421 protein-coding genes, 7 tRNA genes, 3 rRNA genes, 1 other RNA gene, 1 pseudogene and 2 riboswitches (2 of these 435 cut by a window edge) are annotated in these 461,373 nt (G+C 62.1%); of the genes and pseudogenes, 201 read left to right on the top strand and 232 right to left on the bottom strand.

The genetic code is table 11. The features are described from left to right. Positions 1-2,152 carry the 5' portion of a DNA translocase FtsK gene (locus HH213_RS21230; protein ID WP_110848533.1) on the bottom strand. It extends 260 nt beyond the left edge of the window, so the window shows 2,152 of its 2,412 coding nt (coding positions 1-2,152); it begins with the start codon at positions 2,150-2,152; the stop codon falls past the left edge of the window. Between the two features lie 214 nt (positions 2,153-2,366). Here HH213_RS21230 and trxB point away from each other — a divergent pair, with 214 nt between their 5' ends. Together trxB and HH213_RS21220 are read left to right on the top strand one after the other, a co-directional pair. Next, a complete protein-coding gene (gene trxB, locus HH213_RS21225) occupies positions 2,367-3,320 on the top strand; it encodes a thioredoxin-disulfide reductase (protein ID WP_110848534.1) in 954 nt (317 codons plus the stop codon). A gap of 3 nt (positions 3,321-3,323) precedes the next feature. Next, positions 3,324-3,998: a Smr/MutS family protein gene (locus HH213_RS21220; RefSeq protein ID WP_110848535.1), complete on the top strand. Its 675-nt coding sequence runs from the start codon at positions 3,324-3,326 to the stop codon at positions 3,996-3,998. Between the two features lie 67 nt (positions 3,999-4,065). Here HH213_RS21220 and HH213_RS21215 read toward each other — a convergent pair whose 3' ends face one another. Continuing rightward, positions 4,066-4,593, bottom strand: coding sequence for an SRPBCC family protein (locus HH213_RS21215; RefSeq protein WP_169113548.1), 528 nt, complete (start codon positions 4,591-4,593; stop codon positions 4,066-4,068). A gap of 75 nt (positions 4,594-4,668) precedes the next feature. Here HH213_RS21215 and HH213_RS21210 point away from each other — a divergent pair, with 75 nt between their 5' ends. Next, a complete protein-coding gene (locus HH213_RS21210; protein WP_169113547.1) occupies positions 4,669-5,571 on the top strand; it encodes a LysR family transcriptional regulator in 903 nt (300 codons plus the stop codon). 71 nt (positions 5,572-5,642) lie between these two features. Further along, complete coding sequence (locus HH213_RS21205) at positions 5,643-6,278, top strand: trimeric intracellular cation channel family protein (protein ID WP_110848538.1); 636 nt, start codon at positions 5,643-5,645, stop codon at positions 6,276-6,278. 6 nt (positions 6,279-6,284) lie between these two features. Here HH213_RS21205 and HH213_RS21200 read toward each other — a convergent pair whose 3' ends face one another. The 4 genes from HH213_RS21200 to HH213_RS21185 all read right to left on the bottom strand — a co-directional run bounded on the left by HH213_RS21200 (position 6,285) and on the right by HH213_RS21185 (position 13,853). Then, the gene (locus HH213_RS21200) at positions 6,285-9,323 is read right to left on the bottom strand and encodes a TonB-dependent receptor (protein ID WP_169113546.1); all 3,039 of its coding nucleotides are present in this window, start codon (positions 9,321-9,323) and stop codon (positions 6,285-6,287) included. Between the two features lie 63 nt (positions 9,324-9,386). After that, complete coding sequence (locus HH213_RS21195) at positions 9,387-10,946, bottom strand: tryptophan halogenase family protein (RefSeq protein WP_169113545.1); 1,560 nt, start codon at positions 10,944-10,946, stop codon at positions 9,387-9,389. Between the two features lie 410 nt (positions 10,947-11,356). Further along, on the bottom strand, positions 11,357-11,695 hold the full coding sequence (locus HH213_RS21190) for a P-II family nitrogen regulator (protein ID WP_019922031.1): 339 nt from the start codon (positions 11,693-11,695) through the stop codon (positions 11,357-11,359). Positions 11,696-11,798: 103 nt separating this feature from the next. Then, positions 11,799-13,853, bottom strand: coding sequence for an NAD(+) synthase (locus HH213_RS21185; RefSeq protein ID WP_169113544.1), 2,055 nt, complete (start codon positions 13,851-13,853; stop codon positions 11,799-11,801). Between the two features lie 93 nt (positions 13,854-13,946). Between HH213_RS21185 and HH213_RS21180 the strand changes: the two genes are divergently transcribed. The 6 genes from HH213_RS21180 to mqo all read left to right on the top strand — a co-directional run bounded on the left by HH213_RS21180 (position 13,947) and on the right by mqo (position 19,691). Then, positions 13,947-15,080, top strand: a complete 1,134-nt coding sequence (locus HH213_RS21180) for a GNAT family N-acetyltransferase (RefSeq protein WP_169113543.1) — start codon at positions 13,947-13,949, stop codon at positions 15,078-15,080. A gap of 148 nt (positions 15,081-15,228) precedes the next feature. After that, the gene (locus tag HH213_RS21175; RefSeq protein ID WP_110848543.1) at positions 15,229-15,972 is read left to right on the top strand and encodes an SDR family oxidoreductase; all 744 of its coding nucleotides are present in this window, start codon (positions 15,229-15,231) and stop codon (positions 15,970-15,972) included. Between the two features lie 16 nt (positions 15,973-15,988). Then, positions 15,989-16,405, top strand: coding sequence for a putative quinol monooxygenase (locus tag HH213_RS21170; RefSeq protein ID WP_169113542.1), 417 nt, complete (start codon positions 15,989-15,991; stop codon positions 16,403-16,405). After that, a complete protein-coding gene (locus tag HH213_RS21165; protein ID WP_169113541.1) occupies positions 16,402-16,989 on the top strand; it encodes a flavodoxin family protein in 588 nt (195 codons plus the stop codon). The genes HH213_RS21170 and HH213_RS21165 overlap by 4 nt, the downstream gene beginning before the upstream one ends. A 229-nt stretch (positions 16,990-17,218) precedes the next feature. After that, entirely contained in the window at positions 17,219-17,836 is a 618-nt protein-coding gene (locus tag HH213_RS21160) for a Crp/Fnr family transcriptional regulator (RefSeq protein WP_169113540.1), read from the top strand. Positions 17,837-17,990: 154 nt separating this feature from the next. Continuing rightward, complete coding sequence (mqo, locus tag HH213_RS21155; protein WP_169113539.1) at positions 17,991-19,691, top strand: malate dehydrogenase (quinone); 1,701 nt, start codon at positions 17,991-17,993, stop codon at positions 19,689-19,691. A 59-nt stretch (positions 19,692-19,750) separates the two neighbouring features. On the opposite strand, the gene ppa is transcribed toward mqo, so the two are convergent. Further along, complete coding sequence (gene ppa / locus HH213_RS21150) at positions 19,751-20,290, bottom strand: inorganic diphosphatase (protein WP_110848547.1); 540 nt, start codon at positions 20,288-20,290, stop codon at positions 19,751-19,753. A gap of 532 nt (positions 20,291-20,822) precedes the next feature. Here ppa and HH213_RS21145 point away from each other — a divergent pair. Continuing rightward, on the top strand, positions 20,823-21,035 hold the full coding sequence (locus HH213_RS21145; RefSeq protein WP_169113538.1) for a hypothetical protein: 213 nt from the start codon (positions 20,823-20,825) through the stop codon (positions 21,033-21,035). A gap of 457 nt (positions 21,036-21,492) precedes the next feature. On the opposite strand, the gene HH213_RS21140 is transcribed toward HH213_RS21145, so the two are convergent. Continuing rightward, on the bottom strand, positions 21,493-21,777 hold the full coding sequence (locus HH213_RS21140) for a hypothetical protein (protein WP_169113537.1): 285 nt from the start codon (positions 21,775-21,777) through the stop codon (positions 21,493-21,495). A 554-nt stretch (positions 21,778-22,331) separates the two neighbouring features. Between HH213_RS21140 and HH213_RS21135 the strand changes: the two genes are divergently transcribed. The 4 genes from HH213_RS21135 (at position 22,332) to HH213_RS21120 (ending at position 24,966) form a co-directional block, all read left to right on the top strand. Then, a complete protein-coding gene (locus tag HH213_RS21135) occupies positions 22,332-22,952 on the top strand; it encodes a site-specific integrase (RefSeq protein WP_169113536.1) in 621 nt (206 codons plus the stop codon). Between the two features lie 340 nt (positions 22,953-23,292). After that, positions 23,293-24,354, top strand: a complete 1,062-nt coding sequence (locus HH213_RS21130) for an MBL fold metallo-hydrolase (RefSeq protein WP_169115302.1) — start codon at positions 23,293-23,295, stop codon at positions 24,352-24,354. A 70-nt stretch (positions 24,355-24,424) separates the two neighbouring features. Next, complete coding sequence (locus HH213_RS21125; protein WP_110848548.1) at positions 24,425-24,826, top strand: hypothetical protein; 402 nt, start codon at positions 24,425-24,427, stop codon at positions 24,824-24,826. After that, on the top strand, positions 24,823-24,966 hold the full coding sequence (locus tag HH213_RS21120) for a hypothetical protein (protein ID WP_158288095.1): 144 nt from the start codon (positions 24,823-24,825) through the stop codon (positions 24,964-24,966). The genes HH213_RS21125 and HH213_RS21120 overlap by 4 nt, the downstream gene beginning before the upstream one ends. On the opposite strand, the gene HH213_RS21115 is transcribed toward HH213_RS21120, so the two are convergent. The 4 genes from HH213_RS21115 to hemC are packed head-to-tail and all read right to left on the bottom strand — an operon-like array spanning position 24,963 to position 29,068. Beyond that, entirely contained in the window at positions 24,963-26,129 is a 1,167-nt protein-coding gene (locus HH213_RS21115) for a heme biosynthesis protein HemY (RefSeq protein ID WP_229263481.1), read from the bottom strand. The two genes, HH213_RS21120 and HH213_RS21115, sit on opposite strands and share 4 nt — an antisense overlap. A 32-nt stretch (positions 26,130-26,161) precedes the next feature. Continuing rightward, positions 26,162-27,316, bottom strand: coding sequence for a uroporphyrinogen-III C-methyltransferase (locus HH213_RS21110; protein ID WP_169113534.1), 1,155 nt, complete (start codon positions 27,314-27,316; stop codon positions 26,162-26,164). Next, a complete protein-coding gene (locus tag HH213_RS21105) occupies positions 27,313-28,104 on the bottom strand; it encodes a uroporphyrinogen-III synthase (protein WP_110848551.1) in 792 nt (263 codons plus the stop codon). The genes HH213_RS21110 and HH213_RS21105 overlap by 4 nt, the downstream gene beginning before the upstream one ends. A 7-nt stretch (positions 28,105-28,111) precedes the next feature. Then, a complete protein-coding gene (gene hemC / locus HH213_RS21100) occupies positions 28,112-29,068 on the bottom strand; it encodes a hydroxymethylbilane synthase (RefSeq protein WP_371875679.1) in 957 nt (318 codons plus the stop codon). Positions 29,069-29,291: 223 nt separating this feature from the next. Between hemC and ppc the strand changes: the two genes are divergently transcribed. Together ppc and HH213_RS21090 are read left to right on the top strand one after the other, a co-directional pair. After that, positions 29,292-32,126, top strand: coding sequence for a phosphoenolpyruvate carboxylase (gene ppc, locus HH213_RS21095; protein WP_169113533.1), 2,835 nt, complete (start codon positions 29,292-29,294; stop codon positions 32,124-32,126). A 114-nt stretch (positions 32,127-32,240) separates the two neighbouring features. Then, on the top strand, positions 32,241-32,672 hold the full coding sequence (locus tag HH213_RS21090; protein ID WP_169113532.1) for a histidine kinase: 432 nt from the start codon (positions 32,241-32,243) through the stop codon (positions 32,670-32,672). Here the strand turns inward: HH213_RS21090 and HH213_RS21085 are convergent. The 4 genes from HH213_RS21085 to rpoD form a co-directional block, all read right to left on the bottom strand. Further along, positions 32,621-33,016, bottom strand: a complete 396-nt coding sequence (locus HH213_RS21085) for a GFA family protein (RefSeq protein ID WP_169113531.1) — start codon at positions 33,014-33,016, stop codon at positions 32,621-32,623. The genes HH213_RS21090 and HH213_RS21085 overlap by 52 nt on opposite strands. 7 nt (positions 33,017-33,023) lie before the next feature. Further along, positions 33,024-33,500, bottom strand: a complete 477-nt coding sequence (locus HH213_RS21080; RefSeq protein ID WP_169113530.1) for a hypothetical protein — start codon at positions 33,498-33,500, stop codon at positions 33,024-33,026. A gap of 25 nt (positions 33,501-33,525) precedes the next feature. Next, the gene (locus HH213_RS21075; RefSeq protein ID WP_169113529.1) at positions 33,526-34,602 is read right to left on the bottom strand and encodes a CPBP family intramembrane glutamic endopeptidase; all 1,077 of its coding nucleotides are present in this window, start codon (positions 34,600-34,602) and stop codon (positions 33,526-33,528) included. Between the two features lie 89 nt (positions 34,603-34,691). Next, entirely contained in the window at positions 34,692-37,163 is a 2,472-nt protein-coding gene (gene rpoD, locus HH213_RS21070; protein WP_169113528.1) for an RNA polymerase sigma factor RpoD, read from the bottom strand. A 407-nt stretch (positions 37,164-37,570) separates the two neighbouring features. Between rpoD and HH213_RS21065 the strand changes: the two genes are divergently transcribed. The 4 genes from HH213_RS21065 to HH213_RS21050 are packed head-to-tail and all read left to right on the top strand — an operon-like array spanning position 37,571 to position 40,821. Then, a complete protein-coding gene (locus HH213_RS21065) occupies positions 37,571-38,050 on the top strand; it encodes a ProQ/FINO family protein (RefSeq protein ID WP_110848559.1) in 480 nt (159 codons plus the stop codon). Positions 38,051-38,075: 25 nt separating this feature from the next. Further along, positions 38,076-38,723, top strand: a complete 648-nt coding sequence (locus tag HH213_RS21060) for a 3'-5' exonuclease (RefSeq protein ID WP_169113527.1) — start codon at positions 38,076-38,078, stop codon at positions 38,721-38,723. Positions 38,724-38,761: 38 nt separating this feature from the next. Continuing rightward, positions 38,762-39,550 carry a c-type cytochrome gene (locus tag HH213_RS21055; protein WP_169113526.1) on the top strand — a complete coding sequence of 263 codons (789 nt, stop codon included), beginning with the start codon at positions 38,762-38,764 and terminating at the stop codon, positions 39,548-39,550. Next, a complete protein-coding gene (locus HH213_RS21050) occupies positions 39,547-40,821 on the top strand; it encodes a cytochrome c (RefSeq protein WP_169113525.1) in 1,275 nt (424 codons plus the stop codon). The genes HH213_RS21055 and HH213_RS21050 overlap by 4 nt, the downstream gene beginning before the upstream one ends. Positions 40,822-40,824: 3 nt before the next feature. On the opposite strand, the gene HH213_RS21045 is transcribed toward HH213_RS21050, so the two are convergent. Next, entirely contained in the window at positions 40,825-41,943 is a 1,119-nt protein-coding gene (locus tag HH213_RS21045; protein ID WP_169113524.1) for a type IV pilus twitching motility protein PilT, read from the bottom strand. A gap of 64 nt (positions 41,944-42,007) precedes the next feature. After that, positions 42,008-42,652, bottom strand: a complete 645-nt coding sequence (locus HH213_RS21040) for a class I SAM-dependent rRNA methyltransferase (protein ID WP_161047312.1) — start codon at positions 42,650-42,652, stop codon at positions 42,008-42,010. A gap of 146 nt (positions 42,653-42,798) precedes the next feature. On the opposite strand from HH213_RS21040, the gene HH213_RS21035 reads away from it, so the two are divergent. Continuing rightward, complete coding sequence (locus HH213_RS21035; RefSeq protein WP_229263092.1) at positions 42,799-43,566, top strand: head GIN domain-containing protein; 768 nt, start codon at positions 42,799-42,801, stop codon at positions 43,564-43,566. On the opposite strand, the gene HH213_RS21030 is transcribed toward HH213_RS21035, so the two are convergent. Continuing rightward, the gene (locus HH213_RS21030; protein ID WP_169113522.1) at positions 43,563-44,372 is read right to left on the bottom strand and encodes an alpha/beta fold hydrolase; all 810 of its coding nucleotides are present in this window, start codon (positions 44,370-44,372) and stop codon (positions 43,563-43,565) included. The genes HH213_RS21035 and HH213_RS21030 overlap by 4 nt on opposite strands. A gap of 128 nt (positions 44,373-44,500) precedes the next feature. On the opposite strand from HH213_RS21030, the gene HH213_RS21025 reads away from it, so the two are divergent. After that, complete coding sequence (locus tag HH213_RS21025) at positions 44,501-45,946, top strand: NAD-dependent succinate-semialdehyde dehydrogenase (RefSeq protein ID WP_169113521.1); 1,446 nt, start codon at positions 44,501-44,503, stop codon at positions 45,944-45,946. Here the strand turns inward: HH213_RS21025 and HH213_RS21020 are convergent. Then, positions 45,858-46,934 carry an Rpn family recombination-promoting nuclease/putative transposase gene (locus HH213_RS21020; RefSeq protein ID WP_229263091.1) on the bottom strand — a complete coding sequence of 359 codons (1,077 nt, stop codon included), beginning with the start codon at positions 46,932-46,934 and terminating at the stop codon, positions 45,858-45,860. The two genes, HH213_RS21025 and HH213_RS21020, sit on opposite strands and share 89 nt — an antisense overlap. 98 nt (positions 46,935-47,032) lie before the next feature. On the opposite strand from HH213_RS21020, the gene HH213_RS21015 reads away from it, so the two are divergent. Next, positions 47,033-48,304 (top strand): Xaa-Pro dipeptidase, encoded by a 1,272-nt coding sequence (locus tag HH213_RS21015; RefSeq protein ID WP_229263090.1) that lies wholly within the window; start codon positions 47,033-47,035, stop codon positions 48,302-48,304. On the opposite strand, the gene HH213_RS21010 is transcribed toward HH213_RS21015, so the two are convergent. Then, positions 48,301-48,843, bottom strand: a complete 543-nt coding sequence (locus HH213_RS21010) for a YaeQ family protein (protein ID WP_110848569.1) — start codon at positions 48,841-48,843, stop codon at positions 48,301-48,303. The genes HH213_RS21015 and HH213_RS21010 overlap by 4 nt on opposite strands. Before the next feature lie 12 nt (positions 48,844-48,855). Next, positions 48,856-49,725, bottom strand: coding sequence for a formyltetrahydrofolate deformylase (purU, locus tag HH213_RS21005; RefSeq protein WP_169113520.1), 870 nt, complete (start codon positions 49,723-49,725; stop codon positions 48,856-48,858). Between the two features lie 123 nt (positions 49,726-49,848). On the opposite strand from purU, the gene HH213_RS21000 reads away from it, so the two are divergent. The 3 genes from HH213_RS21000 (at position 49,849) to HH213_RS20990 (ending at position 51,781) form a co-directional block, all read left to right on the top strand. After that, positions 49,849-50,868 (top strand): NADP-dependent oxidoreductase, encoded by a 1,020-nt coding sequence (locus HH213_RS21000; RefSeq protein ID WP_169113519.1) that lies wholly within the window; start codon positions 49,849-49,851, stop codon positions 50,866-50,868. 64 nt (positions 50,869-50,932) lie between these two features. Continuing rightward, a complete protein-coding gene (locus HH213_RS20995) occupies positions 50,933-51,376 on the top strand; it encodes a phasin family protein (RefSeq protein ID WP_169113518.1) in 444 nt (147 codons plus the stop codon). An 84-nt stretch (positions 51,377-51,460) separates the two neighbouring features. After that, positions 51,461-51,781: a KGG domain-containing protein gene (locus HH213_RS20990; RefSeq protein WP_110848573.1), complete on the top strand. Its 321-nt coding sequence runs from the start codon at positions 51,461-51,463 to the stop codon at positions 51,779-51,781. A 2-nt stretch (positions 51,782-51,783) separates the two neighbouring features. Here the strand turns inward: HH213_RS20990 and HH213_RS20985 are convergent, their stop codons facing one another. Next, the gene (locus tag HH213_RS20985) at positions 51,784-52,461 is read right to left on the bottom strand and encodes an inositol monophosphatase family protein (protein WP_169113517.1); all 678 of its coding nucleotides are present in this window, start codon (positions 52,459-52,461) and stop codon (positions 51,784-51,786) included. 97 nt (positions 52,462-52,558) lie between these two features. Here HH213_RS20985 and HH213_RS20980 point away from each other — a divergent pair, with 97 nt between their 5' ends. Then, positions 52,559-53,344, top strand: a complete 786-nt coding sequence (locus HH213_RS20980) for a helix-turn-helix domain-containing protein (protein WP_169113516.1) — start codon at positions 52,559-52,561, stop codon at positions 53,342-53,344. A 10-nt stretch (positions 53,345-53,354) separates the two neighbouring features. Here HH213_RS20980 and HH213_RS20975 read toward each other — a convergent pair whose 3' ends face one another. After that, a complete protein-coding gene (locus HH213_RS20975) occupies positions 53,355-54,275 on the bottom strand; it encodes an AraC family transcriptional regulator (protein WP_169113515.1) in 921 nt (306 codons plus the stop codon). 131 nt (positions 54,276-54,406) lie between these two features. Between HH213_RS20975 and HH213_RS20970 the strand changes: the two genes are divergently transcribed. After that, a complete protein-coding gene (locus HH213_RS20970; RefSeq protein WP_169113514.1) occupies positions 54,407-55,234 on the top strand; it encodes an oxidoreductase in 828 nt (275 codons plus the stop codon). Here HH213_RS20970 and HH213_RS20965 read toward each other — a convergent pair. Genes HH213_RS20965 through modA form a run of 4 tightly spaced genes read right to left on the bottom strand, consistent with a single transcriptional unit; the run spans position 55,231 to position 58,137 of the window. Continuing rightward, positions 55,231-56,022 carry a TOBE domain-containing protein gene (locus HH213_RS20965; RefSeq protein WP_174864464.1) on the bottom strand — a complete coding sequence of 264 codons (792 nt, stop codon included), beginning with the start codon at positions 56,020-56,022 and terminating at the stop codon, positions 55,231-55,233. The two genes, HH213_RS20970 and HH213_RS20965, sit on opposite strands and share 4 nt — an antisense overlap. A gap of 2 nt (positions 56,023-56,024) precedes the next feature. Further along, a complete protein-coding gene (locus tag HH213_RS20960) occupies positions 56,025-56,714 on the bottom strand; it encodes an ATP-binding cassette domain-containing protein (protein ID WP_110848578.1) in 690 nt (229 codons plus the stop codon). Beyond that, complete coding sequence (gene modB / locus HH213_RS20955) at positions 56,711-57,391, bottom strand: molybdate ABC transporter permease subunit (RefSeq protein ID WP_169113512.1); 681 nt, start codon at positions 57,389-57,391, stop codon at positions 56,711-56,713. Before modB ends, HH213_RS20960 begins: the two co-directional genes overlap by 4 nt. A 2-nt stretch (positions 57,392-57,393) precedes the next feature. Beyond that, complete coding sequence (gene modA / locus HH213_RS20950) at positions 57,394-58,137, bottom strand: molybdate ABC transporter substrate-binding protein (protein ID WP_161055340.1); 744 nt, start codon at positions 58,135-58,137, stop codon at positions 57,394-57,396. Between the two features lie 242 nt (positions 58,138-58,379). On the opposite strand from modA, the gene HH213_RS30705 reads away from it, so the two are divergent. After that, positions 58,380-59,570 carry a redoxin domain-containing protein gene (locus HH213_RS30705; protein ID WP_169113511.1) on the top strand — a complete coding sequence of 397 codons (1,191 nt, stop codon included), beginning with the start codon at positions 58,380-58,382 and terminating at the stop codon, positions 59,568-59,570. 4 nt (positions 59,571-59,574) lie between these two features. Here the strand turns inward: HH213_RS30705 and HH213_RS20940 are convergent, their stop codons facing one another. Continuing rightward, on the bottom strand, positions 59,575-60,465 hold the full coding sequence (locus HH213_RS20940) for a LysR family transcriptional regulator (RefSeq protein WP_169113510.1): 891 nt from the start codon (positions 60,463-60,465) through the stop codon (positions 59,575-59,577). A 149-nt stretch (positions 60,466-60,614) separates the two neighbouring features. On the opposite strand from HH213_RS20940, the gene HH213_RS20935 reads away from it, so the two are divergent. The 3 genes from HH213_RS20935 to HH213_RS20925 all read left to right on the top strand — a co-directional run bounded on the left by HH213_RS20935 (position 60,615) and on the right by HH213_RS20925 (position 62,448). Then, positions 60,615-61,250, top strand: a complete 636-nt coding sequence (locus tag HH213_RS20935; protein ID WP_169113509.1) for a glutathione S-transferase family protein — start codon at positions 60,615-60,617, stop codon at positions 61,248-61,250. A 52-nt stretch (positions 61,251-61,302) separates the two neighbouring features. Next, positions 61,303-61,812, top strand: a complete 510-nt coding sequence (locus HH213_RS20930) for a YgjP-like metallopeptidase domain-containing protein (RefSeq protein ID WP_110848584.1) — start codon at positions 61,303-61,305, stop codon at positions 61,810-61,812. A 123-nt stretch (positions 61,813-61,935) separates the two neighbouring features. Continuing rightward, the gene (locus HH213_RS20925; RefSeq protein ID WP_169113508.1) at positions 61,936-62,448 is read left to right on the top strand and encodes a DUF4142 domain-containing protein; all 513 of its coding nucleotides are present in this window, start codon (positions 61,936-61,938) and stop codon (positions 62,446-62,448) included. A gap of 7 nt (positions 62,449-62,455) precedes the next feature. Here HH213_RS20925 and HH213_RS20920 read toward each other — a convergent pair whose 3' ends face one another. From HH213_RS20920 to HH213_RS20860, 14 genes are all read right to left on the bottom strand, one after another. Beyond that, a complete protein-coding gene (locus HH213_RS20920; RefSeq protein ID WP_110848586.1) occupies positions 62,456-62,998 on the bottom strand; it encodes an LOG family protein in 543 nt (180 codons plus the stop codon). After that, positions 62,991-63,779 (bottom strand): tetratricopeptide repeat protein, encoded by a 789-nt coding sequence (locus HH213_RS20915; protein WP_110848587.1) that lies wholly within the window; start codon positions 63,777-63,779, stop codon positions 62,991-62,993. Before HH213_RS20915 ends, HH213_RS20920 begins: the two co-directional genes overlap by 8 nt. 16 nt (positions 63,780-63,795) lie before the next feature. Continuing rightward, complete coding sequence (locus HH213_RS20910) at positions 63,796-64,461, bottom strand: TetR/AcrR family transcriptional regulator (RefSeq protein ID WP_110848588.1); 666 nt, start codon at positions 64,459-64,461, stop codon at positions 63,796-63,798. Positions 64,462-64,570: 109 nt separating this feature from the next. After that, complete coding sequence (locus HH213_RS20905; protein WP_169113507.1) at positions 64,571-64,936, bottom strand: phasin family protein; 366 nt, start codon at positions 64,934-64,936, stop codon at positions 64,571-64,573. A gap of 64 nt (positions 64,937-65,000) precedes the next feature. Continuing rightward, entirely contained in the window at positions 65,001-65,774 is a 774-nt protein-coding gene (locus tag HH213_RS20900) for a substrate-binding periplasmic protein (RefSeq protein WP_229263089.1), read from the bottom strand. A 43-nt stretch (positions 65,775-65,817) separates the two neighbouring features. Further along, the gene (locus HH213_RS20895) at positions 65,818-66,810 is read right to left on the bottom strand and encodes a DUF1444 domain-containing protein (protein WP_229263088.1); all 993 of its coding nucleotides are present in this window, start codon (positions 66,808-66,810) and stop codon (positions 65,818-65,820) included. After that, a complete protein-coding gene (locus HH213_RS30225; protein WP_229263087.1) occupies positions 66,807-66,986 on the bottom strand; it encodes a hypothetical protein in 180 nt (59 codons plus the stop codon). Before HH213_RS30225 ends, HH213_RS20895 begins: the two co-directional genes overlap by 4 nt. 62 nt (positions 66,987-67,048) lie before the next feature. Then, positions 67,049-70,711 carry an EAL domain-containing protein gene (locus HH213_RS20890; protein WP_169113506.1) on the bottom strand — a complete coding sequence of 1,221 codons (3,663 nt, stop codon included), beginning with the start codon at positions 70,709-70,711 and terminating at the stop codon, positions 67,049-67,051. A 19-nt stretch (positions 70,712-70,730) separates the two neighbouring features. After that, positions 70,731-72,254, bottom strand: coding sequence for a PAS domain-containing sensor histidine kinase (locus HH213_RS20885; protein WP_308494503.1), 1,524 nt, complete (start codon positions 72,252-72,254; stop codon positions 70,731-70,733). A 33-nt stretch (positions 72,255-72,287) separates the two neighbouring features. After that, a complete protein-coding gene (locus tag HH213_RS20880; RefSeq protein ID WP_169113505.1) occupies positions 72,288-73,244 on the bottom strand; it encodes an esterase/lipase family protein in 957 nt (318 codons plus the stop codon). Between the two features lie 18 nt (positions 73,245-73,262). Then, positions 73,263-74,882: a GMC family oxidoreductase gene (locus HH213_RS20875; protein ID WP_169113504.1), complete on the bottom strand. Its 1,620-nt coding sequence runs from the start codon at positions 74,880-74,882 to the stop codon at positions 73,263-73,265. Continuing rightward, a complete protein-coding gene (locus HH213_RS20870; RefSeq protein WP_110848594.1) occupies positions 74,879-75,406 on the bottom strand; it encodes a hypothetical protein in 528 nt (175 codons plus the stop codon). The genes HH213_RS20875 and HH213_RS20870 overlap by 4 nt, the downstream gene beginning before the upstream one ends. Before the next feature lie 61 nt (positions 75,407-75,467). Continuing rightward, a complete protein-coding gene (locus HH213_RS20865; RefSeq protein ID WP_169113503.1) occupies positions 75,468-75,914 on the bottom strand; it encodes an acyl-CoA thioesterase in 447 nt (148 codons plus the stop codon). Then, entirely contained in the window at positions 75,914-76,708 is a 795-nt protein-coding gene (locus tag HH213_RS20860) for an RNA methyltransferase (RefSeq protein ID WP_169113502.1), read from the bottom strand. The genes HH213_RS20865 and HH213_RS20860 overlap by 1 nt, the downstream gene beginning before the upstream one ends. 144 nt (positions 76,709-76,852) lie before the next feature. Between HH213_RS20860 and HH213_RS20855 the strand changes: the two genes are divergently transcribed. The 7 genes from HH213_RS20855 to HH213_RS20825 all read left to right on the top strand — a co-directional run bounded on the left by HH213_RS20855 (position 76,853) and on the right by HH213_RS20825 (position 83,445). Beyond that, positions 76,853-78,193: an ATP-binding protein gene (locus HH213_RS20855; protein ID WP_169113501.1), complete on the top strand. Its 1,341-nt coding sequence runs from the start codon at positions 76,853-76,855 to the stop codon at positions 78,191-78,193. Positions 78,194-78,453: 260 nt separating this feature from the next. Then, positions 78,454-79,236 (top strand): inositol monophosphatase family protein, encoded by a 783-nt coding sequence (locus HH213_RS20850; RefSeq protein ID WP_110848597.1) that lies wholly within the window; start codon positions 78,454-78,456, stop codon positions 79,234-79,236. 202 nt (positions 79,237-79,438) lie between these two features. After that, positions 79,439-80,839, top strand: a complete 1,401-nt coding sequence (locus HH213_RS20845) for a DEAD/DEAH box helicase (protein ID WP_110848598.1) — start codon at positions 79,439-79,441, stop codon at positions 80,837-80,839. A 130-nt stretch (positions 80,840-80,969) separates the two neighbouring features. After that, entirely contained in the window at positions 80,970-81,749 is a 780-nt protein-coding gene (gene otnI, locus HH213_RS20840; protein ID WP_169113500.1) for a 2-oxo-tetronate isomerase, read from the top strand. 67 nt (positions 81,750-81,816) lie between these two features. Then, positions 81,817-82,587, top strand: coding sequence for a hypothetical protein (locus tag HH213_RS20835; protein ID WP_169113499.1), 771 nt, complete (start codon positions 81,817-81,819; stop codon positions 82,585-82,587). A 9-nt stretch (positions 82,588-82,596) separates the two neighbouring features. Then, positions 82,597-83,022: a hypothetical protein gene (locus HH213_RS20830; protein WP_169113498.1), complete on the top strand. Its 426-nt coding sequence runs from the start codon at positions 82,597-82,599 to the stop codon at positions 83,020-83,022. A gap of 45 nt (positions 83,023-83,067) precedes the next feature. Next, positions 83,068-83,445, top strand: a complete 378-nt coding sequence (locus HH213_RS20825) for a TraR/DksA family transcriptional regulator (RefSeq protein ID WP_110848602.1) — start codon at positions 83,068-83,070, stop codon at positions 83,443-83,445. 7 nt (positions 83,446-83,452) lie between these two features. On the opposite strand, the gene HH213_RS20820 is transcribed toward HH213_RS20825, so the two are convergent. Further along, entirely contained in the window at positions 83,453-83,815 is a 363-nt protein-coding gene (locus HH213_RS20820; protein ID WP_110848603.1) for a hypothetical protein, read from the bottom strand. A 139-nt stretch (positions 83,816-83,954) separates the two neighbouring features. Further along, the gene (locus HH213_RS20815) at positions 83,955-84,506 is read right to left on the bottom strand and encodes a glycine zipper domain-containing protein (RefSeq protein ID WP_110848604.1); all 552 of its coding nucleotides are present in this window, start codon (positions 84,504-84,506) and stop codon (positions 83,955-83,957) included. 160 nt (positions 84,507-84,666) lie between these two features. Between HH213_RS20815 and HH213_RS20810 the strand changes: the two genes are divergently transcribed. The 4 genes from HH213_RS20810 to HH213_RS20795 are packed head-to-tail and all read left to right on the top strand — an operon-like array spanning position 84,667 to position 88,867. After that, positions 84,667-86,172 (top strand): EAL domain-containing protein, encoded by a 1,506-nt coding sequence (locus tag HH213_RS20810; RefSeq protein WP_169113497.1) that lies wholly within the window; start codon positions 84,667-84,669, stop codon positions 86,170-86,172. Continuing rightward, entirely contained in the window at positions 86,169-86,984 is an 816-nt protein-coding gene (locus HH213_RS20805; protein ID WP_169113496.1) for an HDOD domain-containing protein, read from the top strand. The genes HH213_RS20810 and HH213_RS20805 overlap by 4 nt, the downstream gene beginning before the upstream one ends. 9 nt (positions 86,985-86,993) lie before the next feature. After that, the gene (locus tag HH213_RS20800) at positions 86,994-88,370 is read left to right on the top strand and encodes a PAS domain-containing sensor histidine kinase (RefSeq protein ID WP_169113495.1); all 1,377 of its coding nucleotides are present in this window, start codon (positions 86,994-86,996) and stop codon (positions 88,368-88,370) included. After that, entirely contained in the window at positions 88,367-88,867 is a 501-nt protein-coding gene (locus HH213_RS20795; RefSeq protein WP_169113494.1) for a response regulator, read from the top strand. Before HH213_RS20800 ends, HH213_RS20795 begins: the two co-directional genes overlap by 4 nt. On the opposite strand, the gene HH213_RS20790 is transcribed toward HH213_RS20795, so the two are convergent. Together HH213_RS20790 and HH213_RS20785 are read right to left on the bottom strand one after the other, a co-directional pair. Then, a complete protein-coding gene (locus tag HH213_RS20790; protein WP_169113493.1) occupies positions 88,868-89,740 on the bottom strand; it encodes a M90 family metallopeptidase in 873 nt (290 codons plus the stop codon). Between the two features lie 116 nt (positions 89,741-89,856). Next, positions 89,857-90,486: a winged helix-turn-helix domain-containing protein gene (locus tag HH213_RS20785; protein ID WP_229258092.1), complete on the bottom strand. Its 630-nt coding sequence runs from the start codon at positions 90,484-90,486 to the stop codon at positions 89,857-89,859. 281 nt (positions 90,487-90,767) lie between these two features. Between HH213_RS20785 and HH213_RS20780 the strand changes: the two genes are divergently transcribed. Then, positions 90,768-91,814 (top strand): OmpA family protein, encoded by a 1,047-nt coding sequence (locus HH213_RS20780; RefSeq protein ID WP_110848610.1) that lies wholly within the window; start codon positions 90,768-90,770, stop codon positions 91,812-91,814. Between the two features lie 48 nt (positions 91,815-91,862). Further along, positions 91,863-92,726: a YihY/virulence factor BrkB family protein gene (locus HH213_RS20775; RefSeq protein WP_110848611.1), complete on the top strand. Its 864-nt coding sequence runs from the start codon at positions 91,863-91,865 to the stop codon at positions 92,724-92,726. Here HH213_RS20775 and HH213_RS20770 read toward each other — a convergent pair. Further along, entirely contained in the window at positions 92,712-93,905 is a 1,194-nt protein-coding gene (locus HH213_RS20770; protein ID WP_169113492.1) for an AI-2E family transporter, read from the bottom strand. The two genes, HH213_RS20775 and HH213_RS20770, sit on opposite strands and share 15 nt — an antisense overlap. A gap of 52 nt (positions 93,906-93,957) precedes the next feature. Beyond that, complete coding sequence (locus tag HH213_RS20765) at positions 93,958-94,272, bottom strand: BON domain-containing protein (protein WP_110848613.1); 315 nt, start codon at positions 94,270-94,272, stop codon at positions 93,958-93,960. A 213-nt stretch (positions 94,273-94,485) separates the two neighbouring features. Between HH213_RS20765 and HH213_RS20760 the strand changes: the two genes are divergently transcribed. Genes HH213_RS20760 through HH213_RS20750 form a run of 3 tightly spaced genes read left to right on the top strand, consistent with a single transcriptional unit; the run spans position 94,486 to position 95,464 of the window. Then, a complete protein-coding gene (locus HH213_RS20760; protein ID WP_161046860.1) occupies positions 94,486-94,926 on the top strand; it encodes a glycine zipper 2TM domain-containing protein in 441 nt (146 codons plus the stop codon). A gap of 48 nt (positions 94,927-94,974) precedes the next feature. After that, complete coding sequence (locus tag HH213_RS20755) at positions 94,975-95,127, top strand: DUF3309 domain-containing protein (RefSeq protein WP_090192273.1); 153 nt, start codon at positions 94,975-94,977, stop codon at positions 95,125-95,127. A gap of 10 nt (positions 95,128-95,137) precedes the next feature. Continuing rightward, positions 95,138-95,464 carry a hypothetical protein gene (locus tag HH213_RS20750; RefSeq protein WP_161055305.1) on the top strand — a complete coding sequence of 109 codons (327 nt, stop codon included), beginning with the start codon at positions 95,138-95,140 and terminating at the stop codon, positions 95,462-95,464. Positions 95,465-95,479: 15 nt separating this feature from the next. On the opposite strand, the gene HH213_RS20745 is transcribed toward HH213_RS20750, so the two are convergent. The 7 genes from HH213_RS20745 to HH213_RS20715 form a co-directional block, all read right to left on the bottom strand. Beyond that, positions 95,480-96,604: a patatin-like phospholipase family protein gene (locus tag HH213_RS20745; protein ID WP_110848713.1), complete on the bottom strand. Its 1,125-nt coding sequence runs from the start codon at positions 96,602-96,604 to the stop codon at positions 95,480-95,482. 32 nt (positions 96,605-96,636) lie between these two features. Then, positions 96,637-97,044: a hypothetical protein gene (locus HH213_RS20740; protein ID WP_110848616.1), complete on the bottom strand. Its 408-nt coding sequence runs from the start codon at positions 97,042-97,044 to the stop codon at positions 96,637-96,639. 9 nt (positions 97,045-97,053) lie between these two features. Beyond that, entirely contained in the window at positions 97,054-97,437 is a 384-nt protein-coding gene (locus tag HH213_RS20735; RefSeq protein WP_229263086.1) for a phage holin family protein, read from the bottom strand. A gap of 6 nt (positions 97,438-97,443) precedes the next feature. Then, on the bottom strand, positions 97,444-97,746 hold the full coding sequence (locus HH213_RS20730) for an ElaB/YgaM/YqjD family protein (protein ID WP_110848617.1): 303 nt from the start codon (positions 97,744-97,746) through the stop codon (positions 97,444-97,446). A gap of 61 nt (positions 97,747-97,807) precedes the next feature. Continuing rightward, positions 97,808-98,353 carry a ferritin-like domain-containing protein gene (locus HH213_RS20725; RefSeq protein WP_110848618.1) on the bottom strand — a complete coding sequence of 182 codons (546 nt, stop codon included), beginning with the start codon at positions 98,351-98,353 and terminating at the stop codon, positions 97,808-97,810. A 57-nt stretch (positions 98,354-98,410) separates the two neighbouring features. Beyond that, positions 98,411-99,325: an OmpA family protein gene (locus HH213_RS20720; protein WP_110848619.1), complete on the bottom strand. Its 915-nt coding sequence runs from the start codon at positions 99,323-99,325 to the stop codon at positions 98,411-98,413. A gap of 26 nt (positions 99,326-99,351) precedes the next feature. Further along, positions 99,352-99,735: a DUF4398 domain-containing protein gene (locus HH213_RS20715; protein ID WP_371875678.1), complete on the bottom strand. Its 384-nt coding sequence runs from the start codon at positions 99,733-99,735 to the stop codon at positions 99,352-99,354. Positions 99,736-99,860: 125 nt separating this feature from the next. On the opposite strand from HH213_RS20715, the gene HH213_RS20710 reads away from it, so the two are divergent. Next, positions 99,861-101,807 carry an AsmA family protein gene (locus tag HH213_RS20710; protein WP_169113491.1) on the top strand — a complete coding sequence of 649 codons (1,947 nt, stop codon included), beginning with the start codon at positions 99,861-99,863 and terminating at the stop codon, positions 101,805-101,807. A gap of 95 nt (positions 101,808-101,902) precedes the next feature. Beyond that, positions 101,903-102,127 (top strand): YMGG-like glycine zipper-containing protein, encoded by a 225-nt coding sequence (locus tag HH213_RS20705; protein WP_110848621.1) that lies wholly within the window; start codon positions 101,903-101,905, stop codon positions 102,125-102,127. Positions 102,128-102,207: 80 nt separating this feature from the next. Here HH213_RS20705 and HH213_RS20700 read toward each other — a convergent pair whose 3' ends face one another. Next, on the bottom strand, positions 102,208-102,927 hold the full coding sequence (locus tag HH213_RS20700) for a Crp/Fnr family transcriptional regulator (RefSeq protein WP_110848622.1): 720 nt from the start codon (positions 102,925-102,927) through the stop codon (positions 102,208-102,210). Between the two features lie 122 nt (positions 102,928-103,049). On the opposite strand from HH213_RS20700, the gene HH213_RS20695 reads away from it, so the two are divergent. The 5 genes from HH213_RS20695 (at position 103,050) to HH213_RS20675 (ending at position 108,242) form a co-directional block, all read left to right on the top strand. Continuing rightward, complete coding sequence (locus HH213_RS20695) at positions 103,050-103,661, top strand: glycine zipper 2TM domain-containing protein (RefSeq protein ID WP_169113490.1); 612 nt, start codon at positions 103,050-103,052, stop codon at positions 103,659-103,661. Between the two features lie 79 nt (positions 103,662-103,740). Further along, a complete protein-coding gene (locus tag HH213_RS20690) occupies positions 103,741-103,887 on the top strand; it encodes a lmo0937 family membrane protein (protein WP_019921959.1) in 147 nt (48 codons plus the stop codon). Between the two features lie 64 nt (positions 103,888-103,951). Then, positions 103,952-104,479: a DUF3617 domain-containing protein gene (locus HH213_RS20685; protein ID WP_169113489.1), complete on the top strand. Its 528-nt coding sequence runs from the start codon at positions 103,952-103,954 to the stop codon at positions 104,477-104,479. Between the two features lie 82 nt (positions 104,480-104,561). Next, positions 104,562-107,840, top strand: a complete 3,279-nt coding sequence (locus HH213_RS20680; RefSeq protein WP_229263085.1) for an nSTAND1 domain-containing NTPase — start codon at positions 104,562-104,564, stop codon at positions 107,838-107,840. Positions 107,841-107,849: 9 nt separating this feature from the next. Then, complete coding sequence (locus HH213_RS20675; RefSeq protein ID WP_169113488.1) at positions 107,850-108,242, top strand: hypothetical protein; 393 nt, start codon at positions 107,850-107,852, stop codon at positions 108,240-108,242. Here HH213_RS20675 and HH213_RS20670 read toward each other — a convergent pair. Next, positions 108,232-108,957, bottom strand: coding sequence for a hypothetical protein (locus tag HH213_RS20670; RefSeq protein ID WP_229263084.1), 726 nt, complete (start codon positions 108,955-108,957; stop codon positions 108,232-108,234). The genes HH213_RS20675 and HH213_RS20670 overlap by 11 nt on opposite strands. 274 nt (positions 108,958-109,231) lie before the next feature. Between HH213_RS20670 and HH213_RS20665 the strand changes: the two genes are divergently transcribed. The 4 genes from HH213_RS20665 (at position 109,232) to HH213_RS20650 (ending at position 113,005) form a co-directional block, all read left to right on the top strand. After that, complete coding sequence (locus HH213_RS20665; protein ID WP_169113487.1) at positions 109,232-109,624, top strand: DUF1842 domain-containing protein; 393 nt, start codon at positions 109,232-109,234, stop codon at positions 109,622-109,624. 77 nt (positions 109,625-109,701) lie between these two features. Further along, positions 109,702-110,586, top strand: a complete 885-nt coding sequence (locus HH213_RS20660) for a hypothetical protein (protein ID WP_169113486.1) — start codon at positions 109,702-109,704, stop codon at positions 110,584-110,586. Between the two features lie 52 nt (positions 110,587-110,638). Beyond that, positions 110,639-111,814 carry a hypothetical protein gene (locus HH213_RS20655; RefSeq protein WP_169113485.1) on the top strand — a complete coding sequence of 392 codons (1,176 nt, stop codon included), beginning with the start codon at positions 110,639-110,641 and terminating at the stop codon, positions 111,812-111,814. 24 nt (positions 111,815-111,838) lie between these two features. Then, entirely contained in the window at positions 111,839-113,005 is a 1,167-nt protein-coding gene (locus HH213_RS20650) for an HBL/NHE enterotoxin family protein (RefSeq protein WP_169113484.1), read from the top strand. Here HH213_RS20650 and HH213_RS20645 read toward each other — a convergent pair. Beyond that, positions 113,002-114,069, bottom strand: coding sequence for a porin (locus tag HH213_RS20645; protein WP_169113483.1), 1,068 nt, complete (start codon positions 114,067-114,069; stop codon positions 113,002-113,004). The two genes, HH213_RS20650 and HH213_RS20645, sit on opposite strands and share 4 nt — an antisense overlap. Before the next feature lie 175 nt (positions 114,070-114,244). Between HH213_RS20645 and HH213_RS20640 the strand changes: the two genes are divergently transcribed. Continuing rightward, on the top strand, positions 114,245-116,284 hold the full coding sequence (locus HH213_RS20640; protein WP_110848626.1) for a site-specific recombinase: 2,040 nt from the start codon (positions 114,245-114,247) through the stop codon (positions 116,282-116,284). 11 nt (positions 116,285-116,295) lie between these two features. Next, positions 116,296-117,672, top strand: coding sequence for a cardiolipin synthase (gene cls / locus HH213_RS20635; RefSeq protein ID WP_229263083.1), 1,377 nt, complete (start codon positions 116,296-116,298; stop codon positions 117,670-117,672). A 7-nt stretch (positions 117,673-117,679) separates the two neighbouring features. On the opposite strand, the gene HH213_RS20630 is transcribed toward cls, so the two are convergent. Genes HH213_RS20630 through HH213_RS20620 form a run of 3 tightly spaced genes read right to left on the bottom strand, consistent with a single transcriptional unit; the run spans position 117,680 to position 120,090 of the window. Then, the gene (locus HH213_RS20630; protein WP_110848628.1) at positions 117,680-118,498 is read right to left on the bottom strand and encodes a metallophosphoesterase family protein; all 819 of its coding nucleotides are present in this window, start codon (positions 118,496-118,498) and stop codon (positions 117,680-117,682) included. A 9-nt stretch (positions 118,499-118,507) separates the two neighbouring features. Further along, entirely contained in the window at positions 118,508-119,398 is an 891-nt protein-coding gene (locus HH213_RS20625) for a diacylglycerol/lipid kinase family protein (RefSeq protein ID WP_169113481.1), read from the bottom strand. A 5-nt stretch (positions 119,399-119,403) separates the two neighbouring features. Continuing rightward, entirely contained in the window at positions 119,404-120,090 is a 687-nt protein-coding gene (locus HH213_RS20620) for a phosphatase PAP2 family protein (RefSeq protein WP_229263082.1), read from the bottom strand. Between the two features lie 168 nt (positions 120,091-120,258). Between HH213_RS20620 and HH213_RS20615 the strand changes: the two genes are divergently transcribed. Further along, positions 120,259-120,489 (top strand): hypothetical protein, encoded by a 231-nt coding sequence (locus HH213_RS20615; protein WP_110848631.1) that lies wholly within the window; start codon positions 120,259-120,261, stop codon positions 120,487-120,489. Between the two features lie 93 nt (positions 120,490-120,582). On the opposite strand, the gene HH213_RS20610 is transcribed toward HH213_RS20615, so the two are convergent. Both HH213_RS20610 and HH213_RS20605 read right to left on the bottom strand, forming a co-directional pair. Then, complete coding sequence (locus HH213_RS20610) at positions 120,583-121,638, bottom strand: AI-2E family transporter (protein WP_169113479.1); 1,056 nt, start codon at positions 121,636-121,638, stop codon at positions 120,583-120,585. 86 nt (positions 121,639-121,724) lie between these two features. Beyond that, positions 121,725-122,624 carry a LysR family transcriptional regulator gene (locus tag HH213_RS20605; protein WP_169113478.1) on the bottom strand — a complete coding sequence of 300 codons (900 nt, stop codon included), beginning with the start codon at positions 122,622-122,624 and terminating at the stop codon, positions 121,725-121,727. Positions 122,625-122,722: 98 nt separating this feature from the next. Between HH213_RS20605 and HH213_RS20600 the strand changes: the two genes are divergently transcribed. Then, complete coding sequence (locus HH213_RS20600) at positions 122,723-123,739, top strand: zinc-binding alcohol dehydrogenase family protein (RefSeq protein WP_169113477.1); 1,017 nt, start codon at positions 122,723-122,725, stop codon at positions 123,737-123,739. Here the strand turns inward: HH213_RS20600 and HH213_RS20595 are convergent. The 5 genes from HH213_RS20595 to HH213_RS20575 form a co-directional block, all read right to left on the bottom strand. After that, positions 123,736-124,263: a hypothetical protein gene (locus HH213_RS20595; RefSeq protein WP_169113476.1), complete on the bottom strand. Its 528-nt coding sequence runs from the start codon at positions 124,261-124,263 to the stop codon at positions 123,736-123,738. The two genes, HH213_RS20600 and HH213_RS20595, sit on opposite strands and share 4 nt — an antisense overlap. An 87-nt stretch (positions 124,264-124,350) precedes the next feature. Continuing rightward, positions 124,351-125,550, bottom strand: a complete 1,200-nt coding sequence (gene alaC / locus HH213_RS20590) for an alanine transaminase (protein ID WP_169113475.1) — start codon at positions 125,548-125,550, stop codon at positions 124,351-124,353. Positions 125,551-125,647: 97 nt separating this feature from the next. Continuing rightward, entirely contained in the window at positions 125,648-125,965 is a 318-nt protein-coding gene (locus tag HH213_RS20585; protein WP_169113474.1) for a hypothetical protein, read from the bottom strand. Positions 125,966-126,065: 100 nt separating this feature from the next. After that, positions 126,066-126,920 (bottom strand): EamA family transporter, encoded by an 855-nt coding sequence (locus tag HH213_RS20580; protein ID WP_169113473.1) that lies wholly within the window; start codon positions 126,918-126,920, stop codon positions 126,066-126,068. Between the two features lies 1 nt (position 126,921). Next, positions 126,922-130,368, bottom strand: coding sequence for a DUF748 domain-containing protein (locus HH213_RS20575; RefSeq protein ID WP_169113472.1), 3,447 nt, complete (start codon positions 130,366-130,368; stop codon positions 126,922-126,924). A 53-nt stretch (positions 130,369-130,421) separates the two neighbouring features. On the opposite strand from HH213_RS20575, the gene HH213_RS20570 reads away from it, so the two are divergent. Both HH213_RS20570 and HH213_RS20565 read left to right on the top strand, forming a co-directional pair. Then, positions 130,422-131,561 carry a pyridoxal phosphate-dependent aminotransferase gene (locus HH213_RS20570; RefSeq protein ID WP_169113471.1) on the top strand — a complete coding sequence of 380 codons (1,140 nt, stop codon included), beginning with the start codon at positions 130,422-130,424 and terminating at the stop codon, positions 131,559-131,561. Between the two features lie 2 nt (positions 131,562-131,563). Further along, positions 131,564-132,772, top strand: coding sequence for a serine hydrolase domain-containing protein (locus HH213_RS20565; protein ID WP_169113470.1), 1,209 nt, complete (start codon positions 131,564-131,566; stop codon positions 132,770-132,772). 3 nt (positions 132,773-132,775) lie between these two features. Here HH213_RS20565 and HH213_RS20560 read toward each other — a convergent pair whose 3' ends face one another. Genes HH213_RS20560 through paoA form a run of 4 tightly spaced genes read right to left on the bottom strand, consistent with a single transcriptional unit; the run spans position 132,776 to position 136,835 of the window. Next, on the bottom strand, positions 132,776-132,991 hold the full coding sequence (locus tag HH213_RS20560; protein WP_110848643.1) for a hypothetical protein: 216 nt from the start codon (positions 132,989-132,991) through the stop codon (positions 132,776-132,778). 42 nt (positions 132,992-133,033) lie between these two features. Next, entirely contained in the window at positions 133,034-135,226 is a 2,193-nt protein-coding gene (gene paoC / locus HH213_RS20555) for an aldehyde oxidoreductase molybdenum-binding subunit PaoC (RefSeq protein WP_169113469.1), read from the bottom strand. A gap of 5 nt (positions 135,227-135,231) precedes the next feature. Next, the gene (locus HH213_RS20550; RefSeq protein ID WP_169113468.1) at positions 135,232-136,185 is read right to left on the bottom strand and encodes an FAD binding domain-containing protein; all 954 of its coding nucleotides are present in this window, start codon (positions 136,183-136,185) and stop codon (positions 135,232-135,234) included. Continuing rightward, positions 136,182-136,835, bottom strand: coding sequence for an aldehyde dehydrogenase iron-sulfur subunit PaoA (gene paoA, locus HH213_RS20545; RefSeq protein ID WP_110848646.1), 654 nt, complete (start codon positions 136,833-136,835; stop codon positions 136,182-136,184). The genes HH213_RS20550 and paoA overlap by 4 nt, the downstream gene beginning before the upstream one ends. 164 nt (positions 136,836-136,999) lie before the next feature. Here paoA and HH213_RS20540 point away from each other — a divergent pair, with 164 nt between their 5' ends. Both HH213_RS20540 and HH213_RS20535 read left to right on the top strand, forming a co-directional pair. Further along, positions 137,000-137,428 (top strand): hypothetical protein, encoded by a 429-nt coding sequence (locus HH213_RS20540; protein ID WP_110848647.1) that lies wholly within the window; start codon positions 137,000-137,002, stop codon positions 137,426-137,428. Positions 137,429-137,435: 7 nt separating this feature from the next. Next, a complete protein-coding gene (locus HH213_RS20535) occupies positions 137,436-138,563 on the top strand; it encodes an SGNH/GDSL hydrolase family protein (RefSeq protein ID WP_169113467.1) in 1,128 nt (375 codons plus the stop codon). Positions 138,564-138,621: 58 nt separating this feature from the next. Here the strand turns inward: HH213_RS20535 and HH213_RS20530 are convergent, their stop codons facing one another. From HH213_RS20530 to HH213_RS20500, 7 genes are all read right to left on the bottom strand, one after another. Then, on the bottom strand, positions 138,622-140,970 hold the full coding sequence (locus HH213_RS20530) for a sensor histidine kinase (RefSeq protein WP_169113466.1): 2,349 nt from the start codon (positions 140,968-140,970) through the stop codon (positions 138,622-138,624). Then, on the bottom strand, positions 140,901-141,632 hold the full coding sequence (locus tag HH213_RS20525) for a hypothetical protein (protein WP_169113465.1): 732 nt from the start codon (positions 141,630-141,632) through the stop codon (positions 140,901-140,903). The genes HH213_RS20530 and HH213_RS20525 overlap by 70 nt, the downstream gene beginning before the upstream one ends. Before the next feature lie 359 nt (positions 141,633-141,991). After that, a tRNA-Ser gene (locus tag HH213_RS20520) sits at positions 141,992-142,081 on the bottom strand. A gap of 41 nt (positions 142,082-142,122) precedes the next feature. Further along, on the bottom strand, positions 142,123-144,207 hold the full coding sequence (locus HH213_RS20515; protein WP_169113464.1) for a putative bifunctional diguanylate cyclase/phosphodiesterase: 2,085 nt from the start codon (positions 144,205-144,207) through the stop codon (positions 142,123-142,125). A gap of 3 nt (positions 144,208-144,210) precedes the next feature. Then, positions 144,211-145,380, bottom strand: coding sequence for an EAL and HDOD domain-containing protein (locus tag HH213_RS20510; RefSeq protein WP_110849820.1), 1,170 nt, complete (start codon positions 145,378-145,380; stop codon positions 144,211-144,213). Positions 145,381-145,602: 222 nt separating this feature from the next. After that, positions 145,603-146,220, bottom strand: coding sequence for a response regulator (locus HH213_RS20505; RefSeq protein WP_110849821.1), 618 nt, complete (start codon positions 146,218-146,220; stop codon positions 145,603-145,605). Then, the gene (locus HH213_RS20500) at positions 146,217-147,578 is read right to left on the bottom strand and encodes a cache domain-containing protein (RefSeq protein ID WP_169113463.1); all 1,362 of its coding nucleotides are present in this window, start codon (positions 147,576-147,578) and stop codon (positions 146,217-146,219) included. The genes HH213_RS20505 and HH213_RS20500 overlap by 4 nt, the downstream gene beginning before the upstream one ends. A gap of 170 nt (positions 147,579-147,748) precedes the next feature. Here HH213_RS20500 and HH213_RS20495 point away from each other — a divergent pair, with 170 nt between their 5' ends. From HH213_RS20495 to HH213_RS20465, 7 genes are all read left to right on the top strand, one after another. Continuing rightward, positions 147,749-149,821, top strand: a complete 2,073-nt coding sequence (locus HH213_RS20495; protein WP_169113462.1) for a carbon starvation CstA family protein — start codon at positions 147,749-147,751, stop codon at positions 149,819-149,821. After that, complete coding sequence (locus HH213_RS20490) at positions 149,821-150,021, top strand: YbdD/YjiX family protein (protein WP_110849929.1); 201 nt, start codon at positions 149,821-149,823, stop codon at positions 150,019-150,021. The genes HH213_RS20495 and HH213_RS20490 overlap by 1 nt, the downstream gene beginning before the upstream one ends. 89 nt (positions 150,022-150,110) lie before the next feature. After that, a complete protein-coding gene (locus HH213_RS20485; RefSeq protein ID WP_169113461.1) occupies positions 150,111-150,980 on the top strand; it encodes a ThiF family adenylyltransferase in 870 nt (289 codons plus the stop codon). Next, complete coding sequence (locus HH213_RS20480) at positions 150,977-152,077, top strand: nitroreductase family protein (protein ID WP_169113460.1); 1,101 nt, start codon at positions 150,977-150,979, stop codon at positions 152,075-152,077. Before HH213_RS20485 ends, HH213_RS20480 begins: the two co-directional genes overlap by 4 nt. Beyond that, positions 152,077-152,751, top strand: coding sequence for a DapH/DapD/GlmU-related protein (locus HH213_RS20475; protein ID WP_169113459.1), 675 nt, complete (start codon positions 152,077-152,079; stop codon positions 152,749-152,751). Before HH213_RS20480 ends, HH213_RS20475 begins: the two co-directional genes overlap by 1 nt. Positions 152,752-152,893: 142 nt before the next feature. Next, positions 152,894-153,811: a PEP-CTERM sorting domain-containing protein gene (locus HH213_RS20470; RefSeq protein WP_110849827.1), complete on the top strand. Its 918-nt coding sequence runs from the start codon at positions 152,894-152,896 to the stop codon at positions 153,809-153,811. A gap of 130 nt (positions 153,812-153,941) precedes the next feature. Beyond that, on the top strand, positions 153,942-154,862 hold the full coding sequence (locus tag HH213_RS20465) for a PEP-CTERM sorting domain-containing protein (RefSeq protein ID WP_169113458.1): 921 nt from the start codon (positions 153,942-153,944) through the stop codon (positions 154,860-154,862). Positions 154,863-154,914: 52 nt separating this feature from the next. Here the strand turns inward: HH213_RS20465 and HH213_RS20460 are convergent, their stop codons facing one another. Beyond that, a complete protein-coding gene (locus HH213_RS20460; protein ID WP_169113457.1) occupies positions 154,915-156,120 on the bottom strand; it encodes a glycosyltransferase in 1,206 nt (401 codons plus the stop codon). Positions 156,121-156,249: 129 nt separating this feature from the next. Here HH213_RS20460 and HH213_RS20455 point away from each other — a divergent pair, with 129 nt between their 5' ends. Both HH213_RS20455 and HH213_RS20450 read left to right on the top strand, forming a co-directional pair. Continuing rightward, positions 156,250-159,120 carry a response regulator gene (locus HH213_RS20455; protein WP_169113456.1) on the top strand — a complete coding sequence of 957 codons (2,871 nt, stop codon included), beginning with the start codon at positions 156,250-156,252 and terminating at the stop codon, positions 159,118-159,120. Positions 159,121-159,122: 2 nt separating this feature from the next. After that, complete coding sequence (locus HH213_RS20450) at positions 159,123-161,261, top strand: putative bifunctional diguanylate cyclase/phosphodiesterase (RefSeq protein WP_169113455.1); 2,139 nt, start codon at positions 159,123-159,125, stop codon at positions 161,259-161,261. Position 161,262: 1 nt separating this feature from the next. Here the strand turns inward: HH213_RS20450 and HH213_RS20445 are convergent, their stop codons facing one another. From HH213_RS20445 to ubiD, 6 genes are all read right to left on the bottom strand, one after another. Next, positions 161,263-162,477 carry a CaiB/BaiF CoA transferase family protein gene (locus HH213_RS20445; RefSeq protein ID WP_169113454.1) on the bottom strand — a complete coding sequence of 405 codons (1,215 nt, stop codon included), beginning with the start codon at positions 162,475-162,477 and terminating at the stop codon, positions 161,263-161,265. After that, positions 162,474-163,064: a recombination mediator RecR gene (recR, locus tag HH213_RS20440; RefSeq protein ID WP_110849833.1), complete on the bottom strand. Its 591-nt coding sequence runs from the start codon at positions 163,062-163,064 to the stop codon at positions 162,474-162,476. Before recR ends, HH213_RS20445 begins: the two co-directional genes overlap by 4 nt. Before the next feature lie 6 nt (positions 163,065-163,070). Next, positions 163,071-163,397, bottom strand: coding sequence for a YbaB/EbfC family nucleoid-associated protein (locus HH213_RS20435; protein ID WP_110849834.1), 327 nt, complete (start codon positions 163,395-163,397; stop codon positions 163,071-163,073). Positions 163,398-163,432: 35 nt separating this feature from the next. After that, a complete protein-coding gene (gene dnaX / locus HH213_RS20430; protein ID WP_169113453.1) occupies positions 163,433-165,850 on the bottom strand; it encodes a DNA polymerase III subunit gamma/tau in 2,418 nt (805 codons plus the stop codon). A 140-nt stretch (positions 165,851-165,990) separates the two neighbouring features. Next, positions 165,991-166,089, bottom strand: an RNA gene (ffs, locus tag HH213_RS20425) — signal recognition particle sRNA small type. Between the two features lie 15 nt (positions 166,090-166,104). Beyond that, a complete protein-coding gene (gene ubiD / locus HH213_RS20420) occupies positions 166,105-167,589 on the bottom strand; it encodes a 4-hydroxy-3-polyprenylbenzoate decarboxylase (protein WP_169113452.1) in 1,485 nt (494 codons plus the stop codon). Between the two features lie 486 nt (positions 167,590-168,075). On the opposite strand from ubiD, the gene HH213_RS20415 reads away from it, so the two are divergent. Next, entirely contained in the window at positions 168,076-168,969 is an 894-nt protein-coding gene (locus tag HH213_RS20415; RefSeq protein WP_169113451.1) for a transglycosylase SLT domain-containing protein, read from the top strand. 53 nt (positions 168,970-169,022) lie between these two features. Here HH213_RS20415 and HH213_RS20410 read toward each other — a convergent pair whose 3' ends face one another. The 4 genes from HH213_RS20410 to ribBA form a co-directional block, all read right to left on the bottom strand. Next, positions 169,023-169,640 (bottom strand): superantigen-like protein SSL4, encoded by a 618-nt coding sequence (locus tag HH213_RS20410; protein ID WP_169113450.1) that lies wholly within the window; start codon positions 169,638-169,640, stop codon positions 169,023-169,025. Positions 169,641-169,822: 182 nt separating this feature from the next. Next, on the bottom strand, positions 169,823-170,293 hold the full coding sequence (gene nusB, locus HH213_RS20405; RefSeq protein ID WP_110849838.1) for a transcription antitermination factor NusB: 471 nt from the start codon (positions 170,291-170,293) through the stop codon (positions 169,823-169,825). Positions 170,294-170,320: 27 nt separating this feature from the next. Further along, positions 170,321-170,809 carry a 6,7-dimethyl-8-ribityllumazine synthase gene (gene ribH / locus HH213_RS20400; protein ID WP_110849839.1) on the bottom strand — a complete coding sequence of 163 codons (489 nt, stop codon included), beginning with the start codon at positions 170,807-170,809 and terminating at the stop codon, positions 170,321-170,323. Positions 170,810-170,833: 24 nt separating this feature from the next. Further along, positions 170,834-171,943 (bottom strand): bifunctional 3,4-dihydroxy-2-butanone-4-phosphate synthase/GTP cyclohydrolase II, encoded by a 1,110-nt coding sequence (gene ribBA / locus HH213_RS20395; protein WP_110849840.1) that lies wholly within the window; start codon positions 171,941-171,943, stop codon positions 170,834-170,836. A gap of 302 nt (positions 171,944-172,245) precedes the next feature. Here ribBA and HH213_RS20390 point away from each other — a divergent pair, with 302 nt between their 5' ends. Further along, the gene (locus tag HH213_RS20390) at positions 172,246-172,566 is read left to right on the top strand and encodes a c-type cytochrome (protein ID WP_110849931.1); all 321 of its coding nucleotides are present in this window, start codon (positions 172,246-172,248) and stop codon (positions 172,564-172,566) included. On the opposite strand, the gene HH213_RS20385 is transcribed toward HH213_RS20390, so the two are convergent. Continuing rightward, positions 172,541-173,692: an ROK family transcriptional regulator gene (locus HH213_RS20385; protein WP_169113448.1), complete on the bottom strand. Its 1,152-nt coding sequence runs from the start codon at positions 173,690-173,692 to the stop codon at positions 172,541-172,543. The two genes, HH213_RS20390 and HH213_RS20385, sit on opposite strands and share 26 nt — an antisense overlap. A 94-nt stretch (positions 173,693-173,786) precedes the next feature. Between HH213_RS20385 and HH213_RS20380 the strand changes: the two genes are divergently transcribed. Continuing rightward, positions 173,787-174,044, top strand: coding sequence for a SemiSWEET transporter (locus HH213_RS20380; RefSeq protein WP_169113447.1), 258 nt, complete (start codon positions 173,787-173,789; stop codon positions 174,042-174,044). Next, positions 174,041-175,534 (top strand): mannitol dehydrogenase family protein, encoded by a 1,494-nt coding sequence (locus tag HH213_RS20375; RefSeq protein ID WP_229263081.1) that lies wholly within the window; start codon positions 174,041-174,043, stop codon positions 175,532-175,534. The genes HH213_RS20380 and HH213_RS20375 overlap by 4 nt, the downstream gene beginning before the upstream one ends. On the opposite strand, the gene HH213_RS20370 is transcribed toward HH213_RS20375, so the two are convergent. The 10 genes from HH213_RS20370 to glyA all read right to left on the bottom strand — a co-directional run bounded on the left by HH213_RS20370 (position 175,535) and on the right by glyA (position 184,262). After that, positions 175,535-176,170 carry a riboflavin synthase gene (locus tag HH213_RS20370; protein WP_169113445.1) on the bottom strand — a complete coding sequence of 212 codons (636 nt, stop codon included), beginning with the start codon at positions 176,168-176,170 and terminating at the stop codon, positions 175,535-175,537. It abuts the gene before it with no gap. Positions 176,171-176,178: 8 nt separating this feature from the next. Continuing rightward, positions 176,179-177,246, bottom strand: coding sequence for a bifunctional diaminohydroxyphosphoribosylaminopyrimidine deaminase/5-amino-6-(5-phosphoribosylamino)uracil reductase RibD (ribD, locus tag HH213_RS20365; RefSeq protein WP_174864463.1), 1,068 nt, complete (start codon positions 177,244-177,246; stop codon positions 176,179-176,181). A gap of 71 nt (positions 177,247-177,317) precedes the next feature. Then, positions 177,318-177,854 carry a GspH/FimT family pseudopilin gene (locus HH213_RS20360; protein ID WP_229263080.1) on the bottom strand — a complete coding sequence of 179 codons (537 nt, stop codon included), beginning with the start codon at positions 177,852-177,854 and terminating at the stop codon, positions 177,318-177,320. Beyond that, positions 177,851-178,297 carry a type IV pilin protein gene (locus tag HH213_RS20355; RefSeq protein WP_169113442.1) on the bottom strand — a complete coding sequence of 149 codons (447 nt, stop codon included), beginning with the start codon at positions 178,295-178,297 and terminating at the stop codon, positions 177,851-177,853. The genes HH213_RS20360 and HH213_RS20355 overlap by 4 nt, the downstream gene beginning before the upstream one ends. Further along, positions 178,294-180,282, bottom strand: coding sequence for a pilus assembly protein (locus tag HH213_RS20350; RefSeq protein WP_169113441.1), 1,989 nt, complete (start codon positions 180,280-180,282; stop codon positions 178,294-178,296). Before HH213_RS20350 ends, HH213_RS20355 begins: the two co-directional genes overlap by 4 nt. 101 nt (positions 180,283-180,383) lie before the next feature. Continuing rightward, positions 180,384-180,968, bottom strand: coding sequence for a pilus assembly PilX family protein (locus tag HH213_RS20345; protein ID WP_169113440.1), 585 nt, complete (start codon positions 180,966-180,968; stop codon positions 180,384-180,386). A gap of 3 nt (positions 180,969-180,971) precedes the next feature. After that, complete coding sequence (locus tag HH213_RS20340) at positions 180,972-181,847, bottom strand: PilW family protein (protein ID WP_169113439.1); 876 nt, start codon at positions 181,845-181,847, stop codon at positions 180,972-180,974. Continuing rightward, positions 181,844-182,392: a type IV pilus modification protein PilV gene (gene pilV / locus HH213_RS20335; protein WP_229263079.1), complete on the bottom strand. Its 549-nt coding sequence runs from the start codon at positions 182,390-182,392 to the stop codon at positions 181,844-181,846. Before pilV ends, HH213_RS20340 begins: the two co-directional genes overlap by 4 nt. 107 nt (positions 182,393-182,499) lie before the next feature. Further along, a complete protein-coding gene (gene nrdR / locus HH213_RS20330) occupies positions 182,500-182,961 on the bottom strand; it encodes a transcriptional regulator NrdR (protein ID WP_110849851.1) in 462 nt (153 codons plus the stop codon). A 53-nt stretch (positions 182,962-183,014) separates the two neighbouring features. Next, on the bottom strand, positions 183,015-184,262 hold the full coding sequence (glyA, locus tag HH213_RS20325) for a serine hydroxymethyltransferase (RefSeq protein WP_110849852.1): 1,248 nt from the start codon (positions 184,260-184,262) through the stop codon (positions 183,015-183,017). 94 nt (positions 184,263-184,356) lie between these two features. Further along, positions 184,357-184,493, bottom strand: a riboswitch (ZMP/ZTP riboswitch). A 130-nt stretch (positions 184,494-184,623) separates the two neighbouring features. On the opposite strand from glyA, the gene HH213_RS20320 reads away from it, so the two are divergent. The 10 genes from HH213_RS20320 to HH213_RS20275 all read left to right on the top strand — a co-directional run bounded on the left by HH213_RS20320 (position 184,624) and on the right by HH213_RS20275 (position 191,093). Beyond that, on the top strand, positions 184,624-185,367 hold the full coding sequence (locus HH213_RS20320) for an SDR family NAD(P)-dependent oxidoreductase (RefSeq protein WP_169113438.1): 744 nt from the start codon (positions 184,624-184,626) through the stop codon (positions 185,365-185,367). A 275-nt stretch (positions 185,368-185,642) separates the two neighbouring features. Beyond that, positions 185,643-186,065, top strand: a complete 423-nt coding sequence (gene ybgC, locus HH213_RS20315; protein ID WP_110849854.1) for a tol-pal system-associated acyl-CoA thioesterase — start codon at positions 185,643-185,645, stop codon at positions 186,063-186,065. A 6-nt stretch (positions 186,066-186,071) separates the two neighbouring features. Then, positions 186,072-186,764 carry a protein TolQ gene (gene tolQ / locus HH213_RS20310; protein ID WP_110849855.1) on the top strand — a complete coding sequence of 231 codons (693 nt, stop codon included), beginning with the start codon at positions 186,072-186,074 and terminating at the stop codon, positions 186,762-186,764. 5 nt (positions 186,765-186,769) lie between these two features. Further along, on the top strand, positions 186,770-187,207 hold the full coding sequence (locus HH213_RS20305; RefSeq protein ID WP_169113437.1) for an ExbD/TolR family protein: 438 nt from the start codon (positions 186,770-186,772) through the stop codon (positions 187,205-187,207). 15 nt (positions 187,208-187,222) lie between these two features. Then, positions 187,223-188,164 carry a cell envelope integrity protein TolA gene (gene tolA / locus HH213_RS20300; protein ID WP_110849856.1) on the top strand — a complete coding sequence of 314 codons (942 nt, stop codon included), beginning with the start codon at positions 187,223-187,225 and terminating at the stop codon, positions 188,162-188,164. Between the two features lies 1 nt (position 188,165). Beyond that, on the top strand, positions 188,166-189,431 hold the full coding sequence (tolB, locus tag HH213_RS20295) for a Tol-Pal system beta propeller repeat protein TolB (protein WP_110849857.1): 1,266 nt from the start codon (positions 188,166-188,168) through the stop codon (positions 189,429-189,431). A gap of 27 nt (positions 189,432-189,458) precedes the next feature. Then, on the top strand, positions 189,459-189,992 hold the full coding sequence (pal, locus tag HH213_RS20290) for a peptidoglycan-associated lipoprotein Pal (protein WP_110849858.1): 534 nt from the start codon (positions 189,459-189,461) through the stop codon (positions 189,990-189,992). Positions 189,993-190,098: 106 nt separating this feature from the next. Then, positions 190,099-190,854, top strand: coding sequence for a tol-pal system protein YbgF (gene ybgF, locus HH213_RS20285; RefSeq protein ID WP_110849859.1), 756 nt, complete (start codon positions 190,099-190,101; stop codon positions 190,852-190,854). 58 nt (positions 190,855-190,912) lie between these two features. Beyond that, positions 190,913-190,988 (top strand) — tRNA-Lys (locus tag HH213_RS20280). Between the two features lie 29 nt (positions 190,989-191,017). Further along, a tRNA-Lys gene (locus tag HH213_RS20275) sits at positions 191,018-191,093 on the top strand. A gap of 174 nt (positions 191,094-191,267) precedes the next feature. Here the strand turns inward: HH213_RS20275 and HH213_RS20270 are convergent. The 3 genes from HH213_RS20270 to HH213_RS30700 all read right to left on the bottom strand — a co-directional run bounded on the left by HH213_RS20270 (position 191,268) and on the right by HH213_RS30700 (position 193,176). Continuing rightward, positions 191,268-192,116: a hypothetical protein gene (locus HH213_RS20270; RefSeq protein ID WP_169113436.1), complete on the bottom strand. Its 849-nt coding sequence runs from the start codon at positions 192,114-192,116 to the stop codon at positions 191,268-191,270. Positions 192,117-192,175: 59 nt separating this feature from the next. Then, positions 192,176-192,733 (bottom strand): toll/interleukin-1 receptor domain-containing protein, encoded by a 558-nt coding sequence (locus HH213_RS20265; protein ID WP_169113435.1) that lies wholly within the window; start codon positions 192,731-192,733, stop codon positions 192,176-192,178. Between the two features lie 107 nt (positions 192,734-192,840). Continuing rightward, positions 192,841-193,176 (bottom strand): helix-turn-helix domain-containing protein, encoded by a 336-nt coding sequence (locus HH213_RS30700; protein ID WP_169115284.1) that lies wholly within the window; start codon positions 193,174-193,176, stop codon positions 192,841-192,843. A gap of 445 nt (positions 193,177-193,621) precedes the next feature. Here HH213_RS30700 and HH213_RS20255 point away from each other — a divergent pair, with 445 nt between their 5' ends. Next, positions 193,622-193,918, top strand: a complete 297-nt coding sequence (locus HH213_RS20255; protein ID WP_169113434.1) for a hypothetical protein — start codon at positions 193,622-193,624, stop codon at positions 193,916-193,918. Positions 193,919-193,935: 17 nt separating this feature from the next. Here HH213_RS20255 and HH213_RS20250 read toward each other — a convergent pair whose 3' ends face one another. Then, complete coding sequence (locus tag HH213_RS20250) at positions 193,936-194,181, bottom strand: hypothetical protein (RefSeq protein ID WP_169113433.1); 246 nt, start codon at positions 194,179-194,181, stop codon at positions 193,936-193,938. A gap of 1,218 nt (positions 194,182-195,399) precedes the next feature. On the opposite strand from HH213_RS20250, the gene HH213_RS20245 reads away from it, so the two are divergent. The 5 genes from HH213_RS20245 (at position 195,400) to HH213_RS20225 (ending at position 201,413) form a co-directional block, all read left to right on the top strand. After that, complete coding sequence (locus tag HH213_RS20245) at positions 195,400-196,740, top strand: AAA family ATPase (RefSeq protein ID WP_169113432.1); 1,341 nt, start codon at positions 195,400-195,402, stop codon at positions 196,738-196,740. A gap of 1 nt (position 196,741) precedes the next feature. Beyond that, positions 196,742-197,695: a hypothetical protein gene (locus HH213_RS20240; protein WP_169113431.1), complete on the top strand. Its 954-nt coding sequence runs from the start codon at positions 196,742-196,744 to the stop codon at positions 197,693-197,695. Then, on the top strand, positions 197,692-199,284 hold the full coding sequence (locus tag HH213_RS20235; protein WP_169113430.1) for a DUF262 domain-containing protein: 1,593 nt from the start codon (positions 197,692-197,694) through the stop codon (positions 199,282-199,284). The genes HH213_RS20240 and HH213_RS20235 overlap by 4 nt, the downstream gene beginning before the upstream one ends. A 941-nt stretch (positions 199,285-200,225) precedes the next feature. After that, on the top strand, positions 200,226-200,921 hold the full coding sequence (locus HH213_RS20230) for a hypothetical protein (protein WP_169113429.1): 696 nt from the start codon (positions 200,226-200,228) through the stop codon (positions 200,919-200,921). Between the two features lie 9 nt (positions 200,922-200,930). Then, entirely contained in the window at positions 200,931-201,413 is a 483-nt protein-coding gene (locus HH213_RS20225) for a hypothetical protein (protein ID WP_169113428.1), read from the top strand. 32 nt (positions 201,414-201,445) lie between these two features. On the opposite strand, the gene chrA is transcribed toward HH213_RS20225, so the two are convergent. Continuing rightward, positions 201,446-202,678 (bottom strand): chromate efflux transporter, encoded by a 1,233-nt coding sequence (gene chrA / locus HH213_RS20220; protein WP_169113427.1) that lies wholly within the window; start codon positions 202,676-202,678, stop codon positions 201,446-201,448. Between the two features lie 192 nt (positions 202,679-202,870). On the opposite strand from chrA, the gene HH213_RS20215 reads away from it, so the two are divergent. The 3 genes from HH213_RS20215 to HH213_RS20205 are packed head-to-tail and all read left to right on the top strand — an operon-like array spanning position 202,871 to position 206,084. Further along, positions 202,871-203,599: a Crp/Fnr family transcriptional regulator gene (locus HH213_RS20215; protein ID WP_110849863.1), complete on the top strand. Its 729-nt coding sequence runs from the start codon at positions 202,871-202,873 to the stop codon at positions 203,597-203,599. Positions 203,600-203,607: 8 nt separating this feature from the next. After that, the gene (locus HH213_RS20210; RefSeq protein ID WP_229263078.1) at positions 203,608-205,293 is read left to right on the top strand and encodes a hybrid sensor histidine kinase/response regulator; all 1,686 of its coding nucleotides are present in this window, start codon (positions 203,608-203,610) and stop codon (positions 205,291-205,293) included. Continuing rightward, positions 205,290-206,084: a response regulator gene (locus HH213_RS20205; RefSeq protein WP_169113425.1), complete on the top strand. Its 795-nt coding sequence runs from the start codon at positions 205,290-205,292 to the stop codon at positions 206,082-206,084. Before HH213_RS20210 ends, HH213_RS20205 begins: the two co-directional genes overlap by 4 nt. 6 nt (positions 206,085-206,090) lie before the next feature. Here HH213_RS20205 and HH213_RS20200 read toward each other — a convergent pair whose 3' ends face one another. Beyond that, positions 206,091-206,645, bottom strand: a complete 555-nt coding sequence (locus HH213_RS20200) for a TetR/AcrR family transcriptional regulator (RefSeq protein ID WP_169113424.1) — start codon at positions 206,643-206,645, stop codon at positions 206,091-206,093. Positions 206,646-206,763: 118 nt separating this feature from the next. On the opposite strand from HH213_RS20200, the gene HH213_RS20195 reads away from it, so the two are divergent. The 3 genes from HH213_RS20195 (at position 206,764) to HH213_RS20185 (ending at position 209,080) form a co-directional block, all read left to right on the top strand. Continuing rightward, a complete protein-coding gene (locus tag HH213_RS20195; protein WP_169113423.1) occupies positions 206,764-207,783 on the top strand; it encodes an NADP-dependent oxidoreductase in 1,020 nt (339 codons plus the stop codon). Continuing rightward, positions 207,783-208,196 carry a hypothetical protein gene (locus HH213_RS20190; RefSeq protein ID WP_169113422.1) on the top strand — a complete coding sequence of 138 codons (414 nt, stop codon included), beginning with the start codon at positions 207,783-207,785 and terminating at the stop codon, positions 208,194-208,196. The genes HH213_RS20195 and HH213_RS20190 overlap by 1 nt, the downstream gene beginning before the upstream one ends. Positions 208,197-208,354: 158 nt before the next feature. Then, a complete protein-coding gene (locus HH213_RS20185; protein ID WP_169113421.1) occupies positions 208,355-209,080 on the top strand; it encodes an alpha/beta hydrolase in 726 nt (241 codons plus the stop codon). Between the two features lie 4 nt (positions 209,081-209,084). Here the strand turns inward: HH213_RS20185 and HH213_RS20180 are convergent, their stop codons facing one another. Then, on the bottom strand, positions 209,085-210,065 hold the full coding sequence (locus HH213_RS20180; RefSeq protein WP_169113420.1) for a quinone oxidoreductase family protein: 981 nt from the start codon (positions 210,063-210,065) through the stop codon (positions 209,085-209,087). 168 nt (positions 210,066-210,233) lie between these two features. Between HH213_RS20180 and HH213_RS20175 the strand changes: the two genes are divergently transcribed. Next, a complete protein-coding gene (locus HH213_RS20175; protein ID WP_110849871.1) occupies positions 210,234-210,491 on the top strand; it encodes a hypothetical protein in 258 nt (85 codons plus the stop codon). An 87-nt stretch (positions 210,492-210,578) separates the two neighbouring features. Here the strand turns inward: HH213_RS20175 and HH213_RS30220 are convergent, their stop codons facing one another. From HH213_RS30220 to HH213_RS20160, 3 genes are all read right to left on the bottom strand, one after another. Beyond that, a complete protein-coding gene (locus HH213_RS30220) occupies positions 210,579-211,211 on the bottom strand; it encodes a PEP-CTERM sorting domain-containing protein (RefSeq protein WP_169113419.1) in 633 nt (210 codons plus the stop codon). Between the two features lie 170 nt (positions 211,212-211,381). After that, a complete protein-coding gene (locus HH213_RS20165) occupies positions 211,382-214,150 on the bottom strand; it encodes a TonB-dependent receptor (RefSeq protein WP_169113418.1) in 2,769 nt (922 codons plus the stop codon). A gap of 136 nt (positions 214,151-214,286) precedes the next feature. Further along, the gene (locus HH213_RS20160) at positions 214,287-215,456 is read right to left on the bottom strand and encodes an acyltransferase family protein (protein WP_229263077.1); all 1,170 of its coding nucleotides are present in this window, start codon (positions 215,454-215,456) and stop codon (positions 214,287-214,289) included. A gap of 178 nt (positions 215,457-215,634) precedes the next feature. On the opposite strand from HH213_RS20160, the gene HH213_RS20155 reads away from it, so the two are divergent. Then, positions 215,635-215,710 (top strand) — tRNA-Lys (locus tag HH213_RS20155). A 103-nt stretch (positions 215,711-215,813) separates the two neighbouring features. Further along, on the top strand, positions 215,814-216,740 hold the full coding sequence (locus HH213_RS20150; RefSeq protein ID WP_169113417.1) for a CE1 family esterase: 927 nt from the start codon (positions 215,814-215,816) through the stop codon (positions 216,738-216,740). Positions 216,741-216,743: 3 nt separating this feature from the next. On the opposite strand, the gene HH213_RS20145 is transcribed toward HH213_RS20150, so the two are convergent. Both HH213_RS20145 and HH213_RS20140 read right to left on the bottom strand, forming a co-directional pair. Further along, the gene (locus HH213_RS20145) at positions 216,744-217,034 is read right to left on the bottom strand and encodes a hypothetical protein (RefSeq protein ID WP_110849876.1); all 291 of its coding nucleotides are present in this window, start codon (positions 217,032-217,034) and stop codon (positions 216,744-216,746) included. Between the two features lie 2 nt (positions 217,035-217,036). Beyond that, positions 217,037-219,016 (bottom strand): helicase-related protein, encoded by a 1,980-nt coding sequence (locus tag HH213_RS20140; protein WP_169113416.1) that lies wholly within the window; start codon positions 219,014-219,016, stop codon positions 217,037-217,039. Between the two features lie 122 nt (positions 219,017-219,138). On the opposite strand from HH213_RS20140, the gene HH213_RS20135 reads away from it, so the two are divergent. Then, positions 219,139-219,747, top strand: coding sequence for an IMPACT family protein (locus HH213_RS20135; protein ID WP_169113415.1), 609 nt, complete (start codon positions 219,139-219,141; stop codon positions 219,745-219,747). Between the two features lie 17 nt (positions 219,748-219,764). On the opposite strand, the gene HH213_RS20130 is transcribed toward HH213_RS20135, so the two are convergent. The 5 genes from HH213_RS20130 to HH213_RS20110 form a co-directional block, all read right to left on the bottom strand. Beyond that, positions 219,765-220,925, bottom strand: coding sequence for a DUF418 domain-containing protein (locus HH213_RS20130; protein WP_169113414.1), 1,161 nt, complete (start codon positions 220,923-220,925; stop codon positions 219,765-219,767). A 45-nt stretch (positions 220,926-220,970) separates the two neighbouring features. Then, positions 220,971-222,515, bottom strand: a complete 1,545-nt coding sequence (locus HH213_RS20125) for a methyl-accepting chemotaxis protein (protein ID WP_169113413.1) — start codon at positions 222,513-222,515, stop codon at positions 220,971-220,973. Between the two features lie 12 nt (positions 222,516-222,527). Continuing rightward, positions 222,528-223,316, bottom strand: coding sequence for a transporter (locus HH213_RS20120; protein ID WP_169113412.1), 789 nt, complete (start codon positions 223,314-223,316; stop codon positions 222,528-222,530). Positions 223,317-223,408: 92 nt separating this feature from the next. Further along, entirely contained in the window at positions 223,409-223,552 is a 144-nt protein-coding gene (locus tag HH213_RS20115; RefSeq protein WP_169113411.1) for a hypothetical protein, read from the bottom strand. Positions 223,553-223,563: 11 nt separating this feature from the next. Next, complete coding sequence (locus HH213_RS20110; RefSeq protein ID WP_110849882.1) at positions 223,564-223,755, bottom strand: hypothetical protein; 192 nt, start codon at positions 223,753-223,755, stop codon at positions 223,564-223,566. 160 nt (positions 223,756-223,915) lie between these two features. Between HH213_RS20110 and HH213_RS20105 the strand changes: the two genes are divergently transcribed. From HH213_RS20105 to HH213_RS20080, 6 genes are read left to right on the top strand one after another with little or no spacing between them, the layout of a single operon-like run. After that, complete coding sequence (locus HH213_RS20105) at positions 223,916-225,163, top strand: efflux RND transporter periplasmic adaptor subunit (protein ID WP_169113410.1); 1,248 nt, start codon at positions 223,916-223,918, stop codon at positions 225,161-225,163. A gap of 15 nt (positions 225,164-225,178) precedes the next feature. Further along, entirely contained in the window at positions 225,179-225,841 is a 663-nt protein-coding gene (locus HH213_RS20100; protein WP_110849884.1) for an ABC transporter ATP-binding protein, read from the top strand. A 9-nt stretch (positions 225,842-225,850) separates the two neighbouring features. After that, positions 225,851-227,092: an ABC transporter permease gene (locus tag HH213_RS20095; protein ID WP_169113409.1), complete on the top strand. Its 1,242-nt coding sequence runs from the start codon at positions 225,851-225,853 to the stop codon at positions 227,090-227,092. 47 nt (positions 227,093-227,139) lie between these two features. Next, on the top strand, positions 227,140-228,288 hold the full coding sequence (locus HH213_RS20090; protein WP_229263076.1) for an ABC transporter permease: 1,149 nt from the start codon (positions 227,140-227,142) through the stop codon (positions 228,286-228,288). 3 nt (positions 228,289-228,291) lie between these two features. Beyond that, positions 228,292-229,698, top strand: a complete 1,407-nt coding sequence (locus HH213_RS20085) for a sigma-54-dependent transcriptional regulator (protein ID WP_169113407.1) — start codon at positions 228,292-228,294, stop codon at positions 229,696-229,698. Next, complete coding sequence (locus HH213_RS20080) at positions 229,695-231,032, top strand: sensor histidine kinase (RefSeq protein WP_169113406.1); 1,338 nt, start codon at positions 229,695-229,697, stop codon at positions 231,030-231,032. The genes HH213_RS20085 and HH213_RS20080 overlap by 4 nt, the downstream gene beginning before the upstream one ends. 4 nt (positions 231,033-231,036) lie before the next feature. On the opposite strand, the gene HH213_RS20075 is transcribed toward HH213_RS20080, so the two are convergent. Then, positions 231,037-232,767 carry a methyl-accepting chemotaxis protein gene (locus HH213_RS20075; protein ID WP_229263075.1) on the bottom strand — a complete coding sequence of 577 codons (1,731 nt, stop codon included), beginning with the start codon at positions 232,765-232,767 and terminating at the stop codon, positions 231,037-231,039. Positions 232,768-232,967: 200 nt separating this feature from the next. Here HH213_RS20075 and HH213_RS20070 point away from each other — a divergent pair, with 200 nt between their 5' ends. Further along, positions 232,968-234,368, top strand: a complete 1,401-nt coding sequence (locus HH213_RS20070; protein ID WP_169113405.1) for an L-cystine transporter — start codon at positions 232,968-232,970, stop codon at positions 234,366-234,368. Between the two features lie 140 nt (positions 234,369-234,508). On the opposite strand, the gene HH213_RS20065 is transcribed toward HH213_RS20070, so the two are convergent. The 4 genes from HH213_RS20065 to HH213_RS20050 all read right to left on the bottom strand — a co-directional run bounded on the left by HH213_RS20065 (position 234,509) and on the right by HH213_RS20050 (position 241,189). Further along, on the bottom strand, positions 234,509-235,930 hold the full coding sequence (locus tag HH213_RS20065) for an OmpP1/FadL family transporter (RefSeq protein ID WP_169113404.1): 1,422 nt from the start codon (positions 235,928-235,930) through the stop codon (positions 234,509-234,511). A gap of 207 nt (positions 235,931-236,137) precedes the next feature. After that, positions 236,138-239,371, bottom strand: coding sequence for an efflux RND transporter permease subunit (locus tag HH213_RS20060; RefSeq protein ID WP_110849891.1), 3,234 nt, complete (start codon positions 239,369-239,371; stop codon positions 236,138-236,140). A 14-nt stretch (positions 239,372-239,385) separates the two neighbouring features. Further along, on the bottom strand, positions 239,386-240,552 hold the full coding sequence (locus tag HH213_RS20055) for an efflux RND transporter periplasmic adaptor subunit (RefSeq protein ID WP_110849892.1): 1,167 nt from the start codon (positions 240,550-240,552) through the stop codon (positions 239,386-239,388). Between the two features lie 214 nt (positions 240,553-240,766). Continuing rightward, on the bottom strand, positions 240,767-241,189 hold the full coding sequence (locus HH213_RS20050; protein ID WP_110849893.1) for a divergent PAP2 family protein: 423 nt from the start codon (positions 241,187-241,189) through the stop codon (positions 240,767-240,769). Between the two features lie 106 nt (positions 241,190-241,295). Here HH213_RS20050 and HH213_RS20045 point away from each other — a divergent pair, with 106 nt between their 5' ends. The 3 genes from HH213_RS20045 to HH213_RS20035 all read left to right on the top strand — a co-directional run bounded on the left by HH213_RS20045 (position 241,296) and on the right by HH213_RS20035 (position 243,810). Then, a complete protein-coding gene (locus HH213_RS20045) occupies positions 241,296-242,354 on the top strand; it encodes a DUF475 domain-containing protein (RefSeq protein ID WP_169113403.1) in 1,059 nt (352 codons plus the stop codon). Between the two features lie 34 nt (positions 242,355-242,388). Next, positions 242,389-242,760 (top strand): DUF8785 domain-containing protein, encoded by a 372-nt coding sequence (locus HH213_RS20040; RefSeq protein WP_110849895.1) that lies wholly within the window; start codon positions 242,389-242,391, stop codon positions 242,758-242,760. A 93-nt stretch (positions 242,761-242,853) separates the two neighbouring features. Continuing rightward, positions 242,854-243,810, top strand: a complete 957-nt coding sequence (locus tag HH213_RS20035; RefSeq protein WP_169113402.1) for a hypothetical protein — start codon at positions 242,854-242,856, stop codon at positions 243,808-243,810. 11 nt (positions 243,811-243,821) lie between these two features. On the opposite strand, the gene HH213_RS20030 is transcribed toward HH213_RS20035, so the two are convergent. Together HH213_RS20030 and HH213_RS20025 are read right to left on the bottom strand one after the other, a co-directional pair. Further along, the gene (locus HH213_RS20030; RefSeq protein ID WP_169113401.1) at positions 243,822-246,113 is read right to left on the bottom strand and encodes a coiled-coil domain-containing protein; all 2,292 of its coding nucleotides are present in this window, start codon (positions 246,111-246,113) and stop codon (positions 243,822-243,824) included. Between the two features lie 103 nt (positions 246,114-246,216). Continuing rightward, a complete protein-coding gene (locus HH213_RS20025) occupies positions 246,217-247,218 on the bottom strand; it encodes a serine/threonine protein kinase (RefSeq protein WP_169113400.1) in 1,002 nt (333 codons plus the stop codon). Positions 247,219-247,273: 55 nt separating this feature from the next. On the opposite strand from HH213_RS20025, the gene HH213_RS20020 reads away from it, so the two are divergent. The 4 genes from HH213_RS20020 (at position 247,274) to HH213_RS20005 (ending at position 250,788) form a co-directional block, all read left to right on the top strand. Then, positions 247,274-247,969, top strand: a complete 696-nt coding sequence (locus HH213_RS20020) for a UPF0149 family protein (protein ID WP_110849899.1) — start codon at positions 247,274-247,276, stop codon at positions 247,967-247,969. Positions 247,970-248,040: 71 nt separating this feature from the next. Continuing rightward, the gene (locus HH213_RS20015) at positions 248,041-249,369 is read left to right on the top strand and encodes an Nramp family divalent metal transporter (RefSeq protein WP_110849900.1); all 1,329 of its coding nucleotides are present in this window, start codon (positions 248,041-248,043) and stop codon (positions 249,367-249,369) included. A 68-nt stretch (positions 249,370-249,437) separates the two neighbouring features. Then, positions 249,438-249,863, top strand: a complete 426-nt coding sequence (locus HH213_RS20010; protein ID WP_169113399.1) for an STY0301 family protein — start codon at positions 249,438-249,440, stop codon at positions 249,861-249,863. 46 nt (positions 249,864-249,909) lie between these two features. Then, a complete protein-coding gene (locus HH213_RS20005; RefSeq protein WP_169113398.1) occupies positions 249,910-250,788 on the top strand; it encodes a cupin-like domain-containing protein in 879 nt (292 codons plus the stop codon). Positions 250,789-250,816: 28 nt separating this feature from the next. On the opposite strand, the gene HH213_RS20000 is transcribed toward HH213_RS20005, so the two are convergent. From HH213_RS20000 to orn, 4 genes are all read right to left on the bottom strand, one after another. Further along, entirely contained in the window at positions 250,817-251,818 is a 1,002-nt protein-coding gene (locus HH213_RS20000; RefSeq protein WP_169113397.1) for a hypothetical protein, read from the bottom strand. Between the two features lie 102 nt (positions 251,819-251,920). Next, on the bottom strand, positions 251,921-252,799 hold the full coding sequence (locus HH213_RS19995) for an alpha/beta hydrolase (RefSeq protein ID WP_169113396.1): 879 nt from the start codon (positions 252,797-252,799) through the stop codon (positions 251,921-251,923). Between the two features lie 134 nt (positions 252,800-252,933). Next, positions 252,934-253,929 (bottom strand): DUF1176 domain-containing protein, encoded by a 996-nt coding sequence (locus HH213_RS19990; RefSeq protein WP_229263074.1) that lies wholly within the window; start codon positions 253,927-253,929, stop codon positions 252,934-252,936. Beyond that, positions 253,929-254,525: an oligoribonuclease gene (gene orn / locus HH213_RS19985; RefSeq protein WP_110849905.1), complete on the bottom strand. Its 597-nt coding sequence runs from the start codon at positions 254,523-254,525 to the stop codon at positions 253,929-253,931. Before orn ends, HH213_RS19990 begins: the two co-directional genes overlap by 1 nt. 56 nt (positions 254,526-254,581) lie before the next feature. On the opposite strand from orn, the gene HH213_RS19980 reads away from it, so the two are divergent. The 4 genes from HH213_RS19980 to HH213_RS19965 are packed head-to-tail and all read left to right on the top strand — an operon-like array spanning position 254,582 to position 259,999. Beyond that, positions 254,582-255,850, top strand: coding sequence for a M48 family metallopeptidase (locus HH213_RS19980; protein ID WP_169113395.1), 1,269 nt, complete (start codon positions 254,582-254,584; stop codon positions 255,848-255,850). Further along, positions 255,847-256,194: a 4a-hydroxytetrahydrobiopterin dehydratase gene (locus HH213_RS19975; protein ID WP_169113394.1), complete on the top strand. Its 348-nt coding sequence runs from the start codon at positions 255,847-255,849 to the stop codon at positions 256,192-256,194. Before HH213_RS19980 ends, HH213_RS19975 begins: the two co-directional genes overlap by 4 nt. Then, a complete protein-coding gene (gene rsgA / locus HH213_RS19970; RefSeq protein WP_110849908.1) occupies positions 256,191-257,105 on the top strand; it encodes a ribosome small subunit-dependent GTPase A in 915 nt (304 codons plus the stop codon). Before HH213_RS19975 ends, rsgA begins: the two co-directional genes overlap by 4 nt. Before the next feature lie 50 nt (positions 257,106-257,155). Further along, entirely contained in the window at positions 257,156-259,999 is a 2,844-nt protein-coding gene (locus tag HH213_RS19965) for an ATP-binding protein (protein ID WP_169113393.1), read from the top strand. A 516-nt stretch (positions 260,000-260,515) separates the two neighbouring features. Here HH213_RS19965 and HH213_RS19960 read toward each other — a convergent pair. The 3 genes from HH213_RS19960 to HH213_RS19950 form a co-directional block, all read right to left on the bottom strand. Continuing rightward, entirely contained in the window at positions 260,516-260,743 is a 228-nt protein-coding gene (locus tag HH213_RS19960; RefSeq protein ID WP_169113392.1) for a hypothetical protein, read from the bottom strand. 64 nt (positions 260,744-260,807) lie between these two features. Next, positions 260,808-261,212 (bottom strand): hypothetical protein, encoded by a 405-nt coding sequence (locus HH213_RS19955; RefSeq protein ID WP_169113391.1) that lies wholly within the window; start codon positions 261,210-261,212, stop codon positions 260,808-260,810. Positions 261,213-261,302: 90 nt separating this feature from the next. After that, positions 261,303-261,803 carry a hypothetical protein gene (locus HH213_RS19950; RefSeq protein ID WP_169113390.1) on the bottom strand — a complete coding sequence of 167 codons (501 nt, stop codon included), beginning with the start codon at positions 261,801-261,803 and terminating at the stop codon, positions 261,303-261,305. A gap of 828 nt (positions 261,804-262,631) precedes the next feature. Here HH213_RS19950 and HH213_RS30215 point away from each other — a divergent pair. The 13 genes from HH213_RS30215 to HH213_RS19885 all read left to right on the top strand — a co-directional run bounded on the left by HH213_RS30215 (position 262,632) and on the right by HH213_RS19885 (position 277,600). Continuing rightward, positions 262,632-263,252 (top strand): PEP-CTERM sorting domain-containing protein, encoded by a 621-nt coding sequence (locus HH213_RS30215; protein WP_229263073.1) that lies wholly within the window; start codon positions 262,632-262,634, stop codon positions 263,250-263,252. Positions 263,253-263,398: 146 nt separating this feature from the next. After that, the gene (argF, locus tag HH213_RS19940; RefSeq protein WP_110849913.1) at positions 263,399-264,316 is read left to right on the top strand and encodes an ornithine carbamoyltransferase; all 918 of its coding nucleotides are present in this window, start codon (positions 263,399-263,401) and stop codon (positions 264,314-264,316) included. Positions 264,317-264,362: 46 nt separating this feature from the next. After that, entirely contained in the window at positions 264,363-265,595 is a 1,233-nt protein-coding gene (locus HH213_RS19935; RefSeq protein WP_169113389.1) for an argininosuccinate synthase, read from the top strand. A 93-nt stretch (positions 265,596-265,688) separates the two neighbouring features. Next, complete coding sequence (locus HH213_RS19930) at positions 265,689-267,503, top strand: methyl-accepting chemotaxis protein (protein WP_169113388.1); 1,815 nt, start codon at positions 265,689-265,691, stop codon at positions 267,501-267,503. Positions 267,504-267,574: 71 nt separating this feature from the next. Beyond that, on the top strand, positions 267,575-269,392 hold the full coding sequence (locus HH213_RS19925) for a HAMP domain-containing methyl-accepting chemotaxis protein (RefSeq protein ID WP_110849916.1): 1,818 nt from the start codon (positions 267,575-267,577) through the stop codon (positions 269,390-269,392). A gap of 22 nt (positions 269,393-269,414) precedes the next feature. Continuing rightward, positions 269,415-269,873, top strand: a complete 459-nt coding sequence (locus HH213_RS19920) for a chemotaxis protein CheW (RefSeq protein WP_169113387.1) — start codon at positions 269,415-269,417, stop codon at positions 269,871-269,873. Beyond that, complete coding sequence (locus tag HH213_RS19915; protein WP_169113386.1) at positions 269,870-271,162, top strand: CheR family methyltransferase; 1,293 nt, start codon at positions 269,870-269,872, stop codon at positions 271,160-271,162. Before HH213_RS19920 ends, HH213_RS19915 begins: the two co-directional genes overlap by 4 nt. Before the next feature lie 254 nt (positions 271,163-271,416). Next, positions 271,417-271,857, top strand: a complete 441-nt coding sequence (locus HH213_RS30210) for a chemotaxis protein CheW (RefSeq protein ID WP_229263072.1) — start codon at positions 271,417-271,419, stop codon at positions 271,855-271,857. Then, positions 271,854-274,193 (top strand): hybrid sensor histidine kinase/response regulator, encoded by a 2,340-nt coding sequence (locus HH213_RS19905; RefSeq protein WP_169113385.1) that lies wholly within the window; start codon positions 271,854-271,856, stop codon positions 274,191-274,193. The genes HH213_RS30210 and HH213_RS19905 overlap by 4 nt, the downstream gene beginning before the upstream one ends. Beyond that, positions 274,190-275,236 carry a chemotaxis-specific protein-glutamate methyltransferase CheB gene (gene cheB, locus HH213_RS19900; RefSeq protein WP_110849921.1) on the top strand — a complete coding sequence of 349 codons (1,047 nt, stop codon included), beginning with the start codon at positions 274,190-274,192 and terminating at the stop codon, positions 275,234-275,236. Before HH213_RS19905 ends, cheB begins: the two co-directional genes overlap by 4 nt. Before the next feature lie 18 nt (positions 275,237-275,254). Continuing rightward, positions 275,255-276,301 carry a diguanylate cyclase gene (locus HH213_RS19895; protein ID WP_169113384.1) on the top strand — a complete coding sequence of 349 codons (1,047 nt, stop codon included), beginning with the start codon at positions 275,255-275,257 and terminating at the stop codon, positions 276,299-276,301. A gap of 14 nt (positions 276,302-276,315) precedes the next feature. Beyond that, positions 276,316-276,630, top strand: a complete 315-nt coding sequence (gene ppnP / locus HH213_RS19890; RefSeq protein WP_110849923.1) for a pyrimidine/purine nucleoside phosphorylase — start codon at positions 276,316-276,318, stop codon at positions 276,628-276,630. 37 nt (positions 276,631-276,667) lie between these two features. Then, positions 276,668-277,600: a sensor domain-containing diguanylate cyclase gene (locus HH213_RS19885; protein WP_169113383.1), complete on the top strand. Its 933-nt coding sequence runs from the start codon at positions 276,668-276,670 to the stop codon at positions 277,598-277,600. On the opposite strand, the gene murB is transcribed toward HH213_RS19885, so the two are convergent. Next, on the bottom strand, positions 277,597-278,619 hold the full coding sequence (gene murB / locus HH213_RS19880; protein ID WP_169113382.1) for a UDP-N-acetylmuramate dehydrogenase: 1,023 nt from the start codon (positions 278,617-278,619) through the stop codon (positions 277,597-277,599). The two genes, HH213_RS19885 and murB, sit on opposite strands and share 4 nt — an antisense overlap. A gap of 154 nt (positions 278,620-278,773) precedes the next feature. Between murB and HH213_RS19875 the strand changes: the two genes are divergently transcribed. Together HH213_RS19875 and HH213_RS19870 are read left to right on the top strand one after the other, a co-directional pair. Continuing rightward, positions 278,774-279,259, top strand: a complete 486-nt coding sequence (locus HH213_RS19875; protein ID WP_110849926.1) for a YajQ family cyclic di-GMP-binding protein — start codon at positions 278,774-278,776, stop codon at positions 279,257-279,259. A 140-nt stretch (positions 279,260-279,399) separates the two neighbouring features. Next, the gene (locus tag HH213_RS19870; RefSeq protein ID WP_110849927.1) at positions 279,400-280,653 is read left to right on the top strand and encodes a nitronate monooxygenase; all 1,254 of its coding nucleotides are present in this window, start codon (positions 279,400-279,402) and stop codon (positions 280,651-280,653) included. Positions 280,654-280,685: 32 nt separating this feature from the next. Here HH213_RS19870 and HH213_RS19865 read toward each other — a convergent pair whose 3' ends face one another. Next, complete coding sequence (locus tag HH213_RS19865) at positions 280,686-281,621, bottom strand: exopolyphosphatase (RefSeq protein WP_169113381.1); 936 nt, start codon at positions 281,619-281,621, stop codon at positions 280,686-280,688. Between the two features lie 150 nt (positions 281,622-281,771). On the opposite strand from HH213_RS19865, the gene HH213_RS19860 reads away from it, so the two are divergent. Both HH213_RS19860 and HH213_RS19855 read left to right on the top strand, forming a co-directional pair. Beyond that, positions 281,772-282,716 (top strand): DUF2157 domain-containing protein, encoded by a 945-nt coding sequence (locus tag HH213_RS19860; RefSeq protein ID WP_169113380.1) that lies wholly within the window; start codon positions 281,772-281,774, stop codon positions 282,714-282,716. Next, positions 282,713-284,260, top strand: coding sequence for a GDYXXLXY domain-containing protein (locus tag HH213_RS19855; protein WP_169113379.1), 1,548 nt, complete (start codon positions 282,713-282,715; stop codon positions 284,258-284,260). Before HH213_RS19860 ends, HH213_RS19855 begins: the two co-directional genes overlap by 4 nt. Positions 284,261-284,335: 75 nt before the next feature. On the opposite strand, the gene rrf is transcribed toward HH213_RS19855, so the two are convergent. The 5 genes from rrf to HH213_RS19830 form a co-directional block, all read right to left on the bottom strand. Next, a 5S ribosomal RNA gene (gene rrf / locus HH213_RS19850) occupies positions 284,336-284,448 on the bottom strand. A gap of 118 nt (positions 284,449-284,566) precedes the next feature. Continuing rightward, positions 284,567-287,438 (bottom strand): 23S ribosomal RNA (locus tag HH213_RS19845). A gap of 168 nt (positions 287,439-287,606) precedes the next feature. Then, a tRNA-Ala gene (locus tag HH213_RS19840) sits at positions 287,607-287,682 on the bottom strand. A 25-nt stretch (positions 287,683-287,707) separates the two neighbouring features. Further along, a tRNA-Ile gene (locus HH213_RS19835) sits at positions 287,708-287,784 on the bottom strand. Positions 287,785-287,865: 81 nt separating this feature from the next. Beyond that, positions 287,866-289,396 (bottom strand): 16S ribosomal RNA (locus HH213_RS19830). The 16S, 23S and 5S rRNA genes sit together here with 2 tRNA genes alongside, the layout of an rRNA operon. Before the next feature lie 430 nt (positions 289,397-289,826). On the opposite strand from HH213_RS19830, the gene HH213_RS19825 reads away from it, so the two are divergent. From HH213_RS19825 to HH213_RS19815, 3 genes are all read left to right on the top strand, one after another. Beyond that, positions 289,827-291,170 (top strand): sensor histidine kinase, encoded by a 1,344-nt coding sequence (locus HH213_RS19825; protein ID WP_169113378.1) that lies wholly within the window; start codon positions 289,827-289,829, stop codon positions 291,168-291,170. A 57-nt stretch (positions 291,171-291,227) separates the two neighbouring features. Beyond that, positions 291,228-292,010 (top strand): LytR/AlgR family response regulator transcription factor, encoded by a 783-nt coding sequence (locus tag HH213_RS19820; RefSeq protein ID WP_110846712.1) that lies wholly within the window; start codon positions 291,228-291,230, stop codon positions 292,008-292,010. Between the two features lie 69 nt (positions 292,011-292,079). Beyond that, a complete protein-coding gene (locus HH213_RS19815; protein ID WP_308494502.1) occupies positions 292,080-292,880 on the top strand; it encodes a sensor histidine kinase in 801 nt (266 codons plus the stop codon). Here HH213_RS19815 and HH213_RS19810 read toward each other — a convergent pair. The 3 genes from HH213_RS19810 to HH213_RS19800 form a co-directional block, all read right to left on the bottom strand. Continuing rightward, positions 292,877-293,965, bottom strand: a complete 1,089-nt coding sequence (locus tag HH213_RS19810) for a porin (RefSeq protein ID WP_443093322.1) — start codon at positions 293,963-293,965, stop codon at positions 292,877-292,879. The two genes, HH213_RS19815 and HH213_RS19810, sit on opposite strands and share 4 nt — an antisense overlap. 153 nt (positions 293,966-294,118) lie before the next feature. Further along, positions 294,119-294,772, bottom strand: a complete 654-nt coding sequence (locus HH213_RS19805; RefSeq protein WP_110846714.1) for a class I SAM-dependent methyltransferase — start codon at positions 294,770-294,772, stop codon at positions 294,119-294,121. Between the two features lie 13 nt (positions 294,773-294,785). Further along, positions 294,786-295,727 (bottom strand): CysB family HTH-type transcriptional regulator, encoded by a 942-nt coding sequence (locus HH213_RS19800; protein WP_110846715.1) that lies wholly within the window; start codon positions 295,725-295,727, stop codon positions 294,786-294,788. A 153-nt stretch (positions 295,728-295,880) separates the two neighbouring features. Here HH213_RS19800 and HH213_RS19795 point away from each other — a divergent pair, with 153 nt between their 5' ends. The 8 genes from HH213_RS19795 to HH213_RS19760 are packed head-to-tail and all read left to right on the top strand — an operon-like array spanning position 295,881 to position 303,410. Beyond that, a complete protein-coding gene (locus tag HH213_RS19795; protein ID WP_169113377.1) occupies positions 295,881-297,575 on the top strand; it encodes a nitrite/sulfite reductase in 1,695 nt (564 codons plus the stop codon). After that, on the top strand, positions 297,562-298,146 hold the full coding sequence (locus HH213_RS19790) for a DUF934 domain-containing protein (protein ID WP_371875677.1): 585 nt from the start codon (positions 297,562-297,564) through the stop codon (positions 298,144-298,146). The genes HH213_RS19795 and HH213_RS19790 overlap by 14 nt, the downstream gene beginning before the upstream one ends. A gap of 12 nt (positions 298,147-298,158) precedes the next feature. Then, positions 298,159-298,875, top strand: a complete 717-nt coding sequence (locus HH213_RS19785) for a phosphoadenylyl-sulfate reductase (protein WP_169113376.1) — start codon at positions 298,159-298,161, stop codon at positions 298,873-298,875. A 10-nt stretch (positions 298,876-298,885) separates the two neighbouring features. Then, positions 298,886-299,815 (top strand): sulfate adenylyltransferase subunit CysD, encoded by a 930-nt coding sequence (cysD, locus tag HH213_RS19780; RefSeq protein WP_169113375.1) that lies wholly within the window; start codon positions 298,886-298,888, stop codon positions 299,813-299,815. Further along, on the top strand, positions 299,815-301,107 hold the full coding sequence (locus HH213_RS19775) for a sulfate adenylyltransferase subunit 1 (protein ID WP_169113374.1): 1,293 nt from the start codon (positions 299,815-299,817) through the stop codon (positions 301,105-301,107). The genes cysD and HH213_RS19775 overlap by 1 nt, the downstream gene beginning before the upstream one ends. A 5-nt stretch (positions 301,108-301,112) precedes the next feature. Beyond that, positions 301,113-301,868: a uroporphyrinogen-III C-methyltransferase gene (gene cobA / locus HH213_RS19770; RefSeq protein ID WP_169113373.1), complete on the top strand. Its 756-nt coding sequence runs from the start codon at positions 301,113-301,115 to the stop codon at positions 301,866-301,868. A 49-nt stretch (positions 301,869-301,917) separates the two neighbouring features. Next, on the top strand, positions 301,918-302,640 hold the full coding sequence (locus tag HH213_RS19765) for a hypothetical protein (RefSeq protein WP_169113372.1): 723 nt from the start codon (positions 301,918-301,920) through the stop codon (positions 302,638-302,640). Next, the gene (locus HH213_RS19760; RefSeq protein ID WP_169113371.1) at positions 302,640-303,410 is read left to right on the top strand and encodes a glutaminyl-peptide cyclotransferase; all 771 of its coding nucleotides are present in this window, start codon (positions 302,640-302,642) and stop codon (positions 303,408-303,410) included. Before HH213_RS19765 ends, HH213_RS19760 begins: the two co-directional genes overlap by 1 nt. A gap of 10 nt (positions 303,411-303,420) precedes the next feature. On the opposite strand, the gene HH213_RS19755 is transcribed toward HH213_RS19760, so the two are convergent. The 3 genes from HH213_RS19755 to HH213_RS19745 all read right to left on the bottom strand — a co-directional run bounded on the left by HH213_RS19755 (position 303,421) and on the right by HH213_RS19745 (position 305,598). Next, a complete protein-coding gene (locus tag HH213_RS19755) occupies positions 303,421-303,894 on the bottom strand; it encodes a hypothetical protein (RefSeq protein WP_110846724.1) in 474 nt (157 codons plus the stop codon). An 82-nt stretch (positions 303,895-303,976) separates the two neighbouring features. Beyond that, positions 303,977-304,837, bottom strand: coding sequence for a flagellar motor stator protein MotA (gene motA, locus HH213_RS19750; protein ID WP_110846725.1), 861 nt, complete (start codon positions 304,835-304,837; stop codon positions 303,977-303,979). An 89-nt stretch (positions 304,838-304,926) separates the two neighbouring features. Then, positions 304,927-305,598, bottom strand: a complete 672-nt coding sequence (locus HH213_RS19745; RefSeq protein WP_169113370.1) for a sigma-70 family RNA polymerase sigma factor — start codon at positions 305,596-305,598, stop codon at positions 304,927-304,929. A gap of 149 nt (positions 305,599-305,747) precedes the next feature. Between HH213_RS19745 and clpP the strand changes: the two genes are divergently transcribed. The 3 genes from clpP to HH213_RS19730 are packed head-to-tail and all read left to right on the top strand — an operon-like array spanning position 305,748 to position 307,170. Next, positions 305,748-306,347, top strand: coding sequence for an ATP-dependent Clp endopeptidase proteolytic subunit ClpP (gene clpP, locus HH213_RS19740; protein WP_169113369.1), 600 nt, complete (start codon positions 305,748-305,750; stop codon positions 306,345-306,347). Between the two features lie 45 nt (positions 306,348-306,392). Further along, positions 306,393-306,758 carry a DUF4844 domain-containing protein gene (locus HH213_RS19735; RefSeq protein WP_110846728.1) on the top strand — a complete coding sequence of 122 codons (366 nt, stop codon included), beginning with the start codon at positions 306,393-306,395 and terminating at the stop codon, positions 306,756-306,758. 10 nt (positions 306,759-306,768) lie between these two features. Then, positions 306,769-307,170 carry a VOC family protein gene (locus HH213_RS19730; protein WP_169113368.1) on the top strand — a complete coding sequence of 134 codons (402 nt, stop codon included), beginning with the start codon at positions 306,769-306,771 and terminating at the stop codon, positions 307,168-307,170. A 16-nt stretch (positions 307,171-307,186) separates the two neighbouring features. Here the strand turns inward: HH213_RS19730 and HH213_RS19725 are convergent, their stop codons facing one another. Then, positions 307,187-308,035: a LysR family transcriptional regulator gene (locus tag HH213_RS19725; protein ID WP_169113367.1), complete on the bottom strand. Its 849-nt coding sequence runs from the start codon at positions 308,033-308,035 to the stop codon at positions 307,187-307,189. 91 nt (positions 308,036-308,126) lie between these two features. On the opposite strand from HH213_RS19725, the gene HH213_RS19720 reads away from it, so the two are divergent. Continuing rightward, complete coding sequence (locus tag HH213_RS19720; protein ID WP_169113366.1) at positions 308,127-308,639, top strand: lipocalin-like domain-containing protein; 513 nt, start codon at positions 308,127-308,129, stop codon at positions 308,637-308,639. On the opposite strand, the gene HH213_RS19715 is transcribed toward HH213_RS19720, so the two are convergent. The 3 genes from HH213_RS19715 to lptF are packed head-to-tail and all read right to left on the bottom strand — an operon-like array spanning position 308,615 to position 311,251. After that, the gene (locus HH213_RS19715; RefSeq protein WP_110846732.1) at positions 308,615-308,986 is read right to left on the bottom strand and encodes a sirohydrochlorin chelatase; all 372 of its coding nucleotides are present in this window, start codon (positions 308,984-308,986) and stop codon (positions 308,615-308,617) included. The genes HH213_RS19720 and HH213_RS19715 overlap by 25 nt on opposite strands. Then, a complete protein-coding gene (gene lptG, locus HH213_RS19710) occupies positions 308,986-310,155 on the bottom strand; it encodes an LPS export ABC transporter permease LptG (RefSeq protein ID WP_110846733.1) in 1,170 nt (389 codons plus the stop codon). Before lptG ends, HH213_RS19715 begins: the two co-directional genes overlap by 1 nt. A gap of 4 nt (positions 310,156-310,159) precedes the next feature. Then, positions 310,160-311,251 (bottom strand): LPS export ABC transporter permease LptF, encoded by a 1,092-nt coding sequence (lptF, locus tag HH213_RS19705; protein ID WP_229263071.1) that lies wholly within the window; start codon positions 311,249-311,251, stop codon positions 310,160-310,162. Positions 311,252-311,366: 115 nt separating this feature from the next. Between lptF and HH213_RS19700 the strand changes: the two genes are divergently transcribed. Then, positions 311,367-312,860: a leucyl aminopeptidase gene (locus HH213_RS19700; RefSeq protein WP_169113365.1), complete on the top strand. Its 1,494-nt coding sequence runs from the start codon at positions 311,367-311,369 to the stop codon at positions 312,858-312,860. Between the two features lies 1 nt (position 312,861). Here the strand turns inward: HH213_RS19700 and HH213_RS19695 are convergent, their stop codons facing one another. Together HH213_RS19695 and HH213_RS19690 are read right to left on the bottom strand one after the other, a co-directional pair. Next, a complete protein-coding gene (locus HH213_RS19695; protein ID WP_169113364.1) occupies positions 312,862-313,302 on the bottom strand; it encodes a hypothetical protein in 441 nt (146 codons plus the stop codon). A gap of 116 nt (positions 313,303-313,418) precedes the next feature. After that, positions 313,419-313,829, bottom strand: a complete 411-nt coding sequence (locus tag HH213_RS19690) for a phiTE_015 family protein (protein WP_110846736.1) — start codon at positions 313,827-313,829, stop codon at positions 313,419-313,421. Positions 313,830-314,229: 400 nt separating this feature from the next. Between HH213_RS19690 and xth the strand changes: the two genes are divergently transcribed. Then, positions 314,230-314,994 (top strand): exodeoxyribonuclease III, encoded by a 765-nt coding sequence (xth, locus tag HH213_RS19685; RefSeq protein WP_169113363.1) that lies wholly within the window; start codon positions 314,230-314,232, stop codon positions 314,992-314,994. A 6-nt stretch (positions 314,995-315,000) separates the two neighbouring features. Here the strand turns inward: xth and HH213_RS19680 are convergent, their stop codons facing one another. From HH213_RS19680 to prpB, 8 genes are all read right to left on the bottom strand, one after another. Further along, complete coding sequence (locus HH213_RS19680) at positions 315,001-317,580, bottom strand: EAL domain-containing protein (RefSeq protein WP_169113362.1); 2,580 nt, start codon at positions 317,578-317,580, stop codon at positions 315,001-315,003. Positions 317,581-317,700: 120 nt separating this feature from the next. Continuing rightward, on the bottom strand, positions 317,701-319,362 hold the full coding sequence (locus HH213_RS19675; protein WP_169113361.1) for a cation acetate symporter: 1,662 nt from the start codon (positions 319,360-319,362) through the stop codon (positions 317,701-317,703). Beyond that, the gene (locus HH213_RS19670) at positions 319,359-319,667 is read right to left on the bottom strand and encodes a DUF485 domain-containing protein (protein ID WP_110846739.1); all 309 of its coding nucleotides are present in this window, start codon (positions 319,665-319,667) and stop codon (positions 319,359-319,361) included. The genes HH213_RS19675 and HH213_RS19670 overlap by 4 nt, the downstream gene beginning before the upstream one ends. Positions 319,668-319,739: 72 nt before the next feature. After that, positions 319,740-321,605: a propionate--CoA ligase gene (locus tag HH213_RS19665; RefSeq protein WP_169113360.1), complete on the bottom strand. Its 1,866-nt coding sequence runs from the start codon at positions 321,603-321,605 to the stop codon at positions 319,740-319,742. A gap of 22 nt (positions 321,606-321,627) precedes the next feature. Continuing rightward, positions 321,628-322,809 (bottom strand): 2-methylaconitate cis-trans isomerase PrpF, encoded by a 1,182-nt coding sequence (gene prpF / locus HH213_RS19660; protein WP_169115272.1) that lies wholly within the window; start codon positions 322,807-322,809, stop codon positions 321,628-321,630. Then, on the bottom strand, positions 322,809-325,406 hold the full coding sequence (gene acnD / locus HH213_RS19655; RefSeq protein ID WP_169113359.1) for a Fe/S-dependent 2-methylisocitrate dehydratase AcnD: 2,598 nt from the start codon (positions 325,404-325,406) through the stop codon (positions 322,809-322,811). Before acnD ends, prpF begins: the two co-directional genes overlap by 1 nt. A gap of 2 nt (positions 325,407-325,408) precedes the next feature. Next, positions 325,409-326,557, bottom strand: coding sequence for a bifunctional 2-methylcitrate synthase/citrate synthase (gene prpC / locus HH213_RS19650; protein WP_110846742.1), 1,149 nt, complete (start codon positions 326,555-326,557; stop codon positions 325,409-325,411). Between the two features lie 14 nt (positions 326,558-326,571). Next, entirely contained in the window at positions 326,572-327,459 is an 888-nt protein-coding gene (prpB, locus tag HH213_RS19645) for a methylisocitrate lyase (RefSeq protein WP_110846743.1), read from the bottom strand. A 145-nt stretch (positions 327,460-327,604) separates the two neighbouring features. On the opposite strand from prpB, the gene prpR reads away from it, so the two are divergent. From prpR to HH213_RS19625, 4 genes are all read left to right on the top strand, one after another. Then, positions 327,605-329,221 (top strand): propionate catabolism operon regulatory protein PrpR, encoded by a 1,617-nt coding sequence (gene prpR, locus HH213_RS19640; RefSeq protein WP_169113358.1) that lies wholly within the window; start codon positions 327,605-327,607, stop codon positions 329,219-329,221. A 98-nt stretch (positions 329,222-329,319) separates the two neighbouring features. Next, entirely contained in the window at positions 329,320-330,183 is an 864-nt protein-coding gene (locus HH213_RS19635) for an alpha/beta fold hydrolase (protein WP_169113357.1), read from the top strand. Positions 330,184-330,188: 5 nt separating this feature from the next. Further along, positions 330,189-331,223, top strand: coding sequence for a sensor histidine kinase (locus HH213_RS19630; RefSeq protein WP_110846746.1), 1,035 nt, complete (start codon positions 330,189-330,191; stop codon positions 331,221-331,223). Continuing rightward, positions 331,223-331,933 carry a LytR/AlgR family response regulator transcription factor gene (locus HH213_RS19625; protein WP_169113356.1) on the top strand — a complete coding sequence of 237 codons (711 nt, stop codon included), beginning with the start codon at positions 331,223-331,225 and terminating at the stop codon, positions 331,931-331,933. Before HH213_RS19630 ends, HH213_RS19625 begins: the two co-directional genes overlap by 1 nt. On the opposite strand, the gene HH213_RS19620 is transcribed toward HH213_RS19625, so the two are convergent. The 5 genes and pseudogenes from HH213_RS19620 to clpS all read right to left on the bottom strand — a co-directional run bounded on the left by HH213_RS19620 (position 331,928) and on the right by clpS (position 341,865). After that, on the bottom strand, positions 331,928-333,211 hold the full coding sequence (locus HH213_RS19620) for an MFS transporter (RefSeq protein WP_169113355.1): 1,284 nt from the start codon (positions 333,209-333,211) through the stop codon (positions 331,928-331,930). The genes HH213_RS19625 and HH213_RS19620 overlap by 6 nt on opposite strands. Positions 333,212-333,242: 31 nt before the next feature. Continuing rightward, positions 333,243-335,678: an FtsX-like permease family protein gene (locus tag HH213_RS19615; RefSeq protein WP_169113354.1), complete on the bottom strand. Its 2,436-nt coding sequence runs from the start codon at positions 335,676-335,678 to the stop codon at positions 333,243-333,245. 128 nt (positions 335,679-335,806) lie between these two features. Beyond that, a complete protein-coding gene (locus tag HH213_RS19610; RefSeq protein WP_229263070.1) occupies positions 335,807-339,160 on the bottom strand; it encodes a S41 family peptidase in 3,354 nt (1,117 codons plus the stop codon). A 100-nt stretch (positions 339,161-339,260) separates the two neighbouring features. After that, positions 339,261-341,567, bottom strand: a complete 2,307-nt coding sequence (gene clpA / locus HH213_RS19605) for an ATP-dependent Clp protease ATP-binding subunit ClpA (protein WP_110846751.1) — start codon at positions 341,565-341,567, stop codon at positions 339,261-339,263. Further along, a pseudogene (gene clpS / locus HH213_RS19600) lies at positions 341,564-341,865 on the bottom strand (ATP-dependent Clp protease adapter ClpS). Before clpS ends, clpA begins: the two are co-directional and overlap by 4 nt. 325 nt (positions 341,866-342,190) lie before the next feature. Between clpS and cspE the strand changes: the two are divergent. From cspE to rfbD, 5 genes are all read left to right on the top strand, one after another. Continuing rightward, on the top strand, positions 342,191-342,394 hold the full coding sequence (gene cspE, locus HH213_RS19595) for a transcription antiterminator/RNA stability regulator CspE (RefSeq protein ID WP_038495037.1): 204 nt from the start codon (positions 342,191-342,193) through the stop codon (positions 342,392-342,394). Between the two features lie 226 nt (positions 342,395-342,620). Next, positions 342,621-343,691: a dTDP-glucose 4,6-dehydratase gene (gene rfbB, locus HH213_RS19590; RefSeq protein ID WP_169113353.1), complete on the top strand. Its 1,071-nt coding sequence runs from the start codon at positions 342,621-342,623 to the stop codon at positions 343,689-343,691. Continuing rightward, on the top strand, positions 343,688-344,590 hold the full coding sequence (gene rfbA, locus HH213_RS19585; RefSeq protein WP_169113352.1) for a glucose-1-phosphate thymidylyltransferase RfbA: 903 nt from the start codon (positions 343,688-343,690) through the stop codon (positions 344,588-344,590). Before rfbB ends, rfbA begins: the two co-directional genes overlap by 4 nt. Next, positions 344,587-345,135 (top strand): dTDP-4-dehydrorhamnose 3,5-epimerase, encoded by a 549-nt coding sequence (rfbC, locus tag HH213_RS19580; RefSeq protein WP_110846754.1) that lies wholly within the window; start codon positions 344,587-344,589, stop codon positions 345,133-345,135. Before rfbA ends, rfbC begins: the two co-directional genes overlap by 4 nt. Next, the gene (rfbD, locus tag HH213_RS19575) at positions 345,132-345,989 is read left to right on the top strand and encodes a dTDP-4-dehydrorhamnose reductase (protein WP_169113351.1); all 858 of its coding nucleotides are present in this window, start codon (positions 345,132-345,134) and stop codon (positions 345,987-345,989) included. The genes rfbC and rfbD overlap by 4 nt, the downstream gene beginning before the upstream one ends. 36 nt (positions 345,990-346,025) lie before the next feature. Here rfbD and icd read toward each other — a convergent pair whose 3' ends face one another. After that, complete coding sequence (gene icd, locus HH213_RS19570; protein ID WP_169113350.1) at positions 346,026-347,282, bottom strand: NADP-dependent isocitrate dehydrogenase; 1,257 nt, start codon at positions 347,280-347,282, stop codon at positions 346,026-346,028. A 123-nt stretch (positions 347,283-347,405) separates the two neighbouring features. On the opposite strand from icd, the gene HH213_RS19565 reads away from it, so the two are divergent. Together HH213_RS19565 and HH213_RS19560 are read left to right on the top strand one after the other, a co-directional pair. Further along, entirely contained in the window at positions 347,406-347,966 is a 561-nt protein-coding gene (locus HH213_RS19565) for a pseudouridine synthase (protein ID WP_169113349.1), read from the top strand. A 102-nt stretch (positions 347,967-348,068) separates the two neighbouring features. Beyond that, positions 348,069-349,232, top strand: coding sequence for an acyltransferase family protein (locus tag HH213_RS19560; RefSeq protein WP_169113348.1), 1,164 nt, complete (start codon positions 348,069-348,071; stop codon positions 349,230-349,232). An 85-nt stretch (positions 349,233-349,317) separates the two neighbouring features. On the opposite strand, the gene rpsT is transcribed toward HH213_RS19560, so the two are convergent. Then, positions 349,318-349,584 carry a 30S ribosomal protein S20 gene (rpsT, locus tag HH213_RS19555; RefSeq protein WP_110846758.1) on the bottom strand — a complete coding sequence of 89 codons (267 nt, stop codon included), beginning with the start codon at positions 349,582-349,584 and terminating at the stop codon, positions 349,318-349,320. A 195-nt stretch (positions 349,585-349,779) separates the two neighbouring features. On the opposite strand from rpsT, the gene murJ reads away from it, so the two are divergent. Next, on the top strand, positions 349,780-351,318 hold the full coding sequence (gene murJ / locus HH213_RS19550; RefSeq protein ID WP_169113347.1) for a murein biosynthesis integral membrane protein MurJ: 1,539 nt from the start codon (positions 349,780-349,782) through the stop codon (positions 351,316-351,318). Between the two features lie 18 nt (positions 351,319-351,336). Here murJ and HH213_RS19545 read toward each other — a convergent pair whose 3' ends face one another. The 4 genes from HH213_RS19545 to HH213_RS19530 all read right to left on the bottom strand — a co-directional run bounded on the left by HH213_RS19545 (position 351,337) and on the right by HH213_RS19530 (position 355,839). After that, complete coding sequence (locus HH213_RS19545) at positions 351,337-352,344, bottom strand: TIGR03790 family protein (RefSeq protein WP_169113346.1); 1,008 nt, start codon at positions 352,342-352,344, stop codon at positions 351,337-351,339. A 148-nt stretch (positions 352,345-352,492) separates the two neighbouring features. Then, positions 352,493-353,119 carry an FxDxF family PEP-CTERM protein gene (locus tag HH213_RS19540; RefSeq protein ID WP_169113345.1) on the bottom strand — a complete coding sequence of 209 codons (627 nt, stop codon included), beginning with the start codon at positions 353,117-353,119 and terminating at the stop codon, positions 352,493-352,495. A gap of 153 nt (positions 353,120-353,272) precedes the next feature. Next, entirely contained in the window at positions 353,273-354,682 is a 1,410-nt protein-coding gene (locus tag HH213_RS19535) for a mannose-1-phosphate guanylyltransferase/mannose-6-phosphate isomerase (protein ID WP_169113344.1), read from the bottom strand. Then, on the bottom strand, positions 354,679-355,839 hold the full coding sequence (locus HH213_RS19530; protein WP_169113343.1) for a nucleotidyltransferase family protein: 1,161 nt from the start codon (positions 355,837-355,839) through the stop codon (positions 354,679-354,681). Before HH213_RS19530 ends, HH213_RS19535 begins: the two co-directional genes overlap by 4 nt. 414 nt (positions 355,840-356,253) lie before the next feature. On the opposite strand from HH213_RS19530, the gene HH213_RS19525 reads away from it, so the two are divergent. Beyond that, complete coding sequence (locus HH213_RS19525) at positions 356,254-357,894, top strand: GMC oxidoreductase (RefSeq protein WP_169113342.1); 1,641 nt, start codon at positions 356,254-356,256, stop codon at positions 357,892-357,894. A gap of 12 nt (positions 357,895-357,906) precedes the next feature. Here HH213_RS19525 and HH213_RS19520 read toward each other — a convergent pair whose 3' ends face one another. The 6 genes from HH213_RS19520 to HH213_RS19495 are packed head-to-tail and all read right to left on the bottom strand — an operon-like array spanning position 357,907 to position 363,974. Beyond that, positions 357,907-359,115 (bottom strand): glycosyltransferase family 4 protein, encoded by a 1,209-nt coding sequence (locus HH213_RS19520; RefSeq protein ID WP_169113341.1) that lies wholly within the window; start codon positions 359,113-359,115, stop codon positions 357,907-357,909. Positions 359,116-359,128: 13 nt separating this feature from the next. Beyond that, entirely contained in the window at positions 359,129-360,076 is a 948-nt protein-coding gene (locus HH213_RS19515) for an NAD-dependent epimerase/dehydratase family protein (protein ID WP_169113340.1), read from the bottom strand. A gap of 8 nt (positions 360,077-360,084) precedes the next feature. Continuing rightward, positions 360,085-361,086, bottom strand: a complete 1,002-nt coding sequence (galE, locus tag HH213_RS19510) for a UDP-glucose 4-epimerase GalE (RefSeq protein WP_169113339.1) — start codon at positions 361,084-361,086, stop codon at positions 360,085-360,087. An 8-nt stretch (positions 361,087-361,094) separates the two neighbouring features. Then, positions 361,095-362,261, bottom strand: a complete 1,167-nt coding sequence (locus HH213_RS19505; RefSeq protein ID WP_229263069.1) for a WecB/TagA/CpsF family glycosyltransferase — start codon at positions 362,259-362,261, stop codon at positions 361,095-361,097. Further along, on the bottom strand, positions 362,248-363,441 hold the full coding sequence (locus tag HH213_RS19500) for a glycosyltransferase family 2 protein (protein ID WP_169113338.1): 1,194 nt from the start codon (positions 363,439-363,441) through the stop codon (positions 362,248-362,250). Before HH213_RS19500 ends, HH213_RS19505 begins: the two co-directional genes overlap by 14 nt. Continuing rightward, on the bottom strand, positions 363,438-363,974 hold the full coding sequence (locus tag HH213_RS19495) for a serine acetyltransferase (protein WP_169113337.1): 537 nt from the start codon (positions 363,972-363,974) through the stop codon (positions 363,438-363,440). Before HH213_RS19495 ends, HH213_RS19500 begins: the two co-directional genes overlap by 4 nt. Before the next feature lie 233 nt (positions 363,975-364,207). On the opposite strand from HH213_RS19495, the gene HH213_RS19490 reads away from it, so the two are divergent. Then, positions 364,208-366,268, top strand: coding sequence for an acyltransferase family protein (locus HH213_RS19490; RefSeq protein WP_169113336.1), 2,061 nt, complete (start codon positions 364,208-364,210; stop codon positions 366,266-366,268). A 75-nt stretch (positions 366,269-366,343) separates the two neighbouring features. Here HH213_RS19490 and HH213_RS19485 read toward each other — a convergent pair whose 3' ends face one another. Next, complete coding sequence (locus tag HH213_RS19485; protein WP_169113335.1) at positions 366,344-367,390, bottom strand: acyltransferase family protein; 1,047 nt, start codon at positions 367,388-367,390, stop codon at positions 366,344-366,346. A 690-nt stretch (positions 367,391-368,080) separates the two neighbouring features. On the opposite strand from HH213_RS19485, the gene HH213_RS19480 reads away from it, so the two are divergent. Continuing rightward, positions 368,081-369,517 carry an Atrophin-1 multi-domain protein gene (locus HH213_RS19480; RefSeq protein ID WP_169113334.1) on the top strand — a complete coding sequence of 479 codons (1,437 nt, stop codon included), beginning with the start codon at positions 368,081-368,083 and terminating at the stop codon, positions 369,515-369,517. An 81-nt stretch (positions 369,518-369,598) separates the two neighbouring features. Here HH213_RS19480 and HH213_RS19475 read toward each other — a convergent pair whose 3' ends face one another. From HH213_RS19475 to HH213_RS19405, 15 genes are all read right to left on the bottom strand, one after another. Beyond that, a complete protein-coding gene (locus HH213_RS19475) occupies positions 369,599-370,633 on the bottom strand; it encodes a glycosyltransferase (RefSeq protein WP_169113333.1) in 1,035 nt (344 codons plus the stop codon). Positions 370,634-370,635: 2 nt separating this feature from the next. After that, positions 370,636-372,063, bottom strand: coding sequence for an O-antigen ligase family protein (locus HH213_RS19470; protein ID WP_169113332.1), 1,428 nt, complete (start codon positions 372,061-372,063; stop codon positions 370,636-370,638). 46 nt (positions 372,064-372,109) lie between these two features. Beyond that, entirely contained in the window at positions 372,110-373,183 is a 1,074-nt protein-coding gene (locus HH213_RS19465) for a glycosyltransferase family 2 protein (RefSeq protein ID WP_169113331.1), read from the bottom strand. A 4-nt stretch (positions 373,184-373,187) separates the two neighbouring features. After that, complete coding sequence (locus HH213_RS19460; RefSeq protein ID WP_169113330.1) at positions 373,188-374,198, bottom strand: beta-1,6-N-acetylglucosaminyltransferase; 1,011 nt, start codon at positions 374,196-374,198, stop codon at positions 373,188-373,190. Continuing rightward, entirely contained in the window at positions 374,117-375,097 is a 981-nt protein-coding gene (locus HH213_RS19455) for a polysaccharide pyruvyl transferase family protein (protein WP_169113329.1), read from the bottom strand. The genes HH213_RS19460 and HH213_RS19455 overlap by 82 nt, the downstream gene beginning before the upstream one ends. Positions 375,098-375,121: 24 nt before the next feature. Beyond that, positions 375,122-376,408 carry a lipopolysaccharide biosynthesis protein gene (locus tag HH213_RS19450; RefSeq protein ID WP_169113328.1) on the bottom strand — a complete coding sequence of 429 codons (1,287 nt, stop codon included), beginning with the start codon at positions 376,406-376,408 and terminating at the stop codon, positions 375,122-375,124. 17 nt (positions 376,409-376,425) lie between these two features. After that, positions 376,426-378,069 carry an exosortase B gene (gene xrtB, locus HH213_RS19445; RefSeq protein ID WP_174864421.1) on the bottom strand — a complete coding sequence of 548 codons (1,644 nt, stop codon included), beginning with the start codon at positions 378,067-378,069 and terminating at the stop codon, positions 376,426-376,428. Between the two features lie 12 nt (positions 378,070-378,081). After that, on the bottom strand, positions 378,082-378,984 hold the full coding sequence (gene epsG, locus HH213_RS19440; protein WP_169113326.1) for a chain length determinant protein tyrosine kinase EpsG: 903 nt from the start codon (positions 378,982-378,984) through the stop codon (positions 378,082-378,084). A gap of 46 nt (positions 378,985-379,030) precedes the next feature. Beyond that, positions 379,031-380,425, bottom strand: coding sequence for a chain length determinant protein EpsF (gene epsF, locus HH213_RS19435; RefSeq protein WP_169113325.1), 1,395 nt, complete (start codon positions 380,423-380,425; stop codon positions 379,031-379,033). 75 nt (positions 380,426-380,500) lie between these two features. After that, positions 380,501-381,289, bottom strand: a complete 789-nt coding sequence (gene epsE / locus HH213_RS19430) for a polysaccharide export protein EpsE (protein ID WP_169113324.1) — start codon at positions 381,287-381,289, stop codon at positions 380,501-380,503. 41 nt (positions 381,290-381,330) lie between these two features. Beyond that, positions 381,331-382,293: an EpsD family peptidyl-prolyl cis-trans isomerase gene (locus HH213_RS19425; RefSeq protein WP_229263068.1), complete on the bottom strand. Its 963-nt coding sequence runs from the start codon at positions 382,291-382,293 to the stop codon at positions 381,331-381,333. A gap of 78 nt (positions 382,294-382,371) precedes the next feature. Then, on the bottom strand, positions 382,372-383,751 hold the full coding sequence (locus tag HH213_RS19420) for an undecaprenyl-phosphate glucose phosphotransferase (RefSeq protein ID WP_169113323.1): 1,380 nt from the start codon (positions 383,749-383,751) through the stop codon (positions 382,372-382,374). Positions 383,752-383,758: 7 nt separating this feature from the next. Continuing rightward, positions 383,759-384,961, bottom strand: coding sequence for an XrtB/PEP-CTERM-associated polysaccharide biosynthesis outer membrane protein EpsL (gene epsL, locus HH213_RS19415; protein WP_169113322.1), 1,203 nt, complete (start codon positions 384,959-384,961; stop codon positions 383,759-383,761). 311 nt (positions 384,962-385,272) lie between these two features. Then, complete coding sequence (locus tag HH213_RS19410; RefSeq protein WP_169113321.1) at positions 385,273-387,183, bottom strand: ATP-binding cassette domain-containing protein; 1,911 nt, start codon at positions 387,181-387,183, stop codon at positions 385,273-385,275. A 143-nt stretch (positions 387,184-387,326) separates the two neighbouring features. Continuing rightward, positions 387,327-387,401 (bottom strand) — tRNA-Arg (locus tag HH213_RS19405). A gap of 167 nt (positions 387,402-387,568) precedes the next feature. Between HH213_RS19405 and HH213_RS19400 the strand changes: the two genes are divergently transcribed. After that, positions 387,569-389,581: an acyltransferase family protein gene (locus tag HH213_RS19400; RefSeq protein WP_169113320.1), complete on the top strand. Its 2,013-nt coding sequence runs from the start codon at positions 387,569-387,571 to the stop codon at positions 389,579-389,581. Between the two features lie 4 nt (positions 389,582-389,585). Further along, positions 389,586-390,296 carry a hypothetical protein gene (locus tag HH213_RS19395; protein ID WP_229263067.1) on the top strand — a complete coding sequence of 237 codons (711 nt, stop codon included), beginning with the start codon at positions 389,586-389,588 and terminating at the stop codon, positions 390,294-390,296. 4 nt (positions 390,297-390,300) lie between these two features. On the opposite strand, the gene HH213_RS19390 is transcribed toward HH213_RS19395, so the two are convergent. Next, the gene (locus tag HH213_RS19390) at positions 390,301-391,425 is read right to left on the bottom strand and encodes an acyltransferase family protein (protein ID WP_169113318.1); all 1,125 of its coding nucleotides are present in this window, start codon (positions 391,423-391,425) and stop codon (positions 390,301-390,303) included. 225 nt (positions 391,426-391,650) lie between these two features. Here HH213_RS19390 and HH213_RS19385 point away from each other — a divergent pair, with 225 nt between their 5' ends. Next, entirely contained in the window at positions 391,651-393,105 is a 1,455-nt protein-coding gene (locus HH213_RS19385; RefSeq protein ID WP_169113317.1) for an Atrophin-1 multi-domain protein, read from the top strand. Here HH213_RS19385 and HH213_RS19380 read toward each other — a convergent pair. From HH213_RS19380 to HH213_RS19265, 24 genes are all read right to left on the bottom strand, one after another. Continuing rightward, entirely contained in the window at positions 393,102-393,509 is a 408-nt protein-coding gene (locus HH213_RS19380; protein WP_169115264.1) for a RidA family protein, read from the bottom strand. The two genes, HH213_RS19385 and HH213_RS19380, sit on opposite strands and share 4 nt — an antisense overlap. Continuing rightward, positions 393,509-394,669, bottom strand: a complete 1,161-nt coding sequence (locus tag HH213_RS19375) for an acyl-CoA dehydrogenase family protein (RefSeq protein ID WP_169113316.1) — start codon at positions 394,667-394,669, stop codon at positions 393,509-393,511. Before HH213_RS19375 ends, HH213_RS19380 begins: the two co-directional genes overlap by 1 nt. After that, entirely contained in the window at positions 394,669-395,523 is an 855-nt protein-coding gene (locus HH213_RS19370; protein ID WP_169113315.1) for an enoyl-CoA hydratase family protein, read from the bottom strand. The genes HH213_RS19375 and HH213_RS19370 overlap by 1 nt, the downstream gene beginning before the upstream one ends. Continuing rightward, the gene (locus HH213_RS19365; protein ID WP_110846797.1) at positions 395,520-396,002 is read right to left on the bottom strand and encodes a MarR family winged helix-turn-helix transcriptional regulator; all 483 of its coding nucleotides are present in this window, start codon (positions 396,000-396,002) and stop codon (positions 395,520-395,522) included. The genes HH213_RS19370 and HH213_RS19365 overlap by 4 nt, the downstream gene beginning before the upstream one ends. Next, positions 395,992-398,334 carry a bifunctional salicylyl-CoA 5-hydroxylase/oxidoreductase gene (locus HH213_RS19360; RefSeq protein ID WP_169113314.1) on the bottom strand — a complete coding sequence of 781 codons (2,343 nt, stop codon included), beginning with the start codon at positions 398,332-398,334 and terminating at the stop codon, positions 395,992-395,994. The genes HH213_RS19365 and HH213_RS19360 overlap by 11 nt, the downstream gene beginning before the upstream one ends. Then, a complete protein-coding gene (locus tag HH213_RS19355) occupies positions 398,331-399,953 on the bottom strand; it encodes an AMP-binding protein (protein WP_169113313.1) in 1,623 nt (540 codons plus the stop codon). Before HH213_RS19355 ends, HH213_RS19360 begins: the two co-directional genes overlap by 4 nt. Positions 399,954-400,040: 87 nt before the next feature. After that, complete coding sequence (locus HH213_RS19350; protein WP_169113312.1) at positions 400,041-400,754, bottom strand: response regulator; 714 nt, start codon at positions 400,752-400,754, stop codon at positions 400,041-400,043. 65 nt (positions 400,755-400,819) lie between these two features. Beyond that, the gene (locus HH213_RS19345; protein ID WP_169113311.1) at positions 400,820-405,754 is read right to left on the bottom strand and encodes a two-component regulator propeller domain-containing protein; all 4,935 of its coding nucleotides are present in this window, start codon (positions 405,752-405,754) and stop codon (positions 400,820-400,822) included. Between the two features lie 4 nt (positions 405,755-405,758). Continuing rightward, entirely contained in the window at positions 405,759-406,934 is a 1,176-nt protein-coding gene (locus tag HH213_RS19340) for a patatin-like phospholipase family protein (RefSeq protein WP_169113310.1), read from the bottom strand. A 30-nt stretch (positions 406,935-406,964) separates the two neighbouring features. Beyond that, complete coding sequence (locus tag HH213_RS19335) at positions 406,965-407,630, bottom strand: HAD family hydrolase (RefSeq protein WP_169113309.1); 666 nt, start codon at positions 407,628-407,630, stop codon at positions 406,965-406,967. 1 nt (position 407,631) lies between these two features. Beyond that, entirely contained in the window at positions 407,632-408,615 is a 984-nt protein-coding gene (locus HH213_RS19330) for a UbiA family prenyltransferase (RefSeq protein WP_169113308.1), read from the bottom strand. Positions 408,616-408,628: 13 nt separating this feature from the next. Further along, positions 408,629-410,218, bottom strand: a complete 1,590-nt coding sequence (locus HH213_RS19325; protein ID WP_169113307.1) for an ArnT family glycosyltransferase — start codon at positions 410,216-410,218, stop codon at positions 408,629-408,631. A 92-nt stretch (positions 410,219-410,310) separates the two neighbouring features. After that, on the bottom strand, positions 410,311-412,101 hold the full coding sequence (gene ggt, locus HH213_RS19320; protein ID WP_169113306.1) for a gamma-glutamyltransferase: 1,791 nt from the start codon (positions 412,099-412,101) through the stop codon (positions 410,311-410,313). Between the two features lie 91 nt (positions 412,102-412,192). Continuing rightward, positions 412,193-412,951: a 3-hydroxyacyl-CoA dehydrogenase gene (locus tag HH213_RS19315; RefSeq protein WP_169113305.1), complete on the bottom strand. Its 759-nt coding sequence runs from the start codon at positions 412,949-412,951 to the stop codon at positions 412,193-412,195. 78 nt (positions 412,952-413,029) lie between these two features. After that, the gene (locus tag HH213_RS19310) at positions 413,030-413,836 is read right to left on the bottom strand and encodes a sterol desaturase family protein (protein ID WP_169113304.1); all 807 of its coding nucleotides are present in this window, start codon (positions 413,834-413,836) and stop codon (positions 413,030-413,032) included. Positions 413,837-413,881: 45 nt separating this feature from the next. Then, complete coding sequence (locus tag HH213_RS19305; protein ID WP_169113303.1) at positions 413,882-414,655, bottom strand: FxDxF family PEP-CTERM protein; 774 nt, start codon at positions 414,653-414,655, stop codon at positions 413,882-413,884. Positions 414,656-414,872: 217 nt separating this feature from the next. Beyond that, positions 414,873-415,313, bottom strand: a complete 441-nt coding sequence (locus HH213_RS19300; protein ID WP_169113302.1) for a hypothetical protein — start codon at positions 415,311-415,313, stop codon at positions 414,873-414,875. Between the two features lie 70 nt (positions 415,314-415,383). Further along, positions 415,384-417,510 carry a sodium-translocating pyrophosphatase gene (locus HH213_RS19295; RefSeq protein ID WP_169113301.1) on the bottom strand — a complete coding sequence of 709 codons (2,127 nt, stop codon included), beginning with the start codon at positions 417,508-417,510 and terminating at the stop codon, positions 415,384-415,386. Between the two features lie 128 nt (positions 417,511-417,638). Next, on the bottom strand, positions 417,639-418,295 hold the full coding sequence (adk, locus tag HH213_RS19290) for an adenylate kinase (RefSeq protein WP_110846812.1): 657 nt from the start codon (positions 418,293-418,295) through the stop codon (positions 417,639-417,641). A 176-nt stretch (positions 418,296-418,471) separates the two neighbouring features. Beyond that, positions 418,472-419,218 (bottom strand): 3-deoxy-manno-octulosonate cytidylyltransferase, encoded by a 747-nt coding sequence (kdsB, locus tag HH213_RS19285; RefSeq protein ID WP_169113300.1) that lies wholly within the window; start codon positions 419,216-419,218, stop codon positions 418,472-418,474. Position 419,219: 1 nt separating this feature from the next. After that, positions 419,220-419,396 carry a Trm112 family protein gene (locus HH213_RS19280; protein WP_008446346.1) on the bottom strand — a complete coding sequence of 59 codons (177 nt, stop codon included), beginning with the start codon at positions 419,394-419,396 and terminating at the stop codon, positions 419,220-419,222. Continuing rightward, positions 419,377-420,477, bottom strand: coding sequence for a tetraacyldisaccharide 4'-kinase (lpxK, locus tag HH213_RS19275; protein WP_169113299.1), 1,101 nt, complete (start codon positions 420,475-420,477; stop codon positions 419,377-419,379). Before lpxK ends, HH213_RS19280 begins: the two co-directional genes overlap by 20 nt. A gap of 97 nt (positions 420,478-420,574) precedes the next feature. Then, positions 420,575-421,009 (bottom strand): ExbD/TolR family protein, encoded by a 435-nt coding sequence (locus HH213_RS19270; protein WP_169113298.1) that lies wholly within the window; start codon positions 421,007-421,009, stop codon positions 420,575-420,577. Between the two features lie 9 nt (positions 421,010-421,018). Then, positions 421,019-421,624: a MotA/TolQ/ExbB proton channel family protein gene (locus HH213_RS19265; RefSeq protein WP_110846816.1), complete on the bottom strand. Its 606-nt coding sequence runs from the start codon at positions 421,622-421,624 to the stop codon at positions 421,019-421,021. A 1,092-nt stretch (positions 421,625-422,716) separates the two neighbouring features. Between HH213_RS19265 and xseA the strand changes: the two genes are divergently transcribed. Then, the gene (gene xseA / locus HH213_RS19260; RefSeq protein ID WP_169113297.1) at positions 422,717-424,075 is read left to right on the top strand and encodes an exodeoxyribonuclease VII large subunit; all 1,359 of its coding nucleotides are present in this window, start codon (positions 422,717-422,719) and stop codon (positions 424,073-424,075) included. Then, a complete protein-coding gene (locus HH213_RS19255) occupies positions 424,072-424,581 on the top strand; it encodes a hypothetical protein (protein ID WP_169113296.1) in 510 nt (169 codons plus the stop codon). The genes xseA and HH213_RS19255 overlap by 4 nt, the downstream gene beginning before the upstream one ends. On the opposite strand, the gene glk is transcribed toward HH213_RS19255, so the two are convergent. Both glk and HH213_RS19245 read right to left on the bottom strand, forming a co-directional pair. Beyond that, positions 424,578-425,570 carry a glucokinase gene (gene glk, locus HH213_RS19250; protein ID WP_169113295.1) on the bottom strand — a complete coding sequence of 331 codons (993 nt, stop codon included), beginning with the start codon at positions 425,568-425,570 and terminating at the stop codon, positions 424,578-424,580. The genes HH213_RS19255 and glk overlap by 4 nt on opposite strands. Positions 425,571-425,647: 77 nt before the next feature. Beyond that, complete coding sequence (locus HH213_RS19245; protein ID WP_158288062.1) at positions 425,648-425,794, bottom strand: hypothetical protein; 147 nt, start codon at positions 425,792-425,794, stop codon at positions 425,648-425,650. A 28-nt stretch (positions 425,795-425,822) separates the two neighbouring features. On the opposite strand from HH213_RS19245, the gene HH213_RS19240 reads away from it, so the two are divergent. From HH213_RS19240 to HH213_RS19220, 5 genes are all read left to right on the top strand, one after another. Next, positions 425,823-426,800, top strand: coding sequence for a LacI family DNA-binding transcriptional regulator (locus tag HH213_RS19240; RefSeq protein WP_110846820.1), 978 nt, complete (start codon positions 425,823-425,825; stop codon positions 426,798-426,800). Between the two features lie 121 nt (positions 426,801-426,921). Continuing rightward, positions 426,922-427,500: a superoxide dismutase [Fe] gene (sodB, locus tag HH213_RS19235; protein ID WP_169113294.1), complete on the top strand. Its 579-nt coding sequence runs from the start codon at positions 426,922-426,924 to the stop codon at positions 427,498-427,500. A 59-nt stretch (positions 427,501-427,559) separates the two neighbouring features. Beyond that, positions 427,560-428,102 carry an alpha/beta fold hydrolase gene (locus HH213_RS29910; RefSeq protein WP_217363454.1) on the top strand — a complete coding sequence of 181 codons (543 nt, stop codon included), beginning with the start codon at positions 427,560-427,562 and terminating at the stop codon, positions 428,100-428,102. Positions 428,103-428,153: 51 nt separating this feature from the next. Beyond that, on the top strand, positions 428,154-429,194 hold the full coding sequence (gene mgrA, locus HH213_RS19225; protein WP_110846823.1) for an L-glyceraldehyde 3-phosphate reductase: 1,041 nt from the start codon (positions 428,154-428,156) through the stop codon (positions 429,192-429,194). Continuing rightward, positions 429,195-430,097: a LysR family transcriptional regulator gene (locus HH213_RS19220; protein WP_169113293.1), complete on the top strand. Its 903-nt coding sequence runs from the start codon at positions 429,195-429,197 to the stop codon at positions 430,095-430,097. A 3-nt stretch (positions 430,098-430,100) separates the two neighbouring features. Here the strand turns inward: HH213_RS19220 and HH213_RS19215 are convergent, their stop codons facing one another. Continuing rightward, entirely contained in the window at positions 430,101-430,400 is a 300-nt protein-coding gene (locus tag HH213_RS19215) for a hypothetical protein (RefSeq protein ID WP_169109990.1), read from the bottom strand. Between the two features lie 222 nt (positions 430,401-430,622). Here HH213_RS19215 and HH213_RS19210 point away from each other — a divergent pair, with 222 nt between their 5' ends. From HH213_RS19210 to HH213_RS19180, 7 genes are read left to right on the top strand one after another with little or no spacing between them, the layout of a single operon-like run. Further along, complete coding sequence (locus HH213_RS19210) at positions 430,623-430,895, top strand: DUF4148 domain-containing protein (protein ID WP_110846826.1); 273 nt, start codon at positions 430,623-430,625, stop codon at positions 430,893-430,895. 10 nt (positions 430,896-430,905) lie between these two features. After that, positions 430,906-432,345 (top strand): efflux transporter outer membrane subunit, encoded by a 1,440-nt coding sequence (locus HH213_RS19205; RefSeq protein WP_229263066.1) that lies wholly within the window; start codon positions 430,906-430,908, stop codon positions 432,343-432,345. Between the two features lie 57 nt (positions 432,346-432,402). After that, positions 432,403-432,900: a MarR family winged helix-turn-helix transcriptional regulator gene (locus HH213_RS19200; RefSeq protein WP_110846828.1), complete on the top strand. Its 498-nt coding sequence runs from the start codon at positions 432,403-432,405 to the stop codon at positions 432,898-432,900. Between the two features lie 14 nt (positions 432,901-432,914). Beyond that, entirely contained in the window at positions 432,915-435,056 is a 2,142-nt protein-coding gene (locus tag HH213_RS19195; protein ID WP_169113292.1) for an FUSC family protein, read from the top strand. Next, complete coding sequence (locus HH213_RS19190) at positions 435,034-435,246, top strand: DUF1656 domain-containing protein (protein ID WP_229263065.1); 213 nt, start codon at positions 435,034-435,036, stop codon at positions 435,244-435,246. Before HH213_RS19195 ends, HH213_RS19190 begins: the two co-directional genes overlap by 23 nt. Positions 435,247-435,274: 28 nt before the next feature. After that, a complete protein-coding gene (locus HH213_RS19185) occupies positions 435,275-436,135 on the top strand; it encodes an efflux RND transporter periplasmic adaptor subunit (protein ID WP_110846830.1) in 861 nt (286 codons plus the stop codon). Continuing rightward, a complete protein-coding gene (locus HH213_RS19180) occupies positions 436,128-437,027 on the top strand; it encodes a LysR family transcriptional regulator (RefSeq protein ID WP_110846831.1) in 900 nt (299 codons plus the stop codon). Before HH213_RS19185 ends, HH213_RS19180 begins: the two co-directional genes overlap by 8 nt. Here the strand turns inward: HH213_RS19180 and HH213_RS19175 are convergent. The 5 genes from HH213_RS19175 to HH213_RS19155 all read right to left on the bottom strand — a co-directional run bounded on the left by HH213_RS19175 (position 436,987) and on the right by HH213_RS19155 (position 441,415). Further along, complete coding sequence (locus HH213_RS19175; RefSeq protein WP_169113291.1) at positions 436,987-437,469, bottom strand: ester cyclase; 483 nt, start codon at positions 437,467-437,469, stop codon at positions 436,987-436,989. The two genes, HH213_RS19180 and HH213_RS19175, sit on opposite strands and share 41 nt — an antisense overlap. Positions 437,470-437,571: 102 nt before the next feature. Next, positions 437,572-438,318: an SDR family oxidoreductase gene (locus HH213_RS19170; RefSeq protein ID WP_169113290.1), complete on the bottom strand. Its 747-nt coding sequence runs from the start codon at positions 438,316-438,318 to the stop codon at positions 437,572-437,574. Beyond that, positions 438,319-438,651, bottom strand: a complete 333-nt coding sequence (locus HH213_RS19165) for a hypothetical protein (RefSeq protein ID WP_110846834.1) — start codon at positions 438,649-438,651, stop codon at positions 438,319-438,321. It lies immediately after the preceding gene. Between the two features lie 22 nt (positions 438,652-438,673). Next, positions 438,674-439,336 carry a thiol:disulfide interchange protein DsbA/DsbL gene (locus HH213_RS19160; RefSeq protein ID WP_169113289.1) on the bottom strand — a complete coding sequence of 221 codons (663 nt, stop codon included), beginning with the start codon at positions 439,334-439,336 and terminating at the stop codon, positions 438,674-438,676. A 108-nt stretch (positions 439,337-439,444) separates the two neighbouring features. After that, on the bottom strand, positions 439,445-441,415 hold the full coding sequence (locus tag HH213_RS19155) for a TonB-dependent receptor (protein ID WP_169113288.1): 1,971 nt from the start codon (positions 441,413-441,415) through the stop codon (positions 439,445-439,447). 69 nt (positions 441,416-441,484) lie between these two features. After that, positions 441,485-441,655: riboswitch (cobalamin riboswitch) on the bottom strand. Between the two features lie 110 nt (positions 441,656-441,765). Between HH213_RS19155 and HH213_RS19150 the strand changes: the two genes are divergently transcribed. Next, the gene (locus HH213_RS19150; RefSeq protein WP_174864420.1) at positions 441,766-442,572 is read left to right on the top strand and encodes a DODA-type extradiol aromatic ring-opening family dioxygenase; all 807 of its coding nucleotides are present in this window, start codon (positions 441,766-441,768) and stop codon (positions 442,570-442,572) included. An 85-nt stretch (positions 442,573-442,657) separates the two neighbouring features. Here HH213_RS19150 and ylqF read toward each other — a convergent pair whose 3' ends face one another. Then, positions 442,658-443,581 (bottom strand): ribosome biogenesis GTPase YlqF, encoded by a 924-nt coding sequence (ylqF, locus tag HH213_RS19145; RefSeq protein WP_229263064.1) that lies wholly within the window; start codon positions 443,579-443,581, stop codon positions 442,658-442,660. Positions 443,582-443,730: 149 nt separating this feature from the next. Here ylqF and HH213_RS19140 point away from each other — a divergent pair, with 149 nt between their 5' ends. Together HH213_RS19140 and HH213_RS19135 are read left to right on the top strand one after the other, a co-directional pair. Further along, entirely contained in the window at positions 443,731-445,719 is a 1,989-nt protein-coding gene (locus tag HH213_RS19140) for an OPT family oligopeptide transporter (RefSeq protein WP_169113285.1), read from the top strand. 101 nt (positions 445,720-445,820) lie between these two features. Further along, complete coding sequence (locus HH213_RS19135) at positions 445,821-447,800, top strand: alpha/beta hydrolase family protein (protein WP_229263063.1); 1,980 nt, start codon at positions 445,821-445,823, stop codon at positions 447,798-447,800. A 16-nt stretch (positions 447,801-447,816) separates the two neighbouring features. Here HH213_RS19135 and HH213_RS19130 read toward each other — a convergent pair whose 3' ends face one another. Next, positions 447,817-448,743 (bottom strand): histone deacetylase family protein, encoded by a 927-nt coding sequence (locus tag HH213_RS19130; protein WP_169113283.1) that lies wholly within the window; start codon positions 448,741-448,743, stop codon positions 447,817-447,819. 83 nt (positions 448,744-448,826) lie between these two features. Between HH213_RS19130 and HH213_RS19125 the strand changes: the two genes are divergently transcribed. From HH213_RS19125 to HH213_RS19105, 5 genes are all read left to right on the top strand, one after another. Then, the gene (locus HH213_RS19125; RefSeq protein WP_110846842.1) at positions 448,827-449,747 is read left to right on the top strand and encodes an AAA family ATPase; all 921 of its coding nucleotides are present in this window, start codon (positions 448,827-448,829) and stop codon (positions 449,745-449,747) included. Further along, positions 449,748-450,743, top strand: coding sequence for a DUF58 domain-containing protein (locus HH213_RS19120; RefSeq protein ID WP_169113282.1), 996 nt, complete (start codon positions 449,748-449,750; stop codon positions 450,741-450,743). Further along, complete coding sequence (locus HH213_RS19115) at positions 450,740-452,749, top strand: transglutaminase TgpA family protein (protein WP_169113281.1); 2,010 nt, start codon at positions 450,740-450,742, stop codon at positions 452,747-452,749. The genes HH213_RS19120 and HH213_RS19115 overlap by 4 nt, the downstream gene beginning before the upstream one ends. After that, complete coding sequence (mltB, locus tag HH213_RS19110) at positions 452,740-453,912, top strand: lytic murein transglycosylase B (protein ID WP_169113280.1); 1,173 nt, start codon at positions 452,740-452,742, stop codon at positions 453,910-453,912. Before HH213_RS19115 ends, mltB begins: the two co-directional genes overlap by 10 nt. A 421-nt stretch (positions 453,913-454,333) precedes the next feature. After that, positions 454,334-454,678: a hypothetical protein gene (locus HH213_RS19105; RefSeq protein ID WP_110846846.1), complete on the top strand. Its 345-nt coding sequence runs from the start codon at positions 454,334-454,336 to the stop codon at positions 454,676-454,678. Between the two features lie 86 nt (positions 454,679-454,764). On the opposite strand, the gene cysM is transcribed toward HH213_RS19105, so the two are convergent. Continuing rightward, on the bottom strand, positions 454,765-455,667 hold the full coding sequence (gene cysM, locus HH213_RS19100; RefSeq protein ID WP_169113279.1) for a cysteine synthase CysM: 903 nt from the start codon (positions 455,665-455,667) through the stop codon (positions 454,765-454,767). Positions 455,668-455,816: 149 nt separating this feature from the next. On the opposite strand from cysM, the gene HH213_RS19095 reads away from it, so the two are divergent. Next, complete coding sequence (locus HH213_RS19095; RefSeq protein WP_169113278.1) at positions 455,817-457,586, top strand: FAD-dependent oxidoreductase; 1,770 nt, start codon at positions 455,817-455,819, stop codon at positions 457,584-457,586. 6 nt (positions 457,587-457,592) lie between these two features. Beyond that, complete coding sequence (locus HH213_RS19090; RefSeq protein WP_174864419.1) at positions 457,593-458,186, top strand: nucleotidyltransferase family protein; 594 nt, start codon at positions 457,593-457,595, stop codon at positions 458,184-458,186. On the opposite strand, the gene HH213_RS19085 is transcribed toward HH213_RS19090, so the two are convergent. The 3 genes in view from HH213_RS19085 to HH213_RS19075 are tightly spaced (at most 16 nt apart) and all read right to left on the bottom strand, a layout consistent with a single transcriptional unit that may run on beyond the window. Then, positions 458,187-459,539 (bottom strand): hypothetical protein, encoded by a 1,353-nt coding sequence (locus tag HH213_RS19085; protein ID WP_169113277.1) that lies wholly within the window; start codon positions 459,537-459,539, stop codon positions 458,187-458,189. A 16-nt stretch (positions 459,540-459,555) separates the two neighbouring features. Then, complete coding sequence (locus tag HH213_RS19080; RefSeq protein WP_169113276.1) at positions 459,556-460,479, bottom strand: polysaccharide deacetylase family protein; 924 nt, start codon at positions 460,477-460,479, stop codon at positions 459,556-459,558. Beyond that, positions 460,476-461,373, bottom strand: partial view of an MBL fold metallo-hydrolase gene (locus HH213_RS19075; protein WP_169113275.1) — the 3' portion only. It continues 413 nt past the right edge of the window; 898 of the gene's 1,311 nt are visible here — the last part of the coding sequence; its start codon lies beyond the right edge, outside the window; the stop codon is at positions 460,476-460,478. Before HH213_RS19075 ends, HH213_RS19080 begins: the two co-directional genes overlap by 4 nt.

The following is a 461,373-nucleotide window of genomic DNA, read 5'->3' as shown; positions in this document are numbered from 1 at the left end:
TGCCGCCTTCGAGGATGCCGTCCACGTAGTCCGGCTCGCCGGTAGTCTTCAGGTGCTTGACCACCCGGTGCACCTCGTCATCCGACACAAACGCGCCGTGCACCCGCACCGGCAAACCGGTGCCAGGCGGCATATACAGCATGTCGCCCATACCCAGCAGCGCTTCCGCGCCCATCTGGTCGAGAATTGTGCGCGAGTCGATCTTGGACGACACCTGGAACGCGATACGGGTCGGAATATTCGCCTTGATCAAACCGGTAATCACGTCTACAGATGGGCGCTGCGTCGCCAGAATCAAGTGCAGGCCGGCCGCACGCGCCTTTTGCGCGATACGCGCGATCAGCTCTTCCACCTTCTTGCCGACCACCATCATCAGGTCGGCCAGCTCGTCGATGATGATGACGATGGTCGGCAGTTTCTCCAGCGGCTCAGGCGAATCCGGCGTCAGGCTGAACGGATTCGGAATATGTTCTTCGCGCTTCTTGGCCTCGGCGATCTTGGCGTTGTAGCCGGCCAGGTTGCGCACGCCCAGCTTGGACATCAGCTTGTAGCGGCGCTCCATCTCGTTGACCGCCCAGTTCAGCGCGTGGCCGGCCTGGCGCATGTCGGTCACCACCGGCGCCAGCAGGTGCGGAATGCCTTCGTACACCGACATCTCCAGCATCTTCGGATCGATCAGGATCATGCGCACGTCGCGCGGGTCGGACTTGTACAGCAGCGACAGGATGGTGGCGTTGATCCCCACCGATTTACCCGAACCGGTGGTACCGGCGACCAGCAAGTGCGGCATCTTGGCCAGGTCGGCCACCACCGGCTTGCCGGCGATGTCCTTGCCCAGCGCCACGGTCAGCGGCGACGGATTGTCGTGGTAGACCTTGGAACCGACGATCTCGCTCAGACGCACGATCTGGCGTTTCGGATTCGGCAGCTCCAGCGCCATGTAATTCTTGCCCGGGATAGTCTCGACCACGCGGATCGAGGTCAGCGACAGCGAACGCGCCAGGTCGCGCGCCAGGTTGACGATCTGGCTGCCCTTGACGCCGGTGGCCGGCTCGATCTCGTAGCGCGTCACCACCGGCCCCGGGTAGGCCGCCACCACCTTGGCGTCCACGCCAAAGTCGGACAGCTTCTTCTCGATCAGGCGGCTGGTGAATTCCAGCGTCTCGATGGAAATGGTTTCCTGTGTCTCCGCCGCCTCATCCAGCAGGGACAAGGCCGGCAAGGCGCCATCGCCGGTCGCCTGCGGCAGATCCTTGAACAGGCTGGCCTGACGCTCCTTCTCGACCCGCTCGGACTTGACCACGGTGACCACCTGCGGCTCGACCTTGATCGACGGCTCGGCCACCGGATGTTTCTCGACGTGCTTGGCGCGCTCGTGCACCACCACCTCCTCGCGCTTGACGGCCGCCACTTCGCCCTGCCGGCGGTCTTCGCGGTACTGGTAGCGCTGGATGAACCAGTCAATGGCGTTCTCGACGGCGCCGCCGATACGCTCGGCCACCGCCAGCCACGACACATGGAAGAACAGGCTGAAGCCCAGGCCGAACAGCAGCAACAGCAGCAAGGTGGCGCCGGTGAAGCCGAACGCCACATGCGCCGAATGCCCGATCAGCTCGCCCAGCACACCGCCCGAGGTGCGCGGCAGCTGCGCATGGCTGGTCAGCGTGCGCAGGCGCAAAAACTCCAGCCCGACACTGCCGATGAACAGCAGCGCGAAGCCGATCCAGCGGATCAGGCCCTCCTGCGCGTGTTCCGGCTCCGGTTCGGTCGACAGCACATATTTATGGGTCAGCCGGCGATAGCCCTTCCACACAAGCCGCAACATGCAGAATGCCCACCACCAGGCGGAAATGCCGAAGATATAGAGCAGCAGGTCGGACAGCCAGGCGCCGGCACGGCCGCCCACATTGGCGACTTTCGGCACCAGCGTCTCATGCGACCAGCCGGGATCGGTCTTGTTGTAGGTGGCCAGGATCAGCACGAAATACAGGCCCAGCACGGCCAGCGCCAGCCAGCGCGCCTCCGACAGCAGCCGCACCAGCCGGTTCGGCAGGGGCTGGCGTTCGGTAGGCGTGCGGGTGTAGCCGGACGATGAGGAAGCGGCGGCTGCGGCGGTGCGCGGCGTGCGTTCCTGAACTTTTTTACTGCTCATAGGTATTAAGGTGTTGCAACGTTGGCGGTCAGGAAATATTCCTATAGCGGTATTCTAAGGCATAAGAGCAACAACCGCCCCCACGATTCATCCTGATTCCCTGCTTGCACTATAATCTTGTATTGCTTGCGCAATTGCAATAGCGGCATGCCCTTGCCGCCCTTGTTCGCGCCCCCACATTCGGATTAATCCAACATAATTTAAGAAGCCTGCCATGACCACTCCTAAACACGCGCGCGTATTGATCCTCGGCTCCGGCCCTGCCGGCTACAGCGCAGCCATTTACGCAGCCCGCGCCAACCTGAACCCGATGCTGGTGACCGGCGTTGAGCAAGGCGGCCAGCTGATGACCACCACCGACGTGGAAAACTGGCCAGCCGACCCGATGGGCGTGACCGGTCCGGACCTGATGCAGCGTTTCCTGCAGCACGCCGAGCGCTTCAACACGCAAATCGTGTTTGACCACATCCATACCGTGAAGTTGCAGGAAAAGCCGATTCGCCTGATCGGCGACAGCCATGAATACACCTGCGATTCGCTGATCATCGCCACCGGCGCCTCGGCCCAGTACCTCGGTCTGCCGTCGGAGCAGGAATTCATGGGCAAAGGCGTGTCGGCCTGCGCCACCTGCGACGGCTTCTTCTACCGCAACCAGGACGTGGCGGTGATCGGCGGCGGCAACACCGCGGTCGAGGAAGCGCTGTACCTGTCGAACATCGCCAAGAAAGTCACGCTGGTGCACCGCCGCGACAAGTTCCGTGCCGAAGCCATCCTGATCGACCGCCTGAACGCCAAGGTCGCCGAAGGCAAGGTCGAGATCAAGTACAACCACACGCTGCAGGAAGTGCTGGGCAATGAAGGCGGCGTCACCGGCGTCAAGCTGCAATCGACCGAGACCGGCGCCGTCACCGACGTCACCGTGCACGGCCTGTTCGTGGCGATCGGCCACAAGCCGAACACCGGCATCTTCGAAGGCCAGCTGGACATGCACAACGGCTACATCAAGACCAAAACCGGCAGCGAAGGCATGGCCACCGCCACCAGCGTACCGGGCGTGTTTGCCGCCGGCGACGTGCAGGACCACATCTACCGCCAGGCGATCACCAGCGCCGGCACCGGTTGCATGGCCGCACTGGATGCCCAGCGTTACCTGGAAGGCCAGGAGTAATCCGTGGGCCTGAAAGACTTCGCCGACCTCAAATCCTTGAGCAAACAGCTCAAGGAGCAGGCCGAAACGCGCGCCGTCAAGGAGGCGGAGCGCGTCCAGCAGCAGAAGAAACAAGTGGTGGAAGCCAACCTGTTCCAGACCGCGCTGGGCGGCGTCAAGCGCATGCCGGTGTCGGACCGCTATGTGCCGCCGTCGGTGCCCAAGGGTGTCGGCGCAGCGGCCACGACAGCCCCCGCCCGCAAGCTGACGCAGGCGGAAGACGACGCGGCGGTGTTGAAGGAATCGTTGTCGGACCTGTTTGAAGTCGACCATTATCTGGAAGACGATCCGGCGCTGAATTATTCGGCGCCGGGCGTGGGTCCGGATGTAATGAAGAAGCTGCGCAAGGGCCACTGGCCGGTGCAGGACGAGCTGGACCTGCACGGCATGAACCGCGACCAGGCGCGCGATGCGCTGGGCGCGTTCCTGAGCAAAGCCGGGCTACGCAACCAGCGCTGCGTGTGCGTCATCCACGGACGCGGCTTCGGCTCGCGCGGCCAGGAGCCGGTACTGAAATCGATGGTGCACAGCTGGCTGGTGCAAAAAGGCGTGGTGGCGTTCTGCCAGGCGCGCAATCACGAAGGTGGCGAAGGCGCGTTGATCGTGCTGCTGCGCGCCGCCCTGCAACCTCAGCGCTAAACCCGCACTGCGCTCCGCCGCGGGGTCTGACCCCGTACGGGTCAGACCCCTCTTCCCGGTGTGCGGGTTAGCTCTCTAGTCCGCCTGCCAGTGCGCGCCGTGCAGCGCCAGCCAGTCCAGTGATCCAATCCTGATGTGCATTCAGCATCGGATTCGGCGTGGTGACAGCCAGCTCGCGGGCTGGCTGGCCATTTTGCGTTTCCTGCGTCAGGATCCGCACGCGGCCGCCCGGCAAGTCTTCGAACAGCCAGGCGTGATGCACATCCAGCCGCCCAGCGGCGTCGCCCTCCACCCATCCATGCCACGCCACGCGTGCCGCCTGACCAGGCGCCGGCGGCACATACTCGACCACTTCCGCCTCGACCGCGAAGCCGAACGTGGTGAAGCGGAAGCGCGCGCCGGCGCTCAGCGTCGGGCCGCTGCCATCGTGGAAGCAGATCTCCGACGCGTTGCTGTAATAGCCAGGCCATGCGTCGGTGTTATCCAGTTGCGCCCAGACGTCGGCGGCGCTGAGGCCCGCCACGGTGATTTCATTCGATACGTAGTTGTCGGTGGTGCCGGGCAGATATGCCGCCGGCCAGATAATGTCGCTCATAAGGGCTCCCTGAAAAGCCCAATGATGCGACCTGGCGTAGAATAAATCCAATCGATCTTTTTTATTTTAAACATCATGCCAGCTGATATCAGGACCTTCGACTTCAACTTGCTCAAGGCGCTCGACGCCCTGCTCGACGAGCGCAGCGTGACCGGCGCCGCCGAGCGGCTGTCGCTGACTCAGCCGGCGGTCAGCGGCATCCTGACCCGCCTGCGCGACCACTTCGACGATCCGCTGTTCGTGCGCGCCCAGCGCGGCATGGTGCCCACCACCCGCGCGCTGGCCCTGGCCGGTCCGGTTAAACAGCTGCTGGCCGAGGTCGAAGGCATGTTGCGGCCGCAAGGCTTCAACCCCGCCACCGCCGAGCTGACGCTGACCATCGCCGCCACCGACTACGCGCTGCGCGCCGTGATGGTGCCCTTCCTGTCGGCGCTGCGCCGGCAGGCGCCCGGCATCCGCGTCGCGGTGCAGCCAGTGCACGACAGCCTGCTCACGCAGCTGGAGCGTGGCGACGTCGACCTGGCGCTGATCACACCGGAAACCGCCACGCCTGAGCTGCACACACGCTTCCTTTTCGACGAGCGCTACGTCTGCGTGCTGCGCGCCGACCACCCGGATGCGCAAGGCCCGCTGACGCTGGACCAGTTCTGCGCGCTGGACCACGCGCTGGTCTCGTACAGCGGCAACCCTTTCGCCGGCGCCACCGACACGGCATTGGCCGCCATGGGCCGCGCGCGCCGCGTCACCCTGTCGGTGACCAGCTTCCTGGTGCTGCAAGACTTCTTGCGCGTGAGCGACCTGATCGCCGTGGTGCCGCACAAGCTGGCGGTGCTGACCGATGGCCTGGCACTGCTGGAACCGCCGCTGGAGATCGCAGGCTTCCGCAAGATCGCCGCCTGGCACCAGCGCACCGAGCGCGATCCGGCGCGCAGCTGGGTGCGCGAACTGTTGTTTGACACGTGTCGTACGTTGATATGATGCAACAGCCCTACCGCGCTTGAGGCGGCCATGTTAGCCTATGTGCATTGCAACCTTGTCCATACGCCTACATGAAGCACGTCCCGGTTCACGTCTCGCTGATCACCATCATTGAAATCATGGCGATCCTGGTTGGCGCGCTATCTGGATTCGTGGAGGCGCGCCGCAAGCGCATGGACATCGTCGGCGTCTTCACCGTGGCCTTCATCGCCGCATTCGGCGGCGGCACGCTGCGCGACATCCTGCTCGACAAGCGGCCGCTGTTCTGGGTCATGCACCAGGAATACGTGATCCTGATCTTCGTGCTGACACTGGTGGCGACGCCGCTGATGCGCACCGTCAAGCAGATCATTTCGGAACGGGTGATTGTGGTGGCCGACGCGGTCGGTCTCGGCCTGTTTGCCGTGGCCGGCGTGGCGCAGGCGCAGGCGGCCCACATGCCGATCTTCATCGCCTCGATGATGGGCGTGATCACCGGCATTTTCGGCGGCGTGTTGCGCGACATCGTCTGCAACGAAGTGCCAATGGTGCTGCGTGACGGCAAGCCTTACGCCATCTGTGCCTTCTTCGGCACCTGGCTCTACATCGGCCTGCAATACGCCGACCTGGTGTCCGACGACGCCGCGCTGTGGACCAGCGCGGCGTTCATCGCGATTCTGCGGCTGGTGACCTGGAAGTTCGACCTGCACCTCCGTAGCCACCATTAATTCCGCTTAGAACGAGTACTGCGCCAGCAAGGTGTAACGCGGCCCGCTCATGAACACCTGGCGGGTGAAGTCACCCGAGTGCTGCTGCATGATCTGGCGCGTGTACGCATTGCCCAGGTTGGTGCCTTCCAGGCCGACGCGGAACTTGTCCGTGAAGTCATAGAAGATCGAAGCATCCACCTGACCATACGCCGCCTGGTACAACGGCAGACCGAAGGCCTGGTCGTTGTTGGTGGTCGGGATCAGGAATGAGCTGGCGGTCGGGTTCGTGTTCAGGCCGTTGTTGCCACGGCTGCCCCACTGGTTCACACCCAGCAGGTAACGCGAACGCCAGTTGTAGGCCACGCGCAGCGACAGGCCGTGCTGCTCGTACATCAGCGCCAGGTTGACCGTGTGACGCGACAGGCCCGGCAGCGGAGTCTTGCCGAACGCGCGCGCGTCGGTATCGCAACCGTTGATGCTGAGGTTGAAGTTGGACGACGCATCGTTACCCGAGCACCATGCTTCGTACACCGGATCTTTCAGCGTGCGTTCGCTTTCCACGTAGGTCCAGCTGGCCTGGGTGCCGATGCCACGCAGCCAGTCCGGCACGAAGTCGTAGTACTGCTGGTGGGCGATCTCGAAACCGCGGGCAAAGCCCTTGGCGCCGTTGACCGGACCGGTCACCACGAAGGTCTGCTGCTTGCCGGTCACATCGTTCGCCGTGTACGCATAGTTCTTGGTGACGATGATGTCCTTGAGGTCCTTGTTGAACAGCGAGAACGTCAGCGAACCGGCCTTGGCGAAGTACCATTCGGCGGTCAGGTCGACGTTGGTCGAAGTGATCGGCTTCAGCAGCGGATTGCCGTCGCTGGTGCCGGTCAGGCTGGTGCCGTTGAACGCCACGCCGGTGGTGTTGCCGGCGGCGTCGCGGGTGACCGTCTGCAGATGGGTGCCGCTCAGCGTGGTCTGCACCTGCAGCTGGTTGAAGTCCGGACGCGACATCGCTTTCGCCGCCGCAAAGCGGAATTGCAGTTCGTTGCTGGCCTTCATGCGCAGATTCAGGCTCGGCAGCCAGTTGCCGTAGGAATTCTTGAACGACTGCGCTTCCGCGAACGGCGCGATGTTGATCAGCTTATCCAGACCGGTAACGTTGACGCCGGTGCCCACCGATGGCGTGGACGGCGGCGTGTAGGCGACGTAACCGCTGCCGGCGCCCTGCGTGCGCACGTAGCGGATACCGACGTTACCGTCGATCGGGAACTTCAGGTCATCCCAGCCGAAGCGCAGCTGCGTATAGGCGGCGCGGGTCTTCTCGGTCTGCGTGTTGGTGGCGGCCGGGTCGTTGAACGTGGCCGGTTTCCACGGATCACAGGTCGAGCCTTGCTCCGCGCACAGCACGTCGTGGTACGCGTGGATCTTGCTCCACTGGTCGGGGAAACCACGCACCGTGGCCGAGTCGGCAAACAGCATGGGCGGCAGGTTGTATTTGCCGCCGAAGAAGTTGTCGATCTTCTGCAACGACGCACCGCCGGCGAAGCGCGGATCGTCCAGACGGGCCACGCCGGGAATCTGCCAGCCTTCCATCCACGGGAAGGTGATGGCCTGCCAGTTGTAGAACTTCTGCGCCTTGTTGTTGTCGCCTTCGCGATTGGCCAGGCGCACGCCGAAGCGGATGTCGCGCAGCACCGGATCGTCGAACGAATACTTGACGTCCGATTTCCAGGCTTTCTGGGTGGCCGTGGCGCGGTCCAGCGCCTCCTGGGTGTAGGCCCAGTAGTAGTTGTGCGCGTTGGCCATGTAGGCTTCCGAGCCGAGACCGATCTGTGGCACCTTGCCGGTCATGTCCATGGTCTGGTTCGGCAGGATGAAGCCGGTCGAGACGTCGGCGTCGAAGCCCTCGGTGGTCGAGCGCACGTGCTGGAAGTCATTGGTCCAGGTCAGGTCCGGCGACACGCGCCACTGCACGTTCAGCGAGATGTCGCGGGTGCTCGATTCACGCGTGTTGATGCGCTGCGAGCTGTTGAACGGCGAACCGCCATAGGTCGGATTCGAGATGGTGCCGCTCTGGAATGCGCCATTGCTGTCGAATACCGAATTGGCGCTGGCAACCTGCTGATACCACTTGTCCTCGGACGACGCTACCACGTGCTCGTCCAGGTCTTCCTTGTAGCGGGTCTTGAAGTAGGTCAGGCCGGCGGTCAGGTCCTTGTTCGGCTTCCATTGGAAGGCCGCGTAATCGCCGCGGCGGGTGCGGTCGAATTCCTGCGAGCGGTAGCCGACGCCCAGCGGTATCCATTGCGTCTTGTTGCGGTCGTACAGCGCAGGATCGGTCGAGTTCACGTGCGGGAAATACGGGTCGACGCCGACGCCGTCCGAGCGGCTCGGGCTCTTGGCATGGGCGAAGTCGATCAGCGCGCCGATCTCGCCGATGTCGGTCTGCCAGCGGTTCGACAGCAGCACGGTGGCGGTTGGCGATGGTTTGCCCTGGCGCAGCGTCGAATACGATTCCGACACCCCTACCGTACCCTTGAAGCCCTTGAAGTCGAACGGCATGGCGGTACGCAGATTGACCAGGCCGGCGACAGCGCCTTCCACTTGTTCCGCCGACGGATTCTTGTAGACATCCACGCCGGCCATCAGTTCCGGCGCCACGTCGGAGAAGCCGAGCGAGCGGCCGCCACCGGCCGAGAACGCGTCGCGGCCGTTGATTTCCGAGCGCACGTAGGTCAGGCCGCGCACCGAGACGCCGGAACCTTCCACCGATTGGCGGTTCGGGTCGCCCGCCATATTGCGGTCGATGGTGACGCCGGCGATACGCTGCAGCACTTCGGTGACCGACCGGTCCGGCAGCTTGCCGATGTCTTCGGCGACGATCGAGTCGACCACCTCGTCGGAATCCTGTTTGAGTTTTTGGGCGGATTGCAGGGCGGCGCGCTGGCCGCTGACCACCACCACCGGTCCGACGCTTGGGGTATCCGCAGTTTGCGCCCATGCCGGCACGGCGTGCAGCACAACCACCTGCGCGACCGCAGCGGCGATCGCAGTTTTCTGTAATTTATTCATTTTGTCTCTCTCCCTCTTGTAGGTTTTTTGTGATTCACTTGACGCCAATAATCGTTGAAAGGTTTATGCCTCCCTCAGTTTGTGATTGCTTGCCGCGCTCGCCGCCTGGCCGGCGACATACGCGCCGTGATCCGGCATGCGCGCGACGGCCTGCGTGATCAGGTCGCGCAATTCGGCGAAGTGGCCGTGCACCGCGCGAATGTCGACGCGCTCCGCCAGCGGGTCATGGCGCTTCGGCATCGCGCCCAGGCCCATCATCATCGCCACGAACGACGGTTCGGCGAAGCCGGCGCGGTCGAGGATGGCCACCCGTCCGGTCTCGCGGAACAGTTCGATCTGGTGGCGCAGCGAATCCGGGATCGCCATGTCGGCGCAGTAGCGCCAGAAATCCGAATCGTTACGCTTGGTCAGCTTGTAGTGCAGCACGATGAAGTCGCGCACCGATTCGTAGCGGCCGCCCATCACGCGGTTGAATTCGTTGGCCAGCGCCGGGCTGCAATCGCGCTCCGGGAACAGTTCCACCAGCTTGCCGACCGCCGTTTCGATCAGGTTGATGCTGGTCGATTCCAGCGGCTCGATGAAGCCAGCCGACAGCCCAATCGCCACCACATTCTTGACCCACGACTGGCGGCGGCGGCCGGTGACGAAGCGCAGCTGGCGCGGCTCGTCCAGCGCGGCGCCGTCGAGACCGTCGAGCAGCACCTGGCGTGCGCGCGCGTCGCTGGTAAAGCCGTTGCTGTACACATAGCCGTTGCCGGTGCGGTGCTGCAGCGGAATGCGCCACAGCCAGCCGGCCTCCTTGGCGGTCGAACGGGTGTACGGCGTCAGCTGTTCCACCGACGCGCATGGCACCGCCTGCGCGCTGTTGCACGGCAGGTATTCGCTCCAGTCCTCGTAGCCGGCCTTCAGCGCGCCTTCGATCAGCAGACCGCGAAAGCCCGAGCAGTCGATGAACAGGTCGCCTTCGAGGCGGCGGCCGTCAGCCAGCTTGACGGCGGTGACGAAGCCGCTTTCCGGATGCTGCTCGACGTCAACAATCATGCCTTCGACGCGCTCGACGCCGCGGGTGACCGCGTAGTCGCGCAGATAGGCGGCGTACAGGCTGGCGTCAAAATGGAAGCCGTAGGAATAGGCGTCGGTCATGCCCGGCGTCTGCTCGTTCGGCGGCGTGAACTTGCCGTGACGCGCCATGACCGAGGCCACCGACCAGTTCTCGATGTCCGGCATGCTGTTGAACGCCTGCGCCAGGCGCAGCCAATGCTGGTGCGCGCCGATGCCCGCCAGCGGCGGACCGAAATCGCCGAACGGATGGAAGAAACGGTTGCCGATGTGGCCCCAGTCCTTGAATTCAATGCCCAGCTTGTAGCTGGCCTGGGTCCTGGCGATAAAGTCGTCTGCATCCAGCCCCAGCGCCGCATTGTAGGCGCGGATGGTCGGCAGGGTCGCCTCGCCGACGCCGATGGTACCGATTTCAGGCGACTCCACCAGCGTCACCGCGCACGGCTGGGTGGGATGGCGCAACAGGCGCTGCGCCAGCGGCGCGGCCGTCATCCAGCCGGCGGTGCCGCCGCCGACGATGACAATCCTGCGAATCGGGCCGCCATGCACGTCATTGCTGCTCATTTCATCTCCTTAAAATGGGCAAGCTATGACAACGTTTTCATTTGTGCGCGAATAAGCGGCGGTGTAGTGTCCCGGAGCCGGGACAAGTGGGGGCACGGCCATGGCAGCGGCCGTCATCTGTTGCGTGATCAAAGTATGTCTCCCTCATTTTTTTATCCGGCCTCGCGTGCCGGTGTATGCAAGCTAACATTAATGCGATGACCGAACAAATAGTTCCAGATTCAGTGTCGCTGTTTAACCTCACTCGCTAAACAAGAGGTAACAAGGGGAAATTCTTAGAAAACGCTGTCAACGTAGATTTTATTTTGCCACTGACTCAATTGGCAAAATTGGGGAGCGCTTCCACATCGGCAATAAGTGGCAAAAAAAATGCCGGCTAAGCCGGCATTTCAAATGAAGTGGAAAGCGTTTTACACGGCGTCCGGTCCCGTCTCGCCGGTACGGATGCGGATCACCTGCTCCACGTTTTGCACAAAGATTTTGCCGTCGCCGATCTTGCCGGTGCGGGCCGCCTTGATGATAGCGTCCACCACCTGTTCGGCCACGCCGTCATCGACCACCACTTCGACCTTCACTTTCGGCAGGAAGTCGACCACGTATTCGGCGCCGCGATACAGTTCGGTATGGCCCTTCTGGCGGCCAAAGCCTTTCACCTCGGTGACGGTCAAACCGGTAACGTTGACCTCAGCCAGTGCCTCACGCACCTCGTCCAGCTTGAACGGCTTGATCACTGCGGTAATCTGTTTCATGACTTCTCCTTATATCCAAATCGAAAATCCGGGCAGCAGACTGCATGCTTTGATTGTATTGTAATCGACCCTCGCGTGCTGTCCATGTACATAAGCTTATTCTTTACACATGCACCGGAATGGCGCGTAGTTCTTCCATCCAAACAACGCTTTGCGCATCGCTCGGCGCCCGCCAATCGCCGCGCGGCGACAGCGAACCGCCGCTGCCCACCTTCGGTGCATTCGGCACGCAGCTGCGCTTGAACTGGCTGGTGCGGAAGAAGCGGTCGAGGAAGATGCCGAGATTCTTCGCAATCGCGGCCAGGTCGTACTGGTTGCGCGTGACGTGCTCGCCATCCGGCCAGCGGCCCTGCTCCTTGTCCTTCCACGCTGTATGCGACAGGAACGCCACCTTGGACGGGTTGAAGCCGAAGCGCAGCACGTAGTACAGGTTGAAGTCTTGCAGCTCGTACGGGCCGATGGTGCTTTCCGTGCGCTGCTCCGGCTGGCCGCCGGCGGCGCCGGGCACCAGCTCGGGACTGATCTCGGTGCCGAGGATGTCGAGCAGTACTTGCGCGTCGTTGCGGCCGATCACGCCGGACTCGGCCACCCAGCGCACCAGGTGCGAGATCAGCGTCTTCGGCACACTGGCGTTGACGTTGTAGTGCGACATATGATCGCCCACGCCGTAGGTGCACCAGCCTAATGCCAGTTCGCTCAGGTCGCCGGTGCCGATCACCAGCCCGCCGTGGTGGTTCGCCAGGCGGAACAAGTGGTTGGTGCGCTCGCCGGCCTGGACGTTTTCAAACGTGATGTCGTACTGTTCCTTGCCCTCCGAGTACGGGTGGTTCAGATCCTTCAGCATCTGAATACAGCTTGGGCGGATATCGATTTCCTGCGCCGTGCAGCCGACCAGCTTCATCAGCGCATGCGCCTGCTTCAGCGTGCGTTCGCTGGTGGCGAAGCCGGGCATGGTGTAGGCCAGGATGTTGGTGCGCGGCAGTTTCAGCTTGTCCATCACGCGCGCGCAGACCAGCAGCGCGTGGGTCGAATCGAGACCGCCGGAAATGCCGATCACCACTTTCTTAAGACCGCTGGTGGTCAGGCGCTGGGCCAGCGCCTGCACCTGGATGTGGTAGACCTCGTTGCAGCGCTCGTCGCGGCGGCGCGCGTCGGCCGGCACATACGGGAAGCGTTCGATGCAGCGCTTCAGCGCCAGCGGCTGGTCGTGTTCGAGTTCTAGCGGGAAGAACACGGTGCGAAACTTGCCGACCTCCGCCGCGTGGCGCTGCACTGATTGCGCGAACGTGTTCATGCGCATGCGTTCGCGCGACAGGCGCTCGAGGTCGATATCGGCAAAGGTCAGCGACGGTTCGTCGACAAAGCGCTTGGCTTCGTTCAGCAGTTCGCCGTTCTCGAAAATCACGCCCTGCCCGTCCCACGCCATGTCGGTGCTGGACTCGCCGCCGCCGGCCGAGGTGTACAGATAAGCGGCGATGCAGCGCGCCGATTGCTGGCCGACCAGCTGGTTGCGGTAGTTGGCCTTGCCCACCAGCGCATTCGACGCCGACAGGTTGACCAGCACGGTAGCGCCGGCCAGCGCCGCGAACGACGACGGCGGCACCGGCACCCAGACGTCCTCGCAAATCTCGACGTGGAATTTGAGCAGCGGCAGGTCGGCCACTTCAAACAGCAGGCCCGAGCCGAACTGCACGCGCTCGCCCAGCAGGTCGATCTCGGTGGCGACCGCGTAATCGCCGCTGCTGAACTGGCGCGCCTCGTAAAACTCGCCGTAGTTGGGCAGATAGCTTTTCGGCACCACGCCCTGGATCTGGCCGTTGGCGATCACCACCGCGCAGTTGTACAACTGATGTTCCACCCGCAGCGGCGCGCCGACCACCACCGCCATCTTCCAGTCGGTGGACGCGTCAAGAATCGCCGCCAGGCCATCGAGCACGCCGTCCAGCAAGGCGCGCTGATGGAACAGGTCGTCGCAGGTATAGGCGGCCAGACCCAGCTCGGGGAAGGCCACCAGCGCGGCGCCTTGGGCGGCGGCCTGTTCCGCCAGCGCGATGGTCTGTTCGGCGTTGTAGGCCGGATCGGCAATGCGGCACACCGGCGCGGCTACCGCGACGCGGGCAAAATCGTGGGTGTACAGATTGAAGAAATTCGAAGCCATGTTGGGTCTTTCGCGTACGCAAAATCCGATTATCGCACGGGCAAAGCGCGCCCGCATGCGCTAGACTGGCACATCAACGTGGAAGGAGATAGTGTGGCAGAAGCAGAGTTTACGATCATCGACTCATTGGCGGAGGTCGACCCGGCGCAGTGGCAGGCGCTGGCGGGCGACAATCCCACGCTGAGCTACACTTTCCTGCACGCGCTGCACGAAACGCAATGCGCCTCGGACCGCACCGGCTGGTCGCCGCGCTACCTGGTGCTGCACCGGGACGGCGTGCTGCAGGCCGCCATGCCGCTCTATCTGAAGGAGCACAGCCGCGGCGAATACGTATTCGACCATGCCTGGGCCGACGCCTTCCACCGCAACGGCATCCCCTACTATCCGAAACTGCTGTCGGCGGTGCCGTTCACGCCGGTGACCGGCAGCCGGCTGCTGGCCCACACGGCGCAAGACCGCCAACTGCTGGCGCGCGCCGCACTGCAACTGGCGCAGCAGCTGGATACCTCGTCGCTGCACATCTTGTTCCCCGACCAGCAGGACAAGCAGGCGCTGGCCGATGCCGGCTACATGCTGCGTGAAGGCGTGCAGTTCCACTGGGAGAACCAGGACTACGCCGACTTCGACGCCTTCCTCGCCACCATGAAAATGGACAAGCGCAAAAAACTGCGCCAGGACCGCCGCCGCGTGCAGGACGCCGGCATCCATTTCGAGCACCTGGCCGGCCGCGCCATCACCGACGAGGTGCTGCGTTTCTTCTACCAGTGCTATGTATCGACCTACCAGGCGCACTTCTCCAAGCCGTATCTGTCGCTGGCCTTCTTCCAGCGCCTGCTGGCGGAAACGCCTGACAGCTTGATGATCGTGCTGGCCAGGCGCGGCGAGCAACCAGTGGCGGTGGCGCTGAACCTGGTCGGCGGTAACATCATGTACGGCCGCTACTGGGGCACGCAGGAATTCGTCTCCGGCCTGCATTTCGAAACCTGCTACGTGCAGTCGATCGACTACTGTATCCAGCACGGCATCGCCCGCTTTGAGGGCGGCGCGCAAGGCGTGCACAAGATGTCGCGCGGCCTGGTGCCAACGCCGACCTGGTCGGCGCATTGGGTGGCCGACCGCCGTTTCGCCGACGCCATCGCCGATTTCCTGGCCCAGGAAACCGCCGCCATGAACGACTACATCGACGAGTTGTCCGAGCACATTCCCTTCAAAGCCGCCGACGACTGACGGCGCTGGCGCGCTCCCGTCGAGGGCGGCACACGGCCTTAATTGATACCATTGGTTGAAAATGAATGCGATCATTCATGACTACCGCCACTGCAATCGGACGCCCATACTGTGTTCATCAACTAACCACTTCCAAGAGGAACACATCATGAGCACCAATCTGAACGGTAAAGTCGCTTTCATCAACGGTGGTTCGCGTGGCATCGGTGCCGCGAGCGCCCGCCGCCTGGCACGTGAAGGCGCAACGGTAGCAATCGGTTACGCCGCGTCCGCCAGCGCCGCCGAAGCACTGGTTGCAGAAATCGAAGCCGCAGGCGGCAACGCCATCGCCGTCAAGGCCGACGCCACCGATGCGGCCGCACTGACTCAGGCCATCGACGGCGTCGCCGCCCGCTTCGGCCGCCTGGACATCCTGCTGAACAGCGCCGGCGTGCTGCTGATGGGGCCAGTGGACCAGTTCTCGCTGGAAGACTTCGACAAAACCGTGGCGGTCAATGTGCGCGCCGTGTTCGTGGCCAGCAAAGCCGCCGCCGCGCACATGACTGACGGCGGCCGCATCATCAACATCGGCAGCACCAACGCCCAGCGCATGCCATTCGCCGGCGGCGCAGCGTATGCCATGAGCAAGTCCGCTCTGACCGGCCTGGTCAAAGGCATGGCGCGTGACCTCGGCAGCCGTGGCATCACCGTCAACAACGTCGCGCCCGGTCCTGTCGACACGGAAATGAACCCGGCTACTGGCGATTTCGCCGCCACCATGCACGGTCTGATGGCGATTCCACGCCACGGCCACGCCGACGAAATCGCCGCCATGGTGGCCTACCTGGCCAGTCCGGAAGCCGCCTTCGTCACCGGCGCCGACCTGCTGATCGACGGCGGCTTCGCCGCCTGATCCCAGGGAGCCCATCATGACCTCACAAAATCGCCTTACTTTTATTGTGCACCTGCCGGCCAAGCCGGAACGCTACGCCGAGCTGGAAGCCGGCGTGCGCCAGGTGCTGACGGATATGTCGCGCGAGCCGGACTTTCTGAATTGCACGCTGCATCGCTCGCAGAACGATCCCAACACACTGGTGGTGTACGAAACCTGGAGCTGCGACCGCGAGTACTTCCTGCAGCACCACCTGCCCCGCCACTATCGCGCCGAGTTCGAACGCGAACTGCCTGGCCGCCTGGCCGCCGAACGCCGCATCGAATTCCTGGACGAGGTCAGCCCGCCTCTACGACTTTCGGCAGAGAAGTTACCCCCCGCATCAGGCGTAACAACATTGGCGGCTGCGTTCTATGCTGGTGGATCACCAATCACATCAGGAGTAGCAAAATGACCAAAGCAATCGTCGCCGTGGTGTACCACTCGGGCTATGGCCACACCGCGCGCCAGGCCGAAGCAGTCAGCGCCGGCGCCGCCCGGGTCGAAGGCGTGACGGCCCGTCTGTATCCGGTCGATGGCGCCGAGGCGCCGTGGGCGGAACTGGAACAGGCCGACGCCATCATCTTCGGCGCGCCGACCTACATGGGCGGTCCGTCGGCGCAATTCAAAGCGTTCCAGGACGCCACCTCGCGCGCCGTGTACGCGGCCGGCGGCACCTGGCGCAACAAGCTGGCGGCCGGCTTCACCAACTCGGCCTCGCGCTCCGGCGACAAGCTGGCCAGCCTGCAGCAGATCGCCATCTTCGCCGCCCAGCACGGCATGCACTGGATCAGCCTGGGTCTGCCACCGGGCAACAACTCCAGCACCGGTTCGGAAGAAGACTTGAACCGTCTCGGCTTCTTCCTCGGTGCGGCGGCGCAGTCGAATGCCGACCAGGGTGCGGATGTCGCCCCGCCGCTGGCCGACTTGCGCACGGCCGAACATCTGGGTAAGCGCGTGGCTGAAACCGCCCTGCAATTCGCGCGCGGCCGCGGCTAAATCAAGGCCATGCTGCGGCATCTTGGGGGTGCCGCAGCTTGCATGCTGGCTTAAAAATGTACGGGAATTTACGTAAGGGAGTAAAATAGCCGCGGATAATCCAGTTTGCTTCACAGCAAGTTCGATCGGGCCTTACTTTGTGCCCCCTTGGAAAGTTTTCTAGGAACGTGGCAAAGACAGCATGAATGCAGATTTTATAAAACAACGTAACCGCTTCAAAGCCACCACAATGAAGCGGATTGACGTCAGCGAAGACGCGTACAACCATGTAACCAATATCCTGGCGGGCATCGCCAAGCCGTTTCATGTACGCAAAGGCGAATACCTGCAACGGGCCGGCACGCCGGCCACGCAGGTGCACTGGCTGGCCAGCGGCGTGGCCCGCAGTGGTTTCTTTAATCGCGAAGGCGTGGAAGTCACGCTGCGCTTCTACCGCGAAGGCGAATCGGCCACCACCCTGACCGACCTGATCAGCGGCGAAAGCGGCCAGCCTGCGGTGCAGTTCCTGATCGCCGAGACGCCGATCCACGGCTTCACGCTGGACTGGAAGACCGCCTCCGACCTGCGCGCGCAGCACGAAGTCATGCAGAATTACCATCTGAATATCGCCATGGCCGGCCTGCAAAGCATGGCCCAGCGCGCCTATAACAGCGGCGAGACATCGGCGCAGGAGCGGCTGACGGCGTTCCGCGAAGAGTATCCGGGCCTGGAAGCACGCATTTCGCAACGCGCAATTGCGTCCTACCTGGGCATCACGCCGCAATACATGTCGCGCCTGCGCCGCGAAGCCGAGGCAGAAGCCGAAGCCAACCTCGAACACCAGCCAGCGCAAGCTCGCCAAGCCTGACCGCGCACGACGCACTCAACATAAGAACAAGGTTTGTGAATATACTTTCAGCTATCCGCTGTGGCGGATAGCGAAGGTATGCACGCAAAACCACGGGGACAAGGGCCGAAAAGTGCCTATCACTTTCAATATTTTCCCAGAAAGGTAAATCCCCATGACTCAAGCAGATAACCAGAATCCCAGTGGCAAGCGTTTCTCCCGGCGCCAGTTTATCGGCGCCGCTGTAGGCGCTGCGGCCGTATGGGGCGGTTACTCGATTTTCTTCGGCGGCCAGTTCCGCGCCGCCAAGGCGGACCGTTCGGTTGACGTGCTGCTGATCGGCGGCGGCATCATGAGCGCCACGCTCGGCACCTATCTGACCGAGCTGGAGCCCAAATGGACCTTCGAAGTGTTCGAACGTCTGGACAAGGTGGCGGAAGAAAGTTCCAACGGCTGGAACAACGCCGGCACCGGCCACTCCGCGCTCTGCGAACTGAACTACACGCCAATGGACGACAAAGGCGTGGTGCATATCGACAAGGCGATCGAGATCAACGAGAGTTTCCAGATCTCGCGCCAGTTCTGGTCGCACCAGGTGCGCAAGGGCGTACTGGGCAATCCGCGTGAATTCATCAATTCGACGCCGCACATGAACCTGGTGTTTGGTCCGGAGAACCGCGAGTTCATCACCAAACGCGTCGCCGCGCTGAAGGCCTCGCCGCTGTTCGCCGGCATGGAAATGAGCACCGATCCGGTCCAGATCAAGCAATGGATCCCGATCATAATGGAAGGCCGCAAGCCGGACGAGATGGTCACCGCCACCCGCTCGCCGCTCGGCACCGACGTCAACCTGGGCTCGATCACCCGCCAGTTCTACCAGCACCTGAGCAAAAACGGCAGCAAGATTACTACCGGCTTTGAAGTGCGCTCGATCACCCGCAATGACGATGGCTCGTGGCGCGTATCGGCGTTCGACATCAAGGACAAGTCCAAGATCCAGACCATTGACGCGCGCCACATCTTTATCGGCGCCGGCGGCGCTGCGCTGCCGCTGCTGCAATTGTCCGGCATTCCGGAAGCCAAGCAGTATGGCGGCTTCCCGGTCGGCGGCGAGTTCCTGGTGACGGATAATCCGGCTATCACCGCGCGCCACCTGGCCAAGGTCTACGGCCTGGCGGATACCGGTTCGCCACCGATGTCGGTGCCGCACCTGGATACCCGCGTGCTGGATGGCAAAACCGTGCTGCTGTTCGGACCATTCGCGACCTGGTCGACCAAGTTCCTTAAGAACGGCTCGTACTTCGATATCGCCAAAGCCACCACGCCGTCGAATGTCATTCCGCAGTTGCAAGTCGGCGCGCATGAATTTGCACTCGTCAAATACCTGGCACAGCAGCTGGAACTGTCGCGCGAAGACAAGATGAATGCGTTGCGCCGCTACATGCCGGAAGCAAAAGACGAAGACTGGCGCCTGTGGCAAGCCGGCCAGCGCGTGCAGATCATCAAGAACATGCCGGACAAGGGCGGCGTGCTGAAGCTGGGTACCGAAGTCGTGGTGTCGGCGGACCGCTCGGTGTCGGCCTTGCTGGGTGCATCGCCGGGCGGCTCGACCTCGCCGGCGATCATGCTGTCGCTGCTGGAAAAAGTGTTCCCGGAGCAGATCAAGAGCGCTGCCTGGCAGGAAAAAATTCGCGAAATCGTGCCGTCATACGGCAAGAAGCTGAATGAGCACCCGGACTTGCTGGCGGCGGAATGGGCAGCCACCGCAGAAACCCTGCAATTGACGATCGCCTCGCCTAGCCTGGAAGGCTTTGTTGCCGGCGCCCTGCCCGCCGCGCCGGGCGTGGTGAAAAAAGTGCCGGATATAGCACTGTAAATAAAAAAAGCCCCTCATTCTGAATGAGGGGCTTTTTTTTACTCAGCAGAGACTGAAACTCAGGCTGCCGGCTGTTTCTGGTAGTTGGCGACGCCGGCCAGGATTTCTTCTTTGGCGGCTTCTGGACCATGCCAGCCTTCGATCTTGACCCACTTGCCTTTTTCCAGGTCTTTGTAGTGCTCGAAGAAATGCTGGATCTGGCGCAGGCGCAGTTCGTTGATATCTTCCGGCTTCTGCCAGTGGCTGTAGATCGACAGCACTTTGTCGACCGGTACCGCCAGCACTTTGGCGTCTTCACCGGCTTCGTCGGTCATTTTCAGCACGCCGATTGGACGGCAGCGCACCACCACGCCTGGGAACAGCGGGAACGGGGTGATGACCAGCACATCAACCGGATCGCCATCAGCCGACAGGGTGTTCGGCACGTAGCCGTAGTTGCATGGGTAGTGCATGGCAGTGCCCATGAAACGGTCAACGAAGATCGCGCCCGACTCTTTATCGACTTCATATTTGATCGGATCAGCGTTCATCGGGATTTCGATGACGACGTTGAAGTCGTTAGGCACGTCTTTACCGGAAGACACTTTGTTCAAGCTCATGGATTTTCCTCTGTTTACAGGCTGTGTTTAACCGCGTCATTATATCCAAACGCAGAACGGGGTGTTAAGACTTCTGCAAACCAGTGCAGGCCCATACATACGATGCGCTCACAGAATCAATAGGGCTGTCATGGTGTGGAAAGGTTCGAGCTTTCGCCCAGATTTCGCCCGGCAGACTATCGCGCCTAGTGCACTGGAGGGTGCAGCCGCACCACCGCCGTACCGTTCCCACCACGATGCAACAGCTAGGCGTGTCGCTCGACATCATTCACCCCTGCCAGAATCACGTCATGCAGGGCAGCAAAGTCCGGCGCCCACTATATGCATCACGACTACGCCGACGAGAAGCGCGCTGTGCGCGCTGCGCTGAATCTTAGCGCCACACTTTCAGAGTGATGTAAAATTCACCACTAATGAAAATTGGGAGCGTCACTTGGTAAAGCACCCCATCTAAGTGTCCCGACAAAATTATCGCGGTTCTAACGCGAAGAGGTTAGAGAAAGTCCGGGCCGCCAACGCTGCTGCACAAAAGATGGAACAGGTCATCAATGAACTACTGCTGAAGCAAACCGAGCCTATACGATCCTACCTGTGGATGGAAATATCCCAAGCATCGAGAATCCCTTATGACACCGTGCAGGATGTTGGCTATGGAATTGACGGTGGTAGCAATGGTTTCACTGCGATACGTTACGACCTAACCTATGAAAAGGCAATGGCGATGTTACAAAAGGGCACGAGCTAGGCATTTCGGCGCCGACTACGAATCGATGTTAGCCGTGGCCGGCCTGGGGCGCGAATGGGATTGTGAAGCTGGCTATGAACACGGCTTCACACGCTGACGATCAACGCGGACGACCGGCCGCTAATACGAAGCTTCCGTAAGACTGGCGACGAGAAGAGAGTGCTGGTTGTAGTCCCGCACGCAGAATGGGATGACTGGCTCGGTTGCAAGGATCCAGCGCGGGGACGCAGCTTCCTACGTCCCTACCCGGCCGAGCTGATGCGGGCGTGGGAATTCCCAGTGCCGCCGCGCGCCAAAAACCAGAGCTGTCGGCGCAGACGCCGGTGCCGAATGCCCAGTTGAGATTGCTGTGAGTAAGAATTTGACCAGCTGTCGCTTACGCGCCGCTTCCTCAACTTAAACTTGATTGCTGTCCGCAAACAAATCGTTTTACAGACAGCAACATTGGATTACTTACTTAACAGTCCAGGAAGTGATCCCAACCGCAATTCTCTGGTGCGGGATCTTGTGGATGATAAGGAGGGAAGCCACAGGAGTAGGTTTCAATTTCATAGTAATCGGTGTGCGTATTACCTATGTAGTTGGTCCGGCCGGTACACGTTTGCTCGGAATAGCCGACCTGAATATGATTCGCATCATAGTAGCGAATGATCTCGCCCTCAGCCGGTGCCGTGTATGCGGCAGAAGCATAAATTCCAGCGAACAGACTAATGCCAGCGCAAACTCCCTTGATTAACTTCATCGCACAACTCCTTAAATGTATTTAAAAAGGAACGAATCAATCCTCACAGTGAGGCGTCCCATTTTAAAACTGAAATTATTGAATTTGCAACTGATATTTTATTTTTTTATTAACCTAAAACCACTAAGAACAACCACTTAAAAATATCGCCTCCAGGTCAGCAGTGTATTTGCGGTAGTGTGCCCAATTGCGCAAGAGAGCAAGAATCTTGTCGCTATCGCTGGCCGTAACCGGTAGCTGGTCGAACTCATACGCCGGCGCACCGGCGCGGCCTTCACGCAGGGCCTCGGCACCGGAACCTGGACGATCTGCGTGGACGGCGCAGGAACGCTGGAGCAACTGGCCAGCAGCACGGCGACGGCCAAACCTGCAAATTTGCTCAAGTTGATGGTCATCTCACCTTCTCCAATAGCTGTTTCCGGTAAGGCATTGCATCCGCGCAGGTCGTCGCCTTGACGCCAGCGCTATTGCGCGAGTGGATCATTGTCCTAAATCTCAAAGACCGGAGCATCAGATAACTACTGATCCCGCTCCGTGAAGCGCTGGAGGCGGCGGTGAACGACAATCTGATCGCTGCCAATCCACTCGACCGCGTGAAACTGAATAGGCTGCTGCCTAAAGAGGCAAAGCGTGTCGACTACGAGGTGGATCCATTCAGTGCAGCTGAGATCAAAGCGATCATTGCTAACGCTAAGCCGCAGGAGCGCAACATGTTCCTGTTCGCCTTCACTACTGGCGTGCGGCCGACCGCGCATACGGCACTGAAGTGGAGCTCCGTCGATCTTGTTGAAAACACTGTCCGAGTGGAACGCGCGCGGGTCGTCCGTATCACGCGGGACGAGACGAAAACGGACTCGGGGCGGCGCACCATCGACTTGCGGCGCGGTGCACTGCAGGCCCTCCTCGACCAGCGCCAATACACCTTGCTTGAGGGTGACCTCGTATTCCACGATCCTTTCCATAACGCCGACTGGCAGGACTCCTCGCGCGTGTCCACCAAGTGGAACTCGGTACTCAAGAAGGCCGGTGTGCGTCATCGGGTGCTGTATCAAACCAGGCATACATTCGCATCGACTCTTCTATCTTCCGGCGTCAACCTGCTCTATGTCGCAAAGCAGATGGGACACAAGGATACGACGATGGTGCACCTACGGAAAATGGCTCGAACTGGATGACAACGCGCTGCCCGACATTTTCGAGCGAGTCGTCGAAAAGAAGGTGACGATCAGGCAAAGTCGCTGATTTTGAGTGTCTTACCCAAGGGCTTTTGCCGCCACGCGCCGTCTTTTAATATTGGTAATCGTGTGCGTTCACATTTTATTACTTCGACCACATATGAGACCTCTGGGTGCTTTTCGCCCTCGTTTCGCCCGAATGGCGATAACGAAAATCGGCCATTAGGTAAAGACGCTATGGCAAATCCTTGCCGTTATATCCAAGTACAGATTGCTTGTGCGGCGCAACACCGTTGGGTATTTGCTATGATAACAGCTCTCCTTATTCGGATAACGCATGATGATCTTCCGCCAACTGTTCGATCCCACCTCTTCCACCTACACCTATCTGCTGGGTGATGGCGGCGAGGCGGTGCTGATCGACCCGGTCTACGAACACGTTCCACGCGACCTGGCGCTGGTGCACGAACTGGGCCTGACGCTGCTGGCCACGCTGGACACCCACGTCCACGCCGACCACGTCACCGGCGCCTGGCGCCTGCGCGCGCGCAGCGGCAGCCGCATTGCCGTCTCCGCCGCCTCCGGTGCCGCCGAAGCCGATTCGCCCCTGCAACACGGCGGCCGCATCCCCTTCGGCTCGCGCCACCTGACAGTGCGCGCCACGCCCGGCCACACCAGCGGCTGCCTGACCTATGTGCTGGACGATGAGAGCATGGCCTTCACCGGCGACAGCCTGCTGATACGCGGCTGCGGCCGCACCGACTTCCAGCAAGGCAGTCCGCAGCAGCTGTTCGCCTCGGTGCATGAACAGATTCTCAGCCTGCCGGGCGCTTGCCTGCTGTATCCTGCCCACGACTACCGCGGCATCACCGTCACCAGCGTGGCGGAGGAGCGACGCTACAACCCGCGCCTGGGCGGCGACGTCGATGTCGGCGATTTCACCGGCCACATGAACAACCTCAACCTGCCGCATCCGAAGCTGATCGCGGTGGCGGTGCCGGCCAACCTGCGCTGCGGCAAGCCGGAAGGCGACGCGCCGACCGACACCCCGGACTGGGCGCCGCTGACCTTGCGTTTCAGCGGCGTGTGGGAAATCGAGCCGATGGCCTTGCTGGAACGGCTGAACAAAGTGCAGATTATCGATGTGCGCGAAGCGCCGGAATTCATCGACCGCCTGGGCCACCTGCACGGCGCCACGCTGGTGCCGCTGTCGGAGCTGACCGGCCGCATGGACGAATTCGATCGCTCGCAACCGATTGTTGCCGTATGCCGCTCCGGCGTGCGCTCGGCGCAGGCCAGCGTGCTGCTGACCAAGGCAGGCTTCACCAAAGTCGCCAACCTGGCCGGCGGCATGCTGCGCTGGAAAATCGAAGGCTACCCAGCCGACTCCGACCCTGCCTGAGCCACCTCAACTGCGCCACCCGGCGATCTGCTTACACTGCAGTTCCGGCGCAGCGCAGCGAGGTCCGCTCATGATTTCCCCCAACAACAAATGGCTGATCCACACCCTGCTGGTCGGCCTGATCCCGATCCTGACCCGGCTTCTAAGCTGGGCAACTACGACGACCGGGACGGTAGATCCATTGGCTACGGTAGACTTCATCACCTTAGGGCTGGTTATGCACGTCTCAATCCTAAACGAGACCGCGCATATACCAACCCTGGATAACGCATCCAAAACACTGCTGAACAGCATTTCCACTGTTTTTATCGCCACATATGGAGCGCTTTATGCGGTTGCGACGATCGGTGAGCACAATGCGGAACTAATCAATGTTTCCGCAGTCCTAACAGGCAGCGTAGGGCTGTGCGCGGTGTCCACCACCTTAGGCTTCATACTATTTCAACATTTCTCGGTGCGGAGTTCAGCATGAAGCCTTTAGACATTTATCTGTATATCGTCCTCGCTATTGGCATCTTCGGTGGATCGGCAGCGACACTCTGGGTTTATCTCTACCTGAAGAAAAAATATCCGGACGAAAAAAAGGCCGGTGATGACCGGCCTTCTGTTTAGAGGATTGTCGCCAGTGCGCACTGGCGGTAGTGGTTGGCGGCTTCTGCTTCCTGCCCCAGCGCTTCATGCAGCTGCGCCAGCTTCAGGTGCGATTCGCGCACCATGCGCGGGTCGGCGGCGTCCGACAAGGCCTGCTCCAGATAGCGCTGCGCCTTGCCCCACAGTTTCTGCTTCAGGCACAGCGAACCCAAGGTCAGTGCCAGTTCGGCGTCGGTCGGGCGGGCGTTGGCCCAGTTCTCGCAATGCTCGATCTGCATCAGCAACGCCGCCGAACCAGCCGGCGCAGCGGCTTCGCGGTAAGTGCGCACCACGCGGTCGTCCCAATCGGCGGCCAGCGATTCTTCCGCCACCAGACGCGCTTCGTCATGCAGGCCACGCGCATTCAGCGCGGCGGCGGCGCGGCACGCCACGTATGGCTTGATGCGGTCGGCTGTCGGCACCGTGCTCCAGACGCGCTGCAGCGATTCGGCGTCGTGCGACGCATCGGACAGCAAATCGTCATACGCCAGCTCACGCAGGCGCGACGACAAGGCCGGATGCAGCGCGCGGTGCTTGTCCAGCGAACGCACCAGGCGCAACACTTCCGGCCAGTTCTTGGCCTGCTGCTGCGCTTTCAGCGACATCTGCAAGGCGTGAATGTGACGCGTGCCGCTGGCGTTCAGTTCGCGCACGGCGTCCAGCGCCGCTTCGGGCTGATGGTCGTCGACCAGCAGTTCGGTCATGGTCATCAGGCGCGCGGTTTTCATCGCATTGTCGTCCACCAGCTTGTTCAGCCACTGGTCGCGGCGCGCCGACTGGCGCATGCGGTGCGCGGCGCGGGCGCCGATCAGCGAGGCGACGCCAACGTTTTCCGGCAGTTCGGAAGCACGCAGCGCGGCCTTCTCGGCGTGGCCGAAACGGCCTTCAAACAGCGCCTTCGCCGCTTCGCGCAAGCCCTTGTTGCCATCACGTTCGCGCTTTTGCTGGCGATAGGCGGCGACCTTGCGCGGCATCTTGACCGTCGCACGGAAGGCGCGGATCACGATGTACAGGAAGATGAACAGCGCCAGCTCCAGCGCCACAAACAAGTTCAGCGACAGGTCGATGCGGTGCGGCGGATAAAACAGCACCACATTGCCCGGATTGAAGCGCGCCGTCACGGCAATACCGATGGCGGCGGCCATCATGGCGACTAACCAGAGAAATAAACGCATGACTATGGCTTCGCTTTGTAGTTGCGCACCGCGTTCAGGCTGTCGGACAGGGTCGGCATCTCAATTGCGAGATTGCTGCTCTGCACCTGACGCAGCAGCGCCTGCACGGTCTGGGTGGAACGGGCGCGGGTGTCGAAATACTTGACCAGCGCGTCCTGCGCCGCGATCAGGTCGGCACGGAAAGCACCTTCGTTACGCGACAGCAGCGCCATGCGCGCATTCAGCAGACGCAGCTTGAGGTTTTCGCGCATGAAGTAGGCCTGCGTTGGCGACAGCATCAGCGCATCCGGCGTGTCCACATTGCGCACCCGCACCAGCTGGCGGACGTCGGTCCACATCTCGCTGCTCCAGCCATTCCAGCCGTCCTGCAACGCTTGCAGCCATGGGCTGGTGGTCTGCTCGACCACCACCGATTTGCCGTCTTTGCCATGCACGACCTTGGTTTTGACTTTCTTCTCGGGCGGCGCCGGCAGCGTCGGCTTCTCGTCCGACAGCATCGGCAGCGTATCGATCTGCGCGATAGCGTTGTCCAGGCGCAGCGCGACGCCGACCGAATCCACACTCGGCAACGCTTTCAGCTTGTCGGTGTCGCGGGCGATGGCGCGGCGGATGGTGATGAATTGCGGCTTGTCGGAACGCGACAGGCTGCGGTCGGCGTTCTGCAATGCGATCAGCGCCCCCGGCACGTTGCCGGCCAGTTGCAGCTGCTGCGACGCGGTCGACAACACTTGCTCGATCTCGGTCAGCGCCCATTCGTCGCGGTTTTTCGACAGATCCTGATACAGCTGCTCCAGCGCCAGTTGCTGGCTCTGCGCTTCCTGCTGTTTGCTTTCCAGCAGCGCGACCTTGGCTTGCAGCTCCTTGGTGCTTTCCTGCACGCTGTGCACCTGGCTGCCGGTGTCGGCATTGACCGCGTCGCCCTTTTGCAGGCGCATCGCCACTTCCTCGCGCAGCTTGCTGACACGCGCATGCGAATACCAGGTCTGGCCGGCCAGCAGGATCGCCAGCACAAGTATCCCCACCGACAGCATTTGCGGCTGTTGCAGGGTTTCGAGCAGGCTCGGTTCAGACTGCGTTGGCGGCGTGGCCGCAGGCGGGATCTCGTTGGCTTTGGCGGACGAGACGGCTGGGTCAGGTAAAGTAGGCAAATCGTTCATAGGCATGATTGTAACGCGGCCAGCAGGCGTTCGTCGCCTGATCCGGTAAGCGTCAGCTTGGAAAATCCTAAATTATTTGCCGTTTCGGCAATTCGGGCGTGGGGCACGATCAGATGCTGTTGTTGCATTGCTACAACGCTATTGTGCTGCATCGCGTCAGGGTGCTGCAAGTCCAATCTGGCCAGGATGCCGCACAGGCCGCGCAAGGCTTCGGAGCTGGTGATGATCCAGTCGTTTTGCTGCGCCAGCAAACGGCGCAGCGTGGCCGCCAGTTCGGCCGTCAGCGGCGGCACCGAGCGGCGGTAGGCTGGCACCACGTCGACCAGCGCCCCGGCGGCGCGCAAGCCGTCGCCCATCAGCTCGCGGCCGCTTTCGCCACGGATGATCAGCACCGGCTGGCCTTTCAGGGCCGCCAGGTCCAGCGTTTGCAGCAGATGTTCGGAGTCGCTGGGGACGTTGTCGGCCGGGCAGACGATGCGGTAGCGGTCCGGCGTGACGCCATGCGCGGCGAGCGCGGTGCGGCTGCCCTCGCCCACCACCGCCAGCGTTACGCCTGGCGGCCACTGTTGTATATGGGCGAACGCGGCATCGATGGCATTGGGCGAAACGAAGGCCACCAGCGCATAGTCCGCCAGCCGGGCCAGCGTGGCTTGCAGTTGCCGTTGATCGGCCAGCGGCGCGATATCTAGCAACGGCAGCACTTCGACCGTACGGCCCAGGGCCGCCACGCGGGCGGCCAGCGGCGCGGCTTGCGCCAGAGGACGGGTGATGACGACGGCGCCGGCCATCCTCAGATCAGACGACCGGCTTGCCGGCGGCGCTGGCGGCCAGCTCGGCCGAGCGCGCATCGTCGTCGGCTTGCGCCGCTTCGCTCAGGCAGGCGGCCAAGATGCCTTCGGCGTCCTGCACGCGCAGCAGTTCGGCCACTTGCGCGCCCAGCGCCTCGGCGTCGGCGGCCGGGCCGCGCGCTTCGGCGCTGATCATGCGCGTGCCGTCCGGCGTCGCCACCATGGCGCGCAGGTGCATCTGGTCACCGTCGATGGTGGCGTAGGACGCCAGCGGAATCTGGCAGCTGCCGCCAAACACTTGCGACACCTTGCGCTCGGCGATCGACACCAGCGCGCTGTGCGCGTGATGCAGCGGCGCCAGCAGCGCGACCAAGTCGAGACCGTCGTCTCGCTCGGGAATTTCAATCGCCAGCGTGCCCTGCCCCGGCGCCGGCAAACTGGTTTCCGGCGACAGCAACGAACGAATGCGCTCGGCCAGGCCCAGACGCTTGAGGCCGGCAGCGGCCAGGATGATGGCGGCGTATTCGCCACGGTCCAGCTTGGCCAGACGGGTATCGAGATTGCCGCGCAGCGGCTTGATCACCAGTTGCGGATAACGGGCGGCGATCAGCGCCTGACGGCGCAGGCTGCTTGTGCCGACAATCGCGCCGGCCGGCAGTTCATCCAGCGAAGCGTAATCGTTGGAAACAAAGGCGTCGCGCGCATCTTCGCGCTCCATCACCGCCGCCATGGCGAAGCCTTCAGGCAACTCCATCGGCATGTCTTTCAGGCAGTGCACGGCCAGATCGGCGCGGCCTTCGGCCATCGCCACTTCCAGTTCTTTCACAAACAGGCCTTTGCCCCCCACCTTCGACAGGGTGCGATCCAGAATTTGATCGCCACGAGTCGTCATTCCGACAATTTTGACATCGCACTGCGGATATAATAATGTCAAGCGATCGCGGACGTGCTCGGCTTGCCACATGGCGAGACGGCTCTCCCGCGACGCAATGACCAATCTGGACGGGGAGTTTTGTACCAATTCGGATGTTTTCAAAACCAGTTCTTTCGCTGTAGCTGACGCTAACCGGCGCAAGCCAGTACCACGCGCGTGTTTAAGATCACAAATTTTAGCATGCTCACCTTCTTGCAGAACCGGGCCATAAGCCTACGCACCGACATATTTCACCTTTCGTGACTTAAAACACATGGCCAATCCATCTAGTGCATTGAACGAACACGTTGCTGAACAACCGGGCGCCGACAAAGACGCGCCATTGAAGGAAGACATACGCTTGCTAGGCCGCCTGCTGGGCGACGTCTTGCGCGACCAGGAGGGCGAGGAAGTCTACGCCGTGGTCGAGACCATTCGCCAGACCGCCGTGCGCTTCCGCCGCGAAGCCGACGCCGGCGCCGCCAAAGAGCTGGACGGCATGCTGAAGATCCTGACCAAGGAGCAAACCATTTCGGTGGTGCGCGCCTTCTCATACTTCTCGCATCTGGCCAATATCGCCGAAGACCAGCACCACATCCGCCGCCGCCGCGCCCACCTGCTGGCCGGCTCCAGGCCGCAGCAAGGCAGCGTCAACTACGCGCTGTGCAAGCTGAAGGAAGCCGGCGTCAGCCAAGAGACGGTATCGACCTTCTTCCAGGAAGCCTTGATTTCGCCGGTGCTGACCGCCCACCCGACCGAAGTGCAGCGCAAGTCCATCCTCGACGCCGAGCACGACATCGCCCGTCTGCTGGCCGAGCGCGACCTGCCGCTGACACCCAAGGAGGCGGCCGCCAATATGCACCTGCTGAAAGCGCGCATCGCCACGCTGTGGCAGACCCGCATGCTGCGCTACTCCAAGCTGACCGTGGCCGATGAGATCGAAAACGCCCTGTCCTACTACCGCATCACCTTCCTGCGCGAACTGCCCGGGTTGTACGATGACATCGAGCAGGACATCGCCCACCACTACGGCAACGATGAACAGCCGCAACACATCACCGCACCGTACGTGCAGATGGGCAGCTGGATCGGCGGCGACCGCGACGGCAATCCCAACGTCAACGGCGACACCATGTCGCACGCGCTGACGCGCCAGGCCACCACCATCCTCGACTTCTATTTGGAGGAAGCGCACACGCTGGGCGCCGAACTGTCGATCTCGACGCTGATGGTGGCCTGCTCGCCGGAACTGCAAGCCCTGGCCGACCAGTCGCCCGACACCTCTGACCACCGCGCCGACGAACCGTATCGCCGCGCCCTGATCGGCATCTACGCCCGCCTGGCCTCGACCGCGCGCGCGTTGGGCGCCACCAACATCCTGCGCAAGGAAGTCGGTCACGCCGAGCCGTACAACGGCGCCGCCGAATTCGCCGCCGACCTGCAAGTGCTGATCGACTCGCTGACCGCCAACCACGGCGCAGTGCTGGTGCAGCCGCGCCTGACCACGCTGAAGCGCGCGGCCGACATCTTCGGCTTCCACCTGGCCTCGCTGGACATGCGGCAGTCGTCCGACATCCACGAGCGCGTGCTGGCGGAACTGTTCTCCACCTCCGGCGTGCAGGCCGACTACGCCGCGCTGGACGAAGACGCCAAGATCGCGCTGCTGCTGGGCGAACTGGCGCAGCCGCGCCTGCTGAATTCGCCGTACATCAACTACTCGGCCGAGACCGTATCGGAGCTGGGCGTGCTGCGCGCGGCGCGGCAGATCCGTGCCCGCTACGGCGCGCGCGCGATCCGCAACTACATCATCTCGCACACCGAGACCGTGTCCGACCTGCTGGAAGTGCTGCTGCTGCAAAAAGAACTGGGCCTGCTGCGCCTCGCCGGAGGGGAAGCTGAACCTGAACTGGACCTGATGGTGATCCCGCTGTTCGAGACCATCCCCGACCTGCAACGCGCATCCGGCATCATGGAAGCCGTGATGGCCATCCCGCTGGTCAAGCAACTGATCGCCAAGCAAGGGCAGATCCAGGAAGTGATGCTGGGCTATTCCGACTCCAACAAGGACGGCGGCTTCCTCACCTCCAACTGGGAGCTGTACAAAGCAGAAACCAACCTGGTCAAGGTGTTTGAAAACGCCGGCGTCAAGCTGCGCCTGTTCCATGGCCGGGGCGGCACCGTCGGCCGTGGCGGCGGTCCGTCGTACGACGCCATCCTGGCGCAGCCGCATGGCACCGTCAACGGTCAGATCCGCCTGACCGAACAGGGCGAGATCATCGCCTCCAAGTTCTCCAACAAAGACATCGGCCGCCGCAACCTGGAGCTGCTGGTCGCCGCCACGCTGGAAGCCAGCCTGCTGCCGCAGCCGGAAGACGCCGAACACAGCAAGCAACTGCACCAGTTCGAGACCATCATGGCCGAGATTTCGGACCGCGCCTACAAGGCCTACCGCAATCTGGTCTATGAAACCCCGGGCTTCACCGACTACTTCTTCACCGCCACACCGATTGCCGAAATCGCCGAGCTGAACCTCGGTTCGCGTCCGGCCTCGCGCAAGTCGACCAAGCGGATTGAAGACCTGCGGGCGATTCCATGGGGCTTCTCGTGGGGCCAGTGCCGCCTGTTGCTGCCGGGCTGGTACGGTTTCGCCAGCGCCATCGGCGGCTGGATTGCCGACGGCGACCAGGCCGAGCGCCTGTCGCAGCTGCAAGCGATGTTCAAACATTGGCCGCTGTTCGCCACGCTGCTGTCGAACATGGACATGGTGCTGGCCAAGACCGACCTGGCGATCGCCTCGCGCTACGCCGAGCTGGTACAGGACAAGGAACTGCGCGACCGTATCTTCAAGCGCATCACCGACGAGCACGCCAACACCCTGGAGATCCTGCAAAGCATCACCGGCGCCAACGAACGCCTGGCCGGCAACCCGCTGCTGGCGCGTTCGATCCAGAATCGCTTTGCCTATCTGGACCCGCTGAATCACTTGCAAGTTGAGCTGATCAAGCGCCACCGCGCGCTGTCGTCGGAGAGCAAAGCCGACGAACGCGTGCACCGCGGTATTCACCTGTCGATCAACGGTGTCGCTGCCGGACTGCGCAATACCGGCTAAAAACAACACGGTAACGCTACCATCACCCCGCTTGTCGGGGTGTTTTCATTTTTACATGACAAATAGATAAAATTGGGATTAATCGCCTGAAATCGTTATCGAAATTAAAACATCATGCGCCGTCCATCCGAACTGGAGCAAGAGGCGACCGAAAGCCAGCACCGCCGCCTGGCGCTCGGCATGCGCGACAACCTGGCGCAGAATCTGGTGGCGCTCAAGCTGGACATCACCATGCTGCACGCCCGCACAGGCGCCACGCAACCGCTGCTGCACAGGCGCGCCGCGCAAGCGTTGTCCACGCTGAATAGTTGCATCTGCAACGTGCGCGAGATCATCAACGAACTGCATCCGGTCACGCTGGAACTGGGCCTGAGCGCCGCCATCGAATGGCAACTCCAGCAGATGCAGCGGCGCCAATCCGGCCGAAGCAGCCATGCGCCAACGCCTGAGCGCACTGGGCGGCACTCTGCACGTGGCCTCGCATGCATTACGCATCACCGTGCCGGCTTAAGGCTGGGCAGCCAGGCAGGTTTGGTATCGGTGTAGAGTTCGCGTTCGACGGGGCCAGCGTATTCCGGCTCCAGCGTGCCGAGGGTGACGGCGATGCGATCGGGCGACTCGGTGCTGCGCCAGTAGATGTTGGAGCCGCAGACGCTGCAAAAGCCACGGCGGCCATCATCGGACGAGTGGTGCTCCGTGATCAAGTCCTGGCCCTGCGCGATGACGAAGCCGGCGCTGGCGACATTCGCGTACGAGCCGGCGCCAGCGCCATGCTGCTTCTGGCACATGGTGCAGTAGCAGTGGCTGGCGTGGAAGACCGGCAGCGCGGCGCGATAGCGTATGCCGCCGCATAAACAGCTGCCGTGCAAGTCGCCGGTGTCGGCCATCATCACCTCCTTATTGCTTCAGCATGTCCGGCAAGGCATTCAGTGGCGCCAGTTCCTTGCGCGGCGTGATGCCCTTGAGCGCCAAGCGCGCCGGCTCGAAGTACAATGCGCCATCCTTGTTGGTCAATTCCGACCAGTAGAACAGGCCATCTCCCCGCATATGCACCAGCACCGGATCACGCGTCACCGGCAGCGACGGTTTGCACCACTCACCCAGATCGGCATGCACGGTCACCACCTCGCCCGGTTTGGCGCTGGAGCCGGCGTAGACCTGCTCCACTTTCAGCTTGATGTCCTGGCAGCCGCAGGCATTGGAGATCGTCACCCGCGTGCTGCCGTCGGCGTTCGGCGTAGTGCCGCTCTTCGATTTGCAGCTGTCCGCACCAAACGGTATCAAAGTAGCAGATTCCAGCCGGCCGGTGAGCACGATATCCTGCGCCATCGCCGAAGCGGACAGGCTCATCAACATCAACAACAGTTTTTTCATAACGCTCCCTTGAGTTATACGCACATCACGACGCCAGCGCCCACACATCCGCCACGATGTGCGCGACGATGACGGGAAACAGCCGGCCGCTGCGCCAGTAATAGATGCCGACCACCAGGCCGAAGATGGCTACCGCCAACAAGCCCAGCGGCCCCTGATAGGTGTGATACAGCATCCGCACCAGCAACACCACGCCGACCGCATTGGAGCCGCCCAGCCGGCGCAAGCCGCGTTGCAGGAATGCCATCAAAAAGACTTCCTCATACACGCCATTGACCAGCGACAGCAACAACAACGCGCCCATCGAACGCTGCCCTTCCAGCAGGCGTTGAACCGGCTGCGTCAGGTCGTCCGATGCAAAACCGGTGAACAGCACATTGCAGCCCACCGTCAACATATACAAGGCGGCGCCAATTAGCGCACCGCTCCAGGACGGCCGCGGCAGCAAGGTCCGTAGCGGATAGCCGCGCGCATACAGCACGCCCAGCGCACAGGCGCCGAGCATCAGCTCCAGCACCACTATCGCCAGCAGGCTGTTATCGGAAAACGCCTGCGCGCTGCTTTGGGAGACCACCGCAATGGTCGAGCCGAGGATGAAGTAGCCGAAACTCAACGCGACCACCACGGCCGCCTCGCTGTACGGCGTATCCGGCACCTGCGCGTGATCGACGCGCGCCGGCAGTACATGCACATCCGGCTGCGTACGCTCGCGATAGCGGTAGTAGCTAGCGCCCAGCAGCAGGCCCACCGGACTAGCCAGCATCGACAGGAGCATGCGGAAAGCATCGCGCGAAGACGGCGTCGCCATCATCCCGTTCACCACCAGCACCGCCAGTATCCCCGCCACCGCCCGCCATGACCAGCGCTGCGACCAGTGCGCCGCAGCCATGCCCGCCGCCAGGCCGCCGGCCAGGTCCACGACCTGTATCAGCAGCCACATCGGCGAGTCGGAATGATCCGTGAAGACTGTATCGCCAGGCAGGCGCTGGCTGGCCTCCAGCATGCGGTGCAAAGTCCACGCCAGCGTCATCGACGCCAGCCCTGCCAGCATGCCGAGCCACATGGTGCGGTAACGCGGCTTCAGCGATTGCGGTTCATCCATTATCTAACCGGACAAGTTTTTAATTTTGCAATATTAGCACGAAAAAAAGGGAGGCACATGGCCTCCCTTTTTGCTTGCTTTGCTGAACCTTAGTTTTGGGTCAGGAAAGTTTTCAGCTTGTCCGAACGCGATGGCTGGCGCAGCTTGCTCATCGCCTTGGCTTCGATCTGACGGATACGCTCGCGGGTCACGTCGAACTGTTTGCCCACTTCTTCCAGCGTGTGGTCGTTCGACATTTCCACGCCGTAGCGCATGCGCAGCACCTTGGCTTCGCGCGGGGTCAGCGAATCCAGCACTTCCTTGATGACGTTGCGCATCGAGGCGTGCAGCGCGGCATCCAGCGGCGCCAGCGTGGTGTTGTCTTCGATGAAGTCGCCCAACTGCGAATCGCCGTCCTCGCCCATCGGCGTTTCCATCGAGATCGGCTCTTTGGCGATCTTCATGATTTCGCGGACTTTGTTCTCCGGCATTTCCATCTTCAGCGCCAGGGTCGCCAGGTCCGGCTCGCTGCCGGTTTCCTGCATGATCTGACGCGAAATGCGGTTCATCTTGTTGATGGTTTCGATCATGTGCACCGGCACGCGGATGGTACGGGCCATGTCGGCGATCGAACGCGTGATGGCCTGACGAATCCACCAGGTCGCGTAGGTCGAGAACTTGTAGCCGCGACGGTATTCGAATTTGTCCACCGCCTTCAGCAGGCCGATATTGCCTTCCTGAATCAGATCCAGGAATTGCAGACCGCGGTTGATGTACTTCTTGGCGATCGAAATCACCAGACGCAAGTTGGCCACCGTCATTTCACGTTTGGCCTGGCGCGCGCGCTTTTCACCGGCGGCCATCTGCTTGTTAATCTTGCGCAGGTCGGCCAGCGGCAGCGCCACGCGCAGTTGCAGGTCGATCATCTTGCGTTGCAGCTCTTTCACGGCCGGCACGTTACGGCCCAGCACGGTGCTGTACGGATAGCCGGCATCGACTTCGCCATCGACCCAGTCCAGGTCCGTCTCGTTGCCCGGGAAGACTTTGATGAAGTGCGCGCGCGGCATGCCGCAACGGTTGACGCACAGGTCCAGCACGGCGCGTTCGATCGAGCGCACTTCTTCCATCTGGCCACGCAGCGTATCGCACAGCTTCTCGACCACCTTGGCGGTGAAGCGGATGCCCAGCAGTTCGGCCGAAATGGCTTCCTGCGCGGTCACATACGCCTTGGAGGCATAGCCGCCCGACGCCTTGCGCATTTTCTCGAACTGGGCCGAGATGAAGGCGAATTTGTCCAGCGCGGCGATTTTCAGCTGCGCCAGTTGCTCGGTCGAGTAGCCGGCGGCGCCGCCCCCGACGTCGCCGTCTTCTTCTTCGCCGTCGTCTTCCTCGTCCTCGTCGTCATCCGACGTCGCGGTGGCGACCACGGCAGGCGCAGGCGCGGCGTCGTCCGGATCGACAAAACCGTCGACCACGTCGTCCACCTTCATTTCGTCGGCGGCGATCTTGTCGGCCAGCGAAATGATTTCGGCGATGGTGGTCGGGCAGGCGGAAATCGCCTGGATCATGTCCTTCAGGCCTTCTTCGATACGCTTGGCGATTTCGATCTCGCCCTCGCGGGTCAGCAGCGCTACGGCGCCCATTTCACGCATATACATGCGGACCGGGTCGGTGGTGCGGCCGAAGTCGGAATCGACGGTCGACAGCGCGGTTGCGGCAGCCGCTTCCACTTCATCGTCCGAGGTAACAGTGGCAACGTTGTCGCTCAACAACAGTGCTTCCGCATCCGGCGCGCGCTCGTAAATGGCGATGCCCATGTCGTTGAAGGTCGCGATGATGCCTTCAATCGCTTCCGGATCGATGATGTTTTCCGGCAACTGGTCGTTGATCTCGGCATAGGTCAGGAAGCCACGCTCTTTACCCATATTGATCAGGTTCTTGATCTGGGTGCGGCGTTTTTCCAGTTCCTCGGCCGAGGCTTTCGGATCCAGGCCCAGCAGGTCAGCGCCGCCCTTGGCTTTGCGCTCACGTGCTTTCGACACGGCTTTCAGTTCGGCGCGCTCGACCGCGTTCAGTGCCGCGACTTCGTCGTTTTCCGGCGTGAATTCGGACGGCTTGCGGCCACGGCGGCCCGGAACCTTAACGCCCGGCAGCAGGTAGCCCGAGGTATCGATCGACGCCAGCGTGGCGGCATCGGTTACCTGGCTGACCGACGGTGCGGTCGCCGAGGTGGTGACCACCGGCGCCGTTTCCAGCTTGGCCTTGACCAGCTTGGACTTCGGCGCCACTTTGACGGTCACGGCCTGCGCTTCATCGGCCACCGCGCCAGGAATCGCGCTCTTGCGCGCCACCTTGGCGACTTTGGTCGCGTCATCGGCCACTTCGGCCGACTGCACGTCGGCCTGGGCGGCTTCGGCAGCGGCGCTCAGACGGGTTTTCTTTTTAACAACCGTAACTTTGCTCGCTGCCTCTTCATTATCGATGACGTAAGATAGAGTCGTCTTCGGCACCACCAATGGCGCAGCGCTGGCGCGGGCGGCGGGCTTTTTGACGGACAACGTTAAAGTTTTCGGTTTTGTCATTAGAAATCTCTCAATGCTATGCGCCGGAAAATTACAAAAAAGCAGACCCCGCGCCGACCGCGAAGGTGCGCTGGGGTGGAAATGTTGTAATTTAGCTGACGATTTTCTGCGGAATAAAAAAAGCCCGCATCCTGCAACGGGCTTGTTTCTCTTTTCAGGGAAGAATGAGAAGGGCAAATGAGAAGGGCTAAAAGCCCTTGGTCAGACCATCCGAATCGCATCCTGTACCAAGCTGAATCACACCGTCCTGCCGTTGGTGCGTCGAGCATTATACACAATTTAGGGCACCTACGCACGTTTGCAAGAGGTCTTAACACCATTCTAAGCATGAGCAATTCGCTACAGTAGCCCAAAAGGCACTGCAATCCGCTGGGCAGCATGATATGCTGACGGTTGTTGCTTAACCTATGAAGTCGATGAACACTAGTCTTACCCCCCAGCCTCCGGCCACTGAGCCAGCCACTGCTGTCTCCGCGCCGGCACCTGCCGCTCAAACCCCGCGCAGCCTGCTGAAACACCTGCAAACCCAATTCCCTGCTTTCCGCGATTTCCTGCCCCTGAGCATCGGAATCGACAAGCAGCTGCTGGCTGTGATGCCCGAGCTGGATCGCAAAACCATGCGCACGGCGCTGGGCATCCATACCGGTTCGTTGCGCTATCTGAAAGTCATGGAAAAAGCCAAGGTCCGTCACGACCTCGACGGCACCCCTGGCGCCGAAGTGACCGACACCCACCGCGCCCACGCGACCCAGGTGCTGCAAGAGCGTTTCAAGAAAGAAGCCGACCGCAAGAAGGCCGAACGCGAAGCCAAGGCCGCCGAGGAAGCTGCCCGTGTGCACGCTGACAAGCTGAACCAGCTGGCCGCGAAGTTCGCCAAAAAGAGCTGAGTTGGCTGAGTTGGACGATCAGCCCATGGCAGCGGCGGCAGAAGAAGAGCTGCCGCCGTATCTCGGCATCCATATCGCCGATGTGCACATGGTGGTGACGCCGGAACAGGCCGTCGCCGCGCGCGACGCCCTGCTGGCCAGCGACGCCATTGGCTTCGATACCGAATCCAAGCCGACTTTTACGCGGGGCGAAACCTCCACCGGGCCGCACCTGATCCAGTTCGCCACCGATAACAAGGCGTATCTGTTCCAGATCGGCGCCAGCACCGAGCCGCACATTCGCGCCATGCTATTGGCGATTCTGGAACGGCCTTTGCCGCTGAAGATCGGTTTCGGCCTGTCGGACGACGTCAAGCGCCTGCACGCCAAGCTGGATATCCGCACCGCTGGTGTGGTTGATCTGTCGGTTGCGCTGCGCACGCCTGGTCAACGCAACGACCTCGGCGCCAAGACGGCGGTGGCCAAATTCTTCGGTCGCAAGCTGCAAAAATCGAAAAAGATTTCCACCACCAATTGGGCTTTGCCGCGTCTGAACGAAAAACAGATCCTGTATGCGGCCGATGATGCCCAGGTGGCGTTGCGGGTTTACCGTCACTGGCTAGGGCTGGGTAATAAGTTGCCCCCGCTCAAAGCTGTCAAATTGCCAAAACCACCTAAAACCGGGTTATCCTAGACACGCGGCCGCCATGCGCCGCCTGTATCAGGAGGGGTATGCCGATTTTTTCCGCCTTGGGTTTCGCCGCCGCACTCGCCGCCGCACCGCTGCCACCAGCCGATACGCTGGAACAGCGGATTGCCGCCTGCCTGTCCTGCCATAGCGTCAAGGAGCGCGGCGACGCTTACTTTCCACGCATCGCCGGCAAGCCGTCCGGCTACCTGTACAACCAGCTGCGCCATTTCCGGGATGGCCACCGGCACTATCCGATGATGACGTATATGGTCGGCAACCTGTCGGACGCTTATCTGCGCGAAATTGCCGATTACTTCGCCGCCCAGCATCCGCCTTACCCGCCGCCACCGCCTGGCAGCGGCAGCAATGCCGCAGCGGCACAAGTGGCGCGCGGCGAGGCGCTGGTGCGGCAGGGCGATCCGCTGAAGAATATTCCAGCCTGCGTCAGCTGCCATGGCGCGGCGCTGACCGGCGTTGAGCCGGCCATTCCCGGACTGCTGGGACTGCCCAGCGATTACATCAATGCCCAGTTCGGCAACTGGAAGAACAAGAGCCGCCGCGCCACCGCCCCCGACTGCATGGCCACCATCGCCGCCCGATTGAGCGATAGCGACGTCGCCGCCGTGTCGTCCTGGCTCAGCAAGCAGACGCCAGACGCCGCCGCCCGCCCCGCCGCCAGCATCCCTCTGCCGCTGCCCATCGCCTGCGGCAGCCTGCCGCCGGCCGGAGGCGCGCCCGCACCAGCGGCGTCGTCGCCTGGCACGGCCGCATCAGCCGCCGCTCCCGCCGCCCTGGCACCGAGCGCCAGCCCACGCGGAGGCGCCAAATGAGGAAAATTGTTTATACCGTTATCGCCGCCGCGCTGATCGCCGCCGTGGTCGCCGCCATCCTGCTGGCCATGCAGTTCCGACAGGCAGCCGACAGCCCGCCCTCCGCCGCCATCGCCGCGCTGACAGCCGATCAACGCGTCGCCCGGGGCGCCTACCTTGCCAAGGCCGGCGACTGCATGTCCTGCCACACCACGCGCGGCGGACAGCCCTACGCGGGCGGCCGCGCACTGCAAACACCGTTCGGCGCGATCATCGCTCCCAACATCACGTCTGACCGCAACACCGGCATCGGCATGTGGTCCACCGACGACTTTTGGCGCGCGCTGCATCACGGCCAGTCGCGCGACGGACGCCTGCTCTACCCCGCCTTCCCCTACACCAATTACACCCGCATCACGCGCGACGACGCCGACGCCTTGTATGCCTACCTGCAAACCGTACCGGCCGTGATCCAGGCTAACCAGCCGCACCGGCTGCGCTTCCCATACAGCCTGCAAATCTCGCTGGCCGCCTGGCGCGTGCTGTACTTCAAACCAGAAGTGTTCCGCCCTGAGACCAATCAATCAGTGGACTGGAATCGCGGCGCCTACCTGGTGCAAGGCCTGGGACATTGCAGCGCCTGCCACAGCGCGCGCAACCCGCTCGGCGCCTCGGAAGGCGAAAGCCTGTCCGGCGGTGTGATTCCCGCGCAAGGCTGGTACGCGCCGGCGTTGAACGCCCGCGGTGACTGGCAACAGGATCATCTGGCGGCGCTGCTGAAAACCGGCGTGTCGCCGCGCGCCGCCGTATTCGGCCCGATGGCGGAAGTGGTGAAAGAAAGCCTGCAATACCTGAATGACGGCGACATCAACGCCATCACCACCTATCTGAAAGCGCTGCCGGCCGAAGCCAAGCCCGCGGCCTTTGAGCGCGAAGGCGCACCGGAAGCGGTCGCCTTCCTGGCCGCCGGCGCCAAATTGTATGAGAAGCATTGTGCGGAATGCCATGGCACCGAAGGCAAGGGCCAGTCGCCCGCCTATCCGCCGCTGGCCGGCAACCAGGCGCTGATCATGACCAACGCCGTCAATCCGATCCGCGTGGTGCTGAATGGCGGCTTTGCGCCGGCCACAGCGGGCAACCCGCGTCCTTACAGCATGCCGCCATTCAGCCACACGTTGAATGATCTGGAAGTGGCGCAGCTGGTGTCCTACCTGCGCAGCGCCTGGGGCAACAACGCCCCGCCGGTCAACGCCACCGACGTCAACCGCTTCCGCGCAGTGCCGCTGGACTAAGCGTTACGGCTCGACGAAGCCGATGCGGTCAGTGGTCGCGTTGCGGGCATCCTGCACCGCGATCTTGCCTTCGGCCAGCAAGGCGTGCAGCGAGGTGTTCATCGTATGACAGCCTTCGCCCGGCTGGTCTTCCATCCAGATACGCAGGTTGGAGACCTTGCCGTTGGCGATCATCTCGGTCACCTGTGGATTGTTGGTCAGACACTCTGTGGCCAGATAGTAGCGCTCACCCTTCACGGCCGGCAGCAGCGCCTGGCACAGCACGCCACGCAGTGCATGACCCAGGGCTTGCGCCTGGGCTTCGGTATTGCCCAGCAGGCGCAGCATCTTCTGCAGGCCCAGTTCGGTCGAACGCGCGTGCAGCGAAGCCAGCACCAGCGGACCGGCCTCCGCCAGCGCCAGCGCCTCCTGCGCCGTCTGGGCGTCGCGAATCTCGCCGATGACGATCACATCCGGCCGCTCGCGCAGCGCATCCAGCGCGCCCTGGTAGAAGCTCTCGACGTCACCGTCGGAACCCACCTCGCGCTGGGTGATGACGCACTGACGCTGCGGAATTAGCGTCTCGACCGGATCTTCAATCGTGATGATGTGGCCGGAGCGGTGCTTGTTGATTTCGTCCAGCATCGAGGCAATGGTGGTCGACTTGCCCTGGCAGGTATCGCCGATGATGAGCACCAGCCCGCTGGTCAGCTTGGCGAAATTCTGTTCGTGCTCAGCTAGCCCCAGCTTGGCCAGCGGCATCGGTTCTTTTGGGAAGCGGCGAATCACGCAACCGAGCCGCTTGCGGCCCTGGAAGCTGAAGCAGTTGGCGCGGATGCGGGCCGTGTGCAGATCGACCGCGCGGTCGAAGGCGCGGTCCTGGATGCGTTCCGCCCAGTTCGGCTCGACCACCTCGAAGAATTCCTGCAATTCCTCGCGCGTGATCGGCGAGTCGGTGACGGCGACCAGCCCTTTCGGCTGGCGCAGCATCAAGGGACTGTTCTGGTGGATCAGGATGTCGCTGAAAATCAGCTTGGAGTTCAGCAGGTGCAGAATCTGCTCGACGAGCGTGCCGAAGACCGGGTGGTCTTCGTTCTCGATGTAGCTCAGGGTACGAATTTGCGACGATTGGTAGTGTTCCATCTCTGCTCAAATCTCCGTGGATGCCGGATGATTATAAGAGAAAAACTTGCAACGCCGAAACTTTTTAAGCGCGGACCTTCGGATATTTAAAGCCGGTGCGCAAATCCATGCTGAAGCGCTGACCCTTTTCCGTGACCAGCACGTGATCCGGCGGTTCTTCGCCAGCCAGCGCGCGGTAAAAGATCGGCAAGCCTTCCGATTTGCGGATCAGATCATCGCAGCGCTCGTAGACATTCGGGCAGCCGGTATCGGCCAGCAGCGCTTGCACGATCGGCACTTTCCAGGCATCCACGCCAGCCGCCTGGAACTGGCAGATCAGGTAGCCACTGGTGCCGCCCCAGCTATCGACCAGCAAGCCGGGCAAGCCGTCTTCGTCGCCGCGGATCACCGGCACCAGATCGGTCGGCGCGGCGGCGCGCACGGCGGCGGCGCGCTTGGCGATGGCGGCGCGCACGCGGCGTTTCATCATCGCGTGATCGACCGGTTCATCTTCCTTGTAGCTCCAGACGCGGGCGCGCACCTCGGATAACGGATTCCAGGCGGCGCGCGCCAAAAACTGGCGCGATGATGTTTGCAGAATGGCTGTACCGCCGGGTTTGTTCTTTTCTTGCGGGCGACCGTCGACGCGCTCGATAGCGGTCGCGTAGATCAGGATATCGCCGGCCAGCAGGCGTTTTTCCTTGCCCTGTTTGATGGTTATAGTAAGCATAGGCAGAATGATACCTCATGCGCGCTCTATTCCCGGCGCTGTGCATTCTGCGCCACGCCGGCTGCAATCTGTCGCAAGCCCGTTATAGGCGCCGGCCGAGCTGCGTAGGATGCAGACTTAAGCCAATCGACTTTCAGGAGAATAATATGAACCGCCGCCATTTTCTGCCTTCGCTGTTACTGTCCGCCGGCCTGCTGGCCGCTCCCGTCGTGGCCGTTCAGGCCGGTCCGCTCAGCTGGCTAAGCGGCGGTGAGCGGGTGCAAGGCAGCGGCAAGATCGTCAAGCAGAACCGCGACGTCGGCCACTTCAACGCGCTGACGGTCGGCGTCGGCAGCGACGTCGAAATCCGTCTCGGCAACACCGAAGGCGTGATCGTCGAAACCGACGACAACATCCAGCCGTTGATCGAAACCAAGGTGGACAACGGCACCCTGCGCATCCGTCCGGCCAAAAACAACCTGCGGGTGGATACCCGCAACATGAAAATCATCGTACTGGCGCGCACGCTGGACAAGCTGTCGATCGGCGGCTCCGGCAACGTCACCGCCGACAAGCTGCGCGGCGAGCACATCACCATCGATGTGGGTGGCTCCGGCTCGTTCAGCGTCGACCAGCTGGACAGCGAATCGGTGGCGATTGCGCTGGGCGGCAGCGGCAACCTGAAAGCGGCCGGCAACACCGAGCGGCTGCAAGTGTCGATCGGCGGCTCCGGCCGGGTGCAGGTCGGCCAGTTGCAATCGCGCGATGCGGTGGTCAGCATCGGCGGATCCGGCCAGGCCACCGTGTGGGCCAAGAAATCGCTGAACCTGAGCGTGGCCGGTTCGGGCGACATCAACTACTACGGCGATCCGCAGATCAGCAAAAGCATCATGGGCTCCGGCACCATCAAACGCCTGGGCGGCGCACCGCTCTAAGGATTGAGCTTGCCCAGTACCTGCAACACGGCGGCGGCAATCGCCGCCGGTTCTTCCTGCGACACCTCCACCACCGGCATCTCGCCAAACGGCTTGCGCGCAGTGCGCACCTGGCCGGCGCTGATCTCCAGGCTATCCAGCTCGGACGCCCGCGCCTTCCAATAAGTCAGCTTGCGCACCTGCGCTGCTTGCGCCGACGCCAGCGCCGGGCCGATCTCGCCGTTGAGGCTGGAGGCCGGATACGCGCAACCGTCGCCGACCTTGCCCTGCTCCGCCGCCGCCAGACAGGCCAGCACGGCATCCAGCTTGGCTGTGCGATCGGCCGGCAAGGCGTCCTCCTTGAGCGGCGCCACCAGCACCAGGCCGGTCACCGCGCCGCGCGAGCGCCAGACGAACTGCTCCGCAATCAGCGCGCCATAGCCCGCGCCGACCAGCACAAACGGCCCTTCCAAATGGGCATTCTTGATCAGGAAATTCAAATCCTTGCTGGCATTCGCCACCGTTGAGGCGCGGATGATGGGATCGCTAGCGCCGAAACCGGCGCGGTCGTACACGCAGGCCCGCGTGCGTGCCGCCACCTCCGGCAACACCGCCGACCAGTCCCAGCCGGCGCGGCCGGCATCGGCCTCGAACAGCACGGTCGGCGATCCCTTGCCGGTGCAATACAGATTCAGTTTGCGGCCGCCGACGTCGACCCGCATCTGCGGGCCGGCGAGGGCATTCTGGCCGGCCGGCGGCTCGGCATGGACGCCAGCGCAAGCCAGCAGGGAGACAGCCACCAGGGCTTTGAGCGAGAAATTATTCATGCATTCAATATATCATTGCCAAGAGGGAAATTGGCGGCGTCAATACGGCAATGGCGAATTTCTGGCAAAGTAGAGGGTGTTCGGGCGTCGCTACGGGCGCCCTTCTCATACATCACCGGAGATTTTTCATGACCACGACTAACTACCCTAACGTCCGCCTCCTGATCGCCAACGAATGGAGCGACGCCACCGGCGGCAAGACCATTCCAGTGCTGAATCCGGCCACCGGCAAGGAAATCGGCACCGTGGCCCACGCCAGCATTGCCGACCTGGACCGCGCACTGGCGGCGGCGCAAAAAGGCTTTGACGCCTGGCGCAAGGTATCGGCCTTTGAGCGCACCGCCACGCTGCGCCGCGCCGCCGCCCTGCTGCGCGAACGCGCCGACCAGATCGCCCGCCTGCTGACTCAGGAACAAGGCAAGCCGCTGGCCCAGGCCCGCGCCGAAGCCATGGCCGGCGCCGACATCATCGACTGGTTCGCGGCCGAAGGCATGCGCGTGTATGGCCGTATCGTCCCATCGCGTAATCCGCTGGCGCAGCAGCTGGTGTTGAAAGAGCCGGTCGGTCCGGTGGCCGCGTTCACGCCGTGGAACTTCCCGATCAACCAGGTGGTGCGCAAGCTGGCGGCCGCGCTGACCACCGGCTGCTCCTTCCTGTGCAAGGCGCCGGAAGAAACCCCGGCCTCGCCGGCGGCGCTGTTCCAGTGCTTCATCGACGCCGGCGTGCCGGCCGGTACGGTGGGCCTGGTGTTTGGCGATCCGGCGGAAATTTCCAACTACCTGATTCCGCATCCGGTGATCCGCAAAGTGACCTTCACCGGTTCGACCCCGGTCGGCAAGCAACTGGCCGCACTGGCTGGCGCCCACATGAAGCGCGTGACCATGGAACTGGGCGGCCATGCGCCGGTAATCGTGGCGGAAGACGCCGACGTGGCGCTGGCGGTCGAAGCGGCAGGCGGCGCCAAGTTCCGCAACGCTGGCCAGGTATGCATCGCGCCGACCCGTTTCTTGGTGCATAACAGCATCAAGGAAGAATTCACCCGCGCGATGGTGGCGCATGCCGAGCGTCTGCAACTGGGCAATGGCCTGGTGGAAGGCACGACGCTGGGCCCGCTGGCCAATCCGCGCCGGGTGGCGGCGATGACCCAGTTGGTGGAAGACGCCCGCGCCAAGGGCGCCAATGTGGCTACCGGCGGTCTGCGTATCGGCAACGAAGGCAACTTCTTCGCGCCGACCATTCTGGCCGACGTGCCGCTGAACGCCAGCGTATTCAATGACGAGCCGTTTGGCCCGGTGGCGGCGATTCGCGGTTTCGATACGCTGGATGAGGCGATTGCCGAATCCAACCGTCTGCCGTTTGGTCTGGCTGGTTATGCCTTCACCCGTTCGATCAAGAACGCGCATCAGCTGATGAACAATGTGGAAGTCGGCATGCTGTGGATCAACCAGCCGGCCACGCCAAGCGCCGAGATGCCGTTTGGCGGCGTCAAGGATTCGGGCTACGGTTCGGAAGGTGGTCCGGAGGCGCTGGAAGCCTACCTGAACACCAAATCGGTATCGCTGCTGGGCGTATAAGCCTGTAGCATTCAGCCCTCGGCAAACAGCTGCCGGGGCTGGCGCCCTCAAACAGCGCCTTGATCCAGTCATTGAGCTGGCTGCTGTCAGCGCCCGCAATCCTGGACTCCGCGTCAACCGGCATACCGGCTCCCGCCAGTAAGTCGGTTAGCAGACGTTGCAGCGCCGCGCGTTCGCCTTGCTGAATTCCGGCCAGCAGGCCTTCTTTTAGCCCCTCCTCGCGTGGCTGCAAAAGACGGTCGAGGAACTCGTCGGTCAATACATCGTTAAGCTTGTATTTTCTTTCAGCTGGCATAGCATCGTCCTCCTCCAGATCCATCTTAGTTTCGCCAAGTTCGTCCTGCAAGGTGAGCTGCAACCAGTTTCTCAGCGTTTCGCGTATCGGCTTCAGGTCGGGTTGGCGCATGCGCGTCGCGAACACTTCGACCACCGCCCAGAGCTCAGCTTCGGTACGACAGCGTAGCACCCTGAATAACAGATTAACGATGTCACCGCGCTCACCATGATGATGCTGGTCAACCAGCAGATATTGCAGGCCAGGTTGAAAACGTTCCAGTCCGGCTGGCGGAGGCAACATCAGTTGCGCCAGCGTGGTCGCCGCGCGCCATGGGCGGCGGCCGTGGTACAGCACGATCGGCAGCACCGGCGGCAACCTGCCGTGCTTGCTCAAGCGGTGCTGCGCCACCAGATCCTGATACAGCAAGCCAACATACACCTGCATCCGCAGCGCCATCCACTTGTCCGGCCTCGCCTGAAACTCCAGCAGGATATACACGTACATCCACTCGCCACCTATCCGCGCGCGCCACACCACATCCGCATGGCGTGCCTTGCCGTGGTCGCTGGCGTAGCTGGCGTTGACGCGCTCCAGCCCATCCACCGTCAACGCCCGCGCCCACTCGGCCGGCAACAAGCCCACCAGCAAATCACGCACGATTTCCGGATGGGAGAACAGCTGCTTATACACAGTGTCGCGACGGGAGGCCATGACAAAATATTCTAGCGTTGGCTCCCGTTGCCGGGTACGCTAGGTGGCGAGCGTGGTTTGGCTCTCCTCAACAAAACATCACAACAAGGGAGAAATACTTGAAAGCGATTGCCGTCTCCATCCTGCTGTCAACCTGTGCCGCCGCCGGCGCCGCAGACGTCCCCGCCATCACCGCCGTCAAAGCCGCCCACATGGTCGATGTGCGCAGCGGTAAGCTCATCGACCAGGCTGTGGTGCTGATCAGCGGCGAGCGGATCACCGCCGCCGGCAGCCAGCTGGCGATCCCGGCCGGCGCCACCGTGATCGACCTCGGCAACAAAACCCTGCTACCCGGCCTGATCGACGCGCACACCCACATCACGGGGCACCCGGAAGACGCCGGCTACGGCATCATCGCCAAGTCGATCCCGCGCATCACGCTGACCGGCGCCCATAACGCGCTGACCACGCTGCGCGCCGGCTTCACCACCATCCGCGATGTCGGCGCCGATGGCTATACCGACATCGGCCTGCGCGACGCCATCAACGACGGCGACGTCCCCGGTCCGCGCATTCTGGCCTCCGGCCCGCCGTTAGGCATCACCGGCGGCCACTGCGACGACACCATGCACGCGCCCGAATACAAGTCCACCGCCCTGGGCGTGGCCGACGGCGTCGACGAAGCGCTGAAAGTCACGCGCCGCAACATCAAGTACGGCGCCGACGTCATCAAGATCTGCGCCACCGGCGGCGTGCTGTCGTTCGGCGACGATCCGCGCACCTCGCAGTACACGCTGGAAGAATTGAAAGCCATCATTGGCGAGGCCCACCGACTCGGCCGCAAGGCTGCCGCCCACGCGCATGGCGGCGACGGCATCCGGCTGGCGGTGCTGGCCGGCATCGATTCGATTGAACACGGCTCCTACATCGATGACGAAGGCATCAAGCTGATGAAGGAACACAAGACCTATCTGGTGCCGACGCTCTACCTGGGCGACTGGCTGATCGACAACGCCGAAGCCATCAAGCTGCCCGCGCCGCTGCTGGAAAAAGCCAAGGTGGTGCTGCCGCAGGCGCGCATCAACATCGGCAAGGCCATCAAGGCCGGCGTGCCGATCGCCTTCGGCACCGACGCCGCCGTCTACCCACACGGCCTCAACGCGCGCGAATTCGCCGTGCTGGTCAAGCTGGGCATGACGCCGGCGCAAGCGATACGCACCGCTACCGTCAATGCCGCCGATTTACTGGGATGGAGCGATAAGGTCGGCAGCATCGAGGCCGGCAAATATGCCGACCTGATCGCCGTGGACGGCCAGCCGCTCAACGATGTGCGCGCACTGGAACAAGTCCAGTGGGTCATGAAGGGCGGCGCCGTGGTGAAGGGAAATTAGCGCTCGGCTTTCAGCACTTCACGGGTGATCTCGACGGTCTCGGTACCGTCGGTCAGCCAGATCTGGCCGTCCTGGATGGTGCACTGGAATTGCATCGTGCGCTGCGCCATCTTGCCCAGCTGCTCGGTGGCGGCAGCGTCCAGATCCACCACGGTCAGGTTCTTGCAGCGCTCGACCTTGTTGGCCAGCGCTTTCCACCAGATGTGGCTGGTGGCGGCGTAGCTGTACACGTAGACGTGTTCCGAACGGCCGCAGGCCTTCAGGATCACTTTCTCATCCGGCTGGCCGACCTCGATCGACAGCTCGATGGCGCCGGTCAGATCCTTGTGCCACAGGTCCGGTTCTTCAACGTCGAACAAGCCCTTGGTGAAGGTCAGCGCTTCGTTCGCGTGGATCGCAAACGCCACCAGGCGCACCATCATGCGCTCGTCGGTTTCCGACGGATGGCGGGCCAGTGTCAGTTGATGGGTTTCGTAGTAATTGCGGTCCATGTCCGCAATCGACAGTTCTGCTTTATAGATTGTTGCCTTGAGTGCCATTCGATTCTCTTATTACTTAAAGACGACGGTTTTATCGCCGTTTTGCAAAATGCGGTGTTCGACAAACCATTTCACTGCGCGCGCCAGCACCACGCACTCGACATCGCGGCCAATCGCCGACAAGGTGTCCGCATCCATCGAATGATCGACGCGCTCGACGTCCTGCTCGATGATCGGACCTTCGTCCAGGTCGCCGGTGACAAAGTGCGCGGTCGCGCCGATCAGCTTGACGCCGCGGTGGTGCGCCTGCGCATACGGCTTGGCGCCCTTGAAGCTCGGCAGGAAGGAATGGTGGATATTGATCGCCTTGCCCTTGAGCGCCGTGCACAGGCCCGGCGACAGGATTTGCATGTAGCGCGCCAGCACCACCAGGTCGACCTTGTGGGTGTTCATCAGCTCGATGATTTTGGCTTCCTGCGCCAGCTTGTCTTCGGCCGGCGCACCGGTCGCCAGCGGCAGGTGGTGGAACGGAATATTGTAGCTGGCCGCCAGCTGGTAGAAGTCCATGTGGTTGGAGACGATGGCCGGAATTTCCACCGGCAGCAGCCCGCTCTTGTAGCGGAACAGCAAATCGTTCAGGCAGTGGCCGATCTTCGACACCATCAGCATCGCGCGCGGCTTGTAGTGGGCGTCGCGCAGTTCCCAGTCCAGCTTCATATCGGCAGCCAGCAGGCTGAAGTCGGCGCGCAGCAGATCGTCGTTGATGTTGCGGTCTTCCGCCGAAAAATGCACGCGCATGAAGAACAGCTTCGATTCGCCATCGCCAAACTGGGCCGAATCGATGATGTTGCAGCCGTGCTCGGCCAGGAAGCCCGACACGCGATGCACGATTCCGCGCTGATCCAGGCAAGAGAGTGTCAGAATGTATTCGGGATGACTCATGACGACCGTAGAAGATATGGACAAAAGAGATCTATTGTCGCATGCCTTGCCATTCACGACAAAAATAGCACGCTCGTGCAATTTGAGATATAGTCATTCCCACCCCACACAAGGAGAAAATCCATGGAGACAAATCTGCAATTCCGCCTGGCCGCGCGTCCGGTCGGCATGGTCAAGGACAGTGACTGGCAGCAAGTGACCGAACCGCTGCGTGAACTGGCCGACGGTGAGATCCGCATCAAGGTGCTGTACCTGTCGCTCGACCCGGCCATGCGTGGCTGGATGAACGAAGGCAAATCCTACATCCGCCCGGTCGCCATTGGTGAAGTCATGCGCGCTGGCGGCGTCGGCGTGGTGGTGGAATCGAAGTCGCCGAAGTATGCGGTTGGCGACCACGTGCAGGGCGGCACCGGCGTGCAGCGCTATTGGACCGGCGCCGGCGACGACAAGCAGGCCGGCTTCCACAAGGTCGATCCGAAACTGGCGCCGCTGACCACCTACCTGAATACGCTCGGCATGCCGGGCATGACCGCCTATTTCGGCCTGATCGAATCGGGGCAGCCGAAAGCCGGCGACACCGTGGTGGTGTCGGGTGCGGCCGGCGCGGTCGGCCAGACCGTCGGCCAGGTCGCCAAGCAGCTGGGCTGCCGCGTGGTCGGTATTGCCGGCGGCAAGGAAAAGTGCGATTTCGTCGTCAACGAACTGGGCTTCGACGCCTGCATCGACTATAAGAACGACTCGGTCAAGGACGGCCTCAAGCAGCACTGCCCGCAAGGCGTGGACGTCTACTTCGACAACGTCGGCGGCGAGATTCTCGACACCGTGCTGACCCGCATCAACATGAAGGCGCGCATCGTCATCTGCGGCGCCATCTCGCAGTACAACAACACCACGGCGGTCAAGGGACCATCCAACTACCTGGCGCTGCTGGTCAACCGCGCCCGCATGGAAGGCATCGTGGTGTTCGATTACGCCGACCGCTACCCGATCGGCGTGGCGGCGCTGGCCGGCTGGATGAAGGACGGCAAAATCAAGAGCAAGGAGGACATCGTGCAGGGACTGGAAAACTTCCCGCAGGCGCTGAACATGCTGTTTGAAGGGAAAAACTTCGGCAAGCTGGTGCTGCAGGTGGCGACACCTTAAAACTGCGGAACCTTCCGCCCGCCTCGGCGTCTATTCCAGTACCGCCACCACGCCGAGGACCACCATGTTTTCCCAATTTCCCCATCCCCTAGTCCGCTCCCATATCGACAACGTGCTCGACCTCTACGTCGGCATGTCGCAATGCATGTTTGAAACCGCGCATCGCCTCAGCGCGCTGAACCTCCAGCTAGGCCGCGAACTGATTGCCGAGGCCGGCGCCCGCACGGAGCGCGTGCTGACCAGCCAGGGCGCCGGCCAGTTCGGTTCCGCCCTCATCGCCCAGTTCACGCCCGGCAGCCAGGCGCTGGTCAACTACCAGCGCGGCGTCGCCGAGGCGATGAGCCGCTGCCAGGCGGTCATCACGCAAACCGCTGCCGACCGCATGCCGGCGGTGCGGCGCTCGGCCACCGCCATGGCCGACGACCTGTTGCAGGAAGCCAGCCGCCAGACCGCCCAGGCCGCCGAACAACTGGCGCGCTTCCAACCCGGCAGCCAACTGCGTCATTAACTGGAACTTCCGTCAACCTTGCAACTCTAACCACACAGAACAGCAGGCACGCTGCTGTTTCTTTTCCATTTGACGGAGGGTTATATGGCCAACAACACGACGAACGACAAACCCAAGGGCACGGCCAAGCGCGGCTTTGCCGCCATGGATGAAGCCACCCAGCGCGCCATCGCCAGCAAGGGCGGGCAAGCGGCGCACCAGAAAGGCACGGCGCACGAATTCGACTCGGAGGAAGCGCGCCGGGCCGGACAGAAAGGCGGCGAGGCGGTCAGCCGCGACCGCGAACACATGGCGGCCATCGGTCGCAAAGGCGGTGAAAGCCGCCAGTCCGCCGCCCGCGCCAACGCAGAGAAAAACCGCAGCGGCGCGTCCGAGCAATCGGCCAAGGGCGGCAACAAACAGTAGGGTTACGCCGCCTTCCGGTCTTGCAGGCGTTGCAGCATGGACGCATGCAGGACCGGGGGCGCCGCCACGATACTCGGCGACGTCAGGCGATATGGCCTGCCATCGGCCTGCGTCGCCACCCCGCCCGCCTCCTGGATCAGCAACGTGCCGCCGATGCTGAGATAACCGTCTGCGCCATCCTGCCAGAACGCGTCCAGCCGGCCACACGCCACGTAGGCCAGTTGCAGCGAGGTCGGCGCGAGATTGCGCGTCGCCACCAGTTCTTGTTGCTGTCGCGCGCGGACGCGGATAGGCTGGCCGTTGTACCAGGCGCCATGGCCCCACAGTGCATGAAACATCTCGTCGTGCAGGGCGTCGTAGACCACCGTGAACACCGGCACGCCTTCGCGCATCAGCGTCAGCGACATGCACCACAGAGGAATTGCGCGCAGAAACTGCAGCGCGCCGTCGATGGCGTCGCCGATCCAGTATTCGCCGCGTTGCGCATACGCTTCACTGAGGTGGCCGTCGGCCCAGGCGATCGGCGGATACTGGGCGGCCAGCGCCTGCCGCAGCGTTTCGTTGGCGGTCCACACCGCGTCCATGTCCACCAGCGGCGCGCTGCGCCAGAACGTGGCGCACAGGTCGGCGCCGACCTCGCGTACCAGCTGCAGTACGCCTTCCGTATCGATTGCCGTCATGGCTTTTCCTTGCGATGGATAAAAACCGTAGATTGCCTGTAGAATTGATCCATAGCTAACTGCCAACGGACAACTGATAACGCGATCGGGCCACAACATGAGCAATTACTACGGCGACATTCGACTGAGTCCCGAGCTTCCCATCTACGTGGCGGCACAACATACCGACGGCGGCGCGGGCAAAAGCAAGCTGACGCACCACCATCCGGAAGGCCAGATGTACGTTCCGGCGCAAGGGGTGATTCTGATCGAGGCCGGCGGCAACCGGCAGGTCCTGCCACCCGGACGGCTGGGCTGGATTCCGCCGTACATGCCGCACTCCGCCAGTACGCATGGCAACACCCTCCGGCCGGGGTTGGCCGGCTACACCATCCATATCGCGCCGTCGCTGTGCGTGGGTTTTCCCGAGCAGTCGCTGGCGCTGCGCATGTCGCCGCTGGCGGTGTCGCTGCTGGAGCGCATGTGCCGCTGGCCGAACGGTTCGCCGACCGACGCCGCCGGCCTGCGCGTGATGAATGTCTTTCTCGACGAGATACGCGCGGCCGAACCCGATCCGCTGCACCTGACCATGCCGCGTCACCCGCGCCTGCTGACGATGGCGGCCACGATTGCGCAGGACCCGGCCGACGAAACCGATCTCGACGCCTGGGCCGAACAATTGGGCTGGTCGCGCCGCAGCCTGACCCGCCACTTCCGCAACGAAACCGGCATGTCAGTGGTGGAATGGCGGCAGGTAGCACGCCTGCAAAAAGGCATGGAACTGCTGAACGGCGGCGCTTCCGTCACCACGGTGGCGCTGAGCCTGGGCTATGACAGCGTCAGCAGCTTCATCGCGCTGTTCCGCCGTATTCTCGGCACCACGCCGGCGCGCTTCGCCGCTTAGCGTCGTGCGGCTAGTGCGCCGCCACATACCACGGCGACGGCTGCGGGTCCGGCGTGGCAAAGGTCTTGCGCATATGCTCAACCTCCTCCACCGGACTACGGCCGAACAGACGCTTGAATTCGCGGCTGAACTGCGACGAGCTTTCGTAACCGACGCGCGCACTGGCCGCCGCCACCGACATCTCATGGCGCAGCATCAGCAGCCGCGCCTGATGCAGCCGGGTCGCCTTCAGATACTGCATCGGCGAGGTGCTGGTGACGGCCTTGAAGTGATGATGGAAAGTCGCCACGCTCATGTGGGCTTCGGCCGCCAGTTGTCCCACATCCAGTTCCTCGCTGAACGACGCATGAATCTTGCGCAGCGCGCGGGCGATGGTGGCAAAGCGGCCCTGCTGCATCAAGGCCGCGCGCATGCTGGCGCCTTGCACGCTGGTCAGCACGCGGTAGTAGATTTCGCGCACCAGGGCCGGCCCCAATAGCGCGGCGTCGAGCGGATCAGCCAGCGCTTCCAGCAGGCGCTCCACCGAAGCAGACAGCCGTTCATCCATCGGCGTCGAATACAGGCCTTTCGGTTCCGCCGTCACCGCGTGGCCCTGCTCTTCCAGCTCCAGCAACAGGTCGGCGGTCAGCTGGAAATCTAGCCGCAGGTAGACCGCCAGCAGCGGCTGCTCGGCACTGGCTTCGGTCTCCATCGAAAACGGTACCGGCACGGCGACCGCCAGGCAATGCTGGGCGTCGTAGACGAATTCCTGCTCGCCCAGAAAACCCCGTTTGCGCCCCTGGCAGACGATCACGATGCCCGGCTCGTACAGCACCGGCGTGCGGCTCAGCGGACGGTCGGAGCGCAGGAAACGCACATCCGGCAGCACGCTGAGGTTGTAGCCCTCGACCGGCGCCAGCCGCTCCATCAATGTCACCATGCGATTTTTCATGCAGCGATTGTAAGCCCGAATGCCGGTGCAGGAATACAGCTCAGAGAATCAGGCAAATGATGCAGAGCTTCCGACATAGGCGCGTGGCGCCGGCGTCACTACCATGGCTGCTCTCAGTGAAAGGACAGACCATGAGCAAGCTCTTCTTCATTACCGGCGTCAGCAGCGGTTTCGGCCAGGCGCTGGCCCAGGCGGCGCTGGACACCGGCCACACCGTCATCGGCACGGTGCGCAACGAACAGGCGCGCGATGCCTTCGCCGCGTTGCAACCGGGCCGTTCGCACGCCTACCTGCTGGATGTGACCGACTTCAACGCCATCGACGGCGTGGTTGCGCGGGCACAGGCCGAGGTCGGCCCGGTGGATGTGCTGGTCAACAATGCCGGCTACGGTCACGAAGGCATTCTGGAGGAATCGCCGCTGGAAGAAATGCGCCGGCAGTTCGACGTCAACGTGTTCGGCGCGGTGGCCATGATGAAAGCCTTCCTGCCCTCCTTCCGCAGCCGCCGGCGCGGCCACATCATCAACATCACGTCGATGGGCGGCTTTATCACCATGCCGGGCATCGCCTACTACGCCGGCAGCAAGTTCGCGCTGGAAGGCATTTCGGAGGTGGCTGGCAAGGAAGTGCGCCAGTTCGGCGTGCAGGTGACGGCCGTGGCGCCCGGCTCGTTCCGCACCGACTGGGCGGGCCGCTCGATGGTACGGTCGCAGCGCAGCATCGCCGACTACGACCAGCTGTTTGATCCCATCCGCGCCACCCGTGCCGAACGCAGCGGCAAGCAGCCCGGCGATCCGGCCAAGGCCGCGCAGGCCATCCTGGCGTTGACGGAAATGGCCGAGCCGCCGGCGCACCTGCTGCTGGGCAGCGATGCGCTGGGCCTGGTGCGCGGCAAGCTGGCGCAGATGGAAAGCGATATCAGCGCCCTGGAAGCGCTGACCCGCTCGACCGACGCTTAGGCCGGTGTGCCGATGATGACGCTGGAGGCCTTGAAAATGGCGCTGACGTCAACGCCGACTTCCAGCGCCAGCGCCTCACCGCTATCCTTGGTGACGATGGCGGCGATGGTGCCGCCACCCGGCAGCTCGATGCTCACTTCGGTATTCACCGCGCCCGGCTGCACGCGGCTGACCTTGCCTGTCAGGCGGTTGCGCGCCGACAGCTTGACGTCGCCCAGCTCAGTCGCCACGATCACCGACGATGCCTTGATCAGTGCAAACGCCTCCACGCCGACAGCCAGCCCCAGGCTGTCGCTGCTGTCGCGCGTGATGGTGGCCACCACTTGCTGGCCGCCGACGATTTCCAATACCACTTCATCATTGACGGCGCCTTGCTTCAACGCCACGACCTTGCCATTGAACTGGTTACGTGCACTGGTTTTCATCTTCATCCTTTGGATCAGTAAAAAATCATCGGCCAGCGCATGCGACTGGCTGCTCAGGTGGGCGACAAACTCGCGGTGCGCCGCATCGATCTTGCGGAAATTTTCCACCAGCTGGTCGCCACGCGCCGTCAGCCGCGTGCCGCCGCCCCCCTTGCCACCGGCCACCCGTTCCACTAACGGTTCGCCGGCAAGGTTGTTCATCGCCTCGATCGCGTCCCAAGCGCCTTTGTAGCTCATGCCGACCGCCTTGGCGGCCGCCGTGATCGAGCCTTCCGACGCCACCGCCGACAGCAGCGCCACGCGGTCTTGCCCGCCCAGCTTCTGGCCGTCGATGGTCATCCAGACATTACCTTGTAATTCCATGCTCATGCCGCATTCTCCTCCACGCGGAAGATGCTACCATTTTCCATGCGCAGCACGTGATCGCCGAAGGCGCGCACATCTTCCGGATCGTGGGTAATCATCAGCATGGGGATTTCCAGCCGACGCTGCAAGGCGCCCAGTTCGGCGCGCATGCGATCGCGCAGGGCCGGGTCGAGCGCGGCAAACGGTTCATCCAGCAACAGCGCCGCCGGCTGCGGCGCCAGCGCGCGCGCCAGTGCCACCCGCTGCCGCTGACCGCCGGACAACTGGTGCGGATACTGGTGCGCCACATGGTCCAGCTCGAAGGCTTCCATCCAGTAGCGGATCGCCTCGCCATCCACGCGCGCCAGCGGATTGCGCCAGCCGCGCTGCAGGCCGAAGCCGATGTTCTGCCGCACGTTCAGATGCGGGAACAGCGCGTAGTCCTGAAACAGATAGGCCACCTTGCGCTGTTGCGCCGGCAGGTTGACGCCGCCGGCGCTGTCGTACAGGCAGCGTCCGGCCAGCTCGATGCGGCCGCTGTCCGGCGTCGTCAGGCCCGCCACCGCCTTCATCATCTGGCTCTTGCCGGCGCCGGACGAGCCATACACCACCACCCGCTGGCTGGACGATTCAAACGACGCCTGCAACTGGAACACACGCTCGCCGGAGCGCAGCGTTTTGTGGATATCGACTTTGAATTGCGTGCTCATGCTTGCGGATTGCGGTTAGGCGTCAATTTGTTGGCGGCGACCAGCACAGTCACACACACCACGGAAGTAATAATGACCAGCAGGTTGGCGTGATCATCCTGGCCGGCCTGCACGGCCTCGTACACGGCGATCGACAGCGTCTGCGTCTTGCCGGGAATGCTGCCGGCCACCATCAGCGTCGCGCCGAACTCGCCCATCGAGCGGGCAAACGCCAGCAAGGTGCCGCCCAGCACGCCGCGCCACGCCAACGGCAGAGTCACGCGCAAAAACACGCCGAACGGCGACACGCCCAATACCCGCGCCGCCTGCTCGAACTGCGTATCGATTGCCTCAAATGCCGCGCGCGCGCCCTTGAGCACCAGCGGAAACGCCACCACGGCCGCCGCGATCACCGCCGCCTGCCAGGTGAAAATCAGGTTGATGCCAAAGTGCTGTTGCAGCCACGCACCGATGATGCCGTTGCGGCCGATGATCACCAGCATGTAGTAGCCCAGCACCGTAGGCGGCATCACCATCGGCAGGGTCAGCACCGCGTCCAGCAATTCCCGGCCGGGAAAGCGCTTGCGCGCCAGCAGGTAGCCGAGCGCCACGCCGAACACCACATCAATCAGCGTGGCCCAGCAGGCCACCTTCAGCGACAAGCGCAGCGCTACCCAGGCGGGATCGAACGACTCCACGCTTACGGACGGCCGAAACCGTACTTGGCAAGAATGGCCTGGCCGGCCGGCGACTGCACATAGTCAGCAAACTTGCGGCCGGCGGCGGCTTGCGGGCCGGCGGCGATTACCGCGATCGGGTAAGTCACCGGCGTTTCAGTCGGCACCGTGGCCACCACGGTGACCTTGTCTTTGACAATCGCGGCATCGGTGGCGTAGACGAAACCGGCATCGACTTCACCGCGCGCCACATAGTCCAGGCACTGGCGCACCGAGGTGCCGAGAATTAGCTTCGGTTCAACGGAGGCCCACAGCTTGGCATTTTCCAGCGCGGCCTTGGTGTAGCGGCCGACCGGGACGCTGGCCGGGTTGCCGATGGTGATGCGCGCCACGGCAGGCTGCGTCACGTCGGCCAGGCTCTTGACCGGCACCTTGCCGCCCTGCGGCGCGATCAGCACCAGGCTGTTACTGGCGAAGTTCTTGCGCGTGCCTGGCGCCAGCAGTTTCAGGTTGTCGGCCTTGTCCATGGCATCCTGGTCAGCGGAAGCAAACACGTCGACCGGCGCGCCTTTGCTGATCTGCTGTACCAGCGGATCGGAAGCGGCGAAATTGAACTGTACCTTGTCACCCGCGTGTTCCTTCTCGAACGCGGTGCCGATTTCCTTGAAGGCGTTGGTCAGGCTGGCTGCTGCCGAGACCGTGATGTCCGCCGCCGACGCCGAAGCGCCCAGCGCTGCCAATACGATTACTACCCCTGCTTTCAACATATCAACTCCCGTGATTTAAACCGCAATAAACTCAATTATATAGCGCCAGAGTAATCCAGGTACTGGCCGGAAGAATGTCATCGGGCAGACCCGTCTTGCTGACGCGAATTTCTGACAGCCATTCCCAAAAGGGATAAGTCATATTGCCTCCACGTGTCTTAACGGAATACCGATGCGCTTCCATACTGAGTTCCATGCCAGCCACACAGCGCTTGGCCAACTCACTCAGACAGGAAACCATCATGACCCTCAAAGCTAAACTGGACGCCTTTAAAGCCGACTTCGAAGCAGGCAAACCGCCTTACAACGTCCCCTACTCGGTGATCGAAACCATGCACCGCGCCACCGCCGATTTGCGCGCCTCCGGCCTGGCCGACGGCGCGCTCAAGGTGGGCGACCGCGCACCAGCCTTCACCCTGAGCGATGCCGACGGCAACCCGGTCAGCTCGGCAGAACTGCTGAAGCAAGGTCCGCTGGTAGTCAGCTTCTACCGTGGCGTCTGGTGCCCTTACTGCAACCTGGACCTGCAAGCGCTGCAAGCCGAACTGCCGCAACTCAAGGCGCTCGGCGCCAGCCTGGTCGCCATCTCGCCGCAGACCGCGTCCAACAGCCGCAAGGCCATGCGCCAGAACGAACTGTCGTTCCCGGTGCTGAACGACAGTGGCAACGACGTCGCCGCCGCGTTCGGCATCCGCTACCAGATGCCGGATTACCTGATCGAGCTGTACAAATCGCTGAAGAACGACCTGCCTTCCTTCAACGGCGACGATAGCTGGACCTTGCCGCTGCCGGGCCGCTTCGTGATCGACACCGACGGCGTGATCCTCTACGCCGAAGTCGATCCCGACTACACCAGCCGTCCGGAAACCGCGCTGCTGCTGCCATCGCTGCAACAGGCGCTGACGCGCTTTCCCGTGCCGACCGCAGCCAGCGTCACGCCAGCCAATCAGGCCATCTTTGAACAACTGAAAAAAGGCTTGGGCATGGTGCCCAACCTGTATGCCACGCTGGCGTATTCGGATACCGCACTGGGCAATTACCTGACGCTGCAAAACGGCAAAAGCGCGCTGATCGCCAAGGAGCGCGAAGTCATCAACCTGGTAGTCAGCCAGGTCAATCAGTGCGAATATTGCCTGGCTGCGCATACCGCGTTGGGCGGCATGGTCGGTTTCACGCCGGAGCAGATCATCGAGATCCGCAAAGGCGGCGCCGCGTTCGACGCCAAACTGGATGCGTTGGCCAAGCTGGTCAAGAGCGCCACGCTGAACCGCGGCCACGCCGAGCCGGCGTTGCTGGCGGCCTTCCTCGCGGCCGGCTACAGCAAAGGGCAACTGGTCGATACGGTCATGGTCATCGGCGACAAGATCATCACCAACTACCTGCATGCATTGACGCAGGTACCGGTCGACTTCCCCGCCGCGCCGGCAATCTGATCGCTCACGCAGGCGTCAGCGACGCCTGCACAAAATCCACAAACGCCCGCGCCTTGGCGCTCGCCAGCCGGCCCGATGGATAAACCGCCCACACATCCATCGCCGGCAAGCTCCAGTCGGTCAGCACCGCCTGGACTTCACCGCTGGCCAGCTCCGGCGCAAACATCCATTCGGACGCCACCGCCAGCCCTTGGTCGGACAGCACCGCCGCGCGCAAGCCCTCCGCCGCCGATACCCGCAACCGTCCCTGCAACGTCACCGGCTGGCGCTCGCCATCGCGTTCAAACACCCAGTGGCCGCTGCCGCCGGCGTCCTGCACATACGGCACCGCGCTATGCTGCGCCAGATCGGCCGGCGATTGCGGCACGCCATGCTGCGCGAAATACGCCGGCGTGCCGACCACCAGCCGCCGGCCCTGCGCAATGCGGCGCGCCGTCATTGACGAGTCGCTCAGCGCTCCCATCCGCAGCGCGACGTCGATGCCATGTTCCAGCAAATCGATATGGCGGTCATCCAGCACCACATCCAGTTCCAGCGCCGGATGCTCGCGCAGCCACGCCCCCAACTTCGGCACCACGTGCAGACGGCCAAAGGTCAGACCGGCGCAGACGCGCAAGCGCCCGCTCAGACTGGCGCCGGCGCCACGTGTCTCCAGCTCCGTCTCGTCGGCCTGGCTGATGGTCTTGCGCGCGCCTTCGTAGTAGCGATGGCCGGCGTCCGTGGTCGTCAGGCCGCGCGTAGTGCGCGACAGCAGCCGGGTGCCCAGCCGCGCCTCCAACTGCGCCACGGCCTTCGACACGGCCGGCTGGCCGGTATGCAACCGTCGCGCGGCAGCGGAAAACGACCCGGCCTCCACCACGCATACAAAAATTTCCATCAGGGTTAAACGATCCACAGCATTCCTCCTCTACTCCATCTTAACGAAGCATGGCTAAGCTGTCACCGTATTCCCCTAAGGAATGAGAGATATGGTTTGTCCGTTCTTCCGCGACGTCGCATCGAACGGCAAAGTAGCGTCATTACCAACGACAACAGGACTGCATCATGTACCAGCTCTACGCCTTCGCCACGCCCAACAGCATCAAAGCCATCATCGCCCTGGAAGAATTTGCGCAGGACTATCAGTTGCACGCCGTCAACGTGCGCCAGGGGGAGCAAAAGACCGAGGCTTTCACGCTGCTCAACCCGAACGCCAAAGTGCCGGTTCTGATATCGCCGGCCGACAAGCTGGTGCTGACCGAGTCAGCCGCGATCCTGGTGTATCTGGCGGAACGGCATGGGCAACTACTGCCAACGGCAAGCGTGGCGCGCGCACGCGTGTTTGAGCAGTTGTTCTTTCACGCGTCTGGACTGGGGCCGGCGTTTGGCCAGTCGGGCTATTTCCAGAAGGTCGCGCCGGAAGCTATGCCGGCGGCGATTGCGCGCTTTGATGGCGAAGCCAAACGTACGCTCGCGCTGCTGGAGCGCGCGCTGGCCACGCAGGACTACGTAGCAGGCGATAGCTATACCATTGCCGACATCGCCCATTTTGGCTGGCTGTGGCGCCGCGCCTTCGCCAATATCGATTTCAGCGCCACGCCGCATGTCGAGCGCTGGTACGCGCTGGTAGCGGCCCGGCCCGCCGTGCAGCGCGCCATCACCCGCGCCGAAGCGATGCTGGCCGACGCCGCAAAAGCCTGACCCGCAGCCGCGCTGTGGTACATTCCCGGTTCGCCATTTTTCTGCAGCCGTCATGTCCCACCTGAAGTACCTCAGCGCCTACTCCGAACAAACCCAGCAGCAAGTCGCGCAGCTGATCGCCAAGAACCAGCTGGGCGAAGTGCTGCTCAAGCGCTACAGCAAGCCGCACGATCTGCGTACCGACCGCGCGCTGTACCAGTACGTGCAGGAGCTGAAGACGGAATTCCTGCGCAACGCCGAGCCGATCAACAAGGTCGAATACGACAGCAAGATCCATGTGATCAACCACGCGCTGGGGTTGCACACCTCGATCTCGCGCGTGCAGGGCGGCAAGCTGAAGGCCAAGCACGAAATCCGCGTAGCGACCATGTTCAAGGAAGTGCCGCTGGAATTCCTACGCATGATTGCCGTCCACGAGCTGGCGCACATTAAAGAGAAGCAGCACGACAAGCCGTTCTACAAGCTGTGCACCTACATGGAGCCAAACTACCACCAGTATGAATTCGACCTGCGCCTCTACCTGACGTCGCTCGATATCGGCGGAGAACGTCTCTGGGGCTGACGCGTGGGCGTTTGCTGGCGCACAGTCGATCTGCAGAAAACCGAGAAAGATGCAATGAACATATCAAAGGCGCCGCCTTTGCTGTGCAATTCATTTCCCTTAAATCGACACTGGAGAAGACCTATGTCCCACACTCGTCTATTCGCCGCGCTGGCCGCCAGCTTTGCCCTCGCCAATATCGCATCCGCACAAACGCCGATCGCCAAAGCCGACAGCGACCGCCTGGTTGCCATCGCCCAAGCCAACATCGCGGAAGTCGCCGCTGGCAAGCTGGCGCTCGATAAAAGCAGCAACGCCGACGTTAAATCATTTGCGCAAACGATGATTGACGACCATGGCAAAGGTCTGGATGAGACCAAAAAAGTCGCCGCCGCCAAGAATGTGACGTTGCCGACAGAACCCGACGCAGAACACAAGAAAATGGCCACTGACCTGGAGAAACTGTCCGGCGCCGCGTTTGACAAGCAATATGTCAGCAAAGCCGGTGTTGCCGACCACACCAAGGTGCTCGCCGCGCTGAAGAAGGATATCGCCAACGCGAAAGACGCCGACGTCAAAGCGCTGGCAAGCAAGCTGGAGCCAACCGTCGCCCATCATGGCGAGATGGCCAAGAAGCTCGACGCCACGCTCAAGTAAGCTGCGGTCAGATGCTCGTCAGGCGGCTGAGCAGCGCTTCCGGTTCGCTTTCGACATTCATCAGCGCCACGTGCTGCGGGCGGATAAAGCCCTGCTCGCCGGCGTGGCGGATGAAATCGTTGAGGCTGTCGTAGAAGCCGTCCACATTCAGCAGTCCGATCGGCTTGGCGTGAATGCCGAGCTGCGACCAGGTCAGCATCTCGAACAGCTCTTCCAGCGTGCCCATGCCGCCCGGCATGGCGATGAAGCCGTCGGCCAGCTGTGCCATCATGGCCTTGCGCTCATGCATGTCCTTGACGATGAACTGGCGCGTCAGGCCGGTGTGGCCCACTTCGCGTTCGACCAGCGCAGTCGGAATCACGCCGGTGACTTCACCACCCAGACGCAGCACTTCGTCAGCGATAATACCCATCAGGCCGACATTGCCACCGCCGTAGACCAGCGACAGGTTGCGCGCCACCAGCGCCTGGCCTAGCGCTCGCGCCGCCTCGGCGTATTGGGGAGTGATGCCGGCATTGGCGCCGCAGTACACGCAAATATTTTTAACCACTAAACTTTTCCTCTTCCAGTTCTTTTTGCGCCGCGTCCTGATCCAGCCGCTCGGTGGCGTCGCGCACGTTGCAGCAGGCGGCCTGCTTGTATAAATCCATGGCTTGCGCCTGTTTGCTTTTCTTGTCCAGCATCAGCAGCGCGCGCGCATACTGGATGCGGGCAATGGCCGAGTCGGGATTAAGCTGCATACCCAGTTCAAACTGGCGATACGCTTCATCTTTCTTGACGCCGTAGCTCAGACCGGCCAGCACCGCACCGACCTTGTCCAGGATCTCGGTGTGGTACACGCCCAGTGCGACGTGCGCATCGGCGCGCTGCGGTTCCAGCTTGATGGCGATTTCCAGACTGCGCTTGATTTTAGTGCCCAGGCCGCGCGACAGCGCCTTCACCACCGAGATGCCTTGCGCATACTGGCCCAGCGCATACGCATGCCAGTAGTAGCCGGCCGGATTGCCCGGCTGCTCCAGCTGCTGCCGCTCGCAGCGCTCGGCCACGCATTCGAATGTGGCCAAGCGGCGCTTGTCGTTCGGTTCCAGATAATTGGCGTACATGCAGATCGCCTTGTGCGCCACCGCATAGCCGTTGACGCCCACATCCAGCCCCAGCCGCGCGGCGCGCTCGAACTCGCCGGCGTGGAAGGCGATCCAGGCTTGCACCAGCGACGGGTGCGTGGGAAACGCTTCGCGGTCGCCGCCATGCAGCTGCGGCCAGGCCGCCTGCAGGGTCTCCGGCGTGTAACGAAACGCCGGATCAGGGTACGGAAAAGCGGTCCACGCCATCAAAGCCTCCTTCGGCTCACTTGAGTTTCTTCAGGTATTCTTCGGACAATTTCTGGAACAGCAGCGCCGTCTCATTGCGCAAATACGGGCCGATCTGCGACAGCACCTGGTAGCACCCACGCGCCAGCGCGTCGGCCATCGATTGCTGTTCGCTGTATTTACGCGGATTGCGCACGTACTCGTAGGATAACCAATAAGTCGCCACCACCACCATATTCGTCGCCATGGCATCGATGGCGTTGTCGGAGGCTTCCAGCGACTTCTCGCTGCGCAGGTCTTCGCACAGCTGCTTGGCGACCTTGATCTTGTGCGCCAGGATCTGCTTGAAATGCAGCTCGAGCTTGCGGTTGCGCGACAGCAGGTCGTTGAGGTCGCGGTAGAAAAAGCGGTAACGCCAGATCAGCTCGAACATCAGGTGCAGATACAGCCAGACGTCCTCGATATTGGACCGGCGGCCGTTGGGCACGGTCAGGATGCGTTCAATCTCGGCTTCAAACTGGACGAAGATCGAGTTGACGATGTCGTCCTTGTTACGAAAATGGTAGTACAGGTTCCCCGGCGAGATATTCATCTCTTCGGCGATCACGGTGGTGGTGATGTTGGGCTCGCCGAACTCGTTAAACAAGCGCAAGGACAGCTCAAGGATGCGTTCGCGGGTGCGGCGGGGGGCTTTTTGTAGCATAGCAAGGAACCTCTGTTTATTCTCGCGCAAGCATAACACCGATGCACGTCACAGAGGAACACCAGCGCTTGCTTTTACGCGCACATAGCAGCCAGATGCCGCCAGTTAGCTATTTCGCTTTCTTAGCAGCAGGCTTTTTAGCCGCCGTCTTCTTTGCGGCCGGCTTTTTGGCGGCGGATTTATCGGCCTTCGGCGTCGCTTTCTTAGCAGCTGTTGGTTGCTCGCCGAGCGCCGCCAGCTGCGTACTCAGCTGGTCGATGCGCAGATGCAGCGCGTCGACTTCCTGGCGGCTCGGCACGCCGATCGAGCTCAGCGCGCGCAGCACGCGCTCCTCGAACAGCTGCATCGAGAAGAACTTGCCCTCCTCCTCCTGCGCCTTGGCGAAGGCAGCCAGGCCGGCCTGCCAGATTTCCTGTGACGACATGCGTACCGCGTCCGCCAACTGGTCGTCGTTCTTTTTCAACTTCTTAGCCATTTCCATCCCGTGATTGCTGTGTGCTGGTATTTTATTCTATGCCAGCAGGACTAGAGCATAGTTACTAATGGCTCTGTGCGGCATCGGCCGGCAACTGGTGCGCGGGCAGCCATTTGCGGTAGATTTTCAGGAAGCTGCCGTCGCGCTTCATCTCGCCCAGCGCGTTGTCCCAAGCCTGCACGGTGGCCGCTGGCGTGCCATTGGAAAAGGCAAAATAGACCTGCATCGGGTCCAGCCGGAACGCCACCTCGACATCACTCGGCTGATAGCCGGCGCGCCGCAGCGCATCGTCGTACAGTTCCTCGCCGTCGAACCACAGGTCGAAGCGCTGGTTCATCAGCATCTTGGCGGCGGTCACGGAAGTGTTGGTCTGATCCACCACGTTGTAACCTTGCGCCACGGGCAGGCTGACGAACACGCTGCCGCGCCGCGCGCCAGCGCGCAACTTGTGCAGATCGGTGTGGTCACGCTGCCACTCGGCAGCCTTGCCTTTGAGCGCGAACGCTGTCACCCAGGTATTGAACAGCGGGCCGACAAAGTGCATGGTCTGCTCGCGCTCGCGAGTGCGCACGATGGACAGCAGCAGCACGCCAGGTTCGGTCAGCGCCACCGTGTTGGCCCGCGCCCACGGCACAATCTCAATCGGATCGCGCTGCCCAAGCCGCTGCTGGATCGCAGCCGCCAGTTCGACCACGAAGCCATCGGCCTGGCCGTGATTCAGGAAGCTGACCGGGGCACTGTCCATGCCGTAGATTTTCAGCGGCGCAGCCGCCGCCACGCCGGCCAGAAGCCAGCTCAGGACGCAAACGAGACGTATCAGGTTCAAGTTCAGGTTCATGCACCATGGTAACCTAAGTTTCGATCCTGAAGGTTGCTTGGTGTCAGCTGCCCAGATCGGTGACGATCAGGCGGTCGAGCAGTTCACGGCTGGGAAAACTTTGCAGCCGGTAGCGCGCCGGATAGCCCGGTACGCTGTGGTGCAACTCCTTGACGTGCGCGCGCAGTTCGGTCCAGTCCACCACCCGCATGTCCGGCTCGCCGCTTTCCTCGTGGTAGCGCACCAGCGCCACCTTGTCGACTTCCGGCAGCAAGGTATCGACCTGGTCGGTCCAGACGCCGTAGCTGTGGATGCGACCGGTCGCTTCCGATTGCACCAGCGTGTAGCTGGCGACGAACAGGTCCAGACTGGCTTTGTCGTTCAGCTTGTCCAGCATCTGCTTCTGCGACTGGTAATCCTCCAGCAGGAACAGCTTTTTCAGTTCGGCCGCCTGTTGCGCCACCTGCGCGTCGGCGGGCAGGTACTCGACCGGTTTGCCATTCTCAAAGCAGTACATCAGTGCCGACACCTGGCGGCCCTCTTCCTCGGCCATCATGCGCGCCAGCGCCAGCATGCCGAGCAACGCTGCCGGCTGGTTGGCGGACGCCACCAGCAGCTTGTGCCGCGACGGCGCCATGACCACCGGCTCGCCGCCCAGTTCCATGCGATAGAACAGATCGGCAAACAGCAGGCGCGAGCTTTCGTAGGCATCGTTCCAGCCGCCGAGGAAAATGCCGGGCGCCACCTGTTCGAAGTTGGACACCGTCATGTCGCGCAGATTATCGATGGCCACCGTCAGCGCCTCGTCGAACGACACGCCCCACTCGATCAGCGTGTCGCCGGTCAGCGTCTGGATCGAATGCGCGCTATCGCAGGCCAGCATGATCACGCTGTCGCTGCTGAACGGTGCATAGGCGTCGATCAGCGGCTTGACGCTGGTGTCCGATAACGTCCCCGGCATCAGCCGCAGATATTCCAGCGTGCCGCGCCCGCGTATCACGGGCCGCAGGCTGGCGCGCGCTGCGGCGAAGCTGGCCGGCAGCGGCGGCGCCATCATACCCGGACGAAATTCGCCAGCGCCTGGGCGCGCTCCTTGCGCGGTGCGGCGCAATACGCGCGGTAGCCGTTGTCCAGGTTGATGATTTGCGCGCCGTCGCCGGTGCCCAGCAGCCGGCATTCATCGGCGTCGTAGCGCAGTTGGGAGGGATTAGCCGCATCGGCAAAGGCTTGCATGGCCCGTTGCGCGAATTGTTCTATGGTAGGGGTGGAACGGAAGAAATCTAAAAATCCCAACGCTACTCCTTGACGGTTTCCGTATCGGCTGTTGAACCGATCGCGGCCAGCGGCCCATGTGCCTGCGCATGCAGGCGGAAGCCTTCACGGATATTCTCGCGCAGCACCGCGCCCTTCCACGGCTTGGTGTAGAAGCGGTCGATTGCGCCGTGGTTGATGGCGGCCATGATCGGCGTCAGGTCGGCGTAGGCCGACAGCATGATCCGGAAGGTGTCCGGACACAGGTTCTTGACCCGTTCCATGAACTCGGTGCCGCTCATCAGCGGCATGCACTGGTCGCACAGGATCACCTGCACCCGGTGCCGCGCCAGGATGTCGAAGCCTTCGGCGGCGGTCTGCGCGGTCAGGATGCGGTAGCCGTCCTGCGACAGGAAATCGGTCAGCACATCCAGCATGAAGGCGTCGTCGTCCACGATCAGCAAGGTCTGCTGGTCGACGATCTGCGCATCGCTGGGCGCCTGCAGGCGGCGGCCTTCGCGCAGCATCGCCTCGAACTCCTCTTCCGGCAGCGGCCGGCTGAAATAATAGCCCTGCATTTCGTCGCAGTTGTGGCGGTGCAGGTAGGCCAGCTGCGCCTCCTTCTCCACTCCCTCGGCGATCACGTTCAGCTTCAGGCTGTGCGCCATGTTGATGATGGCCAGCACAATCGCCGCGTCGTCCGGATTGCTGGTGACTTCGCGCACGAAAGCGATGTCGATCTTCAGCTTGTCGATCGGGAAGCGCTTCAGATAGGCCAGCGATGAGTAGCCAGTGCCGAAGTCATCGATGGAAATCTGGATCCCCAGCGCCTTCAGGTTTTGCAGCACGCTGATGGTTTCCTCGGCGTTGGACATCAGCGAACTTTCGGTCAGCTCCAGCTCCAGCAGCTCCGGCGCGATATCGTGTTCGCGAATCGCCTTCAGCACCTCTTCTTCCAGCCCACCGACGAAGAACTGGATGCCGGACACGTTGACCGACAAGTGCACCGCGCCGGCGCCGGTGTTTTGCCATTCGGCGATCTTGCGGCAGGCCTCGTTGATCACCCAGCTGCCGACCCGCACGATCAGCCCGGTCTCTTCCAGCAGCGGGATGAACAGCGCCGGCGACACCATGCCGTGGCCCGGCCGTTTCCAGCGGATCAGCACCTCGGCGCCGCTGATGCGGCCGCTGCCGATGTGCACCTTGGGCTGGAAGTGCAGCACGAACTCCTGGTTGTCGATAGCGCGCCGTAGTGCGTTTTCCAGCTCCAGCCGCGCCAGTGACTGCGCGTTCATTTCGGCGGTGAAGAAGCGGAAAGCGTCGCGCCCGGCTTCCTTGGCGCGGTACATGGCAGTATCGGCGTACTGGATCAGCGTATCGGGCTCGAGGCTGTCGTCCGGGTAGACGGCGATGCCGATACTGGCCGTGACGGTGGCCTCGTGGCCTTTGAGGTCGAACGGCTTGCGCAGCGTTTCGCGGATCTTGTCGACCACGGCGATGGCGTTCTGCGCGCCTTCCGGCAGCATCAGGATGGCGGCGAACTCGTCGCCGCCGAAGCGGCCGATGGTGTCGCGCACGCGCAGACAGTCCACCAGCCGGCTGGAGAACTGCCGCAGCAGCTCGTCGCCAATGGTGTGCCCCAGCGTGTCGTTGACGTTCTTGAAGCGGTCGACATCGAGGAACAATACCGCCAGCGACCATTTGTGCTCGGCCGCCTGGCGCAGCGAATGCACCAGCGAATCGTAGAACTGGCTACGGTTGGGCAAGCCGGTCAGCGTGTCGAAGTGCGCCAGCTTGAGCAGGCGCTGCTCGGCCTCCTTGCGCTCGGTGATGTCGCGCGCCACCGCCACCAGGATCCAGCTGCTGCCCGAACGCAGCGTGCGGCGCTGCACTTCCACCGCCAGCGGCGCGCCGTCCTTGCATTGCAACAGCAGCTCGGTCATGGCGCCGCTCTGGTCGCCGGCCAGCAGCTTGTCGTACAGTTCTTCCAGCTTGTGCAGGTCGCCTTCCAGTGAGCGGTTGGGACCAACCTTGAGGAAGTCTTCGCGCTCGAAGCCCAGCATGCGGCAGGCGGTGGCGTTGACGTCGACAAAGCACATGCCGGCGCGGTCGACCAGGAAGATGGCGTCGGCGGTGGCGTCCATCGCCAGCCGGAAGCGGCGCAGGTCTTCGTCGAGCCGGATGCGGGCGTTCATGTCCAGGGTCAGCTGCGCGTGGTGGCGCTTGATTTCGTCGTACAGCAGCAGGTTTTCGAACGCCACCGCAACTTGCGCCGCGACCGTGGCGGCCACGCGTTCATCGACTTCCGAAAATCCGTCGGCGCCCAGCTTGTCGACCAGGTACAGCCAGCCGTGGGTGCGCTCGCCTGAGGCGATCGGCACGCCGAGGAAAGAATGCACCGGCGGATGGGTCGGCGGCAGGCCGATGGTGGCGGGGTCGCCGTTGAGGTCGTTGATGCGGCACGGCAGGCGCTGGTCCAGCAGGCCGCGCAGCACGCCGGCGCGCGGCGTCTGCGCGATCTGCCGGGTCGGCATGCCGGCGCCGCAGCTGGAGAAATAACTCAGTTCAGTCGAACCCGGCTCCAGCACGCCGATGCAGGCGTATTTCGACACGCAGATGTTTTGCGCCACGCGGCAGCCGATGTCAACCAGCGCCTGCGGATCGCGCTCGGCGCCCAGCTCGATGCCGAGTTCGATCAGCGCGGTCAAGCGCAGGCTCACCGCTTGCAGGCTGGACAGCGACTGCGACAGCCGCTGCGTCATGTGGGTCAGGTTTTCCGGCGTCGAATCGGTGTTATCGGCCGCCATCAAGCTCATCAGCTGGCTGCTGGACTCCAGCTCGTCCAGGTACTCGGCCACCTTGTGATCGATATCATGCAGGCGGCCTTCCTGCGGCGGCTCCGGCGTGAACGACGGCCGCGATTCGGCCGGAGTGATGTTATCGACCATGCCGAGCGCCTCATGCACCGTCGCCAGGATCACTTCCGGATCGGACGGCTTCGGCAGCACCCAGCGCACACCGCACGACTGGGCCACCGCCACCGCCTCGCGTTCACGGTAGGTGGCGGTGTAGAAAATCACCGGCACGTCGGCCGTCTCCGCGTGCTCGTGCATGCGGGTGACGAATTCGTAGCCATCCATATTCGGCATCAGGATGTCGGAGATGACCAGGTCCGGCTTTTCCGCCATCACCATTTTCAAGCCTTCGGCGCCGTTGGCGGCCTCCAGCAACCGATGGCCGCCGTAGCTCAGCAGCGTCATCAGGAATTCACGATTGAGTACGTGATCGTCCACGATCAAGATCGTGGCGGTATCGTTTTTATTACCCGGGGACGACACTACCCCTTGCAAGAAAGACTCGATTTGCGCGACAAACGTGTCCGGCTCGATCGGCTTGCCGATGTAGCCGTCAAAGCCGGCCTCCAGCAGTTTCTCGCGGTCGCCCACCATCGCCAATGCCGTTACCGCCAGCGCCGGGATATGCCGCACCTCGGGGTCGGCTTTCAGCGCCGCCACCACGCCGTAGCCATCCAGCTTGGGCAAGTGCACATCGCAGATGATCAGGTCGGGCCGTTCGCGCCGGGCTGCCGCCACGCCCGCCTCGCCATCGCTGGCCGACAGCGGCTCGTAACCGAAAGCCCGCAGCAAATACACCATCAACTCCATGTTGGTGGCGTTGTCTTCAATGATCAGAATCCGTGCTGACACGTTCGATTCCCTTTCCTCGTTACTCTTCCAATGGCAGCGCCAGCGTAAACACGCTGCCTTTGCCGTATTCGCTGTCAAATAAAATCTCAGCGTGCAGCAGCGCCGCCAGCTTGCGGCTCAGATGCAAGCCCAGCCCGGTGCCCTCGAACTGGCGCAGCGCATTGCCGTCCAACTGCGAGAACGCCTGGAACAGCGTGCTGCGCTGCTCCTCGCCGATGCCGATGCCGGTATCGCTGACGCTGATCGTGGCGCATGGCCGCTGCCCCACCACCGCTCTGGCCAGCCGCACCAGCACCGTGCCGTTGTTGGTGAACTTGATCGCGTTGTGCACCAGGTTCATCAGGATCTGCTGCACCGCCCGGCGGTCGCTGGACACCGTCACGTCGTCCGGCGCCGGATCGAATTCCAGCGCCAGTCCCTTGCTACGCGCCTGCGGCTTGAACGAACTGAGCACTTCATCGATCAGCGCGCGGCACGGCAGCGGTCCCAGTTCCAGCTCGACCCGGCCCGAGTCGATGCGGGTTAGATCCAGCAAGTCATTAATCAGCGACAGCAGGTGGCGGGCACTGCTTTGCACCATCCGCAACTGCTTGCCTTGCTCGTCGTTGATGGGCCCAGGCAACTTCATCAGCATAGTACCTGTAAAACCGATGATCGCGTTCAACGGCGTGCGCAATTCGTGCGACATGCCGGCCAGGAAGCGGTCCTTGGCGGCGATGGCCTTTGCCAGTTCGACATTTTTTTCCTGCAGCTCGACTTCACTTAGTTTACGTTCCGTGATATCGCGGATAGCACTCATCACCAGCGTGCCCTCCTCGGTGCTGATCGGGCTGAGGCTGATCTCGACCGGAAACTCGACGCCATCGCTGCGCAGGCCGTACAGGTCGCGGCCGCTGCCCATGGCCCGCACCTGTGGTTCGCTGGCAAAGCCGGCGCGGTAGTCGATGTGGGCGCCACGGAAGCGCTGCGGCATCAGCGTCTCCAGCACCATGCCGCGCAGCGCGTGGCGCGGATAGCCGAACAGCCGCTCCGCCTGGCCGTTGGCCAGCACGATGCGGCCGGCCGCATTGGCCATGATGATCGCATCCGGCATCGACTCCAGGATGCCGTCGTAGCGCGCCTCGACCAGCTTGGCGTCGCGCAGCACCTTGAGCGCGGTGACGTCTTTCTTGCTCCACAGAAGATAGTCGGGCTGACCACCGACGCCGCGCACCAGCTTGCACGAACTGTCGATGTAGATCAGCGTGCCGTCCTTGGCGCGGCGCACCGATTCATAGCTGGTCACGCCGTCTGCCTGGGCTTGCTGCGACAGGCTGGCGCCCTGCCCGACCAGGGCCGGCGGCACGATCAGCGCATCGAGCTGACAGCCCACCGCTTCGGCGCTGGTGTAACCGAACACGGCCCGCGCGCCGTTGGTCCAGCACACCACTTCGCCGCCGGTGGTGGTGATCACCACGGCGTCGGGAATCTGGTTCAGGATCAGAGCACCGAAATCGACCGCCATCGCCTCGCCTTCCTTGCCACGTGTACACAGATCCACCATACAGGAAGGCGGGCGCAAGATCCTCACACAAAATCACACTGGCGCGGCGGCGGCGATTTCCTGCAACGCGCAGCGCATGATGTCCGGATGCCGTCCCAGCGCCACGTGGCCTATGGCGCCGAATACCAGATTGCGCGCCCCCGGCAGGTCGCTGGAGTCTTGCGGAGCGATAATGTTGTCGTGGACAGAGTAGATGGAACTGAACAACATCCGTTGCGTATTTGCCTCAGATGCGGCCAGCGCGTCCAGCCATGGACTATCGCGCCGCATTTGCAGCGCGTTGCTACCCGGTCCAAACGATGCCAGTGCAGTGCCGTGGTGCGGCGTGCCCAGCGTGATGACGCGCGCCACCGGCGCATCGGCTTGGCGGCGGAAGCAGTCGCGCAAATACGCGCGCGCCACCAGCCCGCCCATGCTGTGCGCCAGGATGATCACTTGCGGACTGCCAGTCTCACGGCGCAGGCGCTCCACCGCCGCTGCCACCTGCGGCACGAAGTCATCGATCGACGCGCCCGGCGGTTCGAGGTCGATGCCGTAATGGCTGATGCGCGCCTGCTTCAGCAGCTTGCTCATCGGTAGCCAGTAACCGCTGTTGCAAGCGTAGCCGTGGATCAGCAGCACCGGCAAGCCTTGCTGCTGATCCGGCGGCTGCAACTGCATGCCGACCGGCCGCAGCATGTAGTACGACGAGGTCAGCATCGAGGAGTTGAATTCATGCCAGAAGAGATTGGCAGCGCTGAACGGATTCAGCGCATGATCGGGCGGCGTAACGCTGCCGGCGCGCCAGCTCAGATAGAAGTTGTTGGCCGAGATCAGCAGCCGCACCAGCAGCACCGCCAGCAGGCCCCACGCCAGGTAAAACAGCGCCGTCGACGGCGCGCTCAGTTGCGCCTCCCATGCCGGGCGCCACCAATAATAGAGGCCGGTGCCCAGCAGCGCCATGCAAGCCACTTGCACCACCAGCAGCAGTATCAGCAGTCGTTTAATCATGACTGCATGATAGCGCGTTCAGGAAGCCGTGGGGCGAACCGCCGGCTGGCCGGTGAGCTGCTGCGCCAGCCCGCTGGCCAGGCGCGCCACGATGCCGTAGATCGACAGCTGCGGATTGGCGCCGATCGAGGTCGGGAACAGCGAGCCATCGTGTACTGACAGATTCGTCAGGCCATGATAGCGTCCACGCGAACTGGTGACACCCAGCCGCTCGTCGTCCGCCATGCCGCAGCCGCCCATCACATGGGCCGACACCACCTTGGTCTGCAACAGCTTGTACGGCAGTGCATTGATGCCGGCCTGCGCCTGGGCCCAGGTGCGATACGCCTCGCCGCGCTCATGCACCGGCGTGACCGATTGCGCACCGGCCGCAAACTGGATCTCGGCCATCGTCAGCAGTGCGCGCCGCGCGCCGTCCCACAGGAAATCGCTGATCGGATAATCGAGCACCGGCGCGCCGTGCACCAGCGCCACGCTGCCGCCCGGCGCGTCGGCGTGGAAGCCATCGCGCAGCAGCGCCAGCAAGGCGTGCACATGCGGGAACTGCCGCATCACGCCCGCATGCTGCGTGCCGAAGCCGGGCATGGTGGTGGCGAACAGCAGCGGATGCAGCGGCGGCGCTTCCAGCTTGTAGCCGACCGGGCCGTCGATGCGCTCGGTGTGCAGGAAGTGGTCAGAATAAACGCTTTGCGGCGCGCCGGCGTAACCGTCCACGCGCTGTTCAAACAGGCCGGCCGAGACCACGGTCGGATGCAGGAAAGTACGCTTGCCCAGCAGGCCATGCGGATCGGGCGCGGTCGAGCGCATCAGCAAGGCCGGCGTGTTGATGGCGCCGCCGGCCAGCACGAAGTGTTTGGCGCGCAGCGTGACGCGGCGGCCGGTGGGGCTGAGGCCGTCGGCCGCCAGCGCCACGCAGCTGAGCTCGGTCACGCGGTCGTTCTTGATCACCAGTTGCTCGGCGCGCGTGCGCGTCAGCAGATGGGCGCCGTGCTGCAAGGCGGACGGAATGGTGGTCACCAGCATCGACTGCTTGGCGTTGGTTGGACAGCCCATGCCGCAGTAGCCGAGGTTCCAGCAACCGTTGACGTTGCGGCGTATCAGCCCGGTCGGAATATTCAGCTTGGCCGCGCCGCGCCGCAGCAGGCCGTTGTTCTCGTTGGGCGGCGTCGGCCAGTCGCTGATGTGCAGACGCTCTTCCATCATGCCGAACCACGGCGCCAGCGTCGCCGGCGTGTAGTCGCCGAGGCCGAAATGCTGGTTCCAGTGCCGCAGCGTGATGTCCGGCGTGCGGAAGCTGCTGGTCCAGTTGATGGTGGTGCTGCCGCCCACCGTGCGGCCTTGCAGGATGGTGATGCCCTTGTCCTTGGTCTTGCGCGCGGCCGACTCCTGGTACAGCGTCGGATAGGCCTCGGCCTCGCGCATCTTGAAATCCCTGGACGACTTCAGCGCGCCTTCTTCCACAATGATGACTTTCAGGCCGGACAGCGCCAGGATCTCGGCCGTCACGCCACCGCCGGCGCCGCTGCCAACGATCACCACGTCGGCTTCCAGCGTCTGGTCGGCTGGCAGTTGCGCGCCGTCGGTGACCTGCCAGCCGGCGGCCAGGCCGGCGGCGATTGGATCGGGAATCACGCTCATGCCAGCAACTCCTTCAGCGGTCCCGGATAGCCGATCGCTTCCCAGGTGGACGGGTCGGCATACCAGGCGCCCATGATCAAGTCGTGCAGCGCGTGATAGCCGACTTGCAGCGTTTGCAGACTGTGCGTGCGCCAGCTGCTGAGAAAGGCCGCCACCTGCTGCGGATCGGCCTGCTCCCAGCCGCCCGCCACGCCGGCAAGCAAGCGCCGCGCCGGGCCCAGCGCCAGCAGGCCGAACAGATCCTGCACTTCTTTTTGGGTGGTCAGCGGCAGGCCGAGCACGGCGTCGCGCACGCGCTGGCTGGCGGCGTTGACGGCCGCCGCGCGCGCTTCGGCCGCGTCCGGCAAAGCCGGTCCCAGCATGGCCGGGATGACCGCGTCCAGCACTGCCTGGGCGGGGCCGTCAAGAGCAAACCGATGCGGGGAACTGGCCGGGTTGGTCAGGCGATAGATGGCGCCGCCGGCTGCGAGGGTGCACGCGCCGGCCACGCCGATCTTCAGAAAAGATCTGCGGGATACTTGCATTGTCTCCGTCCATTTTTATGGTTTTGCGGCTAGTGTAGCGGGCAAAACTAGAGGAAGGCGTCTAGTCCGGCGCGCCGTCGGCGACCACGGCCGGCAGATAGCCGTCGCAGAATTCCTGCGGCATGCGCCGCGCGCGGCCGCTGCTGATCTCGATGCACACCAGTTGCCAGCGTCCGCGCAGCACGGTGGCGCCATCGATGGCGCGCAGCAACTGGAAACGGCGCTCCATATTGAGCTTGCCGTCGGTGCTGTACAGCCAGGTGCCCAGCAACAGCGCTTCGCCGGCGGCAGTGGGCAGGATGTAATCGTATTCGGCGTGGCGGATCGCCATCGCCCGGTCCAGCCGGCGGTAGTCGGCCAGGCTCAGGCCCAGCGCTTCCGAATGGGCCCAGCCGGCCTTCTCGCACCATTGCACGTAGACCGCATTATTGGTGTGGTCCAGCCCGTCGATGTCGGCGGACGACGGCGACAGTTCCAGCGTGTACGGTTGCGGATGATCCCAGTTCATTACTCTCCCTTGCCGTGGCGGCCCGTCATGTGGCGGGCGATGCCGCGCAGGATATTGACCTCTTCCTTCTCCAGCTGGGCGCGGGCGAACAGCCGCTTCAGGCGCGGCATCAGCTTGCGCGGATTGCTGGCGTCGAGGAAACCGATCGTCACCAACGCCTGCTCCAGGTGCGCGTACATACCCTCGATCTGCTCGATGCTGGCAGCCTCGCCGTGAAAGCCCACTTCGCTGGCCTCGCCCGCCGGCAAGCGCGGCGTGTGGGTGACGCCGGCGCCGTCCAGCAGCGCCATCCGGCATTCGTAGGCCAGCACCTGGGCCGCCTGCGACAGATTCAGCGACGAATACTCGGGATTGGCGGGAATGTTAATCAAAACATTACACTTTTCCACCAGCTCGTTCGGCAGGCCGAAGCGCTCATTGCCGAAAATCAGCGCCGCGTGCAGTTCAGGCTGCGCCACCAGCTGGCCGGCGAGTTGACGCGGCGACAATACCGGCGGCGAAAACTCGCGCAAGCGGGCCGACACCGCCGCCGCAAAATTAATCCCCTCCAGCGCCTCGGCGAGGCTGCCCACCACCCGCGCGCTGGCCAGGATATCCTGCGCGCCGCTGGCGAAGGCTACCGCTTCCGGATCGTGCAGCGCATTCTCGAAGCGCGGCGTGACCAGCACCAGATCGCTGTAACCCATGGTTTTCATGGCGCGCGCGACCGCACCGATGTTACCGGCGCGGCTGGTTTCGACCAGAATAAATCGCAGCTGTTTGAAAAGATTGGTGTTGATTTGCGGCAGGTTCATGAAATAGCGGGATCGTTCCGGATCGTTAAACAAGGGTTTGCAGCGGAATACAATTTTAACCTGCGCCGGTGAATACTCCTGCCCATAACTATTCGCCCGGCAATAGTTTGCCTCAACTAGCCGTCGCTACTGTATTCTGTTCGGATGCACACATTACTTACGCTTGCGATCGGCGGCGACCTTGAGATTATCGGCTCCCGTCTGCGTGCAAGGCAAATTGCTGCATTGTGCGGCTTTAGCAACCAGGACCAGATTCGTATCGCGACCACCGTTTCCGAACTGGCACGGACGTCCTTCAATTACGCACCCGGCGGTACGATTCGCTTTCTCCTCCGGGCGTTGCATGGTCGCTGGGCGCTGTTGATAGAAATTGAGATGGCATGGCGGGACAGGCATCAGACAGAGCGCGCTATTGTTGAGGCGAAAAATGAGTTAATCGGTAGCGACGGCGTTGTGGCGGCCAGGCGCTTCATGGACGAATGCGATATCACGACTGATCAGCGTGGCCTGTTTATCGTGCTGCACAAGTTCTTCGACATCCAAACTTCTAAAAATACCCCTGAAGACATCGTCACGGCGATTTCGCACCTCGAAAAACTGCCCAGCAATATCGCACTGTCCGAAGCCAATCGACAAAACGTTGATCTCTCACAAGCGTTGCTCGCGCTCGAGGCTAAACAGATTGAACTGGTCGAAATATCCAGCCAGTTAGAGCGCACCAACCGGGAAGTGGAAGGTCTTAACGCGCTGTTGCGCGACAAGGCGGCGGCTCTCCTTTCCGCCAGCCGCAGCAAAGATGAGTTCCTGTCCACGCTTAGTCATGAGCTGCGTGGTCCACTGTCCGCATCGGGCATGGCAGCTGGCTTGCTGGAAGCGAGCCCACACAACGCCGAACAAACAACCAAGCTGAGTCAACTGATCACCCGACAGGTCAAGCACATGAGCCGACTGGTCGAAGATCTGCTGGACGTATCCAGGGTCAGCCGCGGCCTGGTGTCCATGCACGCGCAGCCTGTCGATATCTCGACGGTGATCACGGCAGCGGTCGAGCAGTTATCGCATGCGATCAGTATCAAGGGACATGCGGTGGAGGTCGACCTCCCCGCCAGACCATGTATGATTTTAGGCGACCGTACACGTCTGGTTCAGGTGTTGAGCAACCTGCTGGGCAACGCGGTTCGCTACACGCCGAACGGTGGCGACATCGTTATCAAAGCGCAAATTGAAAACGATGAGGTCGTGGTTGAGATTTCGGACAACGGCATCGGCATCGCCGAATCGCTGATGCCGCACCTGTTTGATTTATATACGCAGGCGGAGCTGTCAACCGATGGAAAAAATAGCGGCCTGGGGCTCGGGCTTGCGCTCGTTAAAAGCCTGGTGGAACTGCACCATGGCCGCGTCACCGCATATAGCGCGGGCATCGGACAGGGCAGCAGTTTCGAACTGAGGTTCAAGTTGATGGTCGTTTGCTTGACAGATTGACAATCACCAGGCCACCGATTGGGCAGCGCTTGATCACACGGGAGACCCGAAGCGCTCGAATAAATCCCCGATGTTTAAAAAGATTCGTGTTGATTTGGGACAGGTTCATTTAAAATAGCGCAATCGCGCGGTAGCCACACGGAATTTCACAGCTTGGCACCGCCCCGCTCTTTGTCATTTTGTCTCCTCTCGTGCCGCCGGACTGGAATGCTTCCGGCGGGCGTTAGCATTTTTATACGGAAAAGTCCATGCAATCTCCAATGATTAACACGGCCGTGAAGGCCGCTCGTCGCGCCGCCGCCGTCATCAACCGCGCCTCCTTCGACCTCGACCGCGTCATCGTGACCGAGAAGGACCACAAGGACTACGTCACCGACGTGGACCAGGCTGCCGAGCAAGCCATCATCGAAGTGCTGTCCAAAGCCTACCCTGACCACGCCTTCCTGGGCGAAGAAAGCGGCGCTTCCGCCAATGCGCACGACGAGGCAGAATACACCTGGATCATCGACCCGATCGATGGCACCACCAACTTCCTGCACGGCTTCCCGCAATACTCGATCTCGATCGCGCTGTCGCACCGCGGCATCATCACGCAAGCCGTGATCTACGACCCGGTCCACAACGACCTGTTCACCGCCACCAAGGGCGCCGGCGCCTACCTGAACGAAAAACGCATCCGCGTGGGCAAGCTGGACCGCATCGCCAACGCCCTCCTGGCCACCGGCTACAAAACCGGCAGCCCGAAAGCGCTGAAAGAATACCTGGAAATGTACGGCATCATGGCTGAACGCAGCCAGGGCATCCGCCGCGCCGGCAGCGCCGCACTGGACCTGGCCTACGTCGCCTGCGGCCGTCTGGACGGCTTCTATGAAAAAGGCCTGAAACCGTGGGATATCGCGGCCGGCACCCTGCTGGTCACCGAAGCCGGCGGCATCGTCGCCGAATTCAACGGCGAGTCGGACTACCTGTTCAAAGGCGACATCGTGGCCGGCAGCCCGAAAGTGTTCGGCCAGATGATTGGTCTGCTGACGCCGTTCGCATAACTTCGCATTAGTTCGACAATTTGTTACAAATTAGGGGCGCTGCGGCGCCCTTTGTCTTTCCTTAGCGAAACATAAGCCGCACTTAGCTGTTATACTGAAAGCTGCGGCCTACGCCCAGTCCTGTACCGCAAGCTCAAGAACAACCGATTGCCTGCGACTGACGCCCACCGTGGCGACAGGTCGATCATAACAAAAAGTTAATATGTCATTTTCCTCCCTCGGTTTGTCCGATGCGCTGATGCGCGCAGTTGCCGACACTGGCTATACCTCGCCGACCCCGATCCAGCAGCAGGCGATTCCCGCCGTGCTGAATGGCGGCGACCTGCTGGCCGGCGCACAAACCGGCACCGGCAAGACTGCCGGCTTTACCCTGCCACTGCTGCACCGCTTGTCGACTGACGCGGTCGGCGCCAAACTGACCAGCAACACCTCGACCCGCGCGATCCGCGCGCTGATCCTGACCCCGACCCGCGAACTGGCGGCCCAGGTTGAGGAAAGCGTGCGCATCTACGGCAAGTACACCAAGTTGAATTCCGCCGTGATCTTCGGCGGCGTCGGCATCAACCCGCAGATCAAGCAACTGAAACACGGCGTCGACATCCTGGTGGCCACCCCAGGCCGCCTGCTGGACCACATGGACCAGGGCACGGTCGATCTGTCGAAGATCGAAATCCTGGTGCTGGACGAAGCCGACCGTATGCTCGACATGGGCTTCATCCGCGACATCCGCAAAGTGCTGGCCAAGCTGCCGCCGAAGCGTCAGAACCTGCTGTTCTCGGCCACTTTCTCGGACGAGATCAAGGCGCTGGCCAACGGCCTGCTGACCAACCCGGCGACGATTGAAGTCGCACGCCGCAATTCGACGGTGGAAATCATCGCGCAGAAAATCCACCCGGTGGACCGCGACAAGAAACACCCGATGCTGGCCCACCTGATCAAGTCCAACAACTGGACCCAGGTGCTGGTGTTCACCCGCACCAAGCATGGCGCCAACAAGCTGGTGGAACAGCTGGACAAAGACGGCATCAAAGCCATGGCGATCCACGGCAACAAGAGCCAGTCGGCGCGCACCAAGGCGCTGTCGGAGTTCAAGGACAGCAAGCTGCAAGTGCTGGTCGCCACCGACATCGCCGCGCGCGGTATCGACATTGACCAGCTGCCGCACGTGGTCAACTACGACCTGCCGAATGTGCCGGAAGACTACGTCCACCGGATCGGCCGTACCGGCCGCGCCGGCGCGACGGGCGAAGCGGTATCGCTGGTCTGCGTGGATGAGAACGACATGTTGAAAGACATCGAAAAGCTGATCAAGCAGACCTTGCCGCGTGAAGTGATTCCGGGCTTCGAGCCGGACCCGACCGCGCGTGCACAGCCGATTCAGCTGCGCAGCGGCAACCCAGGCCATCGCAACGGCGGCCGTCAAGGTCAAGGCGGCGCAGCGCGCAAGCCGGGCGCCGGCAATGGCGGCGGTAACGGCGGTGGCAGCAAACCGCGTGCGGCTGGTGGCGGCAACGGTGGTGGTGCTCCGCGCGGCAACGGCGGCGGCAATGCCGGCGCCCCACGCTCCGCAGCCCAGCACCGCTCCGGCGGCCGCGGCCGCTAACCCCAGCAAGAACGGGTCTGACCCGCACGGGTCAGACCCAAGGTTGTTGCCGTGCGGGGTGAATGCACGCCACACAGTGAACATTTGGGCTAGGATAGCAACTCTGCCAACGCGCACCCCGCTATCCGCCATGCCAAAATTCGCCGCCAATCTGTCGATGCTGTACACCGACGCGCCGTTCCTCGACCGTTTCGCCCTCGCCCGCGAGGCCGGCTTTGAGGCGGTCGAATTCCTGTTTCCCTATCCGTACGAAGCGACGCAACTTGCCGAGTTGCTGCAACGCCACCAGCTCAAGCTGGTGCTGTTCAACCTGCCGGCAGGCGACTGGAACGCCGGCGACCGCGGCATGGCCTGCGATCCGCGCCGCGTTGGCGAGTTCCGCCAGGGCGTAGCCAGCGCCCTCGCCTACGCCACCCCGCTCGGCGTGACGCAAGTCCACTGCATGGCCGGCAAACTGCCGCCCGACACGCCCCTCGATCTCGCCCGCGCCACCTATCTCGATAACCTGCGCTACGCCGCCCAGCAATTACAGCCGGCCGGTATCAATCTGCTGATCGAGCCGATCAATCACTACGACATGCCCGGCTACCTGCTGACCCACAGCAGCCAGGCGCTGCAAATCATCGCCGAGGTTGCAGCGCCGAATCTGTTCCTGCAGTACGACATCTATCACATGCAGCGCATGGAAGGCGAACTGTCCAACACCATCGCCGCCAACCTGCCATTCATCAAGCACATGCAGGTGGCCGACACGCCCGGCCGCCACGAGCCAGGCACCGGCGAGATCAATTACCGCCACCTGTTCGCCCACATCGATCAGCTCGGCTACGACGGCTGGCTCGGCTGCGAGTACATCCCGGCCGGCGACACCAATACCGGCCTCGGCTGGCGGCAGGCGCTGACCACGTAGTCTGCGCCCGCGCAACACGGAGATATTCACTAACGGCAACAATCGTCCCACCAACTGCGGAGTGCCCATGAAACTGTCCCGTTTATTCCTGATGCTGGGCCTGCTGGCCATTCTCACCGGCTGCGCCAGCAGCACGCCGCGCATGGCCGAGGTGCGCGCCTTTGCCGCCGATTCGCCCAAGCTCGGCGCCTACCATGAGTTGACCGAGCGCTACCGCAACACCTACCAGCGCGAGCAGCCCTACCTGTCACCCGAAGCCGACGCCCGCGAACGCCAGCTCGACGCCAGCCGCCAGCAAGCCTGCGACGATTTCGTCAAACTGCAATACGGCCTGCAAGCGTATATGCAAACGCTGGGCAAGCTGGCCGGCGACAGCCAGTACGATCTGGAAGACCAGGTCAAGGCGATCGGCAGCGGCATCAAGGAATGGCCGGACTCGGGCCTGGACAGCCGCCACGTCAACGCCTTCGCCGGCCTGACGCGGCTGATCGCGCGCGGCCTCACGCGGCCCATGCAGGAGAACGCCGTCAACGACATCCTGCGCGATGGCCAGCAGCCGGTGCAGGACGTACTGGACGCCATGCGCACGCTGTTGCGCCTGTACGATAAGAGCAATGACAACGAGCAGAAAATCGTCCTCGGCATGCTGGAATCCGCTATCCCGTTTGTCGATCCGCAGCGCGAACGCCTGCTGCTGGCGCTCGCCAGGTCGCAGCAGCAGGAGAAGCAGGCCGAGTACCGCCTGATCGGCCTGCGCTACACGCTGGCGCGCAAGAACCTGGACCTGATCGAACAGCGCCACCGCGCGCTGGTCGAACAGCTTCCGACCAAACAGTAAGGAGTGGCCATGGCAAATCCGAACCAACAAGCCCAGATCGAGCTGCTGGCCGATCATCTGTCAGCCAATGCCGACGCCCTGCACCGGCGCCTGATGCGCGCGATTCGCCAGCCGGCGGCGGACGGCGCCCTGCCCGGCATTTCGCAAGGCGTGGCGCAGGCGCTGTTTGAAAACGAGGTGGCGCTGCGCCAGCGCGCCAACGGCCTGTATCTGGAGGCGGCGGTGCTGGCCGCTTCCGGCCTCGGCCCGCAACAACAGCAGTTGCTGGACCTGACCGCGCGCGCACAGGAAAAAATCGACAAGATCGACCGTCTCAAGGATCTGGTCGACCTGGCCGGCGAACTGCTGTCCGTGGGCGCGGCGGTGGCGTCCGGCAAGCCGGAGCAGATGCTCAAGCCGCTGGAAAAACTCAAGCAGCACATCGAGGCGCTGTAGAACCAATCGTGAGCGCGCAAGTCCAAGCCGTAAGGAGGTCGCGCTATGAACGGACTGGACGATCACCAATGGCAGGCGTTACACGGACGGCTGGAACACGCTTGCGCCGCGCTGCTCAGTCAACTCGCGGATGACCTCGACCGCAGCACCGATCTGCGGCTGCCGCAGCCGCATGTGGCGGAAGCCTCGCCGGCCGACAACGCCAGCCAGCGCCTGCTGCACGCCGCCGTGCACGACGCCGCCACACTGACGTCGCTTCAGCTGGGCATCGTGCGCCACGCGCTGGTCAAATTCATGGACCAAAGCTATGGCCTGTGTGAAAACTGCGGCGAAGTGATCGGCTATTCGCGGCTAGAAGCGCGACCGGAAGCGCGTCTGTGCATCAAATGCCAGACGCGGCTGGAACAATACGGCAGGCGTTAATCGTCAGCTAATCGTCATTCAGCCAGGGCTGGCTGCGGATTTTGGCCACCTGGCGCTGCGCCATCAGGCGCCACAGCTGCAAGGCGTCGGCCTGCTGCTTGACGGTCATGGTGCGCGGCGAGGCCAGCGCGATTTCGCAATCGCGGTCGGACCATTCGGCAAAGCGCACCGCACCGCCGCTCGAGACTTCCATTTCGTACATCAGGCCGTCATCGTAGCCGAAGCGCAGCACCGCGCTGCCGGGGCCGCCGTCGGGGCTGATCGTGTTACCACCGTAGACGTCGGACAGGGCCGCCGCCAGTTGGGCCTCGGACGGCGCAGCAACGTCGCGTCCGTCCGGACGAGTGAGCACTAGCCATGCCTGCGTCATTGCAGCCTCCGCTCTTCGGTTGATCTGTGCAGACTATCATACCGAAAATTGCATGCTGCGCCGCCATCGTCTCAGATAAGCAACAGCGCCAGCCGAATGGCAGATACCAGGCTGACACTGTTGCGCTAGTCAGTAGCCATCAGGCCGGCACCGGCAGCGAATTCGGATTGAAATCACCCCAGTCGCCGCCGCTGATGGTGCCTTCGGCCCGTTCAATGTCGGCCGCGTGCAACCGGCGCAGGATGTCCAGCGCCTTGTCCTCCTGCGCCGTGTCGTCCACCGCGACCGCGATCAGCATGCCGGACTTGCGCGGCGCCTGCACATTGCTGCCGTCCTCGTCCGGCTCGCCGGCTTCCTTCATCTTGTGCAGGCTGTACAGCGAACCGACGTGCGCGCCGACCAGCGCGCCCACCACCGGCCCCACCGGCCCGGCGATCGGAATGGTGGCGCTGCCGATGACGGCGCCCGCGACCGCGCCAGTGGCGCCGCCCTTGACCACGCCCTCGTCGCTTTCCTTGGCGCCGGGCGACTTGTCATGGTCGCCGCCCAGTTCGTGCACATCGTGCTGTCCGGCTGGGTTAACGTAGAAGGCGCTGATCCGTGCCGCCGCAAAACCAGCGCTCAACAACGCCAGACGCGCATCGGCGATTTCATCCTGCAATTGAAAATGGCCCGCAATAATCGTGCTCATTGGTGTTCTCCTGGATTAACGTGGCCCCAGTGTGCCCCGCATGGCGAGCGGCTTCCGTTCGCGCGCGCACATGAAAAAGGTTGAATGCCGCGTGCTTATCCGTAATAATCAGTCGATAGTATTTTCGAGCAGCCAGCTTCCATTTCGATAGGAACGCCTGATGGAGTTCGATGATTCGCCGCCGCGCTACCAGCCGCTGGTCGATTTGCGCAATGGCGCGGTCGCCGCCGTCGAAGCATGGCCGGCGCATGGCGACACGCTGGACCTGCTGCGCCGCAGCTGCGAAGACCGCCAGCTGTGGCAAGGCGGCGCGCTGCATGGCAGCGATATCCAGGTGGCCCTCAACCTGACCGCGCGTCAGCTGCACGATGCACGCTTTGGCGCCGGCGTGGCGGCACTGCTGGAACAGTACGACATTACCCCGGCGGCGCTGACGCTGGAGGTGGCAGAAGCGGTGCTGATGCAAGATCCAGCCGCCGCCGGCAGTGCACTGGCCTGGTTCAAACAACTGGGCGTGAGCCTGACGCTGGACCAGTTCGGCGCCGGCCCGGCCTGCCTCAGCAATCTGCAACGCTATCCCTTCGATTACATCAAGCTCGACAGTGCGGTGGTGCGCGCGCTGAACGATAGCGACAGCGCCGCCGCGGCCGCCCACTGCCAGGCGCTGATGGCGATGGCGCTGCATCTCGGCATCCGCGTCGCCGCCGACGGCGTGCAAACCGAAGCCCAATGCGCCTTCCTGCGCGACAATTTGTGCGACCTGATCCAGGGCGAACTGTACGCCGCGCCATTGCTGCCGGCCGACATCGGCGCGCTGCTGCGCGAGGACCGCCGCCTGCCGCCGCAACTGTTGCGGGTGCAGGCGCGCAACCGCAGCCTGCTGCTGGTCGACGACGAGGTCAACATCGTGTCGGCGCTGAAGCGCCTGCTGCGCCCGGACGGCTACCAGATTCTGACCGCCCATTCCGGCGAACAGGGGCTGGAAGTGCTGGCGCAGCAGCCGGTGGACGTCATCATCTCCGACCAGCGCATGCCCGGCCTGAGCGGCGCCGACTTCCTGCGCCAGGCGCGCAGGCTGCGGCCGGACACCATTCGCATCATGCTGTCCGGCTATACCGAGCTGCAATCGGTGACCGACGCCGTCAACGAAGGCGCGATCTACAAATTCCTCACCAAACCGTGGAACGACGAGCAACTGCGCGACCATCTGCACGACGCCTTCCGCCTCAAGGAAATCGCCGACGACAACCACCGCCTCAACATGGAAGTGCGCAACGCCAACCACGAGCTGGCCAGCGCCAACCGCCGCATGGAGCAGTTGCTGCATCAGATGCAGCGCCAGATCGACCGCGACGAGATCAGTCTTGGCGTCGCCCGCGACATCCTGCAACAATTGCCGCTGCCGGTGATCGGCATGGATGACGACGGCATGATCGCGTTCGTCAACGGCGCCGCCGGCCGCCTGTTCCAGCGCGCCGGCGCCTTGCTTGGCAACGAGGCCTGCACCATGCTGCCGGAACTGTTCGCCGGCGACGGCTGCCTGCCGCCGGCCGGCCATCTGGCCGACATCGGCGGCGTGCGCTACACCGTCACCGCCTACCCGATGGGCCTGCACTCGGCCTCGCGCGGCAGCCTGATCACGCTCAGCCAGGGAGAGCCGCCATGAGCCACATCGCACTGGATGAGGTGGTGCGCCGCGTGCACGACCTGCCGTCGCTGCCGGCGGTGGTGGCCGAGCTGCTGACCAGCATGGAAGAAGACGATATCGACCTGCACTACCTGGCCGGCCGCATCGCGCTCGACCAGGCGCTCACGGCCAAGACGCTGCGGCTGGCCAACTCCTCCTTTTACGGCATGCCGTCCAAGGTCACCAGCATCCAGCAGGCGATGTCGGTGCTGGGCCTGCACAGCGTGCGCACGCTGGTGACCGCCTGCGGCGTGATCGGCACCGTGCCGGCCACGGCCGGGCCAGCGCTGGACTTCGGCCTGTTCTGGCGCCACGCCATCGCCACCGCCGTCTGGGCGCGCGCGCTGGCGCGCCACCTGCGTCAAAGTCCGGACACCGCCTTTACCGCCGGCCTGCTGCACAACCTCGGCACACTGGTGCTGGCCACCCGCTTTCCCGACGAGTACGCGGCGGTGCCGCTATGGCGCGCCGAACATGCCGACGCCAGTGTCGCCGACGCCGAGCTGGCCGTGTTCGGCGTCGACCACGCGCAGGCCGGCAGCGCACTGGCGGCGCACTGGAACTTCCCGCCGGCGATCCAGGACGCCATCTGCCACCAGCACCGCGCCAACGCCACCGGCCTGGCGCTGGCGGTCGGCATGGCGCATCGGCTGGCCGATTCAACCGACGCCAGCGAAGAGCAGCGCGAACAAGCCTGGACCACCCTCGCCTTCGACGATGCGCAGCGCCAGCAGCTGAGCGAAAACTGCCCGCTGATGGTCAACGATATGTGCCAGATATTGGTCAACTAGGAATCCACGATGAAACTTTCCACACAGGCCGAGGTAGCGCTGGACGAATTCTTTGACGGCCATCCGGTCGCTACCTTCGCCGTCAACCGCCACCACGTCATCACCCACTGGAACAAGGCGTGCGAGCAGCTGCTGGGCTGGACCCGCGCCTGCATGGTCGGCACCCGCAACCAATGGCAGCCGTTCTACATCAAGGAACGGCCGCTGCTGTGCGATCTGATCGTCGATGGCGATGACAATATCGCCGACCACTATCCCGGTCACAGCCACCCGTCCACGCTGATCCCGGGCGCCTACGAATCGGAAGACTTCTTCCCCAACATCGGCGCCAGCGGCCACTGGCTGCACTTCACCGCCGCGCCGCTGCGCGATGCCGAGGGCCACGTGGTCGGCGCCATCGAGACCATGCGCGACGTCACAGAACGCCGCGTGGCGGAAAACGCGCTGCGCCAGTCGCGCGACAGCCTGGAGCATATTGTCGAGAAACGCACCGCCCAGCTGGCGCAGGCCAATGACAAGCTGGCCGACGACATCCGCCAGTTGACCGAACTGAACGATTTGCTGTCGGCCGCCCAGCAACAGCTGGTGCAGGCCGAAAAGATGGCCTCGATCGGCCAGCTGGCGGCCGGCGTGGCGCACGAAATCAACAACCCGATCGGCTATATCTTCTCCAACGTCGGCACCTTGCAGAATTACCTGGAGCAGCTGTTCGAGATGCTGGACGCCTACCAGGCGGCCGAGGCCAGCATCGCCCAGCCGGCCGTGATCACCAAATTGCGCGCCATGCGCGAGCGTATCGATCTGGATTTCCTGCGCCAGGACATTCCGGCGCTGATGCGCGAATCGGGAGAAGGACTGGTGCGGGTGCGCCACATCGTCGAAGACCTGAAGGATTTCTCGCGCGCCGACAACAACCAGGAATGGAGCCGCGCGGATCTGCACCAAAGCATCGATTCGACGTTGAATATCGTCGCCAACGAAGTCAAATATCACGCCGACGTGGTCAAGGCCTACGGCGACATCCCGGCCATCGAATGCCTGCCGCTGCAAATCAACCAGGTGGTGCTGAACCTGGTGGTCAACGCCGCCCAGGCCATGGGCGAGCAGCGCGGCACCATCACGCTGCGCACCGGCATGGCCGACGCCGACACCGTCAAACTGGAAGTGGAAGACACCGGCAACGGCATCGCACCGGACACGCTGTCGCGCATCTTCGATCCCTTCTTCACCACCAAGGCGGTTGGCAAGGGGACCGGGCTGGGCCTGTCGCTGGCCTACGGCATCGTACAAAAACACAAGGGCCGCATCGAAGTCGACACCGAAGTGGGACGCGGCACCTGCTTCCGCGTGCTGCTGCCGGTGCGCCATACCGAGGAATTATCATGAGCCGCATACTGCTGGTGGACGACGAACCGAATATGCTGAGCGCGCTGCAACGGGCGCTACGCCAAAGCAAAGCGCTGGCCGGCGCGCAGATCGAGACCTTCACCAATCCGTTCGACGCGCTGAACCGCATCTGCGTGTGCGAGTTCGACCTGGTGGTGTCCGATTTCATGATGCCGGAGATGACCGGCGGCGACTTCCTGCAAGCGCTGAAGGACGTGGCGCCGACCACGGTGCGTATCATGCTGACCGCGTCCACCGACTTCAAGACGGCGATGACGGCCATCAATGAGGCGCATGTGTTCCGCTTTATCTCCAAACCGTGGCAGCAGTCGGAACTGGAGCAGAACATCCTGCAGGGGCTGGAAGAGCGCCAGCGCCTGTTGGCCGAGGCCGGCAAGACGCCGAGCGCGGCGGATCAGGAAGCCCAGCGGCTGGAGGACGAGGAACCGGGCCTGCTGCACGTCAAGCGCACCGACGACGGCTCCATTATCCTGTGATCACCAGCTGTAGGCGAACGACACTGGCGGCGGTTCCGGCGGCGCAGGCGGTGGCGGCGGCGACATCCAGGCGCGTGGATCGACCCGGTAATATTTAAGGAATTCCTCGTACAGCTCGGCGTGATGTTCGGCCATCTGGTACGGTTTTTCAAAGAAGGTTTCGGTGGCCACGGCGAAGAATTCGGCCGGATTGGTGGCGCCGTACGGGTCCATCACGGTCTCCATGCGGTGCATGGCGTGCATCCGCAGATTCTGAAAGTTGCGCGACAAGACTTCCGACCATTCGCGGTAGCTGGCCGGATTGCCGAGATATGGCGCCCCGTTGGCGCGGCCCGATTCGCTGTCGAGCTGGTGCGCAAACTCGTGCAGCACGACGTTGTGGCCATCGGTCCAGTCGCCGGCGCCGCGCTGCACATCGTCCCACGACAGCACCACGCGGCCATCGTCCCACGACTCGCCCAGCATGCTCTGCCGGCCCGGCGTAATCACACCGCCCGGCCCTACTTCGGCGCGTTGCGCCACAAATTCCGAGGGATAAACCAGGATGGTGTGCAAGGCTGGATAGACTTTGCTGGGCCGGTTCAGCAGCAGCAGACAGGCTTGACCGGCGATGGTGACCGCCATTTCATCGGTCACCTCCAGCCCGGCGCAACCGACAAACTTCTTCTGATGCAGGAATTGCACCACCAGCTTGCGCAGTTGTTGCTGCAAGTCGGCCGGCATGTTGCGGTACACCGGAATAGTATGCTGCAGGATGGCGACCGCCTCGGGCGGCAATGGCCGGGCCAGCACCCGCTGCAAGCGCCAGCGCGGGTAAATGAAGGGCAGCGCGATCGCCAGCGCCGTCAGGCCGATCCAGGTCAAAGCTTCCATGTGCCGCAGGTCCGTGAGATGTAATGCCAGCTAGGTGGGGCTGCATAACAACATTTCAATACGAAAACAGCCGACGCAAGCGCCGGCTGTTCATGATACTCCCGCTGCGACGCGGTTTATTCTGCTTTTTGCTGCGATGGCGCGCTGCCGAACAAGGCGGCGACCAGCGGATCGCGCATCACCGGGCCACGGTTGACGCGGATGGCGTAATGGGTGTCATCGGCCAGAATGTGGAAATGGCGACCGCTGCCGGCCATGGCTTGCTCGCGCAGGCCTGGACGTTCCTTGCGTGGGGCCACACCTTCGCGCTTCGGCTGGGCGATGGCGGCCAGGAAGGCGGCGATGCGCTCCGGGTCAGGGGTCAGCTGGTAGACCGCTTTGCCCAGGTAGGTGGCGGTGCCTTCGACGTAGCGCGCCAGTTCGATCACGCCGGCTTCGCGCAGGTCGCGGATGTATTTGCGGGCGCCGGACGGCGAAAACTTCAGGAACCAGGCGATTTCGTCGGCCAGCATCTCATGCAGCGACAGTTCGCCGATCAGTTTTTGCATGTTTTCGATGCGGCGCAGCGTGGCCGACGTCGAACGCACACGTTCGATCGACGCCATCGACAGGCTTGGTTTGCGATCCAGCGGTGCCGGCGTCGACCGGTCCATCAACGAGGTCAAGCGGGCCGTGGTGGAATGCATCTCCGGCGACGCTTTCATTTCGTTTTGAACCATGGTTTGTTGTTTGCTGACTGCATGCATGGGAACGCTCCTTTAAACTGGATTGGTACGGCTTTGACGCAAGAATGCCGGTTTGTAGGGTTTCAGTCTGTGCGTCAACGAACATTAGCGAACCATCTATGGCTTTACGCTGGGACAATCGGGAGGCGCGTTAGTTCTGGGATTTGTGACAAATTTGATACAGCGCAAACTTTGGTGCGGTACCGAACGGAAGAACCGCACCTTGTCGCCTAATCTTCGGTCCAACAGCGATGCAACAACATTGCTGACGATGAAACTTTTAAACTATCGGGAGCCACCCTGTGAATAAATCCAAGAAAATCGCCTTCGCCGTTGCAGCACTCTGCGCGTCGTTCTCCGCCATGGCCCAGCAAGATCCGGTCATCAACCCGTCGTGGTACATCCAGCCTAGCGTCAACGGCATCAAGCCTGACTCGGACTTCGGCACCACCGACAAGCGCGGTTACGGCGCCGGCCTGAAATTCGGCAAGGCCGTCAATGAATACTGGGATGTGCAAGGTGGTTACACCTACAGCCGCTCCCGTGACGGTTTCCAACGCTACCAGCAAGACACGCTGGGCGTAGACGGTCTGTACATGTTCTCGCGTAAATCGTTCCGTCCGTTCCTGCTGATCGGTATCGGCGCCGAGCGCGACAAGGCCAACCTGCCTAACTACATCGAGCGCAAAAAGAATTCGCCGTACGTCAGCGCCGGTCTGGGCTTCCAGGCCGACATCAACGACCGCACCACCTTCCAGGCCGACATCCGTGATGTGCATGGTTTCATCCGCGGTGACGAATTCCCTAACAGCAAGAGCAACAACTACCTGCTGACCGTCGGCCTGAACTTCGCGTTCAATGCGCCACCGCGTCCAGCGCCAGCCGCACCACCGCCAGCACCGCAAGTGTCGGAACCACCACCGCCACCACCAGCACCGCTGCCACCACCGCCACCACCGCCAGCGCGTTTCGAAAAAGTGACGATGTCGGCGACCAAAATGTTCGCCTTCGACAGCGCCAAGCTGACCGCCGATACGCCTAAGCTGGACGAAATCGCTGCGGCGCTGAATGCTGACTCGAGCATCAACAACGTGGTCATCACCGGCTACACCGACCGTCTGGGCAGCGACAAGTACAACCAGAAACTGTCGGAACGCCGCGCCAACGCGGTCAAGGACTACCTGGTCAGCAAAGGCATCGCTGCCAACCGTCTGGTTGCTGAAGGCAAAGGCGAAGCGAATCCAGTGGTCGAGTGCCACGACAAGAAACGTGCCGACCTGATCACCTGCCTGGAACCTAACCGCCGCGTTGAAGTGGAACAAATCACCATCGAACGTCGCGTGCAATAAACCCTCGCCACTAACAGCCCCGCAATGAAAGTTGCGGGGCTTTTTTTTATGAACAAAAAAAATATCTTCTCGGTGCTGAAATGCACCGTGCTGGAATGGTTCGAGCATCGCGGCAGCAGCATGGGCGCGGCGCTGGCGTTCTACACCTTGTTCTCCATGGCGCCGATCCTGGTGCTGGTGCTGGCTGTGGCCGGCTGGTTCTACGGCCCGCAGGCGGCCCAGGGTGAACTGTTCGCCCAACTGCGCGGCCTGGTCGGCGCGCAAGGGGCCGAAGCGATTCAGGCGGTGCTGGCCGGCGCCCGCAACAAGGAAGAAGGCCGGCTCGCCACCATGGTCGCCGGCGCCCTGCTGCTGTTCGGCGCGACCACCGTGTTTGCCGAACTCAAGGCCAGCCTGGACGCTATCTGGCAAGTGCCGCCGCTGACCAAGGGCACGGTATGGGACACCATCCGCACCCGCCTGCTGTCGTTCGGCATGGTGCTGGTGCTGGCGTTTCTGCTGATGGTGTCGCTGGTGGTCAGCGCGGCGCTGACCTTGCTGGAAAAGTTCTGGGATAGTTACTGGAGCGACGCCGGTATTGTGCTGACGGTGATCAATCTGGCGATCAGCTTTGTGGTGATTGCGGCGCTGTTCGGCGTGATCTTCAAGATGCTGCCGCGCGTGAAACTGTCATGGCATGACGTCACCATCGGCGCCATCGGCACCGCAGCCTTGTTCACGATCGGGAAATATGCGATTGGCGCCTACATCGGCAACAGCGGCGTGGCCAGCAGCTACGGCGCGGCGGGCTCGATGATTGCGGTGCTGATGTGGGTGTATTACTCGGCGCAGATTTTCTTCCTCGGCGCCGAGTTTGCAAGACAATATGCGCTCCAGCTGGGCAGCCTGCGCAAGACCTCACTCGCCGAGTAGCTCGGCCACCACTTCCATGCCTTCCACCCGCTCGGCGACCACCTTGATGATGACGATCACGGGAACGCCGAGCAACAAGCCCCACACGCCCCACAGCCAGCCCCAGAACAGCAGGCTGACGAACACCGCCGCCGCGTTCATGCGGGCGAAGCGGCCGGTCATCCAGGTTGCCACTACGGTGCCGATCAGCGTGGCGATGGCCAGCGAGGCGCCCATCACCAGGAAACTCATCTGCAAGGATTCAAACTGCAGGAAGGCGACGATGCCGGTCGCCATCATGATCAGCAGCGGGCCAAAATAAGGCATCAGGTGCAGCAGCCCGGCGACGATGGCCCAGGCGCCGGCGTTCTCCAGCCCGATCCAGCGCAAGGCGATCCACATCAGCAGCGCCAGCGCGCCATTGGTCACCAGCAGCATCAGCATGTATTTCTGGATCGAGCTGTTGATGTCTTCCAGGATGTGGACGGTGATTTTCTTCTTGGTCAGTGACGGACCGGTCAGTTTGACCAGCTTGCGCTTGAAGGTGTCGCCCGACAGCAGCAGGAAGAACACCAGGAAGATCACCATGGTGGCCTGACTGACGAAGCCCATCACGCCCATCGAGCCGGCCCACAGCCAGTCCATTACCGGCAAGGTATCGGGCGGCGAGGCGGCGCTGGCGCGGCGGGCGGCACGCTTTTCCTGCGCGCCGGCGGTGGCTTGCTGCAGCTCGGTGGCGACGTCCTGGATGCGCTGCAAGGCGCTCGGGCCGCCGCTGTGCAAGTGTTCCGACACCAGTTTGGACAGTTTGTGCCCCGCGGTCGGCAACTCTTCCACAATGGCCTGGAACTCGCCTTGCAGCTTTTCCGCCACCACCACCGAGCCGCCCAGAATGGCGGCAGTAATCAGCGTCGCGCCGATCACGCGCGGAATGCGGATGCGTTCCAGCCAGCACACGAGCGGACTCAAAGTGTAGCTGATCAGAATACCGAGCAATAAGGGAACCAGGAAGTTGCGCGACCATTGCAGCGCCCAGACAAAGGCGACGGTCGCAATCACGCCGAGCGCCAGGCCGCGCGCGTTGACATGCAGGGGAATACGGGGAGTTTCGGGAACAGCGGGAGAGGTGGCAGCAGGAACGTCAGCATCGGCGGTGAGCGCCTGTGCGTGAGTCCGAGGAAGATCGACAGGCTGGTTCATGATGACTCACAGGTAAAGCGCCGGCGCGCCTGATGCGCGCCGGCCGGGGGAATTACTTGACGTGCAGGTCGTTTTTCACTGCGGTCACGCCTTTGACGCCACGTGCCACTTGGGCAGCTTTGGCGATATCTTCAGGCTGGGCCACGAAACCGCTCAGCTGTACGGTGCCTTTGAAGGTTTCCACGTTGATTTCGGTGGTTTTCAGGCTAGGCTCGTTGAAGATGCTGGCTTTGACTTTGGTGGTGATGACGGAATCGTCGACATACTCGCCGGTGCCTTCTTTGGTCGAGGTCGATGCGCAGCCGGTCATGGCGCCCAGCAGCGATACGGTGAACAGGGCAGTAGCGATTTTATGTGCGATTTTCATGGCGATTCTCCTTAGAGTAATTAAATGAGTTTGTCAGCCAGCGGGACGTTTGAGGGCGTCTCTGCTACCGATGTCACCATTAAACGCTGGTTCCGCCGTCGCATCTGTACGTTAGCGTACTAAACTCCGCACGGCGCGGCATCGTGCGTAAGCGCACAGACCTTGCATGCGCCGTTGTTTATTCTGAACCCACACTTTTTCAGGAGAAACAACATGAAACGCTCAACTACGCTTGCCGCCGCTATCTTTGCCGGCGTCGCTGCATTGAGCGGCTGCGCCAGCAACCAGCAGCCGCAACAGATCGGCTATATCAGCAACGACTCGTCTACTTACGGCACCATCGACTCGATCCAGATCATGCAAGCCCAACGTAGTTCCGGCGTCGGCGCCGTGACCGGCGGCCTGATCGGTGGCCTGCTGGGTAACCAGGTCGGCGGCGGCTCGGGCCGTGCAGTCGCCACGGTGGCCGGCGCAGTCGGCGGCGCAGTGGTGGGCAACAACGTCGAAGGCAACCGCAATGCCGGCAAAGAGGAATACCAGATCAGCGTGCGCATGGATAACGGCGACACCCGCATCATTCAACAGGACAGCATTGTCGATCTGCGCGTGGGCAACCGCGTGCGCCTGATCGACGGCCGCCTGTATCGCTATTAATCGCCGCTACTAAAAACAACTACCGCACGTTAAAACAAGGAGAATTACATGGGTACCATCATTCTGATTATTCTGGTTCTGGCCCTGATCGGCGCACTGCCAACCTGGCCGCACAGCCGCAACTGGGGCTACGCGCCAAGCGGCATTACCGGCCTGATCGTGGTCATCCTGCTGATCATGCTGCTGACCGGTCGACTCTAAGGAGGACATCATGATTCATCGCATCGTTACCGGCGTGATGATGGTGGGGGTGGCGCTGGCCGCACACGCCCAGCAAACTGATACCACGCCACCGCAAAACGTCCAGCTGCAACACCAGGAAATCGCCCGCGGCGAACCTGCCCGCTGGACTGAAGGCGACCAGAGCACCGCCGAACGCACGCGCATCCTGCGCAAGGAAATCGGCGCGGCACTGGCGGAAGCCAAACAAGGCTGCAAGCAAGTCCCGGCCAGTGAACGCAGCGCCTGCCTCAAGGAGGCGCAGCAGACCTACCAGGACGATATGGCCAAAGTGCCGCAGTTGGTGGCACAGAAGTAAAGAAAAACGGGTCGCTCAGGCGGCCCGTTCTGCATGGGGCGCCACCGCCAGCGGCGGCAACTCGTGCACCACCAGCGGCGTATCTTCCGAGACGAAGCTGAGCCAGCCTGATGCCTTGATGGCGCGCAGCGCATCCTGATAGCCCTGATCCCAGCGCCAGTCGATCGATCCCTGCGAAAAATTGATGTCCTTGGCGGCCATATTCCAGTCGCGCCCGGCATACGGCAGGCGCACCACATGCAAGGTGCTGCCACAGCCCAGCGCTTCCAGTTCGGCGGTTTGCGCCGGCGTGCGCTGATCGGCCGGCAGCGCCGCGTACAGCTCGCGCAGCTTTTGCCGCATCTGGTGGGTGGCGACGTAATCGTCCAGGTGGCGGCGCGAACGCGAGGCGAAGGTGACATCTTTCTGCCGCGTCTGCACCTCGTCCAGGGTTTTCGGCTCTTCGCCATCGGCGCTCCACAGGTCAACCATGAAACACAGCGTATCGACCTGCTTGCTTTCGTCCAGCACGGTTTCCAGCGGCGTGTTCGAATATAGCCCGCCGTCCCAGTACAGGTCGCCATCGATGCGTACCGGCGGGAAGCCCGGCGGCAGCGCACCGCTGGCGCGCACATGGTCGGCGTTGATGGTCAGGTCGCGGTTGTCGAAGCTGCGCAAAGTGCCGCTGGTGACTTTGAGCGCATTCACGGTCAGGCGGATGCCGCCCGGCGCGTTGAGGTAATCGAAGTCGATCAGGTCGTTGAGCGTGTTGTGCAGGTCGGTCGTGTCGTAGAAGCTGGCCTGTTCTGGATCGACCGGCGCACCGGTGGCGAAGGCGCTGAACAAGCGCGGCGTAAAGAAGCCCGGCACGCCGCGAAATAGCGTGTCCCAGGTTTGCAGCAGGATATTGGAACGGCGTTGCGCATCGGGCACCTGGCGCATGTCGTAGCTGTCGCGGTGGGCGATGCCTTGCCAGAACTGGCGCAGCCGGGTCAGGCGGTCTTCAAAGGGATTGCCGGCCAGGATGGCCGCGTTGATGGCGCCGATGGAGGTGCCGACGATCCAGTCCGGCGCAAGCTGGTGTTCATGCAGCGCCTGGAACACGCCGGCCTGATAAGCCCCCAATGCGCCGCCCCCTTGCAGGACCAGCACGACGCGCATGCCTGCGGGGTTCAGCGGATTGGGCGCGGTGCTCAAAGCTGCTCTTGTTGCGGTGAGGTTTTGCGGCGCATCAGCCACGCGACGCCGACACCGGCCGCAGTGGCCAGTATCAGCACCGGCTTGATCAGCTTGCGGCGAGCGATAAACGATCCCACCGTCAGCGCATACGGCATCACCGTTTTCAGCGTGCCGAGGGACGCCAGCGACGTCAGCGACTTCAGGCTGAAGCCGCCACCATCACCGGAGTGCAACAGTCCGCCCAGCCGCGCCTGCGCCAGGCCAACCGCATGGTCGATGGCGCCGTGCATCAGGGCATCCGGTTGCAGCGCCTGGCCCACCAGCGCTTTCGAGTGGACCAGCTTAATGCGCCACAACTCGCCTTCACGTATGATTCTTAGCTTCTCGGCCGCCAGTGCGGCCTCATCTTCGTGCTTGCTCACAGCCTCTCCTTACAACAGCATATCGCGGTCGGACTTGAGTTCCGCCATGGTGGCCGGCAACGCCAGCTTGCCACTACGGATCAGTGCGCGCGCATACAGGATCAGGCCGATGGCGACCACCAGGAACACGGCGGTGATGATCGGCAGGATAACCCAGCCAATCGCCGCCCACGCCAGGTAGACCACGGTGATCGACGCATAAATCAACGCAAAGCCGCCCAACAGCACGGCCAGTGCGAACACCAGCACCAGTTGCAGCAGGTGGTTGCGCACCTCGGCCAGCTCCAGCGCGGCCAGTTCCAGCCGGTTGAGCAACAGGGCGATCGCATTGCGGGTCACCAAACCCAGCGACGCGATCAGCCCTGGCGGACGATTGCTTTCGTCGTGCGACACGGCTGCTTACTTGCGGCCGATGATCACGCCGACCAGCAGGCCAATACTGGCTGCTGCTGCGATCGAACGCCATGGGTTTTCCTTGACGTATTCATCGGCGTGCTTGGCGGCTTCCTTGGTGGCAGCCAGCGCGCTGACCTGGGCTTCATGGGCCTTGGCCAGTGCGCTGTCCAGCGCGCGCATGCCGCGGCCGCGCAGTTCGTCAGCCTTTTCGCCGGTCAGGGCGGTGGCGGCGGTGAACAGAGCCTGGGCATCTTTCACCAGAGTTTTCACGTCATTATTTACGGTACTGATATTTTGTTCCAGCATGATTAAGCTCCTGTTTTGGTTGTCGATGTGAAAACTGTACAGCAAATTGCAAAAGACTGTGTCAACCGTGCTCGGTCATCATGTCACGCATATCGTCCGCGTGCTCTTCTTCGACCGCCATGATCTTGATCAACAGATGACGCGTGGTCGGGTCGCTATCGCCGATTTTTTCAATCATCTGGCGGTAGGACTCGATCGCCACGCGCTCGGCGATCAGGTTGGCGCGCACCATCGATTGGACGTCTTCCGATGCATCATACTCGGCATGGCTGCGCTCAAGCAACGTTGCTGGATTGAAATCAGGATCGCCATTCAGCTGAACGATGCGTTCGGCCAGCCAGTCGGCGTGTTCCGCTTCCTCGGTGGCGTGCTCCAGGAACTCAGCCTTGATGGCGGCGTTCTCACGGCCGCTTACCGTGTAGTAATGGCGCTTGTAGCGGGCAATGCAGACCAGCTCGGTAGCCAGCGCATCGTTCAGCATCTTGATGACTTCGGTGCGATTGCCTTGGTAGCCTTCGGTGACCGGGCCGTCTTCCAGATTGCGGGCGGCAGCACGAATCGCTTCTTTATCGATGCCTGCCGGTTGGGTGGGATTGGATTCAGCCATGAGTCTTTCCTTCCTAAGTAAGAGGTACAAATAAAACGGGTAATTTAGCGATGCGAATTAACGACGATTCGCGATCGGTGCGCCGTTTTGCGACAGCACGATTTCCACGCGACGGTTCAGCTGGCGGCTGCCGGCATCGCTGTTGCTGGCGACCGGATACGCTTCACCGTAACCGCGGCTGGCGATCTTGGCGGCTGGCACACCCAGGCCGATCAGCGCATTGCGTACCGATTCGGCGCGGCGTTGCGACAGGTCCAGGTTGTGCGACGAGGTACCGGTGCTATCGGTAAAGCCCTCGACCAGTACCACGCTTTGTGGTTCCTGCATCAGCACGTCGGCCAGCTTTTGCGCGGTGCGCATGCCTTCCGGGCTCAGCTCGGCGCGGTCGACATTGAACAGCACATCGTTCAGGGTGATGATCAGGCCGCGCTCGGTTTGCTTGGCTTGCAGGTCGGCCAGCTGCTGTTGCAGGGCGGCGTTCTTGGCCTGCTCTTCGCGCGCCGAACCAGCAGCGGCGTCGGCCTGGGCACGGGCGGCGTCGGCGTCAGCCTTGGCCTGCTCAGCCTGGGTCTTGGCGCGGTCGGCCGCGTTGCGGGCCTGGTTGGCTTCGGCAGTACGGGCCTGCAGGCGGATTTCGTCACGCTGGCGGGCGGCGTTGGCGACTTCGCCTTCAGCCTGCTTGGCCTTGGCGGCTTCCTGCGCGGTAGCGATTTTCTGTTTGGCGATATAGGCCAGCTTGTCGATTTCCTCCAAGCTGTCGCGTTTGGCGGCGGCGGCGTTGGCGCGGTCCAGCGCATCGGCGGCGGCTTTAAATTCCAGCGGCGCGTTGGCGGCTACCGATGGGTTGCTTTGGGCGGCCTGGAAATCACCGCGTGCCATGTCGAGCTGGCTAGTGGTGGTCGGGGTGCTGCTGCACGCGGCAAACATCACGGACACGGCAAAGGCGGCTGGCAGCAGAATGAATTTTTTCATGGTGGATTCTCCTTTTATTGTTCGGTTTATTGTTGCGCGTTGGCGTTGGCGCGCGCCAGTTCTTCGCGCAGCAGGCGGATATTCTGCTGCAGCTCATCCGAGGCGGCGGTCGCCTTGGCCGAGTTGGCCTTGCTCTGCGCCAGCTGGGCGTCAGCCGACGCTTGCGTCGCCAGGTCTTGCGCGGTTTTGTAATCCTTGGCGGCCAGCGCCTGATTGGCGCGCATCAGCTTTTCGCGGGCCGAGGTCATCTCGGCCGGGGCCAGATCGGCGGCGCCAGCGGCGGTCGCAGCGGACACCGCTTCACGCGACACGGCGACATCGGCGGTGGCCGGGGTTTTGTCGCTGGCGCAACCGGCCAGACCTGCCAACAGTGCTGCACCAATCAGCCATTGCGTATTCATGTTCATCATTATTGTTCTCCTCGAAATATGAAAGCGATGTGACTTTATAAGCCGAAGCGGCGCGGGCATCAGTACGGTGCCGCACAAAAGCCGGAGTGTGTAGAATGATGCAACCACCACACCACAGGTTTGCCATGCCCCTTCCCCGCCGCACCCGCATCGCCATCGCCGTCGGCAGCGTCGTCGTTGCCGTCCCCGTCATCGCGGTCATCGCCCTCGCCAGCATCGACTGGAACCGCGCGCGGCCGTGGCTGAATGACCGGATCAGCGCGGCCATCGAGCGGCCGTTCGAGATTCGCGGCGACCTGGCGCTGGCGTGGCGCCCACAGGGCAGCATTCTGCCGATGCCGCATCTGGTGGCGAAAGACGTCCACATCGGCAATCCGCGCGCGATGCAGGCGCCGAGCGAGATGGTCAGCGTCAGCCAGTTCGCGTTTGCCGTCGAACTGCTGCCGCTGCTGCGCCAGCGCATCGCGATTCCAGAACTGCGCTTCGATAGTCCCAAGCTGCTGCTGCAACGCGATGCCGACGGCAAGAACAATTGGACCTTCGGCCATGACGACCAGCCGTCGGCGTGGAAGCTGGACGTGCAGCGCGTGGTGTTTTCCAAAGGCACGGTGCGCTACATCGATGCCATGACGCAGGTGGATGCCAGCGCCAACGTCGATACCTTGAACGATCCGCGCTACGGCGTCGCCTGGCAGCTGCGCGGCAAGTGGAATAACCAGAACGTCAGCGGCAGCGGCAAGGCTGGCGCTGTGCTGTTCTTGCAGCAGCAAACGGCGCCCTTCCCGCTCTCGGCCGACCTCGACCTCGGCGGCACACACATCGTGTTTGAGGGCACGCTGACCAAGCCGGCGTCGCTGACGGCGCTCGATCTGCGGCTCAAGCTGTCCGGGCCCAGCCTGGAGCGGCTGTATGCACTGACCGGCGTGCTGCTGCCGGAAACCCCGCCCTTCGTCACCGAAGGCCACCTGAGAGGCAATCTGGGCGCCAACGCCAGCCACTGGGTCTACGATCAGTTCACCGGCAAGGTCGGCCAGAGCGACATCGCCGGCAAGCTGGATTTCCAGACCGGCCAACCGCGCTCGCGCCTGAGCGGCGCGGTGCAGTCGAAGCTGCTGCAAGTGTCCGACCTCGGCCCGCTGATCGGCGCCGACTCGAATGCCAGCAAGGAAGCGCGCGGCGCCGAAGAGCGCCAGCCGGGTAACAAGGTGCTGCCGGTGGAAACCTTCCGCACCGACCGCTGGACCGCCATCGACGCCGACGTCAACTTCAAGGCGGCGCAAATCACGCGCGAGAAGAACTTGCCGATCCAAAATCTGGAAACGCAAATCCACCTGAAGGACGGCGTGCTGTCGCTGACGCCGATGAACTTCGATATCGCCGGTGGCCGCTTCACCTCCACCGTTATGCTGGACGGCAGCGGCAAGGTGAATCCGCACGCCATCCGCGCCACGCTGAAGGCCGCCGCCAGCCATCTTCAGTTGAAGCAGTTGTTCCCGTCAATCGACGGCATGCAGGCTACGGTCGGCGAAATCAATGCGAATGTGGCGCTGGCGGCCGATGGCAATTCGGTGGCCAGCTTGCTGGGAGCATCCAACGGCGAGCTGAAAGGCGCGGTCACGCAAGGCAGCGTCAGCAAGCTGATGCTGGAGACCATGGGCTTGAACATCGGCAGCGTGGTGCTGACCAAGCTGGTCGGTGACAAGCAGGTCAAGCTCAATTGCATGGTCACCGATTTCGCCGTGGCCAATGGCGTGATGAAGTCGCGGCTGTTTGTGGTGGATACCTCGGAAGCGCGGATCGACATCAACGGCACGGTCAACCTCGGCAACGAGAAGCTGGACCTGACGCTGAAGCCGGACGCCAAGTCGGTGCGGGTGATTTCGCTGCGCGCACCGATTTATGTGCGCGGCAGCTTTAAAGCGCCGGATGTCAGCGTCGACAAGGGCACGCTGGCCTTGCGCGCCGGCAGCGCGCTGGCCTTGGCGGTGGTGGCGCCAGTAGCCGCGATCGTACCGCTGGTAAGCACCGGCCCTGGCGAGACGAATGGCTGCCAGACGTTGATTCGGCATTAATGTGTGCTGACGAACGGAAGCACGCGCGGGATTTTCGTAATCTGTGTCCATCGGTGAGGCGCAATACCGCGACTTGCCTGCCAGAGGAGAAAATCATGAACAACGTCAAACGAATCGCAGCAACCGCAGCTGTAGTGGCGGCTACCCTGGGCCTGAGCGCTTGTGCAGGTATGTCGAATCAAGACCGCAACACCGCAGTCGGTGCTGGCGTCGGCGCAGTCGCCGGCTCGGTACTGACCGGCGGTAGCGCAGTTGGCGCGGTCGGCGGTGCAGCCGTTGGTGGCGTGATCGGTAACCAAGTGCAAAAGCCACCGCGTTAATCTAACGATGGCATAAAAAAACAGACCTTCGGGTCTGTTTTTTTATGCCTCCCTGCTTTGAAGCAGGGGCGGATTTGTCCTTATTTGTCCTTGAACATTTCGTAGCAATGGCACGATGCGGATTCCAGGCCGGCCGAATCGAGAATCTCGATATTGCCGCGGCTGTAGGTAATCAGACGCTGATTCTGCAAGGCGCTGGCGGCCTTGGTCACGCCCACCCGCCGCACTCCCAGCGCGTGCGCCAGGAACTCGTGCGTTAGATGGAATTTTTCCGACTGCAAGCGGTCCCGCGTAATGAGCAGCGAACGCGCCAGCCGTGCTTCGAGCACGTGGAAGCGGCTGCACACGGCGATCTGGATCGCTTGCGCCAGCTGGACGTCCGTATAACGGTGCAGCAAGCGCTGCAAGGAATCCATGCGGTGGAACTCGGTGACGAAATCGCCGGCCACCATGCGATAGGTGCGGCCGGAGCGCTGCACCACCGCGCGCACCTGCGCCAGTTCATGGCCCAGCACCACCGCCGCGCCGAGCATGCCCTCGCGGCCGATCGAGCCGACTTCCAGCGTCATGCGGCCTTCGGCCACGCCGAGCAGCGACACCAGGCAATCGATGGGGAAATAGATGTAGCGCACCTCTTGTCCAGGCTCGGACAAGATCTGGCCGTTATCCACCCGCACCGTCTCGCACTTGGCCGCGAGTTGCTGTTGATCGTCGTCTGGCAGGCTGGCCAGCAAGCGATTATTGGCCAGACGGAGCTGTCCACGGTCGTCGTCGGGAGAATGTGAGATAGAGGTATGCATGGGATCAGAGTAAAGGCAATAAATCACCATGTATGTACGGTGACGCACGGAGACAAAAGATGCACTCAAGCAGAATATCGACTGCAATGCATGACCTCAACCAATAAAAAAGGACACTCCACATGGACACCCCAAACAAACCAAAAACTCATCCGATCATGGTGATCGCCGCTGTGGCGGTGGTGCTGTTCTGCGGCGTCGGCAGCGCGGCGATACTGGGTTGGCTGCCGACCTCGAACGCCACCGTACCGGTGCAAGTGAGCGGCATGCCACCGGCGCCGCAACAAGCGCAGCAACTGGCCTATAACGATGCGCCGCCGGCAGGTTCGTCCGCCGTGGCGCCCGCCATGTCGCAAGGCCCGGGCCAGATGCAGGAACAAGCAGCGCGTAACGCCCCATGCAGCAATTGCGGTGTGGTCGAATCGGTGCGCGCCATCGAACATCGCGCCCAGGGTAGCGGTGCCGGCGCGGTCGGCGGTGCAGTGCTGGGCGGCTTGCTGGGCAACCAGGTTGGTAGCGGCCATGGCCGTCAACTGGCAACGGTGGCTGGTGCGGTCGGCGGCGCAGTGGCCGGCAACCAGATCGAAGGCAATATGAAAAAGACCACCAGCTGGGACGTCAGCGTGCGCATGGACAACGGCAGCCGCCGTGTGATCCACACCTCGCACCAGCCTGACTGGCGCAATGGCGACGCCGTGCGCATCGTCAAAGGCCAACTGCGTCCGCTGGACTGAGCGTTTTAGTACGGCAACGTACAGAAGCCTGGCGCTGTATTGTTGATAATGAATTCAACACAACCCGAGGAGATTAATCATGCTTTATACCATCGCTGTCGTTCTGCTTATCCTGTGGCTGCTGGGCCTGGTTACTTCGTACACCATTGGCGGCTTCATCCACGTCCTGCTGGTGGTCGCCATCATCATGGTGCTGCTGCGCCTGATTAGCGGACGCGGCGTGTAGCCTTCTCCGCAATTGGTTAAAACGGCGCCTGGGGCGCCGTTTTCATTTCTACTGGAGACCTTTAATGAAACGATTATTGATCACGCTGGCCGCGCTGACGGCCATCCAGGCCCACGCCCAAACCATCAAACCCGGCTGGTGGGAATTGAATAGCAAGGTCCGCACCGGCAATGCCCAGACTGACCAGGCGGTCAGCGCGGCCCTGTCGCAACTGGCTGTGCTGCCGCCAGCGCAACGCGCGCAGATGGAGGCGATGATGGCGCAGAACGGCGTCTCGGTGCCGCAAGCCGGCAGCGATGGCAGCCTGCGCATGACCGCCTGCGTCACGCCGGAAATGGCCGCGCGCAAGGAACTGCCGCTCAGCCAGCAAGGCAAATGCACCTCAAAACAAACGCCCGTGGCGGGTGGTATGGACGTGACGTTCAACTGCACAGATCCAGCCTCCAGCGGCAGCGGGCAGGTGCGCATGCAAGGCGACAATGCCTACACCGCCAGCATGCAGGTGACCAACAATACCGGCGCCGGACCTCAGCAAGCCACGGTGGAATCGACCGGCCGCTGGCTCGCCGCGAACTGTCCCGCCAAGCCTTGAGTTTACTCGTTGATAATATAAAAAAGATGATAAAATTGTTTTTAGGAAAACAATTACGCGGTTCATCTTCTATGTGTTCAACGTGAAAAATTCATTCCAATTCGGCTCATGGCTGGTCGATCCCTCCACCAATTCGATAGAAAAAGCGGATGACAAGCGTCAGATGGAGCCGCGCACCATGGACGTGCTGCTGGCGCTGTGCCGGGCGCGCGGCGAGGTGGTCAGCGCGGAGCAGCTGCTGGAGCAGTGCTGGGGCCATACCTTCCACGGCGACAGCCCGGTGCACAAAAATATCGCCCAGCTGCGCCGCCTGCTCGGCGACGACGCCCGGGCGCCGATCTACATCGAGACGATCCGCATGCGCGGCTACCGCACGGTGGCCGCGCTCGATTTCAACGCCCGCGACGCCACCCGCCTGACCGGCTGGGATGCCGGCTCGCCGTTCCGCGGCTTGCTGGCGTTCGACGAGGCACATGCCGACGTGTTTTTCGGCCGCACCGAGGTGATTCGCAATCTGGTCGAGACGGTCACCGATCAAGTCCGCAGCGGGTTCGCGCTGACCATGGTGCTGGGCCCCAGCGGCATCGGCAAGACTTCGCTGATCCAGGCCGGCCTGATGCCGGCGTTGACCCGCATCCAGAACCCCGGCCAGGTCGGCGTGCTGGCTTCCACCACCTTCGTCCTGCGCGACCAGGGCGAGCAAACCTTGTTCACCGCGCTGGCCGGCGCCCTGCTCGATCTGCAATGGCAGGAGCACTCGGCTTTCCCAGGTGAAAACGCGATCTCGCTTGGCGTGCGCCTGGAGCAAGACTGCGGCGCCGTCATTGCCGAGCTGTCGGCAGCGCTGGCCACGCATGCGCCGGCGCGGCCCGGCTGCCGCTTCGCCATCTTTATCGATGGTTTCGAGGCATTGTTCAACGTCAACCGGCTGATGGAGTCGGAGCGGCGCGCCTTCCTCAACGCACTAGAGCAGCTGGCGCGCAGCCGCGCCGTCTTGCTGCTGATCGCCTGCCGCAACGATTTTTATCCGAGCATCGCCAAGTATCCGGTGCTGACCGAAGGCAAGCGCCACGGCGGCCATTTCGACCTCAGCGCGCCCAGTTTCAGCGACATCGCCCACATTATTCGCCGCCCGGCGGCGGCGGCCAAGCTAACCTTTGGCATCGATCCGGTAACCCAGGCGCAGCTGGACGACATTCTCTGCGCCAGCGCGGCCGAAAGCCCGGACGCCCTGCCCCTGCTGCAATACTGCCTGCAGGAGCTGTACCGGCTGCGCACCCCGCAGGGCGAACTGAGCTTTGAAGCCTTCCACCAGCTTGGCGATCTGGAGGGAGCCATCGGACAACGCGCCGAACAGGTGGTACTGGGCATGGCCGAAGCGCAGCGCGCCACGCTGGCGCACATCATGTCGCTGCTGATCGTGCTGTCGCCCGACGGCGACAGCGTGACCAGCCAGCGCACGCCGTGGTCGGCGTTGCGCGGCGAAGAGGCCCATCAGGCGGTGGCGGCGCTGGTCGAGGCGCGGCTGTTTGTCACCGATCTGGCCGGCGCCACGCCGGTGTTTGGCGTGGCGCATGACGCCATCCTGCGGCGCTGGCCGCGCATGACGGACTGGATCGAGGTCCACCGCAACGCTCTGCGCACGCGCGGCCGGCTCGCGCAGCAGGCGGGACGCTGGCGCGACGAAGGCCAACCCAACGATTTGCTGCTGCCAAGCGGGAAATTGCTGGCGGAAGCGCGCGAGTTGCAACTGGCCGGCGTGCTGACACTCACCGACATCGAACACGAGCTGATCCATGTTTCGCACCGCCGCGTGCGCTATCGCGAACGGCTGCGCTGGATGGTATTGACGCTGATTGTCGCGCTGGCGGTGCTGGCGTCGGCACTCGGCTTGAGCGCGATGGCGGCCAAGCGCTCGGCGGAGTTACGGCGCAACGAGGCAGAAAGCCTGATGGATTTCATGCTGGGCGACTTCGCCGACAAGCTGCGGCCGCTGGGCCGTCTGGACTTCCTGGAAAGCGTCAGCGGCAAGGCCTTGCAATACCTGCGCGGTTCGCAAGACTACGACCGCAGTCCCACCGCGCTGACGCTGCGCGCCAAGGGCTTGCAGGTGATTGGCGAAGTCGGCCGTTCGCACGGCGACTCGCGGCTGGCGATTGACGCGCTGACGCAGGCCAATGCGATCCTGATCCGCCAGCATGCGCAGGCGCCGCAGGACATCGAAGTGCTGAAGAGCCTGGGCGCCAATGCCTACTGGGTCGGGCAGATGCACAAGGATCAGAACAACTGGGAAGCGGCCGACAAGGCCTGGCGCGAGTACCAGCAATTTGCCGATCTGCTGCATCAGCGCGAACCGGACAACAGCGAATGGTGGGTGGAACAGTCCTATGCCCATAATAATCTCGGCAACCTGGCCTATACGCGCGGCCAGCCGGCCCTGGCCGTGCCCGAGTTCATGCAATCGATCGCCCTGAAACGGCGCGCGCTCGACAAAGCGCCGGCATCGCGCAGCCTGGCCGCCGAGCTGGCCGACAGTTATTCGTGGCTGGCCTCGGCCAAAGAGGCGCTGGGTGAGCTGCACGCGGCGCAACAACTGTATGCGCAGGAACTGCAACTGGTGCTGCACCTGCATGAACAGTTCCCCGGCGAATCGCTGTGGGTGCATCGCCATGTCATTGCCTTGCAACACCGCGCCTGGATCAGCGTGGCGGTGGGCCTGGATGAGCACGCGCTGGCCGATTACGACGAGGCCAAGCGCCTGTTCACCCAGATCATGCGGTTAGACCCCAACAACCGCGCCTGGCAGTTCGAACTGGCCAATCTGGAACAGGACCGCCTGAGCGTGCTGGCGCACACGCTGCCGGCGGCGAAAATGCTGCCGAAGCTGACCGAAGTCCATGGCACCTTGCAGACCATGCTGGCGCGCGACCCCAAGAACGCCGCCTGGGCACGCCGGGAAGCGGTCGGCCGTACCCGCGTGGCGGCGGCGCTGCTGGACAGCGGCCAGCATGACAAGGCGCAGCAGGAAGGCACTGCCGCGCTGAATGACCTGACGCGCCTGTACGCCGCCAATCGCAGCAACCTGAGCACGCGGCTGGCCCTGGTGGAATCGCTACTGCTGACGGCTGCCATCCAGCAACAACAAAAACAGGATGCGAAAATAATAATGATGACTTGTAGGCAAGCTCATGGCATTATCGGCAATGACAATACGTCAACGATGAACCATCAGCTGCTGGCGCCGTGGGTGCGCATCAGCACTTGCTTGCAAGACAAGGAAGCGGCCCACCGGGCGGCCACGCGGCTGGCGCAAATCGGGTATCAAGATCATGCGTACCTCCAATTTATCTCTACTCACTAGGAAACAGTTATGTCGACTTCTCCGAAATACCCTGTCGCAGTACAGCGCCATATCCTGGTCTCAATAGGTGTCAATAATCAGATCACGTACACGTATATCGATTACCAAGGCGTGCTGCATACCGGCATTGCACAATGCGACCTCTCGATCATTGAGCCGACCTACACGCTGTTTTTGCTTGATGGCCCTTCCGCCCGCAACGGCTGGACGATTACCGAAGTGACCGGTGATTATCCGAAAACGCCGTTCGAGTACCAGCTTGGTTCGTTCGGTTTGTCGGTCGGACTGTACGATGACTATACCGCGCCGGCTCACTACCCATTCAGCATCGTGTATTTGAATACCTCAACCGGCATCATCATCCCGGTTGATCCTCAGGAAACCAATATTCCTATTCACTAAACTGCTGTAGCACCGTAAAGATTGCCACGGCCAGCTCTTCCTGCAAGCTGATCCCGAGTTCTCCATGGCAATCGCATCGCTGTAGAAACACCACATCGCCGCCGGCCGCACTCAACAGCCGGATCGAGGCGCGCGCATGACGCGGCTCCACCCGGACACTCACTTCCAGCCATTGCGCCTGCTGCGGCGCGAGCTCAGGTCCGCCGCCGCAGCGCTGGAATAACTGCAGCGCGAGTTCTTCCTCCAGCCCGGAGACAAACGCAGTAGCGCCTTCGCTATCGGGGTTGAGCATGCGCAATGGCGCCAGACGCAGGCGCAGCTTCGACTGCGGCGGTGGCGCCGCTCGTGGCGTCAGCTGCGGGATATATGTTCCTGGAGGAATCACAATCTGCAGGCCGCCGCAATGGCTGTCTGCGGCGTAGTACTGGGCCAGACGCTCGCGCAGCCGGCCCATCTGCACCCGAACCACCGGGTCGGTCGCCGTATCGTAGTCGCGCGCGTCGCGGTGAAATACTTCTATCCCCAACGCGTACTCATTGATGGTCACTTCCATCCCGCTCAGTTTGCGGTGCATGAGGAAGGCCAGCATGGCGCGCATGCGCGGCGCCTTGACGAACGCCGGACTACTCAGTACCTGCTGTACGGCTTGCCAGCGTTCATCGTTCTCCATGGAAATTACTGGGTGATTCGAGGCGGCAGAAATAATGGCGTTCATGGTCGTCGATCCAGTCTCGGAGAGTAGTCCAGTCGGTGCACAGCGCGGTGCCTGGATGAACTCTATCTGGCTGTAGAGCTTGCCGCCTTGCGATTACCTTACGATTGTAAGCCATTGATTTTTCGCAAAACTTCCTCCCGACTCAGGCCTATTGTTACGGTAACCCGCAGCAACTGTTACCTGCTGATACTAGAGACCACACGGCGGCGGCGCTATCTTGCTGTCCACGGGCACAGCCCGCCTCCCTTCAACTCACGATACGAATGGATCCATCATGGAACTCTTCCCAGTCAGCTACAGCATCGCCGGTCTCGCCGGCACCACGCCCACCATGCAACTCAACCTGACGGTGGATACGGCGCGCCGCAGCGTGCGTGGCCACGCCAACATTTCCAGCCTGATCGGTAACGTGCACAAATTGGCCTTCGATGTCGATGGCTACTTCCTGGCGCTGGACGGCGAGCCCGGCATCATCGTCCTGCGCAGCGCCGTGTCGTTTTTACCGCTGCCGATCCTGCCGCAACTGGATCTGGTGCTGTCCCTGACGAACGGCTGGAAGGAAGGCAAAGCCAGCTATATGTATACCGCCACCGGCGTTGGCGAACGCACCGTGGTCCAGAACGCCATCGTCACGCTGCAGCAGCCACGCGCCATCAACGACCAGTAAAGCTGTGCCGGCTTCAGGACCGGCTACATGTCCCGAAGCCGCGCGGCGCCGTCCACCTGGCCCCTAAAAGAGGTTTTATGAGTAACGACGCGATTCGCTCTGCACTGTCGGCTCCGCCGGGAGTCGGCGTGCAGACCACCAAACTAGCCGACAACCTGCAATCGATGACCAACGCCGTGGCGATGCTGAGCCAGACGGTTGATACCGTCCGGGGCGCACCGCCGCAGGTCCAGCAGCAACTCGCTCCACTGTTGTCGCAGTTCATTTTCCCGCTATTGAACATGGGCCAGAGCGCCCGTGAAGACCTGGCTGTGGTGGCTAGCCGCATGCGGGCATTCATCGCGCTGCTGGGCCAGACGGCCCAGCAGGCGCAGGGACAGCCGGAAAACATGCTGGCCATCTTGCTGCGCGGCAGTTTCAACTCGCTGGAGTTCGGCGCCACCGCCATCCGTTCGGCGGCACTGAATGCCAGCCAGCTGCTGACCAACTTTCAGAACGCGGCCGACAACGCCGCAGCAGGCTTGAACACCTACAAGCAGCAGCTGGAACAAACAGATGCCAACCTGCAACAAGAAGCGGCGTCGCTGATGCAGCAGATGCACGACATGACCAGCGGCAATTGCTGCGAGCAGATCGGCCATGCGTTTCAAATGGCATTTGGCCACCTGCGGCAGGAGCTGGAGGATAAAGAGCAGCAGCTGCATGAGGATGAATATGTCCTGATGCTCAACAACAATACCATCGACGCGCTATCGCAAATGCTGAACCGGCTGCAAGGTATCGCATCGGTGGCGACGGCGCTGGAAGTCACCTGGCGCGGCCTGGCCGACGGGATCGGCACGCTGCAGCAGGACTTGGACAGCATCCTCGCCGACACCTCCCCTGCCACGCTGCAGGACGACCTCGAATACGTTACCGCCGACTGGCAAGGCGTGGCCGCCACGCTGGCCAAAATTGCCTGAAAACCGCATCCCCCCGCCTTTCAACCCCTGATTGACCAATATGGAGAACAGCATGGCCGCAACCACCAATACCTCGCCCCTCGCTACCAAACTGGGCACGGGCAATTTGCAACAAACCATCGGCAGCATCGGCGCCTACCAACAGATCATGCAAGCGTTCGTCAACTACATCACCTCGGTCGGGGTGCCGCCGCAGCTGCCTGCCAACGATGAGGTGCCGGCCACCGTGACCAATGCCGCCAACACCGCCCTCACGCAACTGGGCGCCGACTTCAAGGCTGCGCAGGCCACGGCCAGCGGGCTGTCCACACAGATCAACGGCATCACCGACGTGGTCAACGCCGCCGCCACCTATACCCGGCACGGCGAGATCACCATCGGCCAGATCACCCAGGCCATCATCGCCTACAAGAACGGCGGCACGCTGGACCGCACCGCCCTGGCCTCGCAGTTGCAGCGCATGGCGAAGAACGCGACGCAGCTTGAGGGCAGCGTCCAGACTGCGCAAACCAACACCGACAGCGCGGTGAAATCGCTGCAAAGCTGGGAAGCCAAGCTGAACTCCGATTTTCAGGCCTTACAAACCGCCATCCCGCCAGCCGATGGCAAGACGCTCAACCTGGCGACGCTGACGGAAGCGCAGGCGGCCCAGCAATTGACCGATCAGGTCAACTCCCTGAACTCGGACATCGCCTCGCTGCAGAAAGACATCAACTGGCTAACCTTTGGCGAGGTGTCGGTAGGCATTGTCGGCGGCCTGATTGCGGTCACCAATTTCTGGAATCCGATCGGCTGGGTGGCGGCCGGCCTCACCGCCTTTGGCGAGGTCGAGATGGTGGGCAAGAAGGCGGCTGATGTCGCGCAAAAAAATACCGACTTGCAGAACCTGGCGTTGACCGAAGATGAGCAGGCCATTCTGCATCCGCTGTACTCGATCAAGAATGCCGTGGCCACGCTGGGCAATGGCGTGAACGCGGCAGAAGCGATTTCCAAGGAGCTGCTGTCGTTGGCGGACGATTTTACCGCCGCCGCCGAGGACATCGACAGCTTCATCAGCGACGTCACCGGCAACGCCAGCGTCGACGATCTGACCAGCGACGCCGCCTACGTCAAATCGGATTATGACGCGCTGCAAACGCTGTGCAATACGCTGCTGACGCCGGTGCCGACCGCGGTGGTCTCGCAATCGCAGATGACCAAGGTAGTGAACACTCCGACTGCGGCCTGACAATCCCATCCACAGGAGCGAAAAATGACTGTGAATATTTTTGATGTGCCGGACCAGTTGGTGGCCCACGTGGTCCAGGCGACCGCATATGGCCAAAATACCCAGACCGCCAACGTGCTGCTGGAAACGGCAAAACCGACGATCCCGGCGCCGAATGCCACGCTCAACCAGGATCAGCTGAACCTGATCATGGGCGCGATCGACACCCATTTCGACACCGCCACCCAGATTGCCACGCAATGGGAATCGGGCGATCCGCTGGTCGAGACCGTGGCGATCAAGGATTCCGTGCAGAACACCTTGCTGGCGTTATGCCGGTTTGCCGAGCACATGGATCTGGAATACCCCACCCTGATCAACAACGCCTACAACAAGAACGAAGCCGGCCTGCTCGACCAGTTGAACCGGTTCAAGGGCGTGCTGGAGGAACTACTGGCCGACATCAAGGGAGCGGCGACCTCGGTCACGGAATATCAGACCGCACTGGCGGCGGCGCTGGCCGCGTTCAACAAGGACTTCGATACCGTCCTGGCCGAGGTGGGCAAGGTGGCATCAGTCATCAGCGGCTTGCGGGCCAAGATCGCCAGCCTGCAAGAAAATATCGCTGAAAACAATGCAGCGGTGCTGTCCACCTTCATTGACACGGCAGGCACCGAGATCGAGCAAGGCGTGACGCTGGTGGGCGCCGCCGCCGAGGAAGATGTCGGCGATATGCTGTCGGCCGGTGTGCAGATGGGCATCGCCTACTTCAAGGGCCTGATCAAAACCATCGAGCTGAATGAGCAAACGGTGCAGGACCTGCTGGATATCCGCCAGCTGGGCACCGAGATCGGTGAAGACGAGCTGGTCTTGATGCAGCTGCTCAACATCGGCACCATGCTGAGTTCGCTGGGTGCGACCAAGGGGCTGCAACTGGACGTGGTGGGTGAGATCATCGACTACTTCAATCAACTCGATGAGAGCATCGATACGCTGATCAAGGAGCATGCCGGCAACCTGTCGGCGCAGATCGACATCACCAACTATTCACCCGTCACAGTCGGCGACAAGAACCCGGCATTCCCGCCGTGGAATGTGATTGCGCCGCTGGACCGCGCGGCGCGGGTGTTCCAGACCATCGTCTCGCTACAGCCGACGATCTTCGACAACAGCACCAGATTTGTCCCGCTTGGCAGCAATCCCGATGCCTAGAAAGCGTGCTTCAGGCCGATGTTGACGGCGCGGTCGCCGCTGCCGCGGTTGCTGGCATTGCCGACCGTGTAGCCGGCGCCGTTGCGGTTCTGGATCTTGGCGACCGAGGTGTAGATATTGGTCCGCTTGGATAGCGCGTAGCTGGCGCCGATGGCGATCTGGTTGGCATCGCGATTGGCCAGGCCACGATCATCCTTATGGATAACCGAGGCCAGCAAGGTGGTGGCGCCCATCGGCACCGCCACGCCCAGCAGCACATCACGGCTATTGGTGGACGGATCGCGCTGGGCGACGGCGCCGTAGGGATTGGTCTCATCCCACTGCGAACTGCCGTCGCCCTTGCTGTGGCCATACGCCGCATAGCCGACAAAGCGGCCGAAGTCGACATTGGCCGCCACCAGCGAATTGCTGGCCGACTGGTCGACCGCCGGCGTGGTGCCGGTGGCGTCCAGCAGATTGTCCTTGCGCTGGTGCGTCAGGCTCAGATTGACGCGGCCCTTTTCGTAGCCGATGGTAGCGCCATATGCGCGGTTGACCTTGCTGTTGAAGGGCGACTCGCCAAAACTGTAAATGACGGAACCAATCAGGCCGCTGCGCGAACGTGGCGAGGTGTACTTGATGGTGTTGTCGTAGCGCTTGGTAGTGTAGCCAACCAGATTGGCCGCGCTGCCCGCCATGCCGCCGTGGAAAGGATCTGCTACATCGGTCAGCGTGGTGTAGACCAGGTTGTACTGACGGCCCAGCGTCACCAGGCCCAGCGGGCCATCGAGCCCGACAAACGCCTGACGGCCGAACAGCCGGCCATTTTGATCGGAGACGCCGGTATCGTTGAGAAAACCGGCCTCCACCGTGTAGACCGCCGCCGTGCCACTGCCCAGCTCTTCGCGGCCGCGCACGCCCAGGCGCGAGCCGCTGGAAACGCCGCTATCGACCCTGGTGTGCGCGCAATCGCTGCGGCAGCCACCGTCGGCTACAACGCCTGCGTCCACCACGCCATACACCTCTGTCTGCGCCAGGGCGCTCAGCGGTGCAATTAAAGCGAGCGTGAGGAAAGCGGGTTTCATAATGGGCCGAAAATGCGTGAGTGGTTAGGAACCAGTGTAGTCGCCACCCCTGCTGCTTTCTGTGCGCATGACCACGCAGCTGTCGTATTTCGTCGCAGAAACGTATGTTCGTTGGCGTACATACTTGGGGCCAGGCTGCCGCTATACTGCTGTTTTATCTGACGAGGCTATCTCCATGCTCGAACTTCTGGAACGCATCGACGCAGACAGCAATGACATCGGCCCGCTGGTCGCGCTGTTTGACACCCTGCGTCCTAAGCGCGCCACCGACGGCGTGCGCGCCACTGCCAACGTGCGCACCCTGTGCCAGCTACTCAAAGGCAATCCCGCGCAAGCCATTGCGCTGCGCAACTACGTGCGCAATCTGCTGGCGTCACGCCGCCACGCCAGCCTGTACACCGAGATCGGCGTGCTGTCCAACGACGGCTTCTTCAGCGAGCTGAAGACCCGCATCGCCTACCGCGTCCTGCCACCGGCGCTGGGCAACGATTACCTGAGCGAGGCGGTCGACCAGATCGCCTACAAACGCACCGATTACATCTGGATGTCCGCCGTGCCGGCCGACGACTGGCTGCAACTGATCGACGTCGTGCTGCATGCCGAGCAACGCGCTGCGGACCGCGTCGAACGCGACGCCCAGCCCTATCTGGGCAACGTCATGCTGCCGGGCCTGCTGGACGCGCTGCGCACGCTGTCCTACCGCGTCTGTGCCATCGGCCTGGAGCCGCGCCTGACCAACTTCCACACCGAGATGGAGACCTACGAATCGCCCTTCATGGTGCAGAACTTCGAAGTCAACGCCTACCTGGACGCCTATCACCGGCAACTGGCCGGCCAGGAGGTCGAGATTGAAGACGCGCGCCACCTGCTGGTGATGCTCGACCAGTGCGACACCGTGATTGCCAAGATCCGCAAGAAGGCGCTGAGCCAGGGCACCAGCATCGCCCTGACCTACCTGCTGGTGTCGCTGACGCAAAGCCTGGACCGCATGCGCAAGCTGCTGTTCCTGGTGGACGTGCACCAGCCCGGCGAAGAACACGACCACGCGCGCCGCCTGGCCGCGATCGCGCTGGCGCGCGAACTGATCGACGCGCACAACAACAAATACATGGTGCGCGACCTACTGCGCGACAACATCAACCTGCTAGCGCGCAACGTCACCGAAAACGCCAGCCACACCGGCGAGCACTACGTGGCCGACACGCGGCGCGAGCTGGGCGGCATGTTCGTGTCGTCGGCCGGCGCCGGCCTGATCATCGGCTTCATGGCGCTGTTCAAGATCCTGATGTCCTACCTGCGCGCCGCGCCGCTGGTCGAGGCCTTCCTGTTCAGCATGAACTACTCGCTCGGCTTCGTGCTGATCCACCTGCTGCACTTCACGGTGGCGACCAAGCAGCCGGCCATGACGGCGTCGCGCATCGCCTCCGGCCTGCACAGCAAGGACGGCCGCAACATCGACATCGACAGCATGGCCGAGCTGTGCGCCAGGGTGATCCGCACGCAGAACATGGCGGTGCTGGGCAACCTGGCGATCTGCATTCCGACCGCGTGGCTGATCGCCATGGCGTGGCCCTACATGACCGGCCACCACCTGGTGACGCCGGAGAAGGCCATGCATCTGCTGCAGGACATCGACCCGATCCACGCGCCGACGCTGATCTACGCCGCGATTGCCGGCGTCTGCCTGTTCGTGGCCGGCCTGATCTCGGGCTACTACGACAACAAGGCGCTGTACACGCGCTGGGCTCAGCGCGTCGCGCAACTGCGCGGCCTGCGCTGGCTGCTGGGACAGCAACGATTGGAGCGGCTGGGCGTCTACCTGGAGAACAACCTGGGCGGGCTGATGGGTAATTTCTGCTTCGGCATCCTGCTCGGCATCATGCCGTTCCTCGGCTTCGTGCTGGGCATACCGCTGGACATCCGCCACGTCACCTTCTCGTCAGCCAACTTTGCGACAGCAATTGTTGGACTCGATCACAATGTCAGCTGGGAACTGGTTGTGACCTCGGTGGCAGGTTTCCTTTCCATCGGGACAGTCAATCTGCTGGTCAGCTTCGGCCTGGCGCTGTGGGTCGCACTGCGATCGCGCCAGGTGCGTTTCAAGCAGGGCTGGCAGCTGACCAAGGCATTGGGGCGGCGCTTCCGCGCCGGTCCGATCAGCTTCCTGTTTGGCAGTTCCGACGACGTTCAATTAATCGACAAAGGCTCACAATGAAAGTCTTGTGCATGCGTTTCTGGATTCCCCTCGGCTTGATGTGCTGGGGCTTGCTGGGCGCGTGCGCATCGCTGCCGAATGTGACAGCGCTGGGCGACAAGCTGGAACCGGCGGCCACGCCCACCGTCAAGGGCACCAATGGCGAACTGAGTGGCGCGCGCAGCAAGGCGTTGCTGGCCAAGCGCTGGGCCAAGGGTACACTGGACCTGCAACAGCAGGCGGCGCTGGAGGAAGCGGCAACCGGCGTGCCCCTCATCGCCGGCAACAAGACCACCTTGCTGTTCGATGGTCCGCAGACCATGAAGGCGATGCTGGAGGCGATCACCAGTGCGCGCAACAACATCAATCTGGAAACCTATATCTTCGACCAGGACGAACTGGGGCTGAAGTTTGCCGATGCGCTGATCGAACGACAGCAGCAAGGCGTGACCGTGAATATCCTGTATGACAGCGTCGGCACCATCGGCGTGCCGGCCGAGTTCTTCAAGCGCATGCGCGACGCCGGCATCAAGCTGATCGAATTCAATCCGGTCAACCCGGCCAAGGTCAGCGGCAATGACTGGAAGCTCAACAACCGCGACCATCGCAAGGTGCTGATCGTCGACGGCAAGATCGCTTTTACCGGCGGCATCAATATCAGCGCCACCTATGCCAAGAGTTCGCTGTTCCGCTCCGCCTCCAAGCCGACCAGCAAGAAGGACGTGGGCTGGCGCGACACCCATATCAAAGTCGAAGGGCCGGCGGTGCAGGCCTTCCAGTGGCTGTTCGTGCGCCAGTGGGCGTCGCAGGACAAGGATGATCTGCGCGAAGCCGATTACTTCCCCAAGCCGGTGATTGCCGGCGACAAGGTGGTGCGCGTGCTGGGCAGCGATCCGGACGGACAGTTTGAAATTTACAAGGCCTACGCGCTGGCCTTCCAGGAAGCTAAGAAATCGATCCACATCACCTCCGCCTACTTTGTGCCCGACCGGCAGACGGTGGATGCGCTGATCGCGGCAGCCAAGCGCGGCGTCGACGTCAAGATCGTGCTGCCGGGGGTGTCGGATAGCGGGCTGGTGTTCTATGCCGGCCATGCCTTCTACGACGACCTGCTGGCGGCCGGCGTGAAAATCTACCAGCTCAAGCTGGCGGTCCTGCACGCCAAGACCGCCGTGGTCGACAGCAACTGGTCGACGGTCGGCTCGACCAACCTCGACACCCGCAGCTTCCTGCACAACAGCGAGCTCAACGTGATCGTCATGGGCGAACCGTTCGGCAACGAAATGGAGCGCGCCTTCCAGGAAGACATCCGCGATTCGAACCTGATCACGCTGGAACAATGGCGCCACCGTCCGTGGGCCAACCGCATGAAGGAATGGGCGGCGCGCTTTATGGATTACTGGCTCTAATAATGCGTTAGGCTTCGGCGGCCATCGCCCAGACGTCGCCGTTGCGGCGGAAGCATTCGGTGTGCACTTTCTCGAAGCTGGCCGTGCCTTCCACCCAGCTGTAGCGTTCGACCTCCACATCGTCCGGCGCCACCCGCAGCACGTTGAAGGAATTCGATTCGCCACGCCCGCGGGTTGAGGTCGCCGTGCCGGCCTGCACCACCAGCGCCGCGTAGCCGCTGATCTTGTAGCGCTGCGCACTGTTGCCGGCGTGGCTGGCGTGCAGGTGCCCGGCCAGCAGCACGTCGACGCCACATTCGGCAAACGCCTGCATTGCCATCGGCGCGCGGTCGACCAGATCATCTTTGTCAAATGTGTCCGGCAAATCGAAGGGATGGTGGGTGACGATGATGCGCGTGTGCTCCGGCCCCACCGCCTGCATGCGCTGCCGCATCTGCGCCAGCTGCTCTTTGTTGACGCGGCCATCCTTGAAAGTCAGCGAGCGCGCGGTGTTGATACCGAGTACGGCGATTTCATCGTCCACGTATTCCGGCGCCAAGTCGAGCGTGACATAGCGCAGGTATTTGCGCAGCGGCGCCAGGAAGCGGCTGGCGACGTTGTACAACGGGATGTCGTGATTGCCCGGCACCACGATCTGCGGCCCCGGCAAGGTGTCCAGCCACGCGCGCGCGGCCTTGAATTCCTCGGTCTTGGCGCGCTGGGTCAGGTCGCCCGACACCACCACCACGTCCGGCGCCAGCTTGACCACCAGTTCCTGCAACGGCCGCAGCAAATCCTGATCGACGCGGCCAAAATGCAGATCGGATAAATGGACGATGGTGCGCATGCGCTTCTCCTAGACGGCCGGAACGATGACAGACAGCGCCGCAGCGCGCGAGCGATAGCATAGCGGCGGCTTCATCAGCGTCACTTCGCCGTCGGTGGCCACCCGCAGATGGTGGTGGCGGGTTTCAATTTCCAGCGACGACGCCGACAATACGTCGAAATCGCGCGCCGCTTCCAGCTTGCCGAACAGCGCATGCGCGGCGTAGCGCAACAGGCCGAGCCGGGTTGGTTTCTGCGCCACGTACAGGCACAGCTTGCCGCTGTCGATGCGCTCGCGCGCGCCCAGCGTCAATCCTTGCAGGTATTCGTTGTTACCAATGAAGACGAATGGTGTGCGGCGCAGGTGCTCGTCGCCGTTGATCTTCAGCCGTACATTCAGGAACGGGAAACGCCGTAGCGCGGCAAACATGGCCCGTCCGAACGCCGGCCACTTGCCGCGTCCCAGATGCTTTTGTTGCTTTTCACGGTCGCGCACGATGTCGGGATAGATGCCCAGGCTGGAGTTGTTGAGGAAGATGCGGCCGTTGACTTCGCCCACATCGACCTTGCCGGTCTGGCCATGCACCACGTTGGCGACCGCGGCATCCAGATCCAGCGGGATCTTCAGATCCTTGGCGAAGTGGTTCAGCGTGCCGAGCGGCAGCACGCCCAGCCGCGTTTCGGTACCGGCCAGCACCGAGGCCACCGCATTGATGGTGCCGTCGCCGCCGCCCGCCACCACCACCGGCGCGCCCTCCTTCACCGCGCGTTCGGCGCGCGCGATCATTTCGTCGCCGCTCTTGGCCAGCGTGATGTCGGGGTCGATGCCCTGACTGCGGAACTTCTCTTCCAACGCGGCAGTCCAGCCGCCACAGTAGCCCAGCCCGGCACCCGCATTAACAATGACGACGATTTTATCCATATTATTTATACCGTTTTACCCTCGCGCCGACGGCGCAGCGTGGAGATCGCCGTGATGCACACCGCCAGCCACGCGACGCTTTCGGCCATGGCCGCCAGCACGTCGCTGACATAGTGCGCGCCCAGATACACACGGCTGAATGCCACCAACAATACCATTGTCAGGCAGAAGATGACTGTTCCCACACGCACACTCCACGCCGGCCGCGCCATCACCAGGTAGCTGACCAGCAGGCCATAGAAACAGGTGGCGGCGGTGGTATGGCCGCTGGGGAAACTGTAGGTGGTCAGCGTTACCAGCGGATCATCAAACACCGGCCGCGCACGCTGGAAGAAGAATTTCAACGCCACGTTCAGCGCCATCCCGCCCGGCACCGCAAACGCCAGCGCCAGTAGCCAGTAGCGCGCCTGCTGCCGCCATAAATAGCCGGCCAGCAGGCAAAACAGCAGCACCATGCCGGCCACCGAATGCATGGCGGAGACGCCGACCATCAGGCTGGTGAGCGGCTCGAAGGCGTGCACATTGAACCAATGCGCTACCTGCAAGTCCAATACCGTGATGGCAGCCTGCCCCATGACCGCCTCCGCCAGTTCATGGAAAACCAGCCCGGAAACCAGCAGCAGCGCCATGCCGACGGTTAAATGCAGGCCGAATTCGCCGCCGGGAGACAGTCTTGCCTCGACGAAACTCATGAGTTTGCTAATAGTTGGTCCTCCCCGCATAGCCGCCGATGAAGTTGGCGTAAAAATCACAAAATAACGAATTTACTGTTTATTTGCACAGTACCTGTTTATTCATACAGTAGTTATGCTATTCTGAACTCCTCGTTAAACACAACTTCCCACAAAAAAGGAACTGTCATGAGCACTCTGAATAGCAGCTTTGGCTCCCGCTTCGGTCTCGAATACCTGCCTACCTCGTTTATGGTTCGCATGGGTCGGCGCGAAATGATGGTGTGCCGTGACTTCCGCAAGCGTTTCTATGCGGTGAACCCGATTATCGAATGCGATACCGGCGTGCAGGCTGGCCATCTGGAAGTGCTGATGTTCCGCCGCTGGCTGCTGATCCTGTCGAAGTCGAAGGCGCACTAATGATTGCCGGCGCCAGTTGCCCTACCCATGCACAAGACAGGCCGGCAGATGCCGCAGCCTCGCTTGCGCTCCTCACCTGGGTTTGGCAACTGGCTAGCCGACATCCGCATGATGACTTTGCGCCTCGTGCCACAGCGTTACAAACAGCACCATCACCACCGGACCAATAAACAGTCCGACCAGGCCCAGGGTTTCGACCCCGCCCAATATGCCGAACAGTACGGCCAGGAACGGCAAGCGCGTTGCGTTGCCGATGATGCCTGGTCGCACGAAGTGATCCGCCACAAACAGCACCACGGTGCCCCAGGCTGCCACGCCAATGGCGGCTGGCAGCGCGCCGCCAAACGCCAGCACGGCTGCTGCGCTGACGAAGGCAATCGGCGCACCGAAAGGGATGATGGCCAGGATGCCGGTCGCAGCCGCCCACAGCACGGCGGACTTCAGACCAGCCAGCCAGTAGGCTATGCCGATCAACACGCCTTCCGCCAGGCCAACCAGCACCAGGCCGTTGACGGTGGCGCGGATCGCGGTCGGGATTTTCTCAGAGTATTGCGCCCAGCGCTGTTCACTGAACCAGCGGCTGCCGATATTCATGATCTGGCGGTTCAGCACTTCGCCGTCTTTGTAGAAGAAGAACAGGCACAGGAAGGCCAGGCCAAAGTCTACCAGGCGGTGCATGAAGCCGACGCCGGCCACCTTGATGATGTCGCTGGCCGAATGGAAGCCGTTGATTTCGCGGTCGGAGAACAAATGCGCCAGGCCATGCGGCTGGCTCAGCGTCGCCTGCCACCATTCGGCGATGGAGTCGCCAACCACCGGCAGGTGGGCCAGGAAGTCCGGCACCGGCACGCCATCGGTATTGGCGCTGACGATGTAGTTGGCCAGCTCCGGCGCCTGCCGTGCCGCCTGCGCCACGCCCAACAAGGCCGGCACGATGAAGATCGCCGCTACCACCAAGGTCAGCAAGGCGGCCGACAGAATGGGATGGCCGATGCGCGCGCGCAGCCGCACATACATCGGCCAGGTCGCCACGCACAAAATGCCTGCCCATATCAGCGGCAGGAAGAAACGCTGCATCACGAAGGCCGCCAACACTATCAGCGTCAGCGAAAATCCGGCGCTGAGGACATCGCGCTGGGTTTCGGTCATCACTCTCTCCCGATCATTTTTATTGACGCTATGGTAAGCGCAATTTGTCGCAGCGCAACCATACTGCAGGCGAATTTCAGGTCGCCTTAAGCTTTCTCGCACTGAGCCCGCAGGAAGTCGCGCAGTTGCAGCACCGTCGGCGTGATCTGCGCGCGGTGCATGCAGACCATGTTGAGCGGCGTCGGTTCGCCCAGGGCATCGGGCAGCAGCACTTGCAGGCGGCCGGCGCGAATGTCGGCGCTGACATCCAGCCGCGATTTGTAGGCAATGCCCACTCCGGCCACCGCCCAGCGCCGCACCACGTCGGCATCGTCGGCAGTGCGGTTGCCGCTGACATGCACCACGTCCGGCGTCGCGTGCTGTTCGCTGTAAAAACTCCAGCGGTCGTGAATGACGTCGTCCAGCATGAAGCGCAGGCAGTTGTGCTGCGCCAGATCGTCCAGCGAATGGAGCCTGCCGTGCTGCTTCAGGTATTCAGGCGAAGCCACCAGCACGCGGCGGTTTTCCGGCGCCAGCGGCAAGGCGATCAGGCTGGAATCTTCCTGCTTGCCGTAACGGATGGCGATGTCGATCGGCTGCCGGTACATATCTGACACGCGGTCGCTGATGCCCAGTTGCAGCACCACTTTCGGATACTGCGCCTGAAATTCGTCCAGCCAGCCCACCACCAGATTGCGCCCGAGGTCGGACGGCATCGAGATTTTCAGCGTGCCACCCAGGATTTCCTTCCCCTGGATCAGCGCATCGTGCCCTTCCTTGAGTACGCGCAGCGCCTCGCTCGCATGGCGCAGATAATGTTCGCCCTCTTCCGTCAGCCGCAGCGAACGCGTAGTGCGCGCGAACAGGCGCAGTTTCAGCTCGCCTTCCAGCCGCTTGAGGGCGGCACTGGCCAGTGCCGGCGAGATCTCCAGCTCGCGGGCTGCCGCCGACAAGCTGCCACGGTCGGCAGTGCGGACAAATACAGTCAGATCGTCTAAGCGCAGCAATTTTCGTCATTCCTTTGAAAGAGTTTCGCCAAAAGGCGCTTTTTTCTCTTTAAAAAACAAAATATCATACTTCCATCCCAACTTCATTGGAGAATCCCATGAAAGCAATCGCCTACCGCAAATCGCTCCCTATCGAAGACGCCGAATCGCTGATCGACATCGAACTGCCAACGCCCCAGGCCAGCGGCCGCGACCTGCTGGTCGAAGTGCGCGCCATTTCGGTCAATCCGGTCGACACCAAGATTCGCCGCAACGTGGCGCCGGCCGACGGCCAGGCCAAGGTGATCGGCTGGGATGCGGCCGGCGTGGTGAAAGCTGTCGGCCCGGACGTGAGCCTGTTCAAGGTCGGCGATGAAGTCTGGTATGCAGGCGACCTGACCCGCGCCGGCACCAACAGCGAACTGCATCTGGTGGACGAGCGCATCGTCGGCTACAAGCCGAAGAACCTGGACTTCGCGCAAGCCGCTGCGCTGCCACTGACCTCCATCACCGCCTGGGAATTGCTGTTCGACCGTCTGGGTGTCAGCCGTGATGCGGCCGCCACCCAGGGCAAGTCGCTGCTGGTGATCGGCGCCGCCGGCGGTGTCGGTTCGATCCTGGTGCAGCTGGCGCGTCAGCTGACCGGCCTGACCATCATCGGCACCGCTTCGCGTCCGGAAACCGGCGAGTGGGTCAAGCAGCTCGGAGCCCACCATGTGATCGACCACAGCAAGCCGCTGAATGAAGAAATCACCCGCCTCGGCCTGCCGACGGTGACGTATGTGGCGTCGCTGAACCAGACCGATCACCACTGGACGGCGATCAGCGAGCTGGTGGCGCCGCAAGGCAAGGTCGCGCTGATTGACGATCCAGCCAGCATCGACGTGCGCACGCTGAAACGCAAGAGCGTGTCGCTGCACTGGGAATTCATGTACACCCGCTCGATGTTCCAGACCGACGACATCCAGCAGCAGCATCAACTGCTGAACGACGTGGCAACGCTGGTGGAGACTGGCGCGGTCAAGACCACGCTGGCGGAACGCTTCGGCAAGATCAACGCCGAAAACCTGAAGCGCGCCCATGCCCTGGTGGAGAGCAACCGCGCCAAAGGCAAGATTGTGTTGGAAGGGTTCTAAGCGCGGGCGGAATGGGCTGCGGCGGCATCCGCCTCGGCCCGCAGTTTGGCCAGCACTGCCTCGTCATGGCGCGTCAGCGCGTCCTGCATGCGGCTGGCCGACGCGCAAGACGCGTCAAGGATTTCCAGGAAGGTGGTCTGGCGCCGTTTCAAGCCCACCGATTCATAGCCCAGCTGCTCGAACATGCGGCCAATGTCCACACAGTAATTGCGCAGCTCCATCATGGTGCTCTTGGTAAATTCGATATCGGTGCGCATGCTGTGGTCCAGATCCAGCATTTCCATTTTTTCTTGCGCTATCGGCGAGGCGTCATGAATGGCTGGTCCCCAGCGGTCGAACTTGCCGCGAATGCGCTTGATGCGCGCAATCTTCTGATCCAGCATCCGGCAATAGTGCCAACTCAGCCAGCACACCGGCAAGCGGGCCACAAATCGCGGCAAGCCGGCGGTGGCCAGATTGCGTTCGAGTTTTTGGACTGCATTGACCAGGCGACGCGCGCTGGCTCCGGTGGAAAAATCGGACATGATGGTAGCTCCTCTGATCGGTCTAGTGAGCTACAGTAGCCGCCGCATCAAGCACAGAGTTTGATGCGGCTTAAACTCACCGCAAATTTATGCGGAAGTTTTGCGCAACATGGCTTTGATGCCACGCAGGCCCTGGCGGATGCGCGCTTCGTTCTCGATCAGCGCAAAACGCACGTACTCGTCGCCATACTCCCCGAAGCCGATGCCGGGGGAAACGCAAACCTTGGCCTCGGCCAGCAGCAGCTTGGCGAATTCCAGCGAGCCGAGATGGCGATACGCTTCCGGAATGCGGGCCCAGATGTACATCGAGGCTTTCGGCTTGTCGACCGGCCAGCCGGCTTCCAGCAGGCCTTTGTGCAGCACGTCGCGCCGGCTCTGGTACTGCGCGCAGATCTCGCTGACGCAATGCTGGTCGCCCTCCAGCGCGGCAATCGCCGCCACCTGCACCGGCGTAAAGCTGCCGTAGTCGTGGTAGCTCTTGATGCGCGCCAGCGCCGCCACCAGCTCCTTGTTGCCGACCATGAAGCCGACGCGCCAGCCGGCCATATTGTAGCTCTTGGACAGTGTGAAGAATTCTACCGCCACCTCGCGCGCGCCGGGCACCTGCATGATGGACGGCGCTTTCCAGCCGTCGAATACGATGTCGGCGTAGGCCAGGTCGTGTATCACCAGGATGTTGTGCTGCCTGGCCAGCGCCACCACGCGCTCGAAGAATTCCAGCTCCACGCACTGCGCGGTGGGATTGGATGGGAAGCCGAGGATCATCATCTTCGGCTTGGGGTAGCTCTCGCGCACCGCGCGTTCCAGTTCGTCGAAGAAGTCGACACCGGGCGTCATGCGCACCGAGCGGATATTCGCGCCGGCGATCACCGCGCCCCAGATATGGATCGGGTAGCTGGGATTGGGCACCAGCACCGTGTCGCCCTGGTCCAGCGTGGCCAGCATCAGGTGCGCCAGCCCTTCCTTGGAACCGATGGTGACGATGGCTTCCGAGTCGGGATCGAATTCGACGTCGTAACGCGTTTTGTACCAGCGCGAGATGGCGCGGCGCAGCCGCGGAATGCCTTTGGAGGCCGAATAGCCGTGGGTGTCGGGCCGTTGCACGGTGTCGACCAGCTTGCTCACAATGTGCGGCGGCGTAGCGCCGTCTGGATTGCCCATCGACATATCGATGATGTCTTCGCCGCGCCGGCGCGCCGCCAGCTTGAGTTCGGCGGTGACATTGAAAACGTAGGGAGGCAGGCGATCAATACGCGCAAAGCTGCGCGGAGTTGGGGTGTCAGTCATGGATGTCTCACGTAAGCGCCCGGAACCGTCCGAGCGACGCTGATGCAGTTGCATCGGGATCGATACTAGACGATCCCGTCCACGTCTGGCAAGCGCTTTAGGCGGTGGTCTGCTTTTCCTGTTCGCTGAACCACTCGAACAAAATCAGGCCGATGATGGAGGCGACCGGCATGAAGACCAGCGACACCAGCACCCACGCCACCGGCGAACGGTCCAGGCGCTTGGCGGCCATGGCGATGAAGAACAGGTGCAGCACCAGGCAGACGAAAATACCGATGCCGGCGGCGATGATCAACAGCAGCGACTGGCTGGTGTACTTGAACAGCGGCGGCAAAAACGACGCGACGGCGAAGATCCACAGCACCAGCGTGACGGCAGCGGCAGCAATCGGTTGTTGGGCACGAGCGACTTGCATGGCAACCTCCTTGGAAGAAGCGTCCATGCTGCCACGAACGCGTTGCAAAAGCAACAAACAGCTGTTTGTAGCGATACGCTCGCGGCGCTTCGGATTCGAGCTAGCGCAAGGAAGTCAGTGCCGACGCCATCACGATGGCGCCAATGGCCAGCCACTGGATCAGCGTCAAATGCTCGCCCAGCACGACCATGCCGGCCAGCGCGCTGAGCGCCGGCGCCGCGCTGCTGAACATACTGAACGTGCGCGACGACAGCCTGCGCATCGACAGCATCTCCAGCGTGTACGGCAAGGCGCTGGACATCACCGCAATCGCCAGCCCGACCAGCATGAAGGACGGCGTCAGCAACAACGCACCCGCATGCGCCACGCCAATCGGCACGATGAACAGCGACGCCGCCAACATGCCCCATGCCACCGACTGCCCGCCCGACATCGACGACACCCGCTTGCCGTAGACGATGTACAAGGCCCAGCACACCGCCGCGCCGGCGGCATACGCCACACCCACCGGATCGAGCTGATCGACCTGGCCATGGATCGGCAACAGGAAATACAGGCCGACCGCCGCCAGGCACACGGCGACGAAATCGCGCGGACGATGCGACGACAGCACCGCCACTGTCAGTGGCCCAGCCACTTCAATCGCCACGGCGATGCCCATCGGGATGCGGGAAAAGGCGCGGTAGATCAGCAGATTCATCAGGCCGATCACTGAGCCGTAGATGGCGACGTTAAGTACCTGTTTCAGCGTCAGCGGCGTGCGCCACGGACGGAAGATCAGCAGCATCACCAGCGCCGACATGCCGACGCGATACGCCGTCACGCCTTCCACACCGATGCTGGGAAACAGTTGCTTGGCAATCGCCGCGCCGAGGTTCAACGACAGCTGGCTGCACAGCAGCGCCAGCCCCGCCAGCACGGGACTGCCGGCGGGGTGTTTATTCGATTCAGTCATCTTATTTCGCCGACAGTTCCAGCTTCACCGCGACTGGCTTACCGGCGGCGCTGTCAGTGGTGGCTGGTGCGGCGGCCGACACCGTGGTTGCGCCGGCTTCCTTCAGCACCGCGACCACTGCTGCGGCACGCTGCGCTCCCAGTTGCGACAAGGCGTCCTTGGCTAACGGCTGATTCTGCTCCAGACGCGCTTGCAGCTTGCCGTAGAAGGCCGTGGCGTCCGCCACCTGCGGCTCGCCCTGCACCAGTTTGCCCAGTCGCTGCAACATCGGCAGCTTCTTCGCGGCGGTGCCAGCGGGCGCGGCGGAGGCGGTGTCGCCGGCAGCGGCAGCATCGGTAACGCCGGCACTGGCCTCGGCCGCCTTCTTCTCCTTGTCCAACTCGGCAGCGCCGAAGCGTTCGGCGTACAGGTCACGCAGCGCGGTGCGCACTTTGCGCTGGCCGATATCCAGCGGCCCCGGTTGCTCGGCTGCCGCCAGCTTGATGTCTGCCTTGACCAGTACAGCGCGACGCAACACTTGCGCGCGCAACGCGGCGCCATCATTGGCCTCGCTATACAGGCCCGGCACGGAAAGTTTTAAGTCCGGCTTCTTCGCCAGAATCTGCGCGACCTGCTTCAGCTTCTCACGCTCCGGCGGTTGAACAACATCGCTGCCGGCGTCGAACTCCACTGCTTCCAACTTGTCGCCGCTGACGCCAAACAGATTGCCCAGCGCGCGGAATGGCGAGGTCACTATCTTGGTCATGATGTTGCCCAACGCCTTCCACACCACCGCGCCATAGCTGAAGCTCGGGTCGTTCATATTGCCCGCCACCGGGATGCCGAGATCGATGCGGCCGTTACTGTCCTTGAGGATGGCCAGCGCCAGCTCCAGCGGCAACTTCAGCGCGTCAGGGCTGTCGATGCGTTCGCCCAAGGTCAGGTTATCCAGCAGCACCTGATTGTTGCCATCCAATTGGCCATTGCGCACTTTGTATTGCAAGTCCAGCGAGATCTTGCCTTGCGCGATTTTGTAGCCGGCGAACTTCATGCTGTACGGCGAGGCCGCCACCATGTCGATGTTCTTGAAGATCACGTTCAAGTCGGTGTTATCGGCTGGTACGAACGGGTTCAGCTGGCCACGCACGCGCGCCTGGCCGTACTCGTCAACGCGGCCATCCAGCTCGATCTGGCTGCGCGCATCGCGCTTGGACGACAGACCGGTGATGATGCCGTTCAGCTCGTAAATGTGCGCGCCGAATTGCGGACGCAGGCTGAGGTCGGTGAAGTCTAGCTTGGCGTCCTGCAGACGTACGCGGCGGATGCGGACCGGGAATGGCTCACTGGCTGCTGGCGTTGCGGCAACCGCAGGGGCAGATGAGGATGCAGCGGCGGCCGGCGCCGGCGGCTCCACCAGCAAACGCTGCGCATTGAAGCTGCGATCATTTTCGATAATCAGAATCGCGGTCGGCTCGATCACGCGCAATTCGGCCACATCCAGCAAGTCCGGCTTGAGGCTCAACGCCAGCTTGTCTGCACGCACGCTGGACCAGTGGGCGAAGCGGTCATTATCCAGTTCATTCAGCGACAGCTGGGCCACTTCAAAAGAACCGTCATAGCGCAGCGCCGGATCGGTCTTGCTGCCACCCGCGCCAGTGCGCAGGTGGCCTTGCGCGTTAATGGCGCCGTCGGCGATTTTCAGCTTGATGTACTTGCCAAGCAGCGGCTGCACTGGCGCCAACGCCAGTTTACTCAGCTTCAGATCGGTATCGACCGCGCCGGTGGACGGCACGACCTTGCCCTTGGCGACCAGTTGGCCGCCTTCGCGCAGGCCGACGCCGCCTTCAAACGCCAACGGCTTTTTCAGGTCGGTGCTGGCGTCGCGAACTTTCAGATTGAAGTCCTGCAAATTGATTTTGATGCCAGTGCTGGCATCATCAAAGCGAGCGCCGAACTTGTTCAGCTCGACCGACTTGATGGCGGCTTCCCACGGCGTGCTGGCCGATGCCGGCGCAGGCGTTGGCGACTTGGCCGCTGCCGCTCCGCCACTGCCCGCCTTCGGCAGCGTGTTCAGGAACAGGAACTGGCCCTTGGCATCCCGCGACAAATCGAGCTGCCCGCCGTCCGCATACAAACGTCCCACATTGGCCTTGTGCGCATCCAGATCCAGCGTAGCGTCTTCAAAGCCAACACGCGACAGCCTGAGCGGTGCTTGCGAACCGGCGCTCATCGACAGGTTATCCATCGAGAAATCTGCATCGGCGATGTTCAGTTTGCTACCGTCCAGCTGCAATGCCAGTTTCAGCTGGGCGTTGTCGGTGCTGACTTTCAGCGCCGGACTTACGGTCTGATCGAAGTAATTGATTGCCACTGCATCCAGGCCGATCTGCTTGAATTGCAGTTTCCAGCTGCCCTTGGCCGCAGCAGGCGCTGGCTTGGCCGGCGCCGGAGTAGGCGGCGCTACCTGCGCCGGCAACGTCAAATTCGCCACATCCAGCTCGCCCATTGCATCACGCCGCACGGTCAGCGCGCCGCCGTTCAACTGCAAGCTGCCAACGCTGACCGACTGTTTCAGCAAATCGACGCCCACGTCGCCAACCGCCAGCTGCCTGACCTTCACAAACGCCGCATCCGCGCCACGCTTCAGCGACAGATCGCTCAGCGTCAGACCAGCGCCAGCCAAACTGGCTTCCAGCTTGCCATCTTTGTAGCCAAACTTGTACGGCAGCCTGGCGGACAACTTGCCCTCCTCCACTACGACGCGCGAGAACGACTTCAGATACGTCGCCAGGCCGGGCAAGGCGACATTCTCCAGCGTCAGCACACCGCTGCCGCCAATTGGGTTCACTGCCGCCACACCTTTCCAGGACAACTTGCCACCGAGGCCCGCATCCGCGTTCAGCGTGTAATCGCCGTTCTCATCCGGCAGCGTGCTCAGGTTGTTTAGCGCGAAAGTGATCGGCGTGAAAGTATCGTCATAGCCGGCATGCTTGTCATGCATGGCCACCTGGCCGTTATCCAGCACAAAGTGTTCGATCACCAGACGCGGCATCGGCGAATCCGGCTCATCCGGCTTCTTGTGCTTTTCCAGCGTCTTCAGGAATTCAGCGATATTGAACTTGCCGTCCTTGGCAATCGCCAGCTGCACGCCGGGCTGCGTGATGCGAATCTCGGCAAAACTCCAGGCGCGGCGGAACAGCGAACGCCACTGCATCTCCACCGCCAGCCCGCCGACCGCAAACAGCGGCGCGCCGTCAGCCTCGGTGAAGCGCACATCCTGCGCCTCCAGGCGCAACGTGAAAGGATTAAAACTGAGCTGGCCGATGCTGGCTTTGCGCTCCAGTTCGGTCTCGGCATACTTGGGCAGTTGGCTTTTGATCACACTCGGCAACAGCCATGCTCCCGCCAATGCATACACACCGACAGCGCTCACCGCACCAATGCCCCACCGCTTCCAACGTATTGCCATACCCAGCCAGCCTTCACTATTTTTATGTAACAAGCAACAGTATAATCGATGCCATGAAAGCAGAACTTGAACCCTTCCACGCCATCGCCATCAGCAAACAGGCTCACGCCTTGAAAGCTGAAGGTCGTTCGATCATCCACATGGAATTCGGCCAGCCGTCCACCGGCGCGCCGCAGGCCGCCATCGCCAGGGCACACGCCGTGCTGGACGCGGAAAGCATGGGCTACTGGGAAAGCGCGCCGCTGAAACAGCGGCTGGCGCAGTTTTACGACGAACGCTACGGCGTGGCGGTCCACGCCGACCAGTTCATCCTGACCTGCGGCGCCTCGCCGGCGCTGGTGCTGGCGCTCAGTTCGATGTTCTCGCCCGGCGACCGCATCGCCATGGCGCGGCCCGGCTACGTGGCCTACCGCAACACGCTAAAAGCGCTGCACATGGAGCCGGCGGAAATCGCCTGTGGCGCCGAGGTCGGTTTCCAGCTGACCGCCGCCGCACTGGCCGCTGTAGAACCCGCGCCGCACGGCGTCATCATCGCCAGCCCGGCCAATCCAACCGGCACGCTGATCAGGGCCAAAGAACTGCAAGCCATCGCGGAAGTCTGCCGCGCGCGCGGCATCCGCATCATCTCGGACGAGATTTACCACGGCCTCAGCTACGTCGAACCGGCGCAAACCATCCTCGCCTACGAACCGCAGGCGCTGGTGGTCAGCAGCTTCTCCAAATACTTCAGCATGGCCGGATGGCGACTCGGCTGGCTGCTGGCGCCACCGCAACACGTCGACCGCGCGCAAGCCTACTGCGGCAACCTGTTCCTGACCGCGCCATCGCTGAGCCAGCACGCCGGCCTGGCCGCCTTCGACGCACTGGATGAATTGGACGGCCACATCAACGTCTACCGCGAAAACCGCCGCCTGCTGCTGGCCGCGCTGCCCGAACTGGGCCTGACCACGGTGGCGCCGCCGGATGGTGCGTTCTACATCTACGCCAGCATCGCCCACCTGACCGACGACAGCCTGGCCTTCTGCAAGCGCCTGCTGCAAGACACCGGCATCGCCAGTGCGCCCGGCATCGACTTCGATCCGGTCGATGGTAAATACTTCATCCGCTTCAGTTTCGCCGTCTCCACGGCGGAAATCGAAGAAGCCATCCGCCGCCTCAAACCCTGGTTCGCGGCCCAACCCAGAAAGGACTGACCATGCGCCGCTCCTCCCTGCCCCGCTACGCTGCATTGATTGCCGTTGTGATGCTTGGAGGATGCGCAGCGCCACCCTCGCCGCCGGTCCCGCCGCCGGGACTGGACGCCGAAGTCCAGCGCCTGATGAGCGCCGCACACGTGCCCGGCCTGGCGCTGGCGCTGATCCAGGACGGCAAAGTCACCTACACCCACGCCTATGGCTATGCCAATGTCGACCAGCAGCACCCCTTGCGGACCGACACCGTCATGTACGCCGCCTCGCTCACCAAGGCCGTATTCGCCTACACGGTAATGCAGCTGGTCGACGAAGGCGTGCTGACGCTGGACGCGCCGCTGCCCGCGCTGCTCAAAAAGCCGCTCCCCGACTATCCCAAATTTGCCGACTTGAAGGACGATCCACGCTGGCGGCTGCTGACGCCGCGCATGCTGCTGACCCACACCAGTGGCTTGCTCAACTGGCGCTACATCAACGAGAACAACAAGCTGGACTTCAAATATCCGCCCGGCAGCCGTTATGTGTACTCCGGCGAAGGCTTGAACATTCTGCAAATCGTGGTGGAAGAGCGTACCGGCACCCCGCTGGAAACGCTGATGCAGCAGCGTGTATTCGACCGCTTTGGCATGCGCGACACCAGCATGGTGTGGCGTGACAGCTGGGCCGGGCGCGAAACCACACACTACGGCAAAGACGGCAGCGTCATCCCGCACAAGCGCCGCAGCGACGCCCGCGCCGCCGGTTCGATGGATACAACAATTAGAGATTACGCCGCCTTTATGGCGGGCGTGCTGCGCGGCGAAGGCCTGTCGGCCGCCGCGTACAGGGAGATGCTGTCGCCGCAGATGGCCATAGTCTCCGTTCAGCAGTTTCCCTCGCACTGGCCCGGCGATACGGATTTATGGCGCGGCAGCGGCCTGTCGATCGGCATCGGCTGGCCGCTGTACAACTCGCCGCTGGGGCCGGCGTTCTTCAAGGAAGGCGCAGACGATGGCACCAACAACATCGCGCTGGGTTTCCGCCAGTCGCGCAACGGCATCGTCATGCTGAGCAATAGCTCCAACGCGAACAATATGTTCTTCCCTGCCATAGAGTACGTCTATGGCAAGACTTGCCTGCCGTGGTTCTGGATGAATTACATCCCGTACGACCGGCCGGATCTGATGGGATTGCAAGCGCGCGAACGGCCGGAGCTGAGCCCCGGCTGCCGCTGAATACTATTGCTCGGTCATGCCACGCAGGTTTTCGATATCGGCCACCGCGTGTCGCCACGCAATTTCCGGATCGTAGACCGGGGCCGACTGCAGGCCCAGTTCGATATCCTTGAGCACTTTATCGCCCAGGGATATCTTGTAACGCAGGGCCGTATATTCCACCTCGTAGGTTTTCTTCAACCCTTGGGTGCGCGTATAGGTGTCGTGAGAAGCAGGCATATATCCTCCTTGTTCATACCGTCCAAACAGGATAGCACTAACTCATACTTCCGGCATTTTCGCGATGAGTTTATCCAGTGTGACCGGATAATCACGCACCCGCACGCCGGTGGCGTTGTAGATGGCGTTCGCGACCGCCGCCCCCACGCCGCAAATGCCCAGTTCGCCCACGCCCTTGGCTTTCATCGGTGAAGAGATAGGGTCGGTTTCGTCCAGGAAGATCACTTCCTGATGCGGAATATCCGCATGCACCGGCACTTCATAGCCGGCCAGGTCGTGGTTGACGAAGAAACCGCCACGCTGGTCGATCACCAGATCCTCCATCAGCGCCGCGCCCGCCCCCATAGTCATAGCGCCAATCACCTGGCTGCGCGCGGCTTTGGGATTGAGGATGCGGCCCGCCGCGCACACCGCCAGCATGCGACGAATACGGGTTTCGCCGGTGGCGGCATCCACGCCCACCTCGACAAAATGCGCGCCGAAGGTGGACTGCTGGAACTTCTTGTCGAGGTCGCCGTATTCCATCGTATCCTCGACCACCAGTTCGCCGTTAGCGGCAGCCTGCGTCAGTGGGAAGGAGCGGCCATCGGCGCGCACATTACCGTTGGCAAACTCGGCCAGCGTCGGATCGAGGCCCAGTTTTTGCGCCGCCAGTTCGCGCAGCTTGACGCAGGCCGCATACACACCGGCCGTCGAACTGTTACCGCCCCACTGCCCGCCCGAGCCGGCCGATACCGGAAAGTCCGAATCGCCCAGCTTGACCTGCACCTGGTTCAGCGGCACGCCCATCATTTCCGCCGCCGTCTGCGCGATGATGGTGTAGCTGCCGGTGCCGATGTCGGTCATATCGGTTTCCACCGTGACCAGGCCCTTGCTATCCAGCCGCACGCGCGCGCCGGACTTCTGCACCATGTTGTTGCGGAACGCCGACGCCATGCCGATGCCGACCAGCCAGCGGCCGTCCCGCACCTTGCCCGGTTGCGCCTGGCGCTTGTCCCAGCCAAAACGCTGGGCGCCAGTGCGCAGGCAATCGACAAAGCGGCGCGTCGAGAACTTGCGATCACGCTTGGCCGGATCGACCGTGGTGTCGTTGATGATGCGGAAGGTAATCGGGTCCATCTTCAGCTTTTCGGCCATTTCATCCATGGCCACTTCCAGCGCCATCAGACCCGGCGCTTCGCCTGGCGCGCGCATCGCATTGCCTTCCGGCAGATCGAGCACCGCCAGCCGCATCTTGGTCATTCGGTTAGGGCCGGCATACAGCAACTGGGTTTGTTGCACAGCGGTTTCCGGCTTGCCGTCCGGCAGATCGCCGGACCAGCTTTCGTGCCCGATGGCGCTGATCTTGCCCTCGCGCGTCGCGCCGATACGAATGCGCTGGATGGTGGCCGGACGGTGCGTGGCGTTATTGATCATCAGCGGACGTTGCAACGCGACCTTGACCGGCCGTTTCACCGCCTTCGCGCCCAGCGCCGCCAGCAGCGACTCCGACCGCAGGAACAGCTTGCCGCCAAAGCCGCCGCCGATGTACGGCGACACCAGCCGCACATTGTCTTTCGGGATGCCCAGCGTTTTCGCCATATCGCTGCGGCCCCAGTCGATCATCTGATTGGAAGTCCACAACGTCAGCTTGTCGCCCTGCCAGCTGGCGATGGAGGCGTGCGGCTCCATCATCGCGTGCGACTGGTCGGGCGTGGTGTAGGTGGCGTCCAGCTTGACCGGGGCGGCGGTGAAAGCGCCGTTGAAATCGCCGACTTTCTTGTCCTTGGCTTCCTTGTCGTCCGGCTCCTTGGCTTTATCCTTGACCTTGGCCAGGTCGTACGAGCCTTTCTCCTGGCTGTACTGGACATTGACCAGTTGCGCGGCGGCGCGGGCCTGCTCGAAGGTCTCCGCCACCACCAGCGCAATCGCCTGGTGATAGTGCTGGATGTCCGGGCCGCCCAACAACTTGGCGGTGTTGAAGTTGCCCTTACCCAGCTTGCCCGCGTTGTCGGCGGTGATGACTGCCAGCACGCCCGACGCGCGCTTGGCCTGGCTGACATCGATGGACGTGATGCGGCCCTTGGCGATGCCGGCGCCAACCACGTAACCGTAGGCGGCGTTCGGTTGTTGGTGCTCGTGGGCATACGGCGCAGTGCCGGTAGTTTTGTACGGGCCATCGATGCGGTCGGTGGCGTGACCAATCACCTTCAGTTGATCGATGGGATTGGTGGTGGCGGGAGTGACAAATTTCATGTTGTTCAGCCTTTCTTCACATCAGCCAGCACCGAGGCCAGCGTACGCTGCACCAGCGGGACCTTGAACGCGCTCTCGGCGCTCGGTTTGGCGCCGGCCAGCAGCTGCTCGGACACCGCCTTGGCGCCTTGCGGCATGCTGGCGTCGGCGCCCGGCACACGCCACGGCTTGTGGGCGACACCGCCCAGCGCCACGCGGCCACTGCCGTCCGGCAGCACCACGGCCGCCACGGAAATCAGCGCAAACGCATACGACGAGCGATCGCGCACCTTGCGGTAGACGTGCACGCCGCCCAGCGGCTTCGGCAATGTGACAGCGGTGATCAGTTCGCCTGGCATCAACGCCGTTTCGATCTGCGGCGTATTGCCGGGCAAGCGGTGGAAGTCGGCGATGGGAATGGTGCGGGTGGCGCCATCCGGCTTGACGGTTTCCACGGTAGCGTCCAGCAGCTGCATCGCCACCGCCATATCGCTCGGATGGGTGGCGATACAGGCATCGCTGGCGCCGAGGATCGCGTGATTGCGGCTGTAGCCGCCAATTGCCGAACAACCGCTGCCCGGTTGACGCTTGTTGCACGGCTGATTGGTGTCGTAGAAGTAGGGGCAACGCGTGCGCTGCAACAGATTGCCGGCCGTGGTGGCTTTGTTGCGCAGCTGCGCGGAGGCGCCAGCCAGCAAGGCGCGCGACAGCACGGCGTAATCGCGTCGCACGCGCTGGTCTGCGGCCAGATCGGTATTGCGCACCAGCGCGCCGATGCGCAGGCCGCCGCCCTGAATCTGCTCGATCTTGTCGAGCGCCAGGCCGTTCACATCGATCAGATGCTGCGGCGTTTCAATCTCCAGCTTCATCAAGTCCAGCAGATTGGTGCCGCCGGCGATAAAGCGTGCGCCAGGTGTGCGTTGCGCCGCTGCGGCAGCTTCGGCCGGCGTTTGCGCGCGTTGGTAAGTAAAGGCCCTCATGCGGTCCTCCCCGCCACCTCGGTGATCGCATCGATGATGTTGGAGTAGGCGCCACATCGGCAGATATTGCCGCTCATACGCTCGCGCAATTCGGCTTCATTCAGCAGCGGCCGGACGTTGAGGTCGCCACTGACGTGACTCGGGATGCCTTGCTTGATTTCGTCCAGCGCGGCGACGGCGGAACAGATCTGCCCCGGCGTACAGTAGCCGCATTGGTAGCCGTCATGCTTGATGAAGGCCGCTTGCATCGGATGCAGCTGGTTCGGCGTGCCGAGACCTTCGATGGTGGTGATCTTGTCGCCGTTGTGCATCACCGCCAGCGACAGGCAGGAATTGATGCGGCGGCCATTCACATGCACCGTACAGGCGCCGCACTGGCCATGATCGCAGCCTTTTTTGGTGCCGGTGAGATGCAGATGTTCTCGCAGGGCATCGAGCAGCGTGGTGCGCGTGTCGACTTCCAGCGTCTGCTGCTTGCCGTTGACTTCAAAAGAGAATTTGGCCGGGGTGGGCGGCGGCGTGGTAGCGGGCTTTGCCGTGGCGGGCTGCGCTTCCGCTGCGGACAACGGCACCGTCGCCGCCGTCGCTGAAATCGCGCCTGCAATCAGTACATTGCGGCGCGTCATATTGATGTCACTGTGGTTATTCATGTCGTCGCATCCTATAGCCTGTCGGTTCCAACATTCATAGTAAATGCGTGACGAGCATCCGAATGTTAGGGAGCGCACATAACGTAGCTGATGAGCGATAGGCAATGTAAACCGCAATTGCGCGCTGTCATTGACAAGCCAGATCGCGCGCGCAAAATGGCGCGATGGAGACCACCGACAAAGATTACATTGATGCGAAGCTGCAGGCCGTCATCGAAAGACTGAACGGCGACGCCCATGCGCATCAACTCGCGACCGATGCTCGCTTCGTGCAGCTCAACCAAACATTGGAGGCTGGATTAAAGTCCGCACAGAAAGAAAACGAACTCCAACGGGCCCAAACGGAAGCGTATCTGCAAAAAGTCGTGAGCGAAGTGACCAGAAGCCAAAGCGAAATCACCAAAAGCCAGGGCGAACTCATCAAATGGGTGGCCGCCATCTCCATTGCCAGTGCCGCCATCACGATCTCGGCAACCACACTACTGGTGTCTCAATCCACTCCCAAGAGTCCCGCACCCATCGTTATTTACTCCCAGCCATCTCTGCCGCCGGCGGCAACGGAAATTGACAAACCTAAAGGTGCTCGGAAATAATCCCGGGATGATCAATCTCATCCACGGCGCCGTTAAAGTCGAGCGCACTGCAGCAGGCTTGCTGCCCCATCGCCTGCCCGCCTGGGCCCGCGCCCAATGTCCCGATGCGCAACTGGCGATGGCGGAATCGCAGCCGTCCGGCGTGCGCCTGTCGTTCCAGACAGCGGCGACCTCCATCGAACTCGATACGCTGCCGACCAAGCGCGCCTATGTCGGCATGGCGGCGCGGCCGGATGGGGTCTACGACCTGCACATTAACGGCAAGCTGGCGCGCCAGCTCAGCGCACCGGGCGGCAAAACCATGAGAATCGATCTGGCCGCCGGCGCCTCCGCCATCGAACCTGGCGCAACGCAAACGCTGCACTTTGCCGACCTGCCCGACGGCGATAAAACCATCGATATCTGGCTGCCGCACGACGAAACCACCGAACTGGTCGACCTGCGCGCCAACGCCGCCATCAAGCCGCTGACCGCGACCGGCAAGCGCAAGTGGCTGCACCACGGCAGCTCCATCAGCGCGGGCTCGAACGCCGCCAGTCCTTCCGGCATCTGGCCGGTGGTGGCGGCCGGACTGGCCGGCGTCGACCTGCTTAATCTCGGCCTCGGCGGCAACGCCCTGCTGGACCCGTTCACCGCCCGCACCATGCGCGACCTGCCGGCCGACCTGATCAGCGTGAAACTCGGCATCAACCTGGTCAACACCGACCTGCTGCGCCTGCGCGCTTTCGCGCCGGCAGTGCACGGCTTCCTGGACACCATCCGTGACGGCCATCCAAATACGCCGCTGCTGGTGATCTCGCCGCTGTACTGCCCGATCCACGAAGACACGCCCGGCCCTTGCCTGTTCGACGCCGCCGCGTTGGGCGAAGGCCGCCTGCTGTTCCGCGCCGTCGGCAAGCAAAGCGAAGTCCGCCAGGGCAAGCTCACGCTGCGCGTCATCCGTGAACAGTTGCAAGTCATCGTCCAGCAACGGCAAGCGACCGATTCCAACATCCACTACCTCGACGGCACGCAACTCTATGGCCCGGACGACAACGCCCGCCTGCCATTGCCGGATGCACTGCATCCCGACCCAGCCACGCACCAGCTCATTGGCGAACGCTTCCACGAAGCGGGATTTTTGGCCAGGCGATGAAAGCACCATTCGCCAACACCGCAGTGGCCGTCTCGACCATTGCCGTGCCGTTGGTCCATTAACTGTGGCGGGCACTCAGCAACTTGTCAGCCACCTTGCTGACGTAAGCAGATCCCGCCGGCAGGCGTAACGTGACGGTGGTGCCCTTGCCGGTCTCGCTGCGGATCTCCAACGTGCCGCCGACGTCGTGCGCCCGTTCCCGCATGCCCACGAGGCCAAAGTGACCCGGACGCTGCCCACGCAGATAGACCTCGGCGTTGAGGCCGCATCCGGTATCCCTCACCTGCAGCGAAAACTGACTGGCGGTGTAGCGCAATTCCACCGTCACCTCGTCGCTGCCCGCGTGGCGGAAGGCGTTGAGCAAGGCTTCCCGGCCGATGGCGTAGGCCTCGGCCGCTGCGGCCGCCCGCAGCGGGCGCCGCTCGCCTGACTCCTGCAACACGAAGCGGGCGCCGTGGCGTGGCGCTAGGATATGCCCCAGGCCAGACAGCGCAGCCTCAAGGTCGCCGCTCAGCTCGTGGTTGAGGCGGAGCGCCAGGATATGCTCGCGGCCTTCGCTCAGCACGTCGTCGGCGGTGTCGAGGGCACGATCGATGGTCAGCCTCATCGGATGATCGACCGGCAGCTCCCATTTGATCAGACCAAACTGCATCATCAACGCCTGGACACTCTGCAGGAAACTGTCATGCAAGGTGCGCGCGATGCGCTCCCGTTCCCCCAACCGCTCGCGCATTCTCTCGCTGTACCTTCGCCGCAGCTGACGCACGCGCCAAAAATAAAGGCTGACCAAGATGCTCAGGCCGAGGACGATACACGCAGCGCGAAACCACACGGTCTGGGTCGGCCGCGCGGCAATCTCGAAGGTGATCGACGCCCCCTCGTTATTCCAGACCCCGTCGTTGTTCGAGGCGATGACGCGGAAACGATAGCGCCCCGGACCAAGATTCGTATAGCTGGCCGCGCGCTCGCCTGTGTTTTCGCGCCACGTCCGGTCGACGCCGTCCAGCTGGTAACGAAATTCCATGCGCTCCGGCGCCTGGTAAGACAAGGCCGTGAAGTCCAGTCGAAGCGTCTCGGTACCGGCGGGGAGCAGCACACCGCCCACCGGCGCATACGCGGCATGGTCGGTTCTGATGCTGGTGATGAAAACCGGCGGCGCCATCGCGTTGCGTGGCAGCGTGCCCGGGACAAAACCGTACGTTCCCGCCGTGGTCGAAAACCATAAGGTACCGTTGTCGCTGACCGTGGCAGATGGCAACGGCAGAACGGCGCTTGCCGTGCCCCGCAGACCGTCGCGGTAGTCCAGCCGGCCAAAGCGGACCGGGTAGCCAGGCTCGCGCAGCGCACGCTGTAGTTCAGCTGGCGCAATGCTGGAAACACCGGTACTGCCATTGATCCACAGCGTACCATCGCGCGCGCGGACCAGGCCTGTAATGCCGGGGAATGGCTCGCCGCCCTTGCCCACCACGGAAGCGAAACGTTTGCCGTCAAAATAGCTGAGGCCATTCTCGCCGCCCACCCACGCACTGTCGCCCGATGGCAAAATCTGGGCAACCGTGCCGATCGCCAAGCCATCCTCGCGACCGAAAGACCTCACTGCGCCACCATCGACCAGCGCCAGCTGACCGCCGACAAATCCTAACCAGAGTCTGCCACGCGGGTCGGCCACCGCAGTCGCCAGCGGCGACGGCTTCGGGATGCCTTCCGGCTTGGACCATTGTCCGTCAGCCCACTTACGCAAGCCCTGACGGCCAAAACTAACCCAGAGTGCGCCGGCGCCGTCGCGTGCGAGCGCAAAAATATTCGTATTGCCGGGAATGTCCGAGGGCAAGGGAATGTTGCGCCGCTCGCCGTATTCGCGCGTCCAGAACTCGCCGCTCCCGCCACCCCATAAGGTACCGTCTGGAGCGCGGTAGAGCGCGGTTAATCCGCGGCCATGGTAGGCGGCAAACTCCTGCGGGACAGCGTTGGGCGCGGCAACTAAAAAACGATCTACCCACGCGCTGCCGTCTCGTCCGCCGGCGAGCGGACGGGCATTGGCCAAGGCGTACGTCGGCAGTGTTAATGCACGCAGACGCGGTTTCCTGAAGCGATCAAGACCGTTCTCGGTCGCCACCCAAAAATTCTGTTCGCGGTCTTCGAATAGCGCGGACACGATATTGCCGGTTAGCCCGTGATCAAATCCGGTACGGTGGTCTGTGGTATCGGTCCCCGCCGGTCCGGCGCGCACCACGCCAACGTCCGTTGCGATCCACCGATACCCGTCGCGGTCGAAGCCGAACGCGATATATAGCAGGGTTGGGTTCCATTTCAGGGCAGCGCCCTGGTCAGGGCCTTTCACCAGTTGAAGGTTGGCGTTGCCCTCGCTGTTCGTCCATATGCTGCCGTCCGGGTGTTGCGCCAACATGCCGCGCTCAGCGACGCGCAGCTTGCGCTCGAACTGATTGGCCCCCTGAGGCAGTGCGAACACTCCCGCTTGCGATCGCACCCAGAACGTACCTTGCCGGTCGAGCAGGAAGGAGTACACCGCCCGTCGGGCATGTCGCTCGACAGGCGCGCTGGATGCCAGCGCGAGTCGAAATAAAATGAGCCGGCAGCGGTCGCCAGCCAAAGACGTCCCGAGGCGTCGAGCGCGGCATCATAGACCAGGGTGGTCGGCAATCCGCCAGGCCCTGTGGGAAAGTGGCGCATGCCGTCGCCATCCTGAATGCTGACACCGCCGTAGACATAGCCGACCCAAAGCCGGCCATCCTTGAGCACGCCGATATTCGAAATGTGCGACGCCATCGGCCCCTGCCGCCCGGTGATGCGAAGGAAGCGTACGCCGTCGAATTTGTACAAGCCGGAATTACTGCCAATCCAGATCCAGCCGTCGGGGGTCTGCGCGATGCCGCTGATCCCGGCCGGCGCACCTTCTTGTGCCGTCCAGCTTGTGTGCAGCAGGTCGATGACAGGTTGGGAAAGTTCCGTTTTGCTGTCGGCGGCCGCTTCGTCCGGCGCCGCTGCGGCTCTACAGGTGCACACCGCGAGAATCAGGCATAGCAGGGCCGAACGGAGGAGTGTTTGCATTTGAAGGTGGTTTTCAGTCCAGGGCGACTCGCCTTTAGCGATCCCGTCTGATTATACGATGAGGGAGTTTGATTAGACAGAGTGACAATATCGGCATTGATTTTGCGATGGGGTATCTGCGTGGATCAGGCCGGGTGCAGGCGACTGGACCAGGCTTAGCCGTGGAAAGATGATTAGGGGAAGAACGCGCGCCCTTGGCGCGCGAGGCTGGCGCACGGCGCCAGCAAATGGGCGATTCGGAGCGGGATGGCCCGGTAGGGCCATGCCCTTCGAATCTCACACGCAAGGCCCGCAGGGGCCTTGCTCGCTTCCGCCAGGAAACAAAAAAAACCGCCTCATGGGCGGTTTCTTTTTTTTCCTGGCGGAAGCGGTGAGATTCGAACTCACGAACGGCTCACACCGTCGGCAGTTTTCAAGACTGCTGCCTTCAACCACTCGGCCACGCTTCCTAAGTGTGCAGCATTATACAGATTTCTACAGCCAAGACCACCTACGCCGCCCGGTAAGCGCTATTTGGTAACCAATTTTCCCGCAAAGCACGCTCGAACGCCTCCGCTTCCAGCGGTTTGGAGAACAGGTAACCCTGCACTTCGTCGCAGCCGGAATTCTTCAGGAAGGCCAGCTGCGCTTCGGTCTCCACACCTTCCGCAATCACTTTGTGCTTGAGCTGCTGGGCGATGCTGATGATGGTGTTGGCAATCGCGCAGTCATTGGTGTCTTCCGGAATGCCGATGGTGAACGAGCGGTCGATCTTCAAGGTGTCGATCGGGAAGCGCTTCAGGTAGGACAGCGACGAGTAGCCGGTACCAAAATCATCCAGCGACAAGGTCACGCCCAGCGCGGTAATCCTGTCCATGATGCCGATCACGCGGTCGATGTTGTGCATCAGCGTGCTTTCGGTGATTTCCAGTTCCAGCCACGTCGGCTCCAGGCCGTAGCGCTTTAAGGTTTCGCTGACGCGCCCCGGCAACGCCGCCGTGAACTCGCGCGCCGACACATTTACCGCCAGCCGGATCGGCGGCAGGCCGGCGTCTTTCCACACCTGCGCCTGCGCGCACGCGGTTTCCAGCACCCATTCGCCAACCTGCACCACCAGCCCGGTCGCTTCGGCCAGCGGGATGAATTCGGACGGCGGCACCAGGCCGCGCACCGGATGGCGCCAGCGCACCAGCGCTTCGGCGCCGATGATCTTGCCGTCAGGGATGGAATACTTGGGCTGGTAGTGCAGCAGCAGCTCGCCGTTGCCGAGCGCGTTGCGCAGGCCGGTTTCGATGCGCATGCGTTCCTGCATGCCCTGGTTCATGTCCTGGCTGTAGAAGGCGACGTGGTCGCCGTCCGCCCCGCCCTCCTGCTTGGCGCGGTACATGGCGATGTCGGCCAGCCGCAGCAGGGTTTCGGCGTCGGCGCCGTCCTGCGGATAGACGCTGATGCCGATGCTGCCGCCCACGCGCAAGTCGTGGCCGTCAATGAAGATCGGTTCGTTCAGCGTGGCGAGCAGTTTTTGCGCCACCATGCTCGCTTCGAAGTGCTGGCCGATGTCGAACAGGCCGACCGCAAATTCGTCGCCGCCCAGCCGCGCCACCAGGTCCTGGTCGCGCAGCACCGAGCGGAAACGGTGCGCTACTTCGACCAGCAGGGCGTCGCCGATGTGGCGGCCCAGCGTGTCGTTGATCAGCTTGAAGCGGTTGAGGTCGATGAACAGCACGCAGCCGTGCGCCTTGTTGCGTTGCGCGACCATCAACGCCTGGTCGACCAGCTTGGTCAGCAGGGTGCGGTTCGGCAGGCCGGTCAGGGCGTCGTAGTAGGCCAGGTGGTGGATGCGCTCCTCGGCCATCTTGCGTTCGGTGATGTCGGTCAGGTAGGCGATCAGGCCGATCGAGCGGTCGTTGATGTCGCACAGCGGCGACAGCGACAGGCTGGCCCAGAACACCTCGCCGCTCTTCTTTTTGCGCCGCACCTCCATCAGCCGCCCGCCCTGCTCTAGGAAAGCGTCGTGGAAGCCCATGTCTTCGTCATCGTAGAGGAACAGGATGTTGCGCCCCACCGCTTCCACCGCGGTGTAGCCGAACAGCCGTTCGGCGCCCTTGTTCCAGCTGATGATGAAGCCGTTCATGTCCATGGTCAGCACCGACTCGTGGATCTGGTCGAGGATCTGCGCCTGGTGCTGCAACTGCGCTTCCACCTGCACGTAGGCGTGGGTGGTGCGCTGGGCTACCGAATGGACTTGCAGCACGCTGGCCGCCAGGCTGGCCAGGCTGCTCAGGTGCTGACGGTCGAGATCGCTGTAGGCGGTGCGGCCGGAGACCACGAAGCGGCCGAAGAAATGCTGGTCGAAGTACAGGTCCTGGCTCAGGCTCGGCACAGCGTCGTCATTGGCGGCCTGCACCGCTTCGATCGGCGGACGCAGCAACAGCGCGGCGGCATCGGCCGGGATGTATTCGCCCAGCGGACTATTGAGCACGGCACGCAGGATGCGGCCCAGCTCTTCGGTCAGAGCGGTGCCGCGCAAGCGCAACACCGCGTCGCACAAGGCCGCGCTGTTGGTCAGGAAATCGGAGCCGGGTTGCGCGAGCATGGGTTAGATGTTCCTGCTCACCTGAATCGCCCAGTGGTAAGCCTGCAACTGCGCTTCCCAATAAGCTTCGTGGGTAATGCCGGCCTGTTCCAGGCTGGCGCCATCGTGCTGTTCCACCAGCTTGAGCAGGTCGCCCAGCGGGCCGGCGCGGTCCAGCAGCGCCATCACCACGTCGAGGTCGAGGCTGAGAGCGGCGACGATTTCGGTCATCGGCATCGCCAGCAGCACGTCCAGCAGCGAGAACACGCCAGCCACGAAGGCCATGTCCTGCTGGTCGCGGTCCCAGCCCAGTTCCTTGGCCAGCCCTTCCATCATCGCGGCCCGCACCGCCGCCAGCGGCAGCAGCGGGTTGGCCAAGCCGTCGTCCTGCTGGCGCGCGTACAGCAGCAATTGCAGCCAGCGCTGCAGCTGACGACGGCCCAGCACGTTGATGGCCTGGCCGAAGCTGTGGATCGGCGAGCTCAGCGCGAACGCAGCCGAGTTCACCAGTTTGAGCAAATGGTAGGCCAGCGCCGGGTCTTGCTTCAGCAGCACTTCCAGCTCGCGCGAATCGGCGTCGCGCGCCAGCAGGCCCAGCAGCGCCAGCAGGCGCTTGCGCGAGGTGCCGTCGCCGGCGTTGTTGTCTTGTGAAGGGTACTGGGCGAAGTCGCCGGCGAACCAGCTGAAGCCGGCCTTGGCGCAGTCGGCGATGCGTTCTTCGCTGTGCATGGCGGTCGCCAGATGCGGACCCGGCTGGGCGATTAGCGCCAGCATCGGCGGCAGCGTCAGCGACGCGTCCACCATCAGCGAACGGGCGCTGCACATAGTGGCGGCCGAGCCTTCGGCCACGCCGTCGACCATGATGCGGTAACCGGCGTCGGCATAGCCGGCCAGTTTGCGCTGCACGGCGACGTCGGCGCAGGCGCCGGCCGGCACGCGCAGGATGATGCGGTTGGCTGGCAGGTTCTCCAGCTGGGATTGTTCAAGCAGGTGCGGCTGCGGCACCGGCAGGATGCACTCCAGCGGCGCCAGGGCGGCAAACACGTCGGGCGTTTTCAGCAGCGTCAACGTAGCCTGGAAGGCGTCGCCGGCTTCGGGCGATACCTCGAACAGCAGTGCCACCCACTCATTATGAGCGTTGGATACCGCATGTAATTCCACCAGTGGAAACGGGCTGATTTCAGGCGCAGACATCAATATCTCATCAGGGTTATCCGCCCCATCTTAGATCAACAATTGACTTTAAGCAATCAGATACCATGAAGATAGTAATGTGATAAGCAATATTACCAATATAAGACCAATCGACGGTGCGGCAGTCGGTGCAGGAATATAGCAGATATTGCCGTACAAACACGCTCTGTTGACCATTGCTTAAGTTTTCACGTCACCTTGTAGGCTTTTTTGCCACAGTGCTTACTGGGCGTTTTGCACAGCGAAACGGATCAGCTCGGCCTGCCCTTCAATGCCCAGCTTGCGCTTGATGTTGAGGCGGTGGGTCTCCACGGTGCGCACGCTGAGGTCGAGCGCGCGGGCGATCTGCTTGTTCGACTCGCCATGGGCGATGTGGCGCAGCACCTCGTGTTCGCGCGAGGTCAGCTGGTTGTCCTGGTTTTGCGGCTGGGCCAGCTGGCGGGCCAGCGCGGTGCTGTAATAAATGCCGCCCGACATCACGGTTTCGATCGCCACCACGATGTCCTTGCCGGGCGCATCCTTGAGCACGTAACCGCGCGCGCCGGCCTGGATCGCCTGCGACACGTATTCCAGCTTGTCGTGCATCGACAGAATCAGCACCGCGATCTGCGGAAACGCCTGCTTGAATAGCGCAGTGGCCTCGATGCCGTTGACGCCGCGCATGTTGATGTCCATCAGCACCAGGTCAGCCGGATGGCGCGCTGCCTGTTCCAGCGCCTCCGCCGCGCCGCCGGCCTCGGCCACCACTTCAAACTGCGGCATCGCTTCCAGCCGCGCGCGCAGCCCGTCGCGCACCAGGGGATGGTCGTCTACCAGCAGGATTTTGATCGTATTCGTCATAGCATAGGACTGTTGTTAGCGGCATAGGCGGAAACCACCGTGCCGTCGGTCGAGGACTGGATTGCGAACCGGCCGCCGATGGCGTCCATCCGCTCCATCATATTACGCAAGCCGATGCCGCGCTGCGGATGCAGGGCAATGCCTTCGGCGTCGAAACCGTGGCCGTCATCGCGAATGCGCAACGACACGCCATGCGCCTCGCCGGCCAGCGTGATGTCGATGCGGCTGGCGCCGGCGTGGCGCTCGATATTGGTCAGCGCTTCCTGCGCCAGCCGGAACAGCACGGTGTTGGCGACGTCCGGCAAGGCGTCGGTGCAGCCGGACGCTTCAAAGTGTACCGGAGTACCGCTGCTCAGGGTGTACTCCTGGCCCAGGTGATGCAGCGCGGCGGCCAGGCCGATGTCGTCCAGGATGGCCGGACGCAGATTGTGCGAGATGCGGCGCACCTCCGCCATCACATTGCTGAGCTGGTCGGCGGCGTGCTCGAACACCGCCTGCGCCGCCGGCTGCTGGCCGCTGGTCAGCCGGATGATCCCGGCCTCGATCTGCAGCTTGATCGACACCAGCCACTGGCTGATGCCGTCATGCAAATCGCGCGACAGCCGCGCCCGCTCCTCTTCCTGCGACTCCACCACCCGCTGCGCCAGCACCTTGAGCTTGGCGTCGGCCACCCGCAGTTCGCTGATATTCAGCGCCAGGCCGGAGCTGGCCACCGCCACCGCGGCGGCAATCGCGATGCCGGCAATCCACAGCATGGTGTTGTGGATGTTGCCGGACTGCTGGACGTCGATCTTGGCCAGCGCCTGGTCGACGTCGTCCAGATAAATCCCGGTGCCCATCATCCAGCCCCACTTCGGCATGGCGATCACGTAGCCGAGCTTGGCCACCGGCTTATGGGTAGACGGCTTGACCCACATATACCGCTCCAGCCCGCCACCGGCGCGGGCCCGCTGCAGCAGATTCTGGATGGTCAGCTGGCCGTACTCGTCGCGCAGACCGTACAGATTCTGGCCGACCAGCTCCGGCTGGCGTGGATGCATCAGCGTGTTGCCCTGCATATCGTAGAGGAAGAAATAGCCGTCGTCGCCGTAGCTGAGCGAGGACAGGATGCGCATCGCCTCTTGGCGCGTGGCTTCGTCGTCGCGGCCGGATTCGTACAGATGCGAAATCGAGTGCGAAGCCAGCGCCACGTAATGCTTCAGTTCGGCTTCCTTGCTGCTCAGGTAAGCCTGCTGGATGGTGGCGCGCTGCTGCTCGGCCAGCAGCACCGACTGATGCCGCACCGCCAGCGCGATCGCGCACAGCGCCAGAATCAGCGGTGTGATTGCCAAAAAAATCACCTTCTGCCGCAACTTCATCGAGCCGTCCCTCCTTATTCTTGTAGCCGGGATTCTACGCCCCCGCCCGCCCATCAGCCTACGTAGTTGTACGCAGCCGCCGTGCGTATTGGTGCGCTTGTTACTGATATCAGCTTGATGAATACTAGTCATAAGCCGCAAAAAGCGGCAAAGCAAACCTTGGAGGAAGCATGAGTACCGCACCAACTACCCTGGCAAGCAAGCTGGGGTGGGCCGCTATGGCCCTCGCCGGCGCTTCGGCGCTGGGCGTCGTCGCCCTGCACCGCGGCGAGTCGATCAGCGCGATCTGGATCGTCATCGCCGCCGTCTGCGTCTATTTGATCGCCTACCGTTTCTACAGCCTGTACATCGCCGACAAGGTACTGGGCCTGAACGCCCGCCGCCAGACGCCGGCCGGCAAGCTCAACGATGGCCTCGACTACGTCCCCACCAATAAATACGTGCTGTTTGGCCACCACTTCGCCGCCATCGCCGGCGCCGGCCCGCTGGTCGGCCCGGTGCTGGCCGCGCAGATGGGCTACCTGCCCGGCATGCTGTGGATCCTGGCCGGCGTAGTGTTTGCGGGCGCGGTTCAGGACTTCATCGTGCTGTTCATTTCGATGCGCCGCGACGGCCGTTCGCTGGGCGACCTGATCAAGGCCGAGCTGGGGCCGATTCCCGGCAATATCGCCTTGCTGGGCACCTTCATGATCATGGTCATCATCCTGGCGGTGCTGGCGCTGATCGTGGTGAAAGCACTGACCGGCTCGCCTTGGGGCAGCTTCACCGTGATGGCGACGATCCCGATCGCGCTGTTCATGGGCGTGTACTCGCGGTTCATCCGCGTCGGCCGCATCGGCGAAGTGTCGATCATCGGTTTCATCCTGCTGATGGGCGCCATCTTCGGCGGTCAGTATGTGCAGGAAAACGCGGCGCTGGCGCCGATGTTCACCTTCACCGGCACCGAGCTCACCTGGATGCTGATCGGCTACGGTTTCGTCGCTTCGGTGCTGCCAGTGTGGCTGCTGCTGGCGCCGCGCGATTACCTGTCGACCTTCCTGAAAATCGGCACCATCGTCGGCCTGGCGCTGGGCATCCTGATTGTTGCGCCGCACCTGCAGATGCCGGCCTTCACCAAGTTCATCGACGGCACCGGCCCGGTGTGGTCGGGTTCGCTGTTCCCCTTCCTGTTCATCACCATCGCCTGCGGCGCCGTGTCCGGCTTCCACGCGCTGATTTCGTCCGGCACCACGCCCAAGATGATCGAGAACGAAAGCCACGCCCGCTTCATCGGCTATGGCGCGATGCTGATGGAATCGTTCGTCGCCATCATGGCGCTGGTAGCGGCCTCTACCATTGATCCGGGCGTCTACTTCGCCATGAACTCGCCGGCCGCGCTGCTCGGCACCACCGCCGAGTCGGCCGCGCAGGCGGTGTCGCAGATGGGCTTTTACATCACGCCGGAAATGCTGATCCAGACCGCCAAGGACGTTGGCGAGCACAGCATTATTTCGCGCGCTGGCGGCGCGCCGACCTTGGCGGTGGGCATGGCCCACATCCTGTCCGGCGTGCTGGGCGGCCGCGAAATGATGGCCTTCTGGTACCACTTCGCCATCCTGTTCGAGGCGCTGTTCATTCTGACCGCCGTCGATGCCGGCACCCGCGCCGGCCGCTTCATGCTGCAGGATCTGCTGGGCGCCTTTGTGCCGGCCATGAAGAAAACCGAAAACACCTTCGCCAACCTGGTCGCCACCGGCCTGTGCGTGGCGGCCTGGGGCTACTTCCTGTACCAGGGCGTGGTCGATCCGCTGGGCGGCATCAACACGCTGTGGCCGCTGTTCGGCATCGCCAACCAGATGCTGGCGGCGATCGCGCTGATCCTCGGCACTTGCGTGCTGTACAAGATGAAGCGCGGCCAGTACGCCTGGGTCACCATCGTGCCGACCATCTGGCTGCTGCTGTGCACGCTGACGGCCGGCTGGCAGAAGATTTTCGCCGCCAACCCGAAAGTCGGCTTCCTGGCCCACGCGTCCAAGTACCAGGCGGCGCTGGATGAAGGCAAGATCCTGGCCCCGGCCAAGTCGATCGCCCAGATGCAGCAGGTGATCTTCAACGATTACCTGGATGCCTCGCTGGCCGGCTTCTTCGTGATCGTCGTGTTGAGCGTGCTGATCTTCGGCGCCCGCACCGTGCTGGCGGCACGCGCCAACAGCAAGCCGACCGCCAACGAAAGCCCGCTGGTGCTGACGCCGCAGGTGCCATGATGCTGGGCGACATCGCCAAGGCCGGCCGCTACCTCGGGCAAAGCATGCGCCTGATGATGGGCTTGCCTGATTACGACGTCTACGTCACGCACCGGGAAACCACCCATCCGGGCGAGCCTTATATGACGTACGAGGAATTCTTCCGCGAACGGCAGGAGGCCCGCTACGGCGGCGCGGGCAAGCGCGGCGGCTGTTGCTGATCACAGGCCGGCTCCCAGGAGCCGGCTTTTTTCATCCACGGCGGAACTTTCGACCGTCCCCATGTGTCCAACTGGAAAATGGGAGACGCATGGCACATCAATTTATTTACCAACAGGCGTTCGCGCGCAACATCGGCTGGGTCACCAATGACGAGCAGGCCACGCTGCGTAACAAGCGCATCGCCATCGCCGGCATGGGCGGCGTCGGCGGCGTGCATTTGCTGACGCTGGCGCGGCTGGGCATCGGCGCGTTCCATATTGCCGATTTCGATACCTTCGACATCGCCAACTTCAACCGCCAGGTCGGCGCCACCATGGGCACACTGGGCCGGCCCAAGGTCGAGGTGCTGGCCGAGATGGCGCAGGATATCAATCCGGAAGTGAAACTGGTGCGTTTCCCCGACGGCATCCGCCAGGACAACCTCGCCAGCTTCTTTGAAGGAGTAGACTTGTATGTGGACGGCCTGGATTTCTTTGCCTTCGACGCGCGCCAGGCCACCTTTGCCGCCTGCGCCCGGCTCGGCATTCCGTCCGTGACGGCGGCGCCGCTGGGCATGGGTACGGCCGTGCTGAGCTTCCTGCCCGGCCACATGACGTTCGAGGATTACTTCGGCTGGGGCGACAAGCCGGACATGGAAAAAGCCCTGCGCTTCCTGGTCGGGCTGGCGCCGGCCGGATTGCACGGGGGCTACCTGGTCGATCCGTCGGCCATCAACCTGAAGGAGCAGCGCGGCCCGTCCACCATCATGGGCTGCGAATTGTGCGCCGGCGCCGCTGCCACCGAAGCGCTGAAGATTTTACTCAACCGCGGCGACGTACGGCCGGCCCCGTGGGGCTACCAGTTCGACGCCTTCCGCAACAAGCTGGTGCGCACCTGGCGTCCCGGCGGCAACCGCCATCCGCTACAACGGCTGATGATGATGCTGGCCCGACGGCGTCGGCCAGGAGGGGAACCATGAACAGGATGGAACAGCAACTGGACGCCACACTCGAACAGATCCTCGACCTGGCGCGCTGGGCGCCCAGCGGCGACAACACCCAGCCGTGGCGCTTTGAAGTGCTGGACCATCGCCGGCTGGTGATCCATGGCCACGACACGCGCGACCATTGCGTCTACGACCTCGACGGCCATCCCAGCCAGATGTCGATCGGCGCGCTGCTGGAAACCATGGCCATCGCCGCCAGCACCTTCGGGCTGGAGATGCGCGCCGCGCGCAACATGGACACGCCCGAAGCGCGGCCCACCATCAGCGTCGAATTCGTGCCCTCGCCCGGTCTGCCGGCCGATCCGCTGGCCGACGCCATCCTGCCGCGCGCCGTGCAGCGCCGCCCGCTGAGCCGGCGTCCGCTGACCGTCACCGAAAAAACCACGCTGACCGCCGCGCTGCCGGACGGCTATCGCGTGCACTGGCTGGAAGGCAGCCAGCGCGTGGCGGCCGCCCGTCTGATGTTCCGCAACGCCAAGCTGCGCCTGACCATGCCGGAAGCGCACCGCGTGCATCAGTCCATCATCGAGTGGAACGCCCAGTACAGCGAAGACCGCATTCCCGACCAGGCGCTGGGCGCCGACCCGATGACCACCAAGCTGATGCGCTGGGTGATGCAGGACTGGCAGCGCGTGCGCTTCTTCAACACCTGGCTGGCTGGCACGCTGGCGCCGCGCCTGCAGATGGACCTGATCCCGTCGCTGGCCTGCGCCGCGCACCTGGTGCTGGTGGCGGTGCAGCGGCCGCAGCGCATGGACGACTATATCGCCGCCGGCCGCGCCATGCAACGCTTCTGGCTGACCGCCACCGCGCTCGGCTTGCAGATGCAGCCGGAAATGACGCCGCTGATTTTCTCCCGCTACGTGCGCGAGAACCGCGTGTTTTCCGGCACCGCCGGCATGCAGGAAAAAGCCGTCGAGCTGTCGCGCGCGGGCGCGGCGCTGCTCGGCCAGCAGGACTGGGAAGCGGCCGTGTTCATGGCGCGCATCGGCGCCGGCCAGCCGGCCACGGCGCGCTCATTGCGGCGGCCCCTGCGCGAACTGCTGGTGCCGGTGCATGGAGGCGGCTGATGCGCGCCATCAAATTCTGCCAGGTGGCGGTGTTCCTGTGGCTGCTGCTGGTGATCCTGGCGCTGGCCATCGGCACCACCGCGCTGGTGGTTGATCGTCTGCCGCTGGGCGACTTTCGCGGGGTGACGCTGGTGCTGGCGGCGGTGCTGCTGATTTACCTGTACGCCTTTCTGGTCTACCGCCTGTTCCTGCTGGTGCTGCCGCTGCCGGAAGGCGAAGTGGTTGAGCACTCGCGCGACGAACTGGTGGCCAACGTCAACAGCCTGTTCTACCTGCTGCTGTTTAACTCGCTGATCTGCACCCACTTCATCCCGGTGCCGATCCAGCGCCTGATCTACCTGGCGCTGGGCGCGCGGCTGGGCGCCAACACTTACAGCGCCGGCGCCCTGCTCGATCCGCCGCTGACATGCATCGGCAGCAACACCATCATCGGCCACGAAGCCGTCATCTTCGCCCACGTGGTGGAAGGCGCGCGGCTGGAACTGCTGCCGGTCCAGATCGGCGACACCGTCACCATCGGCGCCAAGGCGGTGGTGATGGCCGGGGTGCAGATCGGCGATAACGCCATCGTCTCAACCGGCGCCGTGGTTACCAAAAATACCCGCATCGGCGCCGGCGAAATCTGGGGCGGCATCCCTGCGCGCAAGCTCAAATCCGCACCAGACGCGGCCTGACGGATATTTTTACACCGGCCGCCGCCAACGCTGCCTAAAGCCGCGCAAGTGCTTGATTCCACAGCATTTGCATCCACTGGCAAGGCTTTTGCTCTTGATACGATACGGCCTCGATTCCCGTGGCCCTTTTCGAGGAGCACACATGAAAACCTATCAACCCGCGCTGGCGGTCGCCATCCTGGCCGGCGCGCTGGCGGCGCCACTGACCGCCAGCGCCGGCCCCACGCTCGGCCTGGATCCGACCGGTTCGGGCGCCTATAGCACCTACGCCGACCTGTGGACCAATGTTACCGATACCGGCCTGGCCACTGGCTTCATTCCCGGCCGCATCGTCGGCCCTGGCGCCACCGCGCCTTATCTGACCGAACTGCGCTCGCAAATGGTGGTCGGTACTATGTCGAACAGCAACATCCCCGCCATCGTCACTCCGGCCGGGCTGAACAGCACTTTCGAAATCAGCAAAGTGGTGCGCTTCCAGGAACTGGTGACGGCGCAAACCCCCACCACCATCAACTTCGGCCTGCCACCGAGCCAATCGGCGGCGATGGACGTCGATCCGCTGCACGCCGGCGTGCAGAACCTGGCCATCTACCTCGATAACATCACCGACGGCAGCCGCGCGGTTCCCGGCAATGGCCCCAACACCGTGCGTTGCTATGGCGCCGGCGTCACCTCGGCCGGTTGCGGCGCGGGCGGCGATGGCGACGGCCTGCTGATCCTGTCCGGCCACCTGGTGTTCAACGAAGCCAGCTTCAGCGCCAGCGGCGCGGTCGGTACCGGCTCGTTCGACTCGCGCTTCATGATTGACTATGTCGATCCGCTGTACCTGGACGTGGTCACCGGTTCGATCTTCATCGACAAAATCACCGGCACCACCAACGTGCCATCGTTCTTCACGCCCACCACCATGTGGGACGGCTCCACCCCCACCACAGTGCCATTCCTGAAGGTCGACTCGTCGCAGAGTTTCGCTTCGATTCCGGAACCTGCCACGCTGGCACTGATCGGACTGGGCTTTGCGGGCCTCGCGCTGGGCACGCGTCGCAAAGTGCAGTCCTGACCGCAGCAGCGGTATTGACAGCGGATCGGCAGAACAGCGCCGGCCCGCTTTTTTTCTGCCTTTTTCTATCGCTGCGGCTGAATTTTTTACCTACGGCCTCAATTTCCGTGGCCCTTTTCAAGGAGAACACATGAACACCCATCAACCCGCGCTGGCTATCGCCATCCTGGCCGGCGCGCTGGCGGCGCCACTGACCGCCAGTGCCGGCCCCACGCTGGGCCTGGACCCGACCGGCACGGGCAACTACACCACCTATGCCGACCTGTGGACCAACGTCACCGACACCGGCCTGTCCAGCGGCTTCATTCCCGGGCGCATCGTCGGCCCCGGCGCCACCGCGCCTTACTTGACCGAACTACGCTCACAAATGATGGTCGGGACTATGTCGAATAGCAACATCCCCGCCATCGTCACGCCAGCAGGGTTGAACACCACTTATGAGATCACCAAACTGGTCCGCTTTCAGGAACTGGTGACGGCGCAAAGCGCCACCACCATCAACTTCGGCCTGCCGCCCACCCAGTCGGCGGCGATGGATGTCGATCCGCTGCACGCCGGCGTGCAGAACATGGCCATCTACCTCGATAACCTCACCGACGGCAGCCGCGCCGTTCCCGGCAACGGCCCCAACACCGTGCGCTGCTACGGCGCTGGCAGCACCTCGGCCGGTTGCGGCGGCGCCGGTGGCGACGGCGACGGCATCCTGATCCTGTCCGGCCATCTGGTATTCAACGCCTCCAGCTTCAGCGCCAGCGGCGCGGTCGGCACCGGCTCGTTCGACTCGCGCTTCATGCTCGACTATGTGAATCCGCTGTACCTGGATGCAGTGACCGGCTCCATCTTTGTCGACAAATTTACCGGCACCACCAACGTGCCGTCGTTCTTTACCCCCACCACCATGTGGGATGGCTCCACCCCCACCACGGTACCATTCCTGAAGGTCGACTCGTCGCAGAGTTTCGCCACGATTCCGGAACCTGCCACGCTAGCACTGATCGGACTGGGCTTTGCCGGCCTCGCGCTGGGCACGCGCCGCAAAGTGCAGTGCTGACCGCCGCAGCGGTATTGACAACGGAGCGGCAAACAGCACCGCTCCGCTTTTTCTATCTTTGCAGGATGCGCGCCAGACAACCCGCCAGCCGCGCGCCGGCATCGTAACGCTGGAATTGCTGCGCCACCCGCGCCGCGCCCTCGCGCGACTCCGGCTGCGACAGCAGTTGCAGTACAGCCTCGCGCAAGGGCTCTTCCGCCAGACGGTCCGAGCGCAACAAGGCACCGGCGCCGGCGCGCAGCACGCCATCCATGTTCAGATATTGGTCCAGGTTGCCGGCGATGCCCAGCACCGGCACGCCGGCCGCCAGCGCTTGCTGGCTGGTCGGGCTGCCGCCATTGCAGATCACCAGCCGCGAACGCGCCGCCGCCAGTTCACCGGGCAGGTAGTCCGCTACCAGCGCGTTGTCCGGCAGCACGCCGACGTCGACGTTGCCGGCGGTGGCGGCGATCACCGTCACCGGCAGTGGCGCCAGCGCCTGCAGCACTTGCGGCAGCAAGCCGCCCTGCCCCGAACTCCCCAGCGTGACGTAGACGATGTCGCGCATGCCGGACACGCCATCCCACCACGCCGGCAACTCGCCGGGCGGCGACCACATCACCGGCCCCAGGTAGCTATGTGACGCCGGCAAATCACTCGGCGGAAACATCTCCGGAATATCGGCGTACAGCACGTAGTCGGCGTCGGTGTAGATGCGCCGCAGATCGTGCCCCAGCGACGGCAGGCGGTAGGCGCGACGCACCTGATTCAGCGGCCGGCTGTGCAAGGCAAACGCCAGCGGCCGCACCAGGTTGAACAAGCTGTCGGCCAGCGGTATCGGCAACACGCGCGCCAGCGCAATCGCCGGCACCTGGTAACGCTGCGTTACGTAGGGACTCCAGTAGGCGTTGGTGACGCTGACATACGGTACCTTCACCAGCCGCGCGCTGACCGACAACGACAGCCGGAAATCGCCGACCACCACATCGGGCCGCAGCTCCTGCAACAGGCGCATATCGTCCAGCACGTACTGCGCCAGCGTCGGCGCGTCGTACACCGGTTTGCCGGCCGCCAGCGCAGCCAGGAAGCGCGCGCTGGCGATGCTGGTCAGCGGCCAGTTGCTGAGCTGGCTACCCTGCAAGAACCGTTCGTAACCCGGCGCGCAGGCGAAGTGCACGTCGTAGCGCTGGCGGTCGAGCATCTGCGCCAGCGCCAACGGACGGCCTACGTGGGCCAATGTGACCGCCTCGGCCACGAACAGGATTTTTTTGCGTTCCATCCCCCTAGCTTGCGACGCTCGCGCGCACGTTGTTTGAGGCAGCGCAAACGTGCGGCCTTAGACCAGGATCAATGTCGAGTTTGCCAGATACATATATTTTTCCTATTGGAATTTATTGAGAGGCGCGCGATGTTCAACTTTGAACGTTCCGGTCTGAGCCAAAAGCTCACGATCATGTCCGTGGTGTCCACTGGTAGCGCCTTGCTGCTGGTGTTCGTCGCATTTGCCGCCACCGCCGTGCTCAGCCACAGCGAGGATTCGCGTCAGCAACTCTCATCGTTGGCCGGCGTCATCGGCAGCAACAGCCGCACCGCCCTGTTGTACGTCGACCGCCACCAGGCCGAGCAGACCCTTGCCACGCTGGCGGTCGAGGAAGACATTCTGCAAGCAGCGCTGTACGACAGCGACGGCAAGCTGCTGGCACGCTACACCTCGCCGCGCCTGCCGCAGAAGCAGACCGGACCGGATAAGCTGAGCGCCAGCGTCAGCGCGGCCGACGTCAGCAGCGAACGCAGCGGCGCGCCATGGGCGCCGGCGCTACGCGTCTACCGCGTGCTGCGCGATGGCGAGACGGCGGTCGGCGTGGTGATGCTGGAAAGTTCGCAACTGCGGATGTGGCTGGACATCCTGAAAAACCTCGGCGCCGCCATCGCCGCCGCCGCGCTGTCGTTCATGATGGCGCTGCTGACGGCGGCCCGCTTCAAGGGCAGCATCGCCGAACCGGTCGGCCAGTTGATCGCCGCCGCCCAGCAGGTCAGCCGTGGTCACGCGACGCCGCGCATTGTCCACCAGCGCAGCGACGAGCTGGGGGCGCTGATCGACAGCTTCAACGACATGCTGGCGCAGGTGGAAGGCCGCGACGCCGCGCTGGCCGAATATCGCGACCAGCTGGAACGCCAGGTCAGCGTGCGCACCGAGCAGCTGGAAAAAGCCAAGAACTCGGCCGAGGCCGCCAGCCAGGCCAAGAGTGCCTTCCTCGCCACCATGAGCCACGAAATCCGCACGCCGATGAATGGCGTGCTCGGCATGACCGAGCTGCTGCTGGCCACGCGCCTGACGGAACAGCAACGCCACTACACCAGCATGGTCAAGCGCTCAGGTGAGCATCTGCTGGTGATCATCAACGACATCCTCGACTTCTCCAAGATCGAAGCCGGCAAGCTGACGGTGGAATACATCCACTTCAATTTCCGCGACCTGCTGGCCGACATCGACAATGTGTTCTCGCCGCAGGCGCACGCCAAGGGGTTGCGGCTGGAGCTGGACATCGCCTACAACATCCCGCTCAGCATCTGCGGCGATCCCAACCGGCTGCGGCAGGTGATTTTCAATCTGCTCGGCAACGCCATCAAGTTCACCGACAGCGGCCAGATCATGCTCAAGGTGGTCGTCGCGCAGGAAGATGCGCAATCGGTCGGCCTGCGTTTCGAGGTGCATGACAGCGGCATCGGCGTTTCGTCCGAAGCGCGCGCACGCATCTTCGATTCCTTCTCGCAAGCGGACGGTTCCACCACGCGCAAGCACGGCGGCACCGGACTGGGCCTGGCGATCTCCAAGCAACTGGTGGAATTAATGGGCGGCACAATAGGCGTCGACCATGCGCTAACTCAAGGATCGGTCTTTTGGTTTGCCGTAAATTTTGACAAACGTCGTATCGATATCGACGATCCATCCACCGCAACCCAGGGAATCCGCGCTTTGATTGTCGATGAACAACCGGCCAGCCGTGCCGCGCTGGAACGGCAACTGGCGGCCTGGCGCATCAGCCATGCCAGCGCCACCGCTAACGAGGCCGTGTCCCAACTGCGGCAGGCGGCGGCACGCGACCAGCCCTACGACGTGGTGCTGCTCGACATGGAACAGCCGCGCACTTCCGGCCTGGCGCTGGCGGCCGCCGTCCGCGCCGACCGCACGCTGACGCCCACCCGCCTGCTGTTGCTCAGCACCGAGCGCAATGCCGCCGACGGCGTACAACGGCGCGCCGCCGGCGTCGCCTTCCAACTGATCAAGCCGCCACGCGAGTGCGACCTGTACGACGCCATCGTCACCCCGGTGCGCGGTCGCGACAGCCGGCCGGCAGCGGACGCGACTGCGGCCGAAACCACGACGCCGCGCCCGCCCAACCTGGCCGATTCGATGGCGGTGGCGGTGGCGGTGACGGCGCCGCCGGTCAGCGCACTCAGCACCGGCGCACTGGCGGGCACACGTCCGCGCAAGCGCCGCAAGGTACTGCTGGCGGAAGACAATCCCGTCAACGTCGAAGTCGCCAGCGCCATGCTGGAAGGCCTGGGACTGGACGTCAGCCGCGCCTGCAACGGCGAGGAAGCGCTGCACTCGGTGCAGGCCGACGATTTCGACCTGATCCTGATGGATTGCCAGATGCCGGTGATGGATGGTTTTGCCGCCACCACCGAAATCCGCCGCCACGAACAGCAACGCGGCCGCGCGCGCAGCCTGCCGATCATCGCCATCACCGCCAACGCGCTGCAAGGCGACCGCGAATCCTGCCTGGCGGCCGGCATGGATGATTACCTGAGTAAGCCCTTCACGCAGCAGGCACTGGGCCAGACATTGTCGCGCTGGATCAGCCTGCCGCGCGTGCCGGCTACATCGGCCGCGCTGGCCGAACCGCCGCCGCCCAATGACGAACCGATCAACCAACAAGCACTGGATAACATCCGCGCCCTCAGCCCGGCCAACGGCGACGCGCTGCTGGAACGCGTGCTGCAAGCCTTTCTGAACGACACGCCGGGCCACCTGCACACCCTGCGCCAGGCGATTGCCGCCGACGATGCCGAACAACTGCGCAAGAGCGCACACAGTCTCAAATCCAGCGCCGCCAATGTCGGCGCCAACGCACTGGCCCAGCGCAGCAAAGAGCTGGAGCAACTGGGACGCAACGATACCACCGCCGGCGCCGCTGTCCTGCTGGCTGACATGGAACGATCTTTCCAGGCCGCGCGGCAGGCGTTGGGAGCAATGCTGGAAAAGGAAACCTGATCATGGCAACTTCCCCCAAACGCGGCCTGGTATTGGTCGCCGACGACGATCCCACCATGCGGCTGCTGATGCTGGAGATGCTAGCCCAGGTCGGCCTGGACGCCATCGAGGCCGAGGACGGCGTCAAGGCGCTGGCCTGCTACCACAGCGTGGCGCCCGACCTGGTGCTGCTGGACGTCGACATGCCCGGCATGGACGGCTTCAGCGTGTGCCGCGAAATTCGCCGGCTGGAAACGCAGGTGAGCGTGCCCATCATCATGGTCACCGGCGGCGACGAGCTGGAATCGGTGACCCGCGCCTACGAGGCCGGTGCCACCGACTTCGTCTCCAAGCCGATCAACTGGCCAATCCTCGGCCACCGCGTGCTGTACGTGCTGCGCGCCAGCGACGCCATCAGCCGCCTGCGCATCGCTGACGCCCAGCACCGCGCCGTGCTGGCGGCCATTCCGGACACCTTCTTCCGCATGAACAAGGATGGCTATTACCTCGACTACGAACAGGGCCACGAGGCCAGCAGCGTGTTCTCCACCGAGCGCTGCGTCGGCCAGCACCTGAGCCAGGTGCTGCCGGCCGACATCGCCGAACACATGCTGGAGCAGGTGCAAACGGTGCTGGACACCCAGCACATCCACTCGCTGGACTACGAACTGCCACAACCCGGCCCGGCGCCGCGCGTGCGCCACGGCGAACATCCGGCGCCGCAGCCGGTGCGCCATTTCGAGGCGCGGCTGGTGGCCACCGGACCGGACGAGGTACTGGGCCTGGTACGCGACATCAGCGAACGCAAACGCAGCGAGGAGCAGATCCGCCGTCTGGCCTATTGCGATTCGCTGACCGGCATTCCCAACCGCCAGGCCTTTCTGGAAACGCTGGAAGCCGAGCTGTCGCGCTCGCGCAAGGCTAACAAGAAATTCGCCGTGCTGTTCATGGACCTGGATGCCTTCAAGCGCATCAACGACACGCTGGGCCACGACGTCGGCGACCATCTACTCAAGGCCGTTTCCGAACGCCTGCGCGAAACCACGCGGCCGGGCGACCTGATCTCGCGCACCGAGGCCGCCACCAACCTGGCGCGGCTGGGCGGCGACGAATTCACCATCCTGATTCCCGACCTGGAGCGGGTGGAAGATGCGCTCAACGTCGCGCACCGCGTCAAGGAAGCGATGCGCCGGCCGTTCCTGCTGGACGCGCACGAAATCTTCGTCACCGCCAGCATCGGCATCTCGCTGTATCCGGAAGATGGCGAGGACTGCAACTCGCTGCTCAAGTATGCCGACACCGCCATGTACCACGCCAAGAACTGCGGCAAGAACAACGCCAAGCTGTACAGCTCATCGCTGACCATGCAGATCATGAGCCACGTCAAGCTGGAGGTGGGCTTGCGCAAGGCCTTGCAGAACGACGAACTGTACTTGCTGTACCAGCCGCAGATCGATGTCGCCAGCGCGCAGATCACCGGCTTTGAAGCGCTGGTGCGCTGGCGCCATCCCGAGCGCGGCGTGATCTCGCCGACCGAATTCATTCCCTTGGCCGAAGAGACCGGGCTGATCGTGCCGATCGGCGAATGGGTGCTGCGTACCGCCTGCCAGCAAGCCATGGCATGGCAGACGCAGGGCAAGCCGCCGGTGCGGGTGGCGGTCAACCTGTCGGCCAAGCAGTTCAAGGATGAGAATCTGATGCAGATCGTGCTGTCGGCGCTGCACGACACCGGCCTGCCGGCCGAGCTGCTGGAACTGGAACTGACCGAAGGCACGCTGATGGACGATGCGCGCGCCACCATGGCCACGCTGGAACAGCTGCGCGGCATCGGCGTGTATCTGTCGATCGATGACTTCGGCACCGGCTACTCGTCGATGAACTACCTCAAGCGCTTCGACGTGCGCGCGCTGAAAATCGACAAGAGCTTTATCAGCGGGCTGCCGCTGGACTCCGAAAACGCCGCCATCACCCGCGCCATCATCGCCATGGCGCACGGGCTGAAGATGGCCGTCGTGGCCGAAGGCGTGGAGACCGACGCCCAGCTGGTGCTGCTGGAACAATACGGCTGCGACATGGTGCAAGGCTACTACCTCGGCCATCCCTCGCCGCCCGACACAATCCACCGCATGCTGGCCAGCCAAACCGCGCTCGCTACGGTGTGAACTACAGCACCCCATCCTGCTTCATGGCGGCGATGGCGGCGGCGGTGTAGCCCAGGGACTGCAGGACTTCGTCGTTATGCTGGCCAAGCGTTGGGCCCAGCCATTTGGTGTGACCCGGCGTCGCTGATAATTTGGGCGAGATGGCCGGCAGCTTGACCGGCGTGCCATCGGCGAACTGATGCTGCTCGAACATCTCGCGCGCGAGGAATTGCGGGTCGGTCATCATGTCGCGCACCGAGTAGATTTTGCCAGCCGGGACGTCGGCCGCTTTCAGCACCGCCAGCGCGCTGTCGATGGTCTGCGTGTCGCACCAGGCCTGGATGGCGTCGTCGATCATCTGCGTGTGCCTGACGCGGCCATCGTTGCGCTCCAGCTCGGCATCACCGGCCATGTCAATGCGGCCCATGGCCAGCGCCAGCCGCTTGAAGATCGCGTCGCCATTGCCGGCGATGACGATGTTCTCGCCATCGCTGGTGGTATAGGTATTGGATGGCACGATGCCCGGCAGCGAACCACCGGTCCGCTCGCGCACCACGCCGGCATGGTCAAACTCCGGCACCAGCGATTCCATCAGGTTGAACACGGATTCGTACAGCGCCACGTCCACCATCTGGCCCTCGCCTTTCAGCTTGCCGCCGGTGGCGTCGCGGTGACGCAAGGCCATCATGGCGCCGATCACGCCGTGCAGGGCCGCCACCGAGTCGCCGATCGACACGCCCACGCGCACCGGCGGCCGGTCGGCATGGCCGGACACATAACGCAGCCCGCCCATCGATTCGCCGATTGCGCCAAAGCCCGGCAAATCCTTCATCGGCCCGGTCTGACCAAAGCCGGACAGGCGCACCATGATGATGGACGGATCGAGCGCTTTCAGCTGTTCGTAGCCGAGCTCCCACTTCTCCAGCACGCCAGGGCGATAATTCTCGATGATGATGTCGGCTTCCAGCGCCAGCTTGCGCGCGATCTCGCGGCCCTGCGGATGCTTCATGTTCAGGGTCAGCGATTTCTTGTTGCGCGACTGCACCGACCACCACAGCGAGGTGCCGTCCTTCAGCACGCGCCATTTGCGGATCGGATCGCCGCCATCGGGCGATTCGACCTTGATGACTTCGGCGCCAAACTCGGCCAGCATGCGCGCACAAAAAGGGCCCGCGATCAGCGTGCCCAGTTCCAGTACCTTGATGCCGGCCAACGGGCCGGAAGTGTTCTTGCTCAAGTCGCTCTCCGGTCCAGCATGGCGCGGGCGATGGTGCCGGCGTCCACATATTCGAGTTCGCCACCGACCGGCACGCCACGCGCCAGACGGCTGACGTGCAAGCCGCGCGCCTTCAGCATTTCGCTGATGTAGTGCGCGGTAGCCTCGCCTTCATTGGTGAAATTGGTGGCCAGCACCACTTCGGTGACCAGCCCATCGGCGGCGCGCGCCACCAGCTTTTCCAAGTGAATGTCCTTGGGCCCGATGCCGTCCAGCGGCGACAGCCGCCCCATCAGCACGAAGTACAGGCCTTTGTAGGTCAGCGTCTGCTCGATCATCAGCTGATCGGCCGGCGTCTCGACCACGCACAGCAGACGACGGTCGCGCTGCTCGTCGTTACAGGTGTCGCAGACTTCTTCTTCGGTGAAGGTATTGCAGAGTGCGCAGTGGTGCACGGCGTTGACCGCCTGGTGCAGCGCGCGCGACAGCATGTCCGCGCCTTCGCGGTCATGCTGCAGCAGGTGGAACGCCATTCGCTGGGCCGACTTGGGGCCGACGCCAGGCAAGCGGCGCAGTGCCTCGGTCAGGAATTCCAGCGATTTGGCCATGGTTCCTTAGAAAGGCATCTTGAAGCCGGCCGGCAGGTTCATGCCCGAGGTCAGGCCGCCCATTTTTTCGGCGGCGGTGGCTTCCGCTTTGCGCACGGCGTCGTTGAAGGCGGCGGCGACCAGGTCTTCCAGCATGTCTTTGTCGTCGGCCAGCAGCGATGGGTCGATCGAGACACGCTTGACGTCGTTCTTGCAGGTCATCACGACCTTGACCAGGCCGGCGCCCGACTGGCCTTCCACTTCGATCAGCGCCAGCGATTCCTGGGCTTTTTTCATATTGTCTTGCATAGCCTGGGCTTGTTTCATCAGGCCGGCGAGTTGGTTTTTCATCATGATGGAGTTCTCCGAGTGTTAGATAAAGATGGCGATCAGCCGGCCGCTGCCGCACTAAACTGCGGCGGCACCACGGTGCCCGGGACCACCCAGGCATCCAGTTCGCGGATCATGCTGTTCACAAAAGGATCGTTGGCGACGATGTCCTCGGCAGCGCGCTGGCAGGCGTCGCGGTAGGCCTGCGCCTCGGCGCTGCCGGTGTACCAGACGGCGCCCAGTTCGCTATCGACGCGCACCGTGCGGCCGAAGCGTTCGGTCAGCGCGGTGGTCAGTTTTTCCAGGTTGCCGGGGGTGCGCCAGGTTTCGATCGGCACGCGCAGCGTGAACACGGCGGCGTTGCCTTCAAACGTGCAGCTCACCATCTCGGCTTGCATCGCCAGTTGCTGGGCAGTGCCGCGCAGTGGCAAGGCGGCGGCCACGGCGGGCCAGTTGCCGTCCCAGTTGAGTTCCGGGACTGGCGTGATCACGTAGGCGTACGGCGCCTTGGCGGGCGCCGGCGCGGCGCGGGCTGGCATGGCGATGGCGTGCGGGTCTTCAGGCTGTCCCGCCGATGGCGACGGCGCGTAGGGATGCGATGAAGCTGGCGCGGCAACTGCGCTGTCGTCCGAGAATTCGGTGACCCAGGATGGTACGTCGTCTTCAACGGCTTGCTGCCTGGCCTGCGGGGCGGGCGCGACCTGCTGCGGTGCGGCCACTGGCGGCGCCACGCGGACAGGCGCTTCCAGAACCGCCGCGCCACCATCGGCGGCTGGCGGAATGTCTTCCCACGGTGCGGGACGCGAAAGTGCGGCGGGCGGCGTGTACGACGCAGCAGGTGCTTGCGGCGCGGCACTCGGCGGCGCGGCGACTGGTGCCGCAGGCGCAGCGCCGGACGCGGCTGGCGCGCTTGGCGCAGGGGCGGACGAACGCGCACCGGGGCGGGAGGCGGCGCGTGCAGCCTCCAAAGCTGCGGTAATGGCGGCGCGCGCGGTGCTGATCGGCGCGCCGGAAGCCGGTGCCGGTGCCGGTGCCGGTGCCGGTGCCGGTGCCGGTGCCGCAGCCTGCGGCGCGGGAGCTGGCGCGGCGGCTTGCGGCGCTGGCGATGCGACTCGCGGCGCCGGTGCGGCGGCTTGCGGCGCAGGGGCCGGCGCCGCAGCAGCGGCAGTGCGTGGCGCAGCGGCAGCCGCATCATTGCGCGCCATGGCGGCCGCGCCGGCGATGACCGACGGCGGCACCACGCTGGCGTGATTCGCCTGGACATTGGCGGCCGCGCGGGCCGGCGCTGCACCGGCTCCAGCCGCAGCACGCGCCGACGCCATCGCCGCCTGGCGCGATACCGCCGGCGCCGCAGGCGCTTGTCCCTCTGCCCCGCCTACGCCGGGACGAAAGGCCAACATCCGTAACAAGGTCATCGAGAAGCCGGCATACTCATCCGGCGCCAGGCCCAGCTCGTTGCGGCCATGTACCGCGATCTGATAATACAGCTGCACCTCTTCCGCATCGAACGCAGCGGCTAGACGCACGATATCGGCATACTCCGGCAAGTCGTCCGGCAACGCAGCCGGCACCGTCTGCGCCAGCGCGATCCGGTGCAGCAAGGTGCCCAGATCCTGCAAAGCGCCGTTATAAGACAGGCTGCGCGCCGCCATCTCATCGGCCACCGCCAGCAGATCGGCGCCATCCTGCGCCGCCAGCGCATCGAGCAGACGAATCAGATACGACTGATCCAGCGCCCCCAGCATGCCCTGCACCGCATCCAGCGTGACTTCGCCGGCGGCGTAGGCAATCGCCTGGTCGGTCAGCGACAGCGCATCGCGCATCGAACCGTGGGCGCCGGCCGCCAGCAAGCGCAGCGCCGGCTGTTCAAAGCTAATGCCTTCCTGCCCCAGAATGTTTTCCAGGTGGCCGATGATGTGGCCCGGCGGCATCTGCTTCAGATTGAATTGCAGGCAGCGCGACAGCACCGTCACCGGAATCTTCTGCGGATCGGTGGTCGCCAGAATAAACTTGACGTGTTCCGGCGGCTCTTCCAGCGTCTTCAGCATCGAGTTGAAGGCGTGGTTGGTCAGCATGTGCACCTCATCGATCATATAGACCTTGAAGCGCGCATTGCTCGGCGCGTACACCGCCTGTTCCAGCAGCTGCGCCATCTCGTCCACGCCGCGATTCGACGCCGCATCCATCTCGATGTAATCGACAAAGCGGCCCGCATCGATCGCCGTGCAGGCCTCGCACACGCCGCACGGCGTGGCGGTGATGCCACCATTGCCATCCGGACCGATGCAGTTGAGCGACTTGGCCAGAATCCGCGACAAGGTGGTCTTACCCACGCCGCGGGTGCCGGTGAACAGATAAGCATGGTGCAGCCGGCCGCTATGCAAAGCATGGGTCAGCGCGCGCACCACGTGCTCCTGGCCGACGAGCGTTTCGAAGTTCCGAGGGCGGTATTTACGGGCGAGGACTTGATAGGACATGCTGGGATTTTACCGTAGATAGCTGGATGCCAAAGCGACCATTGTAACAAGTCGAGAACGGATTGAGTAGAATTGAAAAAAGCCATGTGGCCGTGAGACGATCTTGAGCGTCTCAGCACACATGGCTTTTAGTTGAATAAGGAGGCGAGCCTGATCTGCGGCACTTATGGTGAATAGCTGTGGCTGCTTCGTTCCCGACCTGACCAGGTTGGCCATGCCACAATGCGCAGGGGCCCGCCAGACATCATTATACCTTACAGCCCGAGCTCCTGCCAAATTTGATCCACTCGTGTTTTCACGTCGGGCGACATGGTGATCACCGTGCCCCACTCGCGCGTGGTTTCGCCCGGCCACTTGTTGGTGGCGTCGATGCCCATCTTGCTGCCCAGGCCGCTCACCGGCGAGGCGAAGTCGAGGTAATCGATCGGCGTGTTGTCGACCAGCGTAGTGTCACGGGTCGGATCGACGCGGGTCGTGATCGCCCAGATCACCTCGTTCCAGTCGCGGATATTGACGTCCTCGTCCACCACCACAATAAACTTGGTGTACATGAACTGGCGCAGGAAACTCCAGACGCCGAACATCACGCGCTTGGCGTGGCCGGCGTACTGCTTCTTGATCTGCACCACTGCCATGCGGTAGCTGCAGCCTTCGGCCGGCAGGTGGAAATCGGTGATCTCGGTGAACTGCTTTTGCAGCAGCGGGATGAACACCTCGTTCAGCGCCAGGCCCAGCACGGCCGGTTCGTCCGGCGGCTTACCGGTATAGGTCGAGTGATAGATCGGATCGCGGCGCATGGTGATGCGGTCGATGGTGAACACAGGGAACGAGTCCTGCTCATTATAGTAACCGGTGTGGTCGCCATACGGCCCCTCCAGCGCATGCTCGTAACCGGATGGATGATTCTCGTCCGGATAGATATGGCCTTCCAGCACAATCTCGGCCGACGCCGGCACCCGCAGCTCGCTGCCGATGGCCTTGACCAGCTCGGTGCGGCTGCCGCGCAGCAGGCCGGCGAACTGGTATTCGGACAGGCTGTCCGGCACCGGCGTCACCGCACCTAATATAGTAGCGGGATCGGCGCCCAGCGCGACGCAGATCGGATACGGCTTGCCCTTGCTCTGGATGGCGTGCTCGCGGAAGTCCAGCGCGCCGCCGCGATGCGCCAGCCAGCGCATGATGACCTTGTTCGGACCCAGCACCTGCTGGCGATAAATGCCCAGATTCTGGCGCTTCTTATTAGGACCTTTAGTAATTACCAGGCCCCAGGTGATTAAGGGCGCGATGTCGCCCGGCCAGCAGTGCTGGATCGGCAGTTTCGACAAATCGACATCGGCGCCTTCCCAGACGATTTCCTGGCACTTGGCGCCGCGCAGTTCCTTCGGCGCCATGTCCCAGACGGCTTTGACCAGCGAGCCCAGGCCCATCAAGTCCTTGAAATCCTTCGGTGGCTCCGGCTCTTTCAGGCGCGACAGCACATGGCCGATCTTGCGCAGTTCGCTGACGTCGCTGGCGCCCATGCCCAAGGCCACGCGCTTCGGCGTGCCGAACAGATTGGTCAGCACCGGCATGCTGTGGCCGGTCGGATTCTGGAACAGCAACGCTGGTCCACCGGCCCGCAAAACGCGGTCGGAGACCTCGGTCATCTCTAAATGTGGCGAAACAGGGGTCAAAATGGGTGTAAGTTCACCCATTCCTTGCAATTGAGAAATAAAATCTCGCAGATCGGAATATTTCATCGTTTTTTAATATTTTCTTACATTAAAGCGCACTGTTTAAAAATACAGGTCAAGTGGTTGATTTTATTGGTTTTCCACCGAACACAAGGCAAAATTCTAGATTTAAAAGTTATAAAGACGATTGTCGTTAGTATTGACTTGATATAAAACGCCTCATACAATCCACCCTACTTGAAGAGAGACAGGTCTCTGGACCTCATGCGGACTACCTAAGTTGTCGCTCATTCATTCACGGAGTCGGGGCTCCACATGACATTTTAAGGAGTGTTTTCGAAAGGCGTCTGCCTTCCTCCCCGAAAATAGTTGTATTGCATTCTGGTTGACTCCTGCGGGAGAGATCAGCAACAAGCAAGCAATGATGGCGTTCTCGCGCGCTTTTCTACAGCGGCGACGAACGAGATATTTCTGATGCACGGCATTAGCACCTGGTTAGCTGCGTATAACGCTGGCAGGGACCCGCTTTTACGGACATTTCAGGGGAACTATATGATTAATAGCAATACCGGCGCAATTTCGTTTGCCCGTCTGATGGCTCGCCAGCCAGCCGCGTGGTTCTCCACGACGCGCATTTCGGCAAAGGGTGTGCTGACCACCGCCCAACACACGTTGACCGTCGTAGGCGTTACCGCTTTGGTAGTAATGGCAGTACTGTTTGTTCGTCCGGATCTGGCCAAAGCCTTGAGCAATAGCCTGAACCATGCGCCGGAAGTTGAAGCTGTCGCCGTCACCGCGCCGCCGCTGACGGCCCTGATGGAGGCGCCAGCAGCTTCCGCGCCGGCTACCGCCGCCGCACCGCTGACGGCCGAAGAAAAAGCCCTGCTGGGCACGCAGAAGCAGCAACAATGGGTGACCACCTGGCTGTCCAAGCGTTACCGCGTTGCCGGTGATGCCGCCAACATGCTGGTATCGACCGCTTACCTGACGGCCCGTGAGATCAAACTCGATCCGCTGCTGATCCTGGCTGTGATGTCGATCGAATCCGGTCTGAATCCGTTCGCGGAAAGCCCGGTCGGTGCGCAGGGCCTGATGCAAGTGATGTCTAAAGTGCACCATGAGAAGTTCCAGGACATGGGCGGCCTGCAAGCCGCGCTGAACCCGGTAGCCAATATCCGCGTCGGCGCGTTGATCCTCAAGGATTACGTGACCCGTGGCGGCTCGGTGGAAGCCGGTCTGAAGAGCTACGTCGGCGCGGCAGCGTTCGAAACCGATGATGGTTACGGCAGCAAGGTCATGGCCGAGTACAACCGCCTGAAGCAAGTTTCGGCGGGTAAGAAGGTGCCGACTACCAATCCAGTAATGACTGCCTCGGCTAGCAAACCAGCAGCGCCGGTGGCTGTTGCCGAAAAATCGGTCAACGATACGCAGATCGCTGGTCTGTAAGCGCACCGCGCACAACGAAAAGCCACTCTGGTCGAGTGGCTTTTTTTTCGTTCTCAGCGCGGACAGTTGCTGACGACAACACGCCCGCTATCCCGAAACGGGTCGCGCCCGCCGCTGAAGTTGTTGGATGCCGCCGTGTAGCAGACCTCCCCGCCGCCCGGCAAAATGAATTTGGTGATCCGGCTGCCATCGGCGGCAATCATTTCCACCTGACGCATCGCGCCTCCACGATAAGCTTTGCCCATGGCAGCCGCCAGCGCGGTTTCATCGTTGACCAGCTTGCGGTCGCGCTGTGTGAAGGATTCTTTCAGCACCGCTTTATCCCCCGCCGCAGCCCCTGCAATCGCGCGCTGCTTGAGGTCTAGCTCCGGCTTGACGGGCAGTGCGAACGGATCGGGAGGCGGCACGGCCTGGGTAATGGCTTGCGGCGGCGCGGGCTCCGGATCGGCCACCGGCGGCGTGGTAATTGGCTGGGGCTGCACGGTCGGCGCCTGCGGCGTCGCTCTGGCCGCGCGCGCCACCAAGCGCGACGGCGGCTTGAGCGCCGGCGTCAACGGCTTGCGCTGCGGCGGCGGCGTGATGGGCGCTAATATATAGGTGATGGCCTCACGTGGACCAATAGACGCCGCCAGCGGCCGCTGGGGCGTCTGCCAGCATAAAAACGCCAGCACGTGCACGCCGGCGATCAGCGCCAGCCAGCCACGCCGTTTCCAGCCAGGGGAATGCGGTTCGATGACGACTCCAGAATTATCTAAAAATCAATTCTGTGTGACACGCCCCTGCACGGTCAACCCGCAAATAAAAAAAGCCACTACACGCTACCGTGAGTGGCTTTTAACAATACCAGGGAAGCTTAGCGCTTCTTGTCGGCAGCGACCTCGTCCGGACGCAGGCGCGGCGCCAGCTTGTCCAGTACGCCGTTGACATACTTGTGGCCGTCGATACCGCCGAACGACTTGGTCAGTTCCACCGCTTCGTTAATGACGACGCGGTACGGAATTTCCAGGTTGTTCTTCAGCTCGTAAGCGCCGATCAGCAGCACCGCATGTTCAATCGGCGACAGCTCATTGATGCCACGGTCGACCAGCGGCGCAAACGTCGCGCGCAGCTCGACCGACGAGCCGATGGCGCCGTTCAGCAGCACGGTGAAGTGTTCGGCGTCCGCCTTGTCGAAACCGTGGGCGCCGCGGATGTGGTTGACCACCGTCGAGGCCGACTCATTGTTCAGCAGCCACTGGTACAAGCCTTGCAGCGCGAACTCGCGCGCGCGGTGACGCGGCGTGCGGTTCTTGCTGGGGTTAGCGTGCGTCGTGTTCTCAGTCATATTCTTACCTTCGTGTATTGATGCTATTTATTCGTCGTCGCCTTGATCCTGGTTCAGCTCTTCCAGGGCGATGGTCAGGTTGGCCATCTCGACCGCCACGCGCGCAGCGTCGGCGCCTTTAACGGCCATGCGCACTTCGGCTTGCTCGTCGTTCTCGGTGGTCAGGATCGCGTTGGCGATCGGGATACCGTAGTCTAAGCCGATGCGGGTGATGCCTGCGCCCGATTCATTGGACACCAGCTCGAAGTGGTAGGTTTCGCCACGGATGATGGCGCCCAGCGCGATCAGCGCGTCGAACTGCTGCGACTCCGCCATCTTTTGCAGCACCAGCGGCACTTCCAGCGCGCCCGGCACGGTCACGTGCAGCACGTCTTCGTCCGCCACGCCCAAGTGCTTGAGCTCAGCCAGGCAGGCCGACAGCAGGCCGTGGCAGATGTCTTCGTTAAAACGGGCTTGTACCACGCCGATGCGCAGGTCTTCGCCGTTCAGGTTTGTTTCGTAGCTTCCTACGGTCATGATGGCCTCTTGTATGTTGGTTGATTATTCAGGTTTGGCAACGTAGCCGGTCACTTCCAGATTGAAGCCGGTCATCGACGGCATCTTGCGCGGGCTGGCCAGCAACTGCATCTTGCAGACGCCGACTTCGCGCAGGATTTGCGCGCCGATGCCGTAGCTGCGCAGGTCCATGCTGGCGGCGCGACCTTTCGGGCGCGCTTCCGGCTTGTCCAGCGCATCGAACTGGGCGAAGAACTGCTCGGCGGTTTCCTCGCAGTTCAGCAGCACGATCACGCCGCTGTCGGCCGCCTTCACCGCCGCCAGCGAGGCCGGCAGGTTCCACGAGTGGGTGGTCGCTTCCGATTCCAGCACGTCCAGGATCGACACCGGCTGGTGCACGCGCACCAGCGTTTCTTTGCCCTTCTCGATCTGGCCATGCACCAGCGCCAGGTGGGCCGAGCCGCTCGGCTTGTCGCGGTAAGCGATCATGCGGAACTCGCCTTGCGCGGTTTTCAGCGGACGCTCGCCCACTTTTTCCACCAGCGATTCATTGCGGCTGCGGTAGTGGATCAGGTCGGCGATGGTGCCGATCTTCAGATCGTGTTCCTTGGCAAATTCCAGCAGGTCCGGCAGGCGCGCCATGGTGCCGTCGTCCTTCATGATCTCGCAGATCACCGAGGCGGGCGTCAGGCCGGCCATGGCGGTCAGGTCGCAACCGGCTTCGGTATGGCCTGCGCGCATTAGCACGCCGCCCTTTTGCGCCTTCAGCGGGAAGATATGGCCCGGCTGGACGATATCGGCCGGCTGCGCATCCTTGGCCACGGCCACCTGAATGGTCTTGGCGCGGTCAGCGGCCGAGATGCCGGTGGTCACGCCTTCGGCCGCCTCGATCGAGACGGTGAAGTTGGTGCCGAACGCGGTGCCGTTCTTGGTCGACATCATCGACAGTTCCAGCTGGTTGCAGCGCTCTTCGGTCAGCGTCAGGCACACCAGGCCGCGCGCGTACTTGACCATGAAATTGATGGCTTCCGGCGTGACGAAGTCCGCCGCGAGCACCAGGTCACCTTCGTTTTCCCGGTCTTCCTCATCGACCAGGATCACCATGCGGCCAGCGCGCAATTCGGCGACGATTTCTTCGGTGCTGGAAATTGACATTTTTTATTCCTTCAAGACTGTGCATGAGTATTTCTTAACCCGCTATTTTAAAGGATTTACGCCCGCCCCACCGCAAAAGCCCGCTTTTATCCACCGAACTTGCAAAACTCTTATCGAATTCCGCTAAGATGACTATTGGCAACGACGTGAATCCATTTGCCATGCAATTGCGTATAAGCAATATACAAACAAAAAAGCGCAGCCAGATTATGAAATCGACCATACTCATCCGTGCCTCAACGCTTTTTCTGGCTCTGCTGGCGGGGGCTGCCGCGCAGGCGCAGGACAATCGGCAAATCGCAATGGGCCAGCGCGTCTGGCAACAACGCTGCACCGAGTGCCATACGCTGGACGTCGACGACACCGGCCCGCACCATCGCGGCGTGTTCGGCCGCCGCGCCGGCAGCGTCAAGGGCTACGACTATTCGCGCGCGCTACGCAAGGCTAACCTGGTGTGGGACGAAACCTCGCTCGACCGCTGGCTGACCGATCCGGAAAAATTCCTCCCCGGCCAGAACATGGATTTCCGCGTGCGCAGCAAAGAAGAACGCGCCGCCCTGATCGCCTACCTGAAAAGCCTGTCGGCGCCGGCTGCCGCTAGCCCTGCAGCGGCGCAAAACTAGCATGCAGCGACAAATAGGCCGCGCCGATCACCTTGGCGTCGTCGCCGACCTCGCCGGCCTGTAGCTCGGGGCGCGCGGCGCCGGCCCAGTTATAGCGGCCCAGTTCCTGTTCCACCAGCGCCAGCAGTTGCGCCAGCAAGGCGCGGTCGCAACGGCCATCCACCACCACCCCGTCCAGATCAATCAAACAGGCCGCGCTACAGATGGCGTAGGCGATCGCATTGGCGGCCTCGGCCAGCCAGGCTTGCGTCAGCGGCAACCACGGCTGCTGCAAGGCGCGCTCATCGGCCATGGCGTCCGACGCCAGGGCGGCCGCTTCGTAGCGCTGTTCCAGCGTGACCAGCGAAGCCACGTTCAGCAACTGCGGCGGCGCACCGTCGCGCGCGGCCTGCATCGGCATCGAGCCGACCGCGCCGGAATTGCCATGCACGCCGGCATGCGGCCAGCCGTTGATGACCAGACTGCCGCCCGCCAGCGTATCCACGTAAATGTACAGGTAGCTGGCGAGGCCGCGGCCGCGGCCGACCAGCAATTCGGCCATACAGGCAGCGGCCGTATCCTTGGCCTGACTGACCGGCATCGGCGTCAACGCCTGCACCCGCTGGCCGATGGCCATGCCGCCCCACTCGGCCGCATCGGCAGCCGGCATGCGTAGCAGTTCTTCCCATTCACCAAAATTGCGCGGCGCCGACACGCCGACGCCGCACACGCGCGCCGCCGCTTCGGCCCCCAGTGTGGCCAGCATGCGCGCCAGTTGCTGCTCGATGGCCGGGAATATCAGTCCGGCGTCCGGGCTGGCGTAGGCCAGCTCCCAGCGCTCCAGCACCGTGCCGAGCAGATCCACCAGCACCACCTTCAGCATGCGGCGGCCGATCTGGATGCCGATCGCGTACGCTCCCAACGGATTCAGCGCAATCGGCTGCGACGGCTGGCCCACCTTGCCACGCTGCACCTCCAGCTTGCGCACCAGCTGCTCGTCCAGCAGCCGGTTGATGATGACCGACGCGGTTTGCGTGCTCAGTTCGGTCACGCGCGCCAGCTCGGCCTTGGCCAGGCTGCAGTGGCGGCGGATCTCGTGCAGCATGCGGCGCTCATTGGCGCCGAGCCGGCGTTGTGTTGGGTTCATGGCAAGAAATGGAAGGTTATTTTATTTGTGTAGTATAATTCTCGCTCAATTAATAAATCAAGTTGATTTATTAATTAAATACGAAAGGAGAACCATGCAAATTGATTCCAACCTTCTCGGCTTGATTGCCGCCGCCTGCACCACGCTCGCCTTTGTGCCGCAGGTAATCCTCATCTGGCGCCGCCGCTCGGCGGAAGGCGTCTCGACCGGCATGTACTGCGTCTTCTGCTTCGGTGTCTTCCTGTGGCTGATGTACGGCATCAGCATCAAGGCCTGGCCGATCGCCATCAACAACGGCATCACCCTCGTGCTCGCTTGCGCGGTGCTGATCATGAAATGGAGGTTCCGATGATGAACACCACGCCCCTGTCCAGCGCCACGCTGGACGCGCTGCAACGACACAACCCTGAGCTGGCCCTGCCCGGCTACGACCGCAGCAAGCTGAGCGCCGGCATCGCCCACATCGGCGTCGGCAACTTCCACCGCGTGCATCAGGCCGCCTACATTGACCAATGTCTGCACCTGCCGGGCCATGAAGACTGGGCCATCGTCGGCATCGGTCTGGGCGACAGCGAGCAGGCGCAAGCCAAAGCCGCCGCCTTCGCCCGGCAAGACGGCCTGTACACCGTGACCGAAACCGGCGCCGACGGCAGCGCCAACGCGCGCGTGATCGGCGCCATGATCGACTACCTGCATGCGCCGGCCGATCCGGAAGCAGTGCTGCGCTGCCTGAGCGATCCCGCCATCCGCATCGTCACGCTGACGATCACCGAAGGCGGCTACAACCTCAACGAAGCGACCGGCGAATTCCGCGTGACCGCGCCCGACATCGCCGCCGAACTGGCAGGCGGTGCACCGCGCTCGGCGTTTGCCTACCTGGTCGAATCGCTGCGCCGCCGGCGCGACAACGGCAGCGGCGGCTACACCGTGGTGTCCTGCGACAATCTGCGCCACAACGGCGACACCGCCCGTCTGGCCGTGCTGAGCTACGCGCAAGCGGTGGATGTGGAACTCGCCGACTGGATCGCCACCGAAGTGGCCTTCCCCAACAGCATGGTGGACCGCATCGCGCCCGGCATTCCGGCCGACCAGGCGGACGCGCTGAACAGCGCCAGCGGCGTCAACGACCAGATGCCAGCGCTGGCCGAACCGTACACGCAATGGGTGATCGAAGACCGCTTCAGCGCCGGCCGCCCCGATCTGGCCGCCGTCGGAGTCGAACTGCTGGACGACGTGACCCAGCACGAAGCGATCAAAGGCCGCATGCTGAACGCCTCGCACATGATGCTGGCGTATCCGGGCCTGCTGCTGGGCTACCGCACCGTACCGGAAGCCATAGCCGATGACGACCTGCGCCAGCTGCTGCACAACTTCATGGAACACGACGTCATGCCGCTGCTCGACGAGCCTGAAGGTTTGGTATTGGAGGATTACAAGAACAGCGTGCTGGAGCGCTTTAACAATCCGGCGATTGCCGACCAGCTGACGCGCGTGGCGCACGATGGCGCGGCGAAGATTCCGGTGTTTTATACCGCCACCGTCAAGGGCATGCTGAGCCGAGGCTTCAACTGCCGCCGCGTGGCCTTCCTGCTGGCCTGTTTCCGTTTGTATCTGAATGGACTGGATGCGCGCGGCGACCGCTACGACGTCAACGAACCGCGCCTGAGCAATGCGGACTGGTCGCTGGTGCGCAACGGCCCGCCCTCGGCGATTCTCGACCTGAGCTGCTTCCGCGGCATGAAGTTGACGCAGCACGCCCGCATGGTCACCACCTACAACAGCTTGTGGATGGCGGTCACGCGCAGCGGTGTGCGCGCAACCTTGCAATCGCTGATGAAGTAATTATTTGGTGGCGGCGCCAACCGACACCATGCGCTCGACGTAACGGGCGATCAGGTCGATTTCCAAATTGACCTTGGCGTCGACTTTCAGGTGCTTCAGGGTGGTGACGGCGATGGTGTGCGGGATCAGGTTGATCGAGAACTGGCACACCAGGTCGGCGCCGATGCCGATATCGGTCACGCGGTTGACGGTCAGCGACACGCCATTGACCACGATCGAGCCTTTGTAGGCCAGGAACTTGGCCAGCTCGTGCGGCGATTCGATCACCAGTTCCCACGATTCGCCCACCGGCTCGAACTTGCGCACCACACCCAGACCGTCAACGTGGCCGGACACCAGATGACCGCCCAGGCGCTCGTTCAGCGTCAGCGCTTTTTCCAGGTTGACCTCGGTGGTCGTATCCAGCCCGACAGTCTTGTTCAGGCTTTCGCGCGAGACGTCGACGCGGAAATTGGTGGCGTCCTTCTCCACCACCGTCATGCAGGCGCCGTTGATGGCGATCGAATCGCCCAGGCCGACGTCAGCCAGCGGCAGGCCGCCGGCGTTGATGTCCAGGCGCACGCCTGCGAAAGAGCCGCCTTCCAGCGGTTTGACCGATTCAATTTTGCCGACAGCGGCGACGATACCAGTAAACATAGTTTTTCCTAATGAGTGAAGCGGGCAAGGATACGCAAATCTTCGCCGATCTGCTTAACCTCGTGAAATTTCAACATTTTCTTGTTGGCCAGGTCGGTCAGCGCCGGCAGGGCAAACATGCCTTGCGCGTCGCCGATCAGCGCCGGCGCCAGATACACCAGCAGCTCATCGACGCAGCCTTCGCGGATCAGCGAACCGTTCAACTTGCCGCCGGCTTCGACGTGCAGCTCGTTGATCTGGCGGCGGCCCAGCTCGCGCATCAGTTCGGGCAGATCGACCTTGCCGCTGGCGTTGGGCAGCACGATGACGTCGTGACCGGCGGCGGCCAGCGCGGCTTCCTTCTCCGAATGGCGCACGGCGGCCACGATCCACGTCCCGCCTCCCTCCAATATTTTGGCGGAAAGGTCAATATCAAGCCGGCTATCGACCACGATGCGGCGCGGCTGGCGCGGGGTCTCGACGGCGCGCACGTTCAGTTGCGGATTATCGGCCTTGACGGTGCCGATGCCGGTCAGGATGGCGTCGGCGCGCGCGCGCCAGTGGTGGCCGTCGGCACGCGCTTCCGGACCAGTGATCCACTGGCTGACGCCGTTGTGCAGCGCTGTCATGCCGTCCAGGCTGGCGGCGGTTTTCATGCGCACCCACGGCAGACCGCGCGTCATGCGCGAGAAAAAGCCGATGTTCAGTTCATACGCCTGTTCGGCCAGCAAGCCGACGCTGGTCTCGATGCCATGGGCGGCAAGCTTGGCCAAGCCCTGCCCGGCCACCAGCGGGTTCGGATCTTCCATCGCCGCCACCACGCGGCCGAGGCCGGCACGCACCAGCGCGTCCGAGCATGGCGGAGTGCGGCCGTGGTGATTGCACGGCTCCAGCGTCACGTAGGCAGTGGCGCCGCGCACGTCGTGGCCGCGCGCCTGCGCATCCTTCAGCGCCTGAATTTCGGCGTGGTCGCTGCCGGCCTGTTGCGTGACGCCGGCGCCGATCACTTGGCCGTCGCGCACGATCACGCAACCGATGTGCGGATTCGGCGCGGTGCTGTACAGGCCCTTTGCGGCCCATTCCAGCGCCAGCGTCATGCCTTCAAGATCGTTAAGGATGTTCACATTGTTCCTGCCGAGTTGGGTATCGCGCCATTATAAAGGCTAGTTCAATCGTCGGCTCCGGTGCAGTTGGCAGAGGCGGTGGCGGGATCGCAGACGCGCACGCGGCCCAGCATGTTGATCTTGATATGGCGCGCCTGGTCGCCCTGCGTCAGCGATAGCGTGCCCCAGCGGGCGGCGATGCTGTTGCCGGCGGCACAAGTACGGCCGGTGCCGTTGTAGGCCAGATAGGCCGGGCTATTGCCAGAAGTGAATTTGGAGGTAATGACGATGTCGGTGCGCAGCGGGTCGTGGCGGTAAAGGATTTTTTCCTCCGCGTCTGGCCGGCGGTTGCCGTTTTGGTCGAGGAACACGACCCAGCCGCTTTGCCATTCCTGTTGCAGCGGCGCCATCAGCACCTTGCTGCCGCGCGCCAACGCTTGCGTGCGGGTCAGGTCGATGGCAGCCAGCAAGTCGTTGACGGCTGCTTGCAGGCGCAGGCGTTGCAGCGACTGGTGGAATGACGGCGCCGCAGCGCCGAGCAGCACGCTGGCGATGACCAACATGATCAGCAACTCGATCAGCGTGAGGCCGGCATGTTTCATAGCCAGCATCCGGAGGCCGGGCCGCTGGCGAGGCGCAGGCCGTTGCTGGTCAACATCAGCGTCTGGCAGTCGTCGTCGCGAAAGTGCGCATCGACTGCGCGGGTGCCGGGCGTGGCGACGATTTGCACGCATTCCCGGATGGTCTCGCCGTTGCAGGCCTTGCCTTCGATTTCGTAGGCGCTGCTTTGTGGCTTGGCACCGCTCCACCACTGGAAAAGTCGGGCCTCCGGTTCGCTGCTGCTGGCCGAGAATGCGATGTAGGTGTTGTTCTGCGAATGAAAGCGCTCTTGCTGCATCATCAGCTTGAGCAACGCCGATTGCGCTTCGCCGCGCTTGGTTCGGATGATGTGCTGCTGATACGCCGGCATGGCCTGGGCTGCCAGCACGGCCAGGATCACCAGCACCACCAGCAATTCGATCAGGCTGAAGCCGTTGGCTTTCATTTCGCGGCCTCGTGCAATTCGTGCCAATTACTGATTTCGCGCCAGCTCAACCGCCCCGTGCGGCGCGTGCTTTTGACGCTGCCAATCGGCGCCACCTGCCCTGCTCCCGCGACCTGCACCAGCGCTGACTTCTTTGTTTGCAGAAGGCGTCCCGTGGCATCGCGCGGCCCCGCCATCGCTGATTGCGGAAGCAACAGCGGCAGCGGCGTGTACTCGGGCAGCATCAGGCCGACAATCGCATCGTTGTTTGGCAAGATGGCGGTGAAGCGGCCGTCATCCGGCAGTCCGGTCACTGCGCTCAGCGCGTAGCTGCGGCTGCGCGTGGCCGCGCACATATCAGCGCCGGGCAACACAGTGTTGAACAGCACCGCGCCGTCGGTTAGCACGCCGGCATTGATACTGCGCTCGTTGGTCTGCACAAAGTCGACGTACCAGCCCTTGCTCTGCGCATCCATGAGGGCGCCGCTGATGCTGAGCAATGCGCCGCTCCCGTCGAGGAAACGCGGCGTCAGTTGCTTGCGGCCAGTAATCACTTCCTGCGGCGTCTGCAGGCTGTCGATGATGCCGTAGTACGATTGCGTGACAGGCGACGCGCTGCGGTCGGCTTTTTCTATCAGCCTCCCGGTGCCGAACAGGATGACATAGCCGCGCACCTTGGCGTAGGCCAGCAAAGGCTGCTCAGTGATCGGTTGGCGCTGGCCCTGCGCGTCACGCGCCACGAACAGCGGTTTCCCGATGGCGTCGGGCCACGGTGCCTTGCCGCTGAAATCGAAACGCCACAGGTTGCCCTGCTGATCACCGGCGTAGGCGTACAACAAGGCGCCCTCGCTGTCTTTCAGCAGCACCGGCGCGCTGAGTGCGCTGGCGAGCGTGGTAACGCGGTAGTAGTTGGTGTTGAGCTTCCAGCCCTGGTCGCGGGGTTTGTCGAGGGCCAGCAGAAACAGCGCGCCGTCGCCATCGTTGTTGATGCCGCTGGCGACGATGGCGAAGTAACGCAACCCGCCGGCTTGCACGCGCACTTGTGCGATCTGCGGCATGGTGATGACGTTGCCCATTAAGACATCGTCGCGGTCGGTAAATTCCCACAGCGCGCCGAGGCCGGCGGCGAAGTGTGTTGGGTCCGTGACGTCCAGCGCGAATACGCCGTGAGCGCCGCCGCCCATGGCGGAGATGAGTATGGTTTTTTGTTTGCCGTTGATGCTGACTTGGCCGGTACTTGCCGGGCCGTCAACGTAAGCGCGGTGGACGTAGGTGGGTTTGGTCAGGTGGTGCAGTTGGGCGACCAGCACGTCCGGCACATAGGCGAAGAGTTCGATGCCGGTGATGGCGTCGAAAGCGTGCAGCATGCCGTCGTTGGCGCCGAGGTAGACCGCTTCGCGGTGGTCGATGGCGCCGACGTAGACGGCTGTGCTATGGACTGCGTCGCCGAGAATGCTGGTGCGTTGGCGGAATGGTTTGCCTTCCAGTGTGCGGTCGCCGCGCAGGTAATTGAGGCGTTGTTCGCCGGCGTTGTCGGACTGATTGAGCGCGGCTTGCTGTTCGGCCGAGAGCGTCTGCCAGGTGAAGGGCGTCATGGTCAGCACGCCGTTGGGCTGAATGATGGCGGTGTAGATGTTGCGCTGTTCCGGCGTCGGCGTTGGCGGCTGCCCGGTGCTGCCGGTGAGAATGGCGCCAGCGTCCCAAGCCAGCACAGATTCCCCACCGCTGCCCGCCGCACCAGCCGGCAAGATGTAACGCGAGAAATGGCCGCTCCAGTCGCCAATGTCCATCGTGGACTGATACAGGTCGCCAGCGCTGGGCGGCGACGGTGGCGAGGCCGACACAGACGCCGCAGCCGGCCGCAGCAACATCGGCCCGTTTGCCGTCCCGCCCACCACCTTGCCTGGCTTGCACGCCGCCGCCAGCGGCTGGCTGTCGATATCCACCGCCGGCGCGGCGTGCGCTGGCGCGCCGACGCACTTCGCCAAGACGAGCAACAAAACCATCCAGCACCGTCGCCAGGGCGTCGCTCGTGACAACTGTCGACCGTGTGATCCTCTTGGACCTCGCTGGCCTTGCCCGCCTTGCCCCATCCGCATCAATTTGCTCATGGCTTCTCCTCTGGCTTGCTGAATACGCTTTGCAAAACCACATCCGTCCCCGGCTTGGCGCCGAAGCCAATGGCGGTGACGCGGTAGCAGTACTGCGGCCTGGCACTCGCCGACGCGTCATCACCCGGCTGATGGCACTCCATCCGCTCAATCAGATAGCGCGGCTTCTTGAACGGCAGAAAGCCTTCACCAGTCGGCAGGGCCGCTGCCGTGTACGCACCATGCGTCACCGTGCATGCACCATCGTCCGCGACGCCGGACAGATCCACCACCTGCCAAACCGCCTTCTCCCCAGCCGCCGCCCGCAACCGCAAGCCGACGCCACCCGCCCCGCACGTCGCGCCAAACGCATCCTCGCCCTCAAACGCCGCCCGCCGCGAAGGATCGTTGCTAGCCCGAATATCCCGCTCCGCATCTGCCAAGGCATCCTCCGCCGTCAGAAACGCCACATCCCGATCGCGCTCGGCGCGCGCCGCCTTCTCACCCTGCAAACACAACTGCGCCGCCGACACGCCTAACAGCAGCACCATGATCAGCAGCACCAGGCTGACCAGCAACACAATCCCCCGTTGCTTGCGCATGATTCAGCCATCCCGATTTCGCAACGCCACCGTGGTGCTGAAAATGCGACGAGGCCGCAAGCGCTGCGCCTGCGGCAAATCCCCTTCCATTACCCGCGCACCGATATCGTCTGGATGCGCATCGGCATACGCCGAGCCAAACAGATCAAAGGTCGCGCTCACCGTATCGAGTCGCGTGTTGCCCTCGCCGTGTAGCAGCAAGGCGAGCTTGATGGTGCACACGCGTTTCCAACCCGAAGCTGCAGTCACGGCGGTCGCATTGAGGTAGAGATTGGGTACGCCGTCCATCGGCGCATCGGTATCGACGCCATACAGCACCTGGAACGAATCAACGCCGCGCACCACCGCATCCGCGCCCCAACCGGACGCGCTGCGGTATTTGCAGCGCAACTCAGGCTCGCCGTCGGCATCCACGCCCACATAGAAAATGCTCCAGCCGCGCGTATCGCCGGCCACGCCAAAGCCGCCGCAGTTGACGCTGGAACCGTCGCCACTCGCGCCATCGCCGGAGCCGCTGAAGCGCAACGCCAGCACGTCGCTGCCCGCGACTACCGATGGAAGCGGCGCGCCGATGCCCTCGCTGTTGCGGGTAATGGTGGCGGCGTCCAGGCCGTCCACGGAGGCGGACATTGCAGGATCAAGTTCCGGCGGCGCACCATCGCGATCCCAGTTGACGTAAGCGCCCTGCCGTATCGCCTGCGCCATCACCTGCAAGGCGTAACGGCCGCCATCGTTGAGCCACATGGTGTCGCTGTGGTTGCGATAATTGCTGCCGGCCGCCACCAGCAGACCGCTCGCCAGCAGGGTCACCAGCAAGCCCAGCGCAACCGCGATCAGGAATTCGACCATGCCCCAGCCGCCACAGGATGTCGTCTTCATGGTGACGCTCCCACCACCAGCGCAACGCTGGGCACGTATTCCCCGGCGGCTGTCTTGTCCTGCGTGCCATCCGGTCGCTTGCCACGCCAGCCGACCTTGACCACGGTGGGCGCTGCAACGCCGCCGCTACATGACCAGTGCAGCTTGCCGCCGCTCCACAAGCCGGCATCGCGGCAGACAACGACGCGGCCGGCGGGCAAGTGCGATCGCATTTGCGACTTGGCTTCGTACAGGTCGGCTAGCGCCAACTGCTGCGCCGAGCAAGCTCCGGCGCCAGCACCGGCGTAACAAAGCGCAGCTGGCGCACCAGGCGCTGGCTCTACAAAAGCATCGTAATCAAAGGTGAGATAGGTATCGTGCTGCGCGGGATTGGCGCGCATGCGTTCGGCCAGCGCGGTGGCCATCTGGGTCGCCTGCGACAGCAGCACCGACTGCTGCCGCGCCCGCAACGCAGCCAGCTGCAACGCCACGCCGCCGAGAATGCCCAAGGCAAGCACCAGCATGGCGATCAGGATTTCCAGCAGCGTAAAGCCACGGGCGCGCACGGCACACCTCCGCAAGTCGCAAAGACTATGTCAGAAGGTAGCAGCGCGAATTGATGAGAATATGAGGTGTATCAAACGTGCGCCAGCGGTGGCACGCAACCGCCGGGCTATTTACGCGCAGGCTTGCCGACTTCGGCAATGGCGTTCTGGAATTCGGCCAGATCTTCAAAGTTTTTATACACGGAGGCAAAGCGGATGTACGCCACGTTATCGAGACGCTGCAACTCCTGCATCACCAGCTCGCCGATGTAGCCGGTTTCCACTTCGCGCTGGCCGCTGGTCAGCAGCTTTTCTTCGATTGAAGCAATTGCAGCATCTACCGCCGGCGCCGCCACGGGACGCTTGCGTAAGGCCAACTCCAGGCTGCCGCGCAACTTGGCTGCTGCGTACTCGGTACGGCTGCCGTTCTTCTTGACCACATACGGCATCACCAGTTCGATACGCTCATACGTGGTAAATCGTTTATCACATTTGCCGCAGCGCCGCCGCCGGCGAATAGAATCCCCCTCCTCCGATACGCGGGTATCGAGGACTTGGGTATCTTCATGCTGGCAGAACGGACATTTCATAGTGGCGCTTTGGTCAAGTGACGCCGGCGCTGGCCGGCGTCACGGTACTGCAATTACTTGGCGTAGACAGGGAACTTGTCAGCCAGAACCTTCACCGCCGCTTTAACGCGCTCGATGGTGGCCGCGTCGTGCGGGTTATCCAGCACGTCTGCGATCAGGTTGCCGACTTGTTCCGCTTCCGCTTCCTTGAAGCCGCGGGTGGTCATCGCTGGCGAACCCAGACGTACGCCCGAAGTCACGAATGGCTTCTGCGGATCGTTAGGAATGCCGTTCTTGTTGGTGGTGATGTGGGCCGAACCCAGGATCGCTTCCGCTTCCTTGCCGGTCAGGTTTTTCGGACGCAGGTCCACCAGCATCACGTGCGACTCGGTGCCGCCCGACACAATGCGCAGGCCGCGCTTGATCAGGGTCTTGGCCAGCACGTCGGCGTTTTTCACCACTTGCTGCTGGTACTCTTTGAACGCAGGCTGCAGCGCTTCCTGGAACGCCACCGCTTTACCGGCGATCACGTGCATCAGCGGGCCGCCCTGGATGCCAGGGAAGATGGCCGAGTTGATGGCTTTCTCGTGTTCAGCCTTCATCAGGATGATGCCGCCGCGTGGGCCGCGCAGCGATTTGTGCGTGGTCGAGGTGACGAAGTCGGCGTGTGGCACCGGGTTAGGATACAGACCAGCAGCGATCAGGCCGGCGTAGTGCGCCATGTCGACCATGAAGTATGCGCCAACGGCTTTGGCAACGGCGGCGAAGCGCTCGAAGTCGATCTTTTTCGAGAACGCCGAGGCGCCGGCGATGATCAGCTTAGGCTTGTGCTCCTTGGCCAGCGCTTCCATCGCGTCGTAGTCGATGTCTTCGGCGGCGGTCAGGCCGTAGGAGACGACGTTGAACCATTTGCCGGACATATTGAGCGGCATGCCGTGGGTCAGGTGACCGCCTTCGGCCAGCGACATACCCATGATGGTGTCGCCCGGCTTCAGCACGGCGAAGAACACGCCCTGGTTGGCTTGCGAACCCGAGTTAGGCTGGACGTTGGCCGCTTCCGCGCCAAACAGTTTCTTCACGCGGTCAATGGCCAGTTGCTCGACCACGTCGACGTACTCACAGCCACCGTAGTAGCGCTTGCCCGGATAGCCTTCGGCGTATTTATTGGTCAGTTGCGAACCTTGCGCTTCCATCACGGCTGGCGAGGTGTAATTTTCTGAAGCGATCAGTTCAATGTGATCGTGCTGACGGGTGTTTTCGTTTTGAATTGCGCCGAACAACTCTGGGTCTACGCTGGCGAGGGTATGATCTTTTGCGAACATGAAAAAACTCCAATCGAATGAGTAACTTGTTACTGGCAGTTGGATCGAAAGAGAGAAGCCATAGCGGACCGGCAGCCTCTTCGTGCTTTCCATCGAGGGCTGCCCAGGCGAACGGCTGTTGAAATCTCACGTTTCCCGGTGGATGCCCACCTTTCGCCGATTGACCAAAACGCACCATTATGAGGCGGTTTTGAGGATCATTCCAGCTTTTCGCCAGTTACGTGAGACGTAATGGAACCCAAATTGTATTTGATGCGCCAGATTTGAGCAAGAATATGTATTGCATTAAAGGCAATTCAGCGGTAGGCCGCATTTGCGGCTACAATTTTGTCCACCTCTTCACTCACCCCAAGGACAGATCATGATCGTCTTCATCACCGGCGCCACCGCCGGCTTCGGCGCCGCCATGGCGCGCATCTTCGCCAGCAACGGTCACAAGGTTCTGATCAGCGGCCGCCGCGAAGACCGCCTGCAGGCGCTGTCGGCCGAGCTGGGCGACGCCGTCCGACCGATCGTGCTGGACGTGACCGACAAGGCCTCGATCCAGGCCGCGCTCGACGGCCTGCCGGCCGAGTGGCGCGACATCGACGTGCTGGTCAACAATGCCGGCCTGGCGCTGGGTGTGACGCCGGCGCAGACTTCGTCGCTGGAAGACTGGGACACCATGATCGCCACCAACGTCAGCGGCCTGGTCGCCATGACCCGCGCCATTCTGCCCGGCATGGTCGCGCGTAACAGCGGCACCATCATCAACATCGGCTCGATCGCCGGCTCGACACCCTACCCTGGCGGTAACGTATATGGCGCCACCAAGGCGTTTGTCAACCAGTTCACGCAAAACCTGCGCGCCGACCTGGCCGGTACCAACGTGCGCACCACCAACCTGGCGCCGGGCCTGTGCGGCGGCACCGAGTTCTCCAACGTGCGCCTGAAGGATGACGCGGCGGCCGCCAAGGTCTACGAAGGCACCACCCCGCTGAATGCCGAAGACATCGCCAACACGGCGTACTGGATTGCCACCCTCCCTCCGCATGTCAACATCAACCGGATTGACATGATGCCAACTTGCCAGGGCTACGGCCCGCTGAACGTCAAGCGCAGCTAACCCGCACGACGACTCCGGGGTCTGACCCCGTACGGGGTCAGACCCCGCCCCAACTCGCCGTGCGGGGTAGCATGCACCGCACGGCCCTTTGCTTAAGAGAGGCTTAGTCAGCGCTTCCATTATGAAATAATTGGTAAAGGGTTGTTACAATACTTGGCAAGTTGCAAGTAAATCGCTTTACTGTCGTCCAGGCACCGTTGCGCGCCAGTTGATAAAGTTCAACCAAAACAACAATATCGCGTAAAATGTTGCTCACTAATAAAAGTCCAAACAACATGCCAGCAGATTTCATCTGGAACGTCCGGGTCTATTACGAAGACACCGACGCCGGCGGTATCGTCTATTACGCAAACTACCTCAAGTTCTTCGAGCGCGCCCGCACCGAGTGGCTGCGCGCCCTCGATGTGAACCAGCACACACTGCTGGCGGAACACGATACCTTGTTCGTCGTCAAAAGCGTCAGCGCGGAGTATCATGCGCCTGCAAAGCTGGATGATGAACTAAAATTAACAGTTAGCATCGAAAAACTCGGCCGCGCCTCCATCGTCTTCCTGCAGGAAGCCTGGTGCGGCCAACAGTTGCTGAACACGGCGCGGGTCAAGGTGGGCTGCGTCGATTCCGCCCTGCGTCCGCGCGCCGTTCCGGCGGCCGTTGCCGACAAAATGCGCCAAACCAGTATCACCACCCAAACCGACTGATAAACAATGAACGTCACTCAAGACCTTTCTTTCCTGTCCCTCATCACCAATGCGCACCTGATCGTGCAATTGATCATGGCGCTGCTGTTCGTCATTTCGCTGACCAGCTGGACCTATATCTTCGGCAAACTGTTCGCCATCAAGTCGGCGCGCCGCCTGACGGTGGAATTTGAAAAAACCTTCTGGGCCGGCGGCAACCTGCACGCGCTGTACCAGAACGCCGGCAAGGACCGCGCCAACAGCGGCCCGCTGGCGCGCATCTTCGAAGCCGGCATGGGCGAGTTCATCAAGTCCAAGGCGACTTACACTGCCAGCCGCGAAACCATGGACACCGGCGCCATCCTCGACAGCGCCCGCCGCGCCATGAAGGCCGCCTTCCAGCGCGAAATGGATGCGCTGGAATCGCACCTCGCCTTCCTGGCCTCGGTCGGTTCGGTGTCGCCTTACATCGGCTTGCTGGGTACTGTATGGGGCATCATGAACGCCTTCCGCGGCCTGGCCAACGTGCAGCAAGCAACCCTGGCCGCCGTCGCGCCCGGCATTGCCGAAGCGCTGATCGCCACCGCCATCGGCCTGTTCGCGGCGATTCCGGCGTTTGTCGCCTACAACCGTTTCTCGTACGACGTGGACCGCCTGGCGATCCGCTTTGAGAGCTTTGTGGAAGAGTTCTCCAACATCCTGCAACGTCAATCGCGTTAATCATCATGGGCTCCTCTTCCTCCGGCGGCATGCGCAGCGGCCGCACGCGCAAGCTGAAATCCGAAATCAACGTCGTGCCGTACATCGACGTGATGCTGGTGCTGCTGATTATCTTCATGGTGATGCCGTCGGCCAACGACCCGAGCGTGGTCGACCTGCCGAAGGCGGAAAAATCCACCAAGCCGCCAAGCGACTACGTGCAGATCGTCATCAAGCCCAATGGCGCGCTGTCGATCGGCGTCAAGGGCAAGGATGAAGACGCACCGGAAACCGCACCGAACCGCGACGCGCTGGTCAAGAAACTGCGCACCATCCACAACGACCATCCCGACTACCCGGTGCTGATTGCCGGCGACAAGGAAAGCAAGTACGACGACGTGATCCAGCTGATCTCGGAAGCGAAGAAGATGGGCATTAACCGGGTGGGCTTGTCCACCAAGTAAAACACAGTGCAAACGATGAAACCCGCAACCGCCGACGGTCCGTACAAGGTTCCGCGACAACACAATGGCCTCCGCTCCGGTCTGATGGCCGTGGCGATGCACGCCGTGTTGCTGATGTTCCTGTGGGTGGGCGTCAGCTGGCAGAACAATGAACCGACCGAAGTCCAGGCCGAAATCTGGGACATGAAGGTGCAGGACGCCGCGCCGCCGGCGCCGACGCCGGAACCCAAGCCCGCGCCGGAACCTGAGCCGGAGCCGGAACCGGTCAAGGCGCCGCCACCGCAACCGGTGCAGGCGCCACCGGTGCCCAAGGAAGATCCGGAAATCGCGCTGGAACGCCTGAAGGCCAAGAAAAAAGAAGAAGACCGTCAGGAGAAACTGGAACAGGCACGCCTGAAGAAAGAAGCCGACGAGAAACTGGCCAAGCTGGAAGCCAAGAAAAAGGCCGATCAGAAAGCCAAGGAAGAGAAGGAAAAGGCCGAGCAGGAAGAGAAGGACAAAGCCCTAGCCGCCGAGAAAGAAAAAGACAAGAAAAAAGCCGCCGCCGAGAAACTGGCCAAGGAAAAAGCCGAGAAGGCCGACAAAGCCGCCAAGGACAAAGCCTTCGCCGCCGAGATGAGCCGCATTACCGGTTCCGCCGCCAAAGGCACCACCGGCACGGCCGCGCAATCGACCGGCGGCAAGGTTGACGGCGGCTATGCATCGAAAATCCGGGCCAAGATCAAGAGCAATCTGGTCTACGGCTCGCAGGATGACAGCCTGGCCGCCAGCTACACGATTACCCAGCTGCCGACCGGGGAAATCATTGGTATCCGCAAGGTAAAAAGCAGCGGTTCGTCCGCCTACGACAGCGCGATTGAGAACGCGATTAGCAAATCGTCACCACTCCCAACAAAAAATGATGGTACGGTAGAGCGCGAAATTACCCTGGACTTCAAGCTGAAGGAAATGCACTGATATGAAAAAACTGAATATGCTCTACACCGGCCTGGTCATCGCCGCCACCATGGGCAGCGCACATGCCCAGATGCGGATCGAGATTTCCGGCGTCGGCAGCAACCAGATCCCGGTGGCGGTGGCCGGCTTCGCCAATGAAGGCGTGTCGCCACAGAAGATCTCCGAAATCATCAAGGCCGACCTGGAACGCAGCGGCGCCTTCAAGATCATCGACGCCGGCGTCATCAACGACGTCAACAACATCGACTACAGCGGCTGGAAAGCCAAAGGCGCCGATGCGCTGGTGGTCGGCACCGTCGACGCCCTGGCCGATGGCCGCTACGACGTCCGTTACAAGCTGCTCGACAACGTCAAGCAGACCAAGATTTCCAACCTGGACAAGGCCGTGACCGCCCAGTTCACCCGCCTGTCGGCCCACCTAATCGCCGACGACGTGTACTTTAAGCTGACCGGCATCCGCGGCGCGTTCTCGACCCGCATCGCCTACGTCAAGCAGGAAGGCCGCACCTACCAGCTGATGGTGGCCGACGCCGACGGCGAAAACGAACAGCTGGCGCTGCGCTCGAACGAGCCGATCATCTCGCCATCGTGGTCGCCGGACGGCACCAAGGTTGCCTACGTCTCGTTTGAACAGAAAAAACCGGTGGTCTACGTGCAGAACCTGATCACCCGCGCGCGCACCGTGGTGGCCAACGAAAAAGGCAGCAACTCGGCGCCGGCCTGGGCCCCGAGCGGCAACAAGCTGGCGGTGGCGCTGTCGAAAGACGGCCATACGCAGATCTACACCGTCAACGCCGACGGCAGCAACCTGCGCCGCGCCTCCAACAGCCCCGGCATCGACACCGAACCGCAATGGTCGGCCGACGGCAACAGCATCTACTTCACCAGCGACCGCAGCGGCGGCCCGCAAATCTACCGCATGAACCCGGACGGCGGCGACGCCAAGCGCGTCACCTTCGGCGGCGCCTACAACATCAGCCCGCGCATCTCGGCCGACGGCAAAACGCTGGCCTACATCTCGCGCCGCGACAACAACTTCCAGCTGTACGTGCTGGACCTGGCCAGCAGCCAGGAGTTGCGCCTGTCCGACACCACCAACGACGAATCGCCGAGCTTTGCGCCGAACGGCAAATACATCATGTACGCCACCCAGGCAGGCAGCCGCAAATCGCTGGCCGTGGTCTCGGTCGACGGTCGTGTCAAGCAACGCCTGACCACTCAGGCGGGCAATATCAAGGAGCCCACCTGGGGTCCGTTCATGCAGTAATTTTGTGTCACTACTAGGAGAATGATTATGCGTAAACTCAGCAGCTTAGCCTTTGCCATCACCACCGCCGCCATCCTCGCCGCTTGCTCGTCGACCCCGGTGAAAGAAACCGCACCAGTACCAGTGGTGGAGCGTCCAGTCGACAAAGCCGTCCAGCCGCAAGCCGACACCCGTACCGTGGCGCCAGTGGAAACCAAATCGCTGGATCCGCTGGATGATCCAAAAGGCGTGCTGGCCAACCGTAGCGTCTACTTCGACTTCGACAGCTTCGTGGTGCGCGCCGACGGCAAGCCAGTGGTGGAAAACCACTCGGCCTACCTGGTCAAAAACAAAGCCCGCTCGATCCTGATCCAAGGTAACACCGATGAACGCGGTGGCTCCGAGTACAACCTGGCGCTGGGCCAGAAACGTGCGGAAGCCGTGCGCAAGTCGATGGCCACCCTGGGCGTGCCGGAATCGCAGATCGAAGCCGTCTCGCTGGGCAAGGAAAAACCAAAGGCCGAAGGCCACAACGAAGAGGCATGGGCACAGAACCGTCGTGCTGACATCGTCTACAAGTAATCAAAAGCACTACCCTTTTGCCGGGTCACAGGCATAATACGGGGCGGCGCGCGGATTCAACCGCGCCCGCCCCGTTTCCATTTAGATTAGTGTGAAAGCGCCCGACATGAAGAAACTGACCCAAACCGGCCTCCGCGCCGCCCTGCTGGCCGCGACCATCTGGCTGCCGCTGCAAGCCCATGCCGGCCTGTTCGACGACGACGAAGCCCGCAAAGCGCTGCTCGACCTGCGCGCCAAGGTCGAAGCGATGCGCAGCGACCTCAACACCCGCCTCGACACCAAGTCCGACAAGTCCAGCACGCTGGATCTGGTGACCCAGAACGAGCAGCTGCAACAGCAAATCGCCCAACTGCGCGGCCAGATCGAAGTGCTGGCCAACGACATCGCCAACGCCCAGAAACGCCAGAAAGACTTCTACGTCGACCTCGACAGCCGCCTGCGCAAGCTGGAACCGCGCGAAGTGACCATCGACGGCAAGACCGCGCAAGTCGATCCGGGCGAACAGCGTTCGTACGACGCCGCCACCAAACTGTTCACCGGCGGCGACTACAAGGCGGCCGCCACCGCGCTGCAAGAATTCGTCCAGCGCTACCCAGGCTCCAGCTACGCGCCGAACGCGCAGTACTGGCTGGGCAACTCCTACTTCGCCCAGCGCGACTGCAAGAGCGCCATCACGGCCCAGCTGGTGGTGCTGAAGAACTACCCGGATAGCCCAAAAGCGCCGGACGCCATGCTCAACATCGCCAGCTGCCAGACCGAGCTGAAAGACAAGGCCGCCAAGAAGACGCTGCAAGACCTGATCAAGCAGTATCCGGACTCGACGGCGGCGGAGACGGCTAAACAACGTCTCGGCGCCAAATAATTACCTCTGGGTATTTGACAGCTGGGTGACAGATCCTCTATAATCTCGCTTCTTTCGGGGGTCGTTAGCTCAGCTGGTAGAGCAGCGGACTTTTAATCCGTTGGTCGCAGGTTCGAATCCCGCACGGCCTACCATTCCGAAAGTACCTAGGTGAGATACCTATGGGTCGTTAGCTCAGCTGGTAGAGCAGCGGACTTTTAATCCGTTGGTCGCAGGTTCGAATCCCGCACGGCCTACCAAGATTCTCAAGCGAAAACGCCAACCTTCACGGGTTGGCGTTTTTGTTTTCTGGTCCATTTCTGGTCCACTCCCTCAGCCTCTAACAAGCTAGCAAGCCGTTTTACGTCGTATGGCAGTGTTCAGACTTTATCCCAAGACCAGCTTCGGGCCAGCATCAACTCCTCGTGATACCGTTATCTAGTTAGAGCTTGCATGTTTACGGCATCCTCAAAACTAAATCCAAGCATCCTACCTATCAGCAAGTACCGGAAATCATCGGTCTTGGAACGCGCCTCGACAACTCTTTCCGCAAGATCTGCACCCGAGACCACCCCTATGGCGAGAAGAATGCTGTTTCGAATATCCGGATCGACCGCCTTAAGAAATATTGGAGACCGTCGCGACTCGGACGTATACACCACGGTACGGGGTCGCCAGAAGCTGCCGTAAAAATTAGTTTCAGTGCGCCCCTTCATTTGAGCCACTCCAAACAACCCCAGGAACATATCGGCTTGAACGAGTTCATTGAACGGGGTATGTTCCGGCGAACATCTCTCCCTTAGCATGTCTGCCGTTAAACATGCCCTGTTGAGGCGTAATCGATTGTTTCGGTGTTCATCCATCGATGAAAGGTATGAATCGAACGCAATGATATTCTCGGTTTTTGGCCCACTATGATCGGTTCGGACAAGAAATGGGTATTTCAGCCAATGCCGGAGCATCTGCCAGCGCTCGTGCCGTAAGAGCCCGGCGGTCACTATAAGCGCGGCTTCAAGAGCAAAGAAGCGGTAGAGGTCAGACCATCCCTCTACGTATGTTCCGTTCTCAATCGGAGGGCCGAAAAGCTGGCCAAGTTGCTCCAGCAAATAAATGCACTGTTTAAGCGCCTTAGGTTCATCACCCAAAAATGAAGCCAGCGCTTCGACATATTCAGAAAACTGATCCCGCAAGCCTTTGGTTTGCAAAATCGCCTGATAGATTTCCTCATCATATCCAGTTTTGCCTTCAGGCGTGACATATCGCTGCTTAATCTCAGCCAGCATGCTTCGTACGAAGAGGTTCTCCAAACCTTCGCGATTTGATTTGCCATCGCGTATCGCTCTCAATGCCCCGGTAGTTCCTTTGCCGTGGGCAGACCACCGCTGTCAGACTTGAGGAACGCTGGCACCTCTCCCAGCTTCGGCTCTGGATGTATAGGTTGGTCGTAAATCAGACGAAGCAATTCATCCAAACCGTCGCCCCATTTCTCATCAGACGATAGGTCCACATAGATCCGGCCTTTCATGAAGACTGGTAAAAACTCCCTGCCCTCATCATCTCGCTCGGCCACGACTGGAATGAATTTGGTTTGAGCTACTTTGGAGTAGAGCTCAGATGAAATAATTTGACTTTCAGTCCCTACACCGCCAGCACGACTATCCGCTTTTTCTTTATATTTCTGATCACAAATTACCAAGACTTTTACCACACTGGCATCTGTAACCATTGATTCCATGAAAACATATTTGTCCTGACCCGGCTTAAGCCTCCACTTGTCCAAAATTGCATCGACACCGTGAGTGCGTAAAGCCGTGGCAAGCTCAATCACGAATTGCTCATGCTCCACTCCAGACCAACTGTAAGAGATAAAAACCTTTGGCGGTTCCTTTACTGCATTCATATCGTTTGGTTGCCCTATATGCAATATTATGACGAAGTGGATGATCACAGAGAATATCTTGCGCTACCTACCCTACAGAGTCCAGGCATCTCCCTAGCCGCAAGCCATCAGGAGCGGGATGCCAGATAGTCACAGCACTGCTTTAGAAGGGAGCACGCGAACTCCTTATCGCTGGGGCTCAAGGCGGCAAGCCATGAGGAGATAGCCTCAGCCTCGTCGGTAGGTCGGCGCTGCTCCTCTGCCAATAATTCGCTGGTCGTAGTGTGCAGCAGAGAGGACAGCCGCTCTAACGTCACGAGCGACGGCAAGTGCCTCCCCCGTTCGAAACGTGAGAGCGTTTCAGTATCCACCCCAAGCCGTTCTGCGACCTGGGCCTGCGTGAGCCCAAGCGCACGCCGACGCGCTGCGATGTTCTTTGACAACTTAGCCGCCAAGTCATCCATCTCGGGAGGCGTCGATGATCCTAACTGTTTGCTATTAACCATAAATGTTGAGCCGTGAGTCAACACTTATTGTTGTTCGCCAGTCTCTTTTGTGACAGAATCTAAAACGTTGAGTCACCACTCGACGTTTTACACCGACAGCAAAGGACATTGACCATGCAAACTACAACCACCACCCGCAGCCAGGCTAGCAATATGGCCGCATACGAGGCGAACGCACACCGCGCCTACACCGGCACCATCTACACGCCGAAACGCGCCAGTATCTTATTGGCTGCTCAAAGACGCCAAATGCAAGAAGCTCGGCAAACAGTCGGAGGGCGGCATCAAATACCAACTGCTCGCCAGTGATGACCGAGCGCACCTCCACATCCGCATTACCCAAAACGAAGGCGGCGGCTACTACAGCAAGGAAATCGTCAACTTCTCCCGAGTAGAGGAATGCTTGAGCAACTGTGATCCGGAGAAACCATTCCCCTCCAAGGCGTTGAAAGAGGCGTTCACAGGCCGCAGCAGCAACAACGCAGGCTTCCTCGCAGCCATCCTCCGCGAAGAAGGCTTGCTGGACGCTGCAAAAGACCCTGAATCTCAACACATGCTCTCGGCGGATATCACTGCCTGGAAGCAAGCAGCTCTATCGCCGCAGGGTACGAAGATCGAGATCACCATACCGTCGGCATTTGACGCGCCAACTCCGGCGGCAGCTAGTAAAAAGACGCTCAGCCTGCCGAGCAAAACCTAACCCCTCTCATGCAAAAATCAAACCACACCATCATCGTCAACTGGAAGAAGCGTGGCTTCGGATGCGAAAAGAATTGCACCTACTGTAATTGGAGAAGCTCTCCTCACCTGCCAAACGGCGCTCAGGAACAGGATGCCGTATCCCAGTTCATCGCTCAATGTCCCAAATCCTTTATCACCATTAGCGGCGGCGCCGATCCCCTCTACAAAATCGAGGAGAATCGCGCCGCCCTGCTTATGATGATCGACACCATCTAAGCGCATGGCCTCACCGCGAGTCATCACCCGCGAGATTGCGGCCAAGTATATGTACATCTTTTTTCTTAGATTTTGGGTCGACGTAACGTAACAGCCAGCGATGCTTACCAGACTTGTACTGCAGGTATCTCAACCCTGGAACAAAACCAGCAGACACCTCTTCCTGTTTCTTACCGCGAGATGCGATGAGGTCCGAAACACGTAGGCGCAAGATTGCCTCGTGCGATCCCTCTTTAAAAATAATGCCTCCGAATTATTAAAGAACTAGATGCCGATTTTCCTGCATCACTTGATGCGTTGTGCAAACCAATGGACGAACTATAGTCCATCAGATTAGGGCTTGTCAGCCCTCGGCCTGCACACATTTCAGGCAGTCCTTGCCACATTTTTTAGCATTCAGAACCGCCGACAGAGCCGTCTATCACGCCCCGTCCGTTACGGGTGCAAATTGTCCGGACAAAATGGCTACTTTTCGGCGACAATTGAAACCCTATGCTCACAGACAGAGAACAAGAGTTAGTCAGATCCCATCTCGAAAACTTTATCGGACAGTCGTATGCCGAAGTCGCAGCGGCTCTACGGGTTACACAGCGTTCGACGTCATCACGCCATCGCTAGTCACGACTCAAAAAATCAAGAAGTTCATAAAAAATTTTGAAGAACATCTAGGCTTACCGGTGCGCCGAATCAGCCTACTCGGCAAGGAGCTTTCAAAATTGGCATGGTCATCAGCGCTCGGGGACATTGAAGTCCATCATCTAGACGTTGAGCGACAAGCCATCCGATTAGACAGCCCTTACAAGCGCAGCGCAGAGATCGATCACCTACAGCACCTTACCAAGAAGCGGAATGACGAGTTCACTCGCGCAAAGGTAGCGGCGGTTAAGAAAGAAATCGCTCAATTTGTTCGGCAGGGAAGATTAAAGAGCTCCATATGGGAGCCCCCCGCCCAGCGTAGAATCACACGAGGGTTACAATTAGAGGCGGTTGAGCTAGAGCCATATGTCGGCAAGCGATTCAAATTGTATCGGTCGACCCGTCGCCCCTTCTGATGCCGTCACGGTGCAATGTAGCTTGACTCATCAAAATTGGTGTCAATCATGCCTCTTTTGTCCTCCTGATGTACGATGTACACTGATTAATCGCAATCTCGACACGAACACAAATCCGCACGAAATCTACTCGACCACCACTTCAGAAAAATAACTTAATAAATATTACAAAATGAAAAAATCAGATTTCGTATTAGATAGCTTTGCAGTTGAGGGATACAAAGGTTTCCGTGCCCGTTCGGAGGTAAAATTGGCATCTCTCACGCTGATTTTCGGTGAAAATAGTGCTGGCAAGAGCTCAATTATGAGGTTATTAGTTTCAATAGCTCATAGTATTAATTTCAAATCTCGCTACCCAATTGCCCCTATTGACGTTGATGGTGAAGAGCATAGTTTTTCTGGCCTTTTCACCAATGGAAGCGGTTCGCCCCTCATGGTTGAATTGACTTTTTCGGATTCCGAGAGAAAAAATTATTTCACAGTTAAATATTCAATAATATACGTTCGTGACCTTAATAGTGCCGTTATTACGGATATAACGTTTTCAGACAATGAAAAACAAATGTGGCGCTGTGAGCTCGATATAGATTTTGCCATCGCACCGCACGCTAACCAGTTTAATTATCGCGTTTACTTCAATAAAGAAAAAAAGACATTCGAGAAGATAATATTGTCATTCGAGGGATTAACTCCACACCCAATGACCGCTCTTCAATCAAAGTTATCAATTTTGGAAGAAGACGTATTATCTCTGCAAGCGGCATTGGAGGCATTTGCCAAATCCGTAATTTGGATTGGTCCGCTTCGTCGCGTTCCACCTAGAAATATTCCTCTCACATGCTACCCTAGCAAGTTCTCTCCAGATGGTCGACAGGTTACTCAATTACTGCACAATAGCAATCCTCAGGGGAATAGTATATCGTCGAAAGTAAGCACTTGGTACGAAAAGGCGACTGGACGAATCTTATTTACTGAAAGTTCCGTCTCAAATGATAAAGAGGTATTTTCGATTTCGCTCGCGCCAGTTGAGCGCCCGACATCAGCAATACCAATTGCAGATCACGGCGCCGGTATGGCACAAGTTTTACCTGTAATAGTATTATGTGCCGCTGCTCAAGTCTCACTAACGGATATTAAAAATCCATTGTTGATCTTCGAAAATCCAGAACTACATCTCCATGACGCCGTTCATGAACATTTGGCCGAGATATTTTTCACAACAGTAACGGCCCCAAGCGGCGCACGAATAATCGCTGAAACGCATTCAGAAAATGTGCTTCTTGCGACCCAGCTTTCTGTAATTAGTTCAGATGACATTCTAAAGGCTAGCAACGTCAGGGTTAACTGGATAAGGAAATCTGAAGATGGTTATGCTCAAATCGAGGGCTTTGAATTTGACCAAAATGGATCACTTGGCGGTCTTTGGTCAAAAAGCATATTCAATTACACGCCCGACCTGGCCAAAAGAATTATTTCTATAAAAATGAAAAATAAAAAAGGAACGGAAAACTGATATGCAGATTTACTTTTCAACGAGTATATTTTCATCCGAATCCCCTAGAAAAATTTTAGAAGCAATTGAAGAGGCTTACTCTCAAAGCCATCAGATTGTAATTGAGGATACTTTAAGCCCTGTATACCTCACATGGTTGGATTTTTGCAAAAACCATCTACAGGAAGAAGACATAGGTGAATTACTAGAACTACAGTTTACCTCGTCTATTTTTGTAGAAAGTAAGCGACAAATCAATGTGGTAACCAATCCGACCCCAAAGTCGAATGAAGTTACGCTTTTAACTTTAAAAAATGACATTCTTCGCACATTTTTTATTTATGTAGAAAATGGTCGCGCTGACAAAAGATTTCTTTTTTCAATGCTCGGTCTTGAGATTAAAAAGGATATGGAACGTCTAATTCGGTCAGGAGCTTTAACATTCGAAAATTGTGGAGGCATCACTGAGTTAACTGAAAAACTTAGAGATGACGCGGCTAATCGTAATTTATTAAATTTACGTGCATTTGCCTGCTTTGATAGCGATGCAATTGCTCCGGATACCCCATCAAAGCAAGCAGAGAAGGCAACAAAGGTCTGTGAGCATTTCGAAATACCTCATTACCGCCTACAACGAAGAGCAATTGAAAATTACATTCCGATTCCTGCAATAGAGTTATATGTAGCAGAAGGGAATGAGGACTTGACCATTGCACGAAAGAAGATCCTAAGGGCTTTCTCCAGGCTAACGCAACCCCAACAAGAGCATTTTCATATGAAATCGGGATTATCCGTTCAGCACGGAGAAGTTTTTGATTCAATTATCGACCCTGATAAATCCGTACTACAAACGGGTTTTGGCGATCATTTATCTTCCTGCTATGAAAAAGGTTACGTAACAACGGAACACTTAAAAAACTCGTCGGCTTGGCCAGAGATTCAAGAGCTTTCCAAAATGGTAATGGAATATTTATGAATGATAAAGTAATGAATATCTCGTATAGCGAACCATCAATTCAATATCTTCAACAGATTTTGGATGGCGTATCTACGGGATTACTAAGAGTTCCGCGTTTTCAACGCCCGTTTATTTGGTTGGAAGATCGGCAGCTTGAACTAATGAGAAGCATCCGAGAAGGTGTTCCAATTGGAGCGATAATGATATGGAAAACCACCGATGCGCCGGTCGCCTATTATAAGCGGATCGGCCGTTTTCCTTTGGGTACGGCTTCGGACCCTCGCCCTCAACAATATATTCTTGACGGAGTGCAACGAATTTGCACTCTTTATGGTGCGTTAATCAATCCCCCCTCGGCTGACGATGTCGTAAACTATAATGGGGAGACTGAGTTCCTAGACAATGAAAAGGTTATTTATTTTTCATTCCCAGATGATGACTTTGTTTTTTCGGACGCGAACACTACAAATAGCGACTTAATGCCGCTTAACGTTCTTTTTAAAACCTTAGATTTAATTAAATTTCAGCGAAAGCTGGAAGAAACTGGGAAGGAAGAGTGGATTGAGCAGAGCAGTGATCTTGCCGTAAGGTTTCGAGATTATAAGATTCCATTGTTATCACTTACAACGGATGACTTAACTGCTGCGACCTCAACATTCCAGAGGATTAATAGTCAAGGCGCACGCATGAGCGATATTCATATGATTCACGCGCTTACCTGGAAGAATGATTTCGACCTTCAAGATCAACTGATCAACTTAAAGGCTGAGTATTTGTCTCCGCTATTTTGGGATGATTTGGATGATGATGTGATATTGAAGGTCTGCAAGGGATTGGGTGGGTTGAATTTATATAAAACCGAACCCAAAGAGGTTGGAAAATTAATTCGCGATAACCCAGAACTGCTGAGACAAGCGTTCAGTGCATTGGCTAATGCCGCTAGAATATTTGACGATTACTTAGGAATTCCGACCCCGGAGTTCGTGCCCTACTCATTTCAGACTATTTTTCTTGCTATAGGTGCGCATGAAGCCTTGGATTACGCACGGTCGAAAGAATTGATCAAGAAATGGTTTTGGTTCACGACATATATCGAGGCTTTTTCTGGAATGTCGGATGATAAAGTGAAGCGCGCATTGGCGGATTTTAAAATCATGGTAAAAACATCCGATCCCATATGGAGTAACGATAGATCAAATCGTTTTGACAAAAAAACTCGTTTTGATTTTCGTTCGGTTCGTTCTAAAGCAACTACACTGGCTTTAGCGAAACGATTCTCAGATACGACAAATGAAGATTCCTCGGTGTTATTACGGAATTTTGGTAGAGCGATGATGCAGCAGTTGCAAGTAAAATCAGGTGGTCCAAAAAATCTGAATTCGACAGGAAATAGAATTTTCTCTTCTCCAGAGGATGTCGTAAGTTTTAGGACTAGATTCTACAGTGGGTCGCTCTCGGAGGTGGAACTAGTTTCTCACTTCTTGACTAGTGATGATTTCCTGCATGACTTGCTTTCAAGCACCTCATTGATAGAAACTCGTGCAGAAAGAATTTTTACTTATGAAGAAAAACTTTATCAGGAAAATTCGATCGATTTCTTACTGTAGATGCACAATTCAATATTTTAATGAAATTAAATTTTATAAATTGTTTTGTTTTGATTGGCCCCACCGTGCGCTATGTACTAATGAATTCCACAATAAATTTATAAAGTTTTATGTTGATACACACGGATAGTTCAAGCTTAAGTGAACGAAGAAGGCGTAGAATCTGGTTTCATTTCGCCGCCCTCTATCCCCCATCTAACAAAGTACACTACACGAACAAAAACAGCTAATGCATTTCCAAGAACGTTCGACACTACTAGGCGCTCAGACCACCCTATCCGAGCGCCGGTCACCTTCCGGTCTTTGGCGTGCATCTGGTCCCGTTCTGGTCCCACGTTTACAGGCTTCCTCAACTAGCCAATCCCCTACGCCTACTAGTAATCGGTTAAAATCAACGCCCGCTGGTACGCAAGCGCCGACCGCACAACGCACTTTTAATCCGTTGGTCGCAGGTTCGAATCCCGCACGGCCTACCAAGAATTATCAAGGAAGCCCACGAAATTCGGTTCGTGGGCTTTTTTGTTTCTGGTCGCTCTCTGGTCCACTGCAAATACTATCGCGACGGACGAACAACCCTAACTTGCATAGGGAAAACTGTCACCAACCTTATAACGCGGGTCGCAGCGACTAGCGTCAATAGCACGGATAACACCATCCGCCCCGATCACTACGCCCTCGACCTGATTGTCAACTACGCCAAGTCCGATCCTGATATCCCCAAATCCAAGGATTCGAACTCCGCGGCACCGGCCAAGGCAACTGCGTTGCGGTCGCACAAGCTCGGGCCCCCTAACGTGATTCCTTGATGCCCCCGAATCGTCGAAGGAGATTCAAAACACCTATTGCCGGGACATCGGCCCCTTCCAACATATTGTGCCGCTTCAATGTCCTCAGCCTGCAACACGGTACTCTCGTCTGACACCTTTTGACAGGAGCCGTCCATGCAGCAGTCAGATGAAGAAGCATTCGAAAACGCCATCAAATCACTGGAAGCGACCGCAGCCAGCGTAGGGGTGCATTTGGAAATTGATTCCACCGCACGCCAAATTTACGCGCGCGAGATCAAAGCCATGTCAGGCACCCTTCGCCGGGAAGTCGCCAAAGGGAGGATGACTTGGGCGCAAGCAGCAGAGCAGGCCAATAACACCCGGAACGTCGTCATGCAGCTCACCAGATCGCGTACCACGCCCGTTGCCCGGGCCTTCGCAGAGCACAAGAAGGCCGAGGGCCGTGGTCTGAATGCGCTGGTTGCCGAAAAAACCGCGAAGTTGTTTGGCAAAAATGCTGTCTTCGAAAAGCTCAGCCCATCACAGCAGAGCCGCGTATTTGCCGAAATTGTGGACTCGGCCGGTAGGTCTCAACCCACAATCACACGCAATGTACTGCGGTTGTCATACGTAGGCCGTAGCGTCATTTTGCTGTCGTTAGCGCTATCGACGTATAACGTTCTCACCGCTCGCAATAAGTCCGCTGCGGTCAAACGGGAGTTGGTCACCACCGCTGCGGGCATCGGCGGAAGTGTCGCGGCTGGCGCTCTGGCAGGTTTGGCGTGCGGCCCCGGCGCTCCGGTATGCGTGACAATAGGTGCGTTTGCTGGCGGCGCGCTGGCGGCCTTCGGCGCTGGCTTTATATGGTAGAGCAAGCTCGTGAGATTACTTTCGACCTCAGAATTCGCGGCACGACTGGCGTCGGCCTACTCGGATACGGAGCTGGCGACGTCCGAACTGCTGTTTGACGGCAAGCCTACCGGGCTGATCGTGACCGGAACGGTGCTGGAAGCAGCCCTGGAATGGCAAGGTTGTCGCATCGCCTTCCTCACCGATGACATTCCCTTCGAAGACATGCTGCGGATTTATATGTTCGACGCCAATATGACATTAGTCGATGCGGCAGTGCTCGGCGCGATGTACTCCACCGGCACGTTTGCGGAGCTAAGCCTGCAGCCACCGGATGCGCTTACGTTTCGCTTCTTCGGTGGCGCCGTCTGGCGCATGGTGCTGCTTGCCGAGCGGGAATTTTGCCTTCCCTTCCTTTCCGATCCGAGCGGCGTGAGCCGAAAGTTCAAATTCTTCAGGCACTTCCGGATCGAAGGCAAGCCGCAGCCTGACGGCGTGCGGGCGTCTCAATGATGTGACGTGGCATGCTCATGGCAATTACAACGCTACGCGCCGATCAGCCACCCCACTACGCTACCGCCGGCCACCACCAGCCAGGGCGGCAGCTTCCAGAACATCAGGGCCACGAGCGCCAGCACCGCCATGGCGACATCCGGTGGGGCATCGATGGCGCTGGTCCAGACCGGGTGATAGAGCGCCGCCAGCAGCAACCCCACAACGGCTGCATTAACGCCCATCAGCGCCGCTTGCATGCGCAGGTTGCGACGCAGACGCTCCCAGAATGGCAGGGCCCCGGCGATCAACAGGAAGGATGGCGCGAAGATCGCCAGCAGGCATAGCATGCCACCGATCCAGCCGGACGGCGCGCGGCTCATGGAAGCGCCCAGGAAGGCGGCAAACGTGAACAGCGGCCCCGGCATGGCTTGCGTAGCCCCATAACCGGCCAGGAAGGCATCGTTGCTGACCCAGCCCGGCGGCACGACCGCCGCCTGCAGCAACGGCAGCACCACATGGCCGCCGCCAAAGACCAGGGCGCCGGCCCGGTAGAACGCGTTGATGTCGGCGATGGCCTGATGCCGCAGCAGCGCGCCCAACATCGGCAAGCCCGCCAACAGGATGAAAAACAAACTCAGCCAAATCACGCCTGCGCGACGGCTGACCGTGATCGGGAGCGGATCATGATCCAGGACATGTCCCGGCCTGAGCCAAAGCACGCCGAGCATGCCGGCGGCGGCGATGATGCAGACCTGCCCGCCCGCCGACGGGAACAGCAAGGCGACACCCGCGGCAATCGCCATCATCAAGAGCCAAACCGTGCCGGCATATAAATTTTTCGCCATGCCCCACACCGCTTGCGCCACCACCGCGACCGCCACCACCTTGAGCCCGTGCAGCACGCCAGCGGGAATCGCCGAGGCATGGCGGGACAGGCCCAACGCGAAGACGATCAGCGCGCCGGCCGACGGCAACGTAAATCCAGCCCATGCGGCCAGGGCCCCCGCGTAGCCTTGGCGTAAAAGTCCTAACGCCATACCGACCTGGCTGCTGGCAGGCCCAGGCAAGAACTGGCACAACGCGACCAGGTCAACATAGCTTCGCTCGCCAAGCCAGCGGCGCCGGGTCACGAACTCATCGCGAAAGTAGCCGAGGTGCGCAACCGGTCCTCCGAAGGACGTCAGGCCAAGCCGCAGGAACACGAGGAAAATGCCCCAGACGCTTTCTGGCCGGCCACCATCCTCCGCCGCCGAAGAAGCAGGCGCCACATGCTTAGCCCTCATCAAAAGCCCCCTCAAAAACCGGAAGCGCCAATTCTGACACACACACGCCAGGCAGCGGGCTACCACGCCCACGCCATGCCAGCCGCGCAGCGGGGACGATGGCATACCGCAATGTGTGTTACCCTGAACGACGGCCATCGTTTGCCGTCTTCGCCGCCCGCCTAGTTGACGACTGGAATAACCAATATCTCCATGCGTCTCAACAACCCCAATCAAAACCATCTGCTGGCCGCTCTGCTCGACGCCGAGTTCGACCGCATTTCGCCGTACCTCGAACCGATCATGATGCGCCTCGGCGATGTGCTGTATGAGTCGGGCGGCGTGCTCAATCATGTGTATTTCCCGACCTCCGCCATCGTCTCGCTGCATTATGTGCTGGAGAATGGCAGTTCGTCGGAAATCGCCGGCGTCGGCAACGAGGGCATCCTCGGCATCTCGCTGTTCATGGGCGGCAACACCACGCCGAGCCGCGCGGTGGTGCAGACGGCCGGCCACGGCTACCGCCTCAAGTCGCACATCCTGATGGAAGAATTCAACCGCGCCGGGCCGGTGATGCGCCTGCTGCTGCGCTACACGCAAGCGTTGATCACACAGATGTCGCAAACGGCGATCTGCAACCGCCATCACACGCTGGACCAGCAGTTGTGCCGCTGGCTGCTGCAAACGCTGGACCGTCTGCCGACCAATGAGTTGACCATGACGCAGGAACTGATTTCCAACATGCTCGGCGTGCGGCGCGAAGGTGTGACGGTGGCGGCCGGTCGCTTGCAGACGCAGGGATACATCAGTTGCAGACGCGGCCACATCTCGGTCATCGACCGGGTCGGTCTGGAAAAAGACGTCTGCGAGTGCTACGACGTCGTTAAAAAAGAATTTGCGCGGCTGATGTCAGACGTGCGCCAACGCCAGGGCGTCAAATGAAAACCGTAATGCTCCCAGAAGGTAATGCGCTCAAGGCCGATGCCTTGCAACTGGCGATTCATAACAGCGCAACGTTCTCCAGCATCGCCACCGATGCGCAGGGCGTGATCCAGATCTTCAACGTCGGCGCCGAACGCATGCTGGGCTATAGCGCGGCGGAAGTCGTGAACAAGATCACACCGGCCGGCATCTCGGACGCCCAGGAAATCGTCGCGCGCGCGGCCGCGCTCAGCCTGGAAGCGGGCATGACGATTCAGCCCGGCTTCGAGGCGCTGGTGTTCAAGGCCTCGCGCGGGATCGAGGATATCTATGAGCTGACGTATATCCGTAAAGATGGCAGCCGCTTCCCCGCCATCGTCTCCGTCAGCCCGTTGCGCGACGCGCATGAAAAAATCATCGGCTATCTGCTGATGGGCACGGACAACACGGCGCGCAAGCAGGTGGAAGCCGAGCAATCCAAGCTGGACCAGCGCCTGCGCGAACAGCAGCTGGCGCTACAGGAAACCAATGTGGCGCTGGAGGCGGCGCGCGCGGCAGCCGAGAAAGCCAATCACGCCAAGTCCGATTTCCTGTCGAGCATGAGCCATGAGTTGCGCACGCCGCTCAACGCGGTGCTGGGTTTTGCGCAGTTGCTGGCCTCCGAGAAGCCGCCACCGACTGTGTCGCAACAGCGGTCGCTGGACCAGATTCTCAAGGGCGGCTGGTATCTGCTGCAACTGATTAACGAGATTCTCGATCTGGCCATGATCGAATCCGGCAAGGTCACCATGTCGCAGGAATCCATGGGCCTGACGGAAGTGTTCAAGGATTGCCAGGCGATGATCGGTCCGCTGGCCGACAAGCGCGGCATTCACCTGGTGTTCCCGAAATTAAGCCGGCGCTTTTTCGTGCATGCGGACCGCACGCGCGTAAAACAGGTGATGATTAATCTGCTGTCCAACGCCGTCAAGTACAACCGCCGCGGCGGCATGGTGGCAGTGGCGTGCGAAGAAGGCAGCCCCGGCATGGTGCGCATCAGCGTGACCGACAACGGCGCCGGCCTGGCACCCGATCAGGTCGATAAATTATTCCAGCCGTTCAACCGGCTGGGGCAGGAAGACGGCGCCGAGGAAGGCACCGGCATCGGCCTGGTGGTGACCCGGCAATTGACCGAACTGATGGGCGGCTCGATCGGCGTCCACAGTGATCTGGGCGTGGGCACGACATTCTGGGTGGAGCTGGTTGCCAGCGACGAGCCGGTGCTGGAACCGGCGCACCTGGACGAATTGCTGCCGTCGGATACGGCGGACGCCGCGTCGTTGGCGACCTTGCTATACATCGAAGACAACCCGGCCAATCTGGCGCTGGTTGAGCAACTGGTGCTGCGCCGCAGCGACCTCAAACTGCTGACCGCGATCGATGGCCAGACCGGCATCCAGTTGGCGCAAACCTACCAGCCGGATCTGATTTTAATGGACATCAATCTGCCGGGTATCAGCGGCTACGGTTGTCTGAAAATCCTGCAGGACGATCCTGAGATGGCGCATATTCCGGTGCTGGCCTTGTCGGCCAACGCCATGCCGCGCGACATCGAAAAAGGGCTGGAGGCTGGCTTCTTCCGCTATCTGACCAAGCCGATCAATGTCGTCGAGTTCATGAACGCGCTGGACCAGGCCCTTGAATTTGCAGCAGAACACACTGGAATGCCATCATGATTGAATCACCCGACATACTCCGTGCCAGCGTCCTGATCGTTGACGACCAGGAGGCCAATGTCATGCTGCTGGAACAAATGCTGAGCAACGCCGGCTACACCAACGTCAGCAGCACCATGGACCCGTTTGCCGTTTGCGAACTGCATCGCACTCATCGGTACGATCTGATATTGCTGGATCTGCAGATGCCGGGCATGGATGGCTTTGCAGTACTGGAAGCGCTCAAGGAAGTCGAGCCGGACGGCTATGTGCCGGTGCTGGTGGTCACTGCCCAGCCCGGCCATAAGCTGCGCGCGCTACAAGCCGGCGCGCGCGACTTTGTCAGCAAGCCGTTCGAGCTGATCGAAGTAGAGACGCGCATCCACAATATGCTGGAAGTACGCCTGCTGCATCGCCATCTGGAAAAGATGGTCGAGGAGCGTACCGCGCAGTTGCGCGCCAGTGAGGCACGCTTTCAACGCTTCGCGGAATTGTCGACGGACTGGTACTGGGAGCAAGATGCCGAGGGCGAGCTCACCAACTGGTCCGGCCCGGTGGCTGACATGGTGGGCATCGGCGGCACCGAGACCGACGGTTGGGATGTCGAGGAACGCGCGCTGTTGCAGTCGAATATCGCGGAGCGCAAGCCTTTCCTGGACTTTGTGTACAGCCGGGCCACGGCAGCGGGCGCAGTGCAGTATCTGCAAGTCAGCGGCGAGCCGATGTTTGACGAAGCCAGCCGCTTCATCGGCTATCGCGGCGTGGGGCGTGACGTCACGGCCATGGCGGCGATGTTCGCGCGTACGGCATAAACCGCCTCAGTCAGCTGGCTGCACCAGGATGGCGCTGGCGATCAGCTGGAACAGCCGGTCCACGCGCGACGCGAACAGCGGCTGATCGTTCAGCCACGCCAATGCGCTGACCAGCGCGAACAAATCTTCCCCATCGATATCCAGCCGCGCCTCGCCCTGGGCCTGCGCACGCGCCAGCAGATGCGAACCCGACGCACGCATCGACACGCATGAGGCGTGAAGCGCCGAGTCCGGCTCAGCGATGGCGACCGTCATCGCTGAGATAACGCCGCGATGGCTGTGCGTGAGGGTGACCATTTCGCGCAGCCACAACACCAGCGCATTGCCGGTGGACGCTACCTTTTCAAGCTCGCCGGCCTTCGCCGTCAGTTGATCAAAACTCTTGCGCAGCAATGCGTCCAGCAAGGCTTCCCGCGACGGGAAATGACGGTAGAGCGTGCCAATGCCGACCCCTGCCCTGCGCGCGACTTCACGCATGGAGGCGTCCGCCCCTTGCTCGGCGACGACCTCGCGCCCCACTTCAAACAGATGATCGTAATTTTTTTGGGCGTCAGAACGCATCAGATAACTTGACAAGCGGAGCCATGCTCCGTATATTTGAAACACAAACGGAGCACCGCTCCACATTATCGGAGCTTTGCTCCGGTACTCATTATCAATTCTCGCAAAAGGAAAAGCAATGTCAAACACGACGATGAAAGCAGTTCGACAACATGCCTTCGGCGGTCCCGAGGTGTTGCAGTATGAAGAAGCGCCGATGCCCGAACTCAATCCGGGCGAAGTGCTGGTGCGGGTGCATGCGGTCGGCGTGAACCCGCCGGACTGGTATCTGCGCGATGGCTACAAGATGCTGCCGCCGGAATGGCAGCCGCCGGTGTCGTTTCCTTTGATACTGGGTACGGACATATCGGGCGTCATTGCTGCGGTGGCGGATGATGTAACCGGCTTCGCCGTCGGCGACGAAGTGTTTGCCATGGTGCGCTTCCCCACCGGTCTGGCGGGCGGCAGCCGCGCCTATGCCGAATACGTCAGCGTGCCGGCAGAAGAAGTGGCGCGCAAGCCGGCCGGCGTCGACCATGTGCAGGCCGCCGCCGCGCCGATGTCGCTGCTGACCGCTTGGCAATTCATGATTGAGCTTGGCCACGATGTGCAGAATCCTTTGCAGCCGAATCGCCATGAGCCGGTTCCGCTTGAAGGCAAGACCGTCCTCGTCAACGGCGCGGCCGGTGGCGTCGGCCACTTCGCGGTGCAACTGGCGAAGTGGCGCGGCGCCCGTGTGATTGCGGTGGCCTCGGGCGAACACACGGCAATGCTGCGGGATCTCGGCGCGGACCAGATCATCGACTACACCCAGACTGCCGCCGAGGATGTCGTGCGCGATATCGACCTGGTCATCGACGCGGTGGGTGGTCCTACTTCGGGCCGCTTCCTACGTACGCTGAAGCGTGGCGGCGCGTTGTTCCCTGTATTCCCGCTGGGCTTCTCCGGTAGCGACGAGGCTGAGAAGCTGGGCGTGACGGTGTCGTCGACGCAAGTGCGCTCCAGCGGTGCGCAACTCGCAGAACTCGCGCGGATGCTGGATGCCGGAACGATTCGTGCCGTCATCGACAGCACCTATCCGCTGGCCGAAGCACGCAAGGCCCACGAGCGTGCGGCCGTCGGCCACATTCGCGGCAAGATCGTCCTCACGGTGGCGTGATGGATACGACACCTCACGGCACAACGCAGTGGTTCGAGATGGTGGGCAAGGTGCTAGTGGACGCCGCCATGCAGGCCGGACTTCCACCGGCGTGCAATATTCGCCTGGTGGAGCGCTACATTGACGGTATCGAACTGAGTCCAGGGCTGGTCCAGGGCCTGCGCTTTGACATCACCAATGGCAAGCCAGCCTTCCAGCTAGGCGCCGGGCACGAGGAGCGAGGCGACATCACGGTCGAGGTAACGAAAGCAGCCTCGCACACGCTCAACACCTTGCGGAGTGACGACCCGCGCTTCCGCGCCGCGTTCATAAATTTGCAGTCCGCCGGCGAGTTGAAGATTGACGGCGACCTATCGCAACTAGGCGACTGGTTCAGCGCAGTGCATGACCGGATAGTGGATCGAACAAACTAGCAGAGAAAGATGCTATTCTTGCAATCCATAGATTATCGGTCCTCAAGGAAAATATGCGTCAACTACTTACCTGCTTACTTCTCATTGCTTTAGCCGGCTGCTCCACGGTCGACGTAACGTCCAAGCAATTCATCCCCAGAGACGCAGGGAAGCTGTCAATGTTGAAGAAGACGGCGCCGGAGTACCAGATTGACAACATCGAATTCAAGCACCCGGACGGCGCCATCAGCCGGGGCATCTTCGTGCATAAGCCGGACGCGCAATTCACGGTGCTGTACTTCATGGGCTCCGGCGTTCGGATTGATGTGAATGGCGCATTCATCGCCAAGCCGTTTGTCGAGATGAACGCCAATTTCATCAGCTACGACTATCACGATTTTGGCCGCAGCGATGCGCCCGAATCTGCATTTGGCCTACCAGAACTGAACGCGGAAACCCTTGCCCTGTATGACCATGTGCGGGCAACGACAAGCGGAAAACTCGTCGTCCACGGCCATTCGTTTGGCAGTTTTGTCGCCGCCACACTAGCGAAACAGCGGCATCTGGACGCGCTCGTGCTGGAAGGCACCGGCACCAGCGCGCAAGCGTATGCGGACAATATGGTGCCCTGGTACGGCAAGCCCTTCGTGCGCATCAAGCTGGACCAGGAACTGCTGTCGATCGACAACCGCGCCGCACTGCGGACGTATCAGGACCCGGTGTTCATCATCAACGGCGTCAACGACGTCCAGACACCGCTTGCCACCTCCCGCGAACTATTCGACAGTTTGAATAATCAGCACAAACGGTTTGAAGCAGTTCAAGAAGCAGGCCATATGAACGCCATGACGAAACCGGAAACCCGGCGTGCCTATCAATCGTTTATCGGCGGCGTTTATAACTAATTCATCACCTTGCGTCGTCCGGGATCAGCAATAGCTTGCCAACGCTGGCGCGACCAGCGATAGCGTCGTGCGCATGCGCCGCATCGGAGAGCTTGTATTCGCCGCCGATGCGCACTTTGAGTGTTCCGTCCGCCACCCAGCTGAACAAACGTGCGGCACGTTCGCGCAGCAGTTCCGATGTGGCGATGTGGTCGCGGTAGACGCCGTAGCCGAGTTTGATGCTCTTGGGTAGACTCATGATATTCAGATCCTTTGGACCGCCCAGCACCGGGCCGTACCAGCAGAAGGTGCCGCTGCGACGCAATGCGTCCAGCGAGCCCTGGAAGGTTGCCGGACCCGAGCCGTCATACACCACATGCACGCCTTCCCCACCGGTGAGGCGCAGGACTTCCGCAGCAAACGCACCCTCGGCATCCACAATCACGTGATCGGCGCCAGCCTCTTTTGCCGCCACCACCTTGTCGGCCGACGACACGCGTCCGATGACCTTGCCGCCACGCTGCTTGATGATCTGCGTCAGCAACAATCCAACGCCACCCGCCGCCGCGTGGACCAGCGCGACATCGCCAGGCTGGACGGGATAGAAATCCGTGGCGAAGTGGCTGGCGGTCAGCCCCTGCATCATGATGGCAGCCGCCGTGCGATCGTCAATGACCTCGGGGACATGCACCAGCGCATCAGCCGGGATCGCCGCCATCTCCGCGTAACTGCCTGGCGCGTAGACCCACGCGACACGCTGGCCTGGCTCAAAGCCGGTCACACCCTCGCCCACCGCCACCACCCGCCCCGCGCCCTCTACGCCCATACCACGCGGGAACGGCATCTCGTTCCACGCCATGCCCTGACGAACGCCAACATCCATGAAATTCACGCCCGCCACATTAACGCGCACCAGCACTTCCCCACGGCCGGCTGACGGCGCCGGCCGCTCGACATACTCCAGCACCTCGGAGCCGCCTAAACGGTTATACACAATCGCTTTCACTTTTTATTCCTCGCTCAAATTATGGACTGATTAGTCAATATTTGGCCGAGTGTATTTGTTTTGGATCAATCAGTCAATAATGACTGCGTGCGCAGTTAACGGCTATTCCCAGCTGGGCGGCTGAAACGGCTACAATGGCGCCATCTTTCATCAACAGAAAACCGCACCATGACTTACGAAGAGTTCCTAGACGAGATAGCAACATTGCTCACCGAGATGTACGACCTGACCGATGAAGCTGCGATCAAGCTGGTGGTCGATGCGCAAGATAACGATTACTTTGTCGTGCATGATGACAAGGAGGAGCTGCGTACCGTCGCCCAAGCCAAGCTGGACGCCGCCGCCCTCTACGAAGCCAAACAGAACAAGAATCAAACCCAGCGCAAGCAGCAGCAACGCCAGGTACAAAAGAAAAAGGCCCCTTGATCGGGGCCGCCAGAAACGCGCCCACAAGCTGGCCGCGCGATCTGGCATCACCATAAAAAACGCCAGCATCAGCTGGCGTTTTCTACATCAGGCTTTGCGGCGCCGGGCTACGTAGCCCATCAGCGCGAGTCCGCCAAGCATCATGGCGTAGGTGGATGGTTCCGGCACCGGTGCGGTATAGAAGGCCACGTTCGAGAACGTCGGCACGCTGTTGGCATTGCCAGCGTTGTTGAGCCATTGAATCAGCCAGTCGCCGGTCACCGTTTGCCCCGCGCCGACCGTCAGATGGTCGAACAGGAAGCTGCCGACATTATTCCCGGCGTGGAACGACAGCACCAGGTCGAACACGGTGTTGACGTTGCGGCTGTTGGTGATCGACCAAGTGCCGTTCGTGCCGCTCTGCGCTTGCGCCAGGGAGAACGTCAATTGGTCGCCCAGCACCTTGTCGCTGAACACCATGTTGTTGCTGGTCTCAACCGTGCCAGCCAGCACCCAGTCGCTCGCCGCGACACCGGTAGTGCCGAAGAACTGGCTGGCAAAGCCGGCCGTCGAATTGACGGGATTGATCTGCGAGCCTTGAACCAAAGCGAATTGGTCCGCGCTGTGATGCGTCAACGTGACGTCGTTCGCGCTGGAAGCGCCCGGGCCAGGATTGGCGGCATGGGCAACAGTGGCGGCAAACAATGAGCTGATCAGTACGGCTTTGAGAATGGTGTGCATTTTGGGTCTCCGGGCGCCTGGCTAGGAATTTCCAAGGAAACAATATAATTTCCTCGATGAAATCAAGATAACACTCGGCATGAAGAAATGCAAGAAATACACTGATTAGTGTCGAAATGGAATGAAAAAGACGCCAGCTTTACAACAGCAAGCTGGCGTCTTTGCAGCCGTTAGAACGCCGCCCGCAGGCCGATGCTGACGCGGCGGCCGACATCTTCCAGCGTCAGGAACTGACTCTCGTTGAGCGCATATTCATGCGTGCGCGCGTTGTTGAGGTTGATGGCGTCGGCGTACAGCGACAAGGTCGGCGTCAGGTTGTAGCGCAGGCTGGCGTCGGTCTGGCCATAGGCGGCGCGGGTGCGTGGCTGGGTGCTGCCGCCACCGCAATCGACCGAGAAGTGGTTGCGCCAGTTGTAACTCACGCGCGCCTGGAACTTGCTGTTCTCGTAGAACAGCGAACCGTTGTACGACTGCGGCGACAAGCCTGGATAACCGCACGCCGGCGTACTGCTGTCCACCTCGCGGCTGGCGCTGGCGTCCACATACGTATAGTTGGCCGTCACGCCGAAGCCGCGCAACCACGGAATCGCGGTGTCGAACGCATACTGGCCGGCGATCTCCACGCCCTTGATCCTGCCCTTCTGGCCGTTGCGCACGCGGGTGTCGTGGACGATTTCGTCAAACTGCGGAATCTTCATGTCCACCAGCCGCGTTTCCAGAAAGTCCGACACGTATTTCTGGAACACCGCCGCGCTGACGTAGTTGGTTTTCGACAGATACCATTCCCACGACACATCGTAGTTATTGGACTTCATCGGCTTCAGGTAAGGATTGCCGCCGCCGGTCTGCACATCGCCGAAGCGGCCGCCGTAGTAGTTGTCCACGCCCATCTGGTTCAGCGTCGGCCGCGTCTCGGTCTTGGAGGCGGCCAGGCGCAGCAACATCTCCGGGGTCAGGTCGAACTTCAGGTTGGCCGACGGCAGCACGCTGTTGTAGCTGTTGTCGACTGTGGTGGTGGTCATCGGTCCCCAGTTGGAAATGAAGGTGGTGTCGTTCGGGCTCTTGGTGGCCGACAGCAGCACACGGCTGATACCGGTCGAGCTCGACTGCACATGCACCACGCGCACGCCGGCATTGGCCGACCAGCCCGCGCCTTCCCACTTGCTGTCGACGAAGAAGTTGGAGACTTTCTCCTTCACGCCCCACATCGACGGCAAGGTATAGTCGATCGCCATCGGGCCATTGGGGTACTTGGTGGTGTCCAGGTACAGCGCCGGGTCGTTGGACTGCGCCAGGATCGAGCGCTGGTTCAGGTAGTTCATGTACGCATACGGATCGAAGCTCAGGTAGGCGCTCGGCACCTGCGCGCCGTTGCCCATGAAGTTATCCATCGGCGTCACCGTGAACAGCGACGACGGCAGCGGCAGATGGTAACCGCTGAAGGTATTCCACGCATCGTTCTTCCACTCGGTACGGTCGACGCTGCGCTGGGAATAGCCAAGGCCGGTATCGATGCCCTTGAAGTAGCCAATCTCATGGCTCCAGTTCAGGCCCAGCCGACCTTCCGACAATTTGTCGTGGTTGCGGATGTCGCCATTCGAGACGGCGTGCGCACGCACTGCGGTCGGATCGTCAATGCCGTCGCCGAACACCACCGACGGCGTGCCGCCAAAGCTCAGTACGTCGCCATTCTTCGGCACCATGCCGGCCACCACCCACATATCCGGCGAGTACGAGGTGGTGCGCGAGGTCGACACATCGCCCTCCAGCTTCCACTCCGGCGCCAGCGCCCACTTGGAATTCAGGCCGAACGCGCGCGTGATCGACAGCCGGTCGCCGCCTTTAACGATCATGTCGTTGGAGTTGGCCTCGCCCAGCAGGCTTCCGGGACCGGACAGCGCCGGATTGTTGGCGTAAAACGTCGCGCCCGGACGCAGGAAGCTGGTGACCTGGTTATTCTGATTCACCTGCGCCCCCAGCAGTTGCGGGTTGATCCAGTCGCTGAAGGCGATCACGTCGTTGCGCTGGTCCAGCCGCGAGTACAGCGCGTCGGCAGTCATCTTCCACGTCGGCGACGGGTTGTATTGCACGGTCAGATTGCCGACCAGGCGCTTGCGGCTTTCGTTTTCCTGCTGGTAGCCGAAGCTCTGCGGCAGGTAGAGTTTTTTGGTGGTGACGTCGGCCATGGTCAGGCCCTTGGAATTGAGGTCGCCGTTGATCAGCGAGACGTCTCGGTAATTCCACGCATCGGTAATCGCCTTGTTCTGCTTGGAGGCGCGGTCGGTGTACGACAGCGAGGTCGTCACGCCGAAGTTGCGCTCGGCGTTGGCGAACGAGTACATGCCGCTGATGTTGGGCGTTTTCCTCTCCGAGTTGGAGTCATACGATTCCGACACGTTGACCACCGACGTGTGCCCGACCTTGCCGGACAAGGGCCGCGCAGTCTGGATATCCACCGTGGAGCCGATGCCGCCCTCGGGCAGGAACGGTTGCGAGGTCTTGTACACCAGCGCCTTCGAAATCAGGTCGGACGACAGCAGGTCGAACGAGAACTCGCGGCCGCCGGTATCGCTGGTCAGCGTGCGGCCGTTGACCAGCACGTTGTTGAATTCCGGCCCCAGCCCGCGCACGGAGATGTAACGCCCTTCCCCGCCGTTGCGTTGGATCTGCACGCCGGTGACGCGCTGCAGCGATTCGGCGATATTGGTATCGGGGAATTTGCCGGCGTCCTCGGCGGACACGGCGTCGACCACGCCATCCTGCATGCGCTTGGTGTTGAGCGAGGAGCTAAGCGAAGCACGGATGCCGCTGACCACCACTGTCGGACCGGTGTCGGCAGTTTGGTCGGTGGTTTGCGCCTGGGCGCTGAGGGAAAACAGCAGGTCGGCAATGAGCGCGGCCAGCACGGTTTGACGCAGAGTTGCGTGAGGTATAGCCATGATGTTGTCTCCATTTTGTAAGTTTTATGAATGACATCTGTGTAGCCGGTCTGATCTTACGCCCGACATAACCATGTCAATCTATTACTTCTTTACGAAATGGCATTCCAAAATGGTATAACTCAGCAACCTCCTCTTAGCGCAACGACACGCCGTTAGTGCGCACAGGCAACGGCCGTGGCATATGCACATCACGCACCGCCAGTTGCTCACCCAACGCATTGATCATGCGGCTCAGCGGCGTTTCCACCCAGCGATGGAAAGCCGCGCCGGCCATCAGACTGGCAGCCCACGCCACCAGCATGCCCAGCAGCTGCCATGCCGGTTCAGCCGGCGCGAAGCGGGTGAAGGCGGCGTTCACCAGCAGACACACCGGGAAGTGAATCAGGAAGACCGAGTACGAGATCTTGCCCATGCCGTGGACCACGCTCCATGCGCGACCCTGGTCGGTGCTCTTGACGCGGCCAAACAGGAACAGCGCGCACGCCACCACGGCCGCCAGCGCGATGCGGCTGCGGAACTCCAGCGCCAGACCGGCCACGGCCGGCAACAGCGCCATCATCATCAACATTACCGCCACGCCCGGCTTGCGGCGCGGATCGCTGGCCCACCACGCCATGATGCCGAGACCGTAGCTGCCGAAGAAGTACGGCGCCCAGTTGTCCCAATCGGCATCCAGATTAAAGTACAGCAGCGATAGCGTGACGCCCGCTGCGGCGGCCATCGGCATCAGCCAGGTCACCGGCCGCCGGCCCTCGACGATGCCGCCGACCCACAGCGCCAGCACCAGCAAGGCGTACAACTGGAAGTCGATGGCCACATACCAGGCCCCGGCCGACACCGACGCGTAGCCCAGCACACCGTGCAGCAGCAGCGCATGCGCGGCCAGCTGGCTCAGCGTGGCGGGGGCGGAAATCGAATCGTGGGTCATCCATTCCGCCGCCCACGACGAGGCCACGGCGGCGATCAGCGTCGCAGCGAAAAATGCCGGCGCCAGTTTGGTGTAGCGGCGCCAGATGGCGCGCAGCGGCTGACCATAGCCGGCGTGGCCGGACGGCGCTAGCGATTTGGCCGCAAGAAAGCCGCCGATGACCAGGAATACCTGGACGGCAATGCGGGCGCTGCCGCCGAGCCAGTCGATCAGGGCCGGGAAAATGAGACGGACGTGATCGGACATCGGGCCATAAAACGCCAGATGGTGCAGCACGATCAATTGCGCCGCCCCGGCTTTCAACAGATTAATCAAGCCAAACTGCGACGGGGCCGGCTTCACCGGGCCAGGCATCGGGTCTGTAACTACATTCATTCGTATTCCTTGCTGTCAACTTGCTGATAAATTCAGCTTATTTTTATAGCAGGCCGATATGATAGCCGAGGTTGACCGATCAGTGTCGCCCGAAACAATTCAGCAACTAATGATTAACCTGCCAACATTCCACTGTTGCTTGAACTTTCGCGCGCCAGCCGGTACAATGCTGGCCCTTGGGTCGTTAGCTCAGCTGGTAGAGCAGCGGACTTTTAATCCGTTGGTCGCAGGTTCGAATCCCGCACGGCCTACCAAGATTCATCAAAAAAGCCCACGAATTTCGGTTCGTGGGCTTTTTTGTTTGCAGCTGTTCAAATGTCGGTGATAATTTCCGCCACTGATAAAAAAAGGAAGCGGATGGATAGCGATATCGGCGTTGACGAGCATAGCAACCCGGCCAGCTTGGTGCCGATGTCCGCGACACTCGACCGGCCGGAAGGCACCCGCCGTTATCTGGTGGTGACTCCGCCCGCGGGAACGCCGGGCGGACGTGGGCTGATCGTCGTGCTGCATGGTGCCGGCGCATCGGCTGAGCAGGTACTGGGGCTGGCGTTTCCTCCGTCACCGCTGTCGCTATGGCTGAACATTGCGGCGCGTGAGCAGTTGGTGGTAATCGCGCCGGATGCCGGCAACGGCGGCTGGAGCGACTGCTTTGCGTCGGACGAGCGCGTGGCGCGCAAAAATGATGTGGCCTTCATCGACGCCCTCATTGAGCACGCGATCAACCACCACCATGTCGATCCGACCCGCGTCTACCTGATCGGCGTGTCGCGCGGCGGCTGGATGGCGTACGCTGCCGCCATCGCACTCCCGCACAAGCTGGCGGCGTTCTCAGTCATACTGGCCGGGATGCCGCCGCCCGGACGCATCACCATGCCCAGCACGCCGCTGCCGGCGCTGATCTTTGGCTGCACGGCCGACCCGCTGATCCGCTATCACGGCGGCAAACCCTGGTATGCATTCGGCTTTGCCGAGCCGGTACGAAGCATCGAAGAGAGCGTGCAGGTGTGGCGCGAACTGGCCGGTCTGCCGGATACGCCGGTAGTGGTCAAACTTCCGGTCGGCGACCCGCAAGGCCGCACCAGCGTCACCCGCTACATGTGGGGCGAGGCGGCGGACCACCTCCAGGTCGGTCTGTACCGCATCGACGGCGCCGGTCATGCGGAACCGAGTCGCCTCAAGCGTTATCCACGTTTCATCAACTGGCTAACCGGTCTGCAAAACGCCGATCTGGAAACAGCCGAAGCGGCGTGGGAATTTTTCCGCGAGAAACGCACCAGATAGCATTTAGCGTGATTTCTTGCGCGCCGAGGTGTCGGTGCGCACGTAAAAGCCGGCCGGCTTGTTGGCCACCCAGGCAATAAAAGTCTGGATATCCGGATGCGCGCGCAGCGCTTCCCAGGTGTGGTAGCTGTGCAGCAGCTCGCGTTCGGTGAACACCGAATGGATCTTGCGGTGACATATTTTATGGATCGGAAACTGCTCCTTGCCCTTGAAGGTCTTGGGCACCAGGTGATGGCGGTCGATATTGACCGTCCCCAGCACCCGGCCGCACAAGGGGCAGCGTTCCGCGTCCATGGCTAGCGGCGGAACTTGCGCGGCTGGCGTTTGCGCGCCGCCGAGTTCTGCTCCTGCAAGATCGAATCGACCCGCTCCGACGCTTCGCGCGACAGGCGCTGCGCCAGCTCGGTGTCCGGGAAGTATTCCGGCTGACGATACGCCAGCCACGCGTAAGCCGAATACAAGCGGCACGCGTCTTCCACTTCCTGCAGGTTCATGTAATGCAGCGGCCGGTCGTTGGCAGTCAGCGGCGTGATCTTCTTGTGCGCCAGCGCCTTGGCCCAGGTCTCCCAGGCGTTCTGCAACGATGGCACCTTGGACGAAATCGGCACCAGCGACAGCGCGAATTTCTCGGCCACCGACAGCTGCAAGGTATCGAGCCAGGCCGCGCGCTCGAACTGCTCTTCGGTGATGCGCGGATAGAAGAAGCCGTCCGGCACATCGATGTTGTGGACGAAGCGCTTCAGCAGCTTGGCCAGTCCATGCTCATGCGTGACCGACGAGATGCGGTGCAGATGCTCCAGCGTCGGCGCGACGGCAAAGCCGGTGGCCTTCAGCGGCACCGGCTTCTCGCGCAGCAGCGAGCGCATCACATTGTGGGTCTCGTTGTCGTAACCGGCCACCAGGCCTTCCTCGTGCACGCCGAAGCGGCCGGCGCGGCCGGCGATCTGGCGCGCCAATGCGGCCGGAATCTCTTCCTCTTCGTAACCGTTGTACTTGACGGTGGTGGTCATCACCACGCGCGCGATCGGCATGTTCAGGCCCATGGCGAGGGCGTCGGTGCCGACCACCACGTCGGCTGTGCCTTCGCGGAAGCGCTGGGCTTGCGCGCGCCGCACTTCCGGCGACAGGTTGCCGTACACCGTGGCGACAGACAGGCCCATCTCGGTCACCATATCGCGCCACATCAGCACTTCGCGGCGCGAGAAACAGATCACCGCATCGCCGCGCCGCAGACCGCTCAGCTTGCGTACGGCGTTGGTTTCCATCGTCAGCGGCCCCTTGCGCTTGAGGACGTGGACCTCCAGCTCGCATTCCAGCCGTGCCGCCAGCACCTCGATGGCGCGCCGCGCTTCCGGCGCCCCCACCAGGTAGACGATACGTGCCGGCGCGCCGCAGACGGCGGCGGTCCAGGCGGCGCCGCGGTCGCGGTCGGCCAGCATCTGAATTTCATCGATGACCGCCACGTCGATTGGCGTTTGCGTATCCAGCATCTCCACCGTGCTGGCGACGTGGGTAGCGCCCGGCACCAGCCGCCGCTCCTCGCCCGTCACCAGGCTGACCTTCAGCGGCTTGCCGTGCTGCTCCATTTCCTGCAGGCGTTCATAGTTTTCCAGCGCCAGCAGACGCAGCGGCGCCAGATACACGCCGCTCGGCGCCTTGGCCAGCGCCTCGATCGCCTGGTGAGTCTTGCCGGAATTGGTCGGTCCCAGCACCGCGATGAACTTGCGCTTGATGCGGCGCGCGAGGTCGAACGAAGCCGGATATTCGGCCAGATTGATGCTCTGGCGGGTGCGTTCGGCGTGCTGCTCCTCCATATCGCGCTCGACCGCGTGCTCTAGCCGCAGGCGGATGCGGTCGAACACCATGCCGGCCGGCTCGGAGATCTGCATGTCATTCAGCGCCTGCAGGAACGGTTCGGCGTCCATATCGCAATCGTCGCAGGCGTCGGCCAACTCCTGCACGAAGTCGCTGACGTAGCCGTGCAACTCGGACGCCACTTCCTCGCTGGCGCGTTCCAGCAGCAATCCGGAGCGGGTGTCCTCATCCAGCTTGCGCCATTTGGACGACTTGGCCAGCACACCTTGCGCCGGCACCAGGTCGTAGGCCACGCGCCGGTCGCCGTATTTGACGACGCCGCTGATGCGCAGGAACACCCTGCCCTCGGCCTTGGACAGCGCGATGCCGCGCTCGGTCAGGCCGAGCTGGCGCATCAGGTCATCGTCCTCCGCCGGGTCGCCGTCGGCGGATAAAACGAAGGGGGCGGAGGCTTTTGTCATGGCATATCAGATGGGTGAGCTCGGCCCGGATTATACCGCGCAGGCGCCAGCCACATGGCGCCGCTCTCTGATTTCTGGCACCATACGGCGGTTTTACATCGCGGTCTCGCCAGAAAAATCCCATGCCTCAGACAATCAATATCGCCGTTCATCACGAACTGCTGATTAAAAAAAGCCGCTTTATTGCATGCGTTCAGCCGATGACCGATCGTGCCAGTGCGCAGAAAATCGTCGCGGCATTATGGGAACAGCATCCCGGCGCCGCCCACGTATGCTGGGCATTATTAGCCGGCGGTCAATCGGCGGCAGTGGATGATGGAGAACCGAGCGGCACCGCAGGCCGTCCCATGCTCGATGTATTGCGCCACCAAGATCTGGAAGGCGTATTAGCCACCGTGGTGCGTTATTTCGGCGGCGTTAAATTAGGCGCCGGCGGCCTGGTGCGCGCTTATACCGACAGCGTGGCACAAGCCTTATTAAAGGCCGAGAAAATCGCCATTATCAAACAGCGTTTTCTAATTTGCAGCGCACCGTATGCCATGGAAGGTTTAGTGCGCCGCGAAATTGAAATAGCCGGCGCCGAACTGAATAATGTTCTACATGCCAATGACGTACAGTTTGAATTCAATCTCCCTGACACCACCGCCGACGCGCTCGTTATCCGCTTGAACGAAGCCGGCCATGGACGCATCGTCTGGACCGATCCCGACGATACGCCCTCTGCAAGCTGAATTTTGGTGTCTTCGCGCTAATTCCTGGCATGGCTGCCGAGCCACGTCAGCTTGTGCCACACGGATTCAAGCGGTCCCTGCGAATGCTTGGCCAGCCACCACACGCTGAACTGCCGTTGCACCAGCGCCAGCACGAGGCCGATGGCCAGCGCAAAACTGGCGCCAGTATATTGATACATGCCTAATCCAAAACCATAATAAATCGAGGTGCCGATAATCGATTGCACCACGTAGCTGGTTAAACTCATGCGGCCGAGCGGCGAAAAGAACATCAGGCAGCGCAGCGAATAAAATAGCAGCACAAACACCGATACCAGCACCACCATGAATGCCACATTGGACCACGAGGTAATAATCACCAGCAACGGACGACGCACGGCCTCGCCTACGCCCAATAATTCCGGCCAGGTCTTGAGCGCATAAAATGGAATAAACAGGACTACCGCAATAAGTAGTGCGCGACGCCAGAATAATGGATCGCTAAATAAGCCCTTGCGGCCCGCCAGCATACCCAGCATGAATAAAGCGGGAATCTGGAATATGCGGCCATTTTCCCAACTCCAGCGAATCACGCCGACTTTTCCATTGGTGAGATTGCCGGTCCAAACCTGCAAGGCCGAACCATGGGCGAAATAATCATTGGCCCGACCAAAATAAGCCCACGATGCCGGATCGGGCAATTTCTCATCCGGATTCGGCAAGGCCTGGAATACTTCCCACCATGCATACGGTTGCAGCAATAAAACCACCGCAATAATCGCTACCCAGCGATTACTGAGACGCGCTACGGGTATCAACGTCAATCCCAGCACCGCGTAAATACTCAGGATATCGCCGTGATAAAACATCGAATTGAACAACCCAAACGCCAGCAGCAACACCAGCCGCCAGGCGAAACGGGCGCGGAAGTCCTCGCCACGCCGTTCGCGGTTGTGATACTGAATATAGAAAGTGACGCCGAACAGGAGCGCAAAGATGGCGTAAGACTTGCCGCCGAAGAGGAAAAACAGGCTGTCCCAGATCGCCTTGTCGACCGTTTTCAGCCAGACCGGGAGCCCTGCCGGGGCAAAATAGAAATCGAAATGCTCAATATTGTGTAACAGCATGATCGACACGATGGCAAAGCCACGTAGTGCGTCGATCACATCCAACCTGGAAGTCGTTGTCGTTATAGTCATGCGTCTCCACCAAGGTAAGCAAAATGCCAAGCTTACCTTGTTTTTTTAACTACCCAGACGGAAAACTTTAACGGCGTCGGCCAGGCGGCCTGCTTGTTCCTGCAACGCGCCGGCGGCGGCGGCGGCTTGCTCCACCAGCGCGGCATTCTGCTGCGTAGCGCTGTCGATGGTGCCGATGGCCTGATTGACCTGATCGATGCCCATCTCCTGTTCGCGGCTGGCGGTGGCGATTTCGCCAACAATCGTGGTCACCCGCTGGATGCTGGAGACGATTTCTTCCATCGTTCCGCCGGCCTGACCGACCAGCGCACTGCCCGCCCCCACCTGCGCCGCCGACGCTTCGATCAACTGCCGCACTTCCTTGGCCGCCGCATCCGAGCGCTGCGCCAGGCCGCGCACTTCCGACGCCACCACCGCAAACCCGCGTCCCTGCTCGCCGGCGCGCGCCGCCTCCACTGCCGCGTTCAGCGCCAGGATGTTGGTCTGGAACGCAATCCCCTCGATCACCGCGATGATGTCGACAATCTTCTGCGACGAGGCGTTGATGTTGCCCATGGTGGTCACCACCTGCGCCATCACCTCGCCGCCGCGCGTGGCAACGGCTGCCGCCGACGAGGCCAGCGTGTTGGCTTCTCCCGCATTATTGGAATTCTGCCGCACCGCCGACGTCATCTCTTCCATCGAGGACGCGGTCTCTTCCAGCGAACTGGCTTGCGACTCGGTGCGCGCCGACAGATCCATATTGCCGGCCGCAATCTCGCCGGAAGCCAGCGCAATCGCATCGGTGCCGCCGCGCACTTGGCTGACAATGCCGTGCAGGCTATCGTTCATCTCGCGCAAGGCGCGTTTGAGCTGGCCCGTTTCCGTAACATCCTGCTCCGACACGGCGATCTGCGACGACAAATCGCCCTTGGCCACGCGCGCGGCAAAGTCCACCGCCTCGCCCAGCGGCGTCAGGATCGAGCGCGAAATCATCTGCCCCACCACCAGCGACACCACCACCGCCAGCAAGCCAAAGCCAATGATATGGATGCGCGACTTGACCACCGCTTCATCGCCGACCGCCTTGGTGGCCTCGGAATTTTTCTCGATCAGGTCGCTCAGCGCGGCCATGCTTTTCTCCAGCACGCGGAAGCTGTCCATAAACGCGGGGAATCTGGTTTGCGCGGCCGGCGGATCGGTCAGCGACAGCTCGACCATCTGCTCGGCGCTTTTCAGGTAGCGCTCGACGTCCGGCCGCACCTGGTCCATGGCGCGGCGCACCTCGGCGTCGGTACTGGCGCCGTCCATATCCTTGATCAGCTTGCGGAACAGCGCGATGTGCTCGGCCGTATCCTGGCGCACTTCCTTGATTTCGGCCGGATCGTTCTTGCCAGACGCCAGCCGGGCCGCCAGCACATCGGCGCGCAGCGCATCGTGTGCCTGATCGGCCTGCAATTGATCCTTCATCGCCGAACTATTGGTGCTGATGGCGTCCATCGAACCGTCCAGCACGTGCACCGCGTAATAGCCTACCAGTCCCACCAGACTGACGAACACCAGCGTCGCCAGGTTCATCAACAACAAGCGCTGCTTGATGGTCAATCGCATGAGCTCTCCTGTTTAGAATTTAATGGACAGTCCCACCGTCCAGCTCCAGTCCGGCGTATTCTTGTTGAGGCCGCGAGACAGCGCGGTATCGACCTGCACCAGGTCGGTCAGCAGATAGGCCGCGCCGATATCGAAGGTGGTGACGCTGCCGCCGTGACGGCCCCTGGCGATCTGTGGCGCCGAATATTCGATGAAACTGCGGAAGCGCTCGTTCCACTCCTTGCCGAGCACGATGCCGAAGATACCGCTGCTGTAGCGCGCGCCGTTATCGTCATGCTGCCAGGCGATGCCGGGCATGACGCCGAGGCTGAAGTCCTCCGGCAGTTCCCACTCTGCAGCCAGACGCAGCGAGCCGCCTTTGCCGGTGGCGCGGAAGGCGCTGGAGCCGCTGTCGAGGTCGACGTGGGCCAGCACCCCCATCGACGGCAGTGAGCCCTGCGCATCGGCCACATGCCATTTAACGCCGACCGAGACGTCGGCGTAACCGTTTTCGGTGGCGTGCTGCCCGGTGTTGAGGTCGTCGGTAACGACACGCATGCGGCCATCGGTTTCGATGCGCGCTTCCACCGTATCGCTGAGGCCGAAGCGCAGCAGGGTTGGCGTGGAATAGCTGCGTTCCTTGATGCCGTTGGCCTTGTTGCGGTCCAGCGCGAAACTGGTTTCGAGCTGGAAGCGGCCGGCGCCGACGACGTTACTGGATTCGACGAAATCCGGCCGGTCGGTGACGATCTGGTCTTTCTCATCGGCCTGGGCCAACAGCGGGTATGCCAACAGCAACGTAGCAAGCATCTTGATATGCATGTCTCCTCCACGAGCGAAGCGCGTGGGGTCCACCCTAACACATTGGCATAGATCAATTGTTGGTAAATCCCCACATCGCTTCGGCTGCGGAGCTAGCGCAGGTTGACGTAGGCGACAACAGCGATGGCATAGCTGACAGCGATAACCATGCAGGTAACGCCAATCCACGTCATCATGCGCTCCCGCTGCTTGCGCACCGCGACATACTCGAAAAACGCGTCTAGCAATCTGCTCATGACAGCCTCCATTAGCTAAAGTCGATCAGGTAATGTGCGAAGCCAAACAGCACAGCCGAAGCGGTGGTAAATAGCGTCGATATCACCATAAGTCTGGACGGTTCAGAACGCCCTATCGCTAGAAACGGCAGCAAGGCAATCGGTGCGAAGATGGGGATGGCAATGTGAACGAAGATCCAGGCGATGAATTGAAGGGTATTCATAAGCTCTCCTTTCTCAAAGGTGTCCGTTTCCGGACGGGTGTGAGCGGAGACGGGCAACGTGCGCGCGCGGCGGTGGATGGCCGGATCAGCTTAGCGCCTTGATTTCACTAGCTTTCTCCTTTCGTCAAAGGTATGGCACGGGGCTTGCAATAGAAGAGGCATGGATACCCTCATCACCACCGCCACCCTCTCCCGCCGCAAGCGCAATACCGTGCTGGCGGTCGCCGCCGTACTGGCCACACTCAGCCTCACGGCCTGGGCCATCAATCGCGCCGTCAGCCCCAGCGTCGATGCCGGCGACGTCAGCATCGCCACCGTGCGCGTCGGCAGCATCGCCAACACCATCAACGCCTCCGGCATCGTCATCCCGGTACACGAGGAACTGGTGTCGAGCCCGATCCAGACCCGCGTCGCCAAGGTCCACGCCAAGCTCGGCCAGCAGGTGCAGGCCGGCGAGCTCCTGCTGGAGCTGGACAACCGCACCCTGCTGCTCGCCATCGACGCCCTCAAGGAGCAGCTGGCGCAACAGGAAAACCGCATCGTCGCGTTGACGCTGGAGATGGAGCAAAAGCGCAAACAGCTGACCAGCGCCATCGAACTGCTGCAACTCGACCTGGAAGCCACCCGCGTCCGTCTGGTCCGCTACCAGACGCTGCGCAAGGCCGGCGGCGCTTCCGCCGAAGACCTGCTGACCGCCGAACTCAACGTCAAACGCAACGAGATCCAGCTGCGCCAGACCCGCGAACAACTCGAGGACAACAAGCTCGTCACCAACAGCAATATCGAAGGCGCGCGCCTGCAAAAAAACATCCTGCAAAAGCAGATGCAGGAACAGCAGCAACTGCTGGCGCAAACCCAGGTGCGCGCGCCGTTCGCCGGCATGCTGACCTGGCTGCTGGCTGATGAAGGCGCCAGTGTCGCCACCGGCCAGCTGGTGGCCAAGGTCTCCGAGCTCAACAACTACAAGGTGGAAGCCTCGCTGTCCGACTTCCACGCGCGCGCGCTCAGCGCCGGCCAGAAAGTGCTGGTGGAACAGGGCAACGTCAAGCTCAACGGCGAGGTGCAGACGGTGCTACCGGAAATCCAGAATGGCACCGTCAAGCTGCTGGTCACGCTGGCCGAGCCGCACCACCCCATGCTGCGCAACAAGCTGCGGGTGGAGGTCAACATCGTGACCGAGCAGAAGCAGAACGCGCTGCTGGCTGACAATGGCCCGGCGTTCAACGGCCGCGGCCCGCAGGATATTTTCGTGGTGCGTGACGGCGTCGCCCGTAAGACCACAATCAACATCGGCGCCAGCGATGGCAAGGCCGTGGAAATCCTGTCCGGCATCCGCGCCGGCGACCATCTCATCATTTCAGACACCAGCCGCTACAAGGACCGCGACAGCGTCCGCGTGGCCCAATAAAAAAAGAGGGAAAACATGATACGCCTGAACAAAGTCAGCAAAACCTACCAGACCGACAAAGTTGAAACGCTGGCGCTGAAAGACATCGACCTGCACGTCGGCAAAGCCGAATTCGTCAGCATCATGGGACCGAGCGGCTGCGGCAAGAGCACGCTGCTCAACCTGATCGGCCTGCTCGACAAACCGGGCAGCGGCGCCATCGAGGTGGGCGGCACGCCGGTGGCCTCATACAAGGACAAGTACGTGGCCAAGCTGCGCAACAGCACCTTCGGCTTCATCTTCCAGAGCTTCCACCTGATTAACGACCTGCGCGTGATCGACAACGTGGAGCTGCCGCTGCTGTACCGCGCGATGTCGGCCAAGAAGCGCCAGCGGCTGGCGCGCGAGGCACTGGAAAAGGTCGGCCTCGGCGCCCGCATGGATCACTATCCGAACCAGCTGTCCGGCGGCCAGCAGCAGCGCGTGGCGATCGCGCGCGCGATTGTCGGGCAGCCGCAGGTGCTGCTGGCCGACGAGCCGACCGGTAACCTGGACAGCAAGATGGGCCAGGAAGTGATGGACATCCTGCTCAAGCTGCACAGCGAAGGCACCACCATCGTCATGGTCACCCACAACGAGCAGGAGGCGAAAATGGCCTCGCGCATCGTGCGCGTGTTCGACGGCCAACTGGTCGCGTAAGGGGCGTTCATGTTCAGAAATTATCTGCTGACCGCATGGAAAGTCTTCATGCGCCGCAAGCTGTTCACCGCCATCAACCTGCTGTGCATCGTGCTGACGCTGATGGTGCTGCTGGTAGCCACCGCCCTGCTGCAAAATACCTTCTATCCGACCGGCGTGGAAGGCAAGAGCGACCGCTTCGTGCAAATGGTCATGATGCAATCGTCACATACCGGCAAGGGCGGCACCCGTCGCGGCACACTCGGCTACAAGCTGGTCGACAAATACCTGAAGCCGCTGAAAAACGCCGAACTGGTGTCGGTGACAAGCAGCATTCCCAGCAGCGTGTCGGTCTATCAGGACGGCCGGATCAGCAGCCTCGACATGCGCCTGACCGATGCCGAATATTGGAAGATCCTCGACTTCACCGTGCTGCAAGGCCGGGTCATCAATGACGACGATGTGGCGCAAGGCCGCATGGTGGCGGTGCTGAACGAATCGACCGCGCGCAAGCTGTTTCCTGGCCAGACCTACCTGGGCCAGAAGTTCAGCGCCAATGGCCAGATCTTCACCGTGATCGGCGTGGTGCGCGATGAAATGCACATGAACGCTTATTCCGACATCTGGACGCCAATCAGCGCCCAGCCATCGAGCGACTACAAGAACAGCCTGTTCGGCCAGTATGGCGCACTGATGATGGCGCGCTCGCCGGACGAGCTGCCGGCGCTGAAGAAAGAGATCATGGCGGTCGCCAAGACCGTGCAGTACGATGATCCGAACGCTTTCAACGTCACCAAATTCTGGGGCGACTCCAAGCTGCAACTGTTCTCACGGATGCTGTTGAGCAGCGAGGACGAGGACGGCGGCACCAGCAAGCTGATCGGCGGCGTCATTGTGCTGATGCTGCTGTTCATGGCGCTGCCTGCGCTCAACCTGATCAACCTCAACGTCGGCCGCATCATGGAGCGCAGCAGCGAGATCGGCGTGCGCAAGGCATTCGGCGCCACCAGCCGCCAGCTGGTGGCGCAGCTGGTGCTAGAAAATGTGCTGCTGTGCCTGATCGGCGGCGCCATCGGCCTGCTGTGTGCGGCAGGCGTGCTGTGGTGGCTGGAGGGCTCGGGCCTGATTCCCTACCTCACAGTCCACCTGAACTTTGCCGTATTCGGTTACGGTCTGCTGATTACGCTGGTGTTCGGCGTGCTGTCGGGCGTGATCCCGGCCTGGAAAATGTCGCGCCTGGACCCGGTCCATGCGCTGAAAGGAACCGCATAATGTTGCGCCATCTGCTAAAACTGATTTGGAAACGCAAGTCCCGCAACATGATGCTCAGCCTGGAGATCCTGCTGGCCTTCCTGGTGGTGTTCGCGATCGCCGCCTTCGGCCTGCGCTACCACCAACTGTACCAGCTGCCGACGGGCCACAACTGGCGCAACCAATGGTCGGTCAACATCCGCACGGCCAGCGACATTGCCAACGATGCGGCCGTCTTCGACAGCCTGAAGCGCGCACTGCTCGACCTGCCGGAGGTCGAGTCGGTGGCCTTCGCCAAATTCGGGACCTATGAAATGTCGCGCTGGACCGGCGAATACACGCTGCCCGACGGCAGCAATAAGCTCAATATCGACGGACTGGCGGTCAGCGACGACTATTTCCAGACCATGGACATGACAGCGTCCGCTGGCCACTGGTTCTCCAAGGCCGATGACGGCGCCGCCGCTACACCGGTCGTGATCAATCGCCGCCTGGCCGACAAGCTGTTCCCCGGCAAGGAGGCGGTGGGCCAGCTGTATATCGAACACACCCACGACAAGAGCACGCCGGAGCGCTTCCGCGTGGCAGCGGTGGTGGAGCAGTTCCGCTCGCACGGCGAATTGATGGACCCGGTCTACTTCATGCTGCAACGCTATGTGCCGGGTGTGGGCAAGGAAGCGGCCTACAACATCATGCTCAAGCTAAAGCCCGGTACGCCGCGCATGTTCGAGGCCAGGCTCAACGCCAAACTGAAGCAGGTGCGCAGCGACTGGAACTATGTGATTACGCCGCAGTCCGAAGCGCGCCGGTCGATGCTCAAATCGCAGATGATCCCGCTGATCATTCTGGGCGTAATCGCCGCCTTCCTGCTGGTGATGGTGGCCTTCGGCCTGTTCGGTGTGCTGTGGCAAAACACCACGCAGCGCATTCCGGAAATCGGCCTGCGTCGCGCCTTGGGCGCCAGCGCCGGCCGCATCTACCAGCAAATCATCGCCGAGCAATTGCTGCTGAGCTCGGGCGCGATGCTGATCGCGCTGGTGCTGCTGGTGCAGCTGCCGCTGACCGGCGTGTTCGGCGACAGCCTCAACTGGCAGGTGTTCGTGATGGCGGCGGCGCTATCGGCCGCTGTGATCTATCTGCTATCCTTGCTATGTTCGCTGTATCCCGGCTGGCGCGCCGCGCGCCTGAGTCCGACGCAAGCGCTGCACTATGAATAAATAATGGACTCTACTCGCAAGCAACGCATTCTCATTGTCGACGACGACAGCGCGGTACAGGTATCGCTAGCCCTGGTGCTCAAGCAGCAGGGCTACGAAGCCCTGTGCGCCGACGGCCCCAGGCAGGCGCTGGCGCTGTTAGAACAACAGCCGGTGGACCTGGTGCTGCAAGACATGAACTTCTCGCTGCAAACCAGCGGCGAGGAAGGCTTGCAGCTGCTGGCCGACATCCGCGCCATGCAGCCGGCGCCGCCGGTATTGCTGATGACGGCCTGGGGCTCGATCGCGCTGGCGGTACGCGGCATGCAGGCGGGCGCCGCCAACTTCTTCACCAAGCCATGGGACAACACCCAGCTCGCCGAGCTGATCCGCACCACGCTGGAGGCGGCCGCACCTGCTCCGGCCGGCAACGCCTCGCGTCAGGCGCTCGATGCGCAGTTCGATTTCAGTGGCATTGTCGGCGAACATCCGCGCCTGCTGAAGGTGCTGACCACCATCGGCCAGGTGGCCAACACGCGCGCGCCGGTGCTGATTCTCGGCGAAAGCGGCTGCGGCAAGGAGCTGATTGCCGACGCCATCCACCGCAACAGTCCGCGCACCGGCAAGCCCATCACCAAGATCAATATGGGGGCGATCACGCCAACGCTGTTTGAAAGCGAAATGTTCGGCCACGTGCGCGGCGCCTTTACCGATGCCCGCAGCGACCGCAAGGGCCATATCGCAAGCGCGCACGAGGGCACGCTATTCCTCGATGAAATCGGCGAACTGAATCGCTCGGACCAGGTCAAGCTGCTGCGCGTGCTGCAAGATCAGACCTATCAGCCGGTCGGCGCCAGCCGCAGCGAGAAGGCCGATGTGCGCATCGTGTCGGCCACCAACCGCGAACTGGCGGAACTGGTGGCCAGCGGCGAGTTTCGCGAGGATTTGTTCTACCGGCTCAACCTGATCACCATCCGCCTGCCGCCGTTGCGCGAACGCCGCAGCGATATTCCACTGCTGGCGCGACACATCATCGGCGAGGTAGCGGCCAGCTATGGCCTGCCGACCACCACGCTGGCGCCGCAGGCGCTGGAATGGCTCAGCGCGCAGCCGTGGCCAGGCAATATCCGCCAGTTGAAGCAGACGCTGGAACGCACGCTGCTGCTGGTCGGCAGCAGCGAGTTGCGGCAGGCCGACTTTGTCGCCGCTGAGCAGCACGAACATGGCGGCGCGCTTGGCACGCAACGGCTGGGTGTGGATGGCATGACGCTGGAACAGGTGGAGCGGCACATGATCGTGCATGCGCTGGAGCAGCATCACGGCAATATCTCGCGCGTGGCCAAGGCGCTGGGTTTGAGCCGCACGGCGCTGTACCGCCGGCTCGAACGGCATGGTCTCGGCAGCGTGCCGGATAGCGAAGCGCTGCCATGAGCCTGCGTTGGCGCTTGTACGCCTATCTGGTCGGCGCGCATCTGCTATTTCTGGCGATCACGGTGGTGCTGTTCCGCACGCAGCCGCCGTTGATGCTGGGGCTGGAAATGCTGGTGTTGCTCAGCCTGGGGCTAGGCGTGTGGCTGCTGCGCCGCGCGCTGGAGCCGCTGGGCTATACGCGCCACTTCCACGATCTGCTGCAAGACCAGCATTATGCCGCCCGCTTGCAGCTCAGCAGCGACAAGGAGTTGAACGAACTGGTGCAGCTGTTTAACACCATGTTGGGCCGGCTGTATCAGGAGCGCTTGCAGATCGGCGAGCAACAAGGCTTTCTCGACCGGCTGCTGGAGGCGACGCCGAGCGCGGTGATCGTGTTCGATTTCGACGGCCGCATCAGCTTGCTCAATGCCAGCGCGCACGCCTTGCGCGGGCTGGGCGACGCCAAAGGTAAAACGCTGGCCGCTTGCGCGCTGGAGATTGATGAGGCCGGCGTCGGCCTGCTGGCGCAGCTGGACGCGCTGCCGCTGGGCGATTCGCAACTGCTGACCGATGCCGACGGCCGCCGTTATCGCGGCCAGCGCGGGCAGTTCTACGATCGCGGTTTCTCGCGCCACTTTCTGCTGGTCGAGGAATTGACCGAGGAGCTGGAGAGTTCGGAAAAAGCCACCTATGAAAAATTGATCCGCGTGCTGGCGCATGAGGTCAACAACACCGTGGCGGCCACTGGCTCGGTGCTCGATTCGTTGCTGTACTACCGCAGCCAGTTGGCCGAGCGGGACAGCGAGGATTTCAGCACCGCGATTCTGGCGGTGCAGCGGCGCAATGCCAGCCTGGGCGAGTTCATCGAACGCTTCACGCGGGTGGTCAAGATGCCGGCGCCGGAGCTGCGTCCAGCCGCTGTGCGCGACATCATGGACGACATTCTGTACCTGTATCGTGAACAGTGCCGCAGCCGTGGCATCACCATCGCCTGGCAGCGATGCGACGAGGTGCCGGCCATCGCCATGGATCGACATCTGATGGAGCAAGCGCTACTCAATGTGGTGAAGAATGCGATGGAGGCCGTTGAGGCCGGCGCCGGTGAGAATCGTCGCATCGACTTCGTGCTGGCGCAGGATGCCGGCCGTGTGCGGCTATCGGTGATCGACAGCGGCAACCTGCTGGGCGATGTGCCGGCGCGGCAGTTGTTCACGCCGTTCTTCACGACCAAGAAAGGCGGACAAGGTATTGGCCTGCTGTTCGTGCGCGAAGTGCTGAACCGGCACGGCTACGCCTACCGCCTGGCCGCCACCAACGACGGCGCGACCAGTTTCGACATCTGGCTGACCGCCTAACCGATCAGAACTCTTCCCAATCCCCCTCACCGCCGGCGCTGCTGGTCACGCGCTTCTGCGATTTGGCCGGCGCGCTGATGGCTGGCGCCGGACGGGCCGCAGCGGGCTTGGCCGACTTGGCGATCGCCAGCCTGGCTGCCGACGGTTTGGCGACCGGCGCTGGCTTGGCCACACGCTGATGGCCATCCAGCTGGAACACGCTCACCACGCGCTCCAGATTGGCCGCCTGCTGCTGCATGGCCTCGGCCGCAGCGGCAGCCTCCTCCACCAGCGCCGCATTCTGCTGCGTCACCGTATCCATCTCGCTAACCGCCTGATTGATCTGCTCAATGCCCGCGCTCTGCTCATCGCCGGCGGTGGAAATCTCGGCCATGATATCGGTCACGCGCTGCACGCTCGACACCACCTCCGCCATGGTCTGTCCAGCCTGCTCAACCAGCTTGCTGCCGACTTCCACCTTCTCCACCGAATTGCCGATCAACTCCTTGATCTCCTTGGCCGCGGCAGCCGAACGCTGCGCCAGCGTCCGCACCTCCGACGCCACCACCGCAAAACCACGTCCCTGCTCGCCGGCGCGGGCCGCCTCCACGGCCGCATTCAATGCCAGAATATTGGTCTGGAACGCAATCCCGTCAATCACCGCGATAATGTCGACGATCTTGCGCGACGAATCGTTAATCGCACCCATGGTATTGACCACCTGCGACACCACCGCCCCGCCCTGCACCGCCACCGCCGATGCCGATTGCGCCAGCTGATTGGCCTGGCGCGCATTATCGTTATTCGCCCGCACCGCGCTGGTCAGTTCCTCCATCGACGACGCCGTCTCTTCCAGCGAACTGGCCTGCTGCTCCGTGCGCGCCGACAAATCCTGGTTGCCGCTGGCGATCTGCGACGACGCCGATGCAATCGTCTCGGTCCCGACGCGCACCTCGGCGACGATCTCGGCCAGCGCATCGCGCATCTTCTTCATGGCGTGCAGCATGCTGTGGTTATCGTTGCTCTGCGTATCGACCACCACGGTCAAATCGCCGGCGGCAATCCGGCCGGCAATCGACGCCGCATAATCGGGTTCGCCGCCGAGCTGACGCAGCAGACCGCGCGCGATACGAATCGACGCCACCACGCCGACCACAATCGCCAGCCCGCTTAGCACCAGCATCAGCATGCGGGCGCGCTGATACGCAGCGGAGGCCTCCGCCGCATCGGCCTGGTTGGTGGCTTTTTGCAGGGCCGCATATTCATCCATGGCTTCCTGCCAGCTCTGCGTCGCCGGACCAGCCTGTTTCATCAGGATTTGCGTGGCCTCATCGTCTTTGTTGGCCAGCGCCAGCTCGAACACCTGATCATTGAACGGCCGCGCAATTTTTTGCAGGCCGAGAATGCGTTCGCGGATGGCGATGCCCTTGGGCGTAGCCGACATCTTGCCCAGCTGATCCTGCGCAGCGTTGTAAGCGGCCCGCGCCTTGGTTACCTTCTCCAGCTCGATGCGAATATCGGCTTGCGACGTCAGCAGCACCACCGAGCGCGATATGCGCGCAACAATGTGCACCGATTCCGACATCTCATTTACTAGTTCGGTCTTGACGGCGTTTTCATTGACGATGCGATCCAGCTTGGCATGGATCGTGCTCATATTGAACACACCCAGCACTGCCACCATTAGCAGCAACACCAGCACCAGCCCAAATCCCAGGCCTAGCCGGGTACCAACTTTCATGTTTGCGATAGCCATACGCTGTACTCCGCTATTATTGATAAAGAAATTGTACGCCTACAATCTTCGTGTAGTTTTATTTAATTGCCGAGAGAAAATAATTTACAACACTCTATAGATGAATTTTGCATACTTATATAGCCAAATATTCGCTAAACAGTTTAAGCGGACATATAAAATGCACGATCGGTTACAAACATTGTAGTAAGGAATAAGCCATGGCGATAAATGTGATCCTCAACCTGCTGGCGGCGCTGGCGCTGATCGGCCTGTTGTATGCGCAACAGCGCAAGCACGGTTCCTTTTCGGTGCGCGTGTTCACCGGCATGGGGCTGGGCGTCGTACTGGGTGCGGCGCTGCAAGCGATCTACGGAGCCGGCTCGGCCGAACTGAAGACAACCAGCGACTACCTCGACATTGTCGGCAGCGGCTATGTCAAACTGCTGCAGATGATCATCATGCCGTTGATCATGGTATCGATCATCTCCGCCATCCTCAAGCTAAAAGGCATCAACTCGCTGGGCAAGATCAGCGCGCTCACCATCGGCACGCTGATGATCACCACGCTGATCGCCGCCAGCATCGGCATCCTGATGGCCAAGGTATTCCACCTGAGCGCGGTCGGCCTGACCGCTTCGGCGGCCGACATCGCGCGCGGCGTCTACCTGCAAGGCAAGGTCGAGACGGCGCAGGCGATTTCGCTGCCGAGCATGTTGCTGAGCTTCATCCCGGCCAATCCCTTCCTCGACATGACCGGCGGCCGCAAGACCTCCACCATTGCGGTGGTGATCTTCTCGGTGTTCATCGGCATCGCCGCCACCGGCATCCATGACAAGAAACCGGACATCTTCGCCTCGTTCGAGCGCTTTGTGCAGGTGGCGCACGCCATCGTCATGCGCATCGTGACGCTGGTGCTGCGCCTGACGCCGTACGGCGTGTTCGCGCTGATGGCGCAGGTGGTCTCGACCTCCAGCTACGCCGATATCCTGCACCTGATCGACTTCGTGCTGGCGTCGTACAGCGCGCTGTTGCTGATGTTCGTGGTGCACCTGCTGATCGTTTCCGGCCTGGGCCTGAATCCGCTGCGCTGGACCAAAAAAATCCTGCCGCTGCTGACCTTCGCTTTCACCTCGCGCAGCAGCGCCGGCGCGATTCCGATGAGCGTACAGACCCAGAGCCAGCGCCTGGGTACGCCGGAAGGCATCGCCAACTTCGCCGCCTCGTTCGGCGCCACCATCGGCCAGAACGGCTGTGCCGGCATCTACCCGGCCATGTTGGCGGTGATGATTGCGCCGACCGTCGGCATCGATCCGTTCACCCTCAGCTTTATCGCCCCGCTGCTGGCGATCATCACGATTGGTTCGGTCGGCGTGGCCGGCGTCGGCGGCGGCGCCACCTTTGCGGCGCTGATCGTGCTATCGTCGATGAACCTGCCGGTGGCGCTGGCCGGCCTGCTGATTTCGATCGAGCCGCTGATCGACATGGGCCGCACCGCGCTCAACGTCAGCGGCTCGGTCACCGCCGGCGCGGTTGCCAGCCGGGTGATGGGCGAAACCGACATCGCGGTGTTCAACAGCGACGCCGAACCCGCCATCGACAGCGACCGCAAGGCCGCCTGATGCCCCCGAGACGAAAGGGTCAGACCCCATATGGGGTCTGACCCTGGCCGCAGCGGTGTGCGGGTTGCGCCGATGCCGTCCGCAGTACAGGCAATAAAAAAGGGCCCGCAGGCCCTTTTTGCTCTTACCCCGTCCTGAAATCAGAATTTGTAGTTGTACGACAGACCGATCAGCGACAGGTGAGTCTGATACACGCCACGGGTGGTTTCGCCGTTGCCGGTGCAGGTGGTGGCCAGCGGGTTGCACTGGTTGGTGTAATTGATGTTGGCGTCCTTGAAGTCCAGGAAGCTGTACGCCAGATCGATCGAGGAACGTGGGCTCAGCTTCCAGTTGGCGCCGATCGAATACTGCATGCGGTCGCTGTCCGGCAGCGCTGGGTGGGTCAGCTCGGCGTTCTGCACCGGCGACTGATCATGCGCGATACCGCCGCGCAGGGTCAGGTTTTCGTTGTACGCATAGTTCGCGCCCAGCGACACGCGCACGGTGTTTTTCCAATTCTGGCGAATCACTTCCGCGCCTTCGGTGGTGCCAGGGAACTGGATGTCCAGGTCGCCCAGGCGGTTGTGACGGCTGAAGGTGACGTCGGCCATGCCGGCCCACTGCGAGTTGAACTGATGGAAGGCGTTGACCGACAAGGTCTCCGGCGTGCGCAGCGACACCAGCGCAGCCGAGTTAGCCTTGTGCGACGCTGCCTGCAGCACCTGGTTGACGATCGGATCGGTGGTTACTTTCGAGAAGTCCCACACGGTGCTGCCGCGCAGCTGGTGCGAGACCGACGAACGGTAAGCCAGGCCGAAACGGGTGTTTTGATCCAGCGTGTACATATAGCCCAGGTTGAAGCCCCAGCCCCAGTCCTTGCCATCGTTGGAACCGTGCGCATCGCCCGCCGTGCGCAGCAGCGCCGGGTTGCCGCCCAGGGCAGCGATCTGACGGATCAGCACGGCGCCTTGTGCGGCGCCGGCGCCGCTCGACAGTGCGGCGATCGAGCCTGGCACGTCCACCGCCTGGCCCAGCTCGGCCTTCATGAATTCCGCGTCGATGCCGAAGCCGAACGCGTGGTGTTCGTTCATTTTCCACGACACCGATGGATTCAGCGTCACCGACTCCAGCTTGATGTTGGACAGCGCGTAGCGGCCGCTCCAGGTGTTGCCGTAGTCCAGCTTGGCGCCGTACGGTACGAACAAGCCCATGCCCACGGCCCACTGGTCGTTGAGCTTCTTGCTGATGTACAGCGATGGCGCGGTGACCGCGTTCGGCGCGTAATCGTTGGCCGGGGTGCCGTTGGTCGGCGCGCCGGTGAAGTGGGTCGAACCGCTGTCGTTGTAGGTCGAGTGCGGCACCACGACGGTGGCGCCGACGCTGATCTGGGTACCGTCCAGGCGGCTCAAGCCGGCCGGGTTGTAGAAGATGGTCGAGGCATCGGCCGCTTCGGCGCCGTTGGCGTCCGCCGTGCCTTGGCCGGCCACGCTCTGCGAACCAAAACGGTAACCAGACGCGTTGGCGCCCACGGAAATGGCGCTCAGGGCGGCAGCGATGATCAGGGGAAGATATTTGGGTTGCATAGCAGTCTCGCTTTATGAATGGTTTTTTTGTCCCGTAGCCTTTTGGTACGGGAAGGCCAGCAGCATACTACATAAATAAAACAATTAAAAAGGCAAGACGTTAGAGTGTGAGTACTAATTAAAACCTTGAAACCGAGCAGTTGCTCTGCACCCAGGACGTAAAAAAGGGCCCGCAGGCCCTTTCTTGTGATTAAGTGATAATTACACTTAGGCAATCTTTCGTTCGGCTTCCGCTGGTGGCGCCGGCGGATTTTTATCCTTGCCGAACACCTTGCGCACCGCCCACATGATCGAGCGGAACACGAAGCGCAGCAGCACCAGGAACAACAAGAACTCGATCACGATCGACAGCACCGCCAGAATCATGCCGAAACGCTCGGCGCGGCGATGCAGCTTGACGATGGCGCTGTCTTTCTTGATCTCGATACTGTCATAGAAGGTCGGCACCATCAGCAGCGTCAGCAAGGTCGAGGTGATCGTGCCGCCGATGATCGCAATCGCCATCGGACGATAGAACTCACCGCCCTCGCCCAGCCCCAGCGCCACCGGGAACATGCCGGCGATCAGCGCGAAGGTGGTCATCAGGATCGGACGCAGACGCATGCGGCCCGCATACATCAGCGAATCCTCGCGGCTGAAGCCCTCTTCCTGGCGCTTGCGCGCCGCGTCCAGCAACAGGATGGCGTTCTTCGCCACCAGGCCCATCAGCATGATGACACCAATCAGGCTCATCAGGTTAATGGTGCTGTTGGTGGCCAGCAGGCCCAGCACCACGCCGATCAGCGACAGCGGCAGCGACAACATCACCGCCACCGGCGCCGTGAAGGAACCGAACTGCATGACCAGGATCAGATACATCAGGCCGATACCGGCGATCAGGGCAATACCCATGGCGCCGAACACTTCCTGCATGTCCTTGCCGGCGCCGCCCAGCGCCAGGCCGTAGCCCGGCGGGAAATCGATATCCTTGACCAGCTTCATGGCGTCGGTGGTCACCTCGCCCGGCGAACGGCCTTCGACGTTGGCGGTCACGGTAATCACGCGCTTGCCATCCTTGTGCTTGATGGTGGACGGGCCTTTGCCCATCGTCACTTCAGCGATCTGGTCCAGCGGCACCATCTGATTGGTGCCCACCACCGAAATCGGCAGGCGCTCGATGTTCTCGGCGCTGGTGCGGTCTTCCGGCGCCAGGCGCACGGCCACGTCGCGCGACTCGCCGGTCGGATCGACCCAGTCGCCCACCTCGATACCGGCAAACGCCACCCGCAGCGCTTGCGCCGCATCGCCGGTGGCGATGCCCATCGAGTTGGCCAGTCCCCGGTTCAGCACGATTTGCAGCTCGTCCTTCGGATCCATCTCGGACAGGCCGACATCGACCGCACCGGGCACCCGGCGCAGGCGGTCCATGAAGCCGTTGGTGATTTCCATCAGCTTGCGCGAGTCGGCGCCGGTAAATTCAATCTGCACCGGCTTGCGGGCGCCGTTGCTCAAGTCGTCCAGCACCGTGTATTCGGCGCCGACCAGCCCGGCCAGTTTCTCGCGCAATTCCTTGGCCACCTCGATCGCGCCGCGTTTGCGCTCGGTCTTCTTGCCGATGTCGACATAGATGCGGCCGCCGCTGAGGTTGACGTAGCTATTGGTTTCCTTGGTTTCCTTGATGCCGCGCGCGATCACCGCCGCCTTTTCCAGCTTCAGGCGCGAGTATTCCAGCGACGACGACGACGGCGTGCGCACATCGATCGCGATCGTGCCCCAGTCGGACGCCGGCACGAAGCTGGCGCCGCCAAACTTGACCTGCAGGCCGATCGCCGCCACGAAAGTGGCCAGCGCAATGATGCCCATCGCGCGGCGGTGGTGCAGCGCCCATTCGATCACATTGCCGTAGCGGTTGGCCTGATGGTCGAACCAGTGATTGAACTTGGCGAAGTATTTCTCGATGCCACGGCGCGGTGCATCGTGGTGGTTAGGCGGATCGCCCCAGAAGGCCGACAGCATCGGGTCGAGCGTGAACGAAATCACCAGCGACACCGCCACCGAGCAGGTCACGGTCAGCGCGAACGGGCGGAACCATTCACCGGTAATGCCCGGCATAAAGGCCACCGGAATGAACACCGCCATGATCGAGAAGGTGGTGGCGGCCACCGCCATGCCGATCTCGGCCGTGCCCTTCAGCGCGGCGGTGCGGCGGTCGGCGCCCAGCTGCATGTGACGGACGATGTTTTCCCGCACCACGATGGCGTCATCGATCAGCACGCCGATCGCCAGCGACAGGCCCAGCAGCGTCATGAAGTTCAGCGTGAAGCCGCACAGCCAGACGCCGATGAAGGCCGCCAGCACCGAGGTCGGCAGCGACAGCGCGGTGATCAGCGTCGAGCGCCACGAGTTCAGGAAGGCGTACACCACGAAAATGGTCAGGCCGGCGCCGAACACCAGCGATTCGATCACGTTGTTCAGGCTGCTCTCGGCGTTTTCGCCGTCGTCCTCGGTCACTTCCAGCTTGGTGCCGGCTGGCATTTCCTTCTGCATTTCCACCGACATGGCGCGGATTTTCTTGGCCACCGTCACGGTCGAGGCATCGCGCGAACGGGTCACGGAAATACCGACGTTCGGTTTGCCGGAACGCACGCTCAGGCTGTTGACTTCGGCAAAGCCGTCTTCAATCGTCGCCACCTGCGCCAGGCGCACCAGCTCGTCGCCATTGCGCTTGACCACTACCTGCTGGAACTCTTCCGGACGCTCGATGCGGCCGACCAGGCGGATGCTCTTCTCGTCCAGCTCGCCACGTACCTTGCCGACCGGTGCGTTGGCGTTCTGGTTGCGCAGCGCGTTGACCACGTCGCCCACCGAGACATTGTATTCGCGCAGCTTCTCAGCCTTCAGCAGCACGCTCAGCTCGCGCTTCAGCGAACCGTCGATATTCACCGAGGCGACGCCGTCGATACTGCGGAAGCGGTCGGCCAGCTTGTCTTCGGCCAGGCGCGAAATCTCCGCGTGGGTCTGCGAGCTGGACGACAGCGCCAGCTGCATCACCGGCTGCGCCGACGGATCGATGCGCTGCAGAATCGGCTCGCGCATCTCGGTCGGCAGCTTGTAGCGTACCGCCGCGATGGCGTTGCGGATCTCGTCCGAGGCCTCGATTAGGCTCTTGGTGAAGGTAAACTTGATCAGGATCTGGGCCGAACCTTCGGCCGCCGTACTGTTAATCTCGGTGACCCCGGTGATCGAGTTCAGCGATTTTTCCACGCGGTTGATGATCTCGCGCTCGACCGTTTCCGGCGACGCGCCCGGATACGGAATCGCCACCACGATGAACGGCACTTCGACGTCCGGGTTCTGGTTGACCCGCAGCTTGCTCAGGGCCATCAGGCCCAGGCACATCATCGCGACGATCAGCACGATCGTGGCGATGGGTTTCTTGACACTAAAATCTGAAAGGAACATGGCGATTTATCCTGTTATTTTTCCGACACTTTTGGCGTCGAGGCCGATGCCACCGCCTTCGGCGTGCTCAGTTCGACTTTCTGGCCATCCTTGAAGCCGGACGCCGGTACGCGCACCACCATGTCGCCCGACTGCAGGCCGCTCAACACCTGCCAGCGGCCGGTGCGTTCGTCACGGGTGCCGATGCTCAGCGGCACCTTGGCCAGCGCGCCATTCTTGATGCGCCACACATAATTGCTGTCGCCGGCCTGGACCAGCGCCGACGGCGGGATCATCAGCGACGAGGTGGTCTGCGCTTCGACCCGGCCTTCGGCATATAGGCCGGCCACGCCGGGACGCACATTGTCGGCAAAATCCACCAGCACTTCGACCTGGCGGGTCACCGAATTGGCGGCCGGATCGACGCGCTTGACCTTGCCGTTGAATTGTTTATCGGGATAACCGTTGACGCGGAACAGCACTGGCTGGCCCAGCTTGACCACGCCGATCTTGTCGGCCGACACCATGCCCTCGAAGCGCATGCTGGACGGGTCGATCACCTTGATCAGTTCCTTGCCGACCTGGGCGGTGTCGCCGCTGGACACCTTGCGTTCGCTGACGATGCCGTCAAACGGTGCGCGCACCACGGTGCGGGTCAGCTGCTGGCGCGCCGACACCGACCGCGACTTGGCGGCCGCCACGTCGCTCTGGGCGTTGTTGCGGCGCACTTCGGCGTCTTCCAGCGCGGTGGTCGAGACCATGCCGGACGCCAGCAGGGTTTTCTGGCGCTCGTACATGCGCTGGGTCTGGGCCAGCGTCTGCTCGGCGGCGCGGGTGGCTTCGTCGGCCGAGGTCAGGCCGTCGCGGATCGAAGTCTCGTCCAGGCGCAGCAGCACATCGCCCTTTTTGACGGCCTCGCCGTTTTCCTTCAGCACCTGCAGCACGATGGCGCCCACTTCGGCGCGCAGGTCGGCGCGGCGCTCGGGCTGGATCGAGCCGGTAATGACCGGGCCGGACGCCAGCGCGTCCGACTCGATGGTCAATGTATCTTCCGGCGACATCAGCAAGGTCACTTTTTTCTCGTCTTTCGCTGCGGTTGCCGAGGCGGACGCGCTGGCGCCTTTCTCGGGCTCCTTGGCTGATTTGCCGCACGCCACCAGGGCGGAGGCAATGGCGAGAGCGAACAGGGTTTTACGCAACATAAAGTTCTCCGAGATTTATTAAGTGCTTCTTAAAAATTTAGCCAGACTACAGGGCACGGAGTATCCGCGACCGACGTTATCAGGTCAATCATAGTGCGATGGACGGCAGAATTTGTGGCTGAAATGCCGAATACGGGGATGAACGGTAAAGCCGGGAAGGGAAAAGTGTCCGCTTTGGCGGACAGGCCGGACAGAGCGTCCGGCCGGAGGGGAATCAGCCGCGGCCGAAAATCGCGTGGACGATATGGCCGATGGCGATGCCGGTGCACAGGCCGCCGGCGATTTCCACCAACGTATGGCCCATGCGCTCGCGCAGCCACTTGTGCTTGTCGTTGCCTTCGGCCAGGCGGTTGATGGCGGCGGCCTGCTTGCCGACGTGCTGGCGCAGGCTGTTGGCGTCAATGATGACAATAAAGCACAGCGTGACGGCGACGCCGAAGGCCGGGTGGCCGATGCCCTCTCGCAACGCGATCAGGGTCGCCATGCTGGATACCACCGCGCTGTGATTGCTCGGAAAACCGCCGTTACCGACCAGGTTGAACGCCCATTTGCGTGCTTTGACACTATTAATCAGGAACTTGATCGGCCCCACCGTGACCCAGGTAATCAGCGGCGTGACGAGGTAAGCGATGTCCATCGTTAAATCCTTAACATTTTTGTGGCGACATTATGGCAGATGGCAACCCAGCGACGGAAGCAAGTAATATAAAATCCCCCTTGCTCTCATTTCAATAAAGATAACCATGCAACACTTCAGAATCTCGTTCCTCGTCACCTTCGTCCTCATGGCGCTGTCCGGCTGGTGGGGTTACAACCACGGTGGCGTCAACGGACTGGTGCAGGCGCTGTGGATCACCGCCGTGCTGGGCATCATGGAAGTGTCGCTGTCGTTCGACAACGCCGTGGTCAACGCCTCGGTGTTGCGCCACTGGAACGAATTCTGGCGCAAGCTGTTCCTGACGGTCGGGATTGTGGTCGCCGTGTTCGGCATGCGGCTGATCTTCCCGCTGCTGATCGTCTCCATGGCCACCGGCCTGGGCCTGCTGGAAGTGTGGCATATGGCCACCACCACGCCCGAGTTGTACTCAAAGTACCTGACCGGCGCCCATGCCGAAGTGGCGGCCTTCGGCGGCGCCTTCCTGCTGCTGGTGTTCCTCAACTTCCTGTTCGACGACCAAAAAGAATTGCACTGGCTGGGCTGGATCGAGGAAAAACTCGGCCAGCACGGTACCGAAAGCCTGGCGGTGCTGCTGGCGCTGGCCGCAGTGTTTGCCTGCGTGTCGCTGGTGGCGGACGCCGAGCAGTACAAGGTGCTGACGGCGGGCGTGGTGGGCGTCATCGTCTACCTGGCGGTCGGCTGGATCAGTTCGTTGCTGGAAGAAGACCCGCCGGAAGATGACGACGACGTCACCGAAGCTGGCGTCGCACCGATCGTTGCGGCTGTGGCCAAGGGCAGCATCGGCGGCTTTTTATACCTGGAAGTGCTGGACGCCTCGTTCAGCTTCGACGGCGTGATCGGCGCCTTCGCCATCACCACCGACGTCGTCGTCATCATGCTGGGGCTGGCCATTGGCGCCATGTTCGTGCGGTCGCTGACGGTGTTTTTGGTGCACAAAGGTACGCTGGACGAATACGTCTACCTGGAGCATGGCGCGCATTACGCGATCGGCATCCTGGCGCTGATCATGCTGGCCAGCGTCAAATACCATATTCCAGAGTGGTTTACCGGCCTGTCCGGCGTGGCGTTTATCGCGGTGTCGCTGTGGTCGTCGGTGCGCTACAAGCGCCAGAACGCCGCGTGATACCATCCCGTTCATTGCATAACCCAGGCTCACCATGACCACATCCAAACGCGTAATCCTGACCTTCATCGGCCTGCTGGCCGCCGCAGCACTGCTGATGGCCGCCTACACCTGGGCCATGCTGCACATCTCGTACTCGGACGGCGAGCGCGCCGGCTACCTGCAAAAATTCTCCACCCGCGGCTGGGTGTGCAAGACCTGGGAAGGCGAAATCCTGCTGACCTCGATGCCGGGTGCGATTCCGGAAAAGTTTGAATTCAGCGTGCGCGACCCGCAAGTGGCCAAGGAACTGACCAACGCCACTGGCAAGCGCGTCATCCTCAGCTACGCCCAGCACAAAGGCGTTCCGACCCAGTGCTTCGGCGAAACCGAGTATTACATTACCAAGGTCGGCGTGCAGCCATAACACAAAAGCAAGACTGCCATTTTGCGCTACTGTCAGACGGCATTTTTTGATTTCCGGTAAACTCGGCCTTTTGCCGGACATCAATTAAATTCTATGCAACGCATTCTATTAGGCGCTGTGGCGCTGGCGGCCGCGGCGATTGCGCCGGCCCAGGAACTGACCGGCTACGCCGGCACACTGCGCGTCAAAGAAGCCGACGAGCAAACCTTCAGCGCCGGCGCCTCCTACACCCACCCCGTCAACGAACACCTGGCGCTGAGCGTGCTCTATCTGAACGAAGGCCACCCGACCGACCACCACCGCGACGGCGTGGCTGGCCAGGTGTGGGTCCGGACCGGTCCCAACCAGCCAGGCTGGAGTTTTGGCGCCGGCGCCGGCCAGTACTTCTACTTCGACACCAGCCAGTTGCACAGCGACAGCACCACCAAGTACACCAACGACCACGGCTGGGCCCCCATCTACAGCCTGCAAGCGACCTACCACTACGCGGACAGCCGCTGGTACAACCAGGTGCAGATCAACCGCATTTCGCCGTCTGGCAAAGACGCGACCACCTCGGTGTTGCTGGGCGTGGGCTACCAGTTCAACGGCGTCAAGGGCGACAAACTGCATCTGGAAGGCGGCCCGACCACGGACGAAGCGCTTACCCTGATGGCCGGCCAGGGCATTAACAACAGCCTGAGTTCGGAGACCTCCGCCATTGCGGCGCTGGAATACCGGCGCGCGGTCGGCCGATATGTAGACTGGACGGTTACTGCCATCACCGAAGGCAACACCCCGCAGAGCAAGCGCAACGGCGTCGCCACGCAGCTGTGGCTGATCCGTTCGCTGAATCAGAAAGTCGAGTTGGGCATGGGGGCTGGTCCCTACTTCAACGCCAAGGTGCCGGATGCCGATGGGCAGCGTTCACACAAGGCGGGGCTGGTCAGCATTGGCGGGCGCTACCACCTGGCCAAACGCGTGGTGGCGCAAGCCTCATGGAACCGCGTGGTCACCGACTACCACCGCGACGCCGACCTCTTCCTGATCGGCCTCGGCTACAGCTTCTAAACTCCGGAGTTTTAGCGGGCGCGCCAGACGGCTTTGCCGGCTTCGGCTGGCTGGTTCTGGCGGGCCGCTTCCTTGCGGGCGCGGACGTCGTCCAGCGTGGTGATGTTGTTTTCTTCCGCCGTCACTTTGGCCTGCACCGACGCCAACACTTTTTGCGCGGCGCCCAGGCGGCGGGTTTCCAGTTCCAGCAATTGTTGTTTGGCGGCGGTCATCGCGGCCGTGGTGTCGGCGACTTTGCGTTGCATGGCGGCGTGCGCCTGCGCGGTCGCCAGCAGCGCTTGCTGGGCGGCAGCTTTGTCGGCAACGGCTTGCGTCGCTTCCTGCTCGGCCTGCTCGCGCTGCTGCATGGCTTGCGCTTCAGCCTGGGCTTCGTCGGCGCGCTGACGGGCGCTGGCGGCGATGTTCTTCTCCGCTTCCAGGCGGCTGGCGATGGCTTGCGAAGCGCGTACTTCGGACGCGGCGGTGACACGCTGCTGCGTCAGCTTCTGGTCGATCAGCGCCAGCGATTTGCGCTCAGCTTCGATGAATGCACGTTCGGCAATCAGCAGTTCTTCCGCCTTGACGGCTTTTTCCTGTTCCACGCGGGCGCGTTCGGCGTGCACCGCACCCAGCTCTACCGCCAGTCGCGCTTGTGCTGCCAGCGCTTGCGCAGAGATGGCTTTCTGTTCGGCTTCGGCCGACACTTGCGCCGCCAGCACGCGCGACGCTTCGGCTTGCTGCTCGGCGGCGGCGGCCAGGCGTTGCTCGGCTTCCTGCTGCTGACGCAGCGCTTCGGTTTGCGCGCGCTCGGCGGCCACGCGCTGTTGCGCGGCGTCGGTGGCGCGTTGTTCAGCGTCCAGTTTGGCGTTCAGCGCGACGATGGCCTGCTGTTCGGTGGCGGCGCGCTCCTGCTCTGCCTGCAGCAGCGCGGCGGCGCGGCCGGCACGTTCGGTGGCCAGCGCGTTCGCGGCGTTCTGCGCTTCGACGTGTTGCGCCAGCGTGGCGATTTCCGCCTGCTCGGCGGCGTTCTGGCTAGCGGCCAGCTCGGTGGCGGCGCGTGCCAGAGCGGCCCGTTCGATGGCCAGCTCGGCGGCGCGCTGTTGTTCCAGGCTGTCGGCGCGGGCGGCGTCGGCGGCGGCAGCGTCGGCGGCCTGGCGCTGTTTGGCCTGATCCAGTGCGGCGCTTTCCGCTTCGACCTTGGTCAGCGTGGCCAGTTCGGCATCCTCTTCGGCCTGCGCGCGGGCCAGTGCCACGGCGCGCAGCTGGTTGTCGACTTCGAGGCGCGCTTCGGTGGCGGCCAGGATGCGGGCGTCGGCTTCGCGCCGTGCTTGCGCGCTGGCGGCGGCCACCGCTTCCATGCGCTCGCGGTGGATGGCGGTGTCGCGGATTTCTTTCTCGGTTTGCAGGCGCAGGCGCAGCGATTGCGCGGCGCTGTGCTCGGATTCGGCCTTGGCCTGGGCGATTTGTTCGCGCTCCTGCTCCAGGTGCGCCAGCGCGCGGGCTTCTTCCAGCGCACGCGCTTCGGCGGCCGAGCGCTTGTAGGCGGCTTCCAGCGCGATCTTGTCGGCGCGTTCGCGCTGCTTGGTCAGTTCCAGTGCTTCGGCTTCGGCTTCGGCCAGTTGCTGGGCGGTCTGGCGGGCGCCGGCGGCGTGGCGTTCGCGTTCGCGCGCCAGCGTGGCGACGCGGGCGTCGGCCGAGGCGATGCCGACCACTTCTTCCTTGGCGGCCTGGACGGCGGCGACGCGTTCGGCCGCCTGCAGGCGGGCCTGTTCGGTCTGCTCTTGCAATTCGGCGGCGGCGCGCGCGGCCTGCTGCGCCAGTTCGGCGTCGGTGGCGATTTGTTCGTGCGCGCGCTTGCGGTTTTCTTCTTCGGCGCGGGTGCGTTCTTCAGCCGCCAGGCGAATCAGGTTGTCGGCTTCGGCCCGCGCGCGCAGGCCGGCGGTTTCCTGCTTGACGGCGTCCAGCCGGGCCACGCTGGCCTGGGCGGCGGCGCGCATCGATTCCAGCCGTTCCTGGTTGGCGCTGATCGCCGCTTCCGAGGCCTGGGCATTTTGCAGCGCCACGGCGGCGGCGGCGGCGTCGATGGCGGCGCGGTCTTCGGCCAGCGCGCGGGCGCGGGATTCGGCGTGGGCGCGGCTCTCGGCGGCGCAGGCGGCCTTGGCTTCGGCTTCGACCCGGGCGATGGCTTCCTGGATGGCTTTCATTTCCATCGCGGCGCGCGGCAACTGGGCCGGAACAGCGCTGTCGTCTGCAGACACGCTGGCCATCGGCAATGGCAGCAGGGTGGCGTCGTCGCGTTCTTGTTTGACCAGTTGTGCTTGCATGAGAGTCTCGCTGAGAGGATTTTCCGAGCTCTCATTATCACGGACCCATCAGGCTAGCCGAGCCGTAAGAAGAGGCGGAAACACCCGCCTATTCTCGGATTGGTCAGATCGCCAGCGGCGGCTCGTCCATCAGCGCGACCTGCTCGCGCAGCTCCAGGATGCGGTCCTGCCAGTAGCGCTGGGTGTTGAACCAAGGAAATGCCTGCGGGAAGGCCGGATCATCCCAGCGCCGCGCCAGCCAGGCCGAGTAATGGATCAGGCGCAGGGTGCGCAGCGCTTCGACCAGGTGCATCTGGCGCGGGTTGAAGTCGCCGAAATCCTCGTAGCCGGCCAGGATATCGCTCATCTGGCGCACCTGCTCGGCCCGCTCGCCGGACAGCATCATCCACAGATCCTGGATCGCCGGCCCCATGCGGGCGTCGTCGAAGTCGACAAAGTGCGGGCCGGCGTCGGTCCACAACACGTTGCCGCCGTGGCAATCGCCGTGCAGGCGCAACTGCGGCAGTTCGCCGGCGCGATCATAGGCACGACGCACGCCGTCCAGCGCCTGCTGGGAAATCGCGGCGTACGACGCCTTCAGGTCCAGCGGAATGAAATCATTGTCCTGCAAGAATGCGCACGGCTCGGTGCCGAAGGTGTCGATGTCCAGCGCCGGCCGGTGGGCGAACGGTCGTACGGCGCCGATCGCGTGGATGCGGCCGATGTAGCGGCCGGTCCACTCCAGCACCGCCGGGTCGCCCAGTTCCGGCGCGCGGCCGCCGTGGCGGGTGAACACGGAAAAGCGGAAGCCGGCATGAAGGTGCAGCGTGGTGCCATGCAGCGCCAGCGGCGGCACTGCTGGAATTTCGGCGTCCGCCAGCTCCTGGGTGAACGCGTGTTCTTCGAGGATGGCGTCGTCGCTCCAGCGCCGGGGCCGGTAAAACTTGACCACCAGCGGCTTGTCGTCTTCGATGCCGACCTGGTAGACGCGGTTTTCATAGCTGTTGAGCGCCAGCAGGCGGCCGTCGCCGCGCAGGCCGATGCTGTCGAGGGCGTCAAGCACGCAGTCCGGGCTTAACAAGGAATAAGGGTGAGAATGGGAGGCGGATTCGGTCATAAGCGCCATTGTACGGGGCGCGGCGTGTATACTGTCTGCTTACCCCAAATAAAAAGAGCAAAATATGCAACTCGACCAGCCTTTGAGCGAAAAAGAATTCGACGAACTGGACAGCTTCCTGCTGTCCGACCGCAGCCCTGAAGATGCCATGACCATGGACATCCTGCATGGTTACCTGACCGCCATCGCGATCGGCCCGGAAACCATCATGCCGGCCGAATGGCTGAAAAAAGTATGGGGCAAGGAAGAAACCGACGTGCCGAAGTTCAAGCACGACAAGGAAGAACAACGCATCCTCGAGCTGATCATGCGCTTCATGAACGAAGTGCTGGTGACGTTTGAAGTGGCGCCGAAGGAATTCGAGCCGCTGTTCGTCGAGCACGAGCACGAAGGCCAGACCCTGATCGACGCCGAAGCCTGGTGCTGGGGCTTCTGGGAAGGCATGGAGCTGCGTCCGGGTTCGTGGGACCCGATCTGGGACTCCGAAGTGGGCGACCTGATGCGTCCTATTTACCTGCTGGGCGCCGACGAGATCGAGGAAGAGGAACTGCCGCTGGTGGAAGATCCGGTCAAGGCCCACAAGCTGGCGCAGGAACTGGAAGCCAACCTGCCGGCCATCTACAAATTCTGGGTGCCGCGCCGCAAGCCTGCGGTCGAGACCGTCAAGCGCGACGAGCCGAAAGTCGGCCGCAACGACGACTGCCCTTGCGGCAGCGGCAAGAAGTTCAAGAAGTGCCACGGCGCTGACGCCGCCGAGTAATCCGCGCAATGCCAGAGGGACGGCGTCCCTCTGCGTCCAGTAAAATGCAGGCATCATTGTTCAGGATGCCTATGTTCTCCCTGCCCTTCAAGCTGCCCACCACGGCCACCGCGCCGTTCTGCCCTTCCGAAGTCGCCGGCACCGTCGCGGTGCCCGAGGGCGATCCGTTCTGGAAAAAAGTCATCCGCTTCGCCGGTCCCGGCCTGCTGATTTCGGTCGGCTACATGGACCCGGGCAACTGGGCCACGGCGATCCAGGGCGGCTCGCAGTTCGGCTACCAGCTGCTGTTCGTGGTTGTGCTGTCCAGCCTGGCCGCAATCGTGTTGCAATGCCTGAGCATGCGGCTCGGCATCGTCACCGGCAAGGACCTCGCCGTGCACTGCCGCGAGCAATATTCGCCGGCGGTCGGCAAGACGCTATGGGGCTTCGCCGAAATTTCCATCATCGCCTGCGACCTGGCCGAAGTGCTGGGCTGCGCGCTGGCCTTCAAGCTGCTGCTCGGCGTGTCGCTGCCGGTCGGCGTGGCGCTGACCGCGCTCGATACGCTGATCGTGCTGGGCCTGAAAGGCAAAGGCTTCCGCCAGGTCGAGGCCATCGTGCTGGGGCTGATCTTGACGGTGGCGATCTGCCTGTTCGCCGAGCTGGTGTTCGTCAAGCCGGACTGGCATGCGGTGGCGGCCGGGCTGGTGCCGTCGCTCAGCGCGCTGTCGTCGCGCGAACCGCTGTACCTGGCCATCGGCATTCTTGGCGCGACTGTCATGCCGCACAACCTCTACCTGCATTCGTCGGTGGTGCAAACGCGCGTGGTGCGGCGCGACGATGCAGCGCGGCGCGAAGCCATCAGCCTGTCGCGCATCGACACCGTAGTGTCCTTGCTGCTGGCGCTGCTGATCAACGGCGCCATCCTGGTGCTGGCGGCGGCCGCGTTCTACCAGCCGGGCAGCAGCCGCGTGCTCGACATCGACGACGCCTACCGCCTGCTGGAACCGGTGGCCGGCACCGCGCTGGCCGCCATCCTGTTCGGCCTGGCGCTGCTGGCGTCCGGCCAGAGTTCGACTTTCACCGGCACCATCGCCGGGCAAGTCATCATGGAAGGCTTTTTGAAGCTGAAAATTCCGTGCTGGCAGCGGCGCGCCATTACCCGTGGCCTGGCGCTGATCCCGGCCATGATCGGCGTCATCGTGCTGGGCGAACACTCGGTCGGCACCCTGCTGGTGCTGAGCCAGGTGGTGCTGAGCATGCAACTGCCGTTCGCCATGTACCCACTGGTCAGTCTGACATCGCAGCGCCGCATCATGGGCAACTTCGTCAACGCCTGGTGGACCACGACGCTGGCCTGGTTCCTGTTCGCCGTCATCTCGGCCGCCAACGCCTGGCTGGTGTGGCAGGCGTTTTCCTGAATCTTGCGCAATATGCGCGGCGGCGCGCGGCGCTATAAAGGAAGGCCCGCCGTCAACCAGGAGCCGCCGTGCGCCATCTACCGCTTGTCGTCGCCAGCCTGCTGTCCACCCTGCCCGCAGCCGCGGCGCCGCTGGTTTTCGACTGCCCGCGCGTGATCGATATCGCGCAAACCACGCATACCAGCGACCGCTCGTGGGAGCAGGTGACCGACAGCGAACTGCCGCCGGCCACGTTGACCACTGTCACGGTGTACACCGAGCATCCCAGCGATGGCGGCAATCTTGTACCGAACCAGACCGAGCGCCATGACGAAACCGAAGTCACATTGTGGCGTCTGCCGCCCGATTCGGCGCCGTACTGGATGGCCTGCGTTTACCGCCAGTCGCGCATCCTGCTGGCCAAGCCGATCCCGCTGCAAGCCAGACAGTGCCGGCTGACCACCACATTGCCCGGCCAGCAGGCTGGCGACGTCGTGTTCTTTGTCTGCGAGTAAGCCGGGGCTACAATGGCGGCGCCCCCACCGAGAATACAAGTCTGAGATGTTAAGAAAGCAAAAGAACCTGCCGCCGCGCGTGCTGGCCACCGAGACGCCGGAACAGGCGGCCGCCAACAAGCTGGCGCGCGAGCAGCGCGATGCGCAAGTGCGTGGCGTCAGTTCCATCCATGCGATGCGCGAAGCGATCAAGCAGACCGCACGCGCGCTGCCGGCCATGACCGCGGTGCCACGCGTGCGTGGACTCAGCGCCGCCGATTTTCGCCAGCGCGCCGCCCAGGGGCTGCCGTTTCTGATTGATGGCGTGGTCGGACGCTGGCCGCTGAGCGCCCACACACCGGACCTGCTGCGCGACAAGCACGGCCACATGGCGGTGCGCGCCCGCGTCGGCGATTACATCACCACCGCCTTCGCGCCGGACCGCGCCATGCAGGACATGACCATGGCCGAGTATCTGGACTTGGCCGCGCGCACCGAAGGCCTGCCGCCCTATCTCGGCAATCTGGAATTGCGCGAGTTGAACAGCATGTGCCACTGGCCGACCTGGTTCGACAAGATGGGCCCGGCGCGCTTCTGGGTCGGCCCGGCCGGCACGCTGACGCCGCTGCATTGCGATTACGACGACAATATCTTCGCGCAGATCTGGGGCACCAAGCGCATCTTCCTGGCGCCCCCGCATCATGATGAATTCCTCTACACCAGGGAAGCCAGCGCCATGCTGTTCGGTTCGCCGTTCGATCCGGAAGCACCGGACTACGACAGCTTCCCGCTGGCGCGCCAGGCCACGCTGATCGAGGTGCTGGTGCAGCCGGGCGACATGCTGTATGTGCCGGCCGGCTGGTATCACCAGGTGCGCGCGCTGACGTTCTCGCTGTCGTCCAACCGCTGGGCGCGGGCCGTGCCGCTGGTACTGACTGCGAAATAACTCAGTGCAGGACCAAGGCAGGAACGCTTTACTCTTCTTCGCCGTACTGGTCTTCGTACATCAACTCCTCCGGCACGTTGTAGACAAACGCTTTGTTGTCGAACATTAGCTTCCAGCGCTTCGGTTCCATCGGCGCACCGTATTGCGAGCCCTTGGCGGTCACCGTCAACGGTCCCGGGAACGGGCCGTTGACCGGCGCCGTGGCATAGGTCCAGCGCGCATGCTCGCAGCGAACCGGCTGATGCTGCACCGCCTCGGCGCCGGCGGCCACTTCCTCGTCGGTGGCGTCCGGGGAGCGCTTGGTGTAGCGCTCGACCAGCTTTTCCCATTCCGCGTATTCGGCATTGGCTTGCGCGCAATCCTTGCCGGGATCGGCGTCGGCTGCGGCACGGAACTTGGCCAGTTCGGCGATGCTCTCGCCGTGCGGCGCCAGCACCACATTGCTTACCGTCACACGATCATGCTTCGGCTCTAGCCCGCTCTGCACCTTGATCACCCAGCCCCACAGCGTCTCGGACAGCGCCTCGAAGTGGACGTTTTCCGGCTTCAACGGCACTTCGTAAAGCTCGCGCACCGGGTCGCTAATCTCGACCAGGCCATCGCCGCCCTTGCCGTCCGAGCGGATCTGGAACACGCCGTAGAAGCCGGTGGCTTCGCCGCTGAGCGGGATGCCGCTGGTGACGAAGTACAGCTCATCGCTGGCGCCAACCGCCTCAATCCGCGCCTGCTGCACCACGCGCACCAGGAAGGGCTGGTTATTCTGGTCGACGTACATCCAGCCTTTTCGTTCAGCTGAATATTTGCCGTAGTTGCGTGTCATCGATTCGTCGATTGAGGCAGCCTCGTCGATCTTGACCAGCACCGGCCCCTGATTGGCCTTATAGAACGCGGCGCCGACCAGCACGATCGCCAGCACGCCCAGCGTAGCCAACACATACAAAATGTAGCGGCCCCACCGGCGCGGCTTTTTCTCGGGTGGCGGAGGTTCGGTCGAGACGACCGGCGGGACGGGTTCCAGGATATCGGACATGGTTTCTGCAGATCATTGTTAGTAAGTTGATATCTGCGGATATTAATGCCAAAAGGAAAAAGACGGCGCGCGATTCGCGCGGCGCGGCGTCACCGCTGCCGCTTATTTTGCAGGGGGCGCCTGCACATAGGCGGCGACATCATCGAGCGTCGGCGCCAGCCAGCGCAGCGGCGCCGCCAGCGTCGCCACCAATGTGGTATGGCTGACGCGGTCGTAGTACAGCTCCGTTACCGGCACGTGCTGGGCCCGCAGCGCGGCGGCCAGACGGCCGGTATTGCGCGCCGGGTCCACCAGGCGGTCGCTGCGCGCCGCAATCAGCAACGCTGGCGGTGCTGCAGCCGTTACGTGACGGATGGGTTGCGACTCTGGCGGCGTGCCAGGAAAGTGAAACACCGGCTTGGTGGTCGGGTTTTCTATCGGTAAAAAGTCGTAAGGCCCGGCCAGGCCGATCCAGCCGCGCAAGGCCGACTGCGCCATGCCCTGCTCTGCCAACCAGCGCGGATCGAGCGCGATCATCGCCGCGTTGTACGCGCCGGCGCTATGCCCCATGACAAACAGGCGTTGCGGATCGCCGCCGTATTGCGCGGCGTGCTGGCGCGTCCACGCCACGGCTTGCGCCACGTCCTTGAGAAAATCGGGGTAACTGACTTCCGGATACAGGCGGTAATCGGCAATCACCGCCACGATCCCGCGCGACGCCAGCGCGCGGCCGACAAACGCATAGTCGCCGCGCTCGCCGGCCACCCAGTTGCCGCCGTAGAAAAACACCACCACCGGCGCTGTCGTCTGGCCAGCCGGCAGTTCGCGCGGGCGGTAGACGTCCAGCTTGCGGCGCGGCCCGTCGCCATAGGCCAGGTCCAGCGTACGTTCGGAAGCACCGCCTGGCGACAAGGCGTTCAGCGTCGTCAACGGCGAGCAGGCGGCCAGCGCCAGCAGCAACAGCGGCAATGCCAACAGCAACATCAGGGAGGATCGGGACATGGAAGGCAATCAGGGTGGAAGGCGACAGGCTACTCTAGCCCAGCAGCAAGCGCGCTACCGTGCGCCACGCCACCGCCATCGCCTGCCGCGCACAGCGTCGCGCCCATGCTTAACGCAGCATCACAGCCCGCTTGCTAGCGCCTGGCCGTCCACAACCGCAGCGGAAAGCCGCCGCCCGGCATGCCACGACACATCGGCGCCCGGGTCGCCGACAGCAGCTGGAAGCCGTCCGCCGTCCACAGCCACTCGGTGGCGTCGCCGCAGTCGCCTATCCCCCGGCCCTTGCCGTAGGTATGCAGCACGCCCCTGTTGAATTCCGGTTCCATCGGTGCGTCGTCCCGCTCGCCCCCGGGCAACGGCAGCGGCAACACCTGTGGTGCATACGGCGGCTTGTCGTTGGCGAGCCACAACGCGTAGGAAGACTGATAAGCGCCGCGTACACACTCGACGAACAGCAACACCTGACGGCCCGTCAGCCGCACGACTTGATGACGCAGACTGGCGTCGGCGCCGGGGCCGTCCTGGCAATCGTTGGCCGGCAGCGCCTTGAGCAGCTTGGGCAGCAGCGCCGCATCGCTGGCGCGGGTCGCCGCGACTGGCGCGGCGCGCAGCAGCGGCGCCGGCAGCGCGGACGGTACGCTGCTGGCCGGCTTGCTGCCCGGACGCGCCAGCGCGGTCGCGGTATCGACCCTGCCTTGCAGGTCGTCCATCTTCAGCAGCGCCGCGTTGAGGCCGGCCAAGGACAGTTCCCACTGCTGCTTGCCGTCGGTGACGCTGGCCGTGTCGGCTTTCTTCAGCGCCGGCAGCAGGCGCGCGATCTGCTCCGGCTTGAGCACGCCATTAATGCCCTGGATGACGACATTGCCGGCGCGGATGCTCAGGTTGGCGGCTTCGCCGTCGCCGGATAATGCCATCAGCCACGCCTGCACCGGCGCACTGCCGCCGGCGTCGCGCGCCAGCATCAGCGTGACCGGCAGTTCGGCCTCCTCGCGCTGATAGCCCACGATCTCGCAATGGCGGGTGTTGTCGCAGGCGCCGGCCCAGTCCTTGTAGCCGAACTCCTGCGCCTGTGCGTGAACGGCACCGGCGGCGGCCAAGGCGCCCAGCGCCAGCAGCAGACGGCGGATCATCACAGCTTGATGAAATGCTCGCGGTAGTACTTCAGTTCCTCGATCGACTCGATGATGTCGGCCAGCGCGGTGTGTTTTTGGGCTTTCTTGAAGCCGCTGACCATTTCCGGTTTCCAGCGCTTGCCCAGTTCCTTCAGCGTCGAGACGTCGATATTCCGGTAGTGGAAGAACGCTTCCAGCTTCGGCATGTAGCGCACCATGAAGCGGCGGTCCTGGCCGATGGTGTTGCCGCACATTGGCGCTTTGCCCTTCGGCACCCACAGTTTCATGAACTTGATCAGCTCTTCTTCCGCCTGCGCTTCGGTCACAGTCGACGCCTTGACGCGCTCGGTCAGGCCGGAACGGCCGTGCGTGCCGCGGTTCCAGGCATCCATCTTGTCCAAGGTTTCGTCCGACTGGTGGATGGCGAACACCGGCGCTTCGGCCAGCACGTTCAGGTGCATGTCGGTGACCACCACCGCCACTTCGATGATGCGGTCGGTGTCCGGCTCCAGGCCGGTCATCTCCATGTCCACCCACACCAGGTTGAATTCATTCGGGCGTGGCGCGGCGGGTACAGCGGCGGAACCTTCTGGCAAATCAGTAGCTTGTGACATAATTCTCTTCTCTTGGCTAAATTAATCCGAATCTGCCATTTTCTCACAGGCACAGAATGTATTCACTCGCGTTTTCGATTTTGTTCGTATCTTTCATTATTTTGACGCTGCTGGTCCGTTTCTGGCTGGCGTCGCGTCAACTCCGTCATGTGCTGGCGCACCGCAGCGCCGTGCCGGCGGAATTTGCCGAAAAGATACCGTTGGCTGCCCATCAGAAGGCCGCCGACTACACCATCGCCCGCACCCAATACGGCCTGCTGACGCTGATGGTCAATACCGTGGTGCTGGTCGGCTTTACGCTGCTGGGCGGGCTGCAATGGCTGTCGCTGCAGATTTTCCAGGCGACCGGCCCCGGCATGGTCTACCAGCTGGCGCTGCTGGCCGCGTTCGCGCTGATTTCCGGCCTGATCGACCTGCCGTTCGACTATTACAAGCAATTCGGCCTGGAGCAGCGTTTCGGATTTAACAAGATGAGCAAGGGCCTGTTCTTCGGCGACCTGATCAAGGGTTCGCTGCTGGCGGCGGCCATCGGCCTGCCGCTGGCGTGGGTGGTGCTGACCTTGATGAACCAGACCGGCGACCTGTGGTGGCTGTACACCTGGGTGGTGTGGAGCGGCTTCCAGCTGCTGATGATGGTGCTGTTCCCCACCGTGATCGCGCCGCTGTTCAACAAATTCACGCCGCTGGAAGACCAGTCGCTGAAAGCCCGCATCGAAGGGCTGATGACGCGCGTCGGCTTCGCCTCCAAGGGCCTGTTCGTGATGGACGGCTCCAAGCGCAGCGCCCACGGCAATGCCTACTTCTCCGGCTTCGGCGCCAACAAGCGTATCGTCTTCTTCGACACCCTGCTGTCGCGCCTGCAACCGCAGGAAATCGAGGCGGTACTGGCGCACGAGCTGGGCCACTTCAAGCTGAAACACATCATCAAGCGCATCAGCATGATGTTCGCGATTTCGCTGGGCTTCCTGGCGCTGCTGGGCTACCTGAAGACCCAGCCGTGGTTCTACGACGGCCTGGGCGTCAACCCGCTGCTGCTGCCGGGCCAGGGCAACGACGCCATGGCGCTGTTGTTGTTCATGCTGGTGCTGCCGGTATTCACCTTCCTGTTCAACCCGCTGACGTCGCTGGGTTCGCGCAAGCACGAGTTTGAGGCCGATGCGTTTGCCGCCAAGCATACCGATGCGCGCGACCTGGTGTCGGCGCTGGTCAAGATGTACGAAGATAACGCCTCGACGCTGACGCCCGATCCGCTGCATTCGGCCTTCTACGACTCGCACCCGCCGGCCAGCGTGCGCATCCGTCAACTGAACCTGGCGGCGTCATGATGACCACCCGCGCTGACCTGCTGGCCGCCCGCTGCCGTCCCCGCACGGCCGCGCTGGACGCCGGCGCGGCCGCGCAACTGCAAGCGCTGCTGCCGGACTGGACGATCGACCACGGCCGCCTGACGCGCAGCTTCGCCTTCAAGAATTATCATCGCACCATGGCCTTCGTCAACGCCCTGGCATACGTAAGCCACACTGAAGACCACCACCCCGAAATGACCGTCACCTACAACACCTGCGTCGTCCGCTACGACACCCACTCCGCCCACGGCCTGACCGACAACGACTTCATCTGCGCCGCCAAGGCCGACGCGCTGTACCAGCAAGCGGCGGTGCCGGCATGAGCGACGCCCCGAACCAGCAGCGCACCGCCATCATCATCGCCGCCCACGGCCGCCACTACCTGGCGGAAGCGGACGGCGTCAAGCTGCAGTGCGTCACGCGCGGCAAGAAGACCAATGTGGCGGTGGGCGACATCGTCCACATCACCATGACCTCGCCCGACCAGGGCGTGATCGACAAGATCGAGGAACGCCAGACGCTGCTGTACCGCTCGGACCAGTACAAGTCCAAGCTGCTGGCGGCCAATCTGACGCAACTGTTCATCGTGGTCGCCACCGAGCCGGGCTTTACCGACGACCTGGTGTCGCGCTCGCTGGTGGCGGCGGAAGCGGCCGGCATCAAGGCGCACCTGATCCTCAACAAGACCGACGTCGCCGCCGCCCTGCCGCGCGCCCGCGAGCGGGTGCAGCTGTACGCCAACCTGGGCTACCCGGTGCATGAAGTCTCGGCCACCGCCGCGCCGGAACACGCGGTCGCCACCTTGCGGCCGCTGCTGGCCGGCCAGTCGTCGATCCTGATCGGCCAGTCCGGCATGGGCAAGTCGTCGCTGATCAACCTGCTGGTGCCGGATGCCGACATCGCCGTGCGCGAAATCTCCGCCGCACTCGACACCGGCAAGCACACCACCACCTTCACCCGCCTGTACACGCTGCCCGACCTGGGCCCGGCCTCGTCGATCATCGATTCGCCCGGCTTCCAGGAGTTCGGCCTCTACCATCTGAGCGAGGGCATGCTGGAGCGCGCCTTTGTAGAATTTGCCCCATACCTGGGTCACTGCAAGTTCTACAATTGCCGCCACCTGATCGAGCCGCAATGCGCGGTGCTGGACGCCGTCGCCGAAGGCAAGATCGCCAAGATGCGCCACACCCTGTACGGCCAGCTGTTGCACGAGTCATCACAAACACTGTATTAACAACAAGCTTGCGTCTATAATGCCTTGGAGCAAGTATCCTGGGGAAGCCGATGGACATGTTTGCGCTGGACGACGCGTTAGCCGAGTGGGAGGCCGCCCTGCCGCCGCTGCGTGGTCCGGCGCGTCTGTCGCTGCTGCTGCCCTTGGCCTGGCATCTACGCCAGCGGGACACGCCGCGCGCGCTGCACCTGGCGGCCGAAGCCGAAGCGCTGCTGGCCAGCGCCGTCCCCGCCCTCCCCACTGAACAACGCGACGCCCACAGCGCCCGCCTGCAACTGGTACGCGCCGAAGCGGCCTGGCTGAATGGTCAGCTGGACGCCGCCGACGACCTCGCGCAACAGGCTGGCCAGCGCTGCGCCGCCTTGCAGTTGGCCGCCGGCGACGCCGACGCCCACTGGCTACGTGCCTGGATCGCCATCGACCGCGGCGACCATGTCGCCGCCGAAGCCGAACTGGAACAGACGGCGGCCATCGCCCGCGCCGGCGGCGACCTGCAACGCTGCGCGATCGCCGACGCCGTCAACGCCCGCTGGGCAGTGCTGCGCAACCTGGCCAGTGCCCAAGAACGCTGGTCGCAACGCTTCACGCCGGCGGAAGAAAACCAGCCCGGCGTCGCCAGCTGGATCTACGATTACTACGGCATCGCCGCCAGCCAGGCCAGCGATTTCGGCGCCGCCGCCGGCCACTACCTGCACTGCTACGAAGCAGCGCTGGAGAGTGGCCAGCTGCGCATGGCCATCACCGCCGCCATCAACATCGGCCTCGACTTCACCGCGCTGAACGACCACGAAGCGGCGCTGGAATGGATGGAAAGCGCGCTCGACCTGGCGCGGCCGACCGGCTGGCCGCGCAGCATCGGCGCCTGCCTGACCCACACCGCCGACAGCATGCGCCGCCTCGGCCGGCTGGAGGCCAGCGCCGCGCTGCTGCAGGAAGCGGTAGAGCTGCTGGCACCGCTGGCCGGCGCGCGCAGCTATGCCACCGCGCTGCAATACCGGGGCGACCTGGCGCTCGACCAGGGCGATTATCCGACCGCGCTGGACGCCTTCCGCCAGCTGGGTGTGCGCGGCGACGCGCTGCAACACGCCGACTTCCAGAGCATCGCCCGGCGCGGTCAGGCGCACGCGCTGTGCTTCCTCGACCGTCCGCAGGAAGCGCTGGCGATGGCGGTGCAGGCCGCCGAGCTGGCGCAAGCCCAGGCCGACCGCTACCACCACGTCGCCGCGCTGCGCGTGATGTCGCTGATCCACCTGCGCCACCAGTTGCCGCCGCCAGCCGGCATGACCGAACCCAACGCCACGCTGCACTTCCTGCACCAGGCGCTGGCGGTGGCCGGCCACATCAACGGCTACACACTGCCGGCCGACCTGCACGAAGCGCTGGCGCGCGAATACGCCCACATCGGCGACTACCAGCAAGCCTACGCCGCCGCCCAGCAGGCGGCCGCGGCGCGCGCAAAAACCCACAGCCAGGACGCCACCAACCGCGCCATCGCCATGCAGGTGCAGCACCAGACCGAGCACGCGCGCGCCGAAGGCTTCCATCACCGCGAGCTGGCGGCCGCCGAAGCGCGCCGCGTCGACCTGCTACAACAGACCAAGGCCACCCTGGAACGGCTGTCGGCGATCGGGCAGGAAATCACCACCCACCTTGATGCCGGCGCCGTGTTCCAGGCGCTGCACCGCCACGTGCAGGCGCTGCTGCCGGCCAACTCGCTGGCGATCTACCTGTGCGATCCCGGCTGCGACACCATCAGCCGCGTGTTCGGCATAGAAAACGGCCAGCCGCTGGCCAGTAACACCATCGACGTCGCCAACCCGCGCGCCAACGCCGCCCGCAGCCTGCGCGAGCGCAGCGAGATTTACGTCCCCAACGCCGGCCCGGACGACATCTTCCTGGCCCCAGGCACCCAGATCATGGTCAGCGCACTGTACGTGCCGCTGCGCGTCGGCGAACGCACGCTCGGTGTGATGACCGTGCAAAGCACCATGGCCAATGCTTACGGCGAGCGCCATCGGCTGATCTTCCGCACCCTGTGCGCGTATGGCGCGATTGCGCTGGACAACGCCGAAGCCTATCGCCAGTTGAAGGACGCGCAAACGCAGCTGGTGTCGCAGGAAAAGCTGGCCGCACTGGGCGCGCTGATGGCCGGCGTCGCCCACGAGCTGAACACGCCAATCGGCAACAGCCTGCTGATCGCCAGCACGCTGGTGCAGAAGACCGAAGAACTGGAAGCGCAGATGAACGGCAGCGGCCTGAAACGCTCGGCGCTGGCCGCCTACCTGGAAGACGCGCGCAAGGCGCACGAGCTGGTGATGCGCGGCCTGACCAGCGCGGCCAACCTGGTCAACAGCTTCAAGCAGGTGGCGGTCGACCGCACCACCGAACAGCGGCGTGACTTCAACCTGGCGCAGGTGTCGCAGGAAGTGGTGGCGACCATGATGAACCGCATCCGCGCCGCCGGCCACCGCATCGAGCTGGACATGCCGGAGACGATTTCGCTCGACAGCTATCCCGGCCCTTATGGTCAGGTGATCGCCAACTTCATCAACAACGCCCTGCTGCACGCGTTTGCCGGCAAGGCCGGCGGCAGCGGCAGCATGTGGCTGCGCGCCCAGGCGCCGGTCGACGGCCGGGTGCAGGTGAGCTTCCGCGACAACGGCGGCGGCATCGCGCCCGAACACATGTCGCGCATCTTCGATCCCTTCTTCACCACCAAGCTGGGCCAGGGCGGCAGCGGACTGGGGCTGTCGATCAGCTACAACATCGTCACCTCGCTGATGGGCGGCCTGATCACCGTGCACAGTTCCCGCGACGGCACCACCTTCACCCTCGACCTGCCGCTCACCGCGCCCGAGAACAAACTGCCCTCGACCAGCCACATCTACCATTGAGCAGGATGTAGGGAACCCCTGATTGCCAACGCTCAAATACCTTAAAAAGCTCTAAATCGATTAGAGAACGCTCTATTTCGCTAGAAATCGTTCTAAAACCTAGGCGAAAAATAGACGAAATAAAGGCTGCAAATTTTGTTTTAGAATGATCTCTACCGTTTTAGAGCGAATTAGAGCGTTATACAGCGTTTAGACAATACGTAAGCGCATAAGGACAGACGGAGCTTCCGAGACAAGTAAAGCAGTCGCCAGCAGTAGAGTCCTAGGCCGCTCCCAAAAGATATGAATATCAAGGATACTAACCCAAGTATGACAAACCCCTGAAAATTTGAAGGCGTCAGTGATAGAAATGCAACAATTACCCCAAGGACAACTGCGACTACACTGCTTGAGCCATAGGCTTTGAACCGATTATTCAAGCCATCTTGGCTGTCATTCATACAGTTCCTATAATATTCGACTGGCCGGTTCTGGCCTACTGCTGCCTGAAGCCGCCTCATTGCATAAGGCAGAGCGTTACCTACCTCGATCAAAAATCGAATACCAGAATTCGTCGCCATACTTCAACGCAAGATATCCGCAGGTACAGATGGCGGCAATGATGACAGCCACAGTGCATCCAATAGAATCAAACGAATATTTAACCACAATATAGAGCCCAAAAATAAAACCGAGTAATGCGCCACAACCGAAGCGCGTTACTTTTTCTGCTTTGCTCACCTCTGGATCCTCATGAATATCCATTGCAATTTCTTTCTTGGATAGTTCGATTATTTAGAAGGCAGCTTCTGGCCGATTTTGGACTGTTCTACAAACGCGGTTTCGATATTGTTCTAACAATCCAAGCACCTAAGATAATTACGAACCAGCATAGCACGCCTTCGACAGTCGCCAGATTTATTGAGAGTGCGCAGTTCACCGCCATGTTTGTTTGGTACGCAAGAGCCAAAGATAAAGCCAAGGGTATCCACCCAACTATCGCAGAAGCTAAAACCGTGCGAGTTGGAAACAATCGGTTAACTGGCCAAGCTGGGGCCGCAAAGAGGACCGCAAGCGTAATCATGCCACCAAGCCGTTCAGCATCGGGATTGATCGCCTTGCCGCCATAAAGCTCATGAGGCAAAAATCCGTGGCAATACACCCATAGAATAGCGATCGACATCCCGATCAGTAGAAGCAAACAACACTTACCGATCTTGATTGCTATCTCCATTAACGTCCCAAATTCAATGTTAAATTCTCCGTCAGCTTCTGGCCGTTCGAGTGGCCGGTTGTCGCCGTGTGCCGCACTCTGACGCCGGCGTTAATCGTTGAATGCAGCTACGATCTGATTCGCGTGTTTCGATGAACGTGCATCCTCTGAAAGGAAATGCACCCCGAGTGATAGAATCTGGGGGAGCGTGCTGTTAGGCGCAAGGTTCAATTCGTAAAACACAGGTTGTCCATCACTGGCGGTGGAGGCATATCTAATCTGAATAAACTTCTGTACTCTCGACGCAGGGCTTCTATGTGACGCAATCTCCAATTTGACACTCTTTCCGTCAGGGAGGGTTGCAATAGGACGGATTGTCGAAAATCCTCCAAGGCGATCATCAATTTTCCTTAAATTTTGCTCGATGATTTCAATATCTCCCACCTCCCCAGGTGCGAACATCGATGCAGCGTCCCTGAAGCGTTGATGCTGTAGAGCGCCCACAAATCCCTTGGCGACAGCCATGGTACTCACGTCGCCGCTTTCGGCCGCGTTCACGGCGACAGATGTGCACAACACCAAAGCGCTAAGGCTGAATAATTTCATTTTCACGTTAATCTGTCCATATAAGTTTCTGGCAGCTATTGGCCGAACTCAACCAAGGCTACGGCTACGCTTATTGATAAAGGAGTACCGCAACTATAGCGATAGTGGCGATAACCACCATGCCAAGAAATTGCACGGCTATAATCTCATAATAAATTTGTATAGCGAGTTCTCTCTCAGACTTTACTAGCCATAGTTGCGTCAGAGTTATTGGCCGAACGCGGCCTAGAGACAAGGTCAGAAGTGTGAGCCGTCCCGTGCTGTAAAAGAGCACGTCACCTATTAGATGAAGCGCTAACTCAGCAATAAACATCCCTGCTACCTCCGAAATGATGTCCTGTCTTGGCCGTCACCAGCCTCGCCACGATTATCTGCCTAACTCTCGCGCTTACCATCATATGTTTTGTAGATGACGTAACAAAATGCGGGCACTGCACATACAGCAACAGTTGACAACCAAAACTTGTGCATCTGAAAAATGGCAGGTAGCGCGGCCAATAGAGCAATAAAAACCAACGCACAAATCCATCCCTCCCAACTCACAGGAGAGATGCCAACCCCAATTCGCTTCGGACCAAACCACGGCTTATTCATTCAGTTCCTTAGGATAGTGGCAAAGTGCATGTCATGCTTCAATAAAACTTTGGTCTGCTTTTGGCGGGTACCAGCCAATCTCAGTCCAATCACCTCGCCCTTAGCGATCGATTGAACACCTGAGTGATTTTACTAAAGTTACCACTTATGTAAATTTATTTGAACCTTTCGAATGTTATCGGGAATACACGGTTTGCGTGCCCAGGCGCGCTCCCTACAACCATAACCCGGATAACTGACATGAAAAAACTGCTTCTGAAAGCGCTCACCGTCGCCGGCGTCGTCGCCGCAGCCAATGCCTACGCCGTCACCGACGCCCCCAACGATTTCCTGTCGGTCTACACCGGCAGCCACGACGCCGCCTTCGATGTACTGTCGGCCGATGTTGCCTACAACGCCGCGAGCAACGAGTTCGTGTTCCGCACCACCACCGCCGGCCCGATCGCCGGCGTGGCCGGCGCCGCCTATGTGTTCGGCCTCGATGTCGGTGGCTCGACCAACGCGCCGTTCGCCTCGGTAGGCCTGCCCGGCGTGACATTCAATTCCACCGTCACGCTGCGCGCGGACGGCACCGGCAGCATCGGCGCCACCCCCGTCAACACCCACATCGTCGGCAACCAGATCTTCTCCACCGTGTCGGCCGCGCTGCTGCCGTCCAAGGGCCTGGCCTTCAAGGACTACACCTGGACCGTGTGGTCGATCGACAACCGCGTGCAGGGCCTGGGCCGCCTGGCCGACTTCGCGCCGGACGCCAACATCACCGTCAGCGCCGTGCCGGAAGCCGACACTTACGCCATGCTAATGGCCGGCCTCGGCATGCTGGGCGTGGTCGCCCGCCGCCGTTCGCGCAAGGCGGTCTGAATCCCAACTGACAGAGTGCCAAACGCGTCCGGACTACCACAGCTAAGTGCCTGTATAGACAGGATAATCTGCGGTAATTAGCCCTACTCGCCGAATTGCCTTTATAATTGTTCGGCTAAGCCGTAGCCATTCTGTCAGTTGTTATTATGCCCATCCAAAAACCGATCAAGCATTACCTGCAGTTTTCCGACCTCACGCTGGACGAGTATGAGTACGTCATCGAACGCGCGCACCTCATCAAGCGCAAGTTCAAGAACTACGAGATCTATCACCCGCTGATCGACCGCACGCTGGTGATGGTGTTCGAAAAGAACTCGACCCGCACCCGCCTGTCGTTCGAAGCCGGCATGCACCAGCTGGGCGGCGCCGCCATCTACCTCAATACGCGCGACTCGCAACTGGGCCGCGGCGAACCGGTGGAAGACGCCGGCCAGGTGATGTCGCGCATGTGCGACATCATCATGGTGCGCACCTTCGGCCAGGACATCATCGAGCGTTTCGCCGCCCATTCGCGCGTGCCGGTGATTAACGGCCTGACCAACGAACATCACCCGTGCCAGGTGTTTGCCGACATCTTCACCTACTACGAGCACCGCGGCTCGATCACCGGCAAGACGGTGGCGTGGGTGGGCGACGCCAACAACATGCTGTACTCGTGGCTGCAGGCGGCCGAGGTATTCGGCTTCCACGTCAACGTGTCGACGCCGAAGGGCTACGACATGGACATGTCGCTGGTCTCGACCGACCGCTACACCTTCTTCGACAACCCATCCGACGCCTGCGAAGGCGCGCACCTGGTCAACACCGACGTCTGGACCAGCATGGGCTACGAGGAAGAAAACGCCGCCCGCCTGAAAGCCTTCGACGGCTGGATCGTCGACAGCGCCAAGATGGCGCGCGCCGCGCCGGACGCCCTGTTCATGCACTGCCTGCCGGCCCACCGTGGCGAAGAAGTCGCGGCCGAGGTCATCGACGGCCCACAATCGGTGGTATGGGACGAGGCGGAAAATCGTCTGCACATTCAAAAAGCGCTGATCGAGTATCTGCTACTCGGCCGCATCTAAACCCGCGCGCCGATACGAATAAATTCAACACACACTTGGAACTAGCATGAGCGATATTAAAAAAGTAGTCCTCGCCTACTCGGGCGGCCTCGACACCTCCGTCATTCTGAAATGGCTGCAGGATAACTACCAGTGCGAAATCGTCACCTTCACCGCCGACCTGGGTCAGGGCGAAGAACTGGAACCGGCACGCGCCAAGGCGCTCAAGTTCGGCATCAAACCAGAGAACATCTACATCGACGACGTGCGTGAAGAATTCGTGCGCGACTTCGTGTTCCCGATGTTCCGCGCCAACACCGTGTACGAAGGCGAATACCTGCTGGGCACCTCGATCGCCCGTCCGCTGATCGCCAAGCGCCTGATCGAAATCGCCAACGAGACCGGCGCCGACGCCATCTCGCATGGCGCCACCGGCAAGGGCAACGACCAGGTGCGCTTCGAGCTGGGCGCCTACGCGCTGAAGCCGGGCGTCAAAGTGATCGCTCCGTGGCGTGAATGGGATCTGCTGTCGCGCGAAAAACTGCTGAAGTACGCGGAAGACGCCGGCATCGCCATCGACATGAAACACAAGAACGGCGGCGCGCCGTACTCGATGGACGCGAACCTGCTGCACATCTCATTCGAAGGCCGTCACCTGGAAAACCCAAGCGCCGAAGCCGAGGAATCGATGTGGCGCTGGACCGTCAGCCCTGAGCAGGCGCCGAACGAAGCCGAATACATCGACCTGGAATACGAAAAAGGCGACATCGTCGCCATCAACGGCGTGCGCATGTCGCCAGCCACCGTGCTGACCGAACTGAATCGCCTGGGCGGCAAGCACGGTATCGGTCGTCTCGACCTGGTGGAAAACCGCTACGTCGGCATGAAGTCGCGCGGCTGCTACGAAACCCCGGGCGGCACCATCATGCTCAAAGGCCACCGCGCCATCGAGTCGATCACGCTGGACCGCGAAGTGGCCCACCTCAAGGACGACCTGATGCCCCGCTACGCTTCGCTGATCTACAACGGCTACTGGTGGGCGCCGGAGCGCGTCGCGTTGCAAGCCCTGATCGACCACACCCAATCCACCGTCAACGGCTGGGTGCGCGTCAAGCTGTACAAGGGCAATGTGATCGTGGTCTCGCGCGACTCCAAAACCGACTCCCTGTTTGATATGAACATCGCCACCTTCGACGAAGACGGCGGCGCTTACAACCAGGCAGACGCCGGCGGCTTCATCAAACTGAACGCCCTGCGCATGCGCATTGCCGCCAACGCGCGCCTGAAACGCGGCCAATAACGTCGTCAATACCGCGTGATAGCAATGGCCGCTCGCTGAGCGGCCATTTTTTTGATACATTGGTTCAACGTCCTGATCGGGAGTGGAGCCAGCATGTTCAAGAACCTCAGTATCAAGAAAAAACTCGCCACAGGATTCGGCGCCATCGTCGCCATCATCGTCATCCTGCTGGCTCTCGCCTACACCAACTTCACCAAGCTTTCCGCCGCCAGCACATGGGACCTGCACACCATGCAGGTGCTGCTCGAGGCCGGGCAGATTGAAACCTCGCTGATCCAGATCCAGACCTCGACCCGCGGCTTCATGCTGACCGGCGAGGAAAGCACCACCGCGCCGATCAGCGGCGAGGAAGAGGCGGTGCGCCACCATCTGGACGAGATCACGCGCCTGACCGCCGACAACCCCGGCCAGCAGGAACGCCTCAAACGGCTCGGCCCCCTGATGCAGAACTGGATCGACAACGTGATCCATCCGCTGCTGGAAAAACGCCGCGCGCTCAACAAGCAGGTCGGCGTATCGCAGCAGGTGGCGACATCGGCCGACGTGCTGAATGGCGCAAAGACCATCGCCGACGTGCGCCAGCTGCTGCGCGAAGTCAGCGACGAAGAAAAGCGCCTGCTGGCGCTGCGCACCAAGAACTCGGCCGACCTGTCGGAATCGATGATGCTGCTGCTGATCCTGGGCGGCAGCGTATGCACGGTGCTGGCGCTGATCATCGGCGCGCTGCTGCTGCAGGCGCTGGGCGGGCCGATCGGCCGGCTGGCGGCGGTGGTGGAACGCATCGCCGGCGGCGAACAGGATGCGCGCGTGGAAGTGACCTCGCGCGATGAACTGGGCCAGATGTCGGTCTCCTTCAACCAGATGGCGCAGGCGATCCAGGACAGCCTGGCCAAGGAGCTGGCCGCCGCCAACCTGCTCAGGTCCAAGGTCGATGCGCTGCTGGCGGTGGTGTCGAAGGCCGCCGCCGGCGACCTGACCGGCAAGATTACGGTGCATGGCGACGATGCCATCGGCCAGCTGGCCGACGGCCTGGCGCGCATGTTCGACAACCTGCGGGGGCTGATCAACGACGTGCAGAAGGCTGGCATCCAGGTCACCACCTCGGCCACCGAGATCGCCGCCTCGGCCAAGCAGCAGGAAGCCACCGGCGTCGAACAGGCGCAGACCAGCGTCGAAATCCTCAGCACCACCAAGGAGATTTCAGCCAACATCACGGAGCTGGTGCGCACCATGGAAGAAGCCACCTCGGTGGCCGATTACACCACCCACGCCACCGCCGACGCCCAGGGCAATCTGCAGCGCATGGACGGCACCATGCAGACCATGGTGGCGGCGACCGACTCGATCAACGCCAAACTGGCGGCATTGTCGGAAAAAGCTAGCAATATCAACAGCGTTCTGATTACAATCACCAAAGTGGCCGACCAGACCAACATCTTGTCGCTGAACGCCGCCATCGAGGCCGAAAAGGCCGGCGAGGCGGGACGCGGTTTTTCCGTCGTCGCCACGGAAATCCGCAGGCTGGCAGACCAAACCTCCGTCTCCACCTGGGACATCGAGCAGATGCTCAAGGAAATGCAGTCGGCCGTCTCCGCCAGCGTCATGGGGATGGACAAATTCTCCGAAGAGATCCGCCGCAGCGTCGGCGAAGTGCGCCAGGTGACCAATCAACTGTCCGGCGTGATGGACCAGGTACAAAAGTTAGCTCCCCAATTCGATCAGGTATTACAGGGCATGCAGTCCCAAGCCGTCGGCGCTGCCCAGATCAACGAAACCATGATGCAGTTGAATGACGCCACCCAGCAGACCGTGGAGTCGCTGAAATCGACCAGCGAAGCGGTCCACCAGTTGCAGTACGCGGCCGGCGGCCTGCAGACCAGCGTCGCCACCTTCTCGGTCGCGGCCTGACAACACCTTAAATCTGGCCGGTGTGGGAAAATGCCGCTTGCAATCTGGTCCCCGCCAGCCCTGGAGAAAAAATGTTTAATGACTTGAGCATCAAGAAGAAGCTGTACCTCAGTTTTAGCACCATTCTGGCCATCATCCTGGTGTTGCTGGCCATCGCCTACAACCGCTTCAGCAGCCTGTCCGAAGCCAATGCGTGGGACCGCCACACGATGGACGTGATCCAGGCCATCGACGTGCTGCGCAACGACCTGCTGCAAGTCCAGGTGGAAGCGCGCGGCTACTACCTGACCGGCACCGAAATCCGGCTGGAACGCACGCGCAAGGAGATGAGCGACCTGCCGGGATCCATCGGCGAACTGCAAAAGCTCACCGCCGACAATCCGGTGCAGGTGACCCGCTTCAAGAAGCTGGAACAAATGATCAACGTCTGGAGCGGTGAAGTCATCACCTCGCAGCTCAAGATGCGCCAGGAGCTGGGCGACAAGCCCGGCGCCGCCGACGCCATGGGCCGCACGCCGCAACTGGCCAACGCCACCAGCTCCGGCATCGCCGAGATTTATAAATTCATGAACGACGCGGCAGCCGAAGAGAAGCGCCTGCTGGTGGAGCGCTCGCTCGCCTCCGAGCGCCTGCAGGAATCGATGCGCATGATCCTGACCGGCGGCGGCTTGGTCTGCGTGGTGCTATCGCTGGGCGTCGCCTGGCTGCTGGTGCGCGCGCTGCTGTCGCCGTTGAACAACCTGACCCACGCGGTCAACCGCATCGCCGCCGGCGACCAGGCGGCGCGCGCAGAGGTACTGTCGGCCGATGAACTGGGCGAAGTGTCGACCGAATTCAATCGCATGGCGCAATCGATCCAGGACAACCAGGCCAGGGAACTGGCCGACACCAACGCGTTGCGCGCCAAGGTCGATTCGTTGCTGGGCGTGGTGTCGAAAGCCGCCGCCGGCGACTTGACCGGCAGGATCGACGTCAGTGGCGACGACGCCATCGGCCGCCTGGCCGCAGGCCTGGACCGCATGTTCGACAATCTGCGCGGGCTGCTGAACAACGTGCAGAAGGCCGGCATCCAGGTCACCACTTCGGCCACCGAAATCGCCGCCTCGGCCAAGCAGCAGGAAGCCACCGGCATCGAGCAGGCGCAGACCAGCGTCGAAATCCTCAGCACCACCAAGGAAATCTCGGCCAACACCTCGCAGCTGCTGAAGACCATGGAAGACGCCACCGCGGTGGCCGACTACACCACCAGCGCCACCGCCGACGCTCAGAACAACCTGCGTCGCATGGACAGCACCATGCAGCACATGGTCTCGGCCACCGACTCGATCAACGCCAAGCTGGCCGCGCTGTCGGAGAAAGCCTCCAACATCAACAGCGTGCTGATTACCATCACCAAGGTGGCCGATCAGACCAACATCCTGTCCCTGAACGCCGCCATCGAAGCCGAAAAGGCCGGCGAAGCGGGACGTGGCTTCTCTGTGGTGGCCACCGAAATCCGTCGTTTGGCCGATCAGACCTCGGTCTCCACCTGGGACATCGAGCAGATGCTGAAGGAGATGCAGTCGGCGGTGTCGGCCAGCGTGATGGGCATGGACAAATTCTCCGAGGAGATCCGCCGCAGCGTCGGCGAAGTGCGCCAGGTGACCGACCAGCTGTCGGGCGTGATGGACCAGGTGCAGAAACTGGCGCCGCAGTTCGACGTGGTGCTGCAAGGGATGCAGTCGCAGGCTGTCGGCGCGGAGCAGATCACCGCCACCATGATGCAGCTGAACGACGCCACCCAGCAGACGGTGGAATCGCTGAAAGCCACCAGCGAAGCGGTGCACCAGTTGCAGTACGCGGCCGGCGATTTGCAGACCAGCGTCGCCAACTTCGCGGTTGCGGTGTAAGCGGACCGGCGGAGCAGATACGATGAAACTCCTTGTCTTCCACATCGGCGCCGACCGTTACGGCCTTCGCCTGCGCGATGTGGTGCGCGTGCTGCCGCTGCTGGAACTCAAGCAGCTGCCGCTGGCGCCGGACAGCGTGGCCGGCCTGATGGACCTGCACGGCGTCTCGGTGCCGGTGATCGACTTATGCCGCGCCGGCGGCCTGCCGGCCGGCGCCGACCACTTTGACACCCGCATCATCGTCGCCGACTACGTGGCGCCGGACGGCGCACACCACCAACTGGGGCTGCGCGCGGAGCGCGTGCTGGGCGTGCAGGAGGTGCGCGACGACCAGCTGCGTGACAGCGGCGTGCAGGCCGCGCCTTTCCTCGGCCAGGTGGCCAGCGACGCGCAAGGCATGCTGCAACTGGTGGAACTGGACCAGTTGCTGCCGGCCGAGTTGCGCGCGCTGCTGTTCCAGTCGACGGACAACCACGCATGACGCCCGCCCAGTCCCTGCTGCGCGCCGCCACCGGCCTGAATCTGTCAAAGGCGGTGGTCGACCGCGCCATCAAGAACCGCATGGAGCAAACCGCGGCGGCCGATGCCGAAGCGTACCTGCGGCAGATGACGCCGGAGGAAATGACCGCGCTGGTGGAACTGGTGGTGGTGCCGGAATCGTGGTTCTACCGCGACCCGCAGGCGTTCGCCGCGATGACCGAATTCGTGCGCGCGCGGCTGGGGACGGAGCCCGGCCGGCTGCTGCGCATCCTGTCGATTCCCTGCGCCGGCGGCGAAGAACCGTACACCATCGCCATGGTGCTAACCGACGCCGGCATCCCGGCCGCCAACTTCATGGTCGACGCCTTCGACATCAGCCCGACCTGCGTGGCGCGCGCCAAGAGCGGCATCTACGGCCGCAACGCCTTCCGCGCGCAGGACCTGGCGTTCCGCGACCTTCATTTCACCAGCGCCGGCGACGGCGACTACCGCGTCAACGACAGCATCCGCCAGCAGGTGCGTTTCAAGCAGGGCAACCTGCTGGAGTTCGACCTGTCGGCGCGTACCGGCTATTACGACGTGGTGTTCTGCCGTAACCTGCTGATCTACTTCGACAAGCCGACCACCAAAGCCGCCATCGGCAAGCTGCGCGCGCTGCTGGCCGATGACGGCCAACTGTTCGCCGGCTATGCCGAGGTGCCGTCGTTCTGCCAGCATGGTTTTACGCCGCTGTCGTACAACCAGGCCTTCGGACTGCTGAAGGACAGCGCCGCGCCGGCCAAGCTGCCGCGCGTGCCGCATGCGCCGCGCGTGCCGGCCAAGGCGCCGCCACCGCCTGCCGCTCGCAGCATCGCCTCGCCGCCTTCGCTGCCGACCACCACGCCACTGCCCTTGCCGCCGCTGCGCAGCCGCGCGCCGGCCACGCGTCAAGCAGTGACACCGACCGCCGCGCCTGGCGCGCCGCCGGCAGCCGCCGCCGACCTGCTGGCCGCCGCGCGCCGCCTGGCCGACCTGGGTGACGTCAAGGCCGCAGAGAAGCACTGCCGCGACCATCTGGCGCAGCATCCGGAATCGGCCGAAGCCTACTTCATCCTCGGCCTGCTCAATGAGCTGACCAACAAACCGAAGATGGCGGAGGACTACTGGAAGCGCTGCATCTATCTGCAGCCGGACCACTACGAAGCACTATGCCACCTGGCGCTACTGGCCGAAGCCAATAACGACGCCAGCGGCGCCGCCGCACTCAAGGCGCGCGCCGCCCGCATCTACAAACGCCAGCAAGCATCCTGAAGGCGCTAAACCATGAGCACAACCACCTCCCCGCCACCATCGACGTCCAGGACTGCTGGAACGTCATCGGCGTCAATGGCGACCAGAGTTGCGAGAAACTGGAGCAGTTCGTCCACTGCCGCAACTGCGACGTTTATGCCAGCGCCGCGCAGCAGAACCTGCAACGCCCGGTCGGCGACAGCTACAAGAAAGACTGGGCCGCGCACTTCCGCCAGGCCGCCACCAGCGGCCAGCAGCAGGACAGCTCCTGCCTGGTGTTCCGCATCGGCCGCGAATGGCTGTCGCTGCCGACCCGCATGTTCGTCTCGGTGGCGCCGATCGCCACGCCGCACCGCCTGCCGCACCGCGCCTCGCGTGGCCTGAGCGGCATCGTCAACGTCGGCGGCACGCTGTACCCGTGCATGTCGCTGGCCGCTCTGCTGGGCATCGACGACAGCGAAGGCGAAGCGGCCACCCATCGCCATACCTTCGCGCGCCTGCTGCTGACCCAATGGGAAGACCAGGCCTACGCGCTGCCGGTGGCCGATCTGCACGGCATCCTGCGCTACGCCAGCGCCAGCGTGCAGGCGCCTGCCGCCACCATCAACAAAGGCCTGTCGCGCTTCCTCACCGGCGTCATCACGCATGACGACATGCGCATCGGCATGCTGGACGAAGCGCTGATCGGCTACCAACTCGCGAGGACCCTGCGATGAGCGTGGATAACAACGGAGACCTGAGCCAGTTCTCCATGCTGGACCTGTTCCGCATGGAGGCCGATAGCCAGACCCAGATACTGACCGACGGCCTGCTGGCGATGGAACGCCTGAAGGACGACGCCAGCGCAGTCGAATCGATGATGCGCGCCGCGCACTCGATCAAGGGCGCGGCCTCCATCGTCGGCCTGGAAGTGGTGGTGCAACTGGCGCACGGCATGGAGGACGCTTTCATCGCCGCGCAAAACGGCAAACTGGCATTGAGCGCCAACCGCGTCGATGTGCTGCTGGCCGGCGTCGATCTGATCCTGCAGCTGTCGCGTCTTCAGGACGCAGAAGTAGACGGCTGGCTGGCCGCCAACGGTGAACAGATCAAGCGCACCATGGACTCGATCAGCACCATCGCCTTCCTGCCCGAACCGATCGATTTTTCACCGCCCGTCGTTCCGGCGAATGACGGACGGTCCGCCGCTGCGGCCCACAGAACGCCTGACAATCCGCTCAGCATGGATTCCGGCGTGCGCCGGAATGACGGCGAGGCGCTGGCGCCGCCTGCTCCCGCCTCAGCCCCCGCCGACGATGCGCACGAGCGCCGCACCGTGGCGCCGATGAAGCACGCACAAAACTTCGACAAGCTGCTGTCGCTGGCCAGCGAGTCGCGCATCAACGCGCACCAGATGCATCCCTTCGTGCAGAACCTGCAGCGCTTCAAGCGCAACCAGAGCAGCCTGTTCTCGCTGATCGAGCAGCTGCACGAAGCCATTTCCAACAGCACCGACGCCGGCCTCAAAGAAAAGTCGCTGCTGGCGCTGCAAAAGACCCATCCACTCAAGCAGTTCGTGCTGGAGCACATCGCCGACATCGAAGCCTACGAACGCCGTCTTCTGGCGGTCTCGCAAGGCATGGTGGACGAAGTCCTGACCATGCGTATGCGTCCCTTCCGCGACGGCGTGCAGCATTTTCCGCGCATGGTGCGCGACCTCTCGCGCAACCTGGGCAAGGACGTCCAGCTGCACATCGTCGGCGAAGACACGCTGGTGGACCGCGACATCCTGGCCAAGATCGAAAGCCCGATCAATCACATGCTGCGCAACGCTATCGACCACGGCATGGACAGCGCGGCCGACCGCGCCGCCGCCGGCAAGCCGGGCACCGGCACCATCGTGCTGGAAGCGCGCCACCGCGCCGGCATGCTGAGCATCGAAATCAGCGATGACGGCAAGGGCGTCGACCTGGAAAAAATCCGCGCCCGCGTGATCGAACGCAAAATGGCGCCGGCGCAGATGGCGGCCGCCATGTCGCCGGCGGAGCTGATGGAGTTCCTGTTCCTGCCCGCCTTCAGCCTGAAGGACAACATCACCGAAATCTCCGGCCGCGGCGTCGGCCTCGACATCGTGCACGAGACCATCCGCTCGCAGAACGGCACGGTGCGCATCGAGTCGGAACTGGGTGTCGGCTTCCGCACCTCCATCACGCTGCCGCTGACGCAATCGATCGTGCGCGCGCTGGTGGTGGACGTCAAGGGCGAGGCCTACGCGGTGCCGATCGTGCAGGTCGAGCGCGTGCTCAAGGTGCCGCAAACGGCCATCCACACGCTGGAGAGCAAGCAGTTCTTCGACTTCGGCGGCGAGCATCTGGGGCTGGTTTCGGCGGCGCAGGTGCTGGAACTGGGCGACACCAGCGCCGAAGGCAGCGAGCTGCCGGTGGTGGTGATCGGCGCCGGCGCGCGTCGCTATGCGCTAGTGGTGGACGCCATCCTCGGCGAACAAAGCCTGGCGGTGCAGGCGATCGATCCGATCTTCGGCAAGATGCGCGACATCTCCGCCGCCGCGCTGCTGGACAACGGCGACCCGGTGCTGATCCTCGACGTGCCGGACCTGCTGCTGTCGATCGACAAACTGCTGCACGAGGGCGGCCTGCATCAACTGGCCAAGTCCGACGCCGCCGAACGCCGCAAGACCAAGCGCATCCTGGTGGTCGACGATTCGCTTACCGTGCGCGAGATGGAACGCAAGCTGCTGCTCAGCCGCGGCTTCCTGGTCGATATCGCCATCGACGGCATCGACGGCTGGAACGTGGTGCGCAGCGGCGAGTACGATCTGGTAATCACCGACGTCGACATGCCGCGCATGGATGGTATCGAACTGGTAACCTTAATTAAAAAAGATTTACACCTGCATAAAGTACCGGTCATGATAGTGTCCTATAAAGATCGGCCGGAGGACCGCGCACGCGGACTGTCGGCCGGCGCCGACTACTACCTGACCAAGGGCAGCTTCCACGACGAGACGCTGCTCGACGCCGTCAGTGACCTGATTGGAGACGCCCGTAGATGAAGATCGCCATCGCCAACGATGTCGCCATGGCGGCCGAAGCGCTGCGCCGCGTGGTCGCCAGCACTGCCGAGCACCAGGTGCTGTGGATCGCGCGTACCGGCGCCGAGGCGGTGCGCATGGCGGCCGACAGCCGCCCGGACCTGATCCTGATGGACCTCAACATGCCGGAGCTGGATGGCGTGGAAGCCACGCGCCAGATCATGGAGCAAAGCCCATGCGCCATCCTAGTGGTGACCGGCCGCCCGCAGGATAACGTCAACCAGGTGTTCCGCGCGCTGGGCGCCGGCGCGCTGGACGTCACCGCCACGCCGGTGCTGCAAGGCCAGCCGGGCGGCGACGCCGAACTGCTGGCCAAGATCCGCACCATGGACAAGCTGATACGCCACAGCGGTGGCAACCAGGCCATGCTGCCGCGCAGCGCCGCCAACGCCGGCGGCAACGGCAATGCCAGCAATGAACCGGAGACCGAAAAGGTCACCGCGCTGCTGGCGATCGGCGCCTCCACCGGCGGCCCGGTAGCGGTGTCCAAGCTGCTGGCCGGCTGGAAGGCGCCGCGCGGCTGCGCCATCGTGGTGGTGCAGCATATCGACCAGCACTTCGCCGACAACTTCGCGCGCTGGCTGGGCGAGCAGCTGGAGATGCCGGTGCGCTCCGCCGAAGAAGGCGATGAACTGGTAGCCGGCACCATCCTGATCGCCAAGAGTAACGACCACCTGACGCTGGATCAAAACCTGCGCTTGCGTTACGATGCCCATCCGAAGGACTATGCCTACCGTCCTTCGGTCGATGTCTTCTTCCATTGCGTGGCCCAGCACTGGAAAGGCGAAGCGATTGGTGTACTATTGACCGGCATGGGGCGCGACGGCGCCGAAGGCCTGCTGGCCATGCGGCGCGCCGGCCAGACCACCATCGCCCAGGACCAGGCCAGCAGCGCGGTGTACGGCATGCCACGCGCGGCGGCGGAACTGGACGCGGCGCAAATGATACTGCCGCTGGCGAAGATCGGACCGGTCTTGCGCGGCACCCTGGGCGGACGTAGCTAACAACCTAAGAGAAACCTGATGTCCGAAGCACAAGTAATCGTACAAGATCAAGAACCGGTCCTCACCACCTTCAAGGTACGCGTACTGCTGGTCGACGACCAGCTGATCATCGTCGAAGCCGTGCGGCGCATGCTCAGCGACCAGCCGGACATCGAATTCCACTACGTGACCGACGCCACCAAGTCGCTGGAGACGGCGCTGCAATTGCAGCCGACCGTGATCCTGCAAGACCTGGTGATGCCGGCCATCGACGGCTTCGGCCAGATCACCCAGTACCGCGCCGAAGAGAGCCTGCGCCACGTGCCGGTAATCGTGCTGTCGGCCAAGGAAGACCCGAAACTCAAGGCGCACAGCTTCAGCACCGGCGCCAACGACTACATGGTCAAGCTGCCGGACAAGCTGGAGCTACTGGCGCGGGTGCGCTACCACTCGGGCGCCCACATCAGCCGCTTGCAGCGCGACCAGGCCTTCCGCTTCCTGCGCGAGAGCCAGAAGCAGCTGGCCGACGCCAACATCGAACTGCAAAAGCTGGCGGCCCTCGACGGCCTGACCGGCATCGCCAATCGCCGCCGCTTCGACGACACCATGCGCATCGAATGGCAGCGCGGCCAGCGCGACAAGAAGCCACTGACGCTGCTGATGTGCGACGTCGACTTCTTCAAAGGCTATAACGACAGCTTCGGCCACCTGGCGGGCGATTTGTGCCTGAAAAAGGTGGCGGCTGTTTTGACTGAACACCTGAAGCGACCGGCCGACCTGGCCGCGCGCTACGGCGGCGAGGAGTTTGCGATTATCCTGCCGGAGACACCACTGACTGGGGCGCTGATCGTGGCCGAGTCGTGCCGCCGCCATCTGGAGCAGCTCGCGATCGAAAATCCGCAGGCGACCACGGAGCTGTCCTCGGTGACCATGTCGGTCGGCGTGGCTAGCGTGGTGCCGTCGCCGGCGTCCTCGGTTGAAGAGCTGATCCGCCTCGCCGACCAGGCGCTGTACGCCGCCAAGCATGCTGGCCGCAACCGCGTGATGAGCGCGGACGATACGTCTGGTCTCACCTCATCGAACTAAGGAAAAACCGCAGCATGAGTGCTCAAATCGATCAAGTCAGCGTCGTCAAGAAATCGAATATCTACTTCGACGGCAAATGTGTGTCGCACACCGTCATCCTTGCGGATGGCAGCAAGAAAACCGTCGGCGTCATCTTCCCTTCCAGCCTGACCTTCAACACCGGCGCGCCGGAAATCATGGAAATCGTTGGCGGCGTCTGCAAGGTGCGGCTGGATGGCGCCAGCGACTGGCAGACCTACGGCGCCGGCCAGGAATTCAAGGTGCCGGGCAACAGCAAGTTCGACATCGAAACCGTGGAAACTGTCGATTACGTTTGCCACTTCGGCTAAATTCAAAAGCAGACTGCGGTCTGCTTTTTTTACGACCATGAACATACCATCACACAAACTACTCGCGATTATCGACGCCCAGGTCCAGCTGGTTGGACTGGGTAATGACCTCGCCGCCGTCATGGATGTGGCCTCCGCCCGCGCGGTGGAATTGACAGGCGCCGACGGCGCCGTGGTCGAACTGCTGGAAGATGACGCCATCGTCTATCGCTCGGCCAACGGCATCGCCGAAGCGCAACTGGGCTTGCGCATGCCGGTGGCGAACAGCTTGTCCGGCCGCGTGCTGACCAGCCGTACGGCGGCGCTGTGCACCGATAGCGAAACCGACGACCGCGTCAACCGCGAAGCGTGCCGCAAGGTCGGCCTGCGGGCGATGGTGATCGTGCCGCTGATCGCCGGCGGCGACGCCATCGCCGTCATGAAGCTGATCTGGAAAGAGCCGCGCGAATTCAACGAGCACGAAGTGGAGATCGCCCAGCCGCTGGCGAATATGGCGGCGATGCTGATGCAGCGCGCCACGCAGGAAGGACCGAATGTGCTGAAGCAGCGCCTCACACTGGATGAAGCCAGCGGCACCGCCAATCGTTCGTTCTTCTATGAGCAGTTACAGGCCAAGCTGGCGGCGGCGCAGGCCAGCAAAGGCCATCTGGGCGTGGCCGTGGTGCGCATCAACGGCATCGCGTCGCTGAAAGAAGCGCTGGCCGATATTTCGCGCCGCATCGAGCGCGAATGCCGCGCTGGCGATCTGGTGGCGCGCATCGGCCATGATGAATTTGGCGTGATCCTCAACATGGCGTCGCGGCGCTCGATCGTCACCAGCCAGCTGCATCGTATCAGCCTGTCGGTAACGGGCGAACCGCTGCCCGGCATCAGCGACGCCGCGTTGCGCGCCGCCTGTCACACCGGCTGCTCGGTTTACCCGGAAGACGCCCACACCGCGATTGAACTGGTGCAGGCCGCCCGTCCTTAGATGAACACAGGTTCAGGTTCCAGCAGCACGCCATAGCGCGCCTGCACGTCGGCCTGTATCGCCTTGGCCAGCGCCACCACGTCGGCGCCGCTGGCGCCACCGTTATTCACCAGCACCAGCGCCTGTTTCGGATAGACGCCGGCCGCGCCCAGGCTGCGCCCTTTCCAGCCGCATTGATCGATCAGCCAGCCGGCGGCCAGCTTCTCGCTGCCATCCGGCTGCGCGTGGTGCACCAGGTTCGGAAATCGCTCCAGCAGCGCCGCGCATTGCGCGCCCGATACCACCGGATTTTTGAAGAAGCTGCCGGCATTGCCGATCACCGCCGGATCGGGCAGCTTGCGGCGGCGAATCGCGATCACCGCATCGGCCACCTGTTGCGGCGTCGGCGCATTGCCCAGGCCCGGCTCGGCCGCCAGCTCGGCATAACGCAGATTCGGCTGCCACTGCTTGGGCAGCGCAAACGTCACGTCCAGAATGATCAGGTGGCGGCCCTCTTCGCGCTTGAAGACACTGTCGCGATAGCCGAAGCGGCACGCCGCCGCATCCATCACGCGCGTCTCGCCACTGCACGGATCGAACACCGTCGCGCTGTGGAAGACGTCCTTGATTTCCAGACCGTAGGCGCCAATATTCTGGATAGGAGCCGCGCCGACCGTGCCCGGTATCAGCGACAGATTTTCCAGCCCGCCGACGCCGTGCGCCAGCGTCCACTGCACGAACGCATGCCAGTTTTCGCCGGCGGCCGCGCGCACCAAATAATGTTGTTGCGTGTCTTCCAGCACTTCCCTGCCCTGCAAAGCGATGTGCAGCACCAAGCCGTCAAAGTCGCCGGTCAGCAGCACATTGCTGCCGCCGCCCAGCACCAGCTTCGGCAAAGTAGCCCAGGCGCCATCGGCATAAACGCCGAGCAATTGCTCCTTTTCGGTCACGCGCAAATAGGCGCGCGCGCTGGCGGCGATGCCGAAGGTGTTGAGGGACTGCAGCGGAAATTGATGTAGGACAGAAAATGGGGCGGGCATGAGAAAATAATCAGGAAATTTCATCGATTATAGAGCGAAACACGCAAAAAACCAGCGCCGATATGGCGGCGTCGGGCAGGTTGTCCGTTAAAATATCAGTCTTTGATGCAGCCGGATCCATGCGTGCTGCTTGCCTCACGAAAAGGAAATAGTTATGCCGTCGTTTGATGTAGTTTTGGAAGCCGATATGATCGAAGTGAAGAATGCCGTCGAGCAATCTCAAAAGGAGATCGCCACGCGCTTTGACTTCAAGGGGACCGGCGCCGCCGTCGAACAGAAAGAGCGCGAGCTGACCGTGACCGCCGATGCGGAATTCCAGTTGCAGCAAGTGCGCGACGTCTTGACCACCAAGCTGGCCAAGCGCAAGGTCGACGTCCGTTTCCTCGACGATGGCGAGATCAAGAAAATCGGCGGCGACAAGGTGCGCCAGGTCATCACGGTGAAAAACGGCATCGAATCCGACGATGCCAAGAAAATCGTGCGCGCCATCAAGGACAGCAAGATGAAGGTGCAAGCCGCCATCCAGGGCGAATCGGTGCGCATCACCGGCGCCAAGCGCGACGACCTGCAGGCCGCCATGGCGCTGCTGCGCAAGGATGTCGCCGACCTGCCGCTGGAATTCAACAACTTCCGCGACTGATCTCCCGTCCGTCCGCGCGGCGTGCCCAGCACTGCCGCGCCGTCACATAGCTGTAGTACACATGGAGTAGAATAAGTCGGAGCCCCGACCATGCGTACTGCCGCGCGACCGCAAATAACCTCGGTAGTCTAAGGATAGCAATGAAACGTGTTGATGATTTCCGCCTGCGATTTGGCAATGACGAGTATGTGCCCATCATGATCGGCGGAATGGGGGTCGATATCTCGACCTCGGAACTGGCGCTGGAAGCGGCCCGCCTGGGCGGTATCGGTCACATCTCCGACGCGATGGTGGAAGACGTCTCGGATCGCAAGTTCGATACCAGCTTCGTCAAGGACAAGACCAAGCTCTACAAGCACAACATCAACAACATGGACAAGTCCATGGTGCAGTTCGACCTGCAACGCCTGGCCGAAGCGCAACGCCTGCACATCGGCGCCACCATGCGCGCCAAGCAGGGCTCTGGCCTGATCTTTGTCAACTGCATGGAAAAGCTGACCATGAATGGTCCGCGCGAAACCCTGCGCACCCGTCTGAACGCGGCGCTGGACGCCGGCATCGACGGCATCACGCTGTCGGCCGGCCTGCACTTCGGTTCGTTCGCGCTGATGGCCGACCACCCGCGCTTCCGCGAAGCCAAGCTGGGCATTATCGTGTCGTCGGTGCGCGCGCTGCAGATCTTCCTGCGCAAGAACGCCAAGCTGAACCGTCTGCCGGATTACGTCATTGTCGAAGGCCCGCTGGCCGGCGGTCACCTGGGCTTCGGTCCGGAAGACTGGAAAGACTACGACCTGATGACCATCATGCTGGAACTGCTGGCCTACTTCAAGGAAGAGCAGCTGGACATTCCGCTGATCGCGGCCGGCGGCATCTTCACCGGTTCCGATGCGGTCCGGTTCCTGGAAGCCGGCGCGGCAGGCGTGCAGGTGGCCACCCGCTTCACCGTCACCAAGGAGTGCGGCCTGCCGGACAAGGTCAAGCAGGAATACTTCAAGGCGTCGGAAGAGGACATCATCGTCAACGGCATTTCGCCGACCGGCTATCCGATGCGGATGCTGAAGAATACGCCGGCGATCGGCTCCGGCATTCGTCCGGGCTGCGAATCGTACGGCTATCTGCTGGACGCGACCGGCAACTGCGCCTACATCAATTCGTACAACCGCGAAGTGGCGGCGCATCCTGAACTGAAGAACGTGGTGGTGATGGACAAGACCTGCCTGTGCACCCACATGCGCAACTTCAACTGCTGGACCTGCGGCCACTACACCTACAAGCTGAAGGACACCTCGTTCAAGAAGCCGGATGGCGAGTACCAACTGCTGAGCGCGGAACACGTGTTCAAGGATTACCAGTTCAGCACGGACGATCACATCGCCCTGCCTGAGCAGGAATGAGAAAAGCGCCCTAGGGCGCTTTTTTTATGTTGTCAGCCTTCGCTATTGATGCGGTAGATCAGCGCTTCCAGCACCTCGTCCGCCCGCTCATTATCGACCTGGCAGGTGCCGGCATTCTCATGCCCGCCGCCGCCGTATTCCAGCATCAGTGCGCCGATATTGGTCTTCGAAGTACGGTTCAGGATCGATTTGCCGGTGGCGAATACCGTATTCTGGTTCTTCAGGCCCCACAGCACGTGGATCGAGATATTCGTCTGCGGGAACAGCGCGTAGATGATGAAGCGGTTGCCGGCAAAGATCACTTCCTCGTTGCGCAGGTCCAGCACCACCAGGTTTTTGTGCACCGTGGCGCAACGGCGAATCTGCTCCTTGCACTTCTCGGCGTGATCGAAATACAGCTCCTTGCGTTCCTTCACATCCGGCAGTTCCATGATCTGTTCGATCGTGTGGTCCTTGCAGTAATTGATCAGGTCCATCATCAGGTTGTAGTTCGAGATGCGGAACTCGCGGAAACGGCCCAGGCCGGTACGTGCGTCCATCAGGAAGTTCAGCAAATCCCAGTTTTCCGGATGCAGCACTTCCTGCTCGTTGAAGCGCGCGGCATCGCCCTTGTCGACCGCCGCCATCATGTCGTCCCATGCTGCCGGGAACGCTTTGAGGCCACCGTAATAATCGTAGACCACGCGCGCCGCCGACGGCGCCTCGGGATGAATCACGTGATTGCTGCGCTCACCGGTGTTGCGGATGGTTTCCGACAAATGGTGATCGAATGCCAGGTGCACGCCCGGCACATACGGTAAATTGGTGGTGATGTCGTTGTCGCTGATCGCGATCTTACCGTCCTGCATATCCTTCGGATGAACGAACAGGATCTCGTCAATCAAATCCAGATGCTTGAGCAGCACCGCGCACACCAAACCATCAAAATCGCTACGCGTTACCAAGCGATACTTTCTTGCTTCTGCCATGGAGCTACCTCAGGTGAGTGGACACCGGTAAATAATACAACTCAATCGCACGGCTGCCCACAAATAGTGAGCTGACGTTGCATTAAGTCACGACGCTGCCCACAAAGACAATGTTACTGTATAAGCAATACATCAAATTGTGAGGTGCTTATGAGTCTCCGTCTCGCCATTCTTGCCCTGACCGACAAGTACCAGCTATCGGTCCAGCAACATGCCGCCCTACGCCAACTTGCCGCACTCGACGAGCCTCCTCCTTCGCTCGCGCAGCGGCTGCAGCACGGCCTGGCAGTGCTGGGCGCCGCCCTCGGCGGGCTTGGCATCCTGTTTTGGATCGCCGCCAATTGGCCCTCGCTATCGCACGCCGGACGCTTCGCGCTATTGCAGGCGCTGCTCATCCTTGCCCTGCTGGGCGCCTGGCGGCACCCGGCCACGCGCGTGCCCCTGTCGCTGGTGGCCTTCATCACCTGCGGCGGACTGTTCGCCCACTTCGGGCAGACCTACCAGACCGGCGCCGATCCATGGGAACTATTCGCAGTATGGGCCTTGCTGACCGTGCCGCTCTGCTTGGGCGTTCGCCACGACGTCCTGTGGACCGCATGGGCGGTGGTGGCCTTGACCGCTACCTGGCTGGCCTACCGGGCTGTGCCGGGCCTGGGATTTTTCGAGGCCAGCCTGAGCTCATGGGTGCCAGCCGTCGCGCTGGCGGCGCTGTTCCGCTTTGCGCCCGTCGGCGCCGGACTTTGGCCGATGCGCTTGATTATGATCTACGCGACCGCAGGCCTATGCTGGGTCGCCATCTACAGCTTGCTTGGTCCACGGCTCAGCGCAATGTACATGGTAACGCTGACCAGCATTGCTGCGCTGATCTTCGTCTTCAGCCTGCGCAATATGTTTGACGTGTTCGTCGTCAGCGCCCTGGGCTTCGGCGCCAACGTCGTGCTGATGGGCGGATTGGCGCGAACACTCATCGCAGGCGGAGGCGTGTCGACTGCGGCAATCCTGTTGACGGGATGCGTAGCGGCGGCGCTGTTGGCCCTCACGGTCAAGCTGATCCTGGGGCTGGCGCACACGCATCAACCGGAGCACATCGCATGAGCAGCCAAAAACTGAACGATTTGATCGAAGCGGCGGTGGCCGGCGACATCCTGCCATCCGACGCCGCACCAACATCCACGGCGCGTCCCTGGCCGGTGGTCTTGATGACCGGGCTAGGGGCATGGTTGGCGGTGATCCCCCTCGTCGCCGTGCTGTTCATCACGCTGGGCTCACCGTTGGAACGAGGGTCGCTAACTTACACAGTTGGCGTACTGATCCTCGGCACCGCCCTATTCCTGCTACGCAGCCGCCATACGCCCGAATTCGTCGAACAACTCGGCTTTCCAGCGCTGCTGGTGGCGGGCGTGCTGCTGGCCTTCGGATTTTACCGGGATCTGTCGACCGTCCTGGCCAGCGCCGCACTGATGCTGGTAATCCTGGGCGCCGCCTGGGCAGTCCCCCAACTTTGGCTGCGCACCTTATTGGGCGCGCTGGCCTGCGCGGCGTTTGCCATGATGTTTGGCGAAGACCGCCTTTTTTGGCGGGGAAACTGGCAAAACGGGCTGTATTGTGCGGCGCTCGTATGGACCGCCACCGTGGCTTGGGCAGACGCGCGACCGGTTTCCGGCACGACAGCGGAAGAAGCAATGGCACTCGACGCCATCGCTTCCGGCTGGGCCGCGATGCTGTTGCTGGGATTGGCATACAGCGCTGGTCAGAGCTTCATGATCGGCGTGCTGGCAGAACCTTTCCAGGTCGCCGTCGACTTCAGCGACGCGCCACTATCACGCATCTTGTCGTTGCTGCTGGCCGTCGCCGGCGCCGCCTGGCTGGCATGGCACTGGCCGGCTTGCCGCATGCCGCGTATGTTGCTCGCAGCCTTGCTGTTGCTCGCCCTGTGCTGGATGATGCCCCCGCTCGGCGCCGCGCTGCTGGTGCTGGCGATATGTGCGACCAGCGCACGGCCGCTGCTGGCAACAACCGCCGCCGTTGCGGCAGCGTGGATTGTTGGCTGTTTCTATTACCAGTTGGCGCTGCCATTGACCACCAAGGCACTCCTGATGGCGGCCAGCGGCGCTGCCTTTGGACTGATCGGGTGGCCAAGCCGACCGCGCGGCCTGCGCAGCGCAGCGCAGCCTGGTCAGATACCCAAGCTGATGGCGCTGACATTGCTGGCAGTATTGGTGGTCGTCAACGGCGGCATCTGGCAAAAGGAGCAGCTGATACGCAACGGCCGAACGGTCTTTATTGCACTGGCGCCGGTCGACCCGCGCTCAATGATACAAGGCGATTATATGCGCCTCAACTTCAGCTCGCCGGATCTGAACGTCGTTGGCCGGCACGTCAAAGTCGTCGCCGCCATTGACGACAGAGGGATTGCGGTCATCCGCCGCGCCGCATCCGAAGGACCGCCGGCCACGAATGAAATCCTGATCGAGCTGGTGAATACCCAAAGTGGTCTGCAGCCGGCAAGCGATGCGTGGTATTTCAAGGAAGGCGAGGGAAAACGATGGGATCAGGCCAAATACGGCGAGTTTCGTATCGACAGCAACGGCCATGCGCTGCTGGTCAATCTGCGCGGCGCCAACCTGGAACCGCTGTAAACGCAAAAAATCCCCACCTGCACTGAGCGCGATCTTGAGCGCGTTCAGGCTGATGGGGATTTCTCTAAATAACTAGCTTGACGATAACCTACTTTCACACTGGTTGCAGCACTATCATCGGCGTAGAGTCGTTTCACGGTCCTGTTCGGGATGGGAAGGGGTGGGACCGACTTACTATGGTCATCAAGCTTTGACTTGTGTGCCGCGCAGCCTCATGGCTACGCAGCGAATCTGGGAGAAGTAAAGTTTTGTGTTGGGGTAGCACCACTCATCATCAGAGTAAATGCGTATAACCGTCAAGGTTATAGGGACAAGCCGTACGGGCAATTAGTATCAGTTAGCTTAATGCATTACTGCACTTCCACACCTGACCTATCAACGTCCTGGTCTCGAACGACCCTTCAAAGAGCTCAAGGCTCTGGGAAATCTCATCTTAAGGCAAGTTTCCCGCTTAGATGCTTTCAGCGGTTATCTCTTCCAGACTTAGCTACCCGGCAATGCCACTGGCGTGACAACCGGTACACCAGAGGTCTGTCCACTCCGGTCCTCTCGTACTAGGAGCAGCCCCCTTCAAATTTCCAACGCCCACGGCAGATAGGGACCAAACTGTCTCACGACGTTTTAAACCCAGCTCACGTACCACTTTAAATGGCGAACAGCCATACCCTTGGGACCGGCTACAGCCCCAGGATGTGATGAGCCGACATCGAGGTGCCAAACTCCCCCGTCGATATGAACTCTTGGGAGGAATCAGCCTGTTATCCCCAGAGTACCTTTTATCCGTTGAGCGATGGCCCTTCCATACAGAACCACCGGATCACTATGTCCTACTTTCGTACCTGCTCGACTTGTCAGTCTCGCAGTTAAGCACGCTTATGCCATTGCACTATCATCACGATGTCCGACCGTAATTAGCGTACCTTCGAACTCCTCCGTTACACTTTAGGAGGAGACCGCCCCAGTCAAACTGCCTACCATGCACTGTCCCCGATCCGGATAACGGACCAAGGTTAGAACCTCAAACAAACCAGGGTGGTATTTCAAGGTTGGCTCCATAGAGACTGGCGTCCCTACTTCAAAGCCTCCCACCTATCCTACACAGATTGGTTCAAAGTCCAATGCAAAGCTACAGTAAAGGTTCATGGGGTCTTTCCGTCTAGCCGCGGGTAGATTGCATCATCACAAACATTTCAACTTCGCTGAGTCTCGGGAGGAGACAGTGTGGCCATCGTTACGCCATTCGTGCAGGTCGGAACTTACCCGACAAGGAATTTCGCTACCTTAGGACCGTTATAGTTACGGCCGCCGTTTACTGGGACTTCAATCAAGAGCTTGCACCCCATCATTTAATCTTCCAGCACCGGGCAGGCGTCACACCCTATACGTCCACTTTCGTGTTTGCAGAGTGCTGTGTTTTTATTAAACAGTCGCAGCCACCAGTTTATTGCAACCCGTTCGCCCTACTGAAGTAAATCAGCCAAGCTACAAGGGCGTACCTTTTCCCGAAGTTACGGTACCAATTTGCCGAGTTCCTTCTCCCGAGTTCTCTCAAGCGCCTTAGAATACTCATCTCGCCCACCTGTGTCGGTTTGCGGTACGGTCTCGTATGACTGAAGCTTAGAGGCTTTTCTTGGAACCACTTCCGATTGCTACGTGTACAAGTACACTCGTCCCACTCCCTTGAATTACGTGCCCGGATTTGCCTAAGCACCTTCTATGAAGCAGAAACTGACTATTCCAACAGTCAGACAACCTTCCGCGATCCGTCCCCCCATCGCATCATACGACGGTGCAGGAATATTAACCTGCTTCCCATCAGCTACGCATCTCTGCCTCGCCTTAGGGCCGACTCACCCTGCTCCGATGAACGTTGAACAGGAAACCTTGGGCTTACGGCGTGGGGGCTTTTCACCCCCATTATCGCTACTCATGTCAGCATTCGCACTTCTGATACCTCCAGCATCCTTTACAAGACACCTTCGCAGGCTTACAGAACGCTCTCCTACCATATGCTTACGCATATCCGCAGCTTCGGTGACTGGCTTAGCCCCGTTACATCTTCCGCGCAGGACGACTCGATCAGTGAGCTATTACGCTTTCTTTAAATGATGGCTGCTTCTAAGCCAACATCCTGACTGTTTTAGCCTTCCCACTTCGTTTTCCACTTAGCCAATCTTTGGGACCTTAGCTGGCGGTCTGGGTTGTTTCCCTCTTGACGCCGGACGTTAGCACCCGACGTCTGTCTCCCAAGCTCGCACTCATCGGTATTCGGAGTTTGCAATGGTTTGGTAAGTCGCGATGACCCCCTAGCCATAACAGTGCTCTACCCCCGATGGTGATACTTGAGGCACTACCTAAATAGTTTTCGGAGAGAACCAGCTATTTCCAAGTTTGTTTAGCCTTTCACCCCTACCCACAGCTCATCCCCTAATTTTTCAACATTAGTGGGTTCGGACCTCCAGTGCGTGTTACCGCACCTTCATCCTGGCCATGAGTAGATCACTTGGTTTCGGGTCTACACCCAGCGACTATCGCCCTGTTCGGACTCGATTTCTCTACGGCTTCCCTATGCGGTTAACCTTGCCACTGAATGTAAGTCGCTGACCCATTATACAAAAGGTACGCAGTCACGGAACAAGTCCGCTCCTACTGTTTGTATGCACACGGTTTCAGGATCTATTTCACTCCCCTCCCGGGGTTCTTTTCGCCTTTCCCTCACGGTACTGGTTCACTATCGGTCGATTACGAGTATTTAGCCTTGGAGGATGGTCCCCCCATATTCAGACAGGATTTCTCGTGTCCCGCCCTACTTGTCGCACGCTTAGTACCACCGGTCTGATTTCATGTACGGGGCTATCACCCGCTGTGGCTGCCATTTCCAGAGCATTCCATTATCAGTCCGACTATCACGTGCAGGCTCTTCCCATTTCGCTCGCCACTACTTTGGGAATCTCGGTTGATTTCTTTTCCTGCAGCTACTTAGATGTTTCAGTTCGCCGCGTTCGCTTCACACACCTATGTATTCAGTGAGTGATGACCCAAAGGGCCGGGTTTCCCCATTCGGAAATCTGCGGATCAAAGCTTGTTTGCTAGCTCCCCGCAGCTTATCGCAAGCTACTACGTCCTTCATCGCCTGTAATCGCCAAGGCATCCACCATGTGCACTTATTCACTTGTCCCTATAACCTTGACGGCTATAGTTCTAAGCATTTACTACTTTGTGATGATGAGTTTTACTACCCAGGCATGTATCTGTCGACACACACCTAATAAAACTTTACTTCTTCCAGATTGTTAAAGAACGATACTGCTTTTACCTAAGCATCTCTTGCTTACGTAAAAACAGGTGGTGGAGGATGACGGGATCGAACCGACGACCCCCTGCTTGCAAAGCAGGTGCTCTCCCAGCTGAGCTAATCCCCCTATGGGTACCACGAATACAGGCAACTGGTAGGGCTGGTTGGACTCGAACCAACGACCCCCGCGTTATCAACACGGTGCTCTAACCAGCTGAGCTACAGCCCCAATATTTGCTGTTCTTTTATTGTCTACAGTCGATAAGTGTGAGCGCTTGAAAGTGATTCCGAAGAATCCTGCAAACTCTAGAAAGGAGGTGATCCAGCCGCACCTTCCGATACGGCTACCTTGTTACGACTTCACCCCAGTCACGAATCCTACCGTGGTAAGCGCCCTCCTTACGGTTAAGCTACCTACTTCTGGTAAAACCCGCTCCCATGGTGTGACGGGCGGTGTGTACAAGACCCGGGAACGTATTCACCGCGACATGCTGATCCGCGATTACTAGCGATTCCAACTTCATGCAGTCGAGTTGCAGACTACAATCCGGACTACGATACACTTTCTGCGATTAGCTCCCCCTCGCGGGTTGGCGGCGCTCTGTATGTACCATTGTATGACGTGTGAAGCCCTACCCATAAGGGCCATGAGGACTTGACGTCATCCCCACCTTCCTCCGGTTTGTCACCGGCAGTCTCATTAGAGTGCTCTTTCGTAGCAACTAATGACAAGGGTTGCGCTCGTTGCGGGACTTAACCCAACATCTCACGACACGAGCTGACGACAGCCATGCAGCACCTGTGTAATGGTTCCCTTTCGGGCACTCTCCAATCTCTCGGAGATTCCATCCATGTCAAGGGTAGGTAAGGTTTTTCGCGTTGCATCGAATTAATCCACATCATCCACCGCTTGTGCGGGTCCCCGTCAATTCCTTTGAGTTTTAATCTTGCGACCGTACTCCCCAGGCGGTCTACTTCACGCGTTAGCTGCGTTACCAAGTCAATTAAGACCCGACAACTAGTAGACATCGTTTAGGGCGTGGACTACCAGGGTATCTAATCCTGTTTGCTCCCCACGCTTTCGTGCATGAGCGTCAGTTTTGACCCAGGGGGCTGCCTTCGCCATCGGTGTTCCTCCACATATCTACGCATTTCACTGCTACACGTGGAATTCTACCCCCCTCTGCCAAACTCTAGCCTTGCAGTCACCATCGCCATTCCCAGGTTGAGCCCGGGGATTTCACGACAGTCTTACAAAACCGCCTGCGCACGCTTTACGCCCAGTAATTCCGATTAACGCTTGCACCCTACGTATTACCGCGGCTGCTGGCACGTAGTTAGCCGGTGCTTATTCTTCAGGTACCGTCATGAGCCGTAGATATTAGCCACAGCCTTTTCTTCCCTGACAAAAGAGCTTTACAACCCGAAGGCCTTCTTCACTCACGCGGCATTGCTGGATCAGGCTTGCGCCCATTGTCCAAAATTCCCCACTGCTGCCTCCCGTAGGAGTCTGGACCGTGTCTCAGTTCCAGTGTGGCTGGTCGTCCTCTCAGACCAGCTACTGATCGATGCCTTGGTAGGCTTTTACCCTACCAACTAGCTAATCAGATATCGGCCGCTCCAGGAGCATGAGGTCTTGCGAGCCCCCACTTTCATCCTTAGATCGTATGCGGTATTAGCGTAACTTTCGCTACGTTATCCCCCACTCCAGGGTACGTTCCGATATATTACTCACCCGTTCGCCACTCGCCACCAGAGCAAGCTCCGTGCTGCCGTTCGACTTGCATGTGTAAGGCATGCCGCCAGCGTTCAATCTGAGCCAGGATCAAACTCTTTAGTTTAATCTCTGTTTGTGACCACTGCTGGTCACTGGTTCGCTCTTCTCAAAAATACTGACAGTATTTCTACTGAATATTTCTTTGTTGAGCATTTAATGCTTTTTGTTGCAGCATCAAACGCCCACATTTATCGACTGTAAATTTTTAAAGATCATTCTGTACTGCATGCCGACAAAGCGTTTTGTCTGTCAGCGAAGAGGCAAGATTATGAGGCGTTTCGTACATCTCGTCAAGCTCTTCTTTTTCTCGCTTTTCGCTGCATTTGCATGCGTCGTTTTGCGAGGAGGAGAACTATAGCAAGCCGAATTCACTTTGGCAAGTGCCTGCTCTGCAAATACCGTCCAGTCGCCATTTTTTGCAGACTGTCGCAATCGCATGGCGCGTCCTGGCATGGCTGGTTACACTTGCATCATGTTAAGAGTGAAAGCCGTTCATGTTTCCTACGCCTAAAGTGCAAGACACCCTGAAGACCGCCGGCACCTGGCTGCACCGTGGCTTCGACGCGACCGCCACCTGGGTGACCCAGCTGTCGTGGTGGAAGTTCCTGGTGTTTGCCATCCTGATGCTGATTGCCGGCTCCATCCTGCAGGATGAACTGTTTTCGTCAAACCCGATTCAGGAAGAAGAGCAAGCCCGCAGTGCCAAGCGTAAAGGCAGCGATACCAATATTCTGATCGACGACAACGGCATTCACTTCAACCCGCGCGGCAAGATCCGCACCAAGAATACCGACGACGGCGGCGACCACACGACGGTGGCCACGCCAGAAACACCGGAAACCCCGGAAACCCCAGCCACACCTGAAACAGCCGAGACGCCCGAAACGCCAGCCGCGCCCGCCGCCCCGGCCAAACCTTCCAAAGGCAGCAAGAACGGCGCCGCCTCCGTCCCTGCCCTGCCGTCGCTGCCGGGCGAGGAAGTCCACATCGACCTGCCGCCGCAAATCGGCGAAGAATTGTCCAACGCGATTGAAGAGGCCGTGGACGACGCCGCCGAGCAGAAAGTCGCCCGCTACCACGGTCAGGCCTCCACCTGGTTCAAGAGCTTTATTACGCTGCTGGTGCTGGCCCTGTTCGGCACCAAGGCGCTGATGGGCAGTAAAAAGCGCGCCGAGCAGGAAAGCCAGTCGGCCAACGCCGCCGCCGAGCGCGAATCCATGCAGCGCCAGCTGAGCGAAGCGAAGATGCAAATGATGCAAGCCCAGGTTGAGCCGCACTTCCTGTTTAATACACTGGCATCGGTTGAATACCTGATCGAGACCGACCCGCCGCGCGCCTCGGCTATGCAGCGCAGCCTGATCAAATACTTGCGCGCGGTGCTCCCGCAAATCCGCGACAGCGCGCTGATCACCAACCTCGGCCGTGAAGCCGACATGGTCGAGGCCTACCTGAATCTGCTGAAAATGCGCATGGAAGAGCGTTTGACGGTCGATTTCGACATCCCCGACGGCCTGCGCACCGCCGCCTTCCCGCCGATGATGCTGCAGTCGATGGTGGAAAACGCCATCAAGCACGGCCTGGAAGGCAAGCCGGAAGGCGGCACGCTGAAGGTACGCGCCGACGTCGCCCATAACAAGCTGCGCGTGATCGTCGCCGACAACGGCCTCGGCTTCGGCGCCAAACCCAGCGACGGCACCGGCCTCGGCCTGTCGAATATCCGCGAACGCCTGAAACTGCTGCACGGCGAACAAGGCCAGCTGCTGATCGCCGCCAACAGCCCCAGCGGCGTGATCGTCACCATCGAAGTGCCATACCAGTTGGCTAAAAAAACACCATGATTGCTTATTAACGCAATTCGTTGAATAATAATTTAACTAACCACCCACACCCGCACCATGCCTACAGCAATCATTGCAGATGACGAACGTTTAATGCGCGACCAATTGCGCATGCGCCTGGGCCAGGTTTGGCCTGAGCTCGACATTATCGGCGAGGCCAAGAACGGCGACGAGGCGATCGAACTGGTCGACCAACTCAAACCGGACTTCACCTTCCTCGATATCCGCATGCCGGGCAAGACCGGCATGGAGGCGGCTGCCGTCATCGGCAACAAGAGCAATATCGTCTTCGTCACCGCCTATGATGCCTACGCCGTCGAAGCCTTCGAGCGCGGCGCCATCGATTACGTGTTGAAGCCGCCTGAGCCGGAGCGCCTGCAAGTGACGGTCGACCGCCTCAAGGGCCGCCTGGGCAAACAGGTGGCGACCGGTGCAGCCGCCGGCGCCGACATCAACGCCAGCGTCACCGCCATGCTGGCGCAGCTGACCGAGAAGATCGCCGCCCCCAAGCCGGCCCACCTGCAATGGATCCAGGCCAGCATCGGCCAGGACCTGCGCATGATTCCGGTCGAGGAAATCCTGTTCTTCCGCTCGGACGAAAAATACACCTGTGTGCAGACCGAGAAATACGAGGCGCTGATCCGCAAGCCGGTGCGCGACCTGGCCGACGAGCTGGACCCGGCGCTGTTCTGGCAAATTCACCGCGCCACGCTGGTCAACGTCAACGCTATCGAAGGTGTCACCCGTGACATCCGCGGCCGCCACCTGGTGATGATCAAGGGCCGCTCCGACAAGCTGGAAGTCAGCCGCAGCTTCCTGCATCTGTTCAAGCAGATGTAAATCAAGTCCCCTCAGCGGTTTATGCTTTAGCGTGACTCCACGCGGTCCTTCGGCCGCAGGGAGCCACCCATGAACCGCGCCACCACTTCCCTGTTGATCCTATCCGCGCTGGCCCTCGGCGCGCGCCTGAGCTGGCGCCTTGGCCAGACCGCCGAAACGCCGCTGCAGGCCGCGCGCGGCCAGGTCCAGCAGCAGCTGGAGCAATCGTATTCGCAGCTGCGCGAACTGTCGGCGGCGCTCCAGACCATCCGTGAAGAAGAACGCAAGCACATCGCGCGCGAACTGCATGACGATCTCGGCCAACTGCTGGCGACGTTGCGCGGCGACCTGGCGCTGCTGCAAAAGCACAGCAGCCACAATCCGGCCGCCCGCAAACTGCAGGCCGGCATGGATGAATTGCTGATGTCCGCCATCGCATCGCTACGCCGCATCGCCAGCAATCTGCGGCCGCGCGCACTGGATGAGGGAGGACTGTATTTTGCGCTGGAAAGCCTGCGCCAGGAATTCGTCGAGCGCAACAACATCGCCTGCACACTGGACGCTTCGGAAGAGGATTTGATACTGGACGATGATTACAGCACGGCCATCTTCCGCATCGTGCAGGAAGCGCTGACCAATATCGCCCGCCATGCCGAGGCCAGCGAGGTGATGCTGTCACTGTATCGCCACGATGGGACGCTGCATGTGATGATTCATGATGACGGCCGCGGCATCGCCGAAAAGGACATGGACAAAGCAACTTCCTTCGGCCTGATCGGGATGCGCGAACGCGTCTGGGCACTGCATGGCGATATCGCCATCGCCAGCGACGGCGGCACGCGGATCATGATCCGCCTGCCGCTGCCGCAGGAACTGCCTATACCAGCTTAGAACGCGTGACGGATGCCGGCGTTGAAAGCTTTGTCGCCGCTACCAGCTTCGTTGTTGTTACCCACGGTGTAGCCAGCGCCGTTTTTGTTTTTGATCTTGGCGTACGCCAGGTACACGCCGGTACGCTTCGACAGGTTGTACAGGTAACCCAGCGCCCACTGATCAGCATCCTGGTTGAACGCGGTCTTGTCGTTCTTGCGGATGTACGAGGCCATGATGCTGCCCGAACCCACCGGGATTTGCGCGCCGACCAGCACTTCGTTGCTGTCGGTGCTGTTCTTAGGCGCCACGGTGTAGTTGTATGGATTGGCGCTGTTTGGCAGCACGGCGCTGTTGACGCCTTTGTCGGCGCCGTAGGCAAAGAAGGCCTTCACCACCTGGAAGTCGTAGTTAGCGGCGAACATCGTGTTGCGGCCGGTGTCCTGCTGCTTGGCTGCGGTGGTCAGGGTGGCGGCGGTATCGTTGTTCTTATTGTTGTACACCAGGCGCGCGTTCAGCGGGCCTTGGGCGTAGTTCAGGCCCAGGCCGAATTGACGGCCGGCAGTGGCGCTACCTTGTTGCTCGCCCAGCGAGTACAGGGCGTCGGCGCTGAAGCCGCCGGCGGTTGGGGTCGAGTACACCAGCGCGTTGCTGACGCGGGTGTTGGCGCCGGCCGATGGGAACAGGTTTTTGATGGTGCCGGCATAGCCTGCGCCGAACGGGTCGGCGACCTGGCTTTGTGCCAGGTACAGTGGGGTGTACTGACGACCGATGGTCAGTTGACCGGCTTCTTTGCTTTTCAGGCCAACGAAGGCTTGACGGTTGAAGATGGTGTTGGTGCTGTCCAGGGTGCCATCATCGGCTTTGAAGCCGGTTTCCAGTTGGAAGATAGCCGACAGGCCGTTGCCCAGGTCTTCGGTACCGCGGAAGCCCAGACGGGATTGACCACCGATGCCGCTGGTAACTTTGGTCACGTTGCCAGCTGCGCCACCGCGCTCGCTCACGATACCGGCGTCCACCAGGCCGTAGATCGTCACGTTCGATTGAGCTTGGGCTTGCGCTGCGAAGCCGCCGATGATCATTGCTGCCAGAGTAAGTTTTTTCACTTGATGTTCTCTACTTGAGGTTGAAGAAAAACTGCGTTATTGATTCCACGGCGGCAATCATGCCTATCAATTACTTCAACAATGTGACAACGCTAATTTGTTGTATTCCAACATCAGTAGACGAAAAAAAAGCCGCGCAAGGCGGCTTCGGCATCATTTCAGACGGCAACTCAACAGATAGTAATATTGCAAGCGCTCGATGCGGAACTGCTTTGCATGGTTGGTGAAGCGTTTGCGCAGCGTGCTGTCGGTCAGGTAGTTCTTCAGGATCTCGTAGCGCTGGCCGTCGTCGGCGGTCAGGATCTGGTAGGTGTTGCCCTCCGCATCGGTGCGGGCGATCACCATCGAATTGCCATCGACATACGATTCATCCAGCAGCACCAGCAGCACGTCCTTGCCCAGCTTGGCGCGCAGGGTTTTGAGGAAACTGTCGTATTGTTCGCGCGGCAAGTGCGCCCACAGGCCAGCGGCAAACACGGCGGTGTACTGGCCCTCCAGGCCGTCCGGCAGGTCGAAGGCATCCATCTGGCCGAAGGTGACGACGTCCTCGTCCAGACCGCGGGTTTCCGCCAGGTCGAGCATTTCCTGAGAAATATCGGTGGCATAGACGGATTCCGCGGTTTCCGCGATCAGGTCGGTCCAGTACGCGGTGCCGCAGGCCAGTTCCAGCACCTTGTGGCCGGTGAACAGCTCGGCCACCATCTCTTGCAGATCATCCAGGTCGTCAAAGCGCTCTTCCTGCGCGTAGACCTGATCGTAGTTGTCCGCGTTGACGGCGTAATATTGTGTCAACTGGTTGGTAATCATGTTGATGCTTTCTTTATAGTTCGTAGTTCTCTTTTTCACCGCTCATGGCCTGTTCGATCAACTTGCGGTTGAGCGTTGGGGCCAGCAGTTCAATAAAGGTGTAAATATAGCTGCGCAGGTAGGCGCCCTGCTTGACCGCCACCCGCGACACGTTCATGCCGAACAGGTGGCCGACCGGGATGGCGCGCAGGTTCTTGTCGCGCTCGGCGTCAAACGCCATGCCCGCTATGATACCAATCCCCATGCCCAACTCCACATAAGTCTTGATGACGTCGGCGTCGATCGCTTCCAGCAGCACGTCCAGCTTCAGGCCGCGCAAGGCAAACGCGTGGTCGATCTTGCTGCGGCCGGCAAAGGCGCCATCATACGTGATGATCGGGAAAGCCGCGATCTCTTCCAGCGTCGGCTGCTTGGTGCGCAGCAGCGGATGGTCGGGCGCCACCACCACCACATGCTCCCATTGATAACATGGCAAGGTCACCAGCCCGGTGACGCCGGCGATCGATTCGGTGGCGATGCACAGGTCGGCCTGGTCGCGCTGCACCATCTCGGCGATCTGCTGCGGATTGCCTTGCAATAAAGACAATCTCACCTTGGGAAACTTCACCATAAAGGCCTGCACGACTTTCGGCAGCGTATAGCGCGCCTGGGTATGGGTGGTGGCAATGGTGAAGCTGCCGCTGTCCTGCGCCGCGTATTCCTTGCCGATGCGCTTCAGGCTGTCGATTTCCTGCATAATCAGCTCCACCGACTGCAATACCAGCCGGCCCGGCTCGGTCAAACCGCGGATCCGCTTGCCATGCCGGGTAAAGATGTCGACCCCCAACTCCTCTTCCAGCTCGATGATCGCTTTGGAGACACCCGGCTGTGAGGTGAACAGCGCCTTGGCGGCATCGGTCAAATTGTAGTTCTGGCGTACTGCTTCGCGCACAAAGCGCAATTGATGAAGGTTCATTGCAGGTCCTGGCCCATCTTAAAATTATTAGCGTCCATGCTTATGCCCAATCCTTATATAAGCAAATAAAGACTAAGTCGTTTGGAATAAAGACGAAGTTTATTACTATTAGCGCTAGTTTGGGGAATCAGCGACTATCCAGGAAGAATATTCATGTATCAATACGACCAATACGACCATCTCATCGTCCGAGAGCGCATCGCCCAGTATCGCGACCAGGTACGCCGTCGCCTGGCCGATGAGCTGACCGAGGCAGAATTCGTGCCGCTGCGCCTGCAAAACGGCCTGTACATGCAACGTCACGCCTACATGCTGCGGATTGCCGTGCCCTACGGCCTGCTGGCATCGAAGCAGATGCGCATGTTCGCCCATATCGCCCGCAAGTACGATCGCGGCTATGGTCACTTCACCACTCGCCAGAACATCCAGTTCAACTGGGTGGAACTGGAACAGACCCCGGATATCCTGACAGACCTGGCCTCGGTGGAGATGCACGCCATCCAGACCTCGGGCAACTGCATCCGCAACACCACCTCCGATCCGTATGCCGGCGTTGCCGCCGACGAGATCATCGATCCGCGTCCGTACGCCGAAGTGCTGCGCCAGTGGTCGACCTTCCACCCGGAATTCATCGCTCTGCCGCGTAAATTCAAGGTGGCGATCAACGGCGCCGTCGAAGACCGCGCGGCGATCGCCATCCACGACATCGGCCTGACCGTAGTGCGCAACGAGGCCGGCGAGATCGGCTTCAAGTTCATGGCCGGTGGCGGCATGGGCCGCACGCCGATCATCGGCAGCGTGATCCGCGACTTCCTGCCTTGGCAGCACCTGCTGACCTACACCGAAGCCGTGATGCGCGTGTATAACCAGCACGGCCGCCGCGACAACAAGTACAAGGCGCGCATCAAGATTCTGCTGAAGGCACTGGGCGTGGAAGAATTCACCCGCCAGGTAGAAGCAGAATGGGTCGACCTGAAGGACGGTCCTGAAACGCTGACCATCGAAGAGATGCAGCGCGTGATCGACTACTTCCAGCCGCCGGCCTACAAGCAGCTGGACGATTCGGACGTGGTGGCGGCGCAAGCCGGCAACAAGGCCTTCGCCAACTGGGTCAACCGCAACGTCAAGCCGCACAAGCAGCCTGGTTACGCGGCCGTAGTGCTGTCGCTGAAGAAGACCGGCGTGCCGCCGGGCGACGCCACTGCCGAACAGATGGACTTCATGGCCGACCTGGCGGACCGCTACAGCTTCGGCGAACTGCGCGTCACCCACGAACAAAACGTGGTGCTGGCCGACGTTGAGCAGTCGCAGTTGTTCGCGCTGTGGCAGGAAGCCAAGGCGCACGGCCTGGCGACGCCGAATATCGGCCTGCTGACCGACATGATCTGCTGCCCGGGCGGCGACTTCTGCTCGCTGGCCAACGCCAAGTCGCTGCCGATCGCCGCCGCCATTTCGGAGCGCTTCGATAACCTCGACTTCCAGCACGATATCGGCGAGATCGAACTGAATATTTCCGGCTGCATCAACGCCTGCGGCCACCACCACGTCGGCAGCATCGGCGTGCTGGGTGTGGATAAAGACGGCAGCGAATGGTATCAAGTGTCGATCGGCGGCGCGCAGGGCAACAACGCCGCCATCGGCAAGATCATCGGCCCGTCGTTCTCCGCGCTGCAAATGCCGGAAGTGATCGACCGCCTGCTGAAGGTCTACTTGCGCGAACGCTTTGAAGATGAATCGTTTGCCGACTGTGCGCAGCGCCTGGGCGTCGCACCGTTCAAGGAATTTGTGTACGCCACGCCGATCGCTGAAAAAGGCGGCCGCCTGGTAGGAGAGGATGAATATGTCTAAGAATTTGATTATCAAGGGCCGTGAAGTGGTCGAAGACGACTGGCAGGTGCTGCGCCTGGCCGAACCGGTGGATGGCGCGCCAGTGCACGATCCGGCCACGGTCAGCGTCCCGGCCGGCAAATTCATCGTGCCACTGAGCCTGTGGCTGGTGCAGCGCGAAGTGCTGTCGGCGCGTACCGCCGCCGGCGAGATCGCCGTCTGGATCGCCTCCGACGAACGTCCGGAAACGCTGAAAGACCTGTTGGACCAGTTCCCGCTGATCGCAGTCGACTTCCCGAAATTCACCGATGGCCGCGGCTACTCGATCGCCTACAACCTGCGCACCCGCCTGGGCTGGACCGGCGAACTGCGCGCCGTCGGCGACGTGCTGCGCGACCAGCTGTTCTCGATGCAGCGGGTCGGGTTTGACGCCTACTCGGTGCGCTCGGACCGCGACGTCCACGATGCGCTAAAAGGCCTGTCCGACTTCTCCGAAACCTATCAGGCCTCGGTAGACCAGAAGGTGCCGCTGTTCCGCCGCCACGCACGTCCGTTGCCAGCAGAGGTCAACAACGACGGCGCCGGCATCTGATTGGAGTGGCACATGACTGACCTGAGCAAGCTGATTGCGGACACGCGCGCCACACTGTCCCGCATCGCCAGCGATTTTTCCCCGGCCGTTTTCGCCTCGTCGCTGGCGGCCGAAGACATGGTGCTGACCGATTTGATCCTGAAGGGCGGCTACGACATCGGCATCTTCTCGCTGGAAACCGGCCGCCTGCACAAGGAAACGCTGGCCATGCTGGACAAGGTAAAGGCGCATTACGGCTATGACATCACACTGTACAAGCCGCAGCCGGAAGCGGTGGAAGCCTACGTCGCACAGAATGGCCTGAACGCTTTCTATGAAAGCGTCGACCTGCGCAAGGAATGCTGCCGCATTCGCAAGGTCGAGCCGCTGGGCCGCGCACTGCTGGGCAAGAAAGCATGGGTTACCGGCCAGCGCCGCGCCCAAGCCGCTACCCGTGGTTCGCTGATGGTGGAAGAGGATGATCCGGCCCACTTCATGACCAAGTTTAATCCGCTGGCCGACTGGTCCGAGGAAGACGTCTGGCGCTATATTCGCGAAAATGGCGTACCGTATAATGCGCTGCACGACCAGGGCTACCCGTCGATCGGCTGCGAGCCATGTACACGCGCCACCCAGCCAGGCGAAGATGTGCGCGCCGGCCGCTGGTGGTGGGAAAATCCGGAGTCGAAAGAATGCGGCCTGCATGTCGTTGACGGCAAACTGATACGCATTAAATCTGTCGCAGCTTGAAAGAAATCCAATGAACGCTTTAGTAGAAAACAACGCGCGCGTGAACGCGCGCCATCTCGACGCTTTGGAGTCCGAAGCGATCCACATCATGCGGGAAGTCGCGGCCGAATGCCGCAACCCTGCCCTGCTGTTCTCGGGCGGTAAAGACTCGGTGGTCCTGCTGCGCATCGCCGAAAAGGCTTTCCGCCCTGGCAAATTCCCGTTTCCGCTGGTGCACGTCGATACCGGCCATAACTTCCCGGAAGTGATCACCTTCCGCGATAAGCGCGTGGCCGAACTGGGCGAACGCCTGATCGTCGGCTCGGTCGAGGAATCGATCCGCAAGGGCACCGTGCGCCTGCGTAATCCGCAAACCGATTCGCGCAACGCCGCGCAAGCCGTGACGCTGCTGGAAACCATCGCCGAACATGGCTTCGACGCCTGCATCGGCGGCGCCCGCCGCGACGAAGAAAAGGCCCGCGCCAAGGAGCGCATCTTCTCCTTCCGCGACGAGTTCGGCCAGTGGGACCCGAAATCGCAACGCCCTGAATTGTGGGACCTGTATAACACCCGCGTCCATCCAGGCGAAAACATGCGCGTGTTCCCGATCTCGAATTGGACCGAGCTGGATGTGTGGCAGTACATCGCCCGCGAACAGCTGGAACTGCCGCCGATCTACTTCGCCCACGAGCGCGACGTCATTCCGCGCAACGGCCTGCTGGTGCCGCTGACCGACCTGACGCCGCCGCGCGAAGGCGAAACCATCGAAAAACAAGTGGTGCGCTTCCGTACCGTCGGCGACATCTCCTGCACCTGCCCGGTGTCGTCGGACGCGGTGACGCTGGAGCAGATCATCGCTGAAACCGCGATTACGCAAGTGACCGAACGCGGCGCCACCCGCATGGACGACCAGACGTCCGAAGCTTCGATGGAAATCCGTAAAAAAGCAGGATACTTCTAATGACCACCAATACCAACGAACAAAGCCTGCTGCGTTTTATCACCGCCGGTTCCGTCGATGACGGCAAATCCACGCTGATCGGCCGTCTGCTGTTCGACAGCAAAGGCATCTTCGCCGACCAGCTGGACGCCATGTCGCGCTCCAAGCACAAACGCACCGTCGGCGACGCCGTCGACCTGTCGCTGCTGACCGATGGCCTGGAGGCCGAACGCGAACAAGGCATCACCATCGACGTGGCCTACCGCTACTTCGCCACGCCGAAGCGCAAATTCATCATCGCCGACACGCCGGGCCACGAGCAGTACACCCGCAACATGGTCACCGGCGCTTCGACCGCCGACGCCGTGATCATTCTGGTGGACGTCTCGAAAGTGAAACTGCGCGAAGATGGCGGCGTCGATCTGCTGATCCAGACCAAGCGCCACTCGACCATCGCGCACCTGCTGCAAATCGAGCACGTGATCGTTGCCGTCAACAAGATGGACCTGGTCAACTACGACCAGGATATCTACAACCGCATCGTCAAGGCGTACGGCGATTTTGCCGCGTCGCTGGGCCTGAAGGACATCACGCCGATTCCGCTGTCGGCATTGAGCGGCGAGAACGTGGTCGACCGGACCGAAAAGCTGGCCTGGTACCAGGGCCCGACCTTGATCGAGCTGCTGGAATCGCTGTCGGTGTACGACGAATCGCACGACGCGCCGTTCCGCTTCCCGGTGCAGTTGGTGGCGCGCCACAACGGCCACGAAGCCAACGACTTCCGCGGCTACATGGGCCGCATCGAAGCCGGCAAAGTGTCGGTGGGCGACAAGCTGGTGGTGCAGCCGTCCGGCCAGAGCGCGACCGTCAAGGACATCGTCACGCTGGAAGGTTCGCATCAATCGGCGGTGGTGGGCCAGTCGGTCACGCTGCTGCTGGACGAGTACCTGGACATTTCGCGCGGCGACCTGCTGGCCAGCGCCGACCGCCCGGCCACGCAGCTCAAACAGCTCAAGGCGGATGTCTGCTGGATGTCCGACGAACCGCTGGACGTGCGCCGCAAATATTGGATCAAGCACGGCACCAAGCAGACTTCGGCCAAGGTCAAGGCGATTGAATCGCTGTTGGACATCAACACGCAGCAGCGCCATTCGGCCGAGGGCCTGAAGCTGAACGACATCGCCACCATCGAACTGGCGGTGCAGCAGCCGTTGGCGGCCGACGCCTACAGCGACATCCGCGCCACCGGCGCCTTCATCCTGATCGATGAAGTGACCCACCAGACCGTCGCCGCCGGCATGATCCGCCTGTAAGCACCATGCCCGGCAAGGTCTATCTCATTGGCGCGGGTCCCGGCGCCCAGGATCTCATCACCGTGCGCGGCGCGCGCCTGCTGGCGCAAGCGGACATCGTGCTGCACGACGCGCTGGTGACGCCCGAGATGCTGGAACTGTGCCCGCAAGCGGAGAAGATACCGGTTGGCAAACGCAGCGGACAACGCTCGGTGGCGCAACAAGTCATCAACCAGCAACTGGTCGCTGCCGCGCAGCGCGCCGGGCTGGTGGTGCGCCTCAAAGGCGGCGACCCGATGCTGTTCGGCCGCGCCGACGAAGAATTGCGCGCGCTGGAGCAAGCCGGCATCGACGCCGACATCGTCCCCGGCATCACTACCGCGCTGGCTGCGGCGGCAGCCAGCAAACAGCCGTTGACCAAACGCGGGGTGGCGCGCAGCGTGGCCTTCTTCACCTCCTCCACCGCGCCGGAACACGCGGACCACGACGCCATTCCGGAAACCGACACGCTGATACAGTACATGGGCGGCCGCGAAGCCATCGCCACCGCCGAGCGTCTGCTGGCCCATGGCCACGCCCCAGACAAGCCGGTGGTGGTGATCGAAAACGTCAGTCGCGCCGACCAGCGCATCCACCGCATCGATATCGCCCGGCTGACGCAAGGTCTCGGCACGCCGCACGGCCCGGTGCTGGTGATGATCGGCGAAGCGATGCGTCCCCGTCCCCACCAGCCGCTCAATACAGAGAGTAGCGGCCCAATAGCCGCCCAACTCCGCGCCTGACTTCCCGCGATCGGTATTAAAATGTCCACTCACACCACAAGAGGTAGTAATGGACATTGTTCAACGACTGGAACGCGCCTGGAACGCCCACGACACCGGCCAGTTTGACGCCGCTCTGCAGGACTACACCTGGCTGTTCGACGCCACCGCCAACGATGCGGAAACCGCCTCGCTGCGGCTGTCCTACGTGCTGGCCGCGTGGGCCAGGCTTGCGGAAGAATACCTGCCCGCGCGCCAGGCGCTGGTGGCGGAACGCGACCGCCTCACTGCCCAATTGCTAGCCGCCTCCACCGACGTCGGCACTTTCAACGACATCAGCGTCATCAACGACAAGCTGGGCGACTTGCAAAACACCTATCACCTGTTCCAGCAACTGCCAGACGCGCTGGCGCAGCAAGCCGCCCACATCGCGCTGCCGGCGCTGATGGTGTGCGGCGACTACACGCTGGCGCGCCGCTACCTGCCGGACCCGGAGCAGCACCTGGCGGCAGCGGCTGACCATCTGAATGAACAGAAGAGCCATATCAACGTGCTGACGCACGACGGCATGGCCGAACTGCTGGCCGACGTTTTCAACTACATCACCGAAGTGGCGTTGGTACTGGACTTGCTGACCGGCTGCGGCGATACTGCTGCGGCGGAGCGCGCGCGCCAGCAGGCTGTCAACCTGGTGCACGCGCCCGAAGCGCGCGCCTGCGTGCAAGCGGAGCTGGATGCTCCCGGCACCACGCTGGACGCCATGGTTGAACTACAAAATTCGGTGACTGCATAGTGAAAAAGATTTACGCTCAAGCCCTCCTTCTCGTCTCCCTGCTGCCTGCCGCCGCGTCCTATGCGGCGCTACCCACCTACGATTTCAAGGTGGTGCGCAGCTATCCGCACGATACGCAAGCCTTCACCGAGGGCCTGCTGTATCGCGACGGTTTCCTGTACGAGAGCACGGGCCTGAACGGCAAATCGTCGATCCGCAAAGTGGATCTGGCCAGCGGCAAGGTCCTGCAGAGCAAGGACATCCCGCCACAGTATTTCGGCGAAGGCCTGACGGTATGGGGCGACACGCTGGTGGGCCTGACCTGGCAGACGCAGACCGGCTTCGTGTTCGACCTGAAGACGTTTGAACTGAAAAGCCAGTTCGCCTATCCCGGCGAAGGCTGGGGCTTGGCGCAGAACGGCAAGGAACTGGTGATGAGCGACGGCAGCGCCACGCTGCGCTTCCTCGATCCGAAGACCTTTCTCGAAGTGCGCCGCGTGAAGGTGACGGCGGACGGCATCGCCGTCAACCAGCTGAACGAACTGGAAGTGGTGGACGGCGAAATCTTCGCCAACATCTGGCACACCAACACCATCGCCCGCATCGACCAGACCACCGGCAAGATCACCGGCTGGATCGATTTCAGCAAACTGTACCCCGATGCCGGCAAAGGCCCGAATGCCGAAAACGTCATGAACGGCATCGCCTACGATGCCGACAAAAAGCGTCTGTTCGTCACCGGCAAACTGTGGCCGAAGATTTACGAAGTCAAGATCGTCCCGCGCAAATAAGCGCGCGGCGTCAATTGGACTTCGAGCGCGTCGCCCACGCGACGACTGCAATACCTGCCGCCACAATCAACGCATCCTCGATCAAGCCACTGCGAGTCTGGCCGATACTGGCCATGGCGCGCTTGCGAGCGGCCAGCGTCAGATAAGCCAGCGGCACCGCGGTTGCCACCGCGACCGCAGCGCCAGCGGCCTCCTTGCCCTTTGGCGCCAGCGCAGAACCGGCAATGCCGGCACTTGCCACGCGCGCCGTCAGGCCCAGGAACACCGTGCGATCAGGCGCGGTCTTCATCTTGTCGCCGAAGAGTTCGCCGGCGCCCATCGCCAGTGCGCCGTATTTGAATAGCGGGCGATCGAGCAGAAACAGTTCGCCGCTGGTCTTGCGGTGCGCGAGACGCGCCGCTGCGAGGGTCGCCATCGGCGTCATGGACCGCGCGCTGGCGACTGCGCCAATCAGGGCGGAAGAAAGAAGGCTGCGAATACTCATCTGGCTAGCTCCTATGTCTGTGAAATCACAGTCTAGGAGCTATTTCGCAATCCCTCTGTTAGGTAAAGCATATAGCGTGGTGCTACCTGGTTTTCTGCTGTTTGAAATGGCTCTCCATGTCGCCGAATGAAGGCCGCTGCACGGCGGAGATGACTTTGCGGCCAAATTCCACCGCCAGCGTCGGCGCGTAGCCGTTCAGGCTTGCGATCAGGGTCACCTTCACGCACTGATAAATCTTGGTCGATTCCTGTAGCTTGCGTTCCAGCAGACTGGCGATTGGGCCAAACACGCCATACGCCAGCAGAATCCCCAGGAAGGTGCCGACCAGCGCCGCCGCAATCAGGTTGCCCAATTCCGCAGGCGGCATGCCCACTGATCCCATGGTGTGGACCACGCCCATCACCGCCGCCACAATGCCGAATGCCGGCAAGCCGTCGGCCAGCCTGGTAATCGCGTGGATCGGAATTTCGCCGTCTTGATGATGGACCTCGATTTCGTTGTCCATCAAGTTCTCGATCTGGAAAGGGTCCATATTCCCGGACACCATCAGCCGCAGGTAATCGGTAATGAACTCGGTCAGGTGATGGTCCGCCAGGATAGACGGGAATTTGGCGAACAGCGGGCTCTGTTCCGGCTTGTCGATATCCGACTCCACCGACATCAGCCCTTCCTTGCGGATTTTGCCGAGAATGTCATACAACAGGGACAGCAGATCGAGATAGAGTGCGTTGGTCTGCTTCGGCCCCTGGAACAGCGTAGGAATCGCGGCCACGGTGGCGCGCATCGCCTTGCCGTCGTTGGAGATGACGAACGCGCCTAACGCGCCGCCGGCAATCATCAGCAATTCATACGGCTGATACAGGGGGCCAAGGTGGCCGCCCTCCAGCACGAAGCCGCCGAAGATACCGGCCAGCACAATTGCGATTCCCAATAAAACGGCCAAGCGTCACCCCGAGCTTAATTGCAAGATTTTGACTTTACCACAAGCAACTCGGGTGTTGCTACTAGTACATCGCTGTGTTGCGGTTAAGGCTAGGCAGCCAGTGCAAGGCTGTAGTGGGCGTCGTTGGCGCTGGCGCCCAGGCGGCGTGCTTCGCATACCGATACCGGCTGCGTCTCGGTGAGCAGCGTCACGACCAGCGGCGCATCCATGCTGTTGATGGCGAGCTGAAAACGCCCGACCAGCTCACGGCTCAATTTCTCTTCCGGCAGCGGCTCATCGCTCTCCGCCCGCAGACGCTTGCGCGCGCGGGCCAGGTATTGGCGCGTATTCACCGCCTTGGTGCCCAAGGCCGAGGCGATGTCGGCATGTTCACATTCAAAGACTTCGTGCAGCACCAGCGACAGGCGCTCCTGTGGCGACAGGCGTGACAGCAGACGCGCCAGCGCCTCGCCCAGTTCTGCGCGGCGCAGCAAGGCGTCTTCCGGCGACGCTGGCTGGGTTTCGGGCGTCATCTCCATCGCCGTATGCGCAGCCATCGCATCGCGAAGACGCCTGCGCAGACGATCGATCGACTGATGCTGCACCACGGTGGTCAGCCATGCAGCCGGCGTCACCACGGCGCCCTGCTGCGCGCCATGCCACTTCAGAAAACAGTCCTGCACCACATCCTCGGCTTCTGCCTCGCTGCCGACAATGCGCGCGCTGATCGCCTTCAGGCGCGGTCGCAATTGCTCGAACATGGCGCCGTCGCTGTCCATCATGGTGGTTCTCCTTTTGCAGTGAGTATGCCGCTTGACGCTGGACGACGGCCAACTGTGACAGGCCAGCGATATTTATTTTTGCCGTCACGTCGGCCACTTCCTCAAGCGTCAAGCGGACAGCAACTCCACTTTACCGCGAAAGGATCATCATGACACTCATCCCCACCGTAATCGAGCACACCAGCCGTGGCGAACGCGCCTTCGACATTTACTCCTGCCTGCTGAAAGAGCGCGTGATTTTCCTGGTGGGCGAAGTGACCGAGCAATCGGCCAACCTGATCGTCGCGCAGCTGCTGTTCCTCGAATCCGACAATCCCGAAAAGGACATCTCACTGTACATCAACTCCCCCGGCGGCTCGGTGTATGCCGGCATGGCGATCTACGACACCATGCAGTTCATCCAGCCGGAAGTCTCGACGCTGTGCACCGGTTTTGCCGCCAGCATGGGATCGTTCCTGCTGGCGGCGGGCGCCATCGGCAAGCGCTACGCGCTGCCCAACGCCCGCATCATGATCCACCAGCCGCACGGCGGCTCGAAAGGCGTCGCCTCCGACATCGAAATCCAGGCGCGCGAAGTGATCTACCAGCGCCACCGCCTCAACACCCTGCTGGCCGAGCGCAGCGGCCAAACGCTGGCGCAAGTCGAGAAAGACTCCGACCGCGACAACTACATGTCCGCCACCCAAGCCAGGGAGTACGGCCTGATCGACCACGTCCTCACCACCCGCGCCGTTTGCCCTCCTCGATAGGGTGTGCTAAATTCCCGTAACTATTTAACAATATCAACATCAGCTATGTCAGATCCAGTCGTCAAATTCGGCGAGTCCGAACGCGCCGCACTTATTACGCTGCGCGCCGCAAAAAAATTCACCGCCGATTTTTTCTACCCTGGTGCGCCAACCGAAGCGCTGCGCGTCGAAGCCGAAAGTCACGTCAACACATTGATTGACCGCCTGCTGTCCAGCCTGACACCTAACACCCGCAAGAGCTTCGTGCTGGGCGAATTCAAAGTAGCGATGGCAGGTTTTACGCAGTCCGACTCCGAAGAACGCGAGCGCTTCTGCAGCTATCTGGAACAGATCATGGACATCACTGCCATAGAAAGCTCCGACGGCCTGCTCAACTCCTGGGTTTACGGATTTGATCCTAACGCGCTATAAAAAGGAAGCAATGAGCCTGTCATTTCATATCGACTTCAATGGCCAATGCGAGGAAGCGTTCACCTTTTATGCCGACCACCTTGGCGGCAAAATCGGGACCATGCTTAAGGTGAAGGACTCGCCTGTGCCGGCGGTGTCGGCGTCGCATGGGGAAAAAATTGTTCACGCAAATATCAGCATCGACGGCGTGGAGCTGGCCGGTGCGGATGTCGACGCCAGCAGGTATCAACGGCTGAGAGGCTTTTATGTGCTGCTTGGCGTGGATGCGGAAGACAAGGTCCACACCCACTTCAACGCCCTGCAAACAGGCGGCCATGTCATCCTCGCGCCGCAGAAAACTTTCTGGTCGCCCTGCTACGCTATCGTCACCGACCGCTTTGGCGTTCCGTGGAAAATCAACTGCGGCACCTGACTTGGAGCAGCCACCTTCACCGGGTAGACAGCAGCGCGATGATCTCGTCGGCGACGGCGCGTACCGGAGCTGCGCGGCGCACGTCTTCGTGCATGACGATCCACAGCTTGCGCTTGACCGCGCACGTCGGCGCTTCGATCTGCACCAGCGGCGACAAGGGAAAATAATCCGGCAGCACCGCCACGCCGCCACCTGCCAGCGTGGCCTGGTACAACGTGCCCAGGTCATTGGAGCGCATGCAGTAGCGCCGCGTGCCGCGTACCTTCTCCAGCCAGTGATGCTGCGGCGTGTGCTGCAACAGCTCATCGTAGCCGAGGAACTCCCACTGCTCCGGCGTACGCCCCGCCAGATAAGCCTCACTGGCGCATAAGCGATAGGTCACCGTGGAGAGGCTGCGCACCGCCAGCCCCGGCGACGTCGGACGGTTGTAGCGGATGGCGATATCCGATTCGCGCCGCATCAAATCCGTTACCTTCAACTCGGCGCGCAGATCCAGCTCGATGCCCGGCAAGCGATGCAGCGCCTGTTGCAGTCCCGGCGCCAGCACCCACGCCGTCACCGCCGGCGGCGCCGACACCCGTACCTTGCCGCTCAATTCCGCCGTGCCGCCGGCCACGCGCAGCAGACCATGCAAGCCGTCCTCCATATTGCGCGCATGCGGCACCAGCGCCTTGCCGGCCGCCGTCAGCGACCAGCCCTTGGGAAAGCGGTCGAACAGTTTGACGGCAAGCGCCGCCTCCAGCGCGTCGATGCGCCGGGCCACGGTGGTGTGCTCCACGCCCGCCACGCGCGCAGCACCGGACAGAGTGCCGGCATCGTGCAGGGCAAGGAAGAAGCGCAGGTCGTCCCAGTTAGGTTGGCTCATTGTGCAATTATGCACATATTCCGCGCAGGTTTTGCTAATTTTGCGCATCCGCGTTCACGGCTATCGTGTCTTTATTTGAAAGGAAGATGCGATGAAAATCTTGAACCGTCTGTTTTGTCTGATGATGTGGGTGCCCGCGCACCAGGCTGCGATGGCTGCCCAGCCCTTCCCGCTGGCCGGCACCTGGACTCTGGTGGCAGCCGATCGCTTGCTGCCCGACGGCGCGCGCCTGCACGATTACGGAGATGCCCCCAGCGGTTTGATGATGATCGATAGCGAAGGCCGCTACACTGTGCAGATCTACCAGCAGGGCCGCCCGCGCTTCGCCAGCGGCGACAAAAAGAGCGGCAGCGAACAGGAGTTCCGCGCCACCGTTGAGGGATCGAGTACGCACTTCGGCCGTCTGACGATCGACGAGCCTTCGCGCACGCTGACATTCGTCATCGAGAGCGCGGCGTTTTCAAATTGGGAAGGCACGCGGCAGGAACGCCGCTACGAATTGAAAGGGGATGAACTGAGCTACCGCGTCCCGGCGCGGCCGGACGGACAGATTCCGCTGTCAGTCTGGCGGCGCGTGAATCAGGACAGCGCGCTGACGCAGTAATCCGACAGCGCATTGAGCACCGCCGCATTCTCGCCAGCCGCCTCCACCACCTTGATGGCGGCTTGCGGATAGGCGATGCGCAGTTCGTCGATCATTAGCGGCAGGTCGCGCAGCACATGGCCGCCCTGTCCCAGGAATACGGGCACCACGGTGATGTCGACAATGCCGTCGGCAACCAGCGCCGCCGCCACATCCGGCAAACGCGGCGACATCAATTCCAGGTACGCCAGCTGCACGCGTACACCCGGCTCGCGCGCCTGGGTCAGGTCGCGCAAGCGCTCGAACGGCGCCGCCCACGATTCGGCGCGGGCGCCATGGGCAAACAAAATCAGTGCGCGTTGGGTCATCAGTGTCTCTCCACCCACCACAAGGCGCCCAGCGCCAGCAGCAGGAACAACATACTCGGGGCAATCGCCGTCACAATCGCCGGCCAGGTGCTTAGCACACCCAGGTGCGAGAACAGTGCATTCACCAGCTGGAAGCTGACGCCGATCATAATCCCGACGAAGATTTTCAGGCTCACGCCACCGCTACGCGTGTGCAGGTAGCCGAACGGCAGGGCCAGCGCCATCAGCACGAAGATGGTCAGCGGGTCGAACAGCTTTTTCCAGAACGCGATCTTGAAGCGCTCGGTCTCCTGCTTGTTCTCCTGCAGGTGGCGGGTGTACACCGCCAGTTCGGAGGCCGACATGCGGTCCGGATCGGAGCCGGCCACCGCCAGGATCTTCGGCGTAATCTCCGACAGCAGATCCCTGGTGGCGCTGTGACGGGTCTCGATCATGCCCGATTCCTGCGCGAAGTTGTTCTCCAGGTTGGCCTCGGCGCCCGGCTTGATCAGCCGCGGATTGCTGAACAGGTTTTCCGTCACATCGCTCAGCAGCCACTTGTTATTGCCTTGAAAGGTGCCAGTCTTGGCCAGCGTGATGGAGCGCAGGCGGAAGTTGGTGTCGAATTCGTACAGCTTGACGCCGATCAGCGTGCCGTCCGGCTTCACCTGGCGCACGTTGAAGAAGCGCGAGCCAATGACCTCGCCGGTCATGCCGTCGGCCTTGACGATATCCTTGGTCCACAGGCCGGAACGGAATTCGGTCGAGATGGCGGCGCCGCGCGCGCTCAGTCGGATCTTCTCGGCGATCGGCGCGGTACGCGGCGTAATCAACTCGCCGAAGATGAAGGTGATAATCACCAGCACAAATCCAATTTTGACCAGCATCCACGCCACCATGCCGGTCGACATGCTGGACGCGCGCATGATGGTGAATTCCGACGTCGCCGCAAACTGCGCCATGGTGTAGATGGTGCCGATCAGCGCCGCCAGCGGCATCACTTCATACACATGACTGGGCAGCTGCGCCACCACATATAGGAAGGCGTACTGGATCGCATAGCCATTCTTGCCCACCGAAGGCAGTTCGCCGGTCAGGTCCATGAACGCTTGCAGCGCCAAAAACGCCACCAGCACAAAGGCCACCGCTTGCAGTATCGAGACCGCGAAATAGCGTTGCAGGATTTTCATGCGATCAGTCTTTCTTGTTACGCGAACGCTTGTACGCGGCCAACACCGCCAGCGGGTGGTAGCGGTGATTCAGATTCAGTCGCCAGGCGAATAGGCCAAACACGACCAGCAGCGCCGCCACGTGCAGCGGCCACCACGACAGTCCGAAGCTGAACTGGCCCTGCTTGACGCTGGCCTCGACCAGTTTGACGAAGTTGCTATAGCTGAAGAACACCAGCAGCGCGATAATCAAATTGGCCGAGCTGCCCGCGCGCGGATTGACGAAGCCCAGCGGCACCGCCAGCAGAATCAGCACCAGGCAGGTGAGCGGCTGGGCGATGCGCCACAACAGCTCCGCGCGCGCCACGCTGCCGGTTTGCTTGAGCAAATCCATGGTCGGCAGAGCGACTGCTTCGTGATCGGACTCCAGTTCCTGCGTCTGTTGCGTGACGCGCATGCTGTAGCTGTCGAACTCCATGGTCTGGAAGTCGGCCTTGCCCGGCGTGCCCTGATAACGGCGGCCGTTCTTCAGCACCAGATAACGCTCGCCTTTCGGCCCGGTGTTGATCACGCCCTCGCGCGCGACGATGACGGCGTCGCCGCGGGCATCGGTCGTATTCACAAAGACGTTCTGCACCACGGCCGATTTGCCGGCCACGCCTTCGACGAAGAAGATGCGGTTGGCGGCTGCCGATTCCTTGAACTGGCCAGGCGAGACTTTCTGCAGATCCTCGCGTTTTTCAAAGCGCTCCACGTATTCCATACTTTTCTGCTTGGCCCACGGGGTGGCGACGAAACTCAGGCCGGCGGTGATCAGCACCAGCGGCAGGCCGAAAGTGAGTACCGGCCGTATCCAGCGCAGCAGGCTCATACCCGAGGCAAACCACACCACCATTTCGGAATCGCGGTAGGTCCGTGTGACCACCATCAGCACTGAAATAAAGCTGGTGAGGATAACGAGAGTTGGCAGATAATTCAGCACGGCGAAAGCGATCAACGCGATGACGTCACCCGAAGCGGCTTTGCCGCCGGCGGCTTTGCCGAGGACCCCGATCAGGGTCCAGGTGACGCTGATACTGAACAGCACTGTGAAGGTGGCCCCGGCAGCACTGGCCATTTCTCGTCGTAGGGCGCGTTGAAAGATCATTGAAGATTATAATTCGGTAGTTTGGCCCATATATACGCTATACGGGACCACAAGTTTTAAGTACGTACACGACACGGAGAATCAAATGGACTTTAGCATAAAAGCATTCGACACAAAAAACACCATCGCTACGGCCAAAGCCGGCGTGATCGCTGTCGCGGTCTTCGAGAACAAAAAGCTGTCGCAAGCTGCCAAGGCGCTGGACGGCGCTGGTGAAATCACGGCCGCGCTCAAGTCCGGCGACATCACCGGCAAAGCCGGCACCACCCTGCTGCTGCGCGGCGTTAAAGGCGCCAGCGCCGAACGCGTGCTGCTGGTGGGCCTGGGCAGCGACGAAACCGTCAGCGAAAAAAGCTTTGCCGGCGGCGTGGCTGCGGCACTGAAGGTGTTCTCCACCCTGGGCACGAGCGACGCTATTATCGCACTGCCAGCCACTGAAGTGAAAGAGCGTGACGTCAATTGGGCAATCCGCTGCGTGGTGCAGAGCGCCCACGAGTCGATCTTCCGCACCGATGGCCAGAAGAGCAAGAAAGATCCGGCACCGGCCGGCGTCAAGAAAATCGCTTTGGCCGTGCCAAGCAACGCCGATACCAAGATCGCGCTGGCGCAAGCCGTGGCCATCGCCAACGGCATGGACCTGACCAAGGAACTGGGCAACCTGTCGGCCAACGTCTGCACCCCGACCTACCTGGCCAACACCGCCAAGAAACTGGGCAAGGACTACAAGTTCGACGTGGAAGTGCTGGACCGCAAACAGCTGGAAGCGCTGAAGATGAACAGCTTCCTGTCGGTGACCAATGGCAGCGAGCAGCCGCCGAAGTTCATCATCATCAAGCACATGGGCGGCAAACCGAAAGACGCGCCGGTGGTGCTGGTCGGTAAAGGCATCACCTTCGACACCGGCGGCATTTCGCTCAAGGCCGGTCCTGGCATGGACGAGATGAAGTACGACATGGGCGGCGCCGCTTCCGTGCTGGGCACCTTCCGCGCCATCGGTGAAATGAACCTGAAGCTGAACGTGATCGGCGTGATCGCGTCGTGCGAGAACATGCCGTCGGGCCGCGCCACCAAGCCGGGCGACATCGTCACCTCGATGAACGGTCTGACCATCGAAATCCTGAACACCGACGCCGAAGGCCGCCTGGTGCTGTGCGACGCGCTGACCTACGCCGAACGCTTCAACCCAGCCGCCGTGATCGACATCGCCACGCTGACCGGCGCCTGCATCGTCGCCCTGGGCCACCACAAGAGCGGCTTGTTTACCCGTGACGACGAGGTCCACAACGCGCTGGCCGACGAGATCATGGCCGCCGGTAAAAACGCCGGCGACACCGCCTGGCGCCTGCCGATCGGCGAAGAGTACAACGAGCAGCTGAAGTCCAACTTCGCCGACCTGGCCAACATCGGCACGCCGGGCGGCGCCTCGTGCACGGCGGCGGCGTTCCTGGAGAACTTCACCCGCAAGTACACTTGGGCGCATCTGGACATCGCCGGCACCGCATGGAAATCGGGCGGCGCGAAAGGCGCAACCGGCCGTCCAGTGCCGCTGCTGTCTAACTTCCTGATCAATCGCGTTTAAGTTAGAACAGGGTCACGCCGGCTGCCGGCGCCGGCCCGTCTTCCTTGTCCTGGGCCGGGCGCATGACCACCGTCAGTATCGACGGGTAGTCGTAGCCCGCGCCCGTGTTGGCGTCGACATAGATGCCAACGCCCGCCGTCAACACCAGGTTGCCCCAGATATTGGCGTCCGCCCTGGAATCCACCTTCTCGTAAGCCCAGCCCTTGCCCGTCTTCTCGCAGTCGATGCGCAGCGGTCCCGCGCTCTTGCGCAGCGTGACGCGCGCCGGCGTAGTGACAAACCATTTGCCCATGTCGTTGTACAGCACACAGCCGACACCCGCGATCTCGCGGTGATCAAGCACGGTTTGCACCAGCACGTTTTGGTCGGTGGATTCGGTCAGGGAAGCGCAGCCCGCCAATGAGGCGAACAATGCGACCGCTGCAGCGGGGCGGAGATACATGGTCTGTCTCTGGAATATCGATACAGACCAGTGTAGCAGCCCGCTGGCGGTTTCAGTCGCTTGATCAAACGGCGTAAAGCCTTGCACTTTACGCCTTCCAGCTTCTTGCCTGAACTTCAGGCGTTGTGGCGATCCATTACCTTGGAAGCCACCGGTGCGTCGGCCTGTTCCTGCTGCTTCTTCTTCAGGCCCTGCACCACTTTCAGGATGTCGTCCATGCCGCGTTCACCGCCCAGCGTCGAGAAGGCATCCAGCACCTCGTTCAGCACCTGATTACGGACAGCCGCTTCGTCAGGGTTGATTTCCGGTGGACGTTGCAGAGCAACAGCAGCGCGCTTTTCAGCGGCGGCAGCTTCCTTCTGCGCAGCGGTCTTGCGGCCGCCTGGCGGTTTGCCATGTTCCAGCGCCGCTTGCCAGATTACCCAGCGGCGTTGTGTTTCGAAGACCAGATACTCATCTGGCTTGTCTTCACGACGGCGTACAATATGGCCATCGCGCTGTGCCCATGCCTCAAATGCAGTTCGCATTTTTTCATTCCTTTGTAAATGCGCCACGCGCCATTCACTATAAAAACCACAAGTAATTTCCGTATAGTATCATTTCTTGCGTCATCACAACACAAAAAGATACATAAATTACGCTGTTTTAGTTGCTAATGGGAAACACAAGTTTTCCACTCAATTTGTACTAGTATATTTCTATTTTGCTTATTTTGTCTTGGTTTCCAGTTCTATTTTGACAACGACGAGACAGTCTTGGCAATTTTTTTTTGATTTCACATATTTTGCAACATTTTAGGCCCTGCCACACCATTAAAGGAAGGGTTTTTCATGTTTTTTCATACAAGTTTGCAAAGTGATAATCGATCTGTTAAATCTCGATGCTGTAAGATGCAAGCCACATGAACTTGCTAGAAAGTACAACTACATGAAATTAGCTACTTGGAATGTTAACTCTTTGAACGTAAGACTGCCGCACGTTATGAAATGGCTAGAGGAAAATCCTACTGACGTGCTAGCTATCCAGGAAACAAAATTGACGGACGACAAGTTTCCGCTGGCGGCAATCGAGGCGGCCGGCTACCACGTGGCGTATACGGGCCAAAAAACCTATAACGGCGTGGCCATCATCTCCAGATTGCCGATCCACGACATCGTCAAGAACAACCCGAAATTCGACGACCCGCAGCAGCGCATCATCGCCGGCACCATCGACGGCGTGCGCGTGGTCTGTGCCTACGTGCCCAACGGCCAGGCGGTCGGCTCGGACAAGTTCGAATACAAGATGGCCTGGCTGAACGCCTTCCACGACTGGATCAAGGAAGAAGCGGCGCAGCATCCGCAGCTGGCGGTAGTGGGCGACTACAACATCGCGCCGGAAGACCGCGACGTCCACGACCCGGCCGCGTGGGAAGGCATGGTGCATGTGTCGCCGGAAGAACGCGCGCAGCTCAAGCGTCTGCTGGACCTCGGCCTGACCGACGCCTTCCGCATGTTCGAGCAGGCGGATAAATCGTACAGCTGGTGGGACTATCGTGGCCTCGGCTTCCGCCTGAACAAAGGCCTGCGCATCGACCACCTGCTGCTGTCGGACGCATTGAAGCAGCGCTGCACCGCCTGCGTGATCGATCGCGTACCACGCAAATGGGACCAGCCGTCGGATCACACGCCGGTGATCGCCACCTTCGCCTGATTCAGCCTAGCAGCGCGGCAGCAGCAGCTGGGCCGTCGCGTGCGGCACCGGCTGCGAGAACAAATAGCCCTGGGCGAACTGGCAGCCGTGCCGCTGTAACAGCGCATACTGCCCTTCCGTCTCCACACCCTCCGCGACCACCGACAGCTGCAGGCTGTTCGACAGCGCGATGATCGCCGCCACGATGGCGCGGTCTTCCGCGCTCTGCTCCAGGTCCTTGATGAAGGCGCGGTCGATCTTGATCTTCTTGACCGGGAAGCGCTTCAGGTAGGCCAGCGACGAATAACCGGTGCCGAAATCGTCGATCGACAGGCGGATGCCCATGGCGTTGATATGGCCGAGGATTTCCAGCGTCTGTTCGCCGTGCTGCATCAGCGCCGTTTCAGTGATTTCGAATTCGATCAGCGCCGGGTCGATGCCGGTGTCATCGAGGATGGCGCGGATCGACTCCACCAGGCCGCGATGCATGAACTGGCGCGCCGACAGGTTGACCGCCAGCGGCACCGGCGTCATGCCCTGGCTTTGCCACAGCATGCTTTGCTTGCAGGCCTGGCGTATCACCCACTCACCGATCGGCACGATCATGCCATTTTCTTCGATGATGGGGATGAACTGGTCCGGCGTCACCAATTCGCCATCCTTGCCGCCTCTCCGCCAGCGCAGCAGCACTTCCATCGCATGCAGGCGGCGCGTGCCGATGTCCATGATGGGCTGGAAGTACAACTCGAATTCGTCGGCCGCCAGGGCGCCGCGCAGACTGGTCTCCAGCTCGAAGTGGCGCGCCGCCGTCAGGTTCATCGCCTCCTTGAAGAACTGATGGTTGTTACGGCCGCTGGCCTTGGCGTGGTACATGGCGCTGTCGGCATTGCGCATCAGCGTTTCCACATCGGCGCCGTCGTCGGGATAGACACAGATGCCGATCGACGGCGTGATGTGCAGGTTGCGTCCTTCCAGCGGGAAGCTCTCGGCCAGCGCCTCGATGATCTTCTCGGCCACCTGCCCCGCCTCCTCCGGCGCGCGGATGCCCGGCACCAGCACCACGAATTCATCACCGCCCAGCCGCGCCACCGTATCGCTGGCGCGCACCGCGCGGCACAAGCGGCTCGCCACTTCCTTCAGCAGTTGGTCGCCAGTCATGTGGCCCAGCGAATCGTTGATGGTCTTGAAGCGGTCAAGGTCGATGAACATCACCGCCAGCTTGCGGTCAAAGCGCTGCGCGGCCAGCATGGCGCGGTCCAGGCGATCCGATAGCAAGGCGCGGTTCGGCAGGCCGGTCAGGCTGTCGTGATACGCCATGTGGTGCACACGCGCCTCGGCCTGACGGCGCTCGACGATCTCGCCCTGCAATTGCGCGTTGGCGCCGGCCAGTTCGGCGGTGCGTTCCTGCACCCGCAATTCCAGCTCGTCGCGCGCGCGCGCCACCGCTTCCGCCGCCTCGCGCCGGGCGGTGATATCGTCCACCAGCCACACCGAACGGCCGCTGTTCTCCGCCAGATCGAACGGGCGGCCCGACAGGCGCGCCCAGAATGTGGTGCCGTCCTTGCGCACCAACTCGTATTCAGAGACATTGACCTGGCCGGCGCGGAAGTCGCGCACCGTCGCCGCGCGCGCCTGCTCCCAGGCGTCTTTGTCGGCATAGAAGGCCTGCACACTCAGGTGATTCATCTCGCCCGGCGCGTAGCCGAACAGTTCTTCCATCTTGCGGTTGCAGCGCAGATTGAAGCCGCCTTCCACTACCGAGATGCCGAGCACCGCGCTGTCCAGGATGGCCTGGTTTTCCAGCAGTGCGTTGCGCAGCGCTTCCTCGGCACGCTTTTGCTCGGTGCGGTCTTCGATCACCCAGATCGTGCCTTGCGTCGGATCATCGGGATTGACCACGTAGCCGATCAGTTGCGCCCACAGCGTGCTGCCGTCGGACCGGCGCATTTCAATCTCCGTCTGGAACGGTTTGCCGATGGAGAGGAAGGGGTAGGCTTCGGCGCCCAGCTTGTCGTAGGCTTCCTGCGACGGATACAGCGCGCGGCCCGGCAGCGTCAGGCCCGAGTGCTCGTCGTAGCCGAACATCTCGGCAAAGCCACGGTTGTAGCGGGTGATGATGCGGTTCTTGGTGAACAGGATGCTCATCGAGGCGTTGGTCATGATGGCCTCGACCTCCATCTGCGTTTGCAGCGAGTCCGTTACGTCTTCCAGGATCCAGATGGTGCCGCTGCCGCGATGTTCAAAGTCGACCGCATTGGCGCGCACGCGGCACCAGAACAAGCTGCCATCCTTACGTTTGAAGCGCCAGGCCTGCCGCTCGAATGGCTGACCGATGCTCAGCAACGGCGTCGCCTCATGGCCGAATGCCTCGTAAGCATCCGTCGACTCGAACACCACCGATGAGTGTTGCCCTTCCATCTCGCCCGGCGCGTAGCCGAACATCTCGGCCATGCGCGCGTTACAGCGCATCATGACCTGCGATTTGCTGAACAGGATACCTACCGATGCGTTATCAAATATGGCCTTCTGCTCCAGCAGCATGCGGCGCAGTTGTTCTTCGCGCAGGACGCGCTGGTCATCGGTGGCATCGGTGGCGTCAGAGAGCATCGTCGGCAGATAATAAACCACATTACTGGCTATCGCTATGAATGTACTCGTGCTGTGCCTCTAAAAACGACAACGCCCGGTCAGGCCGGGCGTTGTCTTTACTGCAAAGTGATGCTTATATCAATGCGCGGCAGCTCCGGCAGCGCCGATACCAGTTTCGGAGCGCATCTGCTGCGCTTCGTAGCCAGCGCGGTCGATGCGCGCGCGGTCGCTCTTGTCCAGCACCGAGAACAGCCAGATGCCGAGGAAGCCGGCCGGCATCGAGAAGATGGCCGGCGACGCATATGGGAACAGTTCATGGGCATTGCCCAGCACATCGACCCACACGGACTTGGACAGCACGGTCATCACCAGCGCCAGCGTCAGGCCGATAAAGCCGCCGATGGTGGCGCCACGCGTGGTGCAGTTCTTCCACAGCACGGACATGAACAGGACCGGGAAGTTGGCCGACGCAGCAATCGCAAACGCCAGCGATACCATGAAGGCGATGTTCTGCTTCTCGAACGCGATGCCCAGCACCACGGCGATGATGCCCAGTGCGATGGTGGTGATCTTCGACACTTTCAGTTCGCTGGCGCCGGTGGCCTGGCCCTTTTTGATGACGGTGGCGTACAGGTCATGCGACACAGCCGATGCGCCGGACAGCGTCAGGCCTGCTACCACCGCGAGGATGGTGGCGAAGGCCACTGCCGAGATGAAGCCCAGGAAGACGTTGCCGCCGACTGCTTTGGCCAGGTGCACCGCAGCCATGTTGTTACCGCCCAGGAGCTTGCCCGCTGCGTCCTTGAATTCCGGATTGGTGCTGACCAAAACGATGGCGCCGAAACCGATGATGAAGGTCAGGATGTAGAAGTAAGCGATCCAGGTCGTGGCCCAGAACACCGACTTGCGTGCTTCCTTCGCGCTAGGCACGGTGAAGAAGCGCATCAGGATGTGCGGCAGACCGGCGGTGCCGAACATCAGCGCCATGCCGAACGAGATCGCCGAGACCGGGTCCTTGATAAAGGTGCCCGGACCCATGATGGCGTCTTTCTTGGCGTGGACTTCCACCGCTTTGGCGAACAGCGCCTCTGGACTGAAGCTGAACTGCGCCAGCACGGCAAACGCCATGAAGCTGGCGCCGCCCAGCAGCATCACCGCTTTGATGATCTGCACCCAGGTGGTGGCAGTCATGCCGCCGAACAGCACGTAGATCATCATCAACGTACCAACCAGCACCACAGCGATCCAGTATTCGAGACCAAACAGCAGTTTAATCAACTGGCCGGCGCCGACCATCTGCGCGATCAGGTAGAAGGCCACCACCACCAGCGTGCCGGACGCCGAGAAGATGCGGATCGGCGCTTGCTTGAAGCGGTAGGCGGCGACGTCGGCGAAGGTGAAGCGGCCGAGGTTACGCAGGCGCTCCGCCATCAGGAAGGTGATGACCGGCCAGCCGACCAGGAAGCCGATGGCGTAGATCAGGCCATCGTAGCCATTCAGGAACACCGATGCGGAAATGCCGAGGAAGGACGCCGCCGACATGAAGTCGCCAGCAATCGCCAGGCCGTTCTGGAAGCCGGTGATGCCGCCGCCGGCGGTGTAGAAGTCGGACGCCGAACGGGTTTTCTTTGCGGCCCACTTGGTGATGAACAGCGTGAACAACACGAAGCCGGCGAACATGATGATCGCGGTCCAGTTGGTAGGCTGGCGCTCGGCCTGACCTAGGTCTCCACCGGCGGCCAGGGCGATGCCGCAAGTTGCCAGCAGGGCTGGCGCCATCAAACGTTTCAAGGTGCTCATGCTTTCACCTTTGCGTGGATGGCTTGCGTCAGCTGGTCGTATTTGTTATTGGCGCGGCGGACGTAGACGCCGGTGATCAGTACCGTGAAGACGATGACGAACAGGCCAATCGGCATGCCCCAGGTCATAACGCCACCGCCGGTTTTCGCTGCCAGGAATTCTTTGTCGAACGCGATCAGCAGGATGTAGCCGTAGTAGACCACCATCATGGCGGCGGTGAGCCACCAGCCGAAGCGGGAACGCGTCTTTACTAACTCGTGATAATTGGGGTCGCGTTTAAGCTGTTGAACCAGATCGTCTTGCATTGTGTGTCTCCGTTATTGATGCTCTTCTATTCGAGCTTACACACAGAATAGAAGAGCAGCCTTACCGGGTGCTTACAACAACGCGCGTTGAATCTGCTGAAGTGACGATGGATCTTCGATCGAAGTCAGGTCACCTGGATTGCGGCCTTCGCAAATGGCTTGTATGGAGCGGCGCAGCAATTTGCCCGAGCGGGTCTTGGGCAGTTGCGTAACGAAGTAGACATGCGCCGGACGCGCCACTGCGCCAAGCTGGCGGTCGACCACCGACATCACATCCTGCTCGGTGGTTGCTGCACCTGCGTCTTTCAAAATCGCGAAGGCGACAGCCACCTGCCCTTTTATCTTATCCGCCACACCGACCACCGCCACTTCGGAAACATTCGGATGGCTGCTGATCGATTCCTCGATTTCGCGCGTGCCAAGGCGATGGCCGGCGACATTGATCACATCATCGGTACGCCCCAGGATGAAGTAGTAGCCGTCCGCGTCGCGCAGGCCCCAGTCGAAGGTGGAATACATCATGCGGCCATTGATCTCGGACCAGTAGGTGTCGACAAAGCGCTGGTCGTCACCGTACACGGTTTGCATGCAGCCCGGCGGCAGCGGGCCTTCAATCATCACCACACCCTTTTCATCGGCGCCGCATTCCGTGCCGGTGGTCTCATTGATCAACCGGACCTTGTAGCCATACATGGCGACGCCGGGGCTGCCCAGGCGCGTCGGCGAGTCCTCTATGCCCTTGGCGATAGACAGGATGGGCCAGCCGGTTTCGGTCTGCCAGTAGTTGTCGATGATCGCCACGCCCAGTTCATCGGCGATCCAGCTGGAGGTGGTTTCATCCAGCGGCTCGCCGGCCAGGTACAGCGCCTTCAGCGACGACAGATCATGCTTGCGCATGAATTCCGGTGGCTGCTTGCGCAGCACGCGCACCGCGGTCGGCGCCGAGAACATGCGCGTCACCTTGTACTTCTCGACGATGCTCCACCAGATGCCGGGATCGGGACAGACCGGCAGTCCTTCATACATGATGGTCGCCATGCCGGCGATCAGCGGGCCGTAGACGATGTACGAGTGCCCGACCACCCAGCCGATATCCGAAGTGGCGAAGAAGGTTTCGCCCGCGCGGCCGCAGAAGTTGTGCTTCATCGATGCCGCCAGCGCCACCGCGTAGCCGCCGACGTCGCGCTGCACGCCTTTCGGTTTGCCGGTAGTGCCGGAGGTGTAGAGGATGTACGACGGCTCGTTCGATTCCAGCCACGTCACCGGCACCTGCGCGGACAGATGAGAAGCGCACAGCGCGGCGTAATCGACGTCGCGCCCCTCCACCCGCTGCATCGGCGCCAGGCCGCGATCCACCAGCAGCACGCGCGCCGGCTTGGCGGTGGACAGCGCAATCGCTTCATCCAGCAGCGGCTTGTAAGGAATCGGTTTGCCGTTGCGTGAGCCGGCATCGGCGGAGACGATCAGCACCGGCCGCGCATCATCGATGCGGCTGGCCAGGCTGTTGGCGGCAAAACCGCCGAACACCACCGAGTGCACCGCGCCGATGCGGGCGCAGGCCAGCATGGCGAATGCAGCTTCGGCGATCATCGGCATGTAGATCAGCACGCGGTCGCCTTTGCGCACGCCGAGCGACTGCATCATCGCCGCCCAGCGCTGGACTTCGACGTGCAGCTGGTTGAAGGAGTAGCTGCGCTCCGTATTGGTTTCGGTGGAGATGGCGATCAACGCGGGCTTGTCGCCTTGCGTTGTACACCAGCGGTCCACCGCGTTATGACACAGGTTGGTCTTGCCGCCGACGAACCAGCGGGCGAACGGTGGCTGCGAATAATCCAGCACCTGTGAAAACGGCGTGTTCCAGTCGATGAGCGCAGCTTCGTCATGCCAGAACGCTTCAGGCGTGGCGATAGAGCGCTGATAAAAATCAGCGTACTTCATGTCTCCTCCAAGGTGTGACTGCTTAAGCGGGTACGCGTACCCAGCCTTCCATCAGTACGCGCGCGCTGCGGCTCATTACCGCTTTTGTCACGCTCCATTCTCCGTCCTGCTGCACGGCCTCCGCGCCCACACGCAAGGTGCCGGACGGGTGGCCAAAGCGCACCGCCTGGCGTGCGCCTCCGCCCGCAGCCAGGTTGACCAGCGTGCCGGGAATCGCCGCCGCCGTGCCAATGGCCACCGCTGCGGTACCCATCATGGCGTGATGCAGCTTGCCCATCGAGAGCGCACGCACCAGCAGGTCGATATCGTCCGCCGCCACCGGCTTGCCGCTGGACGAAACGTAAGCAGCCGGCGGCGCCACAAAAGCCACCTTCGGCGTGTGCTGGCGCGTGGCCGCTTCGCTCAGGTCCTTAATAAGACCCATGCGCAGCGCGCCGTATGCGCGGATGGTTTCGAACATCGCCAGCGCTTTCGCATCGCCGTTAATGGCGTCCTGCAGTTCGGTGCCGGTATAGCCCACCGCATCGGCGTTGATGAAGATGGTCGGGATGCCGGCATTGATCATGGTCGCTTTCAGCGTACCAACGCCGGGGACTTCCAGATCGTCCACCAGTTGGCCGGTCGGGAACATCGAGCCGCCAGCGCCCTCTTCTTCCGCCGCCGGGTCCATGAACTCCAGCTGTACTTCGGCAGCCGGGAAGGTGACGCCATCCAGCTCGAAGTCGCCGGTTTCCTGCACCTCGCCGTCGGTCATCGGGATGTGGGCGATGATGGTCTTGCCGATGTTAGCCTGCCACACGCGCACCACCGCTACACCATCGCGCGGCACGCGGGCCGCATCAACCAGGCCGCCGCTGATGGCGAAGGCGCCAACCGCCGCCGACAGATTTCCGCAGTTGCCGCTCCAGTCCACGAAGGCCTTGTCGATGGAGACCTGGCCGAACAGATAGTCGACGTCATGCTCGGGCCGCGCGCTCTTCGACAAGATTACTGTCTTGCTGGTGCTGGAGGTGGCGCCGCCCATGCCGTCAATCTGCTTGCCGTATGGGTCCGGGCTGCCGATCACGCGCAGCAGCAGCTGGTCGCGCGCGGCGCCCGGCTGCTGCGCCGCCTCCGGCAGATCCTGCAAGCGGAAGAACACACCTTTGCTGGTGCCGCCACGCATATAGGTGGCGGCGATCTTCATCTGAGGTTTGTGCGTCATCATGCAGCCTTCGCGGATTCCAAAAAGTCCTGCGCGAAGCGTTGCAGCACGCCGCCGGCCTCGTAGATGGACACTTCTTCCGCCGTGTCGAGACGGCAGGTCACCGGCACGTCCATGCGCGCGCCATTGCGGCGATGGATCACCAGCGTCAGCGTGGCGCGCGGCTTGCGTTCGCCGATCACGTCGAAGGTCTCGGTGCCGTCCAGGCCCAGCGTGATGCGGTTCACGCCCTGCTGAAACTCCAGCGGTAGCACGCCCATGCCGACCAGATTGGTACGGTGAATGCGCTCGAAGCCTTCCGCGACAATCGCTTCCACGCCGGCCAGGCGCACACCCTTGGCGGCCCAGTCGCGTGACGAGCCCTGGCCGTAATCGGCGCCGGCGATAATGATCAGCGGCTGCTTACGCTCCATATAGGTCTCAATCGCTTCCCACATGCGCAGCACTTTGCCTTCCGGTTCCACGCGTGCCAGCGAACCGGCTTTGACCTTGCCATCGGCATCGCGCACCATCTCGTTCTTCAGCGTTGGATTGGCGAAGGTGGCGCGCTGCGCGGTCAGGTGATCGCCACGGTGGGTGGCGTAGGAGTTGAAGTCTTCTTCCGGCAGGCCCATTTTGTGCAGGTACTCGCCTGCGGCGGAATCCATCATGATTGCGTTGGACGGCGACAGGTGGTCGGTGGTGATGTTATCGCCGAGGACCGCCAGCGGACGCATGCCGCTCAGCGAGCGCTCACCCGCAAGCGCGCCTTCCCAATACGGCGGACGGCGGATGTAGGTGGTCTGCGGACGCCAGTCATACAGCGGGCTGACAGAAATGCCGTCATCCGCCTGCTTGGCGAACATCGGGATATAAACCTTGCGGAACTGCTCCGGCTTGACCGCGCTGGCGACGATGGCGTCGATCTCTTCGTCCGACGGCCAGATGTCTTTCAGCGTGACCGGCTGGCCACTGGCGTCATGGCCCAGCACATCCTTCTCGATATCGAAGCGGATGGTGCCGGCGATGGCGTAGGCCACCACCAGCGGCGGCGAAGCCAGGAAAGCCTGCTTGGCGTAAGGGTGAATGCGGCCATCGAAGTTGCGGTTGCCCGACAGGACGGCGGTGGCGTACAGGTCGCGCTCCACCACTTCCTGCTGGATCACCGGATCGAGCGCGCCGGACATGCCATTGCATGACGTGCACGCATAGGCCACCACGCCAAAGCCCAGCTGCTCCAGCTCTGGCAGCAGGCCGGCTTCCTCAAGATACAGCGTAACGGTCTTGGAGCCCGGCGCCAGCGAGGATTTCACCCACGGCTTGCGCGTCAAGCCGCGCGCGTTGGCGTTGCGGGCTAGCAGACCGGCCGCGATCATATTGCGCGGGTTGTTGGTATTGGTGCAGCTGGTGATGGCGGCGATGATGCAGGCGCCGTCTGGCATCAAGCCAGGTTCATTTTCCACCACACCGCTGATGCCACGGGCGGCCAGCTCGGAAGTGGGCACGCGGCTGTGCGGATTCGATGGGCCGGCGATATTGCGCACCACGCTGGACAAATCGAACTTCAGTACGCGTTCATACTCCGCGCCGACCAGCGCATCGCCCCACAGACCGGTCTCTTTAGCGTAGGTTTCCACCAGTTTGACCGTTTCGTCTTCGCGGCCGGTCAGCTTGAGGTACTTGACGGTTTGCTCGTCGATGTAGAACATCGCTGCTGTCGAACCGTATTCCGGCGCCATGTTGGAGATGGTGGCGCGGTCGCCCAACGTCAGGTGCGCGGCGCCTTCGCCGTAGAACTCCAGGTACGACGACACCACCTTCTGCTTGCGCAGGAATTCGGTCAGCGCCAGCACGATGTCGGTGGCGGTGATGCCCGGCTGCGGCTCGCCGCTCAACTCAACGCCGATGATGTCCGGTAGACGCATCCACGAGGCGCGGCCCAGCATCACGCTTTCCGCTTCCAGGCCACCGACGCCGATGGCGATCACGCCCAGCGCATCGACCATTGGCGTGTGCGAGTCAGTGCCGACCAGCGTATCCGGGAAGGCCACGCCATCCACCGACTGAATTACCGGCGACATGCGCTCAAGATTAATCTGGTGCAGGATGCCGTTCCCCGGCGGGATCACGTCGACGTTCTTGAACGCCTTCTTGGTCCAGTTGATGAAATCGAAGCGGTCTTCGTTGCGGCGGTCTTCGATGGCGCGGTTCTTGTTGAACGCGTCCGGATCGAAACCGCCGCACTCCACCGCCAGCGAGTGGTCGACCACCAGCTGCGTCGGCACCACGGGATTGACCAGCGCCGGATCGCCGCCTTGCAGCGCGATCGCGTCGCGCAGGCCGGCCAGGTCGACCAGCGCAGTCTGGCCCAGAATGTCGTGACACACCACGCGCGCCGGGAACCACGGGAAGTCGAGGTCGCGCTTGCGTTCGATCAGCTGCGACAGCGAAGCGTTGAGCGTGGCCGGATCACAGCGGCGCACCAGATTTTCCGCCAGTACGCGCGAGGTGTATGGCAGCTTGGCCCAGGCGCCTGGCTGGATCGCATCGACTGCGGCGCGCGCGTCGAAGTAGTCTAGCTGGGTGCCCGGCAAGGGCTTGCGGAATGCGGTATTCATGATTATTTGCGGTCCTTGATCGGGACGAATTTCAGGTCTTCAGGGCCAACGTAATTGGCGCTTGGGCGGATGATCTTGTTGTCGATGCGCTGCTCGATGATGTGCGCCGACCAGCCGGAGGTGCGCGAGATGACAAACAGCGGCGTGAACATCGCGGTCGGCACGCCCATCATGTGGTACGACACGGCCGAGAACCAGTCCAGGTTCGGGAACATCTTTTTGATCTCCCACATCACCGATTCCAGCCGCTCGGCGATGTCATACATTTTGGTGGAGCCGGCTTCCTCGGACAGTTGGCGCGCCACGTCCTTGATCACCACGTTACGCGGATCGGAGACGGTGTACACCGGGTGGCCGAAGCCGATCACCACTTCCTTGTTGGCGACACGGTTGCGGATGTCGGCTTCCGCTTCGTCCGGATTTTCGTAGCGCTTCTGGATTTCGAAAGCGACTTCGTTGGCGCCGCCGTGCTTAGGACCGCGCAGCGCGCCGATCGCGCCAGTGATGGCCGAGTGGATGTCCGAACCCGTGCCGGCGATCACGCGACTGGTGAAGGTGGAAGCGTTGAACTCATGTTCCGCGTACAAGATCAGCGAAGTGTGCATCGCGCGCACCCACGATTCCGGCGGCTTGTGACCATGCAGCAGGTGCAGGAAATGGCCGCCGATCGAGTCGTCGTCGGTTTCCACTTCGATGCGTTTGCCGTTATGGCTGTAGTGGTACCAGTACAGCAGCATGGAGCCGAAGGACGCCATCAGGCGGTCGGCGATGTCGCGCGCGCCCGGCACGTTGTGGTCATCCTTCTCCGGCAGCACACAGCCGAGCACCGAGACGCCGGTGCGCATCACGTCCATCGGATGCGCCGATGCCGGCAGGGCTTCCAGCGCCGACTTCACCGCTTGCGGCAGGCCGCGCAGCGAGCGCAGTTTGGCCTTGTAGCCGCGCAGTTCCGATTCGGCCGGCAGCTTGCCGTGCACCAGCAGGTAGGCGATTTCTTCAAACTCGCAGGTGGTGGCGACATCCAGGATGTCGTAGCCGCGATAGTGCAGGTCATTGCCGGTTTTGCCGACGGAGCACAGCGCCGTATTACCGGCGGCGACACCCGACAGGGCGACGGATTTTTTTGGTTTGAAGGTAGTGGCTTCGGTCATTTTCGTGTCTCCTCTTATTTCTTCTGTGCGGCGAACAGCGCGTCCAGCTTCTGTTCGAATTCGTGGTAGTTGATGCGGTCATACAGTTCGGCGCGGGTCTGCATGGTGTCCAAAACGTTCTGCTGCGTGCCGTCGCGGCGAATCGCGCCGTAGACGTTTTCCGCCGCCTTGTTCATGGCGCGGAAGGCGGACAGCGGATACAGCACCAAGCCGACATCGGCGCTGCGCAGTTCATCGACGGTGAACAGCGGCGTGGAGCCGAATTCCGTGATGTTGGCCAGTACCGGCACTTTGACTGCGGCAGCGAACTGCTTGTACATATCGAGCGAAATCATGGCTTCGGGGAAGATCATGTCAGCGCCAGCTTCCACGCAGGCGACCGCGCGTTCGATGGCGGCGTCCAGGCCTTCCACTGCCAGCGCATCGGTGCGCGCCATGATGACGAATTGGTCGTCGGTGCGTGCATCGACGGCCGCCTTGATGCGGTCGACCATCTCCTGCTTGCTGACGATCTCCTTGCCCGGACGATGGCCGCAGCGCTTGGCGCCAACCTGATCTTCGATGTGCATGGCGGCGGCGCCGAACTTGATCATCGACTTGACGGTGCGGGCGACGTTGAAGGCCGAAGCGCCGAAACCAGTGTCCACATCGACCAGCAGCGGCAGGTCGCACACATCGGTGATGCGGCGCACGTCGGTCAGCACGTCGTCCAGATTGGAGATGCCCAGGTCCGGCAGGCCGAGCGAACCCGCAGCCACGCCGCCGCCGGACAGGTAAATCGCCTTGAAGCCGGCGCGCTTGGCCAGCAATGCATGGTTGGCATTGATGGCGCCGACCACCTGCAATGGGGATTCTTCCTTGACGGCTTGGCGGAACGCGGCGCCTGCGGAGTAGTGACTCATGTTGTGACCTTTCGATATTGCGTTGAAGTTGCGCTCTGTATTGCAAGGGGTGTGCCAGAGCATCAACTTATACAAATCAATCACTTACGCACAACACCATGTTTCAAAATGAAACAACGAAACAAATTTGAACTATAATTGAAACATGCGACATTCCACGCCCCTGCCCTTCGACGCCAACGACAAGCCGGTTATCTGGACGGTTTCCGTGTCGCGCCTGTCCGACCTGTTCCGCGACATCACGCTGGAATACGACAATCTCGCGACGATTGAGCCGATCAACCTGGGATTCGAGGAAGCGGCCAAACATATCCGCGAGCGGCTGGCGACGGAGCGCTGCGACGCCATCATCTCGGCCGGCTCCAACGCGGCGTATCTGAAAGGCCGGCTGTCGGTGCCGGTGGTGATCGCCAAATTCAGCGGCTTCGATGTGATGCAGGCGCTGGCACGGGCACGGCGCGTATCGGACCGCATCGGCATCATTACCTATCAGGAGCGGCTGGCGGAGCTGGCCGAGTTTTCCGCCACCTTCGGCTTCGACGTGGCGCAGCGCACCTATGTGACCGAGGAAGACGCGCGGGCGCAGGTCAATGACCTTAAGGCGGCCGGCATCAAGGCGATTGTCGGCGCGGGACGCATCACCGACCTGGCCGAGGAAGCGGGACTGACCGGCGTGTTCGTCTACTCGGCGGCCTCGATCCGCCACGCCTTCGACGATGCGCTGGAGATGGCGCGCCTGACGCAGCTGGAGTCCAACCGCAACCGCGCGCGCAGCGCCGTGGTGACGGACACGTTGCGCGCCAGGCATGGCATCAACGATCTGCGCGGCGACTCGGCGGCGATGGAGACGGTGCGGCAGTCGGTGGTGCTGTATGCGAAGTCGCCGGCCACGGTGCTGATACAGGGCGAAACCGGCTGCGGCAAGGAGCTGGTAGCGCAGGCCATGCACCGCGAGGCGCCGCGCACGTTGGGGCAGAACCGGCCATTCGTGGCGGTCAACTGCGGCGCGATTGCGGAATCGCTGCTGGAGTCGGAGTTGTTCGGCCACGAGGAAGGCGCCTTCACCGGCGCGCGGCGCGGCGGCCATGCCGGCTTGTTTGAAGCGGCCAATCACGGCACGCTTTTCCTCGACGAGATCGGCGAGATGCCGCTGACGCTGCAAACTCGCTTGCTGCGCGTGCTGGAGGAACGCGAGGTGGTGCGGGTCGGCGGCACGCGGCCGATACCGGTCAATGTACGCATCATCAGCGCCACCCACTGCGACTTGGAACAGCGCGTGCGGGAAGGCCGCTTCCGCGCCGATCTGTTTTACCGGCTAGCGGTGCTGCGTCTGACGCTGCCGCCGTTGCGCGCGCGGCCGGAGGATGTAATGCCGCTGGCCGAATGGTCGCTGAAGAATGCGCTGGCGTCGCTGGGCGCGCGGCCGCATCCCAATCTGCATGCGGAGATGACGGCGTGCGCGCCGCTGTTGCAGCGCTACGGCTGGCCAGGCAACGTGCGCGAGCTGCGCAACCTGACCGAGCGCCTGGCATTGTTCCTCGCCGCCGAGCCGCTGCAGGCGTTGACACCCTCGTTCATCTTGAGTATCGCCCCGGAACTGGGCACGGCTGCCATCACCGCCCTGCCCACGCCAGCGCCAGGCACCGAACGCATCGCCGACATACTGGCCCGCTTCGGCGGCCGGCGCGACGCTGCGGCGGAATATCTCGGCATCAGCCGCACCACACTATGGCGCAAGCTGAAGGCCGAAGACGGCGTGTGACCGTTCATCACTCCGGAAAAACCGTTCATCAAGTAGTGGTCGCCGTCGCCATGGCAGGCCGATAGCATGGCTCCACTTACTCACTAACGGAGAACACCATGCTGCTCAAGACCATCGCCACCGTCGCCGCCACCATGATGCTCGGCCATGCTGCGGCCGCCGACCATCCCGCGTTTAAAGTCGATGTCACCGGCACCGGCGCGCCAATCATCCTGATTCCCGGCCTTGCGTCGTCCGGCAACGTGTGGGACGGCACCGTGGCGCATTACTGCGGCAACGGCAAGCATCAATGCCACGTGCTGACGCTGGCCGGGTTCGCTGGCCAGCCGGCCATCAAGGAGCCGCTGCTGCCGGCGGTTGAGCAGCAGCTGAGCGCCTACATCAGCGACAACAAGTTCGACCGCCCGGTCGTCATCGGCCATAGCCTGGGCGGCTATCTCGGGATGAAGCTGGCGGCCGATCACCCCGAGCAGGTGGGCCGCCTGGTCATCGTCGATTCGCTGCCGGCGCTGGGCGCCACGCAGGCGCCGAACATCACCCGCGCGCAGCTCAAGCAAATAGCCGACGGCATGGCCGCTGGCATGAAAGCGCAAGATGCCGAAACCTTCCGCGCCGGCCAGTTGCGCACACTGCGCACCATGATCACGAAGCAGGAAGACATCGACCGCGCACTTGATGCCGGTAAGCTGTCCGACCGCGATACGGTCATCGGCAGCATGGCGGAACTGATGTCGGACGACCTGCGCGATGACGTCAGCCGCATCAAGGCGCCGACGCTGGTACTGGGTACGTGGATCGCCTACAAGGATTACGCGCCCAAGGAAGCCATCGCCGCAGTCTATACAACGCAGTATGCCAAGCTGCCCGGCGTGCGCGTGGAGATGGCGGACAACGCCCGCCATTTCATCATGTACGACGATCCGGCTTGGATGTATGATCGCATCGATAACTTCCTGAACTAAGCACCATGAACGATACACGTCCGCTAATCGCGCGCCTGAACTGGTACTGGATCTTCCAGCTGGCTGGCTGGGGCTTCCTGCCGCTGATGTCCTTCACGCTCGGCGCGTGGCGGGTGCCGGGCCTGATGTGGGTGATGGCCTGGGGTGCGGTCAGCGGGGTGTTGATTACCGAACTTTGGCATCGCCTGCTGAAGCAGCGCATACGTAACGGCCAGCGCACCAGCTGGAAAATGGTCGGTCTCGCGGTGCTGGTGCTCGGGACCATTCACACGGCGGCGCAGTATGTCGGTTATCTGGTGTTTCAGCCGCCGCACATGGACCGTGGCTTCGGCTGGGTACCGGGAGCCCTGCTGTCGTGGTGGGCGATTTACCTGGTGTGGAATATCTTCTACATGGCGGTGCTGTCGCTGCGTCGCGCCAACCGCGCGGAGTCGGAGGCGCTACGGCTGGAAGTGGCGGCTAAGGACGCCGAGCTGCGCGCCTTGCAGGCGCAAGTCAATCCGCACTTCTTCTTCAACAGCATGAACAGCGTACGCGCGCTGATTTACGAAGACGCCGATGCCGCCGCCATGATGATCGACCAGCTGGCCAGTGTGATGCGCTACGCGCTGCAATCGGGCCATCACGAAACGGTTCCGCTGGCGGCGGAGATGGAAGCGGTGCAGGCTTACCTGGCGATCGAGAAGATCCGCTTTGAAGAACGCATGCGCGTCAGCGTGGAGATCGGCATTGGACTCGATCAGGTGCGCATTCCGCCGATGGCGCTGCAAACGCTGGTGGAGAACGCCGTCAAGTACGGCGTGGAGGCCAGCCCCACCGGCAGCGAGATCCGTATTCGCGCGCAGCGCATGGACAACGGCGCGGTGCATATTGAAATCGCCAACCTCGGCGCGATTGTGCCGTTTGCGAATTCCACCAAGGTGGGCCTGGTGAACACGCGCAAGCGCCTGTTGCTGGCACTGGGCGACAACGCGCAACTGGATTTATCCGAAAACAGTGGCTGGGTACGTGCCACCATGACTTTACCGGAGGCTGCCTGATGCGGGTATTGCTGATTGACGACGAGCGCCTGGCGCGCGCCGAACTGCGACGCCTGCTGGCGGCGCATCCCGATGTCGAGATTGTGGGCGAAGCGGTCAACGCGGCCGATGGCTTGCAGCAGATCGCCACGCTCAAGCCGGACCTGATTTTCCTCGACGTGCAGATGCCGGGCGGCTCCGGCTTCGACATGCTGGCGGCGCTGGAGGAAGCGCCGGAGGTGATCTTCACCACCGCCTTCGACCAGTATGCCCTGCAGGCGTTTGAGGTGAACGCGCTGGATTATCTGCAAAAGCCGATCCAGGCGGCGCGCATGGCGGCGGCCTTGCAGCGTTGCGCGGTGCGGCATCAACGCATGGCCGCTGCCGCGATGGCGCCGTCCACGGCGCGCAAGCTGTTCATCAAGGACGGCGAGCGATGCTGGTTCGTACCGGTGCGGGACATCCGTCTGTTTGAATCGGACGGCAACTACACGCGCGTGTACTTCGAGCACCAGCAGCCACTGATGCTGCGTTCACTGAACCAGCTGGAAGAAAAGCTCGATCCTGAGCGCTTCTTCCGCGCCAGCCGCCGCCACATCGTCAACCTCGACTTCATCGAACAGGTCGAGCCTAACGACGCGGGCGGACTGGATCTGACGCTGCGCGATCAGTTGCAAGTGGAAGTCTCGCGCCGCCGCGCCGCTCAGTTCAAGGCGTTGACCAGCCTATAGTTCCGGAATTGGCCGCACCACCAGGTAGCGGTACGACACGGCGCCGAGGAAGGCGATGCCGGCGCCGGTCAGCAGCGCCGGCACGAAGGACCAGGACTGCGCGATATAGCCGGTCAATACTGGCGCCAACGCGCCGCCGAGGAAGCCGCCGAAGTTTTGCAACGCCCCCAGCGACGCAATGCGGCTCGGCGGCGCAGCCACCGTCGCAAGCGACCAGGCGCAAGCCGATGAGGCGTTTGCCAGGAAAATGACGATGGAGATGCACGCCACCGCCACCACATTGCTCTCCACCAGCGCCGCCGGAATCGTGAACGCCACCATGCCCAGCGTGGAGACCACCACGGCATTGCGGCGGCCGAGCAGCGGCGATGCCGCGCGCCGCGCCACGCGGTCGGAAGCCCAGCCGGCGATCAGCGCACCGGCAAAGCCGCACATGAACGGAATGGCGGCGGCAATGCCGACATGGGCAAACGCCATATGGCGCTCGGTGCGCAGATAACCCGGCAGCCATGTCAGGTAAACCCAATTCAGATACACTGACCCAAAGAAGCCCAGCATCATGCCCCACGTGGTGCGATAGCGAAACAGCGCCAGCCAGGAGGTAGAAGCAGCTTTCGGCGCAGCGTCGCGCGATTCCGCCACTTCAAGATAAGCGCATTCCTCCGCGCTCATTTGCTGGTGCACGGGATCGCGGTACAGCGTCAGCCAGATCACCGCCGCCATGAGTCCCATCGCGCCGGTCACGAAGAAAGCCCAGTGCCAGCTGGTCGCGGCGATCAGCGGCGGCAGGCACAAAGGCGCCAGCGCCACGCCCAGCGGGGAGGCGGAATTGAAGATGCCTGTCGGCGTGCCCCGTGCGCGTATCGGGAACCAATTGCTGACCACCCGCGCCGCCGATGGAAATTGCGGCGCCTCGCCGATGCCCAGCGCGATGCGGGCGATGACGAACCAGCCGAAGGTGGATGCCAGTCCGCCAGCCGCCTGCGCCACTGACCACACTACCAGCCCGATGCCGAGCAGCCAGCGCGGCCCGATCCGGTCCACCAGGGCGCCAACGGGCAGCTGGCACAAGGCGTAGCTCCACGAGAAGGCCGACAACAGCAAGCCCATTTGGCCCAGCGACAGGCCCAGGTCGGCGCGGATGTATTCGTTGGCCACGGCCAGCGTGGCGCGGTCCAGGTAGTTGATGACGCCGCACACTACCAGCAATACGAGGGCCAGTGCCTGGCGGCGGCGGATTCTGGAAGATGGTTTTAAGCTTGTCGTTATATTTATCATTTGGCGCCATTGTACGACACCGCCAAACGCTCTAACTACGCAACGCTTCCGCCGGCGACAGGCGCATCGCCAGCCAGGCATGGCGGCTGATGGCGCTAAGCGCGATCACCAGCGTCAGCGCCAGCGCGAACAGCAAGGTCCAGTAGCCCACCGGTGCCCGTTCGACATAGCCGGACAGGTAGCGCTGTATTGCCACGGCGGCGATCGGCAAGCCGATCACGCCGGCCGCCAAAATCAACGTGCCGATTTCGCGCAGCATCAGCAGGCCAACGTCGGTACGCTGCGCGCCGTGCAGTTTGCGCAGCGTGATTTCGCGGGCCCGCCGCTGTACGGTGTTGGCGGACAAGGCGTAGGTGCCGAAGGCGGCGATGGCCAGCGCGATGCCGGTCGCCACCGCCAGCAGCCTGGCCATGCGCACGTCGTCGGCATAGTGCTGTTTCAGCACCTCGCCGGCGCGGTAGATCTTGGGGATGGCGTCCGGGAAGTAGCCAGGCCAGAGCGCTCGCGCTGCGCGTTCGACGTCGGACGGAGCGCCGGTGGCGCGCGCGCTGAGCACCATGCCCGCCGTCCCCAGCGCATAGGCGATTGCGCGCGGCTGGTCGCGCAGCGAGTGGAATCGAAGTTCCGGTGCGATGCCGACCACGCGTGCCGACACCACCACGTTGTCGAATCCCGTGAAGGAGACGATCTGCCCGACTGCCTGTTCGGCGCTGGCGAAACCCAAGGCGCGCGCGGCGACCGCGTTCAGCACCATGCTGCCGGCATCGTTTTCCTTATCTACGCCGGTCTGAAACAAGCGCCCTGCAGCTGGTGCAATGCCATACAGTTCAAAGAAATTGGCGCTGACGGCTTTCATTTCCATCGATGCGCTCTGGCCTCCGGGTCGCTTGAGCATGCGCGTCCACGACCAATCCAGTCGTCCGACCGGGTCTTCGGAAATCGCCACACCGGCGACGCCGGGCTGCGACTGCAAGGCGGAGAAGAATTGCCTGGCCTTGTCGGTGGCCCGCACGTGCCCAGGCATGTCGACCACCACGATCGGCGTGGGATCGAATCCCGGCGCGGCGCTGTTGGCGTAGTCGGTCTGCCATGCCACGGCGATGGTCACGCTGGCCAATCCCATCGCAGCGCCGATTTGCAGCACCGTGAGCGCGCGCCGCCATTGCAGGCTGCTGCGCGACTCGGTCTCCGGCCGCCCGGCCAGCACCTGCGTGGGATGCACACGCAGCGCGATCCACGCCGGGTAGGCCGCCGTGACAACCCCCAGCAGCGCGCCAATGCCAAACGCCGCGACGATATTCGATGGCACAAACATGGCATCCAGCTGGCGATTGACCAGCTGCGAAAAGACCGGCAGCGCCAGCCACGCCAGCAGCAGGCCAAGCGCGGTGGCCGCCAGCGCCACCAGCACCGACTCCAGCAGGAATTGCAGCATGATCTGCGGCACGCCAGCGCCCAGCACTTTGCGCATCGCCATTTCGCGCTGGCGCCGCAGCACGCGCACGGTGGTCAGGTTGACGTAGTTGATGGCGGCCAGCAGCAGGATCAGCACCGCCAGCAGCGCCAGTCCAAACACCAGGCCCGGACTGGCGCGGTCGCCCGGCAAGGCGATAAAGCTGTTCTCCACCTTGTGGTCGAAATAGGCGTCGCGCAGCGGCGAGAGGGAAAGCTCGACCGCCTTGCGCTGGCCGAGACGTTCGCGCACCTCGGGCGGGAACTGGTTAAGACTCGGCGCGGTGTCGACCGCCTGCTGCAGGCGTTGCAGGATCGCCGGCAGAGAGGCGCCCGGCGTCAAGCGCAGCAGCATTTTGGTCATCCAGCCATGTTCGCCGGTCAGCATCTCGTGGCGGATGTCCGGCTCAACGACGGCGCCGTTCACGCCAAACAGCAGTTCAAACGGGATCGTGGTGTTGGCCGGCGGCGCTTGCACTACGGCGCCAACTTGCAACACGTGCCCTTCCGATGTGATGGTGCGTCCAAGCACAGCGCGGGTGCCGAACAGGCGCAGCGCGGCAACGTCGGTGATGATGAAGCGATCCGGCCGCTCCAGCGCCGACGCCAGGTCGCCTTGCAATGCACGCATGCCCAGCAGCGATGGGAAGCCCGGCAGCACGATCAGGCCGCGCACCGTCATCAGGTTGCGGCCAGCGCGTATGGTCAACGGCGTGATCTCGGGCCGTGCCGGAATATAGCTGGTGACGTCGGCCACGCCGCGCGTCTTCAGCGCCACCTCGCGCAGGAACATCGGCGCAATATCAAACAGCGGCGACGCCGGTTCGACATTGAAGTGGTGCTTGACGACATAGACCTGATCGACCTGCGGCACATGCGTGTCGTACTCCAGCGAGTAGCGCACAAAGCCCAGCAGCAGCAGGCTTGCCGACAGGCCGATGCTGAGGCTAAGGATGACCGTCAGGGTGTAAGCCGGTTGCTGGATCAGCGTGCGCCAGCCGATGCGAAAGTCCATGTGTGTCCCGTTTATTGTGAGTTTGCGGGTTCAGATTGCAAACTCCATGCCACATGAATTAATGCGCTGGCGGCGGGCGCGGTGTGCGGAAATGGACGCTATCGCCGGCACACCGGTCACGCCACTGTTCACTTCTGGACAGTCCTCCCCGGTATCACCTGCGGGTTGTAGGGCTTGACCGGCTGCTCCTTCAGTTTTTTATCCAGCAGTTGCAGCGCCACCTCCAGCTGGCGGTCCTGGCCCTGATAGGTGGCGTGCGGCGGATTGTCCACCACCACGTCCGGCGTCACGCCCACACCTTCGATCAGCCACTGGCCGTCCTGCGAATTGAATTGCCCCATCTCGGCCACGCGCGCCATGCCGTTGTCGCTCAGGCGATTGTTATCGCTCAGCCAGACGCCGGCGCCGGCGGTGCGCTTGCCGACCAGCGGCCCCAGTCCCAGCGCCTTGATGCCGGCGGCGAAGGTCTCGCCGTCTGAGTAGGTGTATTCATCGACCAACACCACCAGGTGGCCGCGGAAGGTGTTCTGCATGTTCGGCGAAGGCGCCACGCCCGGCGGCGCCCAGAAGGCCCACGCCTTGCGCAGCAGTTTTTCGATGATCCAGCTATCGATATTGCCGCCGTTGTTGCGGCGGACGTCGATGATCAGGCCTTCGCGGTTGACGTTGGCGTAGAAGTCGCGCGCGAAAGCGGCGATGTCGTTGGCGCCCATGGCGCGCAGATGCAGATAGCCGATGCGGCCCTTGGACGCAACATCGACCTGGCGCGCGCGCGATTGTTCCCAGTCGCTGTAGCGCAGCGCGAACTGCTTGGTCATGTTCACCGGCAGCACGATCACCTGGCGCGTGTCGTTCTTGCGCTTCACCTGCAGCAGCACCTGCTTGTCGGCCTGGTTGAGCAGCAGGTCGGCGATGTCGCGCGCTTCCAGCACCGGCTTGCCGTTGACGGCGGTGATGATGTCGCCCTCCTTCACATCGACACCGGCTTGCGCCAGCGGGCCGCGTTGCGTTGGCAGTTCCGGTTCGCTGGCGTAGATGTGATCGACGCGATAGCCGTCCGCCGTGCGCGTCAGCAGCGCGCCCAGGCCGGCCGGCGTGCCTTCCGGTGTCGAGCGGCGGATGTCGCCCGGCGCGATCTGCGAGTGCAGCGCGCCGACTTCGCTGATCATCATACCCAGCACGTCGTTGAGTTCCGCGCGGTCGGTCACGCGGTCCACCAGCGGCGCGTACTTGGCCCGCACCGCAGGCCAGTCGGCGCCGCGCATCTTGACGTCGTACAGGAAGTCGCGGTGCATGCGCCAGGCGTCGTTGAACATCTGCTTCCACTCCAGCCGCGGATTGGAAACAAAGGTCCAGTCATCCACCTTGACCTTGGCCTTGCTGACATCCGCCGGCGCCTTGGCGCCCGCCTCCACCACCAGCATGTCGCCCGGACCGGTGGCGGCCAGCGTGCGGTAGTAGACGTGCTTCTTGTCGGTCGACAGATCGAACTCGCGCACGCCGGCCGCAAACACTTCCGGCTTCGGCTCGTTGCTGGCGATGGCCAGCGTTTTCAGCGCGGCCTTGCCGTCAGCGCCGTCGGCGTCGATGAAGTACAGACGCTTGTCGTCGATTTGCAGGCCGCGATAGTTACCCGCTGCCAGCGGCACTTCGTACAGGCGCTCGGCCAGGCCCGCGTAGACGATGGCCGGCAGCGCTTTGCCGGACGGCTTGGCGACAGCGGCTTTGGCGACGACTTTTTCGGCGGCTTTTTCAGCCGCCTTTTCGGCCGCCTGCTCGGTTGCGCCTTCGGCCGGCTTGTCGGCCGGCTTGCTCAGTTCATCGTCCGGCTTGAACGGGAAGCGGTTGTCCGGTTGCAGCGCCAACGCGTAGATGCCGGTGCGCTTGTCGAACACCGGGCCCATATTCCGATCGCCCCACGGCGAGCCGTTGGCCAGCGTGAAGTTGCGCGCCGACAGGAAGTACAGCCATTTACCGTCCGGCGAGAACACCGGCGAACGCGAGGTGTAACGGTCGCTGGTGACGAAATTGAGCGTCTTCGCATCTAGGTTGTAGAGGCCGATCTGGTCGCGCTGCTCGGTGCTGCCGGCGCGCACCAGCGCCAGGTTTTTGCTGTCCGGCGACCACAGGATTTCCTCGTAATCGCCGGCGCCGGTCTTGCCGGCGTCGTCGATGATGGTGTTGGTTTTGGTGGCCAGGTCCAGCACCCAGAAGCGGCCTTTCTTGTCGGTGTGGCCCAGCCAGCGGCCGTCCGGCGACGGGTACAGTTTCCAGCGGTGGTTGGTGCCGTCGCGGGTCAGCTGTTCGCCTTTGCCGGAACCGTCGGCGGCGAATTTCCAGATTTCGTTTTCGCCGGTGGTGTCGACGATGGCGTAGACGGCTTTATCGTCGTGGCTGAAGACGGCGTCGCGGGCGCGCGCGCCCTCCGGGATCGCGATTTCGACACGGCGCTGGGCGCCGGTGCCGGCCACGCTGACACGGCCGCGCGCGGTCAGCACGATGCGTTCGTACTTGCCGGCGATTTGGACGTTGGTCAAGGTTTCCAGCGGCGAGCGGATCTGGCGGGTGCGTTGCTGGTCGAAGTCGGACACCAGGTCGATCGCCAGCTTTTCATCCTTGTTGGCGCTCAGGTCCAGCACGTGCAGATCGGCGCCCAGTTGGTAGACGATGCGACCGTCGCCCATGGCGGCGTTGCGTACGTCCCAGTCGGTGTGCTGGGTCAGCGGACGCGGATCGCTGCCGTCGGCGGCCATGCTCCACAGATTGTCCGAGCCGCCGCGGTCGCTGATGAAGTAGACGCGGCCCTGCCACCACATCGGGCGCTTGTTGTTGCCGCTGTCCGAGGCCAGCAGTTGCACCGCTTCGCTGGCGCCGCCATTGCCGCTGATGTCGTAGCGCCACAGCTGCGCATAGGCGCCGCCGCGATACAGCTTGACGTTGTCGTTGGTCAGCGCCAGGCCGTTGCGGGTGAAGTACAGCGTCTTGCCGTCGTCGGCCAGCACGGCGTCGTTGGCGTCGGCCAGCGGGAAGATGCGGCGCGCCAGGTCGTTCGGCTTGACGGCGGCGATGACGAAACTGCGGCCCGGACCGGTGCCGCCCGCCATGCTGACCAGCACCTCGCCCTGCGCGGTCCAGCCCAGCACCGTGACGGCGCCGTTTTCAAACGTCAGCCGCTTGGGCAGGCCGCCCGCCAGCGGCATCACGTAGGCTTCCTGCGCGCCTTCGTACGAGGCCGAGAAGGCCACCCACTGGCCGTCGCGCGAGATGGCGGCGTTGGTCTCGGCCGACGGGTGCGTGGTCAGGCGCTGCGCCTGGCCGCCATGCGCCGAGGTCTTCCACAGGTCGCCCTCGGCGGTGAAGATGACGGCGTCGCCACGGATGGCGGGATAGCGGTAGTAGGCATCGGCGGCGGTGGCAACGGCGGCGGCGGACAGCAGACCGGCGGACAGCAGCATCAGGACAAGCGGGCGGGACAGGTTCATGGGACGGTGTCGGAAAGGTTGTCGAATGTAACGACCATTCTGGCACAGCCTGTCCGGCGCGTATAGACGAAAAAAAGCCCGCTGGGAAGCGGGCTTTTGCTTACTCGACTTCGACGGTTTCCGGTGGCGGCGCCGGCGCTGCATCCGGCGGTTCCGGGAACTCCAGCTTGACGTTGTCCTTCTCGTCCAGATCCACGGTGACCTTGCCGCCGGTGACCAGGCGACCAAACAGCAGTTCGTCGGCCAGCGCTTTGCGGATCATGTCCTGGATCAGGCGCGACATCGGACGCGCACCCATCAGCGGGTCGAACCCTTTCTTCGCCAGGAAGCTGCGCAGCTTCTCGGTGAAGATCGCTTCGACTTTCTTCTCGTGCAGCTGCTCTTCCAGCTGCATCAGGAACTTGTCGACCACGCGCAGGATGATTTCCTCGTCCAGTGCGCGGAAGCTGATGATCGCATCCAGACGGTTGCGGAACTCCGGCGTGAACATGCGCTTGATGTCGCCCATTTCGTCGCCGGCCTGCTTGGTGTTGGTGAAGCCGATCGACGACTTCTGCAAGCTCTCGGCGCCCGCGTTGGTGGTCATGATGATGATCACATTGCGGAAGTCGGCCTTGCGTCCGTTGTTGTCGGTCAGCGTGCCATGGTCCATCACCTGCAGCAGGATGTTGAAGATGTCCGGATGGGCTTTTTCAATCTCATCCAGCAGCAACACCGTGTGCGGCTTCTTGGTGATGGCTTCGGTCAGCAGGCCGCCCTGGTCGAAACCAACGTAGCCCGGTGGCGCACCGATCAGGCGCGACACGGCGTGACGCTCCATGTACTCCGACATGTCGAAGCGCACCAGCTCGACGCCGAGGATGAAGGCCAGCTGTTTCGCCACCTCGGTCTTGCCGACGCCGGTTGGACCGGAGAACAGGAAGGAGCCGATCGGCTTGTCGGTCTTGCCCAGGCCGGCGCGCGCCATCTTGATCGCCGACGCCAGTGCTTCGATCGCCGGGTCCTGGCCGAACACCACGTTGCGCAGATCGCGGTCGATGGTTTGCAGCTTGCTGCGGTCGTCCTGATTGACGGTCTGCGGCGGGATGCGGGCGATCTTGGAGATGATGTCCTCGATCTCGGTCTTGCCGATGGTTTTCTTCTGCTTCGATTTCGGCAGAATGCGTTGCGCCGCACCGGCTTCGTCGATGACGTCGATGGCCTTGTCCGGCAGATGACGGTCGTTGATGAAACGGGCCGCCAGTTCCGCCGCGGTCGACAGCGCCGACGACGAGTATTTCACGCCGTGGTGCTCTTCGAAGCGCGACTTCAGGCCGCGCAGGATCTGCACGGTCTGCTCGACGGTCGGTTCATTGACGTCGACCTTCTGGAAGCGGCGGCTCAGCGCGTGATCTTTCTCGAACACACCACGGAATTCCGTGTAGGTGGTCGCGCCGATGCACTTCAGCTGGCCGTTGGCCAAGGCCGGTTTCAGCAGATTGGACGCGTCCAGCGTGCCGCCCGACGCCGAGCCGGCGCCGATGATGGTGTGGATCTCGTCAATGAACAGGATGCCGTTCGGGTTGTCCTTCAATTGCTTGAGGACCGACTTCAGGCGTTGTTCAAAGTCACCGCGATACTTGGTGCCGGCCAGCAGCGCGCCCATGTCCAGCGAATACACGACGGCATTCGTCAGGATCTCCGGCACGTCGCCCTGGGTGATGCGGTAGGCCAGGCCTTCGGCGATGGCGGTCTTGCCGACACCGGCTTCGCCCACCAGCAGCGGATTGTTCTTGCGGCGGCGGCACAGGATCTGGATCACGCGATCGACTTCGTCTTCGCGGCCGATCAGCGGATCGATCTTGCCGTCGGCAGCCGATTTGTTGAGGTTCTGGGTAAACTGGTCGAGCGGGCTTTCCTTGCTCTGGCCTTCGCCGGCTGGAGCGCCCTCTTCCACGCCTTCCGACGCCTTGGCGGTGTCGGACTGCTGATCCTTGCGCACGCCGTGCGAGATGAAATTGACCACGTCGAGGCGGGTCACGCCCTGCTGGTGCAGGTAGTACACCGCGTGCGAGTCTTTTTCACCGAAGATGGCCACCAGCACGTTGGCGCCGGTCACTTCCTTCTTGCCATTCGACGCCGACTGCACGTGCATGATGGCGCGCTGGATTACGCGCTGGAAACCGAGCGTCGGCTGGGTATCGACCTCGCCCGTGCCGGGCACGGTCGGGGTGTTGTCACCAATAAAATTGGTCAGCGTTTTGCGCAGATCTTCAATGTTGACGGCGCATGCGCGCAACACTTCGGCAGCCGAAGGGTTGTCTAGCAAGGCCAGCAGCAAGTGCTCCACCGTGATGAATTCGTGGCGCGCCTGTCGGGCTTCGACAAACGCCATATGCAAACTTACTTCCAATTCCTGCGCAATCATACTTCCTCCATCACGCATTGCAGGGGTGGCCTGCCTTGCGCGCATGCGTTAAAACAAACTCCACTTTGGTACAGGCTATATCTTTTGAGAACACGCCGCACACTCCTTTGCCGTAGCGGTGAACACTGAGCATTATTTGCGTGGCTGTTTCACGGTCTTTATTGAAATACTCCTGAATCACGGCCACCACGAACTCCATCGGTGTGTAGTCGTCATTGAGCAGCGCCACCTGGTACAACGGTGGCGGCTTCAGCGCTTGCCGCTCCAAGAGGGTTTCGGTGTCATGCTTGGTTGCCATACGCTTATATTCTAATGCTTTCGGGGTTGATGCAATGTGCATTTCGCTGCACATATCCAATTGTTTTCCATCTTACGCGCTTTCTGAACTTGACGCAGATGGCGCCCTATTCCGCAAAATCAAGAGTTGTGTTTTCACCAATCGTGGGAAAAGTAGCAAAATGCATACAAATCTGCTTGACATTCAAAATTGGTCCGCTAACAATGCGTTATCGGCTTCGTGCAGAAATGTACACGTTGATAAGAAGTGGGCGTGAGGAGAGGGGCAGGAAGCTTCTTGCTTTTATGGCTCGTGTGATCTAGTTTTAATTTAGAAAGTTCTTTTTATGGCAACTGGTACTGTTAAGTGGTTCAATGATTCCAAAGGCTTTGGCTTCATCACTCCAGATGACGGCGGTGAAGATTTGTTCGCTCACTTCTCCGCAATCAACATGAACGGTTTTAAGACCTTGAAAGAAGGTCAAAAAGTTCAGTTCGAAGTCACGCAAGGCCCTAAAGGCAAGCAAGCTTCCAATATCCAGGCTGGCTAATTTCAGCCTCCTGCACTCCGCACTCCGGAGAACAGCCCTACGGCCCGGTCGATTTATTTCGTCCGGGCCGTTGTTCATTGTGCCGTGCAAAGCGCCATCTGTATTTTTTGGGCCACACATCCGCCCACCTCAATTTTCTGTTCAGTCTAATATTTTGTGCGGTGCAAGATGCGTTTGTCGTAAAATCATGCTTATAACTAATTCAACTTTCATGCGGGTATAACAAATGATTTTTGTGACAGGTGGCGCGGGGTTCATTGGTTCCAATTTTGTGCTCGACTGGCTAGCCCAATCCGACGAGCCGGTTCTCAACTTCGACAAGTTGACTTATGCCGGCAATCTGAACAATCTGGCGTCGCTGAAACAGGACGCGCGCCACACCTTTGTGCGCGGCGATATTTGCGACCAGGCGCAGGTGCTGGCGTTGTTTCAACAACACAAGCCGCGCGCCGTGGTGCACTTCGCGGCCGAAAGCCATGTCGACCGCTCCATCGTCGGACCGGGTGAATTCATCAACACCAACATCAACGGCACTTTCAGCCTGCTGGAAGCTGCGCGCGCCTACTGGTCGGCGCTGCCGGAGGACGAAAAAGCGGCATTCCGCTTCCTGCACGTGTCCACTGACGAGGTGTATGGCACGCTTGGCCCGGACGATGCGCCGTTCAGCGAAACCACCGCGTTTGCGCCGAACAGCCCGTATTCGGCATCCAAGGCAGCCTCGGACCACCTGGTGCGTTCGTACTTCCACACCTACGGTCTGCCGGTGCTAACCACCAATTGCTCCAACAACTACGGTCCGTACCATTTCCCGGAAAAACTGATTCCGCTGATTATCGCCAACGCGCAAGCCGGCAAGCCGCTGCCGATCTATGGCGACGGCCAGCAGGTGCGTGACTGGCTGTACGTCACCGACCACGCCGCAGCGATCCGCCGCGTGCTGGAAGCCGGCCGCCTGGGAGAGACGTATAACGTCGGCGGCTGGAACGAAATGGCCAATCTGGATGTCGTCCATACTTTGTGCGACATGCTGGACAAGCTGAAGCCGAAAGCCGAAGGCAGCTACCGCGACCAAATCACCTTCGTCAAAGACCGTCCGGGCCATGACCGCCGCTACGCGATCGACGCGCGCAAGCTGGAGCGCGAACTGGGCTGGAAACCGGCCGAGACCTTCCAGAGCGGCATCGCCAAGACGGTGCAGTGGTATCTGGATAATCAAGCCTGGGTGGCCGACGTGCAGTCCGGCAGCTACGCCAAGTGGGTGGAAACCAATTACTTTAACCGCGAGGGCCAGCAATGAACACACCAGTTTCTAATCGCAAGGGCATCATCCTGGCAGGCGGTTCCGGCACCCGGCTGTATCCGGTGACGATGAGCGTTTCCAAGCAGCTGCTGCCGATCTACGACAAGCCGATGATTTATCATCCGCTGACCACGCTGATGCTGGCAGGCATCCGTGAAGTGCTGATCATTTCCACGCCGCAGGACACGCCGCGCTTCAAGGATCTGCTGGGCGACGGCAGCCAATGGGGCATCAGCATCAGCTACGCCGTGCAGCCATCGCCGGACGGCCTGGCGCAGGCCTTCATCATCGGTAAAGAGTTCGTCGGCGATGCACCATCGGCGCTGATCCTGGGCGATAATATCTACTACGGTAACGACCTCGATGCACTGCTGCGCCACGCCACCGAGCAGACCGACGGCGCCACGGTATTCGCCTACCATGTGCAAGACCCGGAACGCTACGGCGTGGTCGAGTTCGATGACAACAGCACTGCCGTATCGATCGAAGAGAAGCCGAAACAGCCGAAATCGAACTACGCGGTGACCGGCCTGTACTTCTACGACAGCCAGGTGTGCGACATCGCCGCCAGCATTAAGCCATCGGCGCGCGGCGAACTGGAAATTACCGACGTCAACAAGGTGTATCTCGACAAGGGGCAGTTGAATGTGGAAGTGATGGGCCGCGGCATGGCCTGGCTGGACACCGGCACCCACGACTCGCTGCTGGAGGCCGGCCAGTTCATCGCCACGATTGAAAAACGCCAGGGCCTGAAAGTGGCCTGCCCGGAAGAGATCGCTTACCGAAAGGGCTATATCAACGCCGACCAGTTGCGCAAGCTGGCCGAGCCGCTGAAGAAGAATAATTATGGTCAGTATCTGCTGCAAATTTTGGAAGATAAGGTGGTACAACGATGAATGTGATTAAGACGCCACTGGAAGGCCTGCTGGTGCTGGAGCCGAAGGTTTTTGGCGATGACCGTGGTTTTTTCTTTGAGAGTTTCAACGCCAAGCGTTTTGGTGAGCTGACCGGCTTTACCGGTGAATTCGTGCAGGACAACCACTCGCGCTCGTCCAAAGGCGTGCTGCGCGGCCTGCACTATCAGATCCAGCAAGCCCAGGGCAAGCTGGTGCGCGCCACCGCCGGCTCGGTGTTTGATGTCGCCGTCGATATCCGCAAGAGCTCGCCGACCTTCGGCCAGTGGTTCGGCATTGAACTGTCGGCCGAGAACAAGCGCCAGGTGTGGATACCGCCCGGCTTCGCGCACGGCTTTGTGGTGACGTCCGATTCCGCCGAGTTCCTGTACAAGACCACCGACTACTGGGCGCCTGAGCATGAGCGCGCCATCCTGTGGAACGACCCGGCGATCGGCATCGACTGGCCGGCGCTGGAAGCGGCGCCGCTGCTGTCCGGCAAGGACCAGGCGGCCTCGCTGCTGGCCAACGCCGAGGTGTTCGCATGAAAGTGCTGCTAACCGGCAGCACCGGCCAGGTCGGTTACGAACTGGCGCGCAGCCTGCAAGGCGTGGGTGAAGTGGTAGCCGTGGACCGCAACGTTATGGACCTGTCCAATCTGGACCAGGTGCGCGAGGTGATCCGCAGCGTCAAGCCGCAACTGATCGTCAATCCGGCCGCCTACACGGCGGTGGACAAGGCCGAGAGCGAGTCGGAACTGGCTTATCGCATCAACGCCGAAGCGCCAGGCGTGATGGCGGAAGAAGCGAAAAAGCTCGGCGCGGCGCTGGTGCACTATTCGACCGACTACGTGTTCGACGGCTCGCAGCCGTCCGCGCGGGTGGAAGACGATGCGGTCGGTCCGCTGAGCGTGTACGGCGCCAGCAAGCTGGCCGGCGAGCAGGCGATTGCCGCAGCCGGCATTCCGCACCTGATCTTCCGCACCAGCTGGGTGTACGGCATGCGCGGCAAGAACTTCCTGCTGACCATGCTGCGCCTGGCCAAGGAGCGCGACGAACTGCGCGTGGTGGCCGATCAGCACGGCGCGCCGACCTGGAGCCGCACCATCGCCGATACCACGGCGCAGGTGCTGTCGCAGGCGCACGCCGGCGGCAATGCGTGGTGGGACCAGAACAGCGGTATCTATCACCTGAGCGCGCAGGGCCAGACCACGTGGCACGAGTTTACCCAGGCCATCATCGAGGAGGCTGGCTTGTCGTGCAATGTGCTGCCGATTACCACCGCCGACTACCCTACTCCGGCCAAGCGACCGCAGTTCTCGGTGATGTCGTCCGAGCGCCTGATGACGCGCTTCTGTCATCTGCCGGACTGGAAGACGGCATTGCAACTCTGCATGCGCTAAGCGCGCAAAAAGAAAAAGCGGCCGAGGCCGCTTTTTTTATTCCATCTGCTCAATCACCACGTCGCCAAAGCCGGAACACGAGACCTGCACCGCGTTTTCCATCAGGCGCGCAAAGTCGTAGGTGACGTGCTTGGAGGTGATGGCCTTGCCCATGGCCTTGATGATCAGGTCGGCCGCTTCGGTCCAGCCCATGTGGCGCAGCATCATTTCCGCCGACAGGATCAGCGAGCCAGGATTCACGTAATCCTTGCCGGCGTATTTCGGCGAGGTGCCGTGGGTCGCTTCAAACATCGCCACCGAGTCCGACATATTCGCGCCCGGCGCGATGCCGATGCCGCCGACTTGCGCCGCCAGCGCGTCCGACATGTAGTCGCCGTTCAGGTTCAAGGTGGCGATCACGCTGTACTCGGCCGGACGCAGCAGGATCTGCTGCAGGAAGGCGTCGGCGATCGAATCCTTGATCAGGATGTCGCGGCCGGTCTTCGGATTCTTGACCTTGCACCATGGGCCGCCGTCGATCAACTCGGCGTCGAATTCTTTCTGCGCCAGCGCGTAGGCCCAGTCACGGAAGCCGCCTTCGGTGTACTTCATGATGTTGCCCTTGTGGACAATCGTCACCGATGGCTTGTCATGGTCGATGGCATATTGGATCGCCTTGCGCATCAGGCGCTCGGTGCCCTCCACCGATACCGGCTTGATGCCCAGGCCGGAAGTCTCAGGGAAGCGGATCTTGTTGACGCCCAGTTCCTTGACCAGGAAATCGATCAGACGCTTGGCGCCGTCCGAACCCTGCGCGAATTCGATGCCGGCGTAGATGTCTTCCGAGTTTTCGCGGAAGATCACCATATTGGTTTTTTCCGGCTCTTTCAGCGGCGACGGCACACCGGTAAAATAGCGCACCGGACGCAGGCACACGTACAGGTCCAGCTTCTGACGCAGCGTCACATTCAGCGAGCGGAAGCCGCCGCCCACCGGCGTGGTCAGCGGGCCCTTGATCGAGACCACATAATCCTTGACCGCCGCCAGGGTTTCCTCGGGCAGGGACACGTCCGGACCATAGACCTGGGTCGATTTTTCACCGGCGAAAATCTCCATCCACTTGATCTGACGACGCCCACCGTAGGACTTGGCCACTGCCGCATCGACCACTTTCAGCATCACCGGCGTGACGTCACGGCCGGTGCCATCGCCAACGATATAGGGAATGATCGGGTTATCTGGTACATTCAGGGAAAAATCCGCGTTGACGGTAATTTTCTGGCCGTCCGCCGGTACTTGGATATGTTGGGACATGCGTGGTTCTCCGAGGGGAAATACTAGTCTTCTATAAGATATAAGACGCCTGTTTTACATTATGCCCCAGTACGTAGTGAGGCGCCATGGTTTTCAAGCCTACACCAATTTCAGTTTTCGATAATGCCTCTGATTCTCTTTAACAAACCTTTTCAAGTGCTGTGCCAGTTTTCGGCGCAGGACGGCAAGGCCACGCTGGCCGACCATTTGACCATTCCCAACATCTACCCTGCCGGCCGGCTCGACTACGACAGCGAAGGTCTGATGCTGCTGACCGACGACGGCAAGCTGCAGCACGCGATTGCGCATCCGGATCACAAGGAGGGCAAGACTTATCTGGTGCAGGTGGAGGGCGTGGCCGATGCGGCGGCGCTGGCGAAGCTGCAGGCGCCGCTCAATCTGGGCGATTTTGTGACGCAGCCGTGCAAGGCGGTGCGCATTGCCGAACCTGAATGGCTGTGGCCGCGCAATCCGCCCATCCGCCAACGCGCCGATCAGCCGACCAGCTGGCTCGCGATTACGCTCCAGGAAGGCAAGAACCGCCAAGTGCGGCGCATGACGGCGGCGGTGGGATTGCCGACGCTGCGGTTGGTGCGCACCGCGATCGGCGGGATTTCGCTGGCCACGCACCCCTTGATGCCGGGCGAGTGGATAGAAGTGGCGCCACAAGCACTGAAATCCTGATTTTTTGCTGAAGGCGCGCCGCGGTGCAAAATAAACAATGCAATGGTGTTAATATTTAAGTAGTAGTAACTATTTTGCTGTTTTCACCAAACGGAGCGCGCAATGGAGAACAATTCAGCGTTAGCGGGTGAGCCGAATCACCTGCCATGGCTAGACGGCCTGCGCGGCATGGCGGCGCTGTGGGTGCTGCTGTCCCACCTGCTGATTCTTACCGGCGGCCAGTACATTCCGTTACTATCCTGGGGCGACCTCGCGGTCGATTTGTTCATGTTGCTGTCGGGCTTCCTGATGGCACATAACTACATCGCGCGCAAGAGCAAGGAGCCTTGGCAGTCATCGCGCACTGTGTATCAATTCTGGCTGCGACGCTTCTTCCGCATTGCACCACTCTATTACCCGGTGCTACTGGTGGCACTGATGGTCGGCCCTGAGATGGGCCATTTCCGCCATGCGATAGCGCAAGTCTGGCCGAACACTGGCACTGCCCCGACACGCTACAGCGACCAAGGCATCGACAACGCCCTGATGCATTTCAGCTTCCTGTTCAGCTTTGTGCCGCACTATGCGTTCCGCACTGCACTGCCAGACTGGTCGATCGGCCTGGAGATGCAGTTTTATCTGTTTTTCCCGCTGATCATGATAGCGTTCTCGCGACTATCTCCCGTGATAGCCACCGGACTGCTGGTGGGCTTGTGCCTCTTCATCCGCATGTTTTTCCGCGATTTCATCAACGCCTTCCCTATGCCGGCGTTCTTGTCGATCAAGCTGTATGTCTTCCTGATCGGCATCTGGATTGCCCATGCGCGCGCCGAGCGCAGCATGCTGCCGGGATTAATGGTTAGCATCGGGCTGGCGATGTTTTGGCTGCTGCTGGAACGCTCGCAGGTTGCCGTCACCCGCGTGCTGCTGGTGGTAGGCATGTTTTATTTGATGAACAATGGCACGCTACCGGGCAGCACGGCGGTAGCCGCCGTGACATTACGCCTGCGGCGGGCATTCTCCTGCAGACTGGCCATGTTCATGGGCGAGACTTCCTACAGCGTCTACTTGACGCACTTGCTGCTTGCGATCCCGCTGGCTGGCTTGTGCGCGAGCCATGCCGGCTTCGTCGAGCTGCATTTTGCCGCCCGTCTCGGCATCGTGGCCGTCATCGTCATCCCTGCCAGCTATGCGCTGGGCTGGGTGCTGTACAACCTGGTCGAGAAACCAGGCATCCAGCTCGGCCGGCAAGTAATGGCGCGACTGGGCACTCGACTGGCCGTGTAAGCCCTACTCAACTCCGGCACCAACGACAAAACCCGCACTGACCAGGTCAGTGCGGGTTTTTGCTTGCGTTCCCTGCGAAGGGGAATTAAGCGGACAGTGCTTTCAGGGCAGCTGCCAGACGGCTCTTATGGCGAGCTGCCTTGTTTTTGTGAATGATCTTCTTGTCAGCGATGCTGTCGATGGTCGAAACCGACGATTGGAAGATGGTCGTCGCAGCTGCTTTGTCGCCAGCTTGGATCGCTTTACGCACTGCTTTGATCGCGGTGCGCAGGGTCGAACGTTGCGACGAGTTGTGAGCGTTTTGCTTAACTGCTTGACGAGCGCGTTTGCGCGCTTGTGCGGTATTTGCCATGAAATTTCCTAAACAGGTAAATGATGCGTTTGCAAACGTTAATGTTTGGCAAACAGGTGCGTCCAAGGTTGCCATCAGAGCGAACCGTGTGAGTCAAACTACTGCTTGCCAAACATTAATGTCTGCGCAACAGAATTTTGTACAGCCTGTGATTATAGCGATGTTTACCAGCAGGAGCAACTATAATCACGTCCCATGAACTTACTCCGCACCCTCTCCGCCATTTCCAGCATGACAATGCTGTCCCGGATTACCGGCCTCTTGCGTGAAACCCTGATTGCCCGCGCCTTTGGCGCCGGCGGCATGACCGATGCCTACATCGTCGCCTTCCGGATTCCCAACCTGCTGCGCCGCCTGTTTGCCGAGGGCGCGTTCTCGCAAGCCTTCGTGCCCATTCTATCGGAATACAAGAACAAGCAGGGACAGGAGGCCAGCAAGAAGCTGGTCGACCATGTCGGCAACACCCTGGTCTGGGCCACGCTGTTGGTCACCATCCTCGGCATCATCGCCGCGCCGCTGTTTATCTACCTGATCGCCACCGGGCTGGAAGAGTTCGACGCCGCCGTCTGGATGACGCGCGTGATGTTCCCTTACATCAGTTTCATGGCGTTTGTGGCGCTGGCCGGCGGCGTGCTCAACACCTGGCGCGAATTCAAGATCCCGGCTTTTACGCCGGTATTGCTGAACCTGGCCTCAATCGTGGCCTCGCTGTTCCTGCAACAGCATCTGGAGCGGCCCATCTACGCCATGGCGATTGCCGTGTTTGTCGGCGGCGTGCTGCAGGTGGCGATCCAGATCCCGGCGCTGATGAAAATCGGCATGCTGCCGACGCTGTCCTGGAATCCGGTGGCTGGCCTCGGCGATCCGGGCGTGCGCCGCGTGCTGAAGAAAATGGGCCCGGCGGTGTTTGCCGTTTCGGCCGCGCAAATCAGCCTGATGATCAACACCAGCATCGCCTCGCGCCTGGTGGAGGGCAGCATTTCCTGGCTGTCGTACGCCGATCGCCTGATGGAGTTCCCGACCGCCCTGCTGGGCGTGGCGCTGGGCACGATTTTGCTGCCCAGCCTGTCAAAAGCGCAGGCCGATGGCGACCAGACCGAATACTCCGGCCTGCTGGACTGGGGCCTGCGCCTGACCTTCCTGCTGGCCTTGCCGGCGGCGGTGGGCATGGCAGTGCTGGCGGAACCGATGATCGCCACCCTGTTCCACTACGGTAAATTCACCGATGAAGCCGCCGCACAGTCGGCGCGTCCGCTGATCGCCTACTGCGCCGGCCTGCTGGGCATCATCCTGGTCAAAACGCTGGCGCCGGCCTTCTATGCCCAGCAGGACATCCGCACCCCGGTGCGCATCGCTATCGGCGTGCTGATCGCCACCCAGTTGATGAACTGGCTGTTTGTGCCCTATCTGCAAGTGGCCGGCCTGGCGCTGTCGATCGGCCTGGGCGCCTGCCTCAACGCTGCCTTCCTGTACGCTGGCCTGCGCAAGCGCGGCATCTATCATCCAGCGCCGGGTTGGACCGTGTTTTGCGCCAAACTGCTGGTCGCCTGCGCGCTGATGGCTGGCGCCGCATGGTGGGGCGCGCAGCAGATTGACTGGCTGGGCTTGCAGCACCACGCGGTGTTGCGCGCTGGCGCCCTGCTGCTGTTGATCGGCGTGTGCGCAGTGGTGTATTTTGCCGCGCTGCTGGCGATGGGTTTCCGCCTGCGCGACTTCAAGCGTATCGCCCGCTAAGCACAGACAAAGCCGCCATCAGCGGCGGTAAGGCGCCGCCAGCGGCTCGCCGATGAAGACGCCTTGTGCCGGCCAGGCCACGCTCTTCCAGTAGGCTTCGATGGCGGTGTCGCCCCGCAGGTAGTGCTTGAGCAGCACGGTCGACTGCGGGAATTTCTGCCAGTAGTTGCACGGCTCGGACACCGCGCCATAGCTGGCGGTGGCGCCGGCCTCCAGCCAGCGCAAGCTGCTCATCTGGAAATTGCCGAGCAAATCGCCGCCGGCCGAGGTCAGATGGTCGGCCAGCGCGCCCGGCAGGAACTTCAGGGTTTCCAGCTTGCTGACGCGCTGCAGGCCGGTCTGGTAAATCATGATGTCCTGCGCCCCTTCCAGCACGTCGGCGTTCATGTTTTTGATGGTCAGCTCACGCGTGGTGACGCGGCCATTGGGCGGAAAGTAGAGCGCCCGCGTGCTGCGCGCCCGGTCCGACGTATTCAGGTAGTACGCGGTGGCGGCGGGAAAAGAGAAGTAGTGCGCGGCCACGCCACGGGCGATCAGCGCCTTGGCCTGCTCCAGCGACTCGGTCGGCAGGAGCATGCTAATCAGCATGCGCGGATCGCCACTGGCCGGCGGATTGTCGTTATCGAAGAAGGGACTCTGCTTGCCCGGGTTGCACCCCATGCCGCATTGGTCGGCATCGTAGCCCAGCGTCAGCGCCGACGTGATCGAGTGGCACTCGACGGCGTAGGGCGCGGTCCACACCATCAGTACCGCGCGGATCTCCGGCCCCAGCTGCCCGAGGATCTGCTTGCGCAGCGGCGCAAACTCCTCCGCACTCAGGCGGCGCGGATGGCGCGGAATGCGCACATGGACAACGTTCTTTTCCGGCACCTGGCGCGCCTCGCGATACCACGCGCCGATGGCCACACTGTTGGGCTCCTCGTCATTGACCACCACGGCAAGCTGGTTGGCAGTCAGGGGAGCCGCCCCGGCGGCGACATGCGCCAGGCAGGTCAGGCAAAACAGGACAATGACAGAATATCGCACGGCGCAGCCTCAAAGCAGGTCGGAAATTGGTTGATGCGAACCATTATAAGCGGCTTTTACCTCATCTTTGCACTGCGGCAACATGAAAAAAGCCGTTCAGTTTGCACTGAACGGCTTTTTTATCCAAGCGCCCGCACGGGGCTATGGCTTAAGCAGCTTTCTTGGCTTTGCGACGACCGACGAAACCGACCAGACCCAGGCCAGCCAGCAGCATGGCGGTGGTTTCAGCTTCCGGCACAGCCGAGGTCACGCTCACGCCGCCACCGTAGTAGCCGCCAGCGCTGCCCAGCACTTGGCCGGTGATTTTCAGGGTGTAGTTGCCGGCGCTCAGGGTCGCGCCATCTGGCAACGCCCAGAAATCGTTCTTGTTGGTGCCATTCGATACAACCTGATTCTCGCCTTTTACAACCAGTACGTTAGCGCTGTTGTAGATGTCGAATGCACCGATGTACACGTCCTGGGTGGAGGTGAAGCCGGCCGACACAGTGCCCGAAGTTTCTGCAGGACCACCAACGGTGAAGGTGTACAGATCGGTGAACAGCTTGTTCTGCGTGGTCGCGCCGCTCACGCCGTTAATGTACTGACCCCAGGTATTACCGAAATCGGCGTTAAAACCGCCATTGCCGTCAGCCTTAACAGTCAGCGCTTCCGTGTGCGTAGCCAGGCTACCGGTCGAACCTGGAATCGGCTTGCTGGTGGCAGCCAGTACCGACTGGGAGAAGCCGGCGCCAGCCAGCAGGGAAGCAACTAACAATACTTTGGTGAATTTTTTCATGTGTAATCCGTAGGGAGTGAGCAAACATTGAGACGAGAAATAATCTACTAGAATTAATAGTAGCATAAAATCCTCTTTGATTATCAGAAAAATATTTGACTTTGTTTTTCTGCAACAAAAGAATTCAGTTTAGCAACATTTGCTCAAACAACATCACGCGCGCTGGTAAACGTCCTCAAACCGCACGATATCGTCTTCTCCGAGGTAACTCCCCGATTGCACCTCGATCAGGTGCAGCGGCAATTTACCCGGATTTTCCAGGCGGTGATTCATGCCGATCGGAATATAGGTCGACTGGTTTTCCGACAGCAGCGTGACCGTCTCGCCGCAGGTGACGCGGGCGGTGCCGCTGACCACCACCCAGTGCTCGGCGCGGTGATGGTGCATCTGCAACGACAGCTTGCCGCCCGGATTGACCGTGATGCGCTTGACCTGGAAGCGCTCGCCGTGATCGATGCCCTCGTACGAGCCCCACGGACGGTACACGCGCGTGTGGTACAGGTGCTCGGTACGCTCGGAGGTCTTCAGGTGGTCGACGATCTGCTTGACGCGCTGCACCTGGTCCTTGTGGGCCACCAGCACCGCGTCGGCAGTCTCTACCACCACCAGATCCTGCACGCCGATCAGCGCCACGATGCGGCTGTCGGCGCGCACCAGGCTATTGCTGACGCCATCCAGGTAGACATCGCCGCGCTGGCTGTTGCCAGCCTCGTCGCGCGGCGAGACTTCCCACAGCGCCGACCACGAGCCGACGTCGCTCCAGCCGATGTCGGCCGGAATCACCACTGCGTGGCGGGTGTGCTCCATCACGGCATAGTCGATCGAATCGGACGGGCAGGCGCTGAACGCAGCCTCGTCGAGGCGGCAGAAGTCCATGTCGCGGTAGGCCAGGCTGACTGCACGCTCGGCAGCGGCGGCCATTTCCGGCTGGAAGCTTGCCAGTTCGCTCAGATAGCGGCCGGCCTGGAACAGGAACATGCCGCTGTTCCAGTAATAAGATCCCTCCGCCAGGAACGCCTCGGCGGTGGCGCGGTCCGGTTTTTCGACAAAGCGGTCGACCCGGTAGCCGGCGCCGTTGGCCTCGCCACGGCGGATATAGCCGTAGCCGGTTTCCGGGCCGGTCGGCACCACGCCGAAGGTGGCCAGCGCGCCCTCGCGCACCAGCTCGACCGCGCTCTGCACCGCGCGCTGGAAGGCGGCGGCGTCGGTGATCACGTGATCGGCCGGCAGCACCAGCATCACGGCCTCGGGATCGATTGCCTGCAGATACAGGGCGGCGGCGGCCACGGCCGGCGCCGTGTTGCGGCCGACCGACTCCAGCAGGATGCCCAGCGGCGCGACCTTGCTTTCACGCATCTGCTCGGCCACCAGGAAGCGGTGCTCATTGCCGCAGACGATCAGCGGCGGCGCCATGTCAGGCCAGCCGGCCACGCGCGCCACCGTTTCTTGCAACATGGTCTGGTCCGACACCAGCGGCAGCAACTGCTTGGGCAATGCCGCGCGCGACAACGGCCACAGACGGGTGCCGGCGCCCCCGGACAAGATCACGGGATAAATTTTCATACCACTTCCTCTTTTTTGCTCGCCTCACTGACGCTTTCAGTGCGGCGCTTGTTACGACGATCGCGCGCGTTGGTCCATTCGTCACGCGCATACTCAGAGATGTGCTTCATCTCGCCTGCGCGGTTGACACTGTACTCTTTGAAGACAATCATTTCCTCAAAGTTTACATTGTGTAACACACGTGTATATTCAAACAGTACGCTGCGCACGATGCGCGCACCGGCGCAAACGTGGCTGCCATGGCCGATCCAGGTCGGGCCGATAATCGTCGAGCCGGCCTCGATCTTGCAGCCCGAGCCGATGTAAACCGGGCCTTCGATGGTGGTGCCTTCCCAGTCGATGCGGGTGTTCAAGCCGACCCACAGGCCGTCGCTGTGTTGCAGGCCCGGCATGTCCATATGGGCCACTTCGCCCATCATCACGCTTTGCGAGACTTCCCAGTAATCGGTAACGCTGCCGATGTCGATCCAGCTGAAGCTGCGCTTCTGGGCGTAGAACGGCAGGCCTTTTTCCGCCAGCAGCGGGAACAGTTGCGAACCGATGTCGAACACGGTATCGGCCGGGATCAGGTCCAGCACTTCCGGCTCGAAGATATAGATGCCGGTGCTGACGAAATTCGACAGCGCCTCTGCGCGGCTCGGTTTTTCCTGGAACTGCTTGATGCGTCCGTCCGGCTCGCTGACGACGACGCCATAGCTGGACACTTTGTCCCACGGCACCTCGCGGCACACCACGCTGGCCAGCGCGCCCTTGCGGCGGTGCTCGAACAGCGCCGACTTGATGTCCAGATTGATGACGGCGTCGCCGCACAGCACGATCGTGGTGTCATCGAAGAAGCCGCCGAACTCCTGGATTTTTTTCATGCCGCCGGCCGAACCCAGCGCCTGCGCCACCACCTCGCCATCGTCGCGGGTATAGCCTTCAAAGGAATAACCGATCTGCACCCCGTATTGGTCACCCTCGCCGAAATAGTCCTCGATCTTTTCGTGCAGATAGCTGACGTTGACCATGATTTCATTGATGCCGTACTTGGCCAGGTGCTCAATGATGTAGGCCATCACCGGCTTGCCCAGGATCGGTATCATTGGCTTCGGCAAATCATAGGTCAGCGGGCGTACCCGGGTGCCCTTCCCTGCGGCTAAAATCATCGCCTTCATCATCATTCCTTCTTTGTTAGTTAAACGCAATCGACGTGCTGCTGCGCAGCATCCACACCTTCATGCATTGCAAAAGTAACATAATTCCCGTGCAACTATAGCAGTAAAGCCAACGAAAACAGATGACATTATGTCAATTTAACACATGCCCTTTAGCCAACCTCTACGATAAATGAAAATCGTGACGCCTGTGCCACGGATTCCGCGTCCGGTAACAGCCGTTGCTTTCACGTCACAAGCTCCCACCCGGCACAGTTGCACCAATCACAGTGAAAGCGCATGCTATTGCAATGCAACAAATACCACCCACACCGTTGCCTAGCCCGGCCCGCTTCGCTCTGTTATCCTTATGCCAATGCGCCCATGGCGCCCACACTTCAAGAGAGAGTCCATGACATCAGTAAAGGCGGCGGCATGATCTTTTCAGCCACCGAGATCGCGTCCCATCAAGCGTTGGACGCAGACATCTGCATCGTCGGCGCCGGCGCCGCCGGCATTACCCTGGCATGTGAACTGGACGGCAGCGGCCTGCGCGTGCTGTTGCTGGAGTCGGGCGGCTATGCGCCCGATGCGGCGCTGGACGACGACTACGCCGGCCAGGCCAACGCCCCGCACCCGCCCACCACCCAGTTCCGCCGCGCCACCTTCGGCGGCACCACCGGCATCTGGGGCGGCCGCTGCGTGCCCTACGATCCAATCGATTTCGAAGCCCGCGACTACATCGCCAACAGCGGCTGGCCGCTGGCGTACGAGGCCGTGGCACGCTATTACCCGCGGGCGATGGCCTACTGCGACGCCGGCGTCGCCGACTTCAGCAGCAGCACCGCGCTGCCGGGCGCGCGCCCCACCATCGGCTCGCTGCAAGCCAACGATGTGCTGCTCAGCGACCGCATCGAACGCTACAGCCTGCCGACCGATTTCGGCAAGCGCTACCGCAAAAAACTGCAGGATTCGGCCAACGTCACGGTGGTGCTGAATGCGCGCTGCGTCGATCTGCTCAAGGAAGACGGCGACGATCGCGTGAGCGCGCTCACGCTGGCCGACAGCGGTGGCCGCCGCCTGCCGGTGACGGCGCGCCAGTTCGTGCTGGCCACCGGCGGCATCGAAGTGCCGCGCCTGCTGCTGCACGCGGCGCGCGACGGCAAGCAGCTGGGCAATGCCAACGACCTGGTCGGCCGCTACTATGCCTGCCACTTTGAAAACGTGCTGGGCAAGGTGACCGCCAGCGAACCGATTCCGTTCAAGTTCGAGAAAACCGTGGACGGCGTCTACAGCCGCCGCAAGCTGCAGTTCAGCGCCGACGCGCAACGCCGCCACCGCCTGCTGAACAGCGCCTTCCGCTTCCACTTCCCCGAGTATTCGGACGCCAGCCACGGCAGCGCCGTGATGTCCACCATCTTCCTCGCCAAGTCGATCCTGATCCCGGAATACCGGGCGATTCTGCAGCACAACAGCCAAGGCGCGTCCAGCTCGCCGGCGCTGCTGCACTGGAAAAATGTCGCCACCGGCCTGCCGCAGTTGGCGCAGTTCGGCGCCGAATGGCTGTTCCAGCGCAAGCTGGCGCAGCGCAAGCTGCCTTACACGCTGGTGGCCAATGCCGACGGCAGCTACCCGCTCGAATTCAATTGCGAGCAGACGCCGCTGGCGTCCAGTCGCATCACGCTGGGCGACGCGGTGGACCGCCACGGCATGCGCCGCGTCAGCGTCGACTGGCGCATCAGCGACGACGACATCGACGCCACCGAACGCGGCTTCCTGCTGCTGCGCGACACGCTGCGACACAAGTCCGGCGCGCGCCTGCAACTCGACACCGACACCCTGCGCGAACGCATCGCCGCCTCGGTGCCGCTGGGCGGCCACCATATCGGCACCACGCGCATGGCGCACAGCCCGCGCGATGGCGTGGTCGATGTCAACTGCGCGGTGTTTGGCGTGCCCAATCTGTTTATCGCCAGTTCGGCGGTGCTGCCGACCAGCAGCCACGCCAACCCGACGCTGACCATCGTCGCGCTGGCGCTGCGGCTGGCCGAGCACCTGAAGGCGGCGCGCGCCTGAGACGCCGGCTGGCTAGCGCGCCGCGCTGGCCAGTAAGGCTTCCAGCTTGTCGATTTCGGTGTCCAGGTGGTGCAGGCGGCGCACGTCGTCGACGCCGTGGCGCCCCATCTGCTGCAATTCCTCCGGGCTGGCGCTACAGACCTGCGCCAGCACCGCGACCAGTTCGTCGACCGCCGACGGCGTGGTCAGCCAGCCATTGCGGCCGCTGACCACCAGTTCGGGAATGCCGTTGACGCGCGACGAAATCACCGGCCGGCCCAGCGCCAGCGCCTCCATCACCACAATCGGCAGGCCCTCGGCAAAGCTCGGCAAGATCAGCGCGCGGCTCTGTTCGATCTGCTGGCGCACCACCGTGCTGCCCTGCCAGCCTAGCAGCTTGACGCTGTCCTGCAAGCCGTGGCGCGCAATCATCTGTTCCATCAACTGGCGCGACGGCCCGTCGCCAACGATATTCAGCAGGCAGCGGCCGCCGCCCGCCACATAGCGGGCTACCGCCTCGATCAGCACCAGCATGCCCTTTTCCGGGCACAGACGGCCGATGCAGACCAGCTGCGGCGCCGCCGGGATCGGCAATGGCTCGACCGCGCGGAATGGCGCGCCGACACTGCACCGCACCACATGCAACTTGGCGATATCGGCCGGCGGCACAAACACCATGCACTGGCTCTTGCAGAAATGCGTGATGCAGACAGTGAACGCCGACTGGTGGATTTTTTCCGCCAGCGCCCACTTGCGCGGATCGTAGAAAATGCCGGGGCCGTGCACCGTCATACTGAACGGCACGCCGGACAGGCAGGACGCCAGCATCGCCACGTTGGCCGAATTTTCCGCCACATGGTTGTGCAGCACCTGCACCCCGCGCGCGCGCAGGCGTCCGGCCAGATAGGCCGCCTCGACCAGGTAAGCCAGTTGCAGCAACGTGCCGCGCACACCCAGCGCGCGGGTGCGCCAGGCCAGCCGCGCGGTGGCCAGCATACGGCCCGGGCTGCGCAACGTCTCGCGCAGCGCCGCCGTCAACAGCGTCAGCGGCGGCTGGCGCAGGATGTAGTCGGTGCTGGCCTGCTCCTGCGACACTTCCTGGTCAACCTCCTGCTCGGCCTCCGCGCGGCGGATCGAGAAGGTGTCCACGGTGTGGCCGCGCTGGCGCAGCGCCAGCACTTCGTTGCGGATGAAGGTGTCGCTGGCGCGCGCGTAAACACTGGTGATATAGGCGATATGCATGAAGAAAACCGGGTTAGTTGAAACGGGTGGCGGCGGCCGGGGGCTGCCAGCCAAGCAGCTGCTGCAAGGCGGCGTGCCCGGCGCGCGCTGGATGGAAACGCGCCGCCAGCCGCGCCGGCACCAGCAGGCCCGGCAGACGGGGCGCGCCCACCAGCGGCTTTAGCAGCGCGCCAGCCAGCGTCGCCAGCGCCTTGAAACCGCCCAGCGGCAGCGGCAGGCGCAGCGCCACGCCGCTGGCGGCAGCATACTGTCCGGCAGTGACGCCGCTGGCGTCGTCAATATTGAAAGTGTGCCCGGCCGCGCGCGGATCGAGCGCGGCGGCGAAGGCCGAGGCGCAGCTGTCCACCTGGGTCAGGCGCAGCGGCCGGCCCGGCGCCAGCACCAGCCGCGCCCGGGCATTGCCCGGCCCGACGCAGGACAGGTCGCGCCGCTGAAGCGACCAGATCAGCGCCGGCCGCAACACCGTCAGGCCAATCCCGCGCTCGGCGCACAGCGCGCGCGCCAGGCGTTCCTGGCGCAGCTTGGCGCGCGCATAGGGATCGACATCGGGGGCGGCGTCGTCAGCCAGCAGCGGGCTATGTTCGTCGAGCACCTCGCCGACACGCTGCCAGTCGTACACCGCAAAGCTGCTGGCCAGCAGCAACCGGCTGGACGGCGCCATCGCCGTCAGCAAACGGCGCGTGCCCTCCACCGCCACCTGTTCCTGCTGCTGGGCGCTGGCGCCCATGGCGGCGGCCAGGTGGATCACGGCGTCGGCGCCGGCGCTAGCGTCGGCCAGGCCGGCGCCGCTGTCCACATCGCACAGCACCGGCTGCACGCCGGCCGGCCAGTGGCGCGGGTCCGGCAGGCGGCGCGCGCCGGCCCGCACCGTGTGGCCCTGGCGCGCCAGTTCAGCCACCACGGCGCGGCCGAGGAAGCCGCCGGCGCCGGTCACCAGCACCGTCATTGCTTGCATCGCCATGGCCGCGCTCAGGCCAGGAAGCTGCTTTGCCAGCGCCAGGCGTCGGCGCACATCTGGTCGATGCCGCGCTCGGCCTTCCAGCCCAGCTCGGTGTCGGCCAGCGTGGTGGCGGCGTAGCAGACGGCGATGTCGCCGGGACGGCGCGGCAGGATGTCGTACGGAATCGGGCGGCCGCTGGCGCGCGCGAACGCGTCCACCATCTGCAGCACGCTGGTGGCGGCGCCGGTGCCGAGGTTGCAGGTCAGCAGGCTGCCGTCGCGCTGCAGGCGCTCCAGCGCCTTGACGTGGCCCAGCGCCAGGTCAACCACGTGGATGTAGTCGCGCATGCCGGTGCCGTCCACGGTCGGGTAATCGTTGCCGAACACTGCCAGGCGGGCCCGGCGGCCTTCCGCCACCTGGGCGATGAACGGCAGCAGATTGTTGGGAATGCCGCGCGGGTTCTCGCCGATCAAGCCGCTTTCATGCGCGCCGACCGGGTTGAAGTAACGCAGCAAGGCCACCTGCCACGACGGATCGGCCTTGACCACGTCGCGCAGGATGTTCTCGATCATCAGCTTGGAGGCGCCGTAGGGATTGGTGGTGCGCAGCGGCGCGCTCTCGTCGATCGGCACCTGGTCGGGGTCGCCGTACACGGTGGCCGAGGAACTGAAGATCAGTTGCCTGACGCCGGCCGCCGCCATCTCCTCGAACAGCACGATGCTGCCGTAGACGTTGACGTCGTAATAGCGCAGCGGCTCGGCCACCGATTCGCCCACCGCCTTGAGGCCGGCGAAATGGATCACGGCGTCGATCGCGTGCGCGGCGAACAGCTGGCGCAGCACGGCGCGGTCGCGCAGGTCGGCCTGGACGAACACCACGGCGGCGCCGCTGATCTGCTCGATGCGGCCGATCACGCTGGCCTCGGCGTTCGACAAATCGTCCAGCACCACCACCTGGTGGCCGCTGCGCAGCAATTCCACACAGACATGCGAACCGATATAGCCGGCGCCGCCGGTAACGAGAATATTCATGATTTACCTCAGGATGGGGATGTGGAAAGCGGCTGTAACAGGTAGTTGACGCAGGCCAGGTCGAGGTCGCGTCGGGCGGCGTCGGACAGCGACGCGATGCGGAAGCCGCGTTGCAGGCGCGACTGGTGGCCGAACAGCAGCAGCAGCAGGCCCAGCGTGGCGCTGTCGAGACCGCTGACCTGGTCCAGCTCGAGCACGATGTCGGACGGCGTCGCCGTGCTCTCGGCCAACGCCGCACGCAGCGGCGCCAGCTGGGCCGCGTGCCATTCGCCGGCCAGCACCAGGGTCGCCTGCGCGCCCTGCCGGTGTACCGTCAGCTGCGGCGCCGGCGCCTGGGCGATGCGGGCGCGGGCGCGCCGTTGCGCCAGCAGACCGGGCAGCACCTTGCCGCCGGCCAGGCGCAGCAGCGCCAGGCCGTCGCGGTAGTAGCGCCGCCACAGGGTCGGCTCTTCCTTGATGCGCCACAGCCATTCCAGGCCGAGTGCGCCCCAGCGTGGCGGCGCCCGCTTGATATTACCGGCCACAAAGTTGATCACCGCGCCCAGGTGGCTGACCACCGGCACCTGCAGCGCCGCCAGATTGTGCTCGATCCAGGCCTGGCCGCGCTGCGCGCCCAGCGCCACCAGCAGGAAGTCGGCGCCGCTGTCATTGATGGCGGCCAGTTGCGCAGGCGAACTCATCTGTGCGATGCTGCCGAAGCCGGGCGAACTGCTGCCGACGCAGACCATGGCGCCGTGTTCCGCGTTGATGACCTCGGCAGCGCGCGCGGCGACGCCGTCCGGGCCGCCGAACAGGTAGACCCGCAGCGGCGCGCGGCGCTGGGCCCGCAAGCCCTCGAACACAGTCGAGCCGGCCACCCGCTCGGTCAGCGGGATGCCCAGCGCGCGCGCCATCCAGATAATCGGCATGCCATCGGCCAGCGACAGGTCGGAGCGCAGCACCGACAGCCGGAACGGCGTGTCGCTCAGCGCGGCAATCAGGAAATTCAGGTTGGGCGTGGAGAAAAAGCAGCGCCGCCGGGCGGCTGCCGCGTCCAGCGCCAGTTGTTCGGCCTCGGCCGTAGTAACGGCGTCAAACGGCAGTCCCAGCAGGCAATACACGGGGCGCTGGAAATCGGGCGCGTAGGACGGTGGCTGGCCGGTCGCCACTGCCAAAGAAGCATTACTCGCTGTCACGTTTTGACCTCACCCATTCAACTTGACGTTGCACCACAAAACGGCAATACAGCGGCACTTTGCGCACCACATACCATAGCGCCAGCAGCAGCTCGCGTCCGGCCAGCACCTGGCGGCCATGGGCCCACCACGCCAGCAGCACGGCCGCGCCAAACGCCAGCCCCAGCAGCGCGGCCCAGGCCAGCGGCAGCACTGCGCCGCTCAACACGGTCGCCACCAGGCCGAGGCCGAACAGCGCCATGACCACCATCGCCAGCAGCGCCAGCGGCGGCACGCTCAGGTCCAGCGCCAGCGCCAGCAACTGCGGCCGGCCCTTGAACAGGCCCTGCAACAGCATCGACGGTACCGCCGACACGATCATGCTCAGGTGGCCGTGCTCCCAGCGCGTGCGCTGCGCGGCGGTGCCGGCGTCGTTGCTGGGGAACGTACTGTAGACCTCGGCCGCCGGGCAGAAGCGCGGCGCCTTGCCGGCGCGCGCCAGGTCAAGGCCGAGCTTCATGTCTTCGACGATGTGGCCGTTGGCTAGTGCGGCCGTGCTCAGCGTCGGCCAGTCGAAGGCCATGCCGGTGCCCATCAGCTGGCACGGCAGGCCGAGGCGCGCAAAACCCAGCGGACGCACCAGGTTCTTGACCACCCAGGCGAATTCGGCAATTTTCTTCAGGCCGCTGGCGCCGGGCGCGCGCATCAAATACAGTGCCTGAATCGGCACCGCGTGCTGCACCGCGTCACGGGCCAGCCGGTCCAGCGCGCCGGGGCCGACGATGCAGTCGGCATCGACAATCACCACCACCTCGGGCGGATCGTCGGCCAGGCAGCGCACGCCGAAGTCCAGCGCATACCCCTTGCCGCGCTCGGTGTCGCTGAAGCGCTCACGCACCTCGGCGCCGCCGCGTGCAGCCACCGCCGCCGTGTCGTCGCTGCAATTGTCGGCCACCACCAGGATGCGGTCGCCCGCCACCAGCTGGGGCCGCAGGCTGTCGAGCGTGGCGCTGATGCCACCCGATTCGTTATGCGCCGGCACCAGCACCGCCAGGCGCGGCCGGCGGCCGCTGGCGGCCGGCGCCGGTCGCAGGCGCGCAAACGCCAGCAGCGCCTGCAACAGCAGCACCGTCACCGGCACCGCCGCCAGGATCAGCAGCCCATACAACGGGTACATCAGCAAGGACAGCAGCGGGCTCATGCCGCCCCCGCCGCAGCGTCGCGCCGGGCGGCGATGATACGGGCCGGGGCGCCGACTGCGGTAGCGCCGTCCGGCACGTCGCACAGCACCACCGACATGGCGCCGATGCGGCAGCCGTTGCCAACGCGGACGCCGCCGAGAATTTGCGCATAGGCGCCGATGTCGGCGTCATCGCCGATCACCGGCACCGGGCCGTTTTCCTCGCGGGTGCCGATGGTGACGCCATGGCGCAGGGTGCAATTGGCGCCGATGACGGCGTCCGAGTGAATGATCACGTTACCAAAGTGCCAGATGCGCAGCCCGGGACCAACGCGCGCGCTTTTCGGCAGCGTGATGCCGGAGGCGGTTTCAATCACGCGGTACAACGACCAGTACAGCGCCGTCGCCAGCCGGCGGCCCAGGCCGGGCGCCATGCCGTCAATGCGGCGACCTCGGCGGTACAGCCAGATCGGCCAAATCGATTGCTCCTTCAGGAACGGCCGCCGCATGGCGTAACGCCGCAAATCCGCCGCCCAGTCCTCATCCTTGCTCATGGCTTCCTTCTCTCACATTGCACACGGCGCCCTGCGGAGCAAGCACGTTGCACAGATAATAATGACTTGCATTTTAAACGAATCAATCGTGTAATGCTGTGTTTTTTGCCAATTTTGCTGCGGCGCGACAAAACGCCGCGCTCGCCTGCGTCGTTGCCTCGGAAGCAATGACAGCTGTGCTAATATTAACAGACATCTACTTACCACCCTGCTACCTTACGCCCCGCACAACCATGACTGTTACCGCCCACGCCGCCACCCCGCCTGCGCGCACCGCGCCCCTGCCCGGCTCCGCCACGCCGACACCGCATGCGCTGGCCTATCGGCCCGATATCGACGGCTTAAGGGCGGTCGCGGTCACCGCCGTGCTGCTGTTCCATTGCTGGCCGCAGTGGTTTGTCAGCGGCTTCGTCGGGGTCGACATTTTCTTCGTCATTTCCGGCTACCTGATCACCACCATCCTGCTCAAACAGCTGGAGGCAGGCCGCTTCAGCATCCTCGATTTCTATTCGCGCCGCGTGCGCCGCATCTTCCCCGCCTTGCTGGTGGTGCTGCTGGCCACACTGGCGTTCGGCTGGATAGTGCTGCTGCACGGCGAGTTCACCGTGCTCGGCAAGCATGTGGCGGCCGGTGGCGGCTTCGTCTCCAACCTCGTGCTGTGGGCGGAATCGGGCTATTTCGACAGCTCCGGCAGCACCAAACCGCTGCTGCACCTGTGGTCGCTCGGGGTCGAAGAGCAGTTTTACATCGCCTGGCCGCTGATCCTGTGGCTGGTGTTTACCAAACGCTATAATTTCCTGCTGGTGACCGGCGTCATCTTCTGCGCATCGATGGCGGTCAACCTCGGCAGCATCGCCACCAATCCCACCGCCGCCTTCTATTCGCCGCTGTCGCGCTTCTGGGAACTGATGAGCGGCGGCGTGGCCGCCTACCTGCATCTGCACCGCCGCCCATGGAGCCTGCAGCAGCAGCGCTGGGCCGCCGCGCTCGGCACACTGCTGATGGTCGGCGCGTTCGCGCTGATCAAGCCGCAAGCCATGTTCCCCGGCTGGTGGGCGCTGCTGCCGGTGTCGGCAACGTTTTTGCTGATCATGGCCGGCCCGGCCACGCTGGTGAACCGCCACCTGTTGGGCAACCGCCTGGCCACCGGCATCGGCAAGATCAGTTACCCGCTGTATCTGTGGCATTGGCCGCTGCTGTCTTACGCCTTTATCCTGTATGGCGAAAAACCGTCCTACCAGGTCAAAATCGGCTTGATGGCTGGCGCGCTGCTGCTGGCCTACCTGACTTACCGGCTGCTGGAAACCCCGCTGCGCCACTATCGCAACACGCCACGCGTGGTCGGCGCTCTGGTGACGGGTGTCGCGTTGACGGCCGTGATCGGCTTCGGCATCAACGCCGGCCTGCTGCGCGAGCGGATTGACGTGCACGGCAGCGACGTGTACCTGAACGCGCTCAACGATTTCGACTTCCCGGGCGCCACCTTCAAGCCGATCCGGCACCAGGGCATCGTGTTTCAACAGCTGACCGGCAAGGCGCCCGGCCTGACGGTGTTCATCGGCGACTCGCTGGTGCAGCAATATGGCCCGCATATGGAGCAATTGGTGGCGCGCCAGCCGGAGCAGGTCAATTCGGTGATCTTTGCCACCGGCGGCGGTTGCCAGCCGGTGTTGCACACCATCCGCCTGCCGCGCTTCCAGTTCCCGCTGTGTCCTGAGACCATCGCGGCAGCGTATGATCTGGCCAGCCAGCCGGAGGTACATACCGTGATGATCGGCGCGGCCTGGTACGCGTACTTCAACAAATACAACAATCTTACCGAGTACGATACCGGCACCCAGATCCTGCCCTTCCCGTCCGCAGCCGCGCAAGACCTGGCCTATGCTTCGCTGCAGCAGTCGGTGGCGGCGCTGCGCAAAGCGGGCAAGCGCGTGGTGATCGTCCTGCAACCGCCTGGCGGCCAAGCCTACGATCCGCGCAATATGTATCAGGGATCGCGCTTCGACAGTATCTATCCGTTGAAGAACATCCCCAACGTTGACCTGACCAGTTTCAACCAGGCAAATGCCGAGGCGCGCGCGCGGCTGATCGCGATCGCCGCCGACACTGGCGCCGAGCTGATCGACCCTACCACCTCCCTGTGTCAAGGCAACACCTGCCACGTGCTGGACGCCAACGGGGCTCCGATCTATACCGACACCACGCACATGCGGCCGAGCTACAGCCGGCGCGCCGCTACCTATCTGGATGATCTGGTGATGCCGTCACGCGCTGCAGCCGCCACGGCGCCCTAAGATCTCACCGCCAAACGCAACAGGCGCATCACCAACCGTAAAAGGTTGTTGATGCGCCTGTTTTACGTCCGCTGGTCACGTGGTCGACGCCACCGCCACTTTGCGGCCGACTTGGCGATTCAGCCAGACTGTCAACGGCCGTTCGCCAGCCACATACAGCACACATCCGACAGCGAACACACCCACGACTGTGAAAGCGAAAATGACCGGCATCGCGTGCAAGCCGGCTTTCTGGGCCAGCATGATAAACACCGGCATCGACAAGCCATGCGACAAATAGATGGTGTAGGAGGCGTCGCCAAACAGCCTGAAATGCCCGCTCAAACGGCTGATGGCGCGATAGCGTTCCAGCCACGCCATGCCCATGACCAGGGCGGCAGCGGGCAGACCGACGGCAAACAGACGGTCCACTTGTGCAGCGGGGAACACAAACAGGGCCAGCGCCGCGAACAGCAACAATGCCGGGGCGAGATACGCGGGCAGCGGGCGCCGCCACGTCCACAGTCGCGCGATCAAGCCGCCGCACAAGAACTCGAACAACAGGGTGCGGCCGAAAAATCCGATGACCACGTGGTCGGAAAACACCACCCCCAACGCAAAAACCAGCGACATCAGGACCAGGCAGAAGCGCAACGGCGGCTTGCGCACCCAAATCGCTAGCGCAAACGACAGGTAGAAGAGCATCTCATAACTGAGCGTCCATCCGGACTCCAGCAGCGGCAACACGTTGCCGGCCGGATTGGTGGCAGGAATGAAGAAAATTGACTTAAGGAAATACTCGGGGGCGATGGTCGAGTTGAAGGCGCGGGAACCGACAAACACGACCAGCAGCGCTTTGACCGCCGTGTAAATCCAATAGAGCGGCACGATGCGGATAATGCGCCGCAGCAGGAAATGCCAACCGGCATCAGCGCCTCCGGCAGCAGCAGCCTTGGCTGTGGACAGGGTGATCACAAACCCGCTGATGACGAAGAAGATGTCTACCCCGGCACCACCGACCTGGTGCCAGTAGCCGAACTCACCAGCGAAACCAAGCCGTCCCCAGATTTCGACAACGGTATGCGAGGTGACAACCAGGAAGACTGCGACAAATCGCAAAAATTGAATATTATTTAATTGCATGGCCACCCCCATCGGTGGCGCTTGTAGTGATCGCCCATCTCGCGACGGCTAGCACTCGATATGGACACTGCACGCTTTTGCAGATAGCAGAGCGATTGCGCATGAAGATCGATGCCATTCCTAACCGGCAATATAACGTCTATTTTAGCCAATTGTTCCTCCTGGATACGAGTGATTCATTAAAGTATTTTAATTTTAATTGTAATTATTATACCACCATATAAAGAGGGATGATTTCCAGCCGTTTGTCTAAAGTGTGAAGCTCGAGCCTGGCACAGCGCTTAGGCGCAAGCGGCCCGTCCGCGCATGCTTGGTACGGTCAAGGAACATTGCAAAGAAATTACGTAGTTAGTAGTTCGGAAATAATAATAATCCGATTAATGGACTTATATTAATTTCTGCTTATAAAAAGAGAATTTTATTTAAATGAAATTTGAATAAACTAAATAGCAACCCTGAATGCAACTATCCTCCAGCAACCATGCACACACCTCGCCTCCCCAGCAAACATGCGGCTCTTGACTTTTTATTTAGTATTAACTTAATTAAATCAGGAAAAAATAATTAAACTGTTGTACGCTCACCATAAAACATCACGCGGTTATTAATTAATTTCGCTACGGCAAGAAAGCTGTGTATAATCTTTTCATGTCACCGATTTCACACCCACTTCCTTGGTAGGAGTTCCACATGTTCACTAATAAAACCACGCCCGCCTCGCGCCGCCTGCTCAAAGTTCTCACGTGCTCCGTCCTCAGCGTTGCCGTGTTAAATGCAGTCGCACAAACCGCTTCCCCCGCCGCAACGCCTGCGTTTGGCACCTTCAACCGTCTGTTCGCCGCTGACTCCCTGTGGAATTCGCGTCCGATCAATCCGGTGCTGGGCACGTTTGTAATTCCGAAGTCGAGCTATTACCCGATCGTGGCTGCCGGCGCCACCTCGTCCGCCCTGTTCCTGGCCAAGGCCACTGACGGCCCGGTCACGATCAGCGGCATTACCGGTACCGCCGGCGTTGCCGACCCTGACAGCCAGAACTCGCGCGTCGTCACCGTGCCGCGCTGGCCAGCCAACGTCGTGCCGACCTCCAATGACGACCAGGAAGCCGACATTTACGACCCGGTCACCAATATCGTCCACTCGTTCTGGGGTCTGCGCCTGGTCAGTGGCAAGTGGTACGCCAAGCTGTACGCTTGGTCTGACGCCAAGGGTTCCGGCTTCGGCGATCCAGCGCACTATTACCAGGGTTCGCGCGCAGCCGGCGTAATTCCGCTGGCCGGTATGATCCGTGCTACGGAAGTCAACGACGGTCAGCCGTACTACAGCCATGCGCTGGCTATGTCGATGACCTACAATGGCCTGTCGGGCAAGACGCCGTATATTTATCCAGCCACGTCGGCGGATATCAATGCAGCGAGCACCAATACCGGCGAAATTCCTCAGGGTGCGCTGCTGATGCTGCCTGCCAACTACGACACCTCGAAAATCGCCAATCTGGCGCTGCGCAAGGTTGCCGAGACGCTGAAACGCTACGGCGCCTATGTAGTGGATCGCAATGACGGCACGCCGTTTGCAATTCACGTGGAGGGCGGTGTCAAATATGATCTACACAACGGCGGTTGGGACAATGCCGTGGCAGCCGAACTGGATCGCATGCGCGCCAACCTGCGCCAAGTGGTTTCTGCCTCTAGTTGGGTAGATGGCAATGGTCAGCCGATGACGCCTAAAGCCGTAGCGCCGGCCAACCAGTTGTCGATGCGAGGGCCATGGACGCGCTACTCCGGTACCGCGATCGGCACGTATGACACCATCACCCAGTCGCTGAATTTCCCTGCCGCCGCCACCCAGACCGTCATGGTCAACGGCAATTCCAGCGGTATCAATAAAGTGGTATGGGGCAAGGTCGCTCCAGGCACGGCGCAGAAGTTCACCGTCACCGCGACCGGTGGCGCCAAGCTGAAGATGCAGGTGTACAGTGGCGGCACCGTGGTATCGGACACCGGCGCCCTTGGCGACAAGGCCTCGGCCCGCGTCACTTGGCCAGCCACCGGCGGGTGGTTTGTATTGACCGCCTACAGCGGCGTGAATCAAGCCTCGACCCTGCGCGCTACGCTGACCCCGACCCAGTAATAGCGGCGGTAAAAATACAAACGGCGCATCGCCCTCGCGGGTGATGCGCCGTTTTTGCATGCCAGCGGCACATGCCGTCGCTTAGCGGGTTGCCATTTTATCCATCAAGACCGCCAGGCTGGCAGATGCCGCCTTGAAACTGAACTTCTGCATCGACGAGCGCTTGGCTTGAGCCGACAGTTGCTGGCGCAAGCTATGGTCATTCCACAGTTTTTTCAGCGCCGTGACCATTGACGCCGTATCCTTGGGTGCCACCAGCAAGCCGTCTTGGTTATCCTCGATGTAATCGGTAGTGCCGGCGCACGCAGTCGCTACCAAGGGCACCCCTAGCATCATCGATTCAATCAGCGTCACCTGGCCGGACGGCGCATCGGTATCGGCAATCGGGATCACATTGATGCGCGAGTATGCGGCCAGCCGGTGGCACTCCTTCAGTGACAAGCCGGACTGCACGCTGACGCAAGGCGGCGGCGTCAGATGCTCCACCGCGTGCTGCCCAGAGACGATAATCGTCTTGTAGCCCAGTTCGCCAACCGCCTCCATCAGCAGACGGTAATCGCGGTTGGCGGTGCCGAGCGCCACGATGTACGGTTCGCTGTCGCGTTCGCTCCACGGTTCGTTGACCGGATCGGCCACACTCAGTGGCACAAACACAAAACGCGACGCCGGCAAATTCAGCCAGCGGCTGTAGATATCGATTTCCGCGTGCGAATGCACCACAAAAATATCCACCGCCGGCAGGCAGTAGCGCGCTACTTTGCCTTTCAGGCCGCCGTACGGCTGCGCCAGGTTGAAGCACCAGGCGATCAGCGGCAACTGCTTGCGCCCGGTCAGCTTTTTCATCAGCGCCACCATCAGGGCCAGCTGGGGGAACGTGGTAATGATGCCAGTCTTGCGCCCGCGCCGGAAGGTGGCCAGGAAACCGGACAGCGCGTGGCCGAAATAATCGAGCCAGTCGCGCGCAGAGGCGCTGCGGCGCGAGCGGTCGTGGTCGTAGCGGGCCGGTACCGCCGCCACTTCATGCAGCGCCGGATCGATATATTCGAAGATCCATTTCGGGTCAACGTCGCGGACGAAGGGGGCCAGCACGGTCCAATGCATAGGGCGTGTAGGCATCGTCACAGCTTCCCTGGCTTGGCGCGTGGCGCCAGCGTCAATGTCTTGCTCAACGCCAGCGAACTGCCCGCCCCCACCGCAAACCACCAGTACCAGTCATATACCAGAATGTCGAACATATTGTCGCTGAACGCGCAAATCAGGAAGTTCACCAGCACCACGATCAGCGAGAACGCCGCCAGCTTGTCGACCTTAATGAGCGGCAGCAGCCCTTTGAACACACGCCAGTTCAACCAGAGATAGGCGAGCAACCCGACCAGCCCGATTTCAAAGATGAGCTGAACGTAAATGCTGTGGGCCTCCCAGTGGATTCCGCCGGCTAACGGGAAGAATGTCGGCGAGAAATGCTGGAACGTTTGCAGGCCGTTGCCGGTGACAAAGCTGTGCGGTGACATCCAGCCAAACGCACTCTGCCACAAAGCTACGCGCCATGAGGCCGAGTTCATCTCTGCAACATTGCCGGTCGGGTTGTCCCGGGTCAGTTCCAGCAAGCGGTCGCCGACGCCTGGCACCAGCAGGGCCAGTGCGCCCCCCAACGCGATATATACCAGGTAGCGGCGGTCGAACAACACGCCGTACATGCCAAAGCCGATCGCGGTGGCGATCCAGGCGCTGCGGGTATGGGTCATCGCCAGCATGATCAGCAGGAAGAACAGATAGCCGATCAGGAACAGCCGCTGCCAGCCGCGGTAGCTGGCGGGCATGGTCTGCAGCAGGTAAAACGCCACCGTGATGATCACCGTCAGGTAGAACGCCAGCACGTTGGGGTGGCCGAAGGTACTGGCCAGGCGGAAGCCGGCGTGATAATGCAAGCCCACATCGACGAAGGTGTATAGCGCCGGCACAGCCGACGACCAAACCACGACCTTCATGACCGAGCGGAACTCGGCCTGGGTGCGGCCGAAATAAAAACCGCTGATGAACATGGCAAAAAACGACAGCAGCGCCAAGCACTGGCGAATCGCCTCGCCTCGCTCGTAGGACGGAATCACGCCCACGCAGAGCAGCAGCAGGAACGGTGTCCAGGCCCAGAATGCCCGCCCCGGCACCACGCGCGGACGCTCGAACACCAGCATGATCGCAATCAGGATCACGCAAGCGTTGAGCAGCCCGCCCACGCCCAGCGGGATGCCGGCCAACGAAATCCGCGTCAGCGACAACACCGGGTCCAGCGCTGCCCGGAACAAAATAATGCCCAGAAGGGTCAGCTTATGGTCGTAGATCAGCAACAGCGCGAACACCATTGCCGCCGGCAACGCAAACATTTTCGAGGGGCTGTCGCCCATGGTGGCGACGAACAGCGGCGTGAACATGCCCAGCACGACTGCCGCCAGCAACAATCCGCAAATCACCAGATAGCTGGTGCCCAACGGTTGGCGCAGGAATCCCGGCAGGCGGGGTAAAGCGGGGAATTTCGGCAAAGCGGGCATGACGTGAACCTCAAAGTAATCGATCGAAATGGCGTCTGGCGCAGTCTCAGGCAGGCAGGCCGGCAACGCTCATGCGCGGGCGGCCCGGGAAGCGCCGCAACAACCAGGAGCGGATGGCGGTCCACTCGCCGGCTTCCGGCGTGTTATCGGCACGGAAGCGGTGGAAGCGCCACAGCAAACTGGCTTCGCGGCGCGTGGCGATGGCCTTGCGGTAACGCAACTCGCGCCGCAATTCGTCGGAATCGCCCAAACCGCGCGTGACGGCGTCGGCCATGCGCGCGTACTCGGCGTCGAAATTGCCGCGACCGTCCACGTCCAGCAGGATGCCGCCATGGTTGCAGAAGGGCGCCGGATCGAACCATGGCAGCTGGTGCATGATGCAAAACGAGCGCGCCAGCGAGCGCGAAATGTCCAGCGACACCGCCATCTGGTCGTCGAAGCGGGTGGCGCTGACATTATTGCCGTGCCAGCGATAGCGGATCAGCTTGTGCGGAATGTTGGCGCACTTGCCGAGAATGGCCAACTGGCCGAACAGGAAATAATCCTCTGCCAGCGCCGGCACTTCCAGCCGCTGGTCTTCCGGCAGCACGCGCAACAGGTCGATGCCGTAACGGATGCCCATCTGCTTGACCGCGTCGAAGCGCAGCATGGCGGTCGGGTGGGCGATCGGATTACGGAACAGACTGGCGGCGGTGACGCGCGCCGAGCCCACCGGCATCAGCATCTCGCCCAGCAGCTTGCCACTAGCGTCAATGACGTCGGCCTGGCCGCCGATGGCGATGCAGTCCGGGTACTGGGCGAACGCTGCCAGCGCCAGCGCCATGCGGTCCGGGTAACAGATGTCATCGGCATCGTGGCGCATGACGAATTCGCAATCGGCGATATCGAGGCCGCAGTTCAGCAGACCGGACAGACCACGCGCTTCGGGAAAACTATGCACTTCCACGCGCGGATCACGTTGCTGGTATTCCTCGGCCATTTCACGGCTGCCGTCGGTCGAACCGTGATCCAGCACCAGCAGGCGCCAGTCCTGGAAAGTTTGCGCCAGAATGCTGTCGATGGATTCCGCCAGGAAGTCCTTGCCGTTTTTTACCGGCAGCAAAATATCAATCTTGGCCACTTTTTTACCCCTGATTAGTTAATTCTGATTCATCGCGGTGCGCGCTACGGAGGGCAGCCAGCGCATCGATCTGGTCCAGCACCGGGCCGGACGCGTCGGAAAACTTGCGGGCGAATAGCACCTCGCGTTTTTCGTTGGGCGAATTGTTTTCCTCGGCATCGAGGATCACATTCTGCCCGAACTGCGCCAGATAGCTGGCGTCGATGGTCTCCGGACTTTGCTTGCCAGGTCCCGGCACCCAATGCGTATAAGTCAAGCTGTGACTGATGGCGCTCCGGAAGCGGGAATTCCACAGCACGGCTTGAAAGAAGAACTCGTCCGAACAATCGACAAACTTGCAAAACCGGTACAGCGCCGGATACTGCGCCTGGTAGTCGAGTACATAACGTACCGCCTCGCCACTCAAACACCACCATTGCGAGCCGGTCACGGCCTCGCCGCCGCGCAACGCCTTTTGATAATTACGCACAGGCAGATTGCGGTTCATCCAGTGCTGCAGCGGCCAGCGGTAGCGGCCCAACGGCCCCACCTTGCGTATCCAGTAGTGCGTGATGCGCTCCAGCGTTTTACCAAACTGCAGATTTGGCAATGGATAGACCTCGATGAATTCGGTGCCACGATGGCGCTCCAGAAACGCCGCAATATACTCCGGCGTTTGCAATGGATAGCAGGCGCCGCTGAGCAGCACGAAATAGTCGGCATCGGGCCGTGCGGCCGCTGCCGAACGCATCAACTCCAGCGTGGCCTTGACCAGCGAAATGTCGCCCCAAAAGCAGCTCACCCGTGGTTCGCAAAACTGCACCGACGGCGACTCCAATTCCGCGAACGGCGCCAAGTCGACCTTCGCATCAATATGGATGTGAAACGATATACCCGGCGCCTGCAGCCGCTGCGTGAGCCGCTGCAAGTGCGTGGGGTTGTTATGCGCCAAGATCAGGTAGGCGATGCGCACGTTTCCGCCTCGGGGTTCGCTTCGGCCTTCACCAGTTGTACCAGATCGCTGTTCCCGGTCCATTCGTTGATGTAAGTAGAGTTCTTACCATAGCTGTTATCGATAACCGTATTTTTCTTATCCATCAGGCATGACAGGATATGCCCATGCAAGCGGTCAGTCACAATATGGTCATGGACAGAGAACAAGTCGATTGCCTTGTTTGAAAAACGCTGAGCCATCGGAACCCAGTACCACGGTCCGAGCCGCTTTTGCAGCACATCCCAGCGGTGAGCTCTGAATTTGCATTCGAGCCGCCATGCAAAGTCGATAAAGCGTTTTTCAGTCCCAATGACTTCCACCCAATCGGTGCGGGTGTCAAACCGCAGATCCTTGAGCGACTGAGGCACCTGCGGTGCTTCGACGTCGACACGCTCGATGCGCAGCACTCCGGTGCCGCTGCCGGTGCTGGCGATTGGATACAACTGGTGCGCCATATCGGGCACCAGGTAGACGTGATCGGAAAACAAGCGGGCAATACCCTGGGAAACCCTGTCGCGAATGAAGATATGCACATCCGGATGACGACGGAATATCGATGCGGAACGGTCGCGCTTCGCTTCGGACGAGAAAAAAATAGTTTGCGGCATCATCACGATGCGGTTGTTGGGAAAACGGGTAATAATGTCCTCCCGCAAATCATTGATATTCGTGTAGAGGTCGCCGAAATTGCCGCCGCCATGAAACACCAGAATGTCGCCCGGCTCGACCCACGACGGATCGAATCCCGAGGCGGTGGAGGTGGTCTTCGGCGACAGCCCCTTTTTCTTAAAGAACGCCAATGTTCCCTGCATGATCAGCAGATCACCGATGTTGTCATGCATCGGGATATCGGTGTAATGGAAGGGTTGGCCTTTCAGTAAGTCGTAAATGACGTCATGCGTCTTTTGCAACTCCAACATGATCGAACGATGGTCTTTCATGGATACTCCCAGTTATGCAGTTATTCATTTGGAACGCGTCAGCAGCTTGCGCACCATCGCGATATCTTGTTTGGTCGGCAGAAAGCCGGGCATCGGTTCCTTGAGCTTGGTCACACTCAGCACGATGGTCATGATCAGTCGCAGGCAGGCACCGCACAACATCAGCAACGCCAGATATACATAAGTATTTTCATGCGGCAGGAAGGGAATCGCGATCAGTACCGGCATGATGGACACAAACTGCCGTGCCAACACCAACCCAGGCTGTCCGGCAGCGTTGAATCGTTGTGCCAAGGTCCAGCTCGATCCGCCGATAACGCATTCGAACAGCAGAATGGCGAATGGGATGGTCATGTCTGCAAACGCCTTACCGTACACCAGGGTCAATGCCCAGGGAGCCACCGCAGCCCCGATCGCAGCCACCGTCATCAACGGCATAAACGTCATTCGGAACGCGTTGCGCACAGCTTGGCTCAACTGCTGTTCGTCCCGACCGGCGAAGCGGGAAAACAATGCCACCGAGACCGATTCCTGCACCGCGCCGATCAGGCGTGACGTAGTGAACGCCAGCGCGTAGTATCCGTACTCCTTGATGGTGCCGCGATTGAGCAGGAACAGTTTGTCGAAGTTGATCAGGAAAATACCGAGTAAGCCGATCCCTTGCTGGTGTAGGCCGTAACGCACTACCATCCACGTACGCACCGGCTCTTTGGGCTCCTCTTTGAGCGCCCAAATGCGGTTTTCGCGTGTCCACCACAGCCCGCATACCGTAAGGCCGATCAGGACCAACAGTTGCGCTATCATAACTTGTTCGAAAGTTACAACTTTGAACCACAGCAGCAACGGCAGCAGCAATAGCAAGTTTCCGAATACCTGAGCGAAGCGCAGGACGTTAAAAAAGTGCAAATTCGAATGCAGTTGCGTGAGCGAGAACAAATAGGTCTGGCTCGCTGTGAACGCGGCAAACGTGAGGATTAACCACCAGATCTGATGCAGTTCCATCGCATGGCTCAGCTGCAATCCTGCCGCCGAGAGGCCGGCCGCCAACGCGCTGACGCCGAGAATCGAAAAGATAAAAAGACGCAGGTAGGAAAAGCGCCGCGCCGCACCGAAGTGATAGACATAGCTGCTGGCCATGCCGCACTGCGCCACGCTGGCCGACAGGGTGCAGATCAGCAGGGCTGCCGACAGTAGGCCGCGCCCTTCAGGACCGAGAATCCGGGCATTGATCACCGATGAAATGAAACCCACCACGGTCATACCCATCGTGGTCATCAGGGTCTTGCCGAATGCTTTGGAGATGCTCGACATGGGCGGACTAGCAGCTATCATTGGTGCGCCTGCGGAGCGGCGGCCACCAGCGGATGCGAGCCGGGCTGGACGGTGTCGACCAACGTCCGCAAGAAACTTTCTTGCTGCTGGTACGCAACTGGCGCCTCGGCCGCATCGCGCACGATGACTGAGGCGCGCACCAGAATGCCGTCGGTGACCACGCCGTGCAGGCCGTCACGGAAGATCTTCAGCCGCTGGCCCATGCCACTGTTCGGATAAGCGTCGCCGACGCGGGTCCAATAGGTGACCGCTTCCGTGCGGCCGTTGCCCTCTGCCAGCATGTGCTTGCCGGGCACGGCGGCGCCGCTATGACCTACCGCCAGCATGGCGGGCGCCAAGGTCACCACTTTGTAGCCCTGCGCCGGGTAGCAGATTTCCGGCAGATGCAACTTGACGTCCTGGCGCTGTTCGCGCGCATACGCCAGCGCCAGCATCATTTGCGTGCCCTGCGGATTGATATAGGTGCGCGTAACGACTTCGTCATAGATCTGGTCGGTCAACGCGCCGCCCTCGTCGTTGGTGGCGAGTGTCGCCTGCGCCACCGAATCCGGCACCAGTTTCCACTCGCCGATCTGGGCCGGCACGGCCTTATCCAGCGCCAGCGCCGGCGGCGCCGATGTCATGTGCGGGGTCAACGCATGGGCGGCGGCGATGCTGACCAGCATGCCGGCCAGCACGGCTACAGCCGGCGCCAGCGGCACGTTGAACAGCCGCTGCCAAGTACCGGCCGGCACCGATGGCAGGCTCAAGGCGCTCTGCTCCGGATCGCGGCCGGCGCCGCGGCGCGCCACCAGCCAGCTCAGCGCGCTATCGACGCCGATGATCAGCAGCAAGGCCGAGAGGAACAGCACCAGCCCGGAAAAACTGTGCAGGAAACCCTGCCCGGCCGCGTCGCCCAGGTGGTAGGTGATCAGCGACAGGAACACGATGCGGATGGTGTTGGCGGTAAACGAAATCGGCACGATCAGCGACGCCAGCACGACGTTGCGCACCAGCGACGGGTGGCGCACCAGATTCATGTACAGCAGGCCCAGCGCTTCCAGCGTGAACAGCGAGTTCAGGCCGGCGCAGGCGTCGGCCACCAGCAACTGGTACTGGCCGATGGTGAGGATCACGCCGCTGCGGGCGATCGGATAGCCGGCCCAGTACAGCAAATGTTCGGTAGCGGCCGAGACAGCGATTTTCATCGGCAAGGTCAGCACGTCGACCACCGAGGCCGGCATCGGGATCATGAACAGCATGAAGAAAAACGCGAACCACAGGCGGCGCCAGGTACGCACGCCGAAGCCGGCGATCACCAGCCCGCTGAGCACCCAGATCAGCGAACCCACTTCCAGCACCAGCACGTTCTGCGAACGACCCAGCACATAACTCAACAGGCCGACCACTAGCACCAGCGCGCCGGCCAGCGGCTGCGGCGCGCGTTGCAACAGATCCTGCGCCATCAACTGGCTCAGGCGGAAATACAGAAATACCATGGCCACCACCATCACGATGGGGCCATGGGCATTGCGGTCCGAACTCCAGGCGCCGTGGAACAGGTCGATAAAGCTGGGGATGTAGACGGCCAGCAAACCGGCCAGCACCAGCAGCGCCGGCAGCGGCGCCACCCGCGGCGCGCTCACAGTAGAGTTCAGCATATGCATTCCGAATCAGTATTTGTTCAGCACGGTGCCGACCAGGTGGACCCGGGCTTCGGTCAGTTCGCCGACCAGATCGCGCACATTGCCGACATGGGTGACGTTCTGGCGCGTCACCACCAGCGCCGCGCCAGCGCGGCCGGCCACCATCTGCGCATCCGAACATTCAACGCTGGCCGGGGTGTCGATCAGGATCACGTCGTACTGCGGCGCCAGTTCGCGCAGCACCTGGCCCAGCGCCGGACGGCCCAGCAACTCGGACGGGTTAGGCGGTGGTGAACCGGCCGGCAGCACCGACAGGTCGACCAGGCCTGGCACGCGCTGCACGGCGTCGGCGGCAGGACGGCCGGACAGCCAGTTCGACAGGCCAGTGCGGTTTTCCAGGCCGAAAACGGTATGTTGACGCGGGTTGCGCAGGTCGGCGTCGATCAGCAGCGTGCGTTGACCTTGCTGCGAAAACACCACCGCCAGGTTGGCGGCCAGGAAGCTGCGACCGTCGCCGCGCTCGGCGCCGGTCACGGCCAGCACGCGGCGCTCGGCGTCGGTGTCGAACCAGCGCCACATCAGCTGGTTGCGCAGCGCGCGCAGCGACTCGACGCGGCTGGTGAACGGCTCGTAGGCCGCCACCACTTCAGCGCTGATCGCGCTTTCGCCGGGTAGCAGGTAAGGATAGTCGTACTGGCGCGACAGCGCGAGCTCGATGTCGGCCTCGGTCAGCACCCCCAGCGCCAGCGCGGCGTCGCCGAAGCGCAGATTCTTTTCGACCTGATAGCGCAGCACGCGTTCGGCGTCGGCCACCGACAGGCGGCCCTGCTTGATCAGGATGGCGCCGATCGAACGGTCGGGGACGGCCGGCGCGGGTTTGTCGCGCGCGTCCGTCACCGGGTAAGGTGAAACTGGAGAATTGGCATTCATGTGTGGTGCTCCGTCTATGTCAATGGGGCGAGAGGCGCAGGGCGGCTCAGGTCTGGGCAGTCAGCAAGGGTTTCTTGGCGCGCCGTGTCGGCTTGCCCGCCGGTTCGATCACGCCCAGCAGCGGGAGGCCGAAGGTTTCCGCCAGATGCGCGGCGGACCGCACCCGCTGGTCCAGCAGCTCCATCAGCAGAACCGCGCCGGCGCCGAGGATCAGGCCGACGATGATGGACAGCGCCACATTCAGGAGCAACCGTGGCGAGGATGGCGCGCCGGCCGGCGTGGCCAGCGACAGCACCGCGATGTCGGCCTGGTTGGACTTGCTTTCGAGCGAGGTCTGGTTGTAACGCTGGGTCGCCAGCTCGTAGGCGCGGCGGGCGTTTTCCACCTCGTTGGCCAGCACGGTGAACTCATCCCGCGCGGTGTTGAGCGCCATGACCTTTTGCTTTTGCGCCGCCAGCGCGCTGCGCAGCTCGTTTTCACGCTGCACGGCGATCTGGCCGCCGGTGGTCACGCTGGACGAGGCAATCGCGATTTGCTCGTTCAGGTTGCTGCGCAGCTTGTCGACCTCGGACTTGGCCGAGATGTATTGCGGGTGATTCGGCGCCAGGCGCTGGCTGGTATCGGCCAGTTTGGCTTCGGCCACCGCCAGGCTGGCCTTCAGGTTCTGGATCAGCGCGTTATTCTGCACATCCGGCGAGGTGCCGGCGTTGCCGGCCGCCTGGCGCGAACGCGATTGCGCGTCCATCGCCTGGCTTTGCGCCGCAACCAGCTGGCTCGACAGCTCGTTCAGGCGGTTGGTCTCGACATCAACGCGGTTGTCGGCGTTGAAGATGTCGTTGTCCTTCTGGTACTTCGACATGCGGCTTTGCGCCGTTTCGTACTGGTCACGCAGCAGCTTGATCTGGGTGTTGATGAAGCCCGACGCCTGCTGCGCAGGATCGGTTTTCAGCTGCACGCTGAACTGGATGTAGGCATTGGCGAACTCATTGGCAACCGCCGCCACGAAGGCCGGGTCGGCGCCCTTGAAGCTGATGGTCAGCACGCTGCTTTCGCGCGCCGGTTCAATGTCGAGCTTGTTAAGCAGCAGGTCGGCCAGCCAGTTGCGCAGGTCGGTACCTTTGCCGTCGGTGGCGTCGCGATATTGCTGCTGCACCGCCGGCAGTTCGGCCAGGTGCAGGTTGTCGACGACCTTCAGCGCCACGCTCTTGCTGTGAATGATGTCGCTCTGGGTGGCGATATAGCCGGGCAGCATTTGCGCCGGCAGCGAAACGCCGGTCACCGAATCGACGCCCTTGTTATTCAGGACGATCGAGGTGCTGGCCTTGTAGGTCTTGGGCAGCAGCAGGCTGACCACCACCGTGGCGACGACCGTCACAGCCAGCGTCAGCAGGACGATCTTGTAGCGCGCGCGCAGGGCGAGGAACAATTGAGTGAGATTCATGATGGACTTTCAAAAGAGATCTGCGGCTGGCTGTGCTCCACAACCAGCCAGGCTAACAGCGTGGCGCGGTACCGCTTAGAATAAACTTTCCTTTACGTACAACACATCGTCAGGCCGCACCAGATCATCGAACTTGGCTTCGAGGATCTGCAGCGTGCCGTTAGCGTCGCGGCGCTTGATGCGCAGGCCGCGTTCGGTGCCGCGCGGGGTCAGGCCGCCGCCGGCGGCCAGCGCCTGCAGCACCGTCATCGAACGCTCGATGCGGAACATGCCGGGACGCTGCACTTCACCGTAGATATAGAAGTGCGGCGCGCGCTCGACATACACCACATCGCCACCGCTCAGTTCGATATCGGTTTTCAGGCTACCGTCACGCACCATGCCGACGATGTCGATCGCATCCTTGCTGACGCCGGACGCGGTGTGGCGCACCAAGGTCACGAAGTCGCCGCCGTCCGGGCTGATGCCGCCGGCCAGGGCGAGCACATCAAGCAGGCTGCGGGCGCCATCAATCGGGAAACGGCCCGGGCGGTTGACCTGGCCCAGCACCGACACCTGCTGGCTCTGCATCAGCGTGACAATCATGTTGACTTGCGGGTCCTTGACGTAACCGCCCTTGACCAGCAGGCTGGCAATCTTCTTTTCCGCCGCCGCCGTCGGCATGCCGGCCACTTCCACCTGGCCGATCAGCGGATAGGTGATGAAACCGGTCGCGCTGACGCGGGTCTCGACGGTCAGGTCGGGATTGTTGTAGACCGAGACCTTGACCACATCGCCGGTGCCCAGCACCAGTTCGGCGGCCTGGGTGGCGCCAAAGGCGCACGCCAGCAGCGCTGCCATCATCCAGAATAAATATCGTTTCATAGTATGTGCTTTAGCTTAGTCTATCAATTGGGAAAGAATGCTTACTTCAGGCCGGCAACACCGCGCGCCGCCGCGTCGGCCGACGACGATGGCGCCGCTGCCGCCGGTGCGGACGCCGCTGGTGCTGGCGCCGGCGCTGCGGCCTTGTTCAGATAATCGATCTTGGCGGCGCTGCGCAGGCGGGTGATTTCCGCCTGAGCGGCTTCCTTGTTGTGGTTGGCCACCAGGAATTGTGCGATCTGCGGCGTGGCGGTCGCCAGGTCAACCGGCGCATCGCGCATGTCGGTGATGACGGTCAGCGTGCTGACCAGGTTCTCGCGCAGCAGGAACAGCTGCCCTTTCGGCAAGGCCAGCAGCTTGGCGCTCAGCGCCGGCGGCAGGTCGGTGCTGCTGCGCGTCAGCTGGGTGCGGTTGTACTGGACCTTGTGCCCATCCATCCACGCCGCCACTTCGTCCAACGACTTGGCGGTGTCGATGAACTGCTTGAGCGCCCCATCCACGCTGGCATTCGGGATCTGCAGCTGGCGCATTTCCAGCAGCTTGCGCTGGCTGAAGAACTCCGGGTGCTGGTCGAAGTAGGCCTTGATCTGGGCGTCGGTCGGCTTGACCGGCGCGCCGATGCGCGACTGCATATAGGCCTGGGCAATGATCAGCGCTTTGGCGCGCTCGACCGCCTGCACCACCTTGGGGTCGCGGTCCAGCTTGTCCTTGAGCGCCTGGTTGATCAGCAGTTGACGGTCGACCAGCGAAGTGATCACCTGCTGTTGCGCGGCCTGCTGTTGCGCGGCCGGCACGTTAGCCCGCTGCATTTCATCGGCGACCTGCAAGGCGGTGATTTCCTCACCATCGACGCTCACCAGCGCCTGGCCAGATTTGGCCTCTTTTTTGCCGCCACAGGCTGTCAGGCCAGCGGCAATCAGCAGCACGGCGGCGCCGGTGGCCCAGCGGCGTGCGCGGCGCGTTGGCGCGGAAGCCGGCAGGCCGGCGATTACGGTGTGATCCAAAATATCCCCTCAGTAAAAACATGGCCATAGCAGCCGGGCCTCGCCCATGCGCCGTCACATTATAAAGATGCACCCTGCTTAGTGGGCGTCTCGTTTCAATACTACCAACACTGTGCGCAAAATAATCACGAAATCCAGCAACAGCGACCAGTTGCGCAGGTAGTCGAGGTCGTACTCGATACGCGCTTCCATCTTGTCCAGCGTTTCGGTTTCGCCGCGCAGGCCGTTGACCTGGGCCCAGCCGGTGATGCCCGGCTTGACCTTGTGACGCAGCATATAACCCTTGATCAGCTTGCGGTACTGCTCGTTGTGCGCCACCGCGTGGGGGCGCGGGCCGACGATGCTCATGCGCCCTTGCAGCACGTTGATGAACTGCGGCAACTCGTCGAGCGAACTGCGGCGCAGGAAGGCGCCGACCCGGGTCACCCGCTGGTCACCCTTCTTGGCCTGCACCACCTTACCACCGTCCTCCATCACCGTCATCGAGCGGAACTTGTAGACAATGATTTCCTCGCCGTTCAGGCCGTAGCGCCGCTGGCGGAAGATGATCGGGCCGGGCGACGTCGCCTTGATCAGCAGCGCGATCACCAGCATGAGCGGGGTCAGCATGATCTGGATCAGCAGCGCCAGCACGATATCGCTGATGCGCTTGACCAGGCTATTGCTGCCGGTAAACGGAGACTCGCGGATGCCGATCACCGGCATGCCGCCCACCGTGTCGAAGCGCGCCTGCATCAGGTCGAAGACGTAGATGTCCGGCAAGAAATACACGGAGGCGGTGGTATCGGCCAGATCGTCCAGCAGCTTGCGGATGCGCGGCTGGGCCGAGATCGGCTGGCTGATGATGATCATATTGGTCTTGTGCTCGCGCACATAGGCCGCCAGTTCGCTCATCCGGCCCAGCATCGGCTGGCTCATGCCGTCCGGGCGGCGGTCGTCGCCGCGGTCGTCGAAGTAGCCGGCCACGCGCAGCGCCAAGCTGCGGTTGCGCGTGATGGTGTTGGCGAAGCGCACGCTGACATCATTGGCGCCGACGATCACCGCCGAGGCGCTGTCGCCGCCATGGTCCGCCACCGCGCCGATGCGGTGAGCCAGCAACTGCGCGCACAGCAGGGCCACAGGGGTCAGCGCAAACCACAGCAACACCACTGCGTGGTCATAACGCTCGTCCATCCCGCTCACCTGGCCGATGCCGACCAGCAGCAAGGCGGTGACGGCCCAGCCGACCAGGATGTCGCGCACGAACGCCGCCATCCGGCCGCCCCGCCATTTGTTATACGGGTCCAGGTGCTGGAACACCGCCGACGAAATGAAGAACGCCAGTATCATCAGGATCAGCGAGTAGCCGGTGTATTTGCCGCCGCACAGTGCGGTGCACACCAGCAGCATCCCCATGACGATCAGCGGATCGATCACGCGCTGTAAGACCGACACGAGGTGATTGTCGTTAACCGTCATGGCGCGCTCAGAATTTGACGCTGGCGCTGAAGCCAACGGTATTGGAACGATAAGTGGTCGTCTGCACCGCGACGCTGCCGTCACGGGTAAAGCGGCCCACGTTCAAGCCGAGTGTAACCTGGCGCAGCACAGCGTAATTTACGCCGAGTGTAGCGCTGCGCGTGCGATCGCTCGGGCTGAACGGATTGACGATGCCGGGCTGCGCATTGAAGGCGCGACGCTCGTTTTGCAGGTTCGCCTCCAGTTCGATCTTGGCGGTCGGCGTCCAGGTGACATTCAGGCTTTGGCCGGTCGCCATGGCGCCGTGCACGTACACGCCCTCGGCTGCAACAAATTCGCGCCACAGGCTGGCGCCAAATTGCACATGCGAAAGCGGCGCCCAGTTGGCCACCAGGCGGCCATGACCGCCACTGGAATCGCGGGCGTCGCCCAACACGTAATTACGGCGCACCCAGCCGCCAATAAACGTCACCTGGGAAATCGCGCTGTAGGCCCAAGACACATTCAGATTGGCCTCGTTGCTGACAAAGTTGTTGTCGTACACCGTACCGCCGCCGACAAAGGTGACTGGATAATCGCCTTTTATATGGCGGAACAGTAAGCCGACGCTGCTGCCGTTCTTGAGCAGGTAATCGGCGCCGGCGTCAGTGGTGGATTCGGTACGGTTGTTATATTGTTGCGAAGCGAGGTCGAAAGCGAACACTTCACGCTTGTAACCGGTATGCACTTGCCACTCTGGATGAAACTTCCAGTTGATATTGCCGTAGACGCTCTTATCCGTGCGCAAATTCAGCTCGGACGAGTGGAAATCGTTAAACGCACCCAGCGCTTCGGAATAGCTGGCGCCAACGTGGCCGGTCACATGACTGCCGACTAGCCAGGCCAGATCCAGCTTGCCGTCCTTGCCTGTATAGTCAAGTTCGTTAAAGTGGTCATAGTCGACCCGCGTGACGCGCGCGGTGCCGGTCAGCAACTGGCGGCCAATCGGTCGTTCCAGCGTGAACCCGGCTTGCGCTGTCTTGTAGGTGTCGGCAAAGTCGACCCCCGGATACTGATCTGCATCCTGGCGTAACAGATTACTGTCATGCTGGATCGAGACGCCGACGAAAGGCTGGATGGTATCGCTGATTTGCGCTGCTGCTGGCAAGGTGTACAGAGACCCGAGCAGCACACCCAGCAAAGTTTTTGCGGAGCCAGGCAGCTGTTTCATACCGCTGACACCGTTTTTTGAGGCACCTTAGTTGCGCTCGCACTAACCTGCAAGATACTTACCATTTATTTTTCTTCGCCTTGAGGGTGAATCAATCAACAACAACTAGTTCTAATAAGCAGGATGGTATCACCGCGATAATAAAACATCCACACGATATGTCATTGTTACAAAAAAATGGTAATTATTGTCAGTTTGTGTCGCCGGGCACCCTTTCCAACTGCTGCGACGCGGCCAGCCGTCGCCAGCTTAAATTATAATAGCGACAACCTTGACTGTCCATACCGCACCGCAGCATTTTCACCACACCGTTAACCGGCGCTACGCGCCTCGATTGCCGCCCAGCGCTCCAGCGCACGCAGCAATTCCGCCTCGATTTCCTCAATCCGCGCCTGCACGCGGCGTGCCTCCGCGGCGTTCTTTTTGTAGAAATCCGGGTCCGACAGCTGTAGCGTCAGCGCGGTCTGCTCGTTTTCCAACGTGGCGATTTGCTGTGGCAATTCGTCCAGTTCACGCTGCTCCTTGTAGCTGAGTTTCTTCTGTTTGGCCGGCGCAGCGACGTCGGCACTGGCCGATGGCGCGGCAGTGGCGGCGGCCTTGGCAGGTTTGGCCGATGCCTCGCTAACTGTGTCGCGCACACGCTCCCAGTCGCTGTAGCCGCCGACGAATTCGCGCCAGCGGCCCTCGCCTTCGGCCACGATGACCTGCGTCACCACATTGTCAAGGAAGGTGCGGTCGTGGCTGACCAGGAACACCGTCCCGGTGTACGTTTCCAGCAATTCCTCCAGCAATTCCAGCGTATCGATATCGAGGTCATTGGTCGGTTCATCGAGCACCAGGCAGTTCGATGGCTTGGCGAACAGGCGCGCCAGCAGCAGGCGGTTGCGCTCGCCACCGGACAGCGTCTTGACCGGCGACCGCGCGCGCTCCGGCGCGAACAGGAAATCGCTCAAGTAGCTCATCACATGCTTGCGCTGGCCGTTGACCTCAACCCAGTCGCTGCCGGGAGCGATGGTTTCCATCAGGTTGGCGTCCTCGTTAAGCTGGGTGCGCATCTGGTCGAAGTACGCCACCTGCAGCTTGGTGCCCAGCTTGGCGACGCCCTCGTCCGGCGCCAGTTCGCCCAAGATCATTTTCAGCAGCGTGGTTTTGCCGGCGCCGTTGGCGCCGATCAGGCCGACCTTGTCGCCGCGCAGAATGGTGCCGGTGAAGTCGCGCACGATGACGCGCTCGCCGAAGCGCTTGCTGACGTTTTCCAGTTCGGCGACGATCTTGCCGGAGCGTTCGCCAGTCGACACCTCCAACTTTACTTGCCCCTGCTGATCGCGGCGCGCGGCGCGCTGCAGACGCAGCGCCTCTAGGCGGCGCACACGGCCCTCGTCGCGCACGCGGCGTGCTTTGACACCCTTGCGTATCCAGATTTCTTCCTGCGCCAGCACCTTGTCGAACTTGGCGTTTTCCACTTCCTCATTTTCCAGCTGTTCGGCCTTGCGCACCTGGTAGGTGGTGAAGTTGCCCGGATACGACAGTAGACGGCCGCGATCGAGCTCGATGATGCGGGTGGCGACGTTGTCGAGGAAGGAGCGATCGTGGGTAATGAACAGCACGCTGCCCTTGAAGTCGCGCAGCAAGCCTTCCAGCCACTGGATCGAGGTGAAATCAAGGTGATTGGTCGGTTCATCGAGCAGCAGCACGTCCGGCGCGGCGACCAGCGCGCGCGCCAGCGCCACGCGCTTCTGCATACCGCCCGACAGCGTTTTCATCAGCATGTCGCCGGTCAGGTTCAGGCGGTCCAGCACGGTTTCGACCTTGTTGCCCAGGCTCCAGGCATCGGCGGCGTCGAGCTTGACTTGAATATCGTGCATGCGCTCCATGACCGCATCGTCATTGCCCTGACCAAACTGGCCGGTCAGTTCATCGTATTCTTTCAACAACGCCGGCAACTCGCCCAGACCGGACGCCACCGCGTCAAACACCGACATCTCCGGTTCGAACACCGGCTCCTGCTCGACATAAGTGATCTTGAGATTCTGCTGCATGACCAGCAAGCCGTCATCGAGCTTGAATTTGCCGGCGATGATTTTCAACAGCGACGACTTGCCGGTGCCGTTACGCCCGATCAAGCCAACGCGTTCGCCGGTTTCCAGTGAAAATTCCGCATGATCGAGCAACGGGACGTGTCCGAACGCAAGTTGCGCCGAAGAAAGGGAGATGACAGCCATAGTAGATAGAAGATGTTCGCCTCCCCGTCCGCAAGCGGTGCGATGGGAAACGATAAGATGAATAGAGCGAGCATTGTACCGTTCGCAACACGGCCGATGGCGATTTAAAGACAATCCGGCCGTTGCCACCGGCGGCGCGGTGCTGGTATCACCAACTGGAATCGAACCAGTATCCTTCCCTTAGGAGGGGAACGCACTATCCATTGTGCTATGGTGACGGCCCCAAATATTATACAGTTCGGCCATCAATCAGGGAAGTTGCACCCGTTTGGCAAAGCAATGCACAGACCCGCAGTTTAGTGCGGCTCAGTTAATGCTGCACAACAGCATATAATGATAATATAAAGTTATCGTTGTGCTTGTTAGCCAATGAACTCTCTCAATCATGCGCAACGAACTCAAACAAATGACGCAATCGCCAAAATTTACCGGTCAAACCGCTCAATCAACTAGGAAATCAGGATTTCAAACCGACATCAACGGGCTGCGCGGCGTTGCGGTAATGCTTGTGGTGTTGTATCACTTCAACCTCGGCGTGTTTAAGGGCGGCTTCATCGGCGTGGACATCTTCTTCGTCATTTCGGGCTATCTGATGACGAAGATACTCTGGGGTGCACTGGCCAACGACAGCTTCAGTTACATCGGCTTTGTTTACCGCCGCGCGATCCGCATCTGGCCCGCGCTTTTCGCGATGGTGCTCATGCTGCTCCTGCTGGGTGCGTTTTTGCTGCCGCCTGCGGATTTAAACAGTCTCGCCATCCAGTCGGCCCATGCGCTAGTCTTCAATTCGAACAATTTCTACGCGGCCCAACAGGGCTATTTTTCGTCGGCGATCGACAATCGCTGGCTGCTGCACACCTGGTCACTGGCGGTGGAATGGCAGTTCTACATGATCTACCCGGTGATCATGTTCCTTGCTTGGCAAGTTTTCGGTTCACGCCCGCAGCGTAACCTGTATTTATCTCTCCTGTTGCTGTGCATCGCCTTGGCGTCGTTTATCTACTGCCTGCGCATCGATAACGAAACCAGCTTCTTTTCAGTCATCGCGCGCTGTTGGCAGATGCTGGCCGGCGGCCTGGTTTTCATGCTGGCAAAAAACCGGCCGCTGCCACAGCAACACGGCCGCGCCTGCAGCTACCTTGGGATACTGGTCATTGTCTTCACCGTATTCCTGCTGAAATTTCTCGCGCTGGAAAGCCAATGGCCCGATGCGTACGCTTTGCTGCCGGTCTTGGGCGCCTGCCTGATCCTGTATTCAAGCTATGAGCATAGCTTAGTCTTGAGCAACAGATTGATGCAGAAACTCGGCGATGCATCCTATTCCATCTATCTGTGGCACTGGCCGATTGTCATCGCACTGACTATCACCAGCGTGCTGTACGAGCAACCGAAACTGGCCAAGATTGCCGGCGTGGCGTTGTCGCTGGTGCTCGGTTATATCTCCTACGCGCTGGTTGAACAGCTGCGCGCGATTAAGGTCGCGCCATTAGGCAAAGGCCTGGTTAGCTTGATAGCCGCCGGGGCGGTGTTGGTCGGCGTTTCCTTCATCATCGTTCAGAGCGGCGGCTTGATGTTCCGTGTGCCAGATCAGGAAAATCTGCTGCGACTGCAAGCGGCGGACGCCAGCATTACACTGGATCCCGCTTGTTCAAACACCGCATCAAATGACGCGGATATCTTCTGCTATATCAACAAGAACGCCCCTGGCGACAAAGTGCTCGTCATTGGCGACTCCCACGCTGGCCACTTGTACTCCTGGTTTCAATCGAATAGCCGAGTGAATACCACATTTTTCGTCAAACCAGGCTGTCCGATGATTATTGGGTTCGAGCGACCGGGAAAATATCACAACTGCCACGGCTATGCGGAAAAAGCATATCGACTGGCGACGTCCGGTGTGTACAAAACTGTGATTATTTCGCAAAACTGGACCGGCTATACCCGTGACTCCAGTGAACTTTGCCGATATACAGGCAACAGCTGTACCCCGATCACAGCCAGTAAAAATACGCTGCCGCCCGAACAACAAATGAAACAAACCCTGGAAGAAATTCTGGACAAGGGTGTGACAGTTGCGCTGGTGGACTCGACGCCATCGTTCACTGTGAACATTCCGCGCAAGCTATGGCGCGATCAATACTGGTTTGGCAAATCCACCGACACCTTGCCAGTTGGCGATTTCTTTGAAAAAAATAAAGGCTACGACCAACTTTTCTCGGACCTAAAACGTCACCCTAACTTCCACTTACTCTCTTTCCGACCGCAGATTTGCCAAGAAAAGCGTTGCAAGATTTACGATGAGGACTCTAAGATGGCAATCTTTAAAGACTACGATCACTTCAACCCGGAATGGATGCGGAAGAATGGTCAGATATTCCTCCCCTTTACCAGGCCGTAATAGGTTGCAACCTACCGACAAGCAAGGCGGTGCGGCACTGCTGTTGCTGGTGCTCGTACTCGGCGTGGGCGCCGCTGCCGCCTTGATCGGCGCCTTCCCGCGTCCATCAGAACAGGCTCGCGCCACGCATTCCGGCGTGTTGGTGGCGCGCGCGCGCGAGGCACTGGTCGGCTACCTGCTCGCGCATGGCCGGCTACCAAGGCCGGCGATATCCGCCGAAGACGGCCGCGAATCCCCTACCTCATGCGCCGATGCCGCCGCCTGCACCGGCATCCTGCCATGGGTCACGCTGGGTGTGGATGGCGCGGACGATTGGGGCAAACTGCTGCGCTACAGCGTCACGCCCGGCTATACCAATGCACCGGTAACGCCGTACCTGGTGCTGGCGGATAAAAAAGTGTGGACCCGCGATCAGGACGACAACATTCGCTACCGCGTGGGGCAGCCAGTCTGCGACCCGCTTGCGCGCTGTGCCGTGGCAGTGATCTTTTCAAGCGGCAAGCGCAACCTGGGCATCAGCGCACAAGGCGTGCAGCAGGCAAATGAGGCGTCGAACAATCTCGACGAGCAGAACAATGAACTGGCGACCGACAGCTTTGCCAGCCGCGCCGTGCAAACCAATCCCAATGCGCCGGGCGGTGAATTCGACGACCTGGTCACCTGGCTACCGGTAACCAAGGCGATCGAGGTGCTCAAGCTCATCTCAAAACGCTAGCCGCCTACAACACTGTCGTGACGGGAGCCGCCACCGCAGCCGGCTGCGGCCGTTGCGGCCGTAACAGCACCATTTTGCTCAAGCGCAAGCCGACACGTTCGAACACCAGGAAGAAGGCCCAGGCAAACAGACAGCACGCCACTACCGCCACCACCAGCCACAACAATTCCGTGACCACCGTGCGCTCGGTCAGCTTGTAGCCGATCCGGAATACCACGCCGGTGACGAAGTTGTGGGTCAGATACAGGCTGTAGGAAATCAAGCCCAGCCATTGCAACAACCGACCGCCCGACCAGCTCAGCAATTTGGCGTACTTACATCCGGCCAACAAGAACAAGCCGCTCGCCACGCCTAACGATTCGCTGACGGTCGGATGGAATAGCAGACCGACGGCGCCCAGTAAGACGATGCTGACCACGCACCACATGCGCTGCGCCTGGACGCGCGCCGGGTCCAGCGCATACCGGATCAGCACGCCCATGACGAACAGGTGCCAGTGATCCAGGAACAGGCCGTGCACCTCGAATGGTTGCCACGGCGTGGTCCACAGCATCGCCACGGCCACCGCGCCCAGCAGCACCCATTTGCGCGCATTCTCGACGCCGATGCGTTTGCCCCAACGGGCGGCAATCCACATCAGCAGCACAAAACTGAGATAAAACTGCATTTCCAGGCACAGGGTCCAGTACACGCCGTTGACCATCGGCTGCCCTGCAATGTCGATCAGGTAGGTGACGTGCAGCAGCAGATTTTCGAACGACGGCAGAGAGAACACTTTGCCCGGCACCACTTTCGCCGAAATGTAGGCGCCGGCAATGCCTAGCGCAATCGACGCCCAGTATGGCGGATCAAGACGCAGCGAGCGCCTCATCATGAAGCGTCCGGCGTAACCGCCAGTGACGTTGTCGGAATACATGCTGTGCGCGATCACGAAGCCGCTGATCACGAAGAAGATGGAAACGCCACTGGAACCTTGCTCAAACACTGTCAGCAAGAAGGCCGGCATCACCTGCTGCAACGCAGCAATATGCCCACCTTCCTTGGCATGGTAGAGCACAACCGCTAAACAAGCGAGGGCGCGCAATGCATCAATCACGGCAAAGCGCGGCAGACTCCGGCTAACGGTCATGGGAACGACTCCAGGTTAATATAAACACAATAGCGACGTGAACATTATAGCAAAGCCTCGTACTGGGTTGCGTTGCGGCGCAGCAGCGATGTGTAAAATCTTTCTTTAAAAAATCTTACAAATCTGAATTATTTCAGCTAGAATCTCTTCCATAAAAATTTACGTTTCACGGGTCTATCACAGTTAAAAGTCGACTACAGCTCCTATTGACTATGAGGAACTGATATGAAGACTGTTGCACTTACGCCTGGCCGCATAATATCCGGGCTCTACCTTACGCTGGCTGCGCTTGCGTTTACCAGCAACGGCGTCGCACAGGCGCAGACCAATTATGCCGCCACCACCGGTTTCGGCAACTACTATCAACTGTTTACGGCAGATTCACCATGGAATTCCCGACCAACTAATCCCACGCTCGGCACCTACCAGATCAAGAAACCGGTTTATAACCCGACCTGGGTACCTGTAGTCAGCGGCGGCGCCCTGTCCGTCGGTGTTTTCATGGCCAAAGCCAGCGATCCGGCGGTGACGATTTATGGCAAGACGGGCCAGACTGGCGTAGCCGATCCCGATAGTGGCGTCTATCGCAATATCACCCTGCCCCACTGGCCGGCCGGCGTAGTCCCAGCCACCGGAGGTGACGGTCACGCCGATATTATCGATGTCACCACCGGCATCCTGCACTCGTTCTACCAGTTGCGCGTCACCAATGGCCGCTGGACCGCCGCCATGTATTCCTGGACCCGTGTCGATGGCCGCGGCTTTGGCGATGCGGATCATTGGAGTCAGGGCGCGCGGGCGTCGGGCGTGGCGCCTGCCGCCGGTCTGATTCGCAAGCACGAGATCGACGATGGCGCGGCTTATTACAAGCACGCGCTGGCCATGTCATTGCCGAGCCAGAGCATGTCCAACGGCATCAGCAGCCCTAGCTATGTCTACCCGGCCACCGCCGCCGACAGCAACGCGGCGACGCACACCGGCATGATCCCGCTGGGCGCGAGGATGATGTTGCCGGCATCGTTCGACACCTCGAAACTGAGCACGCCAGCCTTGCGCAAGGTCGCCAACACATTGAAGATTTACGGCGCCTATGTGGTAGACACCAACTACGATACGGCGTTCGCGATCAATGTGGAAAACGGCGCCAACTTCAACCTGATGCCTACCGGCTGGGACGGCAATGTGGTGGCCGGACTGGAACTGATCCGCGCCGCCCTGCGCCAGGTGACGGCAGCACAGAGCTGGGTTGACGGCAATGGCAAGACCGTAGCAGCGCCTGCGCCCGCCAGCATCTTGTCCATGCGGGGCACCTGGGGCATTACCGGCGGCTACACGGCCGGACCGGGCAGCTTCCAGACCTGGCAGCAAGCCATTGTGTTCCCTACCACGGCCAACCGCATCAGCCAGACCACCTACACCAATATCAGCACGATCAGCTGGGCCAAGCCAATCGTCGGCGAGACGATGCGCTTCAAATCGGTTGCCACCGGCGGCGCCCGCATCCGGCTGCAGGTGAAAACCGGTAACGCAGTGGCTTTCGACAGCGGCTACCTGCAAAACGATACCGCTGCCACGTTCGCCTGGCCATCAACCTCGGCCGGCGCAATCAGCCTGGTGTTGATTGCCGAGAGCGGCGTCAATACGGCCTCCAGCGCCCGGGGGGTGTTGAGTACGGACTAGACGGCCCGGCCGTCACCGGGCGCGACGGCGGTGACTTCAATCTCCACCCGCGCCCGGTCCTCAATCAGCGCTGCCACCTGCACCGCCGTCATGGCGGGATAGTGAGCGCCGATGATCTCGCGATAGACGGCGCCGACTTCCTTGTAGGCCGCCACATATTCATTTTTATCGACCACGTACCACGTCATGCGCACGATATGCTCGGGACCGGCGCCGGCCTCCTTCAGCACGGCGACGATGTTGAGCAACGCCTGCCGCACCTGGCCGGCGAAATCGTCGGTGTGGAACACGCCCTCCGCGTCCCAGCCGATCATGCCGCTGACGCACACCAGGCGGCCGCTGGCGGCCACGCCGTTCGAATAGCCGCGCGGACGCGCCCAGCCTGGCGGTTGCAGTATCTCCATCATGCCTCCTTCAGCAATTCGCGCGCGATGATCAGTTGCTGCACTTCGGTCGCGCCTTCGTAGATGCGTAGTGCGCGGATTTCGCGGTACAGGGTTTCCACCGTCTGGCCGCTGACCACACCGAGACCGCCGAACATTTGCAGCGCGGCGTCGATCACCTGCTGGGCGGTTTCGGTGGCGTGCAGCTTGGCCATGGCGGCTTCCTTGGTCACCTTCTGGCCCTGGTCGCGCTGCCAGGCGGCGCGGTAGGTCAGCAAGGCCGAAGTGTCGATGCCGGTCGCCATCTCGGCCAACTTGGCCTGCGTCAGCTGGAAGTCCGCCAGCATCTGGCCGAACATCTGCCGCTGCGTGGCGCGTTGCAGCGCCTCGTCCAGCGCGCGGCGCGCAAAGCCCAACGCCGCAGCGGCCACCGAAGTGCGGAATACATCCAGCGTGGCCATCGCCACCTTGAAGCCCTGCCCTGCCTCGCCCAGCCGCTTGCCGGCGGGGACGCGGCAATCGGTGAACTGCAAGCGCGCCAGCGGGTGCGGGGCGATGACGTTGATGCGCTCCGCAATCGTCAGGCCCGGCGTATCGGCATCGACAATGAAGGCACTGATGCCGCGCGCGCCCGGCTGCTCGCCGGTGCGCGCAAACACCACATAGAAATCGGCAATGCCACCGTTCGAGATCCAGGTCTTTTCGCCATTGAGCACGTAGTGGTCACCGTCCAGCGTCGCTGCGCACTGCATGGCGGCGACGTCAGAACCGGCCTGCGGTTCGGACAGCGCAAACGCCGCAATCGCCTCGCCACGCGCCACGCGCGGCAGGTAGTCGGCGCGATTGGCTTCGCTGCCAAACAGGCTGATGGCGCCGGAACCCAGTCCCTGCATGGCAAACGCAAAATCCGCCAGGCCGTTATGGCGCGCCAGCGTTTCGCGGATCAGGCAAATGGCGCGCGTGTCGATGCTGTCGCTAACGCCGCCGTGTGCCGTGCCACCGATGGCGTGACGCAGCCAGCCGCCCTCGCCCAACTGGCGCACCAGGTCACGGCAGGCTGCATCGACATCCTCCGCATGTGCGCCGGCGATGTGCTGCGCGGCCCAGGCATCCAGCGCCTGCTCAAGCGCCGCGTGGCGCGGTTCCAGGAAAGGCCACGCCAGGTAGTTCTTGTCGCTCATCAGTCGCCCTCGAATTGCGGTTTTTGCTTGGCCACGAATGCGTGGTACGCGCGATGGAAATCGTTGGTGGCCATGCAGATGGCCTGCGCCTGCGCTTCCGCCTCGATGGCTTCGTCCACGCCCATATCCCATTCCTGATGCAGCATTTTCTTGGTCATGCCATGCGCGAAGGTGGGGCCGTCGGCCAAGCCTTGCGCGAAAGCGCGCGCCGCGTCCAGCAAGGCCTCCGGTTCCTGCACGCTGTTGAAGAAGCCCCAGCGCTCGGCCTCCGTGCCGGACATCGAACGGCCGGTGTACAGCAGCTCGGCCGCGCGGCCTTGCCCTATCACGCGCGGCAGCAGCGAGCACGCCCCCATGTCGGCGCCGGCCAGGCCAACGCGCGTGAACAAAAAGGCGGTCTTGCTGCGCGCCGTGCCGAGACGGATGTCCGACGCCAGCGCGAGGATGGCGCCAGCGCCGGCGCAGATCCCGTCCACTGCGGCGATGATCGGCTGCGGGCAGTGGCGCATGGCTTTCACCAGGTCGCCGGTCATGCGGGTGAAGGCCAGCATGCCGGGCATATCGAGCTTGGTCAGCGGGCCGATGATGTCGTGCACATCGCCGCCGGAGCAGAAATTGTCGCCGGCGCCGGTGAGTACCACGGCCTTGACATCATCGGCATAGGCCAGCGCGCGAAACAGGTCGCGCAGCTCTGCGTAGGATTCAAACGTCAGCGGATTTTTACGCTCGGGACGATTCAGCGTCAATGTCGCTACGCCGCCGCTGACTTCAAACTGGAAGTGGCTGGCCTGGTAGCCGGCCAGCGCGGTGCTGTTGCCGGGCAGCTGTTGCGGCTCGCCTGGGAGGTATTTCATGGCTCGGTCCTCAGCTTCTGCTTCATGTCCGACAGCAGGTCGATCAGCGTTGTCTTGTCGGCGCCGGAGACGTCTTGCAGCAGTTCGGCGATCCAGCCTTCATGCACCGCTGCCATGGTGGCGAAAGCCTTGCGGCCGGCCGGCGTGAGCTTGACGCTGTAGGCGCGGCCGTCCTTGGGATCGGGCACGCGCACCACCAGCTTTTCCTGCTCCAGCTGGTCGGTGATGCCGGTGACGTTACCGCCCGTGACCATCATACGCTTCGACAGTTCGCCCATGCGCAAGCCTTGCGGGTAGCGCTCCAGCTGCGCCATCAGGTCGAAACGCGGCAGCGTGATGCCGAAGGTCGCGCGCAGGCGGCTGCGGATTTCATTCTCGATCTTGACTGTGCACGACAACATGCGCAGCCAAAGTTTGAGCGACTGGTGATGGTCACTCGTCAATCGGCTGGCGAGGTCCAGCTGTTCTTCATCTTCCATGATTTCTTTCCAATTGTTGTTTGCCCGCCAGGTATTGCTTAGGCCATGCGATTGTTTTGTAGCCGATGCGCGCCGCTTCCGTCAGCGTCCATGCCGGATTGGCGAGGTGTGGACGGCCCACCGCGCACAAGTCGGCGCGGCCGGCTGCGATGATGCTGTTGGCATGATCGGCTTCGTATATTGATCCGACGGCGATGGCGCCGATGCCGGCCTCATTGCGGATGCGGTCCGCGAACGGGGTTTGGAACATGCGGCCATATACCGGTTTTTCTTGTTTGCTCACCTGGCCGGAGGAGCAGTCGATCATGTCCGCGCCAGCTGCCTTGAACAGGCGCGCGATCTGCACTGCGTCGTCGGGCGTAATGCCGCCTTCTACCCAGTCGTGGGCGGAGATGCGCACGCTCATCGGCTTATGCTGCGGCCATACGGCGCGCATCGCCGTGAATACGCGCAGCGGATAGCGGCAGCGGTTTTCCAGACTGCCGCCGTAGTAGTCGTCGCGCTGGTTGGTCAGTGGCGAGATGAAGGAGGACAGCAGGTAGCCGTGCGCGCAGTGCAGTTCCAGCCAGTCGAAGCCTGCTTCGTCGGCGGCCAGCGTGGCGCGCACGAAGTCGGCCAGGATGCGGTCCATGTCTTCCGTCGTCATCTCGTGGGCGGTTTGCGATATGCCTTGCAGGTATTGCTGCGGCGAGGCCGATACCAGCGGCCAGTTATCCTTGTCGAGGGGCTGGTCGATGCCGTCCCACATGGCGCGCGTGGAGCCTTTGGCGCCGGCGTGGCCCAGTTGCACGGCAATCGCGACATCGGTTTGCTGGTGGACGAAATCGACGATGCGCTTCCAGGCTTGCGTGTGTTCGGGCGTGTACAGGCCGGGGCAGTATGGCGTGATGCGGGCGTCGGCGGAGACGCAGGTCATTTCGGCAAACACCAGCGCCGCGCCGCCCAGCGCCCGAGCGCCGAGGTGGGCGAGATGGTAGTCGCCGACCTCGCCGTCTATCGCACTGTATTGCGCCATCGGTGAGACCAAGATGCGATTTTTTAGTGTGAGGCCGCGGACTTTGTAGGGCGTGAACATCGGCGGTGCAGCCGATGGGATGGCGCCGGCAACGGCTGACGGCCGAGCGACGGCAGCGCTGGGCGCAGCCCCGGGCGGCGTCTGCCCGGCCTGCGCGGCGGCGCGTTGCGCGAACCAGCGTTCGTAGTCGTCCACGTAGGCGGCGTCGCGCAGACGCAGGTTTTCGTGCGACAGGCGCTGGCTGCGCGTCAGCATCGAGTACGCAAACTGCGGCGCTTCCATCGCTGTGTAGCGATCCACGTTCTCGAACCACTCCATCGAATTGCGGGCGGCGTTTTGCAGCTTGAGCACCTCCACCGCGCGCAATTTCTCATACGCCGCCAGCGCAGACGCCATATCCGCCTGCAAGGCAAAACAGCGCGCCAGTTCGATCGCGTCTTCCAGCGCCAGCTTGGTGCCGGAGCCGATCGAATAATGTGCCGTGTGCGCAGCGTCGCCCATCAACACCACCGGCACCGCGCCATTCCAGTGCACCCAGCGCCCGCAGACGATGCGCGGGAATTTGATCCACATCGCCGAGCCGCGCAAATGCGCCGCATTCGTCATCAACTTGTGGCCATCCAGCTGGTCGGCAAATAGGCGTTCGCAGAACGCGATGGACTCTTCCTGGCTTAATTCCGCGAGGCCGGATGCGCGCCACACCGTCTCCGGCGTTTCAATGATGAAGGTCGACGTGTCCGCATCGTACTGGTAGATATGCGCCTGGAACCAGCCATGCTCCGTCTGTTTAAACGCAAAGGTGAAGGCGTCGAACTTCTTGCGCGTGCCCATCCACACAAAGCGGCAATGACGCTGCTCGATCTGCGGCTGGAAGCTCTCCATATGCCGCGTGCGAATCCGGCTATTCAAACCATCGGAAGCGATGATCAGATCCGCGTTGTATTGCTGCTCGTCGGTCACCTCGGTTTCAAACACCAGCGACACACCCAATTCCTCGCAGCGATGCTGCAGGATATTGAGCAAATGTTTGCGGCCGATACCGCAGAAGCCATGCCCGCCCGATGTCACCTTCTCGCCCTTGAAGAAGACATCGATATCATCCCAATGATTGAACGACGCTTCAATGGCTTGCGCAGTCGGCGCGTCCGCTTCGGCCAGATTGCCCAGCGTCTGGTCTGAAAACACCACGCCCCAGCCGAACGTATCGTAGGGACGATTGCGCTCCACCACCGTGATCTGGTGAGATGGATTCTGCTTCTTCATCAGCAGCGCGAAGTACAGGCCTGCCGGGCCGCCACCTATACACAATATGTTCATGAGATTCCACGCAGTTTGAAGCGTTGCAGCTTGCCGGTTTCAGTGCGCGGCAAGGAATTGAGGAACTGGACCGAGCGCGGATACTTGTACGGTGCGATCTGCTCCTTGACGAATTCCTGCAACTGCGCCGCCAACGCCGGCGATTCCACATGGCCGGCACGCAGCACCACGTGCGCTTCGACGATCTGCCCGCGCTCCTGGTCCGCCTTGCCGATCACGCAGCACTCCGCCACGGCGGGATGGCGCAACAATATCTCCTCCACTTCCGGCCCGGCGATGTTGTAGCCGGCCGAAATGATCATGTCATCGGTCCGGGAGCGGTAGTAGAAGTAGCCGTCGGCGTCCATCTCGTAAGCGTCGCCGGTCAGGTTCCAGCCATTCAGCACATAGTCGCGCTGCCGTTCGTCGGCCAGGTAGCGGCAGCCGGTCGGGCCTTTCACCGCCAGCCGGCCGATCACGCCCGCTCCCACCGGATTGCCCTGCAAGTCCAGAATGCAGGCCTGATAGCCCGGCACCGGTTTGCCGGTGGCGCCGGGCCGTATCTGGTCGCCCGAGGCGGAGATGAAAATGTGCAGCAGTTCCGTCGCGCCGATGCCGTCGATCATATTCAAGCCCGTGGCCTGCCGCCAGCTTTCGCGCGTGGCCAGCGGCAGTGCCTCGCCGGCCGACACGCTTTTCTGCAAACTGGCGAGATCGAACTGCGGCGCCAGCGCCGCCATCTGCCGATAAAAAGTGGGAGCAGTAAAACACACGGTTGCGCGATACGTCTCTATTGCTTTCAGCAGAGTTTCCGGCGTCAGCTTCTCCAGCAGCACCGCCGTGGCGCCAACCCGCAACGGGAACAGCAGCAGGCCGCCAAGCCCGAAGGTAAAGGCCAACGGCGGGGTGCCGATGAAGATATCGCTACGCTGCGAGTGCAGCACCGAGCGCGGGAAGCAGTCGCAGATGACCATCACGTCGCGATGGAAGTGCATCGTACCCTTGGGGATGCCGGTGGTGCCGGAGGTGAAGCTGATCAGGCAGACATCGTCGGCCGCCGTGTCGACCGCATCAAATTGCGCCGGTTGCGTTGCCGTCAATGCTTCCAGCGCCGCTGTGCCTGCGCCGCCGAACCACAGCGTCTTCGCGCGCGCTTCAACCGGCAGGTCGGCCGCCTCAAGCTCTGCGCGCAAGCTCTCGGCGCACAGCACGGCGTTGACCTGCGCCTTGTTGGCGATGGCGCCCAGTTCGCGCGCGCGCAGCAGCGGCATGGTCGGCACGGCAATCAGGCCCGCTTTCAGCACCGCCAACAGGCAGGCAGCCATCAACGGACAATTCGCGCCCCGTAGCAGCACGCGGTTGCCCGCCTCCAGCTGCATCGGGCCTCGCAGCACATGGGCGATGCGGTCAACCTGGTGCTGCAACTGGGCGTAACTCCACGCTTCCTGCGCGCCGCGAATGGCGATGCGTTCCGGATGCGCGCGCGCGCCTTCATCTACCAACATCGCCACGCAATTGAGGCGTGGCGGATACTGTAACTCCGGGAGGTCGAAACGTAATTCCGGCCACAGCTCGCGCGGCGGCAAATGGTCGCGGGCGAAATGGTCGGTGTAGGCGCTGGCTGCGGGAGGTTGATTCATGATCGCCTTGAAGTTGGAAGTCGACAGGTATCCACTGCAACGCAGATACTTTAAACTTAAACTATCTCAACATCAAGTGTTAAATTATCAGCTGGCTTCCTGGCGCACCAGGCCGGCCTGGTGGATTACGGCGCGCACCACGTCCGACAACACCGCCTGCACCTCTTCGTTGGACAGGCGCTCCGCCGTAAAACTCTTCAGCGCTGCGGCCGCGCCGTGCAGGCCAAGCGTAACGCAGCCGGCATGCAGGCGGTCGAGGCGAACCTTGGCGTCCTGCTGATCGCCCTTGGCCAGCGCCACTTCGAGATCGGTAGCAGCAGCCGTCAACTGGTTCTGGAAACCGGTGAGATACACAATCAGGCGTTCGCCATTGATGCCCAGCCGGCGCAAGGTATCGGCCGGCGTTTCGGCCAGGTGTTCGTAGCCGCTGGCCGCCTGGTCGAGAAACCCCACCAGGTGCACCCGTACCTGCTCCGCCTGGAATGGCTTGACGATGTAACCGGCGGCGCCAGCGCGCGTGGCTTCCAGCACGGTTTCCTTGTCGTTGGCCGATGTGACCAGCACGAACGGCATGCTGTTCAACTCAGCATGTCCCTTCACCCGCTGTAGCAACTCAATACCCGACAGGCGCGGCATGCGCAGGTCGCAGAAGCAGATGGCTGGACGCAGGCCGTCCTCCAACTGCTGCCATGCATCGGCACCGTCCTCCGCTTCAACGATATCGAAACTGCCGCAGCTATCGATCAGGTGCATCAGCACCATGCGTGAGACGACATCATCGTCAACTACCAGAACTTTCATGTGGCTCCTCGGGTGGTTTGTGATGATATTACATCAATAATCGTCAATAAGCTTGAAGATACGCTCTATAGCGTGCCAGCCGCCCGCGCCTGCTCCAGCAGGCGGCGCAGATGCGGCATGGCCGACTCCACCTGCTCCCAGTTGCCATGGTCCGCCTCCAGTTCCAGATCGCCGCACAGCGCTTGCAGTTCCTGCTCTTCCAGGTAGCCGGCGCTGCCCTTCATGCCATGCAGCAGACGGCTGGCAGTCTCACTGTCGCGCTGCGTCAGCGCTTGCTCCAGGTCCGCCAGCCGCAGCGGCGCGTCCTGATTGAAGACGCTGCGCAGCCGGGCTTTTAGATCGCTAGCGCCACCGCTGTGCTGCGCCACGCGCGAGGTCTCCAGCGAGGCCGGGGCCACGCCAAACATCGCATCCAGCTCCGGCGTGCCGGCGGCCGGATGCAAAGGACGGCGCGGCTGCATGCGCGGCAGCTGGAAGCCGCGCTGTAACTGGCGTTCAATCGCGCGGCTTAACTGGAAGTGCAGTTTGTCCTCGTCGATCGGTTTGGTGAGGAAGTCGTCCATGCCGGAGGCCAGGTAGCGGCTGCGGTCTTCCTCACTGGCGTTGGCGGTCAGCGCGATGATCATCAGTTCCTGGTCGCGCACCGGCGCGGTATCCGGGCCGCCGGAGCGGATCAGGCGTGTAGCGCTGGCGCCATCCATCTCCGGCATGCGGCCGTCCATCAGGATCAAATCGTAGCGCGTCAGCGAACAGGCCTTGACCGCCAGCGCGCCGTTGGCGGCGATGTCCACCTTGTGGCCCAGGTCTTCCAGCATCATGCGGATGATGATCTGGTTGGTCGGGAAGTCTTCCGCGCACAGCACTTTCAGTTGATGGCTATGCGGCTCGCGCGGCACATGCGGCACCACCGGCGGCGCCACGCCGTTCGGCAGCGGCAGCTCGAACATAAAGGTGCTTCCCTGCCCCGGCGTGCTGACGGCGTTGATGCTGCCGCCCATCAGTTCCACCAGTTGGCGGCAGATCGCCAGCCCAAGGCCGGTACCGCCGTAGCGGCGCGTGGTGGAGGCGTCGGCCTGCTCGAACTGCTGGAACAGGCGCGGGATCGCATCGGCCTCGATGCCAATGCCGGTGTCGGAGACACTGAAGCGGATGCGGTTATCCGTGCCATCATCGGGCACACGCTCGACGTGCATCGCCACCATGCCTTGCTGTGTAAATTTGAAGGCGTTGCCGACCAGGTTGACCAGCACCTGCCGCAAGCGCGTCGGATCGCCGACCACAAACTGCGGCAGGCTATCGCCGAACTCCAGGCGGAAGCCGACGCTGTGCGCGGCCGCCTGCTCTTCAAACAGGCTGACCACATTTTCCACCGCCGACGACAGCGAAAAATCGATGTTCTCGATGGTCAGCTTGCCCGCTTCGATTTTGGAGAAGTCCAGCAGGTCGTTGATGATGGACAGCAGCGACTGCGCATTGGCCTGGCCACGCAGGATCTGCTCGCGCGTGCCGGCGGCCAGGCTGACGTCGCGCAGTGCGAAGCCCAGCATGCCGATCACGCCGGCCAGCGGCGTGCGCATCTCGTGGCTCATATTGGCCAGGAATTCGGACTTCTGGCGGGTGGCGTCTTCCGCCTTCTGTTTGGCGTAGCGCAGGCGTTCCTCGTTGTCCTGCAAGGCCCGGTTGGCCAGCGCCAGCTCTTCGGTATGCAGCCGCACCTGGCGCTCCTGCGCCATCAGCTGGTCGCGCGTGTGGCGCAGCGTTTGCAGCGTCTCTTCCAGCTGCTGGTAGGCGCGCGCGTTCTCCAGGCCGGCGGCGGCGTGCGACGCCAGCGTTTGCAGCATGTCCATGTGGACGCGGTGATAGCTGTTGCGCTCCGTGCTTTGCACGCTGAGCAGCCCCACCACCTTGTCGCCAACGATCAGCGGCGCGTACATCATCGAATGCGCGGGTGCGGCTGGTTCGCCGTCTTCGCGCACGCATGGGGTCAACGTCGCCAGGCCCGATTCGTCCATGTAGTCGCGGTACTCGCTCTGGAAGTCGTTGATCAGGATCGGCTTGCGGTGACTCAGGCACCACACCGCCAGCTGGTTGGGCTGGTCCAGCCGGCGCTGGTACGGATAGGTGCGCACGCCGCCTTCGATCGCGAACGGGAAGTCGATTACGCCGTCTGCCTCGCGCACGAAGCCGATGCCGAAGATCGGTGCATGCATCAGGTGATTGACGTGGCGGTACAGCGTCTGCATGGTGGTTTCCATGTCGAGCGAGGCGCTCATCTCGCGTCCCAGTTCGCTCAGCACCGAAATATTGCGGTGAGCCTGCTCCACTTCTTCCTTCTGAAGCTCGGTATCGATGCGGCGCTGCTCGGCCTCGGCGCGCTGCGCTTCCGCTTCCACCCTGCGGCGTTCCAGTTCGTGCTTCTGCTGTTGCAGCTGCTGGTTCTTGTGCTCCACTTCCGCCGTACGCGATCCCACCAGGTGCTCCAGCCGCAGTTGCTGATGGCGCAGGCTGCGCACGCGCGCATGGTAGACGGCATACGCCCCGCCCAACCCCACCCACACCAGCAGCGTGCGGAACCACCAGGTCTTCCAGAACGGCGGACGGATGGTGATCTCCAGCGTGGCCGCGTTGTCGTTCCAGATGCCGTCCTTGTTGGCGGCCTTGACGCGGAACAGGTACTTGCCGGGGTCCAGATTGGTGTAGGTGGCGAAGCGCTTGGTGGAGTCGGTGACCACCCAGTCCTCGTCAAAGCCTTGCAGCTGATAGGCGAAGCGGTTGCGCTGCGGCGCCGCGTAGTGCAGTGCCGCGAACTCCAGCGAGAACACCGAATCGGATTCCGGCAGCGTGACGGCGCTGGTGTGTTCAATCGCGGTCTTCAGTACGTCCGGATGGTCGCCCTGCCCTGGCTTGATCGACTTGTTAAAAATCTGGAAGTCGGTAATCGCCACCGTCGGCGCCACGCTGTTCTCGCGCACGTCGGTCGGCGAGAATGCGGTGATGCCATTGAAGCCGCCGAAGTATAGCGTGCCGTCCGGCGTGCGCAAGGCGGCGCCGTCGAAGTAGGCGCCTTCGATGGTGCCATCGGCGCCGCTGTAGTTGCGCACCAGGCCCGTTTCGACGTTGAGGCGCGACAGGCCGCTGTTGGTGCTCATCCACAGGTTGCCCGCTTCATCGGGCAGGATCGACGCGATGGCGTCGTCGGCGATGCCGTCCTGGCGCAGGTAGCGGCGGAATCGTATGCCGCCGTCGGCCGTCACCTCCATCCGGTTCAGTCCTGCCGCCGTGCCGACCCAGATGGTGCCACGCGGGTCTTCGTACAGGAAGTGCACCTCGTCGTGACTGAGGCTATACGGGTCGGTGGCATCGCGGCGGAAGTGGCGGAAGGCGCCGGTTTTGCGGTCGAGCAGATCGAGGCCGTTGAAGGTGCCGACCCACAGCTGGCCCTTGCGGTCCTCCAGGATCGGCCGCACCACGTTGTCCGACAGGCTGCTGCTGTCGGCCGGATCGTGGCGGTAGGTGCGCACTTCCAGCGTTTGCGGGTCGAGCCGGTGCAAGCCGCCGCGCGAGGCAATCCACAACATGCCGCTGCGGTCCTGGACGATGTTGCGGATGGTGTCGCTGGAGGGATCGCCGCGTACGAAGGAGACGGCGCGGATCGAGCCGGTGGTCAGATTGAGGTGGTTGATGCCAGCCGGACCGCCCAGCCACAGGTTGCCGTTCTTCTCTCGCCACAGCGCGGTGACTTGGTCATCGCTGATGCTGTTGGCGCGCTTGGGATCGTGGCGCCATACCTTGCTCTCACCGCTCACCGGGTCATACAGATTCAGGCCGCCGCTGCTGCCCAGCCATAGCTTGCCGTGTCCGTCGGACAGAATGGCGCGCACCTTGTTGTCCGACAGGGAGTTGGGCTGCTCCGCCTGGCGCACGATGCGCGCGAAACCGCCGCTGCCCATGTCGACCCGGCTGACGCCATCGTTCCACGTACCGACCCACAAGGTGCCTACGCGGTCGCGGAACAGCGCCGAAATCTGGTTGTCCGCCACGCTGTGCGGATCACCGACCTGGTGACGGTACGGCACCATGCGCTCCTCTGCCGGCAGCCAGCGGAACAGACCATCGGCCAGTGAGCCTATCCACAAATTGGCCTCGGCATCCTGGTACAGCGAGGTGACGCTGACGCCCACATGCAGTCCCTCGCGCGCGCCGAGTCGGCGGCGTTGCGGTTCGGCGGCCAGCAATCGCCATTGTTCCAGCCCGCCCTGCGTGCCAACCCACAGCGTCTGCGCGTTGTCTACCTGGAGCGCCGTCACCGAGTTGAATTTGCTGTCGCTACTGGCGTCTACGTCGTAATGCTGGAAGCGCGTGGCGCTGGGCGCCAGCATGTCCAGGCCCGAAGCGGTACCCACCCACAGGCGGCCGGCGTTGTCGCGCGCCAGCGCCGCCACATGGTCGTTGGACAGGCTGCCGGCATCGGCCGGATCGTGGTGCCAACTGGTGAAGCGCTTGGTAATCGGGTCGAAGTGATGCAGGCCGTCGGCGCTGGCCACCCACAGGCCGCCGGCGCCATCGTCGGCAATCGCCCGCACGTGACGGTTGCCGTTACCGCGCTGCGGCGATTCGCGCGGCAGGAAGTGCGTAAATGTGCGGGTAGCGGAATCGTAGCGATCCAGCCCGCCGTCGGTGCCGATCCACAGCTGGCCGGTCGGATCGAGGTGCAGCACGCGCACCCAGTTGTCGACCAGGCTGCGCGGATCGGCGATGGCGCTCTTGTAGGTGATGGTGCGATAGCCGTCGAAGCGCGTCAGGCCTGCCTGCGTGCCGAGCCACATGAAGCCTTGCCGGTCCTGGGCGATGGCCAGCACGGTTTCCTGCGCCAGGCCATGCTCCACGCTGAGCTGCTCGAAACGCAAGGTGCGCGGCGGCGCGCCGGCCCATGCCGTGGCTTCCCACAGCATCAAGGCCGGCAGCAGCAGGCAGCAGCAAAGGCGTTTAAAACTCGACATGCAATCAGGATTCGAAGAAGGCCAGCACGTCGCTCTTGCGCGCAAAGGTGTCGCGCTGGCCGAGGCGTATCAACTCACAGGTGTAGGTGGACTCAAACAGCAGGTAGGACGCCAGCGCCGCGCCACGCGCTTCGGTGGCGCCGATGCTGGACAACATAGTGCGAATCGGCGCCGGCAGGCTGCCGATGTGGCGCGTGGCGATATCGTCCAGTCGTTCGGACGGCGCGATCACCAGCAGCTTGACTGGTTTAAGTGGGGTCTTTTCCAGCAGCTCGGGCGGCAGCATCGCCAGGGTTTTGTTGATGCGTTCCAGCCGCTCGATATCGACCGCCAGGCCGTCGAGGAAGATCGACGACATGGCGTGGCCGGCGATCTGCGCCAGGCTCGGATAGCGGGCGGCGTTCTTTTCGGCGGCGCTGCGCGCCGGTTCGGTCAGGCGGCCGGCGCCCACCACCAGCACCTTGCTGGCGCCGAGGTGGATGGCCGGCGAGATCGGCGCCAGCTGGCGCATCGAACCGTCGCCGCAGTATTCGCGGTGGCCGCCCATGTACAGCGGCGTGGCCGGGAAGATGAACGGGATCGCCGACGACGCCAGCAAGTGCTCGACGCCGATCTGGTCCTGCAAGGCCACGCGCTGCATGCGCACCCACGGCGCGATGTCGGCGGCGGTCTGGTAAAAGGTCAGGTGATTGCCGGCGGTGTAGGACGAGGCGGTGACGGCCAGCGCGTGCAGCAGGCCTTCGGACAGCACGCTGTCGAGACGCGGCAGGTCGAGCATGCGGTGCAGCAGGCCGACCAGCGGCGTGTTGTCCAGCAGGGAGGCCGGCGGCGCGGCGCGCCATTTGCGCAGCAGCCAGCCGAACGACAGCAGCGACAACCAGCGAGCGCCGGAACGGATCACGCCCAGCGAATCGGCGCGGTACACCTGTTCGACTTCGATATGCTGCCAAACGTCGAGCAGCTTTTGCACGCCTTCGCCGAAGTTATCGGCCCGACAAGCCAAGGCAGTGGCGTTGATGGCGCCTGCCGAGGTGCCGCAGATGATATCAAAAGGATTACGGGCCGGAGGCCAGCCCTCTTCCCATAAAATTTCTGAAATCGCTTGCAGCACGCCGACCTGGTAGGCGGCCCGCGCGCCGCCGCCGGAAAGGATCAAGCCTGTTTTCTTTTGTAGTCCCATCTTGCAAGGTTATCAGGGTCTACGCGGTTTTCATAGCTGCACGGTAAACAGCGGGTCACGGTAGGTGGCAAAGGTTTGCCAGCCCGGCAACGGGCGGCGCGACTTGATCAGCGCATGGGCGCCGCTGCGACGGGCGGCGGCGCCGTCGCGTTGCGGACGGTCGCCAATCATCACCGTGGACGCGGGGGCGGCGCCGGCCAGCGCCATCGCCAGCTGCAAGCCGCGTGGGTGGGGTTTGAGGACGCCGACGTCGCCGGCGCAGATGATGATGTCGGCCCTCAGTCCGGTGGCTTGCAATTTGGCTTGCGCCGGGTAGTCGGATAGGATGGCGATGCGCTTGCCGCGTGCGCGCAGGCGCTGGAACAGCTCCGGCAGGCCGTCGTAGCGGCAGGCGGCGATATGGCGCAGGGGGCGTTGTTCCAGCCATTCAGTGGCCAGCGCCGCCACGGTAGCCGGCGGCAGTCCGCAACGGTCGGCCGTTTGCGTCAGCAGCACCTGTTCAAAGTCATGGACTTCGTCATCGGCCAGCTGTTCCCGCAGTCGGCGGTAGGCGGCCAGCAGGCGTGGTGCGCGCAGGCTGCGGCTGCGCAGCGCGTGCAGCAGCAGCTCGCACGCCATCTTCAGGCGCAGGCGCCGCTGGTTGTACAGCGTGCCGTCAACGTCGAATACCGCCAGGGTGACCGCGTTCCAGTCCATGTTACGGCAGGCCGATGAAGCGTTGGCCGGCTAGCCATTCGAAAGCCGGGATGTCGATAAAGGTGGCGACGCCGAAGCTGATGGCGACTGCGGCGACGATCAGGATCAGGCTACGTTCGCGGAACAGCTTCTCCGGCGCCTGCGCCGACGATCCGGCCTGCATGGCCAGCGCCAGGTATTGCGCGAACAGCGCGGTGATGAAGGGCATCAGCAGCAGGTACTCGATGCGGTATTTGATGAGGAACACGGCCAGGAAGAAGTTCGACAACAGGCCGTAGGTGAAGCACGAGACGTTGAGCGAGGTTTCGCTGTAGCCGGCGAAACTGGCGCGGTAGCGCACCAGCAGCGCGCGGCCGTGGGTGGCGGTGATTTCGCGGTATTCGGAATAGCGTTTGGCGGCCATCAGGAAAGCGCCGCCGAACCAGTAGGCCAGGATCACCGACGATGGCGGCAGCGAGGTCGGATCGATGATGATCCAGCCGATCAGCAGGCGCAGTGGGTTGTTGACGGATTCGGACAGCACGTCGAGGTAGGCCTTGTCCTTGGTGCGCAGCGGCTGGACGTTGTACACCACGCCCTGTAGTGCGAACAATACCGCCACCAGCGTCAAAGTGGCGCTGGAACGCGAGGCGCACAGCAGGCCGGCGCCGAGGAACAGCAGCCATTCAAGGAAGACCCATTTGCCTTTGAGTTCGCGCTGCACCGAGGGACGCTGCGATTTGGTCGGATGGTGGCGGTCGAAGGCGCTGTCCAGCCATTCGTTGATGCAGTAGTTGGCGGAGGCGATGGCGATGGCGGTCATCAGTCCGAGGAGCAGGTCCAGCCCGAGCTGGGTGGTGTGCACGCCGCGCAGCAGGTAGGCCAGCATGACGCCGGGCAGGATGAAGATGTGTTTTGTGCTGTGGTCAAAGCGGGCGATGGCGAGGTAGTCGCGGAAGCGGCCAGGTTGCCGCGTCAGGCTGGGCGACAGGGTGTCGGCTTGCATGGCGTGTCCCCTTTCATTGGCGTTGCATAAGTTGGCCGAGGTAGGCCTGGTTGATGGTTTGCGCGGCGTTGCTGTCGCGTGGCTTGCGCAGGTAGATGTCGACGGCGTGTGAGTGCGGTTGGCCGTAGCGGGTGATGTCGTAGCTCGCGTGGCGTTGCCAGTGTTCGGGATCGGCCTTAAGCAGTTGTTCGATTTGCTGGTGGTAGTGGCGGATCTGATTGGCTTCGATGGCGTGGTCGATCATGACGGCGTTGACGGGGATGGCGTCCAGCATGGCGCGCATGGCGTCGTCGGTGGCGAAGCGCGGGTGGCTGGAGCGGCCCAGCCAGTCTTCGCTGACCAGCAGTTTGCTGCCGCGCAGGGCCAGCGAGTGCGGACGGCTGTCGCGCAGCGCGATGGCCGCGACCATACTGCCCTCGCCGCGGGCGTCGGAGATGAGTAGCAGCGTTGGTGTGCGCTGGCTGGCCAGGTCGGCGGCGATTTGATCGTAGCCGCTGTTGCGCATGGTGTCGGGTAGGTGGAACATCGACAGCAGGACGATGATGGTGGCGGCGCTCCAGGCGATAGCCGGCGCGCCGAACATCGTCAGCCAGTGCAGGCCGGCGGCGGCAAACAGCACCAGCGCTGGCAGCAGTTGCAGCATGTAGCGCTGCTCGATGCCGGCGGGGACCACGCACTGGATCAGCAGCACGCCAATCGCCATGGCAGCCAGCGCCGGCCACTCCACCGGGCGTGGCGATGGCTGGCGGCGCAGCATGGTGTGCCACACGCCCAGCGCGGCCAGTAGCGTCAGTGCAAGGCCGATCGCGCGCAAGGCTGCTAAGGGAAAGTAGGCCATGGCCTGTTGGAAGAACGCGGCGGGTGCGGTGGCGTCGATGCCGACCATGGCATTGGGCGACATGCCGCGCGTGGCTACGTACCAAGGCACGCACAGCGCGCCGACCATCAGCGCCGCCAGCCAAAGCCGCCAGTTGGTCAGCAGGCGCCACTCCCCTGTCAGCCCAATCACAATCGGCGGCACGATGGCCAACGCCCATGCACTGCCGCGCGTGAGTATCGCCGCCGAGGTCAGGCCGCCGAACAGCAGCGCAGCAACCGTCGTGCGGCTGCGCGCAAACCGCGCAAACGCCAGCGTGCTGGCCAGAATCAGCAGCGTCACCAGATGCTCGGTCATGACGACCGCACTGCACTCCTGCACCAACGGCAGCGCCAGATATACCGCACCGGCAAACACGCCAGCCGCCGGCGACAGCAAGCGCCGCGCGGCAGCCGCCATCAGACCCGCCGTAGCCGCTGCAAACACCGCCATCAATACCAGTGCGGACGCGCGCGACACGCCAAACAGCAGATACCAAACCGCCAGCAGCCCATGCAGCAGCGGCGGCCAGTTACCGATAGCGACCTTGGGATAGTGGAGGTAAAACTGCTGCGCAAAAGCCATCGGGTGGCCGGCGCCGGGATGGAGCAGAAAATCATGCACCATCACCGACGAGACGAAATGCGCCGCCTCGTCAGGATGGCCGCCAAAGCCGCTGGCATACACGCCGCCGAGCCATTGCAACAGCAGCGCTTCCGCCAGAAACAGCAGTGCGAGGAACTTCATCTTGGCACCGTCAATGCAGGGTTACAGACGGTTCCAAGTCTACTTAATTAAAACTTAATCTTATTTTTAAAATAATGATTGTTTGCGCCAGATCAGTCGCCCAACACCACACCTTCGCGACGCGGATCGGCGCCGCCGAACCATTCCTGCTTGCCGTTGACGGTGCGGCGCTGAATGCCCTGCAGACCGGAGTTCTGGTCATACTCGCGGATATCGTGGCCACGCGCCTTCAGCTCAGCCACCACCGCGCGGCTGACGCGCCCTGCTTCCAGCTCGGTAGGGCCATTGCGGCTGCCGATGTTCGGCAGGCTGATAGCCTGCTGCACATCCAGTCCCCAGTCCAGCGTACCGACCAACACTTTGGCCACGTAGTTGATGATGGCCGAGCCGCCCGGCGAACCGGTGGCCAGCACCAGCTTCTGCGTGCCCTTCTCGAACACCAGCGTCGGCGACATCGCGCTGCGCGGCCGTTTGCCTGCCTGTACGCGATTGGCGATCGGGCCATCGGCATCCTGCGAATCGAAGGAGAAGTCGGTCAGCTGGTTATTCAGGATGAAGCCATCGACCATCTGGCGCGAACCGAAAGCATCTTCCACCGACGTCGTCATCGACAGTGCGCCGCCAAACTTGTCCACCGCCACAAAGTGCGAAGTGGATGGCGTCTGGATCGCGTTGTCGGTGCCCCATGCGACCTGCATGGAGGCAGGCGTGCCATATGGCGCGGTGCCCATGGACTGCTGGCCGATCAGCGACGCGCGTTGTTTCAGGTAGCCCTTATCCAGCATGGCGCTCACGCCTTTGCCTGGCAAGGGAATGAAATCGGTATCGGCCACGTAGCGGTTACGATCGGCAAACGCCAGCCGGCCCGCTTCCGTGAACAAGTGGATGCCCTCCGCCGTCAACTGGCCATTGACCGGCTTGTAAGGGCTGATGTCCTTGTACGACAGGATGCCCAGCATCTGTGCGATAGCGATGCCGCCCGACGATGGCGGCGGCGCGCCGCACACGGTCCACTGCTTGTAGTCGCTGCAGATCGGCGCGCGTTCCTTGGCCTGGTAGCCGGCGATATCGGCGGCCGTCAGCTTGCCCGGATTGGTCGGATGCGCGGCCACCTTGGCGGCGATGTCGTTGGCGATGCGGCCTTTGTAGAAAGCGTCCGCGCCGCCGTCGGCGATTTCACGCAGCGTGCGTGCTAGCTCGGGATTCGTCAGGATAAAGCCGACCGCGCGCGGCTTGCCGTCGGCGTCGAAGAAGTAAGCGCGCGCTACCGGATCGCGCGCCAGGAATCTGTCGTGCGAGATCAGCGCATTCAAACGCGGGCTGACCGCAAAGCCGTTCTCCGCCAGCGCGATGGCCGGCTGGAACAGGGTTTTCCACGGCAGTTTGCCGTGCTGTTTGTGCGCCAGCTCCAGCATGCGCAACACGCCCGGGGCACCGACCGAACGGCCGCCGACGATGCCCGCTTCACGCGACAGCGGCTTGCCGTCCTTGTCCTGGAACAGATGTTCGTCCGCAGCGGCGGGCGCGGTTTCGCGGCCGTCGTAGGATTGCACATGCTTGCCGTCGGCGTAGACCATGAACGAACCGCCGCCGATGCCGGACGATTGCGGCTCCACCAGTGTCAATACCAGTTGCACGGCGATGGCGGCGTCAATCGCGGCGCCGCCCTGCTTCAGCACCTGATAGCCGGCTTGCGTGGCCAGCGGGTTGGCCGCGGCCACCATGAATTTTTGCGAGGACTTGCCGACCTTGTCGGCGTAGCCGGTGGGGATTTCCGGCGCCGCATCGGTCTTGGCAGCGGTCGTGGCGCGTTGGGCGTGGGCTGGCGCGTGGAGTGCGCCGATCATTGCGACGCTCAGCGCCAGGATCTTCATACGGTTCATGGACTCTCCAAAATGAAAGCGCGCGGCCTGCGCCGCGCGCACTATCACGTTGCATCCTACACGAAATCGTTTAGATCGTTTTATTTGTGTACTACTTTGGCTGCATGCGGATCGCGCCGTCCAACCGAATCGTTTCACCGTTCAGCATCGGGTTCTCGATGATGGCTTTCGCCAGCAACGCATACTCATCCGGCTTTCCCAGGCGCGGCGGGAACGGCACCATGGCGCCCAGCGCGTCCTGCACTTCCTGCGGCATGCCCATCAACATCGGCGTTTCGAAAATGCCCGGCGCGATGGTCATCACGCGGATGCCGTTGCGTGACAGGTCGCGCGCCATCGGCAAGGTCAAGCCGGCGACGGCGGCTTTGGATGAGGCATAGGCGGCCTGGCCGATTTGGCCGTCAAACGCGGCCACCGAGGCGGTGTTGATGATGACGCCGCGTTCGCCACTGGCTTGCGGCGGGTTCTTGCTCATGGCGTCAGCCGCCAGCCGCGCCATATTGAAGGTGCCGATCAGGTTGATGGAGATGACGCGCTGGAACAGTTCCAGCGGATGCGGGCCTTCCTTGCCGACGGTCTTGGCGGCAGGTGCAACGCCGGCGCAGCTGACGATGCCGCGCAGCGTCCCTTGCGCCAAAGCTGCCGCGACCACGGCCTGGCCGTCCGCCTCCGAGGTGACGTCGCACTTGACGAACACGCCGCCCAATTCGGCCGCCAGCGCCTGGCCGGTCTCGGCCTGCACGTCGGCCAGCACTACTTTGCCGCCCTGCTGCACCAGCATGCGTGCGGTGGCTGCACCCAGCCCCGAAGCGCCGCCGGTGATGATGAATACGCTATCTTGAATTTGCATGCCTGTCTCCCATTCTATTTGACGTTTACGTAAACGTAAGCATTGTAGCGCACAGATGGCGCACGGAAGCATGCAAGGTTATTTTTTAGCTGGAAGCAATGGATCGAGCAGTTGGCCGCCCAGGGTGGGTGCCTGCGGCGTGTCCGTGCCGTACTCCGCCGGCCAGTGACGCGGCAGGTAGTGGCTGCCAAACAGCCGGTCAAGGAAGGGCAGTGTGGACGCGTAGTTGCGGTTGATGTGGTCGTGACGGCTGTGGTGCCAGTGGTGGAAAGCCGGCGTCACCACCAGCCATTCCAGCGGACCGAGCCGCCAGCGCAGATTGGCGTGGATGAAAAAGCCCCACGCCATGCCGACCAGCAACAGCAACACCGGCGCACCGCTGCCCGCCACGCTCGGACCAGCCAAGCCCAGCAGGTACAGGGGGGTCAGGCCGAACAGCCGCGTCACCACCATATCCACTGGATGGGTTCGGGTATTGGCCAGGAAGCTCATGTGCTCGGTGGTGTGATGCAGCGCGTGGAAACGCCACAGCCACGGCAGTTCATGGCTGAGCCGGTGTCCCCAGTAAAAGCCGGTTTCGCCGACGACGAAAATCAGCGCCAGCCGCACCCACGCCGGCAGCGACTGTAGCGCCGCGGTCAGCGCGTCCGGCACCAGATGTCGGGCGGCCACCGCCAGCAGCGCCGTCGGCACGCTGAGCACGACGATCGGCACCAGGCTGCTGATGACGTAGTAGACGATATTATGGAGCAATTCGCGGCGAGGGCGCGACGCGTGCCGGACACCGAACCAGCGTTCGAGCGGAACGAAAACTGCCGTCAGCACCACCAGCCAAAGGCTCAGGCGCAGGACGGCAGCGGCAAATTCGTGCAGGGAGAGAGGCATGGCGCAGGGCCGGCACCCCATCAGGGCGTGCCGGTGACGGCCTGATCAGGCGCGGTTGGCGGCGCGACGGCGCGCCATGAAACCCATCAGGCCCAGACCGCCCAGCAGCATGCCCCAGGTCGATGGCTCTGGCACGGCAGCGACCAGCGAGACGTTGTCCAGCAACAGGAACGGCGGCGCGCCCGGCGCGGTGCCTTCCGCGAAGAACGACAGCACCTGGCTAGCGCTTTTCGCGGTAAAGGTCATGCTGGCGCTCTGCCAGCCGCTGAAGCCGCCGTTGGCGATGTTCAGCGACTGGGTGCTTTGCGAGGCGGTACCAGCCGAAACCGTGTTGGTTTCAAGCTGCTTCACGGTCACTGCATCGCCGAACAGCACGTTCCAGTAGCTGGTGTTGGCTCCAGTAAAACCAACTTGCTGGGCCAGCGCATAATCGAAGGTCAGCGTGTACAGGTCACCGCTGGTCAGGCCGCTGATAGTCTGCGACAGGACGCCTGGGTGGTAGACCGGATCAGAGGCGAAGAAATTGCCACCGTTGGTCAGCGGCGTGAAACTGCTCTTCAGCCACTTGACCGATTGGTCGGTGGTCGCCTGGGTGTTGTTCAACACGAAGTTATAGCCGCCGTTGTTGCCGTTGTAGCTGGTCCAGCCGGTTAGCATGGTTTCGCCAGTCACGCCCGCTTTGTAGCCGACCTGGTTGTTATTGCCGTTGGTGGTCTGGCTGAAATCACCGTTGGTGACCAGGTTGGTCGACGCATGGGCGAAGCTCGCGCTCAGCGCAGCGACAGCGGACAGGGACAACAGAATAGATTTGATGCGCATAGACGCAAGCTCCGATAAATGACAGGTAGTGTTGATGACTGCCGGCGATTTCTGGGCCGACGATAATCCGATCAGGCCGTGGCGGATCGAATCAAAGGGAAGCGCTCTAGTTGAAGCGCATCAATTTCAATTGCATTGCAGTCATTCTATCAGAATGCAAGCAAAAAAAATCAAAATATCTCAAAAACAATTTAAATTGCTTTTAGGCATAATTTCACTAGCACTGGATAGCGCCGCCGGCGCGGGTGCACGCCTTGCCCGACGGCCCCATGACGCCCTTGCCGACGTTGTTATAACGCACGCCATTCGCACCGAAACAGCCCGCAGCGTCGCAACTGGTGGTGGGCACGGCGGCGCGCGAAGGTGCTGTCAAGCTCGGCAGCGAAGGCGACGGCGACACAGCCGGCATCGGCAACGACTGCACGCGCTGGGCCTGCGGCATGCGGTCGATGGTTTGCGGGACGGGACGGCGCGGCATCGGTTTCTGGGCCGGCGCGGTGCGGCACGGCTCGACGGCCAGCTTGGTGCCATCGGCGTTCAGCGTGCAGACCGGCAGTTTGGCGTACTCGTCCGTGGTGGGGTCAGCCCACGCGACTTCGCACACCAGCATGCCGAGCAGGAATGCGGCGGTCAATACCGCTGGTTTGATGAGGCTCATGGTCTTCCCTCCTGTCTCTATTATTAGCAGACGCACGATTGGAGGGAAGCCACAGAAACAATTCGTAACGTTACTGCGGCGCTGGCGGAGGTGGTGGTGGCGGTGGCATCTCGTTCGGCGCCGGCACAATCACTGGTATCGGCGCCGGCACGGACACCGCCAGCCAGCCGGTCGCAGGCAACAACGGCACCAGCAGCAAGGCCACGATATTGATGATCTTGATCAGCGGATTAACCGCCGGCCCGGCAGTGTCCTTGTACGGATCGCCGACCGTGTCGCCGGTCACGGCTGCCTTGTGTGCGTCCGAGCCCTTGCCGCCGTGGTGGCCGTCTTCGATGTATTTCTTGGCGTTGTCCCAGGCGCCGCCGCCGGTAGTCATGGAAATCGCCACGAACAGGCCGGTGACGATGGTGCCCATCAACATGCCGCCCAACGCGGCCGAACCCAGCAGCATGCCGACCAGAATCGGCACCACCACCGGCAGCAGCGACGGCACGATCATTTCCTTGATCGCCGACGCGGTCAGCATATCGACCGCCTTGTCGTACTCCGGCTTGGCTGTGCCTTCCATGATGCCCTTGATGTCGCGGAACTGGCGGCGCACCTCCACCACCACCGCGCCGGCCGCGCGCCCCACCGCTTCCATCGCCATGGCTCCGAACAGATACGGAATCAGGCCGCCGATGATCAGGCCGACGATGACCATCGGATTCGAAAGATCAAACGTGATCGCGCGTCCGGCCGATTCCAGCGCGTGGGTGTAATCGGCAAACAGTACCAGCGCCGCCAGCCCGGCCGAGCCGATCGCATAGCCCTTGGTGACGGCCTTGGTGGTATTGCCCACCGCATCCAGCGGATCGGTAATGGCGCGCACCGATTCCGGCATGCCCGCCATTTCGGCGATGCCCCCGGCGTTATCGGTGATCGGACCGTAGGCATCCAGCGCCACCACAATACCGGCCATCGACAACATCGAGGTGGCGGCAATCGCCACCCCGTACAGCTGCCCCAGCTGGTAAGAGACCAGAATCGCTGCGCACACCGCCAGCACCGGCCACGCGGTCGACTTCATCGACACGCCCAGGCCGGCGATGATGTTGGTGCCGTGACCGGTGGTCGATGCCTGTGCGATGTGCTTAACCGGATGAAAGTCGGTGCCGGTGTAATACTCGGTGATGTAGACCATCAATCCGGTCAGCACGATGCCGACCACGGTGCAGCCGATCATGCGGATGCGCATCGTCTGGTCCGGCCACAGCTGCCAGGTCACCACCACGAAGCCGATCAGCGACAGCCCGGCCGCCCACCACAGCCCGGTGTACAGCGCCGACATGATCTTCTTGCCCGGCTTGGCCTTGACCATCGAGCAGCCGATGATGGACGCGATGATGGACACCGCCCCCAGCAGCAACGGATACACCACCGCCGCGGTGCCAGCCCCTCCCATCAGCAGCGCGCCGAGCAGCATGGTGGCGATCAAGGTCACCACATAGGTTTCAAACAGGTCGGCCGCCATGCCGGCGCAATCGCCGACGTTGTCGCCGACGTTATCGGCAATCACCGCCGGGTTGCGCGGATCGTCCTCCGGAATCCCGGCCTCCACCTTGCCGACCAGATCGGCGCCAACGTCGGCGCCCTTGGTGAAGATACCGCCGCCCAGCCGCGCAAAGATCGAAATCAGCGACGCGCCAAACGCCAGCCCGATCAGCGGCTCGATAATCCGGTGCAGATCGTAGCCGGGCGCCAGCCCCGCCACCAGGAACAGATAGAACAGCACCACGCCGAGCAGGCCCAGTCCCACCACCAGCATGCCGGTGATGGCGCCGCCCTTGAAGGCCACGTCGAGCGCCTCGTTCATGCCCTTGGTGGCGGCCTGCGCGGTGCGCACATTGGCCCGCACCGACACGTTCATGCCGATGAAGCCGCAGGCGCCGGACAGCACCGCGCCGATCAGGAAACCGATCGCGGTATTGACGTCTCGAAAAACTCCCAGGAGGATCAGCAGCACCACGCCGACGATGGCGATGGTGCGGTATTGGCGCGCCAGATAGGCGGCGGCGCCTTGCTGGATCGCCAGCGCGATTTCCTGCATGCGCGGATTGCCCGCATCCTGTCGCAAAATCCAGCTGCGCGACCAGAGTCCGTACGCCACGGCGAGAATGCCGCAGGCCACTGCAAACCATAAGCTGGTTGCCATATTGTCCCCTTTATTTTTGTTGGAGTAAGCCTACAAACCACACTTCACGTGCGAACTGCAAAACTTCAAAAATTCAGGATGGCACTGGCGAAAAAAAAGCGGACCATCGGTCCGCTCTACTTTACCGCTTATTTCGACAGCGCGGCAAACGCTGCATCGCGAATTTCATCCACCGGGCCGACGCCCTCGATGCGGCGATATTTCGGTGCGCCGGCCTGGCCCGACTGGGCCCAATCATTGTAGTAACCCAGCAGCACTTCGGTCTGGTTGTGATACACGTCCAGACGTTTCTTAACCACTTCCGCCTTGTCGTCGTCGCGCTGCACCAGGTCTTCGCCGGTGACATCGTCCTTACCTTCGACTTTAGGCGGGTTGAATTTGACGTGGTAGACGCGGCCCGAACCTGGGTGGCAGCGGCGGCCATCGATACGCTCGATGATCGACTCGTCCGGCACGGCGATTTCCAGCACGTAGTCCACCGCCACGCCGCTGTCTTTCATGGCGTCAGCCTGGGCGACGGTGCGCGGGAAGCCGTCGAACAGGTAGCCCTGGGCGCAGTCTGGCTGCGCCAGACGGTCCTTGACCAGGCCGATGATGATGTCATCCGATACCAGACCACCCGTGTCCATCACCTTTTTGGCCGCCAGGCCCAGCTCCGTGCCAGCCTTGATGGCCGCGCGCAGCATGTCGCCGGTGGAGATTTGCGGGATGTTATATTTTTCTTTGATGAAGTTAGCCTGAGTGCCTTTGCCGGCACCTGGTGCTCCTAAAAGAATAAGACGCATGAAAAATTCCTAAAAAACAGATATTGGTATGGTTAGTAAGTATCGGATCGTACGAAACTTACCACAAAACTTAGTTTGAACGCCACTAACGCCCCGATATACCGTATGAATATCGCACAGTTAAGCTAGTTATATCAGGGGTAGCTGACGGGCGACTGACGGGTATTTGATATAAATCAATAGTACTGGCGCACGCGCTCCAGGTCTTCCGGCGTATCGACGCCCGGCGCCGGGGCCGCATCGGTCACGTGCACGGCGATCGGATAACCGTGCCACAACACGCGCAACTGCTCCAGCGCTTCGATCGATTCCAGCGGCGACACTTGCAGCGCCGGGTAGGCTTGCAGGAAGTCGTTGCGGTAGGCGTACAGCCCGATGTGACGCAGCGGCACGTAACCGGCCGGCAGCGTCTCCTTGGACTGCGCAAACGCGTCGCGGTTCCACGGTATGGTCGCGCGCGAGAAATATAAAGCCCGGCCGGCCTTGTCCAGCACCACCTTCACCACGTTGGGATTGAAGGCGTCGGCCACGTCGTGCAACGGATGGGCGCAGGTCGACATCGGCACCTCGGCGCCAATGCGGGCGGCCGCCGCTTGCAGCAGCGTCGGGTCGATCAGCGGCTCGTCGCCTTGCAGGTTGACGATGACAGCGTCGGCCGGCAGGTTGAGCGCGCGCGCCACTTCGGCGATGCGGTCGGTGCCGGACGGATGGTCGGCGCGGGTCATGCACACTTCCACGCCGTGCTGCTGGCAAGCGGCCTGGATGTCGGGATGATCGGTGGCGACGATGATGCGCGACGCGCCGGATTGCTGAGCGCGTTCGGCGACGCGCACCACCATCGGCTTGCCGCCGAGGTCGGCCAGCGGCTTGTTCGGCAGACGGGTCGAAGCCAGGCGGGCCGGAATGATGACGATGAAAGACACGTTATTCGGCCTTGTCCTGCAAGGTGCGCGCCTCGTCGGCCCACATGATGGGGATGCCGTCACGGATCGGATAAGCCAGGCGGTCGCCTTTGCAAATCATTTCCTGGGCTTTTTTATCGTACTCCAGAGGGCCTTTGCAGACCGGGCATACCAGGATATCAAGCAATCGAGCGTCCACGACATTTCTCCACAATTTGGTCGGCCAGCGCGCGGTCGATGCGCGCTGTTACCGGGACGACCCACAAGCGGGGGTCGTCTCTGAGTTCTTCAATTTGCGCACATTTTACTGCATCCTTCTCCGTCATCAAGATCAGGTCAGCATTGAGTGCGGCAAATGGACGGTCCTGGAAGTCGTGATGGTCGGGCAGTGGCAGTTCAATGACGTGCAGGCCGGCGCCTTTCAGCATGCCAAAGAAACGGGACGGATTGCCGATACCGGCGGCGGCGACGATGCGCAGCTCGGGGTGCGCGGCGAGTTCTGTCAGCGGCTTGCGCTGGGTTCGGTCCCGGAGTTGCTCGGCGTATTCCCCCACCAGCGTCATCTGAATCGCCGCCGTCCGCGCATATGGGGTCTGACCCCGCACCGGTTCAGACCCCGCCGTGCCGGGGTCCACCGCGCGAACCAGCGTATCGGTCAGCTGCGGCGTGTTAATGACTGTAAAATCGCGCCGGCGGCTGACCGGTTCGCGCAGCGGCCCGGCCGGCAGCAGCCAGCCATTGCCTGCTCCACGGCCGTCAAACAGAATGATTTCCACGTCGCGTTGCAGCTTGTAGTGCTGCAAGCCGTCGTCGGTCAGCAGGATATTCACCTCGGGATGCGCGGCCAGCAGCGCCAGCCCGGTGGCGGCACGGTCGCGTCCCACCATCACCGGCGCACCGGTACGCTGCTTGATCAGCAAGGGCTCATCGCCCACCTGCGCCGGCGTCGAGGCTGCGGTGACTTCGCGCGCGCCTTCTTCCGAACTGCCAAAGCCGCGCGAAATCACCCCTGGCCGCATGCCCGCCGCCTGCAGCGCCTGCACCAGCCAGATGGTCAACGGCGTCTTGCCGGTGCCACCGATGTAGATATTCCCCACCACCACCACCGGCACCGGCAACCGCGTCGATTTCAGCACGCCGGCCTTGAACAAGACTACTCTCAGCCCGCTCAGCGCGCGGAACAGCAGCGACACCGGCCACAACGCACACGCCAGCGGCCCACGCCGCAGCCAGTTGCGGGTCAGCGTCGATTCAAGGGAAGAAGGATGAGGATCAGACAAGCGATTTCGCCCGCACGTCGTTCCCGCACAAGCGGGAACCCATGCTGAGCGTCCAGGGTGAGCGTTCTATGGATTCCCGCCTGCGCGGGAATGACGGTTATTTCGTGCCACCGGTTTGCGCGGCAAAGGTCAATTTTTCATAGCCGGCAATGCGCGCCGCTTCCATCACATTGATGACCATCTGATGCATGGCGAACTGGTCGGCATTGACGATCACCACCGGCGACTTGCCGGCGTCGCCGCCCTTGCTCGCCGCCTCGCGCATCGCTTGCGCAAAGCCGTTCACATCACGGAACGAGACCGGCTCACCGTTGATGGTGTAGTTGCCCTTGGCGTCCACCGTGACGTTCAGCTCGAACGGCTTGTCGGTGGCCTTCTGTGCGTCGGCAGTCGGCAGCGTGATCTGCAATTCGGTGAACTTGCTGTAGGTCGTGCTGACCATCAGGAAAATCAGGATCACCAGCAGCACGTCGATAAACGGGATCAGGTTGATCTCCGGATCCTCGCGGCGCTGGCCTTTGCGGAAATTCATGATCCGTCCTTACTTGCGCTTGCTGTGAACAATGTCGACAAACTTCACCGCCTGCTGTTCCATGTCGATGATGAAGCTATCCACCAGCGCGCGGAAGTGGCGGTAGAACACCAGCGTCGGCATCGCGATCGCCAGGCCGAAGCCGGTGTTGTACAAGGCCACCGAGATGCCGTGCGCCAGCGCCGCCGGATTGGAACCGGCCGTGTTCTGCGAACCGAAGATCTCGATCATGCCGACCACCGTACCGAACAGGCCCATCAGCGGCGCCAGCGTGGCGATGGTGCCCAGCGTGGTCAAAAAGCGTTCCAGCGTGTGCGCCACGCCGCTGCCCGCCTCTTCGATGGATTCCTTCATCACATCGCGCGGCGCGTCCACATTGCGCAACGCCGACGACAGCACGATGCCCAGCGGCGAACTTTTTTCCAGCTTGTCGATGATGTCGGGAGTGATGTGGTTGCTGCGGTAGACCTGCACTACTTCGTCCAGCAACTTCTTCGGCAGGATCTTGCTGCGGCGCAGATACAGCAAGCGTTCGATGATCAGGGCGGTTGCGACGATGGAAGCAATCAACAATAACCAGATAGGCCAACCTGCAGCTTGGAATATGGCGAGCAAAACGAACTCCTGTGTAGAAAATCGATACTTGAATGGCGCAATGTATCGTGTTGGGCGAAACTCAGCAAGTGTCTGGCGGAGTTCTCAACATTTTCTGTGGACAATGATGTGTGCAAGACCATCGCTTACGTCCTAAGTGGTTGATCCACAAGGAAATAGTTACTACGCTTAAAAATCACGCAGGCGCGCACAGTTAATCACAGTTATGCCCACATTCTGTGGACAACGTTGTGAGCAAAGAACACCCGCTCTAACTAACTATTTGATTTATAACGTTATTTATACCTTGCGCAAAAATAACGCATGCTTTTGGCGGGGAAAACAGCCTGTGCACTTCCCCACATTAACTGTGGAAAAGATTGTGCGCAAGCTGTCCCATAAGGAGAAATGTCATTGATTTCAAAGGGATTTTTTGCCGTGAGTAAAAATGTAGCAGCGAGCTGTTTTCGGCCTGTTTTCGGGGCCAAAACGAGCTTATCCACCGACCCGGACAGGAAAGCGATCAATCGCTTTCAACTATCGCCGCCAACTGTGCACTTCTGCACATTTTATGTGGATAAGATTGTTAGCAAGGCGCAAGTTACAAATCCAAGTCATTGATTCGTAATAATTTTATTGCCATGCGTAAAAATCTAGCACGGCATTTGGTGGGGGTCCGATGGGCCGGAAACGCCTGTCACCTGTCCGTTCGGGATATTCACTTCCCCACGCAAATCCGGGACAACTACAGAGTTTTGCACAAATTCTGTGGATAAAAGTGTGTGAAACCGTGCATCGCCAACCTTAAGTCATTGATTCGTCACAATATAATTTCCGTGCGCAAATTTTAAGCATGATAAAATCAACAACAAGAAAAAGGCTATCGGTCACTGAAGTTTCACACATCTTTTGTGGATAACTTTGTGTGTAACCACCATGGGTAATGGCAAAGTGCTTGATCCGTAAGGGTTTTTCCTCTGTGCACGCAAATACGGCACAAATGTTTCCCCTTTAAAATCAGGCATTTATCTATAATACCTACCGCTTTAGATGCTCTGTGACCGCTGTGTGACCAATCTCACATAGTGTGGATAGTTTCCACTTTTGAAATTTATGACGCCCGACGACAGTAACGATTCCGCCCCGACCGGCGCCCCGGTCATCACCGTCAGCGCGCTGAACCAGGCGGTGGCGCGGCTGCTGGAACGCACTTTTCCACTGACCTGGATCTCGGGTGAAGTCTCCAACTTCACCAAAGCGGCATCGGGCCACTGGTACTTCACGCTGAAAGATACCGGCGCGCAGGTGCGCGCCGTGATGTTCCGCGGCCGCGCGCAATATGCCGACTTCATTCCGCGCGAGGGCGACAAGGTCGAGGTGCGCGCGCTGGTCACGCTGTACGGCGCACGCGGCGATTACCAGATCAATGTGGAGGGCATCCGCCGCGCCGGGGTTGGCTCGCTGTTCGAGGCCTTCCAGCGGCTGAAAGAAAAGCTCGATGCGGCCGGCCTGTTCCATGCGGACCGCAAGCGCGCGCTACCGATGTTCCCGCGCACGGTGGGCATCGTCACCAGTCCGCAGGCGGCGGCGCTGCGTGATGTGCTGACCGCGCTGAAACGGCGCGCACCGCATGTGCAGGTGGTGCTGTATCCAACGCCGGTGCAGGGCCAGCTGGCGGGAGAGAAGATCGCGGCGGCCATCGATACGGCCTCGCTGCGCGCCGACTGCGATGTGCTGATTGTGTGCCGGGGCGGCGGCAGCATCGAGGATTTGTGGTCGTTCAATGACGAGGAAGTGGCGTACGCGGTGGCCAATTGCCGCATGCCGGTGATTTCCGGCGTCGGCCACGAGACAGATTTTACGATCTGCGATTTTGCGGCCGACTTGCGCGCCGCCACGCCAACGGCGGCGGCGGAACTGGCGGTGACACCGCGCGCGGACTGGATCGGCTCGCTGAAGGCCGACGTGATTGATATTCGCCGCGCCATGCGCCGCGCCGTCAACGATGCGGAGCAGACGCTGGATGGCTACACGCGCCGCCTGTTGAACCCGAGCGCGCAGATCGAACAGCAGCGCCACAAGCTGCGCGCACTGGCCACGGCAATGACGCACGCCAACCGCGCACCACTGTCGCAGGCGCGGCATCAACTGGACCGTTTGAGCGGCCGTCTCGGCGCGCGCAGGCCGGAGGTAACTGCGGCGCGCTCGGTGCTGACCAGCTTGCAGCATCGGGCAGCGATCAGCATCCAGACGCGCGTCAGCCAGCAGCGCGACGCGCTAACGGCCTTGGCCTCGCAGCTGGAACTGTTGAATCCGCAGCGCACCCTGGAGCGCGGCTACGCCATCGTCACCGACGACAAAGGCGTCGTCATGCGCGCGCCGTCGCAACTGAAACCAGGCAGCACCGTCACCGTGCGCCTGGCGGAAGGCAGCGCCCAGATCGACATCGACAAGGTACAGACCTCGCAATGAAAATATTGATACTGACTGTAGCCCTGCTGTCGCCGTTCGTGACGGCGGCCAAGCCAGCGCAGAACGACAGCGATTCCACCGTCACCTCGGCGGCGGGAAAGTTTCTAAGCTACGTTAATAACAAATATAATTTTTCGGTCGATTATCCGGCATCGTTCGCCGGTCAGGGCGAACCGGATGCGGGCAATGGCCAGGTGTTCATCTCGCCGGCCAACGACGCGCGTCTGACCGCATCGGCCAGCTATTGCGGAGAAGGCCTGTACTCGCCGGCGCGCTTCCTGGCCGATCACCAGCAAAATAGCGCGCTCAAAGTCACCTACAGCCGGCAGACCAAAACTTTAGCGGTGGTATCCGGCACTATAGGCACCCGCATCTTCTACGATAAGTTGATCTCCAACGGCGTACAGTGCGCGAAATTCAGGCTGGAATATGAGAGCGCACAGCGGGAACAATACGATGCGCTTGTCGCGCGCATCGCCGCCTCGCTCAAGCAGTGGTCGGACTAAGCTGCCGACAGCATCGCCGACATGCCGATCAGCACGGGATATTGTTCGGTGATGACGTAGGTGGGGATATGCGCCAGGTAATCGGAAAAGCGGCCCTTCTGCTCGAAGCGCGCGCGGAAGCCTGAGCGTTCGAAGAACTCGCTCATCTTCAGCACCGTGCGGCCGCCGATGTAGATGCCGCCCTTGGCGCCCAGAGTCAGCGCGACGTTGCCAGCCACGGTGCCCAGCATCTCGCAGAACGCCAGCAGAGTCTCCTCGCACACCGGATCGAGCCGGTGCACGCCGCGCTCCATGATCTCGGCCGTGCCCAGATTCTGCGGCTCAACCCGCGCCCGTTCGCACAGCGCGCGGTAGACCAGCGCCAGCCCGATGCCGGACACCAGCCGCTCGCTCGATACATGCTCGTGATAGCGCCGCGCATAGCGCAGGATATCGATCTCGCGCTCGTTCATCGGCGCGAAGGTGGCGTGGCCGCCCTCGCTATCGATGGCGATCCAGCGGTCGCCGGCCGGCACCAGGCCGGACACGCCCAGCCCCGCATCCGCCCCCACCAGGCCAATGGTTGCGCCGCTGCGGACGATGCCGCCGCCAACCTGGTGCTTGTGCTCCGGCGCCAGGTACGGCAAGGCACTGGCCAGCGCGGTGAAGTCGTTCACCACCACCAGCGATTTCAGACTGAATTGCGAACACACCGCCTCAATCGAGAACGACCAGTGGTGGTTGGTCATGGTGACCCAGTCGCCGTCGATCGGGTTGGCGATGGCGATGCCGGCGAAACGCGCCTGATAGCCGCCCGCCGCCACCGTGGCCGGCTGCGACAGATAGGCCACCATGGCCGCCCCCAACGTCGGATAGGCGGCGCATTCGGCGATCCAGATTGCTTCGATCTGGTTGGGCGCCGTTTCCAATCCAAAGCTGGCGCTGCTGCCGCCAATGTCGGCCAGGATGCGCGGGCCGTGCGCGAGGTGCGAAAATGAATCGCGTTTCATGTCTCTTCCCGTTCTGTCTCTTGTTGTTCTAGCTCTGGCGGCTTAATTATATGTCACGTGTTGTTATGAAAACGATTTCAAGCCGCTTTTTCATTAAATACCGCCACCTGCAGAAAGTCAATCTGCCAGGAGTATTCAAATTGCCTGACAGGCGGAGAATTTATGGTAACCTTCTGCGAAAAGGTTTTCATAACTACATCGACAGGTAATACTTTGGCAGACACTTCCCACTCCTCCGGCCCATCAACCTTGATGGATGTTGCACGCCAGGCGGGAGTGTCGCCCAGTACGGTTTCCCGGATTCTGAACGGCACCGCCAAGGTATCGGACGACAAGCGCCAGGCGGTGCTGGCCGCCATCGCGCAGATGAATTTCGCTCCCAACCAGATGGCGCAGGGCCTGAAAAAAGGCTGCTCGATGACCATCGGCATCGTGGTGCAGGATATCTCATCACCGTTCTTTGACGAAACACTGCGCGGCGTCGACGACGGTCTGAAAGGCACCGGCTACGCCTCGGTGATCGTCAGCGGCCACTGGAATGCGGAAGAAGAAACCGACCGCATCCGCCTGCTGCTGGCGCGCAAGGTGGACGGCATCATCCTACTGTCCGGCCGCATCGGCGACGAGGCGGTGCTGGCGTTTTCCGGCCAGCGGCCGATCGTCTCCACCGGCCGCGCGCTGCATACCCGCAGCGCGCTCGGCTTCAAGATGGACAATGAATACGGCGCCTATCTGGCGGTGCACCACCTGATCGAACTGGGTCACCGCGAGATCGCCTTCATTTCCGGCCCCGCCAACAATATCGACGCGAACGAGCGCCTGGCCGGCTATCAGCGCGCCCTGCAGGAAGCCGGCATCGCGGTCGATCCGAACCTGATCGTCGAGGGCAATTACCATGAGGCCAGCGGCATGCTGGCCATGAACCGCCTGTTCGATACGCATCAGCAATTTACCGCCGTGTTTGCCGCCAATGACCTGAGCGCCTATGGCGCGCGGCTGGCCCTGTACCGCAAGGGCATCCGCGTGCCGGACGATATTTCGCTGGTCGGGTTCGATGATTTGCCCGGCTCGTCGTACACCACGCCGCCGTTGACCACCATCCGCCAGCCGCTGTACGACATCGGCCGCATCGCCACCCAGGCCTTGCTGCGCATCATCAACGGTGAGGAAGCGCGCGGCGAAGTGCCGCCGCTGGAGCTGATCGTGCGCGAAACCACGCGCCGCCGCTAAGTAAAGTATCCACACGAATCCCGGGTGTTTTCAGCAGGGACGGCGTAACCGCTTTACAATAATGATCGTTTCGCCAAAAATACCCGGTTTTCAAAAACCAACTCACACCAAAGGAAGAACAATGGAACATACTCTGCCACCTCTGCCATATGCCATCGACGCCCTGGCGCCGGCCATCTCGCAAGAAACGCTGGAATACCACTACGGTAAGCATCATCAAACGTATGTCACCAACCTGAACAACCTGATCAAGGGTACCGAGTTCGAAAACCTGTCGCTGGAAGAAATCGTCAAGAAATCGTCGGGCGGCATCTTCAACAATTCGGCCCAGGTATGGAACCACACCTTCTTCTGGAACAGCCTGACCCCAACCGGCAAAGGCGCACCAGACGGCGCGCTGGCTGACGCCATCAACGCCAAGTGGGGTTCGTTCGACAAGTTCAAGGAAGAGTTCACCAAGTCGGCCGTTGGCAACTTCGGTTCGAGCTGGACCTGGCTGGTGAAAAAAGCCGACGGTTCGCTGGACATCGTCAACACCTCGAACGCCGGTACCCCGCTGACCACCGATGCCAAAGCGCTGATCACCGTCGACCTGTGGGAACACGCTTACTACATCGACTACCGCAACGCACGTCCGAAATTCCTGGAAACCTTCTTCAAGCTGGCCAACTGGGACTTCGCTGCCGCCAACTTCGCCTGAGCGATGCCGGCAGCGTAATGAGAAGCCCGCTTTGATGCGGGCTTTTTTTTGGGGAGAACATGATGAACCCGCTCGGTTACTGGAAATACCTGGCCGCCACGCTCGCCCTGCTGGCAACAACCGCCACCGCCATGGCGCAGACCGGCGCCGGCCCGGCCGGCGATGTGGCGCGCGGCGCGTATATCTCGCCGCTACTGCCGGGCAGCCATCAGGTCAGCCTCAACGGCATCCCCACCCATTACCAGGTGAGCGGCGAAGGGCCGCTGCTGGTGATGCTGTCGCCACCATGGGAAACCGGCTCGTCCGAGCTGTCGCAGCGCTTCACGCTGGTGGCCTACGACATGCCGGCCAGCGGCGACCAGCCGACTGCCGATCACCTCGAAGCGCTGCGCCGTTACCTGAAGCGCGAACAGATCGACCTGCTCGGCTATGCGCAAGGCAGCGAACTAGCCATCGCCTACGCGTCCCGTTATCCAGATCGCGTGCGAAAACTGGTGCTAGTCGACAGCCCGCAACTCATCAAACCCGGCACGCTGGTGATCTCCGCTGACAGCAGCCACTTCCTAAAGGACATCTCCAGTTTTCTGCTGAGCAGTGATTGAAACGCGCGGCGCGACTATAATCGTTGGACTCAACCTAACCCGGAGACCTCGATGACCTATCTCGCCGCGCCGCACCGTTACGATGACATGCTGTACCGCACCTGCGGCCGCAGCGGGCTGAAATTGCCGGCGATGTCGCTCGGGCTGTGGCATAACTTTGGCGACACCAATACTCTCGCCTCCCAGCGCGAAATGCTGCGCACGGCGTTTGACCTCGGCATCACCCACTTCGACCTGGCCAACAACTACGGTCCACCGTACGGCTCCGCCGAAGCCAATTTCGGCCACCACTTCAAGCAGGACTTCAAACCCTACCGCGATGAGCTGATCATCTCCACCAAGGCGGGCTGGGATATGTGGCCCGGTCCTTACGGCCAGGGCGGCGGTTCGCGCAAGTACGTGCTGGCCAGCCTCGATCAATCGCTGCAACGCATGGGCCTCGATTACGTCGATATCTTCTACTCGCACCGCTTCGACCCGGACACGCCGCTAGAAGAAACCATGGGCGCGCTGGCGCATGCGGTCCAGCAGGGCAAGGCGCTGTATGTGGGCGTGTCGTCCTACTCCGCCGAGAAAACCGCCGAAGCCGCGCGCTTGCTGAAAGAGTGGAAGGTGCCATGCCTGATCCACCAGCCTTCCTACAATATGCTGAACCGCTGGATCGAGACCGAAGGCCTGCTCGATACGCTCGGCCAGGAAGGCATCGGCTGCATTACCTTCACCGCGCTGGCGCAGGGCATCCTCAGCGACAAATACCTGAACGGCGTGCCGGCCGATGCGCGCGTCAACCGTCCGGGCGGCGGTTCGCTGCTGCCGTCGCACCTGAGTGAAGCCAATCTGGAACGGGTGCGCGGCTTGAATGAAATCGCCAAGCGGCGCGGCCAGACGCTGGCACAAATGGCGCTGGCCTGGGTGCTGCGCGACGAACGCATCACCTCCACGCTGATCGGCGCCAGCAACGCCACGCAAATCCGCGAGAACGTGGCGGCGCTGCAGAACCTCTCCTTCAGCGCGGAAGAACTGGCGCAGATCGACGCCCAGGCACAGGAAGGCGCCATCAACTTGTGGGCCGGTTCATCGTCGCATAAATAAATGGACCGTTTCAACGCCATGCGCATTTTCACCCGCATCGTCGAGCTGGAAAGTTTCAGCAAGGCGGCGGAGGATTTGCAGATACCCGCCGCCACCGCCACCTACACCATCAAGCAGCTGGAGGCGCGGCTGGGTGTGCGCTTGCTGCAGCGGACCACGCGCCACGTCAGCACCACGCTGGACGGCCAGGCTTACTACCAGCGCTGCGTGCGCATCCTGGCCGACGTGGAGGAAACCGAAGCGGGTTTCGGCAACAGCGGCGTGGCGCCGCGCGGCAAGCTGCGTGTGGATTTACAGGGGACGCTGGCGCAGCATTATGTGCTGCCGCGATTGAAGGAATTCTTCGCCCGCTATCCAGAGATGGAACTGGAAATCGGCATGGGCGACCGCCTGGTCGACCTGGTGCGGGATGGCGTTGACTGCGTGCTCCGCGTGGGCGAGTTGCGCGACTCCAGCATGGTGGGTCGGGGCGTCGCCAGCCTGCAGCAAGTTACCTGCGGCAGTGCCGCTTATTTTGAACAATACGGCACGCCGCTCACACTGGACGACCTGCTGACGCAAGGCCACCGGGCGGTGAACTTCTTCTCGTCCAGCACCGGCAAACTGTTCCCGTTCGATTTCATCGTCGACGGCGAAGAGCGCAGCATCACCCTGCCGGGCAAGGTGTCGGTTGCCAGCGCCGAGGCGTATGCGGCCTGCTGCACGCATGACCTGGGCCTGGTACAGGCGCCGCGCTATCACCTCGACCAGCAACTGCGCAGCGGCGCCTTGCGCGAAGTGCTGGCGCAATGGCGTCCGCGGCCGATGCCGGTGTCGGTGCTGTATCCACAACAACGCCAGCTGTCGCCGCGCGTGCGGGTGTTTGTCGACTGGCTGAGCGACGTGATGGACGCCGCCAGCTAGATTTTAGTCACTGCGCGACCAGTCGCGCCGCTCTTCGCGCGGCGGCTGCGGCGGCACGTCACGCTCGAGATCCTCGTCTGCCGGCACGGCCTCGTGGAATTCGCCGTCCACCAGCGGCATGGTCTCGACCCGGTCGAAGCCGATGTCGCTGCCTTCTTCGCCCATGCCCACGCCGCCGCGCTCGCCGGTGCCTTCGGCATCGGTGTCGCTATCGAGTTCGCTATCCGGTTCCCCGGTCACATCGCTGCCGCTGTCGGAATTGTCGCTCGGGCCCAAGGCGCGTGTGCCGTGGCCTCGTCCCAATACACGATCGGTGCCTGCGGGAATGTTGTCCGGGTCCAAAGTGCTGTCAGCCATGATCGCCTCCTTGCCATAAAAATCACATTACAACACGGTTCGTGCCCCAGTTCGGTGCGCCGCATCGCATAAGGCTGCGCATAAACACTATCGTGCCCATAGGAATTTTTTACTTTACAAATGTAATGTTCATCTCTATAGTTATATTTATCGAAAACGGAGAACATCATGAGCACAACCATCAAACACCTGCTGAGCGCCGCCGCCACCGCCGCCTTTGCGATCGCCGCCACCGCGACCACGGTCACCAACGCCTTCGCCGAAGAACCGGCTGCACCGGCTGCACCAGTCGCCAAAGCCGCCAAGGCAGATGCCCCTGTCGGCAAAACCCGCGCCGAAGTGCAGGCCGAATACCTGGAAGCGCGCAAAAACGGCACGCTGCTGGAAACCGAAGCCGACTTCGACGTCGCCCAGACCCGCAAGCAGGTTGTAAAACACTAAGCATCCGACCGTGAACCAGCTCTCGTCTCGCTTTGCTGTTCCCATGCTCGCCTGCGCGCTGGCCGTCCTGGCCGGCTGCGCCGACATGGGTAACATCAAGCCGCAAGCCACCCAACTCAAGCCCACGGAATTGAATCCGGGCCGGGCCATCGCCGCAGCCAGCGAAAACATCGCCTGGCCGGACGAGCGCTGGTGGGAAGCGCTGCACGACGAGCAGTTGAATCAACTGGTGAACGCCGCCCTGAGCGATAACCCGAATCTGCGCGCCACGCTGGCCCGCGTACGTCAGGCCGAAGCACTGGCCGGCGTCGCCAAGGCCGCAACGCTGCCGCGTGTGGACGCCTCGGCTTCGGCCGACCGCGAGTTGTACTCGGCGCACAGCACGATCCCCGCGCCACTCGCCGGGAACTACGCGTGGAAGAACACGGCCACGCTATCCGGTTCCTACGATCTGGACCTGTGGGGTCGCAATCGCGATGCGCTGGCCGCTGCGCTGGACGACGTCCACATGGCTGCCGCCGAATCGCAAATGGCGCGCCTGACGCTGGAGACCTCGATTGTTCGCAGCTACATCCAGCTGTCGCTGGAGTACGCGTTGCAGGACAGCGTGGCCGACAACCTGGCGCAGCGCCAGCGCATCCTGGAGATCACGCGCCGCCGCAAGGCGGCCGGTCTGGCCAGCGATATCGATGTAACGAGCATAGAGACCACGCTGCCGGCTGGCCGGCGCGAGCATGAGCAATACGGCGAAGCTATTGCCCTGCTGCGCAACCAGCTGGCGGCCCTGATCGGCAAAGGACCGGGCGACGGTGACACGATCGCCCGGCCGACGCTGACCCTCAAGGAAGGCCACGGCGCCGCCGTGCCATCGACACTGCCGGCGGAACTGGTCGGCCGCCGTCCCGACATCGTGGCGCAGCGCTGGCGCGTGGAAGCGGCCGGCGCCCGCATCGACGGCGCCAGGAAGGATTTTTACCCGAACGTCAACCTGGCGGCATTTGTCGGCATGCAGTCGCTGGGCTTTGGCCACTTCCTCGACGCCGGCTCGCGCATGCGCGGCATCACGCCAGCCATCAGCCTGCCGGTGTTTGAAGGCGGCCGCCTGCGCAGCCAGCTGGGCAACCAGACCGCCGTGTACGACGGCGCGGTCGAGCAGTACAACGCCACAGTGATCCAGGCCATGTCGGACGTCGCCAACGCGGTGGTGAAAATTGAATCGGTCAAAGAGCAGGATAAGCTGGCGCAACGCGCGCTGGAATCGGCGCGCCGCCAGCAGCATCTGTCCGAGCAGGCCTATCGCGCCGGCCTGACCGATACGCTGAACGTGATCAACGCCCAGCTGACATTGTTGAACGAACAGCAGCAGATGGCGCAAGTGGCGAGTAAACAGCTGGATAATTACGCTTTATTGATGTCGGCGCTGGGCGGAGGCATTAAACTGGATTTTTGATTGACACTTTAAATAGTACAATCAGGTCCTTTACAGAAAAATATCATAGGAGTGGCAATGAGTAGTTTTGAAGCGACTAAAAAGCGCCTTAAAAATATCCATGGCCGAATACCGGAGTTCCCTGAGGAGTTGATGCGGCTGTTGCGCATGACTTACCACATCCAGAAACGGATGAAAGATTTAAGTAACGCCGCACTGCGCAAATACGAGCTGGTAGACGCCAGCTACATGGTGCTGGCGGTGCTATACGGTTCGGACAATGAGACCTCGACCGCGTCCACGCTGGGTGAGGCTTGCATGGAAAAACCGGCCAACCTGACGCGCGTCTGCAATGACCTGGAAGCCCAGGGCCTGATCACGCGCGGCAACCGGCCGGGCGACCGCCGTTGCGTGATGATCTCGCTGACGGACGCCGGCCGCGCGCTGGCCGAGAAAGTGCTGCCGGAAGTCTGGAGCACCACCACCCGCGCCTATGACGGCTACAGCGCGGAAGAAGTCAAACTGTTGGAAAGCCTGCTGAAGCGGCAGCTCGATAATTTAGAATCACTCACCTAGCAAATCCAGACCACATGAACGCCTCTCCCGCCGCCTCGCCCTCTCCGGACCACAGCGCGGCGCGCAGAGCGTTCCACTGGCTCAAAGCCGAAACCAGCGCCTGGGCCGACACGGACGGCCAGCGCTGGATGTTCGTCGCCAAGGCCATGCTGGCCGCGTTTGCCGCCTTGTGGTTGTCATTCCGCCTCGGCCTCGAAGCCCCCTACACCGCCCTCGCCACCACCGTCGTCCTGGCCCTGCCCAGCAGCGGCATGGTGCTGGAAAAAGCCCTGCACCGTTTTCTCGGCACGCTGGTCGGCTGCTCGGCCGCGCTGGCGCTGGTGGCGCTGTTCCCGCAATCGCCGCCGGTGCTGTTCCTCGGCCTGGCGCTGTGGGTGGCGCTGTGCACCGGCGGCGCCGCCATGCACCGCAACCAGCAGTCTTACAGCTTTGTGCTGGCCGGCTACACGGCTGTGATGATCGCCGTGCCGTCGGTCGATGCGCCGTCCGGCGTGTTCACGCTGGCCGTTACCCGCGTGACCGAGGTTAGCCTCGGCATCATCTGCTCGGCGGTGGTGCACGACGTATTCTTCCCGCGCCGTCATTCCGGCGCCGTGATGCGCACCGTGCAGGCGCGCTACGCCGGCTTCATCGGCTTTTGCCGCCAGGTGCTGGAGCACCGTATCACGCCGGCCGACGCGGAACTGAGCCACCTGAAGTTCGCCGCCGATATCGCCGCGCTGGAATCGGGCCGCGCCGCCGCCTTCTTTGAAGCAGGCCATTCGCGCTCGCAAACGCGCCAGCTGCACGCCTTCAACGCAGCCTTCATGACGGCGCTGACCACCTTCTACACGCTGCATCGCCTGAGCGACCGCCTGCGCGCCGCCGGCGCAGGCCCGGTTCTGGCGCTGGTGGAACCGATGTACGCCCATCTGGCGCAGGCCATGAGCGAAGAACTGACGCCGGCCCGGCTGGCGCAGATGCGCAACAAGCTGGCCGACGACAGCGCCGCCGCGCGCACCCAACTGGCCGCCGGCCCCGAGCTGGAACGCGCGCAGCAGATCGACTTCGATACGGCGATGGAACTGCTGCAGCGCTTCGCCGGCAACCTGGCCGATTTCGCCGCGCTGTACCACAGCCTGGCGCAGCAGAAGCGCCAGCAGGTCAGCGATCCGGGCGCCTATTCGCCCAAGACGCCGCCCGCCATCATCGTCGCCAGCGGTTTCCGCGCCGGCGCCACGCTGCTGGTGACGGCCGCCATGTGGTACTGGCTGGCGTGGCCGGCCACCGTCAACGCCATTCTGATGGCGACCATTTTCTGCGCACTGGCGTCGTCGTCGCCGCGCCCGACCGCGCTGGTGCAGCAGGTGGCGATCGGCTTCCTCATCGCCATGCCGCTGGCCTTCGTCACCGAATTCTTCATGGTGTCCAAGGCCGACAGCTACTGGCCGATGGTGCTGGCTGCGCTGCCGCTATTTTCCATGGCCGCGTGGCTGACCAGCAGTCCGCGCTGGTCCGGCGTGGGCATCGGCATGGGCATGTTCTCCGCCACGCTGGTGGTGCCGGCCAACCTGATGCACTACGACGTCGAATCCTTCATCAGCAACGAACTGGCGCTGACCATGGGCGTGGTGGTGGCCTTCCTGATGTTCAAGGTGGTGCTGCCGGAGCACACGATGGGCCATCGCGGCCACGTGGCGGCGGCCTTGTGGCGCGAGGCGCAGAATGCGTGCCGCGCGCGCCTGCACCGCCTCAAGCGCCGCTTCGACAACCGCGTGCGCGACTTACTGAGCCAATTGAACGCCACCGCCGGTCCGGTGCCGGATGCGGCCACCCGCGCCGTGGTGCGCCAGGGCCTGACCTTGCTGGAACTGGGTCACGCCGCCATCGAGCTGCGCCAGCTGATCGCCGCCTCGCATGCCGGCACTGCGCGCGACAGCCTGGAAACGGTGCTGCGCCAGCTGGCCGCCTATCTCGACACGCCGTCGGCCGCCACCGGCCAGGCCACGCTGGACGCCGTGCTACAAGCCGGGACGGCGGTGCGCGCCGCACTGCCGGACGCCCATCCCGAGCGCCGCGCGCGGCTGCATATGGCCCTCACCGATCTGCATTCCATTTACACGTCCTTGCTGGACCAGCTTTCAGGAGAACCGCATGTTCCAACACCTGCCGCGTGAAGTCGATTTTTTCGGCGTGCTGCTGCCCGGCGTGCTGCCGGTATTCCTCCTCAGCGCGGTGCTGCAACTGGTGCTGGACGCGGCGCTGAGCTACGTCGGCGCCTACCGCAACAGCTGGCACCCGGCGCTGGTGCGTCTATGCATGTTCGTTTGCATCTTCAGCACCTTGCTGGTCACGCTGTACAAATAACACCTTCATTTTTCCGTGAGAGCCTTCTGTGAGCGCATCTAAAATTTTCCGTTTTTGTCTGACCATGCTGTTGCTGGGCGCCGCGCTGTTTGCTGGCCGCACCGCCTGGGACCATTACATGGAATCGGCCTGGACCCGCGACGGCCGCGTCAAGGCCGACGTCATCACCATCAGCGCCGATGTTTCCGGCATCGTCACCGAGGTGCTGGTACACGACAATCAGCTAGTGCAAAAAGGCGATGTACTGTTCGTGATCGACAAGGCGCGCTATGAAAACGCGCTGCTGCAGTCGAAGGCGCTGCTGGCGTCGCAGCAAGTGGAAAAAGGCCGCCGCACCAACGAGGCTAAACGCCGCGCGGACCTCGACAGCTCGATCGTCTCGGCCGAAAGCAAGGAGACCGCGCAGGCGGCAGTCGGCACCGCGTCGGCGCAATACCAGGCCGCCGTTTCCGCGCGCGACCTGGCGCAGCTAAATGTGGAACGCACCGTGGTGCGGGCGCCGGTCACCGGCTACGTCACCAACCTGAATGTGTATGCGGGCGACTTCGCCGCCGTCGGCGCCGCCAAGCTGGCGCTGATCAACGCGTCGTCGTTCTACGTGGTAGGCTATTTCGAAGAGACCAAACTGCCGCTGCTGAAAGTGAACGACAAAGTGGAAATGCATATGATGAGCGGCCAGGCCGTGCTGCAAGGCCATATCGAAAGCATCGCGCGCGGCATTACCGACCGCGATGCGAACCTGGGCCGCGAACTGCTGGCCGATGTGAACCCGACCTTCAACTGGGTGCGGCTGGCACAGCGCGTGCCGGTGCGCATCCACATCGACGCCAAGCCGAAAGACCTCGACCTGGTGGCCGGCACCACCTGCACGGTGGTGATCCATGGATAGCCACCTGATACGCCTGTTCCTCGACGCCGCGCAGCTGGGCAGCTTTTCCGCTGCGGGCCGCAAGCAAGGCATGTCGCCGGCGGCGGCCAGCGCCAGCATCCAGCGCCTGGAAGCGTCGTTGCAGGTCAAGCTGTTCGAGCGCACCACGCGCCAGCTGCGGCTGACCGAGGAAGGCATTTTGTATCGCCACTTCAGCGAACAGGCGATGGCATTGATGGCGGAGGCGGAATCGAGCCTGCACTCGGGCACCGCCAGCGTGCGTGGCATGGTGAAAATTTCGGCGCCATCGGATCTGGGCCGCAATGTGCTGATGCCAATGCTGGACGCTTTCCGCGCGCAGTATCCGGAAGTGCAGTACGCGCTGACGCTGAGCGACAACACCTCGAACATGGTGCAGGACGATATCGACCTGGCGCTGCGCTACGGCCAACTGGCCGACAGCGAAATGGTGGCGCGCGTGCTGGCGCCAAGCCGGCGCGTGGTGTGCGCGGCGCCGTCGTTGATCGCACAAACCGGCGGCCCGGTCCTGCCGGAAGACTTGGCCGACCTGCCGACGCTGGTGCTGGTGACCGCGCTCGGCCCGATGCAGGACTGGCGCTATTGCAGCAACGACGACGCCGACGAGCGCCTGTCGGTACGCGTGCGCCGCACGCAGCAGAGCAACGACGGTGAGATTATCCGCAAGTGGGCGATTGCGGGTCAGGGCTACGCCTACAAATCGATCCTGGATATTTCCGACGACCTGCGCTGCGGACGGCTGGCGACGGTGCTGGACGAATATTTCACCGACAGCGCGCCGCTGAATATCCTCTACCACCGCAACCGCTATCAACCGCCGCGCATCGCCCTGCTCATTGCGTTTTTGATGCAGCGCTTTGCGGATCTGGCATGATGCCCATCTGCTGCAACAGCGTCAGGTTGTCTTCCAGATGCCAGTTCTCGGCGATGCGGCCATCCACCACGTGATACAGGTCGAAGGCCTGGAAGTCGATCGCCTGGCCCTTGCCTTGCACCTCGCCGAACTTGCCGGTGAAATGGCCGGTGAAGTGCAGCCGCACTGACACGAGGTCGCCATTCGGCACGACATGGGTAGCTTCCGCTTTCAGGTCCGGCACGGCGGCGCGAAATCCTTTTGAAGCTTGTAGCGGACCGTTGACGCCCTGCTCCCGGCCGGCCGGCAGCGTGCGGTCGATAAAGTCGGAGGACAGCGCTTGCCGCGCCAGCGCTGGGTCGCCGGTATTCCAGAAAGCCGCGTAGGTACGGGCGGCGTCGGTCACGGGGTCGGCGTGGGCCGCGCCAGCTGCCAGCAGGCTGGCAAAGATCAGAGCTTTCATGGTGCTTCCTTTCGTAGAGGGGATGCACCATTCTGCACGCGCACGCGCGGCCGGGGAATGCGGCCAGCGCTTGAAGCACTTTCAAGCTGTGATTGAAGATCGCTAGCGCGCGCCGGCCGCGTCGACGATGGCGCCGCTGACGTAGGAGGACTGTTCGCTGAGCAGCCACAGGATGGTTTCGGCGATTTCTTCCGGCTGGCCGCCGCGTCCCAGCGGCACGCTGGAGGCCAGCTTGTCGACGCGGTCCGCATCGCCGCCGCTGGCGTGGATCTCGGTGTAGATAATCCCCGGCCGCACGCAGTTGACGCGGATGCCTTCCGGGCCGACTTCCTTGGACAAGCCGAGCGTCAGCACATCCACCGCGCCTTTGGACGCGGCGTAGTCGACGTACACATTGCCACCGCCATGGCGCGACGCGCCGGACGAGACGTTGACGATGCCGCCGCCCTGTCCGCCGCGCGCGGTGGACATGCGCCGCACCGCCTCGCGGCTGCACAGGAAGTAGCTCAGGACATTGGTATTCAAAACGCGCTGCAGGCGCTCGGCCGACATATCGGCCAGCTTGCCCTGCTGTTCCAGCACGCCGGCGTTGTTGACCAGCGCCGTCAGCGGACCCAGTTGCGTGTCAGTGGTGGCGAACAGCCGCAGCACATCGGCCTCGATACCGACATCGGCCTGCACCGCGATGGCCTCGCCGCCCTCCGCCACGATCTGCGCGCGCAGGCGCTCGGCGGCATCAGCGTTGCTGACGTAGTTGATGCATACCGCATAACCGCGCCGGCTGGCCAACAGTGCGGTCGCGGCGCCGATGCCACGGCTGCTGCCGGTCACCAGGAGCACCGGCTTCATTTACTTCTCAGGGCTGAGGTGGGACATCGCATACGTCAGATGTTCCCACCAGTGATCGCGCGACTGCACGCTGCGCAGGCACTTTTTATCCAGCTCGGTCTTGAAGATCGGGTCGCGGCACTGCTTGGTGATCAGCGCATTGCGCTGGTTCTCGGCGTTCACCAGGGCCACGCCCATCCACAGGATCACGCCCAGGAACACAATCACCAGACTCCACGCCACGTGGTTGATGTAGGACCATTCAAACAAGGTCTCCAGCGCGGGCGAAGATTCCTTGTAAATCTTCATGACCTGCTGCTCGGCCTCTTCACGATCGTTGCGTGGAAATTTCATTGCCCTACCCGTCCTTCCTTGATTACTTTTTGCCGGCGCGTTCCTGCAGCGACTTCGCCACCAGGCTATCCATCACCGCAAACATCGCCGTATGTGCGGCCGCCGCCGAGGTCAGGCCATGGCCTGCCACGGCTGGCGAGGTGGTGTAACGGCCGTCGATGACCACTGCCGGCACACTATCGAGTTTATACTGATTTGCCACTTGCTGGCCGCGTTTCAGTTTCGTCTGCACGCCGAAGGAGTTGAAGGTCTCCAGGTACTTGGCCTTGTCCACGCCGTTCTTGACCACGAAGTCCAGCAAAGCCTGATCGGTGTTGAGGCGGTTGTGGTCGACGTGGATGGCGCGCAGGATTTTCTCATGCATGCCGTTGCCCAGCAGGTTCATCGACTCCAGCGTGTAGAACGCCTTGGCCTGCGGATCGTCGCCCATGTGCATGCGGCGGAACACGATCTTGTCGCTGTTCTTCTTGACCCACGCTGCCAGGTCCGGGTCCAGCGCGTTGCAGTGCGGGCAGTGGTACATGAAGAACTCCAGCACTTCAACTTTCTTGCCGGTGTCCGGCGCCGGGCCGTTGACCGAGTTGTAATCCAGGCCATCCTTGAAGTCGGCGGCGGATGCGCCGGCGGCAGCGGCCATAAAGGCGACGGTGGCAATCAGTGGACGCAGCAAATTGAGCAGACGCATAACTATCCTTCAAGTGTGAAATAAGTGGCAAACGCGGGGAGATTACCACTTTTCCAAGGCTTTGGCCGGGGTATTAAGCCAGCCTTAAGCCCTGCTTAGAACCGGGTTTTAAAACTCATAGCGGGCCGACAGTTTCAACTGGCGGCCATCGGCTGGATAAATCCCGCCCTTGCAGCTGAACGCCTGCGAGAAGTAATGCTTGTCCGCCAGGTTCTGGCCCGACACCGCCCACTCCCACTGGCCGAACTTGCGCGCATAGCGGGCGTCCAGCGTGGTGAACGACGGCATCTCGCCCGAGCAGCTGTTGTCGAAGTCCGAACCGTAGCGCTGCTTGTCCACCCACTGCGCGCCGACATCGGCGGTCTGGCCGCTGCCTGGGGTCCAGCTCAGGCGCGCGGTCAGCACGTTCTTCGGTACCAGCACCATTTCGCGGCCGTTGTTGGCGCCTTCGCGGAACTTGGCCTGCACGTGCTGATAGTGGCCATTGACGGTCCAGGCGGCGGCGATGCGCTGCTCAGCATCCAGCTCGAAGCCCTGGCGACGGGTCGGATCCAGGTTGGTGTTGGCGCCAAAGCCGTTCAATGTCGGATCGTAGAAGATCTCGTTGGTCAGGTTGTTGCGGAACACGCGCGCAGTGACTTTCTGCGTGGCGTTGGCGTAGCTGGCGCCGACTTCCGCATCATGCGACTGTTGCGCCGCCAGCGGCTTGTTGAACACCGGCGTGTAGGCATTTTCGTCCGAGTTGGCGACGCGGTAGCTCTGTCCCAGTTTGCCGTACACGGTCAGGTTCGATACCGGCATGTAGCTGGCTTGCAGCTCCCACGCGTTCAGGCCCTGCACCACGTTGTAGCCGGCGAAGGCCAGCGGGTCGACGAAGTCCTTGTCGAAGATTTCGCGGCGCACACCGGCCGAGATGCGACCTTCGTGTACTGGATCGAAGCGCAGTTCGTCGCGCAGGTAGATCGCCTTGGATTTCTGGTTGGCGTCAGCGGCCGAGTAGCCGGACTCCGTGGTGCGTTCCCATTTGATGAAATCGACGCCGGCCACCAGTTCATTGACCATGCCGTTGATCGCACCCAGCTTGCGCACGCGCGGCGAGAATTGCAGCTGCTTGCTGTCGTAGGTGGTGGTCGACGGGAAGCCGCCGAATACATAGGTCGATTCCACGGTCTTCTTGCGGTACGACAGATCGGCGGCGACATCATGGCCGAACAGGCGGTATTGGCCGGACACGGTCAGGCGGTCGCTGTCGAGCGAGCCGTTGTCGTCCGGGGTGTTGGTCTGACGCGGATTGGTCTTAAATTGCGCTTCGGTCAGCGAACCGGCAAAGCGCATGTCCTGGCGCGCGCCTTCGTAGCGGAAACCGATGCGGTCGAATTCATTGGCGTACCACTGCGCGCCGCCGCTAAAGTTGGTCTGCTTGAATTCATTGTTGTCGCGGTAGTTGTCGCTGCGCTGGTGGTCCAGTGTAGCGTCGGCGGCGAAGCCGTTCCAGGCCTGGGCGGCGGAGATGCGCGCCTCGCCCGCGTGGAACTGGCCGCCTTCGAGGAACACGCTGCCACGGCTGCTGTACTGGCCCGGACGCTTGGTGACGATGTTGATCACGCCGGCCGTGGCGCCGTCGCCGTACAACACGCTGGCGCCGCCGCGCAGGATTTCGATGCGCTCCACGGTGTCGATCGGGATGGTCGACAGAATGGCGTTGCTCAATTCATTTTCCGACAGGCGCACGCCGTCCACCACGATCACCATGTTCTGGCTGCTGTTGGTGCCGAAGCCGCGCAGATCGAGGCCGTAATCCGGGCTGCCGTCCAGGCTCTGGCGGCCGTACACGCCGCCGATCTTGCGGATCGCCGCGTTGACGTCGCTGGAGCCGGCGCGGCGGATCTCGTCGGCGCTGATGATGGTGGCGCCGATCGGCGCCAGCGACGGTTCGGCGTCGAAACGGGCGCCGGTGACGACAACCGACGTCAGGCCGGCGCCGGCGCCGGCATCGTCAGCCTGGGCGGCGAAGGGTACGGCGAAGCACAGGGAAACAGCGGCGGCCAGCAGGCGCGGGCGAAGTACGGAGGCGTTCATGGTTTATCATTTTCAAAAGAGACATCCGCCTGCGTCCCCGCAAGCTGGAAGTGTACGGAAGCCGCGCTGCGACCTCCCCCTGATCTGGCCGATATCCGGGCTGGCACGGCGATGACGCCGGCGTTACCGTTGCGGGGGCAGCACACCTTGGCCGGCGCTCGAAGGGCGACAGCGGCTTTGTGTTTCCCGTTTAACCTCACCTGCTTGCGCAAGGCGGGCACCAGAAGCCGGCATTATACGCCTGACAAGGCGCGCCATCGATCATTCAGGATTTCGATACGATCCATCTATATTTACCCCATTGATACGGGAGGCCGCCGTACTTATAGTGAAGGATGAAAGGAACTCCTATGACACTCCCTACTTATTTCCTGTCCCACGGCGGCGGCCCATGGCCCTTCATGATGGACCAGGTTGGCCATCTTTACGCCAAACTGGATGAGTCGCTGCGCGATATTCCGCGCCAGATCGGCGTCACGCCGAAAGCGCTGCTGGTGATTACCGCGCACTGGGAGGGCCGCGATTTCATGCTGTCGTCCTCGCCCAAGCCGCCGATGATTTACGACTACGGCGGTTTTCCGCCGCATACCTATGAAGTGCAGTACGCCGCGCCGGGATCGCCGGAGCTGGCGGCGCAGGTCAAGGAGCTGCTCGAAGCGGGCGGCCACACGGCGGTGCTGGATGACCAGCGTGGTTTCGACCACGGCACCTTCAGCGCGCTGTATCCGATTTATCCGAACGCCGATGTGCCGGTGGTGCAGCTGTCGCTGCGCTATGGCCTCGATCCGAAGGAGCATCTGGAGATCGGCCGCTTGCTGGCGCCGTTGCGCGACCAGGGTGTGCTGATTATCGGCAGCGGGCTGAGTTTTCACAATCTGCGCGCGTTCAATGCGGCCGGGGCGTCCGCTTCGCACGCGTTTGACGCGTGGCTACAGCAGACCATGGCGCTGCCGCCGCAGGAGCGGGCGGCGCAGTTGATGCAGTGGGAACAAGCGCCGGCTGCGCGCATGGCGCATCCGCGTGAAGAGCATCTGCTACCGTTGATGGTGGTGCTGGGCGCGGCGGAGCAGGAAGCCGCCGCCATGCCGTATCACGAGGATGCGTTTATGGGCGGCCTGGCCGTGAGCAGTTTCCGCTTCGGCCAGGCTGCGGCGTAAATTTCTGCACCGCACCCCGAACCGACGCGGGGTCTGACCCCGTACGGGGTCAGACCCCTGCTCTGCCCTGCGGGTTGGGTGCTAATTACGTACCGCGCTTGCCGTTGGCGGCGGCTTTGGCTTTTTCGGCGGCGATGGCGGCTTTTTCGGCGGCCTTCGCTGCCATTTCAGCGTCGTGCTGCTCCAGCCGCACGCGGCGCGTCTCCGGCGTCTCCAGCGAGATGCGGCCCAGGATGCCGCTGCGGTAGTCGCCCAGGAAGGTGTGCGACGCCTTCTCGTAATCCAGGTCGCCGCCCTTCTGCCGGAAGCCGCGCTTCATGCCGACGCCTTCCACCACGCCGATCGCGTCAAACGTTTCGATGTCTTTAAAGCCATAGCGCGCCACCAGCAGTTCCGGATAGTGCAGCAGCAGCTCGCCGGCCAGGAACTCCGCCACTTCTTCTTCAATCAGCGCATTCGAGCCGATCGCGTGGCTGGCTGCCAGCATCAGGCCATCGCTTGGCAGCGCGATCTTCGGCCACAGCATGCCGGGCGTATCGACCAGCACCGTGTTCTTGTCCAGGTACAGCTTCTGCTGCTGCTTGGTCACGGCCGGCTCGTCGCCCACCTTGGCCACGCGTTTTTTCAGCAGCGCGTTCATCAACGTCGACTTGCCGACGTTGGGGATCCCCATGATCATGATGCGCAGCGGCTTGGTCGGCACGCCGCGATGCGGCGCCAGCTGCTTGGCCAAGTCCGGAATGCGCGCCACGTCGGCCGGCTTCTTGGTGGTCATCGCATACGCGGTCACGCCTTCCTGGGCGTTGTAGTACGCCACCCAGGCCGCCGTGGCGGCCGGATCGGCGAGGTCGATCTTGTTGAGGATCTTCAGGCACGGACGCTGGCGGAACTTGCGCAGCTCCTCCACCATCGGATTGGTGCTGGCTTCGGGCAGGCGCGCGTCGACCACTTCGATCACCAGATCGGTGTTTTCCATCTGTTCCGCCGCCTTCTTTTTGGCGGCGTTCATATGCCCTGGGTACCATTGTATCGACATGCTCTGACCTTCAAAAACGTTCTGACAACCTGCTATTTTACCTGCTAACCAGCCCGGTATTCGTTTATCATGGGGCGCCTTACTTTCAAAATTATACAAACAACAACTCCGGAGTGCTGAAGATGAGCATAGCTGCACCGTCCAACCCGAAGGAAATCACCCTTCGCGGCATTATTCTGGGCATTCTGATTACGCTGGTATTTACCGCAGCCCAGGTCTACCTGGGTCTGAAGGTCGGCCTGACCTTCGCCACCTCGATCCCGGCCGCCGTGATCTCGATGGCCCTGCTGAGCGCATTCAAGGATGCCACCATCCAGGAAAACAACATCGTGCAGACCATCGCCTCGGCCGCCGGCACGCTGGCGTCGGTGATTTTCGTGCTGCCCGGCCTGTTGATGATCGGCTGGTGGGCTCACGTGCCGTTCTGGCCGACCTTTGGCGCCTGCGCCATCGGCGGCGTGCTGGGCGTGATGTACACGGTGCCGCTGCGCCGCGCGCTGGTGTCGCAATCGAACCTGCCGTATCCGGAAGGCGTGGCCGCCGCCGAGGTGCTGAAAGTCGGCATGGCCTCGCGTGCCGGCGCCGCTGAAGGCAAAGCTGGCCTGCGCGCCGTGATCTGGGGCGCGCTGACGTCGGCGCTGTTTGCCGCCGGCGCCGCCGCCAAGTTGCTGGCGGCCGAAGTGTCGATCTACTTCCGCACCGGCGCCGGCGCCACCGGCATCGGTGCATCGAGTTCGCTGGCGCTGATCGGCGCCGGCCACCTGATGGGCATCACGGTCGGTGTCGCCATGGGCGTCGGCACCATCATCGCCTGGGGCGTGCTAGTGCCGCTGATGACATCTCTGACGCCGGCCGCCGCTGGCGTTGATGCCGCCGGCCACGCGCTGGGCGTGTGGTCCAAGGAAGTGCGCATGATCGGCGCCGGCGTGATCGGCATTGCCGCCATCATCACACTGGCCGGCCTGGCCAAGCCTATCCTGGGCGGCCTGAAATCGGCCATGGACACCGCACGCAAAGCCAAGCTCGAAGGCGCCGTGCTGGACCGCACTGAAATGGATATGCCGATCTTCGTCGTCGGCCTGGTGACGCTGATCGCGCTGGTGCCGGCTGGCTGGCTGCTGGCCAGCTTCCTGCAAGGCGGCCCGCTGATGTCGCTGGCCGTGCCGCTGGTGGCGGTGGGCGTCGGTTATATCCTGATCGCCGGTATCTTCGCCGCCGCTGTCTGCGGCTATATGGCGGGCTTGATCGGCTCGTCGAATTCGCCGGTGTCCGGCATCGCCATCCTGACCATTCTCGGCGCCGCGCTGAGCGTGGGCTTCGTCGGCCGCAGCGTGATGGGGCCGGAAGTGGCGCAGGCGCTGATCGCCTTCGCGCTGTTCGTCACCACCGTGGTGCTTGCAGTGGCCGTGATCGGTAACGACAACCTGCAGGATCTGAAGACCGGCCAGCTGGTCAACGCTACCCCATGGAAGCAACAGGTCGGCCTGCTGATCGGCGTTGCCGCCGGTTCGTGCGTGGTGCCACCGGTGCTAGAGCTGCTGAACCACGCCAACGGTTTCGTCGGCGCGCCGAATCTGGATGCGATCTCCAACGAGCCGCTGGCCGCGCCACAGGCGCTGCTGATTTCGACGTTGGCCAAGGGCGTCATCGGCGGCAACCTGGACTGGAAACTGCTGGGCTACGGCGTGCTGATCGGCCTGGCGCTGGTGCTGATTAACTTCGTGCTGAAAAAATCCAGCAACGACAAGTACAGCCTGCCGCCGCTGGGCGTGGGCCTGGCGATCTACCTGCCGAGCGCAGTGATCACCCCGGTGGTGATCGGCGCCGTCGCCGGCTGGGTATTCGACCGCGCGGTAGAGAAGCGCGCCGGCGGCGAGTCGGCCAAGCGCATCGGCGTGCTGGTGATGTCCGGCTTCATCGTTGGCGAGAGCTTGTTCAACGTTGCGCTGGCCGGCCTCATCGTCCTGTCCGGCAAAGGCGAGCCGCTGGCCGTCGCCAACAGCATGAGCGAAGGTACGACCATGACCATCGCGCTGGTGGTCGGCACCGCCATCGTCTGGAGCCTGTACCGCTGGTCGGCCAAGAACGGCCAGGCAGTGCATCAGCAATAAGCCGTTTTACCGGCAGCAAAAAGTCGTTGCCAATAGATAAGTTGCCATTTATGATTGCATAATTACCAATCATAAATGGCCTTATCGTGATCCACCGCTGTGTGACCTCCCTCTTGCTGCTGGCCAGTGCCTTGCTCGCCGGCCCAGCGCTCGCCGCCCCCAGTGCCGAGAATTTTTTCCAGGCGCCGAAAGCCAACCACGTCGAACTATCGCCGAAAGGTGGCTACGTCACCATGGTGACCACCCTGCCCGGCGGCGCCAGCGTGCTGACCGTGCACGAAACGGCCGACGCGGCCAAGTACAAACACATCATCCGCACCTCCAACGAGGAAGTGATCATCGCGGTCCACTGGATCAATGAGAACCGCGTCGGCTTCACCATCAAGAACCGCCGCATCGAATTCAACGGCAACCTCGACGAAATGGCGGCTGACCGCGACGGCAGCAACCTGGCGCATCTGATCACCGGCAACCTGCAGCACCAGCAGGAGGCGACCGGCAGCTTCATCGCCAGCAAGCTGCTGACTTCCGATTACGCCTTCTTCGACGTCATGCACGACGGCTCGGATGACATCCTGCTGAAGAAATACTTCTGGAATAACATCGACCCCTCGCCCGACCACGCGCGCCTGTACCGCCTGAACACCCGCACGCGCCAGCTGCGCGGCCTGGAAGGCACGCAGCCGACCTCGGCATTGACGTGGCTGGCCGACAATCGCGGCGTGCCGCGCGTGGCGGTCTCGCAGCGCAAGGGCCGTTGCACCACCTCCTACCGCTCCGACCTCGGCGGCGAATGGCGCGAACTGAACAACGACGACTGCATCGTCGGCAAAGGTTTTTCGCCCGAATTCTTCGACGGTGACGACACGCTGTACGTCCAAGCCAACCACAAGGGCTACGGCGCGCTGTTCCGCTACGACCTGAAGGCGATGAAGATCGACGCCGAGCCGATCGTCTCGGTGCCCGGCTTCGACTACTGCGGCGAAGCGGTGATCGACTACGCCAGCCGCCGCCTGGTCGGCCTGCACCTGTACACCGACGCCGGCACCACCTACTGGATGCATCCGGCGCTGAAGGCCGAACAGGCCAAGATCGACGGTATGCTGACCACCACCAACAACAGCGTGTTCTGCGCCGACGAATGCCTGACGGCGCCGGTGCTGCTGGTGGTGGCCACTTCCGACCGCCAGCCCCCGCAATACATCATCTACCACCGCGACAGCGGCAAGATGGATGGCCTGGGCTACGCCCATCCCGACATCAAGGCCGCCGAGATGGGCCTGCGCGATCTCCACCGCTTTGCGGCGCGCGACGGCCGCAGCATCCCGGCCTACGTGACGCTGCCGCCCGGCAAAGCCAGCGGCCCGCGTCCGACCGTGGTGCTGGTGCATGGCGGTCCGGCCGTGCGCGGCGCGTATTGGGATTGGGACAGCGAGGCGCAGTTCCTGGCCTCGCGCGGCTATGTGGTGATCCAGCCGGAATTCCGCGGCGGCACCGGCTTCGGCGCCGACCACTTCAACGCCGGCCTGAAGCAATGGGGCATGGCCATGCAAACCGATCTGGTGGACGCCGCGCAGTGGGCCGTCAAACAGGGCTGGGCTGATCCGAAGCGCATCGGCATCATGGGCGCCAGCTATGGCAGCTATGCCACGCTGATGGGGCTGATCCAGAATCCGGAAGTGTTCCGCTGCGGCGTGGAATGGGCCGGCGTCACCGACATCGACCTGTTGTTCAGCACCACCTATTCGGACGCATCGCAGGAGAACCTGAAGTACGGCATGCGCACGCTGATCGGCGATCCCGACAACGCCACCGACGCCGCCCGTTTCCGCCAGTATTCGCCGCTGCTGCGCGCCGCTGAACTGAAACAGCCGCTGCTGATGGCGCACGGCCTGGAAGACAGGCGTGTGCCGATCGTGCACGCCACCCGCTTCTACGACGCGGTCAAGCGCAGTAATCCGAACGTCGAGCTGATCACCTATCCCAACGAAGGCCATGGCTGGAGCAAGGAAGAGACCCGTATCGCCTTCTGGCAGCGGGTGGAAGCCTTCCTCGACAAGAACCTGAAGCAGGCGCCCTGACGGTGCCGGCGCTGGCTTAAATCTCGGCCAGCGCCTTCAGATGGGCGACCACGCTGCGGCCTAGCGCCGACAGGTTGTAGCCGCCTTCCAGACAGCTGACGATGCGGCCCTTGGCGTACAGCCTGGCCACCTCCATCATCTGCTCGGTAATCCATGCGTAATCCGCCTCCACCAGCCCCATGCCGCCGATGTCGTCCTCGCGGTGGGCGTCGAAGCCGGCCGAGATGAAGATCATCTCCGGCTGGAAAGTATGCAGCGCCGGCAGCCATTTTTCCGTCACGATCTGGCGCACCACGTCGCCCTTGGTGTGGGCCGGCACCGGCACGTTGACCTGGTGGTCGGTGATCGGCTGCGGATCGCAGTACGGATACAACGGGTGCTGGAAGAAGCTAACCATCAGCGCGCGCGGCTCGTTCTTGAAAGCTTCTTCGGTGCCGTTGCCGTGGTGGACGTCGAAATCGACGATGGCCACCCGCTGCAGGCCGCGCACATCCAGCGCGTGCTTGGCGGCGATGGCGACGTTGTTGAACAGGCAGAAACCCATCGGTTCGACCGGCCGCGCGTGGTGACCGGGTGGACGCACCGAGCAAAACGCGTTGTCGATTTCACCGTCGATAACCGCGTTGGTGGCCGCCACCGCCGCCCCGGCCGCGCGCTGGGCGGCGCGCCAGCTCCAGGCGTTGAGCGAGGTGTCGCCGTCGATCGGATAGGTGTCGCCTTCGGCCGGCACGTTGTCGCGCACGATGGCGATGGCGTTGGCGCTGTGGTTGCGCGCCAGGTCGGCCGGATCGACCAGCGGCGCTTCGCGGTGATCCAGCAGGTCGCTGATGTGCGAGCCAATCAACTGGTCGGCGATGGCTTGCAAACGTGCCGGCGATTCGGGATGCCAGTCGCCCATGTCGTGGCGCTGGCAGTCGGGATGGGTGTAGATGGCTGTGCTCATGTGACTTGGTGTCTCGTTTTTTTGCTGCGACAAGCGGTTTCTCGCATAGAATCGCTTCTAGGCGCTAATCTACCATACATATCATGACCACAAAATTGCATGCGGTAGCCCGCCAAGTGGGCAGCATCATCGTCGGCAAGGATTTGCAGATCCGCCAGGCCTTGGCCTGCCTGCTGGCCGGCGGCCATTTGCTGGTCGAGGATGTGCCTGGTGTCGGCAAGACCACGCTGGCGCACGCGCTGGCCATTTCGCTGGGGCTGCGCTTCAACCGCATCCAGTTCACCAGCGATTTGCTGCCGGCCGATGTCAACGGCATTTCGATTTTCGAGCGTGAGCGCAATGGCTTTGTGTTTCATCCGGGGCCGATCTTCACGCAGGTTCTGCTGGCCGACGAAATCAACCGCGCCACGCCCAAGACCCAATCGGGCTTGCTGGAGGCGATGGAGGAACGGCAGGTCAGCGCCGACGGCGTCACGCGCGCGCTGCCGGAACCGTTCTTCGTCATCGCCACCCAGAATCCGGCCCACCAGGTCGGCACCTTCCCGCTGCCCGAGTCGCAGCTCGACCGTTTTTTGATGTGTCTTTCATTAGGCTATCCGGACGCCGCCGCCGAGCGCGCGCTGCTGATGGGCGAAGACCGGCGCGCGCTATTGAAAACCCTGCCGGCGGCGATGACGGCGGATGAACTGATGCAGGCGCAGCAAGCGCTGCGCCAGATTCACGCGTCGGCTTCGCTGATCGATTATGTGCAGGCGCTGGCGGCGGCCTCGCGCCAGAACGGCATGTTCGCGGAGGGACTGAGTCCGCGCGCGGCGATTGCGCTGTTACAGGCGGCGCGCGCGTGGGCGGCGCTGGAAGGCCGCGACCATGTGCTGCCGGAGGATGTGCAGGCGGTATTGGTGCCGGTGTGTGCGCACCGTCTGCGGCCGTTGAAATCGGCGCACGGCGTGGCCCTGGCCAGCCGCGACCTGGTGCTGCAACTGCAAGCGTCGGTGCCGGTGTAAATGGCCGGCGTGCTGCACGCGCTGTACAAAAAAGGCCGCGACCAGTGGCTGTTCCAGTTGCGCGACAGTGAACCGGGCACGGTGACGCTCACCATGCGCCGCGTGTTCATCGTGCCGACCCGCGCCGGCATGATGTTTGCCGTGCTGCTGCTGGTGATGCTGGTCGGCGCGCTGAATTACAACCTGGGCCTGGGCTTTGCGCTGACGTTCTTCGCCGGCGCCTGCGCGGTGGCCGATATGGTGCTCACCGCCCGCAACCTGGCGCTGCTGCAATTGGCGCCGGGCCGCGCGCCGCCGGTGTTTGCCGGCGAAGAGGCGCAGTTCGACCTGTATCTGCGCAACCGCAGCCGGCGCGATCGTTATGCGGTGTGGCTGGGCTTTCAGGCTGACGGCGAACCGCGCCAGGCGGTCGATGTGGTGGCGGGTGGCGACAGCGCGGTGAGTCTGTCGGCGCCGGCGCGGCAACGCGGCTGGCTGGTCGCGCCGCGCGTGCGGCTGGTGACGCGCTTTCCGCTTGGGTTGTTCAAGGCGTGGAGCTACTGGCAGCCGGACGCGCGGGTGCTGGTGTATCCGGCGCCGGAATGGCCGGCAGTGGCGCTGCCGTCGTCGGGAGCGGCCAGCGAGGATGGACATGGTACGGTGGGGCTGGATAATTTTGCCGGCATCCGGCCGTATCAGGCCGGCGATCCGATGCGGCATCTGGCGTGGCGGCAGATTGCGCGCCACGATCCGGCGCTGGGCGGACAACTGGTGACCAAGCATTTCGAAGGCGGCGCGGTGGCAGAACTGGCGCTCGATTTTGCCGCGCTGCCGTTGCAGATGGATCTGGAGCAGAAACTGTCGCGCATGACCGGCTGGGTAATGGAGGCCGAGCAGCGCGCGCTGCCCTACCGCTTCCGCCTTGCCCAGCACGACTACGGCCCGGCGCACGGCGAAGCCCATCGCGCCGCCTGCCTGCAGGCGCTGGCGCTATTCGGCCTGGATGGCCAGCGATGAGCAGCGCGCGGCTGGCGTTGCGGCTGACGCGCGACAAGTCGGACACGCTGCTGTTACTGGCCGCCTCGCTGATGGTGCTGGCACCGCATTTCGCCCATCTGCCGCTGTGGATCAGCGCCCTCGCCTGCGCCACGCTGCTGTGGCGCGCGGCCATCACCTGGCTGGGCAAGCGCATGCCGCCGACCTGGCTGCTGGTGCCGATCGCGGTGGCGGCCATGGCCGGCGTCTACCGCAGCTATCACACGCTGCTGGGCCGCGAGGTCGGCGTCGCCATGCTGGTGCTACTGTTGGCCTTCAAGCTGCTGGAGATGCACGCCAGACGCGACCTCTTCGTGGTCACCTTCCTCAGTTTCTTCGTCCTGCTGACCAATTTCCTCTACTCGCAGTCGATGCCGACCGCGCTGTGGACGGTGCTGACGCTGCTGGTGCTATTGACCGCGCAACAGTCGTTTCAGTACACCAGCCTGGTGCCGACGCTGGCCCACCGTCTGCGCATCACGCTCAAGGTCGGCGCGCTGGCCGCGCCGCTGGCGCTGCTGTTGTTTGTCGCCTTCCCGCGCATTCAGGGGCCGCTGTGGGGACTGCCAGGCGACGCCAACAGCGCGCGCTCGGGCCTGAACGACAGCATGGCACCGGGCACGCTGTCGTCGCTGGCGCAGTCGGACGACATCGCGTTCCGCGTGCGCTTTGCCGGCGCGGTGCCGGCACAGCAGCAGCTGTACTGGCGCAGCATCGTGCTGGGAGATTACGATGGCCGCACCTGGACCCGCGTGCCGCGCAAACGCGGCCTACAGCGGCTGGAAGTGGCGATCCACGCGCGCGGCGCACCGGTGCGCTACGAAACCACCATGGAGCCCAGCAACACGCGCTGGCTGGCGCTGCTGGAACTGGCCGCGCCGGATCTCAGCGTGCCCGGCTTCCGCCTGCGCGACAGCGACGAGATGGAGCAATTCACCACCGAGCCGGTCACCCACCGCGTGCGCTACGACGCGGCGGCCTATCTCGACTACACGCTGCAGGCCGGAGAAAGCCCGCAGCGCATGATGCACTGGCTGGAACTGCCGGCCGGTTTCAACCCGCGCACGCTGGCGCTGGCGCAGCGACTGCGCGCCGCCACCCCCGCCGACGCGCCGGTCCAGCAACTCAGCAATGCCGTGCTGACCCGCTTCCGCACGCAAGACTATCGCTACACGCTGGAACCGCCACTCACCGGCGCCAACGCGGTCGATGACTTCCTGTTCACTACCCGCGCCGGCTTTTGCGAACACTACGCCGGCGCCTACGTGGTGCTGATGCGCGCCATGGGCGTGCCGGCGCGGGTGGTCACCGGCTACCAGGGCGGCGAACGCAATCCGGTCGACGGCTACCTGACCGTGCGCCAGTCCGACGCCCACGCCTGGGCCGAGATCTGGAGCCAGCAAGGCGGCTGGCAGCGCGTCGACCCCACCGCCGCCGTCGCCCCCGAACGGGTCGAACGCAACCTGGCGCGCGCCTTGCCGCGTCCCGCCCCGTTCGGCCTGGCGCCGTTGCTGGACCTGCAAAACAATCCCGATTCGTGGCTGGCGCAACTCAGATTCGCCTATGCCGCACTGAATAATTCTTGGAATCAATGGGTACTGGATTACAATCCCGATAGGCAGCGGAGTTTCCTTGAGGAACTAAGCAGCATGTTCGGCCACTGGCGCACGGCACTCGGTGCGGTGCTGGTGGCGGTCTTGCTGGCCGTGCTGCGCTGGCAGCGCGCGCGCCGCCCGGTCGATGCGCTGGAGGCGCTGTACGCGGCCTTCTGCCGGCAGCAGCTACGCCACGGCTACGGCCGGGCGCCGTCCGAAGGCCCGCGCAGCTATGCGGCGCGGCTGCGGACCATGCCCGCCAGCACGGAAAAACACGCTGCCATGGAGCAGTTTTTGCACCTGTACGGTATGCTGAAGTATGGCGCCGGCGGGACCGAATCACGTTCGGCGTCGCTGGCGACGCTGACAACCTTGCTACCCTTATGCCGATGAAGACCTTGATCACCGCCCTGCTGCTGAGCGCAGCCACCCTTGCCGCCAGCCACGCCGCTCCGGTGGACCAGTACGGCTACAAGCTGCCGCCCAGCATGCAGTCCAAGAAGAAAGCCAAGAAAGCGCCCGTCAAGAAAGCTGTGCCGGCAATCGATTACACCGGCGAATTCGTCAACTTCGGCGACTGGAAAGAAGTGCGCGCCTTCCTCGACGACATCGCCACCCGCGACGGCTTCGACCGTGCCGAGCTGACCACGCTGATCAATCAAGTCCGCTATGTGGACGCCGCCGTGCAGCTGGTCAAGCCGGCGCCGCCCGGCAAACCGAAGAACTGGCAAGCCTACAGCAAGCTGATGATCGATCCGGTGCGCACCGACGCCGGCATCAAGTTCTGGAACGACAATGCCGAGGCGCTGAATCGCGCCGAATCGCTGTACGGCGTGCCGGCCGAAATCATCGTCGGTATCATCGGCGTGGAAACCGTGTATGGCCGCAACACCGGCCGCTTCCGCGTGCTGGACGCCATCACCACACTGGCGTTCTCGTATCCAGAAGCGCCGCAGCGCCGTGAGCGGATGGAATTCTTCCGCGGCGAACTGGAAGCCACGCTGCTGTTCGCGCGCCAGAGCGGCACCGATCCGCTGTCGCTGAAAGGCTCGTTTGCTGGCGCGCTGGGCATGCCGCAATTCATGCCGAGCAGCCTGATGAAATATGCGGTGGACTTCGACGGCAACGGCACCATCGATCTGCTGAACTCCCCGAGCGACGCGATCGGCAGCGTGGCGGCCTTCCTGGCCGCGCACGGCTGGCAGCGCGAGCTGGCCGGGCCGCCGGTGTATGCGGCCACCGTGTCGCCCAACCGCGCTTGGGACAGCCTGCTGAACCAGGGGTTGACGGCCAAGTACCGCAACGGCGAACTGAACGCGGCCGGCGTCACCACCGCCACGCCGGCGCCGGATCAATTGTATGGTCTGGTGGACTTGCAGAATGGCGCCGAGCCGACCGAATACTGGCTGGCCAACGCCAACTTCTTTGCCATCACGCAGTACAACCGCAGCTACTTCTACGCGATGTCGGTGGTGGAGTTGGGACGGACGGTACGGCTGGAGCGTAGCGGCGCCGCAGGCACACCTTTGACGTCAACAAGCGCTTCAGGAATGTAAGCAAGCGTAAATCGACTTGTACCGTGCGGTCATGCGCGGTATTGTTTTGTTGACACTTGGCAATAGTTTGTTCAAACTCGCGATATTCGCAGTGTTCAGTGAGCTGCTTTACAACGCAATTGTTATACAATTAACTTTAATCGATAAACAAAGCGTGCACGACTGAGCTTATCACACAAGTCGGTGTATAATTCTCACACAATGTTGCAGACCGACAACAATACCTTGCGGGAAGAGCTTTTTTGTATTGCTGCTGAGTATTAGATTGCGGAGTGTTGTACAATTGTGTATATATTATGAAACTTGTTATCCTGAAATCCGTGTCCGTGTGTGAATTCTCCCTTGGTAAGGATGGACATTGACGCAGCAAAGCTCCGAGTGTTGTACTTTGCAGGACAACTTTACAGAAGGAAAAGACGACATGACAAACCAAGTCGGCATAGACATGAACAACGATGCGGATGGCGATGATCTGCTGCAATACAATCCCAACCGCCTGCTCGATACGTTGATCGAGAACCTGCGCCTGAAAAACGACGCAGCGCTGTCGCGCGCGCTGGAAGTCGCACCGCCTGTGATCAGCAAAATCCGTCACCACCGCTTGCCGGTCGGTGCGTCGCTGCTGATTCGCATGCACGAAGTAAGCGATCTGAGCATCCGTGACCTGCGTTACTTGATGGGCGACCGCCGCAACAAGTTCCGCATCAGCGACAAGCAATTCAAGCCTAAAGAAGGCGAAACCCCAGGCGGCAGCAACAACGGCTAATCCAGCCCGCGTTACTTAGTCCTGTCAGCACGCCCTCCTTCCCTTTACGCAAGGGACGAGGGCGTTGTTGCGTTGACGCTGGCGTTTTAAGCTGGAAACACACCGGTGGACAGATAGCGGTCGCCGCGGTCGCAGACGATGAACACGATGGTGGCGTTCTCCACCGTCTGCGAGATGCGCAGCGCAATCTCGCAGGCGCCGGCCGCTGAAATACCGCAGAAGATGCCTTCCTCGGCCGCCATGCGGCGCGCCATGCGCTCGGCCGCTGCCTGCGACACGGCTTCCACGCGGTCGACGCGCGAACGGTCGTAGATTTTCGGCAGGTAGGCTTCCGGCCATTTGCGGATGCCGGGAATCGACGAACCCTCTTCCGGCTCGGCGCCGATGATCTGAATCTCCGGATTCTGTTCCTTCAGGTAACGCGAGGTGCCCATGATGGTGCCGGTGGTACCCATGGCGCTGACGAAGTGGGTCACGCGTCCATCGGTATCGCGCCAGATTTCCGGGCCCGTGCCTTCATAGTGCGCGCGGGCGTTGTCCTGGTTGGCGAACTGGTCGAGGATGATGCCTTTGCCATCTTTTTGCAGCTGCTCGGCCATGTCGCGCGCGTATTCCATGCCGCCGGTTTTCGGCGTCAGCATGATTTGCGCGCCGTAGGCGGCCATGCTCTGGCGGCGCTCGACGCTGAGGTTTTCCGGCATCAGCAGCAACATCTTGTAGCCGCGAATGGTGGCCGCCATCGCCAACGCAATGCCGGTGTTGCCGCTGGTGGCTTCGATCAGCGTATCGCCCGGCTTGATGTCGCCGCGTTCTTCGGCCCGCATCAGCATCGACAGCGCAGCGCGGTCCTTGACCGATCCGGCCGGATTGTTGCCTTCCAGCTTGCCGAGGATGATGTTGTTGCGGGCGGCCGCGTCGGCGCCGGGCAGGCGCGTCAGTTGCACCAGCGGCGTGTTACCGATCGTATCTTGCAGGGTCTTGTAAGCCATCGTCTTATTATGTGTAGGTTCGCCAAAACAACCATTTTAGCCGAGTTGCCTTAAAGCGGCCGACTACCCCATAAGACTTTGCACGGAGGGTGCCGCATCGGCTAGACTGGCAACACTTGTGCAACCATCTTCACATCCCCGGATTCACCATGGCTACCTCCCCCTCCGAACTCCTGCCGGAAGAAACTCCGGACGAGCCGACGCCCCGCACCACGCTCGATCTGGAGCAGCGCGCACACCAGATTTTCCCGACGCTGAGTGCGTCCGACATCCGCCACATGCACCGCTTCGGCCATGTGGTGTGCTTCAAGGACCGCGAGACGATTTTCGAAGCCGGCAAGACCAGTTTCGGCCTGATGCTGGTGCTCAAGGGCGGCATCGAAGTCAACCGCTATGACGGCCTCGGCAACACCTCGTATGTGACCACCCACCTGCCCGGCCAGTTCAGCGGCGAAGTGGCGCAGCTGTCGGGCCGGCCGGCGCTGGGCAACGGCCATGCGGTGGGCGACGTCGAAGTGCTGGTGGTGCCGTCGGAGTCGCTGCGCCAGTTGCTGGTGGCGCATGCCGATCTGGGCGAGCGCATCGTGCGGGCGCTGATCCTGCGCCGCGTTGGCCTGATCGAGCAGGCGTCGGGCGGACCGGTCATCGTCGGTCCGCGCGGCCACGGTCGCATTCACACGCTGCAAACTTTCCTGGCGGCCAACGGCCATCCGCATGTGGTGCTCGATCCGGAACACGACCAGCAGGCCGCCGACCTGATGAAGCATTACGAACCGAAGTCGGAAGAGCTGCCGCTGGTGGTGTGCCCGGACGGCGCGGTCAAGAGAAATCCGACCGTGGTCGACATCGGCCGCTGCCTCGGCATGCTGCCGGAACTGGATACCGAAAAGGTGTGGGACGTGATCGTGGTCGGCGCCGGTCCGGCCGGGCTGGCGACTGCCGTGTACGCCGCGTCGGAAGGCCTGTCGGTGCTGGCGCTGGAAACCCGCGCTTACGGCGGCCAGGCCGGCGCCAGTGCGCGCATCGAAAACTACCTCGGCTTCCCGACCGGCGTTTCCGGCCGCGCGCTGGCTGGACGCGCTTACGTACAGGCGCAGAAGTTCGGCGTCGAGATCGCCATTCCGGCGCCGGCCGGACGGCTGGTGTGCGACACCTATCCGCTGCAAGTGGAAATGTGCGGCAGCCTGCAAATGCTCAAGGCCAAGACCGTGGTGCTATCGTGCGGCGCGCGCTACCGCCGGCCGTCGCTGGCCAACCTCAAGCAGTTCGAGGGCAATGGCGTGTACTACTGGGCGTCGCCGGTCGAGGCCAAGCTGTGCAAGACGGAAGAAATCATCCTGGTCGGTGGCGGCAACTCGGCTGGACAGGCGGCGGTGTTCCTGGCGGGCTATGCCAAGAAGGTACACATGCTGATCCGCAAGGACAGCCTGTCGTCCACCATGTCCAGCTACCTGATCGACCGCATCGCCGCCACGCCGAATATCTCGCTGCACACGACGACTGAAATCGTCGCGCTGGAGGGTGACGAAGACGGCCTGAAGCAAGTGCGCACGCGCAATGCGAAGAGCGGGCAAGAATGCGATTACGACGTTTGCCGCGTGTTTTTGTTCATCGGTGCCGATCCGAATACCGGCTGGCTGGGCGATTGTGGCGTGGATGTCGATGCGCATGGTTTTATTCGCACCGGCTTCGACGTCACCAAGTCGCAGTGCAAGGCCAACTTCGCCAACGGCGTCTATCCGCGCGACCTGCCATCGCGCGCCGCGCTGGAGACCAGCGTGCCGGGCGTATTCGCCATCGGCGACGTGCGCGCGTCGTCCACCAAGCGTGTCGCAGCAGCGGTGGGCGAAGGCGCGGCGGTGGTGGCGCAGATCCACCAGTTCCTGGCCAACCTGCCGGCTGACAAGGTAGCGCAGTAACACCGGATGAGCGACCATGACCAAGAACTGGAAGAACGCCTGATCCGATTGGTGCGTTCTTCTTCAACATTGATGGCGCTGCTGGCAGCGGTAAGAAGTCTTCATCTGCAATCCTGGTGTATTGGCGCCGGAGTCGTGAGGGGACTGGTGTGGGACCATCTGCATGGATTCAGCCAACCTTCCCGCTACGATGATGTTGACGTGACGTATTACGACAATACCGCCGACGAAAAGCAAGATGAGAAACTCACCAGGCGACTCCTCGCCATATCCCCCTCCGTTCGCTGGGAGGTGACGAACCAGGCTTTGATCCATCAATGGTTCTTGAAAGCGCACGGCCAAATTGTGCCGCCGCTGCGCTCACTGGAAGATGGGATTGCAACGTGGCCGGAGTACGCCACCTGTGTCGGCGTTAATCTCAACGCGGACGATACCATCGAGGCGATTGCGCCGCATGGCCTCCAGGATTTGTTTGACTTAAAGGTTCGACACAACGCCACGCGAGCAAGTGCCGACGTCTTCATGCAACGTATAACGTCGAAAAGATTAATTGAGCGCTGGCCTATGCTTTCGATCATGGATGCGTCTCAGTGGGCCTGACTAGCGCATTAACTCCTGCCGGAGCAGCGCCAACTGCTTCGGCAGGAGCAATTGGCCGAAGGCCGACATCACCGGCTCCGATAGCAGGAACACGCGCTGCTCGTGGTCTGAATTATTCAGCCACTGCGGGCTGGCGAACCACTTCACAAACGCGCTCTCCAGGCCCAGCCGGCGCGCTTCTTCCACGCCGCGCTGCAAGCAGACGCGCGCGGCGCATTCCAGCCAGTTCCAGCGGTTGGTTTCGGCCAGCTGCATCACCAGCACCACGTCCTCGCTGACGGCAAGTTGCTGGAGAATGGCGGAGAACGGAATGTATGCGCCGTGCCGCAGCACCAGTTGCACGGCAAACTTGCGCACGCGCGGCGACGCATCGTGCATCGCGGTCAGCGCAATCGCATCCTTGTCACGCTCCGCCAGTTTGAACCAGGCCGACAATGCCGTCAGGCGAAGCGCAGGGTACGCGCTATGCACAAACGACTGCACCAGCTCCAGGCTGGCCACGTCGCGCAAGGCGGCAAGCATGATCAGGCTCATTTGCAGACGCTTGACCGTGGCGTCGCCTTGCTCCAGCAAGCCTCGATAGTGCGCAGCCACGTCGAAGCCCTGCGCGACCAGGTAATGCGCTGCGGTGTGGCGGACGGATGACTGCTTGTCCATCAGCGCGGCGATGGCAATTTCGAGGCGATCGTCACCGAGGGTACTCAGCAACGCCCGCATGGCCAACGTCCGGACGGCGCCGAAGTGCGAATGCGACGCGACCCGATACAGCGCTTCCCGCTGCGCCAGCGGCAATCGCCTGCACATGTCCGCACCGTGCAGGGCGAGTACGATGTCGTCGCTTCGGTGCACGATGAGTTCAATCACGGCCGCCGGTTCGAGCAAGGCGTGCTTGTCGAGCAAATGCACTGCGGCACGCGCAGCCTGGAGATCGTTGCCGGTCGCCGCTGCGCGGATGTCGTCGACCGTCACCGACTGCAACAGTATCTGCTCAAATTCTTCCAGCCAGGCGGCATAGTCTCCCCTGCCGCCGCTGTGCAAACGCAGTATCGCAGGAAGCGCCGCCATCAATTGCGGTGCAGGCACAAACGGCAGCAGCGCCACCAAAGCGGTTCGCGCGGCGCTACGCACTTGCGGCACCCAGTCGTTGAGGCGTTCCGCCACCACCGCCAGCAACTCTGGCCGCGCCAACGCCACGCAGCGCGCCAGCACCGCCTCGCGAACATAGCCAGAACCATCACGGGAATATTCGACCAGCAACGGAACCGAGTCCGAACTCGCGATCAGCTGCAACACCTCATTGAGATGCCGCTGGTAAGACGACAGCGCGCCGGTGAGGCTTTTCAATATGCTCATGTGACCATCGCAATGATTAGAGGCCTTGCGCTTTGAGCGCGTCAATTTCGAAATCGCCGTCGTCGACCAGGCGCTCCCAGCCGGGGAATTTGCGCTGGTTTTTGCTGCGGGCGATGGACCACAGCAGGCTTTGGCCGCCGCGCTGCTGTTCCGGAGGCTGCTGGTAGATCGGGTCGGCAAACGCCTCCGCTGGCGTGATGATGGTCCAGCCCATGTCCTTGAATTGCTGGATCGCGTCTTTCAGCCACAGCGCGTTGATCAGGTTGTGGTGCAACAGGAGCACTTGCGGGATGTCGCGCCCGACCAGCTGGCGTGACATGGCGCGGTAGGCATCGGCGCGCTGGCGCAGGTGCGACAGGTAGGCTTGCCGGATCGGCGTCAGGTCGGCTTTGGGGTTGGCGCGCAGTACCTCGTTCAATTTTTCGTCCAGCCGCCAGTCGCTGGTGTCCAGGCTGACGTAGCCGTTGCGGTAGCCGGTCTGCTGGAGGAAGGTGCGCATGCCCTGCAGCTTCTCGGGCGTCTTCCCTTCGCGCAGGAAGGTGAAGCGGAACCATTTCTGATAGCCCGGCAGCGTGGAGGTGATGCGGTCGCAGTCGGTGATCTCCTGCTGGTACTGCGCCAGCGTGACGTCGGTGCTGTTCAGGTCCAGGTGCGTCATGGTGTGGTTGCCGATCGCGTGCCCCGCCCTGCCCCAGGCCTGCGCCAGCGCGTAGCCGGCCGGCTTGTCGGCGCCAAAGCCACAGGTGACGAACAGCGCCGCCGATACCTTGTGCGCCGCAAGCGCATCCAGCAAAGACTGGTTGCGCTGTTGCGGTGACAGCAGCGGCGTCTCTTCCAGCCGAGGGCCGTCGTCGAACGTGAAGGCGACCGATTGCGCGTGCGCGGGCGCCGTGAGCGCGGTGGCGGCATATAACGCCAGCAGGCGAAGCATCTTCTTCATACTGTGATTCCCAAACGCCGCAGCTGCGCGGCTTGATATGCGCCGATGGCGTCGTTGAAGAGGCAGCGGATCAGCGGATCATCGACGATGTCGGCATCTTCCGGTGCGCCGTTGATACGCATGTACATCGATGTCAGCGACTCGCCCAGCGCCAGCCCGGCGTACAGCTTTGCCAGTGGAATTTCGGTGGTCCAAGTCGGCGCCTCTTCGTCGCCAACCAGCGCGATGCTGTCGCCACGCACGCGGTAGCGGAACTGCTCTACGCCGCCCGCGTGATCGTAGACCGCCAGCTGCCAAACGCACGGCGTGGCGAAGTAGCTGTCGTCCGGCAGCTCCATTTCTTCATAGCGTTCTATCAGGTCGGTGCGGCAGAACTCCAACGCCTGCGCGGCCTGCTCCGCCGTCAGCGGCGCGAAGTGGCGCGCGATGTCGGCGGTGGCGGGCGGCACGATGTTTTCGTCGTAATGAAAATCGATGTCCTGATCGCCCACCGGCAGCACCCATGGCAGCGGCGCGGCTGGCGTCAGCCCATCCGCCGTCAGCAGCACCGACACCGAGGGATTCAGCCGCACCACCTGCGCCGACGGCAGCCACTCGCCCACTTCCTGCGCAAAGCGCTGGTAGGTGATCGGGAACATCGCGCGGTTGTACCACGACCAGGGTTCCTGCTGGAACTGGCAGGAACTCGGCACCACGTAGCGCGGCGCCAGCGTTTGCAACTGCTGCGGCCATTCTTCCGGCAGCGCCACCGGCCCGCGTGCAGCGCGCGACGGCGCGATCACGTCGACTTCGCGCATGGTCTGGAACGGCCATAGCACCATGTCCCACGGTGCGTAGGGCTTGAGCTGTTCCAGCGTTTCCGGGTCCATCCAGGCATCGACCACGTTCAGCACA

The organism is Duganella dendranthematis, from assembly GCF_012849375.1.
GTDB lineage: Bacteria > Pseudomonadota > Gammaproteobacteria > Burkholderiales > Burkholderiaceae_D > Rugamonas > Rugamonas dendranthematis.
This window is presented reverse-complemented; position numbering and strand designations above follow the sequence as displayed.

Bases quoted from the DNA above. Each gene is read 5' to 3' on its own strand.
- HH213_RS20245 (WP_169113432.1), top strand. From the start codon at position 195,400: ATGAAAAAATCAGATTTCGTATTAGATAGCTTTGCAGTTGAGGGATAC.
- HH213_RS20870 (WP_110848594.1), bottom strand. From the start codon at position 75,406: ATGCAAGTATCCCGCAGATCTTTTCTGAAGATCGGCGTGGCCGGCGCG.
- murB (WP_169113382.1), bottom strand. From the start codon at position 278,619: ATGCCCGCCCCATTTTCTGTCCTACATCAATTTCCGCTGCAGTCCCTC.
- HH213_RS21125 (WP_110848548.1), top strand. From the start codon at position 24,425: ATGATTTCCCCCAACAACAAATGGCTGATCCACACCCTGCTGGTCGGC.
- HH213_RS19375 (WP_169113316.1), bottom strand. From the start codon at position 394,669: ATGAGCGACAAGAACTACCTGGCGTGGCCTTTCCTGGAACCGCGCCAC.
- HH213_RS21200 (WP_169113546.1), bottom strand. From the start codon at position 9,323: ATGAATAAATTACAGAAAACTGCGATCGCCGCTGCGGTCGCGCAGGTG.
- HH213_RS20515 (WP_169113464.1), bottom strand. From the start codon at position 144,207: ATGCTCGCGCAACCCGGCTCCGATTTCCTGACCAACAGCGCGGCCTTG.
- HH213_RS20055 (WP_110849892.1), bottom strand. From the start codon at position 240,552: ATGTTGCGTAAAACCCTGTTCGCTCTCGCCATTGCCTCCGCCCTGGTG.
- HH213_RS19385 (WP_169113317.1), top strand. From the start codon at position 391,651: ATGAAGACTGTTGCACTTACGCCTGGCCGCATAATATCCGGGCTCTAC.
- rfbB (WP_169113353.1), top strand. From the start codon at position 342,621: ATGATTTTTGTGACAGGTGGCGCGGGGTTCATTGGTTCCAATTTTGTG.
- HH213_RS20990 (WP_110848573.1), top strand. From the start codon at position 51,461: ATGGCCAACAACACGACGAACGACAAACCCAAGGGCACGGCCAAGCGC.
- HH213_RS20790 (WP_169113493.1), bottom strand. From the start codon at position 89,740: ATGGAAGCTTTGACCTGGATCGGCCTGACGGCGCTGGCGATCGCGCTG.
- HH213_RS20745 (WP_110848713.1), bottom strand. From the start codon at position 96,604: ATGCGCGTCGTGCTGGTCCTGCAAGGGGGCGGCGCATTGGGGGCTTAT.
- HH213_RS19905 (WP_169113385.1), top strand. From the start codon at position 271,854: ATGAGCGTGGATAACAACGGAGACCTGAGCCAGTTCTCCATGCTGGAC.
- HH213_RS19155 (WP_169113288.1), bottom strand. From the start codon at position 441,415: ATGAACGCCTCCGTACTTCGCCCGCGCCTGCTGGCCGCCGCTGTTTCC.
- acnD (WP_169113359.1), bottom strand. From the start codon at position 325,406: ATGAATACCGCATTCCGCAAGCCCTTGCCGGGCACCCAGCTAGACTAC.
- prpC (WP_110846742.1), bottom strand. From the start codon at position 326,557: ATGACCGAAGCCACTACCTTCAAACCAAAAAAATCCGTCGCCCTGTCG.
- rfbA (WP_169113352.1), top strand. From the start codon at position 343,688: ATGAACACACCAGTTTCTAATCGCAAGGGCATCATCCTGGCAGGCGGT.
- HH213_RS20805 (WP_169113496.1), top strand. From the start codon at position 86,169: ATGAGCCACATCGCACTGGATGAGGTGGTGCGCCGCGTGCACGACCTG.
- HH213_RS21185 (WP_169113544.1), bottom strand. From the start codon at position 13,853: ATGGCTTCGAATTTCTTCAATCTGTACACCCACGATTTTGCCCGCGTC.
- HH213_RS19820 (WP_110846712.1), top strand. From the start codon at position 291,228: ATGCCTACAGCAATCATTGCAGATGACGAACGTTTAATGCGCGACCAA.
- HH213_RS19190 (WP_229263065.1), top strand. From the start codon at position 435,034: ATGTTCCAACACCTGCCGCGTGAAGTCGATTTTTTCGGCGTGCTGCTG.
- cysD (WP_169113375.1), top strand. From the start codon at position 298,886: ATGAACGCTTTAGTAGAAAACAACGCGCGCGTGAACGCGCGCCATCTC.
- HH213_RS20925 (WP_169113508.1), top strand. From the start codon at position 61,936: ATGTCCCACACTCGTCTATTCGCCGCGCTGGCCGCCAGCTTTGCCCTC.
- dnaX (WP_169113453.1), bottom strand. From the start codon at position 165,850: ATGTCCTATCAAGTCCTCGCCCGTAAATACCGCCCTCGGAACTTCGAA.
- prpB (WP_110846743.1), bottom strand. From the start codon at position 327,459: ATGAGTCACTACTCCGCAGGCGCCGCGTTCCGCCAAGCCGTCAAGGAA.
- HH213_RS20320 (WP_169113438.1), top strand. From the start codon at position 184,624: ATGATCGTCTTCATCACCGGCGCCACCGCCGGCTTCGGCGCCGCCATG.
- HH213_RS20340 (WP_169113439.1), bottom strand. From the start codon at position 181,847: ATGAAGACGACATCCTGTGGCGGCTGGGGCATGGTCGAATTCCTGATC.
- HH213_RS19270 (WP_169113298.1), bottom strand. From the start codon at position 421,009: ATGAATTTCCGCAAAGGCCAGCGCCGCGAGGATCCGGAGATCAACCTG.
- HH213_RS19635 (WP_169113357.1), top strand. From the start codon at position 329,320: ATGCTGCTCAAGACCATCGCCACCGTCGCCGCCACCATGATGCTCGGC.
- cobA (WP_169113373.1), top strand. From the start codon at position 301,113: ATGCCCGGCAAGGTCTATCTCATTGGCGCGGGTCCCGGCGCCCAGGAT.
- HH213_RS20065 (WP_169113404.1), bottom strand. From the start codon at position 235,930: ATGCAACCCAAATATCTTCCCCTGATCATCGCTGCCGCCCTGAGCGCC.
- HH213_RS21205 (WP_110848538.1), top strand. From the start codon at position 5,643: ATGAAGCACGTCCCGGTTCACGTCTCGCTGATCACCATCATTGAAATC.
- HH213_RS20205 (WP_169113425.1), top strand. From the start codon at position 205,290: ATGATTGAATCACCCGACATACTCCGTGCCAGCGTCCTGATCGTTGAC.
- HH213_RS20345 (WP_169113440.1), bottom strand. From the start codon at position 180,968: ATGCGCAAGCAACGGGGGATTGTGTTGCTGGTCAGCCTGGTGCTGCTG.
- ybgF (WP_110849859.1), top strand. From the start codon at position 190,099: ATGAAGAAACTGACCCAAACCGGCCTCCGCGCCGCCCTGCTGGCCGCG.
- HH213_RS20215 (WP_110849863.1), top strand. From the start codon at position 202,871: ATGCGTCTCAACAACCCCAATCAAAACCATCTGCTGGCCGCTCTGCTC.
- HH213_RS19180 (WP_110846831.1), top strand. From the start codon at position 436,128: ATGGATAGCCACCTGATACGCCTGTTCCTCGACGCCGCGCAGCTGGGC.
- HH213_RS20095 (WP_169113409.1), top strand. From the start codon at position 225,851: ATGTTCAGAAATTATCTGCTGACCGCATGGAAAGTCTTCATGCGCCGC.
- HH213_RS21050 (WP_169113525.1), top strand. From the start codon at position 39,547: ATGAGGAAAATTGTTTATACCGTTATCGCCGCCGCGCTGATCGCCGCC.
- HH213_RS19700 (WP_169113365.1), top strand. From the start codon at position 311,367: ATGGACTTTAGCATAAAAGCATTCGACACAAAAAACACCATCGCTACG.
- HH213_RS20720 (WP_110848619.1), bottom strand. From the start codon at position 99,325: ATGAAAAAATTCATTCTGCTGCCAGCCGCCTTTGCCGTGTCCGTGATG.
- HH213_RS19160 (WP_169113289.1), bottom strand. From the start codon at position 439,336: ATGCGTCTGCTCAATTTGCTGCGTCCACTGATTGCCACCGTCGCCTTT.
- hemC (WP_371875679.1), bottom strand. From the start codon at position 29,068: ATGTGGCAAGCCGAGCACGTCCGCGATCGCTTGACATTATTATATCCG.
- HH213_RS19150 (WP_174864420.1), top strand. From the start codon at position 441,766: ATGACACTCCCTACTTATTTCCTGTCCCACGGCGGCGGCCCATGGCCC.
- HH213_RS19565 (WP_169113349.1), top strand. From the start codon at position 347,406: ATGCCTCTGATTCTCTTTAACAAACCTTTTCAAGTGCTGTGCCAGTTT.
- HH213_RS19315 (WP_169113305.1), bottom strand. From the start codon at position 412,951: ATGCAAATTCAAGATAGCGTATTCATCATCACCGGCGGCGCTTCGGGG.
- HH213_RS30700 (WP_169115284.1), bottom strand. From the start codon at position 193,176: ATGGATGACTTGGCGGCTAAGTTGTCAAAGAACATCGCAGCGCGTCGG.
- HH213_RS20060 (WP_110849891.1), bottom strand. From the start codon at position 239,371: ATGTTCCTTTCAGATTTTAGTGTCAAGAAACCCATCGCCACGATCGTG.
- HH213_RS20525 (WP_169113465.1), bottom strand. From the start codon at position 141,632: ATGCAAACACTCCTCCGTTCGGCCCTGCTATGCCTGATTCTCGCGGTG.
- HH213_RS21075 (WP_169113529.1), bottom strand. From the start codon at position 34,602: ATGGATGAACCGCAATCGCTGAAGCCGCGTTACCGCACCATGTGGCTC.
- HH213_RS20210 (WP_229263078.1), top strand. From the start codon at position 203,608: ATGCTCCCAGAAGGTAATGCGCTCAAGGCCGATGCCTTGCAACTGGCG.
- HH213_RS21160 (WP_169113540.1), top strand. From the start codon at position 17,219: ATGAAGCGGATTGACGTCAGCGAAGACGCGTACAACCATGTAACCAAT.
- HH213_RS30705 (WP_169113511.1), top strand. From the start codon at position 58,380: ATGACCCTCAAAGCTAAACTGGACGCCTTTAAAGCCGACTTCGAAGCA.
- otnI (WP_169113500.1), top strand. From the start codon at position 80,970: ATGCCAAAATTCGCCGCCAATCTGTCGATGCTGTACACCGACGCGCCG.
- HH213_RS20070 (WP_169113405.1), top strand. From the start codon at position 232,968: ATGGCGATAAATGTGATCCTCAACCTGCTGGCGGCGCTGGCGCTGATC.
- HH213_RS21110 (WP_169113534.1), bottom strand. From the start codon at position 27,316: ATGAACGATTTGCCTACTTTACCTGACCCAGCCGTCTCGTCCGCCAAA.
- ylqF (WP_229263064.1), bottom strand. From the start codon at position 443,581: ATGAACGCCGCCAAAAAGAAGGCGGCGGAACAGATGGAAAACACCGAT.
- trxB (WP_110848534.1), top strand. From the start codon at position 2,367: ATGACCACTCCTAAACACGCGCGCGTATTGATCCTCGGCTCCGGCCCT.
- HH213_RS20030 (WP_169113401.1), bottom strand. From the start codon at position 246,113: ATGCAAGCACAACTGGTCAAACAAGAACGCGACGACGCCACCCTGCTG.
- HH213_RS19480 (WP_169113334.1), top strand. From the start codon at position 368,081: ATGTTCACTAATAAAACCACGCCCGCCTCGCGCCGCCTGCTCAAAGTT.
- HH213_RS21020 (WP_229263091.1), bottom strand. From the start codon at position 46,934: ATGGCCTCCCGTCGCGACACTGTGTATAAGCAGCTGTTCTCCCATCCG.
- pal (WP_110849858.1), top strand. From the start codon at position 189,459: ATGCGTAAACTCAGCAGCTTAGCCTTTGCCATCACCACCGCCGCCATC.
- HH213_RS19380 (WP_169115264.1), bottom strand. From the start codon at position 393,509: ATGGAGATACTGCAACCGCCAGGCTGGGCGCGTCCGCGCGGCTATTCG.
- HH213_RS19715 (WP_110846732.1), bottom strand. From the start codon at position 308,986: ATGACCCAACGCGCACTGATTTTGTTTGCCCATGGCGCCCGCGCCGAA.
- HH213_RS19295 (WP_169113301.1), bottom strand. From the start codon at position 417,510: ATGGCAACCAGCTTATGGTTTGCAGTGGCCTGCGGCATTCTCGCCGTG.
- HH213_RS19755 (WP_110846724.1), bottom strand. From the start codon at position 303,894: ATGAGTATTCGCAGCCTTCTTTCTTCCGCCCTGATTGGCGCAGTCGCC.
- HH213_RS20235 (WP_169113430.1), top strand. From the start codon at position 197,692: ATGAATGATAAAGTAATGAATATCTCGTATAGCGAACCATCAATTCAA.
- HH213_RS21170 (WP_169113542.1), top strand. From the start codon at position 15,989: ATGACCTCACAAAATCGCCTTACTTTTATTGTGCACCTGCCGGCCAAG.
- HH213_RS19990 (WP_229263074.1), bottom strand. From the start codon at position 253,929: ATGATCCGCCGTCTGCTGCTGGCGCTGGGCGCCTTGGCCGCCGCCGGT.
- HH213_RS20560 (WP_110848643.1), bottom strand. From the start codon at position 132,991: ATGCCTGCTTCTCACGACACCTATACGCGCACCCAAGGGTTGAAGAAA.
- HH213_RS20705 (WP_110848621.1), top strand. From the start codon at position 101,903: ATGAACAACGTCAAACGAATCGCAGCAACCGCAGCTGTAGTGGCGGCT.
- HH213_RS19240 (WP_110846820.1), top strand. From the start codon at position 425,823: ATGGATGTTGCACGCCAGGCGGGAGTGTCGCCCAGTACGGTTTCCCGG.
- HH213_RS19105 (WP_110846846.1), top strand. From the start codon at position 454,334: ATGACAAACCAAGTCGGCATAGACATGAACAACGATGCGGATGGCGAT.
- HH213_RS19975 (WP_169113394.1), top strand. From the start codon at position 255,847: ATGATGACCACCCGCGCTGACCTGCTGGCCGCCCGCTGCCGTCCCCGC.
- HH213_RS19625 (WP_169113356.1), top strand. From the start codon at position 331,223: ATGCGGGTATTGCTGATTGACGACGAGCGCCTGGCGCGCGCCGAACTG.
- ribH (WP_110849839.1), bottom strand. From the start codon at position 170,809: ATGACCGTAGGAAGCTACGAAACAAACCTGAACGGCGAAGACCTGCGC.
- HH213_RS19115 (WP_169113281.1), top strand. From the start codon at position 450,740: ATGAGCAGCGCGCGGCTGGCGTTGCGGCTGACGCGCGACAAGTCGGAC.
- HH213_RS19560 (WP_169113348.1), top strand. From the start codon at position 348,069: ATGGAGAACAATTCAGCGTTAGCGGGTGAGCCGAATCACCTGCCATGG.
- HH213_RS21065 (WP_110848559.1), top strand. From the start codon at position 37,571: ATGAAGTCGATGAACACTAGTCTTACCCCCCAGCCTCCGGCCACTGAG.
- HH213_RS20370 (WP_169113445.1), bottom strand. From the start codon at position 176,170: ATGTTTACTGGTATCGTCGCCGCTGTCGGCAAAATTGAATCGGTCAAA.
- HH213_RS21085 (WP_169113531.1), bottom strand. From the start codon at position 33,016: ATGATGGCCGACACCGGCGACTTGCACGGCAGCTGTTTATGCGGCGGC.
- HH213_RS20570 (WP_169113471.1), top strand. From the start codon at position 130,422: ATGAAAGCAGAACTTGAACCCTTCCACGCCATCGCCATCAGCAAACAG.
- HH213_RS20190 (WP_169113422.1), top strand. From the start codon at position 207,783: ATGGATACGACACCTCACGGCACAACGCAGTGGTTCGAGATGGTGGGC.
- HH213_RS19875 (WP_110849926.1), top strand. From the start codon at position 278,774: ATGCCGTCGTTTGATGTAGTTTTGGAAGCCGATATGATCGAAGTGAAG.
- HH213_RS20380 (WP_169113447.1), top strand. From the start codon at position 173,787: ATGCAAATTGATTCCAACCTTCTCGGCTTGATTGCCGCCGCCTGCACC.
- alaC (WP_169113475.1), bottom strand. From the start codon at position 125,550: ATGACTGACACCCCAACTCCGCGCAGCTTTGCGCGTATTGATCGCCTG.
- HH213_RS20995 (WP_169113518.1), top strand. From the start codon at position 50,933: ATGTTTTCCCAATTTCCCCATCCCCTAGTCCGCTCCCATATCGACAAC.
- HH213_RS20495 (WP_169113462.1), top strand. From the start codon at position 147,749: ATGAGTACCGCACCAACTACCCTGGCAAGCAAGCTGGGGTGGGCCGCT.
- HH213_RS19680 (WP_169113362.1), bottom strand. From the start codon at position 317,580: ATGCTCTCTGACGCCACCGATGCCACCGATGACCAGCGCGTCCTGCGC.
- HH213_RS20265 (WP_169113435.1), bottom strand. From the start codon at position 192,733: ATGAATGCAGTAAAGGAACCGCCAAAGGTTTTTATCTCTTACAGTTGG.
- HH213_RS20125 (WP_169113413.1), bottom strand. From the start codon at position 222,515: ATGCGATTGACCATCAAGCAGCGCTTGTTGTTGATGAACCTGGCGACG.
- HH213_RS21145 (WP_169113538.1), top strand. From the start codon at position 20,823: ATGGAACAGGTCATCAATGAACTACTGCTGAAGCAAACCGAGCCTATA.
- epsG (WP_169113326.1), bottom strand. From the start codon at position 378,984: ATGAATGCCAATTCTCCAGTTTCACCTTACCCGGTGACGGACGCGCGC.
- HH213_RS20770 (WP_169113492.1), bottom strand. From the start codon at position 93,905: ATGAACCAGCCTGTCGATCTTCCTCGGACTCACGCACAGGCGCTCACC.
- ribBA (WP_110849840.1), bottom strand. From the start codon at position 171,943: ATGTCAATTTCCAGCACCGAAGAAATCGTCGCCGAATTGCGCGCTGGC.
- HH213_RS30225 (WP_229263087.1), bottom strand. From the start codon at position 66,986: ATGCAAGCCTTTGCCGATGCGGCTAATCCCTCCCAACTGCGCTACGAC.
- HH213_RS20105 (WP_169113410.1), top strand. From the start codon at position 223,916: ATGGATACCCTCATCACCACCGCCACCCTCTCCCGCCGCAAGCGCAAT.
- ribD (WP_174864463.1), bottom strand. From the start codon at position 177,246: ATGACGCTGGCGCTGGAATGGGCCGCAAAGGGCCTGTACAGCACCGCG.
- HH213_RS20970 (WP_169113514.1), top strand. From the start codon at position 54,407: ATGAGCAAGCTCTTCTTCATTACCGGCGTCAGCAGCGGTTTCGGCCAG.
- HH213_RS20845 (WP_110848598.1), top strand. From the start codon at position 79,439: ATGTCATTTTCCTCCCTCGGTTTGTCCGATGCGCTGATGCGCGCAGTT.
- HH213_RS20470 (WP_110849827.1), top strand. From the start codon at position 152,894: ATGAAAACCTATCAACCCGCGCTGGCGGTCGCCATCCTGGCCGGCGCG.
- HH213_RS20075 (WP_229263075.1), bottom strand. From the start codon at position 232,767: ATGGCTATCGCAAACATGAAAGTTGGTACCCGGCTAGGCCTGGGATTT.
- HH213_RS20730 (WP_110848617.1), bottom strand. From the start codon at position 97,746: ATGCTGGAACAAAATATCAGTACCGTAAATAATGACGTGAAAACTCTG.
- HH213_RS19335 (WP_169113309.1), bottom strand. From the start codon at position 407,630: ATGGACTGGAACGCGGTCACCCTGGCGGTATTCGACGTTGACGGCACG.
- HH213_RS21010 (WP_110848569.1), bottom strand. From the start codon at position 48,843: ATGGCACTCAAGGCAACAATCTATAAAGCAGAACTGTCGATTGCGGAC.
- murJ (WP_169113347.1), top strand. From the start codon at position 349,780: ATGAACTTACTCCGCACCCTCTCCGCCATTTCCAGCATGACAATGCTG.
- HH213_RS19855 (WP_169113379.1), top strand. From the start codon at position 282,713: ATGAGCAGCCAAAAACTGAACGATTTGATCGAAGCGGCGGTGGCCGGC.
- HH213_RS20360 (WP_229263080.1), bottom strand. From the start codon at position 177,854: ATGAAACATGCCGGCCTCACGCTGATCGAGTTGCTGATCATGTTGGTC.
- HH213_RS20090 (WP_229263076.1), top strand. From the start codon at position 227,140: ATGATGCTCAGCCTGGAGATCCTGCTGGCCTTCCTGGTGGTGTTCGCG.
- HH213_RS21140 (WP_169113537.1), bottom strand. From the start codon at position 21,777: ATGAAGTTAATCAAGGGAGTTTGCGCTGGCATTAGTCTGTTCGCTGGA.
- HH213_RS20530 (WP_169113466.1), bottom strand. From the start codon at position 140,970: ATGTTGGCGCAACACCCGGACGGCAGCATATGGACGAACAGCGAGGGC.
- HH213_RS19765 (WP_169113372.1), top strand. From the start codon at position 301,918: ATGGACATTGTTCAACGACTGGAACGCGCCTGGAACGCCCACGACACC.
- HH213_RS20500 (WP_169113463.1), bottom strand. From the start codon at position 147,578: ATGAAGTTGCGGCAGAAGGTGATTTTTTTGGCAATCACACCGCTGATT.
- HH213_RS19615 (WP_169113354.1), bottom strand. From the start codon at position 335,678: ATGGACTTTCGCATCGGCTGGCGCACGCTGATCCAGCAACCGGCTTAC.
- HH213_RS20755 (WP_090192273.1), top strand. From the start codon at position 94,975: ATGGGTACCATCATTCTGATTATTCTGGTTCTGGCCCTGATCGGCGCA.
- HH213_RS20645 (WP_169113483.1), bottom strand. From the start codon at position 114,069: ATGAAACCCGCTTTCCTCACGCTCGCTTTAATTGCACCGCTGAGCGCC.
- HH213_RS19355 (WP_169113313.1), bottom strand. From the start codon at position 399,953: ATGAATCAACCTCCCGCAGCCAGCGCCTACACCGACCATTTCGCCCGC.
- HH213_RS19675 (WP_169113361.1), bottom strand. From the start codon at position 319,362: ATGAGCACCTTGAAACGTTTGATGGCGCCAGCCCTGCTGGCAACTTGC.
- HH213_RS19305 (WP_169113303.1), bottom strand. From the start codon at position 414,655: ATGCGCATCAAATCTATTCTGTTGTCCCTGTCCGCTGTCGCTGCGCTG.
- HH213_RS20080 (WP_169113406.1), top strand. From the start codon at position 229,695: ATGAGCCTGCGTTGGCGCTTGTACGCCTATCTGGTCGGCGCGCATCTG.
- HH213_RS20175 (WP_110849871.1), top strand. From the start codon at position 210,234: ATGACTTACGAAGAGTTCCTAGACGAGATAGCAACATTGCTCACCGAG.
- HH213_RS21080 (WP_169113530.1), bottom strand. From the start codon at position 33,500: ATGAAAAAACTGTTGTTGATGTTGATGAGCCTGTCCGCTTCGGCGATG.
- HH213_RS19485 (WP_169113335.1), bottom strand. From the start codon at position 367,390: ATGCAATTAAATAATATTCAATTTTTGCGATTTGTCGCAGTCTTCCTG.
- HH213_RS19670 (WP_110846739.1), bottom strand. From the start codon at position 319,667: ATGCAAGACGATCTGGTTCAACAGCTTAAACGCGACCCCAATTATCAC.
- cls (WP_229263083.1), top strand. From the start codon at position 116,296: ATGCGTTTCTGGATTCCCCTCGGCTTGATGTGCTGGGGCTTGCTGGGC.
- HH213_RS21055 (WP_169113526.1), top strand. From the start codon at position 38,762: ATGCCGATTTTTTCCGCCTTGGGTTTCGCCGCCGCACTCGCCGCCGCA.
- HH213_RS19470 (WP_169113332.1), bottom strand. From the start codon at position 372,063: ATGCCCGCTTTGCCGAAATTCCCCGCTTTACCCCGCCTGCCGGGATTC.
- orn (WP_110849905.1), bottom strand. From the start codon at position 254,525: ATGTCACAAGCTACTGATTTGCCAGAAGGTTCCGCCGCTGTACCCGCC.
- HH213_RS20900 (WP_229263089.1), bottom strand. From the start codon at position 65,774: ATGAACCTGAACTTGAACCTGATACGTCTCGTTTGCGTCCTGAGCTGG.
- HH213_RS20120 (WP_169113412.1), bottom strand. From the start codon at position 223,316: ATGCATATCAAGATGCTTGCTACGTTGCTGTTGGCATACCCGCTGTTG.
- HH213_RS20140 (WP_169113416.1), bottom strand. From the start codon at position 219,016: ATGACAAAAGCCTCCGCCCCCTTCGTTTTATCCGCCGACGGCGACCCG.
- HH213_RS19730 (WP_169113368.1), top strand. From the start codon at position 306,769: ATGAGCCTGTCATTTCATATCGACTTCAATGGCCAATGCGAGGAAGCG.
- HH213_RS19255 (WP_169113296.1), top strand. From the start codon at position 424,072: ATGAAAATATTGATACTGACTGTAGCCCTGCTGTCGCCGTTCGTGACG.
- mqo (WP_169113539.1), top strand. From the start codon at position 17,991: ATGACTCAAGCAGATAACCAGAATCCCAGTGGCAAGCGTTTCTCCCGG.
- HH213_RS19195 (WP_169113292.1), top strand. From the start codon at position 432,915: ATGAACGCCTCTCCCGCCGCCTCGCCCTCTCCGGACCACAGCGCGGCG.
- HH213_RS20700 (WP_110848622.1), bottom strand. From the start codon at position 102,927: ATGCATACCTCTATCTCACATTCTCCCGACGACGACCGTGGACAGCTC.
- HH213_RS21120 (WP_158288095.1), top strand. From the start codon at position 24,823: ATGAAGCCTTTAGACATTTATCTGTATATCGTCCTCGCTATTGGCATC.
- HH213_RS21030 (WP_169113522.1), bottom strand. From the start codon at position 44,372: ATGAATAATTTCTCGCTCAAAGCCCTGGTGGCTGTCTCCCTGCTGGCT.
- HH213_RS20710 (WP_169113491.1), top strand. From the start codon at position 99,861: ATGCCCCTTCCCCGCCGCACCCGCATCGCCATCGCCGTCGGCAGCGTC.
- HH213_RS20760 (WP_161046860.1), top strand. From the start codon at position 94,486: ATGAAACGCTCAACTACGCTTGCCGCCGCTATCTTTGCCGGCGTCGCT.
- HH213_RS20650 (WP_169113484.1), top strand. From the start codon at position 111,839: ATGACTGTGAATATTTTTGATGTGCCGGACCAGTTGGTGGCCCACGTG.
- HH213_RS19795 (WP_169113377.1), top strand. From the start codon at position 295,881: ATGTATCAATACGACCAATACGACCATCTCATCGTCCGAGAGCGCATC.
- HH213_RS20905 (WP_169113507.1), bottom strand. From the start codon at position 64,936: ATGGCTAAGAAGTTGAAAAAGAACGACGACCAGTTGGCGGACGCGGTA.
- HH213_RS21215 (WP_169113548.1), bottom strand. From the start codon at position 4,593: ATGAGCGACATTATCTGGCCGGCGGCATATCTGCCCGGCACCACCGAC.
- HH213_RS19140 (WP_169113285.1), top strand. From the start codon at position 443,731: ATGAGCATAGCTGCACCGTCCAACCCGAAGGAAATCACCCTTCGCGGC.
- xrtB (WP_174864421.1), bottom strand. From the start codon at position 378,069: ATGCTGAACTCTACTGTGAGCGCGCCGCGGGTGGCGCCGCTGCCGGCG.
- HH213_RS20450 (WP_169113455.1), top strand. From the start codon at position 159,123: ATGGCAACTTCCCCCAAACGCGGCCTGGTATTGGTCGCCGACGACGAT.
- HH213_RS19125 (WP_110846842.1), top strand. From the start codon at position 448,827: ATGACCACAAAATTGCATGCGGTAGCCCGCCAAGTGGGCAGCATCATC.
- HH213_RS19785 (WP_169113376.1), top strand. From the start codon at position 298,159: ATGACTGACCTGAGCAAGCTGATTGCGGACACGCGCGCCACACTGTCC.
- HH213_RS20165 (WP_169113418.1), bottom strand. From the start codon at position 214,150: ATGGCTATACCTCACGCAACTCTGCGTCAAACCGTGCTGGCCGCGCTC.
- HH213_RS21090 (WP_169113532.1), top strand. From the start codon at position 32,241: ATGCGCCGTCCATCCGAACTGGAGCAAGAGGCGACCGAAAGCCAGCAC.
- epsE (WP_169113324.1), bottom strand. From the start codon at position 381,289: ATGAAACGATATTTATTCTGGATGATGGCAGCGCTGCTGGCGTGCGCC.
- HH213_RS20355 (WP_169113442.1), bottom strand. From the start codon at position 178,297: ATGAAAGCCAACGGCTTCAGCCTGATCGAATTGCTGGTGGTGCTGGTG.
- ybgC (WP_110849854.1), top strand. From the start codon at position 185,643: ATGCCAGCAGATTTCATCTGGAACGTCCGGGTCTATTACGAAGACACC.
- HH213_RS19920 (WP_169113387.1), top strand. From the start codon at position 269,415: ATGAAACTCCTTGTCTTCCACATCGGCGCCGACCGTTACGGCCTTCGC.
- adk (WP_110846812.1), bottom strand. From the start codon at position 418,295: ATGCGTCTTATTCTTTTAGGAGCACCAGGTGCCGGCAAAGGCACTCAG.
- HH213_RS20765 (WP_110848613.1), bottom strand. From the start codon at position 94,272: ATGAAAATCGCACATAAAATCGCTACTGCCCTGTTCACCGTATCGCTG.
- HH213_RS20960 (WP_110848578.1), bottom strand. From the start codon at position 56,714: ATGAGCACGCAATTCAAAGTCGATATCCACAAAACGCTGCGCTCCGGC.
- HH213_RS19620 (WP_169113355.1), bottom strand. From the start codon at position 333,211: ATGATAAATATAACGACAAGCTTAAAACCATCTTCCAGAATCCGCCGC.
- modA (WP_161055340.1), bottom strand. From the start codon at position 58,137: ATGTTGAAAGCAGGGGTAGTAATCGTATTGGCAGCGCTGGGCGCTTCG.
- HH213_RS20115 (WP_169113411.1), bottom strand. From the start codon at position 223,552: ATGAGCAGATTGCTAGACGCGTTTTTCGAGTATGTCGCGGTGCGCAAG.
- galE (WP_169113339.1), bottom strand. From the start codon at position 361,086: ATGAATATTCTCGTTACCGGCGGCGCCGGCTATATCGGTTCGCATGTC.
- HH213_RS20040 (WP_110849895.1), top strand. From the start codon at position 242,389: ATGACCACATCCAAACGCGTAATCCTGACCTTCATCGGCCTGCTGGCC.
- HH213_RS20860 (WP_169113502.1), bottom strand. From the start codon at position 76,708: ATGAACCTGCCGCAAATCAACACCAATCTTTTCAAACAGCTGCGATTT.
- HH213_RS20835 (WP_169113499.1), top strand. From the start codon at position 81,817: ATGAAACTGTCCCGTTTATTCCTGATGCTGGGCCTGCTGGCCATTCTC.
- lptF (WP_229263071.1), bottom strand. From the start codon at position 311,251: ATGGCCAGTGCTGCCGGGGCCACCTTCACAGTGCTGTTCAGTATCAGC.
- HH213_RS20815 (WP_110848604.1), bottom strand. From the start codon at position 84,506: ATGAGCACGATTATTGCGGGCCATTTTCAATTGCAGGATGAAATCGCC.
- lptG (WP_110846733.1), bottom strand. From the start codon at position 310,155: ATGAAAATCCTGCAACGCTATTTCGCGGTCTCGATACTGCAAGCGGTG.
- HH213_RS20820 (WP_110848603.1), bottom strand. From the start codon at position 83,815: ATGACGCAGGCATGGCTAGTGCTCACTCGTCCGGACGGACGCGACGTT.
- HH213_RS20595 (WP_169113476.1), bottom strand. From the start codon at position 124,263: ATGTCCGATTTTTCCACCGGAGCCAGCGCGCGTCGCCTGGTCAATGCA.
- rfbD (WP_169113351.1), top strand. From the start codon at position 345,132: ATGAAAGTGCTGCTAACCGGCAGCACCGGCCAGGTCGGTTACGAACTG.
- HH213_RS20195 (WP_169113423.1), top strand. From the start codon at position 206,764: ATGTCAAACACGACGATGAAAGCAGTTCGACAACATGCCTTCGGCGGT.
- HH213_RS19965 (WP_169113393.1), top strand. From the start codon at position 257,156: ATGGACATGTTTGCGCTGGACGACGCGTTAGCCGAGTGGGAGGCCGCC.
- glk (WP_169113295.1), bottom strand. From the start codon at position 425,570: ATGAAACGCGATTCATTTTCGCACCTCGCGCACGGCCCGCGCATCCTG.
- HH213_RS19800 (WP_110846715.1), bottom strand. From the start codon at position 295,727: ATGAACCTTCATCAATTGCGCTTTGTGCGCGAAGCAGTACGCCAGAAC.
- HH213_RS20975 (WP_169113515.1), bottom strand. From the start codon at position 54,275: ATGAAAAATCGCATGGTGACATTGATGGAGCGGCTGGCGCCGGTCGAG.
- HH213_RS20415 (WP_169113451.1), top strand. From the start codon at position 168,076: ATGATTAATAGCAATACCGGCGCAATTTCGTTTGCCCGTCTGATGGCT.
- HH213_RS19400 (WP_169113320.1), top strand. From the start codon at position 387,569: ATGCGCAACGAACTCAAACAAATGACGCAATCGCCAAAATTTACCGGT.
- mgrA (WP_110846823.1), top strand. From the start codon at position 428,154: ATGACCTATCTCGCCGCGCCGCACCGTTACGATGACATGCTGTACCGC.
- tolQ (WP_110849855.1), top strand. From the start codon at position 186,072: ATGAACGTCACTCAAGACCTTTCTTTCCTGTCCCTCATCACCAATGCG.
- HH213_RS20875 (WP_169113504.1), bottom strand. From the start codon at position 74,882: ATGAGCGTGATTCCCGATCCAATCGCCGCCGGCCTGGCCGCCGGCTGG.
- HH213_RS19895 (WP_169113384.1), top strand. From the start codon at position 275,255: ATGTCCGAAGCACAAGTAATCGTACAAGATCAAGAACCGGTCCTCACC.
- HH213_RS20050 (WP_110849893.1), bottom strand. From the start codon at position 241,189: ATGGACATCGCTTACCTCGTCACGCCGCTGATTACCTGGGTCACGGTG.
- epsL (WP_169113322.1), bottom strand. From the start codon at position 384,961: ATGAAACAGCTGCCTGGCTCCGCAAAAACTTTGCTGGGTGTGCTGCTC.
- HH213_RS30215 (WP_229263073.1), top strand. From the start codon at position 262,632: ATGAAAAAACTGCTTCTGAAAGCGCTCACCGTCGCCGGCGTCGTCGCC.
- HH213_RS20985 (WP_169113517.1), bottom strand. From the start codon at position 52,461: ATGACGGCAATCGATACGGAAGGCGTACTGCAGCTGGTACGCGAGGTC.
- HH213_RS20110 (WP_110849882.1), bottom strand. From the start codon at position 223,755: ATGAATACCCTTCAATTCATCGCCTGGATCTTCGTTCACATTGCCATC.
- HH213_RS20100 (WP_110849884.1), top strand. From the start codon at position 225,179: ATGATACGCCTGAACAAAGTCAGCAAAACCTACCAGACCGACAAAGTT.
- HH213_RS20475 (WP_169113459.1), top strand. From the start codon at position 152,077: ATGCGCGCCATCAAATTCTGCCAGGTGGCGGTGTTCCTGTGGCTGCTG.
- HH213_RS19345 (WP_169113311.1), bottom strand. From the start codon at position 405,754: ATGTCGAGTTTTAAACGCCTTTGCTGCTGCCTGCTGCTGCCGGCCTTG.
- HH213_RS19460 (WP_169113330.1), bottom strand. From the start codon at position 374,198: ATGGACCGGGAACAGCGATCTGGTACAACTGGTGAAGGCCGAAGCGAA.
- HH213_RS20670 (WP_229263084.1), bottom strand. From the start codon at position 108,957: ATGAACGCCATTATTTCTGCCGCCTCGAATCACCCAGTAATTTCCATG.
- rfbC (WP_110846754.1), top strand. From the start codon at position 344,587: ATGAATGTGATTAAGACGCCACTGGAAGGCCTGCTGGTGCTGGAGCCG.
- HH213_RS21040 (WP_161047312.1), bottom strand. From the start codon at position 42,652: ATGCTTACTATAACCATCAAACAGGGCAAGGAAAAACGCCTGCTGGCC.
- HH213_RS20930 (WP_110848584.1), top strand. From the start codon at position 61,303: ATGTCCCACCTGAAGTACCTCAGCGCCTACTCCGAACAAACCCAGCAG.
- icd (WP_169113350.1), bottom strand. From the start codon at position 347,282: ATGTCCCAACATATCCAAGTACCGGCGGACGGCCAGAAAATTACCGTC.
- HH213_RS20725 (WP_110848618.1), bottom strand. From the start codon at position 98,353: ATGGCTGAATCCAATCCCACCCAACCGGCAGGCATCGATAAAGAAGCG.
- HH213_RS20910 (WP_110848588.1), bottom strand. From the start codon at position 64,461: ATGCTACAAAAAGCCCCCCGCCGCACCCGCGAACGCATCCTTGAGCTG.
- HH213_RS20965 (WP_174864464.1), bottom strand. From the start codon at position 56,022: ATGGAATTACAAGGTAATGTCTGGATGACCATCGACGGCCAGAAGCTG.
- HH213_RS19885 (WP_169113383.1), top strand. From the start codon at position 276,668: ATGAACATACCATCACACAAACTACTCGCGATTATCGACGCCCAGGTC.
- tolB (WP_110849857.1), top strand. From the start codon at position 188,166: ATGAAAAAACTGAATATGCTCTACACCGGCCTGGTCATCGCCGCCACC.
- HH213_RS20020 (WP_110849899.1), top strand. From the start codon at position 247,274: ATGCAACTCGACCAGCCTTTGAGCGAAAAAGAATTCGACGAACTGGAC.
- HH213_RS19520 (WP_169113341.1), bottom strand. From the start codon at position 359,115: ATGCATATCGCCTATATCACCAGTGTTTACGCGCGCGCCAGCGACACC.
- HH213_RS20505 (WP_110849821.1), bottom strand. From the start codon at position 146,220: ATGACGAATACGATCAAAATCCTGCTGGTAGACGACCATCCCCTGGTG.
- HH213_RS19525 (WP_169113342.1), top strand. From the start codon at position 356,254: ATGATCTTTTCAGCCACCGAGATCGCGTCCCATCAAGCGTTGGACGCA.
- HH213_RS20615 (WP_110848631.1), top strand. From the start codon at position 120,259: ATGAGCACTCTGAATAGCAGCTTTGGCTCCCGCTTCGGTCTCGAATAC.
- epsF (WP_169113325.1), bottom strand. From the start codon at position 380,425: ATGAATCTCACTCAATTGTTCCTCGCCCTGCGCGCGCGCTACAAGATC.
- HH213_RS19865 (WP_169113381.1), bottom strand. From the start codon at position 281,621: ATGGCAGAAGCAAGAAAGTATCGCTTGGTAACGCGTAGCGATTTTGAT.
- HH213_RS19530 (WP_169113343.1), bottom strand. From the start codon at position 355,839: ATGAAGGCGATGATTTTAGCCGCAGGGAAGGGCACCCGGGTACGCCCG.
- HH213_RS19775 (WP_169113374.1), top strand. From the start codon at position 299,815: ATGACCACCAATACCAACGAACAAAGCCTGCTGCGTTTTATCACCGCC.
- HH213_RS20005 (WP_169113398.1), top strand. From the start codon at position 249,910: ATGTTAAGAAAGCAAAAGAACCTGCCGCCGCGCGTGCTGGCCACCGAG.
- HH213_RS19610 (WP_229263070.1), bottom strand. From the start codon at position 339,160: ATGAACCTGTCCCGCCCGCTTGTCCTGATGCTGCTGTCCGCCGGTCTG.
- HH213_RS19915 (WP_169113386.1), top strand. From the start codon at position 269,870: ATGACGCCCGCCCAGTCCCTGCTGCGCGCCGCCACCGGCCTGAATCTG.
- HH213_RS21035 (WP_229263092.1), top strand. From the start codon at position 42,799: ATGAACCGCCGCCATTTTCTGCCTTCGCTGTTACTGTCCGCCGGCCTG.
- HH213_RS19300 (WP_169113302.1), bottom strand. From the start codon at position 415,313: ATGAGCCTCATCAAACCAGCGGTATTGACCGCCGCATTCCTGCTCGGC.
- HH213_RS19120 (WP_169113282.1), top strand. From the start codon at position 449,748: ATGGCCGGCGTGCTGCACGCGCTGTACAAAAAAGGCCGCGACCAGTGG.
- HH213_RS20490 (WP_110849929.1), top strand. From the start codon at position 149,821: ATGCTGGGCGACATCGCCAAGGCCGGCCGCTACCTCGGGCAAAGCATG.
- HH213_RS20305 (WP_169113437.1), top strand. From the start codon at position 186,770: ATGGGCTCCTCTTCCTCCGGCGGCATGCGCAGCGGCCGCACGCGCAAG.
- HH213_RS20915 (WP_110848587.1), bottom strand. From the start codon at position 63,779: ATGGCGTGGACCGCTTTTCCGTACCCTGATCCGGCGTTTCGTTACACG.
- HH213_RS20460 (WP_169113457.1), bottom strand. From the start codon at position 156,120: ATGGAACGCAAAAAAATCCTGTTCGTGGCCGAGGCGGTCACATTGGCC.
- HH213_RS19210 (WP_110846826.1), top strand. From the start codon at position 430,623: ATGAGCACAACCATCAAACACCTGCTGAGCGCCGCCGCCACCGCCGCC.
- clpA (WP_110846751.1), bottom strand. From the start codon at position 341,567: ATGATTGCGCAGGAATTGGAAGTAAGTTTGCATATGGCGTTTGTCGAA.
- HH213_RS20045 (WP_169113403.1), top strand. From the start codon at position 241,296: ATGCAACACTTCAGAATCTCGTTCCTCGTCACCTTCGTCCTCATGGCG.
- HH213_RS19330 (WP_169113308.1), bottom strand. From the start codon at position 408,615: ATGCAAGCCGACACCCTGTCGCCCAGCCTGACGCGGCAACCTGGCCGC.
- HH213_RS20935 (WP_169113509.1), top strand. From the start codon at position 60,615: ATGTACCAGCTCTACGCCTTCGCCACGCCCAACAGCATCAAAGCCATC.
- HH213_RS20585 (WP_169113474.1), bottom strand. From the start codon at position 125,965: ATGCAAGTCGCTCGTGCCCAACAACCGATTGCTGCCGCTGCCGTCACG.
- HH213_RS20675 (WP_169113488.1), top strand. From the start codon at position 107,850: ATGTCGACTTCTCCGAAATACCCTGTCGCAGTACAGCGCCATATCCTG.
- HH213_RS21165 (WP_169113541.1), top strand. From the start codon at position 16,402: ATGACCAAAGCAATCGTCGCCGTGGTGTACCACTCGGGCTATGGCCAC.
- HH213_RS20855 (WP_169113501.1), top strand. From the start codon at position 76,853: ATGCACACATTACTTACGCTTGCGATCGGCGGCGACCTTGAGATTATC.
- HH213_RS19360 (WP_169113314.1), bottom strand. From the start codon at position 398,334: ATGAACATATTGTGTATAGGTGGCGGCCCGGCAGGCCTGTACTTCGCG.
- HH213_RS19690 (WP_110846736.1), bottom strand. From the start codon at position 313,829: ATGCGAACTGCATTTGAGGCATGGGCACAGCGCGATGGCCATATTGTA.
- HH213_RS20455 (WP_169113456.1), top strand. From the start codon at position 156,250: ATGTTCAACTTTGAACGTTCCGGTCTGAGCCAAAAGCTCACGATCATG.
- HH213_RS19200 (WP_110846828.1), top strand. From the start codon at position 432,403: ATGAGTAGTTTTGAAGCGACTAAAAAGCGCCTTAAAAATATCCATGGC.
- HH213_RS19175 (WP_169113291.1), bottom strand. From the start codon at position 437,469: ATGAAAGCTCTGATCTTTGCCAGCCTGCTGGCAGCTGGCGCGGCCCAC.
- HH213_RS20130 (WP_169113414.1), bottom strand. From the start codon at position 220,925: ATGACTATAACGACAACGACTTCCAGGTTGGATGTGATCGACGCACTA.
- HH213_RS20810 (WP_169113497.1), top strand. From the start codon at position 84,667: ATGGAGTTCGATGATTCGCCGCCGCGCTACCAGCCGCTGGTCGATTTG.
- HH213_RS20390 (WP_110849931.1), top strand. From the start codon at position 172,246: ATGGGCCAGCGCGTCTGGCAACAACGCTGCACCGAGTGCCATACGCTG.
- HH213_RS20160 (WP_229263077.1), bottom strand. From the start codon at position 215,456: ATGAATGTAGTTACAGACCCGATGCCTGGCCCGGTGAAGCCGGCCCCG.
- HH213_RS19340 (WP_169113310.1), bottom strand. From the start codon at position 406,934: ATGGGACTACAAAAGAAAACAGGCTTGATCCTTTCCGGCGGCGGCGCG.
- HH213_RS20795 (WP_169113494.1), top strand. From the start codon at position 88,367: ATGAGCCGCATACTGCTGGTGGACGACGAACCGAATATGCTGAGCGCG.
- HH213_RS19390 (WP_169113318.1), bottom strand. From the start codon at position 391,425: ATGACCGTTAGCCGGAGTCTGCCGCGCTTTGCCGTGATTGATGCATTG.
- HH213_RS19735 (WP_110846728.1), top strand. From the start codon at position 306,393: ATGTCAGATCCAGTCGTCAAATTCGGCGAGTCCGAACGCGCCGCACTT.
- HH213_RS20850 (WP_110848597.1), top strand. From the start codon at position 78,454: ATGATTAACACGGCCGTGAAGGCCGCTCGTCGCGCCGCCGCCGTCATC.
- HH213_RS19500 (WP_169113338.1), bottom strand. From the start codon at position 363,441: ATGAGCCCGCTGCTGTCCTTGCTGATGTACCCGTTGTATGGGCTGCTG.
- HH213_RS20480 (WP_169113460.1), top strand. From the start codon at position 150,977: ATGAACAGGATGGAACAGCAACTGGACGCCACACTCGAACAGATCCTC.
- HH213_RS20510 (WP_110849820.1), bottom strand. From the start codon at position 145,380: ATGTCTGCGCCTGAAATCAGCCCGTTTCCACTGGTGGAATTACATGCG.
- HH213_RS20270 (WP_169113436.1), bottom strand. From the start codon at position 192,116: ATGCTGGCTGAGATTAAGCAGCGATATGTCACGCCTGAAGGCAAAACT.
- HH213_RS20620 (WP_229263082.1), bottom strand. From the start codon at position 120,090: ATGAGTTTCGTCGAGGCAAGACTGTCTCCCGGCGGCGAATTCGGCCTG.
- HH213_RS19410 (WP_169113321.1), bottom strand. From the start codon at position 387,183: ATGGCTGTCATCTCCCTTTCTTCGGCGCAACTTGCGTTCGGACACGTC.
- cspE (WP_038495037.1), top strand. From the start codon at position 342,191: ATGGCAACTGGTACTGTTAAGTGGTTCAATGATTCCAAAGGCTTTGGC.
- mltB (WP_169113280.1), top strand. From the start codon at position 452,740: ATGCCGATGAAGACCTTGATCACCGCCCTGCTGCTGAGCGCAGCCACC.
- HH213_RS20025 (WP_169113400.1), bottom strand. From the start codon at position 247,218: ATGGCGCTTATGACCGAATCCGCCTCCCATTCTCACCCTTATTCCTTG.
- HH213_RS20550 (WP_169113468.1), bottom strand. From the start codon at position 136,185: ATGAGGGCCTTTACTTACCAACGCGCGCAAACGCCGGCCGAAGCTGCC.
- HH213_RS20000 (WP_169113397.1), bottom strand. From the start codon at position 251,818: ATGTCCGATATCCTGGAACCCGTCCCGCCGGTCGTCTCGACCGAACCT.
- HH213_RS20465 (WP_169113458.1), top strand. From the start codon at position 153,942: ATGAACACCCATCAACCCGCGCTGGCTATCGCCATCCTGGCCGGCGCG.
- HH213_RS21190 (WP_019922031.1), bottom strand. From the start codon at position 11,695: ATGAAACAGATTACCGCAGTGATCAAGCCGTTCAAGCTGGACGAGGTG.
- paoA (WP_110848646.1), bottom strand. From the start codon at position 136,835: ATGAATAACCACAGTGACATCAATATGACGCGCCGCAATGTACTGATT.
- glyA (WP_110849852.1), bottom strand. From the start codon at position 184,262: ATGTTCGCAAAAGATCATACCCTCGCCAGCGTAGACCCAGAGTTGTTC.
- HH213_RS20630 (WP_110848628.1), bottom strand. From the start codon at position 118,498: ATGCGCACCATCGTCCATTTATCCGATCTGCATTTTGGCCGCGTCGAT.
- HH213_RS21045 (WP_169113524.1), bottom strand. From the start codon at position 41,943: ATGGAACACTACCAATCGTCGCAAATTCGTACCCTGAGCTACATCGAG.
- HH213_RS19930 (WP_169113388.1), top strand. From the start codon at position 265,689: ATGTTCAAGAACCTCAGTATCAAGAAAAAACTCGCCACAGGATTCGGC.
- HH213_RS20715 (WP_371875678.1), bottom strand. From the start codon at position 99,735: ATGATGAACATGAATACGCAATGGCTGATTGGTGCAGCACTGTTGGCA.
- tolA (WP_110849856.1), top strand. From the start codon at position 187,223: ATGAAACCCGCAACCGCCGACGGTCCGTACAAGGTTCCGCGACAACAC.
- rsgA (WP_110849908.1), top strand. From the start codon at position 256,191: ATGAGCGACGCCCCGAACCAGCAGCGCACCGCCATCATCATCGCCGCC.
- HH213_RS20750 (WP_161055305.1), top strand. From the start codon at position 95,138: ATGATTCATCGCATCGTTACCGGCGTGATGATGGTGGGGGTGGCGCTG.
- HH213_RS19925 (WP_110849916.1), top strand. From the start codon at position 267,575: ATGTTTAATGACTTGAGCATCAAGAAGAAGCTGTACCTCAGTTTTAGC.
- HH213_RS19720 (WP_169113366.1), top strand. From the start codon at position 308,127: ATGAAAATCTTGAACCGTCTGTTTTGTCTGATGATGTGGGTGCCCGCG.
- HH213_RS20350 (WP_169113441.1), bottom strand. From the start codon at position 180,282: ATGGTTTTGTTGCTCGTCTTGGCGAAGTGCGTCGGCGCGCCAGCGCAC.
- HH213_RS21000 (WP_169113519.1), top strand. From the start codon at position 49,849: ATGGAGACAAATCTGCAATTCCGCCTGGCCGCGCGTCCGGTCGGCATG.
- HH213_RS20035 (WP_169113402.1), top strand. From the start codon at position 242,854: ATGCAACGCATTCTATTAGGCGCTGTGGCGCTGGCGGCCGCGGCGATT.
- HH213_RS19165 (WP_110846834.1), bottom strand. From the start codon at position 438,651: ATGAAATTTCCACGCAACGATCGTGAAGAGGCCGAGCAGCAGGTCATG.
- HH213_RS21175 (WP_110848543.1), top strand. From the start codon at position 15,229: ATGAGCACCAATCTGAACGGTAAAGTCGCTTTCATCAACGGTGGTTCG.
- argF (WP_110849913.1), top strand. From the start codon at position 263,399: ATGCCCATCCAAAAACCGATCAAGCATTACCTGCAGTTTTCCGACCTC.
- HH213_RS20600 (WP_169113477.1), top strand. From the start codon at position 122,723: ATGAAAGCAATCGCCTACCGCAAATCGCTCCCTATCGAAGACGCCGAA.
- HH213_RS19515 (WP_169113340.1), bottom strand. From the start codon at position 360,076: ATGGCGATGCAAGCAATGACGGTGCTGGTGACCGGCGCCGGCGGCTTC.
- HH213_RS21130 (WP_169115302.1), top strand. From the start codon at position 23,293: ATGATCTTCCGCCAACTGTTCGATCCCACCTCTTCCACCTACACCTAT.
- HH213_RS20375 (WP_229263081.1), top strand. From the start codon at position 174,041: ATGATGAACACCACGCCCCTGTCCAGCGCCACGCTGGACGCGCTGCAA.
- prpR (WP_169113358.1), top strand. From the start codon at position 327,605: ATGCGACATTCCACGCCCCTGCCCTTCGACGCCAACGACAAGCCGGTT.
- HH213_RS20625 (WP_169113481.1), bottom strand. From the start codon at position 119,398: ATGGATAAAATCGTCGTCATTGTTAATGCGGGTGCCGGGCTGGGCTAC.
- HH213_RS19455 (WP_169113329.1), bottom strand. From the start codon at position 375,097: ATGAAAGACCATCGTTCGATCATGTTGGAGTTGCAAAAGACGCATGAC.
- HH213_RS20535 (WP_169113467.1), top strand. From the start codon at position 137,436: ATGATCAATCTCATCCACGGCGCCGTTAAAGTCGAGCGCACTGCAGCA.
- HH213_RS20685 (WP_169113489.1), top strand. From the start codon at position 103,952: ATGAAACGATTATTGATCACGCTGGCCGCGCTGACGGCCATCCAGGCC.
- HH213_RS19310 (WP_169113304.1), bottom strand. From the start codon at position 413,836: ATGCCTCTCTCCCTGCACGAATTTGCCGCTGCCGTCCTGCGCCTGAGC.
- chrA (WP_169113427.1), bottom strand. From the start codon at position 202,678: ATGAGGGCTAAGCATGTGGCGCCTGCTTCTTCGGCGGCGGAGGATGGT.
- HH213_RS20485 (WP_169113461.1), top strand. From the start codon at position 150,111: ATGGCACATCAATTTATTTACCAACAGGCGTTCGCGCGCAACATCGGC.
- ppc (WP_169113533.1), top strand. From the start codon at position 29,292: ATGGCCAATCCATCTAGTGCATTGAACGAACACGTTGCTGAACAACCG.
- nusB (WP_110849838.1), bottom strand. From the start codon at position 170,293: ATGACTGAGAACACGACGCACGCTAACCCCAGCAAGAACCGCACGCCG.
- HH213_RS19995 (WP_169113396.1), bottom strand. From the start codon at position 252,799: ATGTCCCGATCCTCCCTGATGTTGCTGTTGGCATTGCCGCTGTTGCTG.
- HH213_RS21025 (WP_169113521.1), top strand. From the start codon at position 44,501: ATGACCACGACTAACTACCCTAACGTCCGCCTCCTGATCGCCAACGAA.
- HH213_RS20655 (WP_169113485.1), top strand. From the start codon at position 110,639: ATGGCCGCAACCACCAATACCTCGCCCCTCGCTACCAAACTGGGCACG.
- HH213_RS19365 (WP_110846797.1), bottom strand. From the start codon at position 396,002: ATGGAAGATGAAGAACAGCTGGACCTCGCCAGCCGATTGACGAGTGAC.
- nrdR (WP_110849851.1), bottom strand. From the start codon at position 182,961: ATGAAATGTCCGTTCTGCCAGCATGAAGATACCCAAGTCCTCGATACC.
- HH213_RS19350 (WP_169113312.1), bottom strand. From the start codon at position 400,754: ATGAAAGTTCTGGTAGTTGACGATGATGTCGTCTCACGCATGGTGCTG.
- HH213_RS29910 (WP_217363454.1), top strand. From the start codon at position 427,560: ATGATGAACCCGCTCGGTTACTGGAAATACCTGGCCGCCACGCTCGCC.
- ppnP (WP_110849923.1), top strand. From the start codon at position 276,316: ATGAGTGCTCAAATCGATCAAGTCAGCGTCGTCAAGAAATCGAATATC.
- HH213_RS20435 (WP_110849834.1), bottom strand. From the start codon at position 163,397: ATGATGAAAAACCAACTCGCCGGCCTGATGAAACAAGCCCAGGCTATG.
- HH213_RS19695 (WP_169113364.1), bottom strand. From the start codon at position 313,302: ATGTATCTCCGCCCCGCTGCAGCGGTCGCATTGTTCGCCTCATTGGCG.
- HH213_RS20690 (WP_019921959.1), top strand. From the start codon at position 103,741: ATGCTTTATACCATCGCTGTCGTTCTGCTTATCCTGTGGCTGCTGGGC.
- recR (WP_110849833.1), bottom strand. From the start codon at position 163,064: ATGGCCAAATCGCTGGAATTCCTGACCGAGGCACTGCGCCGCTTGCCT.
- HH213_RS19955 (WP_169113391.1), bottom strand. From the start codon at position 261,212: ATGGAGATAGCAATCAAGATCGGTAAGTGTTGTTTGCTTCTACTGATC.
- HH213_RS20865 (WP_169113503.1), bottom strand. From the start codon at position 75,914: ATGAACTGGGATCATCCGCAACCGTACACGCTGGAACTGTCGCCGTCG.
- HH213_RS21210 (WP_169113547.1), top strand. From the start codon at position 4,669: ATGCCAGCTGATATCAGGACCTTCGACTTCAACTTGCTCAAGGCGCTC.
- clpP (WP_169113369.1), top strand. From the start codon at position 305,748: ATGACACTCATCCCCACCGTAATCGAGCACACCAGCCGTGGCGAACGC.
- HH213_RS19725 (WP_169113367.1), bottom strand. From the start codon at position 308,035: ATGAGCCAACCTAACTGGGACGACCTGCGCTTCTTCCTTGCCCTGCAC.
- xth (WP_169113363.1), top strand. From the start codon at position 314,230: ATGAAATTAGCTACTTGGAATGTTAACTCTTTGAACGTAAGACTGCCG.
- cheB (WP_110849921.1), top strand. From the start codon at position 274,190: ATGAAGATCGCCATCGCCAACGATGTCGCCATGGCGGCCGAAGCGCTG.
- HH213_RS20785 (WP_229258092.1), bottom strand. From the start codon at position 90,486: ATGCATGCAGTCAGCAAACAACAAACCATGGTTCAAAACGAAATGAAA.
- HH213_RS20880 (WP_169113505.1), bottom strand. From the start codon at position 73,244: ATGATTAAACGACTGCTGATACTGCTGCTGGTGGTGCAAGTGGCTTGC.
- HH213_RS20830 (WP_169113498.1), top strand. From the start codon at position 82,597: ATGGCAAATCCGAACCAACAAGCCCAGATCGAGCTGCTGGCCGATCAT.
- HH213_RS20385 (WP_169113448.1), bottom strand. From the start codon at position 173,692: ATGAACCCAACACAACGCCGGCTCGGCGCCAATGAGCGCCGCATGCTG.
- HH213_RS20695 (WP_169113490.1), top strand. From the start codon at position 103,050: ATGGACACCCCAAACAAACCAAAAACTCATCCGATCATGGTGATCGCC.
- HH213_RS20540 (WP_110848647.1), top strand. From the start codon at position 137,000: ATGGAGACCACCGACAAAGATTACATTGATGCGAAGCTGCAGGCCGTC.
- HH213_RS20665 (WP_169113487.1), top strand. From the start codon at position 109,232: ATGGAACTCTTCCCAGTCAGCTACAGCATCGCCGGTCTCGCCGGCACC.
- HH213_RS20230 (WP_169113429.1), top strand. From the start codon at position 200,226: ATGCAGCAGTCAGATGAAGAAGCATTCGAAAACGCCATCAAATCACTG.
- HH213_RS20800 (WP_169113495.1), top strand. From the start codon at position 86,994: ATGAAACTTTCCACACAGGCCGAGGTAGCGCTGGACGAATTCTTTGAC.
- ppa (WP_110848547.1), bottom strand. From the start codon at position 20,290: ATGAGCTTGAACAAAGTGTCTTCCGGTAAAGACGTGCCTAACGACTTC.
- HH213_RS19870 (WP_110849927.1), top strand. From the start codon at position 279,400: ATGAAACGTGTTGATGATTTCCGCCTGCGATTTGGCAATGACGAGTAT.
- HH213_RS19495 (WP_169113337.1), bottom strand. From the start codon at position 363,974: ATGAGCAAGGATGAGGACTGGGCGGCGGATTTGCGGCGTTACGCCATG.
- HH213_RS19220 (WP_169113293.1), top strand. From the start codon at position 429,195: ATGGACCGTTTCAACGCCATGCGCATTTTCACCCGCATCGTCGAGCTG.
- cysM (WP_169113279.1), bottom strand. From the start codon at position 455,667: ATGGCTTACAAGACCCTGCAAGATACGATCGGTAACACGCCGCTGGTG.
- HH213_RS20775 (WP_110848611.1), top strand. From the start codon at position 91,863: ATGAACAAAAAAAATATCTTCTCGGTGCTGAAATGCACCGTGCTGGAA.
- HH213_RS19090 (WP_174864419.1), top strand. From the start codon at position 457,593: ATGAGCGACCATGACCAAGAACTGGAAGAACGCCTGATCCGATTGGTG.
- HH213_RS20575 (WP_169113472.1), bottom strand. From the start codon at position 130,368: ATGGCAATACGTTGGAAGCGGTGGGGCATTGGTGCGGTGAGCGCTGTC.
- HH213_RS19665 (WP_169113360.1), bottom strand. From the start codon at position 321,605: ATGAAGTACGCTGATTTTTATCAGCGCTCTATCGCCACGCCTGAAGCG.
- HH213_RS21195 (WP_169113545.1), bottom strand. From the start codon at position 10,946: ATGAGCAGCAATGACGTGCATGGCGGCCCGATTCGCAGGATTGTCATC.
- HH213_RS20885 (WP_308494503.1), bottom strand. From the start codon at position 72,254: ATGGTGGATCTGTGTACACGTGGCAAGGAAGGCGAGGCGATGGCGGTC.
- HH213_RS19325 (WP_169113307.1), bottom strand. From the start codon at position 410,218: ATGAAGTTCCTCGCACTGCTGTTTCTGGCGGAAGCGCTGCTGTTGCAA.
- HH213_RS19860 (WP_169113380.1), top strand. From the start codon at position 281,772: ATGAGTCTCCGTCTCGCCATTCTTGCCCTGACCGACAAGTACCAGCTA.
- HH213_RS19490 (WP_169113336.1), top strand. From the start codon at position 364,208: ATGACTGTTACCGCCCACGCCGCCACCCCGCCTGCGCGCACCGCGCCC.
- HH213_RS19980 (WP_169113395.1), top strand. From the start codon at position 254,582: ATGTATTCACTCGCGTTTTCGATTTTGTTCGTATCTTTCATTATTTTG.
- rpsT (WP_110846758.1), bottom strand. From the start codon at position 349,584: ATGGCAAATACCGCACAAGCGCGCAAACGCGCTCGTCAAGCAGTTAAG.
- HH213_RS20145 (WP_110849876.1), bottom strand. From the start codon at position 217,034: ATGGACGCGGAACGCTGCCCCTTGTGCGGCCGGGTGCTGGGGACGGTC.
- HH213_RS19085 (WP_169113277.1), bottom strand. From the start codon at position 459,539: ATGAGCATATTGAAAAGCCTCACCGGCGCGCTGTCGTCTTACCAGCGG.
- HH213_RS19825 (WP_169113378.1), top strand. From the start codon at position 289,827: ATGTTTCCTACGCCTAAAGTGCAAGACACCCTGAAGACCGCCGGCACC.
- prpF (WP_169115272.1), bottom strand. From the start codon at position 322,809: ATGACGCACAAACCTCAGATGAAGATCGCCGCCACCTATATGCGTGGC.
- HH213_RS19535 (WP_169113344.1), bottom strand. From the start codon at position 354,682: ATGAAAATTTATCCCGTGATCTTGTCCGGGGGCGCCGGCACCCGTCTG.
- paoC (WP_169113469.1), bottom strand. From the start codon at position 135,226: ATGAAATTTGTCACTCCCGCCACCACCAATCCCATCGATCAACTGAAG.
- HH213_RS20200 (WP_169113424.1), bottom strand. From the start codon at position 206,645: ATGCGTTCTGACGCCCAAAAAAATTACGATCATCTGTTTGAAGTGGGG.
- purU (WP_169113520.1), bottom strand. From the start codon at position 49,725: ATGAGTCATCCCGAATACATTCTGACACTCTCTTGCCTGGATCAGCGC.
- HH213_RS19630 (WP_110846746.1), top strand. From the start codon at position 330,189: ATGAACGATACACGTCCGCTAATCGCGCGCCTGAACTGGTACTGGATC.
- HH213_RS19790 (WP_371875677.1), top strand. From the start codon at position 297,562: ATGAATATGTCTAAGAATTTGATTATCAAGGGCCGTGAAGTGGTCGAA.
- HH213_RS21060 (WP_169113527.1), top strand. From the start codon at position 38,076: ATGGCAGCGGCGGCAGAAGAAGAGCTGCCGCCGTATCTCGGCATCCAT.
- HH213_RS20660 (WP_169113486.1), top strand. From the start codon at position 109,702: ATGAGTAACGACGCGATTCGCTCTGCACTGTCGGCTCCGCCGGGAGTC.
- HH213_RS30220 (WP_169113419.1), bottom strand. From the start codon at position 211,211: ATGCACACCATTCTCAAAGCCGTACTGATCAGCTCATTGTTTGCCGCC.
- HH213_RS19540 (WP_169113345.1), bottom strand. From the start codon at position 353,119: ATGAAAAAATTCACCAAAGTATTGTTAGTTGCTTCCCTGCTGGCTGGC.
- HH213_RS20085 (WP_169113407.1), top strand. From the start codon at position 228,292: ATGGACTCTACTCGCAAGCAACGCATTCTCATTGTCGACGACGACAGC.
- HH213_RS20015 (WP_110849900.1), top strand. From the start codon at position 248,041: ATGTTCTCCCTGCCCTTCAAGCTGCCCACCACGGCCACCGCGCCGTTC.
- HH213_RS19805 (WP_110846714.1), bottom strand. From the start codon at position 294,772: ATGATTACCAACCAGTTGACACAATATTACGCCGTCAACGCGGACAAC.
- HH213_RS21105 (WP_110848551.1), bottom strand. From the start codon at position 28,104: ATGGCCGGCGCCGTCGTCATCACCCGTCCTCTGGCGCAAGCCGCGCCG.
- HH213_RS20610 (WP_169113479.1), bottom strand. From the start codon at position 121,638: ATGACCGAAACCCAGCGCGATGTCCTCAGCGCCGGATTTTCGCTGACG.
- HH213_RS20640 (WP_110848626.1), top strand. From the start codon at position 114,245: ATGCTCGAACTTCTGGAACGCATCGACGCAGACAGCAATGACATCGGC.
- HH213_RS19130 (WP_169113283.1), bottom strand. From the start codon at position 448,743: ATGAGCACAGCCATCTACACCCATCCCGACTGCCAGCGCCACGACATG.
- HH213_RS19370 (WP_169113315.1), bottom strand. From the start codon at position 395,523: ATGAAATACCTCCCAGGCGAGCCGCAACAGCTGCCCGGCAACAGCACC.
- HH213_RS19745 (WP_169113370.1), bottom strand. From the start codon at position 305,598: ATGATGGACAGCGACGGCGCCATGTTCGAGCAATTGCGACCGCGCCTG.
- HH213_RS19475 (WP_169113333.1), bottom strand. From the start codon at position 370,633: ATGCCTACACGCCCTATGCATTGGACCGTGCTGGCCCCCTTCGTCCGC.
- HH213_RS19960 (WP_169113392.1), bottom strand. From the start codon at position 260,743: ATGGATATTCATGAGGATCCAGAGGTGAGCAAAGCAGAAAAAGTAACG.
- HH213_RS21115 (WP_229263481.1), bottom strand. From the start codon at position 26,129: ATGGCCGCCGCCATCGGTATTGCCGTGACGGCGCGCTTCAATCCGGGC.
- HH213_RS20895 (WP_229263088.1), bottom strand. From the start codon at position 66,810: ATGATGGCGCCGCCGCTGCCGGCCAGCTTCGCCGCAGCGCGCGCCAGC.
- HH213_RS20565 (WP_169113470.1), top strand. From the start codon at position 131,564: ATGCGCCGCTCCTCCCTGCCCCGCTACGCTGCATTGATTGCCGTTGTG.
- HH213_RS19080 (WP_169113276.1), bottom strand. From the start codon at position 460,479: ATGAAGAAGATGCTTCGCCTGCTGGCGTTATATGCCGCCACCGCGCTC.
- HH213_RS19420 (WP_169113323.1), bottom strand. From the start codon at position 383,751: ATGACGGTTAACGACAATCACCTCGTGTCGGTCTTACAGCGCGTGATC.
- HH213_RS20825 (WP_110848602.1), top strand. From the start codon at position 83,068: ATGAACGGACTGGACGATCACCAATGGCAGGCGTTACACGGACGGCTG.
- HH213_RS19815 (WP_308494502.1), top strand. From the start codon at position 292,080: ATGAACCGCGCCACCACTTCCCTGTTGATCCTATCCGCGCTGGCCCTC.
- HH213_RS20980 (WP_169113516.1), top strand. From the start codon at position 52,559: ATGAGCAATTACTACGGCGACATTCGACTGAGTCCCGAGCTTCCCATC.
- ggt (WP_169113306.1), bottom strand. From the start codon at position 412,101: ATGAACCGTATGAAGATCCTGGCGCTGAGCGTCGCAATGATCGGCGCA.
- sodB (WP_169113294.1), top strand. From the start codon at position 426,922: ATGGAACATACTCTGCCACCTCTGCCATATGCCATCGACGCCCTGGCG.
- HH213_RS19450 (WP_169113328.1), bottom strand. From the start codon at position 376,408: ATGTCGAGCATCTCCAAAGCATTCGGCAAGACCCTGATGACCACGATG.
- HH213_RS20240 (WP_169113431.1), top strand. From the start codon at position 196,742: ATGCAGATTTACTTTTCAACGAGTATATTTTCATCCGAATCCCCTAGA.
- HH213_RS20135 (WP_169113415.1), top strand. From the start codon at position 219,139: ATGCCTCAGACAATCAATATCGCCGTTCATCACGAACTGCTGATTAAA.
- HH213_RS19935 (WP_169113389.1), top strand. From the start codon at position 264,363: ATGAGCGATATTAAAAAAGTAGTCCTCGCCTACTCGGGCGGCCTCGAC.
- HH213_RS20250 (WP_169113433.1), bottom strand. From the start codon at position 194,181: ATGCGCTTAGATGGTGTCGATCATCATAAGCAGGGCGGCGCGATTCTC.
- HH213_RS19095 (WP_169113278.1), top strand. From the start codon at position 455,817: ATGGCTACCTCCCCCTCCGAACTCCTGCCGGAAGAAACTCCGGACGAG.
- HH213_RS20580 (WP_169113473.1), bottom strand. From the start codon at position 126,920: ATGACTGAATCGAATAAACACCCCGCCGGCAGTCCCGTGCTGGCGGGG.
- HH213_RS19170 (WP_169113290.1), bottom strand. From the start codon at position 438,318: ATGAAGCCGGTGCTCCTGGTGACCGGCAGCAGCCGTGGCATCGGCGCC.
- xseA (WP_169113297.1), top strand. From the start codon at position 422,717: ATGACGCCCGACGACAGTAACGATTCCGCCCCGACCGGCGCCCCGGTC.
- ubiD (WP_169113452.1), bottom strand. From the start codon at position 167,589: ATGAAATATTCCGATCTGCGAGATTTTATTTCTCAATTGCAAGGAATG.
- rpoD (WP_169113528.1), bottom strand. From the start codon at position 37,163: ATGACAAAACCGAAAACTTTAACGTTGTCCGTCAAAAAGCCCGCCGCC.
- HH213_RS20185 (WP_169113421.1), top strand. From the start codon at position 208,355: ATGTTGAAGAAGACGGCGCCGGAGTACCAGATTGACAACATCGAATTC.
- HH213_RS20150 (WP_169113417.1), top strand. From the start codon at position 215,814: ATGGATAGCGATATCGGCGTTGACGAGCATAGCAACCCGGCCAGCTTG.